Origin of the sequence: Desulfobacter hydrogenophilus (genome assembly GCF_004319545.1) — a bacterium.
In the GTDB taxonomy this organism is placed as follows: domain Bacteria; phylum Desulfobacterota; class Desulfobacteria; order Desulfobacterales; family Desulfobacteraceae; genus Desulfobacter; species Desulfobacter hydrogenophilus.
In genome coordinates, this window is record NZ_CP036313.1 from 2,013,872 (window position 1) to 2,475,244 (window position 461,373).

Annotated in this window: 433 protein-coding genes, 6 tRNA genes, 2 pseudogenes and 3 CRISPR repeat arrays; of the genes and pseudogenes, 228 read left to right on the plus strand and 213 right to left on the minus strand. The window is 46.5% G+C overall.

All coding sequences use genetic code 11. The features are described 5' to 3' along the window. Positions 1-209 precede the first annotated feature (209 nt). Positions 210-1,259, minus strand: coding sequence for a peptide-methionine (R)-S-oxide reductase MsrB (msrB, locus tag EYB58_RS08755; RefSeq protein ID WP_111952674.1), 1,050 nt, complete (start codon positions 1,257-1,259; stop codon positions 210-212). Positions 1,260-1,823: 564 nt separating this feature from the next. Here msrB and EYB58_RS08760 point away from each other — a divergent pair. Next, positions 1,824-2,210, plus strand: coding sequence for a PEP-CTERM sorting domain-containing protein (locus EYB58_RS08760; RefSeq protein ID WP_111952676.1), 387 nt, complete (start codon positions 1,824-1,826; stop codon positions 2,208-2,210). Positions 2,211-2,310: 100 nt separating this feature from the next. Here EYB58_RS08760 and EYB58_RS08765 read toward each other — a convergent pair whose 3' ends face one another. The 9 genes from EYB58_RS08765 to EYB58_RS08800 form a co-directional block, all read right to left on the minus strand. Beyond that, the gene (locus tag EYB58_RS08765) at positions 2,311-4,791 is read right to left on the minus strand and encodes a bifunctional acetate--CoA ligase family protein/GNAT family N-acetyltransferase (protein WP_111952678.1); all 2,481 of its coding nucleotides are present in this window, start codon (positions 4,789-4,791) and stop codon (positions 2,311-2,313) included. A gap of 43 nt (positions 4,792-4,834) precedes the next feature. After that, on the minus strand, positions 4,835-5,767 hold the full coding sequence (locus EYB58_RS08770; protein ID WP_111952680.1) for a universal stress protein: 933 nt from the start codon (positions 5,765-5,767) through the stop codon (positions 4,835-4,837). Between the two features lie 59 nt (positions 5,768-5,826). Beyond that, positions 5,827-6,795: a universal stress protein gene (locus EYB58_RS08775; RefSeq protein ID WP_111952682.1), complete on the minus strand. Its 969-nt coding sequence runs from the start codon at positions 6,793-6,795 to the stop codon at positions 5,827-5,829. Beyond that, positions 6,795-7,715 (minus strand): response regulator, encoded by a 921-nt coding sequence (locus EYB58_RS08780; protein ID WP_111952684.1) that lies wholly within the window; start codon positions 7,713-7,715, stop codon positions 6,795-6,797. The genes EYB58_RS08775 and EYB58_RS08780 overlap by 1 nt, the downstream gene beginning before the upstream one ends. A gap of 28 nt (positions 7,716-7,743) precedes the next feature. Beyond that, complete coding sequence (locus EYB58_RS08785) at positions 7,744-8,277, minus strand: YIP1 family protein (RefSeq protein ID WP_111952686.1); 534 nt, start codon at positions 8,275-8,277, stop codon at positions 7,744-7,746. Positions 8,278-8,347: 70 nt separating this feature from the next. Then, positions 8,348-8,485, minus strand: a complete 138-nt coding sequence (locus tag EYB58_RS23130; protein ID WP_165477757.1) for a hypothetical protein — start codon at positions 8,483-8,485, stop codon at positions 8,348-8,350. A gap of 29 nt (positions 8,486-8,514) precedes the next feature. Then, positions 8,515-10,365, minus strand: coding sequence for an SLC13 family permease (locus EYB58_RS08790; protein WP_111952688.1), 1,851 nt, complete (start codon positions 10,363-10,365; stop codon positions 8,515-8,517). Between the two features lie 23 nt (positions 10,366-10,388). Further along, positions 10,389-10,841, minus strand: coding sequence for a response regulator (locus tag EYB58_RS08795; protein ID WP_111952690.1), 453 nt, complete (start codon positions 10,839-10,841; stop codon positions 10,389-10,391). A gap of 14 nt (positions 10,842-10,855) precedes the next feature. Continuing rightward, positions 10,856-12,586 carry a sensor histidine kinase gene (locus tag EYB58_RS08800; RefSeq protein WP_111952692.1) on the minus strand — a complete coding sequence of 577 codons (1,731 nt, stop codon included), beginning with the start codon at positions 12,584-12,586 and terminating at the stop codon, positions 10,856-10,858. 222 nt (positions 12,587-12,808) lie between these two features. Between EYB58_RS08800 and EYB58_RS08805 the strand changes: the two genes are divergently transcribed. The 9 genes from EYB58_RS08805 (at position 12,809) to EYB58_RS23140 (ending at position 17,377) form a co-directional block, all read left to right on the plus strand. Continuing rightward, complete coding sequence (locus EYB58_RS08805; protein ID WP_111952694.1) at positions 12,809-13,165, plus strand: hypothetical protein; 357 nt, start codon at positions 12,809-12,811, stop codon at positions 13,163-13,165. Positions 13,166-13,579: 414 nt separating this feature from the next. Beyond that, a complete protein-coding gene (locus EYB58_RS08810; protein ID WP_111952696.1) occupies positions 13,580-13,972 on the plus strand; it encodes a type II toxin-antitoxin system VapC family toxin in 393 nt (130 codons plus the stop codon). 1 nt (position 13,973) lies between these two features. Further along, a complete protein-coding gene (locus tag EYB58_RS08815; RefSeq protein ID WP_111952698.1) occupies positions 13,974-14,192 on the plus strand; it encodes a type II toxin-antitoxin system Phd/YefM family antitoxin in 219 nt (72 codons plus the stop codon). Positions 14,193-14,339: 147 nt separating this feature from the next. After that, complete coding sequence (locus EYB58_RS08820) at positions 14,340-14,672, plus strand: hypothetical protein (protein ID WP_131072037.1); 333 nt, start codon at positions 14,340-14,342, stop codon at positions 14,670-14,672. 47 nt (positions 14,673-14,719) lie between these two features. Further along, positions 14,720-14,950 (plus strand): hypothetical protein, encoded by a 231-nt coding sequence (locus tag EYB58_RS08825; protein ID WP_111952702.1) that lies wholly within the window; start codon positions 14,720-14,722, stop codon positions 14,948-14,950. A gap of 2 nt (positions 14,951-14,952) precedes the next feature. Next, a complete protein-coding gene (locus EYB58_RS24425; RefSeq protein WP_146617231.1) occupies positions 14,953-15,078 on the plus strand; it encodes a virulence RhuM family protein in 126 nt (41 codons plus the stop codon). A 110-nt stretch (positions 15,079-15,188) separates the two neighbouring features. Beyond that, a complete protein-coding gene (locus EYB58_RS08830; protein WP_111952704.1) occupies positions 15,189-15,419 on the plus strand; it encodes a hypothetical protein in 231 nt (76 codons plus the stop codon). Between the two features lie 176 nt (positions 15,420-15,595). After that, the gene (locus tag EYB58_RS08835; protein ID WP_111952706.1) at positions 15,596-16,681 is read left to right on the plus strand and encodes an endonuclease/exonuclease/phosphatase family protein; all 1,086 of its coding nucleotides are present in this window, start codon (positions 15,596-15,598) and stop codon (positions 16,679-16,681) included. Between the two features lie 552 nt (positions 16,682-17,233). Then, positions 17,234-17,377: a hypothetical protein gene (locus EYB58_RS23140; protein WP_165477758.1), complete on the plus strand. Its 144-nt coding sequence runs from the start codon at positions 17,234-17,236 to the stop codon at positions 17,375-17,377. Between the two features lie 165 nt (positions 17,378-17,542). On the opposite strand, the gene EYB58_RS08840 is transcribed toward EYB58_RS23140, so the two are convergent. After that, positions 17,543-17,944, minus strand: a complete 402-nt coding sequence (locus tag EYB58_RS08840) for a TraR/DksA family transcriptional regulator (protein ID WP_111952708.1) — start codon at positions 17,942-17,944, stop codon at positions 17,543-17,545. Positions 17,945-18,401: 457 nt separating this feature from the next. Between EYB58_RS08840 and EYB58_RS08845 the strand changes: the two genes are divergently transcribed. After that, positions 18,402-19,790 carry a sigma-54-dependent transcriptional regulator gene (locus EYB58_RS08845; protein ID WP_111952710.1) on the plus strand — a complete coding sequence of 463 codons (1,389 nt, stop codon included), beginning with the start codon at positions 18,402-18,404 and terminating at the stop codon, positions 19,788-19,790. Positions 19,791-20,144: 354 nt separating this feature from the next. Here EYB58_RS08845 and EYB58_RS08850 read toward each other — a convergent pair whose 3' ends face one another. Beyond that, on the minus strand, positions 20,145-20,627 hold the full coding sequence (locus EYB58_RS08850; RefSeq protein WP_111952712.1) for a ribonuclease HI: 483 nt from the start codon (positions 20,625-20,627) through the stop codon (positions 20,145-20,147). A gap of 268 nt (positions 20,628-20,895) precedes the next feature. Here EYB58_RS08850 and EYB58_RS08855 point away from each other — a divergent pair, with 268 nt between their 5' ends. Next, positions 20,896-21,348, plus strand: a complete 453-nt coding sequence (locus tag EYB58_RS08855) for a hypothetical protein (RefSeq protein WP_111952714.1) — start codon at positions 20,896-20,898, stop codon at positions 21,346-21,348. Between the two features lie 5 nt (positions 21,349-21,353). Here the strand turns inward: EYB58_RS08855 and EYB58_RS08860 are convergent, their stop codons facing one another. Continuing rightward, positions 21,354-21,860, minus strand: coding sequence for a YehS family protein (locus EYB58_RS08860; protein WP_111952716.1), 507 nt, complete (start codon positions 21,858-21,860; stop codon positions 21,354-21,356). A 34-nt stretch (positions 21,861-21,894) separates the two neighbouring features. Next, positions 21,895-21,948: a hypothetical protein gene (locus EYB58_RS24710; protein WP_163354455.1), complete on the minus strand. Its 54-nt coding sequence runs from the start codon at positions 21,946-21,948 to the stop codon at positions 21,895-21,897. 448 nt (positions 21,949-22,396) lie between these two features. Here EYB58_RS24710 and EYB58_RS23150 point away from each other — a divergent pair, with 448 nt between their 5' ends. The 4 genes from EYB58_RS23150 to EYB58_RS08880 all read left to right on the plus strand — a co-directional run bounded on the left by EYB58_RS23150 (position 22,397) and on the right by EYB58_RS08880 (position 25,266). Further along, positions 22,397-22,651 (plus strand): hypothetical protein, encoded by a 255-nt coding sequence (locus EYB58_RS23150; RefSeq protein ID WP_163354451.1) that lies wholly within the window; start codon positions 22,397-22,399, stop codon positions 22,649-22,651. Between the two features lie 8 nt (positions 22,652-22,659). Next, positions 22,660-23,463: a PRC-barrel domain-containing protein gene (locus EYB58_RS08870; protein ID WP_111952718.1), complete on the plus strand. Its 804-nt coding sequence runs from the start codon at positions 22,660-22,662 to the stop codon at positions 23,461-23,463. Positions 23,464-23,632: 169 nt separating this feature from the next. Continuing rightward, positions 23,633-23,965 (plus strand): hypothetical protein, encoded by a 333-nt coding sequence (locus EYB58_RS08875; RefSeq protein ID WP_111952720.1) that lies wholly within the window; start codon positions 23,633-23,635, stop codon positions 23,963-23,965. A gap of 257 nt (positions 23,966-24,222) precedes the next feature. After that, positions 24,223-25,266 (plus strand): enoyl-CoA hydratase/isomerase family protein, encoded by a 1,044-nt coding sequence (locus EYB58_RS08880; RefSeq protein WP_163354453.1) that lies wholly within the window; start codon positions 24,223-24,225, stop codon positions 25,264-25,266. An 85-nt stretch (positions 25,267-25,351) separates the two neighbouring features. Here the strand turns inward: EYB58_RS08880 and EYB58_RS08885 are convergent, their stop codons facing one another. The 4 genes from EYB58_RS08885 to EYB58_RS08900 all read right to left on the minus strand — a co-directional run bounded on the left by EYB58_RS08885 (position 25,352) and on the right by EYB58_RS08900 (position 33,838). After that, entirely contained in the window at positions 25,352-26,269 is a 918-nt protein-coding gene (locus tag EYB58_RS08885) for a CvfB family protein (RefSeq protein ID WP_111952724.1), read from the minus strand. Between the two features lie 189 nt (positions 26,270-26,458). Continuing rightward, positions 26,459-28,465 (minus strand): hypothetical protein, encoded by a 2,007-nt coding sequence (locus EYB58_RS08890; RefSeq protein WP_111952726.1) that lies wholly within the window; start codon positions 28,463-28,465, stop codon positions 26,459-26,461. Next, entirely contained in the window at positions 28,462-32,334 is a 3,873-nt protein-coding gene (locus tag EYB58_RS08895) for a DUF2339 domain-containing protein (protein ID WP_111952728.1), read from the minus strand. The genes EYB58_RS08890 and EYB58_RS08895 overlap by 4 nt, the downstream gene beginning before the upstream one ends. A gap of 574 nt (positions 32,335-32,908) precedes the next feature. Then, entirely contained in the window at positions 32,909-33,838 is a 930-nt protein-coding gene (locus EYB58_RS08900) for a YitT family protein (RefSeq protein WP_111952806.1), read from the minus strand. Positions 33,839-34,500: 662 nt separating this feature from the next. On the opposite strand from EYB58_RS08900, the gene EYB58_RS08905 reads away from it, so the two are divergent. The 12 genes from EYB58_RS08905 to EYB58_RS08955 all read left to right on the plus strand — a co-directional run bounded on the left by EYB58_RS08905 (position 34,501) and on the right by EYB58_RS08955 (position 48,510). Beyond that, positions 34,501-34,872, plus strand: a complete 372-nt coding sequence (locus EYB58_RS08905; protein WP_111952729.1) for a TraR/DksA family transcriptional regulator — start codon at positions 34,501-34,503, stop codon at positions 34,870-34,872. Positions 34,873-35,020: 148 nt separating this feature from the next. Continuing rightward, positions 35,021-36,445, plus strand: a complete 1,425-nt coding sequence (locus EYB58_RS08910) for a sigma-54 dependent transcriptional regulator (protein ID WP_242637602.1) — start codon at positions 35,021-35,023, stop codon at positions 36,443-36,445. A gap of 303 nt (positions 36,446-36,748) precedes the next feature. Continuing rightward, positions 36,749-38,218 (plus strand): ribosome biogenesis GTPase Der, encoded by a 1,470-nt coding sequence (der, locus tag EYB58_RS08915; RefSeq protein ID WP_111952730.1) that lies wholly within the window; start codon positions 36,749-36,751, stop codon positions 38,216-38,218. Beyond that, on the plus strand, positions 38,218-39,546 hold the full coding sequence (locus tag EYB58_RS08920) for a replication-associated recombination protein A (RefSeq protein WP_111952732.1): 1,329 nt from the start codon (positions 38,218-38,220) through the stop codon (positions 39,544-39,546). Before der ends, EYB58_RS08920 begins: the two co-directional genes overlap by 1 nt. Positions 39,547-39,627: 81 nt before the next feature. Then, positions 39,628-40,914, plus strand: a complete 1,287-nt coding sequence (locus EYB58_RS08925) for a thiolase family protein (protein WP_111952735.1) — start codon at positions 39,628-39,630, stop codon at positions 40,912-40,914. Between the two features lie 118 nt (positions 40,915-41,032). Then, complete coding sequence (locus tag EYB58_RS23155) at positions 41,033-41,188, plus strand: hypothetical protein (RefSeq protein WP_165477759.1); 156 nt, start codon at positions 41,033-41,035, stop codon at positions 41,186-41,188. Between the two features lie 245 nt (positions 41,189-41,433). Then, entirely contained in the window at positions 41,434-42,540 is a 1,107-nt protein-coding gene (locus tag EYB58_RS08930; RefSeq protein WP_111952738.1) for an AI-2E family transporter, read from the plus strand. Between the two features lie 98 nt (positions 42,541-42,638). Continuing rightward, entirely contained in the window at positions 42,639-45,185 is a 2,547-nt protein-coding gene (gyrA, locus tag EYB58_RS08935; protein ID WP_111952741.1) for a DNA gyrase subunit A, read from the plus strand. Beyond that, positions 45,163-45,882 (plus strand): RadC family protein, encoded by a 720-nt coding sequence (gene radC, locus EYB58_RS08940; RefSeq protein WP_111952744.1) that lies wholly within the window; start codon positions 45,163-45,165, stop codon positions 45,880-45,882. Before gyrA ends, radC begins: the two co-directional genes overlap by 23 nt. After that, a complete protein-coding gene (locus EYB58_RS08945; RefSeq protein ID WP_111952747.1) occupies positions 45,879-46,151 on the plus strand; it encodes a hypothetical protein in 273 nt (90 codons plus the stop codon). The genes radC and EYB58_RS08945 overlap by 4 nt, the downstream gene beginning before the upstream one ends. Before the next feature lie 97 nt (positions 46,152-46,248). After that, the gene (locus EYB58_RS08950; protein WP_111952750.1) at positions 46,249-47,424 is read left to right on the plus strand and encodes a phosphoglycerate kinase; all 1,176 of its coding nucleotides are present in this window, start codon (positions 46,249-46,251) and stop codon (positions 47,422-47,424) included. 30 nt (positions 47,425-47,454) lie between these two features. Continuing rightward, the gene (locus tag EYB58_RS08955; protein ID WP_111952753.1) at positions 47,455-48,510 is read left to right on the plus strand and encodes a hypothetical protein; all 1,056 of its coding nucleotides are present in this window, start codon (positions 47,455-47,457) and stop codon (positions 48,508-48,510) included. Positions 48,511-48,517: 7 nt separating this feature from the next. Here the strand turns inward: EYB58_RS08955 and EYB58_RS08960 are convergent, their stop codons facing one another. The 10 genes from EYB58_RS08960 to EYB58_RS09005 all read right to left on the minus strand — a co-directional run bounded on the left by EYB58_RS08960 (position 48,518) and on the right by EYB58_RS09005 (position 61,963). After that, a complete protein-coding gene (locus EYB58_RS08960; protein WP_111952756.1) occupies positions 48,518-48,976 on the minus strand; it encodes an N-acetyltransferase in 459 nt (152 codons plus the stop codon). A 40-nt stretch (positions 48,977-49,016) separates the two neighbouring features. Continuing rightward, on the minus strand, positions 49,017-50,693 hold the full coding sequence (locus EYB58_RS08965) for a HEAT repeat domain-containing protein (RefSeq protein ID WP_111952759.1): 1,677 nt from the start codon (positions 50,691-50,693) through the stop codon (positions 49,017-49,019). Between the two features lie 14 nt (positions 50,694-50,707). Beyond that, positions 50,708-51,550, minus strand: a complete 843-nt coding sequence (locus tag EYB58_RS08970) for a CheR family methyltransferase (RefSeq protein WP_111952762.1) — start codon at positions 51,548-51,550, stop codon at positions 50,708-50,710. A gap of 32 nt (positions 51,551-51,582) precedes the next feature. Continuing rightward, a complete protein-coding gene (locus EYB58_RS08975) occupies positions 51,583-52,680 on the minus strand; it encodes a protein-glutamate methylesterase/protein-glutamine glutaminase (RefSeq protein ID WP_111952765.1) in 1,098 nt (365 codons plus the stop codon). Further along, positions 52,680-53,129, minus strand: a complete 450-nt coding sequence (locus EYB58_RS08980) for a chemotaxis protein CheW (protein ID WP_111952768.1) — start codon at positions 53,127-53,129, stop codon at positions 52,680-52,682. The genes EYB58_RS08975 and EYB58_RS08980 overlap by 1 nt, the downstream gene beginning before the upstream one ends. A gap of 36 nt (positions 53,130-53,165) precedes the next feature. After that, positions 53,166-56,378 carry a hybrid sensor histidine kinase/response regulator gene (locus EYB58_RS08985; protein ID WP_111952770.1) on the minus strand — a complete coding sequence of 1,071 codons (3,213 nt, stop codon included), beginning with the start codon at positions 56,376-56,378 and terminating at the stop codon, positions 53,166-53,168. Positions 56,379-56,587: 209 nt separating this feature from the next. Then, the gene (locus EYB58_RS08990; protein ID WP_111952773.1) at positions 56,588-57,817 is read right to left on the minus strand and encodes a peptidase U32 family protein; all 1,230 of its coding nucleotides are present in this window, start codon (positions 57,815-57,817) and stop codon (positions 56,588-56,590) included. A gap of 52 nt (positions 57,818-57,869) precedes the next feature. Then, positions 57,870-57,944, minus strand: a tRNA-Arg gene (locus EYB58_RS08995). A 168-nt stretch (positions 57,945-58,112) separates the two neighbouring features. Then, positions 58,113-59,489: an IS4 family transposase gene (locus EYB58_RS09000; RefSeq protein WP_131072014.1), complete on the minus strand. Its 1,377-nt coding sequence runs from the start codon at positions 59,487-59,489 to the stop codon at positions 58,113-58,115. Between the two features lie 749 nt (positions 59,490-60,238). Continuing rightward, complete coding sequence (locus EYB58_RS09005; protein ID WP_111956836.1) at positions 60,239-61,963, minus strand: lytic transglycosylase; 1,725 nt, start codon at positions 61,961-61,963, stop codon at positions 60,239-60,241. A 437-nt stretch (positions 61,964-62,400) separates the two neighbouring features. Here EYB58_RS09005 and EYB58_RS09010 point away from each other — a divergent pair. From EYB58_RS09010 to rplQ, 46 genes are all read left to right on the plus strand, one after another. Beyond that, a tRNA-Thr gene (locus tag EYB58_RS09010) sits at positions 62,401-62,476 on the plus strand. Positions 62,477-62,486: 10 nt separating this feature from the next. Continuing rightward, positions 62,487-62,571, plus strand: a tRNA-Tyr gene (locus tag EYB58_RS09015). A gap of 85 nt (positions 62,572-62,656) precedes the next feature. Beyond that, positions 62,657-62,732 (plus strand) — tRNA-Gly (locus EYB58_RS09020). A gap of 44 nt (positions 62,733-62,776) precedes the next feature. Then, positions 62,777-62,853: transfer RNA gene (locus tag EYB58_RS09025), tRNA-Thr, on the plus strand. 117 nt (positions 62,854-62,970) lie between these two features. Further along, entirely contained in the window at positions 62,971-63,120 is a 150-nt protein-coding gene (gene rpmG / locus EYB58_RS09030; RefSeq protein ID WP_423201855.1) for a 50S ribosomal protein L33, read from the plus strand. Between the two features lie 10 nt (positions 63,121-63,130). Then, positions 63,131-63,207, plus strand: a tRNA-Trp gene (locus EYB58_RS09035). 167 nt (positions 63,208-63,374) lie between these two features. Continuing rightward, positions 63,375-63,626, plus strand: coding sequence for a preprotein translocase subunit SecE (gene secE / locus EYB58_RS09040; protein WP_111956839.1), 252 nt, complete (start codon positions 63,375-63,377; stop codon positions 63,624-63,626). Positions 63,627-63,643: 17 nt separating this feature from the next. Then, entirely contained in the window at positions 63,644-64,174 is a 531-nt protein-coding gene (gene nusG, locus EYB58_RS09045) for a transcription termination/antitermination protein NusG (RefSeq protein ID WP_111956841.1), read from the plus strand. A 35-nt stretch (positions 64,175-64,209) separates the two neighbouring features. Continuing rightward, complete coding sequence (gene rplK / locus EYB58_RS09050; protein WP_020589518.1) at positions 64,210-64,632, plus strand: 50S ribosomal protein L11; 423 nt, start codon at positions 64,210-64,212, stop codon at positions 64,630-64,632. 24 nt (positions 64,633-64,656) lie between these two features. Then, complete coding sequence (gene rplA, locus EYB58_RS09055) at positions 64,657-65,346, plus strand: 50S ribosomal protein L1 (RefSeq protein WP_111956843.1); 690 nt, start codon at positions 64,657-64,659, stop codon at positions 65,344-65,346. 190 nt (positions 65,347-65,536) lie between these two features. Then, on the plus strand, positions 65,537-66,061 hold the full coding sequence (rplJ, locus tag EYB58_RS09060; RefSeq protein ID WP_111956845.1) for a 50S ribosomal protein L10: 525 nt from the start codon (positions 65,537-65,539) through the stop codon (positions 66,059-66,061). A gap of 69 nt (positions 66,062-66,130) precedes the next feature. Next, positions 66,131-66,523: a 50S ribosomal protein L7/L12 gene (gene rplL, locus EYB58_RS09065; RefSeq protein ID WP_111956853.1), complete on the plus strand. Its 393-nt coding sequence runs from the start codon at positions 66,131-66,133 to the stop codon at positions 66,521-66,523. A gap of 112 nt (positions 66,524-66,635) precedes the next feature. Then, positions 66,636-70,766: a DNA-directed RNA polymerase subunit beta gene (gene rpoB / locus EYB58_RS09070; protein ID WP_111956995.1), complete on the plus strand. Its 4,131-nt coding sequence runs from the start codon at positions 66,636-66,638 to the stop codon at positions 70,764-70,766. Between the two features lie 10 nt (positions 70,767-70,776). Further along, positions 70,777-75,159, plus strand: coding sequence for a DNA-directed RNA polymerase subunit beta' (rpoC, locus tag EYB58_RS09075; RefSeq protein WP_111956855.1), 4,383 nt, complete (start codon positions 70,777-70,779; stop codon positions 75,157-75,159). A gap of 102 nt (positions 75,160-75,261) precedes the next feature. Continuing rightward, positions 75,262-75,633 carry a 30S ribosomal protein S12 gene (rpsL, locus tag EYB58_RS09080; RefSeq protein ID WP_111956857.1) on the plus strand — a complete coding sequence of 124 codons (372 nt, stop codon included), beginning with the start codon at positions 75,262-75,264 and terminating at the stop codon, positions 75,631-75,633. Positions 75,634-75,693: 60 nt separating this feature from the next. Further along, complete coding sequence (gene rpsG, locus EYB58_RS09085) at positions 75,694-76,161, plus strand: 30S ribosomal protein S7 (RefSeq protein WP_111956859.1); 468 nt, start codon at positions 75,694-75,696, stop codon at positions 76,159-76,161. A gap of 47 nt (positions 76,162-76,208) precedes the next feature. Beyond that, a complete protein-coding gene (tuf, locus tag EYB58_RS09090; protein WP_111956861.1) occupies positions 76,209-77,402 on the plus strand; it encodes an elongation factor Tu in 1,194 nt (397 codons plus the stop codon). Between the two features lie 23 nt (positions 77,403-77,425). Further along, on the plus strand, positions 77,426-77,734 hold the full coding sequence (gene rpsJ / locus EYB58_RS09095; RefSeq protein ID WP_004073804.1) for a 30S ribosomal protein S10: 309 nt from the start codon (positions 77,426-77,428) through the stop codon (positions 77,732-77,734). A gap of 24 nt (positions 77,735-77,758) precedes the next feature. Then, on the plus strand, positions 77,759-78,391 hold the full coding sequence (gene rplC / locus EYB58_RS09100) for a 50S ribosomal protein L3 (RefSeq protein ID WP_111956863.1): 633 nt from the start codon (positions 77,759-77,761) through the stop codon (positions 78,389-78,391). Between the two features lie 142 nt (positions 78,392-78,533). Next, positions 78,534-79,154: a 50S ribosomal protein L4 gene (rplD, locus tag EYB58_RS09105; protein WP_111956865.1), complete on the plus strand. Its 621-nt coding sequence runs from the start codon at positions 78,534-78,536 to the stop codon at positions 79,152-79,154. Between the two features lies 1 nt (position 79,155). Beyond that, positions 79,156-79,443: a 50S ribosomal protein L23 gene (gene rplW / locus EYB58_RS09110; protein WP_111956867.1), complete on the plus strand. Its 288-nt coding sequence runs from the start codon at positions 79,156-79,158 to the stop codon at positions 79,441-79,443. Between the two features lie 12 nt (positions 79,444-79,455). After that, positions 79,456-80,289: a 50S ribosomal protein L2 gene (gene rplB / locus EYB58_RS09115; protein WP_111956869.1), complete on the plus strand. Its 834-nt coding sequence runs from the start codon at positions 79,456-79,458 to the stop codon at positions 80,287-80,289. A 10-nt stretch (positions 80,290-80,299) separates the two neighbouring features. Further along, a complete protein-coding gene (gene rpsS, locus EYB58_RS09120) occupies positions 80,300-80,575 on the plus strand; it encodes a 30S ribosomal protein S19 (RefSeq protein ID WP_111956871.1) in 276 nt (91 codons plus the stop codon). A gap of 29 nt (positions 80,576-80,604) precedes the next feature. After that, on the plus strand, positions 80,605-80,940 hold the full coding sequence (gene rplV / locus EYB58_RS09125) for a 50S ribosomal protein L22 (protein ID WP_111956873.1): 336 nt from the start codon (positions 80,605-80,607) through the stop codon (positions 80,938-80,940). Between the two features lie 16 nt (positions 80,941-80,956). Beyond that, the gene (gene rpsC, locus EYB58_RS09130) at positions 80,957-81,610 is read left to right on the plus strand and encodes a 30S ribosomal protein S3 (protein WP_111956875.1); all 654 of its coding nucleotides are present in this window, start codon (positions 80,957-80,959) and stop codon (positions 81,608-81,610) included. 23 nt (positions 81,611-81,633) lie between these two features. Then, on the plus strand, positions 81,634-82,044 hold the full coding sequence (rplP, locus tag EYB58_RS09135; RefSeq protein ID WP_111956877.1) for a 50S ribosomal protein L16: 411 nt from the start codon (positions 81,634-81,636) through the stop codon (positions 82,042-82,044). After that, a complete protein-coding gene (gene rpmC, locus EYB58_RS09140) occupies positions 82,044-82,244 on the plus strand; it encodes a 50S ribosomal protein L29 (RefSeq protein ID WP_111956879.1) in 201 nt (66 codons plus the stop codon). The genes rplP and rpmC overlap by 1 nt, the downstream gene beginning before the upstream one ends. 15 nt (positions 82,245-82,259) lie before the next feature. After that, a complete protein-coding gene (gene rpsQ / locus EYB58_RS09145) occupies positions 82,260-82,520 on the plus strand; it encodes a 30S ribosomal protein S17 (RefSeq protein ID WP_111956881.1) in 261 nt (86 codons plus the stop codon). An 18-nt stretch (positions 82,521-82,538) separates the two neighbouring features. After that, positions 82,539-82,907, plus strand: a complete 369-nt coding sequence (rplN, locus tag EYB58_RS09150; protein ID WP_111956883.1) for a 50S ribosomal protein L14 — start codon at positions 82,539-82,541, stop codon at positions 82,905-82,907. Between the two features lie 28 nt (positions 82,908-82,935). After that, complete coding sequence (rplX, locus tag EYB58_RS09155; RefSeq protein ID WP_111956885.1) at positions 82,936-83,256, plus strand: 50S ribosomal protein L24; 321 nt, start codon at positions 82,936-82,938, stop codon at positions 83,254-83,256. A 22-nt stretch (positions 83,257-83,278) separates the two neighbouring features. Further along, a complete protein-coding gene (gene rplE / locus EYB58_RS09160) occupies positions 83,279-83,818 on the plus strand; it encodes a 50S ribosomal protein L5 (protein WP_020589497.1) in 540 nt (179 codons plus the stop codon). Positions 83,819-83,839: 21 nt separating this feature from the next. Next, positions 83,840-84,025, plus strand: coding sequence for a type Z 30S ribosomal protein S14 (locus EYB58_RS09165; protein WP_083927967.1), 186 nt, complete (start codon positions 83,840-83,842; stop codon positions 84,023-84,025). Between the two features lie 55 nt (positions 84,026-84,080). After that, positions 84,081-84,479: a 30S ribosomal protein S8 gene (rpsH, locus tag EYB58_RS09170; RefSeq protein WP_111956887.1), complete on the plus strand. Its 399-nt coding sequence runs from the start codon at positions 84,081-84,083 to the stop codon at positions 84,477-84,479. 15 nt (positions 84,480-84,494) lie between these two features. Then, complete coding sequence (rplF, locus tag EYB58_RS09175) at positions 84,495-85,037, plus strand: 50S ribosomal protein L6 (protein ID WP_111956889.1); 543 nt, start codon at positions 84,495-84,497, stop codon at positions 85,035-85,037. A gap of 19 nt (positions 85,038-85,056) precedes the next feature. After that, entirely contained in the window at positions 85,057-85,425 is a 369-nt protein-coding gene (gene rplR, locus EYB58_RS09180; RefSeq protein WP_111956891.1) for a 50S ribosomal protein L18, read from the plus strand. Positions 85,426-85,442: 17 nt separating this feature from the next. Next, the gene (rpsE, locus tag EYB58_RS09185; RefSeq protein WP_020589493.1) at positions 85,443-85,943 is read left to right on the plus strand and encodes a 30S ribosomal protein S5; all 501 of its coding nucleotides are present in this window, start codon (positions 85,443-85,445) and stop codon (positions 85,941-85,943) included. Positions 85,944-85,954: 11 nt separating this feature from the next. Continuing rightward, on the plus strand, positions 85,955-86,137 hold the full coding sequence (rpmD, locus tag EYB58_RS09190; protein ID WP_111956893.1) for a 50S ribosomal protein L30: 183 nt from the start codon (positions 85,955-85,957) through the stop codon (positions 86,135-86,137). Position 86,138: 1 nt separating this feature from the next. Continuing rightward, entirely contained in the window at positions 86,139-86,576 is a 438-nt protein-coding gene (rplO, locus tag EYB58_RS09195; RefSeq protein WP_111956895.1) for a 50S ribosomal protein L15, read from the plus strand. Between the two features lie 26 nt (positions 86,577-86,602). Further along, positions 86,603-87,922: a preprotein translocase subunit SecY gene (secY, locus tag EYB58_RS09200; protein ID WP_111956897.1), complete on the plus strand. Its 1,320-nt coding sequence runs from the start codon at positions 86,603-86,605 to the stop codon at positions 87,920-87,922. A gap of 30 nt (positions 87,923-87,952) precedes the next feature. After that, a complete protein-coding gene (gene infA, locus EYB58_RS09205; protein WP_004073836.1) occupies positions 87,953-88,171 on the plus strand; it encodes a translation initiation factor IF-1 in 219 nt (72 codons plus the stop codon). 63 nt (positions 88,172-88,234) lie between these two features. Beyond that, positions 88,235-88,348, plus strand: a complete 114-nt coding sequence (gene rpmJ, locus EYB58_RS09210) for a 50S ribosomal protein L36 (protein WP_084691657.1) — start codon at positions 88,235-88,237, stop codon at positions 88,346-88,348. Between the two features lie 14 nt (positions 88,349-88,362). Beyond that, positions 88,363-88,731 (plus strand): 30S ribosomal protein S13, encoded by a 369-nt coding sequence (rpsM, locus tag EYB58_RS09215; protein ID WP_111956899.1) that lies wholly within the window; start codon positions 88,363-88,365, stop codon positions 88,729-88,731. Positions 88,732-88,756: 25 nt separating this feature from the next. After that, positions 88,757-89,152: a 30S ribosomal protein S11 gene (rpsK, locus tag EYB58_RS09220; protein ID WP_020589487.1), complete on the plus strand. Its 396-nt coding sequence runs from the start codon at positions 88,757-88,759 to the stop codon at positions 89,150-89,152. 220 nt (positions 89,153-89,372) lie between these two features. Further along, positions 89,373-89,999: a 30S ribosomal protein S4 gene (gene rpsD, locus EYB58_RS09225; RefSeq protein WP_111956901.1), complete on the plus strand. Its 627-nt coding sequence runs from the start codon at positions 89,373-89,375 to the stop codon at positions 89,997-89,999. 47 nt (positions 90,000-90,046) lie between these two features. After that, positions 90,047-91,069 (plus strand): DNA-directed RNA polymerase subunit alpha, encoded by a 1,023-nt coding sequence (locus EYB58_RS09230; protein WP_111956903.1) that lies wholly within the window; start codon positions 90,047-90,049, stop codon positions 91,067-91,069. Positions 91,070-91,074: 5 nt separating this feature from the next. Continuing rightward, the gene (gene rplQ / locus EYB58_RS09235; RefSeq protein WP_111956905.1) at positions 91,075-91,431 is read left to right on the plus strand and encodes a 50S ribosomal protein L17; all 357 of its coding nucleotides are present in this window, start codon (positions 91,075-91,077) and stop codon (positions 91,429-91,431) included. Between the two features lie 98 nt (positions 91,432-91,529). Here rplQ and EYB58_RS09240 read toward each other — a convergent pair whose 3' ends face one another. From EYB58_RS09240 to EYB58_RS09285, 11 genes are all read right to left on the minus strand, one after another. Then, on the minus strand, positions 91,530-93,143 hold the full coding sequence (locus EYB58_RS09240; RefSeq protein ID WP_111956907.1) for a response regulator: 1,614 nt from the start codon (positions 93,141-93,143) through the stop codon (positions 91,530-91,532). Positions 93,144-93,454: 311 nt separating this feature from the next. After that, complete coding sequence (locus tag EYB58_RS09245; protein WP_111956909.1) at positions 93,455-93,823, minus strand: hypothetical protein; 369 nt, start codon at positions 93,821-93,823, stop codon at positions 93,455-93,457. A gap of 21 nt (positions 93,824-93,844) precedes the next feature. Then, positions 93,845-94,318, minus strand: a complete 474-nt coding sequence (locus EYB58_RS09250; RefSeq protein WP_111956911.1) for a hypothetical protein — start codon at positions 94,316-94,318, stop codon at positions 93,845-93,847. A 168-nt stretch (positions 94,319-94,486) separates the two neighbouring features. Then, positions 94,487-94,675 (minus strand): sigma factor-like helix-turn-helix DNA-binding protein, encoded by a 189-nt coding sequence (locus EYB58_RS23890; RefSeq protein WP_341273389.1) that lies wholly within the window; start codon positions 94,673-94,675, stop codon positions 94,487-94,489. Between the two features lie 6 nt (positions 94,676-94,681). Next, complete coding sequence (locus EYB58_RS09255; protein WP_242637603.1) at positions 94,682-95,137, minus strand: RNA polymerase sigma factor; 456 nt, start codon at positions 95,135-95,137, stop codon at positions 94,682-94,684. A gap of 234 nt (positions 95,138-95,371) precedes the next feature. Beyond that, positions 95,372-95,689: a hypothetical protein gene (locus tag EYB58_RS09260; protein WP_111956913.1), complete on the minus strand. Its 318-nt coding sequence runs from the start codon at positions 95,687-95,689 to the stop codon at positions 95,372-95,374. A gap of 115 nt (positions 95,690-95,804) precedes the next feature. Next, on the minus strand, positions 95,805-96,788 hold the full coding sequence (moaA, locus tag EYB58_RS09265) for a GTP 3',8-cyclase MoaA (RefSeq protein ID WP_111956915.1): 984 nt from the start codon (positions 96,786-96,788) through the stop codon (positions 95,805-95,807). Positions 96,789-96,798: 10 nt separating this feature from the next. Next, positions 96,799-98,349, minus strand: coding sequence for a uroporphyrinogen-III C-methyltransferase (gene cobA / locus EYB58_RS09270; protein WP_111956917.1), 1,551 nt, complete (start codon positions 98,347-98,349; stop codon positions 96,799-96,801). Continuing rightward, complete coding sequence (gene hemC / locus EYB58_RS09275; protein ID WP_111956919.1) at positions 98,346-99,272, minus strand: hydroxymethylbilane synthase; 927 nt, start codon at positions 99,270-99,272, stop codon at positions 98,346-98,348. Before hemC ends, cobA begins: the two co-directional genes overlap by 4 nt. A gap of 2 nt (positions 99,273-99,274) precedes the next feature. Continuing rightward, on the minus strand, positions 99,275-99,538 hold the full coding sequence (locus EYB58_RS09280) for an FmdB family zinc ribbon protein (RefSeq protein WP_111956921.1): 264 nt from the start codon (positions 99,536-99,538) through the stop codon (positions 99,275-99,277). Between the two features lie 148 nt (positions 99,539-99,686). Then, positions 99,687-100,862 (minus strand): M20 family metallopeptidase, encoded by a 1,176-nt coding sequence (locus EYB58_RS09285; protein ID WP_111956922.1) that lies wholly within the window; start codon positions 100,860-100,862, stop codon positions 99,687-99,689. Between the two features lie 199 nt (positions 100,863-101,061). On the opposite strand from EYB58_RS09285, the gene EYB58_RS09290 reads away from it, so the two are divergent. Next, the gene (locus EYB58_RS09290) at positions 101,062-101,508 is read left to right on the plus strand and encodes a DMT family transporter (RefSeq protein WP_111956997.1); all 447 of its coding nucleotides are present in this window, start codon (positions 101,062-101,064) and stop codon (positions 101,506-101,508) included. Between the two features lie 22 nt (positions 101,509-101,530). On the opposite strand, the gene EYB58_RS09295 is transcribed toward EYB58_RS09290, so the two are convergent. The 7 genes from EYB58_RS09295 to EYB58_RS09325 form a co-directional block, all read right to left on the minus strand. Then, positions 101,531-102,517, minus strand: coding sequence for a GSU2086 family protein (locus tag EYB58_RS09295; protein ID WP_111956924.1), 987 nt, complete (start codon positions 102,515-102,517; stop codon positions 101,531-101,533). Further along, complete coding sequence (locus tag EYB58_RS09300; RefSeq protein WP_111956926.1) at positions 102,507-103,079, minus strand: D-sedoheptulose-7-phosphate isomerase; 573 nt, start codon at positions 103,077-103,079, stop codon at positions 102,507-102,509. Before EYB58_RS09300 ends, EYB58_RS09295 begins: the two co-directional genes overlap by 11 nt. Positions 103,080-103,138: 59 nt before the next feature. Further along, positions 103,139-104,368: a tetratricopeptide repeat protein gene (locus EYB58_RS09305; RefSeq protein WP_111956928.1), complete on the minus strand. Its 1,230-nt coding sequence runs from the start codon at positions 104,366-104,368 to the stop codon at positions 103,139-103,141. A 2-nt stretch (positions 104,369-104,370) separates the two neighbouring features. After that, positions 104,371-105,777 carry an L-seryl-tRNA(Sec) selenium transferase gene (selA, locus tag EYB58_RS09310; RefSeq protein WP_111956930.1) on the minus strand — a complete coding sequence of 469 codons (1,407 nt, stop codon included), beginning with the start codon at positions 105,775-105,777 and terminating at the stop codon, positions 104,371-104,373. Beyond that, on the minus strand, positions 105,758-107,125 hold the full coding sequence (locus EYB58_RS09315) for an HDOD domain-containing protein (RefSeq protein WP_111956932.1): 1,368 nt from the start codon (positions 107,123-107,125) through the stop codon (positions 105,758-105,760). The genes selA and EYB58_RS09315 overlap by 20 nt, the downstream gene beginning before the upstream one ends. A gap of 138 nt (positions 107,126-107,263) precedes the next feature. Then, on the minus strand, positions 107,264-107,749 hold the full coding sequence (gene ilvN / locus EYB58_RS09320; RefSeq protein WP_111956934.1) for an acetolactate synthase small subunit: 486 nt from the start codon (positions 107,747-107,749) through the stop codon (positions 107,264-107,266). Beyond that, complete coding sequence (locus tag EYB58_RS09325; RefSeq protein WP_111956936.1) at positions 107,746-108,798, minus strand: GGDEF domain-containing protein; 1,053 nt, start codon at positions 108,796-108,798, stop codon at positions 107,746-107,748. Before EYB58_RS09325 ends, ilvN begins: the two co-directional genes overlap by 4 nt. A gap of 430 nt (positions 108,799-109,228) precedes the next feature. Here EYB58_RS09325 and pyrF point away from each other — a divergent pair, with 430 nt between their 5' ends. Further along, positions 109,229-109,963 carry an orotidine-5'-phosphate decarboxylase gene (gene pyrF / locus EYB58_RS09330; protein ID WP_111956938.1) on the plus strand — a complete coding sequence of 245 codons (735 nt, stop codon included), beginning with the start codon at positions 109,229-109,231 and terminating at the stop codon, positions 109,961-109,963. A gap of 82 nt (positions 109,964-110,045) precedes the next feature. Here pyrF and EYB58_RS09335 read toward each other — a convergent pair whose 3' ends face one another. The 4 genes from EYB58_RS09335 to EYB58_RS09350 all read right to left on the minus strand — a co-directional run bounded on the left by EYB58_RS09335 (position 110,046) and on the right by EYB58_RS09350 (position 114,067). Continuing rightward, positions 110,046-111,263 carry an aspartate kinase gene (locus EYB58_RS09335; RefSeq protein ID WP_111956940.1) on the minus strand — a complete coding sequence of 406 codons (1,218 nt, stop codon included), beginning with the start codon at positions 111,261-111,263 and terminating at the stop codon, positions 110,046-110,048. A 173-nt stretch (positions 111,264-111,436) separates the two neighbouring features. Further along, a complete protein-coding gene (tsaE, locus tag EYB58_RS09340) occupies positions 111,437-111,922 on the minus strand; it encodes a tRNA (adenosine(37)-N6)-threonylcarbamoyltransferase complex ATPase subunit type 1 TsaE (RefSeq protein WP_111956942.1) in 486 nt (161 codons plus the stop codon). Continuing rightward, positions 111,919-113,478: an NAD(P)H-hydrate dehydratase gene (locus EYB58_RS09345; protein WP_111956944.1), complete on the minus strand. Its 1,560-nt coding sequence runs from the start codon at positions 113,476-113,478 to the stop codon at positions 111,919-111,921. The genes tsaE and EYB58_RS09345 overlap by 4 nt, the downstream gene beginning before the upstream one ends. A gap of 16 nt (positions 113,479-113,494) precedes the next feature. Then, complete coding sequence (locus tag EYB58_RS09350) at positions 113,495-114,067, minus strand: DNA-3-methyladenine glycosylase I (protein ID WP_111956946.1); 573 nt, start codon at positions 114,065-114,067, stop codon at positions 113,495-113,497. Between the two features lie 524 nt (positions 114,068-114,591). Here EYB58_RS09350 and EYB58_RS09355 point away from each other — a divergent pair. Further along, entirely contained in the window at positions 114,592-115,464 is an 873-nt protein-coding gene (locus EYB58_RS09355; protein WP_111956948.1) for an N-acyl amino acid synthase FeeM domain-containing protein, read from the plus strand. 159 nt (positions 115,465-115,623) lie between these two features. On the opposite strand, the gene EYB58_RS09360 is transcribed toward EYB58_RS09355, so the two are convergent. The 4 genes from EYB58_RS09360 to EYB58_RS09375 are packed head-to-tail and all read right to left on the minus strand — an operon-like array spanning position 115,624 to position 121,454. Beyond that, positions 115,624-117,618 carry an ABC transporter ATP-binding protein/permease gene (locus EYB58_RS09360; RefSeq protein ID WP_111956950.1) on the minus strand — a complete coding sequence of 665 codons (1,995 nt, stop codon included), beginning with the start codon at positions 117,616-117,618 and terminating at the stop codon, positions 115,624-115,626. 28 nt (positions 117,619-117,646) lie between these two features. Then, complete coding sequence (locus tag EYB58_RS09365) at positions 117,647-119,404, minus strand: sugar phosphorylase (protein WP_111956952.1); 1,758 nt, start codon at positions 119,402-119,404, stop codon at positions 117,647-117,649. After that, entirely contained in the window at positions 119,385-120,608 is a 1,224-nt protein-coding gene (locus EYB58_RS09370; protein WP_111956954.1) for a glycosyltransferase family protein, read from the minus strand. Before EYB58_RS09370 ends, EYB58_RS09365 begins: the two co-directional genes overlap by 20 nt. 3 nt (positions 120,609-120,611) lie before the next feature. Further along, positions 120,612-121,454 carry an HAD-IIB family hydrolase gene (locus EYB58_RS09375; RefSeq protein ID WP_163354414.1) on the minus strand — a complete coding sequence of 281 codons (843 nt, stop codon included), beginning with the start codon at positions 121,452-121,454 and terminating at the stop codon, positions 120,612-120,614. Between the two features lie 284 nt (positions 121,455-121,738). Here EYB58_RS09375 and EYB58_RS09380 point away from each other — a divergent pair, with 284 nt between their 5' ends. From EYB58_RS09380 to cysS, 5 genes are all read left to right on the plus strand, one after another. Further along, positions 121,739-122,284 carry a NifB/NifX family molybdenum-iron cluster-binding protein gene (locus tag EYB58_RS09380; RefSeq protein WP_111956958.1) on the plus strand — a complete coding sequence of 182 codons (546 nt, stop codon included), beginning with the start codon at positions 121,739-121,741 and terminating at the stop codon, positions 122,282-122,284. A 211-nt stretch (positions 122,285-122,495) separates the two neighbouring features. Further along, positions 122,496-122,876: a CGGC domain-containing protein gene (locus EYB58_RS09385; protein ID WP_111956960.1), complete on the plus strand. Its 381-nt coding sequence runs from the start codon at positions 122,496-122,498 to the stop codon at positions 122,874-122,876. 93 nt (positions 122,877-122,969) lie between these two features. Continuing rightward, on the plus strand, positions 122,970-123,638 hold the full coding sequence (locus tag EYB58_RS09390; protein WP_111956962.1) for an ion channel: 669 nt from the start codon (positions 122,970-122,972) through the stop codon (positions 123,636-123,638). Positions 123,639-123,743: 105 nt separating this feature from the next. Next, positions 123,744-124,229 (plus strand): 2-C-methyl-D-erythritol 2,4-cyclodiphosphate synthase, encoded by a 486-nt coding sequence (gene ispF, locus EYB58_RS09395; protein ID WP_111956964.1) that lies wholly within the window; start codon positions 123,744-123,746, stop codon positions 124,227-124,229. Between the two features lie 18 nt (positions 124,230-124,247). Then, on the plus strand, positions 124,248-125,687 hold the full coding sequence (cysS, locus tag EYB58_RS09400; protein ID WP_111956966.1) for a cysteine--tRNA ligase: 1,440 nt from the start codon (positions 124,248-124,250) through the stop codon (positions 125,685-125,687). Positions 125,688-125,793: 106 nt separating this feature from the next. On the opposite strand, the gene EYB58_RS09405 is transcribed toward cysS, so the two are convergent. Beyond that, positions 125,794-127,467, minus strand: coding sequence for a glutamine--tRNA ligase/YqeY domain fusion protein (locus EYB58_RS09405; RefSeq protein ID WP_111956968.1), 1,674 nt, complete (start codon positions 127,465-127,467; stop codon positions 125,794-125,796). A gap of 201 nt (positions 127,468-127,668) precedes the next feature. Continuing rightward, positions 127,669-128,061 (minus strand): CoA-binding protein, encoded by a 393-nt coding sequence (locus EYB58_RS09410; RefSeq protein ID WP_111956970.1) that lies wholly within the window; start codon positions 128,059-128,061, stop codon positions 127,669-127,671. Between the two features lie 86 nt (positions 128,062-128,147). On the opposite strand from EYB58_RS09410, the gene uvrB reads away from it, so the two are divergent. From uvrB to EYB58_RS09465, 10 genes and pseudogenes are all read left to right on the plus strand, one after another. After that, the gene (gene uvrB, locus EYB58_RS09415; RefSeq protein ID WP_111956972.1) at positions 128,148-130,148 is read left to right on the plus strand and encodes an excinuclease ABC subunit UvrB; all 2,001 of its coding nucleotides are present in this window, start codon (positions 128,148-128,150) and stop codon (positions 130,146-130,148) included. Positions 130,149-130,813: 665 nt separating this feature from the next. Continuing rightward, positions 130,814-131,437 (plus strand): rhodanese-like domain-containing protein, encoded by a 624-nt coding sequence (locus tag EYB58_RS09425; RefSeq protein ID WP_111956974.1) that lies wholly within the window; start codon positions 130,814-130,816, stop codon positions 131,435-131,437. A gap of 344 nt (positions 131,438-131,781) precedes the next feature. Next, positions 131,782-132,033, plus strand: a pseudogene (locus tag EYB58_RS09430) (transposase); the annotation flags it as partial. Positions 132,034-132,379: 346 nt separating this feature from the next. Then, positions 132,380-132,655 carry an RNA recognition motif domain-containing protein gene (locus EYB58_RS09435; RefSeq protein ID WP_111956977.1) on the plus strand — a complete coding sequence of 92 codons (276 nt, stop codon included), beginning with the start codon at positions 132,380-132,382 and terminating at the stop codon, positions 132,653-132,655. Between the two features lie 797 nt (positions 132,656-133,452). After that, entirely contained in the window at positions 133,453-133,710 is a 258-nt protein-coding gene (locus EYB58_RS09440; RefSeq protein ID WP_111956979.1) for an AbrB/MazE/SpoVT family DNA-binding domain-containing protein, read from the plus strand. After that, positions 133,701-134,024, plus strand: coding sequence for a type II toxin-antitoxin system PemK/MazF family toxin (locus EYB58_RS09445; RefSeq protein WP_170299788.1), 324 nt, complete (start codon positions 133,701-133,703; stop codon positions 134,022-134,024). The genes EYB58_RS09440 and EYB58_RS09445 overlap by 10 nt, the downstream gene beginning before the upstream one ends. A gap of 304 nt (positions 134,025-134,328) precedes the next feature. Further along, positions 134,329-136,065 carry an ABC transporter ATP-binding protein gene (locus EYB58_RS09450; protein ID WP_111956981.1) on the plus strand — a complete coding sequence of 579 codons (1,737 nt, stop codon included), beginning with the start codon at positions 134,329-134,331 and terminating at the stop codon, positions 136,063-136,065. Positions 136,066-136,072: 7 nt separating this feature from the next. Next, entirely contained in the window at positions 136,073-137,917 is a 1,845-nt protein-coding gene (locus EYB58_RS09455) for an ABC transporter ATP-binding protein (RefSeq protein WP_111956983.1), read from the plus strand. A gap of 118 nt (positions 137,918-138,035) precedes the next feature. Further along, positions 138,036-138,281, plus strand: a complete 246-nt coding sequence (locus EYB58_RS09460; protein WP_242637604.1) for a transposase — start codon at positions 138,036-138,038, stop codon at positions 138,279-138,281. A 76-nt stretch (positions 138,282-138,357) separates the two neighbouring features. Then, positions 138,358-138,687, plus strand: coding sequence for a hypothetical protein (locus tag EYB58_RS09465; RefSeq protein WP_111956985.1), 330 nt, complete (start codon positions 138,358-138,360; stop codon positions 138,685-138,687). A gap of 168 nt (positions 138,688-138,855) precedes the next feature. Here the strand turns inward: EYB58_RS09465 and EYB58_RS09470 are convergent, their stop codons facing one another. Further along, positions 138,856-141,987, minus strand: a complete 3,132-nt coding sequence (locus EYB58_RS09470) for an NAD-glutamate dehydrogenase domain-containing protein (protein ID WP_111956987.1) — start codon at positions 141,985-141,987, stop codon at positions 138,856-138,858. Positions 141,988-142,251: 264 nt separating this feature from the next. On the opposite strand from EYB58_RS09470, the gene EYB58_RS09475 reads away from it, so the two are divergent. The 6 genes from EYB58_RS09475 (at position 142,252) to EYB58_RS09500 (ending at position 149,799) form a co-directional block, all read left to right on the plus strand. Continuing rightward, the gene (locus EYB58_RS09475) at positions 142,252-143,178 is read left to right on the plus strand and encodes an MBL fold metallo-hydrolase (protein WP_111956989.1); all 927 of its coding nucleotides are present in this window, start codon (positions 142,252-142,254) and stop codon (positions 143,176-143,178) included. Positions 143,179-143,200: 22 nt separating this feature from the next. Then, complete coding sequence (locus tag EYB58_RS09480) at positions 143,201-143,746, plus strand: TrmO family methyltransferase domain-containing protein (RefSeq protein ID WP_163354416.1); 546 nt, start codon at positions 143,201-143,203, stop codon at positions 143,744-143,746. Continuing rightward, the gene (gene uvrC / locus EYB58_RS09485; protein ID WP_111956993.1) at positions 143,743-145,581 is read left to right on the plus strand and encodes an excinuclease ABC subunit UvrC; all 1,839 of its coding nucleotides are present in this window, start codon (positions 143,743-143,745) and stop codon (positions 145,579-145,581) included. Before EYB58_RS09480 ends, uvrC begins: the two co-directional genes overlap by 4 nt. Positions 145,582-145,782: 201 nt before the next feature. Then, positions 145,783-147,120 carry an IS701 family transposase gene (locus EYB58_RS09490; protein ID WP_111960851.1) on the plus strand — a complete coding sequence of 446 codons (1,338 nt, stop codon included), beginning with the start codon at positions 145,783-145,785 and terminating at the stop codon, positions 147,118-147,120. Between the two features lie 328 nt (positions 147,121-147,448). Further along, positions 147,449-148,930: a 30S ribosomal protein S1 gene (locus tag EYB58_RS09495; RefSeq protein WP_111959610.1), complete on the plus strand. Its 1,482-nt coding sequence runs from the start codon at positions 147,449-147,451 to the stop codon at positions 148,928-148,930. 23 nt (positions 148,931-148,953) lie between these two features. Next, positions 148,954-149,799, plus strand: a complete 846-nt coding sequence (locus EYB58_RS09500) for an HAD family hydrolase (protein WP_242637605.1) — start codon at positions 148,954-148,956, stop codon at positions 149,797-149,799. A 31-nt stretch (positions 149,800-149,830) separates the two neighbouring features. Here EYB58_RS09500 and EYB58_RS09505 read toward each other — a convergent pair whose 3' ends face one another. From EYB58_RS09505 to EYB58_RS09525, 5 genes are all read right to left on the minus strand, one after another. After that, positions 149,831-150,046, minus strand: coding sequence for a response regulator (locus tag EYB58_RS09505; protein ID WP_242637606.1), 216 nt, complete (start codon positions 150,044-150,046; stop codon positions 149,831-149,833). 238 nt (positions 150,047-150,284) lie between these two features. Beyond that, a complete protein-coding gene (locus EYB58_RS09510) occupies positions 150,285-151,004 on the minus strand; it encodes a pyridoxine 5'-phosphate synthase (RefSeq protein ID WP_111959608.1) in 720 nt (239 codons plus the stop codon). A 32-nt stretch (positions 151,005-151,036) separates the two neighbouring features. Next, a complete protein-coding gene (gene ybeY / locus EYB58_RS09515; protein ID WP_242637607.1) occupies positions 151,037-151,501 on the minus strand; it encodes an rRNA maturation RNase YbeY in 465 nt (154 codons plus the stop codon). After that, positions 151,398-153,791, minus strand: coding sequence for an HD family phosphohydrolase (locus tag EYB58_RS09520; RefSeq protein ID WP_111959606.1), 2,394 nt, complete (start codon positions 153,789-153,791; stop codon positions 151,398-151,400). Before EYB58_RS09520 ends, ybeY begins: the two co-directional genes overlap by 104 nt. After that, a complete protein-coding gene (locus tag EYB58_RS09525; RefSeq protein ID WP_111959605.1) occupies positions 153,775-154,716 on the minus strand; it encodes a PhoH family protein in 942 nt (313 codons plus the stop codon). Before EYB58_RS09525 ends, EYB58_RS09520 begins: the two co-directional genes overlap by 17 nt. A gap of 112 nt (positions 154,717-154,828) precedes the next feature. Between EYB58_RS09525 and EYB58_RS09530 the strand changes: the two genes are divergently transcribed. Together EYB58_RS09530 and mazG are read left to right on the plus strand one after the other, a co-directional pair. Then, positions 154,829-155,350: a CvpA family protein gene (locus EYB58_RS09530; RefSeq protein WP_111959613.1), complete on the plus strand. Its 522-nt coding sequence runs from the start codon at positions 154,829-154,831 to the stop codon at positions 155,348-155,350. Beyond that, positions 155,338-156,132 carry a nucleoside triphosphate pyrophosphohydrolase gene (mazG, locus tag EYB58_RS09535; RefSeq protein WP_111959603.1) on the plus strand — a complete coding sequence of 265 codons (795 nt, stop codon included), beginning with the start codon at positions 155,338-155,340 and terminating at the stop codon, positions 156,130-156,132. The genes EYB58_RS09530 and mazG overlap by 13 nt, the downstream gene beginning before the upstream one ends. A gap of 31 nt (positions 156,133-156,163) precedes the next feature. Here the strand turns inward: mazG and EYB58_RS09540 are convergent, their stop codons facing one another. From EYB58_RS09540 to EYB58_RS09555, 4 genes are all read right to left on the minus strand, one after another. Continuing rightward, a complete protein-coding gene (locus EYB58_RS09540; protein ID WP_111959601.1) occupies positions 156,164-156,619 on the minus strand; it encodes a hypothetical protein in 456 nt (151 codons plus the stop codon). Positions 156,620-156,801: 182 nt separating this feature from the next. Continuing rightward, complete coding sequence (gene flgM / locus EYB58_RS09545; protein WP_111959600.1) at positions 156,802-157,104, minus strand: flagellar biosynthesis anti-sigma factor FlgM; 303 nt, start codon at positions 157,102-157,104, stop codon at positions 156,802-156,804. A gap of 1 nt (position 157,105) precedes the next feature. Continuing rightward, positions 157,106-157,546: a DVU0524 family FlgM-associated protein gene (locus EYB58_RS09550; RefSeq protein WP_111959598.1), complete on the minus strand. Its 441-nt coding sequence runs from the start codon at positions 157,544-157,546 to the stop codon at positions 157,106-157,108. 60 nt (positions 157,547-157,606) lie between these two features. After that, positions 157,607-158,893: a class II fructose-bisphosphate aldolase gene (locus EYB58_RS09555; protein WP_111959596.1), complete on the minus strand. Its 1,287-nt coding sequence runs from the start codon at positions 158,891-158,893 to the stop codon at positions 157,607-157,609. 359 nt (positions 158,894-159,252) lie between these two features. Between EYB58_RS09555 and EYB58_RS09560 the strand changes: the two genes are divergently transcribed. From EYB58_RS09560 to EYB58_RS09575, 4 genes are all read left to right on the plus strand, one after another. Then, entirely contained in the window at positions 159,253-159,837 is a 585-nt protein-coding gene (locus EYB58_RS09560; protein WP_111959594.1) for a TetR/AcrR family transcriptional regulator, read from the plus strand. 176 nt (positions 159,838-160,013) lie between these two features. Further along, positions 160,014-162,080 carry a (Fe-S)-binding protein gene (locus EYB58_RS09565; protein WP_111959592.1) on the plus strand — a complete coding sequence of 689 codons (2,067 nt, stop codon included), beginning with the start codon at positions 160,014-160,016 and terminating at the stop codon, positions 162,078-162,080. A 177-nt stretch (positions 162,081-162,257) separates the two neighbouring features. After that, the gene (locus EYB58_RS09570) at positions 162,258-163,043 is read left to right on the plus strand and encodes an electron transfer flavoprotein subunit beta/FixA family protein (RefSeq protein ID WP_111959591.1); all 786 of its coding nucleotides are present in this window, start codon (positions 162,258-162,260) and stop codon (positions 163,041-163,043) included. Between the two features lie 2 nt (positions 163,044-163,045). Then, a complete protein-coding gene (locus EYB58_RS09575; RefSeq protein WP_111959589.1) occupies positions 163,046-164,011 on the plus strand; it encodes an electron transfer flavoprotein subunit alpha/FixB family protein in 966 nt (321 codons plus the stop codon). 90 nt (positions 164,012-164,101) lie between these two features. Here EYB58_RS09575 and thyA read toward each other — a convergent pair whose 3' ends face one another. The 15 genes from thyA to cas1 form a co-directional block, all read right to left on the minus strand. After that, entirely contained in the window at positions 164,102-164,968 is an 867-nt protein-coding gene (gene thyA, locus EYB58_RS09580; protein ID WP_111959587.1) for a thymidylate synthase, read from the minus strand. A 573-nt stretch (positions 164,969-165,541) separates the two neighbouring features. Continuing rightward, positions 165,542-167,653, minus strand: coding sequence for a hypothetical protein (locus EYB58_RS09590; protein ID WP_111959584.1), 2,112 nt, complete (start codon positions 167,651-167,653; stop codon positions 165,542-165,544). Next, positions 167,650-168,816 (minus strand): hypothetical protein, encoded by a 1,167-nt coding sequence (locus EYB58_RS09595; RefSeq protein ID WP_111959582.1) that lies wholly within the window; start codon positions 168,814-168,816, stop codon positions 167,650-167,652. The genes EYB58_RS09590 and EYB58_RS09595 overlap by 4 nt, the downstream gene beginning before the upstream one ends. Positions 168,817-168,925: 109 nt before the next feature. After that, a complete protein-coding gene (locus EYB58_RS09600; protein ID WP_111959580.1) occupies positions 168,926-169,987 on the minus strand; it encodes a hypothetical protein in 1,062 nt (353 codons plus the stop codon). A 13-nt stretch (positions 169,988-170,000) separates the two neighbouring features. Then, complete coding sequence (locus EYB58_RS09605) at positions 170,001-170,465, minus strand: hypothetical protein (protein WP_111959578.1); 465 nt, start codon at positions 170,463-170,465, stop codon at positions 170,001-170,003. A gap of 471 nt (positions 170,466-170,936) precedes the next feature. Then, positions 170,937-171,461, minus strand: coding sequence for a hypothetical protein (locus tag EYB58_RS09610; RefSeq protein WP_111959574.1), 525 nt, complete (start codon positions 171,459-171,461; stop codon positions 170,937-170,939). A gap of 468 nt (positions 171,462-171,929) precedes the next feature. Continuing rightward, positions 171,930-172,373 carry a cyclic-phosphate processing receiver domain-containing protein gene (locus EYB58_RS09615; protein WP_111959572.1) on the minus strand — a complete coding sequence of 148 codons (444 nt, stop codon included), beginning with the start codon at positions 172,371-172,373 and terminating at the stop codon, positions 171,930-171,932. 354 nt (positions 172,374-172,727) lie between these two features. Continuing rightward, on the minus strand, positions 172,728-173,069 hold the full coding sequence (locus EYB58_RS09620) for a hypothetical protein (protein ID WP_111959570.1): 342 nt from the start codon (positions 173,067-173,069) through the stop codon (positions 172,728-172,730). A gap of 421 nt (positions 173,070-173,490) precedes the next feature. Next, on the minus strand, positions 173,491-174,573 hold the full coding sequence (locus EYB58_RS09625; RefSeq protein ID WP_111959568.1) for a hypothetical protein: 1,083 nt from the start codon (positions 174,571-174,573) through the stop codon (positions 173,491-173,493). A gap of 55 nt (positions 174,574-174,628) precedes the next feature. Beyond that, complete coding sequence (locus tag EYB58_RS09630) at positions 174,629-175,333, minus strand: GTP pyrophosphokinase (protein ID WP_111959566.1); 705 nt, start codon at positions 175,331-175,333, stop codon at positions 174,629-174,631. Positions 175,334-175,402: 69 nt separating this feature from the next. Continuing rightward, positions 175,403-175,834, minus strand: coding sequence for an HD domain-containing protein (locus EYB58_RS09635; RefSeq protein WP_111959564.1), 432 nt, complete (start codon positions 175,832-175,834; stop codon positions 175,403-175,405). A 17-nt stretch (positions 175,835-175,851) separates the two neighbouring features. Further along, positions 175,852-176,616: a hypothetical protein gene (locus EYB58_RS09640; RefSeq protein ID WP_111959562.1), complete on the minus strand. Its 765-nt coding sequence runs from the start codon at positions 176,614-176,616 to the stop codon at positions 175,852-175,854. After that, complete coding sequence (locus EYB58_RS09645; protein ID WP_111959561.1) at positions 176,606-177,721, minus strand: hypothetical protein; 1,116 nt, start codon at positions 177,719-177,721, stop codon at positions 176,606-176,608. The genes EYB58_RS09640 and EYB58_RS09645 overlap by 11 nt, the downstream gene beginning before the upstream one ends. Positions 177,722-177,744: 23 nt before the next feature. Continuing rightward, entirely contained in the window at positions 177,745-178,695 is a 951-nt protein-coding gene (locus EYB58_RS09650) for a hypothetical protein (protein WP_111959559.1), read from the minus strand. A gap of 325 nt (positions 178,696-179,020) precedes the next feature. After that, positions 179,021-179,949: a CRISPR direct-repeat array (repeat unit 36 nt; unit sequence GTCTTAATCCTCTCTAATCGAGGCAGTCTTTCTAAG). 531 nt (positions 179,950-180,480) lie between these two features. Then, positions 180,481-182,778: a CRISPR-associated endonuclease Cas1 gene (cas1, locus tag EYB58_RS09655; RefSeq protein ID WP_111959558.1), complete on the minus strand. Its 2,298-nt coding sequence runs from the start codon at positions 182,776-182,778 to the stop codon at positions 180,481-180,483. Between the two features lie 338 nt (positions 182,779-183,116). Between cas1 and EYB58_RS09660 the strand changes: the two genes are divergently transcribed. The 5 genes from EYB58_RS09660 (at position 183,117) to EYB58_RS09680 (ending at position 186,984) form a co-directional block, all read left to right on the plus strand. Continuing rightward, positions 183,117-183,494: a hypothetical protein gene (locus EYB58_RS09660; RefSeq protein WP_111953187.1), complete on the plus strand. Its 378-nt coding sequence runs from the start codon at positions 183,117-183,119 to the stop codon at positions 183,492-183,494. Positions 183,495-183,748: 254 nt separating this feature from the next. Beyond that, positions 183,749-184,105: a CHC2 zinc finger domain-containing protein gene (locus tag EYB58_RS09665; RefSeq protein WP_111953189.1), complete on the plus strand. Its 357-nt coding sequence runs from the start codon at positions 183,749-183,751 to the stop codon at positions 184,103-184,105. A 2-nt stretch (positions 184,106-184,107) separates the two neighbouring features. After that, positions 184,108-184,665, plus strand: coding sequence for a DNA methylase (locus EYB58_RS09670; protein ID WP_111953191.1), 558 nt, complete (start codon positions 184,108-184,110; stop codon positions 184,663-184,665). Then, complete coding sequence (locus EYB58_RS09675; protein ID WP_111953193.1) at positions 184,658-186,325, plus strand: integrase; 1,668 nt, start codon at positions 184,658-184,660, stop codon at positions 186,323-186,325. The genes EYB58_RS09670 and EYB58_RS09675 overlap by 8 nt, the downstream gene beginning before the upstream one ends. After that, entirely contained in the window at positions 186,322-186,984 is a 663-nt protein-coding gene (locus tag EYB58_RS09680) for an AAA family ATPase (protein ID WP_131071983.1), read from the plus strand. Before EYB58_RS09675 ends, EYB58_RS09680 begins: the two co-directional genes overlap by 4 nt. A gap of 261 nt (positions 186,985-187,245) precedes the next feature. Here the strand turns inward: EYB58_RS09680 and cas2 (EYB58_RS09685) are convergent, their stop codons facing one another. Next, on the minus strand, positions 187,246-187,437 hold the full coding sequence (cas2, locus tag EYB58_RS09685) for a CRISPR-associated endonuclease Cas2 (protein ID WP_111960867.1): 192 nt from the start codon (positions 187,435-187,437) through the stop codon (positions 187,246-187,248). A 426-nt stretch (positions 187,438-187,863) separates the two neighbouring features. Beyond that, positions 187,864-188,273: a CRISPR direct-repeat array (repeat unit 37 nt; unit sequence GTCTTAATCCTCTCTAATCGAGGCAATCTTTCTAATA). A 227-nt stretch (positions 188,274-188,500) separates the two neighbouring features. Here cas2 (EYB58_RS09685) and EYB58_RS09690 point away from each other — a divergent pair. Further along, on the plus strand, positions 188,501-189,931 hold the full coding sequence (locus EYB58_RS09690) for a transposase (RefSeq protein ID WP_170299865.1): 1,431 nt from the start codon (positions 188,501-188,503) through the stop codon (positions 189,929-189,931). A gap of 69 nt (positions 189,932-190,000) precedes the next feature. Continuing rightward, positions 190,001-190,336: direct repeats of the CRISPR family, unit length 36 nt; unit sequence GTCTTAATCCTCTCTAATCGAGGCAATCTTTCTAAT. Positions 190,337-191,112: 776 nt separating this feature from the next. Here EYB58_RS09690 and cas2 (EYB58_RS09695) read toward each other — a convergent pair. The 11 genes from cas2 (EYB58_RS09695) to cas6 form a co-directional block, all read right to left on the minus strand. Next, a complete protein-coding gene (gene cas2 / locus EYB58_RS09695) occupies positions 191,113-191,280 on the minus strand; it encodes a CRISPR-associated endonuclease Cas2 (RefSeq protein ID WP_242637608.1) in 168 nt (55 codons plus the stop codon). Then, positions 191,281-192,399 (minus strand): hypothetical protein, encoded by a 1,119-nt coding sequence (locus EYB58_RS09700; protein ID WP_111955846.1) that lies wholly within the window; start codon positions 192,397-192,399, stop codon positions 191,281-191,283. A gap of 117 nt (positions 192,400-192,516) precedes the next feature. Then, the gene (csx2, locus tag EYB58_RS09705) at positions 192,517-193,908 is read right to left on the minus strand and encodes a TIGR02221 family CRISPR-associated protein (protein WP_111955844.1); all 1,392 of its coding nucleotides are present in this window, start codon (positions 193,906-193,908) and stop codon (positions 192,517-192,519) included. Positions 193,909-193,937: 29 nt separating this feature from the next. After that, the gene (gene cmr6, locus EYB58_RS09710) at positions 193,938-195,332 is read right to left on the minus strand and encodes a type III-B CRISPR module RAMP protein Cmr6 (RefSeq protein WP_111955842.1); all 1,395 of its coding nucleotides are present in this window, start codon (positions 195,330-195,332) and stop codon (positions 193,938-193,940) included. A 2-nt stretch (positions 195,333-195,334) separates the two neighbouring features. Next, entirely contained in the window at positions 195,335-195,712 is a 378-nt protein-coding gene (gene cmr5 / locus EYB58_RS09715) for a type III-B CRISPR module-associated protein Cmr5 (RefSeq protein WP_111955840.1), read from the minus strand. 1 nt (position 195,713) lies between these two features. After that, positions 195,714-196,625, minus strand: a complete 912-nt coding sequence (gene cmr4, locus EYB58_RS09720; protein ID WP_111955838.1) for a type III-B CRISPR module RAMP protein Cmr4 — start codon at positions 196,623-196,625, stop codon at positions 195,714-195,716. A gap of 261 nt (positions 196,626-196,886) precedes the next feature. Beyond that, positions 196,887-198,038, minus strand: coding sequence for a type III-B CRISPR module-associated Cmr3 family protein (locus EYB58_RS09725; RefSeq protein ID WP_111955836.1), 1,152 nt, complete (start codon positions 198,036-198,038; stop codon positions 196,887-196,889). Next, positions 198,038-199,822, minus strand: coding sequence for a type III-B CRISPR-associated protein Cas10/Cmr2 (gene cas10, locus EYB58_RS09730; RefSeq protein ID WP_111955834.1), 1,785 nt, complete (start codon positions 199,820-199,822; stop codon positions 198,038-198,040). The genes EYB58_RS09725 and cas10 overlap by 1 nt, the downstream gene beginning before the upstream one ends. Beyond that, positions 199,822-201,096 (minus strand): type III-B CRISPR module RAMP protein Cmr1, encoded by a 1,275-nt coding sequence (gene cmr1, locus EYB58_RS09735; RefSeq protein ID WP_111955832.1) that lies wholly within the window; start codon positions 201,094-201,096, stop codon positions 199,822-199,824. The genes cas10 and cmr1 overlap by 1 nt, the downstream gene beginning before the upstream one ends. Before the next feature lie 146 nt (positions 201,097-201,242). Continuing rightward, a complete protein-coding gene (gene csx20 / locus EYB58_RS09740) occupies positions 201,243-201,659 on the minus strand; it encodes a CRISPR-associated protein Csx20 (protein ID WP_111955862.1) in 417 nt (138 codons plus the stop codon). 23 nt (positions 201,660-201,682) lie between these two features. After that, entirely contained in the window at positions 201,683-202,618 is a 936-nt protein-coding gene (gene cas6 / locus EYB58_RS09745) for a CRISPR system precrRNA processing endoribonuclease RAMP protein Cas6 (RefSeq protein ID WP_111955830.1), read from the minus strand. A 490-nt stretch (positions 202,619-203,108) separates the two neighbouring features. Here cas6 and EYB58_RS09750 point away from each other — a divergent pair, with 490 nt between their 5' ends. Together EYB58_RS09750 and EYB58_RS09755 are read left to right on the plus strand one after the other, a co-directional pair. Continuing rightward, entirely contained in the window at positions 203,109-204,065 is a 957-nt protein-coding gene (locus EYB58_RS09750) for a class I SAM-dependent methyltransferase (protein ID WP_111955826.1), read from the plus strand. 93 nt (positions 204,066-204,158) lie between these two features. Further along, positions 204,159-206,375, plus strand: a complete 2,217-nt coding sequence (locus tag EYB58_RS09755; RefSeq protein ID WP_242637609.1) for a molybdopterin-containing oxidoreductase family protein — start codon at positions 204,159-204,161, stop codon at positions 206,373-206,375. A gap of 142 nt (positions 206,376-206,517) precedes the next feature. Here the strand turns inward: EYB58_RS09755 and EYB58_RS09760 are convergent, their stop codons facing one another. Next, positions 206,518-206,988, minus strand: a complete 471-nt coding sequence (locus EYB58_RS09760; protein ID WP_111955822.1) for a cytochrome c3 family protein — start codon at positions 206,986-206,988, stop codon at positions 206,518-206,520. 385 nt (positions 206,989-207,373) lie between these two features. Between EYB58_RS09760 and EYB58_RS09765 the strand changes: the two genes are divergently transcribed. After that, positions 207,374-210,178: a DEAD/DEAH box helicase gene (locus EYB58_RS09765; RefSeq protein WP_111955820.1), complete on the plus strand. Its 2,805-nt coding sequence runs from the start codon at positions 207,374-207,376 to the stop codon at positions 210,176-210,178. A gap of 5 nt (positions 210,179-210,183) precedes the next feature. Continuing rightward, positions 210,184-212,754, plus strand: a complete 2,571-nt coding sequence (locus EYB58_RS09770) for a hypothetical protein (RefSeq protein ID WP_131072038.1) — start codon at positions 210,184-210,186, stop codon at positions 212,752-212,754. Between the two features lie 159 nt (positions 212,755-212,913). On the opposite strand, the gene tatC is transcribed toward EYB58_RS09770, so the two are convergent. The 3 genes from tatC to EYB58_RS09785 all read right to left on the minus strand — a co-directional run bounded on the left by tatC (position 212,914) and on the right by EYB58_RS09785 (position 215,736). Next, positions 212,914-213,741, minus strand: a complete 828-nt coding sequence (tatC, locus tag EYB58_RS09775; protein ID WP_111955817.1) for a twin-arginine translocase subunit TatC — start codon at positions 213,739-213,741, stop codon at positions 212,914-212,916. 18 nt (positions 213,742-213,759) lie between these two features. Further along, a complete protein-coding gene (locus EYB58_RS09780; protein ID WP_111955815.1) occupies positions 213,760-214,152 on the minus strand; it encodes a twin-arginine translocase TatA/TatE family subunit in 393 nt (130 codons plus the stop codon). A gap of 96 nt (positions 214,153-214,248) precedes the next feature. Further along, positions 214,249-215,736: a DEAD/DEAH box helicase gene (locus EYB58_RS09785; RefSeq protein ID WP_111955813.1), complete on the minus strand. Its 1,488-nt coding sequence runs from the start codon at positions 215,734-215,736 to the stop codon at positions 214,249-214,251. Between the two features lie 277 nt (positions 215,737-216,013). Between EYB58_RS09785 and EYB58_RS09790 the strand changes: the two genes are divergently transcribed. The 8 genes from EYB58_RS09790 to EYB58_RS09825 all read left to right on the plus strand — a co-directional run bounded on the left by EYB58_RS09790 (position 216,014) and on the right by EYB58_RS09825 (position 224,324). Then, entirely contained in the window at positions 216,014-216,310 is a 297-nt protein-coding gene (locus EYB58_RS09790; protein ID WP_111955811.1) for a YggT family protein, read from the plus strand. A 22-nt stretch (positions 216,311-216,332) separates the two neighbouring features. Continuing rightward, the gene (locus tag EYB58_RS09795) at positions 216,333-216,833 is read left to right on the plus strand and encodes a DivIVA domain-containing protein (protein WP_111955809.1); all 501 of its coding nucleotides are present in this window, start codon (positions 216,333-216,335) and stop codon (positions 216,831-216,833) included. A 218-nt stretch (positions 216,834-217,051) separates the two neighbouring features. Next, a complete protein-coding gene (locus EYB58_RS09800) occupies positions 217,052-218,134 on the plus strand; it encodes a type IV pilus twitching motility protein PilT (protein WP_111955807.1) in 1,083 nt (360 codons plus the stop codon). A gap of 33 nt (positions 218,135-218,167) precedes the next feature. Then, a complete protein-coding gene (locus tag EYB58_RS09805) occupies positions 218,168-219,346 on the plus strand; it encodes a type IV pilus twitching motility protein PilT (protein WP_111955805.1) in 1,179 nt (392 codons plus the stop codon). After that, the gene (locus tag EYB58_RS09810) at positions 219,343-219,978 is read left to right on the plus strand and encodes a zinc ribbon domain-containing protein (RefSeq protein WP_111955803.1); all 636 of its coding nucleotides are present in this window, start codon (positions 219,343-219,345) and stop codon (positions 219,976-219,978) included. Before EYB58_RS09805 ends, EYB58_RS09810 begins: the two co-directional genes overlap by 4 nt. A gap of 17 nt (positions 219,979-219,995) precedes the next feature. Further along, positions 219,996-220,874 carry a hypothetical protein gene (locus EYB58_RS09815; RefSeq protein WP_111955801.1) on the plus strand — a complete coding sequence of 293 codons (879 nt, stop codon included), beginning with the start codon at positions 219,996-219,998 and terminating at the stop codon, positions 220,872-220,874. Then, entirely contained in the window at positions 220,874-222,907 is a 2,034-nt protein-coding gene (locus tag EYB58_RS09820; protein ID WP_111955799.1) for a transglycosylase domain-containing protein, read from the plus strand. Before EYB58_RS09815 ends, EYB58_RS09820 begins: the two co-directional genes overlap by 1 nt. 1 nt (position 222,908) lies before the next feature. Continuing rightward, positions 222,909-224,324: an SPOR domain-containing protein gene (locus EYB58_RS09825; protein ID WP_111955797.1), complete on the plus strand. Its 1,416-nt coding sequence runs from the start codon at positions 222,909-222,911 to the stop codon at positions 224,322-224,324. 4 nt (positions 224,325-224,328) lie between these two features. Here the strand turns inward: EYB58_RS09825 and yedF are convergent, their stop codons facing one another. The 6 genes from yedF to EYB58_RS09855 form a co-directional block, all read right to left on the minus strand. Then, the gene (yedF, locus tag EYB58_RS09830) at positions 224,329-224,958 is read right to left on the minus strand and encodes a sulfurtransferase-like selenium metabolism protein YedF (RefSeq protein WP_111955795.1); all 630 of its coding nucleotides are present in this window, start codon (positions 224,956-224,958) and stop codon (positions 224,329-224,331) included. A 142-nt stretch (positions 224,959-225,100) separates the two neighbouring features. Then, positions 225,101-225,442 (minus strand): YkgJ family cysteine cluster protein, encoded by a 342-nt coding sequence (locus EYB58_RS09835; protein WP_111955793.1) that lies wholly within the window; start codon positions 225,440-225,442, stop codon positions 225,101-225,103. A 3-nt stretch (positions 225,443-225,445) separates the two neighbouring features. After that, positions 225,446-226,291 carry a hypothetical protein gene (locus tag EYB58_RS09840; RefSeq protein ID WP_111955791.1) on the minus strand — a complete coding sequence of 282 codons (846 nt, stop codon included), beginning with the start codon at positions 226,289-226,291 and terminating at the stop codon, positions 225,446-225,448. 37 nt (positions 226,292-226,328) lie between these two features. After that, positions 226,329-227,396 (minus strand): tRNA dihydrouridine synthase, encoded by a 1,068-nt coding sequence (locus EYB58_RS09845; protein ID WP_111955789.1) that lies wholly within the window; start codon positions 227,394-227,396, stop codon positions 226,329-226,331. A 113-nt stretch (positions 227,397-227,509) separates the two neighbouring features. After that, positions 227,510-228,685 (minus strand): hypothetical protein, encoded by a 1,176-nt coding sequence (locus EYB58_RS09850; RefSeq protein ID WP_170299769.1) that lies wholly within the window; start codon positions 228,683-228,685, stop codon positions 227,510-227,512. Between the two features lie 49 nt (positions 228,686-228,734). Then, complete coding sequence (locus EYB58_RS09855; RefSeq protein ID WP_111955787.1) at positions 228,735-229,877, minus strand: SPFH domain-containing protein; 1,143 nt, start codon at positions 229,875-229,877, stop codon at positions 228,735-228,737. A gap of 227 nt (positions 229,878-230,104) precedes the next feature. Between EYB58_RS09855 and EYB58_RS09860 the strand changes: the two genes are divergently transcribed. From EYB58_RS09860 to EYB58_RS09870, 3 genes are all read left to right on the plus strand, one after another. After that, positions 230,105-231,076 carry a FeoA domain-containing protein gene (locus EYB58_RS09860; protein ID WP_111955858.1) on the plus strand — a complete coding sequence of 324 codons (972 nt, stop codon included), beginning with the start codon at positions 230,105-230,107 and terminating at the stop codon, positions 231,074-231,076. A 77-nt stretch (positions 231,077-231,153) separates the two neighbouring features. Next, on the plus strand, positions 231,154-231,609 hold the full coding sequence (locus tag EYB58_RS09865; protein WP_111955785.1) for an SH3 domain-containing protein: 456 nt from the start codon (positions 231,154-231,156) through the stop codon (positions 231,607-231,609). A 38-nt stretch (positions 231,610-231,647) separates the two neighbouring features. Continuing rightward, the gene (locus EYB58_RS09870) at positions 231,648-232,343 is read left to right on the plus strand and encodes a tetratricopeptide repeat protein (protein ID WP_111955783.1); all 696 of its coding nucleotides are present in this window, start codon (positions 231,648-231,650) and stop codon (positions 232,341-232,343) included. A 428-nt stretch (positions 232,344-232,771) separates the two neighbouring features. Here the strand turns inward: EYB58_RS09870 and EYB58_RS09875 are convergent, their stop codons facing one another. Then, complete coding sequence (locus tag EYB58_RS09875) at positions 232,772-234,163, minus strand: sigma-54-dependent transcriptional regulator (RefSeq protein ID WP_111955781.1); 1,392 nt, start codon at positions 234,161-234,163, stop codon at positions 232,772-232,774. Beyond that, complete coding sequence (locus EYB58_RS09880) at positions 234,163-235,614, minus strand: two-component system sensor histidine kinase NtrB (protein ID WP_111955779.1); 1,452 nt, start codon at positions 235,612-235,614, stop codon at positions 234,163-234,165. Before EYB58_RS09880 ends, EYB58_RS09875 begins: the two co-directional genes overlap by 1 nt. Before the next feature lie 236 nt (positions 235,615-235,850). Here EYB58_RS09880 and pilM point away from each other — a divergent pair, with 236 nt between their 5' ends. The 6 genes from pilM to EYB58_RS09910 all read left to right on the plus strand — a co-directional run bounded on the left by pilM (position 235,851) and on the right by EYB58_RS09910 (position 242,831). Next, positions 235,851-236,903, plus strand: a complete 1,053-nt coding sequence (gene pilM / locus EYB58_RS09885) for a type IV pilus biogenesis protein PilM (protein ID WP_111955777.1) — start codon at positions 235,851-235,853, stop codon at positions 236,901-236,903. After that, a complete protein-coding gene (locus tag EYB58_RS09890) occupies positions 236,900-237,490 on the plus strand; it encodes a PilN domain-containing protein (RefSeq protein ID WP_111955775.1) in 591 nt (196 codons plus the stop codon). Before pilM ends, EYB58_RS09890 begins: the two co-directional genes overlap by 4 nt. Then, a complete protein-coding gene (locus EYB58_RS09895) occupies positions 237,490-238,161 on the plus strand; it encodes a type IV pilus inner membrane component PilO (RefSeq protein ID WP_111955773.1) in 672 nt (223 codons plus the stop codon). Before EYB58_RS09890 ends, EYB58_RS09895 begins: the two co-directional genes overlap by 1 nt. A 12-nt stretch (positions 238,162-238,173) precedes the next feature. Continuing rightward, the gene (locus EYB58_RS09900; RefSeq protein ID WP_111955856.1) at positions 238,174-238,851 is read left to right on the plus strand and encodes a pilus assembly protein PilP; all 678 of its coding nucleotides are present in this window, start codon (positions 238,174-238,176) and stop codon (positions 238,849-238,851) included. 1 nt (position 238,852) lies between these two features. Next, entirely contained in the window at positions 238,853-241,159 is a 2,307-nt protein-coding gene (locus EYB58_RS09905) for a type IV pilus secretin PilQ (protein WP_242637610.1), read from the plus strand. Between the two features lie 70 nt (positions 241,160-241,229). Next, the gene (locus EYB58_RS09910; RefSeq protein ID WP_111955769.1) at positions 241,230-242,831 is read left to right on the plus strand and encodes an FAD-binding oxidoreductase; all 1,602 of its coding nucleotides are present in this window, start codon (positions 241,230-241,232) and stop codon (positions 242,829-242,831) included. A 14-nt stretch (positions 242,832-242,845) separates the two neighbouring features. Here EYB58_RS09910 and EYB58_RS09915 read toward each other — a convergent pair whose 3' ends face one another. The 4 genes from EYB58_RS09915 to serS are packed head-to-tail and all read right to left on the minus strand — an operon-like array spanning position 242,846 to position 247,853. Then, entirely contained in the window at positions 242,846-243,607 is a 762-nt protein-coding gene (locus tag EYB58_RS09915; RefSeq protein ID WP_111955767.1) for a tetratricopeptide repeat protein, read from the minus strand. A 12-nt stretch (positions 243,608-243,619) separates the two neighbouring features. Further along, positions 243,620-245,086, minus strand: a complete 1,467-nt coding sequence (locus tag EYB58_RS09920) for a LysM peptidoglycan-binding domain-containing protein (RefSeq protein WP_111955765.1) — start codon at positions 245,084-245,086, stop codon at positions 243,620-243,622. A 3-nt stretch (positions 245,087-245,089) separates the two neighbouring features. Then, a complete protein-coding gene (gene thrC, locus EYB58_RS09925; protein WP_111955763.1) occupies positions 245,090-246,589 on the minus strand; it encodes a threonine synthase in 1,500 nt (499 codons plus the stop codon). Further along, complete coding sequence (gene serS, locus EYB58_RS09930; RefSeq protein ID WP_111955761.1) at positions 246,573-247,853, minus strand: serine--tRNA ligase; 1,281 nt, start codon at positions 247,851-247,853, stop codon at positions 246,573-246,575. Before serS ends, thrC begins: the two co-directional genes overlap by 17 nt. 180 nt (positions 247,854-248,033) lie before the next feature. Between serS and EYB58_RS09935 the strand changes: the two genes are divergently transcribed. Beyond that, complete coding sequence (locus EYB58_RS09935) at positions 248,034-248,621, plus strand: 5-formyltetrahydrofolate cyclo-ligase (RefSeq protein ID WP_111955759.1); 588 nt, start codon at positions 248,034-248,036, stop codon at positions 248,619-248,621. Positions 248,622-248,804: 183 nt separating this feature from the next. Here the strand turns inward: EYB58_RS09935 and EYB58_RS09940 are convergent, their stop codons facing one another. Continuing rightward, positions 248,805-249,806, minus strand: a complete 1,002-nt coding sequence (locus tag EYB58_RS09940) for a potassium channel family protein (RefSeq protein WP_242637611.1) — start codon at positions 249,804-249,806, stop codon at positions 248,805-248,807. Positions 249,807-249,946: 140 nt separating this feature from the next. Here EYB58_RS09940 and EYB58_RS09945 point away from each other — a divergent pair, with 140 nt between their 5' ends. The 3 genes from EYB58_RS09945 to EYB58_RS09955 are packed head-to-tail and all read left to right on the plus strand — an operon-like array spanning position 249,947 to position 252,592. After that, positions 249,947-250,603 (plus strand): protein-L-isoaspartate(D-aspartate) O-methyltransferase, encoded by a 657-nt coding sequence (locus EYB58_RS09945; RefSeq protein ID WP_111955755.1) that lies wholly within the window; start codon positions 249,947-249,949, stop codon positions 250,601-250,603. Positions 250,604-250,629: 26 nt separating this feature from the next. Beyond that, positions 250,630-251,754 carry a DUF368 domain-containing protein gene (locus EYB58_RS09950; protein WP_165477760.1) on the plus strand — a complete coding sequence of 375 codons (1,125 nt, stop codon included), beginning with the start codon at positions 250,630-250,632 and terminating at the stop codon, positions 251,752-251,754. Between the two features lie 46 nt (positions 251,755-251,800). Then, positions 251,801-252,592, plus strand: a complete 792-nt coding sequence (locus EYB58_RS09955) for an HD domain-containing protein (RefSeq protein ID WP_111955753.1) — start codon at positions 251,801-251,803, stop codon at positions 252,590-252,592. Here EYB58_RS09955 and EYB58_RS09960 read toward each other — a convergent pair. Continuing rightward, a complete protein-coding gene (locus tag EYB58_RS09960) occupies positions 252,589-253,521 on the minus strand; it encodes an Hsp33 family molecular chaperone HslO (RefSeq protein WP_111955751.1) in 933 nt (310 codons plus the stop codon). The two genes, EYB58_RS09955 and EYB58_RS09960, sit on opposite strands and share 4 nt — an antisense overlap. Before the next feature lie 246 nt (positions 253,522-253,767). Between EYB58_RS09960 and EYB58_RS23160 the strand changes: the two genes are divergently transcribed. The 4 genes from EYB58_RS23160 (at position 253,768) to EYB58_RS09975 (ending at position 259,455) form a co-directional block, all read left to right on the plus strand. Continuing rightward, entirely contained in the window at positions 253,768-253,923 is a 156-nt protein-coding gene (locus tag EYB58_RS23160; RefSeq protein WP_163354362.1) for a hypothetical protein, read from the plus strand. A gap of 165 nt (positions 253,924-254,088) precedes the next feature. Beyond that, positions 254,089-254,859: a substrate-binding periplasmic protein gene (locus tag EYB58_RS09965; protein ID WP_111955747.1), complete on the plus strand. Its 771-nt coding sequence runs from the start codon at positions 254,089-254,091 to the stop codon at positions 254,857-254,859. Between the two features lie 30 nt (positions 254,860-254,889). Continuing rightward, complete coding sequence (locus EYB58_RS09970; protein WP_111955745.1) at positions 254,890-256,620, plus strand: two-component system sensor histidine kinase NtrB; 1,731 nt, start codon at positions 254,890-254,892, stop codon at positions 256,618-256,620. Positions 256,621-256,734: 114 nt separating this feature from the next. Next, complete coding sequence (locus EYB58_RS09975; protein WP_111955743.1) at positions 256,735-259,455, plus strand: PAS domain-containing protein; 2,721 nt, start codon at positions 256,735-256,737, stop codon at positions 259,453-259,455. A 293-nt stretch (positions 259,456-259,748) separates the two neighbouring features. Here EYB58_RS09975 and EYB58_RS09980 read toward each other — a convergent pair whose 3' ends face one another. Next, positions 259,749-260,384, minus strand: a complete 636-nt coding sequence (locus EYB58_RS09980) for a flavodoxin family protein (protein WP_111955741.1) — start codon at positions 260,382-260,384, stop codon at positions 259,749-259,751. 535 nt (positions 260,385-260,919) lie between these two features. Here EYB58_RS09980 and aqpZ point away from each other — a divergent pair. After that, on the plus strand, positions 260,920-261,609 hold the full coding sequence (gene aqpZ / locus EYB58_RS09985; protein WP_111955739.1) for an aquaporin Z: 690 nt from the start codon (positions 260,920-260,922) through the stop codon (positions 261,607-261,609). Between the two features lie 20 nt (positions 261,610-261,629). On the opposite strand, the gene EYB58_RS09990 is transcribed toward aqpZ, so the two are convergent. Continuing rightward, positions 261,630-263,177 carry a YifB family Mg chelatase-like AAA ATPase gene (locus EYB58_RS09990; RefSeq protein ID WP_111955737.1) on the minus strand — a complete coding sequence of 516 codons (1,548 nt, stop codon included), beginning with the start codon at positions 263,175-263,177 and terminating at the stop codon, positions 261,630-261,632. A 184-nt stretch (positions 263,178-263,361) separates the two neighbouring features. On the opposite strand from EYB58_RS09990, the gene lpxC reads away from it, so the two are divergent. From lpxC to EYB58_RS10025, 7 genes are all read left to right on the plus strand, one after another. Then, positions 263,362-264,231, plus strand: coding sequence for a UDP-3-O-acyl-N-acetylglucosamine deacetylase (lpxC, locus tag EYB58_RS09995; RefSeq protein WP_111955735.1), 870 nt, complete (start codon positions 263,362-263,364; stop codon positions 264,229-264,231). Positions 264,232-264,241: 10 nt separating this feature from the next. Further along, a complete protein-coding gene (locus EYB58_RS10000) occupies positions 264,242-264,835 on the plus strand; it encodes a DUF4390 domain-containing protein (protein ID WP_242637612.1) in 594 nt (197 codons plus the stop codon). 26 nt (positions 264,836-264,861) lie between these two features. Next, positions 264,862-267,084 carry a sensor histidine kinase gene (locus tag EYB58_RS10005; RefSeq protein WP_111955731.1) on the plus strand — a complete coding sequence of 741 codons (2,223 nt, stop codon included), beginning with the start codon at positions 264,862-264,864 and terminating at the stop codon, positions 267,082-267,084. Positions 267,085-267,207: 123 nt separating this feature from the next. Beyond that, positions 267,208-268,566, plus strand: coding sequence for a sigma-54-dependent transcriptional regulator (locus tag EYB58_RS10010; RefSeq protein ID WP_111955729.1), 1,359 nt, complete (start codon positions 267,208-267,210; stop codon positions 268,564-268,566). Further along, entirely contained in the window at positions 268,566-269,177 is a 612-nt protein-coding gene (gene rsmD / locus EYB58_RS10015) for a 16S rRNA (guanine(966)-N(2))-methyltransferase RsmD (RefSeq protein WP_111955727.1), read from the plus strand. The genes EYB58_RS10010 and rsmD overlap by 1 nt, the downstream gene beginning before the upstream one ends. After that, a complete protein-coding gene (gene coaD / locus EYB58_RS10020; protein WP_111955725.1) occupies positions 269,131-269,655 on the plus strand; it encodes a pantetheine-phosphate adenylyltransferase in 525 nt (174 codons plus the stop codon). The genes rsmD and coaD overlap by 47 nt, the downstream gene beginning before the upstream one ends. Before the next feature lie 30 nt (positions 269,656-269,685). Continuing rightward, on the plus strand, positions 269,686-270,576 hold the full coding sequence (locus EYB58_RS10025; protein ID WP_111955723.1) for a selenium metabolism-associated LysR family transcriptional regulator: 891 nt from the start codon (positions 269,686-269,688) through the stop codon (positions 270,574-270,576). Here EYB58_RS10025 and EYB58_RS10030 read toward each other — a convergent pair whose 3' ends face one another. Continuing rightward, positions 270,577-271,302: an enoyl-CoA hydratase/isomerase family protein gene (locus EYB58_RS10030; RefSeq protein ID WP_111955721.1), complete on the minus strand. Its 726-nt coding sequence runs from the start codon at positions 271,300-271,302 to the stop codon at positions 270,577-270,579. It lies immediately after the preceding gene. Between the two features lie 176 nt (positions 271,303-271,478). On the opposite strand from EYB58_RS10030, the gene EYB58_RS10035 reads away from it, so the two are divergent. The 3 genes from EYB58_RS10035 to epmA are packed head-to-tail and all read left to right on the plus strand — an operon-like array spanning position 271,479 to position 275,427. Continuing rightward, complete coding sequence (locus EYB58_RS10035) at positions 271,479-273,173, plus strand: hydantoinase/oxoprolinase family protein (RefSeq protein WP_111955719.1); 1,695 nt, start codon at positions 271,479-271,481, stop codon at positions 273,171-273,173. Between the two features lie 10 nt (positions 273,174-273,183). Then, a complete protein-coding gene (locus EYB58_RS10040; RefSeq protein ID WP_111955717.1) occupies positions 273,184-274,497 on the plus strand; it encodes a histone deacetylase family protein in 1,314 nt (437 codons plus the stop codon). Between the two features lie 18 nt (positions 274,498-274,515). Further along, positions 274,516-275,427 (plus strand): EF-P lysine aminoacylase EpmA, encoded by a 912-nt coding sequence (epmA, locus tag EYB58_RS10045; RefSeq protein ID WP_111955715.1) that lies wholly within the window; start codon positions 274,516-274,518, stop codon positions 275,425-275,427. Positions 275,428-275,448: 21 nt separating this feature from the next. On the opposite strand, the gene EYB58_RS10050 is transcribed toward epmA, so the two are convergent. Further along, on the minus strand, positions 275,449-275,850 hold the full coding sequence (locus tag EYB58_RS10050) for a hypothetical protein (protein WP_131072039.1): 402 nt from the start codon (positions 275,848-275,850) through the stop codon (positions 275,449-275,451). Positions 275,851-276,521: 671 nt separating this feature from the next. Between EYB58_RS10050 and EYB58_RS10055 the strand changes: the two genes are divergently transcribed. The 3 genes from EYB58_RS10055 to EYB58_RS10065 all read left to right on the plus strand — a co-directional run bounded on the left by EYB58_RS10055 (position 276,522) and on the right by EYB58_RS10065 (position 279,127). Next, entirely contained in the window at positions 276,522-278,189 is a 1,668-nt protein-coding gene (locus tag EYB58_RS10055; protein ID WP_111955711.1) for a metallophosphoesterase family protein, read from the plus strand. 37 nt (positions 278,190-278,226) lie between these two features. Beyond that, positions 278,227-278,826, plus strand: coding sequence for a PEP-CTERM sorting domain-containing protein (locus EYB58_RS10060; protein WP_163354365.1), 600 nt, complete (start codon positions 278,227-278,229; stop codon positions 278,824-278,826). Between the two features lie 130 nt (positions 278,827-278,956). Then, a complete protein-coding gene (locus EYB58_RS10065) occupies positions 278,957-279,127 on the plus strand; it encodes a twin-arginine translocase TatA/TatE family subunit (protein WP_111955852.1) in 171 nt (56 codons plus the stop codon). Positions 279,128-279,293: 166 nt separating this feature from the next. On the opposite strand, the gene EYB58_RS10070 is transcribed toward EYB58_RS10065, so the two are convergent. From EYB58_RS10070 to EYB58_RS10085, 4 genes are all read right to left on the minus strand, one after another. Continuing rightward, positions 279,294-280,433 carry an HD-GYP domain-containing protein gene (locus EYB58_RS10070; RefSeq protein ID WP_111955707.1) on the minus strand — a complete coding sequence of 380 codons (1,140 nt, stop codon included), beginning with the start codon at positions 280,431-280,433 and terminating at the stop codon, positions 279,294-279,296. Positions 280,434-280,984: 551 nt separating this feature from the next. Further along, positions 280,985-281,935 (minus strand): radical SAM protein, encoded by a 951-nt coding sequence (locus tag EYB58_RS10075; protein ID WP_111955705.1) that lies wholly within the window; start codon positions 281,933-281,935, stop codon positions 280,985-280,987. Between the two features lie 217 nt (positions 281,936-282,152). After that, a complete protein-coding gene (locus EYB58_RS10080) occupies positions 282,153-283,379 on the minus strand; it encodes an argininosuccinate synthase (protein WP_111955703.1) in 1,227 nt (408 codons plus the stop codon). 374 nt (positions 283,380-283,753) lie between these two features. Then, complete coding sequence (locus EYB58_RS10085; RefSeq protein ID WP_111955701.1) at positions 283,754-286,297, minus strand: glycogen/starch/alpha-glucan phosphorylase; 2,544 nt, start codon at positions 286,295-286,297, stop codon at positions 283,754-283,756. Between the two features lie 434 nt (positions 286,298-286,731). Between EYB58_RS10085 and EYB58_RS10090 the strand changes: the two genes are divergently transcribed. Next, positions 286,732-287,208: a DUF2058 domain-containing protein gene (locus EYB58_RS10090; RefSeq protein ID WP_111955699.1), complete on the plus strand. Its 477-nt coding sequence runs from the start codon at positions 286,732-286,734 to the stop codon at positions 287,206-287,208. Positions 287,209-287,256: 48 nt separating this feature from the next. Next, positions 287,257-287,823 carry an elongation factor P-like protein EfpL gene (gene efpL, locus EYB58_RS10095; protein ID WP_111955697.1) on the plus strand — a complete coding sequence of 189 codons (567 nt, stop codon included), beginning with the start codon at positions 287,257-287,259 and terminating at the stop codon, positions 287,821-287,823. 62 nt (positions 287,824-287,885) lie between these two features. On the opposite strand, the gene EYB58_RS10100 is transcribed toward efpL, so the two are convergent. Next, on the minus strand, positions 287,886-289,007 hold the full coding sequence (locus EYB58_RS10100; protein WP_111955695.1) for a DHHA2 domain-containing protein: 1,122 nt from the start codon (positions 289,005-289,007) through the stop codon (positions 287,886-287,888). Then, entirely contained in the window at positions 288,994-290,418 is a 1,425-nt protein-coding gene (locus EYB58_RS10105; RefSeq protein ID WP_111955693.1) for a dihydrolipoyl dehydrogenase, read from the minus strand. The genes EYB58_RS10100 and EYB58_RS10105 overlap by 14 nt, the downstream gene beginning before the upstream one ends. Before the next feature lie 110 nt (positions 290,419-290,528). Between EYB58_RS10105 and EYB58_RS10110 the strand changes: the two genes are divergently transcribed. Continuing rightward, positions 290,529-291,068, plus strand: coding sequence for a gamma carbonic anhydrase family protein (locus tag EYB58_RS10110; protein ID WP_242637613.1), 540 nt, complete (start codon positions 290,529-290,531; stop codon positions 291,066-291,068). Between the two features lie 191 nt (positions 291,069-291,259). On the opposite strand, the gene EYB58_RS10115 is transcribed toward EYB58_RS10110, so the two are convergent. Beyond that, positions 291,260-291,688, minus strand: a complete 429-nt coding sequence (locus EYB58_RS10115; RefSeq protein ID WP_111955689.1) for a PaaI family thioesterase — start codon at positions 291,686-291,688, stop codon at positions 291,260-291,262. A 692-nt stretch (positions 291,689-292,380) separates the two neighbouring features. Here EYB58_RS10115 and EYB58_RS10125 point away from each other — a divergent pair. Next, positions 292,381-292,851, plus strand: coding sequence for an aminoacyl-tRNA deacylase (locus EYB58_RS10125; RefSeq protein WP_111955687.1), 471 nt, complete (start codon positions 292,381-292,383; stop codon positions 292,849-292,851). Positions 292,852-292,928: 77 nt separating this feature from the next. Beyond that, positions 292,929-294,209, plus strand: coding sequence for a sodium:proton antiporter NhaD (gene nhaD / locus EYB58_RS10130; protein WP_111955685.1), 1,281 nt, complete (start codon positions 292,929-292,931; stop codon positions 294,207-294,209). Between the two features lie 240 nt (positions 294,210-294,449). Here the strand turns inward: nhaD (EYB58_RS10130) and EYB58_RS10135 are convergent, their stop codons facing one another. From EYB58_RS10135 to EYB58_RS10145, 3 genes are all read right to left on the minus strand, one after another. Next, on the minus strand, positions 294,450-295,004 hold the full coding sequence (locus EYB58_RS10135; protein WP_111955683.1) for an EF-hand domain-containing protein: 555 nt from the start codon (positions 295,002-295,004) through the stop codon (positions 294,450-294,452). Between the two features lie 303 nt (positions 295,005-295,307). Continuing rightward, on the minus strand, positions 295,308-296,684 hold the full coding sequence (locus EYB58_RS10140; RefSeq protein WP_131072014.1) for an IS4 family transposase: 1,377 nt from the start codon (positions 296,682-296,684) through the stop codon (positions 295,308-295,310). A gap of 217 nt (positions 296,685-296,901) precedes the next feature. Beyond that, complete coding sequence (locus EYB58_RS10145; RefSeq protein ID WP_111959705.1) at positions 296,902-297,786, minus strand: DMT family transporter; 885 nt, start codon at positions 297,784-297,786, stop codon at positions 296,902-296,904. 340 nt (positions 297,787-298,126) lie between these two features. Here EYB58_RS10145 and EYB58_RS24430 point away from each other — a divergent pair, with 340 nt between their 5' ends. Further along, entirely contained in the window at positions 298,127-298,255 is a 129-nt protein-coding gene (locus tag EYB58_RS24430; RefSeq protein ID WP_278186403.1) for a hypothetical protein, read from the plus strand. 80 nt (positions 298,256-298,335) lie between these two features. On the opposite strand, the gene EYB58_RS10150 is transcribed toward EYB58_RS24430, so the two are convergent. The 3 genes from EYB58_RS10150 to EYB58_RS10160 all read right to left on the minus strand — a co-directional run bounded on the left by EYB58_RS10150 (position 298,336) and on the right by EYB58_RS10160 (position 302,656). Further along, positions 298,336-300,597, minus strand: coding sequence for an ABC transporter substrate-binding protein (locus EYB58_RS10150; protein WP_163354571.1), 2,262 nt, complete (start codon positions 300,595-300,597; stop codon positions 298,336-298,338). A 76-nt stretch (positions 300,598-300,673) separates the two neighbouring features. Further along, entirely contained in the window at positions 300,674-302,305 is a 1,632-nt protein-coding gene (locus EYB58_RS10155; protein WP_111959709.1) for a hypothetical protein, read from the minus strand. Next, positions 302,306-302,656, minus strand: coding sequence for a cupin domain-containing protein (locus EYB58_RS10160; protein WP_111959711.1), 351 nt, complete (start codon positions 302,654-302,656; stop codon positions 302,306-302,308). Positions 302,657-303,364: 708 nt separating this feature from the next. Between EYB58_RS10160 and EYB58_RS10165 the strand changes: the two genes are divergently transcribed. The 14 genes from EYB58_RS10165 to EYB58_RS10230 all read left to right on the plus strand — a co-directional run bounded on the left by EYB58_RS10165 (position 303,365) and on the right by EYB58_RS10230 (position 320,611). Further along, a complete protein-coding gene (locus EYB58_RS10165) occupies positions 303,365-304,189 on the plus strand; it encodes a sugar transferase (protein ID WP_207309146.1) in 825 nt (274 codons plus the stop codon). Positions 304,190-304,364: 175 nt separating this feature from the next. After that, on the plus strand, positions 304,365-305,378 hold the full coding sequence (locus EYB58_RS10170; protein ID WP_111959713.1) for a polysaccharide biosynthesis/export family protein: 1,014 nt from the start codon (positions 304,365-304,367) through the stop codon (positions 305,376-305,378). Between the two features lie 84 nt (positions 305,379-305,462). Further along, complete coding sequence (locus EYB58_RS10175; protein ID WP_111959715.1) at positions 305,463-307,028, plus strand: GumC family protein; 1,566 nt, start codon at positions 305,463-305,465, stop codon at positions 307,026-307,028. 178 nt (positions 307,029-307,206) lie between these two features. Then, positions 307,207-308,379 carry a polysaccharide deacetylase family protein gene (locus EYB58_RS10180; protein WP_163354573.1) on the plus strand — a complete coding sequence of 391 codons (1,173 nt, stop codon included), beginning with the start codon at positions 307,207-307,209 and terminating at the stop codon, positions 308,377-308,379. Beyond that, a complete protein-coding gene (locus EYB58_RS10185; protein WP_111959719.1) occupies positions 308,380-309,786 on the plus strand; it encodes an O-antigen ligase family protein in 1,407 nt (468 codons plus the stop codon). A gap of 6 nt (positions 309,787-309,792) precedes the next feature. Next, positions 309,793-310,995 (plus strand): glycosyltransferase family 4 protein, encoded by a 1,203-nt coding sequence (locus tag EYB58_RS10190; RefSeq protein WP_111959721.1) that lies wholly within the window; start codon positions 309,793-309,795, stop codon positions 310,993-310,995. Then, positions 310,988-312,076: a glycosyltransferase gene (locus EYB58_RS10195; protein WP_111959723.1), complete on the plus strand. Its 1,089-nt coding sequence runs from the start codon at positions 310,988-310,990 to the stop codon at positions 312,074-312,076. The genes EYB58_RS10190 and EYB58_RS10195 overlap by 8 nt, the downstream gene beginning before the upstream one ends. A gap of 24 nt (positions 312,077-312,100) precedes the next feature. Continuing rightward, positions 312,101-313,030, plus strand: a complete 930-nt coding sequence (locus EYB58_RS10200) for a sulfotransferase family protein (protein ID WP_111959725.1) — start codon at positions 312,101-312,103, stop codon at positions 313,028-313,030. Positions 313,031-313,059: 29 nt separating this feature from the next. Then, positions 313,060-315,174, plus strand: coding sequence for a hypothetical protein (locus EYB58_RS10205; RefSeq protein WP_111959727.1), 2,115 nt, complete (start codon positions 313,060-313,062; stop codon positions 315,172-315,174). 27 nt (positions 315,175-315,201) lie between these two features. Further along, entirely contained in the window at positions 315,202-316,665 is a 1,464-nt protein-coding gene (locus EYB58_RS10210; RefSeq protein WP_111959729.1) for a lipid II flippase MurJ, read from the plus strand. A gap of 18 nt (positions 316,666-316,683) precedes the next feature. Then, complete coding sequence (locus EYB58_RS10215) at positions 316,684-317,325, plus strand: CpsD/CapB family tyrosine-protein kinase (protein ID WP_111959731.1); 642 nt, start codon at positions 316,684-316,686, stop codon at positions 317,323-317,325. A gap of 8 nt (positions 317,326-317,333) precedes the next feature. Then, positions 317,334-318,488, plus strand: a complete 1,155-nt coding sequence (locus EYB58_RS10220; protein ID WP_111959733.1) for a glycosyltransferase — start codon at positions 317,334-317,336, stop codon at positions 318,486-318,488. A 90-nt stretch (positions 318,489-318,578) separates the two neighbouring features. Further along, a complete protein-coding gene (locus EYB58_RS10225) occupies positions 318,579-319,646 on the plus strand; it encodes a GNAT family protein (protein WP_111959735.1) in 1,068 nt (355 codons plus the stop codon). A gap of 20 nt (positions 319,647-319,666) precedes the next feature. Further along, complete coding sequence (locus EYB58_RS10230) at positions 319,667-320,611, plus strand: sulfotransferase family protein (RefSeq protein WP_111959737.1); 945 nt, start codon at positions 319,667-319,669, stop codon at positions 320,609-320,611. A gap of 36 nt (positions 320,612-320,647) precedes the next feature. Here the strand turns inward: EYB58_RS10230 and EYB58_RS10235 are convergent, their stop codons facing one another. The 10 genes from EYB58_RS10235 to EYB58_RS10270 all read right to left on the minus strand — a co-directional run bounded on the left by EYB58_RS10235 (position 320,648) and on the right by EYB58_RS10270 (position 331,306). Then, on the minus strand, positions 320,648-322,309 hold the full coding sequence (locus EYB58_RS10235; RefSeq protein ID WP_111959739.1) for a beta-galactosidase: 1,662 nt from the start codon (positions 322,307-322,309) through the stop codon (positions 320,648-320,650). Between the two features lie 260 nt (positions 322,310-322,569). After that, on the minus strand, positions 322,570-324,609 hold the full coding sequence (locus EYB58_RS10240) for a transglutaminase TgpA family protein (protein WP_111959741.1): 2,040 nt from the start codon (positions 324,607-324,609) through the stop codon (positions 322,570-322,572). After that, positions 324,606-325,952 (minus strand): DUF58 domain-containing protein, encoded by a 1,347-nt coding sequence (locus EYB58_RS10245; RefSeq protein ID WP_111959742.1) that lies wholly within the window; start codon positions 325,950-325,952, stop codon positions 324,606-324,608. Before EYB58_RS10245 ends, EYB58_RS10240 begins: the two co-directional genes overlap by 4 nt. A gap of 3 nt (positions 325,953-325,955) precedes the next feature. Continuing rightward, positions 325,956-326,888, minus strand: a complete 933-nt coding sequence (locus tag EYB58_RS10250) for an AAA family ATPase (RefSeq protein ID WP_111959744.1) — start codon at positions 326,886-326,888, stop codon at positions 325,956-325,958. A gap of 88 nt (positions 326,889-326,976) precedes the next feature. Further along, positions 326,977-328,056, minus strand: coding sequence for a UDP-glucose--hexose-1-phosphate uridylyltransferase (locus tag EYB58_RS10255; protein WP_111959746.1), 1,080 nt, complete (start codon positions 328,054-328,056; stop codon positions 326,977-326,979). Between the two features lie 199 nt (positions 328,057-328,255). Next, entirely contained in the window at positions 328,256-328,597 is a 342-nt protein-coding gene (locus EYB58_RS10260; protein WP_111959748.1) for a 4a-hydroxytetrahydrobiopterin dehydratase, read from the minus strand. 295 nt (positions 328,598-328,892) lie between these two features. Then, positions 328,893-329,495, minus strand: a complete 603-nt coding sequence (locus EYB58_RS23480; RefSeq protein ID WP_207309147.1) for a hypothetical protein — start codon at positions 329,493-329,495, stop codon at positions 328,893-328,895. A 134-nt stretch (positions 329,496-329,629) separates the two neighbouring features. Next, the gene (locus tag EYB58_RS23485; protein WP_207309148.1) at positions 329,630-330,016 is read right to left on the minus strand and encodes a hypothetical protein; all 387 of its coding nucleotides are present in this window, start codon (positions 330,014-330,016) and stop codon (positions 329,630-329,632) included. Beyond that, positions 329,989-330,555, minus strand: a complete 567-nt coding sequence (locus tag EYB58_RS23490; protein WP_207309149.1) for a hypothetical protein — start codon at positions 330,553-330,555, stop codon at positions 329,989-329,991. Before EYB58_RS23490 ends, EYB58_RS23485 begins: the two co-directional genes overlap by 28 nt. 136 nt (positions 330,556-330,691) lie before the next feature. Then, a complete protein-coding gene (locus EYB58_RS10270) occupies positions 330,692-331,306 on the minus strand; it encodes a hypothetical protein (RefSeq protein ID WP_207309150.1) in 615 nt (204 codons plus the stop codon). Between the two features lie 408 nt (positions 331,307-331,714). Between EYB58_RS10270 and EYB58_RS10275 the strand changes: the two genes are divergently transcribed. From EYB58_RS10275 to EYB58_RS10310, 7 genes and pseudogenes are all read left to right on the plus strand, one after another. Then, positions 331,715-332,023, plus strand: a complete 309-nt coding sequence (locus EYB58_RS10275; RefSeq protein WP_131072041.1) for a sll1863 family stress response protein — start codon at positions 331,715-331,717, stop codon at positions 332,021-332,023. Positions 332,024-332,171: 148 nt separating this feature from the next. Continuing rightward, positions 332,172-332,711: a hypothetical protein gene (locus EYB58_RS23895; protein WP_131072042.1), complete on the plus strand. Its 540-nt coding sequence runs from the start codon at positions 332,172-332,174 to the stop codon at positions 332,709-332,711. Between the two features lie 178 nt (positions 332,712-332,889). After that, positions 332,890-333,531, plus strand: a complete 642-nt coding sequence (locus EYB58_RS23905; RefSeq protein WP_131072044.1) for a transposase — start codon at positions 332,890-332,892, stop codon at positions 333,529-333,531. A gap of 425 nt (positions 333,532-333,956) precedes the next feature. Next, positions 333,957-334,259: a sll1863 family stress response protein gene (locus EYB58_RS10295; RefSeq protein ID WP_111960747.1), complete on the plus strand. Its 303-nt coding sequence runs from the start codon at positions 333,957-333,959 to the stop codon at positions 334,257-334,259. Between the two features lie 268 nt (positions 334,260-334,527). Continuing rightward, on the plus strand, positions 334,528-334,830 hold the full coding sequence (locus EYB58_RS10300) for a sll1863 family stress response protein (RefSeq protein WP_131072045.1): 303 nt from the start codon (positions 334,528-334,530) through the stop codon (positions 334,828-334,830). A gap of 236 nt (positions 334,831-335,066) precedes the next feature. Continuing rightward, positions 335,067-335,607: pseudogene (locus tag EYB58_RS24435) on the plus strand (peroxiredoxin-like family protein). An 82-nt stretch (positions 335,608-335,689) separates the two neighbouring features. Further along, a complete protein-coding gene (locus EYB58_RS10310; protein ID WP_111960753.1) occupies positions 335,690-337,114 on the plus strand; it encodes an SDR family NAD(P)-dependent oxidoreductase in 1,425 nt (474 codons plus the stop codon). Here the strand turns inward: EYB58_RS10310 and EYB58_RS10315 are convergent. From EYB58_RS10315 to EYB58_RS10340, 6 genes are all read right to left on the minus strand, one after another. Beyond that, positions 337,103-339,064 (minus strand): DUF1365 family protein, encoded by a 1,962-nt coding sequence (locus EYB58_RS10315; RefSeq protein WP_111960755.1) that lies wholly within the window; start codon positions 339,062-339,064, stop codon positions 337,103-337,105. The two genes, EYB58_RS10310 and EYB58_RS10315, sit on opposite strands and share 12 nt — an antisense overlap. Beyond that, on the minus strand, positions 339,061-340,341 hold the full coding sequence (locus EYB58_RS10320; RefSeq protein WP_111960757.1) for an NAD(P)/FAD-dependent oxidoreductase: 1,281 nt from the start codon (positions 340,339-340,341) through the stop codon (positions 339,061-339,063). The genes EYB58_RS10315 and EYB58_RS10320 overlap by 4 nt, the downstream gene beginning before the upstream one ends. Before the next feature lie 611 nt (positions 340,342-340,952). Further along, the gene (locus EYB58_RS10325) at positions 340,953-341,402 is read right to left on the minus strand and encodes a pyridoxamine 5'-phosphate oxidase family protein (protein WP_111957998.1); all 450 of its coding nucleotides are present in this window, start codon (positions 341,400-341,402) and stop codon (positions 340,953-340,955) included. 158 nt (positions 341,403-341,560) lie between these two features. Continuing rightward, positions 341,561-341,977 carry a hypothetical protein gene (locus EYB58_RS10330; RefSeq protein WP_111957996.1) on the minus strand — a complete coding sequence of 139 codons (417 nt, stop codon included), beginning with the start codon at positions 341,975-341,977 and terminating at the stop codon, positions 341,561-341,563. A 117-nt stretch (positions 341,978-342,094) separates the two neighbouring features. After that, positions 342,095-342,874 carry a permease gene (locus EYB58_RS10335; protein ID WP_111957994.1) on the minus strand — a complete coding sequence of 260 codons (780 nt, stop codon included), beginning with the start codon at positions 342,872-342,874 and terminating at the stop codon, positions 342,095-342,097. Between the two features lie 23 nt (positions 342,875-342,897). Beyond that, the gene (locus EYB58_RS10340) at positions 342,898-343,863 is read right to left on the minus strand and encodes a thioredoxin family protein (protein ID WP_242637614.1); all 966 of its coding nucleotides are present in this window, start codon (positions 343,861-343,863) and stop codon (positions 342,898-342,900) included. Between the two features lie 127 nt (positions 343,864-343,990). Here EYB58_RS10340 and EYB58_RS10345 point away from each other — a divergent pair, with 127 nt between their 5' ends. Genes EYB58_RS10345 through EYB58_RS10355 form a run of 3 tightly spaced genes read left to right on the plus strand, consistent with a single transcriptional unit; the run spans position 343,991 to position 348,302 of the window. Further along, complete coding sequence (locus tag EYB58_RS10345) at positions 343,991-347,257, plus strand: UvrD-helicase domain-containing protein (protein WP_111957990.1); 3,267 nt, start codon at positions 343,991-343,993, stop codon at positions 347,255-347,257. A gap of 48 nt (positions 347,258-347,305) precedes the next feature. Then, positions 347,306-347,695 (plus strand): hypothetical protein, encoded by a 390-nt coding sequence (locus EYB58_RS10350; RefSeq protein ID WP_111958008.1) that lies wholly within the window; start codon positions 347,306-347,308, stop codon positions 347,693-347,695. Further along, complete coding sequence (locus EYB58_RS10355) at positions 347,670-348,302, plus strand: lytic transglycosylase domain-containing protein (protein ID WP_111957988.1); 633 nt, start codon at positions 347,670-347,672, stop codon at positions 348,300-348,302. The genes EYB58_RS10350 and EYB58_RS10355 overlap by 26 nt, the downstream gene beginning before the upstream one ends. 23 nt (positions 348,303-348,325) lie before the next feature. On the opposite strand, the gene galU is transcribed toward EYB58_RS10355, so the two are convergent. Then, a complete protein-coding gene (galU, locus tag EYB58_RS10360) occupies positions 348,326-349,201 on the minus strand; it encodes a UTP--glucose-1-phosphate uridylyltransferase GalU (protein WP_111957986.1) in 876 nt (291 codons plus the stop codon). Between the two features lie 431 nt (positions 349,202-349,632). Here galU and EYB58_RS10365 point away from each other — a divergent pair, with 431 nt between their 5' ends. Further along, positions 349,633-350,466 carry a YkgJ family cysteine cluster protein gene (locus EYB58_RS10365; RefSeq protein WP_111957984.1) on the plus strand — a complete coding sequence of 278 codons (834 nt, stop codon included), beginning with the start codon at positions 349,633-349,635 and terminating at the stop codon, positions 350,464-350,466. 141 nt (positions 350,467-350,607) lie between these two features. On the opposite strand, the gene dapA is transcribed toward EYB58_RS10365, so the two are convergent. Further along, positions 350,608-351,642 (minus strand): 4-hydroxy-tetrahydrodipicolinate synthase, encoded by a 1,035-nt coding sequence (dapA, locus tag EYB58_RS10370; protein WP_111957982.1) that lies wholly within the window; start codon positions 351,640-351,642, stop codon positions 350,608-350,610. Between the two features lie 201 nt (positions 351,643-351,843). On the opposite strand from dapA, the gene EYB58_RS10375 reads away from it, so the two are divergent. From EYB58_RS10375 to EYB58_RS10400, 6 genes are all read left to right on the plus strand, one after another. Next, complete coding sequence (locus EYB58_RS10375) at positions 351,844-352,512, plus strand: tetratricopeptide repeat protein (protein ID WP_111957980.1); 669 nt, start codon at positions 351,844-351,846, stop codon at positions 352,510-352,512. A gap of 201 nt (positions 352,513-352,713) precedes the next feature. Then, the gene (gene dsrA, locus EYB58_RS10380; RefSeq protein WP_111957979.1) at positions 352,714-354,039 is read left to right on the plus strand and encodes a dissimilatory-type sulfite reductase subunit alpha; all 1,326 of its coding nucleotides are present in this window, start codon (positions 352,714-352,716) and stop codon (positions 354,037-354,039) included. A 15-nt stretch (positions 354,040-354,054) separates the two neighbouring features. After that, positions 354,055-355,203 carry a dissimilatory-type sulfite reductase subunit beta gene (dsrB, locus tag EYB58_RS10385; protein WP_111957977.1) on the plus strand — a complete coding sequence of 383 codons (1,149 nt, stop codon included), beginning with the start codon at positions 354,055-354,057 and terminating at the stop codon, positions 355,201-355,203. 103 nt (positions 355,204-355,306) lie between these two features. Further along, positions 355,307-355,564: a dissimilatory sulfite reductase D family protein gene (locus EYB58_RS10390; protein ID WP_111957975.1), complete on the plus strand. Its 258-nt coding sequence runs from the start codon at positions 355,307-355,309 to the stop codon at positions 355,562-355,564. 19 nt (positions 355,565-355,583) lie between these two features. Continuing rightward, the gene (locus EYB58_RS10395) at positions 355,584-357,032 is read left to right on the plus strand and encodes a cobyrinic acid a,c-diamide synthase CobB (RefSeq protein ID WP_111957973.1); all 1,449 of its coding nucleotides are present in this window, start codon (positions 355,584-355,586) and stop codon (positions 357,030-357,032) included. 28 nt (positions 357,033-357,060) lie between these two features. Next, entirely contained in the window at positions 357,061-357,246 is a 186-nt protein-coding gene (locus EYB58_RS10400; protein WP_111957971.1) for a hypothetical protein, read from the plus strand. A 455-nt stretch (positions 357,247-357,701) separates the two neighbouring features. On the opposite strand, the gene EYB58_RS10405 is transcribed toward EYB58_RS10400, so the two are convergent. Further along, the gene (locus EYB58_RS10405; protein ID WP_111957969.1) at positions 357,702-358,031 is read right to left on the minus strand and encodes a 4Fe-4S double cluster binding domain-containing protein; all 330 of its coding nucleotides are present in this window, start codon (positions 358,029-358,031) and stop codon (positions 357,702-357,704) included. Between the two features lie 35 nt (positions 358,032-358,066). Further along, a complete protein-coding gene (locus EYB58_RS10410) occupies positions 358,067-358,486 on the minus strand; it encodes an OsmC family protein (RefSeq protein ID WP_111957967.1) in 420 nt (139 codons plus the stop codon). A gap of 205 nt (positions 358,487-358,691) precedes the next feature. Between EYB58_RS10410 and EYB58_RS10415 the strand changes: the two genes are divergently transcribed. After that, entirely contained in the window at positions 358,692-359,549 is an 858-nt protein-coding gene (locus EYB58_RS10415) for a polysaccharide deacetylase family protein (protein WP_111957965.1), read from the plus strand. A gap of 119 nt (positions 359,550-359,668) precedes the next feature. Here the strand turns inward: EYB58_RS10415 and EYB58_RS10420 are convergent, their stop codons facing one another. The 11 genes from EYB58_RS10420 to EYB58_RS10470 all read right to left on the minus strand — a co-directional run bounded on the left by EYB58_RS10420 (position 359,669) and on the right by EYB58_RS10470 (position 372,389). Continuing rightward, entirely contained in the window at positions 359,669-360,568 is a 900-nt protein-coding gene (locus tag EYB58_RS10420) for a protein phosphatase 2C domain-containing protein (RefSeq protein WP_242637615.1), read from the minus strand. A 226-nt stretch (positions 360,569-360,794) separates the two neighbouring features. Next, positions 360,795-362,033 carry a response regulator gene (locus EYB58_RS10425; RefSeq protein WP_111957963.1) on the minus strand — a complete coding sequence of 413 codons (1,239 nt, stop codon included), beginning with the start codon at positions 362,031-362,033 and terminating at the stop codon, positions 360,795-360,797. A 31-nt stretch (positions 362,034-362,064) separates the two neighbouring features. Then, the gene (locus tag EYB58_RS10430) at positions 362,065-363,588 is read right to left on the minus strand and encodes an HD domain-containing phosphohydrolase (protein WP_111957961.1); all 1,524 of its coding nucleotides are present in this window, start codon (positions 363,586-363,588) and stop codon (positions 362,065-362,067) included. A gap of 8 nt (positions 363,589-363,596) precedes the next feature. Then, a complete protein-coding gene (locus EYB58_RS10435; protein WP_111957959.1) occupies positions 363,597-364,454 on the minus strand; it encodes an HDOD domain-containing protein in 858 nt (285 codons plus the stop codon). A gap of 234 nt (positions 364,455-364,688) precedes the next feature. Further along, complete coding sequence (locus tag EYB58_RS10440) at positions 364,689-365,789, minus strand: radical SAM/SPASM domain-containing protein (protein WP_111957957.1); 1,101 nt, start codon at positions 365,787-365,789, stop codon at positions 364,689-364,691. Next, the gene (locus EYB58_RS10445) at positions 365,786-368,884 is read right to left on the minus strand and encodes an MMPL family transporter (protein WP_111957955.1); all 3,099 of its coding nucleotides are present in this window, start codon (positions 368,882-368,884) and stop codon (positions 365,786-365,788) included. The genes EYB58_RS10440 and EYB58_RS10445 overlap by 4 nt, the downstream gene beginning before the upstream one ends. Next, positions 368,878-369,591 (minus strand): glycosyltransferase family 25 protein, encoded by a 714-nt coding sequence (locus tag EYB58_RS10450; RefSeq protein ID WP_111957953.1) that lies wholly within the window; start codon positions 369,589-369,591, stop codon positions 368,878-368,880. Before EYB58_RS10450 ends, EYB58_RS10445 begins: the two co-directional genes overlap by 7 nt. Next, positions 369,588-370,211 (minus strand): glycerol-3-phosphate acyltransferase, encoded by a 624-nt coding sequence (locus EYB58_RS10455; protein WP_242637616.1) that lies wholly within the window; start codon positions 370,209-370,211, stop codon positions 369,588-369,590. The genes EYB58_RS10450 and EYB58_RS10455 overlap by 4 nt, the downstream gene beginning before the upstream one ends. Continuing rightward, on the minus strand, positions 370,187-371,071 hold the full coding sequence (locus tag EYB58_RS10460) for a polyketide synthase dehydratase domain-containing protein (protein ID WP_111957949.1): 885 nt from the start codon (positions 371,069-371,071) through the stop codon (positions 370,187-370,189). The genes EYB58_RS10455 and EYB58_RS10460 overlap by 25 nt, the downstream gene beginning before the upstream one ends. A gap of 1 nt (position 371,072) precedes the next feature. Continuing rightward, complete coding sequence (locus EYB58_RS10465) at positions 371,073-372,119, minus strand: radical SAM protein (RefSeq protein ID WP_111957947.1); 1,047 nt, start codon at positions 372,117-372,119, stop codon at positions 371,073-371,075. 9 nt (positions 372,120-372,128) lie between these two features. Next, entirely contained in the window at positions 372,129-372,389 is a 261-nt protein-coding gene (locus tag EYB58_RS10470; protein WP_111958004.1) for a phosphopantetheine-binding protein, read from the minus strand. Between the two features lie 102 nt (positions 372,390-372,491). Between EYB58_RS10470 and EYB58_RS10475 the strand changes: the two genes are divergently transcribed. The 6 genes from EYB58_RS10475 to EYB58_RS10500 all read left to right on the plus strand — a co-directional run bounded on the left by EYB58_RS10475 (position 372,492) and on the right by EYB58_RS10500 (position 377,362). Further along, entirely contained in the window at positions 372,492-372,695 is a 204-nt protein-coding gene (locus EYB58_RS10475) for a hypothetical protein (protein ID WP_111957945.1), read from the plus strand. Positions 372,696-373,555: 860 nt separating this feature from the next. Beyond that, positions 373,556-373,774 (plus strand): TA system antitoxin ParD family protein, encoded by a 219-nt coding sequence (locus EYB58_RS10480; RefSeq protein ID WP_111957939.1) that lies wholly within the window; start codon positions 373,556-373,558, stop codon positions 373,772-373,774. 6 nt (positions 373,775-373,780) lie between these two features. Next, positions 373,781-374,053: a type II toxin-antitoxin system RelE/ParE family toxin gene (locus tag EYB58_RS10485; protein ID WP_111957938.1), complete on the plus strand. Its 273-nt coding sequence runs from the start codon at positions 373,781-373,783 to the stop codon at positions 374,051-374,053. 977 nt (positions 374,054-375,030) lie between these two features. Then, on the plus strand, positions 375,031-376,008 hold the full coding sequence (locus tag EYB58_RS10490; RefSeq protein WP_111957934.1) for a dihydroorotate dehydrogenase-like protein: 978 nt from the start codon (positions 375,031-375,033) through the stop codon (positions 376,006-376,008). 303 nt (positions 376,009-376,311) lie between these two features. Continuing rightward, complete coding sequence (locus tag EYB58_RS10495) at positions 376,312-376,743, plus strand: DsrE family protein (RefSeq protein WP_207309151.1); 432 nt, start codon at positions 376,312-376,314, stop codon at positions 376,741-376,743. A 10-nt stretch (positions 376,744-376,753) separates the two neighbouring features. Further along, positions 376,754-377,362 (plus strand): trimeric intracellular cation channel family protein, encoded by a 609-nt coding sequence (locus tag EYB58_RS10500; RefSeq protein WP_111957932.1) that lies wholly within the window; start codon positions 376,754-376,756, stop codon positions 377,360-377,362. Positions 377,363-377,708: 346 nt separating this feature from the next. Here EYB58_RS10500 and EYB58_RS10505 read toward each other — a convergent pair whose 3' ends face one another. Both EYB58_RS10505 and EYB58_RS10510 read right to left on the minus strand, forming a co-directional pair. Next, positions 377,709-378,155, minus strand: a complete 447-nt coding sequence (locus EYB58_RS10505) for a hypothetical protein (RefSeq protein WP_111957930.1) — start codon at positions 378,153-378,155, stop codon at positions 377,709-377,711. Between the two features lie 15 nt (positions 378,156-378,170). Next, positions 378,171-378,368 carry a YwbE family protein gene (locus EYB58_RS10510; RefSeq protein ID WP_111957928.1) on the minus strand — a complete coding sequence of 66 codons (198 nt, stop codon included), beginning with the start codon at positions 378,366-378,368 and terminating at the stop codon, positions 378,171-378,173. A gap of 988 nt (positions 378,369-379,356) precedes the next feature. Here EYB58_RS10510 and EYB58_RS10515 point away from each other — a divergent pair. Continuing rightward, positions 379,357-380,001: a PEP-CTERM sorting domain-containing protein gene (locus EYB58_RS10515; protein WP_111957927.1), complete on the plus strand. Its 645-nt coding sequence runs from the start codon at positions 379,357-379,359 to the stop codon at positions 379,999-380,001. A gap of 142 nt (positions 380,002-380,143) precedes the next feature. On the opposite strand, the gene EYB58_RS10520 is transcribed toward EYB58_RS10515, so the two are convergent. From EYB58_RS10520 to EYB58_RS10560, 9 genes are all read right to left on the minus strand, one after another. Beyond that, positions 380,144-380,461, minus strand: a complete 318-nt coding sequence (locus EYB58_RS10520; RefSeq protein ID WP_111957925.1) for a hypothetical protein — start codon at positions 380,459-380,461, stop codon at positions 380,144-380,146. A 408-nt stretch (positions 380,462-380,869) separates the two neighbouring features. Then, a complete protein-coding gene (locus EYB58_RS10525) occupies positions 380,870-381,271 on the minus strand; it encodes an ApeI family dehydratase (RefSeq protein WP_242637618.1) in 402 nt (133 codons plus the stop codon). 14 nt (positions 381,272-381,285) lie between these two features. Then, positions 381,286-381,549, minus strand: a complete 264-nt coding sequence (locus EYB58_RS10530) for a phosphopantetheine-binding protein (RefSeq protein WP_111957921.1) — start codon at positions 381,547-381,549, stop codon at positions 381,286-381,288. A gap of 50 nt (positions 381,550-381,599) precedes the next feature. Continuing rightward, a complete protein-coding gene (locus EYB58_RS10535; protein WP_111957919.1) occupies positions 381,600-384,941 on the minus strand; it encodes a DegV family protein in 3,342 nt (1,113 codons plus the stop codon). Between the two features lie 4 nt (positions 384,942-384,945). Further along, positions 384,946-385,383, minus strand: coding sequence for an acyl-CoA thioesterase (locus tag EYB58_RS10540; protein ID WP_111957917.1), 438 nt, complete (start codon positions 385,381-385,383; stop codon positions 384,946-384,948). Beyond that, on the minus strand, positions 385,377-386,375 hold the full coding sequence (locus tag EYB58_RS10545) for a radical SAM protein (RefSeq protein WP_111957915.1): 999 nt from the start codon (positions 386,373-386,375) through the stop codon (positions 385,377-385,379). Before EYB58_RS10545 ends, EYB58_RS10540 begins: the two co-directional genes overlap by 7 nt. Positions 386,376-386,530: 155 nt before the next feature. Then, positions 386,531-387,103, minus strand: coding sequence for a methyltransferase family protein (locus EYB58_RS10550; RefSeq protein WP_242637619.1), 573 nt, complete (start codon positions 387,101-387,103; stop codon positions 386,531-386,533). Further along, positions 387,082-388,473, minus strand: coding sequence for a B12-binding domain-containing radical SAM protein (locus EYB58_RS10555; RefSeq protein WP_111957913.1), 1,392 nt, complete (start codon positions 388,471-388,473; stop codon positions 387,082-387,084). Before EYB58_RS10555 ends, EYB58_RS10550 begins: the two co-directional genes overlap by 22 nt. Next, complete coding sequence (locus tag EYB58_RS10560) at positions 388,470-390,656, minus strand: beta-ketoacyl-[acyl-carrier-protein] synthase family protein (RefSeq protein ID WP_111957911.1); 2,187 nt, start codon at positions 390,654-390,656, stop codon at positions 388,470-388,472. The genes EYB58_RS10555 and EYB58_RS10560 overlap by 4 nt, the downstream gene beginning before the upstream one ends. A gap of 269 nt (positions 390,657-390,925) precedes the next feature. Between EYB58_RS10560 and EYB58_RS10565 the strand changes: the two genes are divergently transcribed. From EYB58_RS10565 to EYB58_RS10585, 5 genes are read left to right on the plus strand one after another with little or no spacing between them, the layout of a single operon-like run. Then, a complete protein-coding gene (locus EYB58_RS10565; protein ID WP_111957909.1) occupies positions 390,926-391,354 on the plus strand; it encodes a DarG family dialkylresorcinol biosynthesis protein in 429 nt (142 codons plus the stop codon). A gap of 26 nt (positions 391,355-391,380) precedes the next feature. After that, entirely contained in the window at positions 391,381-392,394 is a 1,014-nt protein-coding gene (darH, locus tag EYB58_RS10570) for a BtrH-related acyltransferase DarH (protein WP_111957907.1), read from the plus strand. Continuing rightward, positions 392,384-393,133 carry an ABC transporter ATP-binding protein gene (locus tag EYB58_RS10575; protein ID WP_111957905.1) on the plus strand — a complete coding sequence of 250 codons (750 nt, stop codon included), beginning with the start codon at positions 392,384-392,386 and terminating at the stop codon, positions 393,131-393,133. The genes darH and EYB58_RS10575 overlap by 11 nt, the downstream gene beginning before the upstream one ends. A 6-nt stretch (positions 393,134-393,139) precedes the next feature. Then, positions 393,140-394,363: an ABC transporter permease gene (locus EYB58_RS10580; protein ID WP_131072046.1), complete on the plus strand. Its 1,224-nt coding sequence runs from the start codon at positions 393,140-393,142 to the stop codon at positions 394,361-394,363. 11 nt (positions 394,364-394,374) lie between these two features. Then, a complete protein-coding gene (locus EYB58_RS10585; protein ID WP_111957901.1) occupies positions 394,375-394,635 on the plus strand; it encodes a phosphopantetheine-binding protein in 261 nt (86 codons plus the stop codon). Here the strand turns inward: EYB58_RS10585 and EYB58_RS10590 are convergent. Next, a complete protein-coding gene (locus EYB58_RS10590) occupies positions 394,632-395,912 on the minus strand; it encodes an MFS transporter (RefSeq protein ID WP_111957899.1) in 1,281 nt (426 codons plus the stop codon). The genes EYB58_RS10585 and EYB58_RS10590 overlap by 4 nt on opposite strands. 262 nt (positions 395,913-396,174) lie before the next feature. Beyond that, the gene (gene nhaD / locus EYB58_RS10595) at positions 396,175-397,614 is read right to left on the minus strand and encodes a sodium:proton antiporter NhaD (protein ID WP_111957897.1); all 1,440 of its coding nucleotides are present in this window, start codon (positions 397,612-397,614) and stop codon (positions 396,175-396,177) included. Between the two features lie 211 nt (positions 397,615-397,825). Here nhaD (EYB58_RS10595) and nhaR point away from each other — a divergent pair, with 211 nt between their 5' ends. Beyond that, on the plus strand, positions 397,826-398,731 hold the full coding sequence (gene nhaR / locus EYB58_RS10600; protein ID WP_111957895.1) for a transcriptional activator NhaR: 906 nt from the start codon (positions 397,826-397,828) through the stop codon (positions 398,729-398,731). 275 nt (positions 398,732-399,006) lie between these two features. Here nhaR and EYB58_RS10605 read toward each other — a convergent pair whose 3' ends face one another. Further along, positions 399,007-399,366 carry a HigA family addiction module antitoxin gene (locus EYB58_RS10605; RefSeq protein WP_111957893.1) on the minus strand — a complete coding sequence of 120 codons (360 nt, stop codon included), beginning with the start codon at positions 399,364-399,366 and terminating at the stop codon, positions 399,007-399,009. Further along, the gene (locus EYB58_RS10610; protein WP_111958000.1) at positions 399,338-399,535 is read right to left on the minus strand and encodes a type II toxin-antitoxin system RelE/ParE family toxin; all 198 of its coding nucleotides are present in this window, start codon (positions 399,533-399,535) and stop codon (positions 399,338-399,340) included. Before EYB58_RS10610 ends, EYB58_RS10605 begins: the two co-directional genes overlap by 29 nt. A 200-nt stretch (positions 399,536-399,735) precedes the next feature. Between EYB58_RS10610 and EYB58_RS10615 the strand changes: the two genes are divergently transcribed. The 4 genes from EYB58_RS10615 to EYB58_RS10630 all read left to right on the plus strand — a co-directional run bounded on the left by EYB58_RS10615 (position 399,736) and on the right by EYB58_RS10630 (position 402,674). Beyond that, positions 399,736-400,527: an alpha/beta fold hydrolase gene (locus tag EYB58_RS10615; protein WP_111957891.1), complete on the plus strand. Its 792-nt coding sequence runs from the start codon at positions 399,736-399,738 to the stop codon at positions 400,525-400,527. 75 nt (positions 400,528-400,602) lie between these two features. Next, positions 400,603-401,232, plus strand: a complete 630-nt coding sequence (locus EYB58_RS10620) for a TIGR00725 family protein (protein WP_111957889.1) — start codon at positions 400,603-400,605, stop codon at positions 401,230-401,232. 165 nt (positions 401,233-401,397) lie between these two features. Further along, on the plus strand, positions 401,398-401,742 hold the full coding sequence (locus EYB58_RS10625) for a DsrE family protein (protein WP_111957887.1): 345 nt from the start codon (positions 401,398-401,400) through the stop codon (positions 401,740-401,742). Positions 401,743-401,846: 104 nt separating this feature from the next. Continuing rightward, positions 401,847-402,674: an HAD-IIA family hydrolase gene (locus tag EYB58_RS10630; RefSeq protein ID WP_111957885.1), complete on the plus strand. Its 828-nt coding sequence runs from the start codon at positions 401,847-401,849 to the stop codon at positions 402,672-402,674. Between the two features lie 62 nt (positions 402,675-402,736). Here the strand turns inward: EYB58_RS10630 and EYB58_RS10635 are convergent, their stop codons facing one another. Then, positions 402,737-403,885 (minus strand): beta-ketoacyl-ACP synthase III, encoded by a 1,149-nt coding sequence (locus EYB58_RS10635; RefSeq protein ID WP_111957883.1) that lies wholly within the window; start codon positions 403,883-403,885, stop codon positions 402,737-402,739. 15 nt (positions 403,886-403,900) lie between these two features. Continuing rightward, positions 403,901-405,205, minus strand: a complete 1,305-nt coding sequence (locus tag EYB58_RS10640) for a B12-binding domain-containing radical SAM protein (protein ID WP_111957881.1) — start codon at positions 405,203-405,205, stop codon at positions 403,901-403,903. A 389-nt stretch (positions 405,206-405,594) separates the two neighbouring features. Here EYB58_RS10640 and EYB58_RS10645 point away from each other — a divergent pair, with 389 nt between their 5' ends. The 6 genes from EYB58_RS10645 to EYB58_RS10670 are packed head-to-tail and all read left to right on the plus strand — an operon-like array spanning position 405,595 to position 412,070. Then, on the plus strand, positions 405,595-406,977 hold the full coding sequence (locus tag EYB58_RS10645) for an AMP-binding protein (RefSeq protein ID WP_111957879.1): 1,383 nt from the start codon (positions 405,595-405,597) through the stop codon (positions 406,975-406,977). 6 nt (positions 406,978-406,983) lie between these two features. Next, complete coding sequence (locus EYB58_RS10650; protein ID WP_111957877.1) at positions 406,984-408,219, plus strand: beta-ketoacyl-[acyl-carrier-protein] synthase family protein; 1,236 nt, start codon at positions 406,984-406,986, stop codon at positions 408,217-408,219. After that, entirely contained in the window at positions 408,219-409,061 is an 843-nt protein-coding gene (locus tag EYB58_RS10655; protein ID WP_111957875.1) for a lysophospholipid acyltransferase family protein, read from the plus strand. Before EYB58_RS10650 ends, EYB58_RS10655 begins: the two co-directional genes overlap by 1 nt. Further along, entirely contained in the window at positions 409,034-410,284 is a 1,251-nt protein-coding gene (locus EYB58_RS10660; protein WP_111957873.1) for a beta-ketoacyl-[acyl-carrier-protein] synthase family protein, read from the plus strand. The genes EYB58_RS10655 and EYB58_RS10660 overlap by 28 nt, the downstream gene beginning before the upstream one ends. 18 nt (positions 410,285-410,302) lie before the next feature. Beyond that, positions 410,303-411,568: a beta-ketoacyl-[acyl-carrier-protein] synthase family protein gene (locus EYB58_RS10665; protein WP_111957871.1), complete on the plus strand. Its 1,266-nt coding sequence runs from the start codon at positions 410,303-410,305 to the stop codon at positions 411,566-411,568. Between the two features lie 4 nt (positions 411,569-411,572). Beyond that, on the plus strand, positions 411,573-412,070 hold the full coding sequence (locus EYB58_RS10670) for an acyl-CoA thioesterase (protein ID WP_111957869.1): 498 nt from the start codon (positions 411,573-411,575) through the stop codon (positions 412,068-412,070). A gap of 157 nt (positions 412,071-412,227) precedes the next feature. On the opposite strand, the gene EYB58_RS10675 is transcribed toward EYB58_RS10670, so the two are convergent. Further along, positions 412,228-412,611 (minus strand): hypothetical protein, encoded by a 384-nt coding sequence (locus tag EYB58_RS10675; protein WP_242637620.1) that lies wholly within the window; start codon positions 412,609-412,611, stop codon positions 412,228-412,230. A 53-nt stretch (positions 412,612-412,664) separates the two neighbouring features. On the opposite strand from EYB58_RS10675, the gene EYB58_RS10680 reads away from it, so the two are divergent. The 7 genes from EYB58_RS10680 (at position 412,665) to EYB58_RS10700 (ending at position 416,564) form a co-directional block, all read left to right on the plus strand. Then, a complete protein-coding gene (locus EYB58_RS10680) occupies positions 412,665-413,396 on the plus strand; it encodes a glycosyltransferase family 2 protein (protein WP_111957865.1) in 732 nt (243 codons plus the stop codon). A gap of 12 nt (positions 413,397-413,408) precedes the next feature. Continuing rightward, positions 413,409-414,320 carry a lysophospholipid acyltransferase family protein gene (locus tag EYB58_RS10685; protein ID WP_111957863.1) on the plus strand — a complete coding sequence of 304 codons (912 nt, stop codon included), beginning with the start codon at positions 413,409-413,411 and terminating at the stop codon, positions 414,318-414,320. A 95-nt stretch (positions 414,321-414,415) separates the two neighbouring features. Next, the gene (locus EYB58_RS23910; RefSeq protein ID WP_111957861.1) at positions 414,416-414,685 is read left to right on the plus strand and encodes a zeta toxin family protein; all 270 of its coding nucleotides are present in this window, start codon (positions 414,416-414,418) and stop codon (positions 414,683-414,685) included. After that, positions 414,682-414,849 (plus strand): hypothetical protein, encoded by a 168-nt coding sequence (locus tag EYB58_RS23175; RefSeq protein ID WP_163354443.1) that lies wholly within the window; start codon positions 414,682-414,684, stop codon positions 414,847-414,849. The genes EYB58_RS23910 and EYB58_RS23175 overlap by 4 nt, the downstream gene beginning before the upstream one ends. Before the next feature lie 142 nt (positions 414,850-414,991). Beyond that, positions 414,992-415,126 carry a hypothetical protein gene (locus EYB58_RS24440; protein WP_278186406.1) on the plus strand — a complete coding sequence of 45 codons (135 nt, stop codon included), beginning with the start codon at positions 414,992-414,994 and terminating at the stop codon, positions 415,124-415,126. Between the two features lie 5 nt (positions 415,127-415,131). Then, positions 415,132-415,800 (plus strand): transposase, encoded by a 669-nt coding sequence (locus tag EYB58_RS10695; RefSeq protein WP_131072047.1) that lies wholly within the window; start codon positions 415,132-415,134, stop codon positions 415,798-415,800. A gap of 602 nt (positions 415,801-416,402) precedes the next feature. After that, positions 416,403-416,564: a hypothetical protein gene (locus EYB58_RS10700; RefSeq protein WP_207309152.1), complete on the plus strand. Its 162-nt coding sequence runs from the start codon at positions 416,403-416,405 to the stop codon at positions 416,562-416,564. A gap of 140 nt (positions 416,565-416,704) precedes the next feature. Here the strand turns inward: EYB58_RS10700 and tnpC are convergent, their stop codons facing one another. From tnpC to tnpA, 3 genes are read right to left on the minus strand one after another with little or no spacing between them, the layout of a single operon-like run. Beyond that, on the minus strand, positions 416,705-418,303 hold the full coding sequence (tnpC, locus tag EYB58_RS10705; protein WP_111960664.1) for an IS66 family transposase: 1,599 nt from the start codon (positions 418,301-418,303) through the stop codon (positions 416,705-416,707). A 42-nt stretch (positions 418,304-418,345) separates the two neighbouring features. Further along, positions 418,346-418,699 carry an IS66 family insertion sequence element accessory protein TnpB gene (gene tnpB / locus EYB58_RS10710; RefSeq protein WP_111960662.1) on the minus strand — a complete coding sequence of 118 codons (354 nt, stop codon included), beginning with the start codon at positions 418,697-418,699 and terminating at the stop codon, positions 418,346-418,348. Then, positions 418,699-419,067 (minus strand): IS66 family insertion sequence element accessory protein TnpA, encoded by a 369-nt coding sequence (gene tnpA / locus EYB58_RS10715; protein WP_111960661.1) that lies wholly within the window; start codon positions 419,065-419,067, stop codon positions 418,699-418,701. The genes tnpB and tnpA overlap by 1 nt, the downstream gene beginning before the upstream one ends. Before the next feature lie 535 nt (positions 419,068-419,602). Here tnpA and EYB58_RS10720 point away from each other — a divergent pair. The 3 genes from EYB58_RS10720 (at position 419,603) to EYB58_RS10730 (ending at position 422,860) form a co-directional block, all read left to right on the plus strand. Then, complete coding sequence (locus EYB58_RS10720; protein ID WP_111960659.1) at positions 419,603-420,733, plus strand: Fic family protein; 1,131 nt, start codon at positions 419,603-419,605, stop codon at positions 420,731-420,733. Between the two features lie 396 nt (positions 420,734-421,129). Next, positions 421,130-421,384, plus strand: a complete 255-nt coding sequence (locus EYB58_RS10725) for an acyl carrier protein (protein ID WP_111960657.1) — start codon at positions 421,130-421,132, stop codon at positions 421,382-421,384. 228 nt (positions 421,385-421,612) lie between these two features. Continuing rightward, the gene (locus tag EYB58_RS10730) at positions 421,613-422,860 is read left to right on the plus strand and encodes a beta-ketoacyl-[acyl-carrier-protein] synthase family protein (protein ID WP_111960655.1); all 1,248 of its coding nucleotides are present in this window, start codon (positions 421,613-421,615) and stop codon (positions 422,858-422,860) included. Positions 422,861-422,863: 3 nt separating this feature from the next. On the opposite strand, the gene EYB58_RS10735 is transcribed toward EYB58_RS10730, so the two are convergent. From EYB58_RS10735 to EYB58_RS10800, 13 genes are all read right to left on the minus strand, one after another. Beyond that, entirely contained in the window at positions 422,864-423,934 is a 1,071-nt protein-coding gene (locus tag EYB58_RS10735; protein WP_111960654.1) for a sensor domain-containing diguanylate cyclase, read from the minus strand. Between the two features lie 271 nt (positions 423,935-424,205). Next, the gene (locus EYB58_RS10740; protein WP_242637621.1) at positions 424,206-424,586 is read right to left on the minus strand and encodes a transglycosylase SLT domain-containing protein; all 381 of its coding nucleotides are present in this window, start codon (positions 424,584-424,586) and stop codon (positions 424,206-424,208) included. Between the two features lie 287 nt (positions 424,587-424,873). Then, a complete protein-coding gene (locus tag EYB58_RS10745) occupies positions 424,874-425,536 on the minus strand; it encodes an AAA family ATPase (protein ID WP_131071983.1) in 663 nt (220 codons plus the stop codon). Then, positions 425,533-427,200, minus strand: a complete 1,668-nt coding sequence (locus EYB58_RS10750) for an integrase (protein WP_111953193.1) — start codon at positions 427,198-427,200, stop codon at positions 425,533-425,535. Before EYB58_RS10750 ends, EYB58_RS10745 begins: the two co-directional genes overlap by 4 nt. Continuing rightward, positions 427,193-427,750, minus strand: a complete 558-nt coding sequence (locus tag EYB58_RS10755) for a DNA methylase (RefSeq protein WP_111953191.1) — start codon at positions 427,748-427,750, stop codon at positions 427,193-427,195. The genes EYB58_RS10750 and EYB58_RS10755 overlap by 8 nt, the downstream gene beginning before the upstream one ends. Positions 427,751-427,752: 2 nt before the next feature. Continuing rightward, a complete protein-coding gene (locus EYB58_RS10760) occupies positions 427,753-428,109 on the minus strand; it encodes a CHC2 zinc finger domain-containing protein (RefSeq protein WP_111953189.1) in 357 nt (118 codons plus the stop codon). 254 nt (positions 428,110-428,363) lie between these two features. Then, positions 428,364-428,741, minus strand: coding sequence for a hypothetical protein (locus EYB58_RS10765; RefSeq protein ID WP_111953187.1), 378 nt, complete (start codon positions 428,739-428,741; stop codon positions 428,364-428,366). 174 nt (positions 428,742-428,915) lie between these two features. Beyond that, the gene (locus EYB58_RS10770) at positions 428,916-429,845 is read right to left on the minus strand and encodes a transporter substrate-binding domain-containing protein (RefSeq protein WP_242637622.1); all 930 of its coding nucleotides are present in this window, start codon (positions 429,843-429,845) and stop codon (positions 428,916-428,918) included. A gap of 1,202 nt (positions 429,846-431,047) precedes the next feature. Then, entirely contained in the window at positions 431,048-432,319 is a 1,272-nt protein-coding gene (locus EYB58_RS10780; protein ID WP_111960616.1) for a B12-binding domain-containing radical SAM protein, read from the minus strand. A 6-nt stretch (positions 432,320-432,325) separates the two neighbouring features. After that, positions 432,326-433,048 (minus strand): hypothetical protein, encoded by a 723-nt coding sequence (locus EYB58_RS10785; RefSeq protein WP_111960614.1) that lies wholly within the window; start codon positions 433,046-433,048, stop codon positions 432,326-432,328. Then, positions 433,045-433,668, minus strand: a complete 624-nt coding sequence (locus EYB58_RS10790) for an outer membrane lipoprotein carrier protein LolA (RefSeq protein ID WP_242637623.1) — start codon at positions 433,666-433,668, stop codon at positions 433,045-433,047. Before EYB58_RS10790 ends, EYB58_RS10785 begins: the two co-directional genes overlap by 4 nt. A gap of 5 nt (positions 433,669-433,673) precedes the next feature. After that, positions 433,674-434,411: a 3-oxoacyl-ACP reductase FabG gene (gene fabG, locus EYB58_RS10795; RefSeq protein ID WP_111960610.1), complete on the minus strand. Its 738-nt coding sequence runs from the start codon at positions 434,409-434,411 to the stop codon at positions 433,674-433,676. A 70-nt stretch (positions 434,412-434,481) separates the two neighbouring features. Next, the gene (locus EYB58_RS10800; protein WP_111960608.1) at positions 434,482-434,907 is read right to left on the minus strand and encodes a hotdog family protein; all 426 of its coding nucleotides are present in this window, start codon (positions 434,905-434,907) and stop codon (positions 434,482-434,484) included. A 230-nt stretch (positions 434,908-435,137) separates the two neighbouring features. Between EYB58_RS10800 and EYB58_RS10805 the strand changes: the two genes are divergently transcribed. Continuing rightward, the gene (locus EYB58_RS10805; RefSeq protein WP_111960606.1) at positions 435,138-435,578 is read left to right on the plus strand and encodes an MlaD family protein; all 441 of its coding nucleotides are present in this window, start codon (positions 435,138-435,140) and stop codon (positions 435,576-435,578) included. Between the two features lie 135 nt (positions 435,579-435,713). Here EYB58_RS10805 and EYB58_RS10810 read toward each other — a convergent pair whose 3' ends face one another. The 3 genes from EYB58_RS10810 to EYB58_RS23920 all read right to left on the minus strand — a co-directional run bounded on the left by EYB58_RS10810 (position 435,714) and on the right by EYB58_RS23920 (position 439,101). Further along, positions 435,714-437,546 carry a 3'-5' exonuclease gene (locus tag EYB58_RS10810; protein WP_242637654.1) on the minus strand — a complete coding sequence of 611 codons (1,833 nt, stop codon included), beginning with the start codon at positions 437,544-437,546 and terminating at the stop codon, positions 435,714-435,716. A 533-nt stretch (positions 437,547-438,079) separates the two neighbouring features. Continuing rightward, entirely contained in the window at positions 438,080-438,685 is a 606-nt protein-coding gene (locus EYB58_RS23915) for an IS630 family transposase (RefSeq protein WP_242637634.1), read from the minus strand. Then, complete coding sequence (locus tag EYB58_RS23920) at positions 438,598-439,101, minus strand: helix-turn-helix domain-containing protein (protein ID WP_242637624.1); 504 nt, start codon at positions 439,099-439,101, stop codon at positions 438,598-438,600. The genes EYB58_RS23915 and EYB58_RS23920 overlap by 88 nt, the downstream gene beginning before the upstream one ends. Before the next feature lie 149 nt (positions 439,102-439,250). Here EYB58_RS23920 and EYB58_RS10820 point away from each other — a divergent pair, with 149 nt between their 5' ends. Then, a complete protein-coding gene (locus tag EYB58_RS10820; RefSeq protein ID WP_111960851.1) occupies positions 439,251-440,588 on the plus strand; it encodes an IS701 family transposase in 1,338 nt (445 codons plus the stop codon). 41 nt (positions 440,589-440,629) lie between these two features. Beyond that, on the plus strand, positions 440,630-440,893 hold the full coding sequence (locus tag EYB58_RS10825) for a hypothetical protein (protein ID WP_131072048.1): 264 nt from the start codon (positions 440,630-440,632) through the stop codon (positions 440,891-440,893). Between the two features lie 70 nt (positions 440,894-440,963). Here EYB58_RS10825 and EYB58_RS10830 read toward each other — a convergent pair whose 3' ends face one another. The 16 genes from EYB58_RS10830 to EYB58_RS10905 all read right to left on the minus strand — a co-directional run bounded on the left by EYB58_RS10830 (position 440,964) and on the right by EYB58_RS10905 (position 459,773). Further along, a complete protein-coding gene (locus EYB58_RS10830) occupies positions 440,964-441,884 on the minus strand; it encodes a SufB/SufD family protein (RefSeq protein WP_111959549.1) in 921 nt (306 codons plus the stop codon). Beyond that, positions 441,865-442,626: an ABC transporter ATP-binding protein gene (locus EYB58_RS10835; RefSeq protein WP_111959547.1), complete on the minus strand. Its 762-nt coding sequence runs from the start codon at positions 442,624-442,626 to the stop codon at positions 441,865-441,867. Before EYB58_RS10835 ends, EYB58_RS10830 begins: the two co-directional genes overlap by 20 nt. A 337-nt stretch (positions 442,627-442,963) precedes the next feature. Beyond that, entirely contained in the window at positions 442,964-443,674 is a 711-nt protein-coding gene (locus EYB58_RS23180; protein WP_165477761.1) for an FmdE family protein, read from the minus strand. Next, on the minus strand, positions 443,598-445,751 hold the full coding sequence (locus tag EYB58_RS10845; protein ID WP_242637625.1) for an ABC transporter ATP-binding protein: 2,154 nt from the start codon (positions 445,749-445,751) through the stop codon (positions 443,598-443,600). The genes EYB58_RS23180 and EYB58_RS10845 overlap by 77 nt, the downstream gene beginning before the upstream one ends. Positions 445,752-445,754: 3 nt before the next feature. Beyond that, positions 445,755-446,609: an ABC transporter permease gene (locus EYB58_RS10850; protein ID WP_111959545.1), complete on the minus strand. Its 855-nt coding sequence runs from the start codon at positions 446,607-446,609 to the stop codon at positions 445,755-445,757. Further along, the gene (locus tag EYB58_RS10855; protein ID WP_111959543.1) at positions 446,606-447,637 is read right to left on the minus strand and encodes an ABC transporter permease; all 1,032 of its coding nucleotides are present in this window, start codon (positions 447,635-447,637) and stop codon (positions 446,606-446,608) included. Before EYB58_RS10855 ends, EYB58_RS10850 begins: the two co-directional genes overlap by 4 nt. 1 nt (position 447,638) lies before the next feature. Then, entirely contained in the window at positions 447,639-449,270 is a 1,632-nt protein-coding gene (locus EYB58_RS10860; protein WP_111959541.1) for an ABC transporter substrate-binding protein, read from the minus strand. Then, positions 449,260-450,174 (minus strand): class I SAM-dependent methyltransferase, encoded by a 915-nt coding sequence (locus EYB58_RS10865; RefSeq protein WP_111959539.1) that lies wholly within the window; start codon positions 450,172-450,174, stop codon positions 449,260-449,262. Before EYB58_RS10865 ends, EYB58_RS10860 begins: the two co-directional genes overlap by 11 nt. Positions 450,175-450,189: 15 nt before the next feature. Next, complete coding sequence (locus EYB58_RS10870) at positions 450,190-452,346, minus strand: TonB-dependent receptor (protein WP_111959537.1); 2,157 nt, start codon at positions 452,344-452,346, stop codon at positions 450,190-450,192. Positions 452,347-452,405: 59 nt separating this feature from the next. After that, a complete protein-coding gene (locus EYB58_RS10875; protein ID WP_111959535.1) occupies positions 452,406-453,737 on the minus strand; it encodes a tetratricopeptide repeat protein in 1,332 nt (443 codons plus the stop codon). A gap of 8 nt (positions 453,738-453,745) precedes the next feature. Continuing rightward, a complete protein-coding gene (locus EYB58_RS10880) occupies positions 453,746-454,429 on the minus strand; it encodes an energy transducer TonB (RefSeq protein WP_111959533.1) in 684 nt (227 codons plus the stop codon). Then, on the minus strand, positions 454,426-454,845 hold the full coding sequence (locus EYB58_RS10885) for an ExbD/TolR family protein (RefSeq protein ID WP_111959531.1): 420 nt from the start codon (positions 454,843-454,845) through the stop codon (positions 454,426-454,428). Before EYB58_RS10885 ends, EYB58_RS10880 begins: the two co-directional genes overlap by 4 nt. A gap of 12 nt (positions 454,846-454,857) precedes the next feature. Next, positions 454,858-455,469 (minus strand): MotA/TolQ/ExbB proton channel family protein, encoded by a 612-nt coding sequence (locus tag EYB58_RS10890; protein ID WP_111959529.1) that lies wholly within the window; start codon positions 455,467-455,469, stop codon positions 454,858-454,860. Then, positions 455,469-456,908, minus strand: coding sequence for a MotA/TolQ/ExbB proton channel family protein (locus EYB58_RS10895; RefSeq protein ID WP_111959527.1), 1,440 nt, complete (start codon positions 456,906-456,908; stop codon positions 455,469-455,471). Before EYB58_RS10895 ends, EYB58_RS10890 begins: the two co-directional genes overlap by 1 nt. After that, positions 456,905-457,675, minus strand: coding sequence for a DUF3450 domain-containing protein (locus tag EYB58_RS10900; RefSeq protein ID WP_111959525.1), 771 nt, complete (start codon positions 457,673-457,675; stop codon positions 456,905-456,907). The genes EYB58_RS10895 and EYB58_RS10900 overlap by 4 nt, the downstream gene beginning before the upstream one ends. 229 nt (positions 457,676-457,904) lie before the next feature. Further along, a complete protein-coding gene (locus tag EYB58_RS10905) occupies positions 457,905-459,773 on the minus strand; it encodes a cation:proton antiporter (protein WP_111959523.1) in 1,869 nt (622 codons plus the stop codon). A 226-nt stretch (positions 459,774-459,999) separates the two neighbouring features. Between EYB58_RS10905 and EYB58_RS10910 the strand changes: the two genes are divergently transcribed. Continuing rightward, the gene (locus EYB58_RS10910; protein ID WP_278186413.1) at positions 460,000-460,689 is read left to right on the plus strand and encodes a superoxide dismutase; all 690 of its coding nucleotides are present in this window, start codon (positions 460,000-460,002) and stop codon (positions 460,687-460,689) included. Positions 460,690-460,795: 106 nt separating this feature from the next. Here the strand turns inward: EYB58_RS10910 and EYB58_RS10915 are convergent, their stop codons facing one another. Further along, entirely contained in the window at positions 460,796-461,266 is a 471-nt protein-coding gene (locus tag EYB58_RS10915) for a universal stress protein (RefSeq protein WP_111959521.1), read from the minus strand. Positions 461,267-461,373 lie beyond the last annotated feature (107 nt).

Here is a 461,373-nt window from a genome sequence, read left to right on the forward strand (position 1 = left end):
GTTTCATCCGGCTTAAGTGTTTGTACACAGAGATATCAAGATATATGCCAGCTGAAGAAAAGTGCTGAAAATAGAAGGTAATAAATTGAAATAATGAGATAATTTAAAACCGTGACAGGTGGGTAAAAAGCGTGTCACCTGTCACGTTTTTTTACAGTATGTAAAAATTATTTTTCGATGTCACCGAGGCCATGGGGTGATCTTGTTGTTTATTTTTGAGCTGCACCCTGCGAAAACAGTTTCTCCAAATCCTCGTATCCATGCTGCTTGAGTTCCTGTCTGGGAATAAATTTCAGCGCAGCCGAATTAATGCAGTACCTCAAGCCGGAGGGATCTGGGCCATCGTCAAACACGTGGCCTAAATGGGCATCCGACGTTTTACTTCTGACTTCCGTGCGTTGCATGAAAAGGGCGTTATCCTGTTTTTCAACAATCCGCTTCTCTTTGATGGGCCGGGTAAAGCTGGGCCACCCGCAGCCGGAATCAAATTTATCCTTTGATGAGAACAAAGGCGTTCCCGAGATCACATCCACGTAAATACCTTCTTGCTTGTTGTTCCAGAACTCATTTTTAAAGGGTGGTTCTGTGGCGTTTTCACGGGTAACCTTGTACTGCAAAGGCGTAAGTTGTTTTTTCAATGCGTCATCATTGGGAATGATGGGTGTCTCCGGTTGTGTTTGTGTCAATGTGCACTTTTGCTCCGGCATGGTCCGGTCAAAAACTTTCTGGCTTTTTTCATCCCACACCCGGTTGACGAAAGACCGTCGGCCTGACCCGAGGCTGTAATATTTGTACTGGGTGGGATTTTTTTTGTGGTAATCCTGGTGGTATTCTTCGGCGGGGAAAAATTCAACCGCCTCCTGAACCTGAGTGACAACGGGCTTGTCAAATATCTTTGCGTCATCAATCTGTTGGATTGCGTCGAGGGCCAGTTGTTTTTGTTCTTCGCTATGGTAGAAAATGGCAGACCGGTACTGACTGCCGCGGTCCATAAAAGATCCGCCTTCATCCGTGGGGTTAATCTGACTGAAGTATATTTTTAAAAGGTTTTTATATGTAATGTGATTGGGATCAAAGAGCACCTGGATCACTTCGGCATGGCCTGTGCCGCCCGTGCATACATGTTCGTACCGGGGATTGTCCACATGTCCCCCCATATATCCCGAAACCACCTGTCCAATTCCCGGCTTGTTATCAAATGCTGAAGCCATGCACCAGAAACATCCGCCGGCAAAGGTTGCTGTCTTTAGCTGATTCATTTTTGTGTTCCTTTCTCTGAGCTGGCTGTCGCCTGTTCATATAAATAATATTGATAGCAAGACGAGGCCTGCAATGGGAAACGTATGTTTTTTATTCGGCCTCCTTTTTTAAGGCTCACCTTATTTCAATAATTAGCACTTTTCAATGCAGAGCAAGGGGCTGATAAATAAAGTCAGGCAATTGCATGTCGAAAATACAGTGAACTCCTATATTTTTAATTGGCTCACATCGCGTTTTGGAATTTTTTGAGATTTGTTGAAAAAAGTCAGATCTGGCTTGCGTTACCAATCCTTATCATGATAAATATTTGCTCTGCTATTTAGAGGTATATCACAGGAAAAAACAACCTTTTTACCTCGGGTTTTTTAAATTCGTTCATAATGCTGCTAACCGAGGGTAATTCCTACTCCACTCACCCATTGAGTGATGATCAAGTAAGCCCCCCCAAAACGCGACATAAGCCTATATGTGTTTATAGGAGGGATGGTTCAGTGTCGTCATGACAAAAGGTTTTTGCTACGGTCAGCACGCGTGGCGAAGCATACAGCGGTTCTCTTCAAGGTTTGGATTCAGGACTTGATGAGACTTTCAATGTTTTTAATCCCTTTACTTTAATCGGGGAGAAAGACGTTAATTTAGATTTCGGTGCAACAACATCCTTTGGTCCGGTTGCCATAACCAACAGTGGAGCCTTGACTCCCACCGATTTAAACCAATTTGTTGGTTCGGGTGATTTCGGGTATGATTTCAACACAGCCATTTTGACCTCAATTTCAGGTGGCGGCGGGAATTTTTCTACTGACATCGAAACTATGGCCGGTGCAAGCCTGACTGTGGTTTATGACTATGATGTAGCAGGACCCACCTCCGTCGTTCCGGAACCGGCTACACTCCTGTTCGGCCTGAGTCTTATGGGACTTGCCCACAGATGTCGGCGTAAGAATGCTTAATAAAATTTTGATTGTATCACTCAAAATTTTATTGTAATTTCCAAACCTTCTGCTTGTTTTGTCAAGCGGGGGGTTTTCTTTTCACATTACAAATGTACGTTTACAGCGTGTAAAGATCCAGCTTTTCGATGTCAATAATGATTTCAATTTCACCTGAGGCAGGCGTTCCGACTTTTTTAAATCCCAGTTTGTCGGCAAGGCGAAGCATCTGTCTGTTTTCACGCAGGACCACACCAAAGACACGTTTCAGGCCGTATCGTTTGGAAAACACCAGGCAGGACTTTAAAAGCGCCGCTCCGATCCCCTTGCCCTGCCAGGAATCGGCCAGCATAATGGCAAACTCGCCCTCCGTGCCGTTGGCGGTGAATATGATTCTGGCGGTGCCGATAATCTTTTTTCCGTTGTGGGCCGGAAACCAAGCCACCAGGGCAATTTCCCGGTCATAGTCAATCTGGGTCAGCTGGATCAGCATGCGTTTGGACAATTGTTTGAGAGGTGTAAAAAAACGTAAATATATGGTCTGCTTCGACAGGTTTTCAAAAAAGTCCATCACGGGGTCTGCATCTTCGGGCTTAATCGGACGGATCAGCACTTGCTCACTCTCCTGGGTGGTATACAGTTGTTCCTGCCAGGCCGGGTATGGGCTTATAACAAGGTGATCAGGCGCAACTGCCGGGGGTGGGGCCAGGTGGATGCTGGCGTTAAACCCCATCAGTTGTCCATCAGTGACCGCCACAGGATTGATTTCCAGTTCGCAGATCTGGGGAAAATCGGTGACCAGTCGGCTTAAGCGTATTAAAAGAGTTTCCACAGAACTTTGGTCCACGGCTTTGAATTGACCGTGACCTTTTAAGGCCTTGGCTATCTTTGTTGCTTGGATGGTTCGGGCAGCCAGGGCTGAATTTAACGGCGGCAGGGTCAGTGCGATGTCCTGAAGAATTTCAGACATCGCACCACCCATGCCGAATTTAATGACCGGACCAAACTGGGCATCAAGTTTGGCACCGATATAAAGTTCATAGTCCGGTGCAGGTGGTCTATTTCCGGCTGGTTCTGCCCGGCTTACGGGTATGCCGTAGGCGTCCAGAACCGTTTGAACATCAGTTTCATTTAACATAAATTTGTCGTTTTTCAGATGGGATTCAATAATTGATCCGGCCCGCTCGTGGTTGATTTTTAACTTGATGTTTCGTCTGATCGGTATTTCGTTGAGCATGTCAATATTGTGGTTGTGCCTGTACAAGCCTGCAAATGCTCTGACCGCTTTTTCCGGGGTGTCATAGGTCAGCACCTCTTTTTCATTGAGAATTTGCCGGGCTTTGTCCATGCTTGCGCCGCCCAGCCAGACCGTAAACACAGGGCAGGGCAGGTAAGAGACCTGGCTTGCCAGGATTTGGGCAAGGTCAGCCGGGGCAAAGTGATCCACGGGAGAATGGATCATGAGGATGCCGTCCACCTCCGGTGCCTGGGCTGCAATGGTAACGGCCCGGGCAATCTGGGCACAGGAGGCATTTGCCTGCACATCCACGGGATTGGTGTTGCTCCATGTTTTTTTAAGGGAGGTCCCCAGCTCTTCAATGGTTTGAACGCTTAGCACGGCAGGTTCAAGACCAAAGGATGAAAGGGCGTCCACCGCCATGACACCCGGACCGCCGGCATTGGTGACAATGGCCAATCGTCTGCCTGTGGGGCGCTGCTGTCTTGCCAGAATCCGGGTAAAGTCAAACAATTGTTCAAACGTGTCCACCCGCAGGATGCCTGCCCGTTCAAAGGCAATGTCATAGACCGCATCTTCTCCGGCCAGTGCGCCTGTATGAAAAGAAGCGGCCCGGGCACCTGCTTCCGACCGGCCGGATTTCAGGCAGATAATCGGCCTGATCCGGGAGACTGCCCGGGCTGCGCTCATAAAATTTCGGATTCGGGTCATGTTTTCCATGTACATGATGATGCTGTCCACCTCCCGCTGCTGGCCTAAATAATCAATCATGTCCGCAAAATCAACGTCCAACATGGATCCTAAACCGACGATATGGCTGAACCCTATATTTTCTTTTTCAGCCAGCTTCATGACCGACGTGCACACAGATCCGGACTGGGACAAGAAGGCAACGCGTCCCTTGGCCGGCGTGCCCGGCATATGGGATGCATTCAGGTTCAACGGTGGATGGGCAATGCCGATGCAGTTTGGGCCGATGATGCGCATGCCGCTTTGCCCGGCAGCGGCCTTGATCTGCTGTTCGATCCGGGAACCCTGATCACCCGTTTCCCGTCCCCCGCCACTGATGACCACGGCTCCTGCGACCCCTTTACCGGCGCACGATTCAATGATCTGGGGAACTTGGTCGATGGGGGCAACCACCACAGCCAGGTCCACAATACCCTGAATATCAAGGATATTTTTTGAAGCAGGCATATTCACAATTTGGGCATGATCCGGATTGACAGGATAGACAGCGCCCTTGAATTCACCCTCAATGAGGTTGCGTATCAGGGTATGACCCACCCGATGCTGTCCGTCACCGGCACCGATCACGGCAATGGACCCGGGATTGAATATTCTGGATAAATTTTGTGTGCCCACTTTTCTCTCCTTTTTAACCTATTGCTCAATCACTAAGCGGCGGTCATGGAATCAACCAGATCGTGAATTTTCTGGACGCGTAAATGATTTTTCTGGGGATTCGTCCCAGATCAAAATTTTCAACGTCCGATACCCCCTTGCGGCCCATGACAATGGTGTCGCATTTTGCAGCCCTGGCCTTGTCCAGAAGAGCGCCTGCCCGGCTCTGGGCACCCTGGATAAGACGGGTTTCGATCCGGTCTTCCGGTATTCCTGCCTGGGTCAGGATTTGCTTTGCCTCTGCCAGGGCTTCATCAAGTGTACGTTTGGCTTGAAGAGACATGTCTACAAAGGGGTCCTTTCCTTCAGGCACTGAATCTGTCACTGTGGTGCGCATGATCGCGCAAAGAAGAATACGGCAGATTGTTTTTGCCATCATATCGGCTGTGTACTGGATAGCGTGCTTGGATCCTGGTGAACCGTCAACCGCGATGCACAGGTAATGCTTGATTTCATGGGTTCCGGCAATGATCAATGGAATAGAGCTTGCTTTTTCCACCAGTTTGGCAGCTACACCACCCATGGTTACGCCGAGCATGGAATTTGCATTTCCCCTTCTGCGTATGACAAGGCTGTGGTATTCATTGTTTTTGATCTCGTCCAGAACGCCCCGGGCAACCCCCTTTGACCGGCTGACAAGCTTCATTCCGATATTGTCCGGCTTATAGCCGGCAGCGATCATTTTTTGGCGTGCCTCTTTGAGAAATTCGGTCATTATTGTTTTTTGTCCCATTTCCCAGGCCTTTATCTGGGATACGGAAATATTGCTGAAGGAATCCCGGGTCAGGTCATAATAAGCTTCAGGCACGGGGGTTGTTATATTAAATAAGGTTACTTTTGTGTCCCTAAACGGTTTGAAGCTGCATAGATAGTCAACGGTCCTTTTCGAACGTTTTGAGCCGTCAAGGGTGACTAATATTTTTTTTTCGGTTGACATGGGATCTCCTTTGGAAAATCCCGGGCCGGTTCATTAGGTCCGGACCCGGGATTATTTTTTTAATGGATGATCTCCGGGCCTAAGCGAAGCACAGGCACCGGGCTGTGACGAAAGATTTTTTCTATGGTGCTGCCCAGGGTGAATCTGGCCGAACGGCTGCGCCCTCTGGGGCCCAGCACCAGAATATCTGCGCCAATCTCCTGTGAGGCCGAAAGAATCTGTTCGTAAGGTACACCCGAATCAATGGAAATATTGAGCCCATCAATGCTGTTAAGCCCGGCCGCCTTTATCTGCTCGACCAGAAGATCATGCCGTCGCTGTTTTTCCTGTGGCAAAAATTGTTCTATAGCAAACGTATTTTCAGGAATATAGTGGGACTTTACCCAGGAAATCTCCTTGGTGCTGATGCAGTTGAATGCATGCAGTTTTGCCCCACTGATTTTAGCCAGCCACCCAGCTTTGGCCAGGACCGCCGGGGACCAGGGAGAAAAATCCACAGCCGCCATAACGGTGCGGATTTTTTCGGCTTCAGGGATAGCCTTACCTGAGTCCGTGCGTTTGAAAATATGTTTGTCCCTTACACTGAGCAACGGGGTTGTGCAGTAACGGAACACATATTCAGCAGAACTGCCGAACATGAAATTGGACAGGTTGGAGCGACCTTTATTTGCCATGACAATAAGGTCCGGGCCTATCTTTTCAACCATGCTAAGAATTTCATCTGCCGGCGGTCCTATTGAAATGCGGATGTCCGTTTTGTTGACAAACTGCGGGAATCGTTCCTTGATCAGTTCATTAATTTGGGCTTTCCGGTTCTTTTTGAGTTCGTCCAAATATTCCGTTGTATCTTCCCTGCAGTGGTATATTGTCCCTGTCATGAACACCGGGGTGGCCTCACTTAGGGGAACAACGGAACAAATGGTGACATTGAGATCCCCCTGTTCTGCCATATTTAGGGTATAACCCAGGGTCATGGGTGAATAATCGGACAGGTCAATGCAGGCCATAATGGTTTTCATGTCAGTCATCAATTACTCCTTATTCTTGGGGGGATCAGGTGTTTTCCCATTTGAAAAAATAAGTCCTGCTCTCTGATCACCCCTGTGGGTTTGCCGTTCTCGGTGACAATCAGACGGCGCTGATTTTGGTCCACCATGATCCAGGCCGCTTCCATCAGAGTGGATTCCGCATCAATGGATATGGGTATCGGGGACATAAGTTCACTGATGGTCAAGGAGCCGATCTGTTTTACGGCGCTTGTGAACATCCCCTGCCAGAACATGGGGGAGTATTGGATGGAATCTGCCGTGGCCGGCTTAGTTGAGGTCAGGTAGCCCGGCAGAATCCGTTCTAAAAGGTCACGGATGGTGAGAATGCCTTGGATCTGCTTATTTTTGTCCATGACCAGTATAGACCGGTGTCCGGTTTCCATGATCAGGTCCGATGTCGGAAGCGTTACAAAGGAGGCTTTAAGTTCCTGGATGGATTCGGCAATGGTGGCATCCTCGGCAATGGTGGTATACGCACTTAATGGGATCATCGCTAAACCCACTGGGTCCTCTTCCACTTTCCCCGTCTGTTGTTTACTCCGGCAGGCTTCCCGGATCTTATCTGACAAAAGGTCAATGTCACAAGGCTTTGACAGGTAGTCAAAAGCACCTAGTACCAGGGACTGTTCTGCCGAATCCTTATCTCCGTGGCCCGTGAGCATAATTACGGGCAAATCAGGTTTTAATTTAATTATTTTTTCAAGGACCTCGTGCCCGTCCATGCCGGGCATGCGGATGTCCAGAATGGCCACATCCGGCGACTGGTCCAGACATTTCAAGGCTTCGGTGCCGTTCTCCGCAAGAATGGTTTGAAAACCATTACGCTCCAGAATTTTGCGTGTCGTTTCCCTGAACCGTTTTTCATCATCAACCATTAAGACCTTTATGGGTTGTTTCATTTTATATTGCTCCTATTTAAAATATGTTTTACACACGGCCGGAGACTGCTGTTATGGCCGAATAAATCAGGCACCATTGGACAGGCACAGATATCAAAAGGACTGTAATTGCCCGGGTTTTGGATAGATTGCAGCTTTGTCGAAATCCTGTATAAACCAACCAGTATTTCCACGGCTCCGTGAACCAGAGCATGAAGGGAAGCCATGAGATGAGCATGGTTATCCCCGACGCATAGGCGTAAAGGCCGAACACCAGGGAAAAGCCCTGCTTTTTGCCGCTGATCATCACCATGGTGCAAAAGCCCGTGATGGAACTGATGAGCACCATGCCTGCCGCATTGATAAAATAGATCAATGCCATGACCACCGGGGATTGGGGGCCAGGGCCGGTAAGCAGTCCTGCACCGGCATAAAACCCGGCACACAGGGCTGTAAACCCCAGGGCTCTACCCGTGGTATGGACCCCAGGCAGGTCTGTAAAAAACAGGACCGGTTCGATGAGCAGCCGGATCACCCCCTGGCTGTAAAATTTCAATGCCGAAAGTGTCCCTGGTTTATTCATTTCATCCTCCTTAGGCGAAAAGGCATATTCTGAAAGGCTCTTCACTGGGCTGTCCTTAATAAATCTTCGTTTAAAGTAGCTTGCTGATAACCCCTGCGGCAAGCATAATCAGCGTCATGTAAAAAAGCACCCACCGTTCTGTCTCTTTTGAGAAATACATTCTGCTTTTGGTTGTTTTCGGTTCAGTCTTTGGTGACATCTGTGTCATTTTATCCTCCTTACAAATCGTCTAGTCTATCAGAATCCAGGCATGGTGCCGAATCCCCTAAAGGTCCAGTAAACGCCGGTAAGCAGCAGTAGTACGACGTTGGCCGCAAAGAACAGGGGAAGACCAGCTCTCAGGTAATCTTTGGGTTCCAGGTAGCCGCTGGCATATACAATGGCGTTGGGTGGCGTGCCGATGATCAGGCAGTATGCAAAGGAAGATGAAATGGCGGTGGCCATGGCCATAAAGGGCAGATAGGTACTGCCGGGATGAACCATGCCGGCCATGTTCAGGGTAATGGGGCCTACGGATGCTGCCGCAGGGCCGTCAGCCATGAGGTTGGTCAGGATAGCGGTCAGGCCGTTGGAGACAGCCATCAGCGGTATGCCTGAATCCATGCCGAAGGGTGCCAGGACTTCAATAACCGTTCGGGCCAGCCAGTAGGCAGCGCCTGTTTTGTCCAGAACCCGGCCAAAGATCATGGCACCAGCATACAGCCATACCACGCCCCAGTCCACCTTTTCCTGATAGTCTCGCCAGTTGACGACGCCGGCTATGATATAGGCCATCGCGCCGGCCACGGCGATGGTGCCGATGCCCATACGCACGGGATAGATGCCCAGCTGGAAGAATGCCTTTTCAGTAAACCAGCCAAACACCATGACAATGAAGATGATCAGTGCCCAAATCTGTTTGCTGTTCCAGCTGCCCATTTTGCCGATCTCTCTTTGCAGATGATTCATGGCAGGGGTAAGATCGACTATTTTGGGCCGGAACCTCATGTTAACAATGAACCAGGATACGGGGATCATGGCAATAAGGAAGGGGAAACAGTAGGTGACCCACTGGAAATATCCGATATCCACACCGAACATATCGGAGAGATAGGTCATCATGATAACGTTTCTGGCACCGCCGGAAGGTGCGCCCGGACCACCGATGTTACATGCCATGGCAATGGAGATCATCAACAGTTTGGCAAGCTCCATGTCTTCGGGAACCTCATCGGTCAGGCTGTTCTGGTAGAGCAGCATACCGATGGGCAGGAACATCGCAGCCAGGGCGTGGTCGGAAATAAAAGCGGCCAGCGGTGCAATGATCAGAAAGAAGATCAGGGTGATCCATTTGGTGTTGGGCACGGCCAGGCGTTTGAACATCATCAGGCAGACGCGCTTGTCAACACCGGTTTTTACAAAGGCGGCCGCAAACATCAGCGATCCCATGATAAACCAGCAGGCGTCGGACCAATAAAGCATGGCCACATCCGAGTATGAAATAACACCGGTCGAGACCACGATCAGACCGATACAGAATGACACTGCCGGCAGGGGGATACACTCGGTCAGGAAACAAAGAACAACGAACGCGCCCATGGCTACTGATACTTTAATATGCCAGGCGCCTTTGTCCGCCGCCTTTTTATCGGAATCGTTCAGGTTCTCGTATTTCAAACCATCTTTGCGAAGTTCCATGGCAGCTTTCATGGTCGTTAGATAGGTTTCTTCCGGTACCTGTTCTTTGATGTATGTTGTGGCTCGTTCAAAATTCGCTTTGTCTGTTGGGATGTTGTACTTTTTACACCATTTTGCATCCCGTTTGAGGAACCGGTCTTTGCTCAGGGCGCCGATCTGCATATTCTGTTCCATGATCTGTGTGGTGAGAACCTGCCACTGATCAGAATCTGAGCTGTCTTTTTGGAACAGCTGCTGGCTGATAAAATTGTTAACCTTTTGGGTACCGATCTGGTACTCCATGCCGACATCTTTCATTCCGTTTGGTGTGGGAATAAATAAAAGTATCAGCAAAAGGGCAACGGGAATGGAAAAAATTTTCCAGTCTATATATTTGTCATACCCGGTGACTTTCTTTTTTTCTGGTTTCATTTAATTAACTCCTTGTTATCGTATTATTCGAGCCCATCTTTCAGAATTTCCCGGGGGGATTTCAGATACTGTTTGGCCTGGGCAGAGCGGATTTTCTCTTCCTGGTTCATACGTTTCTGAAACGCCAGCTCAGCTTTTTCAATGATCTCCTCAATATCTGCAGGTTTCATCAGATAATCCCAGGCACCTGATTTCAGGCCGTCTATGGCTGAGTCCACCGTGGCATGACCGGTGAGCATGATCACTTCCGTTAAGGGGTACAGCTCCTTGATTTGTTTAAGGGTCTCATTGCCGTCCATCCCGGGCATCTTCACATCCAGGACCACCACATGGATGTTGTGGGCAGCCATGGTTTGAAGCGCCTTTTCTCCGCTTGGGGCTGTCCACACCTCATAGCCCTTTCTTTCAATGAGTTTTTTGGTGGTCTCAAGATAGCGGGTTTCATCATCGACCAGTAACAGTTTCATCTTCTCCATTAGGTTGTCCTCCTTTAAGACGATTGATTCTCATGTGCCGCAAGCTGAATGGAAAACACGGTGCCTTCTCCGGGACGGCTGTCCACGGACATGGTGCCGCCAAAACTTTCGATGATGCCGAAACATACCGAAAGCCCCAGGCCCGTTCCCCTGCCAACGGCTTTTGTGGTGAAAAAGGGTGAAAAAATTTTATCCATATGCTCAGGTGCTATTCCGCACCCATTGTCTTTAACCTGAATGTCAACCATGGCCCGGCCTTCATCATCCCGGGTTTGAGCTGCACTTATCTCAATTGCGCCGCCCTTGGCGCCGTGCTGGCTGGTAACGGCATGTATGGCATTATTGACCAGGTTGAGCATGACCTGCTGGAACCGGCCGGGATCGCCCATGAAACTTGGTGTATCTTCATCAATCCGGGTGGTGATCTCCACACCGCTCGTATGGGCGGAGTTTTCAACAAGCTTGAGGATTTCGGGAATGACTTTGCCCGGATCCAGGATGGTGTGTTTGACCTCTTTTTTCCTGCCGAATTTTAAGATGGCTGAGGTGATCTCATGGCAACGCCCCACCTGTTTATTGATCTGGTCCACGCTTTCCTGGATATCATTGAAGGTCTGGGGATCGGGAGCTTTGTCTTTGCTGTCTTTGCCCGGGTACAGTTCTTCCATAAGAATTTTGATCAGCGCGTATTCACTTTTTATGATCTGTAACGGATTATTAATTTCGTGGGCAAAGCCGGCGGCCATTTCCCCGATTTCTGCCAGTTGCACGGCTCGGATCAGTTGGCTGCCCAGCTGCTCCTTTTCTTCGTCCAGACGGTCCATACGCCGGCAGATGGTCTCGGAGGTGAAATAGGCCAGGACCACCAGGGCTGTTAGTCCTAAAATGGCAATGACCACACAGATCAGGACGGCAGAGTAAAGCGCCCTGTAGGCATCGTGTTTTTCCTGGCGTACCACCAGATACCAGGATTGATTGGCCAGTTTAGATACCGCATATAAAAACGGTTGTCCCTTGGGTGATAATTGGAAGGTTTTTCGGTTGGCGGAAAACTGCTTATTCATCCACCCAAAGGCCGGATCTTTATCAAGAAGGGCGATATCCCCGGAACGCCTGGCGGACTGGGCGACCCCCTCGTTGTTTAAAATGTAGGCTTCGCCTGTTTTGCCGATACGCACCCCGGATACCATGGAGTCAAAGAACACGGTGTCAATGGTGGCACGCAGCACCCAGGTTTGGTTGTTTTCAGTCCTGCGTACGGCCACGACAAAATGGGGGAGATTGCGGTATCCCAGAAAAATATCACTGATATAAAATCCCCCGAGCATGGTTTTCTGGAACCAGGGTTCTTGGGTGTAGCTTTTTCCTGCCAGGGCAAAGGACCCGGAATATTTTAAGTGTTTACCGGTTTCGTCAAACAGCCCCAGGTCAACAAAGGCCGGCGACCGTTTCTGAAGACTCTGGCAGATCGTGCTGATGGCGCCTTCGGCCATGATGTCTTCAAATGTATATGCCCGGGTGATCAGTTCAAGATCGGATTTTCTTTCAAGCAGGAAGGATTCAATCATCTTGCGGTGGTCTGTCAGGATTCTTTCAAGGCTGGCCTGGGTGGATTTCTCCAGGGTTGACGAAAAAAAATAGAAGCTGATCCCCAAAACAAGAATAAAAGGGATCATGGGGAAAAAAGTCATATTAAGAAAAATTGCTCTTTTCAGCCATTGTCTGTTTTGTTTTAATTTGCTCAAGCTTTGCCCCTTTGTTTCTAGTTGAAAAGAAGATTCTCTTGTCTGGAATTTTATAGAGCAACTATGGTGCCGGATAAAAAAATAGGCATGATTAAAATTTAATATATTGAAATTAAAGCTAATAATTGTTTAATCGTCATTGCCCCGGCGAAATTGTAAACTTAAATTTGTCGATGCGCTTTTCAACCTGTAAAAAAGGCTGACATATGAAATTTGGCATGCATGGCCTTGTGCGTGGACAAAGGCGACATCGGCCTGACTTCGGCCATCTCTTTTCCGGTTTCTGCCAATTGTATTGATATTGATGTCCTGCCCAAGCACTTTCATCGGATCAGGTATTACGGATTTCTGGCCAACGGGCAGGGCGGACGGCATATAGCAGCAATACGCCAGGCCTTGAATGACCGGAATCCCCATGATGCTGAACCGCAGAAAGAACAGCCACCTCAATGCCCGGTTTGCGGCAAGGAAAATATGATCACGATCCTGGTGCTGGACGGCCATGGCAATGTGGTGGTAAAAGAAGACTTTCCAAACACAGAAACCAAACAAGTTCCGCCTACAGCAAGTGAACCATAAAAGGCTTTACTTTGAAGAGAATTGCAGATATCAAAAATAGTCAGGGACTTATCAGGGGTTCTTATCGACAATTGACAGCGGCCAGCAGGTTTTTTGATCCAATTTTAAACCAGGCGGATAAATCAAAAGGGTGAATCCGGATGAATACTCAAATCTTCCAGTCAAATTTTAAAATTATGACAGCCAAATCCATGCTATGGAAAACATGTTCCTCTACTTTTACCCAAGAAAACAACACCGAGTCTTCGACCCGGTTAATGTAACCAAAAAGTTGGAGCGGCCAGATTAACAGCCGGACAATTTTACGACCCAGGCTTGGCCGCTCAACTTAACGTTTTTTTTCTATTCCAAAAATTGACACCTCATTGTTACTGTTGTACAATTGTCCATATTATAAATAAAAAAGGTCAATCAATGGATGTTGTAATTGATATATCAGCATTAATAGCAGTGATTGTAGGCGAACCAAAAAGAGATAAAGTTATTGAATTGACAAAGGGCCAAACATTGATTGGGCCTGGTTCTATCCCCTGGGAAATAGGCAATGCCTTTTCAGCAATGTTTAAACGCCAAAGGATTACCTTGGAAGAAGCTCAAAATGGTTTGTCAATATTTGAAAGTATTCCTTTGAGGTATATCAAGCCGGATTTTTTTAATTCTGTTGCCATATCAAAACAAACCAATATGTATGCATATGATGCTTATTTTATGGATTGCGCGATAAAACAAAAAGCACCCTTGTTAACATTAGACCGTAAGTTGATTTTGGCCGCTAAAAGCTTAAACATAAAAACAATAGAGGTTTAAAATGCAAGTATATACTTATTCCGAAGCACGCCAAAAACTTGCCGTAGTTCTCGAACAAGCTGAAAATACGGGCAAAGTTTTAATCCGAAGAAAAGACGGCAGAACGTTTGCTCTTATGCCTGAAAAAATTGTCACGTCTCCCTTAGATGTGCCGTCTATCAAAGCAAACATTACATCAAAAGAAATAGTGGATATCGTTCGCGAGGGTAGAGAAAGATAGAACAAAACGCTGGAGCGGGACCAGGCTTACTGCGCGGCCTTTTCAGAGGTTCCTGGTTCAGGAAGATTTTCCTTTCTATCGGAGTTTTGGTGTTTAAAAGCCTGGCTCCTCAGCTCCCCGTTATGCTTCTTTTGCAGATATAGAACTATGAACAATGAAACATTGCTAAATTCATTTAATCGCATAGCTGATCATTATGGTGTCAGCGATGCAATTCACAGCACTACTGAAAAGTTGGGTGTCGAACGACTTAAGGTTAGTAGAGATATTGACGGTAAAAAAAGAGAAATGTTGATTCACCCTACGAATGAAAGAAACATATATCTTTGTCATTGGTGGGATCAGATCTGTGACACCGAAGGTAAGACTTTGGGTGATCAAAAGCATTTCGAGTTTTTCTTTTCAAAATTTATGATTGAGTGTTGCTCCTGCGAGAGTTTATCTGAAATAAGCAGGAATTATTTTGATTGTGAAGCATAACCCGTCGCTGGAGTGGGACCGGGCGGAATGCGCACCTTTTCGGAAGTATGTGGTTTAGGAAACTGAAAACTTTTATCTGGGGCTCCGGGTTAAAACGCCCGGCCCCTCAGCTCAATGTTCACGGCGGCTCCGCCGCCGCGAATCGCGGTGCTGACTTCGTCAAAATAAGGGACATCTATGAGTTTAAACTATTGCATCCGTTGTCTGAGATAAAGGCGGATATCCTGGCATTGGAGAAGACCACGCTGGAATTGGAAAAGACGGTTTTGGAGGATTGATCATGGATGATAATCAACAGAAATTCTGGTACGATAATGTGGATAAAATTCTTGGATTCAATGAGAAACCCCTGCTTACGGGCAAAGGGAATGTCAGCAACGCTGCCATGAAAGAGAAAGTGAGGTAGAGTTATCAATCGTTCGATATCAAACGTAAAACCTATGAAGCCATACAGGCGGACCAGCAGGATCTGGAAGAATTGAAACCGCTGGAACAGGAAATTGAGAAAGACAAATAATGGAGCACTATGACAAATATAAGAACAGCGGAGTTGAATGGATTGGTGAGATTCCTGAGGGGTGGGAGGTAAAAAAACTGAAATATGTTGCAGATGCCAACCCAAGCAATATTGACAAAAAAATAAAGAAAATGAAGAAGCTGCCTATTGAGGATCAATTCTTTGGTAATCTGGTAAAAGAATTAATGATGAAAAAAATATATTCAAAATTAAATGAAATTACGGCGTAAAAAAGTCCTGGAGGCTTTACTATAAACTTTAAATTTTTTAAAAATTTTGACCAAAAATGAACCGAATGAATCGATTCTCTTTGCGTCAGGTAGAGAGTCAAATGATTGCGGCGTTACGGAAGTGTATGACTGAATACCACATCGGATAATATAGAACGATTAAAACGGGGTAAGCCATGAAGATACCGATTGTTATTGCTACGGTCATGTTGCTTGCGGCTACGCTATTACCTTTATGGCGCCATCCTCATTGGCTCGTAAGGGGAATGGATTTTCCACGCATGCAACTGGCTGCCGCTGCATCATTATTAATCCTGATACAAGTCATATCGCTTGATCTTGCAAAAATCCAGACTTGGGCTCTCATTGGCATTTCACTGGTGTGCTTGGCCTGGCAGCTGCGGTGGGTTATGCCGTACACGGTTTTCTGGCGATCAGAAGTTAAAACGACAAAAAAACCTCTCCCCAATCGCAAATTCAGCATTCTCACGGCCAACGTATTGACACCCAACAGGCAAGCCGATGCTTTTTTGAAGCTGGTCAACCAATACGCGCCGGATGTACTCGTGACGTTGGAGTCTGATCAGTGGTGGGAACGTCATCTCGATACGCTAAAAGCTGACATGCCCTACAGCATGAAATGTCCTTTGGATAATCTCTACGGTATGCATGTCTACTCTCGCTTGCCGCTTGAGGACACGGAAATATCATACCTTGTTGAGGACGATATTCCTTCAATGCACGCCCAAGTCAAGTTGCGCTCGGGCGATCCCGTACGTATGCATTTTCTTCATCCTGCTCCCCCCAGCCCCACAGAGAATTCCGAATCTGCGGAACGGGATGCGGAACTGGTGATTGTTGCCCGGAGCGTGAGGGACAGTGACCAGCCTGTTGTCGTAACAGGAGACCTCAATGATGTAGCCTGGTCAGCAACTACACGCTTGTTTCGTAAGCTTAGCGGATTACTGGACCCGCGGGTGGGACGGGGAATATTCAATACGTTTCATGCCAAATACCCATTTGTCCGTTGGCCGTTGGATCACCTGTTTCACAGCTATCATTTCACCGTGACTTCGATTAAACGTTTGCCTTACTTTGGTTCAGATCATTTTGCACTACTGACAGAGTTGTCATACAGCCCAGCGCGGGGTAAAGATCAGGAGGGGTTGATGGCTGAAGCCGATGATAAATCGTGGGCTTTATCTATCGCGGAAGAACAGGACGTGAGTGCGGAGGATGTACCCAACCCGAAAGCCAGGTAGGGTGGGTAGAAATGGGGTCTTGAAAAATAAGATTTATCATAATATAGAAACGACACAACGGCTTGCCCTTCCCCATAAAATAGAATCTCCCGGAATTCTTGTATTCATTGAGGGTCTTCTTATTTAATAATTTTTCAAAGCTTTTCTTGATGGGAAAAGTTCACAAAAGGACGTTCCACTGGTTTGAGATGTGGTTGATTTCGATCTGGGCGGACTTTTGACTGTGTCGCGGACCGACTTGAATACAAGCACATAGAAACAAACGATCGAAGTAAGGAATGAAGCGTCGTGTTCGATGGGTGCTTGACAGGTAATGATCAGGGATCGTGTCGGAAAATAGAGTGCTTTATGCTGGTTGTGGAAAATCAGGACATCTAATGTCCGATTATAATTCCATAAGCGTCCTGTCGTTAAAAGGTTGCTCGGGCGCAGTTTTCAAATCATCTATCCCATCGAGATTCTAAATATAAATTGCCAAAATTTTATCATCCGGCATGGTTTTGGCTATGTAGTTTCTAAAAGCGGATCGACACGGTTAATCAAGGAGGCATTATGGTTGAAAAAGGGAAAAAAAATAAAAATAAGCACGAGAGCCATAAAATCGGGAAATTGACCCTGAAAGAAAAGCGTAAAAAGAAAAAGGATAAACAAACAGAGGGAGATGTTCTCCAAAAGTTTAAAAAGACAGAGGCTTAAAATCAAGGAGGGTGTCATTAATTTAGAGAAACAGGGTACGTCCCTTATGAAGGGATGGGGGAGACAGATAGCATCCCACCTTAAAGACAGTGGGTTGGTGTTGAGAAATATGCTATTGCCTCCCCCGTAAAAATATTATCTCATAGTGCCGGCCATCAGTCCTGTTCAGGACACCAGCGCCTCCAGCCGTTCTTCCGCTTCTTTGCAGTCACGACATTTGGATGTTACAGGCCTTGCGGCAAGCCGCTTGAGGGAAATTGGTTCCTCGCAAATGTCACAATATCCATAGGTACCGTCTTCAATCCGCTTGAGAGCCGCCTTGATTTTTTTAATCAATTGGCTCTTCCGGGTATGGAGCCTGAGATTAACGCTCTGGTTTATGTGAACCATTGTCGCATCAATGACTTCCGTTTCTCTGGATTCCCCCCGGCTTAATTCCGATACCGCACAGCCGGCCTGACGCAGCAGGTCATCCAGTATATCATTCAGTAGTTTTTCAAAATAGGCCAGGTTCTGGGGTGTCATATGCGGCACTTCACGGCAACAGTCTTGATTGTTCACGCTCATCGGATCTCCTTATCAAAAAATATGGTAAATTTTTCATATGTTTAGGACCGCAGATTAAATAAGTTGGGCGGAAATAACGCCGAATTTTGGTTCATCTACAAGGCGCATTAAAGGTTGAATAGCCGGCCTATTGGACATTTGATGCAACGAAGTAGATGGGCCAAAAGACAAGCTATTTCGTTCAAGTTATTTAATCTGCGGTCCTTAATTTGCGTGGGGAGGCCCGGATTCCTTTTTCAGACGCCGACTTCCCTCTGATAAGACCCGTTGAAAAACAGATCCGCCAGATATCCGGTGATTAGCAATAAAAATGCCAAAGCAAAGAAAATAACCACAGACATGTACTGATTATGCTTGGGCTATGTTGACAGAAAACCGGGTTGCTGTTAAAAAAATACACTTTGCCCGTTCCATCTATTTTACAGCAGAGTGGCACAAATCCTTTTCGAGGTTTTAGATGAAAGATATGCTGGTGTTGACTAATTCGGAAGATGAGTATCGCTTGATTTCAAATACTTTGTCCGATGCCGGCAGCATCCGTCGGGCCTTTGATCTCAATACGGCGCTGACACTGCATACCCAGTCGCCGTTTGATCTCATCATGGCCGACATTGAACTGCTGGCAGCCCATCCGGGCATGCAGGCCTTCAGTTCGGTCAATCCGTTTGTTCAGTTCATTGTACTGTGCATACGGTCCAACACCCGGAAAGCCCTTGAGGCGGTGAAAGCCGGGGCTGTGGGATACTTGCTCTCTCCGTTCTGTGAAAGGGATATTCATCTGCTGATTCCCTCATTAAACCGGACCCGCTCCAAGGATTTTGAACTGGAGTACCTGCGGGATCGGTTCTGGAAAATCGAATGGATGGACATCATCCGGTCTAAAAATACGAGCATGAAAAAAATTTTCGAGAATGTCCGGTCTGTTGCCCCTACCATCGCCACTGTTCTGCTGCTGGGTGAAACCGGTACGGGCAAAGGCACACTGGCCCGGCTGATTCATTGGCACAGCCAGCGATCTGAAAAGCCGTTTATCTCCATCCATTGCGGCGCCATCCCGGACACCCTTATCGAAAGCGAGTTGTTCGGCCATGAAAAAGGCGCCTTTACCGGTGCGGAACGGAAACGGCCAGGTCGGTTTGAAATGGCAGACGGTGGCACCATTTTTCTGGATGAAGTCGGCACCATATCCCCATCTGCCCAGATTAAGCTGCTCCAGGTCCTTCAGGACGGCACCTTTAGCCGGATCGGAGGAGATTCCCTTCTCAAGGCCAATGTACGGATCATCGCAGCCACCAATTTAGACCTGGAAGACGCTGTCAGAAAAGGGACATATCGAAAAGACCTGTTTTACCGCCTCAACGTGTTTCCCATTGAAATTCCACCTCTCAAAGAACGACTGGAAGACATGGAATATTTGGTGGATATCTTTTTGAAAAAACTGAATGTCAAGTATGGGAAGAATATTCAAACGGTTCATCCGTCGGTTATAGAAGGATTCGGCCACTATGAATGGCCCGGCAATATCCGGGAACTTGAAAATATCCTTGAACGTGCCTATATCCTCGAAACCTCCCCTGTGATTGCATCCGGTAATTTACCCATCGAAACCCAGATGGCAGTTGCGCAGGGCATACCGGCACCCGGCACCGATCTGACCCTGGCCCAGGCACGCCAGCATGCGGTCAATGCCTGTGAATTTTCCTACCTGACCTGCCTGCTGGCGCAGACACACGGCCGGATAAACGATACGGCACAAAAAGCCGGCATTACCGCCCGGCAACTAAATCGCCTACTGACCCGGCACGGGCTGGATAAAAAGCAATTCAAACCCAAAAAAGACGCCTGATGTCTGAATAAAGCATAAAGAGCCATCGCTTTAAAGACATTCAGTGTCTGGTTTTTATATGAAAATTCCGATAAGTTACTCAATTACTTTCATGCTTTGTTGTGGATTGAGCCTGGGTGTTGATAGACCAGGCCAGCCCATGGCTGTTATATGGACCGCAGATTAAATAACTTGAACGAAATAGCTTGCCTTTTGGCCCATCTACTTCGTTGCATCAAAGGTTCAATAGGCCTGCTATTCAACCTTTAATGCGCCTTGTAGATAAACCAAAATTCGGCGTTATTTCTGCCCAACTTATTTAATCTGCGGTCCTATGGTACGGCTGAAGCTTTGCTTTACAGCCGCATAACTGCGTTAACCTGAAAAATGATTTCTCAAGGCTTTTCTTGATGCTTTGTCTACCAATGTAAAAAAACAATCTGCTTCATCTTTCAACCGGGATGGCTTGTGGCCTTTAACTTTTTTGAATTCACAGTCCAGTTGCTCTATTAAATAGAAAAATTTTTGATACAGCACACTGTTTTTAATGGGCTTATTCTTCTTTGATAAATAATCATTTATATCAAGTCGCCTACGCCTTGCCTTAAGCCCGACAATGTTTTGGGAATCGGTATACACAATAAGTTTGCCGACAGGTTTTTGAATTGAACTCAATGCCCAGATCAGGGTCTGGATCTCCAGTTTGGTTGAGCTGGTGTGTTCAAATTCTTTTACCTTAACATCTGCTTTAAAGGATTCTGAATAGGGCACCTCCCCCAACACAGCAAGGTATGCCCCATATCCGACGTTTGATTTGGGATTCACACTGCCATCGGTGAATAGCCATAGGATTGTCATTAAATTAATCTCTTCACATCAATTGTCTCTACAGTTAATTTGAAACTTGGATCAAGCCTTTCCGCTTACTCCATGATACAAGCGTATCAGGCTGAATTTCAGGATACAAGCAAACACTGTCAAGAGCTAAAACATCGTGTTGGGTTGTATAAAGGCTTGATATTTAAATTAAAATCGGCTAATGTCCCGGGACCATTTTTAATGACAGGCTTAACAAGTTGGCGTAGCGTCTATCGGAGCCTGTCGGATATACGAGGTACAAAAAATAATGTCAGAACAAAATTTTGATTATGAAGTCCGGTGCAAATCGTGTTTTAATAAGTTCATTGTCCAGATGTATGACAGTCACGACAAATGCCTCTGGCTTGTGGACAACAAAGACTGGTACTGCGATTCATGTAAAAGAGAATACCTTGATAAAAAAACAGAAATGTTTTCAAAAGCCAATGCCGGCTTAGGTTTCCCCCCGCTAACCGGCACGCAGAAGAGGATTGCCTGGGCTGAAAAAATAAGGGCTGAATTGATAAATAAGGCCAATTATTTGAATTCAACCCTGAGCCATGAAGACGAAGATGCAAAAACATTGTCAGACAAAGCTTTTCTACTATTTTTCCAGGAGTGGCAAACAGAAACAGACGCCAAATGGTGGATAGACAACAGAACAACAAATGTCAGGGATATATCCATTCGGATAAAGGAAATAACGGATACGCTGTTATAACGATCTTATGGCAATGGCAAGTTGCCCCAGGGGGTTACAGGCTCATTCTCTGTGCCGGGCCTTAATTCAAGCTGAAGCCCTTTTAAAAAATTACGCAACATCTGGTTTTTGCATTCTCTGTAATGTTTATGCCCGGGTTTTCGAAAAAAGGCGCTTAATTCATGTTTGCTGATTTGCAAACCCGCCAGGGCTAAAACCCTTATCATATCCTCTGTTTTGAAGTTTAAGGCAATCTTCAGTTTCTTTAAAATCGCGTTATTATCTAATGCCTGTTCAGGCACAGGTTGCGCGCCTTCTTTTTTTCCCCGTTTATGATTGATCAATCCATTCAAAAAGACAGCCAGCTCTGTATCCGTGCAATTTTTACAGGCGGGGTCATCATCTTTTTTCAGCCAGTCACTGACCTGGTCCCGGGACACCTCATGTCCGGCTTGTTCAAAAATAGAGATCATCTCTGAATCACTGAAATTAAAAATATATCGAATCCTGCGTAGAACAGCATTTTTATTCATTTTAATAGACCAATTCCATTGTTGTTTAATTCTATCAATCTTTTTTATACAGATTGCCCACAGCCCTTTTGAATTCTTTTTTGCTCATGGAAAAACGCTTGCGGATTCCTCACTGAGAAAGTTATCCCGGTATCATATCATACAAATTACGTTCTTGATACATGATGAGTTTAAGGTTCCAGGGGGATAAAATTTTATATCCCGTTTTGCGGTCTTTTTCTATTTGGCAACTGCTTCAAGGATGTGGTGAAGGATATGGTGAGAGACGGATTTGTCCGATTGTATCGTTTCAATGACCGATGCCGGATAATTTAGCGTGCGATCGGGATGAATTAAATGAGGGCTGGCTGGCTTCTTTAATGAAATAATCTTCGTACATGATTTACTGCAAACTGATGCCGTTTTCCATGTAGCCTGCCCCTGCCGTCCGGCAGTTATTTACAAATAATTACAGGGGAAACCCTATTTATTTATCAATGCAGATATGTTTAAATTTATATAGGTTCAAGCCTATATGACCAAGCGAAAGGAGGCATATGATGGCACGCTTGTCTGGGTATTTCACAACAAAACGAACGCCGGCAAAAAGTCAGGGCCCTTTACCGGAAAGACCGGTTCCGGACCACCCTCCCATGGAAACCCCGCCTCACCGTGAACCGCCACCGGATCCAACGTTGCCGGAAAAACCGCCCAGGAAGGACCCGCCACCGGATATGCCGCCGATGAAGGCCCCGCCTGATAAAAAAGTGCCGGTCAAGGGCAGGAATTTAATACATAAAAAAATTGTATGAGGTGACCCATGTTAAGAAGTGCCAATGAATTAATAGGATACAAACTGAGTGCATTGGACCAAATTGTCGGTAGCTGCAAAGATTTCTTATTTGATGACCGATGGTGGACAATTCGTCATATGCTGGCCGATACCGGCGGATGGCTGATTGGACAAAAAGTGCTGATATCCCCCATGTCGATCACCAAACAAGATTGGAAAACCCGGCATATTTATTTGAATATAACAAAAGAACAGATCGAGAAATGCCCGAGTCCGTCGGAAGATGAGACGGTGTCCCGAGCACATGAACGCAAAATCTCCCAGTATTATAGAATTCCCTACTATTGGGTCGATTCAGGTTTGTGGGGGGGCACAGCCTATCCCGAAGAGATGGACCGGGAAATTTCTAAGATGATCCCCCATTCTCAACAAGAGGAATCTGATGAAGAGGGCGAAAATCATCTAAGATCACTCAAAGAGGTGACCGGTTATTATATCAAGGCCAATGACGGCAACATCGGTCATGTAGAAGAGTTCATCATGGATGAGAAAACCTGGGCACTGAGATATGTCGTCGTTGATACCCGGAATTGGCTGCCCGGTGGCAAAAAGGTGTTGCTGCCTTTGAAATGGGCAAAATCCGTCAGCTGGGCGAACACTGAATTTGAAATAAACCTGAACAAAGCCGACATCGAAAACGGGCCGGAATTTGATTCGAAAAAACCGATTACCATCGAATATGAGGCACAGATTTACGATTATTACGGCAGACCCTTTGAGGTTAGTATTGATAAAACCACCCAGCAGCATATTGCCAATCCGTTTGTCTGACAGGGTTCAGTAACGATGCTCCGCGATATTTTCCAAACAGATCTGCCTTAATAACCGCCACGGGCTCACCAGGGTTTTTACTGTGGTTCTGCCCACAATAAAAGTTGAGAGATTCTTGTGGGTTACACATACTTTCTCATAAAAGGCTTAACAACAAAGAGGTGAATTTATGAAAAAAGACAAAAAGTCCCATCAAGACAAGATAAAATTACAGGAAGATTCGGCGGATCTTGACAATTGTACCATGGCGCCCGAATCCGCCGAGCATGCCAGGCCCAACGAACCCCCAGGAGAACCTTGTGACGACGGCAGGGCGGGGGGCATAGTAACCGATACATCCACAAAGGAGGTGAGTGAGATGACAGATAAAAAACAATGCGAAGACGTTGTCAAAGAAAGAGAAGAAGAACGGCAGCATACCATGGACAAGATGTCCATAGACACGTCTGAGGCGCATACTTACGATAAAAATCAGGATGATGATTCAGAGAAATGTTCATAGAATATAGATGATACGACAGCCGGGAGACGTTCATCCCGGCTGTCATTTTTTATATGAAAGTTCCAATAAGTTACTGAATTACTTTCATGCTTTGTTGTGGGTTGAACCTCGGTATTGATAGACCAAGTCAGCCCATGGCTGTTTATATGAAAGTTTCAATAAGTTACCGAATTATTTTCATGTTTCGTTGTGGGATGAGCCTGGGTGTCGATAGACCAGGTCAACCCATGGCTGATATAAGGAAGGATTCAGGATTAATGGAAAGCCAACGCGTTATAACCAGCCGGAACAGTCAAATGTTGAGCATTACACTTAACCGACCCAATGTTATCAACAGCCTGGATGTTGAAATGATACGCCTGATACAGGAATGCCTGGATGAGGCTGAATCATCACCATCGGTCCGTCTTGTTTTAATTAACGGAACAGGCGACAAAGGATTTTGTGCGGGTGGAGATGTAGAGGCTATCTATAATGCAGTAAAACAGGGTGACCCGGACAGGGGAATGGTCTTTTTCAGGGAGGAGTATGATTTGGACCTTCGCATCTTCAAGTTCCCCAAACCCGTCATTGTGCTTGCCCACGGTATCACCATGGGCGGTGGATTAGGGCTTGCGGCCGGGGCCGATATGGTTGTTTCAACTGAAAAAACCGTTATGGCCATGCCTGAAACCCGCATCGGTTTTTTTCCTGATGTCGGGGCAACAGGGTGGCTGTTCAGCAAATGCCCTGCAGGATATCCTGAATTTATAGGGCTTACAGGATATCGGCTTAAAGGTCCGGAATGCCGGCGTCTTGGCCTGGCTTCCCATATGGTGATAGATGATATGCGGCTTGAATTTATCAAAGATCTTGAACAGCTGTCGGAAAAACTTCCTGATGATAGATCAAAGGCTGTTCAGGTATTATCCTCAGCGTTTAAGTCGTTAAGAGACAATAAATACATTTCCAACCTTGAAATGGATGAATGGGTACGCACATGTTTTGCCGGTAAACGTTCCGTAAATGAGATCCTGTCCCTGTTGTCTGAATGCAGTCAGCATAAGGAGCTGAGTCAAGCCTCGTTAACAAAGCTTTCTGAAAAATCTCCAACATCGCTTGCACTGACACTCAGCCTGCTGCGCAGTAATGAAAAAAGAGCAATGGAAGATGTGTACCGTAAGGATTTAAAAGCCGTACGGTTTATGATAACCCATCCGGACTATGCCGAAGGCGTACGGGCACAGCTTGTGGATAAAGATAAAAACCCGGTGTGGCAGCCGGGCACAATTGATGAGACAAGCCTGCCGGGTTTTCTTTAAACCGGAAACAACGGGTAACAAAGCAAAGACATATTTTACCGCCCAATTTATTTAATCTGCGGTCCTTAGCGGACGGGCGATGAATTCATTTTAATAGACCAATCCCGTTGTCTTTTAATTCGATCAATCTTTTTTTATATAGATTGCCCACAGCCCTTTTGAATTCTTTTTTGCTCATGGAAAAGTTTTTTTGGATTTTTTCAGGAGAGCTTTTATCATGGCAGGGGATAAATCCCCCGGATTTATTTAATCGGTATAAAATGACTTCGGCAGATTTGGGAACCGATGAGTACCCGGGCTTTTTCATGCTCAGGTCAATTTTTCCATCTTCACGGATCCGCATGATATACCCTTTGCATGTATTCCCAATAAATAACTTTTGATAGGTTTCATTCAAGCACATCATCCCATAGTATCGATTATCAACCACGGCCATTATTCCAATGGTCGTAATCGTGTGAACAATCAAGTCAACCTGCTGTCCGACTTTCAGATGCTCGGTGTTCTTATCACAGTTGGCAGAAATTTTTGTGGTACCATAAACCCGGTGTGTTCTGTCATCCCGGCAAATTTTGACTAAATATTTTTTCCCCGGCGCCATCCTGTCCTGCTGTTCATTTTTGGGTACCAGCAAATCCTTTTCCAGGCCCCAATCCATAAAGGTGCCAAAAGGGGCAACATCTTTTGCGATTAAAAAAACAAAGTCACCTACCACGCCTGCAGGTTTTAACGTGGTTGCCACCAGACGGTCTTCAGAATCAGTGTACACGAATACATCGAGAGAATCGCCGATTGACAGCTTCTCCGGCACATATTTATTGGGCAGGAGAACCCGGTCATCCCCAGAGTTTAAATACACACCAAAATCTGATTTGGTTTGAACTCCCAACCGATTATATTGTCCAACTTTAATACTGGTCTCAAATTCTGATTTATTGGGTTTGGCTGCCTGCTTTTTTGAATGCTTCCATGCATTTTTAAAGTTTGGTTTTTTACCTGACATTACGGATTCCTCATTGTGAACGTTAGCCGGTATCCTATCATACAAATTACGTTCTTGATACATGATGGGTTGACGGTTGAAAAATGGGATTGAAATAGAATAGAGTGATCAAATGACCATAACTTGGACTAATTATACGTCTAAGACAGATTGATCTGGGGAAAACCAATACCTTCGAATCCCGCCGGATCAGTTTTGGGGTCCCCGAAAACCAGCCTTGGGAAAAAGCCGGACAATAATCCCGATAAGAACCAGGGTCACAACGCCTAAAACTGCATACAGGCCGATCCCTTTTCCCTGGAACAGTCGTTCCAGCAACTGATCCCATTTTGAGGCTTTAACGACATCGGCTGCAGCCATTTCAATATTTTCAGGCAAAGAAGCCATCAACCGGTCCTGGATCAGGGTCAGGTCGTAACTGGGCCGGCCCGCAGCCTCATTTCCCCCAAAAAGAAAATAATTTCCGGGTTCATAGGCCAGAAAACAGATTGAAGGGGCCATGAAACCGGCTTCAATTTTTGAGATCTCAATGGGCTGATTGTCGCCATGGTCTATACTAATTTTAAACCGCCGGGCATTCATAAATCGTCCTGGGGAATCGATTTCGAGCTGGGCTGCCCCTTGTTCAGCATGGGACCAATTCCGAGTCATAACCTTTTCCCAGCCGCTTCTTCCTGATTTTTCCCTGTAGCACCGGACGGTTCTTGAAAAAATACCCGAACCGGTTAACACCAGAGTCTGCCAGGCCTCAGACGTTACCGGCAAAGACACTTCCCAGGATGTTGTATTTTCCTCTCGGTTGTATTCAGTCTGGGCCGCAAGTTCATGGCATCTGTAAGTCTGTCGGCCCCAGAAAAAGGGTATCTGCTTGTTGTCCTTGACAAGCCGGACATACTGCCCTGCCTTGTCAAGGCTTGTTTCCAGATTAAAAATAAGCCTGTAATAACCGATTTTATCCAGCGTCACCGGGCTTTTCCAACGATAGCCGTCATTCTCATCAAACGGCCCGCCTTTGATCTTAAATTTTTCAAGCAAAGATTGCGAATTATACCAGATCTTAACCTCAGGGGAGCTAAAATCAAGGTGACGAACCTGTGCCCTACCGGAAATGTCTGCAAGCTGCTTGAGCTTTGTATGACGGCCCGTTCCGGCCAACGCTGTATAACGTCCCGGCATATCAGCTGAAAAAAGTATTTTAGGTTGCTGTGACACCACAACGGCCTGTTCAATGGGGCCAAGGAAGCCTGAGTCCGACCTTAATCTGAGCATAAGGCCGTTCGTGTTCCATACCCTGTTGATCTCCATTGTAATCAGACGCCCGTCTCCTGCTACGCCGGAAACGCGCCCGGACTGTTCCGGGATAAACTCAACTCTGTTGTTCCGGATCTGTTCCCGCCCCAACTCCCAGGTCCCCTGGAATGGGCGCTTTGTTATGATTCGGATCTGTTTGATTCTGATCCCTTTTCCCGGCAGAATCATTTTTAACTCTGTGACATCATCGGCCTTGCTGATCTGCAAGTGGTCGGTCATAACAATTTGTATGTCAGCATATTTTTCATCTTTTCCCCGGTGCAGTGCGGTGACACGCCGGATGGGAACAATTTTTTGTTTGTTCGCCTTGTCAAACCCAGTAAATATCAACCGGATTTTTTTATAAATCCCTTGGGTTATCTCAATGGATGCGTTGGTCGCCCCCGTTGTTCGGTATATGGCCTGGTTTTTTGCAATGGTTTCCCAGCCGGCATCTGTTTGTACCGCCACATCCACCCGGCCCAGATAGTTGTGGTCACCCATCTCAATGCGGATTTCATTGACTATGGTTTCAGGCAGATCCGCATCCCAGACAAACCCGCCTTCCTGATTGAGCCGGATGTTGGCCGGTTTCAATATAAACTGCCTTGAACCGGATTTGTTTTTCATAAACAGTTCAAAGGCCCGGGGATTTTTGTCCGGTCCATTCAGGACCAGGTCATATGATCCGTTATCGTTGCCCATCAACAGTTCTGCAGGCAAAATCGCCTGGGTGAGCCCTGTGCCGTTAACATCAATTGACGCCTTGGCCTGCCAGGGTTCAGCGGCGCAGTGCGCAACAACTGTAAAAAAGGCTAAAAAGCCAATCAAGGCCACGGCAAGGGCTTTAGCCGGAAAAATTAAAGCGTCAAGGGATAAGAACTTGAATTTGGCTGTTTTTATCATTGGCTGTTGTTTTGCTTTCGTTTTTGGGGTTCATCTGAAATAAACTTCTGGTAAAGGTAGGCAACAAAAAATAATCCAAGGGAAAGGATGCTGAACGAGGCAATTTTATATCCCATGTCCAGCTTTGCCGTATCTGCGATAAATACCTTGACCACGGTAATGCATATCAGCCCTGTGGCCACCCACCGACACAGCGGCAGGGAAAACCGGATGCCTGTCACAAGCAGTGCAATAGCAAACACCATCCATCCAATGCTGTAAGCAAGCAACTTCATATAGTTTCCCGAGGCAAGCAGGGAAAAGGTTTCCCCCGGGTGTCCAAGGCAGGCCGCAATTTCAATATTCATCACGGCAAAGGCGGTTGCGGCCAGGGCCACTCCCATAAACTGCCGTGCCGATACCCGGCTGACCGGCCATCTTTGTTTGGGATTTTTATACAGCACAAAGACCAGCAGGGCCAGCAAAATGGCATACATCAATGTGGGGACATTTACCAGGGGCATCATTGCGGTAAACTGCCGGCCAAATCGGAAAGGGAACCCAAGCGATCTGACAAGGGCCACCGTGATCAGCACAAGCCCTGCCATGCGAAAGGGGGTGTCCAGGCCCTTTTTCCATAAAAGAAGTCCAAGCCCGAAACCGGCAAATCCGAGGGTGGACACAATTTCCTGGTTCAGGGTAAACGCAAAGAATAGGGTAAAGGCTTGCCCGGCCTGGAAAATCGTTCCCGATGCCAGCTGAAAGGCCATGAACAGCGCGGTGATGAAACCTGCCAGGATCACTTTTTTCGCAACATCGTCAAATGTGGCACCGGCGTTAACAGAACAGGAAAAATAAAGGATCACTGAAAGCAGAATAAAGGCCAAGAGGCCAAGGTTGGAAAACGGCGCCATCTGGGCCACACTGCTGCCCAGAAGAAACGGCAGACTAAGCAACCAGCACGCCCCTGCCGCCAGCAGCCCCAATCCGGACAGACGCATGGCAATGGGGAACCGGGCCATCCGCCACAACATGGCCCCGGCCCCGGCCCAGGACAGGCAATAAACCGCAGCCTGGATAAAATCAGCGCCGGGCATTACCCGGAATTTTTGGTCCGGTCCTGCAAAAATATCGGCAATGATCAGGTTCATCAGGTAAAAGCCTGAACCTATGGATAGCCAACGGAAAAAATCCGGTGCATCCATCCGCCACACTTTTTGGTCGCCACCTTTTGCAAACCGTACACCTGCTCCAAGGGCTGCCACAGCCAGTGCCAGGGCAAATATGGCAGGATTTAAAACCGGCAGATTTTCCAGACCTTTTAATTGGGGCAATGAGATTAGCAGCCATAAAAGCCCTGCAGGCGCCATGATCACGGCGGTTTTAGGCAGGCCCGGGTGAACGATCCGGGTATTAAGCCACAACAATGCCGTGGCCTCCAGCACCAGGGCAAGGCCGATCCAGCCGTGGCTTAATACCAGCACCGGAAGCACAGACACATAAAATAATAACGCGCCGCCGTGGAATGCCAAAATGGAATTCCTATGGGCTTTTTCAGGCAGTTGCCGCAAAAGCCTTGCCACAGGCCATAATTTGGCCGCAATCATCAACATGGGGCACCAGTCTGCCCAAGGGGTATAAAAGGCATGTTTGACCGAATAAAAGAAAAATATCGCCTGCAGCACCTCGTAGACCGCCCATATGTTCCACAGATGTTTCCAGTGCTCAATTTGTTTAAAAAACTGCCACGGGGCCACCAGAGCCGCGACAAAAAGAGACCCGGACCACCAGACCCCAGCCAGAATAACGGTTTCCGGCTGGCTGGTATTCAACACCCAGGTGGCCTGGGCTGCGGCGGCCCCCATCAGGGCAACAACTGCCACAGGCTGGAATTGGGTCCGGCGGGCAAAGAAAACGGCTATAATAAGAAAGCAGGCCAGAGTGGCCATGCCCATGTGTGGGAAATGGGGATGGCTTACAAAAAAAGAAAAACCGATCAGGATAAAAACACCTGCCACGGGTGCGGCACTGAGCCACTTTTCAGGTATCATGGCACCGGACGTTTCCCGGGGTGCCATTTTGATGGCGGCAAGGATACGGGGAAGCTGTACTGCCATTACAAGAATCCCTGCCAACAGTATAGACCCGGCTCCCAGGATAAAGATAAAAAATGCGGCCCCCATGGCATCCGCCGGAATATGGATCATCCAGAAAATTGCGCCGACAACAAATATGGCCAACAGCAAAAATACCTGAATAACGGCCCGGAAAATCAGGCTCACAAAAAGGCCCAGCATCTGGATTCCCAGCATCATGGGCCAGAAGTAAAAGGCACACATGGGATTTAAAATAAGCCCGGTAAGGCACATCAGTGCCAGGGCCACCGGGAACACCTTGAACCATTGAAGCACCGGACCGGTTTTTCCAAACTTCATAACAAGCGCCACAGGGCCTAAACACCCGGCCGCACCATACACAAGTATCAGCACATAGCTAAAGGAAAAATCGGTTGCATCAAACCGGGTGACAACCCATATCACTGCGGCAATAAAAGTGATGCAGGAAAAAGGGATGAATGCTTTGATCCAGCCTTTGTTTTTTGTGGCAAGCACGATGGCGCAGATCATGGCAATGGTCAGCAGCATCAACGGATGCCAGCCTGGTTTTTCCATAGTTAAAAGCAGGACCATGGCAACCGATGACAGGTACAGAACACACCCGCTCCAGAAGACGGGTTTTCGTTCCACCGGATTCAAGCCCTGGTGCCGGAGAAAAACGGTAAAAAGGATCAGATTGGCAGCCCAGATCCCTGCAATGGTAGAGCCGCTTGTCTGGGTGAACAAATTAAGAACCGCCAGGCCCAGCGTTACCAGGGTGCCGGTGGTACCTGTCAGTAACAGGGCTGTGGAATTTAACTTTTCAGACACCAGATACAATGCAATATTAACCACTGCCAGATAGATAAAAAGACCTGTCAGGTTTCCGGACCCGGTATTGATCATCAGCGGTGTGACATAGGCCCCAATGGCACCCAGGACCGAAACCGTGAGCCCTTTTTGATACACCGCCAGCACAAATGCGGCCGCGGACACCAGGGCAAGCATGGCAAATCCAGCCATGACCGGCAGGTAATCGTAATAAAGCGTTGCCGTAAATATAACAATATACAACACGCCAATCCCCGTGGCTGTCAGGGAATGCCGGAAAATTTTCAGGCGCACCTCTTTAAATTTTTCCGATGCCAGAATCAGCCCGGCACCCAGGAGTGCCCCGAACGCCAACCGTGCTGCCGGCGGAATCCAGTTTTTTTCAATGGAATGTTTGAACAGCAATCCAATACAGATAAAAGCGGCCACACCCCCCACCCATGCAAAGAGCCTGGCTCCTGTAAAAAGCTCCCAGTTGATATTGAGCCGGCTGATCCTTTGCCCCAGGGAAACACCAGGATATTTGGAAACTGAACGATTGCTTTCCGGGGCTTTTAAAGCAGCAGGGGGGATATACGGCACAGCTTTTTTATCCGGTTTCGCTGATGGTTGCTTGACACTTTGCGCTTTGGATGGCAACGGATCAGTTTTAATACCCCCTTGAACAGGGCTAAAATCATAATCCGGCCTCGGCCAAGGTTCAGAAATGTCTGATGCCCCACCAGGGGGCACAATCGTCTCTTTGGTTTCCACGGTGAGTTCAACAGTCGTGTCATCCGGGGCGGCAGTATCCCGGGATGCTGTGCTTTTTTCAGCTTTTAAGGTTTGAACCGTATTGTTCAGCCGGTCAAATTTATCCTCAAGCCCCCTCAATTTTTTCTCAAGTTCGCGGTTTGACTGTTTCAGATTTGATAGTTGAACACCAACGGTGACAACGACCAGAAATAAGAAAAGAAAATACATAGCGATGTTAAAAACGCCCCCTTATGCTGTGCAAATGTGCTGCCTTTACTGTGAAAATTTCATTAATCATAAATAGTTATTATCATTATGGCAAGTCCTGGATCGTGTTCTCAGTATCAGATTTCTGACCATTCTTATTTAATTGTTACAGCACTCCTGCCGATACAATAACTATGAAAAATTACGTCATCAAAGATTGCAAAGAATGTCATCAACCACTTCGTATTCCGGCAGATATCGGGGGAATGCTCATGCGATGCCCTAATTGTGGGTACGAATTCCATACTGATTTTAAACTCGTTCCGAAAATGAGGAAGAGTCCGGATGGTCAAGAATCGAATCAGGAAATGCCTGCCAAAAGGCCCCTGTCTACATTTAATATTACCGTGTAATCTTTTCAGCTAACTCAGTCAGCCTGATTGCAATTGTTTTAGGGGCTCGGAATAAAATAAAAAGAACACGAATGTTTTTATTCGTGCTCTTTTTGTTGCAGGCTGGTCCGTACCTATTATTTCATTTAGGTATCAATGCTTGAGATAATAGGTATGGGGCAGGGGGGGAATTTTATCATCAATCACCAATGGGGTTGATTGCCAATACCATGCCCCATAACTTCAACGGTATCAGAAACCACCAGAAATGTGTTGGGGTCTGTCTTTTTAACAAGGGACTTTAAACGACTCAGTTCACCAAAGGTCACAACGGTATAAAGCAGGTTTGCCTCTTCTCCTGTATATCCGCCGCATCCGTTAATGATGGTCACGCCCCGGTTTAACTGTTTGAAGATTTGCTGCTGAATGTCTTTCCACTGTTTAGAAACGATGAACACAGCTTTGCGCTTACTCATGCCTGTTATGACCAGATCAATCACCCGGGAGGCTACAAATATATGAATTAATGTATAAAGAATTGATTCCATGGAGAACAAAACCATGGACACTAAGAGGATTGCGGCATTTGCAAAAAGAGTTGTGGAGCCCAGCTGGATGGAGAATTGTTTGAGCAGGATAACCGATATAATATCAATTCCCCCGGCCGATCCCACGGATTTTAATATCAGCGCACAGCCCACACCTGAAACAATGCCGCAAAGCAGGGTTGCCAGCATGGGGTCCTCAATGGACCTGGTTGCGGGAATCCACTCCACGGCCATGGAAAAAACAACCATCCCGAAAATGCTGTAGAGCATAAAGCGCCGGCCCACATAAAACCAGCCCACCATGAGAATCGGGATATTCAACAGGAAATTGAGACTGCCCACCGATGTCTGGGGCCAAAGATAGTGTATAATCAAGGCAATCCCGGCCAGACCACCGCTCAGGAATTGATGGGGAACAATGATTGTGTTGATTGTCCAGGCACAAAGGATGGACCCCAGGGTGATTAAGGATGAGTTGTATAAAATACTGTTGATGGCGGCGGTTCCGGTCAAAATGTTACCGGAGCCGGACACCGGACGAGCCATCACGGTATGCTCTATTGTCATCGCGGCCGTCTTCTCCAACTGGCCCTCCATATCATTCTTTGTATAAAATTTTGTGTTGTTGCTTGCCTTGATGCCGCGTCAACGCGTTTCGCCCAAAGCACCCCTGGCATAAATAGTTTCCTTGGATATTGCTCTGCCGACATAGGCCGGCAACCAAGTCTTGGGCAGCATCATAGCAATGCCTGTGCCACATCTTCACTGTTTTTGATATCTTTGATTTTATAGCTAATTGGCTTGTCTCTCTGGTATTGGGTATGGTAAAATAAGAAGAGTGAGTTCTTTTTTTTCTCTTTTATAAGAATTATTTTTTCCGAATTAATGTTCGTGTCCTGATTCTGCACTGGCACCAGGATGCTTTTTCACGATTCGAGGTGCCTTAACAAAGGGGAAAATATCTCATGGCGCCTTCAAGGGGTCCCATTGCAAATTTTTTTTTAGCCATCGGGGTATGAATACTGTATAGGCCGCAATAAAGAGAATGTCTTGTGATAGGATGAAAAAGAATTTATAGTTCTTCTTTTTGAATGATTCTTTGTATGGGATTTGGCTACAGCTCGAATTCCGTTTAGGCACGGTTCCTGCTTATCGCATGGAAAAAGGCTCTTGGCTTTTGTTTCGGACAATATTTAAGGTATTCCTTTGCAGTTGAGCACAGGGGTAACCATGGCGCCTAAATATAAATGGAGCAGATGATGGATTCCAACCAGATGGAAAAGTTCAAAAACATACTCATCAAGCAGATAGATCATATTTTAGATCAAACTAACGTCAGTAGATCGGAACTGAATGCCGAAAATAACCGTGAAACAGAATGTATCGACCAGGCATCAGTCCAGTTAGACCAGTCCATGCGGCTCAGGCTCCGTTCCCGTGAAAGCCGTCTGTTCAACAAGCTGAGGCTGGCACTGGAACGTATTGACAACGGCATCTACGGAGAATGCGAGATATGCGGAGAGCCCATTTCAATCAAAAGGCTTGAAGCCAGACCCATGACAACCAAGTGCATTCATTGCAAGGAAGAGGAGGAGCATCTGGAATCAATTTTACACTAACAGTTGCCTTCCCCCCTCCCACCATAAAAATAAAAGCATTGCGTTTTCTCCTGGGATTTTTTAATAAGAATTTAAAATTCCTTTTTGGGGCAGTCGTGTTGGGCTTAGATCCGGCCAACATGATGTGACGATAGATACAGGCATAGCAATGCATTTGAAAAAACTTCATTTTATCCTCAGGCAAACTGATGATTTAAAAGGTATTCAGGATAGCCTGTCATCTGTTTACCATATTGATTCTAATCGGCAATTAAGTGCGGCCCTTCAGATCTTGCGCCGCAGTCAGCCCGAGTTTGTATTTGTAGATATTGAAATTCTTCAGCTGGCAGCTGCCGAAAGCAGCTACAAGGCAGTTTTTCAAACCATCAGCCTAGTCTGCCCCAATATTAGCATTATTGTCATGGCCTCCCCTGAATTACTGCCGGAGGCCGTGAAAATTGTCCATGAAGGTGCGGAATCCTATCTGACCTACCCCCTGGTGCCTGACGAACTTCAACTGGTGATCAACAGCATCATTGAACAGACCCGGGCGGAATCGGAACTGGATTATCTCAGGGAACAGGTCTGGCAGGAGGACGAGTTTGAACTGCTCCATACCAAAAGTCCGGCCATGAAGGCCGTATTTGAAAAAATTCGGGCCGTGGCCGCCACCAAAAGCACTGTGCTTTTAACCGGGGAAACTGGCAGTGGTAAAGGGTTTACGGCCCGACTCATTCACAGGCTTTCTTTAAGAAAAAATGAACGGTTTATTGAGGTTCATTGCGGAGCGATTCCAGATACCCTGGTAGAAAGCGAAATGTTTGGTCATGAAAAGGGGGCGTTCACAGGCGCAATCAAGCGCAAACTAGGTAAGTTTGAAATTGCCGGCAACGGTACCATTTTTCTGGATGAAATCGGCACCATTACCCCACCTGCACAGATCAAGCTGCTCCAGGTCATCCAGGATGGTATATTTCATCGGGTGGGCAGCGAAGATGACATCCGGTCTGATGTGCGCATCATTGCTGCCACCAACATTGATTTAAAGCAGTTGTGCAATGACAAGCTTTTTCGTTCGGATTTGTATTACCGCCTGAATGTATTTCCCGTGGAAATGCCGCCCCTCAAGGAAAGAAAAGAGGACATTCCTCAATTGGCGGAGCTTTTTTTGGCAAAACTCAACACATTTCACGCCAAGGATATTACGGATGTGCACCCTAGGGCTCTTGAGGCTTTTCTAGCCTATTCATGGCCGGGCAATATCAGGGAATTGGAAAATATCCTGGAACGGGCCTATATTTTAGAAAAGACATCCATCCTCAGGCCACAAAATTTCCCGGCGGAGTTGTTTACATATCCGCCGCAGCCTATGCCCGGTACTATTAACCACAATTTGACCCTTTCAGAAGTCAGGAAGCAGGAGCTTGACAGGATTGAGCATAAATACCTGGACCTGCTTTTAACAAAATGCAATGGGAAGATAAATGCCACAGCCGCTGCAGCCGGTATCACTACCCGCCAGCTCCATAAACTGATGAAAAAGCACTCCCTGTTCAAGGAAAATTATAAAAACACAGGGGCGCCCCGGGCATAAAAGTCGTAAGACCAATATTCCCGAGCCATTTGGATTTATCATTACAGTTTCATATCTCCAGCTAAAAATGCTATTCTGACTGCAATTATCTTATTTTTGTTGAATGTTTTCAAATATTAAGAATGTTTGTATTTTAAATATTATGGTATGTAATAGTCTCTTATTTATTAATGTGGGTAGTATGCATATTTCATTAACACCTGAGCTTGAGATGAAAGTTAAGCAAAAAGTAGCATCAGGTTTTTTACAACAATGCCAGCTACTTTGATTCTGTAACCCCTTTTTTGTTCGGGAGAAACGAATATGAAACCGGTTGTGGCCCTTGTGGGCCGCCCCAATGTTGGAAAATCCACGCTGTTTAACAGAATTACAAAATCCCGCCAGGCCCTGGTGGATGATATGCCCGGTGTAACCCGGGACCGGCAGTATGCCGATACGCAGTGGGAGGATAAAGCCTTTACCCTGGTTGATACCGGTGGCTTTTTAAGTGTGGATGATGACTATTTTGCAGCCCAGATCAAGGCGCAGCTGTTGCGGGCCGTGGAGCAGGCCGATGTCCTGGTGTTTATTCTGGATGGCCGGACAGGGCTTTCCCCCTATGATCGGGATCTTGCCGATCTTTTACGCCGTACTGAAAAGCCTGTTTTCTATCTGATTAATAAGGTTGAAAGCCTGTACAGCCAGGAAAATGAGCTTGGGGAGTTCTACTCCCTGGGTGTGGACCGGCTTTACAAGATATCAGCCGAACACGGACTGGGGGTGGGGGATTTCCTTTCAGACCTGGTTGCCATGCTGCCCGATGCCCCGGCGGAATCAGGAGAACAGGAAGAAGATGATGACAACGGTCCCATTCGTATTGCCATTATCGGGCGCCCCAACGTGGGTAAATCATCCCTTGCCAACCGGCTTTTCGGAGAGCAGCGTGTGGTGGTCAATGATAAGGCCGGCACCACCCGGGACGCTATTGAATTGTCTGTGAACCGGAACGGGCGGGAATTTATCCTGAAAGATACCGCAGGCATTCGTCGCAAGGGCAAGGTCTTGGATAAACTTGAAAAATTTTCTATTCTTAAAGCCCTGGACAGTATGGACGGCTGTGATGTGGCGTTGATTCTCATCGACTGTTCCGAAGGCATCACGGACCAGGACATCACCATTGCAGGGTATGCGGAAAAAAGGGGATGCGGGGCCATTTTTCTGCTTAATAAATGGGACCTTGTGGACAAGTCGGAAAAAGGGCAGCAGGCGTTTATCAAAGAGTTGCGCCAGAAAGCTAAGTTTCTGGCCTTTGCGCCTGCCGTCACCATTTCAGCCAAAACCGGCCAGCGCTGTCACAAGATTTTTGGTGAGGTGGAAAAGGTCTATAAGCAATACTGCCACAGAATCAATACAGGCATGGTTAACCGGATTATCGAAGATGCCGTGTACAGAGATGAGCCATCCCTTCACAAGGGCCGTCGCCTCAAGTTTTTTTATGCGGCCCAGGTGGCGGTGAAGCCACCCACTTTCGTTTGTTTTGTTAACTATCCCGACGCCGTACACTTTTCTTATAAGCGGTATTTGGTGAACCAGTTGCGCCAGATGATTCCCTTGAACTTGACACCTGTTAAGCTTTATTTCAGGGAAAAAACCGGTAAAATTGAGTTTTCCGGCAATACAAAGGAGTTTCGGAGAATCCAGGAAAAGAAAAAGAAGGTCATGACAAAGCGGGATAAGCAGCGTAAAGAACAGAGCCGCAAAAAACGCGAACGGGATCATAAAAACGTATTGTAATGGATCTTTTTGATCATACCGCCGATCAGGAAATGGCGGGGACCGCTCCATTGGCTGATCGTATGCGGCCCCGGCGGCTGGAAGATGTTGTGGGTCAGGACCATATTACAGCCCAGGGCAGTCTGCTTGAACGTGCCGTGTCCGAAGACCGGGTTTTTTCCATGATCCTGTGGGGACCGCCGGGGTGTGGTAAAACCACTCTGGCCAATGTCATTGCAACACGGACTAAAAACCAGTGGGTCAAAATTTCTGCGGTGTTGTCGGGTGTCAAGGAGGTCCGGCAGATCATTGACGCGGCAAAGGAGAGAAGGCGGCTTCATAACCTGCGGACCCTGCTGTTTGTGGATGAGATTCACCGGTTTAACAAATCCCAGCAGGATGCCTTTCTTTTCCATGTGGAAAACGGATTGATCACCCTGATCGGGGCCACTACGGAAAATCCTTCCTTTGAAGTCAATCCCGCCCTGGTTTCCAGATGCCGGATTTTTGCCCTGAACAGCTTGTCCCGGGATGCCATTGTGCAGATTTTGAATCGGGCGTTGACCGATAAGAATAAAGGTCTTGGACTGTCATCAGATATGTTTTCCAAAGAGGCCATTGACCACATCGCCGCCGCATCTGATGGAGATGCAAGGGCGGCCCTGACAAATCTTGAAGCCTGTGCGTTGAACCGCGGGGACGGTAAAACGCTGGATGTGGAAGATGTCAGGACCATGGTGGCCCAAAAGCTTTTGCGCCATGACAAGGCCGGAGAAGAACACTTTAATGTGATCTCCGCCTTTATCAAAAGTGTGCGGGGCAGTGATCCGGATGGTGCCATGTACTGGCTTGAGCGGATGCTGGCTGCAGGGGATGACCCCATTTACATATTAAGGCGGATGATCCGTCTTGCCACCGAGGATATCGGCCTTGCCGATCCAGGCGCCTTGACTATGGCCCTGAATGCGGATGTCTCATTCAGGCGCTTAGGCCGCCCTGAAGGGGATGGCTCTTTGTATCAGGCCGCCGTTTATCTGGCCACAGCGCCAAAAAGCAATGCCGTGTATGCGGCCCAGAAACAGGTTCGCGACGCCGTGAAAAAATATGGCTCTCTGCCCGTGCCCATGCATATCCGCAACGCGCCCACCGGATTGATGAAACAGATGGGCTACGGCAAAGGCTACAAATACGCCCATGACTACAAACATGGGTATGCATCCCAATCCTATCTTCCCGAACCCCTTGAAGACAAACGGTTTTACCATCCCACTGCCCGGGGGTATGAAAAAACAGTAAAGCAGCGCCTTGAGGCGTGGCTGGATCTGAAGAGGGGTGCTAAAGAAACCTGATAGCGTTTCCCTTGTATTTTATAAATCATTTTGTTATGGCAATTTGGGACTCGGAAGAAATCAATCCAATTGGAGGCTGATATGCAAGAAGTGGTAATCGTAAGCGGTGTCAGAACAGCTGTGGGCACCTTTGGCGGCTCATTGAAAGATGTACCGGTGGTGGCGCTGGGCACTTGTGTCATGAAGGACGTATTAAAACGTGCCGGTCTGAAACCTGCCCTGGATCCGGGCAATGATGAATTTTCCCCTGCAACCCTGAAAGACCAGGGAATGATAGACATTGAGAATACAGGATATGATTATACCGATGATCTGGCAGAGATCTATGTGGATGAAGTCATCATGGGCAACGTACTCCAGGCAGGTCAGGGCCAGAATACCGCTCGCCAAGCCATGATCGGTGCCGGTATCAGTCGTACGACCCCGGCCATGACTGTGAACAAGATCTGCGGTTCAGGTCTTAAAGCCATTGCCTTGGGCGCCCAGGCCATTATGGCAGGCCAGGCTGACGTGATTCTGGCAGGGGGGCAGGAAAGCATGAGCAATGCACCCATGGCCCTGCTCAAGGCCAGATGGGGCTATCGCATGGAACTTACCGGCCAGGGCCCGGTCCATGACCTGATGGTGTATGATGGTCTTTATGAAATTTTTTACGGCTACCACATGGGCCAGACCGCAGAAAATATTGTCGAAAAGTACGGTATCACGCGGCAGGAACAGGACGCGCTTGCACTTTTAAGCCATACCAGGGCCTTTGCTGCGGTTCATGACGGTACCTTTGACCAGGAAATCGTTCCGGTTGTTATTCAAAGCCGTAAAGGGGATATTGTGGTCAATAAGGATGAACGACCCATGGAAACCAGTATGGATAAATTGGCTAAGCTGCGTCCGGCTTTCAGAAAAGACGGTAGCGTAACCGCCGGCAATGCCTCGGGTATCAACGACGGTGCAGCCGCCGTACTCATGATGACAGCACAGCGTGCCGATGAGCTTGGACTTGGGGTGCTGGCAAAGGTTAAAGGCTTTGCGTCCGGCGGTCTTGATCCTGCGTACATGGGGTTGGGACCCGTGCCGGCGGTGAAACGGGTGCTTAAACAGACCGGGATGGCATTATCCGACATTGACATGATCGAACTGAACGAAGCCTTTGCGGCCCAAGCCATCGGCTGCATGAGGGAACTGGGTCTTGATGTGGAAAAGCCCAATGAACTGGGTTCGGGGCTCTCTTTGGGTCATCCCATCGGCTGCACAGGTGCCCGCCAAATGGTCACCGCCATTCATCAGATGGAAAGAAAGGGGTACAATACCGGTCTGGTTTCCATGTGCATCGGTGGCGGTATGGGCATGGCAATGATTATTGAGCGGTAGATTGTTGGGAATTTCCGGCATGTTCTCCTTTACTTCGGGCACTTAAAATGGTAAACAAATAAACTGATATTGCCGGTATAACTGATTGAAATTGAATTGAAAAAAGAGGTGTGAAACCATGGATATTCCACGCAAACTTGGGATATTGATATACACGGCTGTACCTGCCATCGTAGGCGGCGGCATTGTATACCATTTCTTTGGAAGTTTTACCCAGGTTATTATCTGGGAAGTATTGCTGGTGCTGGCTGCCCTGGGATTTATCAGCAGTTAACACCGGGCATTCCGTACATTAAAGGCAAAGCCGCACCTGTGTAGGAAACGTTCTGCATGATGCGGCTTTACCTCGTTTGAACGAGAAATCGCCCATTTGTGGCGTTGCAAAAAAATGTATCTGGGTGATTTTGTGAGCATTCGCGCCTCTAACGAGCCGTCCAAACACAGTTTTCCAGATCAGGGACTATTTAGGGTCTTTCCTTTTAAGCATTAATCGGTTTTTCGATTAACAGGCAGGTATTTTTGGATCAGAATATTTTTCAGCGGGCAGTGTTCTTTTTTTTTCTGACGCTGTTTTGCATATCCATTTTTCTTGTGGGAAAAGTGATTGCCCCATTTTTTGCAAGTCTGCTTCTTGGCGTCGTCATTGCCGGTATTTTCAGACCTGTATTTAAAGCATTGGATAGATACATGCCTGCACGGGTAGCTTCCGTTCTCACCTGCCTGGCGGTTTTTTTCATTGTCTTTATTCCGGTTGTCTTTTTTGTGGGCATTCTTTCCAGGGAAGCCTTGGGGCTTTACAATCTGGCAAAGGATGCGGTGTTTTCCAACAATTTGATCAATTTTCTGGAAAGCACACGGGCACTTGAACGGCTCAACGAATTTTTAGCCAGGGCAAATATTCACACTCAGATCTCCTGGCGTGAGTTGATCGACCCTTTGAGCGAAGTTGGAAAAAATTTGGGTTTTTCCTTGTTCCAGCAGGCCCGGTTTCTGACCTCCAACTTACTGAACCTGGTGTTTTACTTTTGCCTGATGCTCATTGTGGTTTTCTACATGTTCATGGATGGCGAACGGTTCATGCAGTACATGTATGATTTGTCTCCGCTTAAGGACGAGCATGACCGCAAGCTTTTCGAAAAGTTTAACGATATGGCCGGTGCCGTGCTCATCGGCAACGGACTGGGCGGATTGATCCAGGGGGTTGCTGGCGGAGGCCTGTTTTGGTCTCTGGGGCTGAATTCTCCATTTTTATGGGGCGTGATCATGGGTTTTCTAGCATTTTTGCCCATTGTTGGCATTGGTGTGGTCATGCTGCCTGCGGCTTTATTTTTTCTTTTGAAAGGCAGTCTGGGGAAATGCCTTTTCATTGTTGGATTTTATGGCGTATTGTCATGGGGTATTGAGTATATTTTTAAACCTAAGCTGGTGGGGGACAGGGTGTCCATGCACCCTCTTGTTGTGTTTTTTGCCATTATTGGCGGTTTGAAAGTATACGGAATTTTAGGTATAATTTACGGGCCTTTGATCGCTACTTTGTTTTTAACCCTTTCCGACATTTATTTTTCCACGTTTCAATCCATGGTGGAACCGGGCAAAGGGATGTTGGATTCATGGCCTGACAAATAACGTCACCAGGGCTTTTCCCTTAATCCGCCCTGAAAATATATTCAAAGGGCTTGATCGGATTTTTCATAAGCAATTTAATCGGGAGCAGTTAATTTAGGATGATTCAAAACGAAAGCACCAGTATCGAGAAAGAGATGAAGCAGTCCTATCTCGAGTATGCCATGAGTGTCATTATCGGGCGGGCTTTGCCTGATGTCCGGGACGGTTTGAAACCGGTCCACCGGCGTGTGTTATATGCCATGCAGCAGCTTCACAATGACTGGAATAAACCCTATAAGAAATCTGCCCGTATCGTGGGTGATGTTATTGGTAAATATCACCCCCACGGGGATTCTGCCGTGTATGACACTATTGTCCGCATGGCCCAGGACTTCTCCCTGCGTTATACCCTGGTGGATGGTCAGGGCAATTTCGGCTCCGTGGACGGAGACTCTCCGGCTGCCATGCGTTATACGGAAATTCGTATGCGCAAGCTTTCCCACCAGATGTTGGCCGATCTTGAAAAAGAGACCGTGGAATTCATCCCCAATTATGATGAAACCATAGAAGAACCTGCGGTGCTCCCCACTAGATTTCCGGCATTGCTGGTCAACGGGTCCTCGGGCATTGCCGTGGGCATGACCACAAATGTACCGCCCCACAATATCAGTGAAGTCATTGAGGGGTTAAAGGCGCTCATTGATAACCCGGACATGGATACAAGGGCGTTGATGGCCCATATTCCGGCACCCGATTTCCCCACCTATGGTCATATTTACGGTACCAAGGGGATTTTCGAAGCCTATGATACCGGCCGGGGTATTATCACGTTGCGAGCCAAAGTCGAGGTGGAGGAGAACAAAAAAAATGGCCAGGAAACCATTGTGGTCACGGAACTGCCATATCAGGTGAACAAGGCCAAATTGGTGGAAAAGATCGCCGAGCTGGTCCGGGACAAAGTGATTACCGGCGTCTCCTATGTTCGGGATGAATCCGACCGAGATGGCATGCGTATGGCCATTGGGCTTAAACGCGACCAGATCTCTGAAGTGGTGATTAATCAGCTCTACAAGCACACCAATATGCAGACCAGCTTTGGCATCATTCTTCTGGCGGTGGTTAACAATCGGCCTGAGCTGCTCTCTCTTAAGGAAATCCTCAATCACTTTATTTCCCACAGGACCAACGTTATTATCCGGCGTACCCGCTATGATCTGCGCAAAGCAGAAGAACGGGCACATATTCTGGAAGGGTTGAAGATCGCCCTGGATAATTTGGATGAAGTCGTTGCCCTGATCAGGGCCTCGCAGTCACCGGAAGAGGCCAGGACCGGCTTGATAACCCGGTTTGATCTGAGCGAGATTCAGGCCCAGGCCATTCTGGACATGCGTCTGCAGCGACTCACTGGGCTGGAACGGGAAAAGATTGAAACCGAATATCAGGCCCTGCTTAAGGATATTGCCTGGTTCAAGGAGATCCTTGGCTCGGAAACCGTGGTCCGGGGGCTGATCAAGGATGAATTGGCCGAACTCAATGATGAGTTCGGAGATGCGCGCCGCACCCGTATCGTAGAGAGCACTGCTGAAATTTCCATTGAAGATCTTATTGCCCAAGAAGACATGGTGGTCACGGTGACCCGCAGCGGATACATCAAGCGTAATCCCATTACCCTTTATACCAGTCAGCACCGGGGTGGCAAAGGCAAGACCGCCATGGGAACCAAATCCGACGATTTTGTGGAACATCTGTTTGTGGCCTCCACCCACGCCACGTTCCTGTTTATCACCAACTTCGGCAAGGTGTATCAGGCCAAGGTGTATGAACTGCCCATGGCAGGGCGCTCCTCACTTGGCAAAGCCATTGTGAACCTGCTTAATTTTGATGAGGGCGAAAAACTTGCCACCGTACTCACCGTGGATGAGTTCTCAGAAAATAGGTACGTGGTCATGGCCACCAAAAAAGGCAGGGTGAAAAAGACTGAGCTGATGGCCTATTCACGTCCCAGGGCAGGGGGACTGATCGGTGTGAAGCTAGTTGAAGGCGACGAACTTATTGCTGCACGCATCACCGATGGCACCCAGGAGATCTTTTTAGGGTCCGAGGGGGGTAAGGTGATTCGGTTTAATGAACAAAATGTTCGTGATGTGGGCAGAGGCTCCATGGGTGTGCGGGGCATGCGTATAGAAGAGGGTGCCCGGGTGGTGGGTATGGAAGTGCTTGGAGACGAGGACACGCTTTTAACGGTTACGGAAAACGGGTATGGTAAGCGTTCTAAAATTGAGGAGTACAGAACCCAGGCCCGGGGCGGCAAAGGGGTTTTTTCCATTAAAACGTCCAAGCGCAACGGTAAAATGATGGCCCTTGCTCTGGTGGGTGACAATGATGAGTTGATGATGGTTACGGATAAGGGGAAACTGATCCGTACCGATATCTGCGGGATTAATGTAATTTCCAGAAATACCCAGGGGGTCAGACTTATTAACCTGGCCGAAAAAGAGACGCTCATCGGCATTGCCCGGCTTCCTAAAGATGATCATGACCCTGATGATGATAACACGTGTTTTGATCCGGATAGGGATGATGCCGACATTTTAGATGCTCCGGATATGGATACGGAAGACCTTGATATGGATGACCCGATAGATGAACAGGGAGACGACCAATAAGGGTGGCGGACATCGGCAGCGCCTGAGGGAACGCTTCCTTAGGGCCGGCCTGTCAGGGTTCCATGACTACGAAGTCCTGGAGCTGCTTTTGACCCTGAATACCCCGCGGAAGGATACCAAGCAGGCAGCCAAAGATCTTTTAGCGGAATTTAAAACCCTGCCCCGGGTGCTGGAGGCTGATACCCATGCCCTTTGCCGGGTTAAGGGGGTGGGCCCTGCCAATAGCTTCGGGATTCATCTGATCAAGGCTGTGGCAGACCGGTATCTTGAAACCCGGATACTTAAGAGGGATGTGGTCAGTAACCCTGAAAGTCTGATGGCCTATTTAAACCAGACCATTGGTTACAAAAATAAAGAACATTTTTTAGGGATATTCCTGGATGCCAAAAACAGGGTCATGGCATCCGAGGTCCTTTTTACCGGGACCCTTTCAGCGTCGGCTGTATATCCACGGGAAGTGATTGCACGCAGCATTGCACACAATGCGGCGTCAGTGGTTTTAGCGCATAATCATCCGTCCGGGGATATTACACCCTCAGCCCAGGATATCCGTATTACCCGGACTCTGTTTTTCGCCCTGGCATTTGCCGGTATTCATATCCACGACCATCTTGTCACAGGCAGCCAGGGGTATTACAGTTTTGCCGCCCAGGGGGTTATGGCGCAGTTTCAAAAGGAGTTTGAGCAGATTAAATGACAAATAAAGACGATCTTCCCGACTGCTTTGGGGATCTTGAAAAAGTGTTTCCCATGGGGCCTAAGGGGTTGCGGGAAACCCCGGAAAAATGCTTTTATCATTGTCCTGTGAAAACAAAGTGCCTTCAACAGGCCATGGCCACAAAGAACGGAATTCAGGTTGAAGAAGAGGTCATTGAACGTTCCACGAAAGTCGGGGCCATGTCCTTTTTTGAACGCTGGTCCAGGAAAAAACAGGCGCACAGGCGTGGCCTGACAATGAAAAAATAATGCCTAAGGGCAAGCCCTGTGTTTGGACGCAACGTTGCCCAGATGCAAGGCGCAGATGGGTGACTTTTCGTTCAAACACTATTGATTAGGAGGGAATATGAAATCGGTTCGAGATATAGATGTAAACGGTAAAACCCTTTTTATCCGGGTGGACTACAACCTGCCCATGGATGACCAGGGGAATATTACTGATGACAACCGGATCCGGGCCACCCTGGAGCTGCTTACCTATTTGATTGACAAAAAGGCCAAGCTGGTGATCGCTTCCCATCTGGGCCGTCCAAAAGGCGGCCGTGACGAAAAATTCAGCCTTAAGCCGGCAGCGGTCAGATTGTCTGAACTTCTAAATATGCCTGTGGCGTTTGCCGATGACTGCATTGGGGAAGCGGTAAACAAGCAGGTTCAAGCCCTTGAACCCGGACAGATTCTCATGCTTGAAAATTTAAGATTTCACGATGAGGAAAAGAAAAACGATCCTGAATTTGCAAAGGCCCTTGCCGACCTTTGTGATGTTTATGTAAACAATGCCTTTGCCGTATCCCACCGGGATCAGGCATCAGTTACGGGTATTACCAAGTATGCGAAATCCTCTGCAGCCGGTTTTCTGCTTGAAAAAGAGGTACGTTCATACTACGATTCTGTGGAACATCCTAAAAAACCGCTGGTGGTTGTGATCGGCGGCGCAAAAGTTTCCAGCAAATTGGCTGCTCTTGAAAATATGCTTAAGTTTGTGGATTGCATGATGATCGGTGGTGCCATGGCCAATACCTTTCTTGCAGCAAATGGCGTGGATACCAAAGGATCCATGATTGAAGCGGATTTGCTTAAGACCGCTTCGGATATTATGGCCCATGCAAAGGAAAAGGGCATTGACCTGCTTTTACCCGTAGATCTTGTTGTTGCAGAACGTTTTGACAAAAATGCCGAATCGCGCACCGTTTCTTTGGATGATATTCCGGATGGCTGGATGGCCCTGGATATTGGTCCTGAAAGTGCCAAAAAATTTGCAAACGTCATTGCCAATGCCGGTACCATTGTCTGGAACGGTCCCATGGGGGTGTTTGAAATGGATCGGTTCGCTGCAGGTACCCAAACCCTCGCTGATGCGATTGCCGAGTCTTCCGCCTTTTCCGTTGTTGGCGGCGGTGATACGGGGCTTGCAGCCAAACAATGCGGGATTACGGAAAAAATTAGCTATATTTCTACAGGGGGCGGGGCTTTTTTGCACATGATGGAAGGGAAAGTGCTGCCAGGAGTGGCTGCTCTCGAATAGCTCAAGTTTTATTGAAAGGATTAACGAGAGGTGAAATTTTGCAAATTACGACATACTCTGAGCAGGGAGGCGCGGCTGCGCCGGTCCTATTACCAGGTATTAAGGGATGAGCTGGATCAGCTTGTCCTGGATTATTGCCTTGTGGGGTCCTACAATAATTTTTTAAAGCTTCGGACCCCTTATCCCTTTGTTGAGTTAAGGGAGCTTAAACCCCGGGCGCGGATTCCCTCCGTGGAGTTTGAAGCACAGAATTCTTTTCTGATCATCTTTTGTGAAGATTATATTGACAAAACTCACAAAAAGTATATCCGGTATTTTGACGTCAATAAAACCACGAAAACAAATCTGCTCGGGCTTAAAGATTTTCCTGATCTTGAGAACTACAACCGAAACATAAAATGTTTTGAGTCCGATGGTTTTTTTTCTCTTCTTAAAAATCTGTTGCCTGTGGATTATGCCATCTTAATCCAGCCCAACCATAGGCTGAAGACTCAGTATGCCTTGACCCATTTTCACGTCAGGGTGGATTGGCCCATTGCCGATGCATCGGAAAATCTTGCCAAATTTTTACGTTATATCTCCAAAGACCTGTATGAGAAAGGGGATTGCTACGCTGAAAATATGCAAAAGAAATTGTTCGAATATTATGGGGTTCCCGTGTTGGCTGGTGGACGAAGGACGGCTGCCATTGTTGCTGCCCAGTATTTTAGGCAGCTCGACTCAATTACTACGGTGTATGTTGCGTCCAGCGAATCACGAAGCCTGCTGCGCTTTGATGAAAAAGGCGTGTCAAAGTCCGTTTTGGTAAAGCTTGTGGTTGACCAGGTCAAAGCCCTGGCCCAACAGGAGGGGCTTCCCCAGAGCACCTTTACCAATAATTATGTGGTGGCCCGCGAGGGAAAATTTTATATCTGTATCTTCAATGTCTGGTATGATTACACCATCCACGCCCTGCCCTCAGAAGGCGGACGCCTTCGGGAACTGAATCCGGATAATAACTGGTTGACCGTAGCCGAAGAACATATCCTCCCCAAACCGTCCGTAACAAAGTATGCACCCATTCCCTACAAAATGGTTTATACTTGAACCTAAACTATAACTCTTTGATCATTGCTATTTCATCACAATCCGGAAACTTAACGCAGTCCAGGCATCCGGCCCATATTTTGACCATGGGCAGATTTGTTTTTTCAGTTATTGCAAATCCAAAACGGGCAAAAAAACTAGGGCGGTAGGTCAGTGCAAACAATGTTTTTAATTTAAAATAGAAGGCTTCCTGGATACAGCGTTCTGTAAGGGCCGATCCGATCCCTTGGCCATTATACTCCTTTTTTACTGCAACTGATCGGATTTCCGCGATATCTTCCCAGCAAAAGGCTAGTGCTGCACAACCTGTTATCATGCCGGTATCTTCATCCTCATATACCCAGAAATCCCGTAGATGGTCATAAAGGTTGCTTAAAGGTCTACCTAAAAGTTCCCCTTTGTCGGCATAAAATTTAAGTAGGGCATGTATAGGGGCAACATCATCAATGAGCGCTTTTCTTATCATGGGGTAAAATCCCGTTTTATGGGGGCTCCTTTTCGCTGGATCAGGTGGGTAGCAGTTTAAATACGGACTCTTTGAAATCATTATCACTAAAGGGTTTGTGAAGGATTTTATTGATGCCGGATTTCTTTAAAAGAGCCTCGGTGATATCTATATCTCCTTCTTTTTCTTCTACAAAATCACTTTGGGTGGTGATCATCAGAATGGGCAGATCCGTCCGGGTGAATTTACGCCTTATTTCCATGGTAAGTTCCAGACCACTTATGTTGGGCATGTTCAAATCCGTAATAACGAGGTCTGTTTTTCCGGACAGTATCCGTTTCACCGCTTCTTCAGGGCGGTGAAAGATTTCACAGGTAAGTCCTAATATCGACAACTTGTTCTGGTAGAGTTTTAGCATCATTTTTGAATCATCCACAACAACAATTTTCATTGAAGATGACGCTTTTGCCTGACCCGTTTCTGTGATTTTGGCGGCAATCTCTTTGGCAAATTCAATTTGACCAATGGCTACCATATTTTTTAAGAAGGCTTTACGGGTGGCCGGAGATGCTTTTTCGGCAATATGTGTCCCGGCAAGTTCCCTGAAAGATTCTTCACCCATTAGAAAATTGAAAATATTGGTTGCATCCGTATCTATGAGTGCGCTTACCGTTGATATAGCTTCGGGGGATTTGTCCCGAACAATATTTTTCAGTCCGGCCACCAATGGTTTTGACAGGTTTTTGTCAACGGCCCGGGCTGCACTCATGCGCACGGATTCTTCCGGGTCCTGGAGACCCTGGACCAGGCAGATGGCTGTACGGGGCGAAGGAATACGTTCCATGGCTTCGTACGCAGCCTGGCGGATGTTGGCATCCTTGGGCTGGGTATTGATGATGTTCATGATGGCGGGAATGGCAGCCTGATCCTCTATGTAGCCAAGGGTGGTGATCAGGTGCACCATATAGTCGGATTCTGCATTCTGGAATGCCTTAGTCAGAAGCGGTGTGGCCTTTTTGCCCATATTGATAAGTTCATCAATGGCCGTGTCTCTGATAATGGTGACAGGGGACGATAGAAGACGGGTTATTGTTTCCAGATCATAAAGATCCTGCTTCTCTGCTAAGGCTTGGACAACCAGTTTATTTATGGTTTCATCTTCGCATAAAAAGCTTATCAGGGTATCTGCTGCCTGGGGGTTGGACATGGCACCGATGGCGAAAATGGCTGCTTTGATGATGTCGGGATCTGAATGCGTGGTAAACGAAGAAAAAATTTCGATATGTTTGGGTTTGCGGAATACCGCAAGTGAATTAATGGCAGGCGCAATGATTTCGGGATCTGTTTCGCCCTGCACCACCTGGATCAGAACCGGTATGGTTTCTTTAAGGAACAGATCCCCGGCTGCCCGGATAAACTGAATCCGGGTTTTTTTTTCGTTGTTGATTATATATTCTGTGACCAGATTGGTATTGCCGTATGCTTTGTCCAGAATCAGATCATACAGGCTTTCCTGGATCTCAGTGTTGGAGATATCTATTTTGGTAAGGTATTCAAGCAGGGGAAAAACAACGTTTTCAGGACCTTTTGCCAATTTGGCAAGGGCCATTTTTTGTATTTGGACATCAACGTTGGCGTCCGATGCAAATTGAAGCAGGGCCTTGGCTTTAACCGTATCTTTTTCGTTGAGACAGAAAACTAGTTCATTAATAAAATCTTGTGCATTAATACCACCCATAATACCTGGCTCCACTAACTCTTAAACTGGTAAAATACCGAGTTTAAATATCTGAAAGATGCAAAAAGGTCTGTATCATTTACCAGCGATTCTGTGGAACCGATCAAAAGATATCCGTCCGGTTCCAAGACTTTTGAAATATTTGAATAAATTTTCCGGCGGTCCTCAGTGGTAAAATAGATCATCACATTCCGGCAAAGAACAATATCATATTTTCCAATACCGATAAACGGTTTCATCAGGTTCATTTTTTTGAACTGGACCATGGCCCGAAGCTCGTCTTTAACCTTATATTTATCCTCTTTGGGTTGAAAGAATCTGTTAAGCCGGGCAGGCTCAAGTCCACGCGCCACTTCAAATTTGTTGTAGGCGCCGTAGCTGGCCTTGGCAATGGCTGCATCAGAAATATCCGTACCAAACAGTCTGATGTTGTACTTGTCAAGCGTTAGACCCATTTCAATCATGGTCATGGCAAGACTGTATATTTCCTGCCCCGTTGAATTGGCTGCACTCCATATTCTTATGGCGGGTTTGCCAAAGCCTTTTTTCGAGCGTTTATCAATCAGGTCCGGCAGAATTTTATGCTGGAGAAGTTTGAACGGCGATTTGTCCCTGAAAAAATAGGTTTCATTGGTGGAAATGGCATCAATAATTTCGCCTTCCAGCTTTTTGTCAAAACCGAGTTTAGATTTTTTCATCAAATCCGAATATGAATTGCACTCGTATTTGGAAAGCAACGGATTGAGTCTGGTTTCCAGAAGGTATTCTTTCCCCACACCTAGAGCAATTCCTGATATATCCAGGATATACTTGGCAAATGTTTTGAATTCTTCGGGCGTTACTTTGATTTTGCTCATAAGTATCTTGTTAGTATCGGCTGGGTTTCTGGTTAAACGGTTTTTACGATTTCATCCGCAATTTTTTCCAATGGTGCGATGACATCAACTATCCCGGATTCAGTGGGTTCTTTGGGCATGCCGTAAACGGTGCACGTTTTTTCATCCTGGGCAATAATGACACTGCCGTTGTTTTTCATCTGAACGAGTCCCTTTGAGCCGTCAGAGCCCATACCGGTCATGATGACGCCTGTTGATCTTCCAACATAGTGCTGGGCAATGGAGCGAAATAGATAATCTGCCGAGGGTTTGCACGAATTTTCCGGTGGATCATCCGTAATTTTTATCTTTCGGGTCAAACCGTCTGCACCTGCAACAACTTTCATCTGTTTCCCCCCGGGCGCAATGAATACTTTTCCGGGTTTAATAGTATCTCCATCCTTGGCTTCTAGGACTTCAAGGGCTGATTTCTTATTCAGGCTATTGGCAAGGGATGCCGTAAATACAGGTGGCATATGCTGTACAATAAGGATCGGTACCTTGAAGTTCTTGGGCAGCATGGGGATCATTTTTGTCAATGCATTTGGACCGCCGGTGGATATGCCGATACCTATAATTTCGGATTTGGACCTGATACCGGTCGGCTTGGACTGTGTCGGCCTGGAAACCGCCTTGGGGCTCCTGACTCTTGCCGTGCCTGGCACCGCGGGCTTAGATCTGGCAGGCGAAGCAATTATTCCGAATTTATGGCGTTTGATATGGCGTACAATCGGCTCAAGATTTTTTTTGACTTTGAGCATATTCTCTGCCATCGTGCCTTCTTCAGGCTTTGGCAGAACGTCAAAAGCACCAAGTTCCAAAGCCTTGAGGGTCAGCTCTCCTCCCTGGTGGGTTAGGGTCGAAACCATGATCACCAAGGGAGGACTCTCCATATGCTGAAGTTGCTGGAGGAGCTCAATGCCGTTCATTTCCGGCATTTCAATATCCAGGGTCATCAAATCCGGTTTAAGCGTTTTTATTTTTGAAAGGGCAATCTTCCCGTTGTTGGCAGTACCCACTACCTCAATGCCCGGCATCTGCTTGAGTGCATCTCCAACAATTTTTCGGTAAACAATTGTATCATCAACAACAAGCGCTTTGATGGTGTTCATTATTCTTTGAGCACCTCATCAATATCAAGAATGCCGATTAACTGTTTTTTCGTTTTTAAAACACCCTGGAAGTATTTGCCTTTGACACCACCAATATTTGAAGGTGCGGACTCTATTTTCTCCTTCTGGGTGATGACCACATCGGAAATGGCATCCACCAGAAGACCGATATGCTCATCTTCAGAATTGACAATGATGTTGCGGTTGTCTTTGCTTGGGGCGACCGGGGACAGACCCAGTTTTTTGCCCAAGTCAATGATCGTTACAATTCTGCCCCGAAGATTCAATATGCCTTTGACATATTCAGATGACTGGGGCACTTGTGTAATTTCAAAATGCTTATTTATTTCTTGAATATTTAATATGTCGATTCCACAAATGGCTCCACCAACATAGAATGTGGAGAACTCTATGTCATTGGATGTGGTCTCTTTGGACTCTTTGTTCATGTCAATCTCCTAACGGGTATCTGCTTAGTGGACGTTTTACAAATTCATATATTGTCTGACAACAGCCATCAGTTTTTCCCTGTCAAGTTTTATTTCATATTCGTCGATACCCACGGATCTGCCTTTTTCAATATGCGATTCACTGGCAAGCGATGTCAGAGCAATAACCCCAAGATGTGAGTAGCTGGGATCACTTTTAATCCGTTTGGTTAATTCAAATCCGTCCATATTGGGCATTTCTAGATCCGTTACAACCAAGTCAATCTCTTCTGCGCGTTCTTTTAGAAGTTCCCAGGCAATCCGTCCGTCTTCGGCTTCAATGACTTTAAAGCCGTCCTCTACCATGAACTGTTTGACCTGGTTTCTGAAAAAGGCTGAGTCTTCGGCAAACAGGATAATTTTCTCGCCGTCTTCAGCCATTGTTGCTGCTGCCTGAGCCTCGGCTTTAAACCAGTCCGGGTTCAACGTTTTAACCAGTTCAAAAATATCCACCAGCAATGTGGTATGGTTGTTTATAATCATGGAGCCGCTGACGGCAGGTTGCTTCAAGGTAGAACTGTCAATGTTGAGCACAACTTCCTGGGCATCTACTGGTGGGGTAACCATAAGCCCTAATTCACGGTCTTTGACCTTGAAGACAATAACTTCCTGCTGGTCTCTTTCAGGCAGTTGTTCAACGTTTACCACCTGGGACAGTTCATACAGGGGCAGGGAGCCGCCGCGGTACTGGACAACCTTGCGATCGCCGACTTGTTCAATGTCGGATGTTTTGATACGTTCAATTCGTTCCACAATGCTTAACGGCGCGGCAAAATGTTCTTTTTCGTTATTTTTGAATGTCAGTAACGCGACCTTATCGGCCCTGGCCGCCGCTTCTTCCTCTGCTGCTTTGGCAACATTCTGACTGGCTTCGGCAACGGCCGAGAGTTCGGCTATCTGGGCAAGGTTGGATATATCAAGGATTAAGGCAACCTTACCGTCACCCATAATCGTGGCTCCGGCATAGGCGGTGCATTTTTTTAAATGCCTGCCCACAGGTTTAACAACGATTTCTTCGGAATCATGGAGTTGATCGACCACAAGACCGTATTTGAATGCCCCGGCAGATACAACCGCAATATTGATCGCAGATGAGGCATGATAACGCCGGTCGCTTTTCGCTCTTTCTGTTTCCTCTCCAGTTTGATTCTCAGAGTCAGAATTCTCTTCAAGCATGTGAACCTTTGACCTGCGGTCTGAGAGACTGGTTCTGCGGTCTTCGTGTTCTTCGCAGGTTTCAGGATCAACGAACGTGCGTTGTATGCCGAGCATGTCCGATAGGTTCAAGAGGGGCAGAAGTTCGCCTCTGAGCCGGACAACATCGGCATCCCCAACTTTTTCAATTTTTTCTTTGATCTGACTAGCCGGAATTCTGAGCAGTTCGTTGAGGTTGACCTGGGGAACTGCATATCGTTCATTGCCGACAGAGGTGATCTGGCTGGGAATAATGGCTAGAGTTAAAGGCAGCTTGATTTGGATATCCGTTCCCTGTCCGGGGGTTGAATCAAGTTCTATGATTCCGCCTAAAGCTTCAATGTTTGTGACCACCACATCCATGCCTACGCCCCGGCCGGATACATCTGTAACCTCCTTGGCAGTTGAAAATCCCGGTAGAAAAATCAGTTCTGTTTTCTGCTTGTCCGACATTTCTTCAACCCTCGATTCGGATATCAGACCCTTTTCAATGGCCGAGGAGGCCATTTTGGCCGGATCTAATCCCCGGCCATCGTCTGAGATGACAATATTAACCTGACCTGCATCGTGGAATGCCTTTAAAATGATTTTCCCCGTGCCTTTTTTACCCATCTGCTCCCTTTCCATGGGCGTTTCAATACCATGGTCAACGGAGTTTCTTATAAGGTGGGTCAACGGGTCATTAATGGATTCCAGGATGGTTTTATCCAACTCAACCTCTTTGCCTTCGATTTCCAGATCTATGGATTTTCCCAACTGGTGGGACAGATCTCGGACCACCCGGGAAAATTTGTTCAGAATATTGGCAATGGGCTGCATCCGTGTGCGCATGATCGCTTCCTGGAGCTCTGATGTGATCATGTCAATGCGCTGGCTGGACAGCTCGGTCGCCTTTACGTTAAACGAATTGACCCCCTGGAGAAGCTGATTTCTGCTAAGTACAAGTTCTCCGGCAAGGTTCATCAATGTGTCAAGCAGCCCCACATTAACACGCAAAGAGCTCTGGGGTTTTCCACCAATGGTTAACTCTTTTTCCTGGGATTTGGCCATGGGTGCCTCCTGGACTGCCGCGTTGTTTCGCTGTTTTGAAATGGTGGGTGCCGGTGTGGCGACAGCCGCGGGTTGGGCTACCACCTCAGGTTGGGGCGCTGCCTTTACAGTTTCAACAGGTTGGAGCAGAGGAGGGGGGATTTCACCGGTGCTGTCTGCTCTGAAGTCTATCATATCGTCTGCAATGATATGGATGCACCGATTTGTGACACCAAATAGTGTCTCGGCCATATCATATTCGATAATAGAGGCAAATAGTATCTGGAAAGGGATTTTTTCGGGAATATCGGTGTCATTAAGTGTGCCGGCACCAGCGGTATCAATCCTGGCATCAATAATAGTGCCGGTTTTAGACAGATTGTTTAAAAGTTCCATGGGGTTTTTGGATTGCTGGTGAATATCGTTGATCAGATCATATTCAACAAGGAATAGATTTTTGCCTTCCGCTTTGCAGGTTTCAATGTCCTTAAGCGCCACCTGCTGAAAGGTTCTGCCGTCCTGGAGTACGATATCTGCGAACGGTTCTGTCGGGCCCATTTTGGGGATTTCTTGTTGTTCTGCTTTCAAGGAGGGCTCGGGTGCAGATGCCGTGGTTATATTTTCCAAGGCGTGGACATGGGCGGAAATATCAACGTCATTGCTGGTTTGAATGTTGTTCAACAGATTTTCAAGTTCGTCAAACCCTTTTAGCAATTTGCTGATTTTTTCAGAGTCAGGGATCAGTTCCCTGTTTCTGATCATTCCTAGTACATTCTCAAGATGGTGTGAAAGATTTTTAATGGTTGTCAACCCCATGAATCCGGCACCGCCTTTGATGGAATGGGCCGCCCTGAAAACGTTGTTCACCAGATCAAGGTCAATGTTTGCGCCGCCCTCCTCAATCGTCAACAAATCACTTTCAATGTCTGCCAAGTGATCCAGCGATTCTTCAATATACATTTGTAGGGTTTCGTCGTCTTCAAACATATTAAAAACTCCTGAAAGAATGTCATAGAAATGATTTAAAGTCGTGATATGAAGATAATCTACAGAAAATATAATGTAAAGTCAAATTAAAGATATCACCGGATTTTTTATAGAAAATTGTTTGTAACATGCTAAGATTTTTAAACTTTCACTGTGGTCTGAACCACGGTTAAAAACCCGGTCAGGCCATGGCTGTGATTGCAATGATTTCATATTTTGCGAACAATATCGTTGTGATAGACGTCCAGAGGTATCCCAATCAGCAGGCGGGTATTGGGTTTCGCATTGTCTACGGGTTCGCCTTTTTCATTCGTCAGTGACAATACCTTGGTTTGCCGTGCAGGGCCTTGGGGGCTGAGGACCTCTATTTCGTCACCAGGTATCAGCTTGTTTCTGATGTCAATCAAATATAGATGTTTCCCACGGTTTTCAAGGATTTTACCTATAAAGCTATGAATCTTTCCTTTGTGCAAGTTACCGGGGTTCAAGGTGTTTTTTGATTTGCCATCCGGATGGCCAAAATAGAACCCGGTGCAATAGGCCCGGTGATATATTCGGTATAGTTCTGAATGCCATTCCGGGCGGACGGAATAAGAATTCGGTTCTGCGATATATGCGTCAATGGCGTTACGATATGTTTTTACCACAGAACTCAGATAATTTATTCCTTTCATCCTGCCCTCTATTTTAAAGGAAGAAATTCCGGCATGGATTAATTCGGGAATGTGGTCTATCAGACACATATCCTTGGAGTTAAAGATGTAGGTTCCGCGGCTGTCCTCCTGGACAGGATAATATTCATTGGGTCGAAGCTCTTCCATGACAGCGTAATTCCAACGGCAGGGATGGCTGCATAGTCCCCTGTTGCTGTCCCGGCCACTTAAGAAGCTGCTCAAAAGGCACCTGCCTGAGTAGGACATGCACATGGCGCCATGGACAAAGGTCTCCGTCTGGATTGTTGTGCGCGATGTAATGGTTTTTATCTCTTCAATGGATAATTCCCTTGCCAGATTTATTCGTTTAATGCCCTGCTGTTCCCAGAAAAGAACTGCATTGAAATTTGTGGTATTAGCCTGGGTGCTCAAATGGATGTCAATATGGGGGATAATCTGCCTGGCCTTTAGAATAATACCCGGGTCCGAAATGATAATGGCATGGGGTGCGATATTGCCTATCCTTTCCAGAAAGGCTTCGATACTGTCCTGTTCATGGTTGCGGGAGTAAATGTTGCAGGTAAGATATACTTTGACTTGGTGTTTTTCGGCAAATTTTATCGCAGCTTCAAGTTCGTCGTCTGTAAAGTTGCCTGAAAAATTTCTCAGACTGAAATCCTTACCGCCCAGATACACCGCATCTGCCCCGTAATGGACTGCAATTTCAAGTTTTTCAAAGTTGCCGGCCGGTGCAAGCAACTCAGGTTTTTTTAAAACATCCGGCATCGTATCCCAGTTGCGGCAAAAATATCCACACGGCCAAGATCTGTTAAAATAATGGTGCCCCCGGCAAGAATCGAACTTGCGCTCAAGGATTAGGAATCCTATGCTCTATCCACTGAGCTACGGGGGCACATCTTTATTAATTCGGGCTATAAGTATCATAACCTGGCCTTTTAGACAATACTCAAGCGTTCAACTTAATGGAAAATCTGGATATATTCTAAAATTATTATGAAAGCAAGTGATAAATTGATTCGGTTGTGATTTATGTATTAACTCAACTTTCGGAGGAGTAAATTTACACCCCCAATAATTCCTCAGGCCTACTTGAAAAACCGAAATACTTGAGAGCTTGGCCCATTACCTGATCAAGCATCACTTGAACCATACGCTCGGTAAAATTAAATAATTGCCGAATATTTACCAAAGCTAAACGCATGATCCGCTCCAAAGAAACCATAAAAGACAAATTGGTCATCTCATCGTTACAGGCCCTGAAGAGCTCCCCGAATGATCTCTGATCCATACATTGCCGCTGATAAAGGCTGAGAATATTATACCTGGCAATAACCAGAGATGTATGGCCCACAAGGCCATCGTAATTTCGAATTTGTATTTCCTTCACCAATTTTAAGTGCTGTTTGCACATTTTGAAAAAGACCTCTATATCCCAACGTTTGCCGTACAGACGAATGATTTCTTCATTAGGAAGGGCCAAATCTGTCGACAGGAGTGCAAGCCAGCCACGTTTTTTATCACAGGGAACAAAAATGATTTTTGCCTGCTTGCCGTTGGAAAGAGTAACAATAGCTTGGGCTTTGACTTTTGCTCTTCCTCGTTTTTTCTTCAATTTTCCATAGAGTTCGGACAGCCTAAGCTTTTTGCCTTGATATTCATAAAGCCATTTTGGATGATCTTTCAGCATGCATATGACGTGTATGTATTCCCGCAAATTTGCGATTGCTGACGGCATCGAAAACCAACTGTCCATTAAAATATACTTAGCCCGGACACCCATATCAAGGGCTCTTTTTACCATCGGTACGAGATGGGCTGTGGTTTTTGTAACCGCTTCCTGGCGGCGATGATATCCGCAGGTCCTTTTATCAATATCAGGATTTATTTCATTGTATCGATTCTTTTTGTCTACAGATGATAAAAGGGCAAAATCAAGTCCAAGAAAACTGTTACCGTCAGACCAGCCAAGAGTCAGCATCCGGAATCCTTTGATGTACTTCATATCTGTATGATCAAACACCCGGGATAAAAGCTCGACTTTTTTAGAACGGTTTCTGCTATAGGTAGAATCGTCGAAGATAAGAACTTCTTCAGAAGAATCATCAAGGAGCTTTCTGATGATAAAATAAATTCGGCGGCAGAGCTGAAGGGTAAACCGCCGCCAGTTATATGTTGGAGAGTTCAAAAAATTGTAAGCGGCGTCCTTATCGACATCAACTTTTTTATTTTTCACAATGCCCTGGTATAAATTCTTGTTGTGAAATGCCAAGTTAAATAGGGCTGTGAAAATGGCAAGCGGTGAGGCTCCTTTGGTTTTAACGATTCCTGATTGATTCAATAACTTACCAATTTTGAATTTTGTAAAATAATCATTGAGTACGCCGATTTGTTCTGAATTTGTCATTTGATTTTCTACGTTGGTAAGGGTAGTATTCATTTTGGCGAATTTCCTTTGTATGAAATGTTTGTTTAGTGGTAAACAAAGCGTATCATATAAAGTGAAATTCGTCAATTTAAATAATAAAATCAGTTTGTTGTGTTTTTATTCACTATCATTTTTAATCACCGAAAGTTGAGGTATTAATTATAGAGAGGTTGGAGTTCTTTCTTGTCTTTGATCAAATATTGATATGCCCGTAAATTTTAAGGTGGTAGACGAACTCGAAATTTTCATGGAGGATATCAAGGTCTTCATGGAAAATGGAAAAAAGAGAAGTTTTTCGTATGCTTGATGCCATTTATGAATCATAATCAAGGAATATACCGGGGATCTTCCTATGTTGCCCTGTGAAGGCACAAAAATTTAACAGGTCCTATTGAATATTCTTTTCAACGGTGCCCAAACCATGCAGACGACGGAAACAGGCACCCCTAAATTTATAATTAGAATTTACAAAAAAGAAACACCTGAAATGGTCTGCGTATAAATAGACGACAACGGGCTTGGTATGGATGAGACAAGAAAGTCCAAGGTCTTTGATCCATTTTTACAACGAAACCTGTTGGCGTAGGAACCGGCCTTGGACTTTTTGTATCGTATTTTATAATTACTGAAAACCACAAAGGACACTTGCCTTACTTTCAGAGCCAGGAAAAGGAGCGCATTTTATTATTCGAATTCCGACTCATAATAAGAATGCACCAAGGCCAAACTAAAAATTAAAGCGGGTGCTTGCTTCTGAGGTTTTACTCTACAAGCAATTTCTGGCCGGGATAAATTTTGCTTCTCTTACTTAAATGATTTAATGACAGTAGGCGGTCAAGACTCATATTGTGTCTTTTTGCAATGCGCATAGGACTGTCCCCGGATTTGACTTTGTATCTTGAGAATTTTTTGTTGTCTCCTATATCCCCAGTGACAATCGTCAGTCGTTGACCTATGCTTAGCTTGGGCCCTGATAATTTGTTAAGCGCTTTGATCCGTTTTGTGGTCGTAGAGAATTTTCTGGCAATCATCCACAGGTTGTCTCCTCGGCGCACGGTATACGTAATGTTTTTTGATTTTTTGTAGGCTTTTGAGGCTGTCTTTGCACTTGCCTCGTAATTTGATCGCTTCGACCCTGGAATTTTTAATACCTTGCCAATAACAATACAGCTTTTTTTTGAAATTTTATTGTACCTGGCAATGGCACTTACAGAAGTTTTAAATTTGCCAGCAATGCCTGATAAGGTATCTCCCTTGCGTACACGGTAGTAGGCGTACTGGGGGGGCTGGTGGTAAGTTGTTTTAATGGCATCTATCTTGGTCATAAACTGGTCGGCATTATCCACCGGTATCTTAATTGTGTAAGGCTCAGGTGGCAGGACTTCATGACGCAGCTCCGGATTAAGAGAGACAAGCGTGTCTGTATCCACATTAATTGCTTTTGCAATCTCACTTAAACGGACCTGTTTTTTTATGTCAAAGGTTTTATATTCAAGCGGCTTTAGGGGGGTGTCTATAACAATATCGTATTTTTCCAGGTTCCTGACAATATGAACAGTCGCCAGAAATCTTGGCACATACCTTGCTGTTTCCCGGGGCAGGTTCTGGTATAGATCCCAGAAATTGTCCAAGTAGTTGAGTTTCTGTTTGCGAATTGTCTTTAGTACACGGTATTCACCACAATTGTAAGCTGCAATGGCGGTGGTCCAGTCCCCGAACAGATTGTGCAGTTCTTTGAGATAATCAATGGCGGCCCTGGTGGCTTTTTCAGGATCCATGCGTTCATCTATATAATGATTGCGGTTTAATCCGAATTTATTGCCGGTTGAGGGTATGAACTGCCACAGGCCAAGCGCCCTTGCCGGGGATAACGCCCGGTTCTTATAGCCACTTTCAATCAAGGGAAGCCAGGAGATCTCTTCAGGTAATCCTGCTTTTTTAAGCTCTTGAACAATAAATGGACGGTAGCGACAGGAGCGGTTAAGTGAATGGATAAAAAATCTACGTTCAGGTCCGGTCAAGCGTTTAATCTCAGCATTCACATGATCGTTCAAGGTGATGGGGATGGCGTCATGATGACCGGTTACAACAATCTGACGGGATGCATAAATTTCAAGAACACGTTTGGAGATAAGATAACGAATGTCCTCTTTTTGTTGATTCACCTGAGAATTGTCAGTCGTATCAATTTCAAGCATTAGGGCATAGGATGCATCCAGGCTAGATAAAGCCTCTTCAAGGCTACCCTCTTTCCAGTAATTTTGTGCCACACTGCAAAGTTCAAGGGCCTGATCTATTTTTTCCTGATCAGAATTCGGATCTTGGTTTCGGTCTTTTGTTTCGGGTTGGAGGCTACACTCACTCCGAGCATCAGTCTTTTTAATGTTTTGGTCTGTTAAGGGCTTATTGGCTGACAAGTGGGACTGCTGGCAGCCGCTAATCAGAAATAAGGCAAAAATAAATGCGGCCAATTTGTAAGTATTCACTTCGTCTCCTTACCGATAGCTGTTTAATATAAAAATTTTGAATTTAAAAATTTAGACTGCTAAATTACTATCATGTTTTGTTGTGAATAGAATATTCAGTATCGATAGACCAAATCAGTTTATGACTGGTATTGGAATATCTATTTGTGTAATGAAGATCGCATGGAATGTCAATGAAAAAATATCGTGGAACTATTGTTTTTATTGAGTTTTAACCTTTCAATAGAAAATTAAAGAACGTTGTATTGCGGGAAAGTTTATAATTTTATTCTTTGTTGGTTTCTTATTTTATGGGCTTGCGGAATATTCGAAATATATTTATTGACACTATGTTGGAAAAAAATATGTTTTTTTATACAAAAGGGCTTGCCATATCAAAAATGTTCTGTTATCTTTGCTCGGTCTTTTCGCTACGGAAGATGTGTAGCTTAAAGTAAGCCGATATAGCTCAGTTGGTAGAGCATCTCACTTGTAATGAGAATGTCCTCCGTTCGACTCGGGGTATCGGCTCCAAAATAGCTTGGGTGGGGTTCCCGAGTGGTCAAAGGGATCAGACTGTAAATCTGACGGCTCAGCCTTCGGAGGTTCAAATCCTCCCCCCACCACCAAAACTAATGTAGGAGATCTACAAGTTTAGATTGTTGGGACTACATGCTCGGTTTGGTTTATTGACTTGAATTAGGCTTGTCATAAGCGGGAGTAGCTCAGTTGGTAGAGCTTCAGCCTTCCAAGCTGAATGTCGCGAGTTCGAGCCTCGTCTCCCGCTCCATTCGTAGTCTCCTGTGCGCTATTTTATATTGTATGGCGCTTCAAGCCCATGTAGCTCAGTTGGTAGAGCGCTTCCTTGGTAAGGAAGAGGTTCACCAGTTCGATTCTGGTCATGGGCTCCAAATTGTGCTAAAAGATTTATACCGTATTTAAACAAAACGCCATTTGCCGTTGTAGGCAATAAATAGGCGATGTAGGCAATATTAAAAATAAACGTCAAGGGGTTGAAAGTGGACAGAGTGCTTATTGCTCTTGCCTGTACTGAATGCAAGAGAAGAAATTATACAACGACCAAAAACAAACGCAACTCTCCGGATAAGATTGAATTTAAAAAATATTGCAAATTCTGTAATAAACATCTCGTCCACAAAGAGACAAAAATAAAATAGTTTACCATGCAGGTCAGTAGCTCTAATTGGTAGAGCGCCGGACTCCAAATCCGGATGTTGGGGGTTCGACTCCCTCCTGACCTGCCACTTTTTTTAGGCCTCCGAATTGATAGTATATTAATTAGGGAGCAATTTATCGGTGGAATATGTCGAGATTACAGAAAAAAAAGCCTCAAAGCGAAAAACGGAAACGAGTTGGTGAGACTGATGGGGAAGCTGGTGTTACTGTAAGATCGACTGTAGCGGGGAAGTCGGTGCAACCGTCATCTGTTTCCGGTCCCAGGCTTGAAAAGCCGGTGGGACAGCCAGGTTTGGGGAACTTTTTTACAAGGACAGTAGAGTTTTTCCGGGAAGTAAAAGTTGAACTGAAAAAAGTTGTCTGGCCGACCCGAAAACAGACAACAGGAACTACGGTTGTGGTTATTATTTTTGTGTTCATCGTTGCTGTTTTTCTGGGCGTTTTTGATTACAGCCTGTCCAAGCTTGTCCAAGTTGTCCTTACTTAAGGTTAAGGGAAATTAAGATGTCTTTAAAATGGTATGTCGTCCACGTTTATTCCGGTCATGAGCAGAAGGTGAAGCTTGCCTTGGAAGAGAAAATCCAGGGATCGAAACATCCGGAAAAATTCGGGGACATCCTGATTCCCTCCGAAAATGTTGTTGAATTGGTGGATGGGAAAAAAAAGCAATCTTCTAGAAAATTTTACCCCGGATATATTCTTGTGCGTATGCATCTGGATAACGAGACGTGGCATATTGTAAGTTCCACTGCTAAGGTTACCGGTTTTCTTGGTGGGAAAAACAAACCTGCCCCAATAACCGACAGAGAAGCCCAGATCATCATTGAAAAAATGGAGCAAGGTAAGGAAAAACCCCAGCCAAAGTATTATTTTGAGCCGGGCGATGATGTGCGGGTTGTTGATGGCCCTTTTTCCAATTTCAACGGTACTATAGAAGAAGTATCTCCGGACAAGGAAAAGGTCAAAGTGCTGGTTAGCATTTTCGGGCGCGCCACCCCAGTCGAATTGAATTTTATACAGGTAACCAAGATTTAGTCGGGTTATAAATAAAGAGTTTCAGGAGTAATAAAATGGCAAAAAAAGTAATGACACAGATTAAGCTTCAAGTTGAAGCCGGTAAGGCAAATCCGTCTCCCCCCATTGGTCCGGCTCTGGGGCAACACGGTGTCAACATCATGGATTTCTGTAAGGCGTTTAACGCTAAAACCGCCAATGATGCGGGACAGATTATTCCAGTCGTTATCACGGTGTATCAGGACAGGTCTTTCAGCTTCATAACCAAAACCCCGCCTGCTTCAAGACTGCTTTTGGCTGCAGCCAAGCTTTCTAAGGGGTCTGGAGAGCCGAACCGTGATAAGGTTGGCAAAGTGACAAGAGATCAGGTTGTCGCAATTGCAGAAACCAAAAAACCAGATTTGAACGCCTCGGATATTGATGCTGCCGTAAGAATTATTGAAGGCACAGCCAGGAGTATGGGAATAGAAGTCGTTTAACTTTCAAGTATAAGAGTGATTAAAATGCCTAAGCGGAGTAAAAAACATAACGAAGCACTGAGCAACGTGGACAGAATGGTTCAGTATGGACCCAAGGATGCCCTGGAAATTGCTGTATCTTCCAGTTATGCAAAATTTGACGAAACGGTTGATGTCGCCGTAAGGCTGGGGGTTGACCCACGGCATGCAGACCAGATGGTTCGTGGAACCGTTGTTCTGCCCAATGGACTGGGTAAAGAGGTGAAAGTCCTGGTATTTGCCAAAGGTGAAAAAGAACAGGAAGCCCTTGATGCAGGCGCAGACTTCATTGCCACAGATGAGATCGTTGAGAAAATTAAGGATGGCTGGTTCGGTTTTGATAAAGCTATTGCTACCCCTGACATGATGGGTACCGTTGGAAAACTCGGGCGTGTACTAGGCCCAAGGGGACTTATGCCCAATGCAAAAACCGGTACCGTAACATTTGAACTTGCCAAGGCCATTAACGAAGTAAAAGCCGGAAAAATTGATTTCAGGGTTGAAAAAGCCGGTATTGTGCATGTTCCTGTTGGTAAAATATCCTTCGGTGCTGAAAAATTGTTGGAAAATGTAACCGTTTTTCTTGATAAGATTGTCTCTCTCAAGCCTGCATCAAGCAAGGGGATCTACCTGAAATCCATTAGTGTATCCTCAACAATGGGTCCTGGTATCAAAGTGGACCCTTTGTTGATCTGATAGATAGTTGATCAATAATCAGCGTGTTTCGTTTTTAGTGATCGAAACACGTTTTAAACCTGTCCTAGACAGTAGGTGCATATTTTATGCATAATCGGATTTGCCGGCCTGCCGAGACAGAAAATAAATTTTGTTTTGGTTTCGTTGGCACCTTCGACACTAATTTATTTAAGGAAGGAGGTGTGAAAAAATGCTGAATATTTCCCAGAAAAAAGGACTGGTCGAAAAGCTTGCAAAGGAACTCGGCGATGCAGAGATTTCTTTTCTGGTCGACTACAAGGGACTGACTGTGTCCCAGGTGACTGAACTTCGCGCAAAGCTTCGGGAAGCCGGCGCTCAAATGGCAGTCGTAAAGAATACCTTAATGAGACTGGCGGCGAAAGGAACAGGCTCGGAGGTATTAACTGATCTTTTTAAAGGACCGAATGCGATCATCATTTCCAAGGATGATCCTGTGGGACCTGCCAAGGTCATATCAGAATTTCTGAAAACCAATGAGAAAATGCAGCTCAAAGGGGCGTCTCTTGACGGAAAATTTTTAAGCGAAGAAGATATCACGCAGCTTGCTAAGATGCCGTCCAAAGAAGAGTTGTTGGCCAAGCTGGTATGCACACTCAATGCTGTTCCCACGAATTTTGTCAATGTGCTGGCCGGTGTTCCAAGATCTTTTCTCAATGTGCTTAATGCTGTTAAAGATCAAAAAGATGCAGCGTAACTTAAAATAAACCAAAACTTTAAATTTATAAGTACGATTCAGATATTCGTATATTTTCAGGAGATTAAAATGGCTGATCTTACAAAAGATGATGTAATTGAATTTATTTCAAATATGAGCGTTCTGGAGCTTTCCGAACTGATTAAAGAACTTGAAGACAAATTTGGTGTATCCGCCGCCGCACCCGTTGCCTTTGCTGCAGGTGCCATGCCTGCTGGCGGTGATGCAGGTGGTGCTGCAGAAGAAGAAAAAACAGAATTTGACGTTATCCTTGAGGCTGCCGGTGACAAGAAAATTAATGTAATCAAGGAAGTTCGCGCGATCACCGGTCTTGGGCTGAAAGAAGCCAAGGCACTTGTTGAAGAAGCTCCAAAAGCTGTAAAAGAAGGTATTGCCAAAGAAGAGGCAGACAAAATCAAAGAACAGCTTGAGGGTGCCGGTGCTCAGGTGTCTGTAAAGTAGTTTAGCATAGCTGATAAGCACAAGTAGTTTGTGCATAAACTATATGCGGGGGCAAGGCCAGTGGGTCGTGTCTCCGCTTTTACAGTTGGAAAAACTCACATCGGGAGATATCATGGCCGGAAGTCTTTTGACGAACAAGCGTGTTAGAAAAGAGTTTGGCGGTAAACGTAAAATTATAGACATCCCGGATCTCATTGGGATGCAAAGAGACTCCTTTGAAGGTTTTCTTCAAAGGGATGTTTCACCCCAGGACAGAGAGGAAAAGGGACTGCATTCGGTTTTTAAATCCGTGTTTCCCATCAAGGATTTTACCGATACATCTTCCCTTGAATATGTCTCTTATTCCTTTGGGGAGACCAAACACTCCATGCAGGAGTGTATCAGTCGCGGGATGACCTATGATATCCCGGTCAATATTAGGGTTCGGCTTGTCGTCTATGACCATGACAAAGATACAGGTGTGTCAACTATCCGCGATATAAAGGAGCAGGAAATATATTTTGGTACCATTCCTTTGATGACACCCAGGGGAACCTTTATCATCAACGGAACTGAACGTGCAGTTGTCTCCCAGCTTCATCGCTCTTCCGGTGTATTTTTTGATCATGACAAAGGGAAAAATTATTCCTCGGGTAAGATTATTTATAATGCCCGAATTATTCCAGTGCGCGGTTCCTGGATTGACATGGAAATTGATGCCAAGGATATCGTCTATATCCGTATTGACCGCCGGCGTAAATTTCCTGTGTCTATTCTTTTCAAAGCATTTGGATACACAGGGGAAGATATTCTTGATTTTTTCTATACCAAGGAAAAAATTATACGTAAAAACGGTTCTTATTTCAGAGAATTCATTCCTGAAAATTTGGTCCGTCAACGGGCTGGCTATGATATAAAATCTACTGAAACCGGTGATGTCGTGGTTAAGGCTGGTCGAATTTTTACCAAACGAGCTTTAAAACAACTTGCCGATGAAAATTTGGATTTTATTCCTATTTCTGAAGAAGACCTTATTGGTAAAGCGTTCGCTGGTAACTTTTTTTTGCAACCCAATGATTCGACTCCCTTGTTTAAATCCGGTGATACCATTGCAGAGGATACTTTTGAGCTACTTGAGGAAAAGGATGTTGACACCTTTGAAATTCTTTATGTAGACCCCCGCAGTTCAGATTGCATGCGTAAAACCCTGGTTTCAGACAAGATTGAATCCAAGGAAGAGGCCTTAATGGATATTTATCGCAGGCTTCGTCCCGGCAATCCTGCCACCATTGAGGTGGCCCAGGATTTTATTGATCATTTATTCTTTCGCCAGGCATATTACGACTTGTCCAAGGTGGGCCGTCTTAAAATGAATCATCGTCTTGGGGTAAATACGAAGATTGATGTAAAAACCCTGAGAAAAGAGGATGTTCTGCTTACCGCAGCCACGCTGATTGAACTCAAAGATACCCAAGGCAAAGTTGATGATATCGACCACCTGGGAAATCGACGGGTTCGAGCTGTGGGTGAACTGTTGGAAAACCACTACCGCATCGGTCTTGTTCGCATGGAGCGGGCTATCAAGGAAAAGATGAGCATGCAGGAGGTGGACGCCATGATGCCCCACGACCTTATCAATCCCAAGCCTGTCTCTGCGGTTGTTCGCGAATTCTTTGGCACGTCACAATTGTCCCAATTCATGGATCAGACCAATCCTTTGTCTGAAACCACTCATAAACGTAGGCTTTCAGCTTTGGGACCTGGTGGTTTGACCCGTGAACGTGCAGGCTTTGAGGTGCGTGACGTTCATCCGTCCCATTACGGCCGTATCTGTCCCATTGAGACCCCTGAGGGGCCCAACATTGGATTGATTGTTTCTCTGTGTACCTATGCCCGGGTGAATGATTTTGGATTTATTGAAACTCCTTTCAGGATAGTAAATGAAGGCAATGCCAGCAAAATAATTCAACATTTAAGTGCTTTTGAAGAAAAGGAACTCCCCATTGCCCAGGCCAATGCTCCGTTGGACGCTGATGGGAATTTTATCAATCCCACGGTATCTGCACGGGTGGGCGGGGAATTTGAGATGGTGGCACCTGAAGAGGTAAAGTTTATGGACGTGTCGCCAAACCAGTTGGTATCCGTATCCGCATCTCTGATCCCTTTCCTTGAAAATGATGACGCAAACAGGGCGCTTATGGGTTCCAACATGCAGCGTCAGGCCGTGCCGTTGATTCGCAGTGAAGCCCCTTTAGTGGGTACCGGTATGGAAGCGGTTGTTGCTAGGGACTCCGGGGTTACCATCGTGGCTGAATGCGACGGGGTGGTGGTTGATGTGGATTCAAAGCGCATTGTTGTTAAAAATGATGATAATGATGATCCAAAATTTAATAAAGCTGTTTCCATCTATAACTGTACCAAGTTTGTTCGATCCAACCAGAACACCTGCTTTAATCACAGACCCATTGTGAAAAAGAATGAGCGGGTTCAAAAAGGGCACGTCATTGCGGATGGTCCGTCCACGGAACTGGGGGAACTGGCGCTTGGGAAAAATGTGACCGTCGCCTTCATGCCCTGGGATGGTTATAATTATGAGGATTCCATACTGGTATCCGAGCGCCTGGTTAAGGATGGTGTGTATACTTCTGTTCATGTTGAGGAATTTGAGGTCCTGGCCAGGGATACCAAACTTGGCAAGGAAGAGATCACCAGGGATATTCCCAATGTGGGTGAAGATGCTTTGAAAAACTTGGATGACAGTGGCATTATCCGTCTTGGTGCTGAGGTCAAGCCCGGTGATATTTTAGTTGGTAAAATTACGCCCAAGGGCGAAACCCAGCTCTCTCCTGAAGAAAAGCTGCTGCGTGCCATTTTCGGTGAAAAAGCTGGGGACGTAAAGGATACCTCTCTTTGTGTACCTCCGGGTGTTCATGGAAAGGTGATTGACGCCAAAGTCTTTTCACGCCGCGGTCTGCCAAAGGATGACCGAACACGTCAGATCGAAGATGCAGAGATAGAGCGTTTTGAAAAAGACCGTGATGATGAGATAAGAATAATTTCCGATGTCGGTCGTGAGAAAGTTGAATCCGTGCTTGACGGTCATGCACTGTTCAATGATCTGGAACGAAACGGCAAGGTTCTGGTTAAGGCCGGAACAAAAGTTGTTCCTGGTCTTTTTGAAAAAATACCTGTGTCCGTACTGGTAAATGTCACTGTTGAGGATGCCGTATTAACAGAGAAGGTTCAAGTTATCCTTGAACAGGCTCAGGCTCAGATAAAACAGGCCAGGGAGCATTTCAATCGTCAGGTCTCCCGATTTGAAAAGGGTGATGACCTTCCTCCGGGGGTTCTCAAGCTGATTAAAATTTCTGTTGCCCTGTTACGGGTGCTTTCCGTGGGGGATAAAATGGCTGGCCGCCACGGGAACAAGGGTGTTGTTTCAAGAATTCTTCGGGTCGAGGACCTGCCTTATTTTGCAGATGGTCGTCCTGTTGATATGGTGCTTAACCCCCTTGGTGTTCCTTCCCGTATGAATGTGGGGCAGATCCTTGAGATTCATCTGGGTCGGGCTGCCTATGCCCTGGGCCAACAGATTGACGAAATGCTGGAGGAAAAACGATTGGACGCATTGCGGGACAAGGCCAAACAGATATTCTCCTTGACCCAGAAACAAAGGGAAGGGCAGGTGGATGATGTCATTGTCCGGGATATTGATGCCATGGATGATGAACAATTCATGGAGTTTGTCTCCCTTTATAAAAACGGCGTTCATACTGCCACACCGGTATTTGACGGTGCCACAGAGGAAGAGATCAAGGAATTGATATGCATGTCGGAAAGTGACCCATCGGGCCAATCCATCCTTTATGACGGGCGTACCGGAAGGCAATTTGATAAACCGGTTACTGTGGGGACCTTGTATATGCTTAAGCTTCACCATCTGGTTGATGATAAGTTGCATGCACGGTCAATCGGACCGTATTCCCTTGTCACCCAGCAGCCTCTTGGCGGTAAAGCACAGTTCGGCGGCCAGCGTCTTGGAGAAATGGAGGTCTGGGCCATGGAGGCCTACGGTGCTGCCCATGCGCTTCAGGAATTTCTTACGGTGAAATCCGATGACATGACCGGCCGGACCCGTATGTATGAAAAAATTGTTAAAGGCCAGAATGTCCTGGAACCTGGAATGCCTGAATCTTTCAGGGTTCTGATTAAAGAGCTCAATGCTCTGGGGCTGGATATGAATCTTATAGAAGGCAGCAAATAAGGAGAAGACATTGGATAATATTTATGATTTCTTCGCAAAACCCAAGGATCCCCAAAGTTACAAGGGCGTTCAGATTAGCCTTGCATCATCAGATCAGATTCGGGAATGGTCCTACGGCGAAATAAAAAAACCCGAGACCATCAACTATCGAACCTTTAAGCCCGAACGTGACGGTCTTTTCTGTGCCAAGGTATTTGGACCGACCAAAGATTACGAGTGTAATTGCGGTAAATACAAACGCATGAAGCACCGGGGTGTGGTTTGCGAAAAATGCGGGGTTGAGGTTATTCAGTCCAAAGTCAGACGCGAGCGTATGGCGCATATTGAACTTGCTGCGCCTGTCTCCCATATCTGGTTCCTGAAAAGTCTGCCTTCCAAGATCGGTAATGTCCTGGACATAACGTTGAAGAATCTGGAAAAGGTTCTTTATTTTGATTCATATATTGTCATCGACCCTAAGGACACGGGGCTGAAAAAAATGCAGTTGCTCTCCGATGACCAATATTATGAGGCTATTGAGACATTTGGTGAGGAAGGCTTTATCGCCGGGCTCGGCGCAGAAGCCATTTTGACTTTGCTTAATGAGATTGATCTTCAGGCGGTTCATGACGAACTTACCGAAGAGATCGGCTTGACTAAATCCATGGCCAAGCAGCAGAAAATGTCCAAGCGCATGAAGGTGATTGACGCCTTTTTGACCTCAGGAATAGAGCCTTCCCGGATGATTCTGACGGCTTGCCCCATTCTGCCTCCGGATCTGCGTCCTCTTGTTCCCCTTGAAGGCGGCAGGTTTGCAACCTCGGATCTCAATGATCTGTATCGCCGGGTGCTCAACCGCAATAACCGTCTTAAACGGTTGGTTGATCTCAATGCACCTGATATTATTGTCCGAAACGAGAAGCGGATGCTTCAGGAAGCCGTGGACGTGCTTTTTGACAATGGACGCCATGGGCGGGTGGTCACAGGTACCAACAAACGTCCGTTGAAATCCCTGTCTGATACGCTCAAAGGCAAGCAGGGGCGTTTCCGCCAGAATCTCTTAGGTAAACGAGTGGATTATTCCGGCCGTACCGTTATTACCGTAGGCTCTGAACTTCGCCTCCACCAGTGCGGCATTCCCAAAAAAATGGCTTTGGAGCTGTTCAAGCCGTTTATTTACAATTACCTTGAGCAGAAAAGCCTGGTTTCCACGGTTAAAAGTGCCAAGAAAATGGTTGAACGCGAAGAGACTGAAGTATGGGATGCCCTTGAAGCAGTGGTAAAGGAATACCCGGTGATGCTTAACCGTGCGCCTACCTTGCATCGTCTTGGCTTCCAGGCATTTGAGCCGGTGCTGATCGAAGGCAAGGCCATTCAGCTTCATCCGCTTGTGTGCCCGGCATTCAACGCTGACTTTGACGGGGACCAGATGGCCGTCCATGTGCCCCTGTCCCTGGAATCCCAGCTGGAAGCCAGGATCATGATGCTGTCCACCAACAATATTTTGTCCCCGGCAAACGGCCAACCCATTATTGTTCCCACCCAGGACATTGTCTTGGGTATATATTATATGACCCGGGCAATGTCAGGTCAGCAAGGAGAAGGGGTCACCTTTTCAAGTATCGACGAGGTGCGCTTTGCCTTTGATGCAGGGGAACTGAATATTCACGCCAAAATTAAAGTTCGTATTGACGATGTTATTTATGAAACTACCACGGGCCGGATTCTTCTGTGGGAAACCATTCCCGGTGATGTACTTTTGAACATGAGTCGTATCCGGACCGAAGCTCTCGAGGATGCAGAAGCCGCACTTGTTGAATTGAAGGCCGGAGATGATTTCGATGCTGTCCTCGATAAATACGGGGATGAGGAAATTAAAAAGACCCGGGGGATAACAGGTGTTTTAACACGTAAGGAATTTAAAAACCTTTTCCAGGTTTCCGACGTCGTGGTGGAGCAGCTTTATGGACTTAAACAAGGGCAATTCACAGATGTTCGGATGGTGGGCGACAAGTACACCATTTTCAAAGTGGAAGAAAGAACTTCTACGTTGCCGTTTAGTCTGGTGAACAAGCTTATGGATAAGAAATCCATTGTAAAGCTCATTGACTATGCCTACAGAAATATTGGCTTAAAGGAAACCGTTATCCTTTCCGATCGTCTAAAGGACATTGGATACAAGAACTCAACGCTTGGCGGTTTGTCCATCTGTATTGATGACATGATTATTCCGGCAAATAAATGGGAGTTGATTGGTAAGGCTGAAAAAAATATTGAAGATATCAAAAATCAGTATTCCGAAGGCCTGATTACCCAGGGTGAGAAATACAACAAAGTGGTTGATATCTGGGCCCAGGCCACAGATGATATTGCCAATGCCATGATGGAGGTAATGAAAAATCCGCCCCAAAAAGAGGGGGCAGACAGTTCGGAAGAACTCAATGCCGTCTATGTCATGGCGGATTCCGGTGCCCGTGGTTCCAAGGATCAGATGCGCCAGTTGGCGGGCATGCGTGGGTTGATGGCCAAACCTTCCGGTGAGATCATTGAAAATCCCATCACGGCATGTTTCCGTGAAGGCCTGTCCGTGCTCCAGTACTTTATTTCCACCCATGGTGCCCGTAAGGGACTGGCTGATACTGCATTGAAAACTGCCAACTCCGGTTACCTTACCCGTCGTCTGGCTGATGTCGGCCAGGATTGCACCATAGTGGAGCCTGATTGTGGTACTATTAACGGCATTGAAGTTGAAGCGTTGTATGAGGGCGGGGAGATTATTCAGACCCTTGGGGAAAGAATTCTTGGGCGTGTTACCCAAGAGGATATCCGCGATCCCTATTCAGATGAATTTATTGTGGCTTCTGATACAGAACTTGATGAAGCCGATGTGGTTAAAATTGAAGCAGCAGGCGTTCAGCGGGTAAAAATCAGATCCGTCTTGACATGCAACTCAAAGCACGGTGTCTGTTCAAGATGCTACGGCCGTGACCTTGCCCATGGTGTCACCGTGGAAATCGGTCAGGCCATTGGTATTGTGGCGGCCCAGTCCATTGGCGAGCCGGGTACCCAGTTGACCATGCGTACCTTTCACATTGGCGGTACAGCGTCTAGAAAGGTCGAGGTCGCTGAAGTCAAAGCCCGAGTCGGTGGAATTTTAAAGTTTAATGACGATATTCAGACCGTAACTTCGGCCCAGGGCGTTGTTATTGTCATGAACCGTAAAGGTGGCGGTGTGACCATTGTCGGGGAGGAGGGGCGTGAGCGTGCTAAGGATAGCGTCATTTATGGTGCTACCCTCCATGCCAAGGATGGTCAGCAGATTGAGCCGGGTGATATTATAGCCTCCTGGGACCCCTTTACCACACCGATCATCACTGAAGTATCCGGTCGGATAAGATTTGCTGATATTATCGTGGGTAATACGGTTCAAGAACAGATTGACCCGGTTACCGGCAAGGTGTCAAGAACGATCATTGAAGGCAAGGATGTTGAGATTCGACCCAGGATCACCGTCAAGGATAAAGAGGGTAAAGCGGTCAAGCTACCCAACTCTAAAACACCTGCCAGATATTACCTGCCGGTAAATGCTATTCTTACTGTAGAGGAAGATGACAACATTATGGCTGGCGATGTTATTGCCAAGTTGCCGCGTGCTACCACAAAGACCAAGGACATTACCGGTGGTCTGCCAAGAGTTGCCGAGCTTTTTGAGGTTAGAAAACCAAAGGATCCGTCTGTGCTGACTGAAATTAATGGCTATGTCACTGTTTCAAAGGGGACTAAAGGCCGCCAGAAAGTTACGGTTAAGCCCGGCGATGTTGGCGAGGCAAAAGAGTACGCCATCCCCAAGGGGCAGCATGTGTCTGTATATGACGGTGATTATGTAAAATCAGGTGATCCGCTGATTGCAGGTTCTGCCAATCCCCAGGATATCATGAATATCAAAGGTGAAGTGGCGCTGGCCAAATACCTAGTTGATGAGGTTCAGGAAGTTTACAGGCTTCAAGGTGTACGAATCAATGACAAGCACATCGAAGTTGTTATCCGCCAAATGATGCGCCGGGTTAAAGTGATCTCCACTGGAGATACAAATTTTATCCCCGATGAACAAGTTGATCGTATTCTCTTTGAGGAAACCAACCGTAAAGTTGCCATGGAGGGCGGTGAACCGGCAAAGGGCGAACCCCTGATTCTTGGTATTACCAAAGCCTCATTGTCCACAGATAGTTTTTTATCTGCGGCATCGTTTCAGGAAACCACCAAGGTGCTCACCCTAGCGGCCATTGAAGGTAAATATGACAGCCTTAAGGGGTTGAAAGAAAATGTCGTCATGGGTAGGCTCATCCCTGCGGGTACTGGGTTCCCTGGCTATCGTGATCTGGAAGTTGGATATGGTGAATTCGCTGAGGTATAGAAAAAATAAAATATTGTTGACATTTTGGAAAAGTATAAGTAGAATTAAATATTTTGTCGTGTATGGCGACTTATTAAGTTTGATGAAGGAGCATGTGGAGTTATGCCGACCATAAATCAATTGGTACGAAAAGGTAGGAAGAGGACTGAAAAAAAGGTTAGTACGCCGGCATTGAAAGGCGGGCCTCAAAAGCGTGGGGTTTGCACTAGGGTGTATACTTCTACTCCTAAGAAACCGAACTCGGCCTTAAGGAAGGTTGCAAGGGTTCGTTTGACAACCGGTATGGAGGTTGCGGCTTATATCCCGGGCATGGGGCATAATCTCCAGGAACACTCTGTCGTTCTGGTTAGGGGCGGAAGAGTAAAGGACCTTCCAGGTGTTCGCTATCATATTGTCAGGGGTGCCCTTGATACGCTTGGTGTCGACGATCGTCGCCAGGGGCGGTCAAAATATGGTGCCAAGCGTCCCAAATAGTCGTGATGAGTTTTTTAAGCATTCATATTAATAAAATATAAATTTGGTGGACTTTTTAAGATGGCAGAAAAATTAGTATTTAAAGAAGGTTTCATGCAGGATGCCACGCATGAGGAAAAGCTTGCAGCCAAGTTTGTCAATTGTGTTATGAGAGACGGCAAAAAGAATGCTGCCCGAACAATTGTGGCTAATGCTTTGATGCTTGCTGAAGATAAGATTGGCGAACCTGCTCTGGCGGTGTTTAAAAAAGCGATAGATAATATCAGGCCTTCTGTTGAAGTGAAATCAAGAAGGATCGGGGGGTCTACCTATCAGGTGCCCACTGATATAAAACCCGCTCGCCAGACGGCTTTGGCTTTCAGGTGGCTTATCAACTTTAGCAGAAGCCGTTCTGAAAAAGGTTTTGCGAATAAGCTCGCTGCTGAGTTGATGGACGCTTATAATGAGCGTGGCGGGGCAATCAAGAAAAGAGAAGATACACATAGGATGGCTGAGGCTAATAAGGCATTCGCGCATTTTAGGTGGTAGGAATTTAAAAATATCTTTGTAAACATTCCACAGGAGGAATACAGAAGATGGCTAAGGAGAAATTCGAGCGGAACAAGCCGCACGTGAACATCGGGACAATCGGGCATATCGATCACGGGAAAACCACTCTGACTGCGGCGATTACCAAGCTTGCCGGCCTGAAAGGCAATGGGACATATGTTCCCTTTGATGAAATTGACAAGGCGCCGGAAGAAAGAGAGCGTGGTATTACCATCGCTACAGCCCATGTTGAATATGAGACCGAAGCTCGCCATTACGCACATGTCGATTGCCCGGGCCATGCTGATTATATAAAAAATATGATCACTGGTGCCGCCCAGATGGATGGTGCTATCCTTGTTGTGTCCGCCGATGATGGCCCTATGCCCCAGACTCGTGAGCACATCCTGCTTGCCCGTCAGGTTGGTGTGCCTAAGATCGTTGTTTTTCTGAATAAATGCGATATGGTCGACGATGAAGAACTGATAGAGTTGGTTGAAATGGAACTCCAGGAACTTCTTGATACCTACGATTTCCCGGGCGAGGAAACTCCGATTATTCGCGGCTCTGCGCTTAAAGCTTTGGAGTGTGACGACATTAATGCAGAAGAGGCTAAGCCTATTTATGAACTTCTCGATGTGCTTGATTCCTATGTTCCAGAGCCTGAAAGAGATATAGCTAAACCCTTTTTGATGCCTATTGAAGACGTATTCTCAATCTCTGGACGTGGTACGGTTGTTACCGGTCGTATTGAGCGTGGTGTGATTAAAACCGGCGAAGAAATTGAACTCGTAGGTATTAGAGATACTGCAAAAACCGTCTGCACCGGTGTTGAGATGTTCAGGAAACTTCTGGATGAAGGACAGGCTGGAGATAATGTCGGGTTGTTGTTGCGTGGTACAAAACGTGACCAGGTTGAACGTGGTCAGGTCGTTTGCAAGCCCGGAACCATTACACCGCACACCAAGTTTAAGGCTGAAATGTATGCCCTGAGTAAAGAAGAAGGTGGGCGCCACACGCCTTTCTTTACTGGATACAGACCCCAGTTCTTTTTTAGAACCACAGATATTACAGGTGTTTTGACCCTTGATGAAGGTGTTGAAATGATTATGCCTGGTGATAATGCGACCATTAACGTCGAATTGATCAACCCCATCGCCATGGAAAAGGAACTTCGTTTCGCTATTCGTGAGGGTGGCCGTACAGTTGGTGCCGGTGTTGTTGGCGAAATTATAGAATAGTAGATTAAGAAAGAACAATAACAATGTTGAAGACTAAAATTAGAATTAGGCTCAAAGCTTATGACCATAAGTTGCTTGATCAGTCTTCAGTAGATATTGTTGATACGGCAAGGAAAACCGGTGCCAGAATTGTGGGACCGGTTCCCCTACCTACCCGTATCAACAAGTTTACTGTGTTGCGTTCACCTCATGTGAATAAAAAATCCCGTGAGCAATTTGAAATAAGAACGCACAAAAGAATGATGGATATTCTTGAGCCGACACAGCAGACAGTGGACGCGTTAATGAAGCTTGACCTGTCCCCCGGTGTGGACGTTGAAATTAAATTATAGTGCAATGACAGGAACATATTTGTTATGATGAGTGGATTGTTAGGAAAAAAAATCGGGATGACCAATGTGTTTGCCTCCGATGGACAGCTCGTTCCTGTTACAGTGCTGCAGGTTGGGCCCTGTGTTGTAACCCAGATAAAAACAGAAAAAACTGACGGGTATGCAGCTTTGCAGCTCGGGTTTGATGAGAAGCCGGTTGGGCGCATAAACAAACCCATTGCAGGACATTTAAAAAAAGCATCGGATAAAGGCTTTCGAGTTTTAAGGGAATTTAGAGAAGATTCAGTTGAAGAAGTTGAAGTCGGTGCTACTATCGGCGTTGATGTATTTTCAATTGGTGATAAAGTGACTGTGATCGGTACTTCAAAAGGTCGTGGCTTCCAGGGAACTATCAAGCGTCATGGGTTTTCCAGAGGGCCGGAAACTCACGGTTGCCGAAATCATAGAAAACCAGGCTCAATCGGTAACTCTGCATGGCCGGCAAAGGTAATCAAGGGAAAAAAATTACCTGGCCACATGGGCGTAGATAAAGTTACGGTTAAAAATTTAACAATTGTAGATATTAAGCACGATGATAACCTCATTCTTGTAAAAGGCGCTGTTCCAGGTTGTAAGACAAGTGTTGTTGAAGTGCGCAAAGCTGATGTAAAAAAATAAAACAGTTTTTGATGCCGTGTCAATGAGCAAATTTAGAGAATGCGGCAGAGCATCAGTCTAATTAAATAGACGAATAGCGGCTATGGGTATTGCAATTATTTCGCAGTGATGCATAGTCGATCAAAATTGAAGAGGAAGAATAATGGCTGCTGTAGAGGTATTAAACAGTACAGGTGCTAAAGTGTCTGAAGTCGAGCTGCCTGACGAAATTTTCAGCATACCGGTTAAAACAAGTGTTCTTCACGAAGTCGTTCGGTCCCAACTCGTTTCAAAACGGGTAGGGACTGCTGCGTCTAAGACCAGGGGTATGATTTCAGGTTCTACAAAAAAATTATTCAGGCAGAAAGGAACCGGTAATGCCCGGGCCGGTAGCGTAAAATCTCCTTTGCGTAAAGGTGGTGGTGTTATCTTTGGTCCCAGCCCAAGGTCCTATGAAATAAAAGTGCCTAAGAAAGTAAGAAAACTTGCCCTTAAAATGGCTTTAAGTGCGAAGGTTTCTGATAGTCAACTTTTTGTTATTGATGCGCTTGAACTCGAAGAAATTAAAACAAAGGCATTGGCAAAAGTACTTTCAGCACTGAATCTTGATGATCTTCTCATCGTTTCGGATACCGACGATACGAAACTTACTCTGTCCTCTAGGAATATCCCGGATGTTAAAGTGATTAAGACTGAAGGTCTCAATGTTTACGACATTTTAAAGTTTAAAAATCTTCTGCTGGTTGAATCCAGTATTGAGAACATCAAGGGGAGGCTGAGCTAAGATGATTGAATATGACATCCTCCGTGGACCTGTAGTTACAGAAAAATCCACCCTTCAAAGAGAACTGTTTAACCAGGTGACATTTAAAGTTGCCAAGGATGCCAACAGAGTTGAAATTAAAGCCGCTGTTGAGAAAGCGTTCAATACACAGGTAAAGCAGGTCAGAACCATACAGGTCAAAGGTAAAATAAAACAGCGTGGCAAAATTATCGGCAAAAAAATGGACTGGAAAAAAGCCGTTGTCACTTTGATGCCCGGACAACGAATTGATTTTTTTGAAGGTGTGTAAAGAGGTATTAATATGTCAACAATAGTTAAGAGCAAGCCGACATCTCCGGGAAGACGCGCTCAGGAGCATCTTTCTTTTGAAGAAATTACAAAAGATCGTCCTGAACGCAGGCTGACTAAAAATATCAATAAACGGTCCGGCCGGAATTCCTACGGACGAATCACCGCTAAACACAGAGGCGGTGGTGCTAAAAAGAAGTATCGTATCATCGATTTTAAGCGGGACAAAGACGGAATCCCAGCCAAGGTTTCTGCAATTGAATATGACCCGAATAGATCAGCCAGAATTGCCCTGTTGGCCTACGCGGACGGAGAAAAAAGATATATTTTGGCCCCCCTTGATATTAAGGTCGGTGACATCCTTGAAACAGGTTCCGATGCAGATATTAAACCAGGCAACTGTTTGCCGTTAGAGAATATCCCCACTGGTACCAGAATTCATAATATTGAATTGAAGCAGAATAAGGGTGGGCAGATTGTTAGAAGTGCCGGCGGATTTGCACGTCTGATGGCTAAAGAAGGTACTTATGCTCAGATTTTGCTTCCGTCTGGTGAAGTTCGCATGATCCATCTTAAATGCAAAGCCACTGTTGGGCGTGTTGGGAATGAGAAACACGGCGACGTAAGTATCGGTAAAGCAGGGCGTACTAGATGGATGGGAAAACGACCTTCTGTTCGTGGTGTGGCAATGAACCCTGTGGATCATCCTATGGGCGGTGGTGAAGGCCGTTCTTCAGGCGGGCGTCAGCCATGTTCTCCCTGGGGTGTACCTGCCAAGGGTAAAAGAACCCGTAAGAGTGTCAGAACAGATCAGTATATTGTTAAAAGAAGGGCTAAAAGGAAATAGGTGATAAATTATGCCAAGATCATTAAAAAAAGGACCCTATATCGCATCGGAGCTTCTTAAAAAAGTTCTTGAAGCCCAAAAGTCCAGTAGCAATAAAGTAATCAAAACCTGGTCGCGCCGTTCCACTGTTTTACCTGAAATGGTCGGCAACACTTTTGCTGTTCATAACGGGAAAAAATTTATTCCTGTGTTTGTATCGGAAAACATGGTGGGGCATAAACTTGGTGAATTTTCACCTACAAGGACTTATTGGGGTCATGCCGCAGATAAAAAATCCAAACGGTAATCTGCTAGGATTTAGAGGAAATTTAAGATATGGAAGTTAAAGCGACTACACGATATGCAAGAATCTCACCGTTTAAGCTTCGGCTGCCCATCAGCGAGATCAAAGGTAAAAATGCCGAACAGGCGTTGATATTATTAAAGTTCATGCCTTTAAAGGCAGCAGGGATTATGTATAAAACCCTACAGTCTGCCATTGCCAACGCCGAGCATAACGATGAGATGGATGTTGATAAGCTGGTAGTGAAAAATGTGATTGTTGATCATGGACCATCCATGAAGCGGTTCAGGCCGCGGGCAAGGGGAAGAGCTGCCCGTATTCTAAAAAGAACCAGTCATTTAACAGTGGTTGTAGAAGAAACCGTCTAAACAAGGAGGGAAAGGCTTGGGCCAGAAAGTAAATCCTACCGGATTAAGGTTAGGCATCATCAGGACTTGGGATTCCCGGTGGTACGCTGATAAAGAGTATGCGAACTTTGTCGAAGAAGATTTCAAAGTCAGAAAATACTTGAAAAAGAAACTATACCACGCCGGTATTTCCAAGATTGAGATTGAGCGGTTTTCCAAACAGATCAGGCTCCGAGTTTTTGCAGCAAGACCCGGTATCATTATCGGCAAAAAAGGTGCAGAAATTGCGCTGCTGAAAAATGAGCTTGAAAAAATGCTTAATCCTGAAGTTTTGATTGATATTAAAGAGGTCAGAAGACCTGAAACCGATGCACAGTTGGTGGCGGAAAATATTGCAAGCCAGCTTGAAAAACGCATCGCCTTTAGAAGGGCAATGAAAAGAAGCGTTTCCTCTGCCATGAGATTCGGGGCAAAAGGTATTAAAATTATCTGCGCCGGTCGTTTGGGCGGTGCTGAAATGGCCAGAACCGAATGGTATAAGGAAGGCCGAATCCCTTTGCATACGCTTAGAGCTGATGTAGATTACGGATTCATTGAAGCCAAGACCACTTATGGGACCATTGGTATTAAGGTGTTCATATTCAAAGGGGAAGTTATAAACCCCGGTGAACAGACTCTGGCAACTAATTAAAGGCAATAAGGAGAAATTAGCAAATGCTGAGTCCTAGAAATATCAAATACCGGAAACAATTCCGCGGTAGAACCAAAGGAATGCCTACTCGAGGCAATACATTGAGTTTTGGAGACTATGGGCTCCAGGCTGTGGAATGCGGGTATGTAAATGCAAGACAGATTGAGGCAGCCAGGGTCGCGATGACCAGAAAGGCAAAACGGCAGGGCAAAACCTGGATTCGTTTCTTCCCTGATCATCCCGTTACCAAAAAGCCGGCTGAAGTCAGAATGGGTAAAGGTAAAGGTGCAACGGATGCTTGGGTGGCACGGGTGAAACCGGGCAAAATTCTCTATGAGATGGAAGGTGTTGACAGAGAATTGGCCAAAGAGGCGTTAAAGCTGGCTGCCAGAAAACTTTCCGTGAAAACCCGTTTTGTGGAAAGGAGTAAATAATGTTAAAGGCCAGTGAAATCAAGGACATGGATGCAGGCCAGATTAAAGATAAAATCGTTGAGCTTAAAAAAGAACTGTTTAACCTTCGTTTCCAGCACAATGTAGGTCAGCTCGCGAATACAGCCAATCTGTCCAGTGTAAGAAAAGATATCGCCAGACTTTACACGATTTCCAAAGAAATGAATGTCAAAATTAGCTAACTAACGAGTACTGATATGGAAACTACAAAAAAAAATAAAAAAGAGCTGATTGGTCTGATCGTGTCTGACAAAATGGATAAGTCCGTGGTGGTCAGGGTTGAAAGATTTGTACAGCATAAGGTGTATAAAAAATATATCAAACGTTACAAAAAATATCACGCCCATGATGAGCCAAATGAATGTAGAATTGGTGACGAAGTCAAAATTATCGAAACCAGACCGCTGAGTAAATTAAAACGGTTTCGGGTGACTGAAATTGTTAAAAAAGCGGTCTAGTGTCTAAGGAGTTGAATAATGATTCAAAGTGAAAGCAGACTGACAGTCGCTGACAATTCAGGCGCCAAGGAACTGTATTGCATTAAGGTGCTCGGTGGTTCTAAAAGAAGATACGCCACTATCGGAGATGTTATCGTTGTTTCCGTAAAAGAGGCTATTCCCAATTCAAAGGTCAGCAAGGGAGATGTAGTCAGGGCAGTTATTGTCAGAACCAAAAAAGAGATCTCCCGGCCTGACGGATCATCCATCCGTTTTGATGATAATTCCGCTGTTGTGATTAACAAGAATAACGAGCCGGTGGGAACCCGTATTTTCGGACCAGTAGCAAGAGAACTTCGTGCAAGGCGTTTTATGAAGATTATTTCTCTTGCGCCCGACGTACTTTGATCCAAGGCCAGGGAGAACAAAATAAGTCATGAAAATAAGAATAAAAAAAGACGATAAAGTTAAAGTGTTGACCGGCAAGGACAAAGGTAAGATTGGCAAGGTGCTTAAAGTTGCCAAAAAGACGAACAGAATTGTTGTTGAAAATATCAACATGGTCAAAGTTCATCAGCGTCCTTCCCAGGAAAACCCCCAGGGGGGCATTGTTGAGAAAGCGATGCCCATGGACGTTTCCAATCTTATGCTGATGTGTAATTCCTGTATAAAACCGACCCGTATCGGAATCAAGCAGCTTGAAGATGGAAAACGGGTAAGAGTCTGTAAAAAATGTAATCAGCAGATAGACTCATAACACCTAAAGCCGGAGAAAATAAATGACTACGCTTAAGGAAAAGTATACCAACGAAGTGGTTCCCGCACTGACGGATGAGTTTAAATACACCAATCAGTGTCAAGTACCGAAGTTGGACAAAATTGTACTGAATATGGGGCTTGGCGAGGCGGTCAGAAACCCGAAAATAGTTGAAACAGCAGCCCAAGAGCTGGGGTTGATTGCAGGACAGAAAGCCGTAATTACGCGCGCAAAAAAACCCATTGCAAATTTTAAATTGCGGGCGGATCTTCCCATTGGCTGCAAAGTGACGCTTAGACGGGAAAAGATGTATGACTTTCTTGATAGACTAATCAACATCGCACTTCCCCGTGTAAGGGATTTTAGAGGAATTTCAGGAAAAGCATTTGATGGCCGTGGCAATTACAGCTTAGGTATCACTGAGCACATCATTTTTCCAGAAATTGATTATGATAAGACTGACGCTATCAAGGGCCTCAATGTAACGGTTGTCACCACAGCCCAAACCGATGAAGAAGGGAAATCATTTCTTAAATTGATGGGAATGCCCTTTAAAAACTAAGGACCTAAGGAGGAAGATCGTTTGGCTAAAAAAGCTTTAATCGCAAAGGCACAAAGAAAACCCAAATTTGGTGTACGGGCTTATAATAGGTGCCCTTTATGCGGTAGACCACGTGCATTTATTAGAAAAGCTGGTATTTGCAGAATCTGTTTTAGAACGCTTGCCTCACAGGGTAAACTGCCGGGTGTAACCAAGTCTTCTTGGTAGTGTATTCAGATTCTAACGATTATTTAAATATCAGCGTATTTAAGGAGATTTTCAAATGGCAACTAGTGATCCCATTGCAGACATGCTGACCATAATCAGAAATGGTGGTAAGGCCGGTCTGTCCAAGGTGGATATCCCCGGATCAAAGATTAAACTTGAAATGGTGCGGGTGCTGAAGGAACAAGGGTATATCAAAGATTATAAATTTCTTGAAAACGAGACCCAGGGGGTTCTTCGGGTGGCCCTGAAATATGTTTCAGAAGGCGAACCAACTATTTTTGGTATACAGCGTGTCAGCAAACCCTCTTGCAGGGTGTACGCTAAATCAAAAAATATCAAGCCGGTATTAAATGGCTTAGGTATTTCCATCATTTCCACTTCTAAGGGGTTGATGACCGACAAGCAGGCAAAAGAAGCAAAGGTCGGCGGTGAAATTCTTTGTAACGTTTGGTAAGACAGGAGCTATAAGATGTCTAGAATAGGAAAAAAGCCGGTTCAGCTTCCAGATAAGGTTCAGATCACCCTTGATGGCGATATCATCAATGTCAAAGGGCCTAAAGGCAGTCTTGACCGCAAGCTGCATCCGGCAGTTAATATTGTAATTGATAACCAGGTGTTGAGTGTGTCTACCGACACCTCAGATAAGAAAAAAATGGCGTTACAGGGGCTTTTCAGGTCTCTTATCTTTAATATGGTACATGGTGTCACCCAAGGTTATGAGAAGAAACTGATACTTTCCGGCATTGGTTATCGGGCTGAGACTAAAGGAAAAAATTTGGTGTTATCTGTCGGGTATTCAAACCCTGTGGATTTTGCCCTTCCTGATGGTGTAACTGCAGCGGTGGACAAAAACGTCGAAGTTACCCTTACCAGCATTGATAAAGAGCTTTTGGGGCAGGCTGCAGCAAATATCAGAGCTATTAGACCTCCCGAGCCTTATAAAGGCAAAGGCATTATGTATGCTGACGAAAGAATTATCAGAAAAGCAGGTAAGACTGCTGGTAAAGATTAAAAGGTGGGGAATATAGATTATGGCAAATACATCACCAAGGCTGCTTGCACGGCTTAAAAGAAAAAAACGGATTAGAAAAAATATATTTGGTAATCAGGAACGTCCCCGACTTAGCGTTTTCAGAACAGCCAAGCATATTTATGCCCAGATTATAGACGACACAAACAGCACAACGCTGGTTGCAGCGTCAACCCTTGACAAAGAGTACAAAGATACGCCGGTTGAGGGAAAAAAGAAGGATGTTGCAAAAGCAGTCGGCAACCTTATCGGCAAAAGGGCAATGGATAAAGGAATTAGAAAGGTTGTTTTTGACCGGAATGGGTTCCTTTTTCACGGACGCGTAAAAGCACTTTCAGACGGGGCCCGGGAAGCCGGTCTTGAATTCTAATTAAGGAGGAACACCCCTTGGCAAGACAACAACAGCAGATGGAAGATACAGGTCTGATAGATAAGGTCGTCAGAATTAACCGTGTTGCGAAGGTCGTTAAAGGTGGCCGGAATTTTACCTTCACTGCCCTGGTTGTGGTAGGTGATGGTGAAGGCAGCGTGGGATATGGACTGGGAAAGGCCAAAGAAGTTCCTGAAGCCATTAGAAAGGGAATGGATAAAGCCAAACGAAATATGAAAAAAGTTGCTATTCTGAATGGCACGGTTCCCTTTGAGGTTTTGGGCCACGCCGGATCAGGACGGGTTCTTCTTAAACCGGCTTCTCCCGGCACTGGGCTGATTGCCGGCGGAGGAATTCGTGCGGTCCTTGAAGCCGCTGGGGTAACTGATATTTTGACCAAGTGTATTGGTTCCCATAACACACAGAACATTGTAAGAGCCACCATGGCAGGCCTCCAGTCCTTGTGTACCAAGGAGGAAGTTGCCAAAAGACGCGGCCTTAACCCTGAAGAAATATAAAGAGGCGAACAATGGCTGATAGAATTAAGATTACACAAATAAGAAGCGCCATCGGTCGTCCTGCAAAGCATGGACGGATTATTCGCTCCCTGGGCATTAAGCGGATGCATCACACTGTGGAGCACGATAATACCCCTGTGATCATGGGGCAGGTGGAAAAGGTTTCACACCTGGTGAAAGTAGAGGAGGTTTAGGATGCAATTACATGATCTGGCTCCTGCTCCCGGTAGCAGAAAAAATAGAAAAAGAGTAGGGCGTGGCCCCGGTTCAGGTATGGGTAAAACCTCCACTAGAGGGCATAAGGGCCTTAAGGCACGTTCCGGTGGGTCTGTTCGTCCTGGTTTTGAAGGTGGTCAGATGCCTATTTACAGGCGACTGCCCAAACGCGGTTTTAAAAACTATATGTTTAAAACCCATAATGCGGTTCTCAATGTTAAAGATCTTGAGCGGTTTGATGATGGTACTCAAATAACCGAGGTAGTCCTCAGGGAAGCCGGTCTAGTCAAAGGGGCTGTGGATGGTGTTAAACTGCTTGGAAATGGTGAGGTAACCAAGAAATTTGTCCTGAAAAATATTTTGGTTTCCCAGAGTGCTAAAGAAAAAATTGAAACTGCCGGTGGCAGCGTAGAATAAGCGTAAAGGTATAAGGAAGAGTTCCAATGATCCAGAACAGCTACCAGAATATGCTCAAACTGCCTGAGCTAAAACGTAAGATATTGATAACGCTTGCTTTGCTTTTTGTTTACAGGGTTGGGGTGCATGTCCCGACGCCCGGTATTGACGGGGCAGCGCTGGAATCATTTTTTGCATCGGCTTCAGGCACGTTATTTTCCATGTTCAATATGTTTTCTGGCGGTGCGCTGGAGCGGCTTTCCATCTTTGCTTTAGGGATTATGCCTTATATTAGCGCTTCTATTATTCTGGAATTGATGACCGTGGTCGTTCCCTATCTTGAACAACTCAAAAAAGAAGGGGATGCCGGTCGTAAAAAGAAAACCCAGTTAACTCGGTATGGTACGGTTGTTTTAAGTGCCATACAAGGTTTTGGGATTGCTGTTGGTCTTGAATCCATGACATCGCCTGCCGGTATTCCCATTGTACCATATCCTGGGTGGGGATTCAGACTGATCACTATTATCACCTTGACGGCGGGAACTGCATTTATCATGTGGCTTGGTGAACAGATTACTGAAAGAGGGATCGGTAATGGTATTTCTTTGATTATTTTTGCCGGTATTGTCGCCAATATGCCGTCAGCAGGTATTAAGATGGGACGGCTATTGAGCACTGGTGAGATGGGGCTGTTTTCAACCATCATTCTGGTTGTATTAATGGTCGCTGTGATTGCTGCCATTATTTTTATGGAATTGGCTCAACGCAGAATCCCGGTTCATTATGCCAAACGGGTGGTCGGTAGAAAAATGTATGGCGGACAGACCTCGCATCTTCCGCTTAAAATCAATACAGCGGGGGTTATTCCGCCTATTTTTGCATCTTCCATCATTATGTTTCCCACGACGCTGGCCCAGTTTATCAATCTGCCTATGATGCAGACTGTGGCCGGCATGTTCAGCCCGGGAACGATCTGGTATTACCTGTTATATATTGGTTTTATCGTCTTCTTCTGCTTTTTTTATACTGCAGTTCAGTTTAACCCTGAAGATGTGGCCGAAAATATGAAAAAGAACGGCGGGTACATCCCGGGCATTCGACCGGGAAAACGGACAGCTGAATATATTGATAAAGTGCTAACAAGAATTACTGTAGGCGGTGCAGCTTATGTCTCAGTGGTCTGTGTAATACCCACCGTATTGATGAATAAGTTTAACGTACCTTTTTATTTCGGCGGGACAGCGCTGTTGATTGTTGTTGGTGTTGCTATTGATACTATTTCCCAGATAGAGTCTCATTTGATTACCAGCAATTATGATGGTTTTTTGGGACGCTCGGGAAATAAACGGATCAAAAGCCGGTCCTAATATGGCACCACAAAGGAGAAGAATTTAGTTATGGCCAAAGAAGAGCCCATTAAAGTAGACGGTAAAGTTCTTGAAACACTTCCCAATGCCATGTTCAAGGTTGAATTGGAAAACAAGCATGTTCTACTGGCACATATTTCCGGGAAAATGAGAATGCATTTTATAAAAATACTTCCCGGCGACAGGGTGACTGTGGAAATTTCCCCCTATGACCTAAGCCGTGGCAGAATTACCTACCGGTATAAATAATACCGACAGGTGAATAATAAAAATGAAGTATACATTTGGAATAATGAGATGAGGAGCGGTTAGATGAAAGTCAGAGCATCCGTAAAAAAAATCTGTAGGAACTGCAAAGTTATTAAACGGCGTGGTGTCATCAGAGTCATTTGTGTCAACAAGCGCCATAAACAGCGTCAAGGATAGGAGGATAGAAAAATTTGGCACGTATAGCTGGAGTTGACTTACCAAGAGATAAGCATGCGTGGATCGCTTTAACCTATATCTATGGTATCGGGCGCAGCAGATCTATGCATATACTTGAAAAAACGGGCATTGAGCCTACAATTAAGGCAAACGATCTGACTGAAGAACAGGCAAATGAAATCAGGAAAGTTATTGATGCCGAGTTCAAAGTTGAAGGTGAACTGCGTTCTGAAGTGTCCATGAATATTAAACGGTTGATGGATCTAGGATGTTACAGGGGGCTGCGTCATCGTAAAGGGCTGCCTTGCCACGGGCAGCGGACAAGTACCAACGCCAGAACCAGAAAAGGTCCCAAACGCGCGGCCGTGAAGAAGAAAAAATAGGACTTAATTAAAAGGGATAACAATTATGGCGAAAAAGTCTAAAAAGGTCGTTGCCAAAAAGCGGGTTAAAAAAAATATATCAACCGGCATAGTGCATATTCAATCTACCTTTAATAATACCATTGTCACTATTGCCGATGAAAACGGCAATACCATTTCCTGGTCATCCGCGGGTATGCAGGGGTTCAAAGGCTCCAGAAAATCCACCCCTTTTGCGGCCAAACTGGTTGCAGAAGATGCAGGAGCTAAAGCAATGGAACATGGTATGAAAAACATCGGGGTATATGTTAAAGGCCCTGGTCCAGGAAGAGAATCTGCACTTCGGGCCCTGCATGCACTTGGATTCAATATTTCCATGATCAAGGATGTTACCCCGGTACCGCATAACGGTTGCCGTCCACCCAAAAGAAGACGCGTGTAAGTGTTTTAAAGAATACTCACCTTCTTGTGGTGTTGCATTAAAATTAGTAATCCTTACAAGCTTCCGGATTGCTTAAGGTTACAAATTTTTATGCGCCTTGCATCTGGGCACGTTTTTGTCCAAACTGGAGCGAGATCTAATTCATTTGAGATAGATTAAAGTGAATATTCCAAAAAAATTTTAATGTGTAAACTTTATCACAATCGATAAAGGAGGAAACTTGGCAAGATATAGAGGTTCTGTCTGCAGACAGTGCAGACGTGAAAATATGAAGCTTTTTCTAAAAGGGGATCGTTGTTTTTCTGACAAATGCAGTTTTGACAGAAGAGGGTTCCCCCCTGGTGAACACGGTCAGAAAAGAGTTAAACAATCAGATTACGGCATGCAGCTTCGGGAAAAACAAAAAGTTAAACGCATTTATGGTGTATCTGAGAAACAGTTTAGAAATACTTTCAAAAGAGCAGACCGGCAAAAAGGTATTACTGGTATTAATTTGTTGACATTATTAGAAACTCGGTTAGATAATACTGTATTCAGGCTTGGGTTCGTGAATTCTAGAAATCAGGGTCGTCATTTTGTTCGCCACAATCATTTTACTGTAAATGGAAAAAAAGTTAATATTCCATCCTATCAGGTTAAAAAAGGGGATGTTATTGAACTTTGCGAAAAAAGTAGAACTATCCAGGCCATTATAGATTCTTTGGACGCCATTGTAAGGCGTGGTATTCCCCAGTGGCTTGAGATTAATAAAGACAGTTTTAAAGGTGAAATTAAAGGCTTTCCCGGTAGGGAAGATATTTCACTACCGATCCAGGAACAGTTGATCGTCGAGCTTTATTCAAAATAGGTTTATCATATACATGATCTACCAAATTATCTATTCAGGAGATTTAAATGTCATCTGAAAATCTTGCATATGTTAACTGGCGAGAGATGATCAAGCCGGAAAAGCTTGATGTTACCACAACTTCCACCTATGGCAAGTTTGTGTGTGAACCCCTTGAAAGGGGATACGGCATCACCATTGGTAACTCGCTTCGGCGAATTATTTTATCATCCATTTATGGCGCCGCCATAGTCTCCGTGAAATTCGATGATGCACTTCACGAATACAGCGTTATATCAGATATTAGAGAGGATGTCTCCGAGATCATTCTAAATCTGAAAGAATTAAAGCTCAAAGTGGACGATCCAGAAGAAAAGATATTGACCCTAAATGTCACTGGCGAGGCCGATGTTACTGGTGCGGATATCGTCAGTCCGGACGGTCGGGTGACGATTCTTAACCCGGAGCAGCATATTGCCACGGTAAATAAAAATGGAAAACTTAATATTGTCATGGTTGTGAAAACAGGCAAGGGATACGCGTTGTCATCGGCAAATAAAGACGACGATGCCCCCATCGGTACCATCCCCATTGATTCAGCGTTTTCCCCCATTAAGAGAGTAAAATATGTGGTGGGCACATCTCGTATCGGTCAGAAAACCGACTATGACAAACTGACCTTTGAAGTTTGGACCGACGGTAGTGTTACACCCGACGATGCTGTTGCCTACGGTGCAAAGATACTTAAAGAACAGATGAATCCATTTATAAATTTTGATGAAGAGCTTGAACCTGATGAATCAGAATATAAAACCGACGAGGGTGAAAAGGGATTCAATGAAAATATTTACCGTTCCGTGGATGAGCTCGAGCTCTCCGTTCGCAGTTCAAACTGTCTGAAAAATGCTAGAATCCATACCATTTACCAGCTGGTTCAGAAAACCGACAGCGAAATGCTCAAGACAAAAAATTTCGGCCGAAAATCACTCAATGAAATCAAAGAAGTGCTCAATTCAATGGAACTGTCTTTGGGGATGGACCTTGAAGGGATCGAACCGCCGGAAGATGTGAATACTCAGGAAGGAGAATAAATACCATGAAGCATAGAAAATCCGTATTAAAGCTGAACAGAACCTCCGCCCATAGAAAGGCGATGTTTAGGAACATGGTAACTTCTCTGTTCAAACACAGCAGCATCAAAACCACTGAGGCTAAAGCCAAAGGTCTTCGTAAAATTGCCGATAAAATGATTACCCTAGCCAAACGTGGGGATCTTCATGCCAGGCGTCAGGCGTTGGCGGTAATCCGTGAAAAAGATGTTGTGCATGGCCTTTTTGAAGAGGTAGCAGAGAAGTTTAATTCAAGGCAGGGTGGATACACTCGAATTATCAAGTTAGGACCAAGGAAAGGGGATGTTGCTCCGATGGTTCAGATTGAGTTGATCACCGATTAATTAAGACGCACAAAAGGGTATGGTTTAAAAGCATGCCCTTTTTGATTTTCGTTAAATTTTAAAAAGCTTTGACAGTGAGTCTTTCTGTCAAAGCTTTTTTATTTATCAAACAATCTTCTCATGGTGTTAAGCAACTGATCTGTATCCATTGGTTTGTCAAGAAAGGCCTGAACACCGATCGCTTTAACCTCGGACCGAGTGATGGTTTCATTATAGCCGGAGCATAAAATGATAGGCATATTCTTATTTTTAGATAATATGGCTTCAGCCAGAGCAATACCAGTCATACGGGGCATGGTCATATCGGCAATTACCATATCAAAGTTTATTTTGCCCTCCTGGTAGGCATTCAGGGCACTTTCCCCGTTATTAAACGGGTGGGCCGAATAACCGAACTTGTTAAGCAGTTCTTCAATCAAAGACAGAATGTCCGGGTCGTCATCCACTATCATGATAGTCTCTTTACCTGATTTCAGGGATGCATCAATTCCTGCAAAACTGTTTGCTGATGAATCATTGTTCGTTACAACCGGCAGATAAACAAAAAATGATGTTGTCCCGTATCCTGCAATACTTTTAATGTAAAAAAGGCCTTTATGGTCTTCGATAATGGTCCTGACCAGAGCGAGCCCTAAGCCTGTACCCAGGCCCTTTTTGGGGGGGGTAAAATAGGGTTCAAATGTCTTTCCCATGGTTTCCTGATTCATACCGTGGCCGGTATTTTCAACCATCAGTTTTAAAAATGGCCCGGGGCGAGAGAAGTCTTTGCTCTGATGTTCAGGCTGAATTTGATCAACTGTGTGTAGGCTCACCGTCAAAGTTCCACCGGATGTCATCATGGCGTTATAGGCGTTTGTGCACAGATTTATAATCATTTGATGCATTTGGGTGGGATCAGCATTCACCATGTCTGTAGCTTCCACCCGATTTACTATCTCAATGGTGGTGGGTATGGAAGACCTGAGAAGCTTAAGGGCTTCTTTCACCACAAGGTGCAGTTTTAACGCACTCTTTTCGTTCTCCATCTTACGGCTGAATGTCAGGATCTGTTTAACAAGGTCAGCTGCACGCTGGGCTCCTTTAAGGATTTGATTCATGTGATGGTTCAGTTTTTGTGGGTTATCCACACTCAATTGGGCCAGTTGGGCATAACCGTAAATACTGGACAGAATATTATTGAAATCATGGGCCATCCCTCCTGCGAGGGTGCCGATTGCTTCCATTCTCTGTGCTTTTTGTAATTTGTTCAGAAGCTTTCGACGTTCTTTTTCGGCTGCTTTAAGGGCATCCTGTGCCTCAATTATTTTTTGATCTTTGTCCTTTTGTTGATCATGATATTTTTCTATATGGGTCATGAACGCATCGAAATGCCGGGCAAAGTTTCCAACCTCATCTTTGGTATTATAGTTCAAACGAATGCTGTAGTCAGATTTTTTACTGTTGTCCAGAATATGTGTAAATTTTTTCAGCGGTTGTGTGACGGATCGTGATAACAGACAGGCCAAGCCCACAAATAACGGAAGAAAAAATAAAATATCCATGGTGATTAATGTGTAAAATGTGCTTAAGGGGGTTGATATTTCATCCAGTTTCTGACTTAGAATGAATATCAGTGCTTTGGATATAAGAATTAACGGCGCAAAAATGATGACAAAGGAAATCAGCAGTTTGTTTCTGAGTTTAAGATTCCGAATTTTGGGTAATGAGATCAATGACCGTAAAAGTCCCTTCGAGTGAATTATCGCATTATGAAAAAAGTCTAATATAAACTTGGGTAAAAAGCCATAAAAAAGGGAAAAGAAAAACTTTCCGCACCTAAAAGAGAATGATAGGCCGTGATAATGTGTTTTATTCCCATTTAATTGGCATTTGCTGAAATTGACAAGCCTTTGAAAGTTGCTGAAGGCAAGAGAGGATACAGGCTTAGTGGGTGCGTCCCTGTATGTTTATCAGCATCACGCCGTTTTTGACTCTCGGCCCGCCAATGGTAATGCTGGTATTATTATTAAGACCTACATTCGTTTCAAATATCGGCGATTCTGCGGTATCCACCCGCAGGTGATATTGAATACGCGTGTTCTGCATGCCCCTGGGGGTGATGGACAGGAGCCTGCCCCCCGGGTAAGGGCATTACCTTTTTTTGACCCTGAGTTAATAACATGGTTCTGTCACTGAGCAGTCTGAACCGGGTATACTTGAAAACAGGGCCGATCTCTTTGATCATGTCCTGGATACCGGGATCTATTCGATCTGGTCCGTTATCCGCACTGACGCCCCTCACCTGGGTCTGATAAACCAGGCCCGCCAATACCAGTCCATAACGTGCCGTCATGAGAAAGAAACCGGCAATGGCACCTTTGAACCAAGTGTGTAATGAGGGAGCTGTAATCATCTTTTTCCTTTCTTTCAGGTTTCAGAAAACCAGATAATTGTATGGTGGGTTTTTTACCGTTTCTATGATCACAACAGAGGATCCATAGGCATCAACAGAATTTACCACTGCTGAGGGGCCGGGTACTGGCGGTTGCCTCTGCCCCTGGTGCCAAGGGGCCGCCAGAGAGATGATTACAGCCACCACAGCGAGACTTAACATTCCAAGCACGGCCTGTGTTCTCCGGGATTTGTGTTTTATTATCCTATAAATACCCGAGTTATGGCCCGGCGCTTCTGTTTTTATAAAGATTCTATGCGTATTTTTCAACAATTGTCCGGCCATGGCGTCTGCCTGCCTCTCAAATATCATTCCAGCTTGTCTGAAATGTGTTTTTGTTGCGCAACAGTCAGGGCATTGGACTTTATGGCGGCTAAAAGCATTGTGATCCTCTGCTTCGAGATCATTATCCATAAATCTTGAGATAAATTCTTTGGAAAACTCATGGCAGGTCATGGTAAATTTTTCCTTTTATTTAATGTTTGGACGCAAAGTCATCCATTTCCGGCATTGCATAAGATTTCAAAATCCTCACGACCATAAGGTTGCTCCGGTTTAAAAATTTTATGCGCCTTGCACCTGGGCAACTTTGCATCCAAACACGGGTTTCCATTCAGCTCTATTTTATTGGTCTTTTAAAGTTTTTTCCACGGACCAGCTGGTTATCTGCCTTGCCCTGAATACCCGTGAACTGACGGTTCCTTTTTTGATTCCAATTACTTGCGCAATCGTTTGATAAGAGAGTCCTTCAAATGTACACAAAACAAATGCGGTTCTTACATCTTCCGGCAGCCGTACCACTGCATCGGCCACTGCCCTTTATTCTTGTTTTTTCTGCAAAAGGGTTTCCGGTGTGTCTTTCTGTGTTTCACTGCGCTGCGCCGGAATTATGGTCTGTGTTTCAATGGGTATGTGGTGCCATCGGAAACGCCGTTTCCATTTGTGTTTCCAGTTAAGGCAGGCATTGACCGTCATTTTTCTTAACCAGGCCCACAGCCCGGATTCCCCCCTGAACGTGTCAATTTTTTTGATGGCAGTGAAAAAAACGTCCTGAACAATTTCCCTGCTCTCTTCGTTATCCAAGGTAATGCCCCTGGCGAGTTTCAGCAGGCGCTCCTGGTATAAATCCACCAGAACATTGCAGCTCCACTGCTGACCCTGTTTCAGCCTTCGGATAAGATTTTCTTCGTCCACAGGGGGCGCTGTTCTTTGTTCTGGAGGACTGCCTGGGGCAGGTCCTTTTTTTGACTCTTTAGAATCCCGGGGCAACGTCATTCCTTTTTACCAGAGGCATCACATATTTAGTAGACCGCTCAATGTTTATACCTGACCGTATTTATTGGATCAGGGAATCAATTTCCATTAATATGTGACCGTATGTCCGATCGACATCTTTTCTTTTTTCCAGTATCCATTTGCAACAAGAACTTGTTTATGTCTGCCCTGGATCCATCTGCCCTGGGCATCATAATGGGAGGGATTCCATCGGGTTTCATATATCGACGCCACCTAACTTCTTTCGATTTCCCAGTGACCGTCTGGTCTTGCAGAATGGTAACTCTCCGGAGGATATGACCGTGGATATACAGGGACCGCATGAACCCGAACCGGTTGACGGGGTCTGTTCAGGCTCTGGGCAATGGCTGTTCCCAGGATAAGGGCACCTGCACCGATAACTATGCCTTCAAGAACATTGTTTTTGTGATGGTGATGGATAGGGAGATGATGGCTGCGGCGGTCATACTTGCCGGACCCTGCCTGGGCAAATCCGGCAAATAAACTTGTTATGAATACGGCTGCAGCTGCAAGGGCGATGTGTTTTTTCATGGTGTCCTTCTTGGTTGGTTAATTCCAGGCCAAAAGTCAGCCTGTTTAACAGTATAGACACCAAAAATTAAAAAAACTTATAGAAAAATTAAAAAAATAAACGCACGGGCGGGCATTATCCGCCGATGGAGGTCATATGATTTAACGGCATATCCCGGGCAGTTCTTTTCTCTAAATTATGGTGTAACGGCTTGTCCTTCAAGGCTGTTACCATAATTTGTTTCAACGCTTCATCGTCGGCACCGTTGCGCAGGGGGGTGAGAATATCAGTTTCATTGTTGCTCAGCAGGCAGGGGCGAAGGGTCCCCCGGGAAGTCAGGCGCAACCTGTTACATTCACTGCAGAAATGAGAACTGACCGGTGTGATGAACCCTAAAATTCCAGATGCCCCGGCCAGTTTATACAGCTTTGCCGGGCCGTCATTTGCCCTTTTAGGGACGCTCGTAAACGACCCATGGGCGTCAATGATAAGATTTTTAATGTCCCGGGTCAGGATCTGCCGGCCTGCACCTAAATCCGTATTTCCCATGGGCATGTATTCAATGAACCGAACATGGAAGGGATATTCCCGGGTCAGTCCGGCAATGGCCTGGATTTCATCATCATTGAATCCTTTTAAGGCCACAGTGTTGATTTTTATGGGTGACATGCCCAAATCGTGAGCTGCCATGATACTGTCCCATACCCTTTGGAACCGGTCCCGCTGGGTAATTTGGATAAATTTTCCCGGCACCAGGGTATCCAGGCTGAAATTGAGCCTTTGGATACCCATATCCATCAACTCTTTTATCTTATCCCGGTTTAGGCGGGAACCGTTGGTGGTAATGGAGATGTCTTTTAATTGGGAAATGCGGCATAACTGGTGGAGAAAGGAGAAAATACCCTTTCTGACAAAAGGTTCTCCGCCGGTGATTCGAACTTTGGTGATCCCCATGTCACAGCCGATGCCCACAATCCTTAATATCTCTTCATACCGGGCAATACTTTCATGCTCAATGACCTTGAACGGTCCTGCAGGTACACAATACCTGCACCTGAAATTACACCGATCCGTAACGGAGATTCTCAAATAATTGATGTTTCTGGTTCCGGCAATCATGGTATACACTTTATTTTTTTAAAACACCGGACAAGGCATTTTCGTAATGTTTGAGCAATGCTTCAATCAGGCCGTCAATGGTAAAAGCGTCCGCTTCAATATCCGGTTTAAGTCCTTTGGCCCGGATGGTATCCGAAGTGATGGGGCCGATACTGGCAAGGAGAACTCCTTCAAGCAGGGCAGGGGCGTTTTGCCCTTCAAGCAGGGTCAAAAAATTAGTTACCGTGGAAGACGATGTAAAGGTCACTGCATCAATATCCCCTGCCTTGAGCATATCAACAAGCAGATCTTTTCCCTCATCTGCCAACCGGGTTTCATACGCGGTTACCTCATCCACCATGGCGCCCATGAGGGTCAGTTGTTCGGGCAGGATGCTGCGCGCCTTTTTCGCCCGGGGTAGCAATATTTTTTTGCCGGTCATATCCAGGCTTGAAAATGCATCCACAACAGATTCCGCCTGATATGTTTCGGGCAGAATATCGGAAATAATGCCATAGTCTGCCAGGCGTTCTTTGGTCACAGGGCCAATGCAGGCAAATTTAAGATGTCCCAGCGCACGGACATCTTTTCCTTTTTTAAAAAGGGTGTCAAAGAAAAATTTTACGCCGTTCACCGAGGTAAGGACCAGCCAATCATACAGGTCCAGGTGATCAATAGCCGCTTCTAACGCCTTTTTATTCTCAGGTGGTACAATTTTAATGGTGGGGATCTCTATGCACTGGGCACCAAGGCGGTTAAGCTCGGCCACAAGGCCGGATGCCTGGGCCCGGGCCCGGGTAATCACAATTTTTTTCCCGAACAGGGGCGTTTGGTCAAACCAGGCCAGTTCATCCCGTAAGGAGACCACATGCCCCACAACAATAATGGCCGGGGATTTCAGCTCTGCTTTTTTAACCGCATCAACGATGGTGGTAAGGGTACCGGTTACCGTCTGCTGCCGGGTGGTGGTGCCCCAGCGCACCAGGGCCACAGGTGTGTCCGACGGTTTGCCGTGTTCCATTAGTTTGGTTACGATATTGGAAAGATTTTTGACCCCCATTAGAAAGACAAGGGTGGCGTCGGACTTTGCAAATATGTCCCATTGCATCCGGGACTCTTTTTTATCGGGGCGTTCGTGACCGGTAATAAAGGAGACAAAGGAGGTATGGTCCCTGTGGGTCACCGGGATCCCGGCATAGGCCGGGGCAGCCACGGCAGACGTGACACCGGGAATCACCTCATAGCGGATGCCATAGGACAACAGCTCCTGGGCCTCTTCCCCGCCGCGGCCGAAAACAAAGGGATCGCCGCCCTTGAGACGGGCCACGTTTTTGCCTTCCCTGGCTTTGTCCACCAGCAGCAGGTTGATTTTATCCTGGGTCAGGGTGTGGTCTCCGCCTTTTTTCCCAACGTAGATAATTTCAGCGTCTTTGCCCGCATAATTAAGCAGAAAGGGGGATGCCAGGTAATCGTAAACCACCACATCCGCAGCCTGTATGCACTCTTTTGCCTTTACGGTGATGAGCCCTGGGTCTCCCGGGCCTGCACCAATCAGATAAACCTTGCCCCTGGATTGTGTCATGGGATATTAAGTGCCTCCAATATGCGTTGTCCGCCTTTATCAAGAACAAGCTTTGCCAGTTCCCGGCCTTTTTCGACCACCTGTTCAGGTGTTGATTCAATGGTTTCTTTAATGAAGGACTCGCCGTCTTCCGATGCCACCACCGCAGTAAGCAAAATCCTGCTGTCCCGGATTTTGCCGAAACAGGCCACAGGAATATGGCAGCTACCTTCAATTTCTTTGAGAAATGCCCGTTCTCCGGTTACACAGATGCGTGTGGGATCATGGTCCAGGGTGGATAAAACATCTGCCATGTCCGGATCATTTTCCCTGGTTTCAATGCAAAGCGCACCCTGGCCAACAGCAGGCACCATGTCTGTTTCAGTCAGGTATTCGGTGATCTCACTGCCCTGTCCCAAACGTTCAAGCCCGGCAGCCGCTAAAACAATTGCCGCATATTCGCCGGATTTAAGCTTTTTAAGCCGGGTATTCAGATTGCCCCGTATAGATTTGATTTCAAGATCCGGGCGCATATGTTTAAGCTGGGAGCCCCGGCGAAGGCTGGACGTGCCGATGACGGCACCTTGTGGATAATTTTTGAAAAGCGTTCCCTGGGCAGATATGAGCACATCAAAGGGATTGGCCCGTTCCGGTATGGCCCCGATCACCAGGCCCTCGGGCAGTTCGCCCGGCATATCCTTCATGGAGTGAACGGCAAGGTCAATACTGCCTTCTATAAGCGCCGTTTCAATTTCTTTAACAAAAAGACCTTTACCCCCCACCATGGCAAGGGGCCGGTCCGTTATCCGGTCTCCTGTGGTTTTGATAATTTTTATATCAACACGGATAGCGGGAAATGCTTTTTCAATGCTTTGTTTTACATGGTTGGCCTGCCACAGGGCTAATGTGCTACCCCGGGTGCCGATGCATATATTTGATTTCATGTTCACCCGATCGTTAGGCTGCTACTGTTACTGCTGCAGGAGCTGCAATTTGTTGACGTGCAGCCGGAACAGGAGGAGCTGCCCGCTGATGTGGTTGTCTGGGTCTGGCCACCGGGGCCTGTGGATTTGGATACAAATCCGCATTTTGACATCATTCGTGCCAGGTCTTCGCTGCTGCATGCCGGGCATGTCGGTGTATCACTGCCCATTACCAGGGTTTCAAAATTTTTACCGCAGGCGTTGCAGGTATATTCATAAATCGGCATTCTTCCGCCCCTTTTTATTGGTTTACAATTAAAAATAACACACTAATATAAGGCTATGAGGCTTGTTTTTCAAGGTCATGATGCAATAATTTGCATTACTGCCGAACCGTTTATGAAGGTCTGTAACGGTCAGGGCGGGGGCTGCTGTTTATCGGGAAAAGGGAAAAGCCTTCTGAATTTTTTGTCTAAAATCCTGTTCAGTCAGAAATTGCCAGGCAATTTGGGCAAGAATCCGGGCGGTTTTTTTCATCTGTGAAAATGCAAAGTCCGTTGCTGCAGCCTGGGCAAATTCCCTGGAGTGAATAATAATACCGGGATTGTTTTGGGTAATATTAAAATAGGCGTGCATGGCCGGTACTTCATAGGTGACATCTCCAAAATCCGAGGACCCCCGGGACGGCCTCGCCCATTTGGGCTGCATCCCGGCATCCCGGGCAAGCGAGAAAAAGAGCTGGTTGATCGGATCATTGGGAATGCCGGGTTTATAAGGGTTGGGTATTTCCGAAAACGTCAGCATTGTATCGGTCATAAGTGCAGCGCCTTTGGCAATATTCTCAAACCGGATTTGCATCTGATCAAGAAATTTAAGATCAAAATCGCGTAAATAGAATTCGGCCCGGGAAAAATCCGGGATAATGTTGGGGGCCTGCCCTCCGTCACGGATCACGCCATGGACCCGACTGGTCTCAGTGAGCTGTTGGCGCCAGGCATCCACACCGTTGAACAGAAGTCGCACGGCGTCCAGGGCGTTGACTCCTTTTTCCGGACAATCCGCTGCATGTGCCGTTTTTCCCGTATACGATACCATGAACTGTCTGATACCGGACTCTCCGGCATAAGGTGCGGTGGCATCATCCGACGGGTGAGCCATGAGTACCAGGTCCACATTTTTTAGCGCCCCGGCCTTGATCAAATCAATTTTGGCGCCCCGCTGTTCTTCGGCAGGGGTGCCCATCACCGTAACCCTGCCGGATAAATGGTGATGGGCCAAAAGATTTTTCAGCACCACGCCGCCCCCCAATGCCACGCCGGCAATCAGGTTATGACCGCACCCGTGCCCTATGCCGGGCAGGGCATCGTATTCAGACATAAAGCAGATATGGGGTCCGTTTTGGCCTGCTGTTGCATTAAAAGCCGTGGCAAGACCTTTATAGCCTGTTTCCACAGAAAACCCCCAGGTGTTCAGCAGGTCTGCCTGCCAGGCACATGCCCAGGTCTCTTTTTCGGAAAGTTCCGGTGTTTCATGAATTTTGCGCACTACGGAGAGCAAATCCTGTTCGTGGGCTTTTAATATGGATCGGATCAGTTTTTTGGGGGTGGTCATTGAAAAGTGCTTCTGATGAGATGGTGATTCACATTTAAAGTGTCATTTTATCAGTAACAAAATTTTTGTCTTAATGGATAGAATTTTTCAGGATTTGGTTAAAATGTCAAGCTGGAAAAGCCAAGGGTATTTAAAATACGGTGGTATCCCGAAAAACAAAACGCTATACTGCGATTTTATTGATAAGGAATTTATTTTAATGAAATTCATATTGCTGCTGGTTTTTGCCTTTGCTGCGGGTATGCTGGCGCCAGTGCAGGCCGGAATGAATGCAAAGATCGGAAAAGCATTGCACGATCCCTTTTATGCGGCACTTATATCATTTGCCGTGGGTACGGCAGGTCTTTTATCCTATGCTTTGATCGGTAGAATGGATTTTGCCGCAATCCGCACCGTTTCCGGTGTCCATTGGAGTCTTTGGCTGGCCGGGCTTTTAGGCGCCTTTTATGTGACTGCGACCATCGTGCTTGCGCCAAGGCTGGGAACCGCTCTGACCTTTGGCCTAGTGGTGGCGGGGCAACTGACCATGGCTGTGATTATGGATCATTTCGGTCTGTTCGGCATGCCGATCCAGCCGGTTAACTGGCCCCGTCTTGCCGGGGTTGCATTGATAGTTGGTGGGACCATGTTAATAAGATGGTTCTAAGTTAATAAGATGGTTCTAAGTCTTACAAGGCTTCAATTACGCCTGCAGCGATCAGGGGAATCAGTATTTCATGATGCCCGACAATAGCATACCCTTTGCCCCGGCCCTGGGTGGGGCGGTTGACCACATTGGTCATGGGGCGGTAATGCCGGATAAAATCCAGATTTACCGTGGTGAAATCATTCACCTTATGGCCCAGGTTTCTGACCAGGGTCAGGGCTTTTAAAAATACTTCAGGAAGAATGACAGCTGAGCCTGCATTGATGAATACGCCATGTTCAAGGTCTGCCAGGGTTGATGCAAGGGTCTTGAAATCATGAAGGGTTGCCTCACCACAGGCCGCGCCGTCAAAGCCCGGGTGCATATGGATGATGTCCGTACCAATGGCCACGTGGACAGTTACGGGCAAATCCAGGCGTGCACCCGCAGCGGTCAGGCTTGAATACTTAAAGGGCAGGTTTAGATCTTCGATCAGCTGCCCCACGGCACGGCCCAATCCTATTTTCTGCTCATGGGCCCTGGAAATGGCCTGGTTGAGCAGTTCCGAGGTCTCTTTGGCCATGCCGAAGCTGCCCGAAGCCAGACTTTCGGCGACATCTTCACTGGTGCGGCCCGTGAATGCCACCTCAAAATCATGAATGATGCAGGATCCGTTCATGGCCAGATGGGTGATCACGCCTTTTTCCATGAGATCAATCAGGATGGGTGCCATGCCGGTTTTGACCACATGCCCGCCCATGCCGAAGCAGACGTGGCGATTTTTCTGGGCGGCACCTGCAATGGCGTCAACCACATGCCGGATATCTTTGCCCGCAAGAATGGCGGGCAACCGGTCAAAAAAAGTCCCAAGGCCTGCGCCCTTTGTCCAGGGTTCGGCAAAATCATTCCGGGATACCAGGCTTTTTCTATCCTTAATGGAATAGGTACAAAGTTTTGAGTAGTCCAGTTTTGGGTGGTCCGGTTTTGAGCAATCTAGGGGGGGCTGCCCGGCCCCATTTTTATTGGTCATGGAACAGCATCCTTTCGGCAAGATCGCAAAGAATATGACCTATAGTGATATGAACCTCCTGGATGCGGGCTGTTACAGGACTGTCCACACAAAAGGCCATATCACTGATCTCTTTCAGCTTTCCTCCGGCCCCGGAAAATCCCACCACGGTCAACCCCTGATCCTTTGCCACGGCTGCAGCCCGGATCACATTAGCAGAGTTGCCCGAAGTTGAGATCCCAATGGCCATATCATTTTTGTGTCCTAGGGCCTGGACCTGTTTTGAAAAAATTTGCTCAAAGGAGTAGTCGTTGCCGATACTGGTGATAATTGAGGTGTCGCAGGTCAGAGCAATGGCGGGTAATGGTTTACGTTCCATCTGAAATCGGTTGACAAATTCTGCCGCAATGTGCTGGCAGTCTGCCGCAGACCCGCCATTGCCGAAAAGCAGCAGTTTCCCGCCGGCGTCAAGGGTGTCTGCTATTTGTCGGGCGCATCTTTCAATGAGATCCTCATGGGTTGCAAAAAATTTTTGCTTGGTTTTAATGGCATCCTGAACAGTCTGCCGGATCAGCTCTTTCATTTGTTTCCTTTTGTTTTAAGTACCTTTCCCTTAAAAATTAGCACAGGTATTGAAGGGTATCAGGCTGATTTGATGGAACTGTTCTGATCTGTTTCTTCAATCCGGTCGTGGATATTTTGAATTTCTTCAAGATTTTGTCTGTATTGTTCATTTTCAGGGTTCAGGTCCAGGCTTTTTTTTGCAAAGCTTAACGCAATGGATAGGTTTTTTTTCTGTAACGCCATGGCCCGGGCATAGCCGGATAACGCCTCGGGATCATTGGGATTGAGTTTTACGGCTTGGTTGAACTGGGCTGCTGCACTTGCGGCCTCTGCCCTTTCCAGAAGGATCTGGCCTTTGATTCTAAACGCTGTGCCGGATTCGGGTTTGACCCGGATAGCTGCATCCAAGTGGCTTATAGCTGGGTCAAATTTTTGTTCCTTGAACAGAAGATGACCCAGAAGCAGTTCAATTTCAAATATATCAGGATTGATGCCATGGGCTTTTTTAAGGTAGGCGATGGCGGAATCATTTTTATCGTTGAACCGGTGGATTAGGGCGATGTTGTGGATGACCATCACCTCTTCGGGATTTATGTGACGGGCCTTTTCAAAGAATTCCATAGCCTTGTCTAGGAAACCGTCCACCCCGAAGGCCACCCCCAAACTGTTGAGCAGGTTGATATTGGCCGGGGCAATGGAGAGCCCTTTTTCGTATTCAGTGATGGCCGCGTCAATATCGTTGAGCTGGAATAGCCTGTCTCCACAGATATTCAGGGACACACCGTCAAATTCAATCGCATGTCCGGGGCCGAAAAAAGCTGCATGATCCAGGGCTTTGAGCGCGCATCCCGCCATCTCTTCAACCGGGAAATTATGAACGGGGAAGGCAATTGATCCCATGATCAGTTCGGTATTCAGGGCCTGGGCAATTTTTTCATTGAGCAGGTCAAGCAGTTTTTTACCCTGGGCTGCAGTTTGGTAATCCCAAAATACGAAGATGGCAGTGAACGGGTCCAGGCATTCCCAGATGCCTCTATTTTCATCCAGCACTGAATGAAAGCAGGCGTGGAAAATATCATTTGCTTTATCAATGGCATCTTCCGGCGTTGCCGGGTCAATCTGTATGGCCGCCGTGGTAAATGTTTTTTGGGCTGCGCAGGTATCGGCGATACGCCGGGCAAAAATTTCGAATTCCTTGGACGGCTGCGTGAGCAGGTCCGAATAGTAAATATCCGGGGGGGTAAGCGCCGGGGTATGCCCGGTTGTTTTTAAAAACTGGATATCTTTTGCAATGAATTTCAGCATCATGGTTAATCTATCAGGTTTTTTAAGATGTTGGCAAGGATCTTGTCCTGTCCGGGTTGAAGTGTTCTGGGATCAATGATGAACCAATCGTCTTCAATGCGTCCCATCACGGCCGGATCAAAGGCTCGCAGTTTTTTGTCCAAGGTTGTTACGGACATGGTTTTGGGCCGGATGATCAGGCACCGGGTGGGCAGGGTTAGTCCGGGATAGGAACCGCCGCCCGGTCTGGACGTCATATCTGCCAGGGCAAATTCTGCCTGGTTTCCCACGGCTTCTGTGATTAGAGAGAACAGAATGTCGGCATCCCGACAGATTTGTTCATAGGACAACGTCAGCATTCTTAAGGTGGGGATTTTTTCAACAGCTACCAGGGTGTCCCGGTAGAGCTTGAGTGTCGCTTCCAAACCTGCCAGGGTCATCTTGTCAATGCGCAGGGCCCGGGTCAGCGGGTTTGCCTTGATTTGGTCCAGGTATTGTTTTGTGCCGACAATGATGCCGGACTGGGGACCGCCTAAAAGCTTGTCTCCGCTAAAAGTGACCACGTCCGCCCCCGAGGCCACCTGTTCAAAAACCGGGGGTTCGGAAGGCAGTCCGAATGCGCTGAAATCAATCAGCGTGCCCGAGCCTAAGTCTTCCATCACCGGAATGTCATGGGACTTTCCAATGCCCACCAATTCCTTGAGCGAAACTGATGTGGTGAAGCCCTCAATTTTATAATTGGAGGTATGAACCTTGAGTAAAAGTCCTGTTTCTTCGGTGATGGCATTCGTGTAATCATGGGGGTGGGTGCGGTTGGTGGTCCCCACTTCCTTTAAAATACACCCGCTTTTTATCATTACGTCCGGTACCCTGAAGGAGCCGCCGATCTCCACAAGTTCTCCTCTGGAAACAATGACCTGGCGTCCTTGGGCAAGGGTATTTAAGGCCAGCAGTACGGCACCGGCGTTGTTGTTTACGGCCATGGCTGCTTGGGCGCCTGTCAATTCGCAGATCAGCTCTTCGATTGCCGCGTAGCGGATGCCGCGCTTGCCCGTTGCAAGATTGAGCTCAAGATTGGAATACGAGGATGAGACCGCCATGATATTATCCAAGGCATCCCGGCAGAGCAGAGCCCTTCCAAGATTGGTGTGCAGGACCACGCCGGTGGCGTTGATCAACGGGTTTAGCCGGTTTTTCATTTTTTGGCCGGCAAGCAGGGCTGCCTGCTTTATTATCGCTTCATCGGTGATGATTGCCGGCCTGTTTTCAAGTATTTGTTTGCGGGTATTGTCAATGGACCTTCGTACAGATTCAAGTACGAGGCGGCGGGGCATACCTGTAAATCGGTCATCGGTTTCGGCAAGGGCCAAAATATGATCTACACCGGGCAGGGATTTTAATTGTAAATGCTTATCAGGTATTGGCTGTTCCATTAGGCGGTTCCTGTATCAGTATATCCAAGGGCATGTCCTCGATGCATCGGGCCAGGGATGCACCATCCAGATCCATTTTATTTATGATGGGTTCCAGGTGCAGGGCATCTATTTTATCGATATTAAAACCTGTGAAAAATTTTTCCATGAGCCGGTCCGCTATATATACAATCTCCACCAGCTGTGAGTGGGCTGTGGCGTCTCCTGGGGTATGGTGGCAGCGGATGACTTCGGTCAGTGCGTCTGAAAAGCCCCATTTTTCCGCCAGGATCACGCCTGCCCGGCAATGGTTGAAGCCTAATACTTTTTCTTCGGCTTGAATGATATTTTGTTTGTCATTCCCCAAGGTACGAAAAAAAAACGGTAACCGGTCTGATATTTGTTGGTCCAGAACGACCTTGCCGATATCATGCAGCAGGCCTGCCGTATACGCCAGCCAGGGATGAGCTATCCCGATCTCCTTTGCCAGCCGTTCTGAAAGGCAGGCCACACCGACAGCATGAAAAAAAAGCCCTCCCTTGCACAGGGAATAGCCTGATGGGCCGGTTTGTTCGAAATAGCTTTCAATGGCTGTTGTTATTACACTTTTGGCCAGCCTCTCCTTGCCAAGCATTATCACCGCATCCTTGAGCGTATCAATTTTTATGGTGCTCGAAAAAAGAACGGAATTGCACATTTGCAATGTCCGGGCAGACAGTACTTGGTCCTGGGCCAGCTCCTGGGTAATATCCTCAATACTGTAGCCGTCCTGGTTGAACATCCTAAAAATTTTTAGCGCGGTCTGGGGGATAGGTTGGAGATTTTCAATGGTGGCCATGATGGCTTCAGGACCCGAAATCGGTGCAATGGCGTCCGGGGCAGAGGTTGTTTCCCAGACCGGCACAATTTTCGTTTCACCGGTCATCATATCCAGTTTAAGGGTGCAGGCGAAAAAGCCGCCGGTTTCAGACTTGAGGATTTCAATGCCCTGTTCTTTTAGTATACGGTGGGCAATTTCTGCAGATTTGCCTCCGATGTCCAGGCCCAGGTCCAGGCTGGAAACAGGCCCGACCAGGGCACCGCCTGCAATGGTGGCCTTCAGGTCTTGTGTGGTACATCCCATGCGTCTAAGTTTATTGATCAGCATCGGAATGCCGGAAGACGCATATTTTCCCGGGGATTCAGGTTGAAACTCTGCATTGCCTAACGGGGAGGGTAAAAGGATATGAATCAGCCCTCCGGCTTTCCGCTTTTGGTCATACAGTGCCAGCCCCAGGCAGGTCCCAAGGATCGCCTGGAATTTTTGAGGTGATTTTTTTCCCACCCTCAAGTGGCTTGTGGGAATGTACTCGTTTTGTATATGTTTCATTAGATTAAAGATACAGATGCTTTTTTTTGTTAAAATAAAATTAATATCATTAATTGACTAGAGGATTCAACCCTAATCTAATCTGAGGGCGGGGCCATGAAGAGATCACAAAGCATTCTGGGCTTGTCCTTCTTTGCGTCAGGCTTCCCGGTAAAGTGCTAACACACCGGACCGGGCAAGTTTTTTGATGCCAAAAGGTGACAGCTTTTCAAGAAGAACGTCAATGGTGTCCTCATCGCCGCACACTTCGAAAATAAAGTGCCGGCGACCTTCATCCATCGTGGTGCCGTTGAATGCGTGGATCAGGGATCTAATTTCATCCTGGTTTTTAGGCTGAGCCTTGACGCAGATCAGGGCCATTTCCCTTTTTACTGCCTTTTCGCCGGTCATGTCCCTAAGCTTTATGACGTTTACCACACGTTTGATCTGCTTTATGCATTGCTCTAAAGTTTCCGGGCGTGGGTGGGTGGTGATGGTGATTCTCGACATTTTGGGGTTTGCCGTGGGCGCACCGCAGATGGTTTCAATGTTATAGCCTCTACTGGCGAACAGCCCTGTGATTCTGGCCGTCACCCCGGGGTCATTTTCAACCAGCATGGTCAGGGTGTACTTGTCGTTTTTCAAGGAATGAGAACCCCTTTGCCATTGTGCGTGCCGGTGCGGTTACGACCGTTTTCCTTGGCTGCATAAAGGGCCTTGTCCGCCCGTGCAATCAGAGCGTTCAAGTTTTCGCCGGGAATGAACTGGGCGACCCCTAAAGAGAGGGTGATGGTGCCGATATCTTTGCCTGAGCTTTTGGACTGCCATTTCATCTTTTCAAGGCTGGTGCGGATTTGTTCGGCCAGGGCAACGCCGCCGTTTATTTTGGTTTCGGGCAATGCCATGATAAATTCTTCGCCGCCGAATCTGCCGGCAATATCCTTCCCTTTGATGTGTTTCCGTAAAAGTCTGGATAGCAGTTTAAGTACATTATCCCCGGTAAGATGGCCATAGTTATCATTTATTCGTTTAAACCGGTCGAGGTCTGCGATAATGAGAGTTAAGGGTTCGGCCTTCTCCTGGGCCTCTTTTATGGGTTTTGCAATGGCATCCTCAAAACCGCGGCGGTTGAGAAGCCCTGTGAGCATATCCGTTTTTGCCGCTTCTCTCAGGCTTTTAAGTTCCAGCGTTAGTGCATCAAGTTCGCTGATGGTCTTGTGAACATTGCTTTTAAGGTCGGTATTGCCGTCAATGATCCGCTGGGTTTCCAAAAGAATATCCCGGCAAATGTTTTTGATATCCGGTTCGCTTGACGCACTGTTCAAGTTTTCGATATGGGCTTTGAGCTGGTCTCCTTGTTGGCCCATACGGTTTTCAGCTTCGGTAAGGCGAAAGGTCATTCCGGTAAGAAGGTTTTCCGCTTTTATCGTGTGTTCTTTGGTCACAAGCAATGGCCTGTCGAAAACGTAGCGCCTGAACCATTTAAGTACTGTTTGATAGTTTATGGGTTCCTTTTTTTTTCGGGCTGCCTGGATTTCCTTGTGCAATTCAGGATTCCGGCCCGAGGCATACTCATACCACACAGAATAGGCAATTGGGGTATACGGAAGTTTAAGTTCGGAGATCTCTTTAAGAATTATTCGAAGATATCTTCCGGATGCTTCCAGGGAATCAGGATATAACTCTTTTAGCATTGCGTTCCCTTCTGTTTTTATTATGAAAGAACCACCAACGACCTGAATTTTTTCATACTTTGTCGTGGGCACGCTGACGAACGTTTAAGACGGCCTCTGGCCGTTTATATGAAAGTTCCAATAAGTTACTGAATTACTTTCATGCTTTGTTGTGGGTTGAACCTCGGTATTGATAGACCAAGTCAGCCCATGGCTGTTAATATTACTTTACATCGGTATCATATAAAATTTAGTCACCGGAAGGCAAGGATAACGGTCTTAATTACCATAAAAATTTTTAAAGAATCAACAAAAATTTTTATTTCCGGATAGACATTAACGATGGTTACAAGTTTTTTGTCCGTATTTTTTTAAAGGCAGAAAAAAGCCTTTTGTGGTAAGATCTGCACAACTTTTATTTGTGTCAACTCTAAGATTACAAAGGGCGCTTATGCAGAAAACAGCAAAAGAATATATTATTTTTCCTCTGGATTTTTCCTCCATGGAGGCGGCACAATCGCATATCCGTCAGCTTGACGGTCGGGTGGGTATGTTTAAAATCGGCCTTGAACTATTTATCCGCCAGGGTCCGGCTGTGGTGGAGATGGTTAGAAAAATGTCCAGTGCGGGTATTTTTTTGGATTTGAAACTGCATGATATCTCCGCAACGGTTGGCCGGGCCATGGCCCGGGTGGCGGACCTCGAAGTGGATCTGGTAACAGTACACGGTGCTTCCTCACAAAAAATGCTTGGGGCAGCCGTTGAAAATGCCGGAAAGACCAAAGTGCTTGCTGTTACCCTGCTTACGGACAATGACGCAGATACGGTCCGTGCCCAGGGATTTAAGGATGAATATGTCAATGCCCCGGAAAAGCTGGTGCTGCTGCGGGCCCGCATGGCCCTGGATGCCGGATGTGCCGGTGTCGTGTGCTCAGGGCAGGAAACCGCCATGTTGAAAGCGCAATTCGGTAACGGGTGTCTGACTGTTACGCCGGGGATTCGGCCCCAATGGCACCTGACACCCGGGGATGACCAGAAACGGATTGTTACCCCGGCTAAGGCTGTGCAGGCGGGTTCTGATTATATTGTCATTGGCCGACCCATCCGGAATGCCGATGATCCGGCCCGGGCTGCTGAAAAAGTGGCCGAGGAAATTGAAGCCGGTCTGTCCGGCTCTGCCGTGTAGGGCCGCCTGACAGACCGGCATTGGAAAAATAGCGAAAAGAAATAGCTTTTAATTATTTAATCTGCGGTCCTTAACGAGCCGTTCAATCATTATCTAAACCAAAGGCTGTATGTAGGGTCCTGACGGCTAGTTCGGCATATTTGGACAAAATCACGCATGAAATACGGATTTCAGAGGTTGAAATCATGCGGATGTTAATGTTTTCTTCGGCCAAGGCCTTGAACATCACCGCAGCCACGCCGGAATGGCTTTTCATCCCTATACCGATGACTGATATTTTAGCAATCTCTGTGGCGGTTTTTATTTCGCCGGCATGGATTTGATCCGCCACTTTTTCGGAAATTTCCGTTGCCCGCTCAAAATCGTCCATGGTCACGGTAAAGGTCAAGTCTGTTTCGCCACCGGTGCGGGAGTTCTGGATGATCATATCCACGGAGATACCGGCTTCGGCAAGGGCACCGAAAACTTTGGCTGAGATGCCGGGCTGATCAGGGACGCGCTTGAACGTAATTCTTGCTTCATTCATGTCACAGGTGACGCCTGACACCACCGGGCTTTCCATATCTTTACTTTCGTTGACAACCATGGTTCCTTCCTCCTCATTGAATGATGACCGGACATGTACGGGCACATTATATTTTTTTGCAAATTCCACAGACCTGATCTGGAGGACCTTTGCTCCCAGAATGGCCATTTCAAGCATTTCGTCATAGGAAATTCTGCTGATTTTCCTGGCTTTGGGACAGATCCTTGGGTCGGTTGTGTATACCCCGTCCACGTCAGTGAAAATTTCACAGACATCGGCTTTGAGCGATGCGGCAATGGCAACGGCTGAGGTGTCGGACCCGCCTCGGCCCAGGGTTGTAATGTCTCCGTGGTCGTCCGCACCCTGGAATCCTGCCACCACGACAATATTTCCCTCATCCAGGGCATCACGCAGGTTCTGGCTGTCGATATCCCGGATTCTGGCCTTGCCTGACATATGATCGGTATGGATGCCGGCCTGGAAACCTAAGAAGGATTTAGCTTTAAGTCCCCTTGATTTGAGCATCATGGCCATTAAGGCCGCCGTGGTCTGCTCACCGGTTGCCAACAGCACGTCTAATTCCCGTTTATCCGGGGCTTTAGAGGCCTGTCCGGCAAGGCTGATCAGACTATTTGTCACGCCTGCCATAGCCGAAAGCACCACCACCATCTGGTCTTTATTTTCATGGGCCTTTTGTACCCGATCGGCTACTTTGGAGATCCTTTCGATATCTGCCACAGATGTGCCGCCAAATTTTTGCACCCGTAACGCCATTTCAGCTCCCAAAATTTTAGCTTTTATTAATATATTTAGTGTTTGGGCACAAAGGCACCCACCTGCGACGTTGCAGAAAAACTTGCAATCCTCACAACCATGAGGTTGCTCCGGTTTCAAATTTTTTTGCGCCTTGCATCTGGGCAAATTTGTGCCCAAACACGAATTTCCGTTCAGGCATTATTCATTAAGGATAGATTGCTTAACAGATTTGCTCCGGCTTGTCCAGATGAGGAAAATGTTATTTTCCTATTAAAGTTGGTATCAAATTCAAAATGAATGTGAAGATCAAATATAAATCCGGTTTCAATGAGAAGATCGGGCCATTCCACCACGGTGACGCTGTCCTGTCCCACCTGATCCTGAATACCGATATAATCCAGCTCGTCTGGGTCTGAAAGCCGGTACAGGTCCAGGTGGAAAAGACGCATTTTTCCTGCCGGATATTCGTTCATGATGGTAAAGGTGGGGCTGGTGATATAGTACCCGTCCTCCACGTCCAGCCCCCTGGCAAGGCCCTGGACAAAACAGGTCTTGCCGCAGCCAAGATCCCCTGTCAGAGCCATGGCGCAACTTAGGTGTTGTTCCCGGATATACCGGCCTAAGCGTCTGGCTATTTCCTGGGTCTGTTCCGGGCTTTGGGATATGATTTCTTTCATGATAACAGTGTGTTTAAAGCTTGGGGAATGCCCGCCACCATATCTGATGCCGAAAACCCGAAAGCGTGGTCTTCGGCCAGAAGATCCCCGCACAGCCCGTGAATATAAACGCCTGCAAGGGCAGCGGATTCAGGGGGCAGGTTCTGGGCCAGGAATGCGGCGATTATGCCGGTGAGGACATCACCCATGCCGCCGCAGGCCATGCCGGGGTTGCCCGTGGGGCAGATAAATACAGTCCCGTCCGGGCAGGCCACAAGGGTTTGGGCCCCTTTGAGTACCAGGATAACCTTGAATTTTTCTGCAAAGTTCCGGGCGGTTGCCATTCGGTTTCGTTGGATATCCGCAGTGGTTTTTCCTGTAAGACGGGCCATTTCACCGGGGTGGGGGGTAAGGATCACCGGGGCCTTGACCGTGTCCAGAATGTCAGGATTCTTTGCAATGCAGTTCAGGGCGTCGGCGTCAATGACCATAGGTATGGATGCAATGGACATAATGCTTTTGATCAGTTCCCGGGTGCCGGGATCCGTACCCATGCCGGGTCCTATGGCCAAAGCGGCTTTGTCTGCCAAAAGTGCAATAATGTCATCTAAGGCTGCGGCATCCAGACCGCCGGAAAGGGTCTGGGCAAGCGCGGTTGTCATGGGTTCGATGACCATGGGTTCGATGACCGGCATGAGATTTTCAGGAACGCCTAAAGTCACAAGGCCTGCACCGGTTCGCATGGCAGCGTTGGCGCACAATGCCGCAGCCCCGGTTTTGCCCGGCGAGCCGGCCAGTACCAGCAGATGACCCGAACTGCCCTTGTGGGCATTGAAATCCCTGGTCGGTATCAGACCTGCAATGTCATGGGTTTCAGGCAGAAAAATATCGGGAGCCTGTGCTTTTGCAATGTGGCCCGGAATGCCGATGTCTATCACCTCCAGATCACCGGTGTGAAAATTGCCCGGGTACAGAATGTGCCCTGTCTTGGCAAAGGCAAAGGTGGCTGTGGCATCAGCCTGGATGGCCACCCCGCACACGGCGCCTGTATCTGCATTGATTCCCGAAGGGATGTCCACGCTGAAAACCGATTTGCCTGAATCATTGATCAGTTCAATAACATTACGGTAAATGCCCCGGACATCTGAATTAAGCCCTGTGCCGAAAATAGCATCCACAAACAGATCATGGTCCGGCAGGATTTCGGCTACCGCTTCCAGGGACTCTTTGTCGGGGATTTCAATAAATTGTGACAGGGAATGTTCGGCCAGAAGATTCAGTACCAGATCCATATTGGCCCTGGCATCACCCTGGATCCGGTCCCGGGTGGACAAAAGAAAAAAGCTGACGCTTACCCCCATCTCCATGAGGTAGCGTCCGATCACAAACCCGTCTCCGCCGTTGTTGCCCCGGCCCGCCACCACGGCCACCCTGGCACCTTCAAGGTCAAAGTGGTCGGAAAGCATTTCCAGGGCACCCCGGCCTGCATTTTCCATGAGTACCCGGCCTGGAATGCCAAAGGTCTCAATGGTGTTTTTATCCATCTGCTGCATCTGTTTGGTGGTGACAATGATCATGATTTGCAATCCTTTTTCAGGCCATTACCTCTTTATATCTGAAGCAGAACACCAGGTGATCGTTCACCATGCCCGTGGCCTGCATGTGGGCATAGATGATGGTGGACCCGGTAAATTTAAACCCACGCTTATATAAGTCTTTTGAAAATGCGTCGGACTGACTGGACGTAGCCGGAACCTGGTCTTGGCTGGTATAGTGGTTGGTGATGGGTTCCCCGTCCACAAACCGCCAGGCATAGGCGTCAAAGGAACCGAACTCTTCCTGAATCTTTAAGAATGCCTGGGCATTGGTAACCGCAGACCGGACCTTAAGTTTATTTCTGATGATGCCGGGGTCTTGCAGCCGCTTTTGAATATCGGCCTCACTGAACCGGGCTACCTTTCCAGGGTCAAACTCACAAAAAGCATTGAAATATCCCTGGCGGCGTTTGAGAATCGTCAGCCAGGATAACCCTGCCTGAGCCCCTTCCAGAATGAGAAATTCAAAAATTTTTCGGTCATCGTGAACCGGCACCCCCCATTCCGTATCATGGTAACGGATATATAAAGGGTCACTGGTCACCCAGCCGCAACGTTTAATATTGTTCATGACAGATTTTTTTTATATGAAAGTCCCAATAAATTTGTTAAATTACTTTCATGGTTTCTTGTGGGTTGAGTCTGGGTGTTGACAGACCAAGCCAGCCCATGGCTGTTATACAATAACTTTTGGCAATGTGCCATCATAATCATAGCAGAACTCACGCCTTAACCGGTGCCCTATCTCCTACAGGGTAGCCCCGGCGTATCCATTGAAACGACATTTTTTTCACCCCGGTGACCCTGGATTGATCTGTTTTGCGGCATGACTAATGTCGATCTAATATTCATTTTTCCCAGGCCTCAACTTTTTGTTCTTCGGCGGCTGTTCTATTCCTCTAACGTGCATTTTTTGTAACTTATGGTGTAAGTTTCGTAACTTTCTTTTTTTTTAAAAGAAAGATGTTTATAGCTAAATCTGCTGAAAAGATTTCCTACCAAGGGTTTTGAGTTTTTTTTTGTTTGGTATTAGAATTGCAAACATCATGCTGAAGTTATGAACCTATCAACGCTATTATTAAAAAAGAGAAAGTTATGAACCTATCAAGTATACTATTGAACTCGTTTGTGCCTTATCTGCCGATGAACTTCAGAAAAAGAATCATCCGTGGTGCCCTTCCTGATTTTCGAACCAACTTGGAGAACGTCTCTTTTTGTGAGGCATCCAGCGTCGAAGATTATATGTCCTGTTTTAAGTTACTACATGATGTTTATGTAGACGCTGGGTTTATTCAGCCGTCCTCTATCCCATTGAGAATTATTCCGCACCACTCCGATCCTGAATCCAGGGTGTTTATGGCGTGCTTGACAGATAATCAGGCTGAAAATACGCCTATATATACGGCCAGTATATTTCCAGATAATGAACAAGGCCTTCCCATGGATACAGGATTTAAACAGCAGGTGGACGTGTTAAGAAACCAGGATCGACGCCTTGTTGAAGTCGGTTGTCTGGCATCAGATCCCTTATATCGGAAAGGAAATAAAAATATTCCCATGCTTGGCAACCGTATGCTCGTGTCGTATGCGATTAACACCATTCGTGCGGATGACTTATTAATTACGACTCATCCCAAATATTTAAAAATTTACGAAGATATCCTTTTATTTGAGAAGATCGGACAGATTCCCTCCTTTTCCTATGTAAACAATAACCCAGCCGTAGCCCTTCGGTTAAATTTGAAAACGGCTCGCCGAAGATTTAAAAAAGTTTATGCCAAAAAGCCAAAAGAAAAAAATCTGTACCACTTCTTTTTTGAGTCCGGAGCAACCCCCATCGACCTGTCGTCGGAAGGGGACAAGGAGACTAAAAGATATTATGGGTCTGATATGATAAAACGTGTTCTTAATAAGGCATATTCTTTCCCCTGGATCCCGCATATAGACGATATGGTGTCCCTTTCTTAGCCACAGCATCCACAACATCGAAGAATTTAAAGCTGAACTAAAAAAATAGTCAGTATGGCTATATCAACAATAGCCTTTCTTAATTAAGTAGCTATATTATTTTTATGTTTTGTTGTGGGTTGAGTCTGGGTGTTGATAAACCAGGCCAGTTTATGGCTGTTATTGGACTATCGTCTCCCGGATATCCCATCCGCCGTCACCCTCTATGAATAGGATTTTATCGTGATAGGCCTTCAGAGTGGGGCGGTGGCCCACGCTGATGTAGGTGATATCCAGTTGTGACAAAGTATTGTACAACGCCTTTTCATTGTCTACGTCCAGAGCAGAGGTGGCTTCATCCAGAATGGCGAACTCAGGTTTTGTGGTCAACAGCCTTGCAAAAGCCAGGCGTTGCTGTTCGCCCTGGGAAAGCACCTCTTCCCAATTATTTTCCGCATCCATAAAAGAGTTGTCCCCGGCTGCACGCTGCATTTTCTGGTACAGGTCCGTGAGATTTACCTTCTCCATGACCGCCTTGATTCGGTCATCGTCCAAAGGGGTGCCGCTGGGGTACTGGAGCTGTTCCCGCAGGCTGCCCAGCACCATATACGGTTTCTGGGGCAGGAACATGACCTTGTCCGCCGGGGGATGTTCAATGGTGCCGGAGCCAGAAGCCCAGAGCCCTGCGATGCCCCGCAGCAGAGAACTTTTACCGGCACCGGAATGACCCATGATCAGGATATTTGTGCCCTTGTCAAGGTCAAGGCTCAGGTTTTGGATCAGGGTGCGTTTATAATCAGGGGTTTGCAGGGTGAGATTTTGCACCCGGATGGTTTCTTTGGCAACACGTTGAATTCGGGTCCACCCCGAGCCGTTTTCCGACGTTTTGGATCCGGACGCCGTAAAGAGCCGGTTCTTAAACGTGGATACACGGTTGATACCGGCGGCAAAGGCGCTGATACTGTCAAAATACTGGACAATAATGGAAAAGGCGCCCAATACCTGCCCAAAGGCAAATGATGCCTGGGAAATTTCGCCGAACTCCACCTTGCCTGCAAAGTACATGGGGGCCACAATCATGGCCGGCAGGATAATGACCAGGTAATTGTAACCGGTGGTGAAAAAATCAAGGTTCCGCTGCCAACCAATGAGAAAATTAAAATTTTTCAGCACCGCCTTGAACCGCTTGGAGATTTGTTCCTTTTCTCCTTTTTCTCCCTGGTAAAAGGCAATGGATTCGGCATTATCCCGGATGTGGATCAGGCCGTACCTGAAATCGGCTTCCTTGCGCAGCTGGTTGTAATTGAGCCCCACCAGGCGTTTGCCGATAAATATGGTGATCAGGGTGCCGCAGAAAGCATACACGAAAAGGATGCCGGACAAAAGCCTGGAAATGGACCACAAAATGCCGGTAAAGGCCACAAGATCAATCACGGCGCCCAAGATAATCAGCAGAAAATTTAAACTGGTGACCGTGAACTCTTTTAAATCTTCGGCCAGCCGCTGATCCGGGTTGTCAATCTCCTTGCTGGTGGTCAGGGCATAGTAGGCCCGGTTTTTAAGATAACTGTCAATGAAACCGGTGGTGATCCACTCCCGCCAGAACAGCCCCAGTTTTTTTCTGATGTATGAGTAAATCACCACAATGGGGGTGCCGATCACAAACACCGAGGCATATACGTAGAGAAACCGCCAGAATGTGGGCTGGTCCTTCTGGGCAAGGGCGGTTTGGAAAAAACGACCTACATAGCTTATGATGACATTCAGCCCTGACACCGTGAATGAGAGTAAAAGAAGAATTCCAAGAATGCCCCAGGGTAAAAAGAACCCTTTTAGCTTTTTTGAATAGAGGGAAAAGACCAGGGCCGGAATAATAAATCCGGCAGCCAACATCCAGATTAGTTTTGAGTGGATAATACCCTGGATCCAGTCCATCAGCCCCGGCGCGTTTTGGGTGACAAACTCAGGCGCAAAGGCGTGGGTGGCCGTTGTGGTGACGGTAACGAACAAAAAAAGAATAGATGCCACAAAGGCCATCAAAAGACACAGCAGCACAATAAAACGTGTTCGGCTTTTAAGACTTTGGGGTAGCCAGAACTCCTGTGCAATATCCAGGTATTCTTTCCATAAATTCAGATCCAGCCTTGAGAAACCGGAGATGTCACTGGGCGTCATTCAATTATCCTGTCTAAGGTGTTGGGGGTTATGTCACTGTGATCCACATGGATTGGTAAGGGGCAAGAGATAGCCCCGTATCAAGCTGTACAGTCTTTTCTGATATCAGATCCACACCTGCCCGTTGCCACTGTTCGGGCAGGTCTTTTCGGGGAATGGTGACAGCCTGGTCTGTGATGTTGTGAATGCAGAACAGGCCTTGGGTTTTGCCGGCTTCAGCCGCTCTGCGTTGGAATGCCACAATTTTTCGGTTTATGTTAAAGGTGATCTGCCCGGCATCCGGGTGAAAGGCCGGTTGCTGTTTCCGTTTGTCCACAAGGGCGCAAAGGGCAAAGAATACCTGGTGGTGGTGGTCGTCGGGGTTGACCAGCTTTGCACACAGATCCGGGTAGTTCCAGATATGACGGTTGACGGCCCGGTTGGACTGCAGATTTTCCCTGCGTTCATAATCATTTTCCGTGCCCAGCAGGCTGTGGATATAAATGGCCGGGATGCCCTTGAGACCCAGCATGATGGTGTGGGCACAGATAAACCGTTCGATTTGGTAATGATTCTCCCGGCAATGAACCGTTCCTTTCATGGCATCCCACAGGCTGATATTAATCTCGTAAGGATTGTCCTTGTGGTCATTGAGCGCCCGGGTAGAAATTTTGCCTCCAAATGCCTTCATCAGATCAATGAGTTGTGTCTTCTCCTGGCGGGAAAAATAGTCTTCCACCGGCCGCAACCCAATGCCGTCGTGGGAGGCGATAAAGTTCAGGCAGGTTGTATTTTCCATGGTGTCGGGCATGGTTTTCAGCCAGTCTGTAATTCCTTTGCTGTTGCCTGTGACCATGGTGTTGAGCAAAAATGGGGGCAACGGAAAATTGTAAATCACCTGGGCTTCGTCGCCTATGCCGAAATAGGATAGATTTTCCCGGGCCGGCACATTGGTTTCCGTGATAATGATGGCCCTGGGGTTGTGGGCCTGGATTAGGATGCGCATGAGTTTAATAATTTTATGGGTCTGGCCCAGGTGCAGACATGTGGTGCAAACTTCTTTCCACAGAAACGCTACGGCGTCTAGCCGGAATATCTGTACCCCATTATCCAGGTAATGGCGGATAATGGATAAAAATTCCATGAGGACGTCCGGGTTTTTAAAATTCAGGTCCACCTGGTCATGTCCGAAGGTGCACCAGACGTGCCGGGGGCCGTCCGGTGTGGCCACTTCCCGCAGCAGAGGCGTTGTCCGGGGCCGTATCACCTGGGACAGATCACTTTGCGGGTCCACAGTCACATAATAATCCTTTCCCGGGTGGACACCTTTTTTGAAATTTTCAAACCACCAGCTCCGGGATGAGGTATGATTGACCACAAGATCAGACATAAGCCTGCAGCGTTCGGAAATCTTGCGTATGTCTTCCCAATCCCCCAGGCTCGGGTTCACCGTGTAATAATCCATCACCGCAAACCCGTCATCCGAGGAATAGGGAAAAAAAGGCAGGATATGGACAATGGAGAACCGGTTATTGGTAAATTTTTTCAGAAATCGGTCAAGGGTTCTTAGGGGCCGGTTCTCTTCTTCCACAAGGGAATTGCCGTAGGTGAGCAGAGCAATGTCCTTTTCGGACCACAGATGGGTGGCTGAAGCACAGCTATCATCCAGGGATTCATGAATGGGTTCAAAAAGGGAAATGGCCTTTTGGGTCAGTTTGTCTGTATCCTGTCCGGGATAAATGATTTCAAGGTGGGTCCTGACCTTGTCAAGCAGACAGGCCGGTGCCTTAAGGGTGGTATTGTTCATAGTCTTTTTCAACCGCGTCTTTTAATTCATCCATAATGTCGGTAAAAGCGGATTTAATCCGGTTCCAGGCCGGGATAAACGGCGTTATGTTAGGCTCTTCAAGGAAATTATTCCCGGCGGCCAGGATATTTTCAGCAAACAGTTCCACGGCCTTTTCTTCCTTGTGGCGGTCCAGGTTCAGCCCGTTCATTAATGCATCATTGTGGTAGATCTCCACAAAATCCAGGGCCTGGCGGTAATAGGTGGCCTTAATGGTCCGGAAGGTTTCAGAGGTAAAAACCTCACCTTCTGTGGCCAGTTTTTTAAAGATAGCCTTGGCAATGTCAATGCTCATTTTGGAAAGACCTACATCCACATCGTTAAGACTTAATGGTTGGTGCTTGTGATCATAGGTGTCGGCAATGTCCACCTGGCAGATTCGGTTAAGACTGTAATTTCGTTTCATCTCGTACAAAATACCCACCTCAAGCCCCCAGTCCGTTGGCATGCGTAGATCTTCAAGCACATCGGTGTCCATGGAAAATTCTCCGGCCAGGGGATACCTGAAACTTTCCAGATAATCCAGGGACTCGGATGATGAACAGATTTTTTTCAAAGCGGATAACAAAGGCGATACCAAAAGCCGGCTCACCCGGCCATTGACCTTGGACTCGGCAAAGCGCGCATAATAGCCCTTGCAGAATTTATAGGTAAAGTCGGGATGGGCCACAGGATAGATCAGCCGGGCCAGAAGGGACCGCTCATAGGTTAAAATGTCGCAGTCGTGCAATGCCACGGCATCCACCATGCCTGACGCCAGCACATATCCGAAACAATACCAGACGTTTCTGCCCTTGCCAGGTTCCGTGGGTGAAAGCTCCATTGTTGCCAGTTTTTTATCAATGGCCCGCAACCGTGGCCCGTCGTTCCAGAGGATACGGTGGTGCTGGGGCAGGCGGGAAAAAAATTTTAACGCATGCCGATACTGATCTTCCGTGGCCCGGTCCAGACCGATAACAATTTGATCCAGATAGGTGACCTTGGCAAGTTCATCCACAATATGGGCCAGGGCAGGCCCCTCAAGCTCGGAAAAAAGAGAGGGCAGCACCAGGCCCAGGGGCCGTTTTTTTGAGAATTCATTGAGCTGGGATTCCAGTTCTTCTGCCGGTTGCCGGGAGAGGTTGTGTAATATGGTGATAATACCGTTTTGATGAAAATCGCCCATGTTTTAATGCCTCCTTGATGTTTTGAAAATGATGTCCATGGCCTCTTGCCACCCTTCGGGGCCCCTGGCCGTGGTGCGGATAATGGTTTGTGGCCGGTTTAAGGTAATTTGATCACAACGGGCTGAACAAATCACCACCGCAATGTTCATCATATCCAGCATGGCCTGGTCATTGGGGCTGTCCCCAAGGCCAATGGTGAAAGGGGTGCTGCCCGTACTTGTGGTATACAGATCCAGCAGGCAGGCCACGCCGTCCTTTTTATCAAAGGGCCGCGATATGGAAATAAACCGCCCCCCCTGGACCCAGCCAAGGTCGGCATCTGCAAGATGCCCGGCAAACGCCTCCCACTGTTCGGGGGTGTCCTGCCAGAGAACGGGCTCGGTACTCAGGCGCTGTCCGGCCTGTATGGCCTGGTCTTCAGTCAGCCCTGTTACCTGTGAAAGCCGGGCGGGGTCCATATCGGCAAAGCCTTCAAAGGAAAAACCATGTGTCTGTCGCAAACGGTTTAATATGTCTAAAATAGCTTTCCTGTCGCCCCCAAGACGTTTGACCAGAAATCCGGATTGGGCTTGAAATAAAGGATCTTTGCGGGCAAGGCCGGGGAATGTCTGTACCGGCACAGCCACCACAGAGCCGTTTTCCGCAATAAAAGGGTGACAATTGCCAAGGGTGCTTCGAATTTTAAGTATTTCAACCAGGGTTTTGCTGGAATTGAGGATGACGGGGATCTTTTTTTGGGCAAGCATGGCCATTGCCGGCATTGCCGGTTCAAAACCATAGGTGTCGTGGTCCAGAAGTGTGCCGTCAAGATCTGTGAATATAAGTATTTCGTTGCTATGTGGCATTTTAATCATTGGGTCATTATAGAGGGCAAATAGCAAAAACGGAAGTTAAGGATAAATTAATTTGGCGGATTCTGGAATACGCCGACCAGGCGGTTTGATCTGGTCAATGTCCATTGTAATGATGACCTGTCGCAATTGTGCGACCTATAGTTTTTGTTTTACTGCCGCTGGAAGGATAAGCAAAATATAACCAATTGAAAATATAAGGTATAAAAAATGGTCCGGATCTTGCTATTATTTGCTGGTGCAGCAATCTTTCAACCCTTTATGTTTAAGGAGCGTTTATGAAAGTCGCAATCAGTGCATACGGCCAGAATCTGGATGCTGAGATAAATCCAAGGTTTGGCAGGTGTGATTTCCTTTTGATCGTTGATACAGATACCATGGCTTATGAGAGCTTTGCCAATGAAAGCATGAACCTGGGCGGAGGCGCCGGTATCCAGACCGCCTCCTTTGTGATCTCCAAAGGTGTCCAGGCCGTTTTAACCGGCAGTTGCGGTCCCAATGCCATGGAGGTTTTTAACTCCGCCGGTGTGGATGTGTATCCGGGGCAGGCAGGCACCGCGGCCCAGGCCGTGACCCGGCTGAAAAATAATGAATTGACAAATGTTACCCAGGCCACTGCTGAAGAAAAGTCAGGCATGAATTCGGGAACTGCCCCCCAAAGACCCATGGCAGACCCAAATTCCCGGACCCCCGGCATGGGTTCAGGCCGAGGCATGGGCGGCGGTGGCCGAGGCATGGGTGGCGGCGGAGGCCGAGGTATGGGCGGCGGAGGCGGCCGAGGCATGGGCGGCGGAGGCGGCGGTGGCATGGGCGGACGGCGTTAGGATTTCAGATCAGTTAGTGTCCGTCCAGAAATAAGAATTTTTGTTCAAGTTCAAGGTAAATGAGAATTTTAACCACAGGATATACAACATATTCCGAGGTTTAAAATTTTCATCCAACCAAGGTTCGAAGAAGAGTTCTGCTCACAATTGGGCAAAAAGGTTATTTCTGGATGGGCACCAGTTAATTTTTGATGGATAACAGGAGGTGTGTATGACAAAAGTAGGGATTATCCGGTGCGAAAAAAATGAAACCAGATGTCCTTTGACCAATTGTTTTAAAACAATGATCGAAACCACCCAGGGGTTTGCCGGTTATGATGCCTGCATGCCGGCAGGCGTTTTTACCTGTCGGTGTCCCGGGGACAATGTGGCGGACCTGGCAAAAATTCTTAAGTCAAAAGGGGCCCAGGCTATCCATTTGTGCACCTGTACATTTGCGTCCAAAACCCAAGATGGCTGGGATAAAACCAACGGCGGATTCTGTCCGGACATTGAAAAGATCGCGGCCAATATCTCCCAGGCCTCGGGCCTGCCCTGCACCCTGGGAACAGCCCATCTGCCCAAGGATTATACCCCGGTCACCTTTGAGTAAAAAAGAAACACTACATAAAAATGTCCGGAACTTTAATCCCGGACATTTTTATTTCTGAACAGACTCTAAATGAAAATGAGTTGATTAATAAAGATGCTGCGCGTTTTCATACAAAATAAATACACCATCCTTTTATGCATTGTACTCCTCAATGTCATTGCCGCCCCGTTTTTTTCACAGTCTGCTCATCCTGAATTGTTTTTTAACATAACGTTCTCATTGATTATGCTAACGGCCGGGCTTTCCGTGGCAGGTGATAAGAAATTATCCCAGGCAGCTTCCATCGCCTTGATGCTACCTTGTTTGTTTTTTGTCTGGCTGGCATATTTTTACACTCTTGAAGAACATATGCTCATGGCCTCTGCCTTTCTCCAGGCCATGTTCCTATTCTACATATCCCTGCTTATTATTCTGTTTATTTTTCGATCACCCGTCGTGATCCGGGACGTGGTCTCGGCAGCCTTGGTGGTTTATCTATTTTCGGCCATGCTCTTTGCCAAATTATATCTGATGCTGGAACTTGCATATCCGGGGTCGTTTTCCATTTCCCACGAAACCATCCGCGACAATCCGGGGCTTTTAAAGTATTTTTCCATGGTAACCTTGTCCACATTGGGATATGGAGATTTGTCCCCCGTTAACGATAAATCCCAGACCCTGGCGAGCATGGAGGCCATATTCGGCCAGATTTACCTGGCTGTCCTCATTGCCCGATTGGTGGGTATGCAGGGCGCATCTGCCAAGACGTTTTCAAAAAAATAGATCTGCACATACAGATAGTTTGGTTTTTAAATTGGATTTTTGACTTTTAGGGTCAGGATGCATATATTAACGAGCTAATTTGGTGCAAAGGAGATTTAATTTTAAATGCAGATAAGGGTAGGTACAGGAACCGATGTCCATGAATTGGTGGCCGGGCCCAGGCTGATTATTGGCGGGGTAGAGATCGACCATCCCATGGGCCTGAAAGGACATTCAGACGCAGATGTGTTGCTTCATGCCGTTTGTGACGCCCTTTTAGGTGCTGCGGGCTTGGGAGACATCGGGGAACATTTTCCGGATACGGATTCGGCATATAAAGGGATGGACTCTACCCGGTTTTTGCATATATGCAAAGAAAAAATTAAGGATAAAGGATTTATGGTCGCCAATTTGGACTGCACCATTTTTGCCCAGGCCCCGAAGATGAGTCCCCATAAAAAGGCCATGACCGCCTGTATTGCCCGGGTTCTTGAATTGTCTTCGGACTGTGTGAACATTAAGGCCACCACCACCGAACATTTGGGATTTATCGGTAGAAAACAGGGCATTGCAGCCCAGGCCACGGTGCTGCTGTATAGAAATGAAAGTTAAGATACAGGATAGAAAGCAATGAGTTTAAGGATTTATAATACCCTGAGCGGGAAGAAAGAAGAATTTGTTCCAATTACAGCCAATAAGGTCGGTATGTACGTGTGTGGTCCCACCGTATATGACACCAGCCATATTGGCCATGCCAGATCCGTGGTGGTGTTTGACATGGTGTACCGGTGGCTGATGCAGCTTGGGTATGAGGTGACCTATGTGCGCAATTTTACGGACGTGGACGATAAGATTATCAAAAAATCCAATGAGACCGGCGACTCCTGCACTGCCATCACCACAAAATATATCGATGAATTTCACAATGAAATGGACGCGCTCAATGTGCTTCGACCAACTATCGCGCCTAAAGCCACCGAGCACATTGATCATATTATCCGTTTTGTCCAGCGTCTGATCGATTCGGGTAAGGCCTACCATGTGGAAGGTGGGGACGTCTATTTTTCCATTTCATCTTTCAGTGAATATGGAAAACTGTCCCACCGTAACCCCGATGATATGCAGGCGGGTGCCCGGATTGCCGTGGACGAGAAAAAGAGAAGTCCCATGGATTTCACCTTGTGGAAACCGGCCAAACCTGGAGAACCCTCCTGGGACAGCCCCTGGGGAAAGGGCCGGCCCGGCTGGCACATTGAATGTTCGGCCATGAGTTACGAATACCTTGGTGAAAGTATTGATATCCATGGCGGGGGCAAGGATCTGATTTTTCCCCATCATGAGAACGAGATTGCCCAGAGTGAGGCTTCCTTTGGCGTGCCCTTTGTCAAATACTGGATACACAATGGATTTGTGGACATTAATAATGAGAAGATGTCCAAGTCTCTGGGAAACTTTACCATGATCAAGGCGGTGCTGGCCGATTACAGTCCCGAAGTAATTCGCATGTTCCTGTTGTCCAAGCATTACCGATCCCCCATTGATTACAGCGAAAACAGTATGCGTGAGGTGTCCGTAGGCCTTGACCGTATTTATGCTTTCCTGGAACGTCTGGACAAGGCCGGTATTACCCCGGAAACTGCCGGGGGGTGGCATGGTCCTTTGTGGGGGGATATTGTTGAGGCGTTGAACGATGATTTCAATTCAGCAAAAGCCATGGCCGAAGTATTTGATGCGGTTAAGAAGGGTAATAAACTGCTGGATAAGGCCAATGACGCACCCGGGGAAAATAACAGAAAAATACTGGCCGGTATTTATGCGGATATCAGGTTCGCTTCAAAAATACTGGGTGTTTTTATGATGTCCGCTCCTGACTATTTTGCAGCCAAAAAGGATAGGGCCATGGCCGACCAGGATGTGGACCCTGCCATGATTGATGCGCTTGTTGCCGAGCGGACTGCTGCCCGGAAGTCTAAAGATTTTGCCCGGGCCGATGAGGTCCGGGACCAGCTCCAGGCAATGAAAATTGTGCTGGAGGATGGGCCCCAGGGCACAACCTGGCGCATTGAATAAGAAACCGCAAGACTGTCGTCCGGCGTCAAAACCATAATAAAAAAAGCCCGGCATGGAAGATCAGGTTTTCTCCATGCCGGGCTTTTCTATTAAGAGATTTGTTCGGTTATTTTCTTGCCATCTTTGCCCAGGTATCCCTAAGCGTGACAGTGCGATTGAAAACCGGTTTTTCCGGTGTGCTCTCTTTTGAGTCCAAGCAGAAGTAGCCCAGCCGTTCAAACTGATAAACCGCCTCAGGTTCCGCCTTTTCAAGGTTTCTTTCCAATTTGGCGTGTTCCAGAATTTCAAGGGAATCCGGATTGATGTTTTCCACAAAATCCTGGCCGTCTTTTTCCGGGTTTTCATCCTTGAAAAGCCTGTCATAAAGCCGGACCTGTGCATCTATGCAGTCCTGGGCATTTACCCAGTGGATGGTACCCTTGACCTTTCTGCCGTCCGGGGCAGTGCCGCCGCGGGTTTCCGGGTCATAGGTGCAGATCAGTTCAATCACTTCCCCGGCCTCATTTTTAATGATCTCTTTGCAGGTGATCAGGTAGGCGGCCCGCAGGCGCACTTCCCGGCCCGGTCCCAGGCGGAAGAATTTTTTTGGGGGATCTTCCATGAAATCATCCTGTTCAACATAGAGATGCTTGGAGAAACTGACCCCTCGTTTGCCGGCTTCCGGTTTCTGGGGATGATTCATGGCCTCCAGGATTTCGGTCTGTCCCTCTGGATAATTTTCCAGGGTGACTTTCAAAGGCCGGGTAACCCCCATGACCCGGGGAGAATTTTCGTTGAGGTCGTCCCTGAGGCAGGATTCAAGCAGGCCCATGTCAATGCGGCTCTCTTTTTTGGATACCCCGATCGCATCACAGAAATTACGAATGGCAGCCGGGGTATATCCCCTGCGACGTAGGCCTTCCAGGGTGGGAAGTCTGGGGTCGTCCCATCCGGTGACCAGGCCTTCGCTGACCAGGCGCTGCAGTTTTCTTTTGCTTAGCACCGTATAGTTGATATTCATTCGGGCAAATTCGATCTGTTGGGGATGGCAGGGTATGGTTATGTTATCCAGAATCCAGTCGTACAGCGGCCGGTGATCCTCAAATTCAAGACTGCACAGGGAGTGGGTGATTCCTTCCAGGGCATCGGAGATGCAGTGGGTGAAGTCGTACATGGGGTAAATGCACCACTTGTCCCCGGTGCGGGGGTGGGGTGCTTTTTTGACCCTGTAGATGACCGGATCCCTCATGTTGATGTTGGGGGAGGTCATGTCGATCTTGGCCCGCAGGGTGTGCGTGCCTTCATCAAATTCGCCGGCCTTCATCCGCCGGAACAGATCCAGGTTTTCCTCCACACTTCTGTCTCTGTGCGGAGAGTCTTTGCCTGGCTCGGTGAGGGTCCCGCGGAGTTCTTTCATTTCATCGGCGGACAGACTGCATACATAGGCTTTGCCATTTTTGATCAGTTCAACGGCAAAATCATGAAGGGCATCAAAATAGTCTGATGCATGGAAAGGCGTATTGTAGTCAAACCCCAGCCATTTGACGGTTGACTTGATGGAATCAATGTAAATCTGTTTTTCCTTGGCCGGGTTGGAGTCATCAAACCGCAGGTTGCACGTCCCGTTAAATTGCTGGGCCATTTTAAAATTCAGGCAGATGGATTTGGCGTGGCCGATGTGCAGAAATCCGTTGGGTTCCGGCGGAAAGCGCGTGACCACGCGACCATTGTTTTTATTTTCGGCAAGATCTTCTTTGATAATGTTTTCAATAAAATGCCCTTTGGCGGTTTGTGTATCCATTTATTCTTCTTTCCAGATGGGTTGCATAAAATTTTAAGTAGTGTCTAGACAAAAACCCTGTGTTTAGACTACAAGTTGCCCAGGTGCAAGGCGCAGAAAAATTTGTAACCGGAGCAACCTCATGGTTGTGAGGATGATCACTTTTGCTGCAACGCCGCAGATGGGTGACTTTTAGTCTAAACACTAAATATCATATTCATATTAAGGATTAAAGGGTTTCATGTATTGGTTGGTTTTCAACAGAACCAGGGTGCAGGCTTCCTGGACCTTGATTCCGGCGGATTTGAGTTTTTCATAGGCCTGGGGGTTTTCCGTGCCGGGGTTGAAGATCACCCGTTGGGGTTTGAGGTCCAGAATCTGGTCGATCACTTTGTCCTGGCGGGCCGGGCCCAGATACATGGTCACCGTGTCAATGGCTTGGGGGATATCGGAAAGCGAATGATAAACGGTTTTGCCTTCAATGGTTTCATGTTTGGGTGCTACGGGTACGGGGCTGTGGCCGTACTCTTCCAGCATGGTCTGGGCCTTGTTGGAATATCTGTCCTTCAACGGACTTGCACCGACCACGGCAACGGTTTCTTTTTTTTCTTCCATGGGGTTTGTATCTCCTGTATGTTATTTTGTTCAAATATTAATTAATAAGTATCTATCCAGACCAAAGGAAAGTACAGGAAAAATATATGGGACTGTTCAATCTGGTGTCTCCCTATGGCCCGGCCGGGGATCAGCCAAAGGCCATTGACTATCTGGTCCGGGGGGTAAAGGCGGATGAAAAATACCAGGTGCTTTTGGGGGTGACCGGGTCGGGCAAGACCTTTACCATGGCCAGCATCATCAGCCAGGTGGAAAAGCCAAGCCTGATCATTGCGCCTAACAAGACCCTGGCAGCCCAGCTTTACAATGAGTTTAAGATGCTGTTCCCTGATAATTGCGTGGAGTATTTTGTCTCCTATTATGATTATTATCAGCCAGAAGCCTATATCCCGTCCTCGGATACCTATATCCAGAAAGATTCTTCCATCAATGAACTGATCGATAAAATGCGGCACTCGGCCACCCGGAGCGTGCTGGCCCGAAAGGATGTGATCGTGGTGGCATCGGTCTCCTGCATTTACGGTCTGGGTGCGCCCGAGGAGTACCTGGATCTGCGGGTGACCCTGGACAGGGATATGGAAATTTCACGGGAGGATGTGATCCGTAAATTTGTGGATATCCAGTACACCCGCAATGATGTGGATTTCCACCGGGGCACCTTCCGGGTCCGGGGTGACCGGCTGGAGATATTCCCGGCCTACGAGGAAAACAAGGCCGTGCGAATTGATTTTTTCGGTGATACTATTGAAGAGATCAGTGAGATTGATGCCCTGAAAGGTACGGTGATCAAACAATTTGACCAGATGGCCATCTATCCTGCCTCCCATTACGTCACCAATAAAAAGACCCGGAAACAGGCAGTGGAACGTATTGTGATAGAACTTAAGGAACGTCTGGCTTTTTTGAATGACCAGAATATGCTGGTGGAGGCCCAGCGCCTGGAAGAACGCACCCGGTACGATCTTGAGATGCTGGAGGAGATCGGGTATTGCAATGGTATTGAAAACTATTCCCGACACCTGACCGGTCGTGCACCGGGCCAGCCACCGCCCACGCTTCTGGATTATATTGATCAGGATTTCCTGCTCTTTTTTGATGAAAGCCATATTTCGGTTAGCCAGCTTGGGGCCATGTACAAGGCGGACCGGTCGAGAAAGGAGACCCTTGTCAAGCACGGGTTCCGTTTGCCCTCTGCCGTGGATAACCGGCCGTTGAAATTTGAGGAGTTCAAGGGCCTGGTGCCCCGGACCATTTTTGTGTCTGCTACCCCTGGGGATTATGAACTGGAAAAGGCAGGGGTCCGGGTGGCAGAGCAGATTGTCAGGCCCACGGGCTTGCTTGACCCCCCGGTGGAGATCCGGGATGCCAGAATGCAGGTTGATGACCTGTACCAGGAGATCCTCAAACGGGTGGAGGCCCAGGAACGGGTGTTGGTGACCACACTGACCAAACGCATGTCAGAGGACCTTACCGATTACTATTCGGACCTGGGTATCAAAGTAAAATATTTGCATTCGGACATCGGCACGGTGGAGCGTATTGATATTATTCAGGACCTGAGGCGAGGCCTGTTTGATGTGCTCATTGGCATTAATCTATTACGCGAAGGCCTGGATATCCCGGAAGTTACCCTGGTGGCCATTCTTGATGCGGACAAGGAAGGTTTTTTGCGTTCCTTTCGCTCGTTTATTCAGATTTTTGGCCGGGCAGCCCGTAATGCCAATGGTCGGGTCATCATGTATGCGGAAAAAGAGACCGGCTCCATGAAGCACGCCCTGTCTGAAACCCGCCGCCGCCGCAAGATCCAGGAGGCTTATAACCAGGCCCACGGCATTACTCCTGCCACCATCAGCAAAAAGATAAGCGCTTTTGATTACACCATGGCCGACATGAATGCCAATTCGGTTGAAGCGGCCGTAAACGAGGAACTCAAAGCCTACGATGCGGATGAGTTAAATCTGGACGATGTGATCAGAGACCTTGAGGCAAAAATGAATGAAGCGGCAGAAACCCTGGAATTCGAGCAGGCTGCACAATATCGGGACAAGATCCGGGAATTGAAAAAGATCAAAACAGCCCAGCCATGATCAGTGACAAAATAGTCATGGCTTTGAAATCAATTTTATATGAAAGTCTATGTAAGTGACAAAGATCTTTCAGCTTTCGTTGTGGGCTGGGCCTGGGTGGCGATAGAGCAAGTCAGCCCGTGGCTGTTATAGGGAATTATTCCGGTATGAATTGGAACCTGATGAAATAGATCAAATCAGAAAGGGTGTGTCCCACCTTTTACATAGGATGATTATTTGATTTGACAAAGCAGGCTCAAAATTAAGCCCAAATCGAATTTTATGAAAATTTGATCGTTTTTTTACTCTTGAGGGTAGGAATAGCAACCATTTTTCATGAAAATACGTTCTTTTTGAAGGCATTCTGGGTATTTTAAAATTGATCTGTTTTTTGCAAAAATGTAAAAGGTGGGACACACCCATCAGAAAAGCCCTAAATGGAAATCTTGCATTGGGGGCCAAACGATTTCAGGATGAAATCAGCATAATGGTAGTCAGGCGTACTTTTCCGGGTAAATCTGGCAGACCGAAGACAAAAAATTGATAAAAATAGATGGCCCCTATTTTGTAAAAACTTGACATACAAGCTGATTCCTGAGATATATTAAGTCATGAAAAACAATACCTTATTCCTTGGCATAGAATTTTAGCATATTTTTACTAAACACCCAAAAGAAGGTAGAATCATGAAAAAAGGTTTTATTTTTGTGTTTGTTGTAGCTTTTACTCTAACTGCGGCCGGTTGTGCTGTTGGGAACCGTCTTGCTGTTTCTAAGAGTTCAGCTGTTACTGGCAGTCCAGCTGTTGCTGACGATTCAGTAATGCTTCAAGCAAATGAGAAAAAGGCCTGGGAAAAGGCGACGAAAACTTTTCCTGTGGAACATCAGCTAAATGTTCAGCAATTCAAAGCGCTTTACGATAAGGTTATGGCTGGACAGGAAGATGCCTATTTGGTTGATCTCCGGACGCATCCTGAATTTTATGCCGCTCACATTGTCGGGACGGACCATATCCATGCCGGTCATATGTACACGTTTCCCAAAAAAATAAAAAATAAAGACGCCAAAATCGTGTTGTGGTGCAGGACACACAAACGAGGCGCTTACGTAGGGGAGCGCCTCGCACAATATGGTTACACCAATGTCTGGTGGTATAAAGACGGCATCGTAGGTTGGATCGAAGCAGGATATCCCCTTTGTAATCAGTTTATGGGATTGTTTAAAGTCACCGACTACCATAAGTCCTTCACGGAAATAGATAACGAGACTAAAAAGCCTTTGTATCAAATTCGAGAATTTCACCCCTATTAATGAAAAATATCTTTTATCAAGGAAAAAGCATTTTTGCTTTTTCCTTGATAAATTGCAATTTTTTTGGATTGATCTCCCTCTAAATATTTTTTAAAACATATGACCTTTACGAACCACGCAGTCCGCATAAGCCGCCTTACTTCCAATGACGAAAAACAATCTTCCCATAAAATAGGGTAGAGTAGAGCACTGATTCAGCCGATGTCTTCAGCTCTTTTTATATTCAGAATTCGAGGGACACGATACAAAAATATTGACAGTACAAGTATAATTTGCAATAAGTCCCGGTATGGTAAGATTATCAATTCTACATTGATCTAATGACTGAATGATGCAGACATTTCAATGTAAAAATTTGGAGTTACTGTCTGATGCCCAATCATACCCACCTGATTGCAGTTCCTTCAACTTCGGACGGACTTGCCTCCGACATAGGTGAAGCCCATAGAAGATATGCAAGGATGGTAAATTTCAGGGAAGACTGGCAGGGGCATTTCTGGCAGGGACAGTTTGCTTCTTTTATTATGGATGAGCATCACCTGGTTGCCGCTGCCAGGTATATCGAACAAAACCCTATTTCGAGCAGGATTGGTTAAAAAAGCGGAAGAATATCCGTGGAGTTTGCCGGGCACATCTAAACCTTGTTAAGGACCCTCTTATTAACGTAAATCCCTTATTGGCGTATGTCGATCAGTGGGATGATTTTATAAATCTTAAGGTTGAACCGAATGAAAGGGATGCACTACCAAAGCATGAGAGAACCGGCGTCCCCTTGGCGACAATCGTTTTATCAGTCAGCTTGAAGCAAAAACCGGTCGGGTACTAAAAAAACTAACCCAAAAGGGCCAAGAAAATAACGATAGTTTTATGTCGCGTCCTCCGAATTACCATCCCCGAAGTACCAAGCTTGTTTTTTATAAATAAACTCCAACTGGAATAAATATGAAATTAATAGTACGTAACCTTGATCGGCTAACCACAGAAGATGAACTAAAAGTTCGATTCCAAGAATTCGGTGCCGTCCAATATTGCAATGTGGTATTCGACCTTGAAAGTGGTAAGTCTAAAGGTTTTGCTTTCATTGAAATGCCAAAGCCAGGTGAAGCAAAAGCGGCAATGAAAAATCTGAATAACAAAATTATTGGCAGTAATAAAATCCGGGTTAAAAAGGCTGAAGGTAACGGTGGTCGTACTCCAAATCCGTGGCTGGCTCCCTGAAAATGGTTCTCTGAGGGAATCGGAATTTGGGACAAACCACTATTTTCTAATCGTAAGTAGGTGGATGAAAATAAAGCCCTATTCTCCTCTCAGAGTTTTTTCGATTTCAAACAAGCCATTAAACTGGGAAATATTTTTATCTTGGTACTTATCTTCTTTTAAATCAGTGCAAATTGGGCTACCGTTTTAAGCTGGTAAATCCTTTAAAATATTGATTTTATGAATCATAATTCATAGATAATAATTATTTTTCATGCCATTATATTCCCGACAAGTAAAAATGGAATTCATAAAGATGGCTCATTCTAATCAAAATTCACAGCACTATTTTTCACGGTTTTCCAGCATTAGAGGAAGGAAGCTGTTTAGCTGGATATTCAAGATGCAAAAATGGGAAATTTTGTTCTACTCATTGACAGCAAGTTACAATATGAAGGGGAATCGTATCCATCCAGGCGTCATCGGGTTCGTAATAACTTGCCGGGGACGCGAAATTTTAGCCCATTAATCCGAAAAACGGGAAAACTTGAAAAGTTTATTGACAAGAAGCTGTCAGAAACAGCGGCTACCGACATAATGCGGGACAGTTTGAACCGGTTGATCCGAGTTTTCCAGCACGTAAGTCTATAAAAATAGGACATCCCACAAGATCCTTCTTCTGCGGGGTGTCCCGGTTTAAAACGGTGGCCATGAACGTAGACTCTTTATGGCAAGAACAACGGCTTGGATTAACGCTTGACCCCTCCCCGTATTGTAATTACAATGTATATATAAAAACTCAATATAGGGTACCAAATATGAAAGCATCACTAATTAAAATTGGCAATTCACAAGGCATCCGAATTCCAAAACCGATAATCGCCCAATGCGGATTTGAAGGAGAAGTGGAATTTTTAGTCCAAAACAATCAACTTATTGTCAGGGCCATAAAATCCTCTCGACATAATTGGGATTCTGCCTTCAAAAAAATGGCTAAAAATGGCGATGACCAACTATTAGATTCAGAAAATATTTCCGCAACTGAATGGGATGAGAGTGAGTGGGAATGGAAATAAAACGGTTTCAAGTTTATTTGATAAATTTTGATCCAACCATCGGTCATGAAATCAAAAAGACTCGGCCCTGTTTAATCGTTTCTCCAAATGAAATGAATCTAAATATAAGCACAGTAATTGTTGCCCCGATGACAACTAAAGGACGAAATTACCCAACAAGGGTCATGTCTTCTTTTCAAGACAAGAAAGGCCAAGTCGTCCTTGATCAAATTCGAACAATTGATAAAAGAAGGCTTATTAAAAAACTCGGTTCAATCGACAGCAAATCTCAAAATAAAGTCTTAGATATTCTGCAAGAAATGTTTGCCAAGTAAACTCTACTTCGCTCGGTGACCCTTTGAACTCCTACAATTCCAATAAGTGAAATGCTGACGGATAAAGCTCATATTTCAATGGTTTACGGCGGATCCGCCGCCGTGAAGCGCGGTACTGACTTCGTTCAGTACCTTGTCCAGTCGCCTCTGGCGCCTGAACAAGGTACTGGACCGGTCACTGCCACCGACCAATTAAACTATCGTTTGCTTGATCGGTGCACAGCGCCGGTCAGCACCGCGATTGGCTGAAAAACATAGCGTATACCCTTCCTATTTTAATGAACCTTGAATAATAAAAGAAAATATGGATATCTTTAAAAGATTAATTCGGTTCCTTCGCCCCTATTGGATGCTCGCACTGGCAGCTCCGCTGTTAATGATCATAGAAGTGATTACAGAGCTTATGCTGCCCAAAATTATGCAGCATATCATTGATACAGGAGTTGCAAATTCTGATCTTTCTGTTGTTATCCGCTCAGGAATTTTAATGTCATCACTGACCTTTATCGGAATGATAGGTGGTATAGGCGGCGCTGTTTTTGCAATAAGGGCCGCAATGTTTACGGGTTCGGACATAAGGAGCGCTCTTTTCAAGAAGATACAGGGCCTCTCTTTTGGAAATCTGGACAGACTTGAAACAGGGCAGTTGGTTATTCGCCTTACGAACGACGTTACCCAGGTCCAGGAAGCTATATTTTTTTCTATCCATATCATGATAAGGGGCGGCATGACACTTATAGGCAGTGTGGTCATGGCATTCATTACGAGTCCGAGCCTTGCCATGATATTCTTTTTACTAGGCCCAATAATTGTTATCTTTCTAATCTTTGTGGTCAAACGGACCATAAGGATTTTTACGGGTGTTCAGGAGGGGCTGGATAGACTCAACACAGTCATTGTTGAGAATTTTTCAGGCATGCGGCTGGTCAAGTCTTTTGTCAGAATGGATTATGAAAAAACAAAGTTCGGAAAGATCAATGACTATCTCACTAACCAGAGTATAAAAGCCAATAAAGTCGGAGCGCTGTCACGACCCTTTATGATGCTGGTTGTGAATATGGGTATCGTCTGTGCCATATGGTTCGGTGGTTTAAAGATAAACACGGGCAGTATGATGCTTGGGCAGCTTATTGCATTTGTCAATTACCTGATGCAGGCGCTCATGTCCATTATGATGGTTGGGATGCTTCTCATGCGTATCTCAAGGGCTTCGGCCTCTGCAAAAAGGATAGATGAAGTGTTTGAGAGCAGCCCGGAAATACAGGAAGCACCAAAGCCTGTTATGGCTTTGAACCCTCGCGGCCGTTTGTGTTTTGAGAATGTTTCATTCAGCTATAATTTTGGAAAAACATCCCATACACCGATCCTGAAAAACATCAGTTTTACTGCTGAGCCGGGAGAGACAATAGCTGTTGTGGGTGCCACTGGATCGGGAAAGACCAGCCTGATTAACCTTATTCCCCGTTTTTATGATGTTACTGAAGGGAGGATCACCCTTGACAATGTTGATATCAGGGATTTCCCCATAGAAGCTCTCAGAAAAAACATTGGTATTTCCATGCAGAATGCGCTTCTTTTTTCAGGGACTATCCAGGATAACATAAGATATGGAAGGCCGGATGCAGCCGATGATGATGTGATAACAGCTGCCTGTGCCGCCCAGGCCCATGGTTTTATTACCCTCTTTCCTGCGGGCTATGACAGCCTGGTCGGACAGCGCGGTGTAAACCTTTCAGGTGGTCAGAAACAGAGGATCGCCATTGCAAGAGCTCTGCTCATAGATCCCGCCATACTGATCCTGGATGACAGCACAAGCGCTGTTGACGTAGAAACAGAGGGACATATTCAGGATGCACTGTCCGGACTTAAAAAAAGAAGGACAAGTTTTATAGTCGCCCAGAGGGTAAGTACCATTCTGAATGCTGACAGGATTATTGTGCTTGATAACGGAATGATAGCCGCAGGGGGGAACCATGATACCCTTTTACAAACAAGCCCTATTTACAGAGAGATATATGATTCACAGCTTGGAAAAGGATAGATAGTGCATGAACGTCCCTATATCGGAAGATCAAAAGAAACGGGTACCCTTTGGAGGAGCAGGCGAAAAGGGCGGCAAGATACTTGCCAGCGCTGAAAGGGCAAAGGACAAACGAAGCGTAATGGTTCGTTTATGGGGATATCTCAGTTCACAGGGAAGGAAGCTGTTGCTGGTAGTTTTCCTTGTAGCCGCAGCAACGGGTTTTGAGCTGCTTGGACCATACCTGATGGGTGTGGCTATAGACAAGTATATTGCTACTGGCAATCTCAGAGGCCTTGCATTTATCGTATGCATAATGATTCTGGCGTATATCATGGGTTCAGGAATCACCCTTGTGCAGTCTTTAATAATGGCTGAAGTTTCGCAGGATACTGTCAGGCATCTCAGGAAGGATCTTTTCAGTCATCTGCAAACTCTATCTCTCAGATTCTTTGATCAAAGTTCCCATGGAAACCTTTTAAGCCGGTTTTCAAATGATGTGGAAAATATCAGCAATGTCTTGAATGAAGGGGCCGCACAGTTTATTGCCGGAGTTCTGATGATTGCGAGTGTCACTGTTGTGATGTTCATGATGGATATGAAGATGGCGTTGGTGACAATCTCTGTTATGCCTTTTGTATTTCTGCTCACAAAATGGATAGCTGCAAGGACCAGAAAGGGGTATCGCATGCAGCAGCAGTCATTGGGAATATTAAACGGGGTGATAGAAGAAACAGTGGTTGGACAAAGAGTGGTCAAGGCCTATTGCAAGGAACATGACGTGATTCAGTCCTTTGACAGGCTCAATCTGGATTACAGAGATAGTGCGGTCAAGGCTCAGACATATATGACAGTATTCGGACCTATATTCGGATTCCTGAACAATATGAATTTTGCCATGGTTGCATGCGCAGGCGGTTATTTTGCCCTGAAAGGTAGTTTAACCGTGGGAAGTGTTGCCGTATTTCTTAGTTATTCAAGACAGTTCTTTCGGCCAGTCACCCAGATCTCAGCAATGTACAACAGCATACAGTCAGCTTTAGCAGGTGCGGAGCGCGTATTTGAAGTTATGGGCGAGGAGCCGGAGATAGTTGATATCCCTGATGCTCAGCCATTAACAAATATCAGGGGAGATGTTATTTTTGAACATGTCACATTTGCCTATGAGAAAGGGAATCCTGTATTAAAGGATATCTCTCTACATGCTTCTCCAGGAGAAACCATAGCACTTGTTGGACCCACTGGTGCGGGAAAAACTACGATCATAAATCTGCTTACACGTTTCTATGACATAGAATCAGGAAACATCTATGTTGATGGACAACGTATCGATCAGATTCAAAAGAACAGCCTGAGACGCCAGTTGGGGATCGTGTTACAGGAGACTTTTCTTTTTTCCGATACAGTGATGGAAAACATCAGGTATGGAAAATTAGAGGCAACTGATGAGGAGGTCATTGCCGCTGCTGAACTGTCAGGTGCTAGCAGCTTCATTAATCGTCTTCCTAAGAATTACGAGACACCGCTGGCTGAGAAAGGGAGCAACCTCAGCCATGGGCAGCGTCAGCTCTTATCCATAGCGCGCGCAATATTGGCTGATCCCTCTATTTTGATCCTCGATGAAGCCACAAGCAGTGTGGATACAAGAACAGAGATCAATATCCAGACAGCACTGCTTAAGCTTATGGAAGGGAGGACCAGTTTTGTTATCGCCCATAGGCTAAGTACGATTCGAGGTGCGGACAACGTTATCGTTATAGATAAAGGGGAAATCGTTGAACAGGGCACTCATATTGAACTGCTCGCTAAGAAAGGATTTTATTCCAGACTTTATATGAGCCAGTTCAAAGGTCGCTCAATCAGCGATTTATGATACCTGGTTTCCATCCAGAAATGGCTGTGGTTCGCCAAAAAAGAATCGGAATCTCAATTGGGGGACAGACCACGATTTTCTAATTGTATCTTCTTTCAAACCAGTATAAATTGGCATTATGCCAAGACGTCCGAGAATAGTAGTTTCCAACATCCCTCTTCATATTGTTCAAAGGGGGAATAACAAGCAGGCTTGTTTTTTTGCCGATGATGACTACTTGTTTTATCTTCAATGGCTTGAGGAATATGCATTAACCTCGGGTTGTCTAATCCACGCTTACGCTTTGATGACAAATCATGTCCATCTGTTGCTGACCCCTAAAAGTAGCAGCAGTGCCGGTATGAATTGGAACCTGATGAAATAGATTAAATCAGAAATGCCACGAATGGAAATTTTGCATTGGGGACGTAGTAATAAATTAATATTAGGAGATAAATAGCATGGATAGAGATACCATATTGGTTTTGGAGGAAGCGCCTCTCCTGGATCTCGTGGAAAAAAATTTTAATGTCAAACTTGGAGGGTTGAGGGATGAGGAATATCTCACCCAGGCCTGGGGTATAATGGAGATTCTGGTTGAAAAGGGGTGGAGTTTCGATATGCGGATTGAACGAAATTTAAAAAGAATAGACGGATACAAATTCGACAACGGCCCCGGGACCATCTTTGCACAGCACGGTTCCTTGCCCTATTTTGACAGTATGTGTGAAGGTATTTGTAAAACCTGTCTGGTCGCCCTTGTACTCACCGAAGGTGTCAAGGCAGATTGAGCCTTCCTTTTTAAAGTTAAGGAAGAGGGCCGTGGAAACGCATTCTCAAATATGGCAGATTCAGCCGGTAATCCTCTTCCGATAAATTGGAAGGCGTGTTAATCCATAATATTGAGAATGCGTTTCCACCCTGCCTGATATTTTTAATCCCCTGCGCCTTAAGGGTGATTATTTTTTGCCTGTGAAAAGGTCGGCAATGGCTCCAGTAAAGTCGTCGGTCGCCTTTTGAATGTATGCTTCCCAATCTGTACCATGGCGATAAAAGGCCATGGAAGCAATTTTTTTGGTAATTATTGCATTTCGGTAAGCTTTAAGCTTTTCTGCATTCAGAACCTGTAAAATTGAATTTTTTCCCATGCTTTTCCACATCACTTTGGGGATATAGGCCTTCAGCACTTCCCACAAAAGATCTTCATTGGTCGTAATTTCGTCAATGTGATCGGCCACCACAGTCTGGAACGTAAAAATCTGTTCACTGGTCTTTTCGGACAGCACAAATAAAGGTACGCTGGGATCTGATTCATGGATACGGATAAGCATGGCAATTTCAGCTTTTGCATAGGTGGCGACAAGATCCATAATATCCCGGATTAACGCCCAGCGGGTATCCACATGGTCCAAAAGGCGTTTTTCATAATCATCTTCCAGTAAAAAGGCGGTGAGCACCTCGGCCACGGCAGATGAAAACACCCCGCCCTTGTTGGCGGAGCTGTCTTTGATCTGTTTGATGCCCGTGAATGAAGCAATAAATCGCCGGGCAGGATCGTCAAAAAAGACATTGGCCCCTTCCACAATATATTTTAACTGGGCAAAGTTTTCGGTAAATGCCCGGACATTGCCCCGGTTGATGGTATCCTTAAACCCGCCGCAGGGGATGAAGGCCTGGATATTTGCCTGTTCAATATATTTACGGTTGGCCGGATCTGTCAAAAAATTTCTGTGAAATATAGCCCCCTCTGCCACCCGGGTGCCGTCGGGCAGGGTTATGTTCTTGCCTTTCAGTGGCACTATAAACCCCCTGGGGCCAAGCTTTTCCATCGGGAACCCCAGAGAGTTCATCCGGGGGGTGGTGTGGCGCATGAATGCAATTTGTGTCAATGCCTGTCTGTTAAGCCCTTCCGGGTCAAATAAAATGGAGCCGCCGTCAATGATCAGGCAGATTCTCCCCCTGTAGCACTGGATCTCATTGGCGCCGAGATCTCCGTCCGGGCCGCCGGTCATCATCAGGTTCAGGTCCTCTTCTTTGGCCCCGTAGTGCTGGACCATGGTGCGAAACGCCCCCATGACCGATGTGGTGGTCATGCCGCTGACTGTGATCCTGTTGCCGATACGCTGCCAGATTTCCTCCATGTCCGGGGTAATAATTTCGGTTTTGCCGTTAATGGCAAGTTCCGTTTCCCCGTCATGGGCCAGCAATCCGAACAGATCGTCATTGTCCAGAATTCCGTAAGTGTCGTGGGGGATGCCAGAGCTTTTACCTGTGGTTATGGTGCGCCAGTGGGCGTATCCTCTTTCTTTTGCCCGCAGGGCCACCTTGTCCATCAACGGCGCGGTACCTTCGTCCGGGCCAAAGAAGATCATTTCCGGTTTTTTATAGAGGTCCACCACATCGGCATCGGGTAGCATCAGATCCATGATTCCGTCGGTGTAATCATACAGGGCCTGCATGCTGTAGGTGGCATATAAAGAATGGGGTACCACCACGCCCTTGGATCCACTTTCGCAGATATCCTTGTGTTTCAGGCGCTGGGCCTTGGGGCCCAGGGCATAATTGAGCAGCACGGCATTATCCAGTTCCATGGCGTGGTTGGCCGGTGTTACCCGGATCATGCGAAGTCCGCCCCTGGCAATGTCGGCGGCCCGAAGGTGAGTGCCGCTGGCATAATGGCCGTTGACATAAAAAACACCAAATACAAACTGATCAAATACCAGGGGATCCAGAATCCGATGGTCCATTCTGAATGCAAAGGAGCGCTTCTCGGGTTTATAAAAATTGGTCTTTAAGGTGGCACTGATAAATTTGAACATGAAAGAAAAAATATCCTGTCCCATGGGAGAATCCATGAATCTGACAGACAGGGTCTGCTCAAAATCAGACCGGGCCTTGTCCAGTTTATCCCCGTCACAATCACACAGGCCTGCCGGGTTGAACCGGTCATCAAAGAGTTTAAACAAAACCTTGATCAGGTCCGGGTGGGCGAAGACAGTATCCATGATTTCGCGGTACACATAGGTAGACTTATTGGACTCGTGAATTCTGGCGGCAAAGGCGGCCTTGTGATCAGCATTTTCCAGGCTGTCCATGATCTCTTTGTCACTGTGATTGCCCCGTTCCTTGTAAATGAACATATGGGTGAAATCCACAGCGTTTCCGGCAAAGAGCATCTGCCTGAAGTTTAAGCGGCCATCCACGTAAAGCCGGGTAATTGCTGAAATGCTGAAACTTAAAAATGCCTGCAGATCATCGATAATCAGCTTTTCCAGGGTGCCTGACAGGTCACCTGTAACATAGACAGAGCAGATGGATGAAGGGACCCCTGCTTTGGTGCGGTAGGGCTCCCAGTATGCCCGGGTGATGATCAGACCATGGTCGGCGAACAATCTGCGCAGAACCTCCATCTGGGGTTTTTCAAAATCGGAGTTAAACATGAACAGGGTTTCGGAAATATCAGCTAAGGGGTACACCGCGATCACCGGGGTTACTTCGTTTTCCACGGTTTCAAGAAACATCTCATACCGGTTGCGGGTCAACCGGGGGGTCTGGTCATAGTCCTTGTCCAGATCGAAAAGGAAACGCGATCCTGATAGCGTTTCTTCGGGCATATTCAGTATGGTTTCAGAACGGAATACATAGGTGTAGTATTTTTTTTGTGGGTTAAAATAGTATTCCCTGCGATGCCCGACCAGTTGACTGTCCAGTATGCTTTCCATGGCCTGCCGGGTTTCGGCAGTGGCAATGCGCACCCGCTGGGCCTGACTGGTTTCGGTTAAGCCGAAATCAACGTCCGCCACCCAGGGAAACAAGTCCACACCATCGCCTTTGACCCGAAGACTTATGGCGATGGCGGAGAGAATCCGTTTTAAAAAGTCCTTGGTAATGGTTTGAAAAAAATAGGGCGGCAGACCCAGGTCATAAAGCAGGAGACCGGCAGCCCGGTTAATGCAGTTTGCGGTGATCAATCCTTCCGAAGACAGATCAATGACAGCCTCATACAAAAGGCTCGGGTTAAGATTAACGCGCCTGGCCTGGCTTATAATATACGTTCCTGATGAAACAGATCTATTGGTCGGGGTTTTCATGGCGCCTCCTTGGAATTGATGTCAGTCATTAAAATTAGTGGAACGTATACAGCCGTAAAGGATACAGGTTTTCAACCTGAGCAGCAACCCCTGGATCTATTGAATCCAGAGAAGTTGCATGTCATTGACCGGCAGTTAAATACTGATCTTAAATAGTTCTTGGGGATCATTTATCAACGTATGAAATTGAACAAAAATCTTTGCGAACCATTTGGAATGGTGGTATGAATTTTTTAAGGATATAAGGATGCAGAACCACACATCATGAATATAGATATTATCGGAGCCGAATCATTAGGTGTACGCGGGCTATGCTGTTTTGTGACAGTTGGCGAACAAAAGATTCTTATTGATCCCGGGATTGCCCTGGGATTCCTTCGTAAGCGTCAGGCGCCGCACCCGGCTCAAGTTGCGGTGGGCGAAGTAATTCGTAAAAAAATCATACAGGCCTGGGGCGTTGCCACAGACATTGTTTTCAGCCATTTTCATGGGGACCATGTTCCGCTGGTGGATGCAAATCCCTATCAGTTAGATGCCTCCCTGGTGTCAAATTTGAATCCCGGTGTACCGATCTGGACAAAAGCACCTGATTTTTTAACTGCCAAGGAACAGAAAAGATTTTCAGCCCTCAAAGAAAGGCTGGATGCCCGATGGCAGGATTGGACCACGAAGGCCGGTCTGTTACGGTTTTCTGCGCCCGTTCCCCATGGAGAGAAAACAGAGCGCAACGAAAGTGTTATCATGACCCGGATTGAGGATGACATTGTGTTTGTGCACACGTCGGACATTCAGCTTCTTGATAACGATACCGTTGATCTTGTGCTTGGGTGGCAACCAGATATACTGCTGGTCGGCGGTCCGCCGCTATACCTTGAGCAACTCAGTTCAAGGCTGCGTAACCGGGCCTGGCATAACGCGGTACGGCTCGCTGATTCGGTGAATACACTGATTCTTGACCATCACTTGATGCGAAGCCTTGAAGGACTGCAGTGGCTGGACAGCCTCTCATCAGAATCCGGGCACCGGGTTTTTAGTGCAGCTGACTTCATGGGAAAGCCACGCCGGTTATTAGAGGCTGAAAGAAAAATGCTCTATGAAAAAATGCCTGTCCCTTTGAGATGGCACCAGGATTATGCAGAAAAGAAGGTTGACACTAAAGGGTTTCAGATATTCCTGTCCCCCCCAGGATGAAAAATTTTGAATGCAATGTTTAATGAATATTAAAAAGGAAAAAGATATCAATATCAAATCAAAAACCGATAAGATAAACGACTGTTCTGAGTGCAATGCTAGCTGCAACCGTGAAGATCTATTTAGCATCGACGACCGGCTGGTGTGCCGGAAATGTCTTTTTGGGGAAACGTTACCTGTCACGATCTACCCTATTGGAACTATAAACAACAATTTTGAAAGGGATGAAACACCATTTGGAAGAAAAGGCAGTGGCGCGGTTTCTAAAATTGAGCTGTTACCGTCCCAAAAGCGTTTTATGTTGGGGCTTGAACAGGAACCTATGATCACAATTGTTTACTATCTGCATAAATCCCGTTCGGTTAAGACATGCTTTAAGCGGGGTATTGACGGCAAACAGGTCGGGGTATTTGCCTCCCGGACCCCGGACAGACTGTCAAGGATCGGAATACAGGATGTAACGCTTTTGGATATCAAGGGTACGACGTTGTTTGTTAAAGGGCTGGATGCGGTCAATGGGACGCCGGTTCTGGATATAAAATTAAAAATTAAAACAGCCCAGCCATGATTTCTGAGAAAATAAAAGAAAAATACGACCAGGCTCCCCATGCCCCCGGGGTTTATCTCATGCGGGACAAAAAGGGAAAGATTCTTTATGTGGGCAAGGCCAAGGATTTAAAAAAGCGGCTGGCCTCATATTTTGTAAGAAAGGATCAGCCTGAGCCCAAGACCGCAGCGCTTCTGGCCCTGGTGGCTGATTTTGATCTGGTCGTCACCCAGTCCGATCAGGAGGCCTTTATCCTGGAATCCAACCTGATCAAAAAAGAATCCCCTAAATATAATGTTCTTCTTAAAGACGGCAAAAACTATCCATTGCTGCGCATTGACATGAATGAGCCCTATCCTTCCATCCAGCGGGTACGACGCATTGAGAAGGATAAAGCCTTGTATTTCGGGCCGTATTCTTCCTCCAAGAGTGTGAACCAAACGTTAAAGCAGATCCAGCGGATTTTTAAACTTCGAAAGTGCCGGGACGCCCAGTTTAAAAATCGGTCCCGGCCCTGTCTGAATTATCAGATCAAGGCATGCCTGGGGCTTTGCTGCAATGAGGTGGACCCCGTGGAATATCAGGCCAGGGTTAAGGATGCAGTTTTGTTTCTTAGGGGGCGGACCCGGGAGGTGATCAAAAAACTGCGCCTTGAGATGGCGGAATATTCAGCTGCCCAGGCTTTTGAAAAGGCCGCCCAGGCCCGGGATACCATCTTTGCCGTGGAACGGATCATGGAGCGCCAGGTGGTGGTGTGTGCGGACGGACAGGACCGGGATGTGCTCGGACTTGCCTGGAAGCGGGATCGGGCTGTGGTGACCGTGATGCAGGTAAGGTCCGGACATCTGATAAACACGACCTATTACCCTTTGGACCTGGGATTTAAGGACCCGGATGAGGTTTTGGCCGCCTTTGTGACCCAGTATTATGAGAAAGCCGCTCAGATTCCGGGATTCGTTCTGTTCAGCCATCCATCTGATGACATGGACCGGGCCGAAGCCCGGCTCAATGAAGTGGCTGATCACCGGGTTCATTTTCATTCTCCGATTCGCGGAGAAAAGAAACGGCTTGGGGACATGGCCCGGCTTAACGCAAAGGCAGAGCTTGAAAAAATTTTATCCAGGGAGGAGGAGGCCCGGGCAGGGCTTACCATGCTTCAGCACCTTCTGGGTATGGACCGGCCGCCCGAACGTATGGAGTGTTTTGACAACTCCAATCTCCAGGGAAAAGATCCCGTCGCAGCGATGGTGGTATTCTCCGGCGGCAGGCCTGATAAAAATGCTTACCGTAAATTTATTATAAAGGATATTGACCACCAGGATGACTATGCCTATATGACCCATGTTCTTTCTCGCCGATTCCGGCACGATCGGGAAGATATGCCCCTGCCGGATTTGCTGGTGGTGGACGGAGGAAAAGGGCAGTTGTCCATGGCCGTGAGTGTAGTTATGGAATTGGGGCTGGAAGGGATGTTTACCCTGGCAGGCCTGGCCAAAAAGGATGCGGACAAGGGCGAGAAAGCAGATAAGGTCTACCTGCCCGGGCGGTCCAATCCGTTGAATACGGCCCAGTCTGCCAAGGCGCTTTTTCTTCTAGAGCAGATTCGGGACGAGGCCCACAGATCTGCCATTACCTTCCAGCGCTCCCGCAGGGAAAAACGGGGAAAACTGTCCGTCCTTGACGGTATCGCCGGTATTGGACCTAAAAAAAAGAAGCTGCTGCTCACCACCTTTAAAGGTATTGATAATATCCGAAAACAGTCGCCGGAGACGCTTGCCTCGCTTCCCGGCATTACGCCGGCAATGGCAGAGAATTTGCTCCAGGTGTTGTCTGAACTGAAGTTTCCTGAAAATTAGAATCGGTTTGAGAAAGCCTCAAGATGCAGTTGGCATGGAAATTGAGTTTCATTTTTCATGCCAAACTTAAACGGTTTGTTGAAATAACATACTGAATTTATTTAAAATAAGCGATAAATAGATCTTGGAAGGTAGGCGCTCCTATGGTATATTTTAATTGGCTAATTAATTGAAATTATACCAAAAAAGGAGCGACCTACCATGTTTATATTACGTGATTTGCTATTACCTCTGCAAGCTGTATTTTCTAATACTGTTCAGGGACAGAAACGGAAGGTCTGGTTTGTATACACGCTATTGGCTGTGTTGGTTCCATTTACATCATCAATCACCTCTAACCTGTTACGTGCCCTGCAAACTCTATTTGGTTTAAAGCTGAAAAGTCAGCGCTTTTATGCCTTCATGGCAAGCCCAACATTACCATGGAAAGGACTATGGCATACGATGTGGGGAATGATTCCGTCACCAGCTGTAAAAGAACGAATTCTGCTAGTACTGGATGATTCCATAAACCCAAAGAGTGGAAAAAAAATTTTTGGTTGCGCATATTTTCACAACCATGCCTCAAAGTCTAACCAAAGTTCGTATCCATGGTCACAGTGTATTCTGGCAGTAGGATTATTGAAAAAAATAAAATCCAGATGGGCCTGCCTGCCTCTTGATTTTCGATTTTATATGATGAAAAAGGACATTGAGGCAGAATCTGCGACTGCCACACGGAAAGGAGAGGTTCTTCATTTTGAAGACAAAATGGCACAGGCGGCCACAATGATAACGGATATTCGAAATTACTATAAGCAACCGGTGTTGATTGTGACAGATAGCTGGTTTGGCAACAATGGCCTCTGGTCCAGGTTGGATCGTAGAAATGAAGGCTCTTTCCACCTGCTTTCTCGTATGCGAACAAATATTATTCTGTATGATTTTGCACCTGTCGCTACAGGAACACCTAAGGCTGGCCGTCCACGAAAGTATGGCCTACGTTTGGGTTCTGTGGATGATTGTGCAGGGAGGTTGAAGGAGAACTCCCAGAGTTATAGGGTTTTTCTCTACGGCAAAAAAAGGGAAGTGCTGGCGTATTCACAAACCGTTATGCTGAAGACGATGAAGTGTAGGGTGCGGGTTGTCTGGGTTTATCGAAAAACACGGTACGTTGCCCTCATGACCACAGATATGAGGCTTTCGGTTGAGCAAATTATAGAATATTATGGCGCGCGCTGGAAAATTGAATCAGGATTTAAAGAAATTAAGCAGGAGATTGGCAGTTCAAAATCACAAGTTCGGAATTCGGAAGCCGTACTGAATCACCTTAACTTCTGCATGATGTCCACAACGCTGACATGGATCTATGCTGACCGGTTGGAAAATGCACCCGATCGAAGATATAAAATTCGGGGACGAGCCGGATTTGCATTTTCTGATGTGCGGCGGATAATTGCGGAGGCGGCATTGAGTTCTGATTTTTATAGTGTTTGCCCTGTGCCAGCGCAAACCCCACAAAAATCTTTCGTCAAAATCCTGCTACGCATGGTTGCATAGCAAAAAACTCGATAAATTTACAGGAAACTTTAGGTCTGAATAAGCTGTAATTAATTTATCTTTTTGTTTTTTGTCATTAAAAACGCGAAGATATCAGCGTCTGAAACTTCGTGTTCTTCTCGAACTTCGTGGTAAATTAAAAAATAAAAGGTATTGGTGATTAACCTTTGACTGCCCTGATTGTCTTGCATCTCGGAGTGGACATTTATGCTCAGCTGTTTTATTAGATAGTGTTTTGTTTCGACAAAATTTAATGATTGTATTATGATCCAAATTTTTGGCGAAAATCTACTTAGCAACGGACCCGTCAGCGGGCCGGGAGAAGAAAATGAACGATAGGTTTGAGGACGACAACACTCAGAATACTGACCAGGGCATTGACCAAGGCATCGATGAAATGAGCTTTGAACAGATGCTTGATGCCTATGATTCAAAAATCGGCCGGGAATTCAAGCCCGGGGATATGGTGGAAGGGCAGATCATTTCCATCGGAGAAAATTCAGTTTATTTGGACACGGGGACAAGGTCCGACGGTGTGATAGATAAGTCCGAGCTGCTGGATGAAAATGGTGAATTTCAGTATTCAGTGGGTGATATCCTCAAACTGTATGTGGTTTCCTTGAGCGAAAGCGAAGTGATTTTGTCCAAGGCGGTTTCCGGGGCCGGAATGGCTGCCATGATTGAGGATGCCTATCACGGGCATGCCCCTGTTGAAGGTCGGGTGACCGGCGTTGTCAAAGGCGGTTTCTCAGTAGATGTCCTGGGTAAAAGGGCGTTTTGTCCGGTGAGCCAGATTGATGTCAAATATGTGGAAACCCCCGAAGATTACGAGGGCCAGACTCACCATTTTCTGATTACCCGGTATGAGGAAAAAGGCCGGAATATTGTCGTCTCCCGCAGGGAGCTGCTCAACGAGCAGATCAGGGAAGAACGTACCGCATTCATGAAAGAATTGGCCGAAGGGGATACGGTCCAAGGCAAAGTGATTAAGCTGATGTCCTATGGCGCCTTTATTGAACTTGCCCCCGGCGTGGAAGGCATGGCCCATATTTCCGAATTGAGCTGGTCCAGGGTGGAAAAGCCCGAAGAAGTGGTGCGGGTGGATGATGTTCTGCCTGTCAAGGTTCTAAAGATTGAAAAACCACTTTCCGACTCCCCTAAAATTTCCCTGTCCGTTAAACAGACCTCGGGAAACCCCTGGGATAATATCGATACCACGTTTAGTACCGGAGACCAGGTCAGCGGTAAAGTGGTCCGGCTAACCTCTTTCGGGGCTTTTGTGGAGATTGCCCCGGGTATTGACGGTCTGGTCCATATATCTGAAATGAGCCATGTGAAAAGGGTGCTGCGTCCCGAGGACGAGGTTAGCGTCGGTGAGATTATTCAGGTGATGATCAAGGGCATTGACATGGACAGTAAGCGGATCTCTCTGAGCATAAAAGATGCGGCAGGCGATCCCTGGACCGGTGTTCTGGCAAAATATCCCGTGGGTAGTGTCGTAGAAGGCATCCTGGAGAAAAAGGAAGGCTTTGGGCTGTTCATCCGTGTGGAACCCGGCATTACAGGCCTGATGCCTATGTCAAACCTGCGCCAGTCCGCCAATGCCGGGAAAATTGAGGCACTGAAACCCGGGGATACTGTACCGGTCCTGGTTCAAGAGGTAGATGAGGATAACCGGCGTATGACCCTTGCCCCCCCGGATCAGAAATCTTTAGGCAACTGGAAGCAGTTTGCAAAAAGTGCCAAGAGTGGTTCTTCCTTCGGGTCTATGGAAAGCATCCTTCGCGCAGCACTGGAGAAAAAGAAATAGGGTCGCTCTCCTGTGCTTTTAATATGTCAGCAATGTTTATCACCGATTTTGACGGCACCCTGCTCACGGATCACAGGCGTATCCGTGGCCAGGATCTGGATACCCTGGCCGGATTAAGGTCTGCCGGTGTCATTACGGTTATTGCCACAGGGCGCAGCCTTTATTCCTTCCGGCGCGCCCTTAAGCATATGGGGCTTGATCCGGAAGATTTGCCCCTGGATTATTTGATTTTTTCAACAGGTGCCGGCATCATGGTCTGGCCTGGGAATCAATTGATCCGTTCCTGTTCCATCCCTAAAGACGGAGTCTTGGAAATTACCGCCTGTTTTGATCGTTTTGGCTTTGATTATATGATCCACAAAGCCATTCCCGATACCTCATACTTTTTGTTTAAATCCACATCCGATTGTAATTTTGATTTTCACCGGCGGATGGCAATGTATGCGAATTTTGCTACGCCCCTTGGGATGGGAACCACGATTTATGACCAGTCCACTGAGGTACTTGCCATTGTGCCCGGTGGATTTTCCTGGGAGACGCTGGATACGCTTCGCTGTGAACTGTCCGGATTCAGCGTAATTCCTGCGACTTCTCCATTGGACCATCAATCTTTGTGGATAGAGGTGTTTCCTGCCGGGGTCAGCAAAAGTGCGTCGTCCCAATGGCTGGCCCGACATCTTGGTATTCGTCGGGAAATGGTGACCGCCGTGGGGAACGATTACAATGACGCAGACCTTTTGCACTGGGCCGGGCAGGGGTTCTTGATGGATAACAGCCCGGATGTCCTGAAAAATAAGTTTCTATCTTCGGGCTCTAACAATGAATGCGGTGTGAGCCGGGCGGCAAAGTCGGCAGGGTTTCTACGCTAAGCTTTCGTCCGGGCCATGATAATAACGATGTTCAGCCAATTATGGGTTTGGAAATATAATCCTTGGCACCCATCTGAAGGGCCTGGATGACATCTTGTTTTTTACCGGTGCCTGAAATCACGATCCTGGGCTGATCCGGGTCAGATTCATGGATGGTGTGCATGACCTCCAGGTCGTCCATGACAGGCATGAGCAGATCTGTGATGACCACATCCTCTTTTTCCCGGAAAAATAGATCCAGGCCCATATGCCCGTCTTCCGTCGTAAAAAACCGGTATCCCTTATCCTCGAATAAATCAACAGGCTTTCCCTGATGGAGATCTCATCATTTATGATGAGAAGCGTTTCCTGGTACATTTTGATCGGGTGTATTTTTGAAAATTTATTCACTGGGAGCATAGTTCTTCGGTATTTGTAGATATTTTAAATGCTTTAAAATAATATTGCCGAAAACGACGATACCAGCTCGATGGAACAAACGTAAATCACAGCTCTTTAATTAATTGCGCCATATCCCTGACTGCCGTGTCCATACCTGTCATGACAGCCTTTGAGATGATGGCATGTCCGATGCTGTATTCTGTGATTTCAGACAATCCCTTGAATTCTTTGATTGATTGGTAACAGATGCCGTGTCCGGCATGAACGCCCAGCTTCAGTTTGACACCGATTTTTGCCGCATCCACAATCCTTGTGTATTCTCTTTCCCGGTCATACGAGGTTTTGGCATCGCAGAATGCGCCGGTATGAATTTCAATGGAATCGGCATCAATTTTGTGGGCCATTTTGATCTGATCCAGATCAGGATCAATAAAAATGCAAACCTTGATTCCGGCATTTTTCAGGGTGATTACGGCCTGGCGAATGTGTTCCATATGGGTAATCACATCAAGTCCGCCTTCGGTGGTAATCTCCTCTCTTTTTTCAGGTACCAGGGTGACGGTTTCGGGTTTTATGTCCAGGGCAATGCCCAGCATTTCACTGGTGGCTGCCATTTCAAGTATCAACCGGGTTTTTATTGTCTGGGAAATCAGCCGGACATCGCGTTCCTGGATGTGGCGGCGGTCTTCCCGCAGATGTACCACAATGGCATCTGCCCCGGCGGTTTCTGCGGCCAGGGCGGCTTGAACCGGTTCCGGGTGTTTGGCGCCTCTTGCCTGGCGCAGGGTTGCCACATGGTCTACATTTACTGCTAACTCAGCCATTTTGATCTCCTTTCGTTCAGGAATTAACTTTTTCAGAATGCAGTCAGATCGAGATTCTTTTCTATGAGCCGGAGAAGTTCAAGACTTTTTTCTTCCATTTCCCGGGCCTGGCTTTCACCCAATTCATGGTCAAACCCAATCAAGTGAAGAATGCCGTGTATCAATAATTGAGACATCCGTTCATCCGTGGAAATTCCTGCGGATAGTGCCTCGGTCTGGGCCGTATCAAGAGAGATCACCACATCTCCGAGAAGTCCCGGGGTAATATCTGAAAATTCTCCCTCCTGCATGGGAAAGGAAAGCACATTGGTGGGGGCGTCTTTGCCCCGGTATGTCCGGTTCAGATCCCTGACCTGGGCATCATCCGTAATCACAATGGAGATTTCGTGGTTATCACAACCCAAGGCGCTTAAGATCTGTTCGGTCTTTTTGTGCAGAGGCGTTGTTGGCAGCCTCTCCTCTTGGTGGTTGTCTATCAGTATCTTTAGGTTTTCCATTCTTCTTGTCCTGCTTTTTATCCTGGGGCTTGTCAGTGTACTCAATGCGGCTGTGGTAAATAGAGGTTAAAATGTTATTAAAACTTTTGGCGATTTGGTGCAGATCTTTCAGCGTCATTTCGCACTCTTCGAGCTGACCGTCGGCAAATATATCATTGATCAGCTCTTTTACCCGGCCCTTGATTCTGGATGGGGTAGGGCGCTCAAGTGCCCGGGTTGCAGCTTCTACCACATCTGCGAGCATGACAATACCCGCCTCCCTTGTCTGGGGTTTGGGACCCGGGTATCTGAAATCATCTTCATTAATGTTTTCATTTCCGGCGTTCTTGCTTTTGTTATAAAAATATTTTATCAGGGATGTACCATGGTGCTGGATAATGCCTTCCACAATTTCATTGCCCAGTTTGTATTTTTTGGCCATTTCCACGCCTTTTTTAACATGGCCGATGAGAATCAATGCGGACATGGACGGGGAAAGTTTGTCATGGCGATTCCGCCCGTCAGATTGATTTTCAATGAAATACATGGTTTTGTCCAGTTTGCCGATGTCATGGTAATATGCCATGACCTTGGCCTTGAGACTGTCTGCATGGATGGCGGATGCGGCTGCTTCGGCAAGGGTTGCTACAATAACACTGTGATTGTATGTGCCCGGAGCCTCGATCATTAATTTTTTGATCAGGGGCTGGTCCAGATTTGAAAATTCCAGTAGTTTTGCAGCCGTCGTATAATTGAACAGAACTTCGATTAACGGTGTGAATCCCACGGTAAGAATGGCCGCAAATACACCGCCGCCTACGGCCATTGTCACCTGTTTAAGTAATATTCCCCATGGCAGTGCCTGGGAGGGCATGAAAAACCCAAGGGCAATGGCAAGGCATGCATTGAACAACGCCAGTTTGAATCCTGCCACAATGAAATGGTGACGTTCTTTTCTTTCCTTGATCCAGTAGGCCGCTGTGACACTGGACAGAAAAAAGAACAAAAAGACCTGGAACTCGCAGCCAAAGGAGATGGTACATAAACTGCAGAGCACTATAGAAAAATACAGGGCAATGTCGAACCCCAGGAAAATGCAGGTGATCATGGCCGCAGCCGGCAAGGGAACCACCATATATATTGCTCTTGAGGCGATTTTACCGGACATTTCCGGATTTGAGGCGTGGGCAATGTACACGGCAAGCTCGGTAAATCCGATATAAAGCAAAAGGCCCAGGACAAGAAAGGTCATGTGTTTATTCATATCCCGGCCAAGCCTTGGATGATCTTTGAGGTAAAGAAAATAAACCACAAGAAGCAAAAGGCTGGTAAACATGCAGATGCCGGTAATGGTCATGATAACATCTTTATCCTCGACCTGTTCGCTTAGGGCGTTGAGTTTGACCAGTTTGAGTTCATCAACCCGCTCCCCTTCCCGAATGATCATTTCGCCTGCCTTGATCTGGTAAAGGGTGGGTTTGATGTGTGTCTGGGCTTCCCGGATGCGCTTTTCCGTTTCATTTTTATTCAAGGTGATATTGGGCCGTAAAAGTCGCTGGCAGATATCCACAACCAGATTGGCCAAGCTGTAGTTGGCGTTTTTCAGGAGAGGCTGGCCCACAACCCTTACCATGGTCTTGGCCTGGTCTGGTCCGTAAAACACCTTGAGGTCGGTAATGACGCGTTCCTCGTGGGAGTGAATGGTTTTAAGGATGATTCCTTTTTCTTCTTCGGCCAAAAGAATCTCTTTATTGCTTACGACGCCGTTGGTCAGAATAGTACCTATAATGGCGGTAAGATATCCCGTAACCTCTTCGGAAAATTTTTCATTGAACAGGATCTGGAACGCACCTTTGGAGATTTTTATGCCCAGTTTTTTTTCAAATTGGGGCTTGAATGCCAGGGCCATGGAAAATGCGGGAGCCGGAGATCCGGGGGGGCTATTTTCCAGTGCATTTTCCTGGGATTGGAACATCTCTTGTCCGAAATGCATGGCCGCTGCAATGTCGGTGGTTATATTTTTCAACAGGTCGGCATCAAAATCATATACCGTTTTGGTCGATGTCTTGGCATAATTCATTTTGGCCAGGTTGGTGGCCTTGTCTTCTATAAAAAAATTTTTGGGCGCTTTAATGTCCCTGCCAGCCACATCACCTATTTTATATGCATATGATTCAGTGGTGTGGTCAAAGGTCTGGGCCAGGGTGAACAGAGTTACTACCAGAAGAAACATCACCGGCGGGAGATACGGGGTGGATGACAGGACTTGCCCGACCTGCTTAAACCATCCCTGGTTATTTGCTTTTTTCATACGCGTCTATGATGTCGGACACCAGACGGTGCCTGACAACATCTTCCTTTGAGAATTCTATAAATGAGATCCCCTTTATCCGGGCAAGCAGCTTTCTGGCTTCCACCAGCCCCGATTTTTTCCCTCCGGGCAGGTCTGTCTGGGTAACATCACCTGTAATAATGGCTTTTGAACCATATCCAATTCGGGTTAAAAACATTTTCATCTGTTGGGAGGTGGTGTTCTGGGCCTCGTCCAGAATGATAAATGCATCGTTTAGGGTTCTGCCCCTCATAAATGCAATGGGTGCAATCTCAATCGTTTCCTGCTCAATATAAGCTCTGGCTTTTTCAAAATCAAGCATATCATAAAGGGCATCATACAGAGGCCGTAAATATGGATTTATTTTTTCAGCCAGGTCACCCGGAAGAAAACCCAATGCCTCTCCAGCTTCCACCGCAGGACGGGTGAGAATGATTTTTTTTACATCACCTTTTGTAAACGCTGCAACGGCCATGGCCATGGCAAGGTAGGTTTTTCCGGTGCCGGCCGGGCCGATACCGAAAAGGATGTCATTGGATTTTATGGCCTCGGTGTATGTCAGCTGGGTTGGGGTCCGGGGTGTAATCGGCTTGTTCTTGGCCGTTACCACTATTGTGGTGGTAAAAATTTTTTTCAAGGGGGTGGCCCCACCCTGTTGAACCGCATTAATGGCGGCATCCACAACAGCAGGTGTCAATCGTATTTTTTCTTCCAGAAGGTCATAAAGTTGGCCGACCAGATCAATCACCTTATCTGCTTTTTTTTCTGCACCACTGACTGAAATTGCTCCCCCCCTTGAGTTTATTTTAACATCAAAGGCCCGGGCAATTTTTTCCAGGTTGGTATTGTGTGTCCCAAAGAGTTTCTGGGCAAGGGTAATGTTCTGAAACTCAAGATTTTTCATGGGCTATAGGGTGCATTTTATTGGTTTAAAGGTCAATAAAAATCTTGACTGGCAAGTTATCCTGCTGTTATCTGTTTGTGCATTTAAAATTATAATCAAATTAAGGGAACATATGAATTTTTTTGACCTTTGCGTATTGATTATTATTGGGTTTTGCCTTATCCGGGGGGGCTTTAGAGGCTTGGTTCGGGAAATTTCCGGCATCGTGGGGGTTGTGGCCGGTTTCTACGGAGCCAACACCTATTATCCCCAGTTGATTCCCTATATTAATTCATGGATTTCATCACCGCAGATTCAAAAACTGGTCTGCTTTTTTCTATTGTTCTGTCTAATTCTCATTGCTGTGGGGCTTGTGGCCGCCCTGATCCACAAATTGCTGAAAATTGTATTTTTAGGCTGGGTGAACAGAACATTCGGTGTTATCTTCGGGGCTGCCAAAGGTATACTTATTACAACCGTCCTTTTTATAATAATCACAAGCTTTGCACCCAACGGCAGTAATCATATGGCAGCGTCCCGCACTGCACCCTATCTGGCCCAGGTTGCTGATGCTCTGACCCTGTTTATCTCCCGGAATATCAAAATGGATTTCAGTAAAGAGTTGGAAGGATTAAAACAAACGTGGAAACAATAACTCCCCTGCTTGAGATTATCCGAAGGCTTCGGGGGCAGAACGGATGTGCCTGGGACAGGAAGCAGACCCCGTCCACCATGTGGAGGTGTCTTGCCGAAGAGCTATATGAACTGGAAGAAGCCATCGTCAAAGATGATGAGGATAATATTGTAGAGGAGCTTGGAGACGTTCTTTTCCAGGTCCTTTTTATTATGGAAATTTATGCCGACTCCGGCAGATTTCCCTTTAACCGGGTGGTTAATGCCGTGGCTGAGAAAATGATTCGTCGCCATCCCCATGTTTACGCAGACAGCCGGATTACATCCGAAGATGAATTAAATAAACAATGGGAGGCGATTAAGGCTGGAGAGAAAATCGGTTCGGGCACTTCTGAAAGACGCTCTGCCCTTGACAATGTGCCTGGCGGAATGCCGGGGCTGCTGCGGGCTTTGAAAGTTTCTAAATCTGCAGTTAAGGCCGGATTTGAGTGGGAAAACTTAGGGCAGGTTCTGGATACCGCAGTTTCAGAAATACATGAATTTGAGGCAGCACTCTCCATGGACCAGGATGATGCCATACTTGAATTTGGAGATATCCTTTTTTCCCTTGTGAATGTGGCAAGATTTGCCGGTTTTCATCCGGAAACAGCACTTTACCGGTCCACTTCAAAATTTGAGGAACGATTCAGGACCATGGAAGCTGCCATTGAAAAAAAAGGCCTTGATTTAAAGCAGATGTCTCCCGGAGAAAAGGAGACGTACTGGCAGGCAGCCAAACAGGTTTGTGCACAAAGAAAAAAATGATGTCTATAGCCTCTTATTTAATCTGCGGTCCTTACAGGTAGTCACCTCTCTGGAATTTTAGATATTCTGTTTTTGCAGTAATAGCCGTACTGGTGGCAATATCTATGAGTTCCTGATCATCTTCTCCAAGAGACAGTGCTTCTTCCAATAAAGATGTGGCGTCTTCATCCAGCCCTTTAAGCACAGGCTCAATATCCTTTAAAGTGAAACTGGTATCATTGAGCTGGGATGAATAGCTTTCCAGGCCGGTCAGCAGCTTGTCGGTTTTATTCGTAACAATGGAAGATACGGTTTGAATGTCAAAAGCCGGCGCAGAGATTTCACCCAATTCACTGGTCTGTGTCCCTTCCTTGGCCGCCTCTATTTCTTCCTGTGCGGAACTGAGCAATGATTCAAATCCCTGTGCCTGTCCTCTGGCCTGGGATACTTTAGTTGATTGACCATTTATTATTTGGGTAATGTTTTGGATATTGTTAATATTGGTCATATTGTCCTCCTTTTTTATTAAGGAAGAATAAAGCAAAAAGTGTGCCGACTAATTTGAATTTCCAATGATTCGGTTGTGTTTGAATTTAATATAAAAATCAAAATGTTATCGCGTTGAGGATAAAAAAACTCCTGCCTGAAGACATTGATGCGTCAGGCAGGAGGGAAAAAAATGCCGCCTGGTTAACCCACTTCGTTCATAATGGAGCCGATCATTTTTTCCGCAACCTGCTCGGCATTCACTGTGTATAGATTGGACTGAACCTGTTGTTTGAGGGCTTCAACCATCTGGGCTCTGTCTTTGGGTTCTTCGGCAGATGCGGCCGAAATTTTCTGGAGATCCCTGGTGGTGCTGGACAAATTAATGCTGTCAGAGAGGGGCTCTTCAGATTGTTTGCCTTGCTCCGCCGAAGTTTTAGCGGTCGTGTTGGCATTATTGGCAGCGTAACTTTGATTGATATACTGCGGTGTGGAATTAATTTTCATATTAAACACCCTCCTGGGATTCCATGTTGGAATCAGCCACCTGGCGTGCCAGTTCCGTCATCCGTTCTACAATGAATTTAGAATCCTCCACGGACAAGGTCTGGACAACCTTATTATTATTTTCATCAACCGAGCTATAAGTGAATTGATTTCTCCCTTGGGTAAAATCAATTTTTTTCCCCAGCTCTTTTTCAATTTGATTGGTGATATGGGCCTCATCTTTTTCGTTTTCATTGGGGCCTTCGGTGATAATTTTATCAACAATGTTGCTTGCAACCCTATCTATAATGGCCTGACGCTTGCCTTCCGATGAGATGTTGACACTGTCTGCAGAAACCTTGTTGGCATCGCTGAATTTATTTTTCCCCAGCAGTTTGCCTTGGCTGAATTGCCTTGAGTAGACTTTCAAGACATTTTGTATTTGGTATGAAGGTATCTGCATTTTAATTTTCTCCTTAAACCCAGTATCGGCTTGGTAAAATTAAAACTTTAGAAAAAATTTTTAATCATCAAAATTCCCTTCAGGACCTTTTTCCATCGTGATATGGGAGGCCTTTTCAATAATTTGTTCCCGGGTCCATTCATCTTTTTGTTCAATTTTTTTCGCTTTGAAGCCAGCCATGTGTGACTGGGTCTCAAAAATTTGTTTTTTTACCAGGTCCGCTGTATCTGTCGCGTTAAACACGTCGGTGAGCAGCGTAAATACAAAATTTTCAACGTTTTTGACCATTCGCTCCCGAACCGGCGCATCCTGGGCTGTCAGAATATTTTCAAAGGGAAGGTTCAGTTTTTTAAAATTCCCTTTTTGCCAGTCATTGGCTGCGGCAACAGTACACATTTTTTCCCACGTGGCCTGGGAAACACCTTTACCAGGCTCTTTGATAAAATTGCCAGACTCATCCATGATGGCATTGCCGAAATCATTAACCTTTACCCCCCAGGAGATCATCTGAAGGGCCGTGGCAACATTGGCTTTTGTGGTTCTTGTGTTCTTGGCAATCTGGCGCAACCGGTCGGAATTGTTTCCTGATGTACCGTGCTGGGCTCCGGAAATTCCGTAAGGGGATAGGCAGTTATGGATTTGTGCCGTCAACTCGACATTGATGCCTGAATCGCTTTGTTCAATGCCGTGGGTGGTGCCGTTGTTCAGGGCAATCCAGTCCGGGAAAATGCTGTGGGCATTGAGCCCCTGGATCAGAAACAGGGCTTCTTCGGCGGTTGAAATCCCCTGTTCTCCTTTTATTTCACCCACTTCAGTTTCAAGACCTGCCCACTCAGGCACATACGGATTTAATTCAATATTGGCCAAAAGATTCTGGTCATCGGGCATGTGGGATGCGTCAATGGCAATAGAGGTGATCCCGGTATCAAATAAAGACCGGATTTCGGTTTTTGCAGGTTCAACCTCTTCTGGTTTTTTAATTCCGAAATGGTCTGCATGGATAGCCACGGGAATGGTTATACCCATTTCATTCATATACGCGTCGGTCTGTCTTGCAATGTTCCAAAGGCTGGTGGCGCAATAGGCCCCGGTACCACCCTCGGAGCGGGCAATCTCGATGATAACTGCAGCATTGGCACGTTGTGCTGCGGCAAGGGTCCCTTTGATGACAAAAGCGTTTCTGCCGTTCGCCGCAATGGTCATGCAGCCGCCTTTGGCCAGCATGGCGCGGTCAATATATTTACCGCTGACAATTAATGCTTTTGAGCTGGGAAAGCATTTTTTCACATTGGGGGGTCTGCCGTAATCGAGCAGTTTGCGGTATTCTTCGGATTGTGAATAGGTCATGATGAAATCCTCCCGTATGTAAGTAATATCTTGTATGTAAAGAATGGTTAGGAATCATAAACTTTTTACATTAAAATAACCTAAAATCAAGTTCAATAAAAGAAGTGAAGGCAATTTTTAAATGAATGAATGAGTGTTCATGGCTTTTGGGGGTGGAGATAATAAAACTGAGTGGTCCGGGTATGATAAAATCTGCATGTGTTAATGTTATTAAGCTATTAGATATATTGATATAATGGCTTCTATTTTGAAAGTTTTTGCAAGGCTTGACATTTGTATGGATCTGTAGTTAGTTTGCACAAATTTATTGTCAGATAGATGATCCGTTGTTCATTTAGGTAAGAGAAGGATGAATATATTTGCAGAAAAGTAAGTCCGAGAAATATCATAAAATTTTAAACAGTGCCGGAGCAGTGTTTGCGGAACATGGTTTTTACAAAGCCACCATTTCACAGATTGCTGCCAGGGCTGGGGTGGCGGACGGCACTTTATACCTTTATTTCAAGAACAAGGACGATATCCTTTATCAGTACCTGAGCTTTAAAACAGATGTGGTGTTCGAAAAAATGAATGTTGCCGTGGCCAAAGGCACAAATGCGGAAAGCAAGCTGAGAAATTTGATCCGCTGTCATCTTGAGGAATTTCAAAGTGATAGAAACATGGCAATTATTTTTCAATCAGAAGTGAGATATCTACGGGATATTGAGTCTCAGGTTAAGAATATTTCAAAGATGTACCTTGATCTGTTATCCGATATTATCGAGCAAGGTCAGATTGAGGGTAGCATGCGTCAGGATCTTTTTGTCGGGCTTGTGAAACGGTTTATCCTCGGGGCTGTGGAGGGTGTCATTTCCACCTGGGTCAATGCCCATGGCCGCTATGATCTTGGGAGCATGGCAGATCCGCTGGTGGACCTTTATATGACGGGCGTCCGGGGGGGCTAAAACTAAACCCCGCCAAGCAGGAACCAACACTGTTTTTTCCCTTCCAGATATTTTTGGGGAGGGAAAGTTACGTTGAACTCAATTTTATGCTTTTTTCTTGACGCCAAAGTAGATGTCTATTAAAGCACACTGAGCCTGAATTCACGATTTAAATATAATATGGAGGTAAGTCAAGTATGTCTATGATCATTGCTCCGGCAAACTATTTGTTGTTCGGCTTTTTTCCAACAGTGATTTTTTCATTTTTTTTGCCGGTAATTGGTGTCGGGCTTTTTACCTACATCATAGCCCGGAGAATCGCTCCTCTGGTCCGCGCCAATCCGGACTATCGCTTTAACAATATTCCGGAACGGATTAAAAACCTAATCGTTGTCTGGTTGGGACAGATCCGCCAGCCTAGATATATGCGGGCAGGAATACTGCACATCATTATATTTGCCGGTTTTTTAATCCTTTCCATCCGCTCCACCAGCCTTGTCATCATCGGTGTGTTTGACGGATTTGTGCTGCCCGGGTTCGACGGCAGCCTTGGTGCTGTTTACAATTTCATTAAAGATTACGCAGCCACCGCCGTTCTTGTGGCCTGTATTATCGCGGCCTACCGCCGGGCCATCATCAAACCGGCCCGCTATGCCGTGCCTGAAAAGTATGGTCATGACCATACGGCAGAAGCGGTTTTTGTTCTGGGCCTCATCGCCACCCTGATGATTTCAGAAAGCATGTTTGACGCATCTGCTGTCGCCTACAACTATCAGGCCCTTGGTGAAGCCCATTTCCCGGCAATTTTTTCGCTGGCCTGGTTTTTTTCAAAGATACTTAGTGTTGTATCCTTGGAATTCCTCCAGGGCCTGCATATCATTATGTATTATGTGCATGATTTTACCTTCTTCTTTTTTCTGTGCTTTTTGCCTTTGGGAAAACATTTTCACGTCATCACCTCTATTTTCAACGTCTTTTTCATGCGGGTGAAAAAAGGCAATATCAAACCGGTTAAATACGGTGTTTCCGATGAGGAACTGGACAACCTTGACTCCTTCGGCGTTAAACACCTTGAGGATTTCACCTGGAAGCACATGCTTGATTTCTACTCCTGTGCAGACTGCGGCCGCTGTTCCGACCAGTGTCCGGCCAATGCAGCCGGCCGTCCTTTGTCCCCGCGGTTCATCAGCATCAAGGCCAGGGATCTTATTTTTAAGAACTATCCCATTAAGTCCGGTGTGATTTATAAATCCGACAAACTTCTGGTGGAGGATATTTATACAGAGGATGAAATCTGGTCCTGCACCACCTGCGGTGCCTGTGAGCAGGAATGCCCCCTGGGGATTGAATATATTGATAAGATAGTTGACCTGCGTCGTGGTATGGTAGATGAGGGCATGGTGCCCCAGTCCCTGCAAAAACCCCTTAAAGCCCTTGAAAAACGCGGCAACCCCTATGGTAAAATGGAGAAGAAACGCGCAGACTGGGCTAAGGAAAAGAACTTTGCCGAAACCCATACGGTCAAGGATCTGGGCAAAGACAGCGCCGATACCCTGTACTTTGTAGACAGTATTACTTCCTATGACGACAATATCCAGGACATTGCCCGCAGGACCGCCATCATCCTTGAAAAGGCCGGCGTGGACTTCGGCATCCTGGGCAAGGACGAAAAAGACAGCGGCAACGAGGTCGTCCGGTTTGGTGAAGAGATGCTTTACCAGGAGCTCAAAGCCCAGAATACCGAAGCCATTCTTGCATCCGGTGTCAAACAGATTGTCACGGCCGACCCCCATGCCCTGAATGCGTTGAAAAAAGACTATACAGGCCTGCCCCCTGTCAAACATATCAGTGAAATTGTCGCTGAAAAGATTGAATCCGGTGCGCTGACCATGAAACCGTGCAAAGATCGGGATAAAGTATATGTGTATCATGATCCCTGTTATCTGGGTCGCCACAACAGTATTTATGAATCCCCAAGACAGGCTATGGATGCCATTGCCGGCCTGACCCGGGTGGAATTGGAAAAGAGCCGTGACCGGTCCTTCTGCTGCGGCGGCGGTGGTCTGATGCTGTTTTATGAACCTGAAGAAGAGACCCGCATGGGGGTTCTCAGGGTGAATATGGCAGCCGAAGCCGGCGCCAATGTGATTGTCACGGCCTGTCCTTTCTGTCTGGTAAATATCCAGGATGCCATTAAGGTGGCCGGAAAAGAAGGCGAGATGGAAGCCCTTGATTTTACGCAACTCATTGAGGAACATTTGTAAATATTCGTTCAGCACCCCATCTTCACCTATTTTGGCCTGCTCACATAGCATTAGTATGCTACGCAGTCCCAAATAGTCGAATATGGGGTACTGTCCAAACATTTAGCTAATCATTATCTGCCGGGTTTGGTTTAATACGCCCGGCAGATTCAAAAAAATAAGCTTAAGGAGGAAATAATGGAAATTTTGGTGTGCGTCAAACGCGTTCCAGATACTGCTGAGAACGAATTTGAACTCAATTCCGAAGGAAATGATCTGGATCGTGATGATCTGGTTTATTCCGTGAACGAGTGGGACAACTATGCCGTTGAAGAAGCCATTCAGATCGTGGATAATCTGGGCGGCAGCATAACTGTTGTAACTGTGGGTGATGATGAGGCTGAAGAAGTCCTGCGGCGTGAGATGGCCATGGGTGCCAATAACGGCGTTCTTCTTTCCGACGACGCCTTTGACGGATCGGACGGCAGAGGTATTGCCGCCATTCTCAAAGCTGAAGTTGAAAAAGGCAAGTACGACCTGATTCTTACCGGAGCCCAGGCCGATGAAGGCGCGGGTCAGGTTGGCGGCATGCTTGCGGCGATGCTGGATTACCCCTATGCTTCTCTGGTGAACAAGATTGAACCCGCTGACGGAAAAATTAAAGTGGGCCGGGAAATCGAAGGCGGCAACCAGGAAATGAACGAAATTGAGTTGCCCTGCGTGCTTTCCATTCAGACCGGTATCAATGAACCCCGTTATGTCGGTATCCGCGGTATCCGTAAGGTGGCCAGTGTTGAGATTCCTGTAAAAGGTGCCGGTGATCTTGGTGTGGATGCCGGCAGCGTGGGAGAAGCCGGTGCAAAGATCAAACGCGTGGATTATTTTGTACCTGATCTGGGCGACGGTGCTGAAATGCTTGAAGGCTCCACCGATGAAATTATTGAAAAACTGATTGAGAAGCTGAAAGCCAAAGGAGGTCTTTGATCATGACACAGATTTTTGCATATGTTCCATTTAAAAACGGGGTGGCCGGAGATGTGGCGTTTGAATTCCCGGGTGCTGCAAAAAAGATTGATGCTGGTGCATCCGTCACTGCTGTTGTCTCAGGTTCCGGTGCAGACCTTGAAAAGGTCGCAAACGAACTGACCAAGGTTTATGCTGAAGTCATTAAGATTGACAATACCGCCCTGGCCTATCCCAATGCCGAGATCGTGAGAAAAGCTCTGACCAATATCATTCCGGCTGACGCCATTGTGCTGGTGCCCCATGATACATTCGGCATGGATTTGGCTCCTGGCCTGTCCATCAAACTGGATTCCGCCTATGTGGCTGATGTTGTGGATTTTGAAGGCATGGACGGTACTACCCTGAAACTTATCCGCCAGGAACTGGGCGGTGCTGTGTCCACCCATGTGACCTGCAATGCGGCTGCGGGCGCTGTTATCACCATCCGTCCGGGCGCATTTGCTCCGGTTGACGGGGGGGCTTCCGGTGCCGTGGTTGACAAATCCGGTGATGCCGGTGACCTTTCGGCCAAAAGAACCTTCCTGGAAGTGGTTGAGGCGGAAGTTGGCGATGTTGATATCACCAAATCCGACGTTCTGGTTTCCATTGGCCGTGGTATTGAAGATGAAGACAATATTGAAGTTGCCCAGGAACTGGCTGACGCCATGGGTGCGGTGGTTTCCTGCTCTCGTCCCATTGTTGACGCCAAATGGCTTGAAAAATCCCGTCAGGTGGGTACCTCCGGCCAGACCGTTAAACCCAAAGTTTACATGGCCATGGGTATTTCCGGTTCCTTCCAGCACATGGGCGGCATCAAGGGCAATCCCTTTATCGTTGCTGTGAACAAAAATCCCAAAGCACCGATTTTCCAGGTTGCTGATGTGGGTATCGTGGAAGATATTCTTGATTTTATGCCTGAACTCCAGGAAGCTATTGAAGAACTCTAAACTACCATAAGCAGATTGCCGGTGGTCAGTTTTTCCGGTATGTAACAAAAAAGCCCTGCGGACTTTAAAGCCTGCAGGGCTTTTCTTTGTTTAAACAGCAATTTCAAACCGGATGGCCGGGTGGTGCTGGTAGTCCGTTAAAACCGTGTCCTTGTACTGCCAGTCAAAAATAGAGCTAAAAGAAGTGGTTTCTATACCAGGCAGGTCAAAGGGTTTTCTTTCAAGCTGTTGGGTCAGTCCCTGCACATGGTTTTCATAAATATGGGTGTCCCCCAGAAAGCCCACAAGGGTGCCCGGTTTAAAACCTGATTCCAGGGCCAGAAGCGTCAGAAGAAGTCCATAGCTTGCAATGTTAAAGGGCAGCCCCAGGGCTGTATCCACGGATCTCTGGTTCCACAGCAGATTAAGCCGTCCGTTGATGACTGTGACCTGAAAACCGTAGTGGCAGGGCGGCAGGGCCATCTGACCCAGATCTATGGGGTTCCAGGCCGATACGATCATCCGCCGGTCATCGGGATTGGTTTTCAGGGTGTCCACCAGGTTTTTAAGCTGATCTACCCCGGCCGGAACCGGAGCCTTGTCCCAGGCCTGATATCCACCGCCAAAATGCCGCCACTGGAACCCGTAAATGGGGCCAAGTTCCCGTTCGGCCATCATCCTTTTCCTGGTCTTATCATCATGCCCGTAGGCGATCTTCGCCGGCGAGCACCATTCATCCCAGATGTGGTTGTTTCTGTCCCGCAGCCAGTTTTTATCGGTGATGCCTTTGATAAAAAATTCCAGTTCTTGGGCCACAAGGGAAAAGGGCACATATTTGGTGGTCAGCAATGGAAATCCTTGGGCCATGTCATGTTCAAACATGGCCCCGGCAATGGCAATGGTGTTCACGCCGGTGCGGTTTTCCTTGACCTGGCCCTGGTTAAGTACTTTTCTGACAATATTTGAATAGGCGTCCATATGCGTGTCCGTTTGCATGAAAATAGAAACAAGAGCCAAGAAACAAGAGGATGAAGCGCCTGCGGCGCCTGGTTTTACCCTGTATTTCTGGTTCTTTTAGTTTCATTGTTTGTTGTGGGCTTTCGGCCCATGTCCGTTATTGCGGTTAAATGGTGAAGAAAAATTCAGGCAATTGTACCAGACGATTCTGAAAAATTCATCCATTTGCTTATGGAATTTAAAAATGGTGCAAATATGGAGTGCAACTTCCATTTTGTTCCGATTTTTTGGGGTTCGGACAATTATCAAAGAGCAGATGCTCATTCAAAATGTCATGGGCCGGTAAGGCTTTCCAGGATCCAGAAGACAGTCTGAAAACGCCCGGGCCTGGGTCTGGATGGTCCTGCGAAATGAAGATGTTCCCTTGAAATGATCTTCCAGATCTTGTGGGGTAATCGTTCGCTTGACCGGAACATAGCCGGATTTGCCCTGCTGTTTGTTCGCCCACTGCTGTGCAAAAATATCACCTCCTGTAAATACTGAGGAGCCATTATCGCATTCAACAGTTTTTTAGCTGACCCGGTAGACAGGATGTTACGCATAGGAAAACGAAAAAATTCTACCATGATTTTTTCTGACATAGGCCAGGCCCTGGTGAAAAGAGCGGTCATGAAGAAAAGAAAAATGCTCCTTATTTAACTGGAGTGATGCCTGCCTGATCTGTGTTTCACATTCCAGAAGGCGAGGCTCAAACACATGCCCCGGGATCAGATCCTCCATAAAGGCCAGGGGTTTAAGCGCCATGACTTCAATTGTCGGTCCCAAAGAAGACTTAAGACAGATATCCAGGCTCTTCTCGAAAAGTCTTTTCGCCATTTCTTGGTCTTTCTGCAGTACCGCGGCCCGGGCCAAATTAAAACAGGCGAGTTGCCAGGGATGGTCCTGCTGCCATACATTGGGGAGATGGGTCACCAGGGCAGAATAAAGTGCGTTAAAATCCTCAGGGGCAGATTTTGCCAAAAACCGGCAGAGCAGGGAAATCTGCCATTGGGTTAAGTTAGACAGTTGTTCCGGAACCGTTTCCAACTCCTGAACTTCAAGGTATATTTTAAGACAGGATAAAGCGCCATCCATATCCCCTGCATCCAGACGCGCCAGCGCCAAGTAACAATATTGGCGCATCCATTCAGGCTTAAACTCCGGAGATGTATTTTCTCCCAAAGCCTGCCTTGCTTTCCCGGATAACAGCTCAGTTTTCTGAATAAAGCCAGATCCATAGAATGCTGCGTTTTGAACCAGAGTGCCATATAATCTTCCCAGGGACAGGTCTACCCGGCAGCCAAATTCCTGCTGCATGCTGTGACGTTTCTCAAGGAATTCAATCAGCCGGGCCAGGGTTGGCAGCAACTCTATATAAAATTTATACCGGTTATGGGCCGCCACCAGGGCATGATTAAAAAAGTCCGTTACCAGGTTCATATCCAGTTCCATAACCCTATCTGTCAGTGCCATTCCCCGGACTTCCCATTTTTCAGCCGTTTGGACATCGCCCTGATGATTTGCCAGGCTTAAATTGGCCGCAATCCATCTTAAGCAGGCCATTGGTGACGATTCCGGCAGATTTTCCGGGGCCTGTCTGACCAGAGCAGATGCTCTATTAAGCTGGAAATCACTCACCATTACGAGAAATTTCCGGGTAAACTGATCAAACAGCACACTGTCACCAAACACCTGTGTTAAAAGCTTTTGAACAAGGGTGGTTTCCCGGTCAATCCATTCTCCGGGCATGCTGTCCATTCTGCTGATAAATGCAGCTGGATTTTGAAGGGCCCGGGAAAAAATAAAAAGCAGGTTGTCCTGCCGTCCGGAGTAAAGCGATGCCATGGTCCAGGTTTCAGCAAAATCATTGACCGGGACCAAGTCCCCGGCATCATGCCCCGGCCCGGGACTCCCGTCTGCCGGAAGGATTATGCATTTGAATCCATTTTCATTTTTCCTGGCCGCCTGGATTTTCAGATCAATATGTCCCACAGGCATCACCTTTTCTGAATGATCCAGACAACCTGTGGCAATCAATTCCCGGGACAGCGGTTGTTTATGTGCCAGACTTTTAAATCCAAGTCCAAAGGCCAGGGCCGCGGATCCGTCCTGGAACTGAAGCCACCCATTGTCCGGTGCCATGGGATAAAGAACAAACCGTCTGTCCGTAGGGTCCGGGCTACAGTGCCGGGCCATCTGTTCCGCAGTGACTGCTGATTCCCGGAATTTTTCATCCATGATCTGCTTCGCCCATTCAGGAATAAAAAGCCCCTGGTTTTTCCGGGGCACAAGCCCGGCAATAAACCAGGCCACCCGTGCAGTATCGTTGCCTGCGGTCAGCACCGGAATCCTGATCCAGTCCCCTTGCATTAATAGCTTATAGTCCATACCCAAAATAGGATCAGGCAGGGTATGCTGGACCAAAAAATCTTCAGCCCAGACCGGAGGGGCGGGGTCAATTAAAAGCTGTCCCCAGAGGCTGTAATGGAACAGTTTTTTCAGAACCGGATCATTGATAAACGATTCAATTTCACCAAAGGTTCCGGCAAATTCATCCGGTCCTGTGTCATGCCAGGGTTGACATGCCATCTCCAACATCATTGACTGAAAATGGGGGACGCAATTCTTTGCTGTAAACGCCATATGGCTGATGGTGTTAAATGTCATGCCGGTGGATTCTCCTCATAATGAACAATAAAAAGAGCCAGACTTTCGGACGAAGAAAGGGGCCGCTCAAATATTGCAATGAACCTCTCCGTGTCTTTTTCCCAGATCCAGTTGCATGCCATCAATATTTTTTTTGATGCATCTTTTATATAACATTGAAAGTCATCCTGGCAGATATCTTTGGGAAGCCCCCGGATAACACCACTCACTGAAAAGGATGACGATGTACTATCCGTATGAATGATCTGACACACAACCGGCCGGACCTCCTGCATCCCGGCCCTGTTAAAGGAAAAATATGTTGCCGTCAATGTCTTGTTGTCTTTGCCTAAAACCCCTTTTTCAGAAGACGTCATGGGCAGGGCATGTGCAGGAAACTGCAAAACAGCCATGCACTCTTCTTTGCTTTCTGGAATCCAGTCCCAGGAAATTCCGGTAAACCATTCCTTAAGTTGCTGTTGCATCTTTTCAAGAGTGACAGGGATTGGTGTCTTTTCAGCCAGTGCTATAAGCTGCATGGCCGCCATGGAAGCAAAGGTATACCCGGTTTCCATCTCAATCTGTCTGAAATAAAGCCTGGGATCATCCTCTTTTAACGGCATGGTTTTCCGTGCCCATTGGGGCAGATATTCCGGGGAGTGATTCATTTTCAGTACGCTTTCAACCACGTCAGTATCCAGAGTTTCAAAGCAGGTCCCCAGAAACTCTTTTGCCAGGGTATAAACATTCCAGGTTTCAATGAACAGCCCGCCTTTGTACATTTTCTCGGGCAGGACAAGGTCTCCCGGACCGGCCAGCGCGAGATCCTGCCAGGTCTGGGCCACCAGTACAGTCCCGGTGCTATTGGTCTCCTCTTTCAGGACAACCACTTCAGGCGGACTGTAAAAGAAATCATTCCGCCAGCAGGCTATTCCTGGAGTCAGCGCCCGCACCTGACCGGGGCAGATAGCCGGGTTCTCCTGATCCAATGGGATTTTTGCTCCCAGACTTGATGATAACTGTTCAAACGCCTCTTTTTCATTCTTCAATTCTGTGGCGCAAAAGGGGCAAATATCCAGATGACGCTTGATCTCTTTTGAATACTGAGGATCATTTTTTACCTGTAACGGCGGGCAGGTTCTTAATTGTTTTGCCAGAGCCAATGCCTGGTTTCTAGTATACATAGGATTTTCCTTTTATATGAAAGTCCCAATAAGTTGCTAAATTACTTTCATGTTTTGTTGTGGGTTGAGCGCCTGGGTGTTGATAGACCAGGTAAGCCCATGGCTGTTATTAAGATGCTTCCTGAAACCCTATTTCGGAGCTTAATTTCCGGCACAGGTGGAAAAGAAAAGTTTTAAAATCTCCAGGATCCTGTCCGTCAGCATCATACTCGGGTGACACCCAGTTCAGTGCCCGAAGGAAAGTTTTAAGTTTTTCCCGGATCAGGCCCCGCCGATAGGAATGGTGGGATTCCTTATCCATAAGCTTTGCAACCTCTTTATGAGTAAAATCTTTGCATTCATAATAAAAAAACAATTTTCTGTCCCGTTCCTCATCCTCATCCCCAAGAAAGTTATAAAAATTGCAGGCCCAGGTAGAAATCATACTTTTTTTAAATTTATCCCAGGTATCTTCATGACCAGGCGCATTTTTAACAGGATTATTCAGCGTCACATCACCGCCCGAAACAGGATGGGATTCAGTCTGGAACCGCAGGACAACATGCTGGGAAGTCCAGGTCATGAAGTCCAGAATATCAATCCGGACAGCAGGATCGTCCGCTAAGCCGGCGGCAGCCCCCCAGAAATATCGCGCAAGGGATAAAATATTTTTTTTTGTATTCAATTGCTCAAAAATCGTTGTCATCTGACCGGGAAACTCAATAGACAAGAGATCCTCACCCATCACAAAAGTCCCTGGTATTTCCTCTGACATGGATAATAAAGTTTTTTTCGGGGGTGCTTTTGTCTTAAAAAAGTCGCCGGAATCGCCAAGGACGGCAAGGATATGGCGGTAAAATAACCGCCAGGTATCTTTATGGATATCCTGATTTCCCTCTTTTTCTCTGGACTTATCAATTAGCCGTTGCCACAGAAACTGCCTGATTTTCGCCATTGCCCCGGGGCGTCTGTTGACCAGATCGCTCATCATGCATTTGTCTTCCAGCAGAAACGCCATCAACTCCTGCCTAATGTCATCCGGATCAATCGTCTCCGGAGACAGCCCGGAAAGAGGCAGCTTAGACATTTTCATTTTCTGGTGTACGGAAACAATCAGCTTGTCAATGAATGCCTTTACCTCGGGTATTTCAAGCCAGGCCTGGAACAGGCTTATCAAATCGTTATTCCCCATTCTTTTTCCTTTATCAATCAATGGCTTGTATGGCATTTACCGGAATTTCCCCCTTGAACCGGAGCTTCACAGCCTCTGATGCCGGAATATTAAACCGAATGTGATCAACAAAATACGTTGTTTTTTCCATGATATGCCCTGTGTAAAAAAGAGAAGTGCCTTTATCCACCCATGTTTTGTGTCTGTAACCGGACGAGGAACACGGACACACGGAAAAGCCTATGCCGCCTGCCACTGGATTCAGGGCAACAATGGGATGTGTGCCTTTCGGGTTGGCCTTGGCGGGAAAAATTCCTCTTGTCAAAGTCTTCAGTGTCAGGTTTAATCCGCCTTTAAAAAAGAAATGTTTGCGCCAAAGGGACAGAGGCAACCGGGCCCCGTCCACCAGAACCAGTTCAAGGTCGGTATCAGCCGTCATGGTTCGGCGCTGTTTCCCCCAGATGGAATCAAAAGTAAGTTTGGATGATGTTTCAGACATGAATATGTTCCTTTATTCTCATTGAGATAATTTCCCGGCATATATGAATCAACCGTTTGTCCGTTCAGGAAACCCTGACCTTCCCTGACCAAAAAGCCTCCCTGTCTTGCTCCGGCCAAAAAACATAATTCCGATGCCGCAGGATTTAACGCTTCCCTGGCATGGGCGATTGTAACCAAACTGATACATGGTTAACCAACTCACTATCAAGTATGCGACATGGTTGTCAAATAATATCAGAGCCATTTTCTCTCCTTGTGAAAGATGTATTTGCAGCTCGTTTTATGGCAGTCAGTTTAAACCGGCTGACAATCATGTTGACCAGAAACGCTGCCACAATAAAGCCAAACCGGCTTTTGCCAAGCTTTTATATGATTCAGCATCGGCACAATTTCCAGGCGGTTGCCCGCAGGGTCATTGAGATTTGGAAAAGAGGTCATGATCAGTCTGTTATCTTTTGATGGTTTCAGGTTAGTTACCTAACCTGTTTTGGGGCTTTATAATTTTCGGATGTTTTTCATACACCCCGGCAGGGATGAAGACACAGGATTCATTCCTGGACTTCACTGACCGGTACTTTATCGCCTTTCCTTTTTTTGCAGCAGCCGCGCCCATTTTTTTTCCTAATTTGGGACCAATAACATTATTCTTTACGGTTCCCCTCAAATCCTTGTATGTCACCTGCTTTCTGATTTTAGCCGGAGCGGGGTTCTTCATGTTGATGGTGTTGCGTTTCAAATACTTGCTCTCTTTGAACTTGAGTACGGCACCGGAAGTTTTTGATTCAATCCTGGCAGTTGTCTTTTTGGGGGCTAAATACACCCCCTTGCCAAATCTGGCGGCACTTTTCATTCTGGCCTTGCTGAAGCCTTTCTGCATTATTTTTCTGGCAGCCGCTTTCCGGGTGGCATGAAATAAAAATGCATCACAGGATGAGTGATACAAACCGGCGTCCAAAAGCATAAAAAAAATTAAATATAGTACCGTGCGGTTCATGATTCTCCTTTTTTTAGGAACGGGTCTTAAATAACTTGCCCATTTTGCTATATCCGGGAGCGCGGGCGTCCCGCCTGCATGTCCGCAAGTATTGTAAAGATGCGGGCGAGACGCTTGCGCTCCCAGGTTAAGTTTTTTCGGACTCATTCCTTAGTCCATATGCCATTGCCTGATGGCCTCATCTATCGTCTTTACCCATTCTTTTTTGCGTTGTTCCAGCCGTCCTGATATCCTTTCCTGCCGCTTTTATCCGTTGGGGGCCTATAATGAGGACTTGAACCTCCGGATATGATGATATTTATAAAGCCATCTTTCCTGCTTTTCTTTTGATCCTTCTGCCCTTTTTTGTGGTAGTCTGTTCCCATTTCGCCGTCCTTTCATTTAAGATTTCCAGGTCCCCGGGGATGTATCTGCCGTTACCAAGATATACGGAGATGGTTTTTGCAAATTTAAAAAAAATATTGCGAATTATGGCTGAAAATCTTCCCAGAGTTCCCTTACCTCATCAATCCATTCGACACATTGTTCCTGCGTAAGCTCATCCATGGGAATCCGGGTGACCCAGTAATTAAATTTTCTTAACTTGTTCACCATGGCAGGCCCCCGTGTCAGGTTGACGGAATGAACCAGTATAGGAACATCATTGGGGATATAGTGGATCAGGGTGTCCACCACACTCATCCCGTTTAAGAGTTGATCGACATCGTTAACCGTATGTTCCTGAAGATCATGATCCAGCATTATTCCGGCATATACATGGCCTTTGTCCCGCCGGATTAAACCAATGGCCTTGCCTGCACTGGTAACGACCACAGGCCTTGCATCCGCAGGCAGCCATGCTTTAATCAAATTGACCCGCTCAAGATTATCTTCCACGATGAGAATACGGAAAAAACGCTGTTGTCCGGTCATAAACACCCCTTCCTCTTATATTTTTAGAAATTTAGCAGATCTGAATGCTTTGATAGATACTCCGGCACATCAAGTCTGATGCCGGGCTTTTCTGATTTGCGCGTTACAGCTTTCTGAAATAATATCCGCCATATGACAACAGATACGGAGATGGTTTTCGCAAATTTTAAAAAAAGTGTTATTGATCAGGAAAAACTATGAGGGGGGAGAATCGAAATCATTACCCATTATACTGAGTGTAGCGTTGAATTTTTATATAAAAGTAACAATAACCTATTGAATTACTTTTATATTTCATTGTGGGTTGAGTCTGGGTGTCGATAGAATAGGTCAGCCCATGGCTGTTATTTCCGGCTATCGTTTTCTTCCAAACCCGAATATTCGCCCTACTATTCTAAAGGGCAGAACCACCAGTTCAAAAATAATCTTGCTGGCAACCCGTTCAAATATCCGGCCTCCCATTAAAATCTTGCAGGTAGTGATCACCATCCACACACACAGAAGCAGAAATGCCCAGAACGGCAGCATCTCTATAATCGTGCCGATGAAAGGTGCAAGGACGAGAATAAGACAGACTGTAACCACTATGGACCATGCCTTTGCCCCGCTTATCAGGCCAAGCATCAGGGCAAATCCTGCGCCGACTATAACAAGGATATAGGCCTCTTCCGGTATGAACATCCAAAGTGTCTGCATTGCGTCTCCTTTCTTTTTGATTCCACGCTAAGGAATGAGTTCGAAATAACTTAACCTGGGAGCGCGGGCGTCTCGCCCGCATCTTTACACTCGATGATCAAGTTTTTGTTAATTTGCCCAACTTCGGCGTTGGGAACAATTTTTAATCCTCAAAATATGTTGTATATTCCTCCGGTTAAAAATTGTTTCCGCCTTGAATTTAAACAAATTACCTAAAAACTTGATGATCGAGTTACACTTTACAATACTTGCGGACATGCGGGCGGGACACCCGCGCTCCCGGATATAGTAAAATGAGCAAGTTATCTAAGACCCGTTCCTAAATTAAGAAACGTCTCTTTAGCCCTGTGAATGTATACGGAAGTGAATTTCAGATTTTAAAAAATTTGTTGATAATCAGATTTTTTTAACAAAGTCTTTTTTAAGAACATGCATGATTCAACCTGGGGTCACAATACAGATCCTTTGTGATGGCAACGATTCTTTCATGGGACAGAACGGTCCCGCAGGAAGGATTCTGAATAATGGTGAAATCATGCCCTCGGCCGTCATACCAGGGATCATTATTATAGTGGAACCGGATTTTTTTCATGTTCCCCTGGGGACCATAAATTCTGCTGTCTTTTCCCTCTTTTTCAAGCCTGGTATACACCTCTTCCTTTTCAAGCACCTGGCCCAGATAGGGTAAAAAATATTCTGTATTGGGATCTGTGGCGATTATTGTGATATCGTTTTTTGTTGCCAGGGTCATGATAAAACCGTTTCCGCCGGGGCTATGTTCCTTATCGCTTCTGGCCCAGTATTTGAACAGCATACTATTGTAATCTTTTATAAATAACGCGTCGGCCATGCCGATACCACTCATACCCCGTTTAAAAAGAGGCAGGGACAATACCTCAAAGGCTGTCGCTGACGTGCGCTGAAAATTTTTCCTGTACTGGGCATAATCTTTTCTGACAAGACTGAATAAAGTAGACAGGGGCTCTTGCGTCCAGTCCAAAGACTGCGAGGAATCAGGATCTGTCCCCCGAACCAGGCTCTGGGTCAGTATTTTCATTATATTCATGCCCTCGCCTAGAACAGAGCTGTTATGATCGCCGGTTTTAGGGCGAATTCTTGAGATATAATTTGATAAAGAAAGCAAGGCCACAAACGGCGTTTTCATCTGACCAGGATCAAGCATTTTAAAGCCGGCGTCCACCTGGGCGGTATAGTCTGCCAGCAGTTCAGCCCCTTCCGGCAATTCCCCGTTTTTAATCAACTCAGATGCCAGATAAGCAGACGCACAGCAGTCAAAATCCGGATTCCTGTGCAAAACAATATTCACCGGCAGGCTTTTCTTGTATGGATTGATCTCCACAGCACCAAGGATAAGATTGGGCTGGTCCACGACAATCTGGGCCGCACATTTATATTGTTTGGGGCCGGTCTGAACCTGATGGTGGTCCAGTATCCCTGTCTGAATTTTATTTCCGACATCCAGATATATCTGATTTTTTTTCAAAGGGTTGTCGGGTGTATCAGCCAGCCCACCGACATTTACAAAGGAATAGAGAATCTTAATCTTCCACCTCCTTTAAAATTTTTTGTTTCAGTTCAACACATTTATTGTCCGCTTCATATAAAAGATCGCTGAAGGCCTTGAACTCTGCGGTAAACTGTTCAAGAATATGATCGTTCTTATAGGTCAATTCATGGGTTTTTGTGGCCCAGGCATTTTGAAACCCGGTCCGGATCTGGACCTCAACCCTGGGTTTGAAGCCGATATTTTCAACAGGAACTTCTAAAATGACATGAATGGCCCGGTAGCCGTCATCATTGGGTGTGGCGATTTTATCTTTAATTTTTTTAACAATGCAACTGCCCTGGGGGGATGAATTGATCCGGTTCAGTATTTCATAGGCATCGGAAATATATTTAACGATAATTCTGAAGCCGGACAAATCATCAAACTGTTTATAGGCCCGCGCATCTGTAAATTCTTTTCTGATAAGTTTGGAAAAAATGGAGTGATGGTTTTTTACTCTGGACTGAGTGGTTTTTTCAAAAACAGAATAGTTTTTTTCATTTTCAAAATTTTTTAAGATTCCCGTAATGGTTCCCAATGCTTTTGAAAGCGCAAGCCTGCTGATATCAATATCTTTTTTTAATTCCTGGAAAAAACCCTTTTGGAAATCAAACTTTTTAAGCAGGGCTCTGGTAATGTCAAAGCCGCAGGAACCGGCTTCATCCATCAACGCCAGGGTCTGTTTCAGGTCTTCCACTTATTGGCTCCTTAGGGCCCTTACATGCCGGCTGCAAAGGGCGTCAGCCATTCTTGAACCTTTTGTAAATTACGCATTGATCTGCTTTAATGCCGCTATATATTTTTCTTTTCTTGCCAGATCTTCCCGGGTGGGCTCTGGAATGCGGCCCATGTCCATATTGTGGGTCAAATCAGCAATCTTTACACGCTTTGCATTTTTGTTGGTTTTTACTCTGTCGATATAATCGAAATAAGATTCTGCATCACTTTTGCTCAGACATTTAAGCGCTTCCACGATATTCGGGGAAAAACCCAGGGCAATTAAATCAATATCACTGTAGTCTGTATCTTCCATGACATCATGGAGGACCGCGACAATTCGTTCCGTATTGGTTTTCATGCACAGCATGACATGTAAGGGATGCAGGATATACGGTTCTCCGGCTTTATCCACCTGCCCTTTATGGGCGCGGGCAGCAAGAATAATGGCATCTTCTAAATTTGCAGCAGTTTTAGGCATATAAACCCAATAAAAAGTTAATCAAAAGTGATCATTTGGGGCCTGTAGCATTTCAATACCGCCCCGGCTTCATTAAAATATGTTTCCCAGAAATTTTTTACTTCATCATATTTTTTCTGGGTCCCGGCATAGGCCCCGGAAACATATACGTTAATCCCGTTTAAATCCGGCAGACGACTGCCTTTTTTCTCTGTTTCAATGATTTTTCCGGGCAGCACTTTCTTTTTCTGGAAATTAAAAAATTCTGATTCTTCAATCATATCGGAAAGGATAATCAGCTTTTTTTGTTTTGCATTGACATCATCAAAGTATAGCTTTGATAACCGGATAGCAGCGATGATTTCAGTATTATTTGCTTTTGCAGCACCGCTGAATGCTCTGGCAATCTGTTCCTTAAACGCCAGTTTGCTTTTTCTTACCTCTTTATCGTATTTTAATTTTGACTCCCAGGTCCCCTTTTTTCTGAAATACATATCTGCAATAATATCCGGTTTCCGGCTGCTCTGCCCTGTTATTTTGAATATGGTGATCTGCTCATCCCCGGTTATTTTTTTGCACAGGTCTTTTTTCTTAACTTTTATCCCAGGGCTTCTGCAACCGGTCACCAGGGTTACAGCCTCCCAGTATTTAGGCAGGTTCTCCCCCACACTGCCTGAATAATCAACAATCATAATCAGATGTCGGCCGACCCTGTCATCATCTTCTGCAAAACACTGACGGGATACCCCTGAAACGACCAGTAAAACAATGAGTGCAGTGAAAAGAGCTTGTTTATTTAGCATCTGACGCCTCCTTTAATGTGCTTTCAGGGCGAACCGGTTTCAGCGCATCGATAATCTCACTTTTTTCCTGAGTGAATCGGGTTCTCATCGCATTCAGCCGCTGCACGAAGTCATTGGGCATTCTGTCGAGATCAACCCCGATGGTCTCTTTAAAACACATGGGTTTTGGCGCACCTTCCTTTTCATAAGCGTCTATATACACCGCTCTTAACTCTTTAAACGCCGATTGGCAAAAATCAATCACCCGCTCTAATTCATTGACTTCCTGGCGCCAGGCTGAAAAAATGTTATTCAACTTCATCTTCCCCTGTTTATAATCCTTTTCAGACTGTTTAAAGTCTGGATCTGAATAATGGCTCATGTAAGAACTTATGATTGATACCGTAAACAAAATGGTATTAAAAATAAAAAAGAAAAGAACCACCAGATCAATCTCCACCCCTTCTTTGAAATACTCCAGTATCAGTGCCTCTTCATCCCCGGTGAAAAATTTAAGTCGAATCCAGGCGATTAGAGCCAGAAGGACAATCACCAGCAAAATCAGCCCCAGGGACCTGAATTTTACCCCTTCCGATTTTATCCATCCGCCAATGAAGTGGGCCAGCATACTTAAAAAAAAGGAGAGACCAAATGCAAGCAGGTAGGTAAAATAGGTATATTCATCCCCAAATGCCTGAAATACCGAATAGTTGATCGGCACCTCCACCATTATAATAACAAACATAACGATAAAGTATGTCAGTTTGTTCCACTGAACGTGGGGAACCATATAATTGCGGTTTTTAAGGCGCTGGGAAAAATCGTCCTTTGTCCTGTGGAACTCGTCTAACACTGGATCAATCATATTTCGCCACTGACGGATTCTTTCTGCGTGATAATCGACCTGAGACTGAATCCGCCGTTCCCAGAAGTGCTGCGTCTCTTTTTCATACTGGGAGGCCTTGGTCTGCTGAACGGGAATTTTCTTTTTCTGAGCGTCCTCAGTACCTGCGAGTTTTGCTCTTTTGAACTCCTTTTCAGGTATTTTTATATTTCGGCAGAGAGCATATTTGCCATTTGCCTTATATTTCACCGGAGACGTTTTCTCGCGATTTAAAAAGCCCATTGTAAATCCTTTCATAACGTTTTTCAGAAGTCTGTGCTGCTCTCCTGGCAGTGAATGATCTCATCCAGATTTTTCAAGACCAGTTGTTTAATCTCAAATGACTGGGGTTTGAGAATGCCTTTTTCCCTGGATTTTTTATTAAAATGCTCAATATAGGTTATATCCATTTGTTCGGCAGCAGCTTTTAATTCATGCTGGACCTGATTGCATAAATTTAAGTTTTCAATATGCTGACACCTCAATTGAGTGATTTCATCGCTCAGCTTTCTGTATTTTTGAAACAACTGCGGATAGTCAGGTTCAACATCGTATGCCAGATGTGTTAAAATAAGCACCAGAAGCAGCAGGATATAATTGCACAGGCCCAAAATAACGGCCTCGCTGGCAAAATCCCAACTGTCCAGTATCAGAAAAATAACACAGGAGTAGAGGATAAAAACGATCCCGGTATACACCATATTTATGTGTCTTACGCCGTAGTGGCGCTGAAATCTGCCGCCAAAATACCCGATGGCCGTCCCAAAGAAACCCAGGAGGCATCCCGAAGCGATTTTAAAAAAAATAATTTGGAAAATCGGCGTAAAAAGATAGGCATCAACAATGGAAGCCATGATAAAGAAGCTGGCCAGAAAGATAGCCAGGCCTGTTTTATTCATTAAAATTTCAGGATCCCGGTCACCTAATTTCTGCCTTAACCTGAAATACTCTTTCTTCACAGGAAGCAGTCCGGACTTAATCTGATTATAATCCTTGTTGATTGCCTCCTCACTGGCAATAAAATGATTGCAGATGCTTTCTATGCCCTGCTCAAATGCTTTTTTGTATCTATACTGATTCGGGGTGTGGCCTGAAAACTTATTATCTAGGACAAACGCTTCTGCATCCCGCTCCCCGTCCTGGTTTGGATAATAGTTGGTATACCAGTCATCTATAAACGCTTTGGTGGATTTTTTAATTGAAAAATGAAATGCCACGGTTACCTCAAATCTGAATAATTATGAATTCATCATACAACCATAAAAAAAAGCCCGATTCTGCAATCCTCATCCTGATATCAGATACGGATCCGGACGAGGTGTTTTTAAAAAATAGCTGAAAATATAACGAAATTTTCTATACCATCATTCCTACTGTTTTCACAACCCGGGCAACTTTTTTTTAAATTCCATAACACGTGATCACATTCAAATAGTGTAACGAGATTTTCCATTGGAGACTTATGAAATACTGTAAGGCTAATACCAGGCGATTTTCCTAAGCGCTTATGTTGATGAAGTTAATAAGCGTGCTGAAAAGTTTGTCTTAATCCTCTCTAATCGAGGCAGTCTTTCTAAGGATCCCTGGTATGCTAATCACAGTGAGGATCAGGAAGGTCTTAATCCTCTCTAATCGAGGCAGTCTTTCTAAGGATTGTGTTTGCGCTACTAAGCTCTTTATTGTTAAGTGGGTCTTAATCCTCTCTAATCGAGGCAGTCTTTCTAAGAAGTCAACGGTAATAGGTGCTGGAATGGGACTCTTGTTTGGATGGTCTTAATCCTCTCTAATCGAGGCAGTCTTTCTAAGTATTTTTGACAAGTTTTGTTGGAAGCCTTCCTACTTTGTCTTAATCCTCTCTAATCGAGGCAGTCTTTCTAAGTGGAGCACACCCTTGGCTGTCAATATGTCAAAATGTCTTAATCCTCTCTAATCGAGGCAGTCTTTCTAAGTCGTGCAGAGGAAACAAAATCACTTACACCCTTGTAGAGTCTTAATCCTCTCTAATCGAGGCAGTCTTTCTAAGATGATCGCATTGATCATAACAGACGCACAAGAGTTTACGTCTTAATCCTCTCTAATCGAGGCAGTCTTTCTAAGTGGTATTCCTAGGGAGACCCGGGAATTTTCCGATGAGGTCTTAATCCTCTCTAATCGAGGCAGTCTTTCTAAGTGGACAAGGAGATTAAAATTTTAGAGCTCCAATTCAAGTCTTAATCCTCTCTAATCGAGGCAGTCTTTCTAAGTTTATTTAACAATAATCTTTCCGCCGTCGCCCTGGACAGTCTTAATCCTCTCTAATCGAGGCAGTCTTTCTAAGAGATGGAATTGGGTGCAGTTTGTCTTTCTGCCTCCCAAGTGTCTTAATCCTCTCTAATCGAGGCAGTCTTTCTAAGTTGCTGGCGTAGCCCGCAGAAAAAAAAGATAGTTTAAAAAAAGTCTTAATCCTCTCTAATCGAGGCAGTCTTTCTAAGCCTTTAATATCGTTGAATAAAAACATTTTCAAAGATCCTGTAAATTTATAACCTGTTGAAAAACGGTACATATTAACATCTGGCAAAAAGTTCGTCAATCAGTGTCTGACAGGGCTTAAGTTCTTGCATTTTTGGCCTCATTTTTATGTTATATAATTGATTTTACATCAAAAAATGCAATCTGAAATGTTCGCCAACCGCTGCCGGATTTTGCCGGGTTCCGCCATTTTCGAAAATCGGCTATTTTTTAGATTCTTAACCCACTGATATTATGAATTTTCTCAGACACCCAAAAATCAAATATTCGCCAACTCCTGTGACATTGAAAGGAAGATGGCAGTTGGCGAACTTTTTAAACAGGCTGGTTTTTAGCATGGATATGTCATTGCTATTTAATATCAATGGGTTATCGCTACAACGCGTCTTTCAAAAAAGTTCGCCAATTGAATCGGGAAACAGCCTTCTATTCAAATAGTCATTTTGTTATTTATTTTCAAATGGTTAGAGCTATGTTTTTTGAGAAAAGCACATTTACCAGCGACTAAGGTATGGTTTATATTTTTTCTTACCATGCAGGTACTCCCGGAGTGTCACGGCCTGTTGAAACAGAATATTTTGCAGGGTATCTTTACGGCCTTTATGAACCACCTCCGTACCCAGCCGGGTCATGGTGGCCCCCGCCAACTTTTTACAGCACGCTTTGGTCAAAAAACCGTCTTTTTGTTGTTCAATTTTCCCGCCCCTGTTCAGCATGCTGATAACTGTCCGGTCCACAACAGGCGCCCGGAACTCTTCAATCAGATCATAGATCAGAACAGGTTTACCCGGCTGGTACGAATGCAGAAAACCTGCCGTGGGATTGAGCCCGGCTTTAACAACAGCATATAATGCCTGGGAATAAAGAATACCATATCCATAATTGAGCAGTGAATTGACCGGATCCCCGGCTCCTTTTCTTTTGCGGCCTGCAAATTCAAAATTCCCGGGAAGGACATAAGAGATAAGGTGCCAGTATTTGGATGCAAAATTTCCCTCCAGTCCCATAAGCCCGTTTCTGAAACGTCCGGGCTCTTTGTCCGTATTCAGCGAATTAATTTTATTGGTCAGCTGCTCCAGTTGTTCCTTTTCCTTTTCAAAGGCCTCTTTGTACCCATTATTCCTTTTTTTATACTTTCCGTATGACTTCAGCAGCGCCAGTTGATTTTTGGTTTTCCCTAAAATGAACATCCGGGCCAGGTGCAAGCCTTGTTTATCATCCCTGAGAGCCACCTGTTTTTGAACAATTTCCGCCCTGGCACCTGCCGGATGCTGTAAAACAGCCGTTATGTTGCCAAAACCGTCAATGATATGAAATGGGATATCCTTTACCGCGCAATGGTGCAGTACATTGGTTGAAACTGAGAGCCCCTGTTCAGCAACGGTAATGCCTTTCAGTTCCGAAACCGGTATTTCGGAAACGATTTTCTGTTTCTGCCGGACAACGATACGATTGGACTGAATACCGACAAAATGGCCCGGACTGAGGATAAAAAGCTCCCCGCCGGCAGCTTGCTTCCGCTTAAACTGTCTTCTTTTAACACCTGCTTTCTGATCTGCCTGCTGGATGGGTTTTTCTGATTTCAGCGCAGCCTGACCCTCTTCCCAGATGGCCAGTAATTGTTTCTTTTTTTCTTTTTCGGAAAGAAGAAACTGTGATGCGGGCAAGGGAAGCCGCAGATGAGGCGGTGGTTTCCGGGGCCATTTTCCCTGTTTTATCCGGCACTGTACAAGCCAGCCAAGTAAAGTAATGATCTTTTGTTCAATGAATTGAAACTGTTCCCCGGAACCGAGGAACCCATAATGAAACTGCCAGCCTTTAACGGCCTGACCAAGACGGACAAAGACCTCATCCAGGCTAAGGCTGCTTTTCGGGGAGAGCAGGAAGCCGAGTTTGCTGTTTATTCTATTCCGCTTTTTTTCGCTGATGCTCCTGGTGGTTCCTTTAAAATGGATGCCAAGGAAATCAAACCCTTGTTCAAGACTTGCCACGGGTGACTTATTCTCATTGAGCTGCAGTGACAATTTGCGGGAAAGATAATCTTTGACTGCCAAATCCGCTTCCAGGGCCTGATCTTTGCTCGCGCATTGCAGAATATAATCATCAGCATATCGAACCCACCCCCACTGGTTTTCTTTAACAAAAACATCAAGTTCATGAAGATAAAGATTGGCCAGCAGCGGTGAGATGACCTGTCCCTGCCGGACACCGGCTTCAACATCCTTCCATTTTCCCCCTTTGGCGATAATGCCGGAACGGCACCAGAGCGCCACCAGGGTCACCAGGGTTTTCTCATGGCCCACCAGGTCACTGAATAATGAAATAAGATGGTCGTGATTCAACCGGTCAAAAAAATCATCAACATCCTGTCGCACGACCCACTGGCGTTTCCCGGCGTTGAGATTATGCTCCACCCGCCGGATGGCCCGGTAATGCCCTTTGTCTTTTCGATAGGCATAGCTGGTGTCCAGAAACAGTTTTTCCGCCAGGGGTTCCACAACCGTAAGCAGTGCTTTTTGTATAATTTTATCGGCAACCGTGGGTAACCCAAGATGACGCCACTCTTTTTTTTCATTAAATTTCGGGGTCCGGATTTCCGCAACCGGTTCAGGGGTATATCCGCCCTCTATAATATCTTGCCGGAGGCGACGAAGGTTCTTTTTAAGGTCCTTTTCAAATGCATCAACAGACACGTTATCTATGCCGCCCCGGGAGCCTTTTTGCCTGACCCGGCGGAAGGCATTGAGCAGGTTGGATTCATCCAGAAAGGCATCAAGAATGGAAGCCGTCATATGTTGTAATCCCCCCTATCAGACGATACTGTTGTAGTTTCCCTTTTTAAGTCCGCTTTGTTCCCTTCTGTCGGCACATTTTCCGCAAAGCAGATAAAAGAGTACAGAGTCCTGTTTTGGATTAATGATTTTTTCAATCCTCTGGTAAGATTCAAAAAGTGTAACGCGTACCCCGCAGTTTCATGACGAAATAATGTAACGGGCAGATATCCCGCCGCTATATCCCGCCAATCAAATAAAAAATCATACCCCGCCTATCCCGCCGATAGACCTCGCCGCTGCTTCTTTCAAAATTTGGTACATATAATCTCCCTGATTCAAATTTTGGAGAAGAAATAATGGCAAAGAATTCACGTGGAAGACGACCTTGCTCTATTTGCCGGAAATGGTTCACCCCTGATGTAAGACAAAAAGGGCGGCAGAAAACATGTCGTTCGGCTTGCCAAAAAGAGCTTCATCGAAGGCAATGTGAAAAGTGGAACAGGAAAAACAAAGCTGTTTGCAAAAACAATTATCTGGCAAAAAAACTTGAAGAAGCTGAGGAGCAACAAACATCTGGGAACCTTCCTTCGCTTTCATATCAAAAACAGACAAAACCTGTTTTGCCAATGGAAGTCATTATAGCAGAATACGGGATCAAGCCGGCAATTATCATTCAATATCTGGTTACCCAGGTTATCAGCCATAACAATGAAAAAATACAGGGATTCCCATAAAAGACCCTCTGGCATAAACGACTAATCGAGTATAGATTTTAAGATACATGATTGGAATAACTCATTGTAATATAAAGGGATATTAACAGACTAATCGAGTTTTGATTCTAAGAGACATCATGAGGATAACCAACTGATAATACAAGTAGATATCAACAGAATAATCTCTATCTCAGTTTAAGAGGCAACTGACAGGCGACTCTAACCGGTGATATAAAAAAGCACCTGAAATTTTAAAAATAAGGAGGTGTCTTGTGAAAAACAGATTTTCATCCCGGCAATTATTTGAACTGAGAAACAATATCCCTGTAGATGTGTTGATCAGGGACCATTTACAGATTCTATCCAAGATTAGAGATGGTTATTTTCGTTTTCTATGCCCTTTGTGCAATGAATTTCAAACCGCTGTAAATCCAGCCACGAACCTGGCCAGGTGCTTCAGATGCGAAAAAAATTTTAATACCATTGACCTTGTCATGAAAATCAAGGGCTATGGATTTAGGGATAGTGTCTTGTTTTTGAAACAAATAAATACTGTACCCCAGGTTCAGGCCGCAAAATTGACGGCCCTTGCCGCTATGGTCGGCAGGCCTATGCCGGGAGGGCAGTGAGTATGGAACGGCTGCTTGAGCTTGAAACCCTGATTGGTCGAAATCAAGAATGTTTTTACAAAATCGGCCAAGCCTTGAAAGAAATTCGTGAGAATCGTTTGTACAAGCAGGCTCTGTTTGAGTCATTTGAGGCATATACCAGGGCACGGTGGGATATGGGCAAAGCCCATGCTTACCGGCTGATTCGAGCCTATGAAGTAATTTACAACCTGTCTCCAATTGGAGACAAACTGCCGGCCAACGAATCCCAGATCCGCCCCCTTACTCAAATGGATTCCATAGAACAACGCCGTATCTGGAGGGCGATTATAAACAGTGGCATGGAACTGACCGCACGAAATATCAAAAAATTTATTGAGGACCAGAAAACGGCTCCGGTAAGTAAACCGGATCTGACAGATCGAATTACCCATGAATACATGGCTGTTGTAAAGGCAATGCTTGAACAGGTCCGTGTGGCTCAGCATGATCATTGGCAGAAGACCTCCCGCCAGGCAGCATTGTTGTGGCATCGGGTCATATACGAAAAGATTGTATCAAAGGGGGCAGATAATGGATGACCTGACTATTGATGACCGCTTTCATTTACTGCTGCACAAAAAAATCATGAATAAAACCGGATCTACCAAGAGACGGTCCAAAAAATATTACAAGGACCAGTACAAGAAAACCGGAATTATCCCGGCGCCCCTTTTACTGGTTGAAAAAGGAATTATGGAAGGCCGTAAGTGCAGCGGACGGCCCAGAGCAATAGATGAGCAAACCAAAAGACGGTTTATTGAGATGGTCAAGGCGTCATGCGACCCCTCATCCCAGGGATTCATTTTTATCACCCGGAAAGCCAGAACCATTAAAAATTATCATCACTGGCTTGAACAAGAGCTGGGCAGAACCATCAGTCTTCCGGCACTTCGGCGATGTGTCAAAAGGGAAAATCTCAAATTTTACCTGGAAAAAGAGGATAAGCAGGATCAGGTCCCGGTAATGCATGCCTTCAAGTCGGTGCCGGTATTTGCTTTGATCCAGGTTGACGGCTGTAAATTTCAATATTTAAGGATCAGAGATGAACACGGTAACTGGCAAAAACCACAGGTAATTGAAATATTTGATACCGCTTCCAGGAAAATGTTTATTCTGGACTTTTATTTTACCGAAAGCAGCCTGAACTCTGTGGATCTTTTTACCCGTTTTTTGTTGAGTACCCCTTTGCCTTTGCAAAAAATTGGTATCAGACCTGACCAGGCAAAAGGATTTTTAAATCTAAAACGCCCCATCAATGCCATTAACCTGAAGCATTCTACACCGCAAGGCTTCTATTTGGCACCGGATTTTTCAAAGGCGTATTCACCCAAAGATAAGGCACATCTAGAATCTTCACACCGGAGCCTGCACAATTTTGAAATACGTATTATCAAAGCCTTTGAGGACAGGATTGTGAAAACCGTTACCGAATATGACTTCAAGCGGGGAAGAAAGGAAAAAATTACTGTAACCCTTCTTGATATAAGCCTTCAGGAACTAAGGAGCAGCACTATGCTCAGCGAATATCGTAACGAACATAATCATACACAACATTATTTTACCGAAGACGGGGTGGTCAGTGCCTGGGTGCCGGCACAGAAATTTGATGATTTTTTATCAAACCAGGCAGATACCCTGAATTTTACCCCGGACCAGGTTCAGGAATATATGAAATACGGCTACAGGAAAATCAAAGCCACCGTATCCAAAACCAGGACCATCCGCCATGACAAGCGCGATTATTATGTGACCCGTGGTGCAGATAAGTTCAGCAAACATAAAAGCACACCGGTGAAAATATCCAAATACAAGGACAAGCTTTTTATTTTTGAGCAGGGTGAAGACGGTATACTGTTGGGCGAAGCCATTGCAAAAAAGCCGTTTGACAGACCGCCGGCACCAGAACCTTCGCCTGTGCCGCCTGATGAACTTGACACCATTATCGCTCTTTTAGAAAAGCACAATATGGCCGTTGACCGGCCTGTTTTAGTCGACGTTTTTCATAAGGGCCTCACCCTGGCCCGGGCGGAACAAGTGCTTGATCATAATCAATCAAGGTACGCGGATTACACAAAAAAGATAAACCAGCCGGATGACCGTAAAAATCAGGCCCTGTTCAATGCATTTATGCTTGATTGCCAAAAATCGTTAAATACGAACCATGTAGCCATTTATGCATCCCATGGAGACATAACATGAAAGAGGATTTTATCAGTGATAAACGAAGGGTCTCATACTTGGCTGCCACTTATAACCGGATCTACAGAGGCCAAAGCGTGCTCATGGAGGGTGATTTTGGTGCAGGAAAAACTCGGTTTTTAAAATTGCTGCATCCCAAAAAGCTCCATGCTGTATGGGTTGAGTCTCTGTTCAACATACATGAAACCCTGGCCGCGATACTTAAGGAATTAAATTATGAGGCCACCGCCACCTACCGCCGAACTCCCCAGTACCTGAAAATGATCTGTAATCTCTCCAATTGTTTTATCATTATAGATGAGGCCAATGACTTGGACACCCGGGTTTGGCCATATCTTAAACGGATTATTGATGCCGGGGTTCCCATCGTATTTGCAGGACTTCCGAATGTGAGAACTTATTTGAGCCGGAACCATCCTGATATACTCAGCCGGTTGAAAACCCTGATTTTGTATCCCATAGAGGTCGAGGACTTCATTGAAAAATACAAAGATATCCAGCAGGAAGCCGTTGAACAGATTTATATGTCCGTTAAGGGCGATATGCGCAAATTTAAAGAAATCTGTACAGACTGCCGGGACAGGGCAAAGGAGTTAAACCACCAATTTGTTGATATTAATCTTGCCCTGGAATTTATATCAGATCTCCCTCCTCAATAATCCTTACCACAACTTATCTGCATTAACAGGCCATCCTTGGTATAATCCGAGGTTGGCCTGCCTGTATTTTATCCTCATATGTTTTGACGCCGATTTCTGTTTGATTCATTTTTGAAAAACGCCAAACCACAGATCATTATTGAATTTTTCTTACGCCGTTACATTATTTTGTAACTCTGCTTTTATTGGTGTTTCGCTACAACAAGTTTAAATCAAAAACAAATTTGACATTTTTGTTAGAATCTTAAATCCATAATACCGTTACATTATTTGAATCTCATCAATCCTCATCTTCAAAGCGGATAGCCCGGCTTTCCCGATACGGCATTCAAAAACCGAATAGTTGACACGGACACCATATCCCCTGAGCAGCTTAACAAGGGTATTGCGTCTTTTGTTGCTGCTGATGTCATAGGCGACCACCACAAGCTGTTTTGAGGATGGTGTATGCATTTTGTATCCGTGAAATAAATATTTAAATGATTGATGGTATCCACTGTTATTTCTATACGGAGTGAATTGTCTTTTTTTAAAAAAATTTAAAAGGCGGGTGAAATATACAGCCTAAGCAAATAATATTTCAGGGGGGACAGGATAAAAAGGAGTTGAACAGCCTTAGGAATGAGTCCGAAATAATTGAACCTGGGAGCGCGGGCGTCCCGCCCGCATCTTTATAATACTTGCGGCCATGCGGGCGGGACGCCCGCGCTCCCGGATATAGCAAAATGGGCAAATTATTTAAGCCCCGTTTTTTAATTGAAAAGCTTTGTTCAGCCTTTCGTGACCTGCGCAAACAGGGCTGTTGAGGAATGCACCTATCGGCACCCCGGGCAAGGACGTTATCTACAACTGCTGAGATAGACAGTCTTGAACCACACGGGTTTCATCCTCTCTAATCGAGGCAATCTTTCTAATAGGGCTGGAGCATTGTTCAAAAAAATGCAGTCATTTATTGTCTTAATCCTCTCTAATCGAGGCAATCTTTCTAATATGGTCGTTATGGCAAGGGACGGAGACCTCAAAATGCGTCTTAATCCTCTCTAATCGAGGCAATCTTTCTAATAATCCATCTAGTTCGAAAGATTACTCACTTGGTGGATGTCTTAATCCTCTCTAATCGAGGCAATCTTTCTAATAAGAAGAAGAAATGATCGGCGTTTCATCTTTAGGAAACAGTCTTAATCCTCTCTAATCGAGGCAATCTTTCTAATAGGGGGCATGAGAATGCGCCTTTCACGAACTACCAAACACAGTCTTAATCCTCTCTAATCGAGGCAATCTTTCTAATTGAGTATTTAATCACCGCTGACATTAACTGGTTAAACTCGATGATCCAGTTTTTTTGAGGGAAGACCAGGTAATCAGTATTGAAAAATGCAAAGGCTGGTCAAGTCGATGCTATAATACCAATTTTCCAAACTGATATCTCACTCATCGGTTGGCCAGCCTTCAATGAGCAGAGTAAAATAAATGTTATTTGAATACAATAGTTCAATTGCAGTATAACACCTCATTTATGAAAATAAGGAATGAGGCGGATGTGTTAATAAATAAGCTGTTGCCGTTTGTTGAAAAGTATACTGATTCACTGAATACTGAATTAACACAGTCATCCCCAGGAATGACCTTAAGCAAATCACAAAAATTCTGGCTGGGTTTCTGCATCACTGGAATCATCTTGACCAGCAGCATCAATTGGGCTGCTTTTTCACGTATCAGTGTGGGATTGTATAAAACTACAGCTCTTTCCTGGATGTTTCGCCATTCTAAAATTGCTTGGGAGCATCTGTTTCATCTCAGCCTTAAAATTATTTTCAAAGTATATGGCATTACCAAAGGTGTTGTCAGTATTGATGATTCCGATAAAAAGCGTAGTAAATGCACAACAAAAATTTTTGGAGTCCACAAAATAAAAGACAAATCAACGGGTGGTTTTTGCATGGGGCAAGGCTTAGTATTTTTGGTGTTGATAACACCAAAACTCAGCTTTCCAATTGGCTACGCCTTTCATATTCCTGATCCAAAAATCAGCGAATGGACCAAGGAGGATAAAAGATTAAAAAAGGCTGGCGTACCAAAATCAGAACGCCCAAAAAAACCGGTGCGCTCAGAAGAATATCCTACCATTCCAATGATTGCCAAGGCTCTTTTAAAAATATTTGTAGAGAAACACCCGGAAATAAAAATAGAAGCGATTGTTGCAGATGCCTTATATGGGAATGCTGAGTTCATGGATGAAGCGTCTAAAATTGCAGGAAACGCCCAAGTTATCAGCCAAATAAGGTACAATCAAAATATTTTACTCAAGAGCGATAAAAAATCAGTTGAAACATATTTTAAAAATATTCAACCAATTCAAAAGACCATACATGTACGTGGAGGTAAAGAGGTTGTTGTACTCATTAAAAGTGCCAGAATACATGTGTGTGCTCATAAGAAAAAAAGATTTGTCATTGCAATAAAATACATTGGAGAAAAGGACTATCGGTATCTTGCCGCTTCGGATCTGACCTGGCGATATCCTGATATCATAGACGCATTTACACTCAGATGGTTAGTAGAGGTTTTTATTCAAGACCATAAGACGAATGAAGGCTGGGGAAATTTGACCAAACAACCTGATGAAGACGGGTCTTACAGAAGTTTGACCCTGAGTCTGTTGGTTGATCATTGTCTCCTGCTTCATCCTGACCAGGTGGCCTCGATAAATAACAAACTGCACGCAAGAACTGTTGGCAGCCTATGTGACACCGTCAAAGTTGACTGCATCTTATCCTTTGTCGAACAAATCATTCATAGTGATGACCCAGAATCCCATTTCAAGCAGATCTCGGTATTTTTAAAAGAGCATTTTGTAAAGGCAAACGATTCTCAAAAGCACATGAATCTAAATTCTTGGGGGAATTATCAATCCGCCCCATCATTAAAATACAAAGCATTCTGTTAGCATGGGGATAATAACTGCCAGCGAGGTCTCATGTCAATTTTTAAAAACTGGATCATCGAGTTAAACACTGTCTTAATCCTCTCTAATCGAGGCAATCTTTCTAATGACCCATCTTACCAGCAAGAAATTCAGCGATGCATATCGTCTTAATCCTCTCTAATCGAGGCAATCTTTCTAATATTGGCAGGATCGGAGACTTGAAATACAAATATACAAAAATGTCTTAATCCTCTCTAATCGAGGCAATCTTTCTAATTTACAGTTACACCTCCACCACCCAAATATCTCTATGCTTGTCTTAATCCTCTCTAATCGAGGCAATCTTTCTAATGTTGTGGGCTTTCGGCCCATGTCCGTTATTGCGGTTAAGTCTTAATCCTCTCTAATCGAGGCAATCTTTCTAATAGTTTAATATTGTTATATAAAAATATTTTTAAAGATCCTGTAAATTTATAACCTGTTGAAGATTGGTGCATATTAACATCCGGCAAAAAGTTCGTCAATCGGTGTTTGACAAGGCTTAAGTTTTTGTGTTTTTAGCCTCGTTTTCTTGTTATCTATTTGATTTTACGGTAAAAAATATAATTCTAAATGTTCGCCAACTGCTTTCTGATTCTGCCTGATTTGGCCATTTTCGAAAATCGACTATTTTCCAAAATTTTAACCATTTGATATTATAAGATTTTACAAATCACCCAAAAGCAAATATTCGCCAACTCCTGTGACCTTGAAAAGGAAACAGCAGTTGGCGAACTTTTTAACCAGGCCGGTTTTTGTCACAAATGCGATATTATAATTTAATATCAATAGGTTAACGTAAAAACAATCTCGAAGAAAAAGTTCGCCAATTGATACGGGGAAACTGCCCACCTCTTATCCCCAGGCTCAATACTAATTTATCCCACATTTTCAGTATGTTAAATTTTTTTCCACGCCGTATCCTGTTACCGGGACTGAATCTCAAGACTAAGGATAATCCTGCAAACAAATTGTCAAAAAACAAAGGGGCTACCGGTTTAAGCCAGTGCACACCCGATAGTATCCTCCCCATGGTCAATAACCTCCCCAAGGTCAGACTGCATTTTCATGAATTTATGCGATGTGCAATTTTTTCCAATCCTCTGAAATCATTGATTCTGATTTTTCAGCATCCGTAATACCGAAAAAATAACTCATTGAAATTACAGAAACCAGATATTAAAAGTTGCATATGACGTGAATTTGTATTCGTTCATGTTGGCGCATTCAAACGCGGATTTCTGGACCCGGGTTCCGTATCCTTTCAGGATTTTCACTACCCTGTACCGGAACCGGTTGTCAACAATATCAAAGCAGACCAGGAAAAACATTTAATGACCAAGCCCCTTGCCGAGTTTATCAAGAATATAACAGCCGTTCCCATCTTTATGCAGAAAGATTCGTCTTGCATCACTATCTGCCCATGCGTCTATTTCATGGGTTGACGGGGCCATGGACGATCCCGCAAGCTGCTTGAAATCCAGTGATTTTAGATTGTGTTTTTTATCAAGTAAGTATCTGTTTAACTGATCAATTCGTTCATTTATTTGCTTGCACCGGTCCGGTTCAATGCCGTCAGCACTTTTTAGAAATGCTTTTCCGTATTTTATTTTTTTCGGTTTGGGAGAAGGCCAGATCCTTTTAGGGTATAATTGGTCTCTGGCCTCAACCCACAATAATTCTCCCCAGGGCGATAACGACGTTTCACCGTCAATGGAAAGCATCAGCGTTTCCGGTATATCCTTCGGTACAGGGCCCGGGATCTCCATGGCAAGATTACGGAAAAATTCAAGATGGTCTGCCACAACACCTACAGCATCCATTTTTACCGGCAGCCGTGGGATCCGCATAAGTTCTGAAGATGATTGAAATATGTAGACTGTTTCATCTGCGTAAAAATTGGCAATGCTTTGGAGAAAACCCTGCACCCCCTTAAAGCCCCCGGTGAGATTGAATATGATTTTATATCCGGATCTGGAGTAATCCGGCAGATCCTTGTGAAATTTTTTCACAAGGTCGGACAGAGCCAGCTGAAAGGCCATCATGTCCTCGGTTTGGAGGTCCGGCTGCCGGAGGACATAAATATCCATTGCCGGATCTCGATTTTTAAGCCACGTTTCTACAAGTTTAGCTGTCTGTTCGCCAAGCCAGGTATCAGTGCTGAGCAGTAAATGATAATCATTTGCCTTCGGAAAAATACCGCCGTATATCTTCATGATACCGTTGAGTTCAGCCGACATCTCTGCAGCCAGCGTATCCTCGGTATCTTTAATTTTGTTTGAGACGGCGTGAATTATTGAGGATAATATGTCCCTATAAATTTTAGGGATATCTTCCTGTTTTTTTTCATTGGCATACTTACGGATCAGATTCGCTTGTTCCTTGTCCTTTACATGGTTGGTTAAAAAACTTGTTCCGCAGGGAGATAGAATGTATTTTCGTTTATCCATGTCGCAGTGCTCCTTTCTATAGAACATAACATTCTGATGCTTCTATTTTAAACTTCAGAAACAAATTTCATGTCCGGATTAAACGGCACTGTTAAGAAAGTTGTTTTCATAAGTTTTTTATATGCCTTCCTGCCGGGTCGATTCATAGGTTGTTATTTTTTCCATCAGTTCCTGGTATCTTTTTTCCAGAACTTGCTTGAATTCATGGCTCTTAAAAGGCGTTTTCAGGATACATCCATCTTTATTCTTTTTTATGGTGACCCCACCATGATTGATATCGTTTCGATACTCGGACAGACTAGCGTAAGCGCTGAGTAACCCTGTTTTTTTAATAAAATTTTGAATATACGTTGCATCATCAGGATACTTTTTTGAAGGTTTTATCCACTTTTTTTTTATTATCCTATTCCCCAGAATTGTAAAAGATTGGGAAACAAGCGCTCTCATATCCTTATCTCTATAATCCCCAAGGTTAAGCGGGCCGGTGTAGTTTCGTTTTAATGCTGTCTGTACCCAGGTGATTGTGTTTTCCTGCAACAGGGTTACCCCCTGCTGGATCATACCGTGATCAATGCACCATTGAACACCTGCAAAACCGTTTTCAACACTATTTTCTTTAAAGCCTGCCAGTTTACCGCTGATTTTATCCAGAATGTTTCTTAGTGGGGCTTTTTGTTCATACTGTTTAATATTTTTTATTTGCTCTTTTAAATTCTGGATGTCGGTGCCTTCAATTATTTCTTTTCCCCTGACAGTTTGGAAATCGGCTGGAATTTTTTTTAGTTGATTGTTAAATTTTTTTAGCGCTGCGGCTTTAGGATCCTGGCCTCGTGTTTCTTTCAAAACGGGTTTAATCTCTTCTGAAATTGCCTGTTCAATTTTGCCGGTAATGCCGTAGTTGATAAAATTGTCAGCCCCCATAACCCAGTCCTGCAAAATATGAAAAGAAGTCAGGTTCAGAATCGGTGCATTCCTTTCTTCTATTGGAATGTTTTCTATTTCATAGCCTGGCCCCAACTTTTCAAAAGCCCCGTAATAAATTCCTCCAACGCTGATTTCTTTGGTCACTTTCAGATAATTGACCAGTACCAGACCAAGCATGGGCAGGGAACGAAATCCGTGGGTAATGTCAAGGTGGATTTCATCCCCTTCATTGATTTCCCCAATGATCAGATCAAACAGTTGCCATATCTGAGATTCATTGTAACCCATGGGAATATCTTTTATGGGTTCTATGGAAAGAGAAAGTCCTAATTGCGACAGGTGATGGTCAAGGCCGTATACGCGCTTTCCTTTGATATCGTTTTCCTGCCAGTTGCGTGTCTCCGCCTCGGGTGTCAGAAAAATCAGGGCACGGTCATCTTTCCCCCAAGCTGAACAATGCCTTTTCAGCAAGGCTTCCTGAACGAATCGTACGTTTTTAACAGCATCTGATTCATTATCGTTAAAATAATAATTGCAGTATTTATAATTATTGGTTCCAAGAAAACTGATAAATATTTTTCCCATGCCTGTTTTCCTCTTTTTGTTAGAAACTGTTACGTCATTTTTTCAATTTTCTCATCAATGGCCATGAGAAGCAGTTCTTTTTCCTCCTCCTCCAACTCCAGTTCCTCTATGGCCGGACGAAAATCTTTCACAGCCGGATGAGCCTGATCATAATTTTCGATAAAATCATTCAATTGGTCAGCGTCTTTTCCTTCAAGAAAATCTTTCGCGCTTGGAGCAAACTGCCATACCCAGGCCTCTGGCGGCATTTTTTTAAGCTCATTTTCAAATCGCATGCAGATGTTGAAAATTTTTTGAATATCTGAATTGCTTGTTTTAATTGGTTCTAAATCAAAGGCGCTTTTGTGCTGATCATAAATGTTTTTTACCTGCTTTAAATTTTTTAATGAACCTTGTTCCAGCTTGTTCCGCATTACCATCCCAGGGCAATATTTTTTTAATAACGGCTCAAGAGCTTTTGAATAGTTAATCTGGTTTGCTTTTTTGCGAAACGCATCCTGGAGAATCGGAGCGGCCGAGTTTCCTTTTTCTTTATATACATCCAACAGCTGATCATCTGACATATCCGAAATATCTGCAGCAACTTCCTCATCCGCAGGAAGATACTCAAACAGACCGTAACCAGCCCGAGTTTTGGCGCCAAATCCGTTTTGGACGCCTGCTTCAACAATTATCTTTTTGGCGAGCTCGGCCCATATACCAGGACCGCGTACAGCAAACAGAAACCGTTGCCCGGGCTTGATGGTTGCAAAAGGAAATGGCACCGGGTTATCCATCCCATCCGGCCAGTTGTCCAGGGCATGCTTATCGTCGGCCTGATACCAGGATCGGTTATGAGCACTAATGATATCCTCAGCAAAAGGCGTTCGGGTATCCGGTATCCACCAGGCGTCCAGGAAATCAACCGCACCGGCAAATTGATTTCCCTGTTCATTGGCACCTCCGAACATCACAAGACTATATGCGCCGGAATATGACTCCGGGCTAAAGGATTTGCTCCAATTTTGGTCTGCGGCTTCATGGGCAAATGTGGAGACAACGCCTTTAACTGCAGATCCCGGGATAACCGGTGTGGCCCAGGGCGGCTGGAATGTCATACCAAACTCATGAACGTTCTGATCCCCTTTACCCACAATCAGCGGACTTATATTGCGCATCTCAAACAGGATTACATCCTGCTGGCCGGATAGAAATGCGCGCCAATTGTTTAATGCCAGCCTGTAAAGCTGCCGACATCCTTCGGTATACCCTGACTCCAGACCCAGCAAAGCATCCTTTTTCGCTTTGGTTTCCTTAAGTCGTGGTTCATCAATTTTTTTGCAAAGCCGGTTAAACATCAAAGACTTATTGTCAAACTGTCCCTGGGGTATGCCGTAGCCTGCTTCACTAATCCGACGAACATCTTCACGGATTGCCGGGATCATTGTTATTCCTCCTGTGAAATCAATGTGTCAGCCAATCGCTTATGCCAGTTTAACAGCAGCAGTACCTGACGGGTGTGTATCATGTAGCTGGATAAGGAAACCGTTCGGATATGGTCCGGCAGGTCGGTTGTGCCTGCCGGAATGCAGCCAAGGTTAATCAGTTCGGTGCGTAGATGATCAAGCAAGGTGTGGTGGTGAACCTCGCTATCCCTTTGCCCCCGGGCTTTCATGAATGCCAGTGCTTGCATAAGTCCTAAATTTCGCACAAGACTTCCTGCTTTTTTACAAATGGTCTTATACTTTCCCGCCTGCTGGTCTTCCACCATGGCCTGAACCGTCTGGAAGACCTCATTAGAATATCGCTGGTCATTGGTCTGCATATTAATCCTCCATGCCGGAAAAACTGATGGTAATCAAGCCACGTCCTGTAGTTGCACTACCACCAACCTGTGTATGGATGGGGCTTGCGCAGAAACAATCAAGCAAATCCTGGTCCGTGCTGGGCGCGTCTTCATTTGTTTTGGGAAGCTTAGGGGGGCAAGCATAAATGGCACCTGCAAAAAATGTTTCAGCAGGGACATATTCTTCGTACCAAAGGGCGCCAGTCTTGACAATTCCATTTTCGCCAATGGCATTATGTGCGGCCACAGGAAGTCCGGTTTCACACAGAAATGCCATGACATCATCGTCAACCACGGCAAATCGTTTCTTAAAAGATGACTGTGCCTCCTGATCTTCTGGGTAAAACAACGTTGCAAGCAAACCAGCCCAGGCAGTTGCCTTATCCTGCTCCGCTCCGGCCACGGTTAAATCTAAATCTTCCAGCAGAATCTGTGCGGCATCATTATGATTGGGCGGCGTCAGCACGCTTTCAGACGCTATGGCCACCTGATAGCTTTCATGAATTCTACTTAACGAAGGTATGGAGGGCAGGTTGCTATTCTCAGTCTGCCCAAGGAGCTGACGGCAAATACCAAGTGCCGTGGGGCAAGTCATGTATGCAAACGTGCCAAACCATGACCGAACCGGAAGGCAGACCAGCCGGGCATCAGAAAAGCTTAAAGCGCTGGCGTAATCACTGGCATTTTCAGGGTCAGGTCCAAAGGCAGCCCGGAAGTTAGTGCTGCCGTCATCGAACCTGTCCCTGAGTACACCTTTCAAGGATGATCCGGGAATAAAGGGGAATCCGGTGACAGACTCTTTTGCTGTTGGCAGATCAATATCAGAAAGGCCCTGCCCGATGCCGCAATGCAGTCCAGATCGTGTAAGAATGGTGTATATTCTTTGTTTCATAACTCCCCATTCGCTTATTTTGAAATCAGAAAAGCCAATTTATAATCATGGGGAGTCATTATTTGCCTAAAAAAAGACAATCCTGAATAATTTTAGTTTTTAATTCTTATATGGTTTGTTTTTTGCATATAAAAATTATGATTTTGCATTCCAAATATGACATAATTTTTCTGAGCAAGAGTATTATAACACAATATATTGTGTGTAAAAATTAACAAAACACTAAAAAAAATAAGCGAATGGGGAGTCATAATATTCTCCTTAAAATGAAATATTGCCGATAAAAGTTAAACCGAATCCGTCTGGATCATCATTCAGAGATTTTCCCCATGATTTTTCGGCAAGTATTTGGGACTTGCTGCTCTCTTTGAGTTCAATAATGTAGACACTGCCGGCTGGTACCAGCTTAGAAAAAGCCTTAGGCCCATGTTTTTCAAAATCCCAGCCACTCACGGCCTGCCACCGCTCCACATGGGCACTGCGCAACCGGACCTCGATACCGCTTCCTGGGTGAGTTTTAAATTCTGCCTTTTCATCGGGTATCAGCCAATCCGGTACCCATCCTCCGAATTTACCCGGACTTGCCAGAATCAGACGCAAATATTTTTTATTGTTCAGCCAGGCCGGGCAAGGTGGTAAAAACGGCTGGGTTTTTTCGATCGCTGCGACTCGTCTCTCTCCGCCCAAATGGCAGGAACCTTCCAGATGATCATTACTCTCTATACCTTTTACCTGTATGCCCATGGCAAAGTATCCCGGCGTTTCTTCTATGCCGCCACTTTCCAGCCGTATACCCTGGGAGGAAAACAGGCGGCCGTGATCTGCGGTGCCGGTATGAGCAGAAATGGCGGTATGAATACGCAATTCCAGCTGGGGCCAGCCAAGCCCTAAATTTTCAGGCTGCCAGAGGCGTTGCTTAAGTTTGCCGTGTTCCAGCCAATACAAAAATGTATCCTTAAACCAAAGATCCGGTTTGTTTTTAGCTGGTTTTGAATTCACCTCCCGGGTCGGAATCATCCAGTTTGATAAGTTAAGATCTGTTCCACCCATCTGGTCAGCTGCCTGATAGGAAAAAGGAATAATATTCAAATCATTTGTATTCTGATCTTCTCCTTGAAAACAAAAGGCGTCTGCCGGAGCTGGGAAAAGGGGTTGCCAGTCCTGGTCGAACTCTTTTCGCCATAACGGCAGGCAACAGTTGCGAACCTGTCGGATCATTTCAATATTCTTGAGGCGGTCAGGACCGGTGAAATAGTCTTTAGCCCGTTGCTCGCCGACGCGTGTTCGGATCAATCCACTGACCGTGGACGGCCAGGGCCAACGCAGAGCTCCGCCGTGAACATGGCCTTGCTCGCCAAAGGGGCGGCCGTCACGAAAAATGAGAGGATCGCTGCTTGTTATGGTGAAATTCATCAATTCATCTCCTTTTTTGACCAGTGAGCATCGGCCAGTTTTTTTGCCCTGGCCAGTTGAAGTGCAATGACAAGCTCATCTGAAATATGCCGCAGATCCTTTTCTCCTTGAATAATGAAGGCCGCATCATCAGAACAAAGCTGTTTTGTGGATCGGTCTCGTTTACGGCCGATTATCCGCAACGCCTCGGCGCAGGCGGGGTTTGCGGGTTCCGTGGTGTTTTGCCATGCCAGCGTGGGACCGCATTGATCCGCAATCCGGCGTAGCTGATATCCCAGGGTGCTGGGCAGCCTCTCTGCAATGATGGCTTCCTGGTAGCGTTTAAGTCTTACAGGCAGACCGGATATCCCTTGCCAAGGCCCGTGGATGCTCAAAGGAGAACCGCTGCGTTTATCCTGAATGACGGCAAGACAGTTTTTTCCTCCGATATTTTTAGCGGTATGTTCTGCCTGGCGGGCCAGGGCCAGGGCATCTGCCAGTGGCGTTCGCTGATGAACAATGACCATGCCTAAAGAAAATGTGGGCGGGGCGATTTTCAACGCATTGCCAACCTTTTCCATAATCTTTAAAAACAGATTATTAAACGCTTCAGCGCAGTTCAGGGCACTGTCAAGCGGTGCATAGGCCATGACATCATCGCCACCGGAATAAACAATTCGTCCGTCATAGCTTTTAGCTATGTCTTGAACACCTGCGGCAAAACTTTCAAGAGAAGCAGAAAATGCCCGATGTCCATCAGCAGTTGAGATGGCATCTAAGGTTTTGCCCATGTTGTCCCCGTCGCCAAGGAGCAGGCAGGCGTATGGTGATGGCTGGCTGGTCGCTGTCCACAGTTTTTTCAATGTTTTTTCAAGTGCAGCCCAGGCTTTTTGCCTGTCTGATTCAATGAGTTTTTTTTCCTCTTCCAAGACTGCCGGGTGAAGAAGGTCGCTGGATAATCCTTTGGGCCAACCCTCCCATAACGGAGGATCCGCAAGGGGGCTGCCTTCTGGAAAGTCGGGATAAAGATTTTTCACCATTTCCATATTCGGAATCAGTTCTGCAATATTTTTGTCTTTTATCGCTGCTTTTTGAAGCCCTGCCAAATAGGGCCGGGCTGCCACCTGGGCCATATTATCAAAATGAGGGCGGTCAGCATTATTCCAAGGTCCGAACCGTTTGACCACACCCAAGACATCAAGGTGTTCCCCTTTTTTTAGTTGGAAACTGCGTTTATCCTTCGCTTTTACGCCTGTAAGCACAGCCTCTCTGATGCCGTCCAGGCTGGATTTTGCAAGGCCTGTTCCATCCCAGGCCGGCGCCTTAAAAGCCCGAAGGGACTTTCTGCCGCCAAGTTTTGCCTCCACAAGGGAACGGCACTTTTTGTATTCCTTTTCTTCATAGGGCACCCAGGCGGCAAAAAACTCGCCAAAGTCATCAATTTGTTTATTGAACAATTCCTGGTTCAGACTGGGCGCTTTTAATGCCGCCTCCCTGCATATTTTTTCCCAATGGCCGATAAAGGCGTCTCGGGCTTGGGCCGTAAGTGAAGCAGGATCGCTGCCTTCAGGACTTACCGCGAATATTTTGTTGGCCACATTCAACTGTGAATTGGGTTGAAGCAGTGCTTTGTCATCAACAGCGGGAAAAATTAGCTCACAGCCCTGATCATAAAGGACGGCAGCCACGGACTTTGACAGTTCTGAAAGTAAATGGGAACCGTACCACAGATCCTTTAACTTTCTTGCAGAGGCAATGAACTCCTGAACCGGACCGACGGCAATATTGATAAGATATTTACTCATTATGCCACCTTCGTCATTTTCAGATAGCGTAAAAGCCCGTCATAGGGATTTTCTTTGCTCTGAAGGATGTTTGTATTCTCCAACATTTCCTTGTCGGTATAGTCAAGAGGACGTTCTCCAGGTGCCAGGGTGTAAGTGCCCTTAGCCGGGCCTTCAAGCTGTAGGGCTTGGGGACCTTTATCATTTAAAATGAGACAAAGACGGGCGATGTTGCCGTCCCCCAATTTTGTCACTTTCAGGATGACCGGCGACGGCCAGCGCTCCTGTGTTTCTCCTGCTGGTAAAAGGGTATACTTACCAGCAGGATCGCCGCTGCCACTTTTAAATTCGGTCAAAATCGGTAAACCATAGGCTCCTCTGGGAAACCATTTGTCGGCAGGATGTATAGGATCGTGATTGGAATCATGTTGCCCGGTAATGAGTCGAATGGCATCCGGCTCCGGCCAGTAACTTCTTCCAGGTCGATTACCTCCTGGCCGACGCCCAATACCTGGTTTCTGGCGAAAGGCTCCATATCTGTTCAGGTATGCACACCATTCCTTGGCAGCGTCATTATTATCAGTGGTGATAGCTTTAAAACGAGCACCGGAAAGTCTGGGGTAAGGACTGGTACTTAAGTTCTCTTTCTGATTTTCTGTCAAATTTTTTACAAATTGGTCAATGTCACCTGTGGTCTGAAATTGTTCGGCGATTCCTTTGCAGTATAAGGAGCCACATCCCCTGCGGGTACGCGCCCCAAGGCCGCCAAAGAGAATCCACAGCTTTATTGAATTGCAAACTTCGGTTTCATGTTCCCGAAAGCATGTCACTTTAAATATGAAATTGAGATCGCCAATCAGATCACAGTCGTCACCGGGATTGAAAGTGTTCTGGAAAGGAAAAAGCACATATCCCGGTACCTGGGCATTATCATATTGAAGGTATTTATCATTGTTCCCTCCCCAGGGTATTCGTTTGATGGTTGGCTTTCGAGTTAAATTAACACTCAAACGCACTGTTGAGGCTTCTTGGGTGCTTCCCCACAGACTATCCTCCCTTGTTTTAAATTCAGCTGAATTTACTTCATTTTGCATGGTGCGCCACCAGAACCGAAGCTGCCCTTTAATGGACTGAGTGCGGACTGGATTTTCAAAATCCGGGACCCAACTTTTTGTCCCGCCCCCGGCCATCGGTGTCAGCAGTTCGAGTTCATATTCGTGTTTTATGAACCTATCCCTGGACATTGTGAAATCCGGGTCAATTATCGACTCGTCAGTTGTTAATTTCCTTGCCATAATTCACCTTTACAGATTTTTTTTAATTTCCTTGTTGTTTTTGGTAAATAAACCATAGTCGTCTGGTGAACCCCAAGGCTCAGTATCTTTCTTATCCATTTTCACTCCCTGTTTCTAAAAAGTCATACCATACTATGTTTTGACTTTTATGGCCGATCGTACAATCGAAACCGCCTGTGTTTGAAAACATGTGTGGTTTTGATGCTGCCGTCCGGCTGCACATCCTCCAGGGCATCTCTTTGGGTCACGGAGTAGACTGGGATTAACTGCGCCCTCAGTGCAAAATTAACCAGATGCCAGGTGGCCCCGAAATCCCCCTGCACCAGGACGACATCATTTTTATCCGCTTCCTTTTCAAGCCACTGCTCAACCGGAAGAATGATGTCTGAAATATCATCCAGATCCGCCGGAATCTGCTCCCATATTTTTTTTAGTCCCGGAGGAAGCGTTATGATGGATGTAACTCCCCAAACATCTTTGGCCTGGGTCTCCTGCTCCAGGGTGAGCAAGTGGTTAAACACCAGAAACATTTTCCGGGAAGCTGTAACTTTTTTTCTATACATTTGAATCCGTCCCCTTTTTTTCATTATGCTTGTGCCTTCAATGAAATCTGCCCCAGCCCAAAGGCTGTATTTTTCCCGGCATGAACGGTTTCAGCCATGCGCAGAAACGGCAGAAAAGGTCCAAGGTCACCCTGGTAGGCCACTTGTCCGAGGAGGCCGCCCATATACATTTTCGTCTCCTGGCGCGAGGAGTAGCGCTGCCAGTCAAACCAGGCCAGACGGTTGTCTGTCAGGCGCACCCGGCAGGCTTTTTTCACCAGTTCCGGGTAGTTAAGGGCTGGTTCGCCATCCCCGTATGTGTTGAACAGGGCGGTACACCGGCGGATCAGGGAACGCATTAAAAGGTCAAAGGGCAGGTCGGGTTTCTGGCCGGTTTTCGTGCTGATCCTGAACGGGGTTTGCAGTTTCAATGTGACATGGTCCGGGATTTTGTTTTGATCCGGGGTCAGGTTAAGCGTTGGTAAAACATCCGGTATTGTCACCCGGCCGTCTTTTTTTGAGTAAACCGTTTTATCGCCAAAGGTGACGGATTCCAGGGTAAACCCAGCCCGGTTGCCGTTCAGTCTTTTACCCAGGCCAATGCGGCCCATCTGGTCAAAGGCATAGACAAAATAGGGCAGGTGCCGGTTCAGGTCTCCGAAAAGGACCATGCCGCATATCAGTGTTTCACCGGCAGCGAAGTCTCTTTTTTCCGTTAAAGGCGGTTCCAGGATCATGGGGTGCGGTGGGGCGGATATCTTACCGTTTTCCGGTGCCGGCAGGGCATGTGCGGTTTCAAATATCAGGGAATAGGTGCAGTTTTGCCTTAAAATACAGGTGGTACAGGTTTGGTTTTTAAGCGCACACACGGTTCGTTTCAACGCATGACCCAAAAGCCCTCTGAATGTGGATCCTTTGTACGCGGGCAGAACAGCGTCCCGGGTCAGTTTGATGTGAAACAGGTATTTTCCGTATTTCATAGGTGTATATATTCCTTGGGTATTGTTTTGTGGCCGTTGACACTATCTACGGAGCTGATTCTCGGTTTTTTAAAAAAATCTGTCTGAAAAAGATTCTTTTGAAAAAGAGTTCTAAAATTTTCATGGCGGGTAAAAGAACATTTTTTCGAATTCAGCCGGGACATTTATTAAATTGTGATTGTGTGCCGCTTTTTTTTTCATATATATTATATGTTTGTCAAGCTTATTGTGATGACATTTTAAATCTTGACTTACTTTGTTGTCTTTATCAATATGTACTGTTTGAAATGAGGAATCTCAAGGTGTTGATTCTAAAGGGTGCGGGTGGTATATCTGATCCCTGTATGGTTGATGCAGACGCTTTTTGAAAAAAATCTATAGATCAAATTATTTCGCTGATAATCCTGCCTATACCTATCATAATCAATACGAATTGTAATTGGTTCCGCGCATATGATTAAACGGGTATTGGTATGAAAGAGGAGTCAATATGAAAAAATGGCTGATTGAAGAGCTTATATGCCCGCAATGCCTGGACAGTGATATCGTACTCAATTTTGATATCTACACTGAGACGGATGGTGACATTATTGAGGGGCGCCTGGTCTGCCCCCAATGCAAACAGGAGTATGAAATCCACGAGGGGATTGCCGTGGTGGTCCCTGAACAGACCCTGCCTATGATTCAGGATGCAACGGGATACAACTCTTTTTCCATGCTCTCATCCTATTTATGGAGCCATTATTCAGAGTTTTTCAACGGCCCGGATGCCACGGACGCCTATCAGAAATGGGCCCGGGCCTTTGGTTCCCAACGGTCTGGCTGGGCCCTTGATATCGGGTGTTCCGTGGGGCGACTTACCTTTGAGATGACCCGAACCCATGACCGGGCTGTGGGCCTTGATACTTCTATCTCCTTTGTCCGGGCTGCCCGCGAACTTGCCGCCAAAAAACAGCTGGCATTTGATCTGATCATGGAGGGGCAGATCACTGAAAAACGGGCCTGTGACCTGGATCCCGCCTTTGGCTTTGACCAGGCTGAATTTATTGTTGCCGATGCCATGGCATTGCCTTTTCGGTCCCGGCGCTTTGCCACGGTAAGTTCCGTAAACATCCTTGAAAAGGTGCCGGACCCATTGTTGCATTTGGCCGAAGCTAACCGGGTTATGGATGAAACAGATGCAAAAATCCTTTTTTCCGACCCCTTTTCCTGGGATGAAAATGTCAACAACCCTGATCGCTGGCTTGGGGGCACCAACGAAGGTTCTTTCAAAGGGTTTGGCATGGATAATATTTGTAGACTGCTCCAGGATTCGAAATCTGTGTTCTCTCCGGGCTTTAGGATTCAGGATAAAGGGCAGGTGTTGTGGAAAATCAGGAAAACCCGAAATCTGTGGGAGCATATTACCTCCCAGTTTGTTGTCGCTGAAAGAACAGCCATGGGCTGATCTGGACTATCAATACCTATACATAATCCACAACAAAACATGAAAGCCACATAACGGCTTGCTATAACTTTCATAAAAAAACAATATAGAGAGGTGTCTATTTTGGCAGAACAGAAACCAGGGATTTGCGGCTTATGTTTCCACAGCCCCGGATGCGGTGTCATCGTCCATTTTGATGATGACGGCAAAATCGACTGGCTCACCCCGGACCCTGAGGCGCCCATGGGCGAAGTGCTTTGCCCCATGGCTGCCAGTGCAAAACAGATTATCTATTCGGATGCACGTATCAGACAGCCTCTGAAACGAAAAGGGCCCAAAGGGAAACTGGATTTCGAACCCATCTCCTGGGAAGAAGCCTTTGACATTATCGCTGAAAAAATGGCGGCCATTAAATCGGAATACGGGCCCCAGGCCCTGGGGTTCTACGCCGGTACAGGCTCCTACGAACGGGCCTTTAAAGATGCATTCCAGCTTGGCGGTTCCCAGATCTACCTTGCCCCAAGTATTTTGTTCCCCTATGGATCGCCCAATGCCTTCGGGGTGGGTGCACCCTGTTACACCTCCCTTGGTGTGCTGGCGCCCCAGTTAACATATGGTTGTCTGCACACGGACATGTTTTCCGATGTGGACAATTCAGATCTTATTTTTGTCTGGGGCACAGATCCATCCACATCCACGCCCCCGGCCCTGTTTGGACGCCTGGTCCGGGCCGCCCATGAAGGGGCACGGATCATTGTCATTGATCCCAGGCAAACCGCATCTGCCAAGCTGCCGGACAGTCTGTGGGTGCCCATCCGGCCCGGTTCGGACGGGGCCCTTGCCCTGGGCCTGTGCCATATTCTGATCCGGGAAAATTTAATTGATCAGTCCTTTGTACAGGAATGGACGTTAGGGTATGAAGAGTTTGCCGAATATGTCAAGGCATTTACCCCTGAAACCGTTGCCGGCATCACCGGCGTGCCCCAGGACCTGATTATGGAGCTGGCCGAAGAAATTGCCGATGCCGAAGGCGCAAGCTATGTGATGTATACTGGTTTGGAATATACCAAATCCGGTGTTCAGAACATCCGGGCTGTTATGGTACTCTGGGCCCTGGCCGGGCAGCTGGACGTTGAAGGGGGCCGCTGTTTTGTCCCCCGGGAGAACCAGATCCACCTGAGCAAAGATCACCAGATTGCAAGCCCTGGGTTTGATACATCCATCGGTGCAGGCCATTTTCCGGTGTATGCCCATTTCTGCGGAGGCGAGCCCCATGCCAGCCGTCTGCCGAAATCCATTTTAGAGGGTGACCCTTACAAAATTCACGGTTTGTTTATCCTTGGCGCATCCATCCTCACTGCCTGGCCCAACCCCATTTTATGGCAAAAGGCGTTTGATGCCCTGGATTTTCAGGTTTCCATTGATCTGCAGCTTACCCGGGATGCGGCCTGGGCGGATATTGTGCTGCCGGCCACCACCGCCTTTGAGCAGTCATCCTATTGCTTTTACGGCAATGCTGTCCGGTTGCGGGAAAAAATGATTGATCCGGTGGGGGACAGCAAACCCTGCTTTACCATTTTAACGGAACTGGCCCGGAAACTTGGGTATGCCGAAAAGTTTCCTGCCAATGAGGCAGAGCTGCTGGACCTGGTCTTAAAAGATACCGGCATTACCCGGGCGGATATGGAACAGGATGTCCGGCTGACGGTGCGCAAATCCGCTGACCCCATGGCCTATCGGAAATGGGAAACAGGAGGTTTGCGAAAAGATGGAAAGCCGGGCTTTGAAACCCCGTCCGGCAAATTTGAGATTAAATCCACCCTGCTTGAGCAGATGGGGTACGACGGACTGCCAAAATATGAAGAGTCCTTTGAAACCCCTGTCAGTCGTCCTTTGCTGGCCAATCGGTTCCCTTTGGTTCTAGGTACGGGTCCTTTTAAGCCGGACATGAAATCCTGTCTGCGGGCCGTGCCTGATTTTATTGAAAAATATCCGAATCCCATGGTCCAGATGAATCCCGAGGATGCCGCAGATCGAAAAATTGAAACCGGCGATACGGTGGTGGTGAAAACGGCCCGGGGGTTTGTGGAGATGCGGGCCGATGTATCGGAAAATATTATGAGAGGGTTTGTCTATGCGCCGGTGGGCGGCGGCGGGCCTTTAGGCCCGGAATCCTGGCGAAAAGCCAATGTCAATGTACTCACCGACCTTGAGCAGTTTGATCCCATTTCCGGGTTTCCCGTGTATAAAACCCTGATGTGCCAGGTGAAGAAAAAACGCAGAAGGCGAACCATTGTGGTTCAGGATCCAAGTCTGGGATGTGTGGGATGATGTTTTACCCATTGATATTCGGGGGATTTAGAAGAATCGCAATTTCCTGGTAATGTGAAACGCAAAAAGGGGGAGACTATTCAGTCTCCCCCTTCTAAATATATGCCGCTAAGCGCTGAGTAGATGCGCTACTTCGGAATAATTACATTTTTTTATGGCAGTCGTTGCACTTGGTGCCGACTTTCAGGCCTTGTTCCTTGTGGCAGCCTATGCAGTTTTCATGAATGGCTGATTCAAGGTGCATGATGTCAATGGGTTTTTTCTTATTTTTACCCTGGAAGGTTTTGTCTGCTGTTTTGGCTTTGGCGCGGGTGTGGCACTCTTCACATTTCTGGACATTGTCGCCTGCTTTAAGATCGGCAAGGGGTTTGCCGTCTTTGTCGTGATGGCAGTCGCCGCAGGATAGTTTGTACTCTTCATGATGTTTTTTATGGGTGAATTCAACCAGTTTAGATGGTTTTTTTGCATCCGGCCCTTTTTTGCGCTTGGCATCTAAAAGTTTGCTTTTCATTGTAATGACGTCTTCTACATCGGTCCCTGCCTGAATTCCGGAGGCAGTGAAAAACACAGCAATTCCTGCAGCCAACAGGAGGGTAAATAATTTTTTACTCATAACCTCTTTTCTCCTTTATAAAGTTAAAACTATAGTGCTTTTACGGCTGTATAGCCGATTATATCCTTATAATTCATTTCCACTTTTTACACCCAAGCCCTAGGCAAAGTCAATACCAAACAAGATTGCCAATCACTGGTTTAAGCCTTGAATTTGTAGCTAAAATTTGATTTTTAAGACGCTGTCAGCAGTCTTTGTGTTGTTATATGAAAGAATATGATAATTAAGATAGATTCGGCATTTTCCCCATCAGGAAATTGACCCGGATCTGTGTGTCGCCATGGGTGCTGTTATCCAGGCCGGCCGTGAATTTGTTTAAAATCCGGAATTAAATATACATGGAATTACCCCCGGAATTATAATTTTAAGGGATACAGAATATCGAATGGTTCAAGACATCGACACCCTGTTTAAGGTCTTACGAAAAACAAATCGGACCACTGGCAATCTAAAGGTTCCGTCCACTTTGGCTTTTAAGATGGTTCCCACTGACCGGGGGATCTGTCTTACCATTGTTGACGGCTCCGGTAAAGAGGTGAATCCAGGCTATGAATTCTATTCAGGCCTTGAGCGAAGCGTTTTAAAAGAGATTGCCAGGCTTCGGGAACAGGAGGCTTTCAACATTGACTGGGATGAGCAGCCATCTGACAATCAATTCTATCTCAACGGTAAAGATTATCTGCTCTCCCTGCTTCTTTCTTCGGACTGCTTTGTGGATGCCAAGGGCGAAAAGATACAGCTGGCCCCGGGGGATGCCCGGGTCAGGCTCTCCATCGTGCAAAGGAAAGATCAAGAGGCGCAGGACAACAACCTTGAGACCTCAATGGCGCTGTGGCACGGCCCCAAACAGCTCCCCTCCCTGGTCCCGGTAACCCAGACCCACATGCTTGCCGGTAATACCATCTACAGGGTTAAGCCCCTTGGCAAAAATTATGATTCCCTTTCTTTGTTTGAAACCGTTTTAAGTTTTGATCTTCTGGAACAATACCTGACCCTTTTTTTTTCTAATTTCACCAATGTGGAAGTCTCTTATTCCGGATATACCGTCATTAAAGGGGAACCTAAAACAACCCGGCCTGCCCTGATATTTGAAAATGTCTCCCAGGATCAATCCCTGCATCTGAGGGTCTCAGCCACCTATCCCGGATTTTCACCGGATTTTTTTGACAATTTTGACATGGATCAAATTGTATCAATCAACGAGATGGAAAAAAATATCGTCATCAGTCCCCTGGTTCACGGGGATATTTCCGCCTGTTTCCATGACATCCAAAAAACCTTAAAACGCCATGCCCGAAACCTGAAACAGGATAAGGCCATCTATGCCCAGGACAATTTTATGGTCATCGAATCGGCCCTGGCACGACGATTTATTACCCTGGAACTTTCCTCCCTGTTGTCACGGTACACAATTCTGGGGGCTGATAAACTTGCATCCTACAAGGTGAAATATGTGCAGCCCAAACTGAATCTGCACCTTTCCCACGGCATTGATTTTCTTGAGGGTGAGGCAAACCTCACCCTTGACGGGGAAACATTTACAATCAACGATGTCTTAAAACAATATCAAAAAAACGCATATGTGCGGCTGAACGATGGTTCAAGCGCCGTTATCAATCCCGATTATATGGAAACGTTGACCCGGATTTTCAAAAAACAAAAATCCGGAATAAAGGTTTCTTTTTTTGATCTTCCTTTGGTGGAAGAACTCATTGGCGAAAAAATCGCCAAAGAAACCTTTAACCAGTCCAGAAAGATTTTTCTGGGATTCAACCAATTAAAAGACTCCAGAACACGGATGCCCGCCGTCAATGCGACTCTCCGGGGATACCAGAAACAGGGGTTCAGATGGCTTTCCTATCTTTACAAGCACAAATTAGGCGGTTGTCTTGCCGACGACATGGGGCTTGGAAAAACCATTCAGACCATTGCGCTTCTGGCGTCAATCTATCCAGAGCAAAAACATCCAACCTTGATCGTAATGCCCAAGACCCTCTTGTTTAACTGGGAAAGCGAACTTAAACGGTTTGCGCCAAAATTGACATCCGGCCTTTACTATGGCCAGACCCGGGACATAAAAACAATGGGTTCCCAAAATATCATTTTAACCACCTACGCCATGGTGAGAAACGATATTGAACAATTAAAAGAAGAACACTTTCATATGGTTGTTCTGGATGAGTCCCAGAATATCAAGAATCCCAATTCAAAAACATCCAGGGCGGTGATGCTTTTACAGACCGACCACCGGTTTGCCTTGAGCGGCACACCCATAGAAAACAATATGAGCGAACTCTATGCCCTGTTCCGGTTTTTAAATCCAGCCATGTTCGGCACCTTTACCGATTTTTCAAAAAATTACCTGAATCCCATCCAGAAAAATGATAATAAGGCCGTGGCAAAGGAACTGAAAAAAAAGATATACCCCTTTGTCCTGCGCCGGCTTAAAACACAGGTGTTAAAAGACCTTCCTGATAAGATGGAGCAGGTTCTCCATGTGGACATGAGCCGGAAACAGGCCGCACTCTACCACCAGAGACGGCTGATGTACAAAAGGGCCATTCAAGAGGAAATTCAGGCTAAGGGATTGAAAAAATCCAAGCTTTTTATCCTCCAGGCCATGGGGGAACTTCGCCAGATTGCCTCTATCCCTGAGATTAAGAGTGACAATAAAATCATCTCCCCGAAACGGGAAATTCTCATGGATCATGTGGCGGATGCCGTGGCCGGCAAGCACAAAGTGCTGGTGTTTGCCAATTATCTGCACTCTTTAGAATGCGTTTCCCAGGATATGGAAGAGGCCGGCATCCATCATCTGGTCATGACCGGGGCCACCCGGGATCGAAACCATATTGTGGAACAGTTTCAGCAGGATGATACCTGCCAAGCCCTGTTGATGACCCTGAAAACCGGGGGGCTGGGCCTGAACCTGACGGCAGCCGAATATGTATTTTTATTTGATCCCTGGTGGAATCTTGCCGCGGAAAACCAAGCCATTGACCGGGCCCACAGAATGGGCCAGAAAAATACCGTGTTCAGTTACCGCCTCATTGCCCGAAACACCATTGAAGAGAAGATCCTCATGCTCCAGGAAAAGAAAAAAGAATTGTTTGATTCCCTTATTTCCAGTGACAACGCCTCTATCAAACAGATGGAAGAAGAAGATATTGATCTGTTGCTGGGAGAATAATGACTATGCTTCTTGATCAAATAAATACAATGAAACCCTGGACCATAGGCCATAAAAGATGTCCTGTTTGTGGAAAAGGTGCAAACTTTTATGCCGCGGAACACCCCGCATGCAAGGACTGCTTTTTAAAAGCGTTGGAAATCGAACTTATAAGGGAAGATATTAGCCACTGGAGCCGGGAACGTTTTTCCCTTTCTCTCTCTTCTTCAGGTGCCATGAGAGACCGTCTTTTGGCGTTAATCCATTTCAGAAACTTCCAAAGCATGGAAGACATGGCAGAACTTTTGATTGACAATCTGGGGTTTGATTCAGACCACCCCCTGGCCTGGTATACCCGGCAAAAGGCCTATGAAGCATGTGTTTTCTTTGAAGACAGTGAAAAAATGTTCGAAACCGTTCTGAGCACTAAAAAATTTGGTTCATGGCAGCAAAAGGCGAATATGGTCAAGCTGTGCTGTGATAAAAAATCAGAATCCCCTAAAATTATTCAGTTTATTGGACAAATGGCTAATGATCCAAGTCCGAATGTAAGAAGCCATGTGGCAGGCTCCATCCGGGATAATAAAAAGGGCTGGGCAAAAAAACTGTGTGCCCAATTGCGTTATGATAAAAACGCTCTGGTCAGGGAAGTCTTCGAGAGGATACAGTACAACCGTGAGACAGCTTATAACCCAAAGCCGTATATCTGGCGGGAAGAAGAAGCCGGGATGATTGAGAGAGCCAGGACTATAAAAAAACAGGTCGCCGCCTACAATAAAATGGAAATGGACATCCGTTGCTACTGCGACTTTCCAATGCAGAATCAAGTTTACACCCTTTATTTAAGCCATCTCCCCGACCTTTTGGACAAAAACAAAGATACAGAAAAAAACTATGCAGCAAAAGAACTGGCAGCGCTTAAAGAAAACACCGAAGATTCTTGTGTCAGACTGCTTGCCGCTGCCGTATCCAATGATTTTTTGTTTAATACCATTCTGGAAAAATTGCCCGAAGACGTTGTCGCTTTGATTTATATCATGGCGTGGGAGTGTGAAGAATGCGAAAGCTGTATAGCGGAGCAAAAGCTTGTTCAACTCATGGATAAGGATTTGCCCGCAGACACGGTTGCAGATAAAAAAACGCCTTTGCATGAGTCAGTGAAAAAAGATCCGGCCTATTTTATGTTCAAAGTGACAAAAAATTATGCATATTACCGTCATGATACCCATTTCATATCTATTAGTTACCCTTTGCGGCCTTTCATCAAAAAACGCCTGCCCCCACCAGCGTTTGCCCGCCTTGTCCCTTTGGTTGATATCAAGGGCAAGGTTGAATGGATGCATGAAGATGACCAGGGCATTTTTCGGCAATTGCCCCCCATTTTAAGCTTTATTGCCCAAGGCAATCTCAAGTTTACTAAAAATGGCAAAGAGGTCCTTAAGGGATCTTTGAAAAAAATGACCAATGCCTGCGGGATTGATGAATTTTACATTGATGACGTCAATGAACTCAAATATTTAAAAACAAAACTTCTTGCCGATTTTTTCAACTGTATGCCCCCATGGAAAGCAAAGGAACTGGAAGACCCGACGGGCTTTTTAAAGACAAGAATCAATCAATACTTTTCCTTCGAAGGATTCACGGGTCATAGCAGTCGCAGTATGTTTGCCCATGTCAAGCGTCAGATGGAAGACTTTGATTCAAACGATGCTGAAAAAAACATGCGCAAAAATTTCAAAAAAGTCCTCAATCTTTTACCTGAAAAAAAATGGATTGCCACCCGCGACCTTGCGATGACGGCATTTTATGACGGCATTGATTTCAATCCTTTTTCAAAGGCCTATGAATTCACCAGCCTTTACATTACCAGAAATTTGCCCCATTACACCCGCCGTGACAACATATATCTCCAAAAGCTTCCAACCATCGACATTCTGACCCTTCCCTATATCAAGGCCATGATGTTTCTTATGGGTGCCTTAGGGCTTGTGGAACTGGGTTATTCGACGCCTGAAAACAATATTTTCAGGCAATACAACAAATCCTGGCTCAGCATTTATGATGGATTAAAATATGTGAGATTAACCGAGTTTGGAAGTTATGTTATCGGCAGAAAAACGCGTTTTACCCATGATATCGTAACCCAATCAGCCGAGATTGAGATTGATGAACACAAGACCATGCTCTCAATATACGGGAATGATCCTGTCAAGCAGATGGCATTGGAGGCTCTGGGTCAACAAGTCACCAATTCAAGCTATATGGTCAGTTACCAGTCTTTTTTAAAAGATTGCAGTACCCATAAGGATGTTGAAAACAAGATACAATTTTTCAGGGACAATATTATTGCAGAACCGCCCCCCATCTGGGAAATTTTTTTCAAGGAGGTCCTGGCACGGATGAATCCCCTTGAACAGGTGCCGGCCATGTCTGTTTTCAGGGTAAAACCCGACAGGGAACTTCTGACGCTTTTGACAAGGGACAATATACTGAAAAAATACGTTTTCCGTGCAGAAAACCACCATATTCTCGTTAAGACATCCGATTTTTCTAAAGTTAAAAAACGACTGGCTTTTTTGGGGTTTTTTATCAGCTGACCATGACCATCTGCGGTTTATCCGTCAGCATATTCGTTGTTGTGAATAGGTAGTCTATTTAAACATTTCGATTAGAATCTTTTAAGATGGCATCAGACTGCATGCAAGCAGGTGATGTGCAATTGCTGATGCCTAAACAGTCAGGCCTTGTTAATTCTTCTATAATTTACTGTCTATATCATCTGTTTCCGAATCTTCATCAAATTCATGGATTTCCTCTTCCTGTTCCTCTTCATCATTATTTTCGTCGTCTAACTTAGACTTTTTGCCGAAAATTTTTGCGCCGAGAATACCGATTTCATACAAAAGAATCAGTGGCATGGCCATCATGATCTGGGTAACCACATCCGGTGGGGTAATGATTGCTGCGCCCACAAAAAACAGAAGCAGGGCATATTTCCTGTTTTTCTTTAAAAAAGCGGGGGTCACTATACCCATGCGGGCCAAAAAGGTCAGGACAAGGGGCAGCTCAAAAACAAACCCAAAAGCCAGAAGCATTTTGGATGCAAATGAAAGGTACTCCTTCATGGAAGGCATGGCCTGGATGGTTTCCGTGGTAAAGCCTAGGAAAAATTCGAATCCGTATGGAAAAACAATAAAATACCCGAATGAGGCCCCGGCAATAAAGAAAATAAGTGATAGAATGATTATGGGCAGCATATATTTTTTTTCATCCCGGTACAGCCCCGGAGAAATGAACATCCAGAATTCATAAAACAGTACCGGGGTGGCAAGGATAATGCCTGCCAGCAGCGCCACTTTAAGATAGGTGAAAAAGGCTTCGGGCAATCCTGTAAAAATTAATGTTGCATTGCCGCTTTTTGCCATGGCGGTTACCAGGGGTGCCGTGAGAATGTCAAACAGCTGTTCCTTGAAAAAATAGGCCGCAACAAAACCTAAACCCACCGCAATAAAGGCGTGAATCAGGCGGTCTCGCAATTCGCCCAAGTGCTCGGTAAAAGGGCTTTTCTCTTCCTGGTCGCTCATGTCGGATACCTGATGGGTTTATTCTTTCGGGGTGGGTGTTTCTGTTTCGGGTGAAGCCGGGGACGGGGTGTCTGCATCCGGGCTATCCTGTGTCGATTCAGGGGGTGTCTTGGCTTTCAGGCCATGCGCCTTGTCCGGTGTCTCCGATTTATCAGAAGTCTGCAGTGGTTTGGGATCTTCTGTACCTATATCCTTGATAGCATCCTTGAGTTTTGTTTTAACAGGCTTCGGCTTGGCTTCTTTTACCGTGGTTTCTATATCAATGGAATCTTTCAGATCCTGGGCAGATCGCTTGAATTCCCCCATGGCTTTGCCAAGCATTTTTGCCACTTCCGGCAGTTTCTGCGGGCCTATGACTATAAGGGCAATGGCCAGAATCAGCAAAATTTCCGGCATTCCTAAACCAAACATATATCGGTGTTACTCCTTGTTTATGGACAGACACTATAATTAATTATTTAGATTATCTTTACATTGAACGTGGTTGAGTGTCAACCGAGACCCAGGTCATGGTTTCTTGTTTGTCACTTTTTTTGAAGGCGGTCTTCGTCTTTTGTAAGGCTTTTTGCCCTGATTGGGACGTTTTGTTTGATTTTGTTTAGACGTTTTTTTTGAAGGACGTGGGGCCGGTTTTGGCAGGTCTGCCTCCAGGGCCGCTGTCGGATATTCGCAGCTGACCTTGTGACCAAGAACCTCTTCAATTTTTGGGATTTGAAATGAACTCATTTCATCGGCAAAACTTACTGAGGTGCCGGTGGCGCCTGCTCTGCCGGTGCGTCCGATTCGATGGATGTAATGCTCGGGTTCGATGGGCAGATCATAGTTGACTACATGGCTGATGTTTTCAATATGAAGTCCCCGAGCTGCCACATCTGTTGCCACCAGAAAATTGAGAGTCCCGGTTTTAAATTGGTTGAGCACCTTGAATCGTTTGTCCTGGGCCACGTCCCCGGACAGGACTCCTGCGTTCAGGCCGTACCTGGATAACTCTTCCGACAGATACCGAGCGGTATCCTTACGGTTGACAAAGATGATAACCCGCTCAAGTTTTTCACTGATTAATAGGTTGCAGACATTTTTAAACCTATCCTTTTCCGTGGTCAGATAGACAATCTGGGTGATGGAATTTGCAGCGGCTTGTTCAGGGTCAATTTCAATGCGCACGGCATCCCGGGTCCAGGATTCGGCCAGGCGGAGCACATCTTCTGTGAGGGTGGCGGAAAAAAACAGGGTCTGGCGTTTGTCCTTGTGGGGTGTCATGTAAATCAGGCGGCGGACATCCGGAATAAATCCCATGTCCAACATTCGGTCTGCTTCGTCAATGACAACAATTTCAACTCGGGACAGATCAATCAGTTTTTTTGAGATAAAGTCCAGAAGACGTCCAGGGGTTGCTGCTATGACGTCCACGGGTTTGTCCGTGAGAAGGGTCTGTTGCTTTTGATAATCTGTGCCACCAAAAACCGGGACAATCCGAAGATGGGAATATTTGGCAAGTCCCTTAAAGTCCTTCTCAATCTGGTACACCAGCTCCCTTGTGGGGGCAAGGATCAGGGCCCTGGGGTATTTTTTTTCCCGCTTGACGGATGTGCGGACAAACCGATTAATCAAGGTAATTATAAAGGTGGCGCTTTTGCCTGTGCCGGTCTGGGCCTTGGCCGTGGCATCCCGACCGTCAAGGGTGTGGGGAAGAAGCTGGGCCTGGATATCTGTGCAGTATTTAAAGTTAAGGTCACAGATGGCATGCATCAGCCCTGTGGTAAGCTCAAAATCATGGAACCGGGTTTTCCCCTCCTGGGGGGCGACCTGGAAATTCTCTATGGTCCAACGCGGTTTTCGGGGTCTTGGGCGGGGCTTTTTAACCGTTCCAGCGTCCCTGTCAGGGGCTGGTGTAGCCGGTTCGAGTGTCCGGGGTTCCGGAATAGTGGCGCTAACATCTTGTTTTTGGGGTTTTCCGGTAAAAAGTGTTTTTATGAAGCTGAATAATTGTTTCAAAATGATTTAAACATAACTCTCTAAAGGTAAATATATAGGGCTCGGAATCAGATTTAATGATTAATGCTTTTTTAACAGACACACCGTTTTTTGGGAAGTAAAATTTAGTTTTGTGGAATGGTACGGGTCTGATTCTTATTTTTAAATACCCTTGAGTATAGCTGAACAGTCTTCTAAACTGCGATAATGTAGAGAAAAAGTCAAAAAAACTTGACTTTTCAATTGTTTCACGGTAACAAAGTTTAATAAAAAATAACCTGAACCAGGGTGATGTAGAATGCTGTTATTGTCTAATTTCTTCATGGCTGTTGCCATTGTTCTTGACTATGCTTTAAATATTTATATGTGGATCGTTATTGCCTCGGCCGTGCTGTCTTGGGTGAATCCGGATCCGTACAATCCCATTGTTCGATTCCTTCGCAAGGCAACGGAACCGGTGTTTTACCAGATCCGCAAATATCTTCCCGTGACCTTCGGGGGTATGGATTTGTCCCCGATAGTTGTATTTTTAGTTATTATTTTTCTTCAAAATTTTGTTGTAAAGAGTCTCATTGGTCTATCCCGTTCGATGTGATAACCATAAAGGGAGTTTATTAATGGGTGTTACACCACTGGTGATTAAACAAAAAGAATTTTCCACCCGCTTCAGAGGGTTTGATGTACAGGAAGTGGATGCCTTTCTTGGAGAAGTGGCAAGGGAACTTGAATCCCAGGAAATTGCCCTGGAAAAGCTAAGGCAGGAAAATCACCGGCAGAATTTGGAAAACCAGGGTTATAGAAAACGCGAAGAATCAATGAAAAATGCCATGATTCAGTCCCAGAAAGTACTGGATCAAATGAAGGATAACGCGGAAAAATCGGCCCAGATAACCATTGCCAACGCAGAAGTTGAGGCTGAGAAAATCCTGAACCGGGCACATAAACGTCTTTCACAGTTGCACAGCGATATTACTGAACTTAAACGCCAGCGTATCCAGCTTGAAATGCAGATCAGTTCGGTGCTTGAGTCGCACTCAAAATTGCTCGAGATGACCAAAGAAGAAAACAAAGCGGCCGACGAATCAGACACGGCCCTGAAATTTATCCGTCGGGCCTGATTCCTTTCATATAAAGAGCCATGGGTTGACCTGGTTTATCAACGATTTGGCTTAACCCGCACCGAAAAGAAAAATAAAAGTAATTCAATGTGTTAATTTGAATTTTATATGTCACCTTTAGTGACACGCCCTTGTCGTATCGGGCTGTGTTGCGTTGTGGACAGGCGTTTTCAATATTCTCAATTCCAGGGGCCAACGACAACATAAAAGGGGAAGAAATGGCTGAAATCGATGCATTTTTTAAGCTTATGCATGACCAGGGAGCATCCGATCTGCACCTGACTGCGGGTCAGCAGCCTGCGTTAAGACTTCACGGCGACATTGAGCGAATCAAATACGATAAACTGACCAATGATAAGCTGCGCGGAATGCTTTATGAAATCACCTCCCAGGAAAAAATTAAGGAATTTGAAGAGACCGGGGATGTTGATTTCGGGTATGAAATTCCCGGTCTTGCCCGTTACAGGGCCAATTATTTCATGCAGAAAAACGGCATAGCCGCCGTATTCCGCGAAATTCCATCGAATATCCTGACTGCCGAAGCGCTGGGTTTACCGGCGGTGATTTCGAAACTGGCAGACTTGCCCAGGGGGCTTGTACTGGTGACAGGACCCACCGGTTCCGGTAAATCAACCACCCTTGCTGCCATCATTGACCAGGCCAACAGAAACAGAAAAGACCATATTATTACCGTGGAAGATCCCATCGAGTTTGTTCACAAAAGCCAGGGCTGTATTGTGAATCACAGAGAAGTGGGGACCCATACCAAAACGTTTTCCGCGGCACTTCGCGGCGCCCTGCGTGAGGATCCGGATATTATCCTGGTGGGTGAGCTTCGGGATCTTGAAACCATTTCCCTGGCTGTTGAAGCTGCTTCCACAGGTCACCTGGTATTTGGTACCCTGCATACATCCAGTGCCCACAAAACCGTGGACAGGCTTGTTGAAGTTTTTCCCAGCACGGAACAGGCCCAGATTCGATCCACACTGTCAGACGGCCTTCGTGCCATTGTGGCCCAGGTGCTGTTTAAACGGGTTGACAAAAAGGGTCGGTGTGCCGCATTGGAAATCCTTGTGGCAACCCCTGCAGTCAGAAATCTCATCCGCGAATCCAAAACCCATCAGATCCCTTCTATGATCCAGACCGGCAAGCAGTTCGGGATGCAGCTTCTGGACGATGCCATCATGGCGCTTTACAAACAGGGAAAAATTAGTCCCGCGGATGCCTATTCAAAGGCAAATAACAAATCACTGTTCCGGCCGTTTCTTAAACATCCGCCTGCGGATTTCACCGAAGCATGATCACAGGTTTTGCCCAATAAATAGGAGTAAGGCATGAAAAAACAGCAGCTTGATTATATACTTACCAAAATGCTGGATTCCCATGATAATGTGTCGGACTTAAATATTACGCCGGGAAAACCCCTTCAGGTGGAAAGTTCAGGACAGCTTTTGGCCGTTGATCTGGGTCCGGGATTTAGTATTCTGACGCCGTTTCAAACCGAGGTTCTGGCCCTAAATCTTATTAATAATGACAGAAAACAGCTTGAAACTTTGCTGCGGGAAGGCAGTTGTGATTTATCCTATCAGCTGAGTACCAAGGCAAGATTCAGGGTAAATATTTTTTCCAGGTCAGGCAAATACGCCATTGTATTAAGAAAACTTGAAACCACCATCCCTTCCATTGAAAAACTCAATCTGCCGGAAAGTTTTCATAAAATGGCCGAAGAGAAGAACGGCATCATTTTTGTTACAGGTTCCACAGGGTCTGGTAAATCCACCTCACTTGCCGCACTTTTAGATAAGATCAATAAGACCAAATCCGTGCATGTCATTACTCTGGAAGATCCCATAGAGTACCAGCATACCCAGAAACGTTCTACCTTTAACCAGCGGGAACTGGGTATGGATTTTGACACCTTTGCCTCGGGCCTGCGGGCCGCTTTGCGCCAGGCCCCCAAAGTAATTCTGGTGGGAGAAATGCGTGATCGGGAAACAGTTGAGATCGGACTGGCCGCTGCCGAGACCGGCCATCTGGTGGTCTCGACCCTGCACACCGTGGATGCCGGGCAGACCATCAACCGACTGCTGGGGATGTTCTCCACGGAAGAGGAAACACAAATTCGCATTCGTCTGGCCGACACTGTTCGGTGGGTGGTGGCCCAGCGCCTTTTGCCCAAGGTGGGCGGGGGACGCGTGGCCGCCTTTGAAATCATGGCCACCAACTTACGGGTTAAGGATACCATTTTAAACGGGGAGTCTGAAGGCAAGACTTATAATGACATTATTGTTGCCGGTAAACCCCAGGGGATGATTTCCTTTGACGAATTTATTGTAAATTTGTATGAAGGGGGAAAGATAGATGAAAATACGGCCATGGCCTATGCGTCACGCAAGGATATTGTGGGCAGGGGGCTCGACCGGATTAAAAGCGCCAGGGGTGAATCCACTAGTGGCATTCAGTCCCTTGAGATTGACCGCGGTTATGGGGGAGAGGAGGATGACTCATTATGAAGATTGCTTGCCCAAAATGCGGCAGTAATGCAAATCTGCCCGATGATAAGATTCCAAAAGATAAGGATTTTTCATTTAAATGTCCCCAATGCGCAGCCTCTGTCTCAGTCAAGGCGTCGGCTGGCAATCCCGGGGGTGGTGGTTTTGAGCAGAATACAGCCGGCATGGTTCCGGATATTCCTAAGTTTCAGACCGGTGGATCGAAACAGGCGCTGGTCTGCATCGCACCGAGTCTTGGCCGCAACCGGATTCTGGCTGGACTGAAAAATGCGGGATTGAAGGTTCATGTGTCTGAAACGCCGGCCCAGGCCTTGAAATATCTTGAATATTCTGTTTATCCGCTGGTGGTGATAGATGATGCCTTTGATACTGATAAAGTCATCGCTACGTACATAAATAATATGGATATATTCCTTCGCCGCAAGATTTGTCTTGTCCTGCTTGGGCCGGGGCTTGAGACCGGCGATGCCGTGACCGCCTTGGATTTGAGCGCAAACTATGTGATAAAATCCCAAGATCTTGAGCAGGAAGATGCCTCCCTGGTGAATAATGTTTTGGCCGTGGCCCTGTCTGAACATGAACAGATGTATGCTGTGTTCAACGATTCAATGAAAGCTGTCGGAAAAGCCTAAGATTTTTTTCTTCTGTGATGAATCTGAGCGCGCAAAACTGGCATGGACCATGGACCCCGGGAGAGTGGCTCAAACGGAGTTGCTCTGTTCTAAATTTGGTCATTCTTACGGTTTCCTGTATTATTGTTGTCTCTGAATTTCGTTTTGACTGGTGCGAACGTCTGGTGGGCAATTATCTTTCTTCCACCAATGACACCCGCCCTGAAAACGGTGCGATCTGGGATGCGGGACGGCATATGGTCAATGCGATGCAATCATTGGACCAGATGGCGCTTGCCCGGGAAAGCGCCGGGCGAATGGTTCGGACAGCGGAGTCCTTTGCAGATCTTTCGGCCAAGTTGGGGCCTGGGGAGTGGGCGACCCTGGATAAGGATCGGTTTCGGGAACTGTATCTGGCGTTACCTGCCTATCGCCGCAGGAATGTGGTTGATCCGGTGCGCCTGGTGTGGCTGCTCAACGGCGGTGCCACTGATCGGATTTTTTGCGAAGGCCGCCTGGGCGGCATGAAAATTTTTTTCATTGATACCCAGAATCGGGTTGTGCAGCAGGTGGATCTGGATGTCCAAACCCTGGGCAACAACGGCAGCCGATCCGTGATTCCGGGAACCCTGGATAATTCCCCTGAATTTTTTGGCAGAATTTATCCGGTCTCCATTTTCTTTAACGCCGTGGCAAGGTTGCCTGGGGACATGCGATCCGATCTGATTCTGGATACGGAAGATCTTTTATCTGAAAAAGGTGCCCTTGGGCGTGTGGGGGTGGGAAATTCCGCCCAGGACGGTTTTATCTACCTTGGATTTGAGTTCCGGCACCTGGGTGAATCCCGGGTGGTGGAGGTTAAAGCCCGGGAGTGGGCGGTCTGGCAGTTGATCCTGGTGCTGAAGGGAGAAGGCTGATGCGGCTGTTTTCATGGCTGGTTTCCCTGATGCGGCTGCTGTTTTATACTGGGCTTCTTGCGGTTGCTCTCGCAGCAGCAGCAGGCTGCTTGATTGTTTTTCATATTTCCCAGGACCTGCCTAAATTGCCCTCGCCTTTAAGTCGTATTATTGAAACCCCCCAGAGTCTGATCTATGCCGCAGACGGCCAGGTGCTCATTGCCCTTGGAGAAAAGACCTCCGTTTCCCTGGATATGGTATCTGTAGATTTTCTTAATGCCATTGTGGCCACCGAGGACCACAGGTTTTTTGAACACCATGGTGTAAATAAGCTTCGTACCTTCAAAGCCTTGTATATCACCCTGTTTGAGCCCGGCCGTATCCAAGGCGCCTCAACCATTACCCAGCAGCTGGCCAAGAATCTGTTTTTCAGTTTTAAACAGACCTGGCAGCGTAAATTTAAAGAGATGCTGGTGGCATTTCAGATTGAGCAGGCCAATACTAAAAAGCAGATCCTTGAGGCCTATATCAATCAGATTCATTTCGGGGCCGGGGCCCAGGGCATTGAGCGGGCGGCCCGCGTGTATTTTGATAAACCCGCCCAGGATTTGACCCTGGCTGAAGCGGCACTGCTCGCGGGTCTTCCCAAATCTCCCACCCAGTACAATCCTTTCCGGTATTATGATAAGGCCCTTGCCCGCCGGCGGGTGGTGTTAAACCGCATGGTGGCGGCCGGGTTTATCACGGCAGATGAGGCAGGCAAAACCAATGCCATCCGCCCGAAACTGCACCATGGCCGCAAAGATGCCCGTACCGGCAGTTATTTTCTGGATGCCCTGATTCAAAAACTTGTAAACATGTACGGCGAGGATGTGGTGTATCATGGCGGTATTAAGGTATACGCGACTATGGATTCAAGACTCCAGGCCGATGCCCGTACTGCGGTGATGGACGGAATGGCCCGGCTTGATAAACTTATGGGGCTGGATAAAGGGGTGAAAGAAAAACCCCAGGCCGCATTGGTGGCGATTGATACCGCCAGCGGAGCGGTTAAGGCCATGGTGGGGGGTAGGGATTATTATACCAGTGAATTCAACCGGGCTGTGAATAGTAGGCGCCAGGCCGGCAGCGGCTTTAAACCTTTTTTATACTATGCCGCTTTCAGGGATAGAAAACTGCACCCGGCCAGCGTGTTCCAGGACAGGCCTGTGGCCATTCCCATTAAAGGGGCGCCTGACTGGTACCCCCAGAATTTTGAGAAAAGATACAGGGGTCCCATGATTCTTAAGCAGGCCCTGATCCATTCGGTGAACAGCATTGCAGCTCAGCTGGTGGTAGATGTGGGATCTGCTGCCGTGGTGGACGTGGCCCAAGCCTGTGGTGTGAAAAGTCCGTTAAAACCCGTATATTCAGTCGCCCTTGGTACGTCTGATGTCAGCGTCATGGATATGGCATCCGGGTTTTCCACATTGGCGGGCTTAGGCATTTATCATCAACCCTTTTTGTTCTGGCGGGTTGAGGATGCGAGGGGTCGGGTACTTTTTGAGCATATTGTTAAGGATCGCAGGGTATTGGATGCGGCAACGGCTTTCCAGGTGGTGGACATGATGGAAGGCGTTGTGGATTCCGGATCGGGCAGGGGGGTGAGGCGTTTGGGATTCAAGCGTCCGGCAGCCGGAAAAACCGGCACCACGGATAATTATAATGATGCCTGGTTCACGGGGTTTACTCCGTCTTTTTGCGTATCCGTATGGACCGGGTATGACAAGAAGAAAAGACTTACAGATAAAAATCGCAGAGGGATTACCGGGGCGCGCGGGGCCGTGCCGATCTGGACGGATTTCATGATCCGGGCTATGAAAGGTGAGCCGGAGCGTGATTTTTTAATTCCTCCGGGTATCCGGTATGAGATAGTGGGAGCGACCACGGGATGCCTGGCCGATTCCAGACAGAATATGGCTGACGAAGCGGGTTCTTCACCGTCGGTTCCGGAACCGGCCGGTACCATTCGTGTGGCGTTGAAAAAGGGCCAGGAACCCTGCCGGGGGGATTAAGATGGTACGCATTGTCCGACATATCAGTGTCCGGTTCTGGCTGACAACCCTGATGGTTCTGCCTTCAGGGTTTGTTTTATTTCCCCGGTTGTCCGGATGGCTTTCGGACATGCCGGCTTCGGTATTCATTGCCTTGATGTATCTGTTTTGTGGGCTGGGACTGGGTATATTCATGGATGTTGCCGGGCTTTGGCGCATCAAGGGGTTGGTTCGGGACGCGCAGTTGTGGGAACGTTCCGGTATTGCAACCCGGGCTGAAAAAAAGTTTATCCGTGCCGTCCGGATCTATGACAGTGCCTGGATATCGCCTTTGGCTGCGCGGCGGGCAGAGCCCATGCTCATTTCTTCCCTGGCACGGTTTTACCTGGCATCGGGGAGCCGACGTCGTGAAATCCAGGGTGCCGCCAGTGCCTGGCTGGCACAAAATCCCAAGGACAAGAGCCTTGCCCGGTTCTGGCTTGAACGCATCCAGGATCAGGATGTCGCCGGAACATTCACCCAGTCCATATTGACGGTATTGGCAGATAGTTGGTATGCAGATCCTGAGCTTTGCCGGATAGTAGTGGATGTGTTTTTGGATCAGGGTCGGATGGATTTTTCAGCCAGGCGCCTGTACCGATCCTTTTTGGATATGATTGACATGACAGGCGAAGGCAACAATGCATCACAACAGGATAAGGTTCGGGCTGAAATGATACGGGATATGATGTCTGAACGCCTGGATACGCCGGAACCGGAACCGGAAATGATAGAACCGGGGTTGGGTACCCTTGGAGATGAAAGGGTTGATTCGACAATCTTTATACCTGGGGATCAAGAGGGTCGCGGGCCGTTTGTCGATCTGACTGACCAGGCATTTGAAGATGGTCCCGCAGGGTGGCGGCCGGAAGACGATATTTATACCGGGCAGCAAACTTCCGGCCGGGTGTCAGCCCTGTTAGCCCTGTTGTCCGGAATCGGCAGAAAAGCGGCTGGCGGTGGCTCTTTTATCGCAGATAGAACCGGAAAAGCCAAATACGCTGTTTTAAATCTGATACAGGCCCGGGAAAAATGGTGGGGTCGGGTGCGGGGCGTCATGATTGCCTGCTTGGGCGTCTGGCTGATTTTTTTTGTATGGGGTACGCTTTCCCATATGTTTAAAACAGCAGAGCAGCCGGCCCGGCAGATAAATATTGTGATTACAAAACCGTTTACCATCCAGGTTGCTGCCTACCATAAAAAGGCCCATGCCGACAGATATATGGCAACCCTTGCCCAAAAGGGACTCAAGGCCACCATGAAGGTGACGGACGGTGGGGGCAAAACCTGGTATCTGGTCCACGTATCTGAGTTCACGGATCAGAAAAGTGCCCAAGCTTACGGCAATCGACTAAAAACCGATCACATCATTGACGAGTTTTTTGTAACCAAAAATTGATCCCCTACAGATTGATGACTTTGTCGGCCAGCTGCATGGCTGTCACAATATCCAGCATATTGGTGGTCTGGCCAATGGCTTTTTTCTTCATCAGATCCAGGTGGGTCAGGCAGGTTCCGCATACAAGAATGGTGACACCTGATGCTTCAAGTTCGTGCAGTTCATCAAGCACTGCAGAATCAACCGTGGCAAGGGTGACGCCATGGTTGACAAAAACCAGGCGCCATAGATCTTTGCCCATCTCCTTAAGGGTTTTGATGAAATTGATCATCAGCTTTGCGCCTAAGTCATCATCCCCAACGCCAAATTTGTTGGAGGCGGCCATTACCATGATTTTTACCGGGCTGTTCTCTGTCGATGATTCGGTGTCAGAGCCTGACCGTGCGGCCGGCCCGGAAGCAAGCTTAACCGCAGCGGCCTGATCCCGGGCGCCTTCCACAACAGAAATGGTTCCGTCAGATTCCACGCTGACCTCAAAACCGGCATAGGTTAAAAACCGGCTGACGTTTTCGACGGCGGCGTCATTGTCCACCAACACCCGGATTTGCGACAATGCTTCGTTTTCAAGGCATTTCTTTGTTTCCAGTACAGGTGCCGGACAATCCATTGTCCTGCAGTCAAGTTCTTTTACCATGCTATTTTAAGTTCTCCTTCTATGGGCAATTTATTGGCTGTGCCTATGTGATAAATTCAATTAATTTAAAACTTGAATGAGTACTAAGTCAAATAGCCAGCCCTGATGCTTATTGGCGTAAATATATAGATTCTCAATACGGCTATTGGGAAGATGAACCGTTTTTTCGTGCCCATTCACAAATTTGTTCAAAACCCGAAAACCGCCATTTGACAGGAAAGTCCCGGCACTGGGCAGGTTTGACAGGATTGATGCGGCACCCATTGCTATCCAGGAAGATACAGGATCCGTCAGGGGCATCAATGATTGAAAGCCCGTTGCGGTCCCGGGTCAGGCAAGTGAAGGTCTCTATAAAATCCCGGACATTCATATTCAGGAAATGGGCAATGATATCCGGTTCTTTTTCATCCAGGCGGACGTAGCCGCTTTGTCTGCAGCAGGCTCCGCAACCCAGGCATTTAAACCGTGTCAGGTCCAGTGTCATTGTTTACCTCGGTATCGGGGTTTCTTTTGAAGGGCCGGCCAGTATAATTTTAACGGCGGCCCTGAAGGATTTATCCGGTGCGTTTGTCTGTTTTATGTCATCGGGTTTGCTTGGGTCGTGGTTGGAGGCGGAAGTCCCCTGGTCGGGCATCCTTCCTCCAGGCGGCACTCCTTTGGGCCGTTCCTCTTTGTTTGTGCCTGGACTTCCCCGCCGTTTCATGGCAAAAGATCGACCTTTGGCTGACAGAGCGATGCTTATAACAGTACCTGCTATCCGGGGTATGTCAAAAAAAAATGTATCAAGGCTGATCACCGCTTCAAAAATAAGGGTGTGGTGGTCTGCATCTGCCAGGCCAATGGCTATGCCTGTGGTCCGGGCCTCCTTCATGGACATGGTCACGGGGCCGGAAGAGAAAGGGTAGGTCACAATCAGAGTATCCGGCAGCTTTACACCCGGCATGGGGGCAGGAAATTTGCCACGGGGACTGAATGGCGTATGGCCTTTAAGTTGGATTGAAAAAGGCCTGGCATCTTTTTCTCCTGTTTCCACGGACAGGATCAAACCGTCCTGGGTCAACTGTCGGGCTATCCCAGGATTTTTTACTTCAGCCAGCAGGCAAATCTGGTCGGCATTATTGCTGATCCACAGTTTTGTGTTTGTTTCGCTGGTATTGTATTGCGGGGCAAATTGGGGCCAGTCCGCTCTATTGCCGTCTGCATTGATGCCTTGGCCATGCCATTTTCCTGTAACCGTTTGTGTCGGTTTCGGTTGGGGCGAGCCTGCACAGCCGATAATTAAAATTCCGACGGCAATCGCTGTTATTTTTTTAAACAAATCTTTTTTATCCATTTTTTATCCATGCATATATCTGGTAAAGATAAGCGTGTCAAATGAACAGATTGATATTGGGCAGGCTCAATGTCTGGGGCGGCGGGTCCAGAAGATGTCGTATGTTCTTGCAAAGTTCGTTCATATTTTCAGCGCGTATCAGGGATTTTAAAATAGCGTTGGAGAATTTGAAATTGGCGCAGAAATACGGGGCAAATTTTTTAAACATCTTCAGGGCAAAATGGTCTTCATAATGGCAGCTCAACAGCCCTGCCATGTCCAAAGCGGTGTCCATATAAATTGATGGTTCCGGTTTAAATCCCTTTGTCCACTGGGCAAAAATCCATGGCTGGGCCACGGCCATTCTACCGATGGAGAGCCCCTGGCAGCCGGTTTCCCGGATCATTTTGATCCCGTGTTCGGGGGCAAACAGGTTCCCGTTGCCAAACACGGGAATGGTGACAGCGTTGCGGACTTTGCCGATTAGTTCCCACCTAGGTCTTCGGCTTCGTCTGTCCGGGGCGACCCGGGGATGAAAGGTTAGGGCATCAGCCCCGGCATTTTCAAAGGCCCGAGCCATGGTCACCGGAAAGTTAGGATCATCCTGCCATCCGGTTCGGAATTTAACAAAAAGCGGGCATGATACAGCCTTTCTGACTGCGGATACAATGTTAACGGCCTTATCCGGTGTTTTTAAGAGCGCGGCCCCACATCCTTTTTTGCAGATGGCGGCAACGGAACACCCGAAATTCAAATCCACCCCGAAGAATCCTTCGGCTTCAATGCGCCGGGCAGCCCGGGCCATGATTTCAGGTTCGGCTCCAAATATCTGGCATACTGTGTGGTCCAGTTCCTCGGGCCGCCAGGAAAATATATGGGATTTTCCGGGGTTTTCATGGGGAACGGCTTTGGCCGAGCACATTCCCGTGAACAGCAGGCCGAATCCTGAGAATTGGGTCACAAGCTGCCTGAACGCGATGTGCCCCAGTCCTGCCATGGGGGCAAGCACCATTCGGCTGGAAATAGTTCTATTGCCTATGGCAAGCGGCCTGAGCAGATATCGGGCCAGGTCTTCAGCCGTGTTGACGGTGGGTGTTACTCTTGTTTCAAAATTTAATTGTGTCATTAAAAACGGCTGTGCCTGTCCTTTATTTTTATCTTGTTTTCATGCCATTGCTTGCGGTTTTTGGGGCGTTGTATCAACCACGGCCTGTTTGTGCAATATCGGCAAAAGGAATGTTACAGGTTGTCGGACAACGCCAGGGCTTTTTTATTAATACCAATGCCTAAATCCGGGTGGATAATATCATGAAGAGAGGATTTAAAGGGCAGAAAAATCAAGGATACGTTTTGGGGCGTGACCTCAATCCTGGATAAAATTTCAAGAATTTCTTTTCTGGGTTTCAGCAGGGAGGCCATGGTAATGCGAATGGTCTGGATGGCCTCGGAAGCGGGCAGATTTACGGGCTGGTACAAATTGTCTTCAACGGTTTGGGACAGGGGTGGTTCCAACTGGGCTGACGTCAGTTGACCCAGCAGCCGTAAAAAAATGTTGGGGCGGACCTTAAATGCCGGACTCCAGAAATACACAGGTTTTTTTTCCCATTCCCGGGGAATTGCCAGTGGCAGGTTTGCCATCCGGGCCAGATCCGCATGGCTGGACAGGTTGATGGACGATATATTGGCGCTGATCCGCCAGAACGGTAACATGATGTCATCTTTGTGGGCAGGAGCTGCGGTACTGAATTTGATTTTTGCAAGTTTTTTTTCCCTGGCCCGCCACAGGGAATCGCAGTTCCGGCATACCAGGACCAGTGAATCGCCACTGCCCTCAAGATCCGCCCCGCAGCCCGGGCAAATGCCGGCAATGAAATAAGTCTCAACACCGGGCCGGACCCGATCAAGATCGAATATATCCGGGGTAATCGATTTTTTTATGGGCAACGCCTGATTGGTAACCCCATCCACAAGATGCTGCTGTCTGATGTAAAAAGGAGAATAAATAAGACTGAAGGTTTCGCCGATATCCTCTTGAAACGTGCGCGTTGTCTGTTTTAAACCCAATGTTTTGCCCTTTAATACCATTGCCGAGGGCAAGGGTCGAAAAAATTTTCCTTTGGTATCAGGCCTGATCAGCTTCATGGGCATGGCCTGGGATCTTAGCCCCAGGGAGAATGGAACCTGGGGCGGCATATCTGCCACAGCCAGGGTGGAGATATCCGTAAATCTGGGTGTTATACTGGATGCGGTACACATGTAACGCACGCCTTTGAAACGCCAATAGGGGAGGTATATCAGCTGTGCATCCTGGGGCACCTTGGGGGAGCAGGGCAGATAGTATCTGGGAAATCCTTTCTGGGAAATACAGGACCGGACCCGGCAGAATTCGCACACAAAGAACCGGGTTTCCTCCATTAAAGTGGCCGGGGCGCCGCACTGGGGGCATTGATGTTGGACCGCGTAGCTAATATTTTTCTCCGCACTGGTTGCAGAAAATAGACTCCGGCAGATTCTTTGCGCCGCAATTACTGCATATTTTTTCTTTTGTCTTTTCCACCACTCGTTTTCCGCATCTGGGGCAGAATTTTGTGCTGGGTGTGATGTTTTTGCCACAATATTGGCACCGGGCAAAGATCACCTGCTGGTGACCGCACTGGGGACAGAATTTTGCGTCCAGGGGGATTTGATTTTGGCACTCCGGGCAGGCTGTGGTTTGCGGGGTCTGGTCTGCCGGCTGTTCTGCCGGGGCCAGCATCTGTTGGGAAAACATGCCGGGCAGCATCATGCCAAGGCCTAACCCTATGCCTGCCTGGGCGCCGTCCGAGGCAATGCCCTGTGGGCTTTCAGCAATTTTTTCCATGGCCATGGCGGTTTTCATCTGCATCAGTTTATTCATATCGTTGAATAGCTCTAACCGACTTTTGTCATCAATGGCCTGCTGGACCTCAGGGGGTGGTGTGATGGCATTGATGTAAAGATGGGTCAGAGCAAGTCCGAATGCGCTGAAATCCTCGCGCAGCCTTTGGGTAAGGCCCTTTCCCAGTTCATCGTAATGCTCCGGCAAATCAAAAAGGGAGGAGACCTTCTCTCCAATATAGTCGTTGAACCTGGACACCACCACCTGGTTGAGGTAATCGCTGATATCGGCACTTGTATAAATGCCCTGGGTACCGGCCAGGGTGTTGATGAACAGAACCGGCTGAACAATTTTTAAGTTAAAGACACCAAAGGCTCTGAGCCTTACCAGGCCAAGGTCCTTGTCCTTGAATGCCACCGGATCCCGGGTCCCCCATTTCAGATTGGTAAAGGTTTTTAAATTGGCAAAAAAAACTTCTGCTTTCAGCGGGCTCTCCATGGCCCAGGGAAGGCTTGCGATTTTTGTCAGAATGGGGATGTTTGCGGTTTTTAAGGTGTGCCGTCCGGGACCAAAGGCACCAACCGCCTTTCCCTGGTAGAAGAAGACAGCGGCTTGACTTTCCCGGACGATGAGTTGGGCCCCAAATTTGATTTCGCCGGAGCCTTTTTCCGGCAGACGGTGAACCAGTTCCTGTCCAGTTTCGTCAAACCATTCCAGCACTTCAAGGTAAATCAGGTTGTTGGTTCCCATGGTCGCCTCCTTGCTGTTTTTTTGAGCGGGGTTAGGTCTAAGAAAAAAGTTCTTTTATTCTAAAAGAAGCTGACAACCGGTGTCAAACGATATTCGACGGTGGGTTTGGATAAATAGCTATATTGACAAGGTATTAGACCTATATTATTTATATATCTTTTATGAAAGGCTTAATTCGGGTATGGTTCCGGGTTGAACCATGGGGTTTTAAAGAGGAGTTTAAAAATATGCCGGACCGGGATCAGCAGGAAAAAGAGCAGTTCCGTCGCCTTTTTGGCCGGCGGGGATTAGATCGCTTTGAGGAGCGGTTTCAGATACTCGACTCTTTTTTAAAATTGGAAGGCCACGTAAGTCTCGCCCAGATTGCCGATCAGGTAAGGCAGGATGGCCTGGGGGTGGATAATGAATTTCTGCAGCAGTGCATGGATCAGCTGTGCCGGTTCGGATTTGCCAGTCAGGTGGTGTTTGACCGGGATGAAACCCTTCTATACGAACACCGTCAGCTCGGGGTGCATCATGATCATATGGTCTGTACCCAATGTGGTGCAATTATTGAGTTCAATGATGACGCTTTAGAACATCTTCAGGAAAAACTGGCTGCTGAATATGGCTTTTTTATGCTTCAACATAAAATGGAAATTTATGGCCTTTGTGGTCAGTGCATGGCGCAACGTGATGATTTAATACCCTTGTCCAAGGCAAGAATTGGAGAAAAGGTAGAGATCGTCAATGTGGCTGCCGGCAGGAAAATGCAGATGCGGTTTGCTTCCATGGGGCTTCGGACAGGTATCTTTGTTGAAATTATTTCCAGCGCCATGGGGGGGCAGATTGTCATTGCATCAGATTGCAACCGCTTGATTCTGTGTGCAGGGATGGCTTCTAAAATATGGGTTCGCCCCGAAAAAAGATCCGAGGGGGTATCCGATGACGGCACTGGGGGACAGTTCCTACCGTTTTTTAGTGAGTCCCTGCCAATTATTCGGATGGCACCGGGAAAACAGGGTAGTATTGCCCGGGTGAACGGTGGACACTTTTCGCGGCGGCGACTGGGAAAAATGGGGTTTCACCCGGGCGTTCTTGTCCAGGTAATCAATAACAGCCCGTTATCAAAGTCCATTGAGGTCATGGTGCGGGGGCATCGGTTTTCTCTATCAGAAAAAGATGCGTCGAAAATTTTTGTGGAGAACATCACGCCGTAATTTTTTTTGCATGCCAAGGTGATTTTCTGATATACCGAGTACGATGTGATTGAAACCAAAGTCGACCGGAGATGTTTATGTATCGTGTAAAAAAAAATTATAGTTTAATAATTTTAGTTTGTTGTCTTTTTATTTTTTTATGTGCAGGCATGGCGTTGGCCTCGGAACGGCTATCGGTGAGGTCCTCTGTTGCCAATCTGAGAAACGGTTCGGGAACCAAATATAAGGTGCTGTGGCAGGTGGAAAAATATCACCCTTTCCTGGTGATCAATAAAAAAAAGGACTGGTATGAAGTAAAAGATTTTGAGGGGGATACGGCTTGGATTCATAAAACTCTGCTGGGGAAAACGGATACTGTGATTTCAATAAAATCAAAATGCAATATCCGCTCAAAACCGGATACATCAGGTGATATTGTCCTCAGAGTGGAGAGGGGGGTACCTTTCAAAGTGCTCGGTCGTAAAGGCGACTGGATTAATATTGAGCATACGGACGGCGAAGTTGGCTGGATTTTTAAAAAATTGGTGTGGTAGCTCAGGTGAATAATTAAATTTTATAAGGTAGAACTTTTATGGCAAATCAAGGCGTATCAAATGAGCGTAAAAAGGAACTGGCGCAGATGGATCCATTTCAGGTGGGATCCACCAAGTTCGTTCAATGGGCCTCTGCCCACAAAAAATTGTTGATGATATCGGCCGGTGCGCTGGTTGGGGTGGTAGTTGTTTTTTCTGCGATTATGTTCAGTTTTAAACAGTCTGAAATTAAGGCATCTGAACTGGCTGCCAACGCCTATGAAAAATATGAAGAACAATATTCCCAGGACCAGGATGCCCAGAAAGGATATGATGCGGTTAAGGATGATTTTCAAACGCTTTTTGATGAATATCCAAACACTAGTGCCGGGCGCATGGCGCTGATTGATTTTGGGAAAATATGTTTTGATGCCAAGGTCTATGATCAAGCATTTGATCTGTATTCCCAGGCACTGTCAACCGTGGGGAATAAGGCCGGCGTCAAGAATTTTTTGCTTTGTACCATGGGAACCATCTGCGAATTAAAAAATGAGCTGGAACAGGGGAAATCATATTATTTGCGGGTGGAAAAGGGCGCCTCCAATCTTTTAAAGGATGATGCCCGGTTTGCCCTGGCGCTGATTTATGAAAAACTCAATGATACCGATGCCGGTCATCAGATGTATAAAAAAATTGCCGAAAGCCCGGGATCTTCCATTTATAAAGCCATAGCCCAGGCCCGGATCCATAAATAGCATTTGAACAAAAAATCACTCATCTGCGGCGTTGCATCTGGGCAATTTTGTGCGCATGCGCTTCTTTCTCGAGTCTTTCAAACACTGGGTTTTCGGTCAGACATTAGACACAAACTAAAAAAGGCTGCCTGGGCGGGGCAGCCTTTTTTAGAAAAGGAAAAAAAGATGAAAAACTAACCTTGGTTAGTGAAAATGTTAAATGCAATTGTCCTGCCATTTAATCATAAGTTTTTCATATTAATTTGTAATTTACTGAAAATAAACTATATATTTATTTTATTTTGAAACATTAGATAACTGCTTCTGCGGTTATGGCATGAATGCGTTCAAAAATTTGAACTTTAGATGTTCCATTTTTCCGAAAAGAGAGCGTACGGCCGAAGTAATGATCTTTCCCAGAGTTCAAAATTTTGAACCATGATCTGACATTATTTATTATCCAGCTTTAACTCCTTGTCCAGATTGAATTTTTTTAGTTTCTGGTTCAAACCACTTTTTCCGATGCCAAGAATCTTTGCTGCTTTGGTTTGGACATTGCCGGATATCTTCATTGCTCGCAAAATCATTCTTTTTTCTACTGCGGCAAGGGTTTCAGAAAGGCCTACGCCATCGGGGATGCCGTCAAGTTGAAGTGTGCCGGATTTGGGGTTTCGGATTTGGGACGGGAGGTCTGAAACCGTGATCATGTTGCCCGGAGCCAGGATGACAGCCCTTTCAATGACGTTTTCCAGTTCCCTGACATTGCCTTTCCACTCATAGTCACACAGCCGCTGGACTGCTTCTTTGTCAATACCGGTGACAACGCCGGCAGTCTCCGGGCCCTGGGTGTATTTCTTTATGAAATGATTTATAAGTAAAGGAATGTCCTCTATCCTGTCACGCAAAGGAGGGATGTTGGCTTTGACCACGTTGAGACGATAGTACAGATCTTCCCTGAAATTACCTTTTTTAACTTCGTCTTCCAGTATTTTGTTGGTGGCGGCAATGAGTCTGAAATCCACAGGCAGGCTTACAGTCCCGCCAACCCGCTCCACAGTTCGTTCCTGGAGCACCCGTAACAGTTTTACCTGGAGCGGCATTGGAAGTTCTCCGATTTCATCCAGAAAAAGCGTGCCTTTATCCGCCATTTCAAACCGACCTTTTTTCAACCCCGCCGCCCCTGTGAATGCCCCTTTTTCATGTCCGAAAAGTTCACTTTCTAAAAGAGACTGGGCAAACGCAGAACAGTTCACTGCAACCAGGAGGTGATCCTTGCGCATGCTGTTATAATGAATCGATTTGGCCACAAGCTCCTTACCGGTGCCGCTTTCACCTTCAACCAGCACCGAGGCACTAGTCGGGGCGACCTTTTTAATGATTTCGTACAGCCCCTGCATGAGCTTGCTTTTCCCGATGATGTTGTCAAACTGGTACCGGGACTGGATTGCGCCCTTAAGAAGCGTGTTCTCCTGGATAATTTTGGACATGGACAGGGCTTTGGCAATGTGAGCAATGAGGGCGTCATTTTCAAACGGTTTTAAAATAAAGGTATATGCGCCTTTGTGCATGGCTTCCACCGCTTTTTCCACACTGCCGAATGCTGTCATGATGATCACCGGAAGATCCGGTTTTATCTGTTTGGCCTTTTCCAAAAGGTCAATGCCGGACATGCCTGGCATCTTGACATCGGATAAGACCAGGTCAATAGGCTGGGTCTTAAGAATATCCAGTGCCTCCATCCCGCTTGATGCGGTGAACGGGGTATATCCTTCTTCGGACAGAACTTCCCCTATAATCATTGGGTAGTGTTTTTCATCATCTACAATCAATATATTTTCCATTAGAACTCCTGGATATTTTGCGGCGCTGCGGGCAGGCGTATCTCCACTCTGGTTCCGCAGGGTTCAGCGTTGGTTATGTTGATTTCCCCCTGGTGCGCCTGAATGATGTTTTTAATGATACCAAGGCCTAAACCGGTTCCCATTTCCTTGGTGGTGAAAAAGGGCGTCCAGATTTTTTTCAGCACATCTTCGTCAATGCCCGGGCCTGTATCTGAAAAGCTGGCATGGACAAACCCGGACTCATGCCATGTGGCAATGGTGATGCTTCCATTCTCCTGGCCCATGGCCTGAAATGCATTTAGAAAAATATTTAAAAATGCCTGATAGAGCATGGCAGGATCACCAAGAATATCTGGAGGACAGCCCTGGTATTTCCGGATAATCTTGATATCTTTATGCTCCTCTGAGGACGCTAAAAAAGCGATGTTTTTTTCTATGATGTCTTCCAGGCAGCAGGGTCTTAAATCTGCGATTTTAGGTTTTGCAAAATCAAGGAAATCTGTAATGATGCGGTCTAAACGGGTGGATTCTTCAACAATGATTCCCGGAATACTGCTGGATGGGTCCCATTTGGCCATCTTCTTTTTCATCAGCTGCGCAGAGCTTTTTATAATACCTAAAGGGTTGCGAATTTCGTGTGATACACCGGCGGTCATTTCACCGATCGCGGACAGGTGCTCTGCCTGACGCAGTTTTTCTTCCAGCTTGAGCCGTTCTTCAGCCCTTCGCTCAATAATATTTTCTCCATGTTTCACCACAAACCTAAGAATAAGAAAAAGAATGCCCATGATTATGGCGCAACTGACGACAATTAATCCCTGGAGTTTAAATACCTCCTGATAATCGTCAGAGACATCCCTGATAATTTCAATAACGCCGATTACCATCCTGTCCTTTTCCCGGGTGAGTTGGACCTCCTGCATCAAAGGGGCAAAGGTGATAATTTTTGTCTCTTGGGGGAACCAGAATGTTAGTTCAATCCAGTTGCCCTGCTGAACGAGCTTGGAGGTCACCTTTTTTTTCATGGCTTTTTCATAATGGACCCCACCAACATTCTCTTTGCCGATCTGAGCTTTATCCAGGCTGTAGGCAATAATATTGTCCGTTGCGTATATATTGACCATTTCCACATGGAAACTGTGCAGGGTACTTTTAACAACCGTGTCAAGAAGTTGATACTGATCAGGTTCCCGCAATTTTATCTCTCCATGTTTGAAAACCACAGGCCATACAAATCTTAAAAATATTTGGTGGTTCAGATTTTCCACTAGGAGTCGGTTATATTCTTTACTTTTTTCAAGGAGTATTTTTCTTACCCAGTGGGCATTTAACGCTGCAATAACAATGGTTGCCGTCAGCATAACAATAAGACTTGAGACAGTGAAGGCCTTGACGAGGACAAACGGTCGGGTGCCGGAATTGCCGGGTTCTTTCTGTTGTTTTTTTTTCACATTAATCCGTTTTTTATATTTCTGTTATGAAAAAAAAATTCATATTTTTGGGGGAGTTTTAATTTGACAAATACTTTTTTTATTTGCTATTCAACCTGTTAAACAGTTTGATTCTGCTTGACTTTGCGTTCATTTCGTATCAAATATATAGTCATATTAATTAGGATATCAATAATTATTATTTGCATTCTTAAGTTCAGACCCTTTGCGACAGCCAAAATTTAGGATAGATGCGTATGATATTCGGGAAAAAAGATCACCTTGTAGGTATAGACATTGGGGCTGCTTTCATCAAAGTGGCCGAACTGAAAATGAGCAAGAAAGGCAGTACGCTTCATAAATTCGGCATCGCAAAAGTCCCCGACGGCATGATTCAGGACGGCCGGATTATCGATATGGAGGGGGTTGCTGAAATTATTCGCTCCTTATTTCAGTCGCAGAAGATTAAGGAAAAAAATGTGGCGCTTTCCACCGGCGGCAATTCCGTGGTAATCAAAACCATCAGCACATCGAAGGTGCCTGATGAGGAACTGCATAGAAATATCCGGGCTGAAGCCGAGCAATATATCCCTTACGATATAGATGATGTCAATATCGATTACCAAATCCTGGGTGACAGTGAGCATTCTGTGGAACAGATGAATGTGCTTCTTGTCGCGGTAAGGCAGGACCTGGTGGATGAATATGTTGAGCTGATCCATATGGCTGGCCTTAATCCCGTTATCATTGATGTGGATGCGTTTGCACTTCAAAATGTTTATGAAATCCTACCCGATGTTGATCATGAACGGATAACCCTGCTGCTTGATGTTGGGGCGTCCAAAACAAGTTTGAATATACTTCAGAATAAAAATTCCATGATGATGCGGGACATGACCAACGGATGCGACCAGCTTGTCGCTGCTGTCTGTGAACGACTTGAGATTGACCGGGAAAAGGCTTTACAGATCATCATGGGTGAGGTCGATTATCCGGAATTCGAACAGGCGTTGGGCGACCTTTATGAAATGGTTGTCAGCAACTGGTGTTCAGATATCTGTGAGGTGGTTTATACCTTTGAGTCCAGCCCCGGAAATGCCGGGGTGGAAAATATTGTTGTCAGCGGCGGGGGTGGTTTCATAGACCTGCTGGCTGAGAAATTGAATAGTGAGCTGAAGGTCGCAGTCTCAAAGATTAATCCCTTTGCCGGACTGGTCAGCGATTCAAAAGAACTTGGCGAACTGGAAGCGTACCAGCTTCTTGCCCCCATTGCCCTGGGGCTTGCCATGAGACGGGTGGATGACAAATGATACGAATCAATCTGTTGCCGTTCAGGCTTGCCAGGAAAAAGGAGAATATCCGCCGCCAGGTGTCCGTATTCTTTCTTTCCCTTGTTTTTATTCTTTTGGCATTGGGTTGGGTGTTCTTTACACTGAACCATGAAATTAGCCGAACACGGAATGAGGTTACCCAGATAAAGGCCGAAAGCCTTAAGTATAAGAAGAAGGCAGATAAAGTTTCCCAGATTAAGAAAAATTTGGCGATTCTGGAGGATAAGCTGACCATCGTTGATAATTTAAAAAAAAGAAAAGATGAGCAGCAGATTTTATTAGAACAGTTGGCGCAACGGCTTGTAGAAACAAAAATGTGGTTGTCTAGTGTTTCCGCAGATGCCAAAACCGTTTCTTTAAAAGGGATTGCCTTTGATAATACGACCATTGCGGAATTTATGAGAAAGCTTGAAAGTTTTAAGATGTTTGGGGCAGTAGACTTAAAGCGCTCACAAACAAAGGTGTTTGACGATAATCTTCGGTTAAAGGAATTTGAAATATTCTGCACAAAGACACCGCCCGAACAGACTGATAAGGATGGGAAGTCCAAAAAAGGGAAAAAATAATGGCCGGGAAAAAGAAAGATAGCAATGTGAAAAAAAGTGGACAGATGGATGCCCTGTTTGAAAAAATAGGTGCATTAACCAAAGTCCAGCGTCTGCTTATCTGTTTTGGCACATTGGGTTTAATTGGTGCCGGGTTTTATTTCCTCTTGCTTGGCCCAAAGCTTGATAGCCTTACGGCCGCCAGGCAAAATTTGGAAAATCAGAAGAATCTTTTGTCAACGTACAAGATCAAAGCCGCTGCCCTTGAAAAAGTGGAAGCCCAGATGGCCCAAGCCCAGGAACAGTTCAACATTGCCATGACGGCCCTGCCGGATAAAAGAGAACTGCCATCTTTGCTGGATGAAATATCCAAGGCAGGAAGGGATGCCGGGCTTGAGGTCCAGTTGTTTGCACCCCAGAACATGGTAAATAATAAGTTTTATACAGAAATTCCATTTTCCATGACGATTGCGGGTCGTTACCACCAGATAGCCGAATTTTTTTACCGGGTCGCAGGACTCAATCGTGTTGTTAATATATCGGCCATTAATATGGACCGGATGTCAGGAAAAGATGCGGCCGACAGAAATAAAATCCAGATGAAATGCGTTGCCGTTACATACATGTTTGTTGAGCCCAAAGAAGATGAGAATACAGGTAAGAAGGGCAAAAAGAGACGCAAAAGGGGGTAGAGGGTGTCGGATATGGAAAAATTAATTAAAATATGTTGTGTGGTCGGCTTGGGGGTCTCATTCTTGTTCGTATCCGCTTGTAATGAGGAGCAAGCCCCATCTCCAAAATTGACAAAGCCGCCCCAGGTGATTTCCAAATCTATTTCCAAATCAAATCCGTCGGCAACACAAACGGATATTCCAGGGGATGCCGGGAAAAAACAGGCATCGGTACCTGATTTGAAATCAGCTCAAAATTCAGTTAATGACAGACAAGCTGGCGACGACAGTAATGGTGCAGTCGGTTTAAAAAAAGCCGGTATTTCTAGACCCATGGAAAAATATGACAGCAAGGGTCGCGTGGATCCGTTTATTCCTTTGATTGCTGAAAAGAACGCGTTTGCAGGGTCTGGTTCATCTGAGGATCCAAAACCTAAGAGAATATTGACACCCCTGGAGAGACTGGAATTAAGCCAGGTTAAGCTGGTAGCGGTTGTTGAAATGCAGAGCCGGACTATTGCCATGGTGGAGGAGGCTACCGGTAAAGGGTATGAGGTCTCCATTGGTACTTATATCGGGCCAAATGGCGGGAGAGTTACTTCCATTAATAATAAGGGCATTAAAATTGAAGAAAATGTAAAAGATTATCAGGGAAAACACCGTAAGCGGTATGAGGAGATTAAATTTCATAAAAGCGAGGATGGGGAATAAGATGATGGTTAATTATCGGTCTGCTGTCAGACATTATGGGACAGGTCTTATCATGTCGGTTCTGCTGCTTTCCTTTACGGCAGGGTGCGTAACCCAAGAAACTGCAGCACCAGCGAGTACAGCCAAGGTGCAGGAAAGCCGGGCGTCACAGGACGATTCTGCGTCTTTGCCCAAAACGGTTGATAAAATATGGGTTAACCCGGAAGCAGATGCGTTTGAGGTATGGATACAGGGTTCCCCAGGTTTGAATGATTATACGTCCATTAAGCAGGTTTTCCCCTTTGCCGTGAGCGTCTATCTGTCCAATGTCCGTCTTGCCCCCGGTGTGGATGCCGGACCCTTTTCCGACCCCCGTGTCAGCGGTATAAAGGTGGGATTTGTTGACGAGGCTCAGACGACCGTCAAGGTGGATATTCTGCTCAAGGCAGATCTGCCGTACATTGTGGAGGAAAAACCGGGCCGTTTAGGTATCATTCTCAAGGGCAGTCGGGACTCTTATCAACAGACGGCTGGGTCAGACCCTGTTATATATGAACCCGGACAGGGTTTGAAAGCGCCTGCGGTGCTGCCCGAAGATGTTCCTATTCCTGGAACAACAGCCCATCTGACCCATATTGAATTTGATAACAATGATTTTGGTCAGTCTGATATTCAGATTTTAACGGATCATCCGGTTCGATACGAAACAATTCAGAACCGCAATGATTCCCTTGGACTGATTTTGTATAATACAATGGTACCCCTACATCATCAACGGCCTCTTATGACCCGGTATTTTAATTCTGCCGTGGAACAGGTCATGCCCCAGCCAAATCCAGAAAATCCCAATGATACACTGGTGGATATCAAGATTAGGGAAAAAGTGCCGTTCCAAGTGGTTCAAACCACCAAGGGTATTCATCTGACTTTTGAAGCATCTACGCTATCTCCGCCTGAATTTGATAAAGCCAAAGTAAGTCTGAGCGCCGAACAAAAATTAAATGCGGAATTTAAAGAGCCGGAGCAGGGGGCGTCAACGCTTCAAGGAGAGGGAAGTTCCATGGACCGGGATCCTTTGTTAAATCCTGCCTCGGTCAGGTACACCGGTGAGAAAATCAAACTGGATTTTTATGAAACAGATATTAAAAATGTTTTCAGGATATTGAAAAGTGTGAGTGGCAAAAACTTTGCCATTGATAAGGATGTGGAAGGCAAGGTGACATTAAGCCTTCAGGACCCGGTGCCCTGGGACCAGATCCTTGATCTTATTTTGAAAATGAACAGCCTTGGTAAAAAAATGGAGGGCAATGTTATCCGCATTGCCACTACGGCAACCCTTGCCAGGGAGGAAAACGAACGCCAGGAATCCATTGCTGCCCGGCAAAAATCCGAAGATCAGAAAAAAGCCTTAGAACCCCTTGTCACCGAATATATCCCTGTCAATTATTCAGATGCAAAGGCTGATATAGAGCCCCATGTATCCCAAATCTTGACCCCGGATCGGGGTAAGATTTCAGTGGATACCCGTACAAATATGCTGATCATTACCGATACCCAGGCCAAGATCACCCAGGCCAATGAGTTGATCTTCCGCCTGGATAAGGTGACGCCCCAGATCATGATTGAAGCCAAGGTGGTTGAGGTAACCAAGGAGTTTTCCAGGAGTTTCGGGATTAACTGGAATCTGTCCAATGCGCCTGATGTGACATCGGGCTTTGTGGATGATTACTCGGTGTCTGTTAACGGATCAAGCGTTGGGATCTCCGGTGATTTTTCCTTTTTTGGGCTGTTTGGGTCTTCTGTCAGCGCACTGAATGCACAGCTTGAAGCTTCCGAGGAACAGGGCGATGTCAGGATCGTATCCTCTCCAAGAATTCTGACTCTGGACAACAAAAAGGCCATGATCAAGCAGGGGGAGGAATATGCCTATTCGGTGATGGATGAGGCTGGCAATCCGTCTGTGTCATATAAAGACATTGACCTGTTGCTGGAAGTAACGCCCCATGTTACACCGGACAACAGAATTTCCATGACCGTTCGTCTGACCAAAAATGACATTGCCGGCTACAGTCCCGATGGCGCCCCTACCCTGGCGACCAATGAGGCGGAAACAGAGCTTTTGGTCAATAATAACGATACGGTTGTTATCGGCGGTGTGGTCAAAACGACCCAAAGCCAGGACAGCGATGGTATCCCTTTTCTGGCAGGCGTTCCTGGGCTTGGCTATCTTTTTGGCTCAAAAGCCAAGGCTGACGATCGAAATGAACTGCTTATTTTCCTGACGCCTTCCATTGTCCAGCTTGAGCAGAAAAGGCATATTGTTCAATAGCTCTTTGAGTATTCCAGTTCAGTATGGTGGCCGCTGGGAAACATTTTAAAAACTGGGCGCATTCATTATTATGATTCCCATACAGAAATTTAAAGATATTGTTGGTGATGAGTTTGTATTTACCGATGAGCCGACGATTCATCGGTATTCCCGGGCCACACTGCCCAAGAGTACGACGCCTGCAGCTGTTTTAAAACCTCTAAACAGCAGTGAAGTAACGGATATTATAAAAACGGCGAAAGAATATCGTGTCGGTATTTATCCCGTGAGCCGGGGATGTAACTGGGGCTACGGCTCGGCCTGTGCTGTGAGGGATGGACAGGTGATCCTGGATCTGTCCCGGATGAACCGGATTATCCATGTGGATGAGACCCTGGCATATGCCGTGATCGAGCCCGGGGTGACTCAGATTCAGCTCGTATCTTATTTAAAAGAAAATGATTTTCCCCTGTGGCTGGACTGCAGCGGATCGGGACCTGATGCCAGTATTTTGGGCAACACTTTGGAACGGGGGTTCGGGCACACGCCTTACGGAGATCATTTTATGCACTCCTGCGGCATGGAGGTGGTTCTGGGGGACGGGCGGACTCTAAAAACAGGGTATGGGCACTATGATAATGCCCAGGCCACCTATGTATTTAAATATGGTATTGGGCCGTATATGGATGGGTTGTTTACCCAGTCCAACTTCGGTGTCGTAACCCGGCTTGGGATTTGGTTAATGCCTGCGCCGGAATGCCTGAATATGTTTTACTGTGCCCTACCCCGGGAGGGGGATCTGGCTGCAGTGGTGGATGCATTGCGTCCGCTGAAGTTGAGTGGACAGGTTCAAAGCTTGATTCATATCGGCAATGATTTGAGGGTTTTTTCTTCATTCAATCAATACCCTTGGGAAAAGGCCGAGAATAAGACACCGTTGAGCGATGATTTGCGCGAGCAGTTCTGCAAAAAAGGCGGATTCGGTGCCTGGAATGTCAGTGGGGCCATCTATGGCAGTCGGGCGCAGGTGCGGATGACGCGGAAGGCGTTGAAAAAAGCGCTGAAACCGCTGGGGCGCATTCGGTTTATCGGAGACCGGACCCTGAGTGTCATAAACCGCCTATCAAGTCTGTTTGATCGGTTTTCCCTGTTTCCTGACCTGAAAACCATGTCTAAATCTTTGGACAAGGTGTACGGACTACTCAAGGGCGAGCCCACAGATGCATTTTTGTTTGGTACGCTGTGGCGGGTCAAAACGGCGGTGAATTCTGGAGCCATAGCTGATCCCCTTGATTTTAATGCCGGCATGATGTGGATCGCCCCGATTATGCCCATGACCGGGGCGACGGCAGAGCGTTTGATTCAATTGGTGAATCCGGTGTTTGAAAAATACGCTTTCGAGCCCTTGATCACGGTGTCACTGATAACGGAGCGAGCCATGGTCAGCGTCATTACCATTGCCTATGATAAGGATAATCCAGAGGAATGCATACGGGCACAGGAATGTTATGATGCTTTTTTTAGCCTTATCATGTCCCAGGGATATGTGCCGTACCGAACCAATATCCATACCATGAAAAAACTGGCAGACCGATCCCAGACCTTCTGGGAGATAACAAAAGAGATAAAATCGGTATTGGACCCTGAGGGAATCATCGCCCCTGGACGATATCAGCCATTTGACAAGGAGTAAGAGTGCATTGGCTTTTACTGCAGTTCGAAGAGGCGCTGTTCAGCCTCGTGGTAAAGATTTGAATTTTCAGGGGCCAACTGCTTGACCACCTGCCAGGCTTTGATGGCCTGTCGGGCTCGGCCGCATGTTTCATACGTCTGGGCAAGGTCCTTATGGAATATGACAGTGTCCGGGGATCTTCTTATATTTTTATCCAGATACTTTATGGCCCTGTCTGTCTGGCCGGTTCGTATGTATAGCTGGGCAAGACCATGGATAGCTGGAATAAAGCCGGGCACTTCCCGTAATGCTTTAAGAAAATATTTCTGGGCAACAGGGTAGTTGTTCTGTGCCAGCTGTGCCCACCCGATATTGGCTAATGGGTAATGGGGCGTGGGGTAGGTGATATCTTCAAGAACCATGTTGAATGTCTTTATGGCAATATTCGGTTTATCATCCCTAAGGTAGGCTACACCAAGATTGTTTAGGGCCTCGGTGTAATCAGGCTTGAGTGACAGGGCTTTGTTAAAGGCCGTTATGCCCATATCATCCCTTTCTTTCCCCATATAGGCTAATCCCAGGCTGTTTTGAATATATGGGTCATCCGGCGCCATTTTTTCTGCTTCAAGCAGTTTATTCAATGCCGCCGTGTAGTTTCCCTGGGTCTGGAACACATCGCCTTCTTTTTTAATAGCCTGGGCGATTTTATTTTGTTTCTGGGTCTGTACCGTTGAGGCGCAGGATGCCATGACGGCACAGAGGCAAACCAGGATAAACGGTTTTATTTTTATTTTCATTGGGCCGGCTCCTTATCTAAGTATAATCACATCAATTTTTTCATTTTTCAGAAAGGTTGTCGCACTTTTGAAAAGAGGCGTCCTAGTCAAAAAAAGTTTTTCCATCCCTTTTTCAGCGTAAACACCCGGGATATTTTTCACTTTCCGGGCTACATTGAATGCCGGGTCTTTCCATACCTGATACCCAAGCCGGGAGAAAAGGCGGATACATATATCTTCAAAGGTGAGATCCAAAGGCAGATCGAGAATTCGGTATCCCTTATTTTTTAAAGCGTCAAGGGCGCTGCCGTAAACGCCTCCCGAATTGATTAAAATATCAGGGGTGTGATCATGAGTGATCCTGCCCAAGGGGACAGTCATCTCTACTTTGTTGAAAGATACGGGAAAAAAGACCTGGGGTTTATAGACGTAGGGTGTGCCAGTCAGAAGTAAATTGATTAATGATTCCTGGGATTTGGGCACATCCTTCATGGTTTGTGTGTTGGACACTACATTGGCACTAAGAACTTCACTGAATTTTTTAAATTCCAGATTCTTCCAATAGGCTTTCATGGCAGCAACAAGATCAGGATCCATGGACGCTTCAGTGGCATCGGGGCCAAGCAGCACGGTTTTTTTCCCGGTTTCGTCACTGATGACTGGTGTTATTGACAAGTCGATGGATTGGGGCTTGCTGCCTTGGCTGCCGGACGGGAAAAATAATGTCCCCTGGTGCATGAGGCGACCCTGGATAAGCTGGGTGTAGCGTTTTAGATGCGCCAACTCCGCCATGGAAATAGGTTTTGACGTATGGGGGATAGTTGGTTTTTCTTCAGGTGGCGTATCTTTTTTTCCCATGGCAATCAAATTGTTAAACCAGGGCTGGGAAAGAATTGAAGGATCCGGGATTACGAGGCTTGTCCCCTGATAGATATAGTTGATGTCCTTAATGTCCGGATTGAGGTGAAGCACGGCTTGCTCTCCTACCTTGGATACATTGCCCCTGGATGTTAGAAATTCTTTGGAAAGCAGTTCAGACATGGTGTCCCCGGATTTAACCTCGTGTTTGTGGGTGTGTCGGGATACGGTGCTGGGTGTAATCTGCGTGGAGAACGCCAGCATCGGTACTTCCACAGTGCCGTTGCTGTTCTGTTTGTAGGTGTTTTCATCCACTTGTTTAAGTGGAATCATAATCCGGCTGCCGGGGGAAATGGTATCAATATTGCCGATTTTCGGATTAATGGTTTTAAATATTTTTAAAAACAGTGGGAAATCCGACGCGGATATTTCTCCTTTCTGACGAAGAATTTTATACAGCCATTCATCTTTTTTGACCAGGTAAGGTTCGCACAGGTAACTCCCATCATCGTAGGTGAAAAGGGAATATTTTTTAAAACTGGTTTTCACCCCCGGTGCTGAAAAAGAGGCGCAAGGGGTGAAAAAAACCAGTATCACCGGGATAACAACACGTCTTATTATGATGGCCCGGGAAAAAAACATAAATTAAAGCCCTAAACGGATGGCGATTTTTTTTGATACATCCTTTACGAATTCCTGGAACTGGGATGACCCAAGGGGTTTTTCCTGGGACGGAATCAATTCAGGGTCATCGGGCGAAACAAAATCCGGTAAATTAATAAACTGGCTGTCAGATGAAATACCGTAAGCGTCAGAGAGTTCACCCTTAAAATAGAGGTCCTGGAAACCGGAGAATTTAATGGCATGTGCCGTGGCATCCAGAATCACGGTTTCGTTCTCATCCACGATATTTAATGCCTTTGCCTGGACCATCCCTGCAAGACACTCGCCACCCTGGGTGCAGGTGATATGCCCGTTCTGGTTGGCCGTAAGCTGCCAGTCCATGATCTGCTGTTCTTTTACCTGGACCACAAAAACATTTTTATGGCCGCTGGCCGCATCATATTCCCGGGCAATCTGAATCACCCGTGGCATGGATACGGGATTTCCGATCATGGCTGCCTGGGCTACACTTGGCTGGGTCTGGACCGGCGTAAATTCACGCTTGCTCTCATCGGGTTCAAGATAGTATTTGTATACCGGATCTGCATGTTCGGACTGAACTCCGATGATCTTTGGCAGTTTATTGATGATGCCGATGTTGTAAAATTTTAAGAACCCGTTCATGACCGCTGAAATATTACCGGCATTGCCAATGGGCACCATGACCACTTTTTTATCCATATCCCAGTCAAAGTCCTGGGCAATCTCATAGGAGTAGGATTCTTGTCCCAGTATCCGCCAGGCATTTTTAGAATTGAGCAGCGCTACAGGATAGCTTGAGGACAGGTGCTCCACAACTTTCATGCAGTCGTCAAAAACCCCTGGAATTTCAAACACCCTGGCACCGCTTCCCAAGGGTTGAGCCAGTTGGGCGGATGTGACCTTTTTATGGGGCAAAAGTACGGCAGATTTTACTTGAGATCCCAGATAGGAGGCATAAAGGGCTGCCGATGCCGAGGTGTCACCGGTGGAGGCGCATACCGAGATCACCTTGGATACCAAACCCTGGTCAATAAGATATTTTATGCTGGACAGGGCAGAGGCCATTCCCCTGTCCTTAAATGAGGCTGAAGGGTTCTGCCCGTCGTTTTTGTAATAGAACTTTAACCCGGTTTTTTCCTGGAGCACGGTGTTGGCTTCTATCATTGGCGTGTGCCCTTCACCCAGATAGATGATGGACTCAAGGGGGATGCTGGGGCCGATGAATTCGTGGTACCGGTAAATCCCTTTAAGGGCCGGGATCTTAAGCATTTTGCGGTAATCAAAGATTCTTTGCCAGGTTTCGCCTGGAATGGCCTTGAGCCGGTCTTTGTTCCGGTCATGGATCAGCAATACCTGGTTGCACGCCGGGCATACGTATAAAAGTTCTTCAATGCCGTATTCGGCACCGCAGCCAAGGCATTTATAGTACATATCTCCCTTGGGCGAGGGGATGATATGGGGTCTGATATCTTCTGGAAACAGATCAAGATTCGTGTTCAATTACTTCTAAGCCTCCCATGTACGGTACCAGTGCCTTGGGCACGTTGACGGTTCCGTCTTCCATTTGATAGTTTTCAAGAATTGCTGCAAAGGTCCTGCCCACGGCCAGTCCGGACCCGTTCAGGGTGTGGCAGAACTCAGGTTTTTTGGCGTTTTCCCGTTTGAATCGGATGTTTGCCCGTCTGGCCTGGAAATCAAGGCAGTTTGAGCATGAGGATATCTCTCTGTATTTATCCTGGCCGGGCATCCACACTTCAATGTCATAGGTTTTTGTGGCGGAAAATCCCAGGTCGCCGGTACACAACGTGACCACCTGGTAGGGCAGTTCCAGGCGCTGGAGAATGTCCTCCGCATTGGCCAACAATGATTCAAGCTCATCAAATGAAGTCTCCGGAGCGGTGATTTTCACCATTTCCACCTTGTTGAACTGGTGCTGACGGATCAGTCCTTTGGTGTCTTTGCCGTAGGAGCCTGCTTCGGACCTGAAACAGGGGGTAAATGCCGTGAATTTCATGGGCAGCTTGGATTCATCCAGGATCTCTCCGGCCGGGATGTTGGTCATGGGCACTTCTGACGTGGGAATCAGGTAGTAATCCCAGCCCTCAATTTTAAAGAGATCTTCTTCAAATTTAGGCAACTGGCCTGTGCCAGTCATGGTTTCCTTATTTACGATAAACGGCGGTAGAACTTCTTTATACCCATGCTCTGTGATGTGAATATCCAGCATGAAGTTGATTAAAGCCCGTTCCAGGCGTGCGCCTGCGCCTAAATACAAAGGAAATCGGGAACCGGCAAGTTTTGCTGCACACTTAAGATCGAGAATGCCCAATCCTTCGGCGATGTCAGCATGATCCTTGATCTGAAAATCAAAAGACCGGGGGGAACCCCATGTCTTTTCATGCCGATTCTCAGTGTCATCCTTTCCCATTGGGACATCGTCATGGGGCAGGTTGGGAATATGAATAAGGAACGCTTTAATTGAGGCTTCTATTTCATTGAGTGTTTTGTCCATTCCCTTGATCTGCTCAGAAACGCCTTTCATTTTATCTATGCTTGGCTGGGCGTCCTGGCCGGATTTCTTCATCTTGGCTATTTCATCAGAAACAGTATTTCTTAGATGGCGTAATTCTTCAATATCAACTAAAAGAGCTTTTCTTTTTTCCTCATTTTCAAGAAATGGGGAAAAATCAATGTTTGCCCGACGTTTTTTCATGCCCTGGACAACAGTATCCAGGTCGTTTTTAATCAATTTTAGATCAAGCATTTTTGATTTTTGTCCTGCATGATTATAGGGTTGAAAGGTGGCTGGTTATAATATTTTTACAATTATATTCAGATAACACGGGCTATGTAAACAGTCAATGATTATTGCCGGTTGACAATTGTCTGACAGTGTATAATATTTCTCAAAAATTTACTGTGTAATAATCTAAGGAATGCGATTATGGACGAAGCTAAAAGCGGTAAGAATAGTGTCTTAAGCCAGGTGGCTGAGCGTATGAACGCCTTGTCCCCGGAACAAATTGAAGAAAAATACAATATTATTGAAAATAAATTGTTTGAATTTGCCAACTTTTTAGAATCCCATCAGGTGTTCCTGTATCCGCCCGGAAGTAAGGAAATTCCTACTGAAAACATCATCCGAAAAGCCATGGAAATCGAGAAAAGTATTATTCTACCGGTATTTACGGATGTTAAGAATACTTTCCTTTTGTACAAGATCAGTCATTTTGACAAGGACCTGGTGTCGAATGCCCATGACATGCTTGAGCCCAATCCGGAGCGGTGCAAGAAAATAGCCCTGGATGATGTGGATATTGCCATTATCCCGGGCCTGGCCTTTGATGATAAGGGTGGGCGCATGGGGTTCGGGAACAACTATTATTCAAAGCTGATTACAAAATTACCAGAAACCTGCCGTAAGGTAGCTTTGGCTTATGAAGAGCAGATTGTTGACCAGATTCAGATGGAATCAAGAAAATATACGGTGGATATCATTATTACCGATACCCGGGTAATTTACAAAATATAGTAATCTATTTGGAATGTTTTATTCCGATCATGGGCCTTAAATGGCGTCTGAGCAAAAACCTGGAAATTTTGTCGAGTACAAGGCGGATAGGAATTTTAATCGTCGGCATATATTGAATATTCCGAGGATTAAAATTCTCTCCCAACGAAGTAATCGGCAAAATTTACGGTTTTCGGTCGGGCACTAAATATTACCAAGCGCATACCTGAATGCCTTCAGATCTTCTGTTTTTCCCATGACAATCAGTGTGTCGCGGGGGTGGATAATGGTTTCAAAATGGGGCGCAAACACCATGTGGCCTGATTTCTCTTTGATTGCGATGATGATCAGGTTGTAATTTTGCCGAATACCTGAATTCTTAAGTGCTTTTCCTACATAATCCGATGTTTCCGGTACAAACGCTTCTTCAATCTGTATGGCATCGCTTTCCCGGGACAATGCTGTATCCAGAAAACTGGAAACCGTAGGACGCAACAGTTTCAACGCCATGGAAACCCCACCGATATCATAGGGGGATTCCACCTGGTTGGCACCGGCCGCATAGAACTTTTTTTTCACCATGGGGCTTGCTGCCCGGGCCATAATATAGATGTCAGGATTGAGTTGTCTGGCTGTGAGTACCAGGAACACATTTGCCGTATCCGTTGCAAGGACTGCCACCAGTGCCCTTGCCCGTTTTATCCCGGCTTTTTCCAGCACTTCTTCGTTTCCGGCATCTCCGATGATATAGTGAATTTTATCCTTTTCCAGGAAATCTTTGAGTTCTTCACTTTGTTCCACGACAACTATATCCTGGGTATCTTCGGCCACGAATTTGCACAGAACTCTACCAATGCGACCGTAGCCGCAGATAATGTAATGATCGTTCATTTTTTTTATTTTGCTGTTCAAACGCTGTCTCCCCAGCATGCTTTTAATTTCACCATCCACCACCGAACTAATAAAAACGCCGCCTAGATACAAAAAGTACCCTACGCCTGTAAATATCAGAAAAATGGTGAACAACCTCCCGCCGTCGGACAGATCGTGGACTTCAAGAAAACCAACCGTACTCAGGGTAATGGCCGTCATATAGGCGGCATCTAAAAGCCCCCAGCCTTCAATGGCCATGTACCCGGTCGTGCCGAGTATAAAAAACAGGACTGCAATAAATACGGTCATCTTCATTTTTGAAGTTTTATCCATGGCATTTTATTTACTTTTACTGACGTTCAAATGCAAGGGAAAGATGAAAGACGGCTAATTACCACAACAGCCTTGATTACGGGCTTTAAACCCGTTTTCTAATGCTTGACGGCCCCGGCAGTTGCTGGTATTAAAAGGCCATGACCGACGAACCCACAAAATTTTCGCGCTGGCGCAGGGATATGGTGGAAAAACAGATTATTGCCAGGGGAATTAGCGACCCCCTGGTGATCCAGGCCATGACCCAGGTGCCTCGCCATCTTTTTGTCAGTGAAGCCCTGGTAGACAGTGCCTATGGGGATTTTCCGCTTCCCATCGGTGAGGGCCAGACCATTTCTCAGCCTTTTATTATCGCTGAAATGACGCAGGGCCTTAGCCTAACAGGCCAGGAACGTGTCCTTGAGATCGGTACGGGTTCCGGTTACCAGGCTGCTGTGCTGTCCCGTATTGTTTACAGGGTGTATACCATTGAACGGAACAATACCCTATATCTGCAGACCCGGAAACTGTTTGACCGCCTGAAATATCATAATATCGTAACCCGCTATTCCGACGGCACCCAGGGCTGGAAAGCCGAAAGTCCCTTTGACGCCATCATTGTTACGGCCGGGGGAAATCAGGTTCCCGAACCTTTAGTGAACCAGCTTATAGAGGGGGGGCGACTGATCATGCCTGTGGGGGGGCTGCATTCCCAGGAGCTTTTACGTATTGAAAAGACCAGCACCGGCATCAGGACTATTAATCTGGGCGGCTGCCGTTTTGTTAAGCTAATCGGTGAACACGGGTGGCCAGCGTAATAAATTCTGTATAGAGGTAAATTTTTATGTCCTTTTCTTCTTCTGCTACTTCGGCAACCATAAAAGATTTGCTCATGGGGTTTTGCCTGGGCGTTGCCAATATCATCCCCGGAGTTTCCGGTGGGACCTTTCTGCTGGTTTTCGGGATATATGAACGGGTATTTTCAATTTTAAACCAGATCAATAAATCCTTTGTCATCAAGTGCCTTGAACTTGTCCGTTCCTGTTTCAGGCAACCGGTCCAGGGAATTAAAAATGTTTATACATTTTCCAGGGAAACCGGTTTTTTTTTCCTGTTTAAACTTGCGGCCGGGACCGCCGTAGCCATTTTTGCTCTGTCCAGTCTGATGAAGTATCTTTTGCTACACCATTTTTGTGTCACCTATTCTCTTTTTTTTGGACTGATTCTGGTTTCTATCATTATTCCGGTAAAGATGCTTAAGCGTTTTGATATCAGGGCCGTGCTTTGCCTTCTGGCCGGTATCGGCATTACTGTGTGGGTATCAGCCATGGTTAATCCCTATGATAAAATCAAAATGAAGTCCGATCATCTTGCCCGGGTCTTTCAGGTCCAAGCCATTTCTGCTGCAGGTCAGGGGGGGGCTGTTCCTGAATCGGGAAAAATGGTTTCAACGGTCCAAGGTTATTCTTCCGGGGACTATCTTTATATTGCACTTTGCGGTGCCCTTGCCATTTCCGCGACGGTGCTGCCGGGGGTCAGCGGCTCCCTTGTACTGATTTTAATGGGTGCCTATTTTGATGTTATTTCAGCTATTTCCGAATTAAAGTTTTTTCATTTGGAGACATTTATTTTTTTGGGGATATTCGGTCTGGGGGTCCTTTTTGGCGGCCTTTTGTTTGCCCGGCTGGTGAGCTTTGTCCTTTTTCGGTACTATAATGCCACCATGGGTTTTTTAGGCGGGTTAATGGTCGGCTCGTTATACGCTTTATGGCCCTTTAAACAGATCATGTTCATGGCGCAACAGTATGTGAAACAGGCCGGGGAAGTCATCTGTATAGAAAATGTGGCAGTCCAGACCAATATCAATGTCCTTCCAACCCAAGATGATCCGGTGATTGCAGCTTTTGTTTTTTTTATCCTTGGCTGCATTCTCATGATGCTGTTTGTCAGAAAAGAGGCTGTCGTTTAGGCCGGTAACCTTCTAAAAATTACCATTATTTTCGGAAATCCGATTCATGATGACCCACGATGATTTTTTAAAAATAGAAAAACAGTTTTACGCGTATACCAAGCCCTTTGTGGACAGGGCCAAAGATTCCTACCCATTTGAGCTTAAACGGGAACACACTGCCCGGGTTTGCAGAGCCATGAAAATGCTTTGCGCATCCCTTGATCTTGACGGCCCGAAAACTGCCCGGGCTTGTGCTGCTGCCATGGTTCATGATATGGGGCGATTCCCTCAGTTTGCGGTTTTTCATACCTATTCCGATGCCAGTTCCAAAAATCATGCAGCTTTAGGGTGTCGGGAAATAGTGAAAAGCAACATTCTTTCCCATTTATCCGCCACAGACAAGCAGTTGATTTTGCGGGCAGTGGCCTTGCATAATCGTCCCCGGCTTTCCGGGAAGTTCGGGAATGATTTAAGCCTTTTGGCCCGCCTGCTCAGGGATGCGGACAAGATTGATATTTTTAATGTAATGAAAGATCATTATCTGAATCCGGATTCAAGCCACGATTTTCTTACCTATAATCTGCACGATGACGGCAAAATACCTATAATGGCTGCCCAGGCCCTTCTTAAAACCCGGCAAAACCATTTGAGCTACGTAACCACACTCAATAACATGAGGGTTTTTCAGGCCGGGATGGTTTATGATTTAAATTTCCCTGCAGCAGCAGTTGCTATCCTGGATCTGGAAGTTATTCCTGTCCTGTTAAGTGGTATTCCTTCATCAGATTTGATTACCAGACTGGAACAATCGCTTTTGGAGCATCTGGAATTTCTTGCCGCACAACAAGTCCTTTAATCTGCCGTCCTAAGAATGCCGGTTAACTCCTTCTGGCTGAACCGGTAGACGGAATTACAGTGATGGCATCGAAGTTCCAATGGAAACGGACCGTTTGCCAGGATATCGGTATGGTCTTCTTTGGGTAGGTTTTTAAGGTGGTCTGCCATTCGATCCTTTGTGCACCGGCAGTAAAATTCCACACGGGAACTGTCCAGAAACCGCGGTGACAGGTCAGAAAAACCGGTCTCAATGATGAATTCCGGTGTCTGATTTTGGGCAAAACGGTGGCCTAAATCGTCGATTTTCCGGATCATGGTTTCGGCCCGGGCAACGTTGTCGGGTTGGGCACCCGGCAGCGCCTGTAGAAATATACCACCGGCACCGGTAATGTTTTCATTTTCATCAAAGGCCACGCTCAGGCTAAAGCCGGAAGGAATCTGTTCCGAGGTCAGAAAGTATTCAGCCAGATCTTCGGCAATGGAGCCGTGGACCAGGGCAATTTGGCCGGTATAGGGGCGGTTTGTATCTTCTATGTATCTGGTCACTGACAAAAACCCCGCCCCGTAAAGAGTGGACAACCACTTGATTTTTTCCGGATTTTCTACTTCAATGGGGTTGGACTTTAAATATCCGCGGATCTCCCCAAAGGCATTGGCCTCCACATCAAGGCCCTTTATGGGACCGGAACACTGAATCTTCATTGCAATCCGGTCCCGGCCTTTCAGGGGAGCGCTCATCAGGACAGCGGCAATGTATGCCTGGCCGAGAACCAGCGTTTCCAAAGGCCCCAGATCATGGTTTGCCTGCATCTCCTTGACCATCCGGGTGGCATGTACCACTACCCCTTTGATCTGATCATCCGCCATTAAAAAACGATACAGCCGGTCTTTGGCCGAGGCCTGGAACTGGGCTTTTACATCATGGTTAAATATGTCTTTTTTTATCATCTTCTAATTCCCCAAAGTAGTTCCCGAACGAAAATCTGTAAATTTTGTCGAGTACAAAGTAATCATACCGGTTTATAATAAGATCTGATTGGTAAATGTAAACCATTGGGAACAGCAGGACAATCGCCATATAAAAAATAAATCCATTAACGATAATCGATAATCTGAAGGTGAAATCCCCCAATTGGCTGGTAAAAGAGGATAAGTATCAGGTCTCTATGTACGAAAAAAAAATTATGACTGACTATGAAATCGTCAAAAGCACTTACGGATCTATCCACAGTCATGGCATCCGGGTCGGAACAGACCTCTGTTCAAACAAATTCGGTGGCCAGTGCGGTGGAGCAGATGAGTACGAACATGACCACTGTGACATCAGCTATGGAGATGAATTTGCAATAGTTGATAATGATATTATCGTTAATCGCGGCCACGTTTTCATGCTTTCGCCTGTAATAATCAATTAGCTATGGGAAAAACCGGTTATAGGCTTTACATGAGATTTGAATCCCCGTATGATAATTTTTACACGTTCTATAATAAAAATCGCCCGGGCAAGAGAATATTATGAGAAAATTGTCAGGTATTATCGGCATTGTTTTTGTGTTGGTATTTCCCGGCATTGTCATGGCCCATGCCGGTCTAACCATTGCTTATCCTAATTTTTATCCTTTTTTTATCCAGAAAGGTGACGGCAAAATGACCGGTTTCTTTTACGAAATTATTTCAGAGGCTCTGGATAAGCGCATAGGGGTCGCCGTCCACTGGCGACCGATGCCCTGGAAGCGGTGCCAGGAGGAGGTGCGGGCCGGCAGATACGATGCAATGGTAACCGTTCCCACACCGGAACGGCTCACCTATTGTCAGACCCATGAAGATCCTTTTTATATTAAGAAAATGACCCTGTTCACTTATGCGGGACATCCGGACCTGGACCGGATCCGGACTATCGGATCAGTTCGGGATATTAAGGCCATGGGATACTGCGTGGTAACATACAGCGGCAACGGGTGGCATAACAAACACATCTCAAGCCTGGGTATTCCCTCCTGGGAAACCAGCGAAGTCCACAATGTCTGGAAAATGCTGGCCGCCAGAAGGGGGGATTTGGTGATTGAATGGCCGCCAGGGGCCCGGCTGGGCATGGAAAAAGCCGGGGTGACGGACAAAATTATTGACACCGGGATTACCCTTGAATCAATGCCTTTTCATCTCATGATTCATAATGGGTCGGGCTATACCCGTATCCTTAAGCGGTTTAACCGGACCATAAACGATATGGCCGGTGACGGCACCATGACAGATATACTTGGGGCCTACGGCATAACCTCATTCTGATGACTTTTATTCTGAATTGATATTGAACATATGGTGCTTTTAATTGAAGATCATATCCGGCTGGTATTTGTGCTGCTGCTGGCTTTGTTTATCACGGGGTTTTTATGGTTTTTTACCTGGTATCAGGATATTGTTTTTAAACATGCACAAGAGCGGCTCAGGGATGATGCCCTTGTCATTGCAGAGTCCCTGTGGCGGTACGAGCCGCCCCCAATTGCTTATCTGATACTGTCTGCCCGGTCTCACAGCTACAGGACGGTGCAGGTTATTGACGATTCACAAAAAGAATATGCCGCGGTTAAGGGTCCGACTCCTTCGTTTCCAGATCGTCTGCTGGCACGGGTCGGGGTGCTGCCGGTGGTTGAACTGGAAGAACCGGTCAGGTACCAGAGCCGGACCATCGGCCGCATAGAGGTGGACTGGCAGAACCGGGCCGCTTTTATCTATTTTTATGTGATCATATGCCAGATACTGCTATTTGCCGGTCTCTGGTTTTTCTTAAATTTGTATCTTGCAAAGAAAACCCTGGAAGCGCGGGTTAAAGAACGTACGGCAGATCTCAGGGAGAGTCAGGCACGGCTCCAGTCCATCCTGGATTCTATGCCTTCGGTACTCATCGGTGTGGATCCGGCAGGGAATATTACCCTGTGGAACAGAAGGGCGGAACAGGTCTCGGGATTTCTTACCGAAGAGGTCCTGGATCACCCCCTGGAAAAGGTCTATCCCCGGTTGGCTCCCAGGATGGACCAGGTAAGGGAAGCCATTGCCACCCGCAGGGAGAAGGTGAGTAAGAAGCAGGTCCGGATGCAGGACAATCGGGTCTGTTATGAGGATATCACCGTATTTCCCCTGGTGGCCAACGGAGTGGAGGGGGCGGTGGTCCGTGTGGACGATATCACCGATCAGATCAGGATGGAAGAGATGATGGTCCAGTCTGAAAAAATGCTTTCCCTGGGTGGACTGGCTGCGGGAATGGCCCACGAGATCAACAACCCCCTGGCCGGGATTATACAGACCGCCAATGTGATGAAAGTCCGACTTGAGGATATCGACATGGCGGCAAATAAACGGGCGGCATCCGACATCGGCATCTGTACGGAACAGGTCCGGGCATTTATGGAAAAGCGGGGCATTTTCAGAATGCTTGAGGCCATCAATGAATCCGGGGCCCGGGTGGCCGACATTGTGGATAACATGCTCAGTTTTGCCAGGAAATCCGATACAATTGTTTCTTCCCACGATCCCGGAAAACTCATGGACAGTATTCTGGAGTTGGCTGCTACGGATTATGATCTTAAAAAGCAGTATGATTTTAAAACCATTAAAATTGTCAAGGAATATGAAAAGAATCTGCCCATGATTCCCTGTGAAGGGGCGAAAGTACAACAGGTAATTTTGAATATCCTGAGAAACGGGGCCCAGGCTATGGTGGACGCCGGTGGTAACCAGCCCTGCTTTATTCTGAGGATTTCAACGGAGGTTGACCCCGGCATGCTGAGAATGGAGATTCAGGACAACGGCCCGGGCATGACCCGGGAGGTCCGGAAACGGATATTCGAACCCTTTTTTACCACCAAGCCCCCCGGAGTGGGTACCGGCCTAGGCCTGTCCGTATCTTATTTTATTATTACGGAAAATCACAGGGGCACAATGGGGGTATCTTCCGCACCGGGCAAAGGGGCGAATTTTATTATCCGCCTTCCTCTGATCCTGCCTTCTCCGGAGATAAGAGAGACTAAGGAGGCTGGAAACGATGCTTGAGCCGTTTCGTCTTCTGATTATTGACGATGAAAAATATATCCCTCATAGTTCCTTCTATTACCTGGACGATCTCGGGTATGAGGTAGAAACGGGTAAGAGGTAAGGAGTATCTGCTTGAATAGAGCTACCAAAATTTATTCCACTCCTGGTTTCATATTGCCGATATTCTTTCTTCTTGTTTTATTCTGTCCGGGTATGAACGCCCACGCAAAAAAAAATATCCGTGTCGGGTATTTTGAAAAAACTCCCATTATTTTTACAACAGAGGGAAAAGAGGCCAAGGGTCTGGCGGTTGATTTTTTAAACGATGTTGCCATAGAGCAGAACTGGGCGCTTGAATTTATAAAAGGAAATCTTCGCCAGACCCTGGAAAGGGTCATGTCAGGTGAAGTCGATCTTATTGTTCCCATCGGTTATACGCCGATGCGGGACAGTAAAATGGATTTTACAGAGAGTGCCTTTTTCGAGACATGGGGGTGTTTATACACCCTTCACAGGGGGACGGTCAGGACATTGGCGGACCTTGAAGGGAAACGGGTCGGCCAGGTGAGGGCCTCCTTGTTTAATGCCGTATTCAAAAAAATGATGAATGATTTGAGAATTCATTGCGAATTTGTTGAAGTCCAAGGCTATGCTGAGCTTCTCAACGGTCTGTTATCAGGGGAATTTGATGGGGCTGTCGGGGAACGGCTTGCCATCCTTTTTGTCAACCGGGAACAGGCCCAAAAAATAGATCAGGCTGTTGTTTTTAATCCTTTTTCCCTGTATGTCGCTGCTGCCGAAGGTGATCCCAAAGACTTGCTGGCTCCTATAACCCGCTATATCGGTGCTGAAAAACAGGATCCTGATTCAAGGTTTAACAGATATAAAAATTACTGGCTGTCCAATATCATCGTCGGTGCTTCTCCTGTTTTACTCTCGCTGGTGTGGGTTTTTATCCTGGTTTTGCTGGTACTGGCCGGATATATCTGTTCTCGTCTCCCTGTTGTGAGACGCACTTTGGGGATGACCGAAATTGTTCAGCACAGGGTCAGCAGCAATATTCTCATGGTAACCATAGGCTTTGTATTGCTCCTCTGGGGAGGGGATATTCTTTTCCAATACTATGTTATAGAGGGATTCATATCATTTTCAGAAGCCGTATTCCCGATTCATAATCCCCAGAAAGTTCTTATGCGCTTTTTGATTATTATGATTATTCTGGCCGCCGGTATCCTTATTTCCAGAGTGTTTTCCAGGCTGGCAGATCAGCATGATCTGACCAAAAAACAGGAGGAAAGACTAAACCTGGCATTGTATGCGGCCAATGATGGTGTCTGGGACTGGCATCTGGATGAACGTGAAATTTTTTATGATGACCGGTATTACACCATGGCCGGGTATGCGCCCCGTGAATTTCCATACTTGTTGCAGGAATGGGAAAAAAGGATTCATCCCGATGATGTCACAGTGGTTAAAAAAGCCATCAATGATTATATCCTGGGAGACCAAGATTTTTTTGATCAGGAATTCAGGTTCCGGCGTAAAAGCGGCCGTTATTTCTGGATTCGTTCCAAAGGGAAAATTGCTGCCCGGGATAAAGACGGTGCCCCGGTCCGGTTTATCGGAACCCATTCGGATATTGACCAGATAAAGCAGGCGGAAAAAGCAAGGGATGAAGCTTATAAAATTATCAACAACAGCCCAATGGTTGCTTTTATATGGAAAAATGAAACCGGCTGGCCCGTTGAATTTGTGACGGATAATATTGAAACGGTTTTGGGTTATCAGGCTCATGAACTGCTGTCCGGCACAATTCAATATGAACGGCTGATCCATCCCGAAGACCTGGAAAGGGTAATGCTGGAAACTGTGGATTACAGCCGGGATAAGAACTGTGACGCCTTTATTCACCATCCCTACCGCCTGTTTACTAAAAACGGAAGCATCCGGTGGGTGGACGACCGGACCTATATTAAAAGAAATCAGGTCGGAGAAATAACCCATTATCATGGCGTGTTGCTGGATATTACAGATCGAAAACGAATGGAAGAAATCATGGTCCAGAATGAAAAAATGCTTTCTGTGGGCGGCCTTGCTGCCGGCATGGCCCATGAAATCAACAACCCTCTGGCCGGGATGATTCAGACCGCTGAGGTTATGGGTAAACGCCTGCGTGCCCAACCAAGAATCCCGGCCAATGAAAAAGCAGCTCTTGAGCTTGGCACCAGCATGGAAATCATTGAGGCTTTTATGGATGCCAGGGGAATTTCCAGAATGCTGACGGCTATAAGGGAATCGGGTAAAAGGATTGCCGAGATTGTATCCAATATGCTCAGTTTTGCCCGAAAAAGCGATGCTGTGGTTTCATCTCATGATATAGGGCAGCTCCTTGACAAAACTCTTGAACTTGCGACAACAGACTATGATTTAAAAAAGAATTACGATTTTAAAAAAATTAAAATAAAAAGGGAATATGATCCGGACCTCCCCCTGGTTCCTTGTGAGTCGGCTAAAATTCAACAGGTCTTATTAAATATTTTTAGAAACGGGGCTCAGGCCATGCACACTGCCGGAGTTGAAAACCCTGCGTTTACCATCCGCACAAGTCTGGATCGGACCAGGGGGATGGTTTGCATGGAAATCAGGGATAATGGCCCAGGTATGGATGAGCATGAACAGAAACGGATTTTTGAACCTTTTTATACCACCAAACCGATAGGCTTAGGCACTGGTTTGGGTCTCAGTGTTTCCTATTTTATCATCGCGGAAAATCATAATGGTGAGATGAGAGTGGAATCCAGGCCCGGGCAGGGTGCTAATTTTATTATTCTTCTGCCGGTTTCCATTGTATAGCCCGAATGGAAAAACTTTTTAGGGGCTCGGAAAAAATAACTCCCCACTTTTGCGTGCTTTTTTATCCGTATTTTAGGCGAAAAACCTGTGACATTTATTTTTTCCGAGCCCTAAGAGCTTGTTTGGTAATTGATGAATCGGCTGCAATCTAATGAAAATGGCCCCAATTCCTCCAAATTTTATGTCAATAGTCCGGCTATTAACAGAAAATTTGTGAAAATTGGCTCTTATTTTCATTAGATTTCGCTTCGATCCCCTAATTATCAAACAAGCTCTAAGGACCGCAGATTAAATTACCTGATAAAATTGGTCATGGTTTTGGTAACCGGTTCAGGGGCAGGGAATTGTACTTTTCCGTGTTCGATAATTTTCATGATCCATGCCATATTTTTACCTAAAACCGCCATGATTTGTTTACCTTCTCCATCCTGCCTCATTTCCCCTGGGGCAAGACCATGTGCCACATTCCAGTAATTTGAAGAGGGCATGACCATTTCGGAGTAATTGATATAATGATTAAGGGAATCAACTGTTGAAATTCCGCCTGATCGCCGGACAGCTGCAACAGCGGCGCCGACCTTGTTCCGGAACAGGCCGCCGTTAACCGAAGCAACGAAAAACGCTCTGTCAAGGAAGGATTTCATTGTCCCTGCAACACCGGAAAAATGAACAGGCGAACCAAGCAAAATGCCGTCGGCTGCCTTGATCTTCTGAATCCATTCATTAACCGGATCGTCATCAAAGGAACATGCTTCATTTTGTTTTTTTACACAATCGTGACAGGCAGTGCATCCCTGTATCTTTTTTTTTCCGACCTGGATCATCTCCGTTTCAATTCCGGCATTTTCCAGTTCTTCAAAAACCATGTTCAGTGAACAAGCTGTATTTCCCTTTTTATTAGGGCTGCCATTAAATCCAACAACTTTCATACTTATTCTCCTGTATATATTTTGTTCATACCATCTCATATATAAAATAGATGATCGACTATTTTGCCTGTGTCTCTAACTACCTATAAAAATTGCCTCTGCCCAAACTGGACAAGTAAGAATCAAAAGAGATTATAAATAAAACATTTTTTACCCCAAAAAGCTCATTTTTTTTTACTTCCTTTTTTAAAAAGAATTGAAATGTTGGGTTTTATAAAAATTTGTTGGCAAATTTACCACTATGCCGCCACCCGGAATGATCGATGTCCCCGAACTCGGAATATGCTCTGATCAACTTCAGGCATAATGCACTTTTACAGTCGGGCGGCATATTACCATCCCAAGAGTTTTCTTCACGGAAATGCTCTTGCCGCCGACGAAGACTTTTGATAATGCTATGTATATCAGCAGGATTCTCATATATGGGATTTGTACCCCATAAATTCACGCCCATGCCGGGTGTACACAAAAACATGCTGTGGACACGCCGCAGATGTTTGCGGACATCGTAATCAACAAGTAAAAGGAGAAATGTATGAACAAGTATGGTGCCGAGTTTTTTGGAACATTCTGGTTGGTTCTCGGCGGCTGTGGTAGTGCCGTTTTAGCGGCTGCTTTCCCGGATGTTGGTATAGGACTGCTTGGTGTCGCACTGGCATTTGGTCTCACCGTCCTTACGATGGCCTTTGCCATCGGACACATATCCGGCTGTCATTTGAATCCCGCGGTTTCGTTTGGTCTCTGGGCAGGCGGCCGTTTCCCGGCAAAAGAGCTGCCGCCCTACATTATTGCGCAAGTCCTGGGCGGCATAACAGCAGGTGGGGTTCTGTATCTGATTGCCAGTGGTAAGGCGGGGTTTGACCTTTCCGCAGGTTTTGCGTCAAACGGCTACGGCGCCCATTCACCGGGTGGGTATAGTTTGCTGGCCGCACTGATAACTGAAGTGGTGATGACCATGATGTTTCTTGTCGTTATTCTTGGCGCTACCGATCAACGAGCACCGCAAGGTTTCGCACCCATTGCAATTGGCTTATGCCTGACGCTCATCCATTTAATCAGCATCCCGGTAACAAATACTTCCGTAAATCCTGCGCGTAGCACCGGCGTAGCTCTTTTTGCCGGCGACTGGGCGATTGCACAGCTTTGGCTTTTCTGGTTAGCCCCGATCATTGGCGCTCTGCTTGGCGCTTTAGTCTATCGTTTTATCGGTAGTGAGAAACAATAGTAGCATGTTGGAAACATGCATCAGCTAAAGTCATCCCGGGCCTGGTCCAGGCGTTTGTACTGAACCGCCTCAAGAACATGGGGTTTGCGTATATCGGGGGCATCTGCCAGATCCGCGATGGTTCTGGCAAGTTTTAATATGGAGGCATAGGCCCGGCCAGACAGGTTAAATTGTTTCATGGCCTGTTCAACCACCCGGCGGCTTTGGGCATCCAGGGGACAAAATCGCTGCAAAAGCTTTGGGCCCATGTCTGCATTGGAAAAACATGTTATCCCGGCTTTTTTAAATCGGTGGGCCTGGATGTCCCGGGCCTTTTCCACCCGTTTCCGGATGCATTCGGAAGATTCCCGGTGCCCGTCTGCCGTCATTTCATTAAATGATAACCGGGGAACCTCCACAAGGATGTCCATTCTGTCCATGAGCGGGCCTGAGATTTTGTTTTTGTACTGCTCAATTTTTGCCGGGGTGCAGGTGCATTCCCTGTCCGGATTGGTGAGATTGCCGCAGGGGCAGGGGTTCATGGCACCTGCCAGCATAAACCGGCATGGGTAAGTGGCCTTGGCGTTGGCCCGGGCTATAGTGATGACGCCTTCTTCTATAGGCTGGCGCAGAACCTCCAGCACACTGCGCCGGAATTCAGGTAATTCATCCAGAAACAGTACGCCGTTATGGGACAGCGTAATTTCCCCGGGTTTAGGCACTGTGCCGCCGCCTACAAGTCCGGCATCGGAAATGGAATGGTGGGGGGACCTGAAAGGCCGTGCGCCCAAAGGCTGACCCGGTTCCCGGGAGACCCCGGCCACCGAATAAACCTTGGCGATTTCCATGGCCTCTTCAAAGGACGGTTCCGGCATGATCCCCGGCAGGCATTTTGCCATCAGGCTTTTTCCGGATCCTGCCGGACCGTTGAGCAGGATATGATGATGCCCTGCTGCCGCCACTTCCATGGCCCGTTTTACATGGGTCTGGCCCCGGACATGGGAGAAATCGTTTTCTCGATCGGCACCACCGGTCTCCAGAAGCATGGACAAGTCCGGTTCCAGGGGCGTAAGGTTTGCCTTTTCAGCCAAAAAATCCACCACCTGGGCCAGATGGCTCGGGGCCAGGACTTTAATATCTTTAACAAGCGAGGCTTGCGCACCGTTTTCTTTGGGCAGGATAATGCCTTTGAATCCATTGTCCCGGGCAGCCAGGGCAAAAGGCAGTGCGGCCTTAACCGGCCGCAGATACCCGTCCAGGGACAATTCCCCGGCAAACAGCCAGGATGCCGCTGAAGATGCCTGGAATAAACCCTGGGCACAAAGAATTCCCAACGCCACGGGAAGGTCCAGGCCTGTACCCTCTTTTTTGAAATCTGCAGGCGCCAGGTTCACCACCACTCTGTCCATGGGGAAGGTGTATCCGGCATTCTGCAGAGCAGACCGGACTCTGTCCCGGCTTTCCCGGACCGCAGTCTCAGCCAGTCCCACCATATTGAATACCGGCAACCCCAGTGTGATGTCTACTTCAACATCGACAATAATGGCCTCAAATCCGTTTACGGCACAGGATTTCATTTTTGCTATCATAATAAAGGCACCGTTTTAAAAAAATCTAAATTAAGAGAAAAAATGGAACTTAATTTGTTGATATTATATTTAATTATCAGAAAAGACTTGCAAATCTAATATTTTTTTCATTTGTTTTGCTTTGTATTTTCAAATCAGCTATATATACCACGTTTTATCGCATTCAGACAATTTGGAACGGATAATGAATAGTTTTTATAATCAGCAAACCATCGCCGGAAAGGTGACCCTTTCGGGAACGGGGGTCCATTCGGGTAAAAAGACAAACTTGACCATCAGGCCGGCCGAGGAAAACCACGGGATTAAATTTCGGCGTATTGATTTGCCCGGAACTCCGGATATTCCGGCTCTTTTCAAACTGGTGGTGGATACCAGCCTTGCCACGGTTATCGGGGATAATGGTGCCATTGTTTCCACCATTGAGCATTTGATGGCAAGTTTTTCAGGCCTTGGCATTGACAATGCCCTGGTGGAGGTGGACGATTATGAGATTCCCATCATGGACGGATCAGCCAGGGCATTTACCCGGGCGATAACCAACGTGGGCGTGGTGGAGCAAGATAGGCCTAAACACCTTTTTATTGTGAATGAACCCATAGAAATTGTCCAGGCAGATAAATGGGTCAGGGTGGAACCCGAACCCTGCTTCAAAATTTCCTGCACCATTGATTTCAATCATCCGCTGATCGGTCTGCAAAAAATTGTCTATGACAGGGCAAAGCATAACTTTGAGCAGGAGATCTGCGGGGCCCGGACCTTTGGGTTTGTGAAAGATATTGAACTGTTGAAACGATTCAGCCTTGGCAAAGGCGGAAGCCTTGACAACGCCATTGTGATTGATAATGATAAAATTTTGAATAAGGACGGACTGCGGTATCCCGATGAATTTGTCCGGCACAAGCTGCTGGACTGCCTTGGGGATTTTTCTCTTCTGGGAATGCCCATCCAGGGGCATATTATCACCCATAAATCCGGGCATCACCTGAACCATCTGTTTATAAAAAAATTTCTTGATGAAAAGCAGGCTTGGGAAACGGGCCCTGCAAAGCGCTGATCAGAATTTAATGCCGATGAAAATTAGAGGTGCGGTTACAAAATTTTTGTGTGCAGTTGTTTTTTCTATCACAGGCATTCTTTTTATTGTCCCGGATAGCGCGCTTGCCTATGACGATGCGGTTCTCTCCCATATCAAACTGGCCAACACCCGGGATGATCTGTTTACTTATTTTAAGGTGGAAAATGCCTTTAATGAAAAGAATACCCTGGCTATTGAAAATGGCATTTTCACCTCGTTTACGTTCTATGTAACCTTGTTCAAAACATCAAGCAGTCTGTTTGACAAGAAAATTGTTGAGATCAAAACCCGTGCAACCATAAAATACAATTCCATGAAACAGGAATACACGGTTGTCTGCCAGTGGAAGGATGCTCCTGCGTTGATCACAAAATCCTTTGATGAGGCAAAGACCTGGATGACCGAAATTGACAACTTAAAGGTGGTGCCCCTTAACCGGCTGGTAAAAGGAGATAAATACCAGATCAGGATCAAGGCCGAACTTGAAAAAGTCACGTTGCCCCTGTCGTTGCACTATGTTTTATTTTTTGTCTCTTACTGGGATTTTGAAACTGACTGGTATGTGATTAATTTCACGTATTAACCATCAGTCGGGCAGGCATAAAATTTATGACCCAGACACTGCAAGACACAAGACGAAAACGGTCCGGACGAAAAAGAGAAGGCGTTGCCATTCTATGCCTTCTGCTGGCCGTCGGGGTTCTGACAGTCCTTGAAACCCGCGTCACACCCTTTGATACGGGACTTCCCCTGTCATCCACCGTGCTGATGTTCATTTTGATAAACATCAACCTGTTGTTATTGCTTACCCTTCTGCTGCTGGTTTTCAGGAATCTTGCCAAACTCTACTATGAGAGAAAAAACAACATCCTGGGTTCCAAAATAAAAACCCGCCTGACCGTTGCTTTTGTTGTGCTGGCCCTTTTGCCGACCACCGTGCTTTTTTTCTTCTCCATCCAGTTTATCTCCACCTCTATCGCCTTCTGGTTCAATGCCCCTGTGGAGCAGACCCTGGACGCATCTCTGGCCGTGGGGCAGACCCTGTATGATTATATTGAGGAAAAAAACGCCTTTGTTGCCAAAAGGGGCGCGTTTCAGATTCATTCCCGGGATCTGCTTAAGCCTGAAAATCAGAAAAAACTCAGCCGGTATACCCAAGTAATCCAGCGGGCTTTTAACTGTCATGCCGTAGAAATTTATACTCCGGGTGCCCAGCGGGTAAGCCTCTCTTTAGCCAGCAAGCTGGAGAATATGCACTTTGGGCTGCTGACCACCACGGAATTAATGGGCCTCCCGAATGGCCGCGCCAGTCACACCGTCTACCAGACCATGGACCAAGGGGAATTTTTACGCACCGTATGCACCATTCCCTTTGATCTATCGCCGAACACGGCTACCGGATTTATTGTGATCACGACCCTGATGACCCCGGACCTGTCTGAGAATTTAAAAGCCATTCTCAAAGGCGTGGAGGAGTATCACCAGCTCAAATTGACAAAGAGGCCGGCCCAGATTTCTTACTACATTGCTTTGTCCATTGTGGCACTCCTTGTTGTGTTTTGTGCGGTGTGGTTTGGATTCCAGATAGCCAAGTCCATCACCATTCCTATTATGAAATTTGCCGAGGGCACCCAGCGGATCATAGACGGTGACATGGCCTATCAGATTGATTTTAAGACCGATGATGAGATCGGTACCCTGATTAAAAGTTTTAACTCCATGACCCGCCAGCTGGCCGAAGGCCGCCGGCAGATCGCCCTGTCCGAAAGCATGCTCAAACAGCAAAATGTCGAGCTGGAAAAAAGTCGCCAGTACATCGAGATCGTTTTGAAAAATATTTTTGCCGGTGTCGTGTCCATGGACAATGAGGGAACGATCACCACCATGAACAAAGCTGCTGAGTCTATGCTGGATGTTAGCAGCCATGATATTCTTAATAAAAATTTCAGGAAAGTCTTGACGGAAGAATACCTGTCTTTGGCCAATAAGATATGTGAACAGGCAGAGCAGGGGGGCACCCATTTCAATATTCCTGTATCTGCCTCCGTGGCCGGTGTTCCCAAGCATTTTTCATTGAATTATACCGCGCTCAAGGATGATACCGGCCAAAATCTGGGAGCTGTACTGGTGTTCGATGATGTAACCGAACTTGAAAAAGCCCAGCGATTAGTTGCCTGGCGGGAGGTGGCCCGCCGCATTGCCCATGAGGTGAAAAATCCGTTAACCCCCATTAAGTTATCTGCCCAGCGACTTAAACGTAAATACGGCAAGATCATTGATGATGAGGTTTTCACCGGATGTGCCGATACCATTGTGGAGCATGTTGACCTGATCCGGAACCTGGTAAACCAGTTTGCCGCCTTTGCCAAATTTCCCGATACCAATTTTACTTCGGCCCGCATTGAGAATATTATTCTTGAAACCGTTGCCCTGTATAAGGAAGGGTTGGAGCAGGTGGATATCCAGACCCGGTTCAAGGATGATATTCCTACCTTGAAGCTGGACCATCAGCATATGAAGCAGGCCTTTATCAATCTTGTTGACAATGCGGTTTACGCCATAAACAAAAAAGGCACCATTGTGATTGATCTCTCCTATGATCCCATTCTTAAAATCGTACGTATTGAAATAGCAGACAATGGCAAAGGTATTTCAGACAAGGAAAAGACCAAACTGTTTGAACCCTATTTTTCCACCAAGAAAACGGGCATGGGACTTGGGCTTGCCATTGTAAACTCCATTATTTCAGATCATAACGGCGTGATTCGGGTCCAGGACAACCAGCCCAACGGTGCCAAGTTTATCATTGAACTGCCTGCCGAGGAGGCCTAATGCCGAAAATTGGGACCCGGCAGATAATATTTGAACAAAAAACCGTGTTTGGAGGGCTCCTATAGGAACATGCGCTACGCTAACGAGCCATCCAAACACTATAGATAGAAAGGATTTAAGACTATGTACCCGGCAGTCTTGATTGTTGATGACGAATCCACCATTATTGATTCTTTGGAAGGGATTCTTTCCGATGACGGATTCGAAGTTATTCATGCATTTAACGGATACGAAGCCCTAAAAAAAATTGACTCCGATTCCCCGGATATTGTGCTGCTGGACATCTGGATGCCCGGTATGGACGGCATTGACACCCTAAAGGAGATCAAACAGCATCACCCCAGTCTGCCGGTGGTCATGATCACAGGCCACGGGTCCATTGAATCTGCCGTGGAAGCCACTAAATCCGGTGCCTTTGATTTTTTGGAAAAACCTTTATCCATTGACAAGGTTATACTTGCCATCAACAATGCGTTGAATTTCAGAAAACTTGAGGAAGAGAACCGATACCTTCGTAAAAAAACCATTGAAAAAAATTCCATTACCGGCACAAGTCCGGCAGTCCAGAAACTTTACGGCGAAATTATGGTCGCAGCGCCGACAGAGTCCTCTATTTTGATTACGGGTGAAAATGGCACGGGCAAGGAGATGGTGGCCCGCACCATTCACCAGTTCAGTAAACGTCCCGAAGGTCCTTTTATCATTATCAATTGCGCGGCTATACCCGAAGAACATCTGGAATCCGAACTGTTCGGCCATGAGAAAGGGGCTTTTGAAGGGGCCACAGCAAAAAATCGAGGCAAATTTGAATTGGCTGCAAGTGGGACCCTGTTTCTGGATGAAATAGGGGATATGAGTATCAGTACCCAGGCCAAAATGCTGCGGGCCCTAGAATCCAAAACCTTCCAGCGCATTGGTTCCAGCCGTACCTTGCACATGGATGTGCGTGTGATCACTTCATCCAATAAAGATCTTGACGCGGAAATCAAAGAAGGCCGGTTCAGGGAGGACCTGTTTTTCAGGCTTAATGTCATACCGATTCATGTTCCGGCCTTAAGGGAAAGGATCGACGATATTCCTATACTGGTGGATTTTTTTTTAAGTCACCTGGCTGAGAAATCATTGGCATCTAAAAAAACGCTGTCCAAAGAGGCTCTTGAAATTTTAAAACAATGGCATTGGAAGGGAAATGTCAGGGAACTTAAGAATTTGATGGAGCGCTTGTCCATTATGGTGGAAAGTGACGTTATTGGAAAAGATGATATCCCTTCACCCTATAACCCTGACATCAAAACATCACCCGAAAAGGGTGATGTGCGTAACCGAATTTTTAATATGAAAAAACTGGATCGGGCAAGAGCAGCTTTTGAAACGGAATTTATCCGTTTCAGGGTGGATCAGATGAACGGGGATCTCCAGACAGCGGCCAAACAGATGGGGGCAAGCCTGAACTTTGTCAAAAAAAAAATATCTGAAAGCTGATGCGTATTATCAGTGGTGCCTGTCGGGGCAGAAAATTGGTTCAGATTCAGGGAAAGGATATCCGGCCCACCTCGGACCGGGTCAGAGAGGCCTTGTTTAATATTCTTGGCCCCGGTATCCGAAAAAAAAGGGTGCTTGATATGTTTGCCGGTACCGGGGCCTTGGGGCTTGAATCCTTGAGTCGTGGGGCGCAGTCTGCGGTGTTTCTGGATGCCGCCCGGTCTTCCTGCGATGTGATCAAACGCAATATTGAATTGTGCCGGATGGCGGATCATGCCCGGATTCTTTGTCACGATCTTATCAACGCGTCTTTACCGGTATTCCATCAATCCTTTGATCTGATTTTCATGGATCCTCCTTACAATAAAGGATATCCGGGGCAGGTGCTTGGAAAACCAGGGTTTTTTGAGCTCCTTGCACCCGGGGCAATTATCATTGTGGAACAGTCTGTCAAAGAAAGCCTTGACTATTCCGTAAACAGCCTTGACAAATACCTGGAAAAAAAATACTCAAGGACAACTCTTACATTTTTGCGGAAATCCGCCACAGACGACAAGGATGCGTATGATTACCCGAAAACGGACAATTGCTATTTACCCCGGGTCCTTTGATCCCTTGACAAACGGACATCTTGATGTCATCAGACGCGCCCAGGAGATTTTTGACCATGTGATCGTGGGGGTGCTGTACAATTCGTCTAAAAAAACACCGTTGTTTTCCCCCGAGGAGCGCATCTCCATAATCAAGGAATGTTTTGGAGACCCATCGGTCGAGCTGGACTCCGCAAGGATTGAGGTGGAGACCTTTGATGGGCTTCTTGTGGAATATGCCCGAATGAAAAATGCTGTGGCTATTATCCGGGGTATGCGGGCATTGTCTGATTTTGAAAGTGAATTTCAGATGGCGCTGATGAATAGAAAACTCAATAGGGAGGTCCAGTCGGTCTTTCTTATGACAGGATTGAGTTGGATTTTTACCTCATCGTCCATCATTAAGGAGGTCGCCCGGTATGGCGGAGACATCTCCGATATGGTTCCCAAATCCGTGGACCGCAGGGTAAAGGAGAAATTTGCCCGGACCGTGACCTGATAACCATTAAAAGATTAAGGATATATAAACGTGGACTTGTGGCAGCTTCATATTTTTGTTTCCGTGGTTGAGAAGAAAAGTTTTTCCAGAGCGTCAGAACAGATTCATTTATCCCAGCCCACAGTGTCCACCCATATCAAGGAATTGGAAGCACATTTTCAATGCCGCCTGCTGGACAGGCTGGGCAAGGTGACCGAGCCTACCCGGGCCGGGGAGATCCTCTATGACTATGCCAAACGGATGCTGGCGCTGAAACAGGAAACCCAGTCCGCCATGCTGGATTTTTTAGGGCATACCAAAGGACAGCTGATCATTGGCGGGTCAACCATTCCGGCCGGGTATATCCTTCCCAGGATGATGGGGGCGTTTAAAATCGCTTTTCCGGATGTATCCATCCACATGACGGTCGGGGATACCGGCCAGATTACCCGGGCTGTCAAAGATGGTGAACTGGAACTGGGTGTGGTGGGTGCAAAAATCAATGATCCCGACATTGTCCAGGAGAAATTGATTGAAGATGAAATGAAACTTGTCGTGCCCTCCGGTCATGAATGGGCGGATAGGGACAGTGTGACCTGCAAGGCGTTGCTGTCCCAGCCATTTATTGCCAGGGAACAGGGATCAGGTACCTGGGAAACCGTTATCGCGAGCATGGACAAGGCGGGGATTGACGTATCCCGACTTGAGCCTGCAGTGACCATGGGAAATTCCGTTTCAGTTATTCAGGGCATTCTCAATAATGTGGGTATTTCTATTCTCTCCACCATTGCGGTAACCGAGGAGCTGGCCCGGGGGCGACTGCATGCCCTGAGCGTTGAAGACCTTGACCTGTCCAGGCATTTTTATCTAACCCTGTCCCGGAAGAGAACCCGATCTCCCATATGTGAAAAATTTATTCACTTCTTAAAGGAACAGGTCTGATTATTCTTCGGTGACAAACAAATTGAGCACATCAATAAATTCGGGGTCTTGTTCATCCATTATTTGGAGTACGTCTTTATGAACCCTCTTTTTCAGTTCCCGGAAAATACCGCGCTTTTTGTCGAATCCTGCGGCAAATCCCATGGTTTCTTTCATCATATCTTCCTGGTTTTCACAGGCTTTGACAAGCACATTGGCGCGCTCAAGATCCACTGCGGTTATCCGCTGGCCGGACAGCAGCATATGATTGAACATGTGTTCGGGTACCGCCCTGCGTACTAAAGCGATCATGCCGGGCAGAAAGGGAATGCCGAGATCCACTTCGGGAAAACAAAAGAATCCTTTGTCTTTTCTCATGAACCTGAAATCGCAGGCACAGCTTAAAATGGCGCCGTTGCCGAAGGCATGACCGTTGATCGCAGCGATTACAGGTACGGGAAAAAGCAGCAGACGTTTGAATACATTGTTCATTTCATACATGAAGTCAATGACATCCTGCCTTTGGTTAATCGCTAATTTTTCACCGATCCATTCCACATCAACACCCTGGGAAAAGTTTTTTTCATCCAAGGCGGTAAGGATCATTGATTTCACTTGCGCATCGGCCTCGACCTGGTCAAGACATCGATTAAAATCCTGCGCAAAAATTTTATTCATCCTGTTGGCAGCGTTACACATTGAAACGATTGCTACCATATCTTGTTTTTTCCATTCAATAACGGCCAATACGGTCTCCTGCTAGTTAAAAAAGATTTAGAAATCTAAACATTGTTTATGGAACATAAATTAAATAATTTCATATTTCAAGGGGCTAAAACTTCATTGACAAGCCAATCAATTTCTGACAAGCTTCTTGAATACCGTATATTTCGGCGCAAAATCTTTATGCCAAGGAAGACGCCATGATTTTAGGACTAGATGTTGGTGGCACAAATACAGACGTTGTTTTTCTCAGCCAAAAAGGTGTTCAAAAATATGTAAAGGTGCCCACCCAGCCGGACAATTTGTTTAAAAGCGTTCTTTCAGGTTTTACTTTGATTCTTGAGGGCGTTGATCCGGCATGCATTGAGCGGGTTGTTATCTCCACTACCCTGACGACCAATGCCATTGTCCAGCAGACCGTGACACCGGTGGGTATGATTGTTTCAGCCGGGCCGGGCATAGATCCTGAAAATTTCAGGACCGGCGAACACTATTATGCCGTGGGTGGTTCCATCAACCACCGTGGCCGGGAAATAGAGCCGATCAATGAGATGGAAATTCAGATTGTGGGTGAAAAACTCCAAAAGGCGGGCATTGAATATGTTGGGGTTGTCAGTAAATTCTGTGTCAGAAATCCTTCCCATGAAATTTTAATCAAACGGACATTAAACAAGCAGTTTAAGCATATCTTTTTGGGTCATCATGTCTCCGGTAATTTGAATTTTCCCCGGCGCATTGCCACCACCCACATGAACGCGGCTGTATATCCTCTGCATAAAGAATTTTTCCAGGCTGTTAAACAATCCCTTGAGGAAATGGGGCTTACCGTACCCATTCAGATTCTCAAAGCTGACGGCGGCACCATGACATTGGAAGCATCAATGGATTTTCCGGCCCAGACCGTTTTATCAGGGCCTGCGGCCAGTATCATGGGGGCTATTCCCTATGCCCCTGACGGCCAGGATGCCGTTGTCCTTGATATCGGCGGTACCACCACGGATATTGCATTTCTGGTGGATAAAACCCCATTGCTTGAGCCCGTGGGCATCCAGCGTGGGGGATATAAAAGCCTGATTCGGTCTCTGCGAACGGATTCCAAAGGCATTGGCGGCGACTCGGCCTTAAGAGTCAATGACGAAGGCAAGCTCACTGTGGGACCGGACCGTATGGGGCCGGCCATGGCCTTTGGCGGATCTGTCCCCACGCCCACGGACGCTCTGGTGGTTTTAGGGCTCATGGAAGAGGGGGACCAGGATCAGGCCCGGCAGGGTATAAAGTCCATTGCAGATCAGCTGGGTATGGCAGAAAAAGAGGCTGCGGAACACATATTTAAAATTTGTTGCAACATCATTTTGAAAAAAACCTTTGAGATGATAGACACGTTGAATGCCAAGCCCGTTTATACGGTCCATGATTTTCTTGAAGGGTACAAGTTCAGTCCGGACACGATTCTGCTCATGGGCGGGCCGGCAAGGTTCTTTGCCGAGAAAATTCAGGATATGTATCAGCTTGAGACCATTGCGGTCCCCTATGCTTCAGTGGCAAACGCCATTGGTGCAGCCCTTGCCAGAACCACCTGCGAGGTTACGGTGAATGCCGACACAGAGCAAGGCGTTGTCACCGCCCATGAAGAGGATTTTGCTGAGCCTATTTCCAAATCCTTTTCTAAGGATGATCTGGTGGAGACTGCTTATAGCCTGCTTAAGGGCAAGGCCGAAAATGCAGGTGCTGATCCTGATACTCTCAACGAGGTGGAAGTGGTGGAATTCCAGGAGTTTAACATTGTGCGCAACTTTTCCCCCAAGGGAAAAATTCTTCGGACTAAAATTCAGCTTAAACCCGGCCTGATACATGGGTATGAATCGATGCTTAACCAGCAGGCGCTGGAAAATTAAAGGGGATGCCATGTTAAACGCACCGCATAAAACCGGGCTGGTCTTTTTTCCTGCATTTGACTGGGCCATTGACCCCACCCATCCTGAAAGGGAAGAGCGGCTTTTGTATACCCAGGACCAGGTCACCGAAGAAGGGGTTTTTGATGTACCCGAAATTATAGAGTACAAGCCTGAAATTGTAACGCCCAAGGATATACAAAGAGCCCATTTCTGTGTACCTGATGAACAGGCCGTTACAACCGAATCCCATTTGATATCTGCAGGCGGAGCCAAGGCCATTGCCAATGCTGTTATGTTAAACGAGGTAAAAAACGGCTTTGCCCTGGTCAGACCTCCGGGACATCATTCCATGCGGGTGACCCACGGGGGCCGGGGATTCTGCCATATCAATATTGAAGCGATCATGGTGGAATATATTCGTTCCCAGTATGGTGTCAAGCGTATTGCCGTCATTGATACGGACTGCCACCACGGTGACGGCACCAATGATATTTTCTGGCATGATCCTGATGTGCTGTTTATTTCGCTGCATCAGGACGGCCGGACCATGTATCCTGGCACAGGCTTTCCCAGTGACCTGGGTGGCCCCAATGCCAAGGGATCCAATTTGAATATTCCGCTTCCCCCGGGTACTTCCAACGAAGGGTATCTCTATGTTATTGAAAATTGTGTGCTGCCGGTCATTGAGGCATTTAAACCTGATCTTGTGGTCAATTCCGCCGGCCAGGACAACCACTATACAGACCCTTTGACCAATATGAATTTTTCGGCCCAGGGGTATGCGCGTCTGACCTCCATGCTTAAGCCGGACATTGCGGTTCTTGAAGGAGGATATGCCATTGAAGGCGCCCTGCCTTATGTCAATTTGGGCATTATCCTTGCCATGGCAGGTATCGATTATTCCGGCGTGGTGGAACCCAATTACGATCCGGAAAGACTCAAGCAGTCGGTGAGTATTACGGATAAAATCAAAACGACCTGCGACCAGATTATGACCTACTGGGATCAACGGTATGAACTGAGAGAAGCCGCCGGCGAACCCGGACAGATTATGACTCGCCACCGAGAAGTCTTTTATGACACGGACAATATTTTTGAGCGCCAGAAAGAAAAAGTTCGGGTATGCAGGGATTGCGGCGGCAGTTTTGAGGTGGATTCCAAGGCTACGCCGGGAAATCATATTTTGGGCGTTCATATCCCCATCAATGCCTGCAAAGCTTGCCGGGAGCAAGGCTATGAATTTTATGATCGGGCAGATAATACCAAATACCAGCGTATCTATCTCCAGGATCGGACAACGGATCTGTATGAGGTTAAGCAGTAGGCCCTTTTCGTAAACAAGATGACCTGTTCCCCGTTGCTGGATAATTTAAAAAAAAGATCCCTTGTCATGGAATTGACAAGGGATTTTTTCCGTTCCATGGATTTTATGGAGGTGGAAACCCCGCTTCGGTGCCCATCGATCATTCCCGAAGCCCACATCGATCCGGTGACATCCCAGGGCGCATATCTGCAAGCCTCACCGGAGCTATGTATGAAACGGCTTTTGGCCCGGGGCGCAGACAAAATTTTTCAAATCTGCAAATGCTTTCGCCAGGGAGAGCGCGGTCAGCGGCATTTGCCGGAACTGACACTGCTTGAGTGGTACGCCGTGAATCAGACCTATGAAGACCTCATGGATCAGTGCCAGGGTCTTTTGCGCCATATTGCACAAGGCTTGGGAACACCGGAACGCCTGGTCTATCAGGGTACTTCCCTGGACCTAACAAACGCCTTTGAACGGATGACGGTTGCCGGGGCCTTTGAGCGCTTTTACGATGTCTCTTTGAACCAGGCCATTGATACCGGGCGCTTTGATGAGATTATCAGTTTTGACATTGAACCCCATTTGGGCATATCCCGTCCCTGTTTCCTCTATGATTACCCCATATCCATGGCCAGTCTTTCTGCGATTCATCCTGAAAAACCGGATACGGCCCAAAGATTTGAGATGTATGTTGCCGGTATTGAACTGGCCAACGGATTTACAGAACTGACCGACCATGAACTTCAGAGAACACGGTTTAAAATGGAAAATGAGCTACGCATCCGCCACGGTAAGGCAAAACTGCCGCTGCCTGAAAAGTTTTTATCTGACCTTGCCTTGATGCCGCCCGCTGCTGGCATCGCCCTTGGCATGGACCGTCTGGTCATGCTGTTTTGCGATGCTCCGGATATTGAACAGGTTGTTGCCTTCCCGCCCGAGTTGCTTTAATCTGCGGTCCTAAGGACGATACTATTTTTTATACGCTGATATACGCTCAGTTTGAGAGTTGAGTGTGCTTGATTTTTTGCATGGGCAGTTTTCGCAGTTTCCGGTGCATTTATGGCAACCCTGATGAAGATTCCCGTTCCCTCTGGCGCACCCCTCAGGGGCAATCCGGTCAGCCATGGCACCGCTGAAATAAACGCATTTTCTGCATGCTTTAGGCAGATTAGAAGCCAAAATCGCTCTGCCGAAAGGATAAACTTTTGAGATGTCTTTGGTTTCCACATAAATGCTATTATTTTTATCGTAAATTTTATTTCCAAGTTCATGGATCAGGGCAAAAGCGGATGCCCCGTCAAATGTGCCTTTCATATCGATATGAAGGTCTTTATCCTGTTTATGGGTTTTCATGGTGAAATTATTCTCCAATTTTTTTCTCCTTTCATTATGTTTGCAGTAAGATTTGTCTTTTCTTTGCGGAAACATAAATAACAAGCGGGGCATCCATCGTTCGTTGAATTGATAATATTATCTTAAATATGCTTATTTGATTTAGCGGATAGTATTAGTTAGTCACGGCTAAATTTATAGGCAATTTCGTATTTTATGTCAATCATTATTTTTTAGTTGTAACAAACTTCCTATTGTCATATAAAAAACAGATGGTATTACAAAATCGTTTCAATGACATATCTTCCGGATCATCCCATTGCTGATGTTTCAGGGGGAAAACAAATTCGTTTTTTCCGGGGGTAGGTATTTTTTATCATAGAGGGAATCATCCTCCTCGGGTATGGATCATCATACTCCCGACAAAAAGGATGTGTCCTTAATCTCCATGGGCTTTTTGGTGTTCTTGCCTTAATCCTTGCCAAAGGATGACATCACTCAGACCCGTTTTTTGTTCCGGCGGTTAAAGTTAGAGTCTCCTAATATGACGTAACAGGAATTTTTACCCATCGGGAATCGGGAATCAATTAAATAAGAGACTAAACAAAAAGACATAATTATTTAACATTCCCAACGTATAAAGAAGTCTCATCAGACACGGTGATTGCGTATGTATAATCATATCATGTTAGGAGCTTAGGAGACTGTTTATGAAAAAGACCATGGATAGAAGACGATTCTTAAAATACAGTGGTGCAGGGCTGGTAGGTCTTGGCCTGTCCACTCTGAATATGCCCTTTTTTCGTCTGGGTAAAGCCTCTGCGGCCATTTCCGGAGATGCCTGGTGTTTTGGCGTCATGTCCGACACCCAGTGGAAAAGCGATGCTGAAGCGTCCGGAGGAGAAAATACCTGCGCCACCGGCATAATTGATGCCCTGAATCAGCAGTTCATTGAGCATAACTGTAAGTTTGTCATTCAGGTCGGGGATTTGGTGGACAAGGATAGTTATGATTATTCCGAGGATGGCTCACACAATCTGGTAACCCGTGCGGCACACTGCGAAGTCCTTTATAACGAGGGTATTGGATTTTTCCCGCTGCGCGGCAACCATGAACCCAGCCAGGCCGCCGCCGAAGAGTTTGTGGCGCTTTGGCCCCAGACCCAGAACAGCGGAGATAATGTGAACGGGGCCACCAATTTTGTTCAGTCCGACATTGAGGGGCTTAAAGGCCTGAGCTATTCTTTTGACTATGAGAATGTCCGTTGCGTTATGATTGATCAGTTTACCCGTTTGAACGGGACCGGTACAAGTCTCTCCGACAATGTGGTGGACCAGGTGGCGTGGGTGGATGAAATGGTCAGTTCAAGACCTGATGACTATCACGCATTTGTGCTGGCGCACAAAAATCTTATTGGCGGCAACCATAAAGACAATTTGTTTGGTAACGACTTGACCGCCAATGCCAACTCAAGGGACGAATTTATTGAAAGCCTGGATACCAACAATGTGGCCTGCTGCATCGGCGGCCATGATCACATGCACCATAGATCCCTGGTATCAGACGATAGCGGAGACTACAAGGTGCAGCAACTCATCACTTCCTCTAATTCCTACAAGTTTTACACGCCGCGATCCGGGGACGATGGCCGGGAAACCATGCTCCAGGAGGAATTGTACACCATCGGGTATTATATTTTTACTGTGGACGGTCCCCGGGTGACCGTTGATTTTTATGCTTCAAGTACGGGTGAGGATTATGCATCAGTTAGCCTGCGTAGTTACACCCAACAAACATTTTACCTTAGGGAGCGTTTCGGCTACAGCCTGAACGGATTGAGATTTGAAATTGCCCAGGGTCAAAGCTATACTGGCATCGTTGACAGGTATAACGATACCACGGCAAAAATTCTTAGCGGAACCAACAGCAACGATGAAACAGACCTTGTGGGTCGCGCCTTGACCAAGACAGTGAACACGGGGTGGGTAGACGGCGGCCTGGTGGACGATGCCGCCTCCGATCTTTTTACCCTGTGGGGACTTGTTGACAACCTGAGTCTATATGATGAAGAACTGACCGGAAATCTGCCCAACGGGGATGAAAGCCAGGTCACCGACACCTACACCCTTTCCATTTCCTATAATCCCAGAAAAATTCGTGGGTCCAAACTTATGAGGGGGGGCTTCTGCATTGCCGCCAGAGATGAAAATGATGCCTGGGTTAATGCCGTGGAACTTAATGAAGGCGGCACCAAAATCTTTAAAAGAGGTCCATGGAAATCCGGTTATGAACTGGGGACCTATGGGGTAGACCCTAGTTCAAAAACTGTCTGGGCTGTGCTGAATCATGAAAGTGATTTTGTAGCTAAACTTGTTTAATTTTATGGGTTTGTTTTTTATTTCAGGAGATAAAAAAATGAAGAATATTATGATGATGATCAGTATGCTGATGTGTATGTTCATACTTTCCCCCCTTGCAAATGCTACTGTAATTGACTTTACTGGATTGGAAGGCGAGGTCTCAAGCCCCTATACCGAAAATGGGTTCACTCTGACTGCTGAGCTTGGTGATGACGGGACAGCCTATTTTTATGCTATAGCTTCTGCTGATGAAAGTTATTATTACTATTCCGGTTCCGAAACTTTGATGAATGACAGTTACACCACTACTATCCTGACGGCGACGGATGGTTCCATGTTTGACCTAACTTCCATTGATTTGGCTAAAATCTATTCCAACGATGATGGCTCCTATTCAGCTATGACCATAACCTTTGAAGCTTTCTATGCCGACAACACAATATATACCTATGACGTGACGACTGACGGGCTCGAAGGGCTTCAAACGATTACTTTGGGAGAGGCTTTTTCAAATCTTGTTTCCGTTTCTTTTGGAGCGGAATACTATCAGTTTGACAATATAACTGCCAGTGCAGTACCTGAGCCTTCTTCGATTTTGCTGCTGTTTGTCGGTATGGGTGCTTGGGCCGCCGGTGCCAGAAAAAAACTTGCATAAGTTTAATTAACAGCATGTAGCTTTTATATGGGTTTGCAGGCAGAGCTATCAGTATCAAGGGCTCTGCCTGTGCTTATTAAATATAATACGGATGCGGTTTGACCCCCCCTATGAAAAAGGATTGAATAATATGTTAGGTGGAATTGGTATCCCGGAGCTGGCGATTGTTCTGGTCATTATCCTGGTTATTTTCGGTGCGGGAAAGTTACCCGAAATCGGCGGCGGCATGGGTAAAGCCATCCGCGGCTTTAAAAAATCCGTCCATGAAGAGGAAGAGCCTTGGAAAGTTGACCAAAATTAATCCAAATATTGAAGTTAATCCTTTGGTTTGCCCAAAATGTTAACGTCAACCATAGTCTCCAGTTACTATTTTGTTTATAAGAATGTCTCAATAGGTTGTTGAATTACTTCCTTGTTTCGTTGTGGGCTGAGCCTGGGTGCTGATAGACCAGCTCAGCCCATGCCCGTTATTCCGAATGAAATTCTTTAAGATATTTGGGAAGCCGGTCAAACATTTCTATTGGCGTCTTGGGACGATGCTGACCGTCAATAAATAGATTTTGATTTTTGCTGTCAGGGCTGGACAGATTAATGATTTTATCCGCTGTTTCAATCGTGTTGCCGTCCTGATCGGTAAATATGATAACCTCAGGCCCCTCGCTGTTTATCACGTAGACTGACTGGCCGTTTTTCAAAGTTAGAATGCTTCCCTCGGGACAGGTACCGATTTCTTTGACAAATGAATAGAGGATAAGCTGTAAAATGGGATCACGTCCTGAATAGTCCTGAAAAATAGTATTGACCACTTTGGTTGGATTCACCGCTTCGCCGTAACTTCGTTTTAGGGTCATGGCACTGTATATATCCGCCAGTTTGCAGATTTTAACATAGGGCGGCAAGTCTGAAGGGGATTGATAAACAGGGTAAGCTTTTTTTTCGTTAGGATATATTGCTGCGTGGTGGTATTTAATAATATTTTCCACATAGACGTCGTAAATGCCGTTCATTTTCAAAAAAAGCGTTCCGTACCCCCCGGCATGTTTTTGTATTTGTCTAAGTTCCATCCGGTTCAAGCCGCTTTTTTTGTTCAACAGGGAGTCAGGGACCATTATTTTGCCCATATCGTGGATGAGATAACCCATGGAGATGGTGCGTACGGCTTCAGGCGGGTAGTAAAAAAACGGCGCCATATCTTCTTGTTGACAGTGTTTCAGATTTTCTTTAAATTTAGCCGTGAGCATCTTTTTGATGTAGCGGGAAAAAATTTCGTTGAAACGCTTCAATACAATGGTTCCGATATAGCAGACACCAAAAGAGTGTTGAAAAAGATAGTCATCGGTGGAAAAATAGTCTTTTGTACTGTTCAGAATCAACCGATCTGTCTCAACGAGCATCTCCATGATTTCGTCTATGGCATGGACGCTTTCTTTAATATTAATTTTGTCCGACACCTCGCCATTTTTTTTTTCCTGGGAGTCTATATTAAATAGCCGCTTTTGACTTTTAACCAGGTCACTGAATAGTTGTTGGGCCCGTTTGTATTTTTTCAGAAAAACTTTTTTCGCCTGCATCATTTCAAGCATCTTCTGGTCAACGTCAACGGACATTATTCAAGCTCCCTATCTTTGAATTGGAAAAAATACGATGAATGATTAATTTAGTTTATATCCGTTTTTAGTTAGTTAGGGCAAGCTTTGAATCTAAATATTCCGCGCTGCGTATCTAAAAAGTGGTTGGCAGACAGATTTACTACCCAGAAGATTGTAACGTTCCGGCCAGACTCCGGAAAAAGATAAAAGAAAAAATGAGCAATGTTTGCGTATCACTGCTCATCGGTATAACAGTCATGGGTTGACCTGGTATATCGCATCCAGGCTAAGTCCACAACGAATGTTGAAAGATCGGTGTAGGTTACAAATACTTTCATATAAATCACGGTAAAAGTCAGATATGCCCATCCTTCGTTGCATCAAAGGCAGATACAAATCATCCCGAAAATAATTTACTCAGGGTCAATACCGCACTTAGAAAATTAACTTTTCAGGATAGGGCATTATCTAAAAAAATATTAATAATAATGATTAAAAGAATTGTTATATGCATCAGTGGCAAATTATAGAAGACACCACCGGGATCATTTTAAAAAGAGGCTGTCTTTTCATAGGGGCTCTTTTATGGTCTGGTAAAACAATCCTCTTTCTTGCTGGACAGATTCAACTTTATCCTCCAGGATTAACCGTTTCATCAAAATTTCAAGGTTTCCCTTTTCAAGGTTCAATGCCGCAGTCAGGTCATCCACGGTGCAGGGGCGGCGGTGAATGGTCTCCATAACCATGGCTTCCATTTTCTCGTCACTGATATGATCCCCTGATGATAGGTTCTTTACACGGGCAATGATCTCCACATTGGCCGCATGAATAATTTCGGCCACCCGGTCAAGGTCCTGTTTTGAAGCGGGCTTAAGCCCTGCGACGGCCCCGGGACGGTCCAGGGTGTTGAGCTGAACCCGGGCAGGGTTAATATCCCGGATGATTGCCCCTAACGTTTCAAGTTCCTCTTTTGCATCATTGATTCCGGGCAGGATAAATACCTCCAGCCAGAGTTCCCCCTGGAAAGACCCGGCAAAGGTTTTGAGACCGTCGATAACCTTATGGATATCAATTTGTTCAGCAGGCCGGTTGATTTTTTTAAACGTTTCGGGGATCACAGCATCCAGGGAGGGCATGACGAGATCGGCCCTGTTTAGATCCTTTCTGACGACGGGGTCGGACAGCAAGGTGGCATTGGTCAGTACGGCCACCCGGATTTTTGGTTTTTTTTCTTTGATAAAATCAATGATCCTGCCGATGTCCGGACTTAAGGTGGGCTCTCCAGACCCTGAAAAGGTAACATAGTCCGGGTCAGGATGGTTTTCAAAATAATGGGTTAATTCTGCTTTGACCTCGTCAAAAGGAACATATTCCTTTCGCTTAAGGGTCAGGTTGGTGGTTGGGCCGCACTCGCAGTAAATACAATCCAGGGTACAGGTTTTGTGACAGACAAGATCCACACCCAGGGAAAGCCCGAGGCGCCTTGAAGGGACCGGGCCGAATATATGATTATATCTCATGAGACTCCTTGAATCTTTTTATCAAGAACAGGCACTTGATATTGGAATAGTGATTATAAATGTTTTCGGGTAGGTCATGGCCGTTCATTACGGGTATGACCACGCCGTGCGTTCGTATGGGCAAGTCCAATGACCTCGCCGTTGAGCTGCTCCAGGATAAAGAAAAAAACAAAAACTTTGGCACGGCAAGACGCCATGCCAAAGTTTAAAATATTTTTTAGTTTCTACGGGTGATGTCCCTGTGGGCCATCAGGCGGATTGCGTTGACACGGATGAAGCCTTCGGCATCTTCCTGGTTGTAGCCACCGGTGATGTCCATGGAGGACAGGTCCTGGTTGTACAGAGACGATGGTGAGGTTCTGGAGATCGGGTAGGCCACCCCTTTAAATAGTTTCAAGGTTACTTCGCCGTCAATGAGTTCCTGGCTTTTGTCAATTGCTGCCATGAGAAATTCCATTTCAGGACTGAACCAGAAGCCGTTGTAAACCAATTCACCGAGTTTGGCTGCCAGCATATCCCGAAGACGCATGACTTCACGGTCCATGGCAATACCTTCAATGTCCTTGTGTGCCTCGTGCAGAATGGCACCGCCCGGTGTCTCATAAACACCCCTGGATTTGATACCTACAAACCGGTTTTCCACCATGTCAAGACGGCCTATACCATTTTCGGCACCCAACTGGTTCAGATACAAAAATAAATCCAGGGCATCTGTTTTTTCGGTGCCGTCTTCCAGATTTTTTACTTTGACCGGAATGCCGTCTTTGAATTCAATGGTGATGCGTGTGGGGGTATCCGGGGCCTTTTCAGGAGATACGGTGCGGGAATAGATGCTTTCATCGCATACTGCGCCGGGATCTTCAAGAATCCCTGCTTCATGGGAAATGTGCAGCAGGTTATCATCTTCGCTATAAGGCTTGGCTGCGGTCTGCTTGGTTTGAATCCCGTGCTTTTCCGCATAGGCAAGAAGGTCGGAACGGCCCTGGAAGGCATTGAGAAAGTCCGGATTTTTCCACGGTGCAATGACTTTTATGGCCGGATTCAGGGCATAGTAAGAGAGCTCAAACCGCACCTGGTCGTTTCCTTTACCCGTGGCGCCGTGGGACACATATTGGGCACCTACTTCCTTTGCGATTTCAATCTGCTTTTTGGCAATGATGGGACGGGCAATGGCTGTACCTAAAAGATAGCGGCCTTCGTAAACCGTATTGGACTTGAAAACGGGGAATATATAATCGGTGACAAATTCCTTTTTCATATCTTCGATAAACACTTTTGACGCACCGATTTTAAGGGCTTTTTGTTCTGCTGCCTGAAAATCTTCATCCTGGCCAATGTCAGCCATGTATGCAAATACTTCATAGCCCTGTTCCAGCAGCCATTTGAGGATAACCGACGTATCCAGTCCGCCCGAATACGCCAGAACCACTTTTTCCTTTGCCATTAAAAACTCCTTCAATTCATTTGGTATTTGGCCGCAAATTTTATTTTACGGTCCTTGTGTTACTTCAAACACGAGTTATTAACGCAAAAAAATAGATAACAGTCAAGCACATAGGGCAATCGCATGTAATTTCTCGTCCGTCGTCTGATGTTAAATTTCAAATAGCTCATACGGATTATAAAGTATAGCCCTCCCTTAAGGACCGCAGATTAAATAACTTGAACGAAATAGCTTGCCTTTTGGCCCAGCTACTTCGCTGCATCAAAGGCCAAATAGGCCTGCTATTCAACCTTTGATGCGCCTTGTAGATGAACCAAAATTCGACGTTATTTCTGCCCAACTTATTTTATCTGCGGTCCTTAGTTCCTTCACAATCAGGTGCGCACAATTTTATCGCGTTGGGGAAATTTAAAACCATTCTCCGGCAATTGCTGCAGCTTGAGCTCAACCGGGAAGGGTTTGATCTTCCAAATTTTCCGGCAATAATCGGCAATGGACCTATCCGAGGAAAATTTTCCCATTCGAGCGGCATTGAGTATGGCCATTTTTGTCCATCTCCTGGTATCCTGGAACACCTCCCCCACCTTCTGCTGGCAGTCCACATAGGATTGATAATCGGCAAGCACCATATACGGATCATGATAAAGCAACGAATCAATCAGAGGTCGGAACAGCTCCCGATCGCCATGGGAGAAATGCCCCGTAGCAATAAGATTGATTGCGGCTTTGAGCCCCTCGTTTTGGTTGTAGATTGTCTGGGGATCATAACCGGCAGTTCCTAACTCCTGTACCTCGTTAACGTCCATACCAAACAGGAAGAAATTTTCCGGGGCAACCTCCTCCCGGATCTCCACATTGGCCCCATCCAGGGTTCCGATGGTCAAGGCACCATTCATGGAAAACTTCATATTACCCGTGCCCGAAGCTTCTTTACCGGCAAGAGAAATCTGCTCACTCAAGTCGGCCATGGGATAAACCATATGGCCAATCTGCACGTTGAAGTTGGGGATGAACAGAACCTGCAGGCGGGTATTAACGTCGGGGTCGCTGTTGACCACCTCGGCAATCGAATTGATAAGCTTTATGATAAGCTTGGCCATGGTATATCCCGGCGCAGCCTTACCGCCGAAGATAAAGATTCTGGGCGGGACATCAAGATTCGGATTGTTTTTAAGGCGTTGGTACAGGTTGACGATGTGCAAGAGGTTAAGATGCTGACGTTTATACTCGTGGATCCGTTTAACCTGGACGTCAAACATGGCATAGGGATTAAACATCGGGCCGTAGGCACAGGAGAACATGGCGCAGATATCCTGCTTGTTATCAAATTTGACTTGCTGCCATTTTTCGCAGAAGACCGGGTCATCGACCATCGGTTCTAACTCCCGGAGCTTATATAAATTGGTGATCCAGCCATCGCCGATGGCTGAGCTGATCAATCGGGCAAGGCGCGGATTGCTGAGTACCATCCATCGGCGGGGTGTCACCCCATTGGTGACATTGGTAAGTTTGTCCGGCCACAAACGATGGAAATCAGTTAGGGTATGATTCTTTAATAGCCTTGTGTGGAGTTCTGCCACCCCGTTGATTGCATAGCCGCCAATGCAGGCAAGGTGTGCCATGCGCACATAACGCTCTCCTGATTCATCAATGATGGACATTCGCCGAACCACGTCCACGTCACCCGGGTATTTAATACGGACAAGATCGAGGAATCGGCTGTTGATTTCATAAATAATCTCCAGGTGCCGGGGCAGCACCCTGCCCAGCATGGCCACCGGCCATTTCTCCAGGGCTTCTGGAAGAAGAGTATGGTTGGTATAGGCAAAGGTGTGGGTGACTATATCCCATGCCCGCTCCCAACTATAGTGGTGAACATCGATCAAAAGCCGCATAAATTCAGGCACGGCAATGGCCGGATGGGTGTCGTTGAGCTGTACTGCAAATTTGTCGGGGAAATTGTCCAGGTTTGGAAACATAAACAGATGGATACGAACCATGTCCTGCATGGAACAGCTGACAAAGAAATATTGCTGAAAAAGACGAAGCTCCTTTCCCCTGAAATGCTCGTCATTGGGATAGAGGACCTTGGTAATGGTTTCGGCCATGATTTTCTCATGCACCGCACCCTGATAGTCACCAACATTAAAATCGTCAAAGTCAAAGCTTTTTGGGGCCTCGGCACTCCACAGTCTGAGCAGGTTTACGTTGTTGACCCGGTACCCCAGAACCGGTGTGTCGTAGGGGATTCCCTTGACCATTCCTCCCGGAACCCAGCGAACCCTCTGGTTGCCATGGTCATCCGTGTACTGCTCCGTATGCCCCCGGGCCCCAACCTCCACCGTTAGATCCGCCTTTTTAAACTCCCAGGGATTACCGGGCTGCAGCCAGCGATCGCCCAGCTCTTTCTGCCATCCGTTTTTAATCTCTTGATCGAACATACCAAACTCATAACGGATACCATAGCCAATGGCTGGAATCTGAAGACTTGCCAAGGAATCCAGATAACAGGCAGCAAGTCTGCCAAGACCGCCGTTGCCAAGGCCGGGTTCCTCTTCATGGTCGATGATCTGTTTGATGTCAAGGCCACACTCTTCAACCGCCCGGGAGACCTGATCATACAGACCCAGATTGATAAGATTGTTGTGCAGATGGGGTCCCATCAAAAATTCGGCTGACAGATAGCCGACAATTTTACTCTCCTTTTTCTGAAGGGATAGAATCGAATTGAGAAACATTTGCTGCATTCTATCCCGCACCGTATAGCTCACCGCAAGATAGTAATCGTTGAGTGATGCGTTTTGCGGCCACACCCCCTGCTGATAAAAAAGCTTGTAGGCAAAACCACGTTTCAATTTTTTAATGTTATTGCTGTCGTTGGTGTGGCTGCTACAGTCGGTTGTATTTGTTCGGGTCATTTAATCCTCCAAAATTTCTGGGATTCCAGCCATTTGATTTTTTTTAAGAGCTATGGTTTGTTTTCTAAAACGTATTAAAAGAAAATAAGCCATTTTTTTGAAATAATGTCGTGTTATTGCTTGATTTAAGTCGGTTACGATTTTTAAATGATGCGTTATGGCACACCCTTATGGATTATCCTTATAAGCCAATGAAAATATGAAGTTTTCAAATACACCATTAACATAAAAATTGCCATCATTTTTAAATAATACGATATTGTATTGCGAATGGTGTAATGCCATATAAAAAAATAACTATCTGATTTTATATTATATAATTACCAATTGCCCATTAAGATGCTCCGAGGCGGTAATTCAAAGTCAATTATGGTTGAACTATATTGTGTCGCTGGATATATTATTGTGGAAAAAATTACAAGGGGAGGGGAGAGATGGGATTGTCTTTACAGGATCAGCTCCTGAAAGCCGGGATAGCTGATAAAAAACAGGCTAACAAAGTCAACCAGGAGCAACGGGTTAAGCGGAAAAAAAATAAAGGCAAAAAAAAGACGCCTGAAATTAATCAAACCCGTCAATCACAGTTAGCTCAGGCCAAACGGAGCCGAGAACTCAACCGCCAGTCCAACCAGGAGAAAGAAAAACAGCAGAGATTGGCCCAGGCCAAGCAATTAATAGAGGAGAACCGCCTGGACCTGAGAAAGTACGAAGATCCATACTATTTCAAGGTCGGTAAGAAAATAAAAAAACTCTACGTTAACGATGAAATCACCCAAAAACTTGGTCGGGGGCAGCTTGCTATTGTTACGCTGAATAGTGTCTACGAAATCGTTCCGGCTAAAGTTGCCCGGAAAATAGTGGATCGTGATCCGGATTCTTTGGTGGTATTTCATCAGTCGGAAGAAGAATAGTGCATTTATTATAAAAGCAATGAAGGTTTTATTTTAGGAGAGGCAAGTATGCCAAAAGCATGTGATTTAAAAAAGGGCCAGGTGGTGGACATAAGCGGAGAACCGTATCTGGTTAAACATATTGATGTAAGAACCCCGTCTGCAAGGGGTGCCGTTACCCTTTACAAGGTCCGGTTCAGCAGTATCAAGACCCGGCAGAAATATGAAAATTCATACAAAGGCAATGATATGCTCGATGATGTGGACCTGCAAAGAAAACCTGTCCAGTACCTTTATCCGGACGGGGACCTGCATGTGTTCATGGACACTGTGGAATATGGTCAGTATATGATTGCCCAAGACAGCATTGACGATGAATTGGTCTGGCTCACCGACGGCATGGAAGATATTGTGGGCATGTTCATTGACGGCAATCTGGTGGCCGTTGAAATTCCCGCCTCCCTTGTTTTTGAGATTACACAAACTGCTCCGGGTATCAAAGGGGCCAGTGCTACGGCCCGGACAAAACCTGCCGCCCTTTCCAACGGGGTTGAAATCCAGGTGCCTGAATATCTTGAAAACGGAGAGATGGTCAAGGTCAACACCGAAACCAGAAAATATATATCCAGGGCTTGATTCATCTGTGGTCCTAATGACCAGGGGCCACCTTTATTCTCACGTATGTTGTGCCGGTCCGGTCAATACGGTTGTTTAAGTTTTGAAACATACTGGTCCAGTATCGGCTCAAGCTTTTTTCTGGACAGGCTCAGGTTTCCCTGACGGAAAAAATGAACGTCGCCGCCCTCAAAGCCTTGGGGCGGGGAGATTATTTCTAAGTCAAGGTTGAATGCCAGCATGGCGGAGATGGTTGTGAAAAGAATGGGGGATTTGCAGAACACTGCAATCCCCCTTGAAAATTTTGGGGTGCGCTGGGTGTTCATAGTCATCAAAATATCCGCCTGCACTTCCCCTGCATAGGTTTCAATGCCCTTGGCAAGATCCATGTCCCTGACCATCCATTGCTCAAGGTCCAAAGGCACCGATGCCACGGTGCAGCTTACCTTGTTGAATTGAAATGTCTTGCAGTCCCGCCTGAGCAAATCCCTTGTGTCCATTTCACTGATGTCTGATTTGGCTGCACGGATGCCCTGGTAAAATTTGTCTGCGTCCAGGCCGGCAATGAGCTTCAGGTGCTTTGCCACGGCATGGTCCCTGGGGGTCACCCGTCCGGCGTTGGGGTCAAGGTTAACGGTGTCGATCAGAATGGTTCCTAATAAAAGGGCGGCCAGGCTTGGGGGGATTTCTCCTGCAGCGCCTCCGCCACAATCATTGATCAGGTCTTCGCCTACCAGGGTGGCACAGGACCCCACCGGTTCAATCCGGCGCAGGGCATTGGGGTACAGCTTCAAGTCTTCATGGTGATCCAGGATAAGCCTGACTTTTTCTTCATATTTTGAGAAGCCATTTGTCAGGCGGTTATGGTCCACCAAAGCAAATGCTTTGACCCGGGAGATAAGTGTCTCAAATGGTTGGACGTCGTCCAGGAAAAAAAGATTGGCCACATCAATGCCTGTTTGCGAGAGCACCCACCGGCTTTCTGTTTTCAGGCGAAAATCGTCTCTTTTAATGGGAATTAAAGGCAGGGCTGAACAGGGTTCTTTGCTGCTCTCCAGCACCCAGGCGAGGCCAATGGCCGATGCCACGGAATCCAGGTCAGCGGCTTCGTTGCCGAAAACCAGCATATCAATATCGTGGGTGTGTGCCCTGGACCGGGCATCTGAGAGAAACCGGTTGACCGGATTTGTTTTATTCTTTTCCATGGGGCCTGTCCTTTCTTTTTTCCAGGATTGGCATGGGCACCGGCTCTGTGATCTGTGCGGCGATCTGGAAAAATGCATCCAAAAGTGCTTCCTCAGGCACGGGGTGGTAAAAGGGCATGCCCAGAATTTCTTTGATCGTCAGATTTGCTCCCATGGCCCAGGCTAGAAGATGGGCCATGTGTTCGCCGGCCGGTGCCATGATTTCTGCACCCAGCAGTCGTCCCTTTTGGGGATCTGCATAAATTCTGGCCCTCCCGGCAGCTTTGCCAAGTATCATCCTGGCCCGTCCAAGTTCTTCCCAGGACGCTTCGCCCACCACATAATCAATGCCTTTTTCCGTCAGGGCCTTGTGGGACAGTCCTGCAATGGCGATATCCGGCGAAGAAAAGGTGATGTGCAGAGGGATTCGTTTTTTAAATCGGGCCATGGTACCGGCACAGGCGTTGTAACCAGCGATGGTGCCGTCATCGGCAGCTTCATGGAGAATGGGTTTAAGGCCATTTACATCCCCGGCCAGAAACACGGGTAGATTCCCTATCTGCAGGGTTTCAGAATCAAAGACCGGCATCCCTTTGGTATCCATGTCAAGTTTTAAGCTTTCAAGGTTTAAATTATGGAGCATCGGCCGTCTCCCTGTGGCGATCAGCACCCGGTCCACGGTCCAGCGTTTGCTGCCGGCGCCCACTTCAAGACCGGTTTCGGTTTTGCCAAAAATTTCAGCGGTGCCAAGTTCAATGTGCATCTCTTTGGAAAAATGCTCAAAGGCATATTCTTCAAGTTTGGGGTCGGTCAGACCACCTGCCGTTTTACGGCGGCTGACGGCGGTCACTTGAACGCCTATACGATGCAGGGCCTGGCCCAACTCAATGCCGATGACGCCTAACCCAAACACGGCCATGGTCCGGGGCAGGGTTTCCAGTTCAAAGAACTGGTCCGTATCAATTATAAATTCTTTAAATGGCAGCCAGGGTTCAGGTATATAGGGCTTTGATCCGGTGGCAATGATGATGCTTTTGGCCCGGATGGTTTCATCCCCTAAATCCAGGGTGTTGGCGTCCAGAAACCTGGCCCTTTTCCGGATCACCTTATCCATGAATCCGGACATCTCCTGGATCACGCCGCCTGAAAATTCGTCCCGCATGGACCGGACCCGTGCCATGATTTTTTTATGATCCGGGACCAGACCCTTGGCGCCGAGAATACCGTATTCATCAAAAAAACTGCACTTGTGGAAATCATCGGCCACGGCAATCAACGCCTTGGATGGCATGCAGCCCACCCGTGCACAGGTGGTACCCAGGGGGCCGTCATCAATGAGCACATAGTTATCCGTGTGTTTGACAACCTCTTCCTGGGCCGTCAGTCCGGCTGTGCCCGCCCCGATAATCGCCACATCGTATTCTTTTGACATAATTTTTCCTTTTCTGGGTTGTATTTTTGAAACGGCAGGTATTATCCTAGTAAATTATGAAATATAAGCCCTGAACATAACAAATTCAATAAAATTGATTACAAGGAGAGATGATGACTTTATACGCATTCAAAAATATCCATCCTAAAATTCATGATTCCGTATTCATTGCGCCAACGGCTCAAATTATTGGTGATGTGCATATCGCCCAGGACGCCTCGGTCTGGTTTCAAACGGTTGTCCGGGGGGATACGGCCACAATCACCATTGGTGAACGGACAAATATCCAGGATTTGTCCATGTGCCATGCGGATGAGGGTATCCCCTTAACGGTGGGTAACGGCGTCACCGTAGGTCATCAGGTCTGTCTGCATGGCTGTACCATTGAAGACGACTGCCTGATCGGCATGGGTGCCACTGTGATGAATCAGGTCGTCATCGGCACCGGATCTGTTGTCGCGGCGGGTGCGGTGGTGCTGGAAAAAACAATTATTCCGCCATACTCCCTTGTCATCGGATCCCCTGGAAAGGTGAAAAAGACCTATGAAAACAAAGAAGAAATCACACAGATGATGCAAATTTCTTCCAACCACTATGCCGGAAACGCCAAAAAATTTGCCGACAAAGATCTGTTTTATGAAATCAAATAGTGATATGGGCCTGGGTCGTACCTCAATGTTATTAATTTAAGCATTCATCCGTGCTTGAATAGAAACCCCTGTTTGGATGAAAAGTTGCCCATATGCAAGGCGTAGAAAAATTTAAAACGAAGCATACTAATTTATGTGAGGCTTTTAATTTTTTTTGCAACGCCGCAGATGGGTGAGTCTTCGTCCAAACACTAATCCGACTTAGGCGGAATCACCATCAGGGTGGCACTGCTTTTTGAAATATCTTTTCCTGTGTCATCTTTGACGATGCAGTCCACAAAAACAAGGGTTCGACCCCGTTTGAAAACAGTGGCTTCGGCGGTCAGGCGGCCTTTGGACGCCATGGAAAGAAAGTCGTTTTTCAGTTCAATGGTTGTCAGGTTCTCGCCGGTTGCCAGGGTGCTCATCACCGCATGGGCGGCGGTTTCACTGGATAAGGCAATGCCTAAACCGCCCTGCATGATCCCGGCGCCCTGGAGAAATTCGGGCCGGATTTCCATGCTGAACCGGGCATATCCTTTTTCAACCGCTTCTGCCTTTATTTGTAAAAAATCCAGAAAAGGGTTGTTGACCGGTTCTCCTGCCGTCAGTTGTTTTAGGTATAAGGGGTAGTTAAACATATAAAGTTTCCTTTTATTCATTTTATTATTGGCTGCGCATTGTAGAGAAAAATGCCTACTTTTTAAATACATTTATTGACCCGGAAACAAAACCCGAATACCCTTTGTTTCTGTTCGATTTTAAGGGACTGCTGTCAGAGTTCGGACACCATCTTGCAGATGGCGTTTTTGCCCTGACCAAAGATGAAAAATTGAAAAACAACATCAAATGTCAGATAGCTTGAGAAGAATAAAACGCCAACCCAGAGAAATATGGATGGTCAAACTGGCTGACAGAATGACCAACCTCCAGCCACCACCATCCTATTGGACAACAGAGAAAAGGAAAAAATATCTGGACCAGGCTAAACTGATCTTGGATGAATTAAAATCTGGTAACAAATTTCTATCGAGCCGATTGAATGAGAAGATTCAGGCATATCAGCCTTATGTTTGAGAATGCGTGGATTAATAAGGACCGCAGATTAAATAACTTGAACGAGATAGCTTGCCTTTTGGCCCATCTACTGCGTTGCATCAAAGGCCAAATAGGCCTGCTATTCAACCTTTAATGCGCCTTGTAGATGAAGTAAACGTCGGCGTTATTTCTGCCCAACTTATTTAATCTGCGATTCTAAGTAGGACAAGGTAAAATTGCTGAATCTGTGCTCTACTCTAACTATTTTTTTTGGGGGAGGGATGTAAAACGCAAAATGGTATTTGAAAAGGTTCAATCCCTTCTGACCCAAAGCAAGGTGACTTTTCGGCTTCACCACCACGACCCAGTGGTCACTGTGGCCCAGGCCAAGGCGATCGTGCCCCACCTAGCTGTCAACCTGATCAAAACGATCGTTTTTAAAATCAAGGACGGTCCATGGATTCTTGCGGGTGTCAATGCTCCGGACCGGATTCATTACAAGTACCTGGCAGATATTTTTGGGGTGAACCGCAAGCTGATACGGGCCGTGTCTGCCCCTGAGGTGGAAGCAGGTCTCGGGTTTGAGATCGGCGGGGTGGGACCGTTTCCTGTGGCTTCGGATGTGGCGGTCATTCTCGATCAAAGCCTGATGGATCTGCCACATGTATTCTGCGGAAGCGGCAGGAATACGGTTACTGTTGAAATTGCCCCCGGGGACCTGGCAGCGGCGGGCCAAGCCAAGGTTGCTGTCATCCGCAAGCCTTAAATTCCATTAAGCCTACTTGTAATAAGAAATTATGATCTTATCCTTGCCGTTTGTGTTTTATCGTTTAAGGAGGCGTTATGCATACGCTATTAATTGTAGTCTTTGTTCTGGCCTATTTGGCCATCGCCTTTGAGCATCCGCTCAGGGTAAACAAGTCAGCCTCTGCCCTGCTGGGCGCCGGCATTATGTGGACTATTTACGCTGTTGCCACAGACAATCATCATCTTGTGACGGAACAACTCAATGAAAATCTTGCAGCCACTGCCCAGATCATCTTTTTTCTGCTCGGTGCCATGACCATTGTTGAGCTGGTTGATGCCCATGACGGCTTTGAGGTGATTACTTCGCGGATTACCACCACCAGCCAGAGTGTTTTGATTGTGCTCATTGGTATTGTTACTTTTTTTCTCAGTGCCATGCTCGATAACCTGACCACCACCATTGTTATGGTGTCATTGACCAAAAAACTTTTGGACAATCATGATGACCGGCTGATTTTTGTAGGCATTATTGTTATTGCCGCCAATGCCGGAGGGGCATGGTCGCCCATTGGAGATGTCACCACAACCATGCTCTGGATCGGCGGGCAGATTAGTTCCGTGGGGGTGATTAAATCTGTTTTCCTGGCATCTGTAGCCAATCTTATTATTCCGTTGATTGTTGTCAGTTTTATGTTGCATGGAAAAATAGTGGGGAAAAAGGCAGAGTCGGTTGGTCCTGGAATTAGCACAAAATTCGAACGTAACTTGATGTTCACTGTTGGATTAGGCTCGTTGGTCATGGTGCCGGTGTTCAAAGAGATAACCCATTTACCGCCCTTTATGGGAATTTTGTGTGGGCTTGGTGTTCTCTGGCTGATCGGAGAGCTTGTCCACAGGAATAAGCCTGACGAGGAAAAACAGCCCCTGACCATGGTGCATGCCCTATCCAGAATCGATATGCCATCCATTCTCTTTTTCATCGGTATCCTGTTGGCGGTGTCAACCCTGGAAGATTCACATATCCTGCCTTCCCTGGCGGCCTGGCTTAATCAGGCCATTGGCGAACAGAGTATTATCGTTGCAGTGATCGGTGTGATCAGTTCGATCATCGACAATGTACCCTTGGTGGCAGCGTCCATGGGGATGTATGATATCCATCAGTTTGGCACAGACAATTTTCTGTGGACCTTCCTGGCTTTCTGCGCGGGAACCGGCGGCTCATTGCTGATCATTGGTTCGGCTGCCGGGGTAGCTGCCATGGGCCTGGAGAAAATCAACTTTTTTTGGTATGTAAAAAAAATCAGCGGACTGGCAATTCTTGGTTATATCGCAGGCATCCTGGTATTTCTGGTTCAGTTCAAGCTGCTCCACGGCTGACCAATTAATGCCTGAACGAAAATTCGTGTTTGGACAAAAAGTTGCCCGGAATTGTTTGACAATGCATGGAAGGAATAGTTTTGGGGCGCGTTTGCCCCAGGAATGGAATTTGTTTACAGGTAGCCCACGTGTTTGTCCTCAATTTTATGGGGAAAGATTTATCCATGGTTGTGATATAGGAATCATTTGAGTGCCGTTTTAACAGGCACTATATCATAACCATGGATAAAAAAGTTTTTGTTAATCGATATGCTTCGATCCATGCGCAGCTTTGAACTCATGCCACTCGTCATGATCTAAATCACCTTTTCCATCAAGATCAATCGCATTGAACACATCTTCATGTTCTGATGCTTCTGGAAAAGCAGCTTTGAATTCTTCAAGAGTTACCCGATCATTATTGTCACTATCCATGTCAGGAAAATGGGCGTTAAATTTCGAAGGGTCAGGAAGCTTCTTCGTATGATATTTTTGTTTATGATGTTTTCCCATTCCTTTATGCATTTCTGTAAATTGACGCCATTCTTCATTACTTAAGGTACTATTTTTATCACTATCAAGGTGATCAAATGCCTTTTGCTCAGCCGAAGGGAATACCTTTTTGAACTCATCGAAGCTTACGCTGTTATCACCATTCATATCAATATCTTTGAAATGCTTGTTAAGCTGTCCATGCCCGTCTGCAGTTGGATAGTTCCCTTTGTTGCATGACGAGTCATGTGCTTGGTTGGCAGCTACACTTGAAACCATCATGAAAAATGCCACCAGTGTTAAAAAATAATTATTACTTTTCATTATAACATCTCCTCAATTCGTCTTTATTAATTTCCAATTCAGCCTGTTGTCTAATCAAACGCTTGCCGGAAAAAATAATCATCAACAAATCGAAGTCAACTAAACCTTGAATTTCGCAATTTTAATCAAATTTCAAAAAAATTATATTTATACTCTGATCCAATATTTTCTCAGGGTCTCTGTTCAGAGTGAGCAAAGAAGTTTTGGATTTGGTCATAACGTCGGCCATTTTGTCTTAACCTTTTTAGGGGAAAAATAAAAATTGTCATTACAGTTTGTTACTCAACTTTCGGAGGAGTAAATTTACACCCCCAATAATTCCTCAGGCCTACTTGAAAAACCGAAATACTTGAGAGCTTGGCCCATTACCTGATCAAGCATCACTTGAACCATACGCTCGGTAAAATTAAATAATTGCCGAATATTTACCAAAGCTAAACGCATGATCCGCTCCAAAGAAACCATAAAAGACAAATTGGTCATCTCATCGTTACAGGCCCTGAAGAGCTCCCCGAATGATCTCTGATCCATACATTGCCGCTGATAAAGGCTGAGAATATTATACCTGGCAATAACCAGAGATGTATGGCCCACAAGGCCATCGTAATTTCGAATTTGTATTTCCTTCACCAATTTTAAGTGCTGTTTGCACATTTTGAAAAAGACCTCTATATCCCAACGTTTGCCGTACAGACGAATGATTTCTTCATTAGGAAGGGCCAAATCTGTCGACAGGAGTGCAAGCCAGCCACGTTTTTTATCACAGGGAACAAAAATGATTTTTGCCTGCTTGCCGTTGGAAAGAGTAACAATAGCTTGGGCTTTGACTTTTGCTCTTCCTCGTTTTTTCTTCAATTTTCCATAGAGTTCGGACAGCCTAAGCTTTTTGCCTTGATATTCATAAAGCCATTTTGGATGATCTTTCAGCATGCATATGACGTGTATGTATTCCCGCAAATTTGCGATTGCTGACGGCATCGAAAACCAACTGTCCATTAAAATATACTTAGCCCGGACACCCATATCAAGGGCTCTTTTTACCATCGGTACGAGATGGGCTGTGGTTTTTGTAACCGCTTCCTGGCGGCGATGATATCCGCAGGTCCTTTTATCAATATCAGGATTTATTTCATTGTATCGATTCTTTTTGTCTACAGATGATAAAAGGGCAAAATCAAGTCCAAGAAAACTGTTACCGTCAGACCAGCCAAGAGTCAGCATCCGGAATCCTTTGATGTACTTCATATCTGTATGATCAAACACCCGGGATAAAAGCTCGACTTTTTTAGAACGGTTTCTGCTATAGGTAGAATCGTCGAAGATAAGAACTTCTTCAGAAGAATCATCAAGGAGCTTTCTGATGATAAAATAAATTCGGCGGCAGAGCTGAAGGGTAAACCGCCGCCAGTTATATGTTGGAGAGTTCAAAAAATTGTAAGCGGCGTCCTTATCGACATCAACTTTTTTATTTTTCACAATGCCCTGGTATAAATTCTTGTTGTGAAATGCCAAGTTAAATAGGGCTGTGAAAATGGCAAGCGGTGAGGCTCCTTTGGTTTTAACGATTCCTGATTGATTCAATAACTTACCAATTTTGAATTTTGTAAAATAATCATTGAGTACGCCGATTTGTTCTGAATTTGTCATTTGATTTTCTACGTTGGTAAGGGTAGTATTCATTTTGGCGAATTTCCTTTGTATGAAATGTTTGTTTAGTGGTAAACAAAGCGTATCATATAAAGTGAAATTCGTCAATTTAAATAATAAAATCAGTTTGTTGTGTTTTTATTCACTATCATTTTTAATCACCGAAAGTTGAGTTTGTTATATACAATACAAATTAAGTCTCCGTCTGGGTGCCCCATCTTATGATCAAGCCCGACTTTTCGTTCAAACACTAATTAAAAATTACAAGATAAGCCCCGGCGATTGCTAATAAAATAGCGGCCAGCCGTTGGGCCGTCATTTCTTCCTTGAGCCACACCGTAGCCAGTATAAGAAGAAAGATGGTGGACATCTGGTTTAGGACGCCGGCCCTGGATGCGGTGGTGTATTTCATCCCCGCCACCCAGAGCACCAGGGCAATATAGTTGCCGCTTACCGTTGCCGGAAAGGCCTTGAGCCAGGCTTTTGAAAATTTAAGCTCTTGGGCAAACCGCATTCGGCCCGGGTGGCACAGCACAATGGGCACAAGGCCGATTAACCCGGCCGTTACCCTGATAAAGGTGGCCCAGAATACATCAGCCTGGTCCAGTACACCCTTGGCAATCACAATGCCCAACGCCATGAACATCATGGCAAGGAGTCCTGCGCAAATTCCCCAAAGCGTTGGGCCTTTGCGTATGTTTCTAAGTTTTAAATCCTTTAGGGGGACAGCGCCCACCAGTATGGCACAAAGGACCAGAACACTGCCGATGATCCCCAAAACACCCATGCGTTTTCCTAAAAGGAGATAGGAAAATCCGAGAACGCCGGGCAGATACAGGCATTCCACCACCGCCACCATGCCGGCATCCAGGCGGTTCAGGGCAAAGAAATAAAATATGTCGGCCAGGGTGATGCCGAATAATCCCGACAGGACAAGAATCCACCATACACGCGGTGCCACATCGGGAAAAAAAGGGATGCCCATCACGAGCATGGTCAGGCCGATCAGTGCCATGGCCACAACACTTTTATAAATATTCAGGGTAATGGGCGAAAAGCTCTCCCCTGCTTTTTTAAACAGGATAACGGCAAAGGCCCAGAAAAATGCACATGCCAGAGCAAAGGCAGACCCCATAATTTCCTTTCAGATTTTACTTGGTATCAGATCTTTGTTGGAGAAACATGACAATTACCCGTCTCTGGCCTGAAGGGCGAAACACGGTGTGCTGGGTCATAATGTTTATATCCTGTTAGGCGCTAAAGAAAACTTTAGGCATCCTATCACGTCCGACAGGCTTGTCAATATAGGTGTCAAACATAAATCACCGAAACTTTTGCTTTTATGGCCTTCCATAGCTATGGTAAAATTAGAAAATGATATATATTCAAAAGGTGGTCGGTGATTGTGTCGGTGCTACGGTTCATTTTTTCAAAAGCGGAATATATTCTCTTTAAATATTAGGAGACAATTTAATATGGGAACCATAATGAATATTGTCAGCGGCAAAGACCCCTATGAAAAAGAATTTCACCAGGTCGTTCACGAAGTGACGGAATTCGTAAAACCGGTGCTTGATTATGCTTTGGTTTTAAACGGCTCCTGAATCAAGCCGTTTAAATACTACTTAGGAATGGATTTTAAATAACTTGCCCATTTTGCCTTAAGTTATTTCGGACTCATTCCTTAGTTCTCCTGCACCGGTTGGGTTCCTTCATAGGCCGGGAAAAAAAGCGTGAACGTTGTTCCCTGGTCCAACTGACTATGGACATCTATAAAACCTTTATGTCTCTTGATAATCCCATGAACAACCGCTAACCCTATGCCGGTTCCCTTGCCCATTGGTTTTGTTGTATAGTAGGGTTCAAACACCCGTTCCCGCGTCTTTTCGTCCATGCCAACGCCATTGTCATTAACAATTAACTTTGCATATTTGCCCGGCTTTAAGGAGAGCTGGGGCCTGACAACACTGTCTTCTACAATTTCGTTAAGCAGTTCTACGGTTAGAACGCCTCCCTTATCGGTCATTGCATCAATTGCATTGCTGCACAAATTGATAATAACCTGGTTGATCTGCGTCGCGTTGCCAAAGATGGGATAAATTTTTTCTGCGATGGCCAGTTGAATCTGAATATTCGCCGGCGTTGACGAGCGGATAAGTTCCATGGTCCCTTGTACTATCAATTTCATGTCAGTGAGCTGTTGGGTGGGGCTGTCCTGCCTGCTGAAGGTCAAAAGCTGTTTCACAACATCTTTGCCCCGTATTCCAGCTACTTCGATTCTTTTTGCGCGTCGCCGGGCCGGGCTTAATTCCGGCAGCTCACGCATATTCATTTCATTATTAATGATAATGATTGTAAGTATATTGTTGAACTCATGGGCAATACCACCGGCAAGGCTGCCGATGGATTCCATTTTTTGTGACTGGATCAGTTGATCCTGCAGCTCTCGTTTTTCAGAAAGATCATCACCGGAACAAAGAACGCCGACAATGTTCCCGTGGACATCCTTGACCGTGGTATTATGCCAGGCAATGTATTTTATTTCCCCTTTTTGGGTAATGACTTCATTTTCGAAATACTCCGGGCCGCTGATATTGCCGTTAATCATATTGTTGAACATAATTTGAACATTATGTTGCACAGATTCAGGCACAAACATGTCAAACCAGTCCTGGCCGATAATGTCTTCTTTGTTGCATTCCAATATGGCGCAGGCCTTCTCATTGACCATATTGACTTTACCGTCAACATCAAGGCTTACAAACATAACCATTGCCACATGCAGATATTGTTCAGCTTTTTCCTTTTGCCTTGCGAGCTCTTTTTGGGCCTGTTTTCGTTCTTTAACCTCTGCTGCCAATTTTCGGTTAAATAAAAATAAGATCCCGCTGCCAATGGTAAATAAAGCAATGACGCCCAGTGCACCAAAGAAAATTTGTTTGACCTGTTTATAGTCCGGTTTTTGTTGGGGGCTATAGAGAAATCCATCCAGTGAAAAATTGGCATCAATCAATCCCAGTTTTCCGTATGTTTGCTTGATGTGCTGCCATCGTCCCGGATTCATGTGTCCGATTTCAACAAGGTCGGGCATCATGATTTTTCTCATTTCCCGGGCTTCATACTGAAGATGCGCTTTTGTTTTATTTACCTTGTACCGTCTCACAAGTAAGTCAATAATTTCTTGGGGATGGTCCATGGCATATTCCCAACCCAGCAGTGAGGCTTGCAAAAAATTTTGCACCCGTTTGGGGTGATGTTTAATTTCCTTTTCTGAGGTAAACAGGCAATCGCTGTAAAAATCCACGCCGTAGACCATGGGAGAAATGATTAGCGGGATCACGCCTTTTTGCCGCATTTGCCAGGGCTCGTTAGTTACATAGGCACTAACGGCATCGATCTGTTTTGTTATAAGATCTTCAATGTTATAGGATTGATCGATTCGCTGGTATTTATCAGGCGATATCCCTTCGTTCAAAAAGGCCGCCAGTATATCGGCGTCTTTATACCCGGGAAGCAGCATGACTTTTTTATCGATAAGTCCCTGAATGTTAATGATACCCGAATTTTTCCTGACTAAAAGAACCGAGGGCGAATGTTGAAAAATAGGTGCAAGAACGACAAAAGGGTCTCCGTCTTTACGGTGCAATAGTAGCTCGGCTCCGGCAACACCATACTGGGCACGACCACTGAGGACCTCTTCTTTGGCAAACTTGCCGACACCGCCTTCAACGATGGAAACGTCAAGCCCGACCCGGTGGTAATAACCTTTCTGGACCGCTGCATAGTATCCGGCAAACTGAAATTGATGCTTCCATGCCAACTGCAGGGATATTTTGTTTGACGCATTGGCCCCCTTACAGGTAAAAATCAACAAGGCCATCAGAGTGTAGCGAATGATCCTTTGGGATGACTGCGCAGGCCGCATTCTCTTCAGAGGTTTTACCATAGGCTTTTCCTTTAGGATGTGGGAATGCTTTTTGTCAAATAATGTATATAGGGCCCCATGGCTGTTTTTTTGACGATTAGGACGATAGCACCTTCCGGCAGGCAAAGGAAAAATCTTCTGGATAGCATCCACAGATAAAACGCATCTGAGCCTCGGAAAAAGTACCCGGGGCATAGGGCAGCCGCGGAATAAACGAGTACACAAGGTGCTGCTCTGTGACCGGGCTGTTAAACCGGCCTGAAAATTCCACGCTTGTGACCATTTGTGCGCCTAAGGTTTCCAGGGTCTGGATGGCAATGCGGAGGCCGGTGTCCAGGGCATTGCGGGTTGCAGTATCAGCATAAAGTACATGGGGGCAGGGGGCCTTGGTCATCAGCATCAGCTCCCATTCACTGACCTGTGCCTTGGGGGCAAACAGCATTACCTTTTCATTTTCCCATACCACCAGTGCGTTGGGGCCGTCTGGGTTCATGTCCGTTCGTTGGTTGTTTTCAATGGCCTTAATAAAGGCTGTAAAAAAATCTGTGTTGTGGGCTGCTTTGTAATCCTGGATAAAGTCGGCCACAAGATCCCCGCAGGCAAAGCAGGGATACGGGTTGCCGTGATTGTCCAGGACACTTTCCGGGATCATGGCGTTCTGCTGGTGGATCATCTGGTGGGAGGCATGCAGCCGATGGCCGGACTGGGCAAACCCGAATCCGAAATTCCATCCCCATAACGCCCCTGTGAAAAAGGGCGAATCATTGTCCAATGGCTTGTGGTCCTTAGAGGCCAGGGCCTTAGTGATCTCCATGCGCAGCGCCTCCAGTTCATCTGCGGCCAGGGACCTGCCTGTTGCCGGCAGCGTTACGCCCAGCATCCGGGCAAGGCGTACATAGATGCGCTGATAATAAAGATGTCGAATACCTGTCATGTCAGACGGGGTCAGATCATTGGCCCGGTAGCGGATTTGGTCATTGGCCATGTTGCCGGCATAATGGCCCCAGGGAATATATGAGTTGGCCCGCATATATTCAAAAACATGGGTGTCATCCAGACTTTCTCCCACAATGGGGCTGTTTCCCTGTATCCCGGGTTTAAGCACCATCACCTCTTTGTAAGCATCGGGCAGGGCTGGGTTGTTGCCCAGTACATCATAAAGATCATGGTCATGGATGATCGGAAAGGTCCTGCCTTGATCGTTTTTTTTAAAGGCAACCCCCGTGGGCGGATGGCCCTTACCGTTATCATACACAAAGTCGCAGGCAAGGTCAGCAAGGGCACAAAGGTCCGCCGGGTCCGTGGATGCCTGGGCCAGGGCCAGTTTCAGGGGGCGGGGAAGCCGTTCAAGCATCTGGTTCATAGGGTCCTTTGGCACGCCCTTTTCCTTTTGCCACTGTTCAATGCAAGCGGTGAAGGAACAATCCGGCCGGGTGGGAAGCCCTATGGTATCAGGTCGTTCCGCTTTGCGGTCCGCCCAGGCCGAATTGATAAAGGTACTTCCCCGGAAGGGAAACGCATTGGCGATTTCATAAATTCGATCCGTCGCCTCTGCCCGAACCTGCCCCTGGGGGTAATTGGTCAGGTTCTCCACAGGCCTGCCGTCGGGCAGACGGCCAAGCACATCTTTAATGGTCTTTTGCCTGAAATTATCCACAGAAAATTTAGGTTCGTGGATTCCCACCACAAATTCCCCCTGGGAGCTGACGCAGGTCCTGGGCGTTTTCATCTACATCTCCGGGGCTGCCGACGGCACCAGGCACAGGAAAGCAAGGTGGCCATCCGAGCTGTTTTTTATCTGGTGGTCAACATTGGGGGGCACATAAACCGCGGTGCCCTGGGAGATGGTATGCCACTGATCGCCCAGGAGCACTTCTCCTTTGCCCTCAACCACATAAATTTCATGCTCCCAGTCATGGGTATGCCGGGGGGCATAGCCGCCGGGTTCAACGTCAAATCTTCTCATGCAGAAATTGGGAGCCCCGTCATCCTTACCGATGAGTACCCGGCCTGTGACATGTTTGACCATGTCGTTGTTCATTTCTTTGCCCTGGATATCCGTATAGTGGGTTGCTTTCATTTTATCTCCTTTAAAACGGCGCTGCCCGGCCGTGTGTTAGTGCTCATAACTGAACTTAAGAGCCTGGGTCTAAATTGTCAATGCCTGTTCCGGTAATGGGTTGGTCCCGGGCCGGCCCCCGTAATTCTGGGATTGGATCTCATGGGGTAAATCAACACTGTTATGGCAGTCATGCCGCTATCTATTTAAATTTTTTAGGGGTATTCCGGTTAATGAAAATCAAATAATTATAAGCTATGGTGCATAATATGCGTTGACTTATTTGGTTTAGTTCGTTATCGCAATGTCAAATATAAGGTAAAATATGAAAATAGTTTACCCTCCATTGCAGAAGTCATGAAAATTTTTATTGTCCCAGTCGCTATTAAAAACTATGGACTTTAGTCCAAAACTTTTAGTCCAAGACTTTTAGTGCATTATTTTTATAGGCATTAAGGAGTCACGTTACAAATCATGGTCCTTAGTTCCCGTTGCCGTATAAAAAGGATCCGCGCAGCGGCACCTTAGATCAGCGACTTTTAGTCGCAACGGGCTTTAGCCCGCCATTCTATGGACTTTCAGTCCATAGTGGTTGAATTTGATGCCGATACGTTTCACTCGATGATCCAGTTTTTCGTCAAATCGTATAAAAATAGATCATTGAGTTTCATTGATTTTAAAAAAATGTGCCTCGTTGGGGTTCTGACTGGATTGATTTGAGTCGGGTGGTTGAAAAAGGAGTTTGAGATGTTTGTTTTGAGGTCGACTATGTTAGAAAAGTGTTTTCGAAGAAATTCAAGACGGGTAAAAGTCCGTAGCCTGTTTGTTGAAAAAGAGATGTTTTTTATCAACAAAAGACACCCCAATCAAACAAGGGCATTTATTAATAAACATATCAAAGAGTTACCCCATGAAGGATGGTTTCTCGAAAGTGATAATGGAAGACCCTGGGCACTGTCATACACAAAACGATTTATTGATTTGTTTCTCGCTTTATTTTTGCTTTTTGTAAGCGCGCCACTGTTGTGTCTCCTTGCAGTATTGATAAAAATTAACAGTCCCGGTCCCGTGTTTTTTCGTCAGGAAAGGACAGGATATCTGGGACGACGGTTTCAGATGATCAAGCTCAGAACAATGGTTAACGGCGCTGATAAATTGAAAAATGGGGTGATGCACCTCAATCAACATGGTTCGGATTCGCCGGATTTTAAAGCAACCAACGATCCTAGGGTGACCGGCTTAGGCAGCATTTTGCGCAAATTCAGCCTTGATGAAATTCCTAATCTTATTAATGTTGTTAAAGGCGAGATGAGGCTGGTTGGGCCAAGACCAACCTCATTTAATACGGATGTATATTCTCCATCAGACCTTCGCAGACTTGTTGTGCCTCCCGGTATCACCGGATACTGGCAGGTTATGGGACGAGGTGATGTTGATTTTTGTGATCGTGTTTTACTAGATGACTATTACATCCAAAATCAAAGCCCTCTTCTTGATATAAAAATACTTTTCAAAACTTTTTTTGTGGTCTTCAATCATAAAGGCGCCTACTAAGCATTAAGTGTTTTTGCTATATAACTATTTAAGACTAATAAAATAAGTTTAGCCCAATTGTGTTTTATGTCGGCGAGATTTTAGACTTGACATTAATTATATCAATGAAATACATAAGTCTGATAAATGAGATATTCAGCAATCATTAATTATCTTCGAAGGTTTTGATAAAAATATGCAAATTAGACTCGTTTTATTTATCGTTGTGTTTGCTTCTTTAGCTGGATTATTCGGTTGTAGCGGCAAGGCACAAATCCCATTAGAAAATATTCAGATCTTGCCTTTGAATGCTGAAGACGGTGTGCAGCCCGAAGAGAATAAAATAAGAAAGTTGAATGTTGGCGATGTCATCAGTATTTCCTATAATTTTGCCTGCCAGTTTCAGCAGGAAGCATTCCGGCTTCAGATCTCCGATACCATTTCTGTAAAATATACTTCTTTACCAAATTTAAATACGACTCAAACGGTCACACCGGACGGTAAAATCTTTCTTCCGTATATCGGCAGCTTCTCTATTGCGGGCAAAACTTTAGAGGAAGCTACCCAATCAATAAAGAAGGGATATGCGGGTATTTTATGGGAACCTGAATTATTCCTTGAGTTGGTGGAATATGGGAAAAACGTTCAAGAACTTAAAAATGCGACCAGTTCATCAAGTGCAGGACAGACGCAATCGATAAGGATTCGGAAAGATGGAAAAGTTGCTTTGTCAGGCATTGGCGAAATTCAAGCAGAGGGTAAAACTCTTAATAAATTCACTGCAGATGTTAATGGCGCCTATAAACAGCATTTTACCAATGTTCAGGTCAGTATTAATCTGAAGTCGCCGGCTTCCAGTTATTACTATGTCTTAGGGGAGGTCCGAAATCCGGGCATTTATACAACAAATGAGACCATTACAGCGCTTCAACTTTTAGCAATGGCAGGCGGTACCACTAACGATTCCGTCCCTTCCAAGGCCGTTCATCTGCGCATTAAGGATAATGTCATGACCGCTTATCATGCAAACCTGAACTTTTTAAAGAACGACAACGGAAGCGGGATTAACATAGCTGAACCCGGCGATATTCTTTATGTTCCTAAATCCAATCTTTCAAGTATTGCCCATATCATGGGGCTGGTTTCCCAGACGCTTATGTTCAAGGGTATTAGCTATAATATTAGAGGTTGGGACCTGGAGGATGACTGATATTTAGGATACGCAATTCATTGCTGATGTTAACCCCAGGCAATCAACGCCGTTTCAGTTCAACAATTAAGAGATTTCAATAACATGCCAAATAAAAATTCAGCAAGTGTTTCAGAATGGTTCCAGGACATATTGATCATCATTTTTTTAAGGTGGAAACTGCTGGTGTTGACAACCATTGCCACAGCGATAATTACCCTGTTGTTCACCTTCATCCTTCCCCCGCTTTTTGTGGGCCATTTTTCAATCATCATGCGGGGCAGCGAACAGGATGCACAGATGATTCAGCCCGGGCAGGGCTATATGGTTAAAAGTCAGGTTACTGATATGGCTGCAGATGAAGAACGGCTTCTAAACAGTCTTAAATTGTCCAGCCAAGCGCTTTATAAAATCAAAGAAAAGTATCCTGATGCATATTTCAGCTGGATTCGTTTATCATTGCCTGATGATTCGATCATCAAAGAATTTTTTGGCCAATTGATGGAAACAATAAAAAATCTTTTAGGAGCGGAAAAGACACCGGATATCAGTGAGCCCCTGATTGATGAACTTCATGAATCCGTTGTTGTTACACCCGTCATTGGATCCCATGTAATTGAAGTTGAAATGATGCATTCAAATCCAGCTTTTTTAAAGGATGTATTGCAAACTTATCTTGACACCTATATGAACATCCGCGAAGAACTGTGGATGGCTACCAGTGCGCCGGAATTTTTTAAGCGTCAGGCAGATAACTATTTTAATGAACTTGTTCAGCTCAACCGGCAGCTTTCTTCTGTTAAAGAGAAATCACGGGTTGTAAATTCTCAGCAGGAAATGGTCGAACTGCAGCAGGAAGCGAATGCGTTAAGGGGGGAGAGCAGCAACCTTGAAGTCGATATTGCCGGTTTGAAAAATTATTTAAACCAGTTACAGCATATGAATATTGTTGACTTATTGCCGGCAGCATCTTTTCAGGAAGGCCCGAACGAATCCCTAAGTAACCTGCGCGAAAGTTTGGGACGGGCAATTACCGAACGTGCTGCTGCTTTAAAATATTTTGATGCACATAGCTTAAATCTTAAAAGGATTGACAAGGAAATTGTAGCGTTATCCGGTAATATCAGGAAAACGCTTACTTTGTCTGCCAAGCAGCAGATTGATTCAAAAAAACACCGTTTAAATCTGCTGGAACAAAAGCGTAATGTCATTATAGATCAACTGCTTAAGATTGATAAAGCCGAAACAGAAATTTCCATACTGCAGGAAAAAGCCTCGGTTTTAAAGGCAAATGCCAATTTATATGAAACCAAAAATCATGAAACCCGGATCAGTCTTGAACTCAGAAATGAGACCTTTTCAAATGTTGCCGTTTTAACCCCGCCTTATGTGGCGGCTAAACCGCTTTTCCCTAAAAGAGTTGTTCTTTTGATTTTGTCTCTTTTTATCGGCCTTTTCCTGGGGATCTGTGCGGCTGTTTTATTAGAAATGATGGATGATTCTTTTAAACTGCCCAAAAATATAGAAAAAGTGACTGGGCTCCCTGTTCTTGCCAGTTTCTTGGCAAACGCTAAAAAGCCGGATTTGCAAATTCCCCGCAGCGCTACAAATGGTGTTCAAACAAAATCTTCGGATCGACTCATAAAAGACATGCCTGGGCTTAATAATTAAGTCATTATCTAAATAGACATGTCTATGGCTTGAAAACAGCGGTATTTGTGAAAAACAGGAATCCATCAAAATGAAGTTGAACAGGCGCAGATTTGAACGGACATTTCGATGGGTGTTATTTGCTTTAGGCTGTACTCTCATCTTTTTTTTACCGGTACCACAATGGATCAAGATTGCAATGATACCCCTGTTTGGGCTTGTCGCACTCCAGGCCTGGGATTTGAATCGTGTTCCGGTCATTGTTTTTCACAGTATCTCCAATGATGGCGACTGGATACGGGAACCCAGTATTGTTGTATCGGTTAAAACGTTTTCGGCACAGATAAAATGGTTATCAAAGTTTGGGTATAAAGGCATTTTTTTTGATGACCTATACAACATCCGTAAAAACAGGAACCGCAGGGCAGGAAAAAAAATAGTCATCGCCTTTGACGACGGATATCTGGACAATTGGGTGGGGGCGTTTCATGTACTGGAAAAATATAATATGAAAGCCACCGTCTTTGTTTCTACCGACTGGATAGATAAATGTGAAATACTTCGTTTAAGAATACCTCATGCTAAACCTTCCGAGCTGGGCTGGAAAGGCTATCTGGGACCGGGAGAGATTAAGGCGCTTCAGGAAAGCAGCCTGGTGGATATTCAAAGCCATGGAACCAGCCATGATCATATATTTGTTTCGGATCAGGTTATCGGGTTTGTGACGCCTCAAAATACACCCCACACGCTTTTCTGCTATCTCAATCCGGAACTAAAGCCCGAATGGTTCAGGCATGAAATTAATCTGCCGCTCGGCTATCCTTTATTCCCCCTTGGCGAGGCATTGTCCGATAGAATTTTTTATCCTGATCCGAAATTAATAACCCGTCTGGTTGATGAGGCAGGCCGTCCGGGGTTTTTTAACCAGTCTGACTGGGATGAAAGACTGGACAACATCGTCAGGCAGTTTAATAAAACGAATCAAAAGGTCGGTATAACAGAGTCCCAAGACCATGCAAAAAAAAGATGGAGAGATGAATTGGTTCAAAGCCGGAAAATTCTGGAAAACTTAACGGGGAAACCGGTTCGGCACCTTGTCTGGCCCAGGGACAAGTCCAACTCCTTTGTTGAAAAAATGGCTTTGGAATCCGGGTATTTGAGTACGACCCGGTCTCCCGGGCATCATAATAACAGCGGAACACCCGCCCAAGTTGAAAGGATTTCCATTGTCGGTACAGGATATCCAGCCCTGGACGTTGCCCGTGTATTATTGGAAGTGTGGACATTTAAAGGCTGCTATATTTTTTGGCCGGTATTGTTTTTACTGCAAAGGATAACCAATCCCCTTGTTTTAAGGTATGGAAAAGCCTGAATGTTCTGGATATCAATCATATTAGGCTTTGCAGGGGGCTTAGGCCTTATCCTGACGAATGTCATAATGGGTTCTCCGCCCACCATTATAGTAACACTTCCCTTTCTTGTTCTTTTGGTGTTACCTTTGCGCAAGCTGGTCAAAGGGTATCAAATCATTTTATTGTTTTTGATCTGCCTTATTCCCATGGATGTTTTTGCGGTGATACCCGGGGCAGATAATTCAACAACCCTGTTTAAAATATTGTTTCCTTTTGTTTTTATTCTTTTCATGGGAGATAAGCTTCTTGGCGATGAATTCCACATGCCATTGAATTCCATGGACAAATGGCTTTTTTTTTATGCGTTATTTAATTGTATTCTGGTGATGATCGCTGTTAACCAGTTGCAGGCCCTTGACACCATGAGGCGATATATAAGCATGTGGGCCATGTATTATCTGTTTAGCAGGGCTCTGGCAAAAAATTCATGGCCGGACTGGACCCGGAAGGCCGTGATTTTCAGTGCAGCCGTTTCTGTGCTTTTCGGATTAAAGGCTTCTATTGACGGTTATAACCCTTTTTCAGAACTGGGCGTCGGCGGGGTGCTCGTCGAAGATGTTCGTATCACAGGCGCCTCGGGCATTGATCCCAATGCATATTCCATCCTTTTGATTGTTGCACTGTTATGGGCCATTGTCTGTTCAATGGAAGAAAACGATAAATTCCGGTTGTTTTATATTATTTCGGTGGGGCTTATACTTACCGGAATCGCGTTGACATACTCCAGATCGGCTTATTTGACGCTTATTATTTCTTTAATGTTCCTTTTGTTTAAGGTCCGAAAGCTTTTAACCCCTACTCATATTGTTGTTCTGCTTTTATTGATTTTGTCTGCTCTGCCGTTTGCCCCCGATTCCATTGTCGACAGGTTTGAAACTTTGTTTATTGCGGAGCAGCGTCAGTCTGACTCTTCTGTTCAACGCCGGGCCAATTATTATAATGTCGCCGCAAATATCCTGAAAGACCATCCCCTTTTAGGATGCGGGCCTGGTAATTTCCCCGTTCTTCATCAGATGGCAAAATATCAGGACGCCCCGGTCCTGGTCGGTGTCCCCCGTATGGCTCACAGTATGTATCTGACCGTCATCACGGAGTCCGGGATCATTGGGTTTACTTTTTTTGCCGGTTTTCTGATCAGTACCTATTTGAGGCAAAGGGCCATTTATAAAAGACTTCAAGGCCGTTTTAACTTTGGGCTGGCTTTAATGTGTTCTTTTACAGCTCTGCTGGTTATGGGTTTATTCCTCCATTTGCAGGAGACGAAATACCTGTGGCTGGTATTATCCATGACCCGGGCCCTGGATAATGAAGGCGATCGTGAAGAAAAATTAGACGGACCGGGCCAAGTACAAGGGATAAAGGCGTAACATCTTTTGAAAAAAGCAATCGCTCATATTGTTACACGCTTCCCATCTGTTTCGGAAACCTTTGTTGTGGCTGATATTTCTGCAATGAAGGAACTTTGGCGTGAAAACCATGTATTTGCGTTTTTTAAAAATAGCGGGCCGGTGCCTGAATGGATTACAAAAGTTCATTATTTCCCAGTTTACAGGCTGTATCTTATAACCCAGCTCTATTTTTTCTTCAAGAATCCCAGACAGTACATAAATTTGTTTACATATGTCATGTCAGGGCATGCATCAAAGAAAAAAGAGATGTTCAAGGCGTTGGTTGCCTGGCCTAAAATGGTCCATGCGGCCTATGTGGCGCAAAAACAGGGTATTGAGTTCATGCATGGACACTGGGCAAATATGCCGGCAACAACGGCTTTTGTTATATCCAGGCTGCTTAACAAGTCGTTTACCTGTACGGGGCACGCCCATGACCTTTACAAGTTTAATAGTTTTCTTTATGAAATACTCAAGCATTGCAGATTATTTCTAACATCAACCCAATACAATAAACGGTATCTGGCATCAACCTATCCGGATGTTGATTATTCAAAAATTGAGGTATATTCCCACGGTGTTGATGTGGCGTTGATGAAACCGGGAAATGTGCCCTTTAAAGAAACGTTTACGATTCTTTCCATCGGACGTATGACCTGGCAGAAGGGGTTTGCCACTCTTTTGCGTGCGCTTCGTATTCTGATTGATGCCGGCGTGCCGGTTAGACTCAAATTTTTGGCGCTTCCCGGCTATACCGAGAAAAAAATCCACAAGCTTTCCCATGACTTGGGGCTTAATGATCATATTCAATGGCTGGGGCCGTGTACCCAGGACAAAATTGTGGGATTGTATCAAAATGCCCATGTGTTTGTTTTGCCATGCGAAGTCGGGCCCTATGGAGACCGGGACGGCATCCCCAACGTAATTCTTGAAGCATCGGCCTGCGGCCTGCCCTGTGTATCAACCTGGGTCAGTGGTGTGCCTGAGGCTGTGATCCATGAACAAACCGGCTTACTGGTTGAGCCCTGCAAGCCGGATGATTTGGCCGGTGCAATAAAAAGATTGCACGATGATGAAAGCTTGAGACGCCAATATGGAGAAGCCGCCAGAAAATTTATTGAAGACAATTATAACCGGAAAACCTGCCATGAACGGATAATTTCCTTAATGGAAAAATACAATGCATAAAATACGCATTCTTCATCTGGCTCCCCATATGAATTTCGGTGGTGCCGAAATCATGATCTATAATCTGGTTAAAAATACGGATAGAAAAAGATTTGAACCCATTGTTGCCACCTGGCTTGGCGGTGGGTTGGCAGACCATCTTGAACAAGAAGGTTTTAATGTGCTTCAGGTCCCGGCTAGGCCTAAACCGTTAAGATGGAAGGCCCTTCGGCGGTTAATCCGGCAGGAGAATATTGACATTCTTCATACCCATCTTTTTACCGCCGGGTTCTACGGGCGACTGGCAGCCATCGGCAATGGGCGGTTAGGGGTCATTCGAACCCATCACGGCATGACATTCAAACAAAAAGCAATTAAGCGGATCTTTTTTGAAATATTGTTATATCCGTTGAGCAGTTGTCATACGGCTGTCTCCCACAGCGTGATACGTCATTTGAACGATACATTGAGGTGGAAACCGACCCGGATGCGTTTGATCCAAAACGGTATTGACGTGGAAAGATTTTGCACAGAACGGGATGCCTTTAATGATCCGGCAACCATTGTGGCCGCCGGCCGTTTATCCAAGGAAAAAGGCTTTGATGTACTGATAAAGGCATTGCACTCGCTGTCAAAGAAAAAAAGACATTTCAGATGCCTGCTTGCCGGGGACGGGCCTGAAAAAGGGGCGCTTTTATCACTTAGAGAAAGGCTTGGTCTTGTCAATAAAATTGATTTTCTGGGCTATGTCCGGGATATCGCGCCATTAATGAAAACAGGGGATCTTTTTATTATTCCATCCCACCATGAGGGTCTGCCGCTCAGCCTGCTGGAAGCCATGGCTTCGGGGCTGCCTGTTATTGCAAGTGCTGTGGGCGGGATACCGGAGCTTTTGACCCCGGACAAAGGATGGCTGGTGCCGCCGGCAAATCCTGACGTTTTGGCCGACACCATTGAAACGGTGCTTGATAATCCGGACAGGGCGTTGAAAAAAGCACAGCAAGGCCGTATCGAAGTGTTAAGTGCCTACGATATTAAAAAGACCGCCGGAAAGTATGAGGATTTATATTTACAATTGTTTCAAAACATTGGACGTGGCTAATCAGGAACCAGGGGTATTCGGGTTTTGAAGGAATATTCAATTGACAGGCCGATTTTTGTCATTGGTATGGACAGAAGCGGGACTTCGGTTATATCGGAAATCATGTCCCTTCATGACGATCTGGGCTGGCTTTCAAATTATAACCACCGGTTCCGGCAACTGCCCCAATTGTCTTTTTTAAACCGTATCACACACATACCCCATTTCGGCTGGTATCTTAGAGGCAAGAAACGCCAGGATAAAATGCTTTCATCCCGGTTGAGAAAATATTTGCCCTACTGCGATGAAGGCGATTATACTTTATGGACACAATTATGCGGCCATGACTTTACATGGGATTTTTTGGGTGGGGGCACGCCGTCTGCGCATACCTGTCAAAAGGTCCGGGATTATATCCATACCATACTCAAATACCAGCACAGAACAAGGCTGATCGTTAAACTCACAGGTCCGCCCCGGATCAATTTTTTATCCACAATCTTTCCGGATGCCGTATTTGTTCATGTGATGCGTGATCCAAGAGCTGTTGTGGCCTCTCTTATGAGGGTGCCATACTGGAAACAAAAAGGGGGATGGGAACGGCCGTTCTGGAGCGGTTTGTCCCAAAAAGATATCCGGGCGTGGGAGGCGGCTGATAAATCAGCCTGTGTCCTGGCAGCTATTCAATGGGCAAAGGTGGTTGAACAGACATGGCAGGAGTGTGAATCGCTTTTACCGGAACAATTCATAGAGATAAAATATGAAGACTTTGTGGCCTCTGCCTTTGATACCATAACGGCGTTGCTCAGCAAGTGCGGTCTGGGTTACAGCCGGACGGTTAAACGTTATATTGACTGTATCGGCAATGTCCGCAATATGAATACCAAATACCGGCAGATGCTTATTCCATCTGAACTGGATGCTGTTCAACAGGCTGTAAAAAAGACTGCTGAAAAGGCGGGCTACCTTGAATAGGTTAATAATATCCTGATAGGAGGGATAAAATGATACATTTTATGTTTAAAGAAAACGGACTGATATTGAAACGGTCACATTTATCTTTTTGTTGGGCTGTTATTTTACTGTTCCTTCTTCAGGTTCTGCCGCATCCGTCATGGTCAGCCTCCCAGGAGATGTCTGAATTGAGGCAGGGCCGGCTTCATATCTTTGCTGAAGGGCGCAATGAAACGTTGACCGTCCGGTACCAGCCGGAATATGGCCTGGACGAACCCCTTCTGTTCTTAGGCCCTGATGGGCGGCTGATTAAAAAAGTTTTTTTAGGTCATAAGGCTTCGGGGGCCATCACTTTGAATGTCGATAAAGGGCCGGGCCACTACGTTCTGATTTTAAAATCCAGTTATCTTTGGCATGTTTCCCTGAGCGAGGGAAAAATGGTTTTTGAGCCCCCTGTTGAAATTACCGGCGTTAAAAGGCAGTTCAGTGATATGCCTTTTTTCTTTCAAGTACCGGCCAAAACATCCGGTTTCGATTTTTATGTGATCAATCATCGGTCATATAAAGGCAAATCTGCCCGTGTAAAGTTGTCAGATCCCCATGGCCGTATTGTTTCAGATAAAGAACTGCCCAAAGTTGACACCCAATCGCTTCTTAAAAAGCTCAAATCCCGTGGTGTTGATCTTTCCGAAATAAAGAGTTCTGCAGGATCCGGAAATTTTAATCCCCCATTTAATCCCATTTTTCCTGAACGAATCCATGTCAATATTCCGGAACCTGGTACCTGGAAAGTTGAAATCGGAACCAAGGGTACACTTGTTACGGATAACGTCGGGTTCTGGATCGAAGGAATCCCCTCATATTTCAGCAATACTGCCGAAGGTGTTCAGAATACATCAGGCAGGTTGTGGCTGTCAGGCCAGGAAGCAGATTTTGTACCGGTAAGCATCAAGGTATCTAATCATACACTGAATGCGCCAACGCTTGGCGTTGTCGGGTTCTTTGGGCCGAAGAACGGGTGGCAGGAAACAAAGATGGCGGAATATGGTATCCAGGCAGAAAAAGTATTTGTCTCCCATACATCCGAAGAACGGGTGAATGACAATGCCGATCCCAATGTCCCCAATCTTTCTTTGTTCAGATTTAATGATCAAAAACACCTTTTTTCCCGGCCGGGAAAATTTTCACTGGTGGTTCTGGACCGGTTCGCAGGTTGGCTGAAAACGCTTTCGCCAACGAATCAGGCGTTGGAATGGGGGGAATGGGCACAGGTCGCGGCTTGCAACATGATGACCGAAAGAGAAATGAATCCTGACAGTTTTGTGATTCAGTTTTTAAATGAAGCAAATAAAATTTTGAAACTGGAACAATATCTTGGTTTATTAAAAACAGCAGGCAGCAGAATAAAAAAAGATCCAAAGACCCGAACGTGCCGGATCGGCGCCCCTGCAATTGCCACCGGGTTAAGTCTGCATAAACAGCCCAATCAGGATTTTTTAGATACCCGATGGATAGAGCAGACCTTGAAACAAGCAGATCCCATCGTGGATGACATCGTCTTTAACGTTTACGGGGCAAGTGAACTGGAAGATACTTTCCTGTATACAACACTCATCGAAAAGATAGACGCCCTTGTCAAAAAATATGACTCCGATAACGTTATTGAACCCATCATTATCGGTGCCACCAACCGGCAGGGAGGGCTTGTCACAAGCAGGCTGTTCTGTGAGTGGGAAGGTGCTGTCTGGTGGGCATCCGTTCTGACTCAAGTGATTAATACCGGCAAAATAAAGGCGATTAATTATTTTAAGATCATTGATAAAGGCATTCGAAAAAAAGGTCTTTTTACAGCGGACCGGAAGCCAAAAGCCCAGGCTGTCATACAACAACTTTTTTCCCAGGCCCTGTCTAAGGGTCAGATTTTTAAAACCGAAACGGATCATTCTGGGGTTGAGGCCGTTTCCGTGAAAACTGAAAAAGGAATGATAATGATATTGGTTAACAAAAGCAGCAAAGATATCAACGCATCCATATCCGCGCCCTATGGTTCGATAAAAAAAATGATCCGGTTTAAAGGCCAAAAGCCTTCTAAGCAGGATACGCCGACTGAAGGAATTGCAGTGAAGTTACCGCCTGCATCCGTGACATGGGTTGAACTTGGATAAACTGCAAATGAAAAGAAGCTGTATAAGATGTCTTTTCTAAAAGGTGCATTTTTTCTGGTTGGATTAAAGTCGCTTAATTCCGGGACGGGGTTTCTGATCAGCTTTTTTGTGGTGATCGTTTTAGGCGCCAATGAAACAACGGACGCCCTGTTTGTGGCCATGTTTTTTCCCATAGAAATGATTCGAATGGTTGCCAGACGCCTTCCCCTGGTTCTTGTGCCGGTTTTTACGGAAAGCTACCAGAATTCGGACCTGGATCCTGAGCCTCATTTTTTAGGCTGGTGGATGCCTCTGTTGTTGATTGTCACCATGGTTTTGGTCTTTATGGCACCGATTCTTACTAAACTTATGGCACCGGGGTTGAGTAGTGCGGGGTATGCTACGGCTGTGAATCTATTAAGAATTCTGGCCCCTTCTTTTCTTCTTTTTGGCATATTTGGTCACGGCATGTCCATTTTTTATTATCACAAAATGATTCTGTTCCCCGAGATTCCTTTATTTGCCTGGCGGTTGACTGCGCTTTTATCTTTATTTTTGGCCGGTTATGCCTTTGGTGTTTACGGGTATGCCGTGGGTCTGATACTGGCCGGGTGCATCCAGTTTTTTGTGCTGTATCTTAAAGGGCGCGCCAACGGGTGGTCATTATTATCAATGAAAAAACCCAATTTCAAATGGCCGTATTTGAAACTCATTTTGGCCGGTTTCGCGCTTGTTGTGGTTGCTTTGGTTTTAAACAGGACGAGCGCGTTGATAGATCGTTGGTTTGCCTCGTTGCTGGGTGCTGGGAGTATCTCTATACTCTTTCTTTCGGAGCGGCTTGCACGGTCGGTTCCCATATTGCTGTCAACAAGCCTCTTCACGCTTTATCTTCCCAAATTGTCTTCAATCGCCAAACAGACTGATAAGATGGATTCTCTCCGTCTGGAGATGTTCAGTTTTTTTATGATCATCGGTCTTCCAATCTCCATCTTGTTTTTCTGGGCTGCCGGCGATCTGGTGCATATCCTGGCAACATACGGCCGTTTTACTGACGCCCAGGTCATGTCGGCGGTTGCAGTCATTCAGTATTTTTGTATGGGGATCCCTGCTGTCATCTGCAGTGCCGGACTGCGCAATGTTTTTATCGTGGAAAGAAATATAAAAGAGATTTTTTTGTTTGGCATGTTAACCGTCGCTTTGACATTGGTCCTTGATTTCGCTTTATTGGGGATGGGCCTCAAAGGATTGGCCCTTGCCTCTACCATAACGGCATGGATGATATTTTTCTTACTATGGATACGGTTAAAAATGAGTTTTCCACCTGGTAAGTATGTTATCAATATTCTGGTTTCGTCATTTTTAATGCTCTTATTTTTATTTGGACTGCCATGGAAAAACTGGGAGATTATGCCCCTTATAAGGTTGGGTCTGGGTTGTGTGGGCGGTTTATTTTTATATTGCATCACTATCATTCCGATTTCCAGTCAAATTAGAACACATATTTCAAATTGATCAATAAGGAGAATATTTGTGGATAATGAAGCCTTAAAGTTTATCCTTAACCGGAAAATATTTGAGAAATCAGGACAGGCATTTCTTTTTCTTTCTGCTGTTCCTGGAGAAGGAAAGACATTTACCTGTCTTACAACCGCCCAGATGTGCCTGGAGAATTTCAGCACTAAAAAAAGGATTGCGGTTGTTGATTTTAATATCCAGCATCCTGAAATAACAAATAAAATGGATAACCCAGAACTAGGCTGGGCTCTAAACGGTTCCGATCAGAGCGACAAATTCGATGTTGCAGACTGGTGTTTTAAGTACCCAAGCCACGAGCATCCAAATCTGTTTTTTATTCCTGTTGGACGCGTACCTTCCGATGAGGTTGATTCCAGCACCATGTCAGAAGTCTTTCCAAAGGCCATGGAAGAACTCAAAGAACAGTTTGATCTCATCCTTGTGGATGGGCCGTCTATTCTGGCTTCTCTGGCAACGTTAACCAACACAAATTTATTCGATGGCGTTTTCATTGTTGTGGAAGCTGAAAAAACCCGGCAGCAGGTTGTTTCTACTGCAATAAACCACTTAAAGGAGGCGGATCCTACTATCTTAGGAACCATAATGAACAAACGCCGCCATCATATTCCCGATTGTATTTACAAAAAAATTTTTTAGGGCATTAAATGTATATTGCAGCAGCGATAGTTTTTTTTGCAGCGACAGGCCTGATATTTATTCAAACAGCCTATCCGATCATATTGGCATTGATCGGCCTGTTTGTTAAAAAAAAGAGAAATCCTGTGACGCCTCTTGCAAGCCGGATGCTTGGGATGACTTTAATTATTCCGGTTTATAAAAATGATGTGCACATGCTGCCGGAAAAACTTGTGAACTGTTCAATGCTGAACTACCCGCCTGAAAAGCTTGAAATTCTTGTATCTGGAGATGGCGATCTTCCTGAACTGCCGGGAATAATTAATGATGCATCTTGCGATTTTTCTTTAAGGTATCATCAAACCGGAACATGGGTGGGAAAGAATCTTGCTCTTAACCAGGCAGTGAAAAAATCAACCGGCACTATTATTGTGATTTCCGATGTGGATTCTACTTTAGACCCCGATGTCATATCAATGATCAATCAGTCAATGATGAACACCCAGGTCGGGGGATGTTCGGGGACTGTGGAAATTAACAGATCAGATGATTCAAAAGGCGGTATTGGGTCTGTCCAAAAAAAATATTGGCTGTTTGAAAAAAATATAAAAAAGGTTGAAATGGATGTTCTGGGAAGTGTGACCTCATGCTCCGGTCAACTGTATGCCGTTAGAAAGAATCTTCGTCCTGTTATTCCCGAGGATGTCTGTGATGATATCTTTACCTTGCTGTCCGTTGTAAAACAGGGCTATTGCTTTGGGGGATTACCTAAAACGTCTGCCTTTATACCCAAACCCTCCAAGACAATTTCAGGTGAAGTGAATCGCCGGTCGCGGATCGTAACCAGGGAGCTGAACGCCATCTGGAAAAATCGGCAGTTGTTTATGCAGAAAACCACCTTCTGGTACGGTGTCGGGTTGTTTTGCCATAAAGTTGTCCGCAGGTTGATCCCGTTTCTTTTGATCACTCTTTTCATAACAAATTTTATTTTGGCATTCACCGGCTTTTACTGGGCAGGGCTTTTTGCCTGCCAGGTCCTTTTTTACGGGGTGTCGATTTTGTCTTATCATAATGTATTGAACATCAAGGGAATGTCCTTTTTATCATATTTCATTGCATTTAATATTGGAACCGGTATGGGATTTTTTCATTTCTTAACAGGAAAGGGGAAATCTAAATGGTAATATCGAATGACGTCTGCAAGGTTGGGCATGAATTCAGTTACAAAGAGTTTAATTCACCATATGAGCGATCACATTTCAAAAGGCTGAGAAATGACAGATATGTCCTTAAATTTAAGACCTTTTCATGAAAACGACGGATCGGAATTGTCCGATCTTTACCAACGTGTATGGGGAACGCGATTAGATGATGCCTACTGGCACTGGAAATATATTGCGCCTCCTTTTAAAACAATAGCAAATGTTGTGACGGAACCGGATGGTAAGATTGTCGCTTTTACCGGGGTTTGGGTGCGACGCGTACGGGTGAAAGGGGAGGTACATTCTTCTTATCAAGTGGTTGATGTTATGGCTGATCCGAAATACCGGGGCGGTGTTGCCTTTGGGTGGATAATGGATATTATGAGAGATTTGGTGATTACGCAAAAAAAAATGGTGTACGGTTTCACCAATGAAGTTTCTCATGTTGTATTTAGAAAAATTTTTAAAAAATATCTATTGATTGATGTAAACAGGCCATTGATTGCCCTTGTCCTCAACCCGGGAAAATTGATAAAGGTTCCTGAAGGGCTCCGGGCCGCCGCAGGTCTTGTCACTGAGAATATAGTAAACGCGCGTATGGCGTTTGTATCGTCAAAAGGCATATTGGTTGAACGGACAGATACGGTCCCCGATGATATCGAACAATTGTGGGATGCCGTCAAAGATGACTATCCGTTTCGGCTGATTGCCAGCCCGGATTATTTACGATGGCGTTTTCAAGGTTCCCAGGATCAGTACCAAATATGGGTGGCTAAAAAAAATAACCGTTTGGCAGGCTATCTGGTGACGAGTCTGAAGAAAAAAAATGACAAGATAAAAGGCTATCTGGTTGACTGGGTGTTCCCGCTTGAAACGCCACATATTTTTAGGGTATTGCTAAAACAGGCGTTGCATTGGTTTTTGCAAAAAGACACCAATGTTGTAGAAGCATTGCTGATAAATGATAAGGATCCGGTATTAAAAGAGTTGAAATCCTTTTTCTTTATTAAAGGGCGACGCTGCAAAAATTTTCTTCTGGGTTGTGCTGATCCTGCCGGGTATCAAATAGAAAATATATCTACCCAGGATCTTTTCATCGGCCGGGGCGATTCGGATTTTTCAACCTCATACTTTAGTTAAAATAAATTTAAAGGAATAGAATGAGAGTCAGTATAGATGATTTTGGAATCGTCAATCTTCCTGATTTTTTTATCGTAGGCGCGCCTAAAAGCGGAACAACATCATTGCACTATTATCTGCAGGGGCATCCGCAAATTTTTATGCCGGATAAAAAAGAATCCTGGTTTTTCAGCTTTATGAATAACAGGCCGTCGTTTAACAGCCCGGACAAGTTTCCTGGAATAATTGACAACATTGATGAATACGCACAATTATACCGGTCGGCATTCCACAATCAACAATGCGGAGATGCATCCCCATCATATCTTTATACCCATGAAGCCAGCATCGGCAATTTTAAGCGTGTTTATCAGGACCCAGGACAATATAACCGGCTTAAATTTATCATCAGCCTTCGTAACCCCATTGATCGGGCATGGTCGCAGTATTGGACATTTAACAGAACCAGCTCAGATATTGCCCCATTTCAGGATGCGGTTCATCCCGACACGATTAAAAAACGACTTGGCGACAACTGGCAGCCATTTTATGATTATATCGGATTTGGGATGTACCATGATCAAATTAAAGCCTACCAAAATGAATTTGGGAAGGACAGGGTTAAAATCTTCCTTTTTGATGACCTTAAAAAAGATGCAGGTCAAATTTGCAAAGAAATATTTTTGTTTTTAGGTGTTGACCCGGATTATACGCCGAATACAAATCAGATTTATAATCCTTCAGGAAAACCGAAAAGTGAGTTGTTAAAAAAATTTATTATATCTCCGAATATTTTAAAAAGTGTGTTGAAAAAAATGATTCCCAAGCGAAAGCGACAGCAGCTTAAGCATATGGCTGCCAGAAAATTGATTACAAAAGTGGAAATGCCGGATGCCGCGCGAGCGACACTCAAAAAACAATTTGAACCGGAAATACACAGACTGGCACTTTTGCTGGAACGGGATCTTGGGCATTGGCTGTCTTAACCCCAACACAAAAAGAATGAAGGCGGCCCCTGGCCGTTATTTGATGACACGCGCGAATTTAATGGTTACATCCTGATCATTCAGAACACGTAAGCGGAAAGCACAATGATTGTCTAAGTTCGTGTTATCCGGAATGGTATTCATTGTAAACGTGACTGTTTTCAATGTATCATCCGATTCTCCGATAATGCTTGACGATTGCAGGTAGCCCGTGCCAGTGGGCACTTCTAAAACCCATTGGGAGGCGTTATTATCAAAATAGGTTATTTTAATTGTAAAAGGTGTATTCAAGGTATTTAAAAAGCCGGATTCCAGACTGAAAATCATTTTATCATTGCCATTGCGCACATCTGTGGCACGGGCTGAGAAATCAAAGTTTTGTCCCGATGGATCATTCCAAAATTCTGCCCGGTTGACGGGCAGGGCCGGTACTGTTTTCGCACCTGTTTCATCTCGCTGATAGAGAAATCGTTCAAAGTTTTTTATGGGGTATACCTTTGCATGGGTTTTTACATATATCGCATCCTGGCGAAGCCAGCAGGCAGCATCCGGGCTGTCCCAAGGATCTTTACCGGCAGTCAGTGTCCACCACTCGAACATCTGCGGTGCATATTCTAAAAAATCGGCTGACGTCCAAGCGTAATTCATTCCAAGCTGGGCCATACGCATAATAGCACTTTCAGTCATATGAGTTTGCTCAGCATCCGGCTGCTCGAAAATAAATTCCACCTCGCCTAAAAATATCCGCTGGCCGTCACGCAGGGGGTGGGACCAGTCAGTTTCCATGTAACCATTTGTATATGTCTGACCCACTTCGGGCGGAAGAATGTCATGGTACGTATCAGGGCCGCCATGCCGCCATCCCAGGCCCATATCAAGGGCATAATCGTTAAGCATGTCTCCATCATAGCCAGAACTTTGAATCCCACCATAACCTATCCAGATCAGCTTGTGTACATTCTCACCGGCAGCATCAACCCAGGCGTCAATTCTATTTTTATATGCCATCAACAGCAAGGGTTCAGTCATGCCGGCATTTAACGCATTTTGCAGGTAGTCACGATGCAGCCAGAATTCCTCACCCAATGAGGAGGATAGCCCTGTGATATAAATCCCTGCGATTCGTTCATCAGCCAGATAGCCTTGTTTTCCCAAAAATTTGATAAAGGTTAGAAGCTCTTTTTGTAATCCTGTGTCCCAGGGCGCGGCAACCCGGATATATCTGTCAGAAGTATCTCTGGTAACAAATTGTGCCGGTGAGTGCAAATCCAGAACCCATTGGGGTACATATGGACAATCGGCATCCATTGCACCACTTTGATCTCTACGTCCCACAACATGGCATTTTAACCGAATAATAATTTTATAATTTTCGTTTTCTGCCATTTCCAAAGCCGCGTTCAAGTCAGAAAAATCATATTGGTTTTTAGCAGGATTTAAATTTGCCCAGGAAAGTGTGATTCCTTTGAAGGAGATAAAAGAGCGATCCGGATTACGATCCATATAGAGCCCACCGGATCTGCTTGATGCCTGAACCCAATCGGGTAGGGACCAATCGGATCCCGTGCTGATGTCGGTTACCGCTATCTTGGTGTTGGCCCCGGCACAGACCCCGCTACAAATTGATACAAAAAAAAGGAGAAATATAAGGAAATTGACCTTCTTATTCGCTATTTTGTTTAAGATGCTGTTATTCATTGAGAATCTCCTTTTGTTTGGAAACAGGGAATTGGATTGGTTCGCTATTGTAATGCAGCATCAATCATGCCATTTGTTTTATCTATCATAATTACAGATTGTTATGAGAGGATGTGTCTGTTGCCGTGATATTTTAATCGCGATATTTCAATATTTTTATCGTATTTCAATACCCGTTATGTAATGTAAAGGATGATTTGGTGTTAATCGTCGATTTTTCATCAATAGTGAATTTGTTTTTACATGCGGCTCAATGCGGTCTATTCTATTTGGTCAGATTTTGTGTTGATAATGGTGCATTTTTGGACCAACCGGTTTATTTTAGTCTTCAACAGTCTCTGTTTCTGACTGGAAATGGGACCGGGTCCAAAACGAAGCTGTTTGTGAATGCTGATAACGGTTACAAGGGATGGGATGTCCTGCCGGGAAAACGCCTTTTCTCTGATTCGAATGAAAAATTGTTCATAGGTTTCAGGGGGCTTTCTGGAAAACCCCGAGCGGATAAGTTTTTCTTCAAGTTTTCGGATATAAAAGTCAGGGGTATCCGCCATGGAGCCAGACGGATCATGGTTCTGTGTGTGTCGGAGGCTTTTTTCCTTCCTTTTTTTATCTTTCCTGAGTAACCGTCTGATGATCAGTATTCCAAGGGGCACCAGGAGCCACAGCAGTTTCTTTTTGGTTTCCGGATTGCCCCAGCGAAGCAAGGCGAATCCGTATCCCATCAGGGAAAACAGATCGGGAATCGCGGTTTTTATGAAATGGCTCTTTTCTTCAGCTGTCCAAGAAGGCGGGGTTGTATCAAAAAAAGTCCATCGGCCGTTGACAAACACTTCGGTCCAGGCGTGGGCATGTTTTCTACGCACAACGATTTTATCTCCCCAAACGCTTTTCTCAAAGGCCATATACCCGGATACATATCTGGCGGGAATGCCGGCGGCGCGAAGAAGCAATACCGTAGCCGTTGCAAAATATTCGCAGTGCCCTGTTTTGGTTTTGGTCATAAATTCCGTGATGGGAGATGTTTTCTTCCCGGCTTTAAGATCAAGGGTGTAGCTGAAATTTGTAAAAAAATATTTTTTTATTTTGGGCAATATTTTTTGAACCGGTTTGTTTGGTCCAAGCCCGAGCTCAACAGCCAGGTTTTGGAACAATGCCTTTTCCTGATCCGGGATGAGAAGGTCCAGTTTGCCCGGTGGCCGGATTTGGGTGCCGGGGTCACCATACCGGACATCATAGATTATAAAGCCCGGGGCGTCACCAACCACAAATGTTCCCAGTCCGTTTGTTTTGACATCGGAAATAGCGCTGCAGTCAATCTCAAGGATCTTTTCAGGAGATCTTAAAACCCCTTTGGCCTTTTTCATCCGGGTCAGGATGGTTAGCGTTGGTTTCGACGACACGGGGCGATCTGCCTGTTGTCTCCCAGGTCCCCGATGGTCTGAAAAGGGTTGCAGGCCGGTAATAAAATTGCTGTTCTCTGATTGTGTTACCGGTTTAAATTTGTTTTGCGCAGCGGTCCACATGTTGCCAGATAGAAACGTATACGCGGCTTCTTTTAGAAGATAGGCTCCCCCATCATCAGTTTCAGGGGGGATGACTCTGAAAATAATTCTGTTGGACACCTTAAGCCGCCCAACCCGTCCCAGGGCCGTTGTTCCCCTGAGCGGATCGGCACTGTCGTTCAGCATCCTGTGCCAGGCCCGCCGGGTCATGATCCTCTGGGCATGATGAAAGCCCGTCTGCAGGAAAAACCCCATGATTGCGGCAATAATGACAGCTGCAACCCATATCCGGATATCGGCCTCCCTGGTTCGCTGGAAAAAAAATATAATCGCAAGGATGCCAAAAGCAACGGGGTAATATGGGAACAAGCGGTTATTTACTGCCGCCACAGAGATCAGGCAGATGATGATAAATGCAAGGCTTAGATTTATTCTGACTGCTTTGGTCTCCCCCATGATCTTTTTTTTGAACAGATAGAGGGAACGAACATCAATGTCCCCGATTGTACTGTATTCCTGGACAACAATCAAAGGAAAGGCGAAAACAGGCAGGTAACGCAATATGTTCACTAAAGCCGTTTGGATTTCAAGTGAAACAAAATAGATAATGGTACCGGCAAGGCACACCGTACAGGTGTCGCTGATTTTATTCACCTGGTCTAAAGAGGGCTCCCATCGTACCTTTATGACCCGGGCAAGCTCGATAACAACGCCCATGAAACAGGCCGGGATCAGGTATCCGGCCTGGTGCCCCCAGAAAATAAGGGCCGCAGCCATGGTCAGGGGGATGGTTTTCATGGGATTTGGCCTGCCTTGTTCAGACTTGCCTCAATATTATTGGGATTAACCAGGTGAACAGGACCACTGGGGGGGACTGCATTTGCGTCTGCCACAAGAAAGACGGTTGTGGTGATGCCGTTTGTCTTCAAACTGTTGAGAAAGTCCAAGCGTTCATTGTCCAGGCAGGTGAGTATTAAAATACAGCCGCTTAAACGCTGTTTGTACTTGAGAACGGATCGGGATACCGGTGCAAATGCGCTGGTTTTTGTGGGTTGGATCAATGCAAGGATTTCTAAAAATTTTGTGTTGCCCGAAAGCCCCCTGCCCGAAGCGTAATGATAGACCCGGTTGCCTGCAAAGAAAAGATCCAGCAAAGACTCGCCCGTGGCCAGGTTTGCCACATAGGAGGCGGCGATACTTACAGCCGCCTCAAACGCCTGGGTTGCGCCTTCCGGTGCATGGGCGTCCAGGATCAGGGCATGTCTGACAAAATGTTCGTCTCGGTTTTCCCGGATAATCAATTTCCCTGTTTTGGCAAGGCTTTTCCAATGGATCAGGCGCATGGGATCCCCTGGCCTGTACTCCCTTAACGAGATGAATTCATCGGAGTTGCCCACCTTTGATGTCAGGGCAATGCCGCCTGTATGGTGTTTTCTGGACCCGGGCAGGTTTAGCGCCGGGACATTATAGCGTCTGGGTAGAACAAGGAGCCTGGCTTCACTGGTTGTATGATAAAAGGCACGCATGAACCCTAATGGTTCTTTTTTAAGGAAGGTGAATCCGTTTAAATAAATATACCCCCGGTTTAAAGGCGTCAGTTCCGCCCGGACGGCAACCCGGCTTTCCGGGGGAACGGCCGGCACCGGTTGACGTGTTACCACCGCGTTTTGTTTTTGGCGGGTCAGCCACTGCCAGCGCTGGATTTTAAGCTTTCTGTCCCAGGGATTTCGTAAATGCTCATGGGGTTCCCTGGCATTGGCAAAGGCCTGCAGGGAGGGAGTCGTGTTACTGAATCGCTCCCGGATTTCAAATCCTTTTTTAGGACGGTTTGTCCTGTTTTCAACAAAGATGGTGTAGCTGACGGGGGTGCCTGCGGTGCCGTATTCCGGCAAAATCCGTTCCGCAAAGAGTCCTTTTGGGGATTTAAAGGATAGGATGGCGGAAACGGCAAACAACGAGAATAGCAGCGAAAACAGCTGATAAACCATGCTTCTAAAGGTATCCAGACCCAGACAGGCGGTCAGGATCAAGGCATAGATCAAAAAACTGCCGGACATGGAAAATTTATTTTTTTTCCAGAAACCATATTTGGCAAAACGGGCATACGCGTGGTAAAGACATTTTGTTGACGTTTTTCTCACCCGCTACCCCGGCGCTTTGGTGGATCTGACAATATCGTGAATGGTGCCAGCGCTTGAGTTCCCGGAGAAACTAAACTCCGGGTCCAGAACAAGGCGGTGAGCCATCACCGGTATGGCCAGCTCCTGGATATGTTCGGGAGTGACAAAATCACTGCCTGAAAAAAGGGCATAAGCCTTGGCCGTCTTCATCAGGGTGATGGAGGCCCTGTGCCCGGCGCCCAGGGTGATGCCTTTATGGGTCCGGGTCTGCCCCACAAGGCTGACGATGTAATATTTAAGCTCTTGGCTGATAAATACATGCTCAACTGCCTGTTTCATGCCCAGGATTTCCGATGTCGTTACACAGGGGGTAACTGCATTCACCGGCTCTTTTGTCTCCTGGTTTGTCAGGATGGCCACTTCGTCGTCGGGCCTCACATAACCCATGGACAGTTTCAGGGCAAAACGGTCCATCTGGGCCTCGGGCAATGGATAGGTGCCCCTGGATTCCACAGGGTTCTGGGTGGCGATGACAAAAAAGAAATCGTCCAGTTTCAAAATTTCCCCGTCAATGCTGACCTGGGATTCTGCCATGGCTTCGAGCAGGGCAGACTGGGTTCTCGGTGATGCCCGGTTGATTTCATCGGCTAAAAGGATATTTGTAAAGACCGGGCCTTTATGAAGCCTGAACTGCTGTGTTGACGGATCAAAAATGGAGACGCCGCAGATATCCGACGGCAAAAGATCTGGTGTAAACTGGATCCTTTTAAAATCTGCATCTGCGGAAAACGCCAGAGCCTTGGCCAGGGTGGTTTTGCCGTTACCGGGTGCATCTTCAAGCAGGATATGCCCGCCTGCAGCGACGCCTGAAAGCAGCAGCGTGATCGTGTGATCCTGGCCTTTTATAATGTTGGTAATGCTTTGAAAAAGTTTTGTATAGGTGTTAAATCCCGTCATGTCTCTCTTTATTCCTTGACTGATTCGGGTGAACTCCTAAAAAGATGTTACCACAAATTTGGAGATCAACAAGAAAAAATTAATGGGGTTACGATAACGGCGTTTCAAGATAATGGATACGGCGTTGTGATCTGAGCATGTCGGCGGCTTTCTCAGGGGTGATGTCCCGCTGGGGCATGGCCAGCATCTCATAGCCCGCTATGTGTTTTTTTCTCCCTTTGGCGTGTAGAAGCGGTGGATAATAGTGAAAATGGAAATGCCAGATGGCACTTGTCCCGACCGATCCTTTTATGAGGGGTTGCTGGTGAATCCCCATGGAATAGGGGAATGAGGTTTCAAACAAATTGTCATAACAGATACCCAGCTGCCGGATAATGATGGAAAGATCCGTTTTCTCTTTTTCATCCATAAAATTAATGGCCCCCATGTGGCGCCGGGGAAGAATCATGGTTTCAAAGGGCCAGGCCGCCCAGAAAGGCACCAGGCATACAAAGGAATCATTGGAAAAAACAATGCGGTTTCTTTCCTTGAGTTCCCGTTCAAGGTAGTCGCATAGCAGGCAACGGTCATGGTCCTGCATGTAGCACTGCTGCCGAAAGTCTTCCTTCAACGGTCTGTTGGGAATGGCGCTGTTGGCCCAGATTTGACCGTGGGGGTGGGGGTTGGTACAGCCCATTATGTCCCCTTTGTTTTCAAAAATCTGGATATAGGCGATATCCTTTTTCTGCCCCAGGGTATTGAATTCATTAATCCAGACATTAATTACGGTACGGATCTGATCTTCGGTCATGCGTGCCATGGTCAGGTCATGCCGGGGATGATAACAGATGACCCGGCACAGACCTGATTCCGGTGCTATCTGAAGCAGGGGGTCCAAAGGGTATTTTCCCAGACCGGTGTCAGGTCCCAGGGCAGGAAAGTCATCGGTGAAAACAAAGGTTTGGGTGTACATTGGGTTGCTTTTTCCCGAAGCCCGCTGGTTGCCCGGGCACAGATAACATCCAGGATCATACTGGACGGCTTGTCCTTTGTTCGGTTCTTCCTGCTGTCCGGTCCAGGGTCGGTCTGTTCGGTGAGGAGAGACCAGGACCCATTCCCCGGTCAGAAGGTTGAACCGCCTGTGGGACTGGTCCTTCGGGTTTGGTTCGAATAATTCGTGTTCGGGCATGGCATGTCCTTACCAATTTTTAGAAAACCATAAGATCCGTTACATCGCTTGTCTGTTTAAGGCAGCATATAAAATAACCATCCGCTTTTCAATTTTTTTTGTCTTACACGATCACGCGACAGATCATGGCATTTCCCTTCCCCACACCCGGCTTTTGAGATATTTGATGGAATGGATATCGTGTTTATCTGCAGATGAATCAAGATTCGAATAGAGTATCCGTTTTGGCCGCCATGGAAAAATCATTTTTATGTAGACCTTTTATTTTATGGGTTGTCCATAAAACTTCCACTCGTCCCCAGTCCAGAATCAGGGTGGGATGATGATACTCGGTTTCGGCCAATTCACCCACCTGGTTGACAAAGGCCAAAGCCTGTTTGAAATTTTTAAAATGAAACACACGCATTAGGGACTGGATTCCTTTGTTATCAACGATATCCCATTCAGGAATTTGAGGTTTGTAGGCATTTATTTCATCTATTGTCGCAACAGGACCACCTTTTTCACAGGGAACACATTTGTGCTCAGTTAAGTATTTCATAAGAATCTCCGTTGGGTTGAGTGTTGTGTATGCCGGGCATGGCCCGTGTGCTTGGAAGCAAGATAAATGTAATGTATTTCTAAATGCCTGGCAAGTCTCGGCCCTGCTGAAAGCAATCCTGAAACATTGATAATTACTGCGCTATATACTGGAGTTATACTTTTATTGCTTTGAGTTGCTTTGTAGAACGATCATATAAACCTGACCTATTTAAAGTCTGTGATAATCGGAAATTTTAAAAATAGGGTTACAATTTTCCTATGATAGCAAATGACGGTTGGTATTGATCTTGCTCTTAAGTAGCGAATAAGGATGCCAATTTTTTCGGCAAATCAGGCCGCTGAATTATTTTTTTCATTTCAGGGCTAATTTTTCCATACGTTTTTTGTTCGTCGTTTAATTTTTCAAGAACCATGTTGTAGTCAATTTTTTCGAATCGTTCCTCCAAAGTAGCATTCCCATCAAGGATGGCTTCCATATATTCTGCTTTATCAAGATTCTTGATTAACGGCGTGTCTGTGAGCATGGTTTTGAGCCTTTTATTTAATGATATTGTTCCACTTCTTTTCCGGTTTCTACGTTTAAGTTCCCGGAAAAATCGTTCCAAAATATTGTTTGTGCGTTGAGGTTGGATGTGAACCTGCTGACCATTGGATGTTTCGATTGTAATTGGATCGGCAAAAAGTTTCTCCCAGTAAGTGTCGATCTGTTTGATCATTTTTTTATATGAGTCTGTTTGAGATAATTTCGGGTCTGCCATTATTTGCGCCCTGAATCTTTTCACTTTCTGAGCAATACGTTTTATATTGGTATTATTATCGCCGTCATCATTAAGTCCTTTCTTATTTTCAGAAACGGTTATGGATAAGGCGGTTCGGAGTTGTTTGAAGGTTTCCATCTTTTTTTCAATTTGCTTAGCGGCGCTTCTCAACTGTTGGTCATTGATGATTTTATTGAGAGGCTTCCAAAGATTGAAGAAATGTTTATCGAATTGATTGTAGCCAGAGGTGTCCACCATTTTATACAGGACTTTTAGCCGCTGGTAAAAATAAAGTGCGGGCAATCAAATGGGAAACCATAACCCTCAAGTTGGCCAGTTGTGTCAAGAGCCCAATGGATCATGACATATGACGACACAATCGCCAGTTTTTCTGCGGGTATTGTGTTCGGCTGATTTTCAGCAATACACTCTAATAGCCCTGTCCCAAGTTGAGTATCGTTTCCCATGAGAGAGTCCAGCGCCTTTGCTTTTGCCCGAAGCACTGTTCTGATTTTATGCTTTGTTAAACGGATTCTAATCTTAGCGTATTCTGCTTCATATAAATCTTTTCCAATATCTCTTAAAAAATGGAAATGGCAGATGAAATCCGGAATACCTTTGAACACAACCTCTACTGCCGATAAAATGCCTTTACCCATATCATGGACCAGAGCAACCGGGTTGCCGTATTGCTTTTTATTCTTTCTAAAAAGGGGATGATGGATTCTGCTTTTTCCGAGGGCAATTTGATATTATCCAATACTATTTGAGCAATGCCGTCCATACCGGTAAAAAGATGAGGACTGCCGCCTTCGCAAGTGCCATCTATATGCAGAATATAGCCGCCTTTGTGTGACATCAGTTGATTTAATCGTTGCTGTGCCTGCTGATGGGCTATGGCCAGATAAGCAATAAATTTCTTACCAAGGAAACCAATCTCTCGTTGAGAAATGGTTATATTTCTATCTGACAGCAGTGCAATGATTTGCTGTTCTGATAGACAGTGAACAAAAAGTCCATATCCGACAAAAACCAACACATCATACCCATACGTGCACCGATATGGGGTCAAAGAACGAAGCTGTTGACTTTGATGGACCGTGTTATCAATTGGATTGACCAAAACTGTTTCCTTTGCACAAAATGCCCCGATATCCAAAGTCACAACGTTTTTCTTCCTGGTTTTGAGCACTTTCAAATCCCGTTGGCCTACCTCCTGCGGATAAAAGGAAATAGTTGGCTCCTCCGGAAATAGATTCTGCGGACAAATCCCTTCAGTGATTTTGTCGATATACCCTGTGAGACATTTTATGGCTCTGTATCCGAAGTTTTTTTTAAAAGGTCATGGAATTGCAAAAATTGTTTAACAACAACTGGGTCAAAGCGCTCACCCGGAAGAGCAGATTCAATGGCAAGCCGGTCAACTTCAATACCTGGGTTTTTATTATGTGTACTAAAATTTTAACTGCCTGGGTATCAGTGGGCCAACCATCGGTCTTGTGTCGTTCTGCACCCCTTTTTTTGTAGTTGATATTTGTTGGGTGCCGCTGAAAAATAAACAAACCGGCCCTGATGTTTTTCTCGTTTGATTTCGTCGGATTGCTTGATTTGTGAAAAATAGGAACTACTTGAAGGGATCTCAATAATGCTCGAAATATCAGCGGCACTGAGCCCAGCTTCAGATCTTTTACCAATTCAATAATTGTTTGTTTTAAATTGCCGTGCTTGGAAAATAGAGCAAATTGATATTTCCATAATCCATTATCGTCAAATTCAGGAATTTCGGGCAATGTGTAGTAGCGACCGTTTTGATTTATGCTTGTGAATGTTTTCCACTTTTTTAATCTTCTTCTCACTGTTATCGCAGAGCATTGGAGTAATTGCGCCAGCTTTTCAATTGCCATAATTTTGTCTTGCCTAAACTTTTTCCGAACGTCATATTCATCCATTCCCCCTCCGTGATAAAGTATGTGTAATTGTGAACGAATTACGCATACTTTATCATGGATATGGAAGGGGTTTCAAACTATTTTTCCCTGAAATTTTAGGTCGATAGGCTAAAAATGAACATATTGGAGTGAACTTTAAGGAAAACACATACTTTATCAGTTTCAAGTTCGAGGTAGGACGTCATTATTGATGGGGCTTTTCAAGATTCCAACCGTCATTTGCTGCCATAGCAATTTTCTGATACTATTGTATAGTAAATAATCATATAATTTATGGAATCCAGATCCTTTGCTGCCCAGTGATTCCAAGACCTACTGAGTTAGAATTGAAGTATGCCCCATTTATTTTTGTAAAAAGTTATATGACTAATTCATCATTTCATTAATTTACATTGTAGAGGAGACATTATGGAAGTCAAAGACTATTGTAAAGCGATGTTGGCTGAAGTTACTGCTTGGAAAGAAAAATTAGAAGCGATGAAAAAGGTTGCAGATAGATATGCTTCTGCAGAAAAAGAAAAAATTTTACCACTCATAGACCAGCTTGAACAAGAGGTCGCGGCTGCTCAGGCTCGTGTTGATCAACTGGAAAATGAATGCCCGTCAGACTGGTCTCCGATGAAAAAAGAACTGGATGACTTATTCGGAACCGTCGGCACTAACCTTGACAGGGCCTGGAGAGATTTTGATAAGGCCTGGGGAGATTTTGAATCGTAACATCGATGGTTAAAAAATATAATTTTTAGTTTCAAATACACCTGAGTTAGCGGCATAAAGATTGCTTTTTTGAATATAACACATTGAAATTTTAATATAAAATTAATATAATGGCATTAAAAAACATTCACTTCGGAGGTGAAGACCGATGCCGACCACTATCAATGTAAAACATGGAAATGAAAACCTTGTCAGTCAAAGCGGATTGCTCCCTGTAGGTGCATTGCTTAAGTCCATTAATTTTGCTGAGCGCTTCAAAAATTTACCGGATGTACATTGTGTTGATCCTAATATTTCTCATGGAGAGATCCTTTCGTCCATGTTAGGACTTATTTGTGTTGGTAAGCCAGACTACATCGCTATTGAAATTTTCAGGCAGGATCCATTTTTTTTTACCCAAGCTATGGGAATCAGCAATTGTCCTTCCCAATCAACCTTGCGTGAACGTATTGACCTGATCGGGGAATCTGCCAATGAACTTATCAAGGAAGCTTCAGTTGAAATGATTCGAGGCAAAGCACCCGCCATTTCACCAGTTCAGACGAGTGTCGGCAATTATATTCCCTTAGACCTGGATGTCAGCCCCTTTGACAATTCAAAAACGAAAAAAGAGGGGGTTTCAGGACATACAAAGGTTGTGATGGATATGCACCGATGTTCGGATATCTGGGAACTGAAGGATATTTAATCAATGTGGAGCTTAGAAAAGGCAGTCAGCATTGTCAAAAAAACACCCCGGCATTCATTCAAGAAATATTGAAATTAACCAGGCAGATCACCCAAGAACCTCTTCTTATGCGTCTTGATTCAGGAAATGACAGTCAGGATAATTTTGAAATAATAAAAAATACGAAGGTGTTGATGTCTTGGTTAAGCGCAATTTACGTAAAGAATCTTTGGATGGCTGGTTTATCCTGGCTCAGAATACTGAAAACGTTAAATTGATTCGCTGTAAACACAAAAGTGTGTGGGTCGGGCAAACAACTGTTGACCCCAAAGGGCATGCATTGCCACGTCCGATTGTCTTCAAAGTGACTGAACGATATGAAGAAAAAGGAGAACCCCTGCTTTTTCCCAAAATCGAAGTAGAGACCTATTGGATTACCATAACCGGGCTGAGCCCCCAAGAGGTCATTAATTTATACCATGATCATGGAACCAGTGAACAATTTCACTCAGAAATTAAAAGTGATATTGGGTTAGAACGGTTCCCCAGCTGCCATTTTAGCAGCAACAGCCTGATTCTCCATCTCGCTCTTTTGGCGTACAACACCCTTAGAATCATAGGCCAAATTAGTCTTGAGGAACAGGATGAGAACAATCTTCCGGTCAACCGTAGAAAAACAGTCTCACGAAGGAGGTTAAGAACAGTCATGCAGGACTTAATGTATATGGCCGGCCGTTTAATTTATAGTGGCAGGCGGTGGAGCATTTCATTTGGTAAGATTAACCCATTCGCCCAATTGGCTGAGAACGTATTGCACCGATTACGTTGTTCTCCCGGATAAGCGCATTATTGGGTGAAAACTTGGGCTGGAAAAGTTATGCGCAGAGCGCTAATGGTGAACTATTCCTATCTGGCGTGATTTGAGCATGGGAATTGAGTATAGTTCAGTAAAAAAACGGATTAGCTAGGATTGCCAGCCAATAAACCATCAAATATGATCTTAGGTCAGGGTTTGCAGAGGCCAAACCTCAGCAGATTTTTATGTATCAGAGGGCAAAGGCTGATTAGGCAAATTTTATGCCGGGAATTCAGGATACATTTTAAAATGCTTAATTAAGCGTTGATAGCAAATGAATTTTTTGTCAGTTGCTGCCAGAGATTCAAAGACTGTTCGGATTTGTTCCTATATGATGATATATTTAGTCTTTGTAAAAGGTTACATGTCTAAACTTATCATTTTATTACTTTAATTTTAAAGGAGAAATCATGGAAGTTAAAGACTATTGTAAAGCAATGCTGGCTGAAGTTACTGTTTGGAAAGAAAAATTAGACGCGATGAAAAAGCTCGCAGATAGTTTTGGTTCTGCAGAAAAAGAAAAAGTTTTACCCCTTATAGGGCAGCTTGAACAAGAGGTAACGACTGCTCAGGCTCGCGTTGATCAACTGGAAAACGAATGCCCGTCAGACTGGTCTCCGATGAAAAATGAACTGGATGATTTATTCGGAACAATTGGCAGTAGCGTTGACAGGGCCTGGAAAGATCTTGAAGGTGGTAACGTCGGCGGTTAAAAAAAATCATCATTTTTAGTCCGGTATATAAACCCTGGCCCTCAGGGCTTAACCCAAAGCCTGGCCCTCTGGGTCAGGATTCTTTACTTTCAAATACATTTTAAAATGCTTAATTAAGCGTTGATAGTAAATGAAATGTTCGTCAGTTGCTGTCCAGATATTCAAAGACTGTTCGGATTTGTTCCTGTATGATGATATATTTAGTCTTTGTAAAAGGTTACATGTCTAAATTCATCATTTCATTAATTTAATTATAAAGGAGAAACCGATGGAAGTTAAAGACTATTGTAAAGCAATGCTGGCTGAAGTTACTGCTTGGAAAAAAAAATTAGACGCGATGAAAAAGGTTGCGGATAGTTATGGTTCTGCAGAAAAAGAAAAAGTTTTACCCCTCATAGGACAGCTTGAACAAGAGGTAACGACTGCTCAGGCTCGCGTTGATCAACTGGAAAATGAATGCCCGTCAGACTGGTCTCCGATGAAAAATGAACTGGATGATTTATTCGGAACAGTCGGCAGCAGTGTTGACAGGGCCTGGAGAGATCTTGAAGGTGGTAACGTCGGCGGTTAAAAAAAAATCATAATTTTTAGTCTCAAATACACTTGAAAGGCCTCAGTTTTAAAAAAAAATTGGGGCCTTTTGTTGTTTTACACTTTCATATGTTGCGATCTGGAAACGATCGATAAAAAAAGCTTATATTGATGTAATAATTAGCCGGTATTCATGGCTTGACCTGTTCCAAATATTTTTTGAATTCAGGCTATGTGCAAAGAGTTAATTCAATATTTCCTGAAAGGGGTTAAAAAATGGCATATGAAAATGTTTCAACTGAAAATCTTGGGGAACTGACTGTTCTAAGTGAGCAGAGAGAACAGGTTAAAATATCAACACTGTGGCGTAAAAAAAACAGCGGTTTTGGTATTTGTCAGACATTTTGGATGAGTCTTCTGCCGTCAGCAGGTTGCTGATCTTGCCTGTAACGCAGAGCGATTCAGTAAACACAAGGTAGATCTTGTCGTCATCGGGTCGGGTGATCCTGTTCACTTCACGGAATTCCGGGAGAAAACAGGATATCGCGGGTTACTCTTTTCTGATCCGTCACTAAAAGCTTTTTCAGCGTTAGGGTTTTCAAACGGCCTGAAGGGATTTGTGAGTATCGGATCTGTATTTAAGGCTGCGTTTGCATTGAAACAAGGCCATCGGCAGGGTTCGATTCAGGGAAGTACACTTCAGCTTGGTGGCGTGATTGTCGTAGATACTTCAGGTACTGTACGCTACTTTTTTTCATCGGAAAAAGCCGGTGACCACCCAAAGGTTGATGATTTGTTAATGGCACTTGAGGAATAATCGTTTTTAAGTGTCCCACGATAAGTGGATTATTTAAAATAGATTTGATTTCATAGGATAAATATTAACAAAAGGAGGCCTGATGATAAGATTAAAAGAGTCCATTCTCGTTGAACGATCCTTGGGTTATGTCTATAGATATACCAGTGATTTCAGTCATATTCAGGATTGGGACCCAGGGGTGATTTCTTCGTTCAGGGTAGATCAGAAAAAAATTGGCGTTGGTTCACGATATGATCTTGTTTTGAAGTTTGGCCCTTTCCGTCCGAAAATGAGATATGAGATTGTTGAGTATGCACCCCTTTCCAGGGTTGTATTGAACGGGGTGGGCGAGTCCTTCACGGCAATGGATACCATTGTTTTTACAAAAACAGTCACTGGAACACAAATCGACTACCAGGCAGATATCCGCTTTCATCGGTTTGGTAACGTTATTGAGAAAATTTTGTCTCCCATAATGAAAAAAACAGGTGAGAACGCCATGGCAGGCCTAAAACATAAACTTTCCCGAACCCAAGATCTGCCCAATAAAACGATGTGGTTTAAATCAGGGGCTGGCCTGCCTGATTATCTTGCAGATCATTTAATTGTCCCCGGAATGATCCTGTTCAGCCGATTCGGGTATGCGTTGGGCAGAAGATTCTGGTCAGAACCAAAAGGTGTGCTATACGGAAAAAAGATCGTATTGACAGGCGGCACCTCCGGGATTGGGAAAGCGGCCGCATTTAAACTTGCAGAAAAAAAAGCCTTTTTAACCATTATCGCCCGGAACCGTATAAAGGCAGAACAGGTTCAGCAGGAAATTGTTAAAAAGACCGGTAACCCGCATATTGATTTTCTGATTGCAGACTTAAGCCTGATGCAGGACATAAGGGAGGTCTCAGAAACGCTTAAGGCTTCTAAAAAGAACATTGATGTTCTCATTAACAATGCCGGTGCATTGTTTAATGAGCGCAAAAACACCCCAGAAGGATTGGAGCAGACATTTGCGACGGATCTTCTGGGCGTCTTCTTGTTGACACAGTATTTAAAGGATGCCCTTGCCGCATCAAAATCTCCAAGAATTATCAATGTATCATCCGGCGGTATGTATACCCAGAAAATTGAGGTAAACGATCTTGAAAACAGCCAGGGGCAGTATAACGGGGCCAAAGCCTATGCCCGTGCGAAAAGGGGTGTGGTCATTTTGACCCAAATCTGGGCTGAGCAGTTTAAAAAATATGGCATACGGGTAAATGCCATGCATCCCGGGTGGGTGGATACCCCGGGTATTGAAAGGTCACTGCCTGAATTCCATCAACTGGTGAAAAGGATTTTAAGAACGCCGGAACAAGGTGCGGATACCATTGTTTGGCTGGCATCTTCAAAACGGGCGGGTCAATATACAGGGTTGTTCTGGTTAGACAGGCGTCCCCATGAAACCGTCATCTTTCCCGGGACCTGTGAATCAGCACAGGAAAGGCAGATTCTCTGGGAAAAATTAAACGCTTTTCTGTCAAAGGGTTAAGCTGACTTGGATATCGTCTATGCCACCAACGGTAAACCCCGCTTCACATATGGAAAAATAATACATCCATTTTCTGAAGAATGTCTCGTCAAAGCCCAACCTGATGATATTATTCTTATTTGACAGGAAGCGATCCCGCCAGTGCGCCAGGGTTGTGGCATAGTCGGTGCCCATGTGATGGACATCGGATATATGAAAATCGGTATGTTCTGATATGGTGTCTTTAAGAACTTTCAGGCATGGCAGATGACCGCCCGGAAAAATATGTTTTTGAATCCAGTCCCTTTCTTTGCAATAGTTCTTATATCGTTTATCTTCGATTATGATGGACTGAAAGAGCATCCTGCCGCCGGGTTTTAGAAGAGCTTGCCCCCGTTTGAAATATGTGGAAAGAAACTGTGCCCCCACAGCCTCGACCATTTCTATGGAGACAATCCGGTCAAATTTGCCTGTTATATGGCGGTAGTCCTGAAGCTTGATGGTGATCCGGTCTCCAAGCCCTTCATCAATTATGCGTTGGCATGCCCTGTCATACTGTGCTTTGGAGATTGTAATGCCGGTCACATGACAGCCGGTTTTTTGGGCGGCAAACACCGCAAAACCACCCCACCCGCATCCGATTTCAAGAATATGATGGGTGTCCCGGATATCTGCCTGGGTCAGGATACGCATCATTTTATGCTCCTGGGATTTTTCCAGGGAGTCGTCTGGTTGTTCGAACATGCCGCATGAATACATCATCTGATTATCCAGGAAAAGTTCATAAAAGGCATTGCTCAAATCATAGTGGGCCCGGATGTTTTCCGGGGTATTTTTTATTGAATTTATGCGACTGTCATGATCGGTTTTTTCCTTTATCCGGGTAAAAAACGAAAGCAGCAGGTTGCCGTCTGAAAAATGATCCCGGTTCTGAATTAAGATCTTTAACAATTTCAAAAGGTCCGGGGTATCCCATTCAGAATGCATATATCCTTCACCCAATCCGATCTCACCGTCCAAAATCATTCTTGGGAAGAAATTTAAGTCCTTTATTTCCATGATCACAGGCGGGGAATCTTCGGGATGGCCAAAATTGATAATCTCCTGATTCGGCATCTTAATCTTAAAGCCGCCGATGGTGATTTTTTTCAGTGCCTTGAAAACAAGTTTTTGACAAAGGGTTTCAAAAATCCCCGGTTTTTGTTTTTTCATTGTCATGGGGCTTTGGGGAATCGGTTTATCATTAAAGGTTAGTTTCTTCCTGAAAAACAGCTTAAATGCATGGGCATATATTCTGGGAATACTTAAGTGGGGAGCAAACGGGTATTTCGATATTGTTTTTAAATGATTGACAGAGGTCATAGGCACACCCGTTCCCTTGAATTCTGCGGCCAATATTTTTTTGTTATTATTGAACAGCTCGATTTTAATTTCCAATTGGTCTTTGGGATCTGAGAAATAAAAGTGGTAAATGCCTTCAACTTTGTTGAATGGGGACACGTGGAATATTTTGGGGGTTTGATATGTTGCAATCCATTTGCCGGATCCCGGCGTAGCGGCTTTGAGCACATAGGGATGACGTTCCCCGTAGGTATTGTTGACTTCAGCAATGATTGCCGCAAGTGCATGATCGTTAGTATAGCAGTAATAAAAACTGACCGGGTTAAACACATAATTAAAATACCGGGCAGATGTGATCATGGTGATATTGGAAACAGACTGTTTGATCTGATGGCGGCGGAGCAATTCAGATAGTTTTTCCTTGATTGAAAGATTTCCGGGCTGAAGGTAATCCCTGTCATGAATGGATGTGACCGCGGATTTGTTGTAACCAAAAAGGGGATATCGTTGATTGAGACGTGAAAATTCATCAATATCAAAGGCATACATGTACACAGGATAGGACAGATCATGGTTTACAGGCCAGTAGCGACGATGTTTGATTTTTCCTGTAAAAATTTGAGATTTCATAAGGTCACCCCGAATTTTTTTCCAACACTTAGTGCGGACTTAACCCCATCTTCATGAAATCCAAACCCGAAATATGCCCCGCAGAAAAAAGTGTTATTTTCCCCGTTTAAGGTTGGCAATTTTTCCTGAGACCTAAACGCTTCAAAAGAATATTGAGGATGGGTATAATTAAGTTCTTTGATTACATGGGATGGGGGGATTGGGTTTTGTGGATTCAGTGTTACAAAATATCGCTGCTGTGTTTTTAGTCTCTGCAGGTGGGTCATGTCATAGCTTACCGTCACCGGGGCATCTGACTTGGCTTTTTTATGACGCCTATAGTTCCAGCTGGCCCAGGCCCTTTTGCTGGGGGGCATGACGCTTGTATCCGTATGCAGGAATGTTTTATTTTTTGAATAAGACCAGGCCCCTAAAACTTTTTTTTCACCGGCACTTGGGGTTTTAAGCAGCTTCAAGGCCTGATCGGCATGGGTGGCGACCACAACGGCATCAAAATCCTGGGGGGTATCATCGTTAAAATCCAAGGTAATGCCGTCTGGCTTACGGGATATTCGAACCACGGCACGGTTTTTAACAGCCCTGCCTTTGAATGATTTCAGGAAGGCATTGACATAGGAATGGCTGCCGCCTTTGACAAAATACCAGGGCGGATGGCCGCTTACGTCTAACAGTCCGTGGTTTTCATAAAATTGGGCAAAGGTTCGGATGGGAAAGCGGCTGATTTGAAAATCTGAGCCCGACCATATGGCTGCTGCCATGGGGATGATGAACTGGTCAATGACCTCACGGTGAAGGCCTTTTTGTTTTGCATATTCAGATAATGTGATGTCCGGCAGGCCGTTGGAACGATATTCTTTTCTCAGTATCTTAAGAAAGTGTACCATTTCGTAGACAAACCGGAAAAATTTAGGCTTAAGGAGGTTGGCGCGCTGGGCAAATATCGAATTCAGATTTTGGCTGGCATAACACAGACCTGTGCTTTCACAAAAGTAGGAAAATGACATATCGGTCCTGCATTTTTTAACGCCGAGCTGCGACAAGAATTTTATAAAATTATGGTAGGTCCGTTCATTGAGTACGATAAAACCTGTATCCACAGGCGTGCCTGTATCAGGACCGTTGGGGAGGATAACTGTATGGGTATGGCCTCCGAAATAATCATTTTTTTCAAACAAAGTCACTTTGTGCCGTTTTTGGAGAATATATGCGGCACAAATACCGGAAATGCCGGAACCAATAATGGCGATATTCAAGTCGTTTCGCTGTTTTAAATCCATGGCAGCCACCTTTGCAGATACAAAGTCGATTTAAAGATATATATCTCCCCATTCGCTTATTTTTTTTAGTGTTTTGTTAATTTTTACACACAATATATTGTGTTATAATACTCTTGCTCAGAAAAATTATGTCATATTTGGAATGCAAAATCATAATTTTTATATGCAAAAAACAAACCATATAAGAATTAAAAACTAAAATTATTCAGGATTGTCTTTTTTTAGGCAAATAATGACTCCCCATGATTATAAATTGGCTTTTCTGATTTCAAAATAAGCGAATGGGGAGATATATTATCAGGCTATACCCAATAAGAATAAAAACTGCAAATTCAAAATTGGCCGGAATCCGTTCCCTGGAGTTTTACTCAATAACGGCCATGGCTGACCTGATTTCCCGCCGTGGTTACGCCACAACAAGAGTTGAAAGATCCGTGTAGGTTACACAAACGTTCATACAAAAAAAACAATGATAGTTTTAGTTGAAGTGCTGTCTACAAAGCCTCAGTCCGGCAGGTGATGATGGCAAGGTATCCGTCAACCGCTATCTGACGCCTCGTTTTCTATCAGCGCCATTTCATTTAAGAACGCATCTAATGTGAGAATTGTTTTCATGGCTTGACGTCAACGACGTTTTGAAACCGGTTGACCATGAAATACCGTTTTATGGAGATGCGGATAAATGCAGTGGTCGGTGCCCTGGAAAAGTCTTTTAGGTCCGGATGCTTTTTCAGGTATAAATCAAGTGCTTTTTGTGCCATTGATTTATCAATCTCTTCTGAAACACCGGTTCCCGTAACTGATACGGCGTTGTAGAAATCATCGGCCTTATTTTGGCTGTCATGGACAAGAATAGAAACTTTGGGATTTGCCGTCAGATGTTCGTATTTTCGAGTGGTATTGGGGGTTAAAAAATAAAAATATTTAAGATCAGAACTTGAAGCAAATGCAACAAGGTTTGAATATGGCTGGTTGTCTTTCTGGGTTGAGAGAACCGCAAGATTCTGGGATTCAAACAGCCCGGCAATATTTTTTAATACCTGTTGTCTGTCATCACTCATACATCAATCCTATAAGTTTCAACTTTGTTTGTACATGAAAAATTTGTAACTTAAAAAGCTCTTTCAACTTTCGTTATGGGTTGAGCCTCGGTATTGATAGGCCAAGTCAGCCCATGGCTGTTATAAAGAATGGCAACGTTATTTGTAAATATAATTTTTTAAGAGAAGAGGCGATTCATGCAGAAACCGACGCAGAAAGATGCTGCCACGGTCAAAAGTGTGAAAAGCAGAACAAAGGGCCAGCCGAACAGGGCGATCATCATCGGAAGAAGGGCGGGTTTGACTGCCCGGTTGACGAGAAAAACGGCCATCAGCGAGGGCGCAGCGCCCCGTTCCCGCAGTTCCTTGAGAATCGGATACCAGGCAAATATCGGACCTGTTGACAAGATGCCGGCAATAGCGGCAACAAGGGTTTGCTTCACCCCTGTCCCCTTTTGTGTGAATTTTTCAAACCGCGGCGGAGTTAAGAAGAGATTTAAAGCGACCATAAAACAAAACACCAGGAAAAACGGCAGGATCAGCCGGTAGAAAAAATCAATGCTGATTTGAAACGCCACCGCTGTTTTTTCAGGCATTATCCACCAGAGCGTAAGATAGAGGGCGACCACGAAAAGGAGAAACAGTACCTTGAAAGAGTACAGAAATTTAGAAAGTTTTTTTATTGGGCTGTTTGATTGTAACATGTATTATCACTACATAATCCCTACCATAACAAGTGCGATCCCCATGGATAGAATGAAGCACAGAAAATTTCGGGCCACGGCAAAACGTTTGCCAAGGGCTGCACTTTCTGCGGGCAGTTGCACAATCCCGACCGTTACCCAGGCGCATATCAGGGCAATGACCACGCCGATGCCGATGCCCTGGTCAAGCAGGCTTTTCCCAATGACATAACTGTTGGCGGGATTCCCGGTAAACAAGCTTCCAACCAAGGCACCTTTGAAAACACCTTGAAGCGTGTTGCCTGAGAAAAAATCGGACAGGATGCGCTGGGGAATAAACGCGGTCAGCAGGCCAGTCAAAAAGACGACGCCTGCGATAACCGGCAGCATGCTGCCGATCTGGGTAAGGGCCTGGCGGCAGGCATTTGTTACCGCCCGGGCATTTGGCAAAAGGGAGGTGCCCAACGATTCCTTTGGGAGCGCCGCCGAATCTGCAACATGCTCCCGTTCAAATTGTTCAAGGACCTGCGCGGCCTTGCCGGTCATGCCCGTTACCACCGTGATACCCCGAGCCTCAAGCTGCCGCTGACCCACCGGATTTAACCAGCCTGTCAGAAAGGCATCGCATTTTTCGTTAATGGCCATGGTGATGAACTGCAGACCTGTGCCCGGGCCGGATTTCATCGGCCCTTCAAACCATTGCAGTTCCTTAGACAACATGTCCATCACCAGCAGGTGTGACGCCGTTCCCGGTTTGTTGCTCACCTGGGCATCAAGGTTCTGTCCAAGGGCGGTGATGGCAATTTTCATGGGCGTTTCTCTGGCTTTATTTTTTAGAGACTAAATCTGTCTTCAATAGATTGAATCGCATCATCTGCTGCATCCCTAAGATCTTCGTGGGACAGAACGGCCTGATGGGCAGTGATCCAGTCCCGGGTATCAGAGGTGCCGATTTCTCCCAGTGCGTATAAAATGTCTCCTTGAACGGGGATATCTTTGGTAGTGAATGCATCCATTAAAATTTTTTCCAGCTCAGCGCACAGGTTTGGAGCCTCTTGGGCAAGGGTTTCCACCACCACCATGGCACCTAAACGTACAGACCAGGTTTCGTGAAGAAGAAGTCCGGAAAATCCTTTAAATAAGCGCTTGGACGCGAGCATTCGCTCGGTGATCCACTCAGCCCGGCCATCCTCCAGTATGGTTTTCAGGGCCTTTGTATCCAGATCCATGCTCTCTTTATTGACGATCATGTCCAAAATTTCTTCTTCTGTCACAGCCCCGGTCCATCGGGTATCATCATTCAGAATCAAGCAGGGGGCGGACATCACCTTGTCTTTTTCGGCTTTTTCAGGGAACAGGGACCCGTCAATGATGTGAAGGTGAATGTTTTCACAGGCCGCTGCAAGGGGGATGAGTCGTTCAACCATCCCCGGGCAATGAGGGCATTGCAGGGCAATATACAGGGTCAGCCGGCAGGGCGCTTGGATATTGTCCAACGTTTTTTGGATTCCATTGCCCGGATTCGGTTGGTCAAGGGCGTTCAGGCCTTTTAAAAAAGGGGACAGTTCACGTTCCAGGGGCAGGGCGGAATATAGAATATTGTTTGTCAGGAAAAAACCGGGCAGGTCCGCAGGTTGACTGCTATCCATCCAGGATATGGATGTCGATATCTCCTGCCATTGGCGGGCAAAGGTTTCGAATGTTTTTTGCTCGGGATGATCTGTGTCTGCAATGCGTAAGGTTGGGCGTCCCAAAGGCGTCCAGGCCTTGATTCGTTCTTTTGTGGTGTTGTCCATCATTGGCCTCCAGTTGGCTTGGGTGGGTTGCCTGTCTCGTCTGATACTTATCAGAATTCAGGTTTTAAATTAAGGGCAAATCATGTACATAATGGCCTGACATTAAATTAATTTTCTACGGACAGGTTCCATGAAATATATAGCAGATCTGCATATCCATTCAAAATATTCCCGGGCCACAGCCAAAAATCTGGATCTGGAGCATATTTACCATAGTGCCCGGGTCAAAGGCATTACCCTGGTAGGTACAGGGGATTTTACCCATCCTGCCTGGATTCAGGAGATCGAAACAAAGCTTGAGCCTGCTGAACCAGGGTTGTTTGCATTGAAAGATGAGATTGCAAAACAGATTGACGCCGATGTACCGGCTTCGTGCAAAGGAACTGTGCGTTTTATCCTTCAGTCTGAGATTTCCAATATATATAAAAAGGACGCAAGGGTTCGCAAAAATCATAATTTGATTTATCTGCCGGATCTGGACACGGCAAAGAAATTTAATGCCCGTCTGGATGCCATCGGCAACATCAAATCCGACGGCCGGCCCATACTGGGGCTGGATGCCAGGAATTTGCTGGAGATCATGCTGGAAACATCCGACCGGGGATTTTTTATCCCGGCCCATATCTGGACCCCGTGGTTTTCCATGTTCGGATCCAAATCCGGATTTGACACCATTGAGGAATGCTTTGGGGATTTAAGTTCCCACATATTTGCCTGTGAAACCGGCCTGTCATCAGATCCGCCCATGAACTGGCGGGTGAAAGATCTGGACAGGGTCCGGCTGGTATCCAACTCCGATGCCCATTCCCCGAAATTTCTGGGCCGCAATGCTTCGGTGTTTAATACGGATCTGGCCTTTGATGCGGTGCGACGTGCCCTTGAAACCCATGATCTTAACGCATATAAAGGCACCTTGGATATGTATCCCCACCAGGGAAAATACCACTATGACGGCCACCGCAAATGCGGAGTGTGTCTCAATCCCGATGAAACCGCAGCGTTGGGCGGGATTTGCCCTGAATGCGGGAAACCCCTGACTCTGGGCGTGCTTTACCGGGTCCGGGAACTGGCCAACAGGCCCATGGGGTTTAAGCCTGAAAACCGGCATCCCCATTCCTATTTGGTGCCCCTGGCAGATATTTTGTCCCAGATTTTTGGGGTGGGTCCCAATACCAAAAAGGTGAAAACCCATTATGATAAGGCTGTCACTGCCCTGGGGCCGGAACTTGCCATACTCACACAGCTCTCACCTGAAATCATTGAACGTGCCGGTGTGCCTTTACTGGCCCAAGCCATACAAAAAATGAGAGACGGGGAGATTCACATTGACCCCGGGTATGACGGTGAATATGGGACGGTCAATATCTTCACCCGGGAAGAAAAGGAAGACATCCAGGGAGAAAAAAGTCTGTTTGCCGGCTCTTCGCCCCGTGAAAAAACAAAAAAAACGGTCGGCGCACCGCGTATTCGTAAAAAACCCCAAAGCAAAGATGTGGCATTACCTGCATCTGAAAAAAACGAACTCCCGGCACCCGTTGTCCCCAAACATATCCTGGACGGCCTGAACCCCGAGCAGGACAGGGCGGTTAAATCCGAATCAAGGGCCGTGGTGATCCAGGCCGGGCCGGGCACGGGAAAAACCCGTACCCTTACGGCCAGAATTGCCTGGTTGCTCAGGGAAAACCGGGCTATCCCTGAAAACATCCTGGCTTTGACCTTTACAAATAAGGCGGCCGGCGAACTTTCGGACCGGATTGAATCCTTTATTTCAAAGGGCGGACACCTTGTGACAGCTGCCACCTTTCACGGGTTCTGTCTTAAAATGCTCAAGCGTTATTCGGATTTCAAGCGTGGCCTCATGGAGGATGACCTGCGTTTTGAAATGCTGGGTCTGGCGGTCAAAGCGGTGACGGGCGAAAAAAAGGTGCTCAAAAGAACCGTGTCAAAACTGGATGCCTGGATCAGTCGACAAAAGCAGCAATTAAAGGAACCTGGTGATGAGGGGCAGGGGGACGCGGCAAACAACGGCATTGAATATTTCGATCCGGTTTGGCCCGAGGTGTACAAAACCTATGACCAAATGCTTGAAGAACGCGGCCTGGCAGATTTTGAAGATTTGATTTTTATCTGTTTCAGGCTTTTTTCCAGGGATGCAGCCCTGCTCGAACAGGTACGCCAACAGTATAAATTTATTTTTGTGGATGAGTACCAGGATTTGAACCTGGGCCAGTATAAGCTGGTGAAGCTTCTTTCACAAGACAGTCACATTTTTGTGATTGGTGACCCCGATCAGTCCATCTACGGATTCAGGGGCTCGGACAGCCGGTTTTTCTACCGGTTTGAACAGGATTTCCCCGGGTGCGAACAGATCCGTCTGCGCCAAAATTACCGGTCCACCCAGACCATCCTGGACGCCTCGTTCCAGGTGATTTGTACCGGTGATGACAAGGATAATGAGAGGCATAAAATTTATGCAAGCCTTGACGGCACACAAAAGATTTCCATCAATGAAACTGCCGGCGAAGGCGCCGAGGCGGTTGCCGTGGGAAAGATCATTGAAAAAGGGGTGGGGGGGATCTCTTTTCTGTCCATGGATAAGGGCACGGGACCGGACTCCGGGACGGACAAGGAATATGCCTTTTCCGATTTTGCCGTGCTCTATCGTACCCGGCAGCAGGCCCAGGCCTTTGCCCAGGCCTTTGAGAAGGTTGGCATCCCTTTTCAGACCGCAGACCGGGAACACTGGATCGATATGGCAGGCATAAAAGACCTGTTGGCCCTGGTGCGGATTTTTCTTGGCCGTGGCAGTAACGCAGATCAGCAGCAATTTGCACAATTTTTACCCAGGATTGCAGCGCTTTCAAATCCCATGGACACGTCAACGTTTCTTGATACCTTGGGTGGCTGGCTGGATATTACGGCCCTGGGCCAAACTGATGAAAAATTGGCAGCGGCATGGCAGCGGCTTAAGACACTGGCAGACCGGTATTCTTCTCCTGGTGAGCTTATAGACAACCTAAGGTTGGATCAGGACCCAGATTTTCTGGACAAATCCGTTGAAAAGGTCTCTTTGATGACCATGCATGCGGCCAAGGGGCTTGAGTTTCCAGTTGTTTTTCTTACCGGATGCGAAAACGGCACGATTCCCTTTGCCCGGGACGGGAAAACCGTGGAGGACCCGGATGAAGAGCGTCGCCTTTTCTACGTGGCCATGACCCGGGCAAAGGAGATGCTCTATTTGACATATGCACGAAAAAGACGCATATTCGGCCGGGAACAGCAAAGAATCCGGACCTGTTTTATTGATGATATTGAAAAGAAACTGGCCCGTTATGAAAAGGGGAAAAAGCAGGTTAAAAAACCAAAATCCAAGGATATTCAGTTGGAATTATTTTAAATTCTGCTTAAAATATTAACAATAATGCACAAATCAAAAAAAATGAAAATGAAACGAACACCTTATAGAAAACTGGATTTAGACCATGGCCACTGCCTTGAAGTTTTTGACGATTCAAGAAAAATCGGGGCAGATGCCTGGGTCGTGATTATGACCGCAATAATGAAGATTCCTGTGGAAACGTCATTGTTCACCTCTGAGCCGTTGTCTGATAGTGAATTTGATGATATCTTAAGCACATTAGGGTCTCCCATTGAATATCGATACCAGCTGAAACGTAATATGATCATGGCTCATGAAAAAGATGACGTTCTGGAAAATCTGGTAAATACATTTTTCGAAAACACCGGCCGATACGTGGCTAACCCTAAGTTTCCAGAGAAACTTGCATTAAAAGCTTACAGGGAGCGGGTTGAAAAGGACAAAAAGAAAAAATAGAACTGTAAATATTTCGCGTCTTTGGGCGGCATTTTTTCTTTTCATTTGTCTGTGTCTGATATGGCCCTGCACAGCCCTGGGGGATATATACCGGCATGTTGACGCCGATGGGGTGGTGCATTTTACCAATACGCCTACGGCTGAAGGCTATACCCTTTATCTCAAGGAAAAAAAGGGGGGTGGACTACCGGCCCGGACAAGAAGATTCAAGGCCGGGCCTAGTATTTACGATAATATTATTCTCAAAGCCGCCAGGGCCTTTGGTGTGGACCACGCATTGATCAAGGCCGTAATCCATGCGGAGTCCAGTTTTAACCCCAAGGCTGTGTCCAGCAAAGGGGCACGGGGGCTTATGCAGATCATGCCCCGGAACGATGCCTCCCTGAATATTTCAAACCCCTTTGATCCGTCCCAGAATATCATGGGGGGCACCCGTTATTTGAAGCGGATGCTCATTCGGTATAATGAAAAACTTGCCCTGGCGCTTGCTGCCTATAACGCCGGCCCCTCGGCTGTGGACAAATACAAGAAAATTCCGCCCTATGAAGAGACCCAGACCTATGTACAAAAGGTGATGTCTTTGTATTCACGATATAAACGCACTTGAGGATCAGGTCCTTTTTTTGCTTTTTACGCCTCTGTCTTGATCTTCTTTATGAAATCAAGCAATTTCTCGCGCATTTCCGGTCGTTCAAGGGAAAATGACAGATTGGCCATTTGAAATCCGACCTTGTCCCCGCAGTCAAACCGGGTACCCTTGAATTTATATCCAAAGATCGGCTGTTCGGTTAAAAGTCCCTTCATGGCATCCGTGAGCTGAATTTCTCCACCGGCCCCAGTCTTTTTTTTCCCAAGATATTCCCAGATTTTTGGGGTAAGAATGTACCGTCCCACAATGGCCAGGTTGGACGGGGCGTCTTCGGGTTTGGGTTTTTCCACCATATCATTGATTTTTACCATATCTTCTTCCAGAGGGCTTGCATCCAGAATGCCGTATTTATCCGTCTGATCCTTTTCCACTTCCATGACAGCGGCAATGGAGGCGCGGAACCGTTCAAATTTTTCCACCATTTTAGAAAGTACAGGCTTATCCGGGGTCTGGATCATATCGTCGGCCAGAAGCACGGCAAAGGGCTCGTCCCCCACAATGTCCCTGGCGCACCAGATGGCATGGCCAAGCCCCAGCGGATCATGCTGGCGGGTGTAGACAATGGTGCCGGTTTCGGGGACCAGTTCATTGACCTGCCGCAGCAGGTCGGTCTTTCCCTTGGCTTTGAGCATGGTTTCTAATTCATAACTGCGGTCAAAGTGGTCTTCCAGAGCCTTTTTCCCCCGGCCCGTGACAAATATGATCTGTTCAACGCCGGCGTCAAACGCCTCTTCAACAGCATACTGGATAATGGGTTTATCCACCACGGTCAGCATTTCCTTGGCCATGGCTTTTGTGGCCGGGATGAACCGGGTGCCGAGACCTGCTACCGGTAATACCGCTTTTTTTACTTTCATAATGACTCCTTGAATGCTTGATACTGAAATTTCCCCTGATGCTCGGGGCAGGTCCATCAGAATAGACCCCAATATTTTGTTGAGGGCCTGTTTATCAATAGGTTATCGAAGTGAAATATCATGCGATTTCAGCCGATTCCTCGATTTTTAAACAGGCTCTGATGTTTGGACGCTTGTTTCAATTGAAATTTTTTATGTTTAACCCATTTTGTGACCAACGAAGTAATCGGCAAAATTTACGGTTTTCGGTCGCGCACTGCTTTATTTTTAGATTAGCAGAGGCCTTTGTGTCAATCCCAAAATGAACAATCCTGCAGGGTTTGCGGAGTCGTTCGCTGGGTGGGCCCGGCTATCCGATTGACATCATTGCCTATTTCCAGTATGGTATCTGCCTTTATATTGCTTGTTATTAATTGATGAGGAAATAGTTAATGAACGCTGAAAATAAGACAGATGAAACACAGGCCCAGGCGGAAATTCTGCCGGAGCAGCTTAGCCTTAAAAGTCGGTTTAAATTTAAATGCCATAAAGGTGTCTCTTGTTTTACCGAGTGCTGCAGGGGGATTGATATCATGCTCACCCCCTATGATATCTTAACTATGCGAGAAAAACTGGATTTGGATTCGGAAAAATTTCTGGCCATATTTACTACCCCCCATCTTCTTGAAAAAGCGGATCTGCCTGTGGTGACCATCAAGCTCCTCGATGATGAGCGTCGGTCCTGTCCTTTTGTCCAGGACAAGGAGGGATGCATGATTTATGAGGACCGTCCCACCACTTGCCGGTACTATCCCCTTGGCGTAGGTTCTTTGAGTTATTCCGGGGAGCAGACTGATGGTGATAAAGATGAGTTTTTTTTCATGATTAAGGAACCCCATTGTAAGGGCTTTGATGAAGAAGATGAATGGACCGTAGGGGAATGGCGTGAAGACCAGGGCGTCGATCTGCGTGACGAGGTCAATGAAGGCTGGTTGGATCTCATGGTCCGTAAGAAATCTTTGCCGGCCAGCATGCAGTTGTCCGAACAGGCTAAGCAGATGTTTTTTACGGTATGCTATAATATCGATAAGTTTAAACGATTCGTGTTTGAATCCTCTTTTCTTACCAGGTACAATATCCCGGAAGAACGGGTGGCCCAGATCAAAGATGATGATGTTAAATTGCTTCAGTTCGGATTTGAATGGTTAAAAAATACTTTTTTCCAAACCGGAGAGGAGATGTTTAATCCCAAAGATGAAAACGGGGACACAACAGCCGCTGAATAGTGTTTGAACGTAAAGTCACCCATCTGCGTCGTTGCAGAAAAATTTGCAATCCTTACAACCATACGGTTGCTTCGGTTACAAATTTTTCTGCGCCTTGCATCTGGGCAACTTTACGCCCCAATACGGGATTTCCCTCAAACACTAATAGTTATACCATAGGTTTTTATGGGCCGCCGAATCATTCAGGCGGGCGTCAATGTCCAGATTAAAGAAAGAGGCTGCCGGCGCAAGAATTTCAGGATTGTCCGCCTGTACTTTTTTTAATGCAGAAAGTGCCAGATCAAATCCTTTTTGGGTTATTTTTCCCAAGGGCGGACGGCAGGGGCCGCACGGCATGCCAAGGATCTGCATCATGGTTTTCAGGGGCAACGGATTTCTGGCCCTGCATTTGACAGGCCCGTATTTACTTTCCTCTTCGGTGGTGATGACCACAAGATCCAGCAAGGGCGACAATGCGGTCTGAAGGGCAAGGGCGTCTTGGGTTTTACCCTGGTTAAGCAGTTCAACCATTTGGGTCATGGATGCCGGTGCAATATTTGACATGACTGAAATGGCGCCGCAGGCCCGAATCTCTTCCTCTGCCATGACCCGGCAGACCAGGGCATCGTCCCCGGAAAAGATATTGAAATTGTCTCCGCAAAGTTTTCTGGTTAGCTTCATGTTGTCCATATTACCGGTGGCTTCCTTGACACTTTTTACATTGGCACAGTTGTCCGCAAGTATGGCAAGATCCTGTGGCAGCATCTGTGCACCGGTACGTCCCGGTATAATATAAGGAATAATTTCCAGGCCCGGAGTTTCCTTTGCCACCACTTCGTAATATTCCCGCCGGATTTCAAGGGAGGATGGTCCATTGTAGTAAGGATCCACCAGAAGCACACCGTCCACGCCCTGTTCTGCTGCATGGGATGTACCGGTTAAGGCTTCATTCGTGTTGTTTGAACCGGTGCCGGCGATGCACTTGCATTTGTTCCTGGTCTGTTTGGTAGTCAGATCAATAACCAGATTATGTTCTTCCCATTTGAATGTAGGGCTTTCACCAGTGGTGCCGGTGGCAAGAATTCCGGTAATCTGGTTTTCAATCTGGAAATCAATGAGCCCGGACAGGCCGTCCCGGTCCAGATCTCCTGCCGGGGTGAACGGGGTGATGAGTGCTGTGTAGCATCCGTGTTCCATAACTTTCAAACTCCTGATGGTTATTTGCGCTGCAAGCGCGGATAAAACAATTTGCCCAAAAAAACGTTGTGTCTACTCTTTACAGGGGCAGGCGCTTTAGGTTTCCCCGAAAGAGCTTGACACTCGAATAAAAAAATTTATTATATAAAAATTTTGTATAAACACAATGATAAAGTCATAAAAGAGCCAAAGGAGACATAAATGGCCGATTCCAAAACTCTGCCCCAAGATGCAGACGAGCAGATCGTACGGCTTAGGCAAGCACTGGTCCAAAATGCCGAATGCGGCACAACCCACTATAACCTGGCTGTTGCGCTGATTGGTAAGCAGGAGTTTGCGGAAGCGGAAAACGTGCTTCATGACGCCATTGACTGCAGCCCCACCCTGGCAGAGGCCTATGTCCAGCTTGGAGGGCTTTGCCTTCAACGGGGGGACATTGAGGGTTGTTTTCGGTTCAATCAGCGAGCCACCAAGGCCAGGGCCGGCTTTGCAGAAGGCTATGCAAATATGGGCTTTGTTCTGCTGCAGCTGGTGGACGGCAAAAATGCCAAGGAAGATGAGGAGAAAGTGGACAAGGCAATTAAAAATTTAAAGAAAGCCATTATCCACAACAAAAATTTCGTTCAGGCCTATACCACCCTGGGGACGGCTTACTTCATGAAAGGATTGGTGGAAGAGGGGGTCAAGGCCAACCTTCAAGCTCTGTCCGTGGAGCCCAGATTCCCCATTGCCCATAATAACCTGGCCGTAGCCTATCTCGAACTTAAAGATTACAAACAAGCCATCAAGCATTGTGATATAGCCGTGGATTTAGGTTTCGAAGTCAACCCGTCACTGCTGGATGAACTTGCCCAACACCGGGACGCATAATCACACCTGTGATGACAGGTTTTTATTGACATACGGACATATAAATTCTATATCAGCTATGTTATTTTGCTTATAATGTCTAATTCAAAGCGTTTATTTCTTACTAACGTTTTGAAATGATAGGAAAAAAGAATATTAATGGAAAGTTGGAAAACTCTTTTCATTGTTGCATGTAAATCAACTTTTAACGGAGGTAAGTAAATGGCTAAGCATGAAACTCCTTTCCTGGACGAGCTGGAAAACGGCCCGTGGCCTAGCTTTGTTTCTGACCTGAAACAGCAGGCAGAAGTCAGAGCCAAGAATGAAAAAGGCGTTGAATTCCAGATCCCTCAGGATTGTGTAGACGACCTTCTTGGCGTTGTAGAACTTTCTTACAAACATGGGCGGACCCACTGGAAACACGGCGGGATCGTTGGCGTATTCGGTTATGGCGGCGGCGTTATCGGTCGTTATTGTGACCAGCCCAAACTGTTTCCCGGTGTTGAGCATTTCCACACCATGCGTGTAAACCAACCCTGCGGTAAATACTACAGCACTGAATATCTCAGACAACTGACTGAACTGTGGGACTTCAGGGGCTCCGGTGTGACCAATATGCATGGCGCCACCGGCGATATCATTTTGCTGGGTACCACCACTCCTCAGTTGGAAGAAGTCTTCTGGACACTGACCCATGACTTCGGACAGGATTTGGGCGGTTCCGGTTCCAACTTAAGAACCCCTGCGGACTGTCTTGGACAGTCCAGATGTGAATATTCCTGCTACGACACCAGCGCGCTTTGCCATTTCCTGACCAATGAATATCAGGATGAGCTGCATCGTCCGGCATTCCCGTACAAGTTTAAGTTCAAATTTGACGGCTGCCCCAACTGCTGTGTTGCTTCCATCGCACGTTCCGATATGTCTTTTATCGGTACCTGGAAGGACGACATCCGCATTGATCAGGACGCAGTTAACAAATATGTTGAAAAAGATCCTGCATATCCTGCAAATGCCGGTGCACACAAAGGCAGAGACTGGGGCCCCTTTGACATTAAAAAAGAAGTTCTTGACCTTTGCCCCACACACTGCATGAAGTTTGAAAACAAAAAATTGACCATTAATACTGAGCACTGCACCCGCTGCATGCACTGTATCAACGTAATGCCCAGAGCACTGAAGATTGGTAAAGAAACCGGTCTGTCCATTCTCTGCGGTGCCAAGGCACCGATCCTCGACGGTGCCCAGATGGGTTCCCTGCTGGTTCCCTTTGTTGAAGTCAATGCCGATAATGATTACGAAGCAATTACCGAAATCATTGAAAATATCTGGGATTGGTGGATGGAAGAAGGCAAGAACCGCGAGCGTCTTGGTGAGCTGATCATGCGCCAGGGCTTCCAGAAACTTCTGGAAGTAACCGGCATTGAAGCTCAGCCCCAGCATGTTGCCTACCCGAGAACCAACCCCTACATCTTCTGGAAAGAAGACGAAGTTCCGGGTGGCTGGGAACGTGACGTTGACGAATACAGAAAACATCACTTAAGATAAAAAGGGAGAATCATAATGGCATTTATTTCCACAGGGTATAATCCCGCCAAACCGATGGAAAACAGAATCACCGACATCGGTCCTAAAGACTATCACGACTTTTATCCTCCTGTTATCGCAAACAATAAAGGCAAATGGTCTCATCATGAAATTCTGGAACCCGGCGTACTGGTTCATGTCGGCGATTCCGGAGATGAAGTCTATACCGTAAGGGTCGGCGGTTGCCGCCTGATGTCCACCTCGCACATCAATGAAATTTGCGACATTGCTGACAAACATTGTGACGGGTATGTACGTTTCACCACCCGTAACAATATTGAGTTCATGGTTGACTCCAAGGATAAAGTAGAACCCTTGAAAAACGATCTGGCTTCCAGAAAGTTTGCTGGTGGTTCCAATAAATTTCCCATCGGCGGCACCGGTGCAGGTGTTACCAACATCGTTCACACCCAGGGCTGGATCCACTGCCACACCCCTGCTACTGATGCTTCCGGTACCGTAAAGGCTACCATGGATACCCTGTTTGATGATTTTCAGCAGATGAGACTGCCGGCTCAGCTTCGTGTTTCCATGGCTTGCTGTCTGAACATGTGCGGTGCGGTTCATTGCTCTGATATTGCCATCCTCGGATATCACAGAAAACCGCCAATGCTTGACCATGAATACCTGGACAAGGTCTGCGAAATACCACTGGCCGTTGCTGCCTGCCCGACTGCAGCTATCAAACCATCTAAACAGACTTTAGCTAATGGCACTGAAGTAAAATCAGTTGAAGTTAAAAACGAACGTTGCATGTATTGTGGTAACTGCTACACCATGTGTCCTTCCATGCCACTTGCTGACACCGAAGGTGACGGTATTGTTCTCATGGCTGGTGGTAAGGTATCCAACCGTATTTCCGATCCTAAGTTCTCCAAGGTTGTTGTGGCCTTCCTGCCCAACGAAATGCCTCGCTGGCCGTCCATGACCGACGCCATCAAAAAGATTGTTAACGCCTATTCAAATGGCGCCAACAAATACGAACGTCTGGGTGACTGGGCAGAAAGAATTGGATGGGAAAAATTCTTTTCAGCTTGTGAACTTGACTTCACGCATCATTTGATTGACGACTTCCGTCAGCAGGCCTACATGAGCTGGCGCCAGACCACTAACTTTAAATTCTAGTTCAGTAACCGGAATCTGAATTTATTCGTTATTTATATTGGATGGACCGGGGTGCCTTTTTGTTGTACTCCGGTTCCGTCCTTTCAACTAAAAGGAGTCTGACATGAGCGACCTTCTCGATAATACAGAAGAAGCAAGGAAAGCTGTTGTTGAGTGGCTGACCAAAAAGGCCAAAACAAAATCCAAATTTTATATCAAAGATTTTTACAAAATTTTTCCCGATGACAAACCCAGAATGATCAAAAAGGTTGTCAATAAAATGGTTGAAGATGAGATTCTTGAGTACTGGTCTTCCGGATCCACCACCATGTATGGCCTTAAAGGTGCCGGCATCCAGCACTCTTCCGAAGGCGAAAATTAAAAAGATTGCAGCTTAATTCATGATCGTCAGTAGGGAAAAAATCCCTGGAGTTGTTATTGCTGGACTCAGGGGTGGTTCAGGCAAGACAATAATATCCCTCGGGATAACTGCTGCGTGGATTGCTCAGAATATAACAGTGGCCCCGTTTAAAAAGGGTCCTGACTATATTGATGCCGGCTGGCTATCACGGGCAGCCGGTCGCCCCTGCTATAATCTTGATACCTATCTGTGCACCCAGTCGGTCGTACAAGCCTCTTATCTTACTCATTCTCAACCTTGTGATATTGCCTTGATCGAAGGCAACCGTGGCCTTTTCGACGGCATTGATATTGACGGGACCACTTCCACAAGTGAACTTGCCAAATTGTTGGATCTTCCGGTGGTACTGGTGCTGGACTGCACGAAATCCACCCGGACCATAGCTGCTGTACTCATGGGTTGCATGCAGTTTGATCCAGATATCAATATTTGCGGCGTTATCCTCAACCGTCTGGCAGGAAAGCGCCATGAGGGAAAAGTTCGTGCAAATATTGAACGGTTTTGCAATATCCCGGTTCTTGGTGCTTTACCAAAGCTTACGCAGGAAGCTTTTCCCGAACGTCATATGGGGCTTGTCACTTCCGAAGAACACGGAGAAAGTGATATGTCTTTGACTCGGGCCAGGCAGGTGGCCTTGGACAATATTGATATTGATAAATTGTTCGGGTTAGTTACTTCGTTTAAGGGGCAGGGTATGCCGGTTGTTGACAACGCCAGGCAGGAGCAAGATGCTGTTCTGGAAATTAATACGACAGGAAACCTAAATTCGATAACGGAGAACGATACTGTTACCATTGGCGTTGTCCGGGATTCGGCATTTCAGTTCTATTATCCGGATAATATTGAGGCCTTGGAAAATCTGGGTGCCAGGGTTAAATTCATCAGTCCTTTATCCCAAACCGACATCCCCGAAGTTGACGCCATTTATATGGGAGGCGGCTTTCCTGAAACCCATGCAACCCAGCTATCTGCCAATCAGGCTTTTAGAGATAATTTAAAAGTCCTGTCGCGCAAAGGTCTGCCCATTTACGCTGAATGCGGTGGCCTGATATTCCTTGGTGAGAGCATCTGCCTTGATGAGGTGGTTTACCCCATGACCGGAATTCTGCCCTTACGGTTTGGGCTTTCCAAAAGGCCCCAGGGACATGGATACACTGAAGTTGAGGTGGTGAATGAAAATCCTTTTTATGCCAAAGGAGAAGTGCTTCGCGGTCATGAATTCAGATACTCCAAGGTGATTTCCATTGATTATGAGGATACTGCGATGGCATTTAAAATGATCCGGGGGAAGGGTATTCTCGAAAAAAAAGATGGATTTTTTAAAGACAATACCTTTGGCACATATACCCACATCCATGCCCTTGGTTCCACCCGTTGGGCACCCTCTCTGATTGCCAAAGCCAGACGCTTTAAAGCCTCCCGCGAATAATCCATCATCCATTCAATCACACTGGCCTATGAAATTAAATCGTATTCAAATTAAAATTTTTGAAAAGCTTAGCAAAGAAAAAGGTATTGAAGCTGACGATTATATAAAACAGTTTTCTATGGAATTCATCCATATGCAACGGGATGGACTCCAAGACCTTAGCGAAGAAGAAGGCGATAATTGGATTCATAGGGCATATCTTTTATCCTTGTAATCACTTGGATAGATATCGGGCGATATTCCATTTCAACCACTCGTTTGTGGATTCCTGGATTGGATCCGGGAATCACTGAAGCGAATGTATTTTTCTTATAACAGCCATGGGCTGACTTGGTCTATCAGCGCCCAGTCTCAGCCCACAACGAAACAAGAAAGTAATTCAAGAACTTATTGAGACTTTCTTATAAAAATTCAATTTGATTTTCATCAACCCACCCTACACAAGAAATTGCAACCCTTACAAAACCTCTTTCACATTCATTGGCCCAGTTTTCATTAAATTCTTTTCGCACAAATTTCATTATAAAGTCGGACAATTTTAAATTCACAATCAAAAGATTCTTTTTATATTTTCAAACTGCAACTCATATCGTTTGATCAACACATCCGGCATTGTTGCTTCCATCGTTTTATTTAATCTGCGGTCCTTACTATCACCAACTTATGCTTTCATTCATAAATATAAATTAGATTTTTTTTTGTTTTATCCCCCCATGGACAAACTTTAATGCAAATACCGCAGATAAGTGGTTCCGTATTTGGAATTTTACCAAACACATCACGCACTTGATATAGACATTTTTTGAAATCAATCGCCTCTGATCTGCTTGAATAATGACTGTCGGTACTCGCGCCAATGATTGCGCCGGCCGGACAATGGTCTTTGCATAGATGACATTTTCCGCATCTGTTCTTAATCGGCAAATCCGGCTCAAAATAAGTGTCGGTAAGAACCGTTGTCAATCTAATCCTGGGACCAAAATCAGGATTTACAATCAAAAGGCTTTTACCTTGTAGGTTTCATTATATTTGGCTTAAATCTCTTTACCGTTCAGGTAAATTTTAGGGATAATGCGGCTGTTTTTTTTCAGCATGGCAGAGACCCCGCAGTAGGTCTCCATTGAAAGGGAAACGGCCCGTCTGATTTTTTTTGTATCTTTTTCATTGCCGGTGATGTGGTAAGACAGGATAATTTCCTTAAAGATTGAAGGTTCTTGGTCTGTCAGTTCTGTTTCTGCAGTGATTTTTATATCCTGGGTATCCACCCTCATTTTGCCAAGTATCATGGCCACATCAATGCCGGTGCATCCGATCAGGCCGCTTAAGAGAAGGCCTTTGGGCGATGGTCCTGCGCCTTCACCACCAGCGCTTTCAGGGGCATCAAGGGTGTAAGTGTAGCTGTCCTGCTTGATTTCAAAAGCCAGTTTTCCAGTTTTTCTGCCTGATATTTTCATGTGGTCCTTATTGTTTGGGTTCACGTTCTTTTTACACATACCAGCAATCTGTCTCAGGTCAAGTACTTAATATCCATCTATAAAAAACTCGTCGTTTTTTTCGGATCCTTATTTCCAAAGATGAATATCCTGGATCTCTGGTATGCTGCCTGCTATAGTCATGTAGTCAGTTCGTTGTTGAAAAGACTATCCTGAGGTTGTTCAAATGAAAATACCTGCAAAAAGATCGTTGACCACAGGAGAGAAAACAGGCATTGCCGCGTTTATTCTGGCAGGTTCCTTTTTTGTTTTGTGGGGACCAATATGGAGTACCCTTCCCCTGGCAGGATTTGTTTTGCTCTGCCTGGTGGCTCCTTTTGCCACGGATTACGGTTTCTTTCTGCCTGTTGTCTGCCGGGGGGGGCGTAACGTTCGTAGTGTTTCTCTCTCCTTTGACGATGGTCCCGACAGTATGACAACCCCTTTTGTTCTGGAAATACTTAAATCGTACCAGATGCCGGCTACGTTTTTTGTCACAGGGAAAAATGCCCGCAGCCATCCGGATCTCATTGCCCGGATTCTGGAGCAAGGTCACACCATTGGCAACCATACCTATTCACATGATTCCTTGATTATGCTCAAATCATATCAGCGCCTCAAGGATGAGATTAATAAAACCCAGAGGGTTCTTGCGGCCCATGGCATCCGACCCCTGGTTTTCAGACCCCCTGCAGGCATTACCAATCCGAAATTGAGACCTGTTCTGGCAGAACTTGGACTGAATGCCGTGAATTTTTCTTGCCGGGCCATGGATAAAGGAAACCGCAGAATAGCCGGGATCGCTTCAAAAATTCTGAACCGGGTGCGACCCGGTGATATTATTTTGCTCCACGATTCAAAACCCTGGGCTGAAAGCCCTGGCGTGCCGGATGATACAGCTATCTCCTCGTTTTTAATCGAACTTGGGCGTGTATTGGATGGACTTGAAACCCAAAAGCTTTCTGTGGTGCCGTTATCGGAACTGATCGGGCAGCCGATTATGGAACAGGTGGAACCTATCGATGCTTTTGCAGAATGGATTTGAACGATTAGACTTTTGGGTTAAGGTTATCCGAGTTTGCGGGCACAGAGGGTCCGATACCGGGGAGATCTCCAATGATCTTGAAGGCTGCACCCAGACAGCCGTAACAGGCATCCTTTTTTCTAAAATCGGACAGCGATGGCTGCGATATCGTCATGGCACTTGAATCGGGGACAGATCAGGCAATGGGGATCTTTTTCTTCCTGGCTGCGGATCATCTGTTTCAGTCCTTCCAGACCCAGGTTCAGATAGGTCCTGATAAGGTCGTTGAAATCCTTGCGCGGTTTCGGTTCAGGCTGGGGGATGGACAGACCGTCGGTAAAAATCAGAACATGGGCCACCCGGTCCAGGGTTTCCTCTCCCTGATTCAGGAATTCTTCAGCTGTTTTTTCGCCGTTAAGCACCCCATAGGTGATGTTCATGCCTGAACGGACCTTGCGGATCTGGCCGGCCAGTTTACCGCGCATGAGATCGATGACCTGCTGCTGGTCTGTTTGGTTACCGTGTTTTGGAGAACTATGTGTCTTTCCGGCCCCGGGTAGATGGGTGCGGACCAGTTTCTTCCACAGCGTCAGGGTCTCATGGTCATGGTCTTTCCGGTCCACCAGAACTCTGTGACTGCCGTCCTCGTAGATAAGAATGATTACGGCATCTCCGCTCTGGATCCATTCCAGGGACTGGTCCTTGAGTCGTACAACCGCCGCACTGGTACACCAGAGATTTTCCTTTTTTGAGGTGTCCACCCCGTTGGAAACCATCTGTGCCATAATCGCATCGTTGGCCTGACAGGCCAGTTGGTTAAGGGGGAAATGGTTCTTTTTAAATACTGCGCCAGCCGTGTGGGAGGCAATGGTTCCCCCGGTTTGGTTTTGGTCAAATTTTTGGCTGTTCAGGCTGGTTGCTCCGTCAAAGACTCCCAGGATATTGTCCTGGATTATTAAAAAGTCTTCGTTCTGAACGGCGGTTCCTTTTTCCAGGATGGTTTGGACCTTTATTTTTGGATAACGCTTTATTTCCATCATTTTATTATAAAAACAGGAAATTTTCTGTCAAAAAGATAATATTAATCTGTATTGGAGGTATATATAGATATCTTATATATTATTGCTTTTAATCTAAATCTTTACCATAATTTTGAGCCGCTGGTATAAATTTTTTATGCAACTATTGCCTGGTGGCGGCATTTTTGTTCTGGTTTCCCTGGCAAACATATCCACTCAACCAAGCAGAATACTCCGCATGATTTGCCTATTTTTTTACATCCCCCATGGGAACGGTGATGGTAAAGAATGTGCCCTTATCCACTGTACTTGTACAAAGGATTTCTCCATTCAGTTTTTTACTGACAAGGTTAAATACCAGGTGCATCCCGAGTCCGGTACCACCGGAGCCGCGTTTGGTGGTAAAAAAAGGATCAAAGATTTTTTTCTGCTGCTCTTGTGTCATACCTTTCCCGTTATCTTCATAGCGGAGAATGATTAAATGATCATCGTTTTTAACGGTAATGGTAATCTGTCCCTTTTCTATATTTTCAAATCCGTGGAGAAGAGAATTCATGACAAGATTGGTCAATACCTGAGAGAATGCCCCAGGATAACTGTTCATCTCCAAATCTTCAGGTGCATCCACATTTATAGTATGTTTGGTCTTTTTTATGCGTGGATAGAGACTGAATAAAATCTCATCAATATACTGTTTTATATTAAAAATTCGTCTTTCATCACTGGATTGGTCAACCGCAATCCGTTTAAATCCCGCCACCAGTTTCGCCGCACGGTTGAGATTGGAAAGGGTAAGCTGGCAGGCCTCTTCACAATCTTCCATAAATGCTTTAAGATCAGTTTTGGTTGCTTCACCGGCTGCGAATAGTTTTTTAAAGGCTTTGGTTGAATCATTCAGATATGAGATGCCGGTTACCCCAATCCCAAGAGGGGTGTTAATCTCATGGGCAACGCCTGCTACCAGATCTCCAAGAGCGGCCATTTTTTCTGACTGCACTAATTGTTTCTCTGTGCGTTTTCTCTCTTCTATCTCTTGCTGAAGCTTGACCGTCTGTTTTTCCAGACTTTTTTGGTATGCCTCATTCTCAGCAATGAGTTTGGCTCGATCCAGTGCTTTTTCAACCGCCTGCAGCAGAACATCCAGATTGAATAATGGCTTCACCAGATAATCCCAGGCGCCTAACCGAACGGCTTCAATGGCATCATCTAAAACCCCTGCGCCTGAAACAATCAGTATCGGAATTTTTTCAAATTCTTCCTTCACTGTGCGGACCACTTCAAGTCCATTCATTTCAGGCATTTGCAGGTCACACAGAATGAGGTCAGGCTTATGTTCCCGGATTTTCTTCAGACCAATGTGGCCATTCTCTGCCTGGATAACCTCATATCCGCTATCTTCAAGAATATCCGTGAAACTATTGCGGATGAATTCTTCATCATCAATTGTGAGTATCAGCGGCGGTTTTTTTGATATTGTATCCGGCATCTTAACCTCTCAAGTTATTTAATCTGCGGTCCTAATCAATAAATTTATCTCTGATCACCAAAAACTTATCCAGATTATCAAGAAACAGATTTGTTAACAGTGGATCAAAATGTCTACCCGTCTCTTTTTTGAAGAGTGAAAGGATTTTATCAAGGGGCCAAGCCTTCTTATAGCAACGCTCACTTCCCAGGGCATCAAAGACATCGGCAATGGCGGTTATTCGACCATAAATATGGATATCCGTACCTTTCAGGCCTTTGGGGTAACCACTGCCATCCCATTTTTCATGATGCGTCAAGGCAATTATGGCACTGATACTCATCACAACCAGAGAAGATTGCTCGAGTATTTCGTACCCCCGTTTCGGATGCGTTTTCACAATTTTCCATTCTTCGGGAGTCAATTTCCCCGGTTTGGTCAAAATTGCATCGGGAATTGCAATTTTACCAATATCGTGCATTGGCGAAGCTGTCTTTATTAATTCTGCTTCGGTTTTATCCAACCCAACCAGCAAGGCAAGCAACTCTGAATAATGTGCCATCCGCTTCACATGGTTTCCAGTCTCCTTTGATCGGGATTCGACAACCTCACCCAACCGGTAAACCATTTCCTTCTGACTTTCGGTTATTGTCTCATTGAGCTGAATGTTTTCCAGCGTTACAATCAGGTTCTCAGTAAATATGTTAAGCAGACGAATATCAAGACCAGACAGGACCTGATTTATCTGAGCAAAAAAGAGAATAATTTGACTGTTATTTGAACAGTACACAACGAATCTGTCTTTCTTGAAAATATTTTTTTGCTCTGTAATTGCAGATAAAATTATATCTCGTTTACCATCTGGTAATTCAGTAACATTAATGCAGCTCGATCCAAGAGGATTGTCCGGAGAATACACCTCTAAATATTGGTCTAAAAGGATATATCCTGTGACTTTGCAGGAAAAAATAGTGGTTTCTTCAATATTAAGAAGATTGGTCAACTGCTCAACGGTAACGCGTATAAATTCGACCAGCGCCCCCCTTGATGAAATTCCTCTTGAAGCAACAATGAGTTTTTCCAGTCCCTTTCGACTTTTTTCCAGGGTGATGATATCACGGTAGGATCTTAACGTTGCATACATCAGGGTAAACAACTTGTTCGCGGTAAGCTCGGTCTTGGTTTTGTAGTCGTTGATATCATAATTCTGAATGACCTCTCGCTCCGGCGCCTGCCCCGGTTGGCCGGTTCTTAAAACAATCCGGGTGGTTATATTCCTGAGATCTTCCCGGATTTTTTTTACCAGCCCTAATCCTGCATGTTCAGACTCCATGACCACATCAAGTAAAACGATGGCTATATTGGGATGTTCCACGAGATATTCGAGGGCCTGCGCGGCGGAATAGGCATGGAACAATTTTAATTTCCTGTTATCAAAAGTGAAATTTTTGAGAGCCAGTGTTGTTACCTGATGAACGCCTTTCTCATCATCCACAACCAGAATCTTCCATGGTGAATCCCTGCCGTCATTTTTCAGGATACTGTCTTCTTCTTTTAGTATAAGTTCATCCATCATAGGTAAAGTTACCCTCGAATAGTGAAAAGATTTAGTATTTCCGGTGCAATTCCATTTACTTCTGATACTTTTGTTTCTATGTCCTCATCTTTCATCCCCAGCAGCGCCAAAGGTTCTTTCAGTATGGCTTTTCGATAATTTAAAGTTTGTCCCTGCGCTTTATCAATTATCTCAGAGGCGAGCCTTGTGGCAATATGGAGGATGCAGCAGGAAAAAAAACAAGGGTGTCCGATGTCAGGCAAGTGTTGGTAGCCAACAGGAACGACAATTTCATCAGGCAGGTTCCAGTACTTGAGTAATGCCCCGCTGACCTCTGCCACAGTAAACCCGAGAACTTCTTTTTCCCGCTGCCAGGGGAATTGACCTTTATTGGGAGTCCCTATGGCTGTTAAAGCAATATCCGGGGCATGTTTCACAACGGCCAATGCCCCAATATTACTCAGTAGCCCTGCAACAAAAAGACTTTCACTATCCTGTGATTTGTTCGGATTTATGGATTTGGCAAAGATCGCAGAGTAGACAGCCTTTTCCCAAAGGGTTTTCATTTCAATATAACTTCCCCCAACTGTTTGAATAATGGTCGCAGCGGTTGTCGCCAGTGCTAAACTATACAGTTGAGAAGCGCCAATAAGGGTAATTGCTTCAGAAACGGAGGAAATTTTTCGCGGAAAATAGTAGAGAGGACTGTTCACTATTTTCAATAGTCTTGCTGTAAGTGCCGGATCTTTCGAGATCAGCTCCGCAATATCACCAATTGATGACGCTGGATCTGCGACGAGTCGTTTAATCTGCATACAGATATCCGGCAGCGTTAACAAAGCCCCAGCATTCTCTATAATATCTTTTATTTCAATTAAATAAGCCAAAAACGGTCCTTAGTTTACGATAAATTCTTTAGTGAGCTGTTGCACCATTTCTTTATTGTGTCTGCGAAATTCAGACCATGGAAACAGGCTCATCACGGATTTCATCGCGGGGGTAAATTCCGTCTGATCCAGGCCAAATATTTCATAGCCCCTGTTATTGAGGAACTCGCTGATATAAATTATGGTGGAATATTAGAATAGGTTCTTGCTTTTTGTCAACCAAAGTGTGACAGCTTATTTGGGATCAACCGAGCCTAGCTCTGTTAAACTTTGAGGTTTAAGGTTTTCCGGGTTTCGCCAGCACAGGGGGTCCGACGCCAGGAGATCACCGGTAACCTGGAAAGCTGCGCCCCGGCACCCGTAACAGGTGTCACTTTTTTCACAGGTGCGGCAGAAGCCTTTGATGGTCTGCCTGTGATTTTTCAGCAGGCGAAGTTCCCGGGAATGGTCCAGGATATCCTTAAGGCGGGTTTTTCGTATGTTTCCTATGGATTTTGTAATGCCCACACAGGGTTGGACATTGCCGATGGAGGTGACCGTGCAGGAAAACTGGTGCCGCATGCACTGGTTGCCCATGAGCGGCGGCTGGGGGTCCCATTCAATGCCGTAGCGTTCCCGGTCAATGGCACATATCTCTTCGAACACCGCTTTCAGTTCCAGGGGGTTAAGTTCCAGAGCTGCATTGTCTTTTGCCTGGCCCTGGGGGGTAATGATTTCGAAATAGGGGACCATGTTGTTCTCCCTGATCCAGGTCCATAGCTTGGTCAGTTCATCCCGGTTCTGGCGGCAGATAATGGTGCTCAAGGCCAGGAACGCATCTTTGGCGGGATAGCCAGCCGCTTTAAGGTTGCCAAGGGCATTGTGGATAATGTTAAATGCCCCTTTTTTGCCTGCAAGCGCATCTTGTCTGGCTTGATCAAAGGAATTCATTTTTAGGACAACCCTTACCCTGGCTGCGCGAAGTTCCCGGGCGAAATCAGGGGAAATGCCGGTGCCGTTGGTAAACATTTCTATTTCTAAACTGTGGTGTCTTAAGAATTTAATGACCTTCTGTATATGGGGGTAGATGCTGGGTTCGCCGCCTAACAGGATGATTTTTCCGGCCCCAAGTGCTTTGGCCTGCAAAATGATCCCAAAGATTTCGTCAAGACTGAGTTCATTATCAAAATATGAATCATGAGGCACATAACAGTAGCTGCAGCGAAAATTGCACCGCAGGCTTAATTCAATCTCCATGGAAAGAAGCCTGTCGCCGGCGACGGCATGGTTAATTTTTTGTTTGGAAAATTCAAAGTTTCCGGCACAACCTATGTTGTGACTGGTGCAGATATTCATGGGGACACCTTTGCGACAAACCAGACGGTTTCCGGATTGTTACCGGATACTTTGGTATATTCCATCCTGAAATCCGCCGCGTTGATAAGGTCTGTGATGGCTTGCACAGACAGGTAATGGGGAACCACCCCTTTTAATTTCAGCTTCAGGGCTTCAATGTGCCAGACAAGAGTTGGTTTTGCGGCAGGAGAAATAATCGCCCGGATAATAAGGGTTCCGCCGGGAGTTATCGCTGCCCTGATTTTTTCTAGGGTTTGTCTGAATTCATCAGGTGTTAAGAAATGGGCCATATCCAGCATCAGGGCTAAGTGGACAGGTTCTGAAACAGCGGGAAGATCCGGGGCGCTGCCCAGGTCAACCCGTCCTCGTTCTGAAACAGCCATGGCACCAATCCGTCGGCTTTCGGGATCCGGTTCTATGCCGAATATGCGGGCCTGGGGAAACCGTTCAAGAAGAAAGCAGGCCGGCACCCCGAGTCCTGTGCCGATGTCCATGATCCGGGAAACGTTATCTCTGTCTGTCAAGATGTCGGGCAGCTCCCTGAACATGGGGTCCAGTTTTAATTTAAACCGGGCGAACATTCTGGGATATGCCTCGGCCGTGCGGTATCTAGCAAGAATCCGGGATGCGACAGAGGTGCCCGGTTTCTGGAACACCGTTGATTTCGCAGTTGATAAAATAAAATACCGGCGCAACAAGGGCGGCAGAACCAAAAACGCGCCTGCAAGGCAAAAGCCGATGCCCAGAAGGGAAGCAAGGCCTGCACTTTGCAAAAGCGAATGCTCGGCCAGGCACATCACCCCGAATCCGATCATGGTGGAAATGCCTGCCATGAAAACGGCCAGGCGGATCAGTTCAACCGATGGATGGGATTCGTCACGGTAACGCTGGTAGGCGCGCACAAAAAACAGGGAGAAGTCAATGCCGATGCCGAATACAATGATGGAGAGCATCAGCGAGGGAATGTCCAAGTTATGTCCTAACAGCTTCATGGTGCCCAGGGTGCCGATAAAGGCAAAAAAGACCGGCAGCATGGTGATGATGGTAAGTTTGATATCCAGAAAAAAGATAAACAACAGGATCAAGACCGCCCCTGCAATAATGAAAAACATTTTGACAAAGGTTGTGTACAAAAGGGTGCCCAGGGTGGTGGAAAACAACTGGGGTTCAAACACGGTAGCAACTTTGCTGAACGTCTCATAGAAACTTTTTACATCCACATCGGGGTTTCGCATAACGCTTGTGGTCCATGCCCAGTGGCCGCCGGTTGCCCTGGCTTGGGAAATACCCATTATGGGATAAAGGGCCTGGGGGATTACCACCGGTCCGGCCGGCAGGTCGGTGGGGACAAGCAGGTTTAAAAAAGGGTCAAAGGCGTCCCGGGTGAAACCGAGCCGTTCCGCTTCCCGGCTTAGATTCTGCGTAAAGGCACTGATCCGTTCCTTGCTCCAGAATTGGACCCAGGCCTCATGGTTCTCCTGTTTTTTGATTTTTCCCGGGAATATCATTGAAAGCGTTGTGCCCGAAGCCGGAATACCTTGGGTTTGGATGGCAGAGACCCTGTCTGCCAGCTGGTCGCTTAAATCCTGAAGTTCTGGGACCGAGTCGGCTGTCAGCATGAGATGGGATTTACCTGTAAACCCTTTGCCCCAGGTCTCATAGAATTTTGTATCCGCATCCCGGGTTTCCCGGCTTACCGTACTCATGGCAGACAGATCCACATGAAAGACCGGCCAGGCAAACCACATCAGGACCAGTGTCACTGCCAGGGCAAACCAGGCACCGCCGTTGCCGGGAATAATAAGGGCGTTGACCAGGCGTTGCAGGGGAAGCGCCCGGGGTTTTGCCGGGTAAAGCACAGGCACGATTCTTGGGAACAAAGAATGAATAAAGACAAAGGAGAATCCCATGCCCAGGGCCGTAAATTTCCCAAGCTCTTCAAGGATTTTAAAATCACTCATCCCTAAAGAAAGGAAAGCGCATACCGTGGTCAGGGTGGCGATCAGACCCACGGCCCGCACTTCCGTGGATGCCTGTCTGCCGGATGTTTTCCGGGGCTGGTCCAGGAACAGCAGATAGGTAATGCCGTGGTCTATGGTGATGGAGATGATGGCCCCGCCAAATCCAAGGACAATAAGAGAGATATTGTCATATAACAGGGAATATGTAAAAAGGCCCGCAATGGTGCCGAACATGGCAGGAACCAGGGCTAAAAGCCCGATCCACGGCCGGGGAAAGGCCAGACACAGCAAAAGAATGATGGCTGCCGTGGCAATGAGAATGGCGGTCTGCACATCGTGTTTGATAATTTTTTCATTGTCATAGGCGGCTCTGAATGCCCCCACTGAGGTGAGGACGGCATGTTCACCCGGCCGGGAAAACTGTATTTGGGCCTGGGTCTGGATGGTATGGATCAGCTCCATGGCCCGGGTGGAAAATTTTGAGTCCGTGCCAGAGCCTTTGGGGGTGGCCATGATCAGGCAGTGCTGTGAATCCCGGGACAGAAGTTTTCCCTTGTAAATGTTGAAATCATCAACCGGTGCCAGGGATTTCAGTCTTGCCAGCACAATGTTTTTCAATCCTAAAGGGTCAACGGCTATGAATTCGGATGAGCCAATCTCATCAAGACTCAGCAGGCGGCTATAGGTCTGTGAGAGTGTTTCCCGGACGGCACCCGGTGTGAGCCGAGGCGCAACCTGGGTCTCAAGCTGGGTGCGGGTGAATTGAACGGGCAGGGTCTTTACCACCAAAGTCATCAGTTCCGGCATGATCTCCTGGTAGTGGTCCATGCCCACACTGCTGAACAGGCCCGAAGCCCAAAGCTTTTCCTCCACTATGGCGGCAAATTTTACCAGCCGTTCCGGATCCCGGGTGCCAAGGCCTGCACTGATAACGACCCGGTCCTGGATGGGATGGTGGTCAAAAAAGTAAAGGGCATCATGGATCACCGGGTTGTGGGCCGGAAGCGATGCCGTGATATCGGTTTCAACATGAAGCCTTTGGAAGCTGACAAAGAGCATGAATGCCGCGGCAAGGATTGTGATGATCAAAAGACCGATGTTCAGCTGTTTTTCTTGTTTTTTTGAATTTACCATATACACACTCCGAGCCCTGTGAGAACCGCTAAATGACCGAGAATCACCCACAGGCGGTGGGCATGAAAAAATTCGTTCATCAACTGAATGAGTCCAAGACCGCCAAAACAGCGCCGGAATCTGTCCAGACCCAGGCAGGCCTCATTGTCCGTTTTTGCATTACTCTGGAAGGCAAAAAAAGGCGTTGTGCCCAAATAGTCGTCACTAAGTTCTCTGAGCATCGTGTCATAGGGTACCCCGCACCAGGGTTGGCTTAAGATTTTTTCTCCGAAGGCGCGGTTGACGGCATAGGCATGGGCCAACGCCTGATACCTGATTCTTTTTACCCTTGGATTGCCGGTTTTTGAACTGCCCTTGATCAGACATCCAAAAAAGAGCAGGGTCCAGGTGCTGCCGTTTGACAGATGCGTAACGGCATCTTTTAAGATGTGTGGATCATACCGGTGAAACACCACGTCATCCTCAAACACAACCCATTGTCGTGCGCCGGCATCAATGGCTTTTTTCATGCACAGAAGATGGGATGCAAAGATTCCCCGGCAGGGATCGTTGTGATCTTTATCCACCAGGACAAACTCCACACGCATCTCAATGCCCATGTGCGAAAATTCAATTCTGGCCCGCTCCCGGCGGTCGGTACGGTCCCGAAGGGAGATGCAGTAGAGCCTGTCAAAAAAGGCCCAGGGATTTTCAGTTGCCGGTGTCATGGCGTGTCATCCATTTTTTCTGAAATGTCCATGCATGGATTTTTGGATACAAGGGCAAGCAAGTTGTTACGGTGATTGATTATGATACATCCCATGCACGCAAGAACCCCGGCAATGCCCATAAAATCGGTGCCCGATGTTCGGACAAGGCCTATGACGAGAATGGCCACAAGTACCAAGGAGCCTGCAAAGGCCTGCCGGAAAAAAAGATACCCGGCACACCAGCCGGCAAGGGACAGCACCGTAAATAAAGGGGTAAAAAACAGGGAAAAGCCAATGAAATGGGCAACGCCTTTTCCCCCCTTAAACCCGTGAAAACATGGGAACCGGTTCCCAAGCAGCAGAAAAAATCCCACCCAGAGGGCTGCGGGCGCAGATAGAAACCGGGATGCCGTTGCTGCAATTAAAAATGCCTTTCCCACATCGGTCATGAGAACAAATCCGGCCCATTTCAGCCCCAGTATTCTGTAAACATTGGTGGTTCCTGCATTTTTGCTGAACAGGGTCCGAGGATCTTTTTTTTTTAGCTTCAGCACAAGGATGGACGCGTTTAATGAGCCTGCGGCATAGGCAATCAGGCATAAAGCGGTGAACATCATTGGATACCCTTTCGAATCCATCTCGGAGGCGTGATGCTCCCGCCGCTGACGTCCCGCATTATTACCCCGGACACGGCTTCACAAAGCTCTCCCTGGTCATCCATAATCCATATGTCAAATACCAGGGTCCCCTGGGTTTGATATTGGGGGATAACCCGGGCAGTATAATTTTTATGTTCAACTGTGGGTTTGTAAATAACGCGTTTTTCAAATCCAATTGGAAAGGCCACAATGCCGAAAAAGCGCTGGCTCCAGACACATCCGGCATGAAATGCACCATCCAGGGGAAATCCCGATCCCAATACGGTTTTAAAGGGATCATTGGGATCATCCGGCATGGCTTGGAGGGTTGCACACGCGTGGGACCTTGAAAGCCGCAATTCATCTTTTATGGAGTGAAAGGCCGGCCCGAATGGAACCAGTTCCCGGTATATGGAACCAACGTCCACCGAAAACACGGACTCGCTGCATTCATGCACATGATCGGAAGACAGGTTTGGGGGCAGGTCCGGGGGCGATTTTTGCGTTTTCGCGCTAAAGGTTACCGTGCAATGTTCTTTGATTCGTGTTATGGCCCCTTGTTTTGTGGAAAACCGGGTGGCCAGGGAGAGCGAAATTCGTGTATCGTCCGTGCGGCGGATATTGCACAGTGCTTTAATGTTTTTTTGATCGGGCTCAAGCACAAGGAATTTATTAAACCGTACCTCGGTCATATACCTCGGGACAAAGGCAGACGTAAGAATATTGAGCTCCTTAATTGATCCGGCCAGGACCTTCAACGCCTCCACAGCCGGAAACACCACCTTGCCTGCAAAACAATGGTCCATAAAGTGGGGATATACGGCAATGGTTAACGGAACCTGGGTCACGGATCTGTCCATATCAGATTCTGCTTGGCGGTTCTACGAATTTTAGGCTTAGATTTTCCCCTTTTTCATACCCCATCACCCATACGGCCAGATAGGTATCCACATAATCCAACCAGGCTTTGAAGGTTTCAGGATCAGTGGCGTGTCTGAAAAGTCTTGCCGTGACAACGGCGCTGCCGGCAGCGTAGTGGCGGCAGTCCGCACAGTCCGTATCCGGAACACAGCATGCAGCACTTCTGTCCCAGGTCAGATCGGCCCGGTATTGTCTGAATGTTTTGCCTAACCCCACATCTTCATGGGGATTCATTCTCGGATAAGAACATTGAAACAGATCATGCAGGCCCATTCTATGGGTATGGGCAAGGATGTTATAGTGCGAGAAGAGCAGATGCTCGGGATATGTTTCAAGCATCTCCAGCATGACATCCCGGGTCTTTGTCAGTGTCTGTCGGGTATGCCGCAGGTCTCCGTTGTATCCCACCGGCGCGGAAAACATATTAAAGGTAAAAGGGCAGCCGTTTTCCGCAAGGATGGGCGCCACATCCCGTATTTCATCAATGTTGCTGCTGGTAAAGGTATAGACAAACACAGCTCTGGGGTCGTTTTTGTAATTTTTAATCTGTTTTTCAAGCATGTGATCGGCCCTGCGAACGGCCTGGCTTGTCCGGTCATTGCCCCACACGGAGATGTGAATCCTGTAGCCCACGCTTTCGGGTATGAATTTTAACCCATTGGATGCGATGGCGCCCAAAGGAATGTTCCGGTAACAGGTTTGCAAAAGCTCGGGAACCAGGGCGGGTTCCGCCCCTGCCAGCACAACAAAGGTGATGCCCCGCTCTTTTTCTTTGACCATCAGGTCCTGCCATGCGTCAGCGTCGTTATTCTCGGTGACAAACTGTTTGTCGCCTTCAAAAAAATAACAGCCTTCACACCGGATATTGCAGCGGTTGGTCATGTCATAGGTGGATTCTCTCAGGAAAAAATATTTTTTTACCCGCTGCCATCGGCTGCGAATTACCGGATCGGACAGAATATCTGAAAATTTCCAATGTTTTTGCATAAAAGGTTTTTATAGCTTATCGTTGATGTATTCGGCAATCAGCCGGATGTTTGTCAGTTTGGGGTAGTCATCCTCGTCAATGCGGATGCCGTATTCATCCTGGATCACCAAGGCTACAGTGGCAAGGTCCATACTGTCAATCCCGACTTCATCCACAAGGTCCATCTCTGGATCAAAGGTTTCAGGCGTTACATCTTCGATCATGAGTTCCTCGATGATAATCCGGGCCACATTGATAATGACATCGTCAATGGTTTTTACGTTGTTCATTTTCTGATTTTTCTCCCTTATATAATTTTCAATGTCTCTTAACATATTCCTGGCAGGATATCCATTTCAGGATTCAGGGGTCAAGGGTAATCGCATGTAAAAATGCGGTTCATCTCTATTTTTGACCGATCGGATATATTCGACCATGTCATGGGCACCGGCAGACAGGACAGAATTGCTGGATCCCCTGAAATGGCCGTAACCGGGCCGCGGCGGATGGGCAAACGGATACAGCGGTATAATGGGAACCGGGTCTGTGACATGGTAGGTTCGGTGAACATTGACTGGACCAAACCGACTGGTTAGATCAACTGCGAATCCGCCAAATCCGGGCTTTGGCATTCCAAATGTATACGTTAATCTATCTCATCAGTGTGGGCCAAATACGAATAAAAATACCAAATCAGTTCAGCTTCTGCCATCAAGGTATGGCTGTTCTACTCCTTTATTTCCCAGCAGAAGTTGGTTCCGATAAACCCCGCTTCCAGGTAAGGCCCATGATCGGAATAAAACATTCCAAAATATGGTTTAGAATTTTCGTTCGTATTCAAGGCGTGGCAATGGGAGCATATTAAATATATGTACCCATTGACACAACGAAGAAGACGGATGAAAAGGTAAACCATATGGAAGGTTTTATTTTGAACTTAGGACTAACCCTTCGGACCTTCTCGGTGATCTCACATTTGAGATTATAAGATTTTCCCTTAAACTCGTCATACTCACCTTTACCATCCTTCCATTTGAATTTACGGACCACCGTCACATCGGCCAGGGGCTTTTCCTTTAAACAGTAGTTGACCTTTAATTTGATCTACCATTTTTTGATTTTGGTCACCAATAACAAACGTAGCCAATGTCGCTTCAAAATTGGTTTGGGAATCCTTAAACATTATCAATGCCAGGCTAACTATGTTGTGTTGCAAATGTAAAAAAAATGCATGCATTCTAAGATGGTGTTAACAATTTCGTTGTTGATGTTTTAAACATTTATGCAGATCTGGTTATTTTTACTTTTCGGGTGTTATCCCGTTAGATAAGTGGATACGAAAGATAAATGGAAACTACAGATCAACTTGATCTCTCCTTTTATTTTGCAATAGGAGCGTTGCATTATGCTATGTTCTGTTTTATATTGCAATTATACCCTGCACAAAGGAGGAAACATGGCGACAGCAGTAAGAGTGTCCGGTGATCTTGTAACTGAGGCTAAAATTTATAGCAAAGTTGACAAACGATCAATCACTGGACAGATAGAACATTGGGCGAGGATTGGTAAGTGCGCAGAAGAAAACCCTGATCTCACTTATAATGCTATCAAAAATATTTTAATTGGGGTTGCAGAATTAGATCAAGGCGAATACTCAGAATACCAATTCGGATAATTTGACATGCGAATTTTCCAGTCAAGATCCTTTGCTAAAAAAGTTAAGAAACTCAATAAAAATGAAAAATCCATATTGGATGATCAGATCAAATCAATAATTGAGAACCCGGGTATTGGAGATGAGAAGAAAGGAGAGCTGCGGGGAATATTTGTTAGCAAGTTCAAAATTAAAACGATTCAATATCTTTTAGCGTATCGCATCGTTGATGAAAACCTTGAATTGATTTTACTCGGCCCTCATGAAAACTATTATAGAGATCTGAAAAAATCTATTTGAACCAAAAAGATAACGAACCACGATCTTATCCGGTGGTTGAACAAGCCCGGCGAAAATGACCGGGTTCTTTATCTTTTATAAGAAAATTTTAATAACTTGCTGAATTAATTTTATAATTTCTTGTGGTCTGACCTTGGTGAAAGACCAGGTCGGCCATGGCCGTTATATTTAGAAAGATAAGATCACAAATAGATCGGTCAAAGGTCACGAGGTTATCACAAAGATTGCCATGGGGCGTTCCCCCGGCATTGTAATTTATCGGGGCCGCTGCCATGTGGGCAGGGAAAAGCCGCTATCCCTGATGATCCTTTTTTCCGGCCCGGGGTATCGCCTATATTAAGGCCATTTGGATTGTTTAAAAATTTGTCGTTTAGATGATTTGGGGCCGAGGCGATGAGACACAACCCCAGCGTTGCATAAAAAAGTTAGTAAATGAGCCGACGAGCATTGCCAATAAGGCGTTTCCAAGTTTTTTAAGCAATTTTCAGGAATTCACTTTTGGTGAGGTCCTGAAAATTGCTTAAAAAATGGTTTTACATAATTATAGCAAGCGTCGTCCTATTCAATGGTGCTTATTTTATGCAACGTTAAGGACAACCCATCCTGGAACGATGTTTTGAATACTATCGCAATATTGATTAGGACCGCAGATTAAATAAGTTGGGCAGAAATAACGCCGAATTTTGGTTCATCTACAAGGCGCATTAAAGGTTGAATAGCAGGCCTATTGAACCTTTGATGCAACGAAGTAGATGGGCTAAAAGGCAAGCTATTTCGTTCAAGTTATTTAATCTGCGGTCCTAAACAGGTTGGGGACGAAATTGCCGCCTGAGTCAAGGGAGAAGAAATCACACAACATATCAAAAGAAAATTGCATATAGGCCCGAAGATGTATTATGCTGAAAAGGTGTATTATGCTGGGAAGACAAAGTTAAGTTTTGAACATTTTTTACAACAACAAAAAAAGGATGAATACTATGGACATTTCAACAACCTATATGGGTCTTACCCTTGAAAGCCCTGTTATTGTAGGCAGTTCCGGATTAACCGACTCTGTGGAAAAACTAAAAAGAATTGAAGACGCCGGAGCGGGTGCCGCCGTACTTAAATCCATTTTTGAAGAAGAAATCGCCTATGAGTACAATGACATGATAAAAGACGTGTCCCTTACAACCGGATACAACCTGGAACAATTCGATTACCTTGACATGCAACTCCGGGGGAAGAAACTGTCTGCATATCTGGACCTGATCAAAGAGGCAAAGGCCGGCGTGAGTATGCCTGTTATTGCCAGCGTAAACTGTGTCTACTCCCATGAATGGGCCTCCTTTGCCAAACAGATCGCCGATGCCGGGGCTGATGCCCTGGAACTGAACATGTTTTTTGCGCCCACTGATTTTGAACGGGAAAGCAGTGAATTGGAAAAAGTCTATTTTCAGATTGTTGAAAAACTTTTGAAAACAATCACCATTCCGGTTTCACTGAAGATAAGCTACTATTTTTCAAACCTGGGAAGAATGATCCAGCGGCTTTCGGAAACCGGTATCTCGGGTATTGTCCTGTTTAATCGGTTTTTCAGTCCGGATATTGATACGGACAAACTTGAAGTCAAACCCTCCTTTCTTTTCAGTTCCCCTTCGGATATCGCCATCTCCCTGAGATGGATGGCAATTATGTCCCAAAGAGTTAAATGTGATCTGGCGGCATCCACCGGGGTGCATGACGCACAGGGTGTGATCAAGCATCTTCTGGCCGGAGCCCAAGCCGTGCAGATGGTGTCGACATTGTACAAAAACAAAACGCCATACCTTAAAACAGTTATCCGGGATATCCGGAACTGGATGGAAACCCACGGGTTTAACTCTCTGGACGATTTCCGCGGGAAGCTGAGCCAGGCAGAAGCCCAAAATCCGGCTGTTTACGACCGGCTTCAATTTATGAAATATTATTCATAGGCGCTTTTATCATACACGCTGTTGGGGTAACCCCGGCGGTTTGCATTCTTGGGGGAAAAGATCCCAGGCAGACGAACACCTGCTTGGGATCATAAATAAAATATTTTTTAAAATAAGATCATTAAGGACCGCAGATTAAATCAGTTGGGCAGAAATAACGCCGGATTTTGGTTCATCTACAAGGCGCATTAAAGGTTGAACAGCAGGCCTATTGGACCTTTGATGCAACGAAGTAGATGGGCCAAAAGGCAAGTTATTTAATCTGCGGTCCTAATCATGGTCTGAGCCAATAAGGATGGAAAAATGCGTAAAATTATTGTGTTGTTGTCTTTTGTCTGTCTACTTTTTGTTTCTGCATGCGGATATGATTCCGGGAACTCTAAAAATCTTCTTATAGTCGTGACAACGGATGATCCGGTTACACAATTGATGTCAATGGTGCTGGCTGACCAGTCCATAAAAAAAGGAGCAACTGTGGATGTGCTTCTTTGTGGCAGCGCCGGTTCACTGGCTGTCGAGGATTCTGCGGAGGTATTCTTAAAGCCCCAAAATATATCTCCCCAGATGATGCTGAAAAATCTGATCCGACATAATGTCAATGTAGAACTGTGTCCACTATATTTATCGAACTCAGAAAAAAGCGTTCCAAATTTGATAGATGGGGTCTCGGTTGCTAAGCCTTCACTGATAGCGGATAAACTTCTTAATGAAAAAACAAAAATATTAAGTTATTAAATGTTTAAACATGACAGACGTATTAATCATATTATTTGATTATTTAGGAACATTTGCTTTTGCAGTTTCGGGAGGACTCGCTGCTGCTGAAAAAAAATTTGATTTATTTGGTGCTTTGTTTCTCGGGTTTGTAACTGCTATTGGTGGGGGGACTACGCGTGATATGATGATTGGTAACACGCCAGTTTCATGGCTTCAAGACCCTGCTTATTTTTACATTATTGTCGTTGCTGTTTCGCTTACGTGTTTATTTACCAAAACAATATTACGGTTTTCCAAAGCACTTTTTTTTTTCGATACGATCGGAATCAGTGTGTTTACAATCATTGGTATTCAAAAGGGAGTACATGTCGGTATTCATCCCCCACTTGCGGTTATGATGGGTATTTTAACAGCCGTTATGGGTGGAATTATCCGTGATGTACTTTGTAATGAAATTCCTCTGATTTTTCATAAGGAAATATATGCTACAGCTTGTTTGGCTGGTGGTGTTCTTTTTGTTCTTTTTGTATTCCTGAACGTGCCTGAACCTTTTACTGCTCTAATCGCCGCTGGTGTTATTTTTACAGTCCGCTCACTAAGTGTCCGGAAAGGATGGGAATTGCCACGGTTTAAGTAATCTATGTTCTGATTTTGCGTCTTGCAGGAAAGATTATGAATTTTAGATAACCGATACCCGAATATAACGCCCCATAACTCTTTTGGGATCTCATGTTCATATTTTTGTAAAATAAGATCATCAAGGGGGCCTTTTATTCAAAGGTTCCCCTGGTTTACCTCTTCCTGTTGCATTTTTCATTGTCCCTGTAGCATGTGGCATTTTGTACCAATATTAAAATTTTTTTGTCCTGCCGATGGCTACAAGATCCAGTTCAATGGGTATTTATTTTTATGGATAAGTGGTTTTGAGAAGTGAATGGACTCTCTTTTTTTGCAAACCCGGTCCCGGCGGCTGGAGGAATTCATTAAACTTCATCCTGGATGACTTTATCACCAACCGTCTCAATGAGTTGAGCCAGGATCTTGGCATCCTGATCATCGGTTGGCCTCCAGGAGTTTCGAAGCACTCGGTCACCGTACTCGTCAAAACTTATATCCGATATCACAACTTCTGTATATTTCAGCCTGGGGTCTCCTTGATGGTAGGGCCAGACTTCAAAAACACGTAGGTTGGCTATCTTCAATTTAACTCTTTCACAAATCCTTGGGACAATGTATTGAATACAGTTGGTTGCTGGTTCTCCTGCGTCTTCGCCCTGATCGATTAGGATTATCCAGGTGGCCTCGGTCGTTGCTTCGTGAGCAATGATCAAATGACAAAACGAATCCATAAGGCTTGGATCGTTTTGTTCCTGTTCGGTCCCTGAACCTTTCCAGTTGTAAATAGTTGAATATGTGACTTTAAAATACATGGTGAATCTGAATTTTTAACCGTGAATAACCTTAACCCTGCCAACAAGGCCATTTTCCAATCGGACTTTTATACCATGGGGATGAAAAGACGATTTTGTTAAAATGTTTTTTACGACGCCTTGGGTCAGAGCGCCTGTTCTTTGGTCTTTTTTTAATACAATGGAAACGGTTTGTCCTGTTTTGATTTGCGTTCTATTTTGTCCGCCAGTCATTATACTCTTTACCCTTTAGCTATGGGCTAAACAACCACCGGCTTCAAGCCGGTGGTTGTTTAGTATTTTATGGGGTTATAACTTGATATTTTATTGGAGCATATCCTTACACTCATTCGGATTGCAAGAGAAAAAATGGTCCCTGAATCTATATTTTTTCAGCTCCCAAAGATCTAATGACACTGAATTACAGATAGTCTACTGTGCTCATTAGCCTAAAAAACGAAGCCTGGCCAAAGGGTGGTCTTCACCTCAGACCCTTGATTTGATCTTCCAGATTTTTGATCCAGGTCACCAATAACAAAAGTAGTCAACGCCGTTTCAATATTGGCTTAGGAGTCCTTAAATACCGGTGCTTAGTGCAGAGCGCTATAAATAAGGGTATTGCGGACATTCGTGTGCAAATACACCCTAAGGAATTTTGCCTTACAAAAACAACGACTTGTGCATGTTTAAAATAAACGCTCCTTATTTACTGTTTATTTTTGTATAGAAAAAAAGACTATTTCTTTAGCCGAAAACCATCAAAAATAAATTTCAAAATACATTTTCATTAATCAATACTATCTTAGGGTGTATTTACGCTTAATTGTCCTCAATACCCTAAATAAGGCCGCCCCGCAGGGGCGACATTTTTAGGCCGATGCAAAGCATCGGGGCGAAGTGAGCAAAGCGAACGAAGGGTGGGCGTCTTCTTGGCTCTATTTTTTTGAATTTCCACAAATGTTGGGCATGAGTTGATAGATGCAGATGCGGGTTAGACGAAACCTTGATTGTCCGGAAGGCGTAATGCTCTAAAAACGCAATTTCTATGAATATAAATACTCAAAAAAAATCCTTTATTAATAAATAATTAATAGCATATTAAATTTAACGAAGAACTAACTTTTTTTTCTGGAATAAATAAAATAATAGTGATATTTCCAGAATAAAGTTTCTTGCTTTTTTATTTTTAACTGATTTTTTTTAAGAAGAAGGAGGGTTGTTAATGTTCAGGTTCAAATTATTATTGAGTTCAATTTGTATTTCATTTTTGTTTGTTGGATTGTTTTGTTCTTCAGCGTTCTCGACAACTCTTGTGATTGAAGATGGGAACTTATTAGGTGCTACAGACGTCGTGGTTAACGGTGTATCGTATGACGTCACGTTTGAGGATGAGTCAGCAGCGGATTTATACATCGTGAATGGGGAATACACATTCCCTTTCACCACAGAAGATGAGGCATTAGCAGCGTCACAAGCCCTATTAGACCTGGTATTTTTAGATGGTGATAATGGACGATTCGATTCGGACCCTGAATTGACTAACGGAATCACATACAGCGGATACGCTTACGTCTATACTCCATATGATATAGATATAGACGGAGTACTTGGCATTTACTTTGCGTATGCCCTTAATTACAAAGATATGCACTTAGACAGCCATGGAAATTATAGCGACGACACAACAGGCATAAATTTTAATATAAAAACATACGACACTTCGACATTGTACGGCCAGGTGTGGGCTGTTTGGAGTCCTAACGCCGCACCATCACCAACACCAGAGCCAGGTACCTTTCTATTATTAGGGGCAGGTCTTATCGGTTTGGCAGGTTTGAAAAGAAAAATGAATTTCAACAAAGCTTAGTTTCAACATGTCGAGACCGCCATACAACCACTGAAACCATCTTTGAACGTATCGTCCGATGCGGATTGAGTCCGCACCTTGCTCATAAAGCCGGGCGATACGTCTTTTGAAATTTTCAATGATAGTGCTGGCGGGTGTTATTTTATCCAGCGTCAGGTGAATCAAATCCACGCTCCACCCAGTCGTTCATCCGGGGCGATTTCATAAACCTTCCCGCACCATCATAGCCGTCGATTTTCAATTCCACGAATTTATCGCCTCTGGGAGCCCGTATCTGGGTATTTTGGGCGTTGTGGCAAAATACCCTTATTGTGATGAATCTTAACTTTTTGCCAAAAGTTAAGATTCGGGATGGCTTATTTTGAGCCCACAATACTTCTGGTAGTCCGGCCTTTTCTATAATCACAGCCAGGTAGGGTGGGCAAAGGCGCAGCGTTGCCCACCATTGTATGTATAACATTCTGTGCCTGAATAACAAATCAGATGGGTTCAAGTTTATGGACAACCGGTGGGCACAAAAAGCATGCCCACCCTACCACGTTGAACGGCTATTCGCTTTTGTGTAAACCCATGCGGTGTATTCAATTGAATTGATTAAACATCCCCCTGTTAAAAATTGCAATCGTCAATTTAATGCCCTGCCTGTTAAATGCCCTTTTATTTTGGGCCAGAAGAGCTCTTGACTATGTCTATCATTGTTTACCCGAGCCGATCTATAATCAACATTTAATAACAGAAGCATTGTGTGTGGGGGGGGGGGGGGCAGCTCAAATTTCACACTGCAGACTATGTTAAAAATAAAATTCCATCAATAAAGGCTTTATAATCCATATGAGCCGTCCGAAATTGATATAAAGCTGCAGGGAAATTATATGCGATTGCCTTGTTCCGGAGACCTGACAGTATGGTCAATATGAATATCAATAAATCCAGTACAGACAATCTTTTGGTCCGCCGTAAGTTGATATTCAAAGCGATTCGGGGTCTTCCCCGCAGGTTTTATCAAAACTGACATGGGAGTGTCCGGTCTGATCAGCTGTTTAAATCTGACCCGCTTGAATCCGGCAAGTTTCAGGCCTGGTCCCATTGTCTGCTGCATCAAGTCAAAAACCATGTTCATTTGGGCAATGCCTGGAACAATGGGATTGTCCGGGAAATGTCCGTCAAACCAGGGTGAGCCGGATTTAACGATGCACTGGGCTGTAATAACCGATGCTTCGGTCATACTGATTTCATTGAGCTCATACCCGGAATCGCTTGGATCAGCCATGTCCGCGGCTGGGGTCATGAGCCTAATTTACCGTGTTCGTTAACATACCGGGCCAGGGTATCAAGTGTCGAAAATACGGTTTCTCCGAGCTCTTTATTGTCAATGACAACCCCGTAATCGTTTTCCAGCATCATGACCATCTCCAGGACATCAATGGAATCAAGTCCCAGAGGACCGCCGATCAGCTGGTCCTGTTCGTTGATATCTTCGGGTGTTACATCCGTCAGTCCCAGTGTGTCGACAATTTTCTGCTTCAGTTCTGAAATCAGCTTTTCCATATATCATCCAATACAATCAGCTTTATGGGTTTTATTATTTATTTCGTGTTTTAAAGGCCTTCAAAGGTGTTCATCTTTTCCTGTTCTTTTAACACATCTTTATAAATGCCGTCCCACCCCTTTTTTTTAAGGACCCTGGCATGCTGCTGTTGCAGTATTGGTTTGAACATATATGTCCAGATGCCTGTCCATAATTTTCCGGTTCCCTTGGCCCTGGCCGACGGGTCCCACCATCCCAGCACTGTCTGGCGGTGATACCAGAACAGGTATTGCAGCCTGTCGGCACTCAGGTGACGGGTTTTGACATTGGCCCATAGGCCGTTATATTTTTTTAAATCCAGGGTATTGGTAACCAGTCCCTGGGTCATCAGCTGCTCCCGCATGCCTGTTTTGGGATAGGGGGTCAGGATCTGGCAATAGGCGGCATCGGCATTAATGTCTTTTAAAAACTGGTAATTTTCAATGATGGCGGTCTCGTCATCATCGGGAAATCCGAAGATCAGGCCGCCAATGACCATCAGGCCGTGTTTCTGGCACAATGCCACGGCCTTTCTTGAATATTCCACAATATTCCCTTTGCCTGCTGCGGCAAGGTTTGTTTTTGAGACATTTTCAATGCCTAAAAATACGGATTTAAACCCTGCCTCGGCCATTTTCCGGATCATATCCTCATTGGTGGCCATGGTCAGGCTGTCGGCCTGCACCACCAGTTTCAGGCGCCTGTATCCCCGCTGAATGATGGCATCACACAACCGGATAACTCTATTGGTATCCAGAACCAGGTTGTCATCCACAATAAAGGCCAGCCGGGTTTTTTTATTGTAGTAGATGTCGTCGAGGTCGGCAATGACCCTGTCAATGGGATAGGTCCTGAAGGTGCGGCCGTACATGTGTTTCATGCTGCAAAAATTGCAGGTACGGGTGCACCCCCTTGAGGTCTCCAGCACCTCGGCCTTCATGTTCATCACATGGTATCCCCAGGTCAGCCGCCGTTTGTCCCGGATGGGCGGTTTTAATTGGGATAGATCCTGCAGGTCCCCCATGGGATTGGTGAAAAATTCGTCGCCATCCCTGTAAGTCAAGGAGGGGATGTCCTGAAACGCGTCACGACCGTCCAAAGCTTCCACCAACCGTTTAAACGCAGTCTCTCCTTCACCCTGGACAATGAAATCAATCAGTTTACCTTCCGGGGATTTCGTGATTTCCTGGGTCATCAAGGTGGCATGATATCCCCCGACCACAATTTTGGCACTGGGCCGGACACGTTTGATCAGCCGGATAATCCGGCAACAGGTGTCCCATTGCCAGGACATGGCTGAAAGTCCAACGATATCCGGCGCAAGCCTTGTCAGCTGTTTCGTTAGATAGACCCGGATGGACCGGCGCTTCCGGATCAGGTCAATGATTCTGACCTCATGCCGTTCATGGATATTACCGCCGATGCTGGCAATACCAAGATTGGGGAAATGTACCGCTTCCTGGTGAATGACCAGGGGGGCCACATCGGGCATGGACAATAGGAGCACTTTCATAACAGACCCTCCTTGGAAAACGTTTTGGTGGCAAAGGCCTTCATTTATGTCCCCCTGGGTCAATTCGCCGGGTAAAAATGCCATTCCCCAGGTGCCCGGCCCCATATGAACCCCTGAGGTCAAAGACAACGGGACAAGGGAAATATTTGCCCGGGGACAGGCCTGACGTATTTGGGGCATGACCGAGGCCGCCACCCATGCCCTGTTGTCGGAATATTCCAGAAGTATCCTTGGTGACGCAGTTTTTCCAAATTCACGTTCAAGCCGGTTGACGGCATACCGGATCTGGCCGTCACTGTTTCTGACAGTGGCAAGTTTTTGGGCGCCGTTTGCCCTGGGACTGATGATGGGCCGGATGCTGAGCATATCCCCCGCCACACTGCCTGTCCTGGACATTCTGCCACCCATGGCCAGGTATTTAAGCTGGTTGAGGAAAAGCAGTTCGTCGCAGGCCCCAATAATTTTTAACGCATGGGCTTCCAGTTCCGCCGGGTCCTTCAGGGTGCCGGCTGCCAGGGCAACGGTTTCGGCAATAAGCCCGAGCCTGCCGGATGCCGCACCGGTATCCACAACGTGCATCCGTTCTGAAAGCCCGTTGTCCGCAACCCACCGGACGGCAACGTCATAATTGCCTGTATACACGGATCCCACACACAGGTAAAGTACCCGGTCGTATTGCCCCAACATTTTTCTGAAGGTCTCCTGGCGCTGAAATACCGAGGCCTGGGCGGTCATGATCCGTTTGCCCCGGGTCATGTCTGCATAGATTCGGGCCGGATCTGCCAGGGTTTCAGGACACCCGCCGTCATCGGTCACGATAAAACTGTCCATGAGTGTGATGCCAAGTTCTGCGGCCCGGTCAAGGGTGATGGCGCCTGCCGCATCAGTGATGATGCCCACCGTGTCTGGGTTTGTCCGGGCCGGTGTCTTTTGTGGCCGGGTGATGATGGGTTCGGCATCCCATGCCGTAATAGACCCTATTTCAGACACCCGCTGCTTAAGCACGTCCCTGTCCCTGGTGTGCACATGGATTTTCAGGGACCGGTTGGTTTGTGTCGTAACGATACTGTCGCCAAGGGTTTTAATCAACGCGTCCGGGGTGTCGCGGCTTTGATCCATCCGGACCTGTAAATCCACACAAAAGGCCGGTGGTGATGGATCGGTGTATCCGGTCGACACACAGAGCTGGTCCTTGAAACTTTCCATGACCGGGATACATTGATCCTGCCGGTTCTCAAGGGCTTTGAAAAATCCTTCCAGAAACAGGAACATCCCTAAGGCCCCGGCATCCACGACGCCTGCTTTCTGCAGGGCGGGCAACCGGGTGATGCTTTGGGCCACACTTTGTTTGAGCACACCGGTCAGTTCATCAGTATCAAAGGATGCTTTCTGACCTTGGCCGTCACCTGCCCATTGGTCAAAAAAACGGGCCTGACTTTCAAACAGGTCCAGCATGGTACCGGGCCTGGGGTCGGCCACGGCGTTCATGGCCATATTTAAGCCCTGCCTGGCGGCATTGGGCAACGATGCGGGTAATGGATGGGATAAAAAGCCCGAAAAAAAGGCTGCTGAAATATTACCTGAATTGCCGATGGCTGACATTGACAGCTTGTTAATAAGCCGGTTAAACGAGCTCTTCGAAGATGTTTTGCAATGGCCGTTGCCCGCGCCATTATCCGGATTAATTTGCTTAAACGGTGCCAGGCTGATTTTCAGGTTTTTGCCGGTATCTGAATCATGGACTGGAAAGACATTGACCTGATCCAGCAAATCCGCCCAGGCCACAATCCTTTCGTAGCCAATGGCAAGGGCGTTTATGATTTGTTGTGTGTCCGTGCATGAAAAAGGGCCTTTGGGCATGAGGTCACACCAGAAGCGCTGAGGTTATATCCTCGGGGATTCTAAACAAAAGCGTCATTTCAGGCACACGCACAGCCACCTGTTCGCTTTTCCCCCGGGCACAGATCTGGCCCGTTTCTTTAAGCCGGATTTCAAAATTTATGCCAATTTTGTATTCAGCCTCTGTCACGGTTGCTTTGCAGATAAATTCGTCATGAAATTTTAGGGGCGCAATATGCTTGATGGATGAGCGGCTTACCGGAAAACTGACCTGTTTTGAAAAAGAATATTCATACAGGTCAACGCCCGCTGCTTTAAACAGGTCGAATCTTGTCACATCAAAGTATTTATAATAATTGCCGTGCCACATCACATGCATGGGGTCCATGTCGTGGAACGGGACTTTGTGTTCCGTTTCGAAGTGCTTGTAGACCGGCTTTTTATGTTCGTTTTTTTTTACCATGGAATGAACTGATACAGCTTGGCGAACATTTCATATACGGTTATCCAGTTCTGCAGATCCTGGGTACTGTTCATATGGGCCCGTTTATTGACCATGACCCAACTCATGTGGGCTGCGCCGTCCTTGCAGGTTTTGCAGTCCCGGGTTTCAGAGGTGCAGCAGCGGTGCATGGTTTTAAGGTCCGAGGCCCAGCGGATGAAGTTGGTCAGCCGTTTGGGATTGTTTTTCCGGTCGTCCAGGGGCTGGGTCACCGAGGGACACTCCGCCCACCCGAATGGTCTGCCTAACATGATGCCTGTGGTGATAATCTTGTGATAGTATTTTGAGGAGACCAGCGTGTCAGGATAGCGGTCCAATAATTCGTCCATCTCCTGACACACGGCAGCAAGCTCGTGTTCTGTCCAGCTGAATCCGTCCACGCCTTCGTCATTGGAAAGAAGCTGCATATGCACTTTAAGTCCGACATTGCGGATTTTTTGGATGATGGGCTCAATATTTCCAACCAGTTTGGGGGTAATGGTCAAAAGATAGTACACATGGGGGTCGCCTTCATAGTGGCGGCTGGATATGGCAAAGGTATCCTTTCCCCTTAATGTCTTTTCGTCATCACTGCTGCCCCACAGCGAAATGCCCACCATCATATCCGGAAAACGCTCCCTGGGCACTTTGATCAATCCGTTTGTGGCAACAAAGGTGGGCATGCGTTTATAAAACGCCTCGACCCGATCCAGGCAGAGGGTGGGTTCTCCGCCGATGAGAATGGCAAGGTTGACGCCCCGCTCCTTTTCCCGATCAATAAAGGCTTCCCATTCTGAAATATCCATCTGCTCTTTGGCCGCCTCGTGTTCGCCGGATGAAAAGAAGAAACAGCCCTTGCAGCGCAGGTTACATCGATTGGTTACATCATAGATGGAACTTCTTATGTTGAGCTTGGAAATTGCTTTATATCGTGCATACCACTGTTGATCCAGAAGAGAACTAACTGTTTTCATAGACAGCTTCCTTGCCTTGCCTGTATTGGTTTTTTAAAGGTAAGTTATATAATAAAATGACGCGTCATAGACAAGGCTAAAATAGTGCCGGGCCGAAAACCGTAATTTTTGCCGATGACAAGGCGGGCGCAAATTTTCAGGTTTTCGTTCAGACATTAAAATAGAAACGGGAGGAACATCTTTGATTTGCTGCAATACTCGGTGTAGGCCTCCCCGAAAAATATGTGGTTTTCTTTTTCTTCCACCTTGGCTACTGCAATCAGGAATAATGTTGTTATCACACTGATTGATAGGGTGACGGGGGTGATATGCTTTAAAAACGCGCCCCAGTTCAAAAGCAGCAAAGATGCGTACATGGGATGGCGAATAAACCGGTATAAGCCTGTATCAACCAGATGCGCCGTATTCTCAAAAGTGAAATTTTCTGGCATGTCATCACGGCGGCTGTATCCACCGAAGGCGCGAAGCAGTTTCACCGCGCACAGGACAAAACCGATGGAACAGATCAGCAGTGCCCAGGAAAACATTTGCCGTATTGAAAATGGATCATTAAACCAATAAGGTTGATTCAACGCGAGCAGTGCGGCAATGCCTTCAAAAACAAAAAAGCGGTAAAAGCCATGGCTGCGATAATTTTTCAAGGTATGCCGGGAAATCCACACCAGAATCAGGCTGATTAAAATAAAAAGAATGAAATTCATAAGGGTTATCGAATCAGGAACTCCCATAAAGGCCCTGATAATCCTTTCTTGTACATGGCGTTTAAAATTCGGGACGTGGCATCGCCTCCGGTGCCCACGACCCAGTTGGTTCGGTCCTTTGCCATGGCCTGCACCTTTTCCATGATCAATGCGGTTTCAATGGCGGGACTGTGGTAGAACACCGGATCAAGCAGGGATTGGTGTTCGTTGATTTGTCCGGACCCGATTGCCAGATCATACAAGGGCGTGCCCGGATAGATGCGCATGCCAAGGTAAAAGAAAATCGCTGTTTTTTTTAAGGTCGTCAGTCTTTCCAGGGTCTGGTCCAGGGTTACCGGTGTTTCTCCGGGGCCGCCCATAAGTATGAAGTGGGCAACGTGCACCCCTGCCTGGACGGCGGCCTGATGGGTCTGTACTGCCTGGGCCTGGGAAAATGTCTTGCCGTATGCCTTAAGTACTGAATCGCATAAAGATTCCGTGCCGAATTCTATATGGGCCAGCCCTGCCTGTTTCAACGTTTCAAAATAGCCGTCAGGCAGTGTGACCGGGGCAAAATAGGCGCCCCAGGGAATGGATACGCCTCGTTTTTGAAAGGCCCGGGCCACGGCCAGGCTGTGGTCGATATCTGCGTTAAAGGCCGAGTCCGTGATGAACAGGTACCTGGCGCCGGCTTTTTCCAGGGTTAATGCCGTGTCTGCCACCTCCTGGGGATCAAAACGGCGCATTTTGCGGCCCTCAATCAGGGGATAGGTGCAGTACACACAGGCAAAGGGACACCCCCGTTTGGTCTGCAGATTCAGCATCCCCCCCCGGGTCAGGTAAAAGTTCAGATGGGGGGATTGGGGAGAAAAGGCCCGGGGAAATTGTTGTTTCATTGTGTGGGACTTTCCCGGATTGCCTGTGCCGGATTCGCCCCTGACAAAGAGTCCTGGTATGGTTTGGGCTGCCACCGATGTTCTCGTTGCCCGGTCCGGATAGATTTTTTTTTCTATCATTTTTAAAAGTTCTGCCAGTTGCTCTCCTTCCCCTGCAATGCCGTAATCCGCATCCAAAAGCGCCATGATTTCACTGGGGAATATGGAAAAACCGCTGCCCCCAAGGACAATGGGTGCCAACGAGTGGGCCCTGATTGTGGCGGTAAGATCCTGGTATCGGTGGATAAAGCCTTTGGGGTCGGTTTTGTCGGTATTGTCGATGTTTCTGATGGAGATGCCGATGACATCGGGCGCCTCATCGGCCAGAAGCCGGGGAAGGTCTGCCTTGGTTTTTTCAAGATTAAGGTCGGCAATCAGAACCGTGTGGTCCTTTTCGATGGCGCCGGTCACATAATCCAGGCCAAGGGGATAGACAGGGTAGGGTTCTATAAAGGTATTGGCCGAAATCAGCAGCACTTTCATCCAGGCATCACCTCAACGGCGGTCAGGTGCCGGCCAAGGCCTAAAAGGAGTATCCCCCGGCCTTGAAGGTCTACGCATTGTCCCGGAAAATTCGGGTCAGGCAGTCGGTTGTTTTTTACCGCATCCACGGCAAGCACGGCTGCAACAGCCGGGGCCGTGGCAAATTGCCCGGTAAGACGGCGGTAATCCAGGATGGGTATGGACGACGAAAACGCGTTGGGCAACGCATCAGCCAGTGCCTTTCCCCGGGCGTTAAGCGCCTTGGGAATACCGGCCATGACAGCACCATACCTGTCATTGAAATCCGGCAGTTCCCGGGTAAGGTCTGCCAGGGTCTCTTTGGGTTCAAGGCGGTCGTCATTTTTCATGAAAAGGCGGGGGGTCAGGGTGGGGTTGCCGGGAACCGCCCCCGGAGCCAGCACCAGGGCACCGCCGCCGTCCGCCGCCGTGCCTTCCGGGACCACGGACATGTCAAATCTGAAAGACAGATCAGGATGGTGTTCATCCCCGCCCATGACCATCATGTGGGTATGGTCCTTTTTACCCAGAATCCCGGCGGTCCAAAGGGCCTGCTCAAAGGAGGCATCCCCGCCTGTGGTGGTGATGTTTGCCCCTTTTGCACCAAGCTCCATGGCCACATGGCCCAGGGCGGCGTTGTGAACTGATCCCACAAAATCGATGGGGCTGGAGGATTTTTCATTGCCTGCAAAAAGCCGTGAAAGAAAGTCCCAGGTCTCCGAAAGCGACCCCCATCCGGTGCCGCCGATAATGGATGCCGGGGATATGTCGGGGGGTGTCTCTTTTCCGGCCAGGACCGCCAGGGCCAGCATCAGGCGGGAGAATCGTTTCATCCGCCGCACTTTTTTCAAGGTGAGCAGGTCTGTCAGGGTTTTGTCCGCGATCATGCCTGCCAGGGACTGCCCCTTGTAAAATGCGCCCAGGCTTTCAGCCGTGGTGCCCGCACCTGTCACACAGGCGTAACCCAGAACCGACATGGGACCCATTTGGGGTTTTTGAACCCTCTTTGCCTCCCGGGCGCAGGTCCCGGATGTCTGGTTTTCTGTTTTTGATATCACAATGGCCGCATTATTCCCGCCAAATCCAAATGTGTTTGACAACACCCGGTGAACGGGCTGTTGTATGGGGCGGTGCACGGGAATGAAATTCAGTTCAGGATCCGGCGTACTGAACCCGGTATTGCCGGGAATGATACCTTTGGATACAGCAATGGCAGAAATGATAGCTTCGATGGCCCCGGCAGCGGCCATGGAATGGCCTGTGGCGCCTTTTACCGACGATGCCGCCGGTTTGTCTGGGTTAAAAAGCCGGTTCACGGCCATGGCCTCTGCCCTGTCATTGGCCTGGGTGCCTGTACCGTGGAGGCTGATGTAATCTATCTGTTCGGGGGTGACGCCGGCGTCATCCATGGCTTTTGCCATGGCATCAAACGCGCCGTTCCCCTCGGGGTGCGGAGATGAGGCGTGGTATGCATCACAGGACAGGCCGCCGCCGGACAGTTCAGCCACGGGATTTTCAGGTCTTTGGGAGACAAGCAGCAGCAGGCCTGCTCCTTCGGCAACGCTCATGCCTGAACGTTTTTGGTCAAAGGGACGGGCCCCTGCCGGGTCAACCACTTGCAGGGACTGAAATCCAAAGCAGGTCATCCGGCACAGCGCGTCCGCGCCTCCGGCCAGGACGGTTTCGGCCTGGCCGGAACGGATCATCTCCAAAGCGATTGTCAGGGCCGCATTTCCCGAAGAACAGGCTGTGGACACGGTGATGGCAGGGCCGGTGCAGCCCATCAGGTCGGCAAGATCTTCTGCAACCGTGCCCAGACCGTGGTATCGGAACCGTTTGGGATCGGTTTCTTTGGCTTTGAGCAGGGATTCGCAGGTCAGCATCCCCCCGGTGGTGGCGCCTAAGACGACGGCATCCGGGACCCGGCTGCATTGCGCCATGATCTGTCCGGCAGCGATCCGGGCAAGCGCGTGTGTTCTGGGAAGCGTATTTTTGATTGTCCCGGGGACCATACCCACCTTGGGAAAATTCGGACGGTTGAGTTGAAAAAAATCCACGGAAGCCAGACCGGATTTGCCGCCTTTAAGGGCCTGATAGGTGCTGTCCGTACCTGTTCCCAAAGCGGAGATAATTCCCATTGCAGCAATATAAGCGCCGGATGTCATCGTTTATATTCCCAGATTCCCGCAGGATATTTTGTTAAATTCGGTTTTCAGGCAGAAAAACAACATGCTTTAGCTCCTATTATCAGGATGGTGATTTGCAGACGCGACCCTGTTGGAAAATTTTCTTTCCGAAATATCATTTCAGGCACACCAATGGAAGCATATTGTAAAATTAGGCTTGTTTTTAACGATTAATTCAGTGTAAGTCGTAAGCAAACTTTTAATATACTATTTTTTAACCCATTTTTTAATCTAAGTTTTTATCTGTCATGAGAATCAAAGACGTCCCCCAAGACCCCGGTATTTTAGACGATTATGGCCGAGAAATATGCTATGCCGTGGATCAGAACGGAAATTACAGCCTGGCGCAAAGTATTGGATGGGATCCCAAAAATGTCGCCAACAGACAGGCATGGCAGGCCATTGAAAAGAAAATAGACAAGGCCCGTGAAGATATTCTTGACGGAAAGCTCAGTCCCATTGGGTTTTATATGGTGTGCAACCAGATGGATGTCAGGCTTCTTGCCCAGTATATGGGATTGTACCGCTGGCAGGTTAAACGGCATCTTAAACCGGCTGTATTCAAAAAAATTAAAGTGAATGTACTGGAAAAATACGCCGCATTATTCAATGTATCCGTGGATGAGTTAAAGTCGCTGCCGGACAAGCCGGCCATGGATTGCCCCTCCTCTCCCTAAGATGAAGATAAAAATAAAGATTAAAGATGATAATTGATTTTAAACATACCCAGTCTGCCCATTGTGAATGCGGGGTTACTGCAAACCTGATCAATGATGCCGTAAAAGACAGTGATCAACAGCTTTCAGAAGCCCTGGCCTTTGGCATGGGCCAGGGTATCTTTTTTGGATATCTGCCGTTTATCAAGGTCAATGAACTGCCGTTGACAACCTTTCGGTGCCCGGTGGGCAAAATATTTAAAAGTGTGACCCGCGCTTTGGGCATTGATGTCAAATGGCAGAAATTTTCCAGTGTCCCCACAGCCATGGATGCACTGGATCGGGAGCTTGACAAGGGACATCCTGTGGGTTGCCGGACCGGCGGGTACTGGCTTCCATATTTTCCCCCGGCCTTGAGATTCCATTTTAACATGCACAATATCGTGGTGATCGGCAAAGAGGGGGATAACTATATCATCAGTGACCCGGTTTTCCCTTCTGTTGTGGAGTGCCCGGCAAAGGACCTGGCCCTGGCCCGGTTTGCAAAGGGAGCCCTTGCACCCAAAGGCAGCATGTACCGGATTACGAGGGTCCCTGAAAAAATTGATTTCAAACCCGCTCTATTGACCGGGCTCAAGGGTGCGGCAAAAAGCATGGTGAAAACGCCTGTGCCGTTTCTGGGCACCCGGGGGATTCGTTTTCTGGGAAAGTGCGTTGAGCGGTGGCCCAAAAAATTCGGCAATGAAAAAACCGTGCTCCTTTTGGGTCAACTCATACGGATGCAAGAGGAGATCGGTACCGGCGGCGGGGGGTTTCGATTCATGTATTCGGCGTTTCTCCAGCAGGCCGCCGGGATATTGGATGACCCGCGGCTGATCACCATGGCTGAACAGATGACGGCTTCCGGAGATCTGTGGCGCAGATTTGCCGTCAAGGCTGCAAGGCATTGTAAAGGCCGGGCAACCCAGGACGACTCGGTACAGGCCATGCGTCAGGTCCTCAATACCTGCGCTGATATCGAAACCCGTACCTTTAAGGAACTTTTGTCCATTGCCGGCTGATGATTCCCAATCTGTTCTTGAAGTCAGAGGCCTGGGAAAACGCTATCCGGGCGGCCAAAAAGATGTCCTGACCGACCTGACTTTAAGGGTTGAAAAAGGTGAGATTTTCGGACTATTAGGGCCCAACGGTGCCGGGAAAACCACAACCATCTCAATTTTGTCCACCTTGATAAAACCCTCCCGGGGCAGCGTGCGGATCTGCGGCGTGGACGCCTTGAAACATCCGTTTAAAGTCAGGCCCCTTATCAGTCTGATCCCCCAGGAAATCGCTTTGTTTCCAAAACTCACCGGACGGGAAAACATGCGCTATTTCGGCACGTTATTTGGGCTCCAAAAAATAGAGTTGGATTTAAAACTTCCCGAAACCCTGGCATTGTTTGACCTGAATGAGTTTGCCGATCAGCTCATCACAAAATGTTCCGGGGGCATTCAACGCAGGTTTAATATTGCCTGCGGGATTCTGCACGATCCGGCGTTGATATTCCTGGATGAACCCACTGTGGGAATGGATGTTCATTCGCGCAACGCATTGCTTGACCGGGTTCAGCAGTTAAGCCTTAAGGGCAGCACCCTGATTTATACGACCCATTACATGGAAGAGGCCGAAAAAATCTGTTCCCGGGTTTTGATCATGGATAAGGGCATTTGCCTTGCCCAAGGTGCCACCGATGAGCTGATTAGCGGCAACGGCAAATACCGCAACCTCAATGAGCTGTTTTTGAAAACCACGGGGAAATAATTGTTAATGGGATTTTTGGCTGCCACATTAAAAAAAGAGCTGCTTTTGCTCATCCGGGACCGGGTGGGGTTGGTGCTGTTGTTTGTCATGCCTGCTGTGCTGGTGACCATTGTCTGTCTTGTGCAGGAAAAAGTGCTGAACCCGACCACCCATGTTTTGGTCCTCGATAATGATAAAAATGAGATCGGGAAAATTATTTTTAAAGGTTTAAAGGACTCGGACAATATTATCGCCGTAAGGGGTAAAGATGTCGGCTGTAACACCGAGACCTGCGCAAAAGCCCTGGTGAATAAAGGGCAGTACCAGTTCAGTATTATTATCCCCGAAGGCAGCACAGACTTTGCCTTTGACCAAGCCCGGCTGTTTGCCCTTGGGCAGACCGGTTCCCCCGGCACCAACGGCAGACAGATCACCGTATATTTTGATCCTTCGGTCCAGGGGGGATTCCGGGCTGCGGTGTTAAGTGCCGTCTCAAAGGTGCTTTTATGCCTGGAGTATGAGATCAAACTTCGGCAAGCCGTTTTTCCTACAGACAGGCCGCCGGATGCTTCACCTCCTGCTCAGTGGTTTGATATTAAAGAGGCTTGGGCAACGGAATTCGGATTCATTAAAATGCCGACATCGGTTCAGCAAAATGTGCCGGCCTGGGCGTTGTTCGGCATCTTTTTCATCTGTGTCCCCCTTGCCGGAAGCATGATTCAGGAGCGTGAAAATAAAACCCTGGACCGGTTGAAAACCATGCCCGTCCCGGGATTTATATTTATTTTTGGAAAGATTGCCGCCTACATCTGTGTCTGCCTGATTCAGTTCTTCTTTGTTTTTTTGATCGGTAAATTTCTTTTTCCCCTGCTGGGTCTGCCCGCCTTTGTCGTAGACGGCCCATGGCTTGCCGTGTTCATTATTATTGCCGCATGTGCGGTGGCCGCTGCAAATTACGGCATGATGCTGGGGCAACTTGCAGGCTCCTATGAACAGGCCCTTGTCATTGGTCCCACAACCATTGTGATTGCCGCAGCGCTTGGCGGTATCATCGTACCTGTTTATCTGATGCCGGGCCCCATGCAGTTAATCAGCAACTTATCTCCCCTGGCATGGGCCCTGGACGCATTCTACGATATTCTTCTGCGGGGCAAACAGATCAAAGATGTGCTGCCCGAAGCAGGTTATCTGATCTTGTTTGGAATTGCGGCCTCAGGGGTTTCCCATCTCTCTTTTAAATACAAAAAATAAGGTAACATATAATGCTGGAAAAAGAGCTGTTAACAACCATTGTCGAACTATGCAATGTCCAGGAAGATATTCCGGATGACTTTCCACTGGACGCCCCTATAGTGGGACCAGACTCCCTGCTTGGGCTGGATTCCCTGGATGCCGTTGAAATTGTTGTCATGGTTCAGGATGTCTATGGTATCCGGATCGACACCCAGGACCAGGCACGTGACATTTTAGCAACGCTTAAATCCCTTGCCGATTATATACGGGAAAAGGGGGGGCGGTCTTAAAGTTCTTTGGGGCTGACGGGAGGTTTTGCGACCAAGCACAAAAAGCCGGCCATGAGCAGGAGAACACTGAAGACTGAAAAGGGAATCCAGTAGTTATGGAAAAGGTCAAAACAGATCGCCGCTGAGACAGGCCCGGCTGCGTTTGCAGCCATCCGGAAAGGACCGGCAATCCCCAGCACGGTTCCGGATGATCTTCTGCCGTAAAATTCTGTCCAAAGCAGAAATATTAACGGCAGAACACCGCCCCGGATGGTTCCGTACACAACGGCAAAGATAAACATCCACACAGGTTCCTTGACGGCCCAAAAAACCGAATAGAAGAGGATGCCGATGGTGATCAGAACCCCTCCCATGAGTTTTTTAACAGAGATCCGTTCTGCCAGAAAACCGAATAACACCCCGCCAAATGCGGCGCAAACCGATAAAACCGTGATGACCAAAACGGCCATGGTTGGCGGCAGTCCCTGGTCCGTCATAAACGGAAACAGGTGAAAATTAGACCCGGCCCCGACCAGATAAATCACACACATGACACATACCAGTTGCCGGAATGCAGTGGTACGAACAGCGGTTTTCCGGGTCCACACGGGTTCATCTTCTATGTTAAAGCGGGAAGCCTGGCTTTTTTCATCCGGGCTTTCTACCCCAGTTGCTAAACTTTCTTCCGGCGCTCTGCCATCGGGCAGCAATCCAACGTCTTCGGGTCTTCGTTTTAAAAAAATCAGACTTGGCAGGGCCGAACATGTAAATACAATAATTCCCAATACGGCCCAGGCCGTCCGCCACCCATAGGAAATAATGATATGCTGTACCAGCAACGGGAGAAAAGCGATGCCAATGCGGCTTCCCAGCTGGGAAATACCCATGGCCCTTCCCCGTTTTTCAATAAACCAGTTGGAGACACTCACCGTGACCACCAGCGCCAGCAGACCGGACGCAATCATCCGCCCGGTTCCGAAAAACAGGTACAGTTGCCAAACTGAAGATAGCTGTGACAGTGCAATCAGACCTGCGCTTAAGATGGTAATGCCCCAGAACGCCGCTTTTCGTGGGCCATGGTGATCCAGGTACGGACCAACCAGAGGGGAGAGGATTCCGCCGGCCAGGGAACCCACAGCAATGGAACCGGTGATGATGGAACGATTCCATCCGAACTCATCGGCCATGGGTTTGAGGAAGATAGATAGGACATTCTGGAATACACCGGCCTGTGTAAGGCCGATCAAAAACGCCACGGCAACAATAGTCCAGCCGTAAAAAATCTTTTTGTGCTGCATGAAACCGTGCTCCTGCAATTTTTTCAAGCAGGATATAACAGAGAATAAAAAGATTAGCAAGCGCCTGTAATGTCATGAACTCATTGTACTCGACAGGCCGTTACTGAATGCTAATTTTCCCAATTTCTTCGTTGGAAAAAATTATCAATTTCGTAACAACCTGTCGACAAAATTTCCAGGTTTTCGTTCAGACACTATTTATGAAAATAGGCATTAAGGGCCATAGGTCGATTTGAATGCCCATGGTCGCTGTTTTTTTTGTTTACATCATCGCCTTGTTGAGCCACAAATGGCAAACTATACTTAAGGCATAGCCCACAGCGATTACCGGGGTCCATTTCAGGTGTCCCCCGAAGGTGTAAGTGCCCCGTGCCGCTCCCATTAGCGCCACGCCGGCCGCAGAGCCGATGGCTAACATACTGCCGCCGGTGCCGGCTGTCAGGGTGACCAGAAGCCAGTGGCCGTGGGACATGGACGGATCCATGGTGAGAACTGCGAACATCACCGGAATATTATCCAAAACGGCCGACAGGACACCCACAAGGCTGTTGGCCCAGGTGGCTCCGAGATCCAGGTACATAAATTTAGAGACTAATGCAAGGTATCCAAACTGGGCCAGTCCGCCCACACAAAGGATAATGCCATAGAAAAACAACAAGGTGTCCCATTCGGCCCTGGATATTTTTTTCATGACATCAAAGGGTATAACGTCAGATGACGGGGTGCAGTTGGTATCACGGACCCCGAGAATGGGGTCGTATTTATGACTTTGGTTCTCATGGCGCTTGATATGATAGGAAAACACCCCGAGATATCCAAGCCCCAGCATCATGCCGGCCGCCGGGGGCAAATGCAGCATATTGTGGAAACAGATTGCCGTCACAATGGTCGCCAGAAATAGTCCCATAATGACCCAGGCCCCGTACTTCATGGTGACGGATTCGCCTATGCTCTCGGGAACATCTTTGTCCACAAACAGGCTCATGACCACGGCCGGCACCAGCCAGTTTACAAGTGAGGGGATGAAGATGGCAAAAAATTCGGAAAAAGCTATTTTACCTTTCTGCCAGACCATCAGGGTGGTAATATCTCCAAATGGCGAAAACGCACCGCCGGCATTGGCCGCCACCACGATATTGATGCAGGCAAGGCTGATGAATCCTTTGTTTTTCCCGCCCACAGCCATGGCCACCGCTCCCATCAACAATGCCGTTGTCAGATTGTCTGCTATCGGGGAGATGATAAAGGCAAGAATCCCTGTAATCCAGAAAATTTTCCTCAAAGAAAAGCCACGGGAAACCAGAATCGCCCGCAGACGCTGGAAAACATTGCGCTCTTCCATGGCGTTAATGTACGTCATGGCCGCCAGCAGGAATAAAAACAGTTCCGCATATTCAATAAGGCTGTGCTTTATAGCATCATGGGCGGTGTGGGTATCTCCAATACTGGTATAGGCCAGCGACACCAAAACCCATATTGCGCCGGCAGCCAGCAGCACGGGCTTACTTTTTCTTAAATGGATATTATTTTCCAGGGGAACCAGGGCATAGGCCACGATAAAAAAGATTACCGCAATATATCCGTATGCGGTGCCTGTCAGTCCGGAGGCCGCAGCATGGGAGGCCTCGGCCTGGGCAAAAACCATGATCGGCAGCACCAGTAATCCGGCCGTAATCAGCATCAATTTCATTGCATATTTCATAGACGTTACTTCCTTTATTTTATTGGGTTGAGCGGTTGTTGACAAACCGAATTATCTTCACGTCAAAACCGTAGACCCTCTTGCCGGCTTCATGATAGTGTGTCCATAGATTTAAGGTTCAGCAGTAAAAAAAAAATAAATAATAAAGAACACAGTTGATTCGGTCAAATAGATAATATAGTGATTATTATTCGAAAAAAGCGAACAGAGTATGGAATGGCTTAATTATCATCATCTTTACTATTTCTGGATAGTTATGAGAGAAGGCAGCATTACCGCAGCCAGTATCCGGCTCAGACTGGCGCAGTCAACCATCAGTGCCCAGCTGACCAAGCTGGAGGAATCTTTGGGTGGGAAATTGTTCAACCGGCAGGGGCGAAAGCTGGAAGCCACCGATCTGGGGCAGCTGGTATTTCAATATGCCGATAAAATATTTCCCCTGGGGCGCGAATTGATGGATCAGATTCACAACCGACCGGTGGTCGGCCCGCTTTCACTGAACGTGGGGATCGTGGATGTGGTGCCCAAGCTCATGGCCCGAAAGCTGATAGAACCAGCCCTGTGTATGGAAAAAACCGTTCGTCTGGCTTGCCACGAAGGCAAGGAGAAAGATCTGCTGGCGGATCTTGCCCTGCACAATCTTGATCTGGTGATTTCCGACGGATTGCCGCAACGTGGTCCCAGCGTGAAAACCTACAATCATTTTTTAGGTGAATGTGGCGTCACTTTTTTTGCCGAAAAAAAACTGGCGCAAAGCCTGTCTGAAAAATTCCCGAATTGTCTGGATAACGCTCCTATGGTAATGCCCATGACCATGTCATGGCTCCGAGGGGCTCTCGATCAATGGTTTGACGCTTTATCCATTCGGCCGGTGGTGGTGGCGGAATTTGAGGACAATGCGCTGCTGACAGTCTTCGGGCAGGCCGGAGACGGTGTGTTCATGGGGCCTACTATTATTGAATCAGAGGTCAAAGCCCAGTGCCAGGTGGATATCATCGGCCGGTGCGACAATATCAAGGAACGGTTTTATGCGATTTCTGTTGAGCGAATACTTAAGCATCCGGCGGTTGTGGCCATCACCGACACCGCGCGCCATTCAGTGTTTTCCAGCGAGTAATGCGCACGGTCGCTGCCTCCTCCGTTTTTTACTAATTCGGGGGACATCTATGATAAGTTTTGTCAAGGGGAAAATGTAGACTTCCCTTCACTGTTTGAAGACTATCTCCAAAAGCGTTTAATGGATCATTGTTTTATCTTCCGATCTTTTTAATCTATTTCATTTAAGTGCCAAAAAGATAAAGATCTTTTGACCAGACATCTATAAAGTGGACCCTAATGTCAAGACAGTTTTCTATTCAATTTAAGCGTCATCGAAATTCTGGAACAGTTATGTTAAGCACAATTTTCTTTCTTAATTGAGAGTGGTTTCAGTTCTTTGATATCAATTGATTTTGGACTATTCATTGCGTGCCATAAATCCCAATTTTGTTGCAAACCAAGCCAGAAGTCTGCGGGCATCCCTAAAACTTGAGACAATCTAAGCGCAGTGTCCGGGGGGACTGATCGACGACCTTTAATAATTTCGTTGAGACGAGGATATGATACGCCCAATTTTTGAGCAAGTTCCGTTTGGGTGATATGAAGCGGTTTGACAAATTCTTCCAAAAGCATTTCTCCCGGATGCGTTGGGGGACGATTTTTGGGGAGTCTCCTCGAAACATTATCAGTGATAATCTGTAATTTCAATCTCATATGCCTGACCCTCCTCCCAAATAAAACAAACACGGTATTGTTGGTTTATTCGGATACTGTATTGATTTTTCCTGTCGCCTTTTAATTGCTCAAGCCGATTTCCCGGAGGAATCTTGAGTTCATAAATTTCTTGTACAGGGTCAAAATGATAAGCGCGTACTTTATTTATAAATGCATAACACCCTTAATCAAAGTTCATTTTCTTAATCATCATTTGGGAAAGTTGACGTTTTATGCAGCCATTTGGTTATTAAGCCTGATAACAATGAAAACGGTCTTTTTTAAGGGCTTGTTGTGCGGAGGGGGAGCTGGTAGGATATTTTTCAGGTGAGTGAAACTGGTTGGTCTTAATTTTATTCGGGAGGTTATATGCAAACGGAGCTTAACGGTATTCAATTGGCTTATGATGAAGTAGGAGAGGGGCCCGCAGTATTGTTGATTCACGGATTTCCCCTTTGCCGTCAAATGTGGCGGCCCCAGATGCAGGCTTTGGCTGCCGCCGGTTTCCGGGCTGTGGTTCCTGATCTGAGGGGATTCGGGGAGAGTGAACCGGGCACTGAGGTCGGGTCGACGGATCTGTTGGCCGATGATTTGATCGTGCTGCTGGATCATCTCGGTATCGAGAAAGCCGTGGTCGGCGGCATGTCCATGGGTGGGTATGTGATGCTCAACTTGCTGGCCCGTTATCCGGAACGGTTTTCCGCTGCCTGTTTCATCGTCACCCGCGCTGATGCCGACGACGAAACCGCCCGGGGCAAGCGCAACCATCTGATCGCCGAGGTTAAAGCCGGTCGGCCGGATGTGGTGGCAACTGCTTTTACCCCGCTTCTTTTTGCTGACCAGACTGTTGCTGAGCGTCCTGAGTTGGTGGATGAGGTGCGCGGCTGGATGGCGGCTGCTTCTCCCTCCGGTTTGGTTGTGGGGCTGGAGGCGATTCGGGATCGGAGCGATTCATCGGCGTTGCTGCCCCAGTTGAAGATCCCCGCATTGATCATGGGCGCCCATGAAGACAAGGCAATTCCGCCGGAAAAATCAACGGGCATGGCCGAGCAAATTCCCGGCGCCCAACTTTGCATGGTGGCCGCTGCCGGTCATATGGTAAACATTGAGCAACCGGACGCATTTAATTCCGCGTTACTTGATTTTTTACGTGACAATTAATGTCAGGACAAAGGGGATCTTGGACCTTTGTGGTACTCGGGACCTGCGACATGTACCGTTACAGGAGGTGTTCTCATGTCACTGGCTTTTGACTTAGAAAGCAACCTTATTGATCTGCGCTCGGCGCGGATTTTTTCCCCGGCGAATCGGGTCTGGGACGAACTTGACACCATTCCGGGGGAACTTGTCCCGGTATCGGAAACGGATGCGGTCACCCGGCTGCAGCAGCAAAGCGGCCGTTGCCGGGTCCCGGTGGGAATTTTGGGCGGCCGAAAGGCGTCGGAAGAACAGCTTGCAGATGCGTTGGCATTGGGAACGCTCATTGCCCAGATGGGGCTGACCCTGATCTGCGGCGGACGCCAGGGGGTTATGGAGGCTACCTGCAAGGGGGCGGCCGAGGCCGGCGGAATCTGTGTGGGACTGCTGCCCGATGAAAATCCCGGTGCCGCCAACCCCTATGTCACCATCCCGCTGGCCACCGGTATCGGCGTGGCCAGAAACGCAATCCTGACCCGGGCCGCCCTTTGCCTTGTGGCCATAGGCGGGAGCTACGGCACCCTTTCGGAGATTGCCTTTGGCCTGCAGTTTGAAAAAAAGGTGCTCGGCCTATCAGGGGCGCCGAATATTCCGGGTATGCTCCCCTGCCGCAGCCCGAAAGAGGCTGCCGCCCGGATTGCCCGGGTGGTCCTGAATCTGCCCCAATAGCGTTCCTTCAGCTCCCCGTCCGGCCTTGGGTTGTCCCTGAAACCGTATACCCCTGGCTGGACGGGTGGATTCTGATCCACGGCCAAGGGGAACTAAATTAGGGACGGGCGAGTCCTGGCAGAGCCGAAACGCTATCCCCAAAAAAGATAAATCGGATATACAATTATGAATGAAATTACTGAATTAAACATATTGTGGACGAATGATAATATAATGACCTCAGAAAAAATGGTGTTTATGTATGCAATTAATGCCAAAAAAAATAACTGGTGGGATAAAGTAACAATCATCATTTGGGGTGCGCCGGCAAAACTTGTAAGTGAAAATAAAGACATTCAAGCGCTGATAAATGAGGCACAATCGCAAGGGGTAATTATCACAGCATGCAAAGCATGTTCAGATCAGCTTGGGGTCACAGATATTCTTGAAGAATTAAATATCGAGGTTAAATACTGGGGAAAACCTTTAACCGAAATTTTGAAGTCAAAAGAAAAATTAATAACTGTATAACAGTCATGGGCTGGCTTGGTTTATCAATACCGAGGCTCAACCCACAACAAAGTATGAAATTAATTCAGTAACTTATTAGAACTTTCATATAAAAAAATGGAATTATGATGCGCACAGATAACAGAACATACCAAAAAACGTTTATTCTTGACATGGATGGTGTCATCTACACAAAATCAAAACTGATTCCTGGTGCTGCGGATTTTGTGTGTCGCCTCAAACAGAAAAATTTCAAGTTTTTATTTTTGACCAATAATTCTTATTATACAGCCAAACAGCTCAAGGGTCGTCTCTCTGAAATGGGCATCAATGTAACAGAGGATTATTTTTATACTTCGGCCATGGCTACGGCAAGTTTTTTAAAAACCCAGAAGCCAATGGGTTGTTCCGCTTATGTTATCGGCGGGCAGGGAATTATTGAAGAGTTTGAAAAACATAACATAACGGTTACGTCCGAAAATCCGGATTATGTGGTGCTTGCGGAAACCGAGGCATATGATTATAAAAAAATAATTGAAGCCACACATTTAATCCGGGAAGGGGCAAAATTTATTGCAACGAATCCGGATTTGACCGGCCCTACGCTTCGGGGGCCGGTGCCTGCCTGCGGTGCCTTGGTTGCTCCAATCGAGAAAGTGACCGGAATCGCCCCTTACTTTCTTGGGAAGCCCAATCCCACAATGATGTACTGGGCCCGGAAAAAAATGGGCGTTCATTCAGCCAATTGCTTTATGATCGGTGATAGAATGGATACCGATATTATTGGGGGCCTGGAATCGGGAATGACAACCTGTCTCGTTTTGACAGGCGTGACCACCCGAAAGAATATGACCCGTTTCCCTTATCAGCCGGATTATATTTTTAGCAATTTGGGTGAAATTGATCCTGATACGATATTGTCTAGACGGGACCGGGTGGAAAAGGATCTATGACGGCCTGTGATGCTGTCGGGATACACCCTTTTTTTATCCGTTTTCCGTTGCCTGTCGTCTCTCTACACCACAGTCAGCAGCATAAAACAATGTGAAAACCGTCCGCTTTCAGGAATAAAGCAGAGCAGTTTTTCCCCTTTTTTCAGTCTTCCTGATTTGAATAGCTCTTCCATGATGATGTAAATGGATGCTGAACCCACATTTCCCGTATAGGGCAGGTTGGTAAACCATTTATCATAGGGGACCTCAAATCCGGTCTCCTTCATGACCTGATAAAATTTATCCCTGAAATAGTGTGATGAGTAATGGGGCAGGTACCAGTCCACCTCTGCAGGCGCTAAATGTCGTTTTTCGGCAATACTTCCAAGGGCTTGTCCCATGGTTTTCACTATATGGCGGCTCAGCAACCCGGTGTCCTGTTTAACGGCAAGCAGATTGTCATTCACGGCCTCTTTGCAGGAATTTGCCTCCCGCCATCCGGAAATGGAGCCGTCTTTATTCTGCTTGCCCCCGGCATACATGCAGGTGGCAAGTTCTCCGGCATAGGAGATCATGTCAATCCACTCAATTTTTAATGAAATTCCCTGGGTATTCGGCGTATCAGCAATAAAAGCCGCCCCGGCACCGTCGGAAAGCATCCAGCGAAGAAAGTCGGCATTGAATGCAAGGAGGGGGGCACTGGCGATATCGGCATCAGGATCCACGCCCAGGTTGAAAAAATTGGCCCGCATGAAAGACGAGGACAACTCCGACCCTGTGCAGACGCCATTTGTTGAGGCACCGCTTGCAACGGACATCTGGACATATTTTAATGCGGTCATCCCACTCAGACAGATACCGGATGTGGAGACGACTTCACAGGGTGCCGCCGCAAGTTCTCCGGCCACCATCATGCCATGCCCGGGCATGATCACGTCCGGACTTGTGGTGCCGCAGCTTAAAACCTGGATGTCATCAGGTGTGAAGCCGGGGTAGGGGTTTAGCTGTTGCACTGCCCGGGCCGTGAGTTGGGCATTATTATGGGTAAATTTACCGGTTGATGGGTCAATGGCATAATACCGTTGCTCAATTTTGTTATTGGCCAGCATTTTTTTCTTGGTCAGGGAGGGGATCTCGTTGATCCGGCCAAGGACATCTTCAATCTGGCTGTTTAATACTGGCTGATTGGGCAGAAAAACGGATAGGTCATTAATATACACCGGTTGGGTCATCTGTTTGTTCCTGTTTCATTGGGTTTTGTTGATATGTTTATGAAATTTTTGAAAAAGACCTGCGTATAAAGAATAAAACACCTCTTTATTCAGGGCCGTTTTTGTTACTGCATTGGAAAATGTATAATAGGCCAGATCCCGGATTTCAATTTTGTGTTTCATCATTTTAAATAAAGGGGTTCCGGGAATGGGGGTCAAAATGGAGGGAACCGGCAGTTCTATCTCATGCTGTTGGATAAAAGTTTCAAGCCTTTCAAAATCAGTATGTCTGTAATCCGGCGAGACGATAAAATCACCGATCACCTTTAGCCCACTGGTTTTAAGCCATTGAAGCGCTTTTATGTTGGTACTTACATCACTTTTTTTATTAAAATAGTTCAGCCGTGAATCATCAATTTCCTCAAATCCGATCACCACGGCGGCAAGTCCCGCTTTTTGCCACAATTCAATCACATCCGGGTGATTGACAATCGTGTCTGCTCTGACATCGGCCACAATTTTCTTTTTAACACCGGATTTGATAATGGCCGAGGCAAATTTTTTTGCAAAGGATATATGGCCGAACGTATTGGCATCAACGCATCGTATCAGGGAAACATCTTCAAGCTGTTTAAAACAATTGATTGATGAATCAATGGAGTGGGTCAGATACCGATCTGTTATATTTGGAATGGAGCAGAACGCGCATGAATGGACACACCCATAGGCCGTTACAACAAAGCCTGCCTTGCCGATGCCCCCCATGACATATGTGTCCCGATATGCCTTGACAAGGTCGTAGCGGGGCGGCCGATCATCCACCAGGTCCTCAAACGTAAATTTGCGGGGGACAAAGGTCAGAGGGCTTCCCGGAGATGTTTTGGCAACCCCCTGCAGATTGACGGCCTGGCCGGATTCAAGGGTTTGAACAAGCTGTCGAAAACTTTGTTTGCCGATCCCGCAGACAATATAATCAATGACATCAATATTGAAATATCCCGGGTCGCAGGAGGCATGGTGTCCCCCCGCCACCACGATAATTTTTTGTCCCATGGGATCTGTTTTGATCTTTTGGGCAATGCGGATCAAAGAATTGGCTTCACACGTGACACCGGTAATACCCACAATGTCCGGCATAAAGCGGTGAACCGTTTCCATGAGTGCCGATGGCGGTTCAACTTTGAGGTCAAGGATTTCAACGTCGTGGTCGTACAGGTTGCCGGCAAGCACCTCAAGTGCCAGCGGCTCTCCTCTGAAGATCGCTTTTATGGAGGTAATCCCGAATTGTTCTTCAGGGATGCTCTTTCCGGAGTTTGGTGGATTGATCAGCAGAATTTTCATGGGCACTCCCTGTAACCATCCTTCCTTACTTGTAAAAATATACCCTTGAACATCTCAAACTTTAAACTATCAAATATATGCCACTGAAATGCTAAAAGGCAAGGGGAAAATCCACAAGCATCACCCCAGCCAAAGACCCGGTGGGCCAGGGCCGGAACCCAGCAGCCCGACGAATCGGAAAACACTTTTTGCCCCCATCATGCATCAGGACATGCAACAAGCGCAAATCGCGCCAAAGGCGTCCTGATTTATCCTTGACAGTTCACAGCCTCTTATCTACCATGGCCTTTCATTGTGGCCTTGCGTGTAAAAATGATAATTTACGGGTGTATAAAATTTTGAAATATTTCCTGACGGCATCTGAATTTTTTTGCCCGGGTCAGTGATTCATGAAAACGAATGGATTTCATTTTTTGACTGAACAGGCCGTGGCCGATCTTTTAAAAGGGAATGGTGCGCCTGACAGACCTTTTTGCGGCCAGTACACCTATGCAGATATCCATGCCATGGCCCACACCATTTTTGACAGGTGTTCCGCAACGCGTGACCAGAGGGGATACCTTGCCATATTTACCACGGACAGGGCTGTCATCGCTTCCGCTATTATTGCTGCCCTGGCCGGCGGACCCATACTGATTCTGCCCCATGACATCTCGGACGGGGCGCTTATGGATCTGGTCAGTGATCCGGGATATACATGGGTGGTGACCGATCCGGGCAGGACGTTGCCCAACCGTTTTACAGAACTTGTTGTTACTCCGGATGATCAGCGCCGCAATTCCAGACCTTTAAAGGTCGCCATTGATCCGGATGCGCCTCTGCTTAAACTTTATACCGGCGGCTCAACCGGGAAACCGAACGTATGGACAAAGACTGTGGAAAATATCATGGGTGAAGCCCTGTTCCATGTGGGTGTGCATGACATCACCTGTGATGACATGGTGGTTGCCACGGTGCCGCCCTATCATATCTATGGTCTGCTGTTTTCTGTGGCTGCGCCTTTGCTGGCAGGCGCAAGGGTGGCCGATCAAACCTGCGGCTTTCCCCATGAGATTGTCAATCTGGTCACGGATACGGCGGCAACCATTCTCGTCAGTGTGCCGACCCATTTCAGAGCCTTGAAAGGCCATGATTTCCCGGACCATGATCTGCGTCTGGCCTTTTCTTCGGCAGGTGTTCTGGACGAGGCGGATGAAAGGGATTTTCGCCAGAGAAATAATGTTTCCGTCATGGAGGTTTACGGGTCAACCGAAACTGGCGGCATTGCCTTTAGATGCCGGGGACGTGACGAGACCTTTTTTTCGCCTTTTACCGTTATTGAAACCCATATTGCAGAAGAGACTTTAAAGATCCGCTCCCCTTTTATTTCCCCTGAAATTGTGCGGGATGATTTGGGTTTCTATCTGGTGCCGGACAGGGTGAAACAATGTTCTGGCAACGCCTTTGCCATCCTTGGCAGATCAGATACGGTTGTAAAAATTGCCGGTATTCGGGTGGATCTGGATCAGGTCGGGGCGGTTTTGAAGACAATGGACGGTATCAGGGATGCCCTGGTTCTGGCACGGTCCGTTCCCCGGGGCAGGGCCTTTGATATCTGTGCCCTTGTCGAAGGGAACTGCACCCATGCGGATATTCGACAATTTCTTTCCGGCAGGCTTGAGGCCGTGGCCCATCCCCGGAGGATCAAGGTTGTCGATCACATGCCCATGACCCGTTCCGGGAAGTATGACAGGGCTGCGGTTACAGCCTTGTTTGAAATGGACGAAGGCTGAGGAAAAATGAATCGCAGAGTTGTGATAACAGGGTATGGCGTCATCTCCCCCATCGGGGATACGGACGATGAGATCATCCGGCATCTGACCCAGGGTATTTCCGGGGTTAAAGAACTTGAAGATGACGGTTTTTTGTCCGGGTTTATTCGGTCCGGTGTCTATGGCAGGATTGATTATCCCAAGACATACCCCTTTGAACGAAATCATCGAAAAACCATGGGGCCGGTGGCTTTTGTTGCCTGCGAGTCCGCCCGGCGGGCCATTGAACAATCCGGCCTGGACAAAGAATTTTTGACCTCGGGACGGGTCGGGGTGGCTTTTGGCTCCATCCATGGCAGCCCCTTGGTCCAGCGCGAGATCATGAGAGCCTATTTTAAGGGCGGCAAAGACGGCGGTCCGGGCATCAATGCCGCCGATTTTTTAAAATCCATGGCCCACACCACGGCCGTTAATATCACAAAGATGTTCGGCATATGCGGCCGGGTCATCAGTCCGTGTACGGCATGCACCACCAGCAGCCAGTCCATTGGTTTCGGATACGAAACCATCCGGTTCGGCATGCAGGATGCCATGGTATGCGGCGGTGCCGACGAGTACGACACCTCAACCGTGGCCGTATTTGACAATCTTCGGGCCTGCTCCGTCCGGTTTAATGACACCCCGCATCTTACCCCGCGCCCCTTTGACAGCCGGCGGGACGGTCTGGTGGTGGGCGAAGGCGCCGGTGCCCTTGTGCTGGAGTCCCTGGAACATGCCAAACATCGTGGTGCAAATATTCTGGGCGAGGTTGTGGGATTTGCCTCCAATAATAACGGCGGGGACATGATTCTGCCCAACCTGGCGGGAATTACCCAGACCTTGTCCCTGGCCCTGGCCGATGCGGGAATCGCCAGCCAGGATGTCGATTTCATCAGCGCCCATGCCACAGCCACCCGCCAGGGAGACACCATTGAGGCAAAAGCCATCTATGATGTGTATGGCGATAAGCCCCGGGTGACGGCCCTGAAAAGCTACATGGGCCATACCATTGCCGCTTGCGGCGCCATTGAGACCATCATCACTCTGATGATGATGAAGCACGGGTTTATCCCGGCCACCCTTAACCTTGATACCGTGGATGAATCCTGTGCCATGATCAATCATACAAGGCAGTTGCTGGATGAGAAGATCAACACGGCATCGGTCCAAAATTTTGCCTTTGGCGGGGTGAATACCGCTCTTGTATTAAAGAAATTTAATTGATGGAAACACAATTTTCAAACGCCGGGAACGAAACAAAACCCAAGGGGTTCGCTTTTCTCTCTTTTCTCCGGGATCTGGTCATTACACTGCTGCTCTGGGGCTATTTTATTTTTGGATTTATTCTGTTTTTTTCCCCGTTTTACCTGATCGCCTTTGTTTGTGCGCCCATACGCGAAGCGGCCATCCAATGTCTTAATTCTTTGTTTTACAACGGGTTTTTTATCCTGGTTCGTTTGCTGATGCCGGGCGTTGGCCTGCACATTGATCCCAAAGTCAAAGGCCTTGAAAACTGCATCATTGTCTGCAACCATGTCTCCTATCTGGATCCTTTGATGATGATCGCGTTGTTCCGGCGCCATAAAACCATTGTGAAAGCCACCTTTTTCAAGGTACCGGTGTTCGGCTGGGTGTTAAGGGCGGCAGGCTATATTCCGTCCATGCCCAAGGGGCGGATGGCCGGCCTGATGGTAAAACAGATCAAGACCCTTGCATCCTTTCTTGAAACGGGCGGTGTCCTTTTTGTGTTTCCCGAAGGTACCCGGAACCGCAATGCCGGAAAGGGTGTTCTGGCATTGCACAGTGGTGTGTTTAAGATTGCAAGGCTTTGCAGATCCCCCATAAATGTACTGGTGATTCGTAATACCGACAAATTGTTTACACCCGGCCGGTTTTTATTTCATACCGATTTTTCCGGCACCATCAGCGTTGAACTTGCCGGTACGATCCAGCCGGATTATGATAAAGAAAACGTGTCTACGGCAGGGCTCATGGAACAGGCCGGAACAATTTTAAACAAAAAACAAAGGATATCTCCTTGGGCGCATCAAACAGACAGGCCGTAATTCTGGGGTATGACGCGGTTTCTGCCCTGGGAACCCGGTTTCCTGATGCCTGGGAAAAGGCGCTGAGAGGAGACAGCGGTATTGGTCCGCTGACCCGGTTTCCCATGGATGATAACTTTCCCGTGCGTATTGCAGGCGAAGTGGAAAGCATTGATGATCTGGACTATCCCTTTCTTAAACCCCGGGAACAGGCCAAGTGGACCTCGCCTATTTTCAAGCATGCCATGCTGACCACATCCCGGGCCATTGAGCGAAGCGGGATTGAGATTACCCCTGACATTGCTCCCAGAATCGCCATTACTTACAGTTCCGCCCTGGGTGGGGTGGATGCCGTATTGGCTGCGGATCGCAGGCTGGTGCGAGAGAATCGCTTGCCCAAGCCCTTTACCAACCCCAACGCCTGCATCAACATGGTGGGGGGAAAGGTTTCCATCCTCACCGGTGCCACAGGCCCCATCACCGCCACCATTTCAGCCTGTGCCACAGGGGCCACATCCATGATCATCGGCGCCATATTTATTGAACAGGGCCTTTGCGATGTGGTCATCTGCGGTGCCGTGGATTTTGCCCTGGTGCCTGCCATCATTGCCGGGTTTTCCACCATGAACGGTACTTTTTATCCAAAGCCCGGGGAAAATGTCCCGGCCCGGGCGGCAAGTCGTCCCTTTTCCAGGAACCGGCGGGGATTCGTGGTCTCCGAAGGGGCCGGGGCTGTGATCCTGGCGGCCCGGGAGTTTGCCCAGACCTGGGGCTTGGCCTATCAGGTGGCCCTTGCCGGGTGGGGCATGACCTCGGATGCCCACCATGTGGTGGCGCCCCATTTGCCTACGGTAACCCGGTGCATGGAGTTAAGCCTTGGGCATGCCGGCATTGATCCGCAAGCGGTTTCCAGTGTCAATGCCCATGCCACCGCCACCCAGGTGGGGGATAAGGTGGAGTATGATGCGCTGTCGGCGGTGTTTGGTAAAAATATTCCGCCGGTGACCGCCAATAAATCCATGATCGGCCACGCCATGGGCGCATCCAGCGCCATTGAGACCATTTTTGCCGTCCAGGGGATGATTGACGGGCAGATTCCCCCCACCATTAACTATGACCCGGATCCTGACATGGCGTTTGACTGCGTGGCGGACAATGCAAGACGCCTGGACCAGTCGTATGTGTTGAAAAATGCATTTGGATTTGGCGGATGCAATGCCTGCATTGTACTGCAACATTGTTGAAACAATTGAGATAAGATCATGAAAGCACCAATGAACAGGCGGGTTTTTGTTTTGGGGTACGGGGCGGCCACTCCGTTGGGGGCCACATTTGACCGGACCTTTGAAAATGCCGTGGCCGGCAAATCAGGCTTCAGAAAGATCACCCGGTGTGAGGTGAAATGCTTAAGCAATGTGGTGGGAGAGATCCCGAACTGGGATCCCGTGGCAAGCGGGATGTTTGAAAAAAAAGAGGCCCATAACTGGAATGCGGCGTTTGTGCTGTTGACCGTGGCTGTGTGCCGGGAGGCCTTGGCCAATGCAGGCATTGTCATGGAACCCGGTCTCGGTCGGCGGACCGCCTGCCTGATCGGCTCGGCGTTGAACGGTATGGATGCTTTCAGGATTGCTTCGGAGAAATATGCCAATGCAGGCCCTTTACGGGTCAGTCCATATCTTTTGCCCAACCTGTGCGGCAACATGCCGGCCAGCAAGGCCGGTATTGACCTGGGATTTACGGGTCCTTTGTTTTCCCCCCAGGGGGCGTGTGCGTCGGGCAATCATGCCATCGGCATGGGGGCCAGGATGATCCGGGACGGTGATGCGGATGTTGTGCTGGCCGGCGGTGTGGATACGCCCCTGGTGCCGGAGATTGTCCAGGGGTTTGCCAATATGGGGGCCACCATAAAAATCACTCCCGAAGACCGGGCCTATGCGGATCCGGGTCAGGCCAGCCGCCCGTTCAGTTGCGACCGCAAGGGCATGGTACTCTCCGAAGGGTGTGGCGTGGTTGTGCTGGCCGCAGAAGAGGTGGCAAAGGCCCATGGTCTTAAACCCCGGGCCGAAGTGGCCGGTGTGGGATGGACTTCGGATGCTTTGCATTTTACCAGCCCCAATCTTGAGACCATTGTCCGGGCCATGCACCAGGCCATTGATGATGCGCAAATTGACCCCCGGGATATCCAGTACATTAATGCCCACGGCACCTCCACCTTCAAGGGAGACCTGTCAGAGGCCGACTGTTTAAGGCAGGTGTTCGGCCACCATTTAGGACAGATTCCCGTCTCATCCAACAAATCCCAGATCGGCCATACCCTGGGGGCGGCAGCCGCCATTGAGGCCGCATTAAGCATTGAGGCTATGCAAATGGGTATGGTGCTTCCCACCATTAACCATTGCCCGGCCCCTGATTTTGACGATCTGGATGTTGTGCCGGATACCTTCAGAGCTCACCCGCACTCGTTTCTTTTGTCCAATGCCTACGGGTTTGGCGGAACCAACTGCTGTATCGTCTTTAAAGGGGTGTAAGATTATGAAACCAAAACCGTTTAAACCCGAAATTACAGATGAAAAAGCCTCTTATGTAAAGGATCAAACCACAGGACTCTTCTGGCACAGAACCAGCCATAGAACCCTTTATGCGGACACGGATCGTTCCCAGGTGGTCTACCATGCCAATTATTTAAGATTTTTTGAACAAGGCCGGGCCGCTTTGATGCGGGATATTGCCTACGCCTACCGGGAAATTGAAAAAAGTGGGTTTATCTATCCCATCATTGAGACCAAGTTGAACTATTTTGCGCCTTTGTTTTATGATGACCTTATGTGGATTCATACCCGGCCCGCCGCCCTGGAACGGGTTAAGCTTCAGTTTGATTATGTGATTACGAGCCATACCTATGACCAGATAATCTGCAAGGGCTATACCCGCCATTGTGCCACCAATGCCCAGGGTATCCCCGTTGGCGTGGATGAGAAAACCGTCCGGGTCTGGACACAGTTTCCCGGTAAAAAAGAGGCAGAACAGTAAAATACAATGGTTCGACAGTGTTAAGGAACGGGTCTTAAATAACTTGCCCATTTTGCTATATCCGGGAGCGCGGGCGTCTCGCCTGCATGTCCTAAAGTATTGTAAAAATGCGGGCGGGACGCCCGCGCTCCCAGGTTGAATTATTGGGGACGCATTCCTAAGTCCCGAACTTTTGCATCAGGGATTCCATGGAGACCCTTGTCAGCCAGCGAAGGAAAATCATGGAATATTCGGCCCCGGAAAGGACCATGCCGGCCATGAACACCAGGTGGGAAAGACCATAAAATCCAGGACCGCCGATGACGGTGAACCAGGGATTGCCCGTTTTAAGGGAGATAATGCCCATCAGACCCACCATGGGCCATCCTAAAACATAACTGAAGGCAATGGCAAACACACCGGCCAGTACCCTGAAGGACGGCTTTTCACGAAAAGCACTTAAATCGGCTTTGTCTTCAATGGCAGTGCGGACAAACGGAGTTTGACAAATTTTATTGAGCAGGGTTACCATCGTTGATGTATACCGGATAATGGGGGGCACAGTAAAATTAATTTTTACTTTGATCCAATTATCCCAAACCAAGGAGGATATACGTGGGGGCAGAAGCCAAGCCAAATGAGTGCGGAAAAAATTCAGGGCATCGCTTTGCCGTGGTGATCCCTGTGTATAACCACGGTATTACGGTCAAGGCTGTGGTGCTTGGGGCGGTGAAGCTTGGATTTCCGGTCATTGTTGTGGATGACGGCTCCACGGATATCACCCCCCAACGTCTTCAAGGAATCCCGGGTATCCGGGTGATGACCCATGAACAGAACCTTGGTAAGGGTGCTGCCCTGATGACCGGATTCAGGGTCGCAGCTGAAATGGCTGATTTTGCCATCACCATGGATGCTGACGGCCAGCATTTTCCCACGGATGCCCTTGCCATGATTGCTGCTGTCCCCAAAGGGAAAAAAGCATTGGTAATTGGGTATCGAAAACAGATGGAAAATGCGTCTGTCCCATGGACCAGCCGCATGGGCCGACGGTTTTCAAACCTGTGGATCACGGCATCGGGCGGGCCCGGCATCCGGGATTCCCAGAGTGGATTTCGCATCTACCCGCTGCCCGAAACCCTGAACCTGAGAACCCGGGCCAGGCGGTATCAATTTGAGGTGGAGGTGCTTGTTAAAGCCCACAGGAATAAACTTGCCGTCATTGAGGTGCCCATCCGTGTTGCGTATCCGGTGGACAGGGTTTCCCATTTTCATCCCTTTATTGATTTTTTACGCAACAGCGCCACATTCAGCCGCTTGATCTTCCGGCGTATCGTTGGTCTGGTTTAAAGAGACTTTTTTGTGAAGGCATTGACCTATCAAGTGCTCATTGTACTGTCCCGCTGGTTTGGCCTCTGGATTTTTACTCTGGTCTCCCGGATCATTGCGGCGGGGTATTTTTTCATGTTTCCGCGCCAGGCGGCAGTGAGCGCCAAGTTTTACAGCTCTCTTTTTCCCGGCAAAGGCCGTCTGTTTCACTGGCAGTGCGCCTGGCGCCAATACCAGAATTTTACCACTGTGTTCATGGACCGTCTCAGGACCCCTGGGCAGGACAATATCCGTTCCACCTCCGCTGGCTGGCAGGGGTTTGAAGACGCGCTGGATAAGGGGCGCGGCGCCATCGTCCTCATGTCCCATATGGGCAATTGGGATGTGGCCGCAAGCCTTATGGCAAAAAAGCGAAAGAATCTCAAACTGCTCCTTTATATGGGGGCCAAGGCCAAAGAACAGATAGAATCGGTCCAGAAACAGGAACTCAATGACAAAGGCATCCGCATTGTCGCGGTTGAACCGTCCGGAGGATCTCCCCTTGACGTTGTGGAAGGTATTCGCTTTCTGAAATCCGGCGGGGTGGTCTCTTTGACCGGGGATAAACTGTGGCATCCGGACCAACGATCGGTCAGTGTGCCATTTTTAGGCAAAACCGCACGGATTCCTGAGTTCCCCCATGTCTTTGCTCTGGTCTCCAAAGCCCCTTTGTTTGTTTTTTTTACCTTTCGCACCGGTCCCGGCACCTATCGGTTTATGTTGTCCGATCCCATCCGTATCAATTGCCCGTCACGGGCGGAGCGCAATCGTGCCGTTGCCGAATCGGCCCGGGCCTACGCTGGCATGCTGGAGAAGACCCTGCGTGAACATCCCTATGAATGGTACCATTTTGAACCCTTTCTTGTGGATCATCCCGGGCGGCACCATCATCGCAATCGCATCTAAGAATCAAAATCCAGAGGTTGAGATTCGGAGTTGCCCTTCATAAACGCGTCGCTTCTCATTGCTTGTAGTAGTCTTGCCCTTTTTGAAATAGTGGATTGAATTTCATTGATCGTATTAATAAATGGCGGGAAGTTGGTTATGAAGTTATATTATATTTTTTATATCTGCCCAATGCCGAACTGGCTGTGAGGCGTGTGAAACTCCGGGTTGCCCAGGGCGGACACAATGTCCCGGAAAATGTTATTAGCAGGAGGTATCGTAGAGGCTGGGACAATTTCCAAAAGCATTATAAACAAATCGTCGATGACTGGATTATCTTCGATAATTCCGGAGATCAGCCTTTGATCATGGAGGAAAAACGATGAGAAATGAATCTAATTCAAAACCGGCACTTGACGCAATGCGCAGGGCAGCAATCAAAGCAATTGAAAAAGCGGCAGATCTGGACTTGGAAATACCGGAGTGGAGAGATGGAAAAATAGTTTATGTGAATGCAAAGAAAAAACTCAAAAGGCTTCGTTGTTCTTAATGAAAAAAAGTAAAAAACAATATTACGCGCAATAATTACGTATCGTGTCACCAGAATTGAAAATAAAGATCTCCGAAGTAAACTTAAAAACTACTCCAGCAGCCAAGTCTCAAGAATTTTAAAAAGATTGCATACCCATGGTATGATCAAAAAAGTTGCCCACACTTATAAATACTATTTGACTCGTTTGGGAAGTCAAGTAATCACTATGGGGATGAAAGTTAAAACCATGGTGATTATTCCTGAATTGGCAAAGGCTTATGAACCGTTTGCATAATTCTTTTGCCAAAAAAACAAGAAAATAAGAGTTTAGAAACTAAAGCCGTTCAATTGACAGCCGGTCGTATTGCACAAGAATACAATCAAAGAAAAAACCGAAAAGGAGCATATTGGGAAGATCGATATCATGCAGTCGCCATTGAAAGAGGCAGGCACCTATTACGTTGTCTTGTATCTATTGATTTAAACATGGTACGCGCTGGCGTAATATCTCATCCAACGGAATGGTCATTTGGCGGATATAATGAAATCCAGTCTCCACGCCGTAAGTTCATCCTTATCAATTACGAAGAACTTGCAGACCTGTCAGGTTGTGACTCCTATACTTCATTTCAGAACTTGCATAGAAATTTAGTAAATGATGCTTTGGAAACAGATAAAATTAAACGGGAAGCCCGTTGGAGCCAGAGCATTGCTGTAGGTGAAAAGCAGTTCGTTGCTGATATAAAAACGAGGCTTGCTTCAAAAGCATTGGGAAGACAAACTCAATCTTTGGATGGTGGATTCCAGCTTCGGGAAGAGGCAATGCCCTATATCGTTGATTTTGACACTAAAAACAGTGATATAGCACCGAAAAAGGCCTATAAATGGGGGCATTCCCCGAAATTTCAGGGTGTTAATGGCCCGACCCCACCCACCACCCCAACCCCACCCACCCCCAATATGGCCTGACCCCACCCAACCGCCGATTATTCACAAGCTGTCTATAATTTTATTTGGAGATTTTTAGACAATTTCAATACCCAACTATTGAAACGTATAAAAAACAGATTCGATGGTCAGGGTGGCATATCCCGCTTTATTTTTTTTATAGGTTGTTGTGGGATCATATTAGCGATATTAGATGGGAGTTAACTTCGGACGGATAAAAAAAATAGCACAGAACCAAACGCTGGAGAGGGACCAGACTTACCGCGCGGCCTTTTCAGAAGTTCCTGGTTCAGGAAAGTTTATCTTTTTATCGGAGTTTTGGGGTTTAAAAAGCCTGGCCCCTCAGCTCAAACGCTGTACGAATGATGACTACATCATCAGGAAGATAATTTTAATGGTTTACAAACTTTTATACGCCTGGTTTCAAAGCACCAATTTTAAATTGCCTTTGGGGAATTTTTTTAGAAATTCCCATATATAGGGCATAACTCATCCACCGCATCGTCCAACACAGTAGGATGCTACGGTCAATATTTAAGTTGAATTAATTTTTTTTGGCATATTTAAGCCGGAAATCATAAATATTTTTTTACAACAACGCTTCATTAACTAAGGAGAAACAAATGGCAAGTTATGTAGAGAGTGCCCTTACAAAGGGTGAGCAGATAGTGTATCAAGGAAAAGTAAGTCTCTGGTCTATGACACCTCTTTTCATTCTCGGAGTATTATTTATTGCGTTTTATGGAATAGGGCTTCTTATTTCAATAAAAAAATGCACCGGGTAAAACCGGTGATCTTCATGTTATGGTTCGCAACTATAAACAAAGATGAACTAACAGGTGGCAGCATGCTTACCAGAATCCTTTATGAGTTCTTTGGAATAGTGTAAGCGCTTAATGAACCGCACCTTGTCTGGGTCGGCTCGTTATGAGATAGAAGGAGGACCGGCAAGTTTGGTTTTGTCGAGGTATTGAGGTAACAAGGCTTTGTAATCATCCTCGGTCATAGCATCAGGGAGTTTTTCCAGGAGGTAACGAAAATACCAGTATGGTTCAAGACCATTTGCTTTGGCGGTTTCAATCAGGCTGTAAAGGGCTGCACTGGCAGCGGCACCTTCAGGGGTTACAGAAAAAAGCCAGTTCTTCCGTCCGATCACGAAGGGGCGGATAGTATTCTCAGCCATATTGTTGTCCAAAGTGACATAGGCCAGATCCACATAGACGACCAACCGGTGCCATTGATTCAAGGCATAGTTGACGGCTTTACCAAGCAGGCTTTGGGGAGGCGTTATCTCGACAGTGACATCCAGCCATTTTTTGAACTCATCAAGCACAGGCTTAGCCTTTTCCTGACGTTCCTGAAGCAGGGCATCTCCGGTAAGCCCGATCGATTTGGCATCTTTTTCAATCTTGTAAAGCTTTCGGATGTATGACAGCGCCTTGCCGGCTTTACCGGTTTTCTTTTTACCCTTTGGTTTACCGGCAGCTTTCACCACGTCCATGAACTTACGACGTGCGTGGGTCCAGCATGCCATATGCAAAATACCCTGCACAGCATCAAGAAATGAATAGGCGCTATAGCCGTCCGTTTGGACCACCCCTTGATAGCCATTCAGAAAAGCGGCTGGCACATCTCTATACCTGGACGGATGATACTCAAACAGTATACCGGAATGCTCCGGGATTCCGCCCCGGAATACCCACATGTAGGACTTGGTGGTGTTACTTTTATTCGGTTTATTAAAAACCTGGGTTGGTGTTTCATCTATATTGATTAGCGGCCCTGATAGAATCTCATTTTTGAGCATCATGAGGAGGATCTCACAGCTTTCGGCCACTTTCCGGGCCCAGTTACACATGCTTGCCCGGCTGATTTCCACGCCGATCCTGAGGAACTGCTTTTCCTGCCGGTAAAAAGGAAGGGCATCTACAAACTTGGCCACCAGAACGTAGGCGATGAGACCGGAAGTTCCTATGCATTTTGGAATAACCTGCTCAGGCATGGGAGCGATGGTCACAGTAGGGCCTTCACTTTCAACACCTTCACAATGCTTGCAGGCGTATTTAGGGCGGATGTGCTTAATGACTTGGATTTTTGCAGGGATGATGTCAAGTTGTTTCGAGGTCTCTTCGCCGATACGTTCTTTGAGACATCCACATTCACACACCTTCTCTGCTTCATCAATGTCGTGGACGACGTCGATTACAGGAAGGTTGTCTGGGATAGGACGTCGGCCCCTTTTTTTCCTTTTATGGGCCGGAATATCAATCTCCTCATCCTTTTCAAGCTGATCGCCGATGGGAAATTCTTCTTCCGGCATTTCAAAAAGGGAAAGCTGAACCTGGTTTGATTCGACCGGTTTCTTTTCGCTTTTACGTCCAAAAAGTTGATCCTGGAGGTACTTTATCTGTTCATTGAGGATTTTTATTTCTGATTTATAGCTTTTCTCTTTTTGAAGAAGATCATCAACCATTTTTTGTAAATTAATGACATTCTCAATCGTATTTTCAGCCTCTAAAACCATGACTGGAATATAGCATAACTTACTGAAAATTTAACTAAAATTTTAATAAAGTGCGGAGTATTGCAGCGATTTATGAGCCTCGACCTGGTGGATGGAAAGTCCGTCCATCAACCAGGAAAGTTCCCGTTTTTCAATTACCATAATTTCCCTTTGTGAGGTCGGCCATTTGAAGGAATGCTTCTCCAGTCTCTTATGCCATAAGCAAAAGCCATTTCTGTCCCAATACAGCACCTTGATCATATTCTGTCTGCGATTGCAAAAGACGAACAGGTTGCCGGAGAAAGGGTTCAACTCCATATGCTCGCTGACCAAAATGGACAATCCGTTAATGGATTTGTGCATGTCCGTATACCCCAGTGCCAGGTAAACCTTTATGTTGTCCGAAGGCAAAAACATTACAGCATCTGTAGAACCTGCAGGACTTTTGTCAGGGTGTCCTGGGAAAACTGATCCGGAATCTCCAGACTGAACCTGGAGTCCACCATGAGGCGAAGGGTGGAAAATACATTGTCTCGGATAAAAGGGACACTTTGTTCCGAGAGGCTCACAGGGAGCTCGGCAAATTTTATTTGCCCTTCCTCTTTAAAAAGCTTCCTTTTCCAGTACCCGAAACGGTGGCGGACCAAGCTGTTCCGCCTACAGTACTCGGCTTGACTTAGGCCGGTACCCTTCCAGTTAGTCAGATGTTTCTGGTAAAATTGGCGAGGGGGATCCCCTGATGCTGGTGATTCCTGCCTGTTTGCGATGGTGATAATTTTCTCCATGCCTGTAGTAAGCCTCCTTCTTCGTCTGTTTGTTGAAAGATGGCCCACTATCGCACGGCTTGCGAACCGATGGAAGATGGGGGTTATAGAGCGCTTACGGAATAGTTTCTGATCTTAATAAAAGCAGAAAAATTTAGTTTTGGGAGGTCAAATAGTTATGAAAAAGATGAAACGGACATTTGTATTCCAGGGACATGATACCGGTTTTCAAGAATAAACATGCACCATCTTTTGATAGCGATGTCCATAGACTGTCGTGAAAATCGGGGTTGATTATAAGATAGGCCAGACATGAGCAAACCCGATTTATGGCACTATCAACCGATTGTAATTCCAGCGTTATTTTCCATGTTCTGAAAAGATGAACACAAAGTGGCCGAAGTAATGATCAATCTCTGAAAATCAAAGAAGGATAAAAATTCCTCCCTTGACTTTGAGTCCAATAGTCTCAATAATCAACTCAATATGTGAGTCGAAAAATTTAATTAAATGACTCAAGATGTAATTTAATCAATGGGTGTATTTGACTCAATTTATGAAATATATCTGGAAATATAAAGCCTGGCCGAACTTTACATGGGAGAGTGATGCATTGCTCAAACCACTGGGTGATGTCCGGTTCAACCAAGGATCATTAATCGCTCAGATCAGGGAATTGGGTTTTGATATCCAGCAAACCGCCAGGGTTGATGTACTTGTGGAAGAAGCCTTGAAAACGTCAGCCATTGAAGGCGAAATATTAGATCCTGATGCTGTCCGATCTTCTGTGGGGCGCCAGCTTGGCCTTCCAGATGCCGGGTTGAAATATGTACAGGATCAAAAAGCTGATGGACTTGTACAAATCCTGATGGATGCAACCAATAACTATCACCAGGAATTGACGTCGAAAAGGCTCTTTGCCTGGCACGCCGCCCTTTTTCCTACTGGATATTCAGGCATGATTCAAATCAATGTGGCCCAATGGCGGGATGACAAAGATGGGCCCATGCAAGTTGTTTCAGGCCCCATCGGTAATCAAACGGTTCATTTCGAAGCCCCCCCCGCCCATTTGATTGAAAACGAAATGAAAAGTTTTTTTTCCTGGATAAATGAAAAAACAAGAACAGATGGGATACTTAAAGCAGCTCTCGCGCATTTATGGTTTATCAGTATTCATCCGTTTGATGACGGGAACGGCAGAATCGCAAGAACGTTAACTGATATGCTGCTGGCTCGTGACGAAAATAGCCCAAAACGTTTTTACAGTCTTTCATCACAGATTATGGCAGAAAGAAATGAGTATTACGACATCCTGAATTCTACTCAGATTGAGAATCTGGAAATAACAAACTGGTTGATATGGTTTCTTGAATGCATGAATCGGGCAATTTTAAATTCAAATTCACTCTTGGAAAGAATAATGATTAAAGCACGATTTTGGAAAACTTTTGCCCAGACGCTACTAAATAACAGGCAGACAAAAGTTATCAACAGACTGCTTGATGCCGGCCCAAATGGTTTTGACGGTGGATTGAAAAACAAAAAATATATGGGTATCTCTCATACCAGTCGTGCTACTGCCCAAAGAGAATTGGCTGACCTCGTTCAAAAAAAGGTTTTGGTTCGATTGCCTGGTGGGGGGAGAAGCGCAAGCTATGATCTCAATTGGAGTATATTCGAAAAATAATCCTTTTCTTGTATCCTTCAACAATTCAAATGCTGCGGACAAGCCTCAGATTTAAGTCGTTCACGGCGGCTCCGCCGCCGTGAATCGCGGTGCTGACTTCGGTCAGCACCGCGATTGGACGAAGCCCTGGCGGGCATACTACGAACCTTTTTCGCAAGCCTGTGGTTTAGGAAACTAAAAATTTTTATCTATAACCCGTATGAGCCCTTCGAGATTGATATTAAACTGCAGGCAAGTTACATGATATTACCCTGGCAGCACCATGGATACTGTTTTCATTCACAATGAATTGTGGTAATGACTATATGCTTTGGGGGACAAGCGTCGGGCGCAGACAGGGCACAGGATTCGGCAGAAGCGTTCGAAGAATTAGCAGAAGGATAAAGGATACGGTGAATGGATCGAGAAGAAATACAGACCACCATTATTGATTTTATTGAAACCAGTTTTGAAATGTCCGATGTCGGGCTTGACGATGACCTTAATGCGGTCCACGGCTTTGACAGTATTGATGCCATAGAGTTACTCCGGGAAATTGAGACATTGATGAAAACCAAACTGACCCGGGATGAGGAAGAGGCAGCCATGACCATACGCACCGTCAGACAGATCGTTGATTTTATTGAAAAGGCCATGGCGGACAGGGCTTAGGACCGCAGATTAAATAACTTGAACGAAATAGCTTGCCTTTTGGCCCATCTACTTCGTTGCATCAAAGGTCCAATAGGCCTGCTATTCAACCTTTAATGCGCCTTGTAGATGAACCAAAATTCGGCGTTATTTCTGCCCAACTTATTTAATCTGCGGTCCTTAAGATCCCCTGGATGTCGGACGTTATATCCTGACGCATTAAAATTTTGAAACGGTGATTTAATACTCATGGAAAGACGCGTTGTCATAACCGGATGTTCAGCCATAACACCCATTGGCTGCAGCAAGGCGGATATTCTTAAAAAGCTTGAGTGCGGCATATCCGGTGTTGGCCGCATCAGGGATGATGAACTTCTGGTTGAGCAGCTGAATACCAGCGTGTTTGGCACGGTGGACGAGGATCTGGCCTACGACTTTCCAAGAAAATTTCGTAAAACCATGGGGCCGGTCTCTTTTGCGGCCTGCCGGGTTGTGGATGACGTCATTCAACAGTCCGGGCTTGACAGCTCATTTCTTTCTTCGGGAAGAACCGGGGTTGCCTTTGGGTCTTCCCACGGTTCCACCGCTGTGCTTAAAAAAGTGTACCAGGCCTGCTTTAATGCACAATCCACTGACATGTTCTCCCTTTCGGCTGCCGATTATCTCAAATCAATGGTCCATACCACCGCCGTCAACATTACCCGGATGTTTGGCATAACAGGGCGGGTCATCAGTTCCCCATCCGCCTGCACCACCAGCAGTCAGTCCATCGGGTTCGGTTATGAAATGATTAAATTCGGCGTTCAGGACGCCATGATCTGTGGTGGTTCCGAAGAGTACGATACCACCACAGTGGCTGTCTTTGATAATCTGCTGGCCTGTTCCACCCATTATAATGACACCCCGCATAAAACGCCCCGGCCCTTTGATGCGGAACGTGACGGGCTGGTGGTGGGCGAGGGGGCCGGCGCGGTCATGCTGGAGGACTTTGAATCCGCCAGAAAACGGGGTGCGATAATTCTTGGGGAGGTGATCGGGTTCGCCACCAATAATAACGGCGGCAACCTCATTATGCCTGATCTTGCCGGGGTCACCCAGGTGCTTAAGATGGGCCTTGAAAATGCGCAGATCCCTGCGGAGCAGATTGATTTTATCAGTGCCCACGCCACGGCTACCCGTATCGGGGACGTGATTGAGGCCCGGGCCATTAATAATGTCTATGGAAACAAACCATGGGTCAGCGGATTGAAAAGTTACATGGGACACACCATTGCAGCCTGCGGTGTCATCGAAACCATTCTCACACTGTATATGATGGAAAAAGGCTTTATTGTCCCCACACTCAACCTGGATCAAGTGGATGACCGCTGCGCCATGATCCACCATACCCCCCGTCTGATGGAAACAGAAATCCAGTGTGCCGCTGTCCAGAATTTTGCCTTTGGCGGCATTAACACCAGCCTGATTCTTAAGAAATTTCCCCGCAACGGGGCTTAAGATCTATCTATTTAATCTGCGGTCCTTCGTGCTTGTGGCCCTTGTGGCCGGGTGGGATGGCGTTTTTTTCATGGCTTTAGCCTGATACATGCGCTTGTCCGCGATTTTAAGCATGTCACGGGTATCTTTGATACCGGCATCCAGGATATTTGAAATACCGTGGCTGAGCCGGATGACATGATCCTTTTTCCCGTCGTTCAGCGGGGTTGTATCCAGGTAATGTTTGACCCGGTGGAGATAGTACTCTGCCTGTGAGGTATTGGTTGATGGCAGGATGACGATGAATTCATCTCCGGCAAACCGTGCCACGATATCGGACTGCCGCTGGTGGACGGTCAGCGCTTCGGCCACCGCACACAGGACCCGGTCGCCAATATCGTGGCCTGCCGTATCGTTGATAGCTTTAAAATCGTCCAGATCCAGAAAGATGAGGGATAGATCAGTTCCGTAGCGTTTTGCCCTTGAAAATTCCCGTTCCAGAACCCGTTTCATCACTCCCCGGTTCAGCAAACCGGTCAGGGGGTCGTGAAAGGCTAAATATTTAAGTTGTTCATGGGCCGTGACATTGGACAGGCACAGGGATACCTTGAGGGCAAGCTGTTCCAAAAGGGAAGTGTCGATACCGGGTTCAAAACGTTTGGGATCCGGATCTGCCTGATTGATACTGCCCACAATCTCGCCGTCCAGGGAAATGGGGGCAATGGAGATGGAACCGATATCCTGGTCCAGGGTTTGTGGAATAATCTTTTTATAAGCTGAAAGACCGGTGTTGGCCAGCAGGGGCTTTGATGTTTTCACGATGGATGAAAATACCTGCTGGGACACATTGACCATGGATGAGGCAAGTTCCCGGGAATCGTGGTTGGCTTCCAACTGCCGGGCCAGCCGTCCTTCTGAAATCATAGCCACCCAGATATGGGGGATGAAAAATTTATCCGATATTTCAGTGAGGAGCCTGTCAAAGAAATTATGGAAATCAAGGATAGAGAGGATGCTGACTTCAATCTCGTTGAATTTTCGGGCTATTTCTTCGTTTTTCTTTAACCGGTCTAAAAGGGCCTTAGGTATTTCCATTTTTCTGTCCTGTGTCCGTCGGCTTAGCAGCTCTGCCTAATTTTACCACCCTTCCCTTTAAATGGCATGGGCCATAAAGTCAACACATTAGATTTGCAAATTTTCCCCCCTTTGTTGACAGGCCGTGGTAGGTCCGGTAAGCGTGGTCAATAGGCTTTACCGCTGTATTCGAGGACGAACGCTGCTATTCGGTTCGTGCTATGTACAACCAGTTGCATGCCCGGAGCTTTGCATATTCGGCTGAAGGACGCTTGCAAGGCTGGGAGGCAGTTTATTTTTCTTTTTGTCTGAGGATATCGTAATACGTTAGGATTCTTTCTACATAACGAACCGGCTCCTGTCCCCGGGCATATCCGTACCGTGTTTTTTTATAGTATTTGCGTTTGCTTAAAAGTGGCAGGGTTGTTTTCAGGGATGCCCATTTATTGATATCCATGCCCTGTTGCCGGGCAATTATCTGGGCATCTCTGACATGGCCGTATCCCACGTTATAAGCGGCGAGGGCAAAACGCTTTTTTTGTCGCGGGTTTGGAATATCATCAAACCGTTTGTGCATCAGGTTGAAAAATTTGACTCCGGCTTTCACGCTCTGTTTCGGATCCAGGCGGTTTTTGATCCCCATCTGTTTGGCCGTGGCCAGCGTCACCTGCATCAGCTGATGAGATTCAAATAATGTAACGGTATTATGGATTTAAGATTCTAACAAAAATGTCAAATTTGTTTTTGATTTAAACTTGTTGTAGCGAAACACCAATAAAAGCAGAGTTACAAAATAATGTAACGGCGTAAGAAAAATTCAATAATGATCTGTGGTTTGGCGTTTTTCAAAAATGAATCAAACAGAAATCGGCGTCAAAACATATGAGGATAAAATACAGGCAGGCCAACCTCGGATTATACCAAGGATGGCCTGTTAATGCAGATAAGTTGTGGTAAGGATTATTGAGGAGGGAGATCTGATATAAATTCCAGGGCAAGATTAATATCAACAAATTGGTGGTTTAACTCCTTTGCCCTGTCCCGGCAGTCTGTACAGATTTCTTTAAATTTGCGCATATCGCCCTTAACGGACATATAAATCTGTTCAACGGCTTCCTGCTGGATATCTTTGTATTTTTCAATGAAGTCCTCGACCTCTATGGGATACAAAATCAGGGTTTTCAACCGGCTGAGTATATCAGGATGGTTCCGGCTCAAATAAGTTCTCACATTCGGAAGTCCTGCAAATACGATGGGAACCCCGGCATCAATAATCCGTTTAAGATATGGCCAAACCCGGGTGTCCAAGTCATTGGCCTCATCTATAATGATAAAACAATTGGAGAGATTACAGATCATTTTCAGGTACTGGGGAGTTCGGCGGTAGGTGGCGGTGGCCTCATAATTTAATTCCTTAAGTATCGCGGCCAGGGTTTCATGTATGTTGAACAGAGACTCAACCCATACAGCATGGAGCTTTTTGGGATGCAGCAATTTTAAAAACCGAGTTTTTCCTGCACCAAAATCACCCTCCATGAGCACGCTTTGGCCTCTGTAGATCCGGTTATAAGTGGCAGCCAAGTATGAGACCCTTCGTTTATCACTGATAAAATCCTCTTTCATGTTATGTCTCCATGGGATGCATAAATGGCTACATGGTTCGTATTTAACGATTTTTGGCAATCAAGCATAAATGCATTGAACAGGGCCTGATTTTTACGGTCATCCGGCTGGTTTATCTTTTTTGTGTAATCCGCGTACCTTGATTGATTATGATCAAGCACTTGTTCCGCCCGGGCCAGGGTGAGGCCCTTATGAAAAACGTCGACTAAAACAGGCCGGTCAACGGCCATATTGTGCTTTTCTAAAAGAGCGATAATGGTGTCAAGTTCATCAGGCGGCACAGGCGAAGGTTCTGGTGCCGGCGGTCTGTCAAACGGCTTTTTTGCAATGGCTTCGCCCAACAGTATACCGTCTTCACCCTGCTCAAAAATAAAAAGCTTGTCCTTGTATTTGGATATTTTCACCGGTGTGCTTTTATGTTTGCTGAACTTATCTGCACCACGGGTCACATAATAATCGCGCTTGTCATGGCGGATGGTCCTGGTTTTGGATACGGTGGCTTTGATTTTCCTGTAGCCGTATTTCATATATTCCTGAACCTGGTCCGGGGTAAAATTCAGGGTATCTGCCTGGTTTGATAAAAAATCATCAAATTTCTGTGCCGGCACCCAGGCACTGACCACCCCGTCTTCGGTAAAATAATGTTGTGTATGATTATGTTCGTTACGATATTCGCTGAGCATAGTGCTGCTCCTTAGTTCCTGAAGGCTTATATCAAGAAGGGTTACAGTAATTTTTTCCTTTCTTCCCCGCTTGAAGTCATATTCGGTAACGGTTTTCACAATCCTGTCCTCAAAGGCTTTGATAATACGTATTTCAAAATTGTGCAGGCTCCGGTGTGAAGATTCTAGATGTGCCTTATCTTTGGGTGAATACGCCTTTGAAAAATCCGGTGCCAAATAGAAGCCTTGCGGTGTAGAATGCTTCAGGTTAATGGCATTGATGGGGCGTTTTAGATTTAAAAATCCTTTTGCCTGGTCAGGTCTGATACCAATTTTTTGCAAAGGCAAAGGGGTACTCAACAAAAAACGGGTAAAAAGATCCACAGAGTTCAGGCTGCTTTCGGTAAAATAAAAGTCCAGAATAAACATTTTCCTGGAAGCGGTATCAAATATTTCAATTACCTGTGGTTTTTGCCAGTTACCGTGTTCATCTCTGATCCTTAAATATTGAAATTTACAGCCGTCAACCTGGATCAAAGCAAATACCGGCACCGACTTGAAGGCATGCATTACCGGGACCTGATCCTGCTTATCCTCTTTTTCCAGGTAAAATTTGAGATTTTCCCTTTTGACACATCGCCGAAGTGCCGGAAGACTGATGGTTCTGCCCAGCTCTTGTTCAAGCCAGTGATGATAATTTTTAATGGTTCTGGCTTTCCGGGTGATAAAAATGAATCCCTGGGATGAGGGGTCGCATGACGCCTTGACCATCTCAATAAACCGTCTTTTGGTTTGCTCATCTATTGCTCTGGGCCGTCCGCTGCACTTACGGCCTTCCATAATTCCTTTTTCAACCAGTAAAAGGGGCGCCGGGATAATTCCGGTTTTCTTGTACTGGTCCTTGTAATATTTTTTGGACCGTCTCTTGGTAGATCCGGTTTTATTCATGATTTTTTTGTGCAGCAGTAAATGAAAGCGGTCATCAATAGTCAGGTCATCCATTATCTGCCCCCTTTGATACAATCTTTTCGTATATGACCCGATGCCACAACAATGCTGCCTGGCGGGAGGTCTTCTGCCAATGATCATGCTGAGCCACACGGACCTGTTCAAGCATTGCCTTTACAACAGCCATGTATTCATGGGTAATTCGATCTGTCAGATCCGGTTTACTTACCGGAGCCGTTTTCTGGTCCTCAATAAATTTTTTGATATTTCGTGCGGTCAGTTCCATGCCACTGTTTATAATCGCCCTCCAGATACGGCGTTGTTCTATGGAATCCATTTGAGTAAGGGGGCGGATCTGGGATTCGTTGGCCGGCAGTTTGTCTCCAATTGGAGACAGGTTGTAAATTACTTCATAGGCTCGAATCAGCCGGTAAGCATGGGCTTTGCCCATATCCCACCGTGCCCTGGTATATGCCTCAAATGACTCAAACAGAGCCTGCTTGTACAAACGATTCTCACGAATTTCTTTCAAGGCTTGGCCGATTTTGTAAAAACATTCTTGATTTCGACCAATCAGGGTTTCAAGCTCAAGCAGCCGTTCCATACTCACTGCCCTCCCGGCATAGGCCTGCCGACCATAGCGGCAAGGGCCGTCAATTTTGCGGCCTGAACCTGGGGTACAGTATTTATTTGTTTCAAAAACAAGACACTATCCCTAAATCCATAGCCCTTGATTTTCATGACAAGGTCAATGGTATTAAAATTTTTTTCGCATCTGAAGCACCTGGCCAGGTTCGTGGCTGGATTTACAGCGGTTTGAAATTCATTGCACAAAGGGCATAGAAAACGAAAATAACCATCTCTAATCTTGGATAGAATCTGTAAATGGTCCCTGATCAACACATCTACAGGGATATTGTTTCTCAGTTCAAATAATTGCCGGGATGAAAATCTGTTTTTCACAAGACACCTCCTTATTTTTAAAATTTCAGGTGCTTTTTTATATCACCGGTTAGAGTCGCCTGTCAGTTGCCTCTTAAACTGAGATAGAGATTATTCTGTTGATATCTACTTGTATTATCAGTTGGTTATCCTCATGATGTCTCTTAGAATCAAAACTCGATTAGTCTGTTAATATCCCTTTATATTACAATGAGTTATTCCAATCATGTATCTTAAAATCTATACTCGATTAGTCGTTTATGCCAGAGGGTCTTTTATGGGAATCCCTGTATTTTTTCATTGTTATGGCTGATAACCTGGGTAACCAGATATTGAATGATAATTGCCGGCTTGATCCCGTATTCTGCTATAATGACTTCCATTGGCAAAACAGGTTTTGTCTGTTTTTGATATGAAAGCGAAGGAAGGTTCCCAGATGTTTGTTGCTCCTCAGCTTCTTCAAGTTTTTTTGCCAGATAATTGTTTTTGCAAACAGCTTTGTTTTTCCTGTTCCACTTTTCACATTGCCTTCGATGAAGCTCTTTTTGGCAAGCCGAACGACATGTTTTCTGCCGCCCTTTTTGTCTTACATCAGGGGTGAACCATTTCCGGCAAATAGAGCAAGGTCGTCTTCCACGTGAATTCTTTGCCATTATTTCTTCTCCAAAATTTGAATCAGGGAGATTATATGTACCAAATTTTGAAAGAAGCAGCGGCGAGGTCTATCGGCGGGATAGGCGGGGTATGATTTTTTATTTGATTGGCGGGATATAGCGGCGGGATATCTGCCCGTTACATTATTTCGTCATGAAACTGCGGGGTACGCGTTACACTTTTTGAATCTTACCAATCAGCCCCCGGACACCGGTATGGCTTTTGGCCCTGGCATTGAAATGGGATTCCTGGTAGACCATTGCTGCAATGAGCCGCCAGTCAAATCCGTATTCTTTAGATTCTGCTTTAATAATTTTTTTATATTGGGGTAGCCGTGTTTTAATCCGTTCATGAAATTTTTTTAAATCAAAATAGTCAAAAATCTCCAAGTTGCCATAATATTTCTCATATATTTTACCCAGGGTGCCGGTTTCTTCGGCCATCTCAAGAAACTCATTGATCTGGTCCCGCAACACTTTATTTGTTTTTTTTACAGCCCAGCCCAGGTACTCTTCTTCCTGTATGGGCATCCCGATTTTAATGTCCGGGTAGTATCTGCGGTTTAAAAGTGCAATGTTTGAATCCGCGATGGTGAATGTGATTTTTTTTTCAGAAACCATTCTGATAATTTCCTCGGTGGCCATATCTTCAAGCAGCTGAATATCCAGATCAATTCCGGATGCTTTGAGTTCCTCTAAGCGTTCCTGATAGGAGGTGCCTTTTCGGATATGAATGGTTTTACCTGCCAGCTGCTCAGTATCTTTTATGCCGAATTTTAGTTTGTGGTGAATAAATTTTTGTTGCACAGACATGTAGGGATCGGAGAATAAAGCGATCTGTTCCCTTGGTTCTGTTCTGGTGATGCCCGCGGCGATGAAATCTCCCTGTCCTGAATTAAGCACTTCAAACATTGTGTCCCACTCCGGTACGATAACTTCAAGCGCCACCCCCAGATGATCTGCAAACGCCTTTGCAAGATCATACTCAAATCCCATGGGAGAATCCCGGTAGGTGTAATAGGATGTGGCATTATTGGCCGTGATCATCCGGATCGCACCGCGTTTTTGGATTTGTTTCATGGGGGCTTTGAATCTGATCCCCATTTGATCCAACAAGAGGTATATGCCGATTCCTGCAGCAGCAACCATCACCACGAGGATGGCTGGATATAACTTGTTTTTGTGATTGAAAATAATCACCTCCTGTTAATGTTGTGTTTACGCCGTCCCGATTAATAAAGAGGTCATTCTCTCTTCCAATTGCATATTTCATGATCCACAAGAATCGTTCAAAAGCTGCCTTTCAGAAACTATAATTCAGCAGGACTGGCAGGGCATCTTTGTCAGCGACAATTATGGGTTTTATGCAAAATGGGTCAATCTCAGGTTTAGTTTTATCCTATTTTACCTATTTTACATAACCTTAATTAAACCAAGAGTTCAAGAATAGAAGCAATGTGTTGATGGAAACACTCTGGCTAAAAGGAACTTGACCTGAATAATTTTACAGAAAAGAATTTGCATTATCACGGTGACGTCTGTACTTTGTGAATTCAAAAAATCGTATTTATTTTTTGTCCATTCAGGCTTTCCTTTATTCAGGAAACTCTGTTCCCTGTTCTTAAGGAGCATGTTTATGATTTTGTGTTTGAAAAGAGTGCTTTTTCGATTTTGTCTGGCTGCCTGCTGTTTACGGCCGCAGGTTCTGACCGGCTGTGCAGGGACAATGGCGGTCGTCCCTCCTGTGAATGTTGAAACCCTGCAAACATACCATATTGGTAAATTTGTCTGGTTTGATCTTTTCACAACAGAGATAAAACAGGCAGCCTCTTTTTATGAACACCTGTTTGGATGGACGCTGACACCGGTTTCAACCCTTGGACAACGTGATTTGCTGACAATTTATTCCAAATTTTCCTTCCCATAGCGTTCCCGTTTTTCTATACGTTCGGTTGATATATTGAACATACCGTTGCCCCAGGTGTTTTACAAATCGCCTACACTGCTGCTACTTTTAGGGGGCAGCAACAGATGGACATGATTTGTCATCTAAACGTAAGTGTGGACTATATAATTTGAGGTTAACGCATACGCCTCAAGCCATTGAAGGTAAAACAAGTAGTCGTCATCGGCAAATAAACAAGCTTGCTTGTTATTCCTCCTTTGAATAATGTGAAGAAGGCTGTTGATTAACAGCGAAACATAGCCTAAAGAATATCCAGCCTACTGGAAATGGTTCGGGTATCATATATTTTATTTTCAGGATATGTTTACATAAGATTGCGTTGGTTTCCCTGTAACAGATATCAGCTTTGTTGACCTGCGGGCCGCCCAAACGCGGAGCCCACAAGGTTCCGGTTCCTGGGACGATAGGTGTTGTCCGCTTTTTCTTTCTGGATAACCGTTTTTAGCAGCTTGTACATTTTGATATTCTGGGGTTCATCCTGGTAAAAGGAATCCCAGGCATACTGGAGCAGATTCTGGAGGCGTTCCGGGGCCATGTTTTTGGGCTGATACACCACTTTGTCCGCCGAATACTCATCCCAGTCATAGGATAGAATCCTATTTTGACGGTTCAGCTCGTCCCATGCCCGGGTATGGGGGAAGGGCGTCAGAACCGTAAATTCCGCCAGATCCAGATCAATTTCCAAAAGAAAATCAATCAGTTTTTTGATGGAGTCTTCGGTGTGGTGGTCAAGGCCTAGAAGGATGGTGCCTTCTACACCGATGCCGTGGTCATGGTAGCGCTTGATTCTGTCCCGGATTAAATCCGAAGTGTCGAACACGGCCTGGTAAACATACCAGGCGCCTGCCTGGGCTGCCAGGTCCAGCACCTTGGGGTCGTTTTCAATGGGGTGACAGCACCATTTTTTCTTTAATGGGATCATCTCCCGGAAAAGGTCCAGTTCCCACTGCTTGTCCTGGGCCAGGGAATTGTCCACGATGAATAGACGGTTGTTGTCAATGCCGGCCAGCTCTTCAATGGTTTTGTCAATGGGTCTGGGTCTGAACTTGCGTCCCCCAAGGTAAGCCACGGCGCAGGGGTAGCAGTTAAACCGGCATCCCCGGGAGGCATGGACCAGATCCACCATCTGCACCCCTTTGTAGTTGTACAGGTCCCGTTCAAGAATATCCCGTCTGGCCGGCCCCACCATTTCAATGGGCGGCTGTGATGACAGATAATCGTACACGGGTGCCAGGCGGTTTTTTGCAAGGTCGTCAAAAAGTTTTTCCATGCGGCCTTCTGCTTCTCCAAGAAATACGGAATCCACCTGGCCGGTCATCTGTTCTGCATGGAGCATAGTGGCAATGCCCCCGGCAATGACCGGAATACCTTTGGCCCGAAATTTTTCTGCAATGGCAATGCCGCGATTGATCTGGATGGTCAGCATCATGGAGAGCGCAACCACGTCCACCTGTTCGTCATAGTCAATGGTCTGGACATTCTCATCGATAAACTCGACATCAATATAATCGGGCAGGGCTGCTGCAAACACAACAGGTCCATGGGGGGGCAGATGAAATTCGGTCTGCCGGTCAAGTTTTGTCCATTTGGGATAAATTAGTTTCAGCTTCATTTATTGTCACCGCAGGGGTTGGGTATCAGGGATTAAATTTGCGTCTGTCAGGGTCATGGTTAAAGTGTATCGTGATGGAAATGCCGCCGTCAAGGTTATAGACTTTGGGAAAACAGAGATCTGGTTGTTTGTGGCTGTTGGGGGGTGAGGAAATACATACTTAATACTGCGTTTGATCCGATAGTTGTGGGTTCTTAAGTTCTGGGTCCAAATACTCCTGTCCGGGGAAATAATAATATCTATTGTTTTACTGTCAGCTTCTGAAAATCTCAAAATTGTATTTTTATTTTTCAGCTTACCCCAGGCGTCAAGCCTGCCCCGGGGGCTGAAAAAAATAAGCTCAATATCCGAGATCAGACCCCGGGCAAGGGATTGGCTGTCAAAGGGGGGGATGCCCCGGTGAATTGTGAACGCTTTACTGGTATGATTGGCTTCAAAGAGAACCAGTCCTTCCAGGGTCATGATCACACAATGGATGGCGCGGTGCCGGGGATGGATATTTACAACGCCCATGAGCATGGCCGAATGGCTGCCCGGCATGGCCAACTCTATGGCGTGGACAAACTGGAACGGCTCGGTTGGGAACAGCACGTTCAACTCGCGGGAAAGGCTTTGCTCATCCGGGGCAGGGGAATGGTCCAGGGGTACAATAGGCGGTAGACCCGCGCACCCTGCGCTAATCAAAAAAATAAATACGAAGAGATATTCCCGTGTAGTTTTTTGTTTCATTTAGGGGCTGCAAACACGTCTGGGTTAATATCTTTATTGAGCTGCACCTTATCAAACCGAAGACGGGTGTAAGAGTCCTGGCTTTCGCGGATAATGACCTCTTTAAAAACGCCCGGCTGTTCGGACAGCATCAAAATGATGTCCTGGATAAAATTGGTCATGGCCTTGTCCTTTGGCACCAGGATGATTCTGCCGGGCTCCGGCGCATTTTCAATGGTCGCATCAAAAACGCTGGTGTTGAAATTTCCTTTCAGCCATTGGCTGATTTCATCCATGACAACCGTCATGGCACCCATGGCCGCCGCATTGTCCCGGACAAAGGTGTTGTCCTTGTGTATATAGCGCGAAACGCTTTTCCCCTGCATGATGAGGATGTTTTTAATGGGTTCCTGGTATTCAAATCTTAATGCGTCCGGGCTTTGAAAACGGATAATCCCTTTGGAAACCAGCGGTTTTACCAGGATTTTCATATGCTTTTCCTGGATAAAATCGGCATTGATTGACCGGATGCTGCCGGCCGACTTCTGGATATCCGCCAGGGACGTCGCGTTTGCGCCGACTGAAACCATGGCCGCCATGAGGACGGTGGCAGCAGCTCCCAGGAAAATTTTTTTTACCATGAACATTAGAACATGCCGCCGTTGACTGAGATCACTTGGCCGGTGACGTAGGATGCGTCATCGGAACACAGAAATTTTACCACCCGCGCCACCTCTTCGGGTCGGCCCACCCGCGCCATGGGAATCATGGTTTTGATATTGGTCATGGGCAAATCCTTGGTCATATCGGTTTCAATGAGCCCTGGTGCCACAACATTGATTCGGATGCCAAGCCGTGCCACTTCGGATGCTATGCTGCGGCTGGCACCGATGAGTCCTGCTTTGGCCGCACTGTAATTGGCCTGTCCCCGGTTGCCAGTCAGGCCGGACAACGATGCGATGGAGACAACAGCACCACGCTTCTGGCGAACCATTCTTTTCAGGATCGGTTTTGTCATATTGTAAAAGCCGTCAAGGCTGGTTCGGATCACCTTGTCCCAGCTGTCTTCCTTCATCATGATGAACAGGCCGTCATCAACAATCCCTGCATTGTTTACCAGTACATCAATGGTCTCGCTTCGACCCACGATATTGTCAATTGCAGCTTTGGACTGTTTCCTGTCCGTCACATCGAACTGCATGATCTCCCCTTGGGAACCGGCAGCCTGGACCTGTTCAAGGGTCTGGGCTGCACCGTCTTTGTCCGAGTGGTAATTTATAAAGATATAATACCCTTGTCCTGCAAGTTCAATGGCTATGGCCCGGCCGATTCCCCGGCTTGCACCTGTAATGACGGCGGTTTTTGTATCTATTTTTTGGGACATGGAAATACTATCCTAACGTATGATTTATTATTATTTCATCGTTTTATGATTCTTCTAAGCGGTTCGGCCTTTATGCCGACACGAGTTGTAACGTGATTTCTGCGGCAACGGTTTTATCCAATGTTATAGTTCCGGTAACTTCCCTGAAATCTCCAAAGGAGAAGCTGTTTTGGGTCCGGGTGATAAGGGTTGTCCCTACGGGAAGACTGTCCATATGGAAAACAGCGGATTTAACACCGGCAATCCATCCCATGGTGCCGTCTTCTTTCCCCCGGGTCTGCAAGCGGTTTATACTGTTGTTGATCCCGGCGGTCTGGGCAGCCAGTTCCACCATGACAATGGGGCTTGCTGATCCCGCGCAGACAAGGGGCCAGTGATCCGCTACCACGGCACTGGAAACGGTTAAAGACTCGTTCACCTCAAGAATCTGTTCAATAAGAAGCATTCGGTCCCTGTGGGGAAGAAGATCTTTAATGGGAATTTCCTTGGGATTCATCCTGTGTCCTGTATGTTAATTAGCTGCAGTTCTAAACCGCTTTTGTTAGCCTGAAAAAGGAGAAAACTATACCGACTTTTTATGTTGGTGTAAAGTTTCAAAAATGGTCCTAATCCATAATCAACGCGCCTTTCTTCGTTTTTGGTTGTTTTTCTTAATTTGATTTTGTAGGATAGCTAATTATCAATTGATTGTAATTTTCGTCCAACAAAACAATTCAAGGGGTCCTCATGTATAGAAAATCAATTTTTATTTTGACGCTGGCACTTACTTTTTGTTTAAACTGCGCTATGTTTTCGCCTAAAAATTTTTATTACGTTGTATTTGAAGATAATCCCAATGTTGAAAATACTAAAATTTATTCAAAAGGCATAGAAATCGGAAAGATTTTGGATCAAGACCTTAGCAAAGAGAATAAGCTGATTTTAACAATAGCCATAAACAGCGATTATAAAGAGTTAATTAAATCCGACACTGTTTTTTATGCGGATGAAAATTCTCTTTTACTTCAAGTGTCAGATACTGATACCCAAGTTTTACCCGAAAAATCATTTATTCTCGGATTTGCTTCGCAAACAAAACTGGTTTGGTTTAAAGCAAAAAATACGATGAAAGATTTTTCAACGGCAGCGCAAAAAGAGATTCAAAAGATAGTAGAATCGTTTAAATAAATAGGCACCTTTCTTTTACCATAGATCCAATTCCCTTTGCGTTTTTAGCATTGATATTTTGTAGTGACGACGGGTTCAGCCCAGCCTCGCAGAACAAGGTCGAAAGAGACCTGAGCCCTTGAACCGGAGAACTTTTTAATATTTCAGTTTTGAGTATAAAGTATTTTTAGAGGCTTTAACCGCGTCATTTAAAGTGTGAATCCCTTTTTTAGCAAGAAGCGGAATAAGTTTAAGAAAAATTTCGGCCGTTGCCGAGGCATCCCCCATGGCCGTGTGGCGCCCCACAATATTCACTCCGGCAAAGCTAGCGATAGCTGCCATATCATGTCTCTTGTGCATGGGATAAACTATTAAGGCCAGCAGGAGGGTATCTAAAAGAGGGCTGTCAAATTTTATTCCGGTTTCGGCCTCTTTCATAGAAAACATCTTCATGTCGAATGCCGCATTATGCGCCACCAAAACCGTATTTTTGGAAAATTGATAAAAAAGCGGCAGAACTTCTTTTATATTCGGCTTTCCTTTAACCATCTCATTATTTATGCCGTGAATTTTTTCAGATTCCAGCGGAATATTCATTTTCGGGTCTATAAGCTGGTTGAATTTTTCTCCGGTTAAAATTCTGCCGTTTACGATTCTGACCGCGCCTATCGAAATTATCTCGTCATTTTGGGTATCTAAGCCGGTTGTTTCTGTATCTAAAACCGTATAAACTATATCTTTTAAACGCATCTCATTTAATTTAGAATCGGATTTGCGCTTTGTAAAAAGATCGAAATCGAAAAAATTCGGCCTCTCGTAGGCCTCTCGTCCAATCACTATGTTGCGCAAGCCTTCCGCCTCTTTCATCTCTGCAAGCGGCATCAAAATTTTTATTCCTTTTTCGCTTTTTTCATTAAAACTTAAACTGATTTGCGCCGCATGATAATTCAAAAAATCTTTCAGCTTTAAAAATTTTTTTTCATCTTTAAAAATATCTAAATTTTTTTCAGCATCCGGAATATGAAAAAAAATCGCCAGAAAATTTTCTTCTTTAGAAAGGGTACAGTTAAACGTTCTTTTTAACGTCTTATTTTTTAGAATAGTCAAGATGGATAAGAAAGCATCAATAAAAGAGTAAGTTTCGATTCTTATCCAGTTTATATGAGATGGAAACTCAGGCTTTAACGATATGTTAAGCTTTTCTCCGGCTTTTTTTTGAACCGTTGTTATTATGTCTCTGTCTGAAACCACCAAAAACGGCAGGCGCTCTTTTATTTTTTCGATATAGTCTTGTTCGGCTTTTTTCAAATTTTCTTCTATGGAGGTAATCTCCGGCGTTACCATGTTCGTTTTTTTGATCTTATCAAGATAAGAAAGAATCTGGTTTGCGGTGCATTTGAAGATATTGTCGATTTTTGCGTAAAGCTCAAAGTCTTTTCCTATGTTATAAAAAACGACTATAAAACCGGCAAAATTGTCACGCAGATCCGTTATCGGCGAGATGTCCGCCTTTATCAAAACATTGCCGGGGCTTAGGGTTATGAAAGAAGAAGATGCCGCTTCATGTATTTTAGGCTTTTTTACGTTTATTTCATAAAGCGCATTCGTTATTATATCTTTATCGATAATATCGAAAATAGATCTGCCGATTCCGATCGTATGGTTTTGAGCCTCTATGATTTTGGCTTTTTTGTTGAAAAGATTTATCTCTCCTTCTGTGTTGCACGCGATTATCCCTTGGGGAAGCTCGTCGAAAAATGATGCGAGCATATTTTTTTCTATTTCGAGTCCGGCTCTTTTTCTGTTTATCTCTTCTTTTATATTTTTCTGCAGCGTTTCGTAATGATCTGCAAAAAGGTTGATGGCTTTTGATATAGCTATAATCTCTTTTCCGCCTTCGATATTTATTCGGTGGGAAGAATTAACTGTCGACATTACGGATATTTCATCAGGCAGTTTTGTCAAAGGAATAAAAAAAAGATTCAACACGGTATAGATCGTGAACCCAACGACCTCAAAAAAGATAAGGAAACTGATAAAAAAGTAAATCGCGTCTTCCTTTATTATTTCCGATAAAAAATTCTGGTTTATGGGGGTGAGCCTGATCCAGAAAATCGCCATAATAGAGAATAAGAAAATAAATATGAGCAGAGCAAAGAATCCAGTAAACCATAAAAATTTATTTTTTTTGTTTAACGGCATTTTTTATTTTTACATTTTTATGACGTTTAAGAAAGCGATGTTCCCTTTAATGGTTGAAATTGTTCTAACGAACAACCCTGGGCTGAGTCGGTCTATTGACACCTATATTCAACCCACAATAAATAATTGAGGTAATTCAATTGCTTATTGTCATATGAAATACTTAGAAAAGATTCTGGTAATATGTCTGGGTGCTGTCCACGTGAATGCCGCTGTCCAAGATCATTTTGTAAAGATTTTGTAGCAACACCGTTGAATCGGTGCAACCCGCCTTTAAACCTGCTGTGATAGGTAAGTACATGGACAAAAATAAATCTATGTTAAGAAAACGAAATTGTAAATTCCTTACCGACACTTGCCAATATATTATCCAACTCAGCTTTCAAAAATTTAAATCCTTTATAAGCAGATGTTGATAACCAAAAGTATTTGATATGTTTCCATAAAATTTCAATCAGATTCAACTCCGGTGAATATTTGGGGATAAAGTATAGAAAAAGTCCTCTTTCTTCCCATGTCCCAACTTGAGCTTTAAAAATGGCGCTGTGATGTATTGGAGCATTGTCCAGAACAACGATGGTTCTTTTTGTTATGGAACGTGAAAAAACATCAAAGCAGGCCACGACAATATCTGAAGTAACCGAGCAATTAAAAACGCAAGGGAAAAAGTCATTTTGCTTATTCAAAAAACCCAACACATTGATTCTTGAGGTTTTTCCGCTCGGAAGTAAAAGCTGCTCATCCGCCTCTTGCCAGGCATATGGAATCTCAGGCACGCCGGTAAAGCCAGATTCATCAAAATAATACAAGTCAATGATATTTGCCTTATCTTCATCTTTCAAGATTTCAATTTCCTTTTGCGCGTCCCTGAACTCGTTCTCATTGCGTTTGCTTTTGAGAGATTTCCGTCCTCGACACCAACGCAGTTTTTTTTTATAATTCGTTTCAGGGTTTTTACGCTGATTTTTTTACCAAACGTTCCCTCTATTTCAGTAATGGCACTTTTAAGTTGTCTTGGATTTTTCTTTACAATATCAATGACTTCATCATGTTTATCACCAGGGATCAGTGGTGTCCTTCCAGGACGTGGTTTATCAATTAAAGAGTCAAATTGATATTTTCCCCATCCATCGATCCACTTCGAAACTGTTTCCTGAGTAGTCAAACATATTTGTGAACTCTGATTGATACTATACCCAGAGTTGCTCAATCGAATTGCTTGAGCCCTAAGTTTAGTACGGTTTGACTCTTCATCCGAAAATTCAATAACTGAAGTTTCCTGAAAATTAGAATCGGTTTGAGAAAGCCTCAAGATGCAGTTGGCATGGAAATTGAGTTTCATTTTTCATGCCAAACTTAAACGGTTTGTTGAAATAACATACTGAATTTATTTAAAATAAGCGATAAATAGATCTTGGAAGGTAGGCGCTCCTATGGTATATTTTAATTGGCTAATTAATTGAAATTATACCAAAAAAGGAGCGACCTACCATGTTTATATTACGTGATTTGCTATTACCTCTGCAAGCTGTATTTTCTAATACTGTTCAGGGACAGAAACGGAAGGTCTGGTTTGTATACACGCTATTGGCTGTGTTGGTTCCATTTACATCATCAATCACCTCTAACCTGTTACGTGCCCTGCAAACTCTATTTGGTTTAAAGCTGAAAAGTCAGCGCTTTTATGCCTTCATGGCAAGCCCAACATTACCATGGAAAGGACTATGGCATACGATGTGGGGAATGATTCCGTCACCAGCTGTAAAAGAACGAATTCTGCTAGTACTGGATGATTCCATAAACCCAAAGAGTGGAAAAAAAATTTTTGGTTGCGCATATTTTCACAACCATGCCTCAAAGTCTAACCAAAGTTCGTATCCATGGTCACAGTGTATTCTGGCAGTAGGATTATTGAAAAAAATAAAATCCAGATGGGCCTGCCTGCCTCTTGATTTTCGATTTTATATGATGAAAAAGGACATTGAGGCAGAATCTGCGACTGCCACACGGAAAGGAGAGGTTCTTCATTTTGAAGACAAAATGGCACAGGCGGCCACAATGATAACGGATATTCGAAATTACTATAAGCAACCGGTGTTGATTGTGACAGATAGCTGGTTTGGCAACAATGGCCTCTGGTCCAGGTTGGATCGTAGAAATGAAGGCTCTTTCCACCTGCTTTCTCGTATGCGAACAAATATTATTCTGTATGATTTTGCACCTGTCGCTACAGGAACACCTAAGGCTGGCCGTCCACGAAAGTATGGCCTACGTTTGGGTTCTGTGGATGATTGTGCAGGGAGGTTGAAGGAGAACTCCCAGAGTTATAGGGTTTTTCTCTACGGCAAAAAAAGGGAAGTGCTGGCGTATTCACAAACCGTTATGCTGAAGACGATGAAGTGTAGGGTGCGGGTTGTCTGGGTTTATCGAAAAACACGGTACGTTGCCCTCATGACCACAGATATGAGGCTTTCGGTTGAGCAAATTATAGAATATTATGGCGCGCGCTGGAAAATTGAATCAGGATTTAAAGAAATTAAGCAGGAGATTGGCAGTTCAAAATCACAAGTTCGGAATTCGGAAGCCGTACTGAATCACCTTAACTTCTGCATGATGTCCACAACGCTGACATGGATCTATGCTGACCGGTTGGAAAATGCACCCGATCGAAGATATAAAATTCGGGGACGAGCCGGATTTGCATTTTCTGATGTGCGGCGGATAATTGCGGAGGCGGCATTGAGTTCTGATTTTTATAGTGTTTGCCCTGTGCCAGCGCAAACCCCACAAAAATCTTTCGTCAAAATCCTGCTACGCATGGTTGCATAGCAAAAAACTCGATAAATTTACAGGAAACTTTAGTTCAATAAGTGACAGCCATTTTAATGCCAATGGCTCAATTGGAGAAACAAATTTTCTACCCGTACGTTTCATCTGATATCCTTGCTATGCAAATTAAAATAACAACAATGATTTATTGCAAAGCAATAATAAAACAAGAATTATTTTTGTCCACCTACTTATTGACGTTTTGGCGTTGGAAAGCGCTTTTTACTCTGATTAATAACTTCCCATTCGATGATCTGACTATCATCTGTGAAATGGGTCAGGCATTCCGCAAGCTACTCTGTTGAGGATGATCTATTTCGGTTGTCATTGTGTTGGGGCCGGACCTGAAATAAAAGATCCGGCCGGCTCGGGCCATTACTTTAGAAAACCCCGGATGATTCTATCCACGGCTTCATCGTAAGTGAGCCCTAAACTCATCAGTTTGATCAGTTGATCGTTGGCGATTTTTCCGATGGACGCTTCATGGGTCAACTGTGCGTCCGGATGCAGGGCGCGCAGGGCCGGTACGGTTTCATTCACGCCGTTGTCCATAATGATGGCGTCACATTCAATATGGCCAAAGCTTTTGGCCCTTGCTTCCACGTTGGCGTAGAAATCCTGTTTGGAGTTCTCTTTGATTACGGACCGGGATACCAGGTTTGTCTTGCTGTCATGACCTTTGAGAATAATATTGTTTTCCGAGATGGCTATCTGGTGTCCTTCCGTCAAAATACGTTCGGTTACAAAAAGGGAACTGCCTGGGCCCAGTTCTGCTTCATTCACCCGCCTTGCCTCGTCTACGCCGCCTATTTGGGTCAGTTCCATCTCCACCACGGCATTTTCGTCCAAATATACCTTGGTGGTGGGATTCAGGCTGCGTTTGCCTTTTCCATCACCGGTGGCAACGTGTTTTTCCTGGTAGCGGATCGTGGCGTTTTTACCCACCCGGAATTCATGGATGCCTTCGTGGCCTTCATTCCCACTGCCTGCGCAATGGATGCCGCATCCGGCAACGATGGTGACATCGGCGCCTTCCCCAATAATAAAGGTGTTGTACACCACGTCATGGAGGCCAGCCTGGCTGAGTATCACCGGAATGTGTACCGATTCATTGATTACGCCCGGTTTGACGGTTACCACAATCCCGGTACCATCTTCATTGGGTTCAATATTGATATTGCCTGACACCTCACGTGATAAAAGTTTTCCGTTTTTTCGGATATTGAATGCGCCTTTGGGGATGCCATCCAGATCCGCTACAGCCTTTAACAAATTTTTATCTATAGCATTTAGCATCAATTTCTCCTTCACATAGATCTGTGTATCCGCAAACACTTAAATCGTCTAGCAGCGGCATGGCGCCTTTCAGATCACCGGTATAGGCAATCTGACCTTCTTTTATAAGCAGAAGGCAGTCTGCTGCTTCAAGAAACGCCTTGTTATGACTGACAACAATGGTTGTTGTCTCATAGTCCGTGATCTGCCGTTTTATCAGATCAACCATGGGAGCTATGGTCCAAAGATCTATGCCCGTGTCCGGCTCATCATAAATGGCCAGACCGGGATTCCGGGCAATGGTGGTGGCAAGTTCGATCTTTTTTATCTCGCCACCGGAAAGTTTGGAATCCACAGGCTTGTCAAGAAAATCCAGGGAGCAGAACCCCACCCGGGCCATGATATCCATCAGTTTTCCTTCGTCATCGGTGCCGGCGGCAATGGCCAGAAGATCCCTGAACGTCACCCCCTTGAACCGGGCGGATTGCTGAAATCCATAAGCGATCCCCTGTCTGGCCCGATCGGTGATGGTCATGTCCGTGATCTCTTTGCCATTGTATATGATCTTGCCACGGGTGTTTTTGTTAATCCCCATGATAGTTTTGGCCAAAGTGGTCTTTCCGCTGCCGTTGGGGCCGGTAATGGCGTAAAACTTACCTTTTTCAAAGGTAAAGCTGATACCGTTAAGAATGGTTTTTTCGGCGTGTCCATTTTCCGCCTCTTCATCGGGTACCGTAAAATATATATTTTTAAGTTCCAGCATCCTTTTCCTTTCTTGCTGATAATTGATTAAAAGCGAATGCGTGATTAACTTTGTTAATCTGTTTTACGCATTGGATACATCAAGAATAATGCCAAAATTATAAAAAATAAGGGTTAAAATGATTATTTGATTATAACTAATTTAAATTAAAAATAAAATATTATTTATTGTTTGAGTTAACAGGGCTTGGAACGGTGGCACATCTGTGTCAAAAAAATATTTTGAGGCAACTTTGTGTCATGATGGTGGATCAGGGATGATTTTCTGATGTTGTTTTTTAAGACGGTGTCTTCCTATTAAGCCATACCATGGACATCGCAACACAATCACATAAAATTCAAGGCGTCGTCAGGCCTGCCACCTCCCACGGGTTGCTGCCGGCTTCGCATATGGCATTGAACATGGTTTCATCCAGATTAAATTCTTTTGACGCAGACACAAATTTGTCCGGTGATGACAGATATGGGGCGGTATACAGAATAGACGCAGCCTTGGGCGTATCCTCTGGATAGAGCCCTTTGAGCGTGTTAAAATCAAAGCTGAGTGCAACCCCTTTGCCTGTTTTCTGCTTTTTATCCCAGATCAGGACCATTCCTGCCGGATTGGGGATTGATATTTTTTCTTTCTGTTCTTTGGACAAGGGTTTTACCACCAGACCTCTTTTGCCCGGGGTCTGGTCCATGACCACCTGGAGGGCGTCTTCTTTGCACCAGACCGGACTGCTGATGATTGTGTACCTCTGGCCTTTTTCCAGGGGATAGTGTTCCAGGATAAAATGGGCCATAAGATATCCCGAGGTCAGGCCGGGGCAGATGTGGTTGTGAAGTTCAGCGGATTTCAGAAAATCGTAGGGTGCGCCTTCAGCCCAGGCATTTCCCAGAGTGGCCAGGGTGAAAAGATCTTTTCCAGCGGCGTATTTATCCTTGGCATCCTTCCAGAAATTGGGGTCTGAAACAGTTTTGAGAGCAAAATCAAGGGTGTCGACGGCCCATTTTGATTGGTCTGCGCTGATGATCACGGCATTTCTGTCTGATCTTTTGAAGAGCATGATGCGCAAAGGCGCATTCTGGACCCGCTGGAAAAAGAGTAGATTGCCCTTTCCCACCATGGCCCCGGTGGTCTCCTGAACCTGTTCCAGAATGGGCAGGCTTGATTTTCCGTCCGTCATGACAGCAGTTGCGTTGGTCAGTATCAGAAAATTCGGATCTGCTTTGGTGACCTTTAGGGAGGTCATGGCCTTTTGGATCACAGGGGTAATGGACGGCATTGCTGCAAAGCCCTGGGCTGCAGTAAAAACAAAGATCAGAACTGTACCGAAGATGACAAAAGAACGTTTCATGCGAATGTTTCCTTTCCTGTAAATGGGGGGTGAGTCCCCCGGGAGTTCCGGGGGTGTATGTTTCAATGGATTGGCCGGAATCATGTAAATGATCCCGGATTTTAAATGTAACTTTAGATGGATCTGCTGATTCAAACACCTCATATCCGGCACCTTTGGCCACAATTTTTCCCTGGTTAAGCACATAGGCCCGGTCGGCAATTTTTCGCGTCAGGTGAATATTGTGGGAAATAAACAGCATGGAAAAGCCTTTTTTATGCTGAAGGCCCTTAAGCATGCGCAGCAGATGGGCTTGAGCAGACGGATCCAGCATGGCGGTAATTTCATCGGCGATGAGAAGCACAGGATCGGTCACCAGGGCTCTTGCCACACTGACACGCTGGCGCTGACCCCCGCTTAACGCATGGCAGGGCTGATTTACAAACCCCGTATCCCGGGACAGGTGTACAAGGGGCAGGGTGCCAAGGGCCTTTTCATCCCTGTCCTGTTGGGTTTTCCATCCCATGATGTCCAAAGGTTCTCGGACAGCCTCCAGGACCGTCAGCCTGGGGCTCACTGCCTGGGCCGGGTCCTGGAATACCAGCTGCATGCCGTGCATGCACGAGGTGGCACGGTTGTCCGTCAGGGGTGTTCCCTGGAAGATCACCCGGCCTTTATCCGGTATTTCCAGGGCCACCAGCAGATGAGCCAGGGTGGATTTTCCCGAGCCCGAAGGACCCACAAGCGCCACGACCTCTCCGAATTTAATCGTGATATCCGCCTGCTGAACCGCCCTGACGGCAGTGCCGTTCAGGTCAAAGGTTTTTTCAAGTCCCCGGGCCTCCAGCACCGTGGTGATACCGCCTTTATGGCAGGCTACCAGCCTGTTTTCTCCAGCCTCAATAAGGGCCGGCCGGCGGGAGCTGCAGTCCGGGCCGTGCTGGACACAGCGCGGACAAAAGGGGCAGCCGGAAACGCTGCCGGGGGATGGCGGGGTGCCGGCAATTCCCCAAAGATCCTTGTAGCCGTAAAATTCAGGACAGGCATTAATCAGTCCCCGGGTATAAGGGTGGCAAGGGTCGGCCAGCACTGCCTGGGTCGGGCCGGTCTCAATAACCTGGCCTGCGTACAGGGTAACAATATTTTTGGTCATCCGGGCAATGGCCGGCATGGCGTGGGAGATCAAAATCATGGCAAACCCCAGGTGCTGCTGGAGTGTAAGAATCAGATCCGTCATGGCAGATGCGGCTGCTGCATCCAGGGCCGTGAAGGGCTCGTCCACGATGAGCAAATCCGGACTGCAGGCAACGGCCATGGCAATAAGTACCCGCTGGCGCATGCCGCCGGAGAGCTGGTGGGCATAAGCACTTTGCCAGACCGGGTCCAGACCGGTCTGTTCAAAGAGTCTGGCGGTTTGCTGAATGGCTGCACCCCGGCCAAGGCCCAAATGCCGAATCAGGGTTTCGGCCACCTGTTCACCCACCGTAATGACCGGGTTAAACACCTCCTGGCTGTTCTGGAAAACCAGAGCAATGCGGTTCCAGCGGAATTTCGTAAGCGCTTTTTCTTTCAGCCCGGTCAGATTAACGCCGTTGAAGCGGATATCTCCTGTGATTCGGGCTGATTTGGCAAGGCCCATGACTGCCATGGCAAGGCTGGTCTTGCCGCACCCGGATTCCCCGATCAGGCCCAGGGTGCCACCCGGGGCCAAGGAGAGGCTGACCCGGTCCAGGACCGGGATTGCCATGCTGTTCTGCCTGTATTCCAGGCACAGGTCATTGATTTCCAGAATTGGTTCAGTGGTCAATGCTCAACTCCTTTTTCCCAGCCGGGGATCTGCAATTTTTTCCATGTCCCGGGAGACCAGGGCCAGACTGACCACCATCAGGGTCAGGGAAAGCCAGGGGAATACCAGCCACCACTGCCAGAACCGGGTGTAATAGATGCCTGGAAAAGAGGTGGCATGGTGAAGCATCAGGCCCCAGGATCCGGAGGTGGGATCCCCTAATCCTAAAAAGGAGAGCCCTGCCTCGGCCACAATGGCCCGGCCGGTGAGCCGGATCATGCTCACGGCGGCAAGCGGAAACACCTCGGGCAGAAAATGGCGGCGGATCAGGTAAAACGCAGATGCGCCGTTCAACTCGGCGGCCCGGATGTACTGCCGCTGTTTCAAGGCCAGCACCCTGGACCGGACAATTCTTGCCGTGTGAACCCAGGAGAAACAGGACAGCACCAGGACAATGGAAAGCAGACTGGGCCCGAAAAAGGCGGCCAGCACAATCATTACCGGCAGGTCCGGCAGCACCAGCAAAACATCCACCATGCGCATGATGATTATGTCGGTAAGCCCGCCGGCATATCCGGACACAATCCCCGCAATGCCGCCGCCCAGCCCTGCGGCCACTGCTGTGCCAAGCCCGACAATCAGGCTGATTCTGGCCCCGTGGCAGATCTGAGCCCACAGGTCCACCCCCAGTTCATCCGTACCCATAATGTGTTCCGGGCCTGGAGGGATCAGGGCCGGGCCTGACATCTGCTGATGGGAATGGGAACAGACCAGGGGAGCGGCCAGGGCCAGGAAGATGATGGCACCCAGAATAAATGCGCCGGCCCGGCCCGAAGGCGTCATTCGGGAAAAAAGCGCTGACAGGGAAGTAAAACTCATGCCTTCACCAGCCTTTGCCTCTTGACAGAGGCTTTTTTACCTACCCTGGGATCCAGCCGCCGGTAAACAAGGTCTGCCATAAAATTGGCGGACAGGACCGCCAGGGTCACCAGAAGGAATATTCCCTGGATCAAAGGATAGTCCTGGACCATGACCGATTCACGCAGCAGCTTGCCAAGTCCTGGATAGTTGAACACGTTTTCCACCAGGATGGCCCCGCCCACAAGCGCCCCAAGGCTCATAAACACCCGGGTGACAATGGGCAGCAGGGCGTTGCGCAGGGCATGGCGCCAGAATATCCTGATTTTTGTCAGCCCCTTGGCTCGGGCCGTGACCATGAAATCCTTTTCCAGCACTGTCAGAAGGCTGTTTCTGGCCAGAAGGTAAATGCCGCCCAGGCGGACCAGGGTCAGCGTTGCCACGGGCAGGGCCGCATGTTTTGCAATGTCGCCCGTTTTTTCCATGACCGTCATCTGGCCAGTGAAATGGGACATGGCCCCGGACAGGGGAAAAAGGTCCAGGGCTGCGGCAAAGATAAAAAGGATCACCAGCCCCATAAGAAAGGCCGGAATTTCGGAAATAAGGATCAGGCCGACAAATAAAAGCCGGTCGGTCCACTGGTGGCGAAATGCTGCCGACACCACGCCCAGGAATGTGCCGATGATCGTGGAAAGTGCTACGGCTGCGGTCACAAGGCCCAGGGTCCAGGGCAGCCTCCGGGCCAAAATCCCTACCACGGAACTGTTGAAATAAACCGACGCCCCAAGGTCCCCGTGGGCAAGCTTTATCAGATACCGGGCATATTGGACAGGCAGGGGATCGTCAAACCCGTACTGTTCCATATAATATGCCTTCTGGGTCTCGGTGAATTCTGGCAAATCCTCACCTTCATCCCCGGACACATGAACAAAAGGGTCCCCAGGCATCATCCGCGGCAAAAGAAAATTCAGGGTAATGATCACCCACACCGTCACCAGGTATGAAACCACCCGGCCGGATGCCGCTCCGGCGGTTTTATCTCTTTTCATATCAGCGTTGTTCATTCCAATTTAGGTAAGAAAGCTTGCCGTGCACCAAACTGTGATGGTCAAACATGAACATCCATCCGTCGTACTTGGTCGGCCGGAACACGGTGTACCCCGTGGTATAAAACAGTGGAATTTCAGGCACCTCTTCTGCGGCCATCTGCTGGATTTTTACAACCAGTTCCCGCCGTTTTTCAGGATCGGTTTGAGAACGCTGGGCTTTCAGCAACTGTGTCAGGGGCGGTGAGGCCAAGCCTGAACCGCCGGACGCCGAGGGCGAGCTGGATTGCTTAATATCCCCCGTACAATGGGCAATCAGATAATCCGGATCATTTCCCCATCCGCCGTGGCCAATGATGGCCAGGTCGTACTTCTGATTTCTGACCTGGCTGTCCCGGGTTTTCCCGTTACAGCTCTTGATACGGATCTCCACGCCCACGGCAGCCAGACGCTGTTTTAAAATTTCAGCCATCCGGACTTCGCCGCCGGCACATAAAAGATCAAAGGCAAGGGGCTTGCCGTCAGGTCCTGTCCGGATAGTGCCCCGGGTCAGGGTAAACCCAGTCTGGTCCAAAAGCTTGCCGGCCTTTTCGGGATTGAAACCATAGGATCTTACGTTTTGGGCTGCCATGACATGGTCCGGCGGCAGAATTCCGGCCCGTCCGGGCAGGGCCGCACCCCTGGCCACCTTGGCCACGAGCTCGTCAAGGTCAATGGCATAGGCAAAGGCCTGGCGGACCTGAACCATGCGAGCCGGCCCCGGCAGGTTCCGGTTAAACAGCAGCCGGTATCCCCAGAATCCCGGACTTTTCATGATCTTATGTTCGGGATTGTTTTGAAATCTGGGCAAAAGGTCCGGGGCGAGGTGGATTATGTCTATCTCGTGCTTCTGGTAGGCCAGGATGGGCTCGCTCATCGGGATAAACTCCAGCCGTTTGACCCGGACAACCGGTCCCCAGAAATCCTTAAACGCTTCAAAACGATAGGTGCCGTGTTCCCGGCCGTAGTCGGTGAGCCGGTATGGGCCTGTGCCGATAACCGCTTCGGGTTTGGTAAACGTTTTGGGGTTGTTCACCTTTTCCCATATGTGTTTGGGAATGATACGGCTGATGCCGAGGCTGTAAAGCATTGATGCGGTCGGCATCTTTAAGGTCACCTTGATCCGGCCGTCTTCAAGTATCTCAACCTGCTTGATCCGGTCAAACACATAGGACCAGGTCATGGGGAAGCGGGTGGCGTAATCCAGGGAAAAGGCCACATCTTCAGGCGTCATGGGGGTTCCGTCATGCCACTTGACCCCCTGGCGAAGTGTGAATATATAGGCCTTTCCCTGCTCTTCAACCTGCCAGGATGTGGCCAGCCAGGGGATAATCCCTTGATCGCCACGTTCCAGCAAACTGTCAAAGATCAGGCACATTTTAAATCCCCCAGGGCCCCTGGGATAATGGGCGTAGGGCGTGGGGTATCCCCAGTCGCCGCCGCCCAGGTGGATGACCTCCACCTGGGCGGACCGGAAACCGGTCGAGGTGTCGGCCTTGGGTGCCGGAACCAGAAAAAACAGGCAGAAAACCAGAGTAACCAGGCACTGGAGCCGTTTATACGTCAGCAATTTATACCTTGCCGGTTTATATGCCATCGGGCCATCCCTGGGTGGTTCTGCGGTCTTCGTGAACAGACCAGGTCATGACACCCCGGCAGACCGGGGCGGCCGGCACATATTCGCCGTTAACACACCGGGTGTCCACGTAGTCGGAAATGATCTGTTCCGCCTCCTGGGTGATCTCCATATGGGGCTGGAAAAACCGGGTGATGTGGCGAATGGTATGATCCCTGTCCCAGTTGATCTCTTTGTCCCACCAGGAAAAGGTGATGTCCGGGCGAAATCCCATGGCATAGACCAGGTTAAACGGATAAATGATATCCATGTGTCTCTGGGGCATGGGCCGGTCGAAAAATGTCTCCCACAAGGGTGTAAACTGCTGGTTCATGCCGGGACCGGAAAAGGCACTCATATAACAGTCATGGCAGGAGGCTGTCATCAGCTTCATAACGGCGTCAGGCCCGTCAATGCCCGGCGTCATGGAGGCAAAAACCAGATCAAATGCCTTTTCCCATCCCTGTTCGGCTAAATTTGTTTCCTGCCAGGTTTTCTGAACAATGGTGATGTTGTTGACCTTTTCTTGTTCAATCCTTTCAGACATGATGTCGATCATGCCGCCCGAAGGTTCAAGGGCTGTGACATGGGCACAGATTCTGGATATGGGCAGGGCCCAGGAACCCGGGCCTGCGCCAATGTCCAGGACCCGGGTTTCCGGGGTTACAATCCCTTTGTCCACAAGCTGTTTAAGGGCGGCATCCCGCCTGGCAGACGCTTTTTCCCCGCTGGTTCTCTGGGCAAAATCCTTTGCCATGTTATCCCATCTGTCCATGGCGGAGGCGCCGGGCGTCTCTGCTTTTGGCGGCTGTTCAGACCTGGACCGTCCAATGATATCCAGCCACTGGTCTTCCCAGAATGTCCGGGAATTTGCTTGTATTGCCATAACAGGTCTCCTTTTTTAAATTTTGATGCTGAATGTAATACCAAACGTCCGGTCTGTGGCGGGATAACCTGTGCTGTCATAATAGTCTTCGTCCAGCAGGTTTTTGACGTAGACATTTAGTGTGCCGTTTTTCAGCCAGCCAAGCTGTTCAAAACATTTGTACTCAACACCGATGTCCACCACACTGTGGGCGGGGATATCCACCTGGCGGAAATTCCAGACATCATCGGCAATCTCTTCGGAGATCTCGGTAGTTTCATCGCTCTGGTAGGTGTAATCCAGCATCAGGGTTGCTTTCTCGTTAAAGGCATAGCGCAATCCAATTCCGACCTGGTGCTCGGCCCGTTGGTCCAGTTCGGTTTCCCCGGCCGGTTCATCTCCCTGGTTTTCGAATTTTTGCCAGGCCCAGCTCAGATAAAAAGAGAGTTCCGGTGTAACATTGCCTGACAGCTCAAGCGTGGTGCCATGACGGTAGACTTCATCCAGGTTGATTTTATAGTCGCTGTACCGCAGCGCCCCGGCATCGGCGCTTGAATACTTGGCATAGCTGCTGTTGGTGGCGATGAAATCCTTGATGTCGTAAAACGCATATCCGGCTTTCAGGTTAATATTGCCCCAGAGCCTGCGGTTTAAAATCAGGTCATATCCCACCCCGTGTTCCGGTTCCAGGGTAATACCGGCAGGCCGTCCCTGGGGATTGTAGTCACCGTGGTAGTCCGGGGCGTGCCAGATTTTACTGATACCGGCAGATAGGGTGGTGTCCCGGAAGCAGGCGCCTAAATGGTCCATATGCCAGGTTGTCATGGATTTTGGGATGATCTGGTCAAAGTCCCGCTTCACATATTTGTCGTAATATGCATTGTGTGGCTTGCCGTTGGACCAGTTGCTGACCCAGGTATTGACATCCTCGTACCGCAGCCCCAAGGTCATGTCCACATGGGGAATAATGCCGAATTTATGCTGGACAAAAGCGCCTTTTTTGCGGACTCTTTCTGTTTTACTGTCGTCCACACCCTCGTCAAAAAGCTGGGTAAAGTCAACACCAACGGTGGTTTCACCCCCGGCCCATTTGATTTCGTCTGTGATTTTACCGCCCTGCTGCCACCAGTCCGTTTCCATGGAACTTAGTACGGTCCCTTTGGATTTATCTTTGTTGTCCACCCAGTCTAAATAGGCCCGGTCACGGGTCTCTTCCCCGTAATAAGCACCGGCGCTGAGCCGATTGATGCCCAGGGTCTGGGCGTAGTTGAAACGGTACGTCTCGGCAGTGCTGTCCCAGGTCGGGTTCTGCCAGGGATCCCAGACACTGCCCGTTACCTCGGGGTAGCTGGAATCGAAGTCTATTGCATCGTCTTTTGTCGTACCGGGATTGTTGACCGGTGAATTCCGGTCAATATCTGATAATGAGGCCGAAAAGGTGATATATCCATCTCCCGGCAGTATAAATCCCAGGCGGCCGAATCCGATGTTGGTTTCGGTTTCATTGTTGCGCAAATACCCATCCGTCATATAATTCTGGTATGCAATATCGTAAATAAATTTTTCCACCCCACCCTGGATTACGGCTGTATTGGAAAAGGTATCATATGACCGGTATCCTGTTGTATACGTCAACTCCGGCACCCGGGTATCGTATGCCTTGGGGGTCTTTGTTTTCATGTTAATGACCCCGCCGATGCTTTTGGCATCGAACAAGGCGGAATGTGGGCCGGGGAGAATTTCAACGGATTCCAGCAAAAATCCGGGCAGTTGGGCCCAATCCACAATGTTACTTGACTTCCGGCCGCCGGTTTTCTGAATGGTCACGTCGTCCATGGCCGTAACAAACCGTTTGGCGCTGAACCCGTTCAGATAAACGCTGTCCACCCCGGGGTCCAGGTCTGATGCCCCTCTGAAATCCACCATGGCATTGATTTTGATCGCATCTAAAATATAGGTGGGCTCTCCGATGAATGTGATATCTTCCAGTTCAATGGTGGTCTGGGACGGTGTTGTTTTGTACCCCTGGGCCCGGGCCTCGTCTTCCACAACCATCTCTTCTATTTCTTGAACTTTTGAGTTGGCCGTGTCTTTCTCGGCTTTTTTTTCATCTGCCTGCAACGGGCTTATACAAATGAGGATCAACATCAGGGATGCTGCAAACGTGCAGCCTTTCAGTAAGTGATTTTTCAACACTGCCTCCTTGGTTGTTTGTTGTCCGGCACATTGCTGGTCAATTGATTAGGTTAACGTTACATCCGGCTGTTTCTCTTGAGTTGTGCAATGGCAGCCAGGGCATCCTTGCGCTGGCGTTTAAATTGCGCTGCCTGTTCAAACGCGCTGCGGCTGGCAGTAAGATCGTTATACTGCCAGGCCGCATACCCGGCCATCAGCCATGCCTGTCCTTTTTGGGAACAATTTTTTAGGGCTGCGGTCCTGAACGCCTTGTCTGCAGCCTTATAATTTTTTGTTTCGTACAGGACATCTCCTTTGAGCAGCAAAAGCTCCGGATTGCCCGCCTGGGGATCAAGGCGGTTGAGCACTGCCAGGGCCTTGTCTCCCCGGCCCATCTGCCGGTAGGCACACACCAGGCGGTTTATCATCTGCCTGTTGTGATTTGGGGATACCTTTTTTCCAGCCGATTCGGTAATCAGGGTTTCATACATGCGGGCGGCCCGGGCAGGGATATTCAACTGTAAACTTAGATCTGCAAACAGTTTTTTTTCCTGCCGTGTCAGCGGGGTGACAAAGCTGTAGATAATCAGATCCTCAAAGGCGTTGGCATACTCCCCCCTGGTCAGACGGATGTGGACCAGGGCCTTCCACCACCTGGCTTCGGACGGGGCCTGCCGGCTCAGGGTACCGGCAAGGTCCAGGGCTTTGCCGGTTTCGTTAATGGTCAGGTAAACCTGAAGCAGGGCCTCCTGCCATTTGATCCGGGATTCTCCCTTTGATTGGGCAATCAGATCCCTGATCACAGGCGCGGCTTTTTTCCATTGCCGGGCCGTTACCAAGGCATTGGCATAGTTTTCCCGCCATTGCCGGGTGACCTGGTCCGGATGGGTGGAAAATAAAGACTCAAATCTGCAAATTGCGGTCTGGGTCTTTCCGTCGGTAAGCGCCATAACTGCACTGTAGTACAGGTATTTGGGATTTTGGGGGTCAGATAGTTGATAGGCGGCCCAAAATGCCTCGCCGGCCTTGGCGGTCCGGTTGGTGTCCGTATACACCTTGGCCAGGTTGACCTGGGCATCCAGGTAATTTTTGTCCAGGGATAAGGCCGTCAGATATGCCGACTCGGCATAGGTCATCTTTTTTTGCATCAAAAAGCAATTGCCCAGGGCCAGGCAGACAGTGGGATGGCTGCACGGAGCATTGCTTTCGGATTTGGTCTGGTCCGCCTGGATGAGCTTGACAGCGGCGGCATAATCATCTTTATCCATGGCTGCCCTGACCTTAATGAGCAGACGCTGAATAGACACGGGCATTTTTTGATCATCTTGGGCCAGCGTTGTTTCCAGCGGGGTGAGGCTGCCGGCTGTAAAAATCAGAATGACGATGACGGTTTTTAAAATCGGATTCATGAAACACCTTAATTCAATTTAAAACGGATGCGTGTTCTGGCCCGGGTCTTTACAAGCTCCCGGTTGACCCGGCCGGGTTTGAATCGCCAGGCAGCAACGCAATGCATCACGCTGTCATCAAATATTTTTTCAGGTTCTGCATCCAGGATTTTTATGTCCTCCACACGGCCCTGTTCATTCACCGTGAATTCCACAGATACCCAGCCTTCAATGGCCTTGGCCTTGGCCCGGAAGGGGTAAACCGGCGGAACCCTGGAAATCACCGTCAGGGGTTGATCCAGGTCTCCCGTGTCAAAAAGCGTGTCAAGAGACAGGGTGTCCAGGGATGTTGACATCACTTCGGGCACGGCAATAGTAGTCGGTCCCTGGGGCAACCGGGGATTGATTTCAAAAGGCATGGAAAGAGATCTGGTGATTTGCCGGTTCATCCTGGGTTTGACCGATTGCTTTTTGGGTTGAGCCTTGGGCGGAGGCGTCTTTTTTTTCTTTTCCGGTTCAATGATTGAGCGCCGTAGCCGGGTGAGCTGGACCTGCTGAATCATCGGGCCCACCAGCGGGACAGCCTCCTGGGGTTTCATCAGATTGGGAATAACGGAAAAAAGCAACAGATTCAGAGCCAGGGTGCCGGCCAATGCCACGGCCCAGGGCTGCCATCCACCGGCCGGCCCAAGAGGCTTCTTCATGGTTTTCATTGCCCCTCCGGAAGTGCTGCAGCCAAAGATACATTAGATGCCCCGGCCAGACGGCAGCCGTCCATGACCTGGATGGCCACGCCGGTGTCTGATTGCCGGTCCGCCACCACCACCACGGCCCCGTCGGGATTTTCGGCCAGGGCCCGTTCAGTATTGGCCCTGACCGCCCGGATATCGATCCCCCGGTGATCCATGAAGACCCGGTTCTGGCTGTCCACGGCAATGAGGATGGTGGCTTTGGATTGAGTTGTTGCTGTTGATGCTGTAGGCCGGGTGACATCAATGCCGGTTTCCTTGACAAAACTTGTGGTGACAAGGAAAAAAATCAACAGGATAAATACCATATCAATAAGCGGGGCAATGTTCAGCTCCACCGCACTTTTTTTATGTTTTCTGCTTGATGAAACGTTTAACATGGATTTGATTTCCTATAGATTCCTTTTCAGGTATAAGCCCATCCGCTGGATGCGTTGGCTTAAATGTTCGGCTCGCCGGTCCAAAAAACCTTTCATGTAAAGTCCTGGAATGGCCACAATAAGACCTGTTTGGGTGGTGATGAGGGATTCTGAGATACCGCCGGCCATGGCTTTGGCATTGCCTGTGCCGAATATGGCCAGAACGTCAAAGGTGGTGATCATACCGGTGACGGTGCCAAGCAGTCCCATAAGCGGTGCCATGGCTGCCAGCACCCCGATCAACGCCAGGGATCGGGTCATCCGTCGGTTGATCCGGGCAACTGCGGCATCCAGAAGGTGGCGGTCCAGTTGGGGGGAACCCGAGCGGTTTCCAATGAACTCCGTGACCAAAAGACTGACGGCTCCGCAGTACATTTTGGGGTCAGGCAGGGTGTTCTCACGAACCAGGGAGAGGGCGGTGCTGCTGTTCATGTTTTTTTTGTAAAGCCGCCTGAAAAAAAAGGCCCGTTCGATAATCAACAGCCACATGACAAGACTTAAGATGACCAGGGGGACCATGACCACGCCGCCGGCCCGGATCAGATCCGTCATGAGTTCAAGGTTCTCCCGAAGAAATTCCAGCATCAGGACACCTTGAATTTTTGGACAATATTGATCAGTGCCATGGCCTTTTCCTCCATCATCCCCACACAGTTTTCCACGGCCCGGCTTAAAAGGGTGTGTGAGAGCATAATTGGAATGGCGACGGACAGGCCCAGCATGGTGGTCACCAAGGCCTCGGAAATGCCGCCGGACATCATTCGTGGATCGCCTGTGCCGTGCATGGTGATGACATGAAAGGTATCGATCATGCCGGTAACGGTTCCCAACAGACCCAACAGAGGCGCAATGGCTGCCAGCATACCCATGGTGGATAGAAACCGTTCCATAGGCGGTATCTCTTTGAGAATGGCTTCCTGGACTGCATTTTCCATGTCTTCCCTGGGAAGGTTTCGGCTGTCAACCCCCGAGCGGATGACCCGGACAACCGGATTTTTACGATACTGGTCGCAGGTTTCGGTACATGCCTCCCAGTTGCGGTTTTCGGCCTGGGTCTCGATCTTGCTGCACACGGTGTCAAGGCTGATTTTTCGGCGTAAAAGGAAAAAAATCCGTTCCAGGGTGATCAACACGCCCAATACAAGAATGGCCAGAATGGGCCAGACAATGGGACCACCTTTGGGAATCTGGTCCATCAGGCTCAAGTCGTGAACAAGCTGGTTCAATGCCCCGCCCCTGGAAATGTCCATGGGCACGGCATCACTTTTACCGGCCATGTACCGGGTAAGTTGTTTTTGCATGGCCGAGGGCGGCCGTTTGGACAGGGCATACAGTTTTTTCTCTCCATGGCCGTAGTTAAGAAATCCGGATTCCCCGTCCGTCTGGTATGCCGCCGTGAATGCGCCGATAATCAGGATTTGGCTTTCATGGCTTTTTCCTTCGCGGTTGACGATTGTGCCGGTTTCCAGGCAGACAGACCCGCCCTGCTCAATCCGGCCAAAAAGCAAATCGGCCATGGTTTTGATTTGGTCCATCCCGGGAATAACGGAATTATTCGTCATGGTAGATAAAAACTGGGTATCGGGGCGGTACACCCCGGTTAGAAAGCCGTCATCCAAGAGGGAACGGATGTCTTTGGCATTCATGCGGATGACACCGGACAATTCCTGAATCGTACCCTGGGCTTCATCCAGTTTCGCCGTCAATTCGTTGTCTTGTGCAGTCAGGTTTTCATTTTCAGATTTAAGGGCTTTGAGTTCAACATCAACGACTGTAATCCGTTGCTTTAAATCCGCAATGGCCCGGTCCAGACGGGACCTGTCCGCCAAAATCTGCCGACGGCTTTCACTTACTGCCTTTTGGGCGGCAGATAGTTCAGCCGCTGCCTTTTGTTTCATGGATTCTTCAATTTTCCGGGTTTCGATGCGAATTTCCCGCATATCCTTTGCCCATGCCGGCCGGCTAAAAAGCATCATGACACCCAGTACGGCAGCTATCATTGCATATTTGGAGTTGCTTTTCATTGGACCACGATCCTTCCTAAAGGCAGGCTTAATATCTCAACGGGTTTGCGCTTTAAGCCCATGTCTATGGCAGCCTGAATGGTTTTAATATGGATGTTTTCCAGGGGTTCCCATACCTTTTGTGCAGGGTTGAAGAATCCGCATTGCTGTTTGTCCAGGGTCTGATAAAAAAGGCGCAGCCGGCCCAGTCTGAAGATGTTGACCAAGGTCTCTTCCCCTGAAAGGGAAACCGTTTGCTGGTAGACTTCAATAGTTGTTCCGTATTCGGTTTCCACCAAAAGGGCCTCCATTAACTTTCTGAACTTTTCGCTCACCGGGACTTGTGGATTGGCGTTTAATTCTTCAAGGGCCTGAATCCTTTTTCGCCGCTCCTCCTGTAAAAAAGGCAGATCACGGGCGTTTAACTTTTTAATTTTGTCTAATAAATCGCAAAGAAATGGAGAGATTTGCCCTTCGATTTCGGCAATGTCCTCTATCTGTTCTGTTTTCCGGCTTACGTTTGAGATTAGGGCCGTTCTTCGGTCGGCCTCAGTGTTCCGTTCTTTTTCGACCATGGCCATTTCTTTTTCCATGGCTTCGAATTCCAATGTCTTTTTTTCTTTTTCAGTGCGCCAGTTGACTTCCCGGGCTTGGGTTGTCTGCTCAATTCCAACAGCCTCATGAACAGGGGCCTCGATATCTTTTTTTACATTGCCCGCCAAGGCATCATAAGACCATGACATTGTCAGTACGAGGAAGACCTGTATGGCTATTTTGCCTTTGTTCATAGACTTCTCCTGTTTTTATATTAAATTAATATCTTCAGTAAAAATGGCTTCGATAGAAAATAAAAAAGCCAAAAAGGGTGGTTGCATCGAAAATTTCGATACGTTTACCTTCTTGGCTTTAGTTTACTTTATGTTTACTAAATAGCGATTTGTCGTATGCGCCTTCTTGACGCATTCAACCCTTTAAATCATATCGATTTTTTGTTGTCAAGAGCTGATACTTAAATTTTCAGACATTGTATCCCTTCTTTAAACGGACAGGATCGATATTGTGTTTATCTTCCCCAGTCCCTAAATGATTGTTCTCACCATTTTTTAGCATATACACCAGGGACCAGCCTGGCTCGGGAACAATCTGGCTGTCATGGGCATACACGTGAAGTCGGTTGGTTTTATCCACGGCAAATAATAGCAGAGCCTTTTGGCCATGTTTCTGTGTGAATTGCGCCAGTGTGAATTTTTCCGTCAGTTTTGTGGTGATAATATGCCCCCCACGGGCCATATCGGTCGCCATAGCAGGGTATGAGGCTGTTTGGCCAAACAGGATTTTTCCATGGGTCTGGATGGACATCCGGTCTGCAGTCGACCTGTTCTCTTCCGGCCTGGAAGGCAGAATATAAATTTCATCAGCCCCGAATTCCAGACGATAGTGAATGGCTACCGCCACGTTGGCCGCTTCATGGGGAAACAGGGCAAGCACCCCCCGGATGCCCACCAGCTGAATATGCCGGTCCGCATGTTCTGACACGGGATTGCCAAAATATGTGGGCAGCCCCTCGTTTTTGGCCTTCATCACCTGATCCCACCCGGTATCGGCCAGCTGAACCTGAAATCCAAGATCCATCAAGGCCTTGCCAATGGCACGCGCTAGTTGATTGGCCCCAAAAATGACAAAGCCGTTGGGAGTGGGCTCGGCCACCTTAAGCCACAGGGCAATGGGACGTGCTGTAACACTTTGCACGATGACCGTGGAAATAATAATAAAAAAGGTCAGGGGTACCAGTACACCGGCATCCGGGTAGCCTGCCTTCTGGAGCTGTGTGGCGAACAAGGCTGAAATGGCTGCTGCCACGATTCCCCGGGGGGCAATCCAGGCCAGCATGTGCCGTTCCGGCCAGGTAAGGCGGGAACCGATACTGGACACCATGATGTTCATGGGGCGGGCCAGAAACTGAATGGCGATGAATAAAAAACTCATTTCCCAGCCCAGGGCAATCAGCTCATCAATATTCAGCCGGGCGGCCAGCATAATAAAAAGGACAGAGATCAGCAGAATACTGATGTGTTCCTTGAAATCAAGAATGTCACCGATGGGTACATCCTTCATGTTGGCCAGCCAGATACCCATGACGGTGACCGTTACCAGACCCGCCTCATGCTGCAGATGATTGGAAAACACAAACGCACCCAGAACCAGGGAGATGGCAAACAGGTTGTGCATGAATTCTGGAATCCAGTGTTTGCGTATGGCCAGACCAAACCCATAGCCGCAGACCACACCAATGGCTGTACCCGTGGCCACCAGCCGTACAAAGACCAGGACGGTATGGCCCATGGCCTGCTGGGCCGATCCAGATATGATGAATTCATAGGCCAGAACCGCCATGGCCGCACCGATGGGATCCACAATGATGCCTTCCCACCTGAGAATATTTGCGATGTTATGGTTGGGCCGGATCGTGCGCAGCATGGGTACAATAACGGTGGGGCCGCTCACGGATGTGATGGCACCCAGAAGCACGCTGATATGCCAGGACAACCCCAAACCCAACCGGGCGGCCAGGGCTGTGATGATCCAGGTGATCAGCATACCGAAGGACACCATGTTCCGGACCACCATGTGAAGACCCCGGATCTGGGCAAAATCCAGGGTCAGGCTACCCTCAAACAGAATCAGGGCCACGGACATGGACACAAAGGGGAAAAAAAGATCCCCCATCATCTTTTCGGGGTTCAAAAGTCCCATTACGGGACCGGCCAGGATGCCGGTGATCAAAAGAAAAACAATTCCCGGAATCTTCACCCGCCAGGCCAGCCATTGACAGGCGGTGGCTGCGATCAGTATCCCCGAAATCTGTATGAGCGTGTATTCATTCATCGATTTTCAGTTATTCTCCCAAATTGCTCCTATACCCATCTTGAAATCCATATTGTTCGAAGCCCAATGTTAACCCAGCAGGTTTTCATTGACAAGGCCAAAGCCGAGAGCCTAAACTGACTGCGTTGTGCAGAATCACTGCGCAGCATTCCCGGAAAGTACACCTGAAAAGACAGCACAAAAAGAGTTGGAATACCAGTTTCAAAACTTAAAAAAGGAGGGTGAAATGGACAGAAGAAAATTTTTAAAACTTTCAGCCGGTGCGGGTGCTCTTGCACTGTTTCAGATGACCGGTGTCAGCTGTAAAGGCCTTGGGGGGGGCATGATAATCCAAGCGTCTCTACCCTACAAAGCCGATGCCCTGGAACCGTATCTTTCTGAAAAAACAATTCGCGTTCACTACGGGAAGCACCATGCCGGTTATGTAAAAAAATTGAACGGGATGATTAAAGGATCCGCCTACGCAGATATGACCATCGAGGCAATTATTCAGAAAACCTACGGCAGCACCGATGAGACCGGTATTTTTAATAATGCTGCCCAGGTCTTTAACCATACGTTCTACTGGAACAGCATGAAACCGGGTGGCGGCGGTGAGCCTACCGGTATCATTGCCGAAAAAATTCAAGCGGACTTCGGAAGTTTCTATGAATTCAAAAAAGCCTTTGCATCTGCAGCGCTTTCCCAGTTCGGCAGCGGATGGGCATGGCTGGTCAAAGACGGAGATGCGCTGAAAATAATTAAAACGGCAAACGCCGATACACCCATTGCCCAAGGGCTGACTCCGCTTCTTACCGTTGATGTATGGGAGCATGCATATTATCTGGATTATCAGAACCGGAGAGCAGACTATGTCGACACATATCTGGAACATCTGGTCAACTGGGAGTTTGCAGAAACCAATCTGGCCGGATAGAAAATAAATTAGGAACGGGGCTTAAATAACTTGTTCCTTTTACCATATTCGGGAGAGCGGGCGGGGACGTCCGCTCTCCCATATTAAGTTATTTTGAACTTGGGCCTTAGTCAACAATGACCACTGGGATGTTCAAGGTATGCATTACCCGTGAAGCGTTGCTGCCAATAAAAAATTCTTTTAGACCTGAAGTCGAACTTCGTCCCATGGCAACAGTATTGTATTTTCCTTTTTGTGCCTCGTGTATAATGTCATCGGAAATCTTTTTGCCTTGGGGCTGCGTTTTTATATAAACTTTATCTTTGGCAAATCCGGCATTGATTAATTTATTCCTTGCGGCTTCAAGGGTGTCCCGAATTACTTTCTCGCGCTTTTCCTCCATCCGGCAGAAAGAATTGCGTTCTTTTTCAAAATAGGGCGTGAGACTGGGGCTGTTGAGCCCACAGGCTGCCGCAGTATTCGGCACTACATGAAACAGTGTGACCTCATCGTCCTTGTTCAGGTTTTCCCCAACATAGGTAACGGTATTTTGGGCGCATTCAGTTTCGTCAAAGGGAATCAGTATTTTGGCAGTCATGATCTTTTCTCCTTTTTGGAATTACTCAAAAGTCATAAGTTTTAAAAAAAATGTGCCATTTGAAATGTGATGGGAGCATTTTGGGCTTTTTGATATTTTGAATGATT

What these genes read in the sequence shown, in the direction of transcription:
- EYB58_RS09835 (WP_111955793.1), bottom strand. Translation starts at nt 225,442, where the DNA reads ATGACACTGGACCTGACACGGTTTAAATGCCTGGGTTGCGGAGCCTGC.
- EYB58_RS10805 (WP_111960606.1), top strand. Translation starts at nt 435,138, where the DNA reads ATGTATAGAAAATCAATTTTTATTTTGACGCTGGCACTTACTTTTTGT.
- EYB58_RS10800 (WP_111960608.1), bottom strand. Translation starts at nt 434,907, where the DNA reads ATGAATCCCAAGGAAATTCCCATTAAAGATCTTCTTCCCCACAGGGAC.
- EYB58_RS10765 (WP_111953187.1), bottom strand. Translation starts at nt 428,741, where the DNA reads ATGGCAAAGAATTCACGTGGAAGACGACCTTGCTCTATTTGCCGGAAA.
- EYB58_RS09680 (WP_131071983.1), top strand. Translation starts at nt 186,322, where the DNA reads ATGAAAGAGGATTTTATCAGTGATAAACGAAGGGTCTCATACTTGGCT.
- EYB58_RS10250 (WP_111959744.1), bottom strand. Translation starts at nt 326,888, where the DNA reads ATGACGGGATTTAACACCTATACAAAACTTTTTCAAAGCATTACCAAC.
- tatC (WP_111955817.1), bottom strand. Translation starts at nt 213,741, where the DNA reads ATGAGCGACCAGGAAGAGAAAAGCCCTTTTACCGAGCACTTGGGCGAA.
- cas2 (WP_242637608.1), bottom strand. Translation starts at nt 191,280, where the DNA reads ATGTTTTTCCTGGTCTGCTTTGATATTGTTGACAACCGGTTCCGGTAC.
- csx20 (WP_111955862.1), bottom strand. Translation starts at nt 201,659, where the DNA reads ATGTATAGAAAAAAAGTTACAGCTTCCCGGAAAATGTTTCTGGTGTTT.
- EYB58_RS10510 (WP_111957928.1), bottom strand. Translation starts at nt 378,368, where the DNA reads ATGACTGGCGGACAAAATAGAACGCAAATCAAAACAGGACAAACCGTT.
- dapA (WP_111957982.1), bottom strand. Translation starts at nt 351,642, where the DNA reads ATGGAACACGGATGCTACACAGCACTCATCACCCCGTTCACCCCGGCA.
- cas10 (WP_111955834.1), bottom strand. Translation starts at nt 199,822, where the DNA reads ATGAGTAAATATCTTATCAATATTGCCGTCGGTCCGGTTCAGGAGTTC.
- nhaD (WP_111955685.1), top strand. Translation starts at nt 292,929, where the DNA reads ATGCATACGCTATTAATTGTAGTCTTTGTTCTGGCCTATTTGGCCATC.
- EYB58_RS10545 (WP_111957915.1), bottom strand. Translation starts at nt 386,375, where the DNA reads ATGAAAACAGTTAGTTCTCTTCTGGATCAACAGTGGTATGCACGATAT.
- EYB58_RS24425 (WP_146617231.1), top strand. Translation starts at nt 14,953, where the DNA reads ATGGATGATAATCAACAGAAATTCTGGTACGATAATGTGGATAAAATT.
- EYB58_RS10000 (WP_242637612.1), top strand. Translation starts at nt 264,242, where the DNA reads ATGCCGATGAAAATTAGAGGTGCGGTTACAAAATTTTTGTGTGCAGTT.
- EYB58_RS10235 (WP_111959739.1), bottom strand. Translation starts at nt 322,309, where the DNA reads ATGAATAACAGCATCTTAAACAAAATAGCGAATAAGAAGGTCAATTTC.
- EYB58_RS09505 (WP_242637606.1), bottom strand. Translation starts at nt 150,046, where the DNA reads ATGGGCCTGGATCTATTTTTCCGGGAAAAAGAGGATGTGGTCATCACA.
- EYB58_RS10260 (WP_111959748.1), bottom strand. Translation starts at nt 328,597, where the DNA reads ATGAAATACTTAACTGAGCACAAATGTGTTCCCTGTGAAAAAGGTGGT.
- EYB58_RS23150 (WP_163354451.1), top strand. Translation starts at nt 22,397, where the DNA reads ATGATGGCACGCTTGTCTGGGTATTTCACAACAAAACGAACGCCGGCA.
- EYB58_RS09770 (WP_131072038.1), top strand. Translation starts at nt 210,184, where the DNA reads ATGCTTCTTGATCAAATAAATACAATGAAACCCTGGACCATAGGCCAT.
- EYB58_RS09450 (WP_111956981.1), top strand. Translation starts at nt 134,329, where the DNA reads ATGGATATCTTTAAAAGATTAATTCGGTTCCTTCGCCCCTATTGGATG.
- EYB58_RS09285 (WP_111956922.1), bottom strand. Translation starts at nt 100,862, where the DNA reads ATGACCACCCCCAAAAAACTGATCCGATCCATATTAAAAGCCCACGAA.
- EYB58_RS09635 (WP_111959564.1), bottom strand. Translation starts at nt 175,834, where the DNA reads ATGCCTAAAACTGCTGCAAATTTAGAAGATGCCATTATTCTTGCTGCC.
- EYB58_RS10150 (WP_163354571.1), bottom strand. Translation starts at nt 300,597, where the DNA reads ATGGTAAAACCTCTGAAGAGAATGCGGCCTGCGCAGTCATCCCAAAGG.
- serS (WP_111955761.1), bottom strand. Translation starts at nt 247,853, where the DNA reads ATGCTTGATCTAAAATTGATTAAAAACGACCTGGATACTGTTGTCCAG.
- rpsL (WP_111956857.1), top strand. Translation starts at nt 75,262, where the DNA reads ATGCCGACCATAAATCAATTGGTACGAAAAGGTAGGAAGAGGACTGAA.
- EYB58_RS08895 (WP_111952728.1), bottom strand. Translation starts at nt 32,334, where the DNA reads ATGTATTTTCTTTTCTTATTTCTGGTCGTTGTCACCGTTGGTGTTCAA.
- EYB58_RS10270 (WP_207309150.1), bottom strand. Translation starts at nt 331,306, where the DNA reads ATGGATGAATATGACGTTCGGAAAAAGTTTAGGCAAGACAAAATTATG.
- EYB58_RS10060 (WP_163354365.1), top strand. Translation starts at nt 278,227, where the DNA reads ATGAAGAATATTATGATGATGATCAGTATGCTGATGTGTATGTTCATA.
- EYB58_RS08775 (WP_111952682.1), bottom strand. Translation starts at nt 6,795, where the DNA reads ATGACTGACATGAAAACCATTATGGCCTGCATTGACCTGTCCGATTAT.
- EYB58_RS10230 (WP_111959737.1), top strand. Translation starts at nt 319,667, where the DNA reads ATGAGAGTCAGTATAGATGATTTTGGAATCGTCAATCTTCCTGATTTT.
- rplA (WP_111956843.1), top strand. Translation starts at nt 64,657, where the DNA reads ATGCCTAAGCGGAGTAAAAAACATAACGAAGCACTGAGCAACGTGGAC.
- EYB58_RS08820 (WP_131072037.1), top strand. Translation starts at nt 14,340, where the DNA reads ATGAACAATGAAACATTGCTAAATTCATTTAATCGCATAGCTGATCAT.
- EYB58_RS09845 (WP_111955789.1), bottom strand. Translation starts at nt 227,396, where the DNA reads ATGACACAATTAAATTTTGAAACAAGAGTAACACCCACCGTCAACACG.
- EYB58_RS23480 (WP_207309147.1), bottom strand. Translation starts at nt 329,495, where the DNA reads ATGGAAACCTTCAAACAACTCCGAACCGCCTTATCCATAACCGTTTCT.
- nusG (WP_111956841.1), top strand. Translation starts at nt 63,644, where the DNA reads ATGTCTTTAAAATGGTATGTCGTCCACGTTTATTCCGGTCATGAGCAG.
- coaD (WP_111955725.1), top strand. Translation starts at nt 269,131, where the DNA reads ATGATTACCCGAAAACGGACAATTGCTATTTACCCCGGGTCCTTTGAT.
- infA (WP_004073836.1), top strand. Translation starts at nt 87,953, where the DNA reads ATGGCCAAAGAAGAGCCCATTAAAGTAGACGGTAAAGTTCTTGAAACA.
- EYB58_RS10655 (WP_111957875.1), top strand. Translation starts at nt 408,219, where the DNA reads ATGGAAACACAATTTTCAAACGCCGGGAACGAAACAAAACCCAAGGGG.
- EYB58_RS10055 (WP_111955711.1), top strand. Translation starts at nt 276,522, where the DNA reads ATGAAAAAGACCATGGATAGAAGACGATTCTTAAAATACAGTGGTGCA.
- EYB58_RS10440 (WP_111957957.1), bottom strand. Translation starts at nt 365,789, where the DNA reads ATGAATATCTGCACCAGTCACAACATAGGTTGTGCCGGAAACTTTGAA.
- EYB58_RS10620 (WP_111957889.1), top strand. Translation starts at nt 400,603, where the DNA reads ATGTCACTGGCTTTTGACTTAGAAAGCAACCTTATTGATCTGCGCTCG.
- tnpC (WP_111960664.1), bottom strand. Translation starts at nt 418,303, where the DNA reads ATGGTTTTAGAGGCTGAAAATACGATTGAGAATGTCATTAATTTACAA.
- EYB58_RS08945 (WP_111952747.1), top strand. Translation starts at nt 45,879, where the DNA reads ATGACAAATAAAGACGATCTTCCCGACTGCTTTGGGGATCTTGAAAAA.
- nhaR (WP_111957895.1), top strand. Translation starts at nt 397,826, where the DNA reads ATGGAATGGCTTAATTATCATCATCTTTACTATTTCTGGATAGTTATG.
- dsrB (WP_111957977.1), top strand. Translation starts at nt 354,055, where the DNA reads ATGGCATTTATTTCCACAGGGTATAATCCCGCCAAACCGATGGAAAAC.
- EYB58_RS10740 (WP_242637621.1), bottom strand. Translation starts at nt 424,586, where the DNA reads ATGCAGGTGACGCTGGCCACGGCCAAACAGATGGGGATCAAAAACCGC.
- EYB58_RS09245 (WP_111956909.1), bottom strand. Translation starts at nt 93,823, where the DNA reads ATGATTACAGCTCCCTCATTACACACTTGGTTCAAAGGTGCCATTGCC.
- EYB58_RS10470 (WP_111958004.1), bottom strand. Translation starts at nt 372,389, where the DNA reads ATGAACAACGTAAAAACCATTGACGATGTCATTATCAATGTGGCCCGG.
- EYB58_RS10205 (WP_111959727.1), top strand. Translation starts at nt 313,060, where the DNA reads ATGATACATTTTATGTTTAAAGAAAACGGACTGATATTGAAACGGTCA.
- hemC (WP_111956919.1), bottom strand. Translation starts at nt 99,272, where the DNA reads ATGAAATCAAATATATGCATCGGCACCCGGGGTAGCACATTAGCCCTG.
- EYB58_RS10525 (WP_242637618.1), bottom strand. Translation starts at nt 381,271, where the DNA reads ATGGCTGATCCAAGCGATTCCGGGTATGAGCTCAATGAAATCAGTATG.
- EYB58_RS09445 (WP_170299788.1), top strand. Translation starts at nt 133,701, where the DNA reads ATGGAAATAAAACGGTTTCAAGTTTATTTGATAAATTTTGATCCAACC.
- EYB58_RS10390 (WP_111957975.1), top strand. Translation starts at nt 355,307, where the DNA reads ATGAGCGACCTTCTCGATAATACAGAAGAAGCAAGGAAAGCTGTTGTT.
- EYB58_RS09920 (WP_111955765.1), bottom strand. Translation starts at nt 245,086, where the DNA reads ATGTTTTTTTCCCGGGCCATCATAATAAGACGTGTTGTTATCCCGGTG.
- EYB58_RS09355 (WP_111956948.1), top strand. Translation starts at nt 114,592, where the DNA reads ATGAACCTATCAAGTATACTATTGAACTCGTTTGTGCCTTATCTGCCG.
- rpmD (WP_111956893.1), top strand. Translation starts at nt 85,955, where the DNA reads ATGGCTGATAGAATTAAGATTACACAAATAAGAAGCGCCATCGGTCGT.
- rsmD (WP_111955727.1), top strand. Translation starts at nt 268,566, where the DNA reads ATGCGTATTATCAGTGGTGCCTGTCGGGGCAGAAAATTGGTTCAGATT.
- EYB58_RS09615 (WP_111959572.1), bottom strand. Translation starts at nt 172,373, where the DNA reads ATGACCGGACAACAGCGTTTTTTCCGTATTCTCATCGTGGAAGATAAT.
- rplK (WP_020589518.1), top strand. Translation starts at nt 64,210, where the DNA reads ATGGCAAAAAAAGTAATGACACAGATTAAGCTTCAAGTTGAAGCCGGT.
- rplV (WP_111956873.1), top strand. Translation starts at nt 80,605, where the DNA reads ATGGAAGTTAAAGCGACTACACGATATGCAAGAATCTCACCGTTTAAG.
- rpsQ (WP_111956881.1), top strand. Translation starts at nt 82,260, where the DNA reads ATGGAAACTACAAAAAAAAATAAAAAAGAGCTGATTGGTCTGATCGTG.
- EYB58_RS09470 (WP_111956987.1), bottom strand. Translation starts at nt 141,987, where the DNA reads ATGAAAACCCCGACCAATAGATCTGTTTCATCAGGAACGTATATTATA.
- EYB58_RS08770 (WP_111952680.1), bottom strand. Translation starts at nt 5,767, where the DNA reads ATGTCAACCGAAAAAAAAATATTAGTCACCCTTGACGGCTCAAAACGT.
- EYB58_RS09870 (WP_111955783.1), top strand. Translation starts at nt 231,648, where the DNA reads ATGGCAAATCAAGGCGTATCAAATGAGCGTAAAAAGGAACTGGCGCAG.
- EYB58_RS10755 (WP_111953191.1), bottom strand. Translation starts at nt 427,750, where the DNA reads ATGGAACGGCTGCTTGAGCTTGAAACCCTGATTGGTCGAAATCAAGAA.
- EYB58_RS10035 (WP_111955719.1), top strand. Translation starts at nt 271,479, where the DNA reads ATGATTTTAGGACTAGATGTTGGTGGCACAAATACAGACGTTGTTTTT.
- EYB58_RS10070 (WP_111955707.1), bottom strand. Translation starts at nt 280,433, where the DNA reads ATGTCCGTTGACGTTGACCAGAAGATGCTTGAAATGATGCAGGCGAAA.
- rpsK (WP_020589487.1), top strand. Translation starts at nt 88,757, where the DNA reads ATGGCGAAAAAGTCTAAAAAGGTCGTTGCCAAAAAGCGGGTTAAAAAA.
- rpmC (WP_111956879.1), top strand. Translation starts at nt 82,044, where the DNA reads ATGTTAAAGGCCAGTGAAATCAAGGACATGGATGCAGGCCAGATTAAA.
- EYB58_RS09600 (WP_111959580.1), bottom strand. Translation starts at nt 169,987, where the DNA reads ATGGGGAATAACGATTTGATAAGCCTGTTCCAGGCCTGGCTTGAAATA.
- EYB58_RS08975 (WP_111952765.1), bottom strand. Translation starts at nt 52,680, where the DNA reads ATGAACACCATCAAAGCGCTTGTTGTTGATGATACAATTGTTTACCGA.
- EYB58_RS09725 (WP_111955836.1), bottom strand. Translation starts at nt 198,038, where the DNA reads ATGAATTTCACCATAACAAGCAGCGATCCTCTCATTTTTCGTGACGGC.
- EYB58_RS10110 (WP_242637613.1), top strand. Translation starts at nt 290,529, where the DNA reads ATGATGACTTTATACGCATTCAAAAATATCCATCCTAAAATTCATGAT.
- EYB58_RS08970 (WP_111952762.1), bottom strand. Translation starts at nt 51,550, where the DNA reads ATGAGCAAAATCAAAGTAACGCCCGAAGAATTCAAAACATTTGCCAAG.
- EYB58_RS10170 (WP_111959713.1), top strand. Translation starts at nt 304,365, where the DNA reads ATGCAAATTAGACTCGTTTTATTTATCGTTGTGTTTGCTTCTTTAGCT.
- EYB58_RS09815 (WP_111955801.1), top strand. Translation starts at nt 219,996, where the DNA reads ATGAATCTGAGCGCGCAAAACTGGCATGGACCATGGACCCCGGGAGAG.
- EYB58_RS10505 (WP_111957930.1), bottom strand. Translation starts at nt 378,155, where the DNA reads ATGTATTTTAAAGTCACATATTCAACTATTTACAACTGGAAAGGTTCA.
- EYB58_RS09490 (WP_111960851.1), top strand. Translation starts at nt 145,783, where the DNA reads ATGTTTATATTACGTGATTTGCTATTACCTCTGCAAGCTGTATTTTCT.
- EYB58_RS09865 (WP_111955785.1), top strand. Translation starts at nt 231,154, where the DNA reads ATGTATCGTGTAAAAAAAAATTATAGTTTAATAATTTTAGTTTGTTGT.
- tnpA (WP_111960661.1), bottom strand. Translation starts at nt 419,067, where the DNA reads ATGGAGAAAATTATCACCATCGCAAACAGGCAGGAATCACCAGCATCA.
- rplB (WP_111956869.1), top strand. Translation starts at nt 79,456, where the DNA reads ATGTCAACAATAGTTAAGAGCAAGCCGACATCTCCGGGAAGACGCGCT.
- EYB58_RS09810 (WP_111955803.1), top strand. Translation starts at nt 219,343, where the DNA reads ATGAAGATTGCTTGCCCAAAATGCGGCAGTAATGCAAATCTGCCCGAT.
- flgM (WP_111959600.1), bottom strand. Translation starts at nt 157,104, where the DNA reads ATGAAAATTAATTCCACACCGCAGTATATCAATCAAAGTTACGCTGCC.
- EYB58_RS09780 (WP_111955815.1), bottom strand. Translation starts at nt 214,152, where the DNA reads ATGTTTGGTTTAGGAATGCCGGAAATTTTGCTGATTCTGGCCATTGCC.
- EYB58_RS10890 (WP_111959529.1), bottom strand. Translation starts at nt 455,469, where the DNA reads ATGCTGGAATTTCTTCGGGAGAACCTTGAACTCATGACGGATCTGATC.
- EYB58_RS10860 (WP_111959541.1), bottom strand. Translation starts at nt 449,270, where the DNA reads ATGGCATATAAACCGGCAAGGTATAAATTGCTGACGTATAAACGGCTC.
- EYB58_RS08880 (WP_163354453.1), top strand. Translation starts at nt 24,223, where the DNA reads ATGGAAAGCCAACGCGTTATAACCAGCCGGAACAGTCAAATGTTGAGC.
- cas2 (WP_111960867.1), bottom strand. Translation starts at nt 187,437, where the DNA reads ATGCATACACCATCCTCAAAACAGCTTGTGGTGGTCGCCTATGACATC.
- EYB58_RS09325 (WP_111956936.1), bottom strand. Translation starts at nt 108,798, where the DNA reads ATGCTAAAAGAGTTATATCCTGATTCCCTGGAAGCATCCGGAAGATAT.
- EYB58_RS10630 (WP_111957885.1), top strand. Translation starts at nt 401,847, where the DNA reads ATGATGCGCACAGATAACAGAACATACCAAAAAACGTTTATTCTTGAC.
- EYB58_RS09940 (WP_242637611.1), bottom strand. Translation starts at nt 249,806, where the DNA reads ATGGATAAAACTTCAAAAATGAAGATGACCGTATTTATTGCAGTCCTG.
- EYB58_RS09405 (WP_111956968.1), bottom strand. Translation starts at nt 127,467, where the DNA reads ATGGATACACAAACCGCCAAAGGGCATTTTATTGAAAACATTATCAAA.
- EYB58_RS10640 (WP_111957881.1), bottom strand. Translation starts at nt 405,205, where the DNA reads ATGAAAATTCTGCTGATCAATCCACCAAACTCCGGAAAGAGCATCCCT.
- EYB58_RS09350 (WP_111956946.1), bottom strand. Translation starts at nt 114,067, where the DNA reads ATGAACAATATTAAACGTTGCGGCTGGGTGACCAGTGACCCTTTATAT.
- EYB58_RS10240 (WP_111959741.1), bottom strand. Translation starts at nt 324,609, where the DNA reads ATGAAAACCATCCCCCTGACCATGGCTGCGGCCCTTATTTTCTGGGGG.
- EYB58_RS09595 (WP_111959582.1), bottom strand. Translation starts at nt 168,816, where the DNA reads ATGTATACTAGAAACCAGGCATTGGCTCTGGCAAAACAATTAAGAACC.
- EYB58_RS08825 (WP_111952702.1), top strand. Translation starts at nt 14,720, where the DNA reads ATGTGGTTTAGGAAACTGAAAACTTTTATCTGGGGCTCCGGGTTAAAA.
- EYB58_RS09850 (WP_170299769.1), bottom strand. Translation starts at nt 228,685, where the DNA reads ATGGAGGAAACCCGGTTCTTTGTGTGCGAATTCTGCCGGGTCCGGTCC.
- thyA (WP_111959587.1), bottom strand. Translation starts at nt 164,968, where the DNA reads ATGGACGCCTATTCAAATATTGTCAGAAAAGTACTTAACCAGGGCCAG.
- rpsG (WP_111956859.1), top strand. Translation starts at nt 75,694, where the DNA reads ATGGCAGAAAAATTAGTATTTAAAGAAGGTTTCATGCAGGATGCCACG.
- EYB58_RS10485 (WP_111957938.1), top strand. Translation starts at nt 373,781, where the DNA reads ATGCGAATTTTCCAGTCAAGATCCTTTGCTAAAAAAGTTAAGAAACTC.
- EYB58_RS10530 (WP_111957921.1), bottom strand. Translation starts at nt 381,549, where the DNA reads ATGGAAAAGCTGATTTCAGAACTGAAGCAGAAAATTGTCGACACACTG.
- EYB58_RS09230 (WP_111956903.1), top strand. Translation starts at nt 90,047, where the DNA reads ATGTCATCTGAAAATCTTGCATATGTTAACTGGCGAGAGATGATCAAG.
- EYB58_RS10785 (WP_111960614.1), bottom strand. Translation starts at nt 433,048, where the DNA reads ATGAAACAAAAAACTACACGGGAATATCTCTTCGTATTTATTTTTTTG.
- EYB58_RS09660 (WP_111953187.1), top strand. Translation starts at nt 183,117, where the DNA reads ATGGCAAAGAATTCACGTGGAAGACGACCTTGCTCTATTTGCCGGAAA.
- rpsS (WP_111956871.1), top strand. Translation starts at nt 80,300, where the DNA reads ATGCCAAGATCATTAAAAAAAGGACCCTATATCGCATCGGAGCTTCTT.
- EYB58_RS10770 (WP_242637622.1), bottom strand. Translation starts at nt 429,845, where the DNA reads ATGGGGATCAGATTCAAAGCCCCCATGAAACAAATCCAAAAACGCGGT.
- EYB58_RS10005 (WP_111955731.1), top strand. Translation starts at nt 264,862, where the DNA reads ATGACCCAGACACTGCAAGACACAAGACGAAAACGGTCCGGACGAAAA.
- EYB58_RS10410 (WP_111957967.1), bottom strand. Translation starts at nt 358,486, where the DNA reads ATGAAAATATCAGGCAGAAAAACTGGAAAACTGGCTTTTGAAATCAAG.
- EYB58_RS09280 (WP_111956921.1), bottom strand. Translation starts at nt 99,538, where the DNA reads ATGCCGATTTATGAATATACCTGCAACGCCTGCGGTAAAAATTTTGAA.
- EYB58_RS09875 (WP_111955781.1), bottom strand. Translation starts at nt 234,163, where the DNA reads ATGGAAAATATATTGATTGTAGATGATGAAAAACACTACCCAATGATT.
- EYB58_RS10535 (WP_111957919.1), bottom strand. Translation starts at nt 384,941, where the DNA reads ATGCCCAAAGGCCCTTTTTCATGCACGGACACACAACAAATCATAAAC.
- EYB58_RS09790 (WP_111955811.1), top strand. Translation starts at nt 216,014, where the DNA reads ATGCTGTTATTGTCTAATTTCTTCATGGCTGTTGCCATTGTTCTTGAC.
- EYB58_RS10160 (WP_111959711.1), bottom strand. Translation starts at nt 302,656, where the DNA reads ATGAAAGCAACCCACTATACGGATATCCAGGGCAAAGAAATGAACAAC.
- EYB58_RS08905 (WP_111952729.1), top strand. Translation starts at nt 34,501, where the DNA reads ATGGAGCAGATGATGGATTCCAACCAGATGGAAAAGTTCAAAAACATA.
- EYB58_RS23155 (WP_165477759.1), top strand. Translation starts at nt 41,033, where the DNA reads ATGGATATTCCACGCAAACTTGGGATATTGATATACACGGCTGTACCT.
- EYB58_RS09335 (WP_111956940.1), bottom strand. Translation starts at nt 111,263, where the DNA reads ATGGCGTTACGGGTGCAAAAATTTGGCGGCACATCTGTGGCAGATATC.
- EYB58_RS09365 (WP_111956952.1), bottom strand. Translation starts at nt 119,404, where the DNA reads ATGAACAATACCACCCTTAAGGCACCGGCCTGTCTGCTTGACAAGGTC.
- EYB58_RS10100 (WP_111955695.1), bottom strand. Translation starts at nt 289,007, where the DNA reads ATGGAAAAGAATAAAACAAATCCGGTCAACCGGTTTCTCTCAGATGCC.
- EYB58_RS09375 (WP_163354414.1), bottom strand. Translation starts at nt 121,454, where the DNA reads ATGCCACATAGCAACGAAATACTTATATTCACAGATCTTGACGGCACA.
- EYB58_RS09460 (WP_242637604.1), top strand. Translation starts at nt 138,036, where the DNA reads ATGCCAAGACGTCCGAGAATAGTAGTTTCCAACATCCCTCTTCATATT.
- EYB58_RS09385 (WP_111956960.1), top strand. Translation starts at nt 122,496, where the DNA reads ATGACAAAAGTAGGGATTATCCGGTGCGAAAAAAATGAAACCAGATGT.
- EYB58_RS08850 (WP_111952712.1), bottom strand. Translation starts at nt 20,627, where the DNA reads ATGACAATCCTATGGCTATTCACCGATGGCAGTGTGAATCCCAAATCA.
- EYB58_RS10315 (WP_111960755.1), bottom strand. Translation starts at nt 339,064, where the DNA reads ATGAAATCTCAAATTTTTACAGGAAAAATCAAACATCGTCGCTACTGG.
- EYB58_RS10605 (WP_111957893.1), bottom strand. Translation starts at nt 399,366, where the DNA reads ATGAGATTGAAATTACAGATTATCACTGATAATGTTTCGAGGAGACTC.
- EYB58_RS10515 (WP_111957927.1), top strand. Translation starts at nt 379,357, where the DNA reads ATGTTCAGGTTCAAATTATTATTGAGTTCAATTTGTATTTCATTTTTG.
- uvrB (WP_111956972.1), top strand. Translation starts at nt 128,148, where the DNA reads ATGGGACTGTTCAATCTGGTGTCTCCCTATGGCCCGGCCGGGGATCAG.
- EYB58_RS09795 (WP_111955809.1), top strand. Translation starts at nt 216,333, where the DNA reads ATGGGTGTTACACCACTGGTGATTAAACAAAAAGAATTTTCCACCCGC.
- EYB58_RS09910 (WP_111955769.1), top strand. Translation starts at nt 241,230, where the DNA reads ATGATTCCCATACAGAAATTTAAAGATATTGTTGGTGATGAGTTTGTA.
- EYB58_RS08875 (WP_111952720.1), top strand. Translation starts at nt 23,633, where the DNA reads ATGAAAAAAGACAAAAAGTCCCATCAAGACAAGATAAAATTACAGGAA.
- EYB58_RS09955 (WP_111955753.1), top strand. Translation starts at nt 251,801, where the DNA reads ATGATGACCCACGATGATTTTTTAAAAATAGAAAAACAGTTTTACGCG.
- EYB58_RS08950 (WP_111952750.1), top strand. Translation starts at nt 46,249, where the DNA reads ATGAAATCGGTTCGAGATATAGATGTAAACGGTAAAACCCTTTTTATC.
- EYB58_RS08785 (WP_111952686.1), bottom strand. Translation starts at nt 8,277, where the DNA reads ATGAATAAACCAGGGACACTTTCGGCATTGAAATTTTACAGCCAGGGG.
- EYB58_RS09980 (WP_111955741.1), bottom strand. Translation starts at nt 260,384, where the DNA reads ATGAAAGTTGTTGGATTTAATGGCAGCCCTAATAAAAAGGGAAATACA.
- EYB58_RS10500 (WP_111957932.1), top strand. Translation starts at nt 376,754, where the DNA reads ATGACAGACGTATTAATCATATTATTTGATTATTTAGGAACATTTGCT.
- EYB58_RS10310 (WP_111960753.1), top strand. Translation starts at nt 335,690, where the DNA reads ATGATAAGATTAAAAGAGTCCATTCTCGTTGAACGATCCTTGGGTTAT.
- EYB58_RS23140 (WP_165477758.1), top strand. Translation starts at nt 17,234, where the DNA reads ATGGTTGAAAAAGGGAAAAAAAATAAAAATAAGCACGAGAGCCATAAA.
- EYB58_RS08815 (WP_111952698.1), top strand. Translation starts at nt 13,974, where the DNA reads ATGCAAGTATATACTTATTCCGAAGCACGCCAAAAACTTGCCGTAGTT.
- epmA (WP_111955715.1), top strand. Translation starts at nt 274,516, where the DNA reads ATGACCTGTTCCCCGTTGCTGGATAATTTAAAAAAAAGATCCCTTGTC.
- EYB58_RS10455 (WP_242637616.1), bottom strand. Translation starts at nt 370,211, where the DNA reads ATGGATTCGAAAGGGTATCCAATGATGTTCACCGCTTTATGCCTGATT.
- EYB58_RS08910 (WP_242637602.1), top strand. Translation starts at nt 35,021, where the DNA reads ATGCATTTGAAAAAACTTCATTTTATCCTCAGGCAAACTGATGATTTA.
- cmr1 (WP_111955832.1), bottom strand. Translation starts at nt 201,096, where the DNA reads ATGGCAAGGAAATTAACAACTGACGAGTCGATAATTGACCCGGATTTC.
- EYB58_RS09890 (WP_111955775.1), top strand. Translation starts at nt 236,900, where the DNA reads ATGATACGAATCAATCTGTTGCCGTTCAGGCTTGCCAGGAAAAAGGAG.
- EYB58_RS10400 (WP_111957971.1), top strand. Translation starts at nt 357,061, where the DNA reads ATGAAATTAAATCGTATTCAAATTAAAATTTTTGAAAAGCTTAGCAAA.
- cysS (WP_111956966.1), top strand. Translation starts at nt 124,248, where the DNA reads ATGAGTTTAAGGATTTATAATACCCTGAGCGGGAAGAAAGAAGAATTT.
- EYB58_RS09360 (WP_111956950.1), bottom strand. Translation starts at nt 117,618, where the DNA reads ATGACGCCCAGTGACATCTCCGGTTTCTCAAGGCTGGATCTGAATTTA.
- EYB58_RS10550 (WP_242637619.1), bottom strand. Translation starts at nt 387,103, where the DNA reads ATGGGAGTTCCTGATTCGATAACCCTTATGAATTTCATTCTTTTTATT.
- EYB58_RS08980 (WP_111952768.1), bottom strand. Translation starts at nt 53,129, where the DNA reads ATGAACAAAGAGTCCAAAGAGACCACATCCAATGACATAGAGTTCTCC.
- radC (WP_111952744.1), top strand. Translation starts at nt 45,163, where the DNA reads ATGAACAGGGAGACGACCAATAAGGGTGGCGGACATCGGCAGCGCCTG.
- EYB58_RS09915 (WP_111955767.1), bottom strand. Translation starts at nt 243,607, where the DNA reads ATGAAAATAAAAATAAAACCGTTTATCCTGGTTTGCCTCTGTGCCGTC.
- EYB58_RS10720 (WP_111960659.1), top strand. Translation starts at nt 419,603, where the DNA reads ATGAAATATATCTGGAAATATAAAGCCTGGCCGAACTTTACATGGGAG.
- EYB58_RS09855 (WP_111955787.1), bottom strand. Translation starts at nt 229,877, where the DNA reads ATGGGAACCAACAACCTGATTTACCTTGAAGTGCTGGAATGGTTTGAC.
- rplP (WP_111956877.1), top strand. Translation starts at nt 81,634, where the DNA reads ATGCTGAGTCCTAGAAATATCAAATACCGGAAACAATTCCGCGGTAGA.
- EYB58_RS10735 (WP_111960654.1), bottom strand. Translation starts at nt 423,934, where the DNA reads ATGGAAATACCTAAGGCCCTTTTAGACCGGTTAAAGAAAAACGAAGAA.
- EYB58_RS10885 (WP_111959531.1), bottom strand. Translation starts at nt 454,845, where the DNA reads ATGTTAAACGTTTCATCAAGCAGAAAACATAAAAAAAGTGCGGTGGAG.
- EYB58_RS10625 (WP_111957887.1), top strand. Translation starts at nt 401,398, where the DNA reads ATGAATGAAATTACTGAATTAAACATATTGTGGACGAATGATAATATA.
- EYB58_RS10540 (WP_111957917.1), bottom strand. Translation starts at nt 385,383, where the DNA reads ATGGTAAAAAAAAACGAACATAAAAAGCCGGTCTACAAGCACTTCGAA.
- EYB58_RS10585 (WP_111957901.1), top strand. Translation starts at nt 394,375, where the DNA reads ATGCTGGAAAAAGAGCTGTTAACAACCATTGTCGAACTATGCAATGTC.
- EYB58_RS08965 (WP_111952759.1), bottom strand. Translation starts at nt 50,693, where the DNA reads ATGGGTGGTATTAATGCACAAGATTTTATTAATGAACTAGTTTTCTGT.
- EYB58_RS10495 (WP_207309151.1), top strand. Translation starts at nt 376,312, where the DNA reads ATGCGTAAAATTATTGTGTTGTTGTCTTTTGTCTGTCTACTTTTTGTT.
- ispF (WP_111956964.1), top strand. Translation starts at nt 123,744, where the DNA reads ATGCAGATAAGGGTAGGTACAGGAACCGATGTCCATGAATTGGTGGCC.
- EYB58_RS10195 (WP_111959723.1), top strand. Translation starts at nt 310,988, where the DNA reads ATGCATAAAATACGCATTCTTCATCTGGCTCCCCATATGAATTTCGGT.
- EYB58_RS10430 (WP_111957961.1), bottom strand. Translation starts at nt 363,588, where the DNA reads ATGATGGATGAACTTATACTAAAAGAAGAAGACAGTATCCTGAAAAAT.
- EYB58_RS09455 (WP_111956983.1), top strand. Translation starts at nt 136,073, where the DNA reads ATGAACGTCCCTATATCGGAAGATCAAAAGAAACGGGTACCCTTTGGA.
- fabG (WP_111960610.1), bottom strand. Translation starts at nt 434,411, where the DNA reads ATGTCCCAAAAAATAGATACAAAAACCGCCGTCATTACAGGTGCAAGC.
- EYB58_RS10880 (WP_111959533.1), bottom strand. Translation starts at nt 454,429, where the DNA reads ATGAAAACCATGAAGAAGCCTCTTGGGCCGGCCGGTGGATGGCAGCCC.
- EYB58_RS09250 (WP_111956911.1), bottom strand. Translation starts at nt 94,318, where the DNA reads ATGACCTGCCATGAGTTTTCCAAAGAATTTATCTCAAGATTTATGGAT.
- EYB58_RS10180 (WP_163354573.1), top strand. Translation starts at nt 307,207, where the DNA reads ATGATACCCCTGTTTGGGCTTGTCGCACTCCAGGCCTGGGATTTGAAT.
- EYB58_RS09510 (WP_111959608.1), bottom strand. Translation starts at nt 151,004, where the DNA reads ATGGCTGAGTTAGCAGTAAATGTAGACCATGTGGCAACCCTGCGCCAG.
- EYB58_RS08810 (WP_111952696.1), top strand. Translation starts at nt 13,580, where the DNA reads ATGGATGTTGTAATTGATATATCAGCATTAATAGCAGTGATTGTAGGC.
- dsrA (WP_111957979.1), top strand. Translation starts at nt 352,714, where the DNA reads ATGGCTAAGCATGAAACTCCTTTCCTGGACGAGCTGGAAAACGGCCCG.
- EYB58_RS10345 (WP_111957990.1), top strand. Translation starts at nt 343,991, where the DNA reads ATGAAATATATAGCAGATCTGCATATCCATTCAAAATATTCCCGGGCC.
- EYB58_RS08840 (WP_111952708.1), bottom strand. Translation starts at nt 17,944, where the DNA reads ATGAGCGTGAACAATCAAGACTGTTGCCGTGAAGTGCCGCATATGACA.
- EYB58_RS09525 (WP_111959605.1), bottom strand. Translation starts at nt 154,716, where the DNA reads ATGAAAAATCTTGAGTTTCAGAACATTACCCTTGCCCAGAAACTCTTT.
- EYB58_RS09670 (WP_111953191.1), top strand. Translation starts at nt 184,108, where the DNA reads ATGGAACGGCTGCTTGAGCTTGAAACCCTGATTGGTCGAAATCAAGAA.
- ybeY (WP_242637607.1), bottom strand. Translation starts at nt 151,501, where the DNA reads ATGGAAAACCTAAAGATACTGATAGACAACCACCAAGAGGAGAGGCTG.
- EYB58_RS10115 (WP_111955689.1), bottom strand. Translation starts at nt 291,688, where the DNA reads ATGTTTAACTACCCCTTATACCTAAAACAACTGACGGCAGGAGAACCG.
- EYB58_RS24440 (WP_278186406.1), top strand. Translation starts at nt 414,992, where the DNA reads ATGATCAAAAAAGTTGCCCACACTTATAAATACTATTTGACTCGTTTG.
- EYB58_RS10555 (WP_111957913.1), bottom strand. Translation starts at nt 388,473, where the DNA reads ATGAAAGTGCTGCTGATTTCGGCCAATACCTTTATAGAACCCTACCCT.
- EYB58_RS09900 (WP_111955856.1), top strand. Translation starts at nt 238,174, where the DNA reads ATGGAAAAATTAATTAAAATATGTTGTGTGGTCGGCTTGGGGGTCTCA.
- EYB58_RS09425 (WP_111956974.1), top strand. Translation starts at nt 130,814, where the DNA reads ATGAAAAAAGGTTTTATTTTTGTGTTTGTTGTAGCTTTTACTCTAACT.
- EYB58_RS23180 (WP_165477761.1), bottom strand. Translation starts at nt 443,674, where the DNA reads ATGCTCTTCAAAAGATCAGACAGAAATGCCGTGATCATCAGCGCAGAC.
- EYB58_RS09295 (WP_111956924.1), bottom strand. Translation starts at nt 102,517, where the DNA reads ATGACCAATAAAAATGGGGCCGGGCAGCCCCCCCTAGATTGCTCAAAA.
- EYB58_RS09315 (WP_111956932.1), bottom strand. Translation starts at nt 107,125, where the DNA reads ATGAAACATATACAAAACGAGTACATTCCCACAAGCCACTTGAGGGTG.
- EYB58_RS09640 (WP_111959562.1), bottom strand. Translation starts at nt 176,616, where the DNA reads ATGCTAAATAAACAAGCTCTTTTCACTGCACTCATTGTTTTACTGGTC.
- EYB58_RS10145 (WP_111959705.1), bottom strand. Translation starts at nt 297,786, where the DNA reads ATGGGGTCTGCCTTTGCTCTGGCATGTGCATTTTTCTGGGCCTTTGCC.
- rplF (WP_111956889.1), top strand. Translation starts at nt 84,495, where the DNA reads ATGTCTAGAATAGGAAAAAAGCCGGTTCAGCTTCCAGATAAGGTTCAG.
- rplX (WP_111956885.1), top strand. Translation starts at nt 82,936, where the DNA reads ATGAAAATAAGAATAAAAAAAGACGATAAAGTTAAAGTGTTGACCGGC.
- EYB58_RS09700 (WP_111955846.1), bottom strand. Translation starts at nt 192,399, where the DNA reads ATGGATAAACGAAAATACATTCTATCTCCCTGCGGAACAAGTTTTTTA.
- EYB58_RS09960 (WP_111955751.1), bottom strand. Translation starts at nt 253,521, where the DNA reads ATGATAAAAAAAGACATATTTAACCATGATGTAAAAGCCCAGTTCCAG.
- EYB58_RS09345 (WP_111956944.1), bottom strand. Translation starts at nt 113,478, where the DNA reads ATGATCATTGTCACCACCAAACAGATGCAGCAGATGGATAAAAACACC.
- EYB58_RS09675 (WP_111953193.1), top strand. Translation starts at nt 184,658, where the DNA reads ATGGATGACCTGACTATTGATGACCGCTTTCATTTACTGCTGCACAAA.
- EYB58_RS09565 (WP_111959592.1), top strand. Translation starts at nt 160,014, where the DNA reads ATGTCTATGATCATTGCTCCGGCAAACTATTTGTTGTTCGGCTTTTTT.
- EYB58_RS09570 (WP_111959591.1), top strand. Translation starts at nt 162,258, where the DNA reads ATGGAAATTTTGGTGTGCGTCAAACGCGTTCCAGATACTGCTGAGAAC.
- darH (WP_111957907.1), top strand. Translation starts at nt 391,381, where the DNA reads ATGATAATTGATTTTAAACATACCCAGTCTGCCCATTGTGAATGCGGG.
- rplC (WP_111956863.1), top strand. Translation starts at nt 77,759, where the DNA reads ATGATGAGTGGATTGTTAGGAAAAAAAATCGGGATGACCAATGTGTTT.
- EYB58_RS10350 (WP_111958008.1), top strand. Translation starts at nt 347,306, where the DNA reads ATGAAACGAACACCTTATAGAAAACTGGATTTAGACCATGGCCACTGC.
- EYB58_RS08830 (WP_111952704.1), top strand. Translation starts at nt 15,189, where the DNA reads ATGGAGCACTATGACAAATATAAGAACAGCGGAGTTGAATGGATTGGT.
- EYB58_RS10865 (WP_111959539.1), bottom strand. Translation starts at nt 450,174, where the DNA reads ATGGCAATACAAGCAAATTCCCGGACATTCTGGGAAGACCAGTGGCTG.
- efpL (WP_111955697.1), top strand. Translation starts at nt 287,257, where the DNA reads ATGCCAAAAGCATGTGATTTAAAAAAGGGCCAGGTGGTGGACATAAGC.
- EYB58_RS09465 (WP_111956985.1), top strand. Translation starts at nt 138,358, where the DNA reads ATGGATAGAGATACCATATTGGTTTTGGAGGAAGCGCCTCTCCTGGAT.
- EYB58_RS09895 (WP_111955773.1), top strand. Translation starts at nt 237,490, where the DNA reads ATGGCCGGGAAAAAGAAAGATAGCAATGTGAAAAAAAGTGGACAGATG.
- EYB58_RS09380 (WP_111956958.1), top strand. Translation starts at nt 121,739, where the DNA reads ATGAAAGTCGCAATCAGTGCATACGGCCAGAATCTGGATGCTGAGATA.
- EYB58_RS08920 (WP_111952732.1), top strand. Translation starts at nt 38,218, where the DNA reads ATGGATCTTTTTGATCATACCGCCGATCAGGAAATGGCGGGGACCGCT.
- EYB58_RS10895 (WP_111959527.1), bottom strand. Translation starts at nt 456,908, where the DNA reads ATGAAAAGCAACTCCAAATATGCAATGATAGCTGCCGTACTGGGTGTC.
- EYB58_RS08805 (WP_111952694.1), top strand. Translation starts at nt 12,809, where the DNA reads ATGGCCTTGTGCGTGGACAAAGGCGACATCGGCCTGACTTCGGCCATC.
- lpxC (WP_111955735.1), top strand. Translation starts at nt 263,362, where the DNA reads ATGAATAGTTTTTATAATCAGCAAACCATCGCCGGAAAGGTGACCCTT.
- EYB58_RS10560 (WP_111957911.1), bottom strand. Translation starts at nt 390,656, where the DNA reads ATGACATCCGGCGCTTATATTGCTGCAATGGGAATTATCTCCGCTTTG.
- EYB58_RS09530 (WP_111959613.1), top strand. Translation starts at nt 154,829, where the DNA reads ATGAATTTTTTTGACCTTTGCGTATTGATTATTATTGGGTTTTGCCTT.
- uvrC (WP_111956993.1), top strand. Translation starts at nt 143,743, where the DNA reads ATGATTTCTGAGAAAATAAAAGAAAAATACGACCAGGCTCCCCATGCC.
- EYB58_RS23130 (WP_165477757.1), bottom strand. Translation starts at nt 8,485, where the DNA reads ATGACACAGATGTCACCAAAGACTGAACCGAAAACAACCAAAAGCAGA.
- EYB58_RS10725 (WP_111960657.1), top strand. Translation starts at nt 421,130, where the DNA reads ATGGATCGAGAAGAAATACAGACCACCATTATTGATTTTATTGAAACC.
- EYB58_RS09760 (WP_111955822.1), bottom strand. Translation starts at nt 206,988, where the DNA reads ATGAGTAAAAAATTATTTACCCTCCTGTTGGCTGCAGGAATTGCTGTG.
- EYB58_RS23920 (WP_242637624.1), bottom strand. Translation starts at nt 439,101, where the DNA reads ATGAAACTCAATTTCCATGCCAACTGCATCTTGAGGCTTTCTCAAACC.
- EYB58_RS10490 (WP_111957934.1), top strand. Translation starts at nt 375,031, where the DNA reads ATGGACATTTCAACAACCTATATGGGTCTTACCCTTGAAAGCCCTGTT.
- EYB58_RS10900 (WP_111959525.1), bottom strand. Translation starts at nt 457,675, where the DNA reads ATGAACAAAGGCAAAATAGCCATACAGGTCTTCCTCGTACTGACAATG.
- EYB58_RS09990 (WP_111955737.1), bottom strand. Translation starts at nt 263,177, where the DNA reads ATGATAGCAAAAATGAAATCCTGTGCCGTAAACGGATTTGAGGCCATT.
- EYB58_RS09950 (WP_165477760.1), top strand. Translation starts at nt 250,630, where the DNA reads ATGTCCTTTTCTTCTTCTGCTACTTCGGCAACCATAAAAGATTTGCTC.
- EYB58_RS10220 (WP_111959733.1), top strand. Translation starts at nt 317,334, where the DNA reads ATGTATATTGCAGCAGCGATAGTTTTTTTTGCAGCGACAGGCCTGATA.
- EYB58_RS10730 (WP_111960655.1), top strand. Translation starts at nt 421,613, where the DNA reads ATGGAAAGACGCGTTGTCATAACCGGATGTTCAGCCATAACACCCATT.
- EYB58_RS10375 (WP_111957980.1), top strand. Translation starts at nt 351,844, where the DNA reads ATGGCCGATTCCAAAACTCTGCCCCAAGATGCAGACGAGCAGATCGTA.
- EYB58_RS10855 (WP_111959543.1), bottom strand. Translation starts at nt 447,637, where the DNA reads ATGAAAAGAGATAAAACCGCCGGAGCGGCATCCGGCCGGGTGGTTTCA.
- EYB58_RS10445 (WP_111957955.1), bottom strand. Translation starts at nt 368,884, where the DNA reads ATGGTAAATTCAAAAAAACAAGAAAAACAGCTGAACATCGGTCTTTTG.
- EYB58_RS09260 (WP_111956913.1), bottom strand. Translation starts at nt 95,689, where the DNA reads ATGAAAAAACACATCGCCCTTGCAGCTGCAGCCGTATTCATAACAAGT.
- pilM (WP_111955777.1), top strand. Translation starts at nt 235,851, where the DNA reads ATGATATTCGGGAAAAAAGATCACCTTGTAGGTATAGACATTGGGGCT.
- EYB58_RS10850 (WP_111959545.1), bottom strand. Translation starts at nt 446,609, where the DNA reads ATGAGTTTTACTTCCCTGTCAGCGCTTTTTTCCCGAATGACGCCTTCG.
- rplR (WP_111956891.1), top strand. Translation starts at nt 85,057, where the DNA reads ATGGCAAATACATCACCAAGGCTGCTTGCACGGCTTAAAAGAAAAAAA.
- EYB58_RS10820 (WP_111960851.1), top strand. Translation starts at nt 439,251, where the DNA reads ATGTTTATATTACGTGATTTGCTATTACCTCTGCAAGCTGTATTTTCT.
- EYB58_RS10835 (WP_111959547.1), bottom strand. Translation starts at nt 442,626, where the DNA reads ATGCTGGAACTTAAAAATATATATTTTACGGTACCCGATGAAGAGGCG.
- rplW (WP_111956867.1), top strand. Translation starts at nt 79,156, where the DNA reads ATGATTGAATATGACATCCTCCGTGGACCTGTAGTTACAGAAAAATCC.
- EYB58_RS09520 (WP_111959606.1), bottom strand. Translation starts at nt 153,791, where the DNA reads ATGAAAAAAGCAAATAACCAGGGATGGTTTAAGCAGGTCGGGCAAGTC.
- EYB58_RS09965 (WP_111955747.1), top strand. Translation starts at nt 254,089, where the DNA reads ATGAGAAAATTGTCAGGTATTATCGGCATTGTTTTTGTGTTGGTATTT.
- EYB58_RS09540 (WP_111959601.1), bottom strand. Translation starts at nt 156,619, where the DNA reads ATGACCAATATTAACAATATCCAAAACATTACCCAAATAATAAATGGT.
- EYB58_RS09300 (WP_111956926.1), bottom strand. Translation starts at nt 103,079, where the DNA reads ATGAAAGAGCTGATCCGGCAGACTGTTCAGGATGCCATTAAAACCAAG.
- EYB58_RS09905 (WP_242637610.1), top strand. Translation starts at nt 238,853, where the DNA reads ATGATGGTTAATTATCGGTCTGCTGTCAGACATTATGGGACAGGTCTT.
- cas6 (WP_111955830.1), bottom strand. Translation starts at nt 202,618, where the DNA reads ATGAAATACGGAAAATACCTGTTTCACATCAAACTGACCCGGGACGCT.
- EYB58_RS10635 (WP_111957883.1), bottom strand. Translation starts at nt 403,885, where the DNA reads ATGACCCAACCGGTGTATATTAATGACCTATCCGTTTTTCTGCCCAAT.
- EYB58_RS09305 (WP_111956928.1), bottom strand. Translation starts at nt 104,368, where the DNA reads ATGATGCTGAAATTCATTGCAAAAGATATCCAGTTTTTAAAAACAACC.
- EYB58_RS10700 (WP_207309152.1), top strand. Translation starts at nt 416,403, where the DNA reads ATGGCAAGTTATGTAGAGAGTGCCCTTACAAAGGGTGAGCAGATAGTG.
- EYB58_RS10475 (WP_111957945.1), top strand. Translation starts at nt 372,492, where the DNA reads ATGCGGTTCATCTCTATTTTTGACCGATCGGATATATTCGACCATGTC.
- EYB58_RS10275 (WP_131072041.1), top strand. Translation starts at nt 331,715, where the DNA reads ATGGAAGTCAAAGACTATTGTAAAGCGATGTTGGCTGAAGTTACTGCT.
- EYB58_RS08790 (WP_111952688.1), bottom strand. Translation starts at nt 10,365, where the DNA reads ATGAAACCAGAAAAAAAGAAAGTCACCGGGTATGACAAATATATAGAC.
- EYB58_RS23485 (WP_207309148.1), bottom strand. Translation starts at nt 330,016, where the DNA reads ATGGGTAAAGGCATTTTATCGGCAGTAGAGGTTGTGTTCAAAGGTATT.
- EYB58_RS23895 (WP_131072042.1), top strand. Translation starts at nt 332,172, where the DNA reads ATGCCGACCACTATCAATGTAAAACATGGAAATGAAAACCTTGTCAGT.
- EYB58_RS10320 (WP_111960757.1), bottom strand. Translation starts at nt 340,341, where the DNA reads ATGGATTTAAAACAGCGAAACGACTTGAATATCGCCATTATTGGTTCC.
- EYB58_RS09645 (WP_111959561.1), bottom strand. Translation starts at nt 177,721, where the DNA reads ATGGGCTTTTTAAATCGCGAGAAAACGTCTCCGGTGAAATATAAGGCA.
- EYB58_RS08960 (WP_111952756.1), bottom strand. Translation starts at nt 48,976, where the DNA reads ATGATAAGAAAAGCGCTCATTGATGATGTTGCCCCTATACATGCCCTA.
- EYB58_RS09820 (WP_111955799.1), top strand. Translation starts at nt 220,874, where the DNA reads ATGCGGCTGTTTTCATGGCTGGTTTCCCTGATGCGGCTGCTGTTTTAT.
- EYB58_RS09765 (WP_111955820.1), top strand. Translation starts at nt 207,374, where the DNA reads ATGGTTCAAGACATCGACACCCTGTTTAAGGTCTTACGAAAAACAAAT.
- EYB58_RS10425 (WP_111957963.1), bottom strand. Translation starts at nt 362,033, where the DNA reads ATGCCGGATACAATATCAAAAAAACCGCCGCTGATACTCACAATTGAT.
- aqpZ (WP_111955739.1), top strand. Translation starts at nt 260,920, where the DNA reads ATGAACAAGTATGGTGCCGAGTTTTTTGGAACATTCTGGTTGGTTCTC.
- msrB (WP_111952674.1), bottom strand. Translation starts at nt 1,259, where the DNA reads ATGAATCAGCTAAAGACAGCAACCTTTGCCGGCGGATGTTTCTGGTGC.
- EYB58_RS10395 (WP_111957973.1), top strand. Translation starts at nt 355,584, where the DNA reads ATGATCGTCAGTAGGGAAAAAATCCCTGGAGTTGTTATTGCTGGACTC.
- EYB58_RS09000 (WP_131072014.1), bottom strand. Translation starts at nt 59,489, where the DNA reads ATGAATACTACCCTTACCAACGTAGAAAATCAAATGACAAATTCAGAA.
- pyrF (WP_111956938.1), top strand. Translation starts at nt 109,229, where the DNA reads ATGCAGAAAACAGCAAAAGAATATATTATTTTTCCTCTGGATTTTTCC.
- EYB58_RS08835 (WP_111952706.1), top strand. Translation starts at nt 15,596, where the DNA reads ATGAAGATACCGATTGTTATTGCTACGGTCATGTTGCTTGCGGCTACG.
- EYB58_RS09435 (WP_111956977.1), top strand. Translation starts at nt 132,380, where the DNA reads ATGAAATTAATAGTACGTAACCTTGATCGGCTAACCACAGAAGATGAA.
- EYB58_RS09945 (WP_111955755.1), top strand. Translation starts at nt 249,947, where the DNA reads ATGACCGACGAACCCACAAAATTTTCGCGCTGGCGCAGGGATATGGTG.
- EYB58_RS24430 (WP_278186403.1), top strand. Translation starts at nt 298,127, where the DNA reads ATGGGAACCATAATGAATATTGTCAGCGGCAAAGACCCCTATGAAAAA.
- EYB58_RS08795 (WP_111952690.1), bottom strand. Translation starts at nt 10,841, where the DNA reads ATGGAGAAGATGAAACTGTTACTGGTCGATGATGAAACCCGCTATCTT.
- cmr5 (WP_111955840.1), bottom strand. Translation starts at nt 195,712, where the DNA reads ATGCAGACCAATGACCAGCGATATTCTAATGAGGTCTTCCAGACGGTT.
- tuf (WP_111956861.1), top strand. Translation starts at nt 76,209, where the DNA reads ATGGCTAAGGAGAAATTCGAGCGGAACAAGCCGCACGTGAACATCGGG.
- EYB58_RS08925 (WP_111952735.1), top strand. Translation starts at nt 39,628, where the DNA reads ATGCAAGAAGTGGTAATCGTAAGCGGTGTCAGAACAGCTGTGGGCACC.
- EYB58_RS10420 (WP_242637615.1), bottom strand. Translation starts at nt 360,568, where the DNA reads ATGATGGAAATAAAGCGTTATCCAAAAATAAAGGTCCAAACCATCCTG.
- EYB58_RS08845 (WP_111952710.1), top strand. Translation starts at nt 18,402, where the DNA reads ATGAAAGATATGCTGGTGTTGACTAATTCGGAAGATGAGTATCGCTTG.
- EYB58_RS09290 (WP_111956997.1), top strand. Translation starts at nt 101,062, where the DNA reads ATGAAATTCATATTGCTGCTGGTTTTTGCCTTTGCTGCGGGTATGCTG.
- EYB58_RS10175 (WP_111959715.1), top strand. Translation starts at nt 305,463, where the DNA reads ATGCCAAATAAAAATTCAGCAAGTGTTTCAGAATGGTTCCAGGACATA.
- gyrA (WP_111952741.1), top strand. Translation starts at nt 42,639, where the DNA reads ATGATTCAAAACGAAAGCACCAGTATCGAGAAAGAGATGAAGCAGTCC.
- EYB58_RS10340 (WP_242637614.1), bottom strand. Translation starts at nt 343,863, where the DNA reads ATGATGGACAACACCACAAAAGAACGAATCAAGGCCTGGACGCCTTTG.
- EYB58_RS10330 (WP_111957996.1), bottom strand. Translation starts at nt 341,977, where the DNA reads ATGCCTGAAAAAACAGCGGTGGCGTTTCAAATCAGCATTGATTTTTTC.
- EYB58_RS08870 (WP_111952718.1), top strand. Translation starts at nt 22,660, where the DNA reads ATGTTAAGAAGTGCCAATGAATTAATAGGATACAAACTGAGTGCATTG.
- cmr4 (WP_111955838.1), bottom strand. Translation starts at nt 196,625, where the DNA reads ATGAAACAAAGAATATACACCATTCTTACACGATCTGGACTGCATTGC.
- EYB58_RS10415 (WP_111957965.1), top strand. Translation starts at nt 358,692, where the DNA reads ATGAAAATACCTGCAAAAAGATCGTTGACCACAGGAGAGAAAACAGGC.
- EYB58_RS10105 (WP_111955693.1), bottom strand. Translation starts at nt 290,418, where the DNA reads ATGTCAAAAGAATACGATGTGGCGATTATCGGGGCGGGCACAGCCGGA.
- EYB58_RS09370 (WP_111956954.1), bottom strand. Translation starts at nt 120,608, where the DNA reads ATGGGCGATTTTCATCAAAACGGTATTATCACCATATTACACAACCTC.
- EYB58_RS23160 (WP_163354362.1), top strand. Translation starts at nt 253,768, where the DNA reads ATGAAATCGTCAAAAGCACTTACGGATCTATCCACAGTCATGGCATCC.
- EYB58_RS09620 (WP_111959570.1), bottom strand. Translation starts at nt 173,069, where the DNA reads ATGCAGACACTTTGGATGTTCATACCGGAAGAGGCCTATATCCTTGTT.
- rplE (WP_020589497.1), top strand. Translation starts at nt 83,279, where the DNA reads ATGACTACGCTTAAGGAAAAGTATACCAACGAAGTGGTTCCCGCACTG.
- yedF (WP_111955795.1), bottom strand. Translation starts at nt 224,958, where the DNA reads ATGGTAAAAGAACTTGACTGCAGGACAATGGATTGTCCGGCACCTGTA.
- EYB58_RS23175 (WP_163354443.1), top strand. Translation starts at nt 414,682, where the DNA reads ATGAGAAATGAATCTAATTCAAAACCGGCACTTGACGCAATGCGCAGG.
- EYB58_RS10300 (WP_131072045.1), top strand. Translation starts at nt 334,528, where the DNA reads ATGGAAGTTAAAGACTATTGTAAAGCAATGCTGGCTGAAGTTACTGCT.
- cmr6 (WP_111955842.1), bottom strand. Translation starts at nt 195,332, where the DNA reads ATGATCCCGGCAATCCGTGAAGATGTTCGTCGGATTAGTGAAGCAGGC.
- cobA (WP_111956917.1), bottom strand. Translation starts at nt 98,349, where the DNA reads ATGACACAATCCAGGGGCAAGGTTTATCTGATTGGTGCAGGCCCGGGA.
- EYB58_RS09555 (WP_111959596.1), bottom strand. Translation starts at nt 158,893, where the DNA reads ATGACCTATTCACAATCCGAAGAATACCGCAAACTGCTCGATTACGGC.
- EYB58_RS10185 (WP_111959719.1), top strand. Translation starts at nt 308,380, where the DNA reads ATGTTCTGGATATCAATCATATTAGGCTTTGCAGGGGGCTTAGGCCTT.
- EYB58_RS09970 (WP_111955745.1), top strand. Translation starts at nt 254,890, where the DNA reads ATGGTGCTTTTAATTGAAGATCATATCCGGCTGGTATTTGTGCTGCTG.
- EYB58_RS09750 (WP_111955826.1), top strand. Translation starts at nt 203,109, where the DNA reads ATGAAAAAATGGCTGATTGAAGAGCTTATATGCCCGCAATGCCTGGAC.
- EYB58_RS09575 (WP_111959589.1), top strand. Translation starts at nt 163,046, where the DNA reads ATGACACAGATTTTTGCATATGTTCCATTTAAAAACGGGGTGGCCGGA.
- EYB58_RS09610 (WP_111959574.1), bottom strand. Translation starts at nt 171,461, where the DNA reads ATGAACCGCACGGTACTATATTTAATTTTTTTTATGCTTTTGGACGCC.
- EYB58_RS10155 (WP_111959709.1), bottom strand. Translation starts at nt 302,305, where the DNA reads ATGAAAACGCCCAGGACCTGCGTCAGCTCCCAGGGGGAATTTGTGGTG.
- EYB58_RS08885 (WP_111952724.1), bottom strand. Translation starts at nt 26,269, where the DNA reads ATGTCAGGTAAAAAACCAAACTTTAAAAATGCATGGAAGCATTCAAAA.
- EYB58_RS10780 (WP_111960616.1), bottom strand. Translation starts at nt 432,319, where the DNA reads ATGAAGCTGAAACTAATTTATCCCAAATGGACAAAACTTGACCGGCAG.
- EYB58_RS10650 (WP_111957877.1), top strand. Translation starts at nt 406,984, where the DNA reads ATGAATCGCAGAGTTGTGATAACAGGGTATGGCGTCATCTCCCCCATC.
- EYB58_RS10335 (WP_111957994.1), bottom strand. Translation starts at nt 342,874, where the DNA reads ATGAAAATTGCCATCACCGCCCTTGGACAGAACCTTGATGCCCAGGTG.
- rplJ (WP_111956845.1), top strand. Translation starts at nt 65,537, where the DNA reads ATGCTGAATATTTCCCAGAAAAAAGGACTGGTCGAAAAGCTTGCAAAG.
- EYB58_RS10670 (WP_111957869.1), top strand. Translation starts at nt 411,573, where the DNA reads ATGAAACCAAAACCGTTTAAACCCGAAATTACAGATGAAAAAGCCTCT.
- EYB58_RS09440 (WP_111956979.1), top strand. Translation starts at nt 133,453, where the DNA reads ATGAAAGCATCACTAATTAAAATTGGCAATTCACAAGGCATCCGAATT.
- EYB58_RS10665 (WP_111957871.1), top strand. Translation starts at nt 410,303, where the DNA reads ATGAAAGCACCAATGAACAGGCGGGTTTTTGTTTTGGGGTACGGGGCG.
- EYB58_RS08990 (WP_111952773.1), bottom strand. Translation starts at nt 57,817, where the DNA reads ATGCCGGATGTTTTAAAAAAACCTGAGTTGCTTGCACCGGCCGGCAAC.
- EYB58_RS10875 (WP_111959535.1), bottom strand. Translation starts at nt 453,737, where the DNA reads ATGAATCCGATTTTAAAAACCGTCATCGTCATTCTGATTTTTACAGCC.
- EYB58_RS10450 (WP_111957953.1), bottom strand. Translation starts at nt 369,591, where the DNA reads ATGACACCGGCAACTGAAAATCCCTGGGCCTTTTTTGACAGGCTCTAC.
- EYB58_RS10580 (WP_131072046.1), top strand. Translation starts at nt 393,140, where the DNA reads ATGGGATTTTTGGCTGCCACATTAAAAAAAGAGCTGCTTTTGCTCATC.
- EYB58_RS09390 (WP_111956962.1), top strand. Translation starts at nt 122,970, where the DNA reads ATGCTGCGCGTTTTCATACAAAATAAATACACCATCCTTTTATGCATT.
- EYB58_RS10210 (WP_111959729.1), top strand. Translation starts at nt 315,202, where the DNA reads ATGTCTTTTCTAAAAGGTGCATTTTTTCTGGTTGGATTAAAGTCGCTT.
- EYB58_RS09805 (WP_111955805.1), top strand. Translation starts at nt 218,168, where the DNA reads ATGAAAAAACAGCAGCTTGATTATATACTTACCAAAATGCTGGATTCC.
- rpsH (WP_111956887.1), top strand. Translation starts at nt 84,081, where the DNA reads ATGGCAACTAGTGATCCCATTGCAGACATGCTGACCATAATCAGAAAT.
- EYB58_RS09500 (WP_242637605.1), top strand. Translation starts at nt 148,954, where the DNA reads ATGTCAGCAATGTTTATCACCGATTTTGACGGCACCCTGCTCACGGAT.
- EYB58_RS10565 (WP_111957909.1), top strand. Translation starts at nt 390,926, where the DNA reads ATGAGAATCAAAGACGTCCCCCAAGACCCCGGTATTTTAGACGATTAT.
- der (WP_111952730.1), top strand. Translation starts at nt 36,749, where the DNA reads ATGAAACCGGTTGTGGCCCTTGTGGGCCGCCCCAATGTTGGAAAATCC.
- EYB58_RS09935 (WP_111955759.1), top strand. Translation starts at nt 248,034, where the DNA reads ATGGACGAAGCTAAAAGCGGTAAGAATAGTGTCTTAAGCCAGGTGGCT.
- rplD (WP_111956865.1), top strand. Translation starts at nt 78,534, where the DNA reads ATGGCTGCTGTAGAGGTATTAAACAGTACAGGTGCTAAAGTGTCTGAA.
- EYB58_RS08860 (WP_111952716.1), bottom strand. Translation starts at nt 21,860, where the DNA reads ATGAATAAAAATGCTGTTCTACGCAGGATTCGATATATTTTTAATTTC.
- EYB58_RS08780 (WP_111952684.1), bottom strand. Translation starts at nt 7,715, where the DNA reads ATGAAACAACCCATAAAGGTCTTAATGGTTGATGATGAAAAACGGTTC.
- EYB58_RS09590 (WP_111959584.1), bottom strand. Translation starts at nt 167,653, where the DNA reads ATGACATTTAACACCATCAGCCATATGGCGTTTACAGCAAAGAATTGC.
- secY (WP_111956897.1), top strand. Translation starts at nt 86,603, where the DNA reads ATGATCCAGAACAGCTACCAGAATATGCTCAAACTGCCTGAGCTAAAA.
- EYB58_RS10915 (WP_111959521.1), bottom strand. Translation starts at nt 461,266, where the DNA reads ATGACTGCCAAAATACTGATTCCCTTTGACGAAACTGAATGCGCCCAA.
- EYB58_RS10465 (WP_111957947.1), bottom strand. Translation starts at nt 372,119, where the DNA reads ATGCAAAAACATTGGAAATTTTCAGATATTCTGTCCGATCCGGTAATT.
- EYB58_RS10365 (WP_111957984.1), top strand. Translation starts at nt 349,633, where the DNA reads ATGAACGCTGAAAATAAGACAGATGAAACACAGGCCCAGGCGGAAATT.
- EYB58_RS10460 (WP_111957949.1), bottom strand. Translation starts at nt 371,071, where the DNA reads ATGGACAGATCCGTGACCCAGGTTCCGTTAACCATTGCCGTATATCCC.
- EYB58_RS10225 (WP_111959735.1), top strand. Translation starts at nt 318,579, where the DNA reads ATGACAGATATGTCCTTAAATTTAAGACCTTTTCATGAAAACGACGGA.
- EYB58_RS10295 (WP_111960747.1), top strand. Translation starts at nt 333,957, where the DNA reads ATGGAAGTTAAAGACTATTGTAAAGCAATGCTGGCTGAAGTTACTGTT.
- EYB58_RS10590 (WP_111957899.1), bottom strand. Translation starts at nt 395,912, where the DNA reads ATGCAGCACAAAAAGATTTTTTACGGCTGGACTATTGTTGCCGTGGCG.
- EYB58_RS10065 (WP_111955852.1), top strand. Translation starts at nt 278,957, where the DNA reads ATGTTAGGTGGAATTGGTATCCCGGAGCTGGCGATTGTTCTGGTCATT.
- EYB58_RS09605 (WP_111959578.1), bottom strand. Translation starts at nt 170,465, where the DNA reads ATGTCTGAAACATCATCCAAACTTACTTTTGATTCCATCTGGGGGAAA.
- EYB58_RS10905 (WP_111959523.1), bottom strand. Translation starts at nt 459,773, where the DNA reads ATGAATGAATACACGCTCATACAGATTTCGGGGATACTGATCGCAGCC.
- rpmJ (WP_084691657.1), top strand. Translation starts at nt 88,235, where the DNA reads ATGAAAGTCAGAGCATCCGTAAAAAAAATCTGTAGGAACTGCAAAGTT.
- EYB58_RS09255 (WP_242637603.1), bottom strand. Translation starts at nt 95,137, where the DNA reads ATGACGTTGCCCCGGGATTCTAAAGAGTCAAAAAAAGGACCTGCCCCA.
- EYB58_RS09825 (WP_111955797.1), top strand. Translation starts at nt 222,909, where the DNA reads ATGGTACGCATTGTCCGACATATCAGTGTCCGGTTCTGGCTGACAACC.
- moaA (WP_111956915.1), bottom strand. Translation starts at nt 96,788, where the DNA reads ATGATTGCCGGAACCAGAAACATCAATTATTTGAGAATCTCCGTTACG.
- EYB58_RS10615 (WP_111957891.1), top strand. Translation starts at nt 399,736, where the DNA reads ATGCAAACGGAGCTTAACGGTATTCAATTGGCTTATGATGAAGTAGGA.
- rpoB (WP_111956995.1), top strand. Translation starts at nt 66,636, where the DNA reads ATGGCCGGAAGTCTTTTGACGAACAAGCGTGTTAGAAAAGAGTTTGGC.
- EYB58_RS10010 (WP_111955729.1), top strand. Translation starts at nt 267,208, where the DNA reads ATGTACCCGGCAGTCTTGATTGTTGATGACGAATCCACCATTATTGAT.
- tnpB (WP_111960662.1), bottom strand. Translation starts at nt 418,699, where the DNA reads ATGTTTTTGCCTTCGGACAACATAAAGGTTTACCTGGCACTGGGGTAT.
- EYB58_RS08985 (WP_111952770.1), bottom strand. Translation starts at nt 56,378, where the DNA reads ATGTTTGAAGACGACGAAACCCTACAAATGTATATTGAAGAATCGCTG.
- EYB58_RS10125 (WP_111955687.1), top strand. Translation starts at nt 292,381, where the DNA reads ATGGTATTTGAAAAGGTTCAATCCCTTCTGACCCAAAGCAAGGTGACT.
- EYB58_RS09475 (WP_111956989.1), top strand. Translation starts at nt 142,252, where the DNA reads ATGAATATAGATATTATCGGAGCCGAATCATTAGGTGTACGCGGGCTA.
- EYB58_RS09840 (WP_111955791.1), bottom strand. Translation starts at nt 226,291, where the DNA reads ATGGATAAAAAAGATTTGTTTAAAAAAATAACAGCGATTGCCGTCGGA.
- EYB58_RS10325 (WP_111957998.1), bottom strand. Translation starts at nt 341,402, where the DNA reads ATGAGTGATGACAGACAACAGGTATTAAAAAATATTGCCGGGCTGTTT.
- EYB58_RS09690 (WP_170299865.1), top strand. Translation starts at nt 188,501, where the DNA reads ATGAAAATAAGGAATGAGGCGGATGTGTTAATAAATAAGCTGTTGCCG.
- EYB58_RS10520 (WP_111957925.1), bottom strand. Translation starts at nt 380,461, where the DNA reads ATGTTATACATACAATGGTGGGCAACGCTGCGCCTTTGCCCACCCTAC.
- EYB58_RS09800 (WP_111955807.1), top strand. Translation starts at nt 217,052, where the DNA reads ATGGCTGAAATCGATGCATTTTTTAAGCTTATGCATGACCAGGGAGCA.
- csx2 (WP_111955844.1), bottom strand. Translation starts at nt 193,908, where the DNA reads ATGGGAAAAATATTTATCAGTTTTCTTGGAACCAATAATTATAAATAC.
- cas1 (WP_111959558.1), bottom strand. Translation starts at nt 182,778, where the DNA reads ATGACGGCTTCCATTCTTGATGCCTTTCTGGATGAATCCAACCTGCTC.
- rplQ (WP_111956905.1), top strand. Translation starts at nt 91,075, where the DNA reads ATGAAGCATAGAAAATCCGTATTAAAGCTGAACAGAACCTCCGCCCAT.
- rplL (WP_111956853.1), top strand. Translation starts at nt 66,131, where the DNA reads ATGGCTGATCTTACAAAAGATGATGTAATTGAATTTATTTCAAATATG.
- EYB58_RS09550 (WP_111959598.1), bottom strand. Translation starts at nt 157,546, where the DNA reads ATGCAGATACCTTCATACCAAATACAAAATGTCTTGAAAGTCTACTCA.
- rplN (WP_111956883.1), top strand. Translation starts at nt 82,539, where the DNA reads ATGATTCAAAGTGAAAGCAGACTGACAGTCGCTGACAATTCAGGCGCC.
- EYB58_RS10090 (WP_111955699.1), top strand. Translation starts at nt 286,732, where the DNA reads ATGGGATTGTCTTTACAGGATCAGCTCCTGAAAGCCGGGATAGCTGAT.
- tsaE (WP_111956942.1), bottom strand. Translation starts at nt 111,922, where the DNA reads ATGAAAGAAATCATATCCCAAAGCCCGGAACAGACCCAGGAAATAGCC.
- EYB58_RS09495 (WP_111959610.1), top strand. Translation starts at nt 147,449, where the DNA reads ATGAACGATAGGTTTGAGGACGACAACACTCAGAATACTGACCAGGGC.
- EYB58_RS10750 (WP_111953193.1), bottom strand. Translation starts at nt 427,200, where the DNA reads ATGGATGACCTGACTATTGATGACCGCTTTCATTTACTGCTGCACAAA.
- EYB58_RS10830 (WP_111959549.1), bottom strand. Translation starts at nt 441,884, where the DNA reads ATGCTAAATGCTATAGATAAAAATTTGTTAAAGGCTGTAGCGGATCTG.
- EYB58_RS09410 (WP_111956970.1), bottom strand. Translation starts at nt 128,061, where the DNA reads ATGGAAGAAAAAAAAGAAACCGTTGCCGTGGTCGGTGCAAGTCCGTTG.
- EYB58_RS10790 (WP_242637623.1), bottom strand. Translation starts at nt 433,668, where the DNA reads ATGGTAAAAAAAATTTTCCTGGGAGCTGCTGCCACCGTCCTCATGGCG.
- rplO (WP_111956895.1), top strand. Translation starts at nt 86,139, where the DNA reads ATGCAATTACATGATCTGGCTCCTGCTCCCGGTAGCAGAAAAAATAGA.
- selA (WP_111956930.1), bottom strand. Translation starts at nt 105,777, where the DNA reads ATGGAACAGCCAATACCTGATAAGCATTTACAATTAAAATCCCTGCCC.
- rpsJ (WP_004073804.1), top strand. Translation starts at nt 77,426, where the DNA reads ATGTTGAAGACTAAAATTAGAATTAGGCTCAAAGCTTATGACCATAAG.
- galU (WP_111957986.1), bottom strand. Translation starts at nt 349,201, where the DNA reads ATGAAAGTAAAAAAAGCGGTATTACCGGTAGCAGGTCTCGGCACCCGG.
- EYB58_RS10135 (WP_111955683.1), bottom strand. Translation starts at nt 295,004, where the DNA reads ATGAAAAGTAATAATTATTTTTTAACACTGGTGGCATTTTTCATGATG.
- EYB58_RS10085 (WP_111955701.1), bottom strand. Translation starts at nt 286,297, where the DNA reads ATGACCCGAACAAATACAACCGACTGTAGCAGCCACACCAACGACAGC.
- EYB58_RS10645 (WP_111957879.1), top strand. Translation starts at nt 405,595, where the DNA reads ATGAAAACGAATGGATTTCATTTTTTGACTGAACAGGCCGTGGCCGAT.
- EYB58_RS10040 (WP_111955717.1), top strand. Translation starts at nt 273,184, where the DNA reads ATGTTAAACGCACCGCATAAAACCGGGCTGGTCTTTTTTCCTGCATTT.
- EYB58_RS10140 (WP_131072014.1), bottom strand. Translation starts at nt 296,684, where the DNA reads ATGAATACTACCCTTACCAACGTAGAAAATCAAATGACAAATTCAGAA.
- EYB58_RS10480 (WP_111957939.1), top strand. Translation starts at nt 373,556, where the DNA reads ATGGCGACAGCAGTAAGAGTGTCCGGTGATCTTGTAACTGAGGCTAAA.
- EYB58_RS08855 (WP_111952714.1), top strand. Translation starts at nt 20,896, where the DNA reads ATGTCAGAACAAAATTTTGATTATGAAGTCCGGTGCAAATCGTGTTTT.
- nhaD (WP_111957897.1), bottom strand. Translation starts at nt 397,614, where the DNA reads ATGAAATATGCAATGAAATTGATGCTGATTACGGCCGGATTACTGGTG.
- EYB58_RS09860 (WP_111955858.1), top strand. Translation starts at nt 230,105, where the DNA reads ATGCCGGACCGGGATCAGCAGGAAAAAGAGCAGTTCCGTCGCCTTTTT.
- EYB58_RS10255 (WP_111959746.1), bottom strand. Translation starts at nt 328,056, where the DNA reads ATGCCCGAACACGAATTATTCGAACCAAACCCGAAGGACCAGTCCCAC.
- EYB58_RS09480 (WP_163354416.1), top strand. Translation starts at nt 143,201, where the DNA reads ATGAATATTAAAAAGGAAAAAGATATCAATATCAAATCAAAAACCGAT.
- EYB58_RS10910 (WP_278186413.1), top strand. Translation starts at nt 460,000, where the DNA reads ATGGACAGAAGAAAATTTTTAAAACTTTCAGCCGGTGCGGGTGCTCTT.
- EYB58_RS08890 (WP_111952726.1), bottom strand. Translation starts at nt 28,465, where the DNA reads ATGATAAAAACAGCCAAATTCAAGTTCTTATCCCTTGACGCTTTAATT.
- EYB58_RS10745 (WP_131071983.1), bottom strand. Translation starts at nt 425,536, where the DNA reads ATGAAAGAGGATTTTATCAGTGATAAACGAAGGGTCTCATACTTGGCT.
- EYB58_RS10080 (WP_111955703.1), bottom strand. Translation starts at nt 283,379, where the DNA reads ATGGCAAAGGAAAAAGTGGTTCTGGCGTATTCGGGCGGACTGGATACG.
- EYB58_RS10075 (WP_111955705.1), bottom strand. Translation starts at nt 281,935, where the DNA reads ATGAGATATAATCATATATTCGGCCCGGTCCCTTCAAGGCGCCTCGGG.